The organism is Nonomuraea sp. NPDC050790 (genome assembly GCF_044456745.1).
Classification (GTDB): Bacteria; Actinomycetota; Actinomycetes; order Streptosporangiales; family Streptosporangiaceae; genus Nonomuraea.
Map to the genome: position 1 here is coordinate 297,873 of NZ_JBITGF010000002.1, position 454,002 is coordinate 751,874.

The following is a 454,002-nucleotide window of genomic DNA, read 5'->3' on the forward strand; positions in this document are numbered from 1 at the left end:
GAGGGCGGGCCGCTGGCGGACCTGCTGGAGTTCGCCGAGCGGCGGCTGGAGGGTGATCCCCGGGTGGTCGCGGGGGTGCTGCGGGCGGTGTTGCTGGTGCCGTCGCACGCCGGCGAGCTGGGCGCGGAGCTGTATCCGGCGATCATGGACAGGCTGATCGACGCGGTGACCGACGGGCTGACGCCGGCCTCGGCTCGTTAGGGCGCTCTCGTGTCCCTGCTGAGGAACAGGCGGTTCCAGGCGCTCTGGATCGGTGGCGCGATCTCGCAGCTCGGCACCGACATGACCAGGATCGCGATGCCCATGCTGGTGCTCGCGCTCACCGGTTCGCCCGGACTGGCCGGCGTCGTGGCGGGGGCCAAGGCGGCGGCGATGGTCGTGGCGCAGTTGCCCGCCGGGGTGTGGGTGGACCGCTGGGATCGGCGGCGGACGCTGCTCGGGGCGCAGGCGGTGCAGGTGCTGGCGGCAGCCGTACTGGCGGGGGCGGTTCTCGCGGGGCAGGCGCAGGTCTGGGTGCTGGTGGCGCTGGCCGCGGTGGACGGTGTGTGCGTGGCCTTCACCGGGCCCGCGTTGGACACGGCCATCCGCGGCGTCGTGCCTCCCGAGCAGATGCGCGCCGCCTACGCGCAGGAGGAGTCGCGGCGGCATGCCGCCGCGCTGGCGGGGCCGCCGGTCGGCGGGTTCCTGTACGGCCTGGGCCAGGCGGTGCCCTTCCTGGCCGACGCGGTGAGCTACCTGCTGGCCCTGGTGGCGACGGTGTTCGCGCGGGTGCCCCGGCGGCCCGCGGGCGAGGCGCGGCCGGTCAGGACGGGGATGCGCGGGGAGGTGGGCCAGGCCGTCGGCTGGCTGTGGCGGCGGCGGGGGCTGCGTGAGGTCTGCCTCATCGCGATGATGCTCAACCTGCTGGGCGGCGCGTTCGTGATCCCGCTGGTGGTGCTGGTCGGCGAGCGCGGGGGAGACGCGCTGGACACCGGGGCGGTGTTCGCGGCCATGGGGGCGGGCGGGCTGGCCGGGGCGCTGCTGTCCGGGTGGCTGGGGCGGCTGCTGCCGCCGGGCAGGCTGGCGATCGCCTTCACGACGGTGTTCGGCGGGGCGATCATGGCGATGGCGCTGCCGTTCGGGCCGTGGTGGCCGATGGTGCCGCTGCTGGTGTTCTCGCTGACGACGCCGACGTTCAACGTGGTGGTGTCCGCGGTGATCTCGCGGCTGGTGCCCGACGACATGCTGGGGCGGGCCGGCGCGGTGCTCACGCTGGCCAGCAGGGGGCTCACGCCGCTGGCGCCGGTGCTGGGCGGGTCGCTGGCGGCGGCGTTCGGCGGGGCGTGGGCGCTGGCGGTGATCGGCGCGCTCATGCTGGTCGTGGCCGGGGTGGCCGCGGCCAGCCAGGACGTCAGGTCGTTCACGGACGAGCCGGACGAGGTGGCCGCCTGAGTTAGACGGTGGCCTCCACGTCGAGGTGCCAGGGCTGGGCGGGCTTGGGGCGCGGGCCCAGGGTGACGGCGAAGCCGTACGCGTCGAGGAGCTTGGCCAGGTCGGCGGGGGTGGCGGGGTCCTCGCCCGAGCGGACCAGAGCGCGGGCGATCGCGCCCCTGGTGGCCTTGGCCATGTGGCTGACGACCTTGCCGTCGCGGAAGACCCTGACCGCGACCGAGCGGTCGCCGGGCTTCCACGCCCCCGCGTACGTGCCGGAGCGCATGTCGACCACCAGGCCGGGCAGGCGGTCGAGCTGCTTGGTGATCAACGGACGCCAGAAGGCGGCCAGCCCGCCCAGCACGGGCAGGGTGACGCCCATCGACAGGCGGTACGGCGGGACCCGGTCGGTGATCCGCAGCACGCCCCACAGGCCGGAGAAGATGAGCAGCGACTCCTCGGCCCTGCGCAGCTCCGGCGGGGAGAGGGTGGCCAGGCCGAGGTTGTCGTACAGGACGCCGGTGTAGAGCTCGGCGGCCGGCAGCGCGGGGGCGCTCTCCAGCGCGAGGTTCTTCTCCAACTCGGCCGCCAGGCCGGGCGTGAGGCCGAGGACGTCGAGGGCGTCGCGGCGCTTGGAAGCCCTGGCGACGGCGGTTCGCACGCGTTTACGGGCCTTGTCCAGAGCGGGGAAGGAGAGCTCGCCCAGCGGGTCGCCGGAACCCTCCGGCGCCTTGCCTTCGGACGGCGGCAGCAGAATCAGCACGTCAGACAGCTTAGGGCCGGTAGCATCCACAGCGATGAAAGCGTCACTCTCCCCAGTTTGGCTGCCTCTGGATGCACTTGTCCTGGCAGTGCGATCCTTCCTGCCCCTCGCCTTCTTCTACACCGTGGGCCGGGTGGTCCACGACCTGATCCTCGTCGGAGCCGTGTACGCCGGTGACGTCGAGGCGCCGCGCAAGTACCTGGGTTTCGCGATCATGAGCCTGGCCGTGCTGGCCACGCTGGCCTCGTACGTGGCCATGCTGCAGGTTCTGCGCGGAAACGCGGTCCTCGCCGCCCCCTCGGAGGGGCAGGGCGGGCGGCTGTCGACCCTGATCGCGCAGACCATGCTGCCGTTCCTGGCCTTCTACGGGGCCTGGGGGCTGTTCACCGACGACGTCCAGCAGTACAGCATCCTGTCCCAGGAGCTGTTCGGGGTGCAGGAGATCGAGAACCTCACCTTCAACCCGCTGCTGACCACCACGTTCATCGCCCTGGGGGCCTTCGCCCTGCGGGTCGCGGTGGGCAAGGCGTACGAGAAGTGGCCGAAGGGGCGCCTCGGGCTGCTGTCGATCACGCTGGAGTCCATGTGGATGTTCTTCGCGGTGATCAGCGTCGAGCACTGGATCGGGGAGCGGGTCGACTGGCTGACCTCCCGGTCCGCCTGGGTGGCCGTCGCCGACGTGGTCGGCGGGGTGCTGGGGCCGGTGGGGGAGACGGTCGCGGCCGTCGTGCCCGATCTGAAGGACGCGCTGGTGCTGCCTCTGGTCTGGGTGACGATCGCCGCCGTCGTCTACGGCCGTGAGATGGGCCAGGGCGAGGCCCTGATCCAGGGCACCCGGGTCGAGACCGGCGCCGGGCGGGTGAAGCAGGCCGCGCCGGAGCCGGTGCGGAAGGTGGCCGAGTTCGTCTCGCGCGACCTGCGCGACAAGTACACGCCCATGCTGAACGGCCTGCGCCTGGTCCTGGGCGCCGGCCCGGTCTTCTTCCTGGTGTTCTGCCTGTGCTACACGCTGCTGGGCGTGGCCCGCGACTGGGCGTTCATCGGGGTGGTCAACCTGGTCGGGCCGCACGAGAGCAACTGGTGGACCGTGTGGCACGGGCCGATCAAGTTCGGGGTGACGGCGGTCTACGAGGTGCTGCGGATCAGCCTGCTGGCGGCGGCTCTGCGGATGGCGCTGCGGTCGGCGTCAGCCGTACGAAACTCTCGTGGTGATCGCGAAGACGCACCTCAACCCGCAGGGAGCTGACCGCGTCGGCGGGTACGGCGAAGCTCGCCTGGAACCGCGCCTCCACGCCCGGCTTGGCCAGGATGGGCTTGTAGGTCTTCTCGTCGATCCGGGTGCACAGCGTCGAGACCTTGGCGAGGCCCTTCACCCGCGAGTTCGGCGTCCAGACGCGCGCGCGGGAGTCGCGCACGGCCGTCTCGCAGCCCTTGGCCATGGCCTTGCTCGCCGCCGCGTCGCGCGGGGTGACGCCGATGACCGCGGTGACCGCCGTGGTGCCGGGCGGCAGGTCGTCGCCCGAGGTCCTGCCGATGCCGATCAGCCGCCACGTCGAGCCCTCGAATGCCGCGCTCGACCCGGCCGCGGCCTCGATCGGCGCGCCGCCCGAACGCAGCGTGTAGTCCTCCAGCTTGGGCACGACCTGCACGGCCACCAGCGCCGCCACGGCGGCGGCCAGCCCCAGGCCGTACCAGAGGTGCCTGAGGCCCTTGTCGCGTTTGGCGCGCCGCCCGCTCACGAGTCCCCCTCCGCGATCGTCACTGTCGGTACGGCGTCGCCGGACAGCCCCAGCGGCACCTCCACGCCGGGTCCCAGGGCGGAGTTGAGCCGGAAGATGGTCTCGTACCTGGCCTTGGTGATCCGCAGCACCGTGCCCCTGACGGCGTCGGGCGGCAGCTCGAAGGCGAGCACGCCCCGCTGCGGGATGCCCGGGTCCAGGTCGGCCGAGTCGAGGGTGGAGAAGCGGTCGGTGACCCCGTAGCGGGTGCCGTTCAGCGCCTCGAGTTCCACGGTGCCGAGCTGGACCCGCTCCTGGGTGGCGGTGGCGGTCAGGTGGACCACGACCCACACGCCCTTGGTGGCGCGCTTCTCCTTCTTGTCCAGGATGCCGGTCAGCTCCAGCTCGCGCCCGGTCTCGGCGCGCTCGACGCGCACGGTGTACGGGGTGGTGCGCACGTCCTGGCCGACGGCGCCGGTCGAGGAGAGTGGCTGGTAGACGCGGTCGGCGTCGGGACGCAGCCGCTGGACGGCGCCGACGGCCACGAGCAGCAGCGCCGAGGCGACCAGCGCGATCAGCTTGTTCATGCGCGCTCCAGCGGGGTGTCGAGGAGCCAGCGCGGCTCGTCCTGCCGGTACCAGAGCGAGGTCCCCGAGTAGTAGCCCAGCAGGGACCAGCTCGGCTGGTAGTCCTCGTCGTGGAAGGCGACGCTCAGCTTGGCCGGGTCGGGAGCCTCGGCGGCGACCTCCCACGACAGCCGGACGGTCTCGGGCATGCCGGGGTTGAGCAGGCCGCCGCGGTTGTCGCCCGGCCGCATGATCAACTGGTCGCGGATCGACATGATCTTGTCGAGCCGCTTGCCGTCGAGCTGGATGTCGAGGCGGGCGGCCATGTCGGACAGCGACGCGGGGAACCGGCTGACGTTGGTCACGTCCAGGTCCAGCACCACGTACCGGCCCTTGTCCGGCTCGCCGAACGGGGAGGGGTTGGGGTCGCTGGTGGTGTAGGCGGCCTTCTTCGGCACGAGCTGGAAGCGGTTGCCGGTCATCTTCTGCCCGAGCGCGGTCCTGGCCGGCTCGCCCTTGGCGGCGTCCTCCAGCCCGCCGAGCGGCCACGCGACGGCCAGCGGGAGGAGGATCACGGCGGCGAGGCCCGCGAACCACATCCAGGCCCGGCCGCGCGGTGACGATTCGAGGGAAGGGGAGGACACCTGGGGAATCGTAGTAGATATCGTGCCGTTCATGGCTTTTGTCATGGATTTTCGCAGGTTGGTGCACGAGGCATGGCCGGCCTTCGAGCAACACGAGCGCGACGGCTGGGTCCTGCGCTACGCCGGTGGCGTGACCGATCGGGCCAACTCGGTATATGCCCGGAATGTACCTGAGGACGTGGACGCGGCACTGGCATACGCGGAAAGGTTCTACGCCGAGCGCGGCCTGGCGCCCGTCTTCACGGTCGGCGACCACGCCCTCGACGAGGTCCTGGAACGGCGCGGCTACCGGCGCACGCGGCCCGTCCAGGCCATGGTCGCCCGCCTGGACTCCCTGCCCGAGGCGCCCGCGCACCCGGTGCGGATCGAGGACGAGCCCTGGGACGCCTGGATGGAGTCGTGGTGGTCCGTGGACGGCCGCTACGCCGAGGGGATCGCGGCCGCGCGGCGGATCGTGACCGGGGTGCCCGCCTGGTACGCCGCGGTCGAGGAGGACGGCGTGCCGCTGGCCGTGGGGCGCGGCGTGCCGCAGGGGGACACGCTGGGGATCTACTGCATGGCGACCCTGCCCGCTGCCCGCCGCCGCGGGCTCGGGCGCAGCGTGATCAGGGCTTTGGTACGGCGGGCCGTACCGGCTGGGATGTCGTCGGCCTACCTGGTGGTCACCGAGGCGAACGAGAGCGCCAAGGGCCTCTACCGGAGCGAGGGCTTCACCGTGGCCGGGGAGGGCTACCACTATCGGGTGGGCGACCGGAGTTCTTGAACAGCATGACGCGGCGACCCCTGCGCTGAGGGGTAGCCGCGTCGTGCGTAACGCTATATGTGGTTATCTCGGAGCGAGTGCTGGGGTCAGCGCTCGCCGTCGGGGGCCATCGTAGGGGTTTCGCTGAGACGGGCCGATTCGTCCAGGATGTCGGCGCCCTTTTCGCGCAGTGCCGCCACGTGCTGACGCCCATGGTGGGCGCAGAACAGCAGCTCCCCACCTACCGGCAGGGTCGCACGAATGTAGGCCTGGGCACCGCAACGGTCACAACGGTCGAGGGCCGTCAGCGGCTTAACGGGGGCGAGAGCTCCAGTCACGTATCGCCTTTCTGGTCACCCCCGCCGAAGCGAGGATCTGGCGCAGTCACTTGAGACAACATCTAACCGGACCTGGACGTTCCCAACCGGCGCCTCGCTACGCCCAGAGCGGAATGTGTCCCAAAGTAATGATGATCAGCCGGTTGGTAACGGCAAACGTGCCGGGATGGCAAGCTTGTACGCGCGTCAGCGGGAAGAACGGTAAGCTACGCACACGTGTTCGATGGCTAGACCAGAGGAGCGGGAGTGACGGTAGTGGAGGCGGGTTACACAGCTCGTCACCTGTCGGTGCTTGAGGGCCTCGAGGCCGTCCGCAAGCGCCCTGGCATGTACATCGGGTCCACCGACAGCCGCGGTCTCATGCACTGCCTCTGGGAGATCGTGGACAACGGCGTCGACGAGGCGCTGGGCGGCCACTGCACCCGTATCGAGGTCGAGCTCTTCGAGGACGGCTCCATCGAGGTGCGCGACGACGGCCGCGGCATCCCGGTGGACATCGAGCCGAAGAGCGGGCTCCCCGGCGTGGAGCTCGTCTACACCAAGCTGCACGCGGGCGGCAAGTTCGGCGGCGGCTCCTACGCGGCCTCAGGCGGCCTGCACGGCGTGGGCGCCTCGGTGGTCAACGCCCTGTCCTCGCGCCTCGACATCGAGGTCGACCGCGACGGGCAGATCCACCTGATCAGCTTCAGGCGCGGCGTGCCCGGCGTCTTCGACGGCGAGGGCCCCACGGCCAAGTTCAAGAAGAAGTCCGGCCTGCGCGACGGCGGCAAGCTGCGCAAGAAGGTCACCGGCACCAGGGTGCGCTTCTGGGCCGACAAGCAGATCTTCCTGCCCGACGCCGAGGTCTCCATCGACGAGATCCACGTACGGCTGCGCCAGACCGCCTTCCTCGTCCCCGGACTCACGCTGGCCCTGATCCACGACGGCCAGACCGAGGAGTTCCGCTTCGACGGCGGCATCTCCGAGTTCACCGAGTTCCTGGCCCGCGACGAGGCCGTCTGCGAGGTGCTGCGGCTGCAGGGGCTCGGCCACTTCCACGAGACCGTGCCCGTCCTCGACGACCAGGGCCACATGACGCCCACCGAGGTCCAGCGCGAGCTGACCGTCGACGTGGCGGTGCGCTGGGGTAAGGGCTACGACTCGACCATCCGCTCGTTCGTCAACGTGATCGCCACCCCCAAGGGCGGCACCCACGTCACCGGCTTCGAGCGCGCCCTGGTCAAAACCCTCAACGAGCAACTGCGCGAGACCCGCCTGCTCAAGAACGGCGACGACCCGGTCACCAAGGAGGACATCCTCGAGGGCCTGACCGCCGTCGTGACCGTCCGGGTGCCCGAGCCGCAGTTCGAGGGCCAGACCAAGGAGGTCCTCGGCACCTCCGCGGCCACCCGCATCGTCTCCCACGTGGTCTCGCGCGAGCTCAAGGCCGTCTTCGCCAACCCGCCGCGCGGCATGAAGCAGCCGCTGCGCGCGATGCTGGAGAAGATCGTGGCCGCCGCGAAGGCGCGCATCGCCGCCCGCGAGCACCGCGACAACCAGCGCCGCAAGAGCGCCCTGGAGAACTCCGCGCTGCCCGCCAAGCTGGTCGACTGCCGCAGCGACGACGTCGATCGCAGCGAGCTGTTCATCGTCGAGGGCGACTCCGCGCTCGGCACCGCGAAGCTGGCCCGCGACTCGGAGTTCCAGGCGCTGCTGCCGATCCGCGGCAAGATCCTCAACGTGCAGAAGGCGTCGGTCGCCGACACGCTCAAGAACGCCGAGTGCGCCGCGATCATCCAGGTGGTGGGGGCCGGGTCCGGCCGCTCGTTCGACCTGGAGGCCGCCCGCTACGGCCGGATCATCCTGATGGCCGACGCCGACGTCGACGGCGCCCACATCAGGACCCTGCTGCTGACCCTGTTCCACCGCTACATGTGGCCGATGGTGGAGGCCGGACGGGTGTTCGCCGCCGTGCCGCCGCTGCACCGCATCGAGCTCACCAACCCGGGCCGGGGACAGGACAAGTACATCTACTGCTACACCGACGCCGAGCTGCACAAGGTCCTGCGCGATCTCGAACGGCGGGGCAAGCGGTGGAAGGACCCGGTCCAGCGCTACAAGGGCCTCGGTGAGATGGACGCCGACCAGCTCGCCGAGACCACGATGGACCCGCGCCACCGGATCCTGCGCCGGGTGCGCATCGAGGACGCCGAGGCGGCCGAGGGCATCTTCAACCTGCTGATGGGCAGTGACGTGGCGCCGCGGCGCGAGTTCATCGTCAGCAGCGCGGCCGAGGTGGACCGCGACCACATCGACGCCTAGCCACCCCCACCCCGCCCGCCGTCGCACCACCCGTGCGGCGGCGTTCGCATGCCATCAGAACGGCTTCGCCAGGCTGGCAGAGCTGCCGTGGCGTGGTGGGGGTGCGCTGGGCGGGCGGGTGCGGGGGTCAGGCGGGGGTGAGGGTGTGGTGTGGGGGTGTCAGGCGGGGAAGAGGGGGAGGAGGTGGCGGAGTTCCTCCTCATCCACCTGGCGGCCGTAGGGGGCCAGGGCGAAGGACTCCGCGTGGGTTACCCGGGCCGCGTGTTCGGCGCCGTAGCGGGCGGCCAGGGCCGGGCGGTGGGAGTCGGTGGCCTCCAGGAAAGGGGCCCAGTGCCGGGCTACGAACGCCCTTCCCTTGACCGTGTCGCCCGGAGCGGGGGCGTCGTCGAGGAAGCCTCGCTGCCACGCGGCGTACTCCAGGAACTGGGAGGCGTGCGCCAGGCAGGCGTCCAGCTTGGCGTCGAGGACCGGGCCCACGTCAACCGCCAGCTCGCCCCGGTGGAAGGACAGGGCGGCGTAGTCGGTCATGGTCAGGCACAGGGGCTGGCGGGGCAGGGGCGGCCGGCCGGTCTCGACGTTGCGGGTCGTGGCGAAGGCGACCGCGTCCTCCACCAGCCGGCCGGCGGCGCGGTTGTCGGGGTGGCCGGGCCCGTGGCCGTGCAACGCGATCACGACGTCGGCGCGCCAGCCCCGGATCTCGGCCAGCACCTTCAGCCGCGCCTCCACCGAAACCTCCAGCGTGCCGTCGTGGACGTCCCAGATGTCGTAGGCGGTCACACCGAGGGCGTCGGCCGCCTGCCACGCCTCCTCGGCGCGGCGCCTGGCCAGCGGGAGGCGTTCCATGTGGTGGTGGCCGGCGTCGCCGTTGGTGAGGGTCAGGAACTTCACCGCGTGGCCCGCTCTGGCCAGCAGGGCCGCGGTGCCGCCCGCGTAGATCTCGGGCTCGTCGGGGTGGGCGGCGATGACCAGGGTGCGCAACAAGGGGGTTCCTTCCAGAGCGTGGGGCTACCGTGCAGACGGTAGCCCCTGGTCAGAACTGCGCTCGAAGGCGGGCCTCGGCCTCCTGACCGGCGCCGATCGCGTCCAGGCCGTTCAGCGCCGCGCCCACGATGGGCGGGGTGTCGGTCACGACGGGCTTGGCGGCCGGGGTGTGCCTGACGAAGCGGGCATCCAGCAGGTCGGTCAGCAGCGGGTGCCTGGCCCGCAGCACGCCGCCGCCCAGCACCACCTCGGTCGGCGTCTCCAGCAGGTCCAGGCGCGTCAGGCAGACCCTGGCCATGCCGACGACCTCGTCGGCCATGCGGGTGACCAGGCCGACGGCGATCTCGTCACCGGCGGCGGCCACCTCGAACAGCCCCGCGGTCAGCTCCAGCAGGCGCAGCGGGTCGAGCCGGCCGAAGTACACGTCGAGCGCCACCTGCTCGACGGTGGGCGCGCCGAAGTGCGAGGTGACCAGGTCGACGAGCGCGGTGGGGGCGCCGCGGCCGTCCTCGGCGCGGGAGGCGTGCCACATGACCTCGTTGGTGAGCCCGACGCCGCCGCCCCAGTCGCCGACCAGCGGGCCGATCGCGGGGAAGCGGGCCACCTGGCCGGTGGGGGAGACGCCGACGGCGTTGATGCCGGCGCCGCAGACCACCGCCACGCCGGACGGGCCCGACGCCCCGGCACGGAGCAGGGCGAAGGTGTCGTTGCCCACCACGATGTCGCGGGCGAAGCCCCTGGCGCCGAACTCGGCGGCCAGGGCCTCCTCTTCCTCGGGCAGGTCGGCCCCGGCCAGGTAGGCGGCCATCCGGTCGGCGTACGGCGGGGCGGCGCCTGGTCCGAGGGCCTGCCGTACCGCGTCTTCGAGGACGTCGGCGGCGGCCGGGACGCCGGCGCTCTGCGGGACGAACGGCCCGCCACGCCCGCGGGCCAGCACGGTGCCGTCGGAGGAGAGCACGAGCACGTCGGTCTTGCTGTTGCCCCCGTCGACGGCGAGCAGGGTGCTCACCGCTTCACCCACGGCAGGTGCGTGGCGTTGGCCTCCAGCAGCAGGGTGGTCAGCTCGCCCGCGATCGCCTCCTGGCCGATCAGCGGGTGGGCGAGCAGCGCGTTCTGGACGCGGTCGGCGCCGCCGTGGATGGCGGCGTCCAGGGCGAGGCTCTCGTAGGCGGAGACGTTGGCGATCAGGCCGGCGTAGAGGGGGTCGAGCGGGTCGACGGGCAGCGGCGCGGCCCCGGCCGCGGTGATCGTGGCGGGCACCTCGATGACCGCCTCGTCCGGCAGGAACGGCAGCGTGCCCGCGTTGCGCGTGTTGACCACCTGGACGTCGCCGCGGTCGCCGAGCAGGGAGGCGATGAGCGCCACGGCGGCCTCGGAGTAGAAGGCGCCGCCGCGCTTGCCCAGGAGTTCCGGCTTGGTGTCCACGGACGGGTCGGCGTACAGTTCCAGGAGCCGCGCCTCCATCGCGGCCACCTCGTCGGCGCGCGAGGGCTTGGTGCGCTGCTCGGCGACGACGATGTCGTGGGCGTAGAAGTAGCGCAGGTAGTAGGAGGGCACGACGCCGAGGCGGGTGAACAGCTCCAGCGGCAGCCCGATGCTGTCGGCGATCTCCTCGCCGTGCTCGGCCAGCAGGCGGGGCAGGACGTCCTCGCCGTCCAGGTGGACCGAGCGCTCCCAGGTGAGGTGGTTGAGTCCGACGTGGCCGAGGCTGACGCGCTCGGGCTCGACGCCGAGGTGGCGGGCGAAGGTGCGCTGGAAGCCGATGGCCACATTGCACAGGCCGATCGCGCGGTGTCCGGCGTCCAGCAGGGCGCGGGTGACGATGCCGACCGGGTTGGTGAAGTCGACGATCCAGGCGTCCGGGGCGGACTGGCGTACCCGCTCGGCCAGGTCGAGCACGACCGGGACGGTCCGCAGCGCCTTGGCGAGGCCGCCGGCGCCGGTCGTCTCCTGGCCCACGCAGCCGCAGCGCAGCGGCAGCGTCTCGTCCACGTTGCGGGCGGCCTGGCCGCCGACACGCAGTTGGAACAGTACGGCCTGCGCCCCTGCCACGCCCTCCTCGACCGAGGACGTGGCGACGACTTCCGCCGGATGCCCCGCTCGTGCGAGCATGCGGCGGGAGACGCCCGCGACCAGTTCGAGGCGCTCGGCGTGCGGATCGACCAGTGCGATCTCGGTGATCGGCAGATCATCGCGCAGGCGGGCGAACCCGTCGATCAGTTCCGGCGTGTACGTCGAGCCGCCCCCGACAACGGCGAGTTTCACCCTGACTCCCAGCTTATTAGGAAAGTTTCCTAACTCATCCTAGAGTCAAGGGCGGAGTTGGGGAAGGGGCTGTCCTAGGCGGCGTCCTGGTGCTCGGGGAAGGCGTTGACGGTGACCCGGTGCATCCGGCGGCGTTCGGTGTAGTCGGCCACCGCGTAGTGCTGGGTGGGCCGGTTGTCCCAGAAGGCCAGCGTCCCCGGCCGCCACCGCAGGCGCACCTGGTATTCGGGCGAGCGGATGTGGTCGATGAGCAGCGGCAGCAGCGCTTCGTTCTCCCGGTCGGTCAGCCCGACCAGGCGGGTGGTCGAGGCCCGGTTGACGAACAGCGCCTTGCGGCCCGTCTCGGCGTGCGTGCGGACGACCGGCCGCTCGATCGGCGGCCACTTGGCCTGGATCTCCTCCAGGTCGAACGGGTGCCCCTTGGAGATCGCCTTCTTCATCGACATCGTGATGTCGTGCACGGCGGTCAGTTCGTCGCACAGCCGTTGCAGGGACGGCGACAGCGTCTCGTAGGCCAGGTAGGTGTTGGCCCAGCAGGTGTCGCCGCCGACGCTCGGAAGCTGGACGCAGCGCAGCAGCGAGCCCATGGGCGGCGTGGGCTCGAAGGTGTTGTCGCTGTGCCACTCGTCGCCGCCCTCGCCCTTGGGGTCGGTCTGGTCCAGGATGTGGATCGGGCTGCTGGAGTCCTTCTTGAAGGCGGGATGGTTGAGCGTGCCGAAGTTCAGCGCGAACTGCAGGTGCTGCTCGTCGTCGATGTGCTGGTCGCGGAAGAACAGCACGAGGTGGCGCAGCCAGCCCTCGCGGAGCGTGGCCACCTCTTCCGGCGCCAGCGGCTTGCGCAGGTCGACCCCGGTCACCTCGGCGCCGATGTGCTTGGTCACAGGGTGAAACTCAATCATGGCCTGAACGTACGTCCCAAGCAATTGCTTGGTCAAGAGACTCATCGGCCCATTGAGTCGCGGACACCCCCGATCCTCCGCCAAAATGTTCGACATGGCCCGACGCACCACGACCCCGCCTCCGGAGGACTTCGAGGAGCGGATCGTCGACATCGACGTCTCCTCCGAGATGCGCACCAGCTTCCTCGAGTACGCCTACTCGGTGATCTACCAGCGCGCGCTGCCCGACGCGCGCGACGGACTGAAGCCGGTGCAACGCCGCATCCTCTACTCCATGAGCGAGATGGGGCTGCGCCCCGACCGCGGGCACGTCAAGTCCTCGCGCGTCGTCGGCGACGTCATGGGCAAGCTCCACCCCCACGGCGACTCCGCCATCTACGACGCGCTCGTGCGCCTGGCGCAGCCGTTCTCGATGCGGCTGCCGCTCGTCGACGGCCACGGCAACTTCGGCTCGCCCGACGACATGCCGGCCGCGATGCGCTACACGGAGGCCAGGCTGGCCCCCGCCGCCATGCTCATGGTGGAGTCGCTCGACGAGGACACCGTCGACTTCAAGCCCAACTACGACGGCCAGGAGACCGAGCCCACGGTCATGCCGGCCGCCTTCCCCAACCTGCTGGTCAACGGCACCACCGGCATCGCCGTCGGCATGGCCACCAACATGGCCCCGCACAACCTGGGCGAGGTCGTCGCCGCCGCCCGCCACCTGATCAAGAAGCCGGACGCCTCGCTCGACGAGCTGATGCGGTACGTGCCCGGCCCCGACCTGCCCACCGGCGGCTCGATCATCGGCCTGCAGGGCATCCGCGACGCCTACGAGAGCGGCCGCGGCACCTTCCGCATGCGCGCCAAGTGCACCGTCGAGCAGATCACCCCGCGCCGCAAGGGCATCGTCGTCACCGAACTGCCCTACGCCGTCGGTCCCGAGCGCGTGGTCACCAAGATCAAGGACCTGGTCACCAGCAAGAAGCTCCAGGGCATCGCCGACCTCAAGGACCTCACCGACCGGCACAAGGGCCTGCGCCTGGTCATCGAGATCAAGAACGGATTCGTGCCCGAGGCCGTCCTGGAGGAGCTCTACCGGCTGACGCCGATGGAGGAGACCTTCGGCATCAACAACGTGGCGCTCGTCGACGGCGAGCCGCGCACGCTGGGCCTGCGCGAGCTGCTCCAGGTCTACGTGGACCACCGCATCGAGGTCGTGCGCCGCCGCTCCGAGTACCGGCGACGCAAGCGCCAGGAGCGCCTGCACCTGGTCGACGGCCTCATCATCGCGCTGCTCAACATCGACGAGGTCATCCAGGTCATCCGCTCCTCCGACGACTCCGCGCAGGCCCGTCAGCGCCTCATGGACGTCTTCGAGCTGACCGAGATCCAGGCCTCCTACATCCTCGACACGCCGCTGCGCCGCCTGACCCGCTTCGACAAGCTTGAGCTCGACCAGGAGAAGGAGCGGCTGAGCGCGGAGATCGCCGAGCTGAGCGAGATCCTGGGCGCCGAGTCGCGGCTGCGCCAGGTGGTCTCGGGCGAGCTGGCGGACGTGGCCAAGAAGTACGGCACGCCGCGCCGTACCGTGCTGCTGGAGTCGGCGGGAGTGGCCAGGACGCCGGTGGCGTCGCTGATGATCGCCGACGACCCGTGCCTGGTGCTGCTGTCGTCCACCGGCCTGCTGGCCCGCACCCCCGACGCCACCGAGCTGCCGGGCGAGGGCGACCGCGCCGCCCACGACGTGCTGGTGTCCGCGGTGCGCAGCACGGCCCTGGGCAGCGTGGGCGTGGTCACCTCCGAGGGCCGCATGGTCCGGGTGGCGGTGGCCGACCTGCCGACGCTGCCGCCCTCGGCCAACCCGCCGTCGTTGTCGGGCGGGCATCCGGTGGCCGAGTACATCACGCTGAACGCCGGCGAGACCGTCGTCGGCCTGGGCTCGCTCGACCCCGACAGCCCCGGCCTCGCGCTGGGCACCGCGCAGGGCGTGGTCAAGCGGGTGGTGCCCGAGTATCCGGGCAACCGCGACGACTTCGAGGTCATCACGCTGAAGGACGGCGACAGCGTGGTCGGCGCCGTCGAGCTCGACTCCGACGAGACCGACCTGGTCTTCGTCACCTCCGACGCGCAGATGCTCCGCTTCTCCGCCGCCTCCGTGCGTCCCCAGGGCCGCCCGGCGGGCGGCATGACCGGGATCAGGCTCGACGGCGACGCCAAGGTCATCTTCTTCGGCGCGGTCGATCCGAGCCGCCCGGCCCAGGTCGTCACGGTCGCCGGCTCGGCCACCGCGCTGCCCGGCACCCAGGTGGGTGGGGGCAAGGTCTCCGACTACGCCGACTTCCCGCCCAAGGGCCGCGCGACCGGCGGCGTCCGCGCCCAGCGCTTCCTGAAGGGCGAGGACGTCCTGCTGCTGGCCTGGGTCGGCCCGGCCCCGGCCAAGGCGGTCTCGGCCACGGGCAAGCCCGTCCCGCTGCCCGAGGAGATCAGCCGCCGCGACGGCTCGGGGCTGCGCCTGACCCACACGATCGGCGCCGTCGGCGGCAGCCTGGCCGCCGACCTGCCCGCCGCCACCCCGTCCCCGGCCCCGGCGGGAACGGAAGAGCTGTTCTGACGGCTCCGGCCCTGCCCGGCGACACCGGGCGGGGCCGGACGGAAAACGGGAGAGAGCGCTCTCTAGCCGGGGTTGGCGATTCGGGTCACTATGGGGTCTCATCGAGATCCTGGAGGCGTCGTGATCCCGCACCGCCGCAGAACGCGCTTTCTCGCGTTGCTCGCCCTGTTATGCACCACGGCCCTGGCCGCGCCCGCGCAGGCGGCGGCCGAGCCGTTCACCGTCACCGACTTCGAGTCCGACACCCTTCCTCCCGGCGTCATCCCGTGGGGCAACGACGCGGCCTCCACACCCCGGCTGACCATCGCCGCCGCGCCCGACCGGCCCGGTGCGCAGAGCACCAACCGGGCGCTCGACGCCGAGTACACCGTCAGCCAGTGGGGCGGCTGGTCCCACGACCTGACCGCCACGCAGGACTGGTCGCCCCACTCGGGCTTCTCCTTCTGGGTCAAGGGCACCGCGTCGGGACAGCGGGTGTTCTTCGAGATCAAGGACGGCGGCTCCGGCGCGGGCAGCGCCGAGCTGTTCGAGTCCTCCTTCACCGACGACACGGCGGGCTGGCGGCAGATCCAGGTCCCCTTCGCCGACTTCGTCCGGCGCGGCGACTACCAGCCCGGCGGCGCCCCCACCGACGGCGAGCTGGACCTGGTCGCGATGTGGGGCTACTCCGTCCGCTTCCCCGCCGCCGCGGGCACGCTCGTCTTCGACGACGTCCAGGTGTACGGCACCGCGCCCCCCAGACCGGTCAGGCTGAGCACCGACGCCCCGGTCTACCCCGTCGATGAGAAGGGCGCCGCCGAGGTCAGGGTCACCGTGACCACGACCGACGGCAGGCCGCTGCCCGCCGACGCCAACGTCACCTACAAGACCGGCACGGGCACCGCCACCCCCGGCGAGGACTACACCCCGGCGGAGGGCGTGCTCACCTTCCCCGCCGGCACCGCCTCCGGCACGGCCAAGGCGTTCACCGTCAGGACGCTCGCCGACCGGCGGGCCGAGGTCGCCGAGACGATCCCGGTCGTCCTGTCCGGCGAGGGCGTCCGGGCGCCGGCCGACGAGCCCGCGATCGTGGTCAACGCGCACGGCCTGCCGTACCTCGACAAGCGCAGGAGCGTGAAGGAGCGGGTGCGTGACCTGCTCGGGCGGATGACGCCGGCCGAGAAGGTCGGGCAGATGACGCAGGCCGAGCGGGGCGCGCTGGGCAAGCAGGACGACATCGCCGAGTACCTGCTCGGCTCGCTGCTGTCGGGCGGCGGCTCGGCGCCGTCGGTGAACACGCCCAAGGGCTGGGCGGACATGCTCGACGGGTTCCAGTTGCGCGCGCGGCAGACCCGGCTGCAGATCCCGCTCATCTACGGCGTGGACGCGGTCCACGGGCACAACAACGTGATCGGCGCGACGATCTTCCCGCACAACGTGGGCCTGGGCGCCACGCGCGACCCGGCGCTGGTGGAGAAGACCGGGCAGATCACCGCCAAGGAGGTCAAGGCGACCGGCATCCCCTGGGACTTCGCGCCGTGCCTGTGCGTCTCGCGCGACGAGCGGTGGGGACGCGCCTACGAGTCGTTCGGCGAGGACCCGGCGCTGGTCGGCCGGATGGCCGCGATCGTGGACGGCCTCCAGGACAACGGCGTGCTGGCCACCGCCAAGCACTACGTCGGCGACGGCGGCACCACCTACGGCACCTCCACGACCGGTGACTACACCATCGACCAGGGCGTCTTCACCGGGACCCGGCAGGAGCTGGAGGTCCTCCACCTGGCGCCGTTCGCCGAGGCGGTCAGACGGGGCGTCGGCACCGTCATGCCGTCCTTCTCCAGCGTCGGCCCGACCAAGATGCACGCCCACCGCGAACTGATCACCGACGTGCTGAAGGGCCGCCTCGGCTTCAAGGGCTTCGTGATCAGCGACTGGGCGGGGATCGACCAGATCCCCGGCGACTACCCCTCCGACGTGCGCACCTCGGTCAACGCCGGGCTCGACATGATCATGGTGCCGTACGCGTACCAGCAGTTCGTGGCGGCGCTCACCGGCGAGGTGAACGAGGGCCGCGTCGCGCTCGCCCGCGTGGACGACGCGGTCAGCCGCATCCTCACGCAGAAGTTCCGGCTGGGGCTGTTCGAGCGGCCCTTCGCCGACCGCTCGGGCCTGGCCGCCGTGGGCTCGCCCGCCCATCGCGCCCTCGCCCGTACGGCTGCCGCCAAGTCGCAGGTCCTGCTGAAGAACGAGGGCGCGGTGCTGCCGCTGCCCGGGTCGGCGAAGGTGTACGTGGCCGGGTCGAACGCCGACGACATCGGCAACCAGTCGGGCGGCTGGACGATCAGCTGGCAGGGCGCCTCGGGACCGACCACGCCGGGCACGACCATCCTGGCGGGCATCCGCGGCCGGGCCGCCGCCGTCACCTACTCGGCCGACGCCTCCGCCCCGACCGCCGGGCATGACGTCGGCGTCGTGGTCGTGGGCGAGACGCCGTACGCCGAGGGCTTCGGCGATGTCGGACGGCAGGGGCGCACGCTGGAACTGTCGGCGGCCGACAAGGCGGCGGTGGCGTCGGTCTGCGGCGCGCTGCGATGCGTCGTCGTGGTGGTGTCGGGACGGCCGATGCTGCTCGGCGACCTGTCGGGCGTCGAGGCCGTGGTGGCGGGCTGGCTGCCCGGCACCGAGGGCGCCGGGGTGTCGGATCCGCTGTTCGGGGCGGTGCCGTACACGGGACGGCTGCCCTTCACCTGGCCCGCCTCGATCGAGCAGGTGCCGGTCAACGTGGGCGACGCGGTGTACCGGCCGCTGTTCCCCTATGGGTGGGGGCTGCGCACCGATCGGGCGCGTACCCGGCTGGCGGCCGTCCGTGACGAGCTGAGCAGGGGTGACGGGCTGTCCAGGGCGGCCGCTGCGGTGCTGAGCGCGGTGCTGCCGCAACGCCACTGGAACGCCGACGGGTCCGTGCGGGACGGCCGGGCCGTCCTGCGGGCGCTGGGCGTGGCCGCCGCGCTGCTGGAGAGGTCGCGCACCGACACCTACGCCCAGGACGACGCGCTCGTCTCGGTGGCCAGGGACCTGGCGCAGGCGGCCGGCCTCGATCCGGCGGCACAGGCGCGAGCCGACCAGGCCCTCGCGACGGGCGACCTGACCGAGGCGGTGAAGCTACTGGCCGGATAGTCGCGATCCCGCCCGCGCGGAGGCGGGCGGTGAGTCCGAGGTCTTCGCCTACGCGGGGCGGGCGGTCAGTCCGGGGTTTCGCCTACGCACAGGCAGAACGTGTGTCCGGCCGGGTCGAGGAAGACGCGGAAGGTGTCGTCCTCGCTCGGCTGGTGCTCGTGCTTGCGGGCGCCGATCTTCAGCACCTGTTCCTCGGCCAGGTCCAGGTCGTCCACGGTGACGTCGAGGTGGAACTGCTGGGGCCGTTGCGGGTCGGGCCAGTCCGGCGGCTGGTAGTCCTCGGCGAGCTGGAAGGCCAGCCTCGCCGGCGGGCCGCCGTCGGTGACCACGACCCAGGTCTCGTCCTCCTCGCTGACGACGCGCCAGCCGAGCAGCTCGGAGTAGAAGCGGGCCAGCTCGATCGGCGAGGGACAGTCGAGCACGGTGGTGCGGAACCTGGCGATGCCTGTCATGTTCAGACTTCTACCTCGTGAGGGGCGGGTCACACGTCCGTCAGGCGGTGACCGCGGCGGGCAGGGCCAGCAGGAGCTCGTGGGGCTCGCCCGACTCCCAGTCGCGGATCAGCCTGGCCCCCGCGTCGCCGGGGTCGAAGTCCTCGCAGCCGAGGGGGCCGTAGCAGCCGGCCTTGTCGAGCATGGCGATCAGCGGGTCGTCGTCGGGCAGGCTGGCGGCGTACGCGGCGGCGTCGAACAGGGCCAGCGCGCCGCGGGCGTTCCTGCCGTCGTCATTGGACTCCACCCGGTCGAGGCGGCGGCGCGCCTGGGACCGCAGGTAGGCGGCGAGGGTTTCTGACCTGCTCACGGCAACCTTCTCAATCACTCACGGGTGGCTACGACATCATCACAAAGAGTAAGGGGTGATCGTGGGACGTTCGACAAGTTGGGCCCCCGGGCCACCCCGGAAATCTCCAGGAAACGGCCGTGCGGCATCATCTGCTTCATGAGTGATTTCGACGACCTGCTTGCCGCCAATGCCAAGTACGCCGCCGGCTTCACCGGCTCCGACCTCACCGGACGCGCGGCCAAGGGCCTCGCGGTGGTGACCTGCATGGATTCGCGCATCGACCCGCTGGGGCTGCTCGGACTCGAGCCGGGCGACGCCAAGATCCTGCGCAACGCCGGCGCCCGCGTCACCGACGACGTGCTGCGCACCCTGGTCCTGGCCGTCTTCCTCCTGGGCGTCGAGCGCGTCCTGGTGATGCCGCACACCGACTGCGGCATGTCCAAGGCCTCCGACGACGACGTGCACGCCATCGCCCAGAAGCAGGGCGTGGACACCCGCAGCCTCGAGTTCCACACCGTCCCCGACCAGCAGGCGGCCCTGCGCCACGACCTCACGCGGATCCGTACCACGCCGTTCTTCCCGCATCCGCTGCCGATCGGCGGCGCGATCTACGACGTCCACACCGGGAAGCTGCAGCCCGTGGAGCTCTGAGCCGGACCAGAGCTCTGAGCTGAACGAGAACTCTGAGCTGGACCAGAGCGCTGAGCTGGACAAATACCCTATTCGGGCGCTTCGGCATGTCCTTACCGGGCATAGATCGAATGATGCGCTCGAATAGGGTCCATGTTTGATCCGGACCCGCTGATCGTGGCCCATCGAGGCGCTCCCAAGGTGGCGCCGGAGAACACGCTGGCCGCCTTCCACGCCGCGGGCGCCGCCGGCGCCGACCTCTACGAGCTGGACGTCCACCAGACCCGCGACGGCCACCTCGTCGTCATCCACGACGCGTCGCTGGCCCGCACCACCGACGTCGAGCAGGTCTTCCCCGACCGCGCGCCGTGGCGGGTGCGGGACTTCACGCTGGAGGAGATCGGCACGCTGGACGCCGGGGCCTGGTTCGACCAGAGGTTCGCCGGTGAGCGGGTGCCGACGCTGCGCGCCGTGCTGGAGTCCATGAAGGGCGGGCCCGGCCTGCTGCTGGAGGTCAAGCATCCGGCGGACGCGCCCGAGGTGGCCGAGCGGCTGGCCAGGCTGATGCCGCTGGCGCCGCCGCTGACGATCGTGCAGAGCTTCGACTGGCAGTTCATCAGGAAGTTCCAGGCCAGGGGGCAGCGGGCGGTGCTCAGCAGGGCGCCGGCCCTGGGCGAGCTGACCGACATCGCCCAGTACGCCGAGTACGTGAGCGTCAAGCACCGCCTCATGACCCCCGCCTACGTGCGCAGGGCCCACCGGCTGGGGCTGAAGGTGCTGGCCTACACCGTCAACCGGCGCCCGGCGATGCGCAGGGTGCTGGCGGCCGGGGTGGACGGGCTGATCACCAACCGGCCCAGGGCGTTGCGGCGGGCGCTGGAGACCAGCGTGTGCTTCGCCGCGCCGCCGGAGCTGGCCACGATGATGAGCAGGCTCCCGAAGGGCGGCCGCCTGTGCCCACCGGCGCCCAGCCCGACGACGCCCGCTCCGACGCCGGCTCCTGAGACGCCCGCTTCGGGGACCCCCGTGCACGCTCCGGTGCCCGCGCCTGCCCCGGTGGCGGGGACGCTGTCGACCAGGCCGATCGTGCCGTTGCTCTGACCACCCAGGCGGCCGGCGGGGCGCGCGTCACGGCGGCCCGCCCCGCATCGCTGGAGGAGCGTCTCCCTGGACGGGGCCCGGCCCCGTGTGGCGGGTGGGGGTGGGGTGGCTGGGCCGTAAAGTAGGGGAGTCTTTCAACGACGAGCGCCCGATGTGATTTCGTCGGCGCGGGCTGGTAACAAGGACACCATGTTTGACGACAGCGCCGCGCTGCGCGAAGAGGCCGAGGAGAGACTCAGGGCGCTCGCGGGGGACCACGCGCGGCTCAGGGACGACCAGTGGTCGGCGATCGAGGCGCTCGTCGTCCAGCGCAGGCGGGTCCTGGTGGTCCAGCGCACCGGCTGGGGCAAGTCGGCCGTCTACTTCGTGGCCACCGGGCTGCTGCGCGACCTGGGCGAGGGGCCCACGGTCATCGTCTCGCCGCTGCTGGCGCTCATGCGCAACCAGATCGCCGCCGCCGAGCGGGCCGGGATCAGGGCCGTCACCATCAACTCCGCCAACCCGGAGGAATGGGGCCAGATCTACGAGCAGGTCGCCGGCGGCGAGGTCGACGTGCTGCTGGTCAGCCCCGAGCGGCTCAACAACCCCGACTTCCGCGACAACGTCCTGCCCGAACTGGCCGAGAGCGCCGGCCTCGTCGTGGTCGACGAGGCCCACTGCATCTCCGACTGGGGCCACGACTTCCGGCCCGACTACCGGCGGCTGGCCACGTTGTTCGAGGAGCTGCCGCCGGGCATCCCGGTGCTGGCCACCACGGCCACCGCCAACTCCCGCGTGACCCGCGACGTCGCCGAGCAGATGGGCGAGCAGACGCTGGTGCTGCGCGGTCCGCTGGAGCGCGAGAGCCTGCACCTCGGCGTGGTCAAGCTGCCCACTGCCGAGCAGCGGCTGGCCTGGCTGGCGCAGACCCTCCATGAGCTGCCCGGCTCCGGCATCGTCTACACGCTGACCGTCGCCGCCGCCCACGAGATCGCCGGCTACCTGCGCGAGCAGGGCCACGAGGTGGCCGCCTACTCCGGCCAGACCGAGCCGGCCGAGCGCCTGGCCGCCGAGGAGGCGCTGCTCACCAACAAGATCAAGGCGCTGGTCGCCACCAGCGCGCTCGGCATGGGCTTCGACAAGCCCGACCTGGGCTTCGTCATCCACGTCGGCGCACCGCAGTCGCCCGTCGCCTACTACCAGCAGGTCGGCAGGGCCGGGCGCGGCGTCGAGCGGGCCGAGGTGATCCTGCTGCCCGGCACCGAGGACCGCGACATCTGGGCGTACTTCTCCTCGCTGGCCTTCCCACCGGAGCCGCAGGTACGCGCCACGCTGGCCGCGCTGGAGGAGAACGGCGGCGTGCTGTCCACCCCCGCGCTGGAGAGCCGGGTCGACCTCAGCCGCAGCCGCCTGGACATGATGCTGAAGGTCCTCGACGTGGACGGCGCCGTGCGCAGGGTCAAGGGCGGCTGGGAGGCCACCGGCGAACCCTGGGACTACGACGCCGAGCGTTACTCCCGCATCGCCGCCGAGCGCAAGGCCGAGCAGGACGCCATGCTCACCTACCAGAGCACCGGTGAGTGCCGCGAGGAGTACCTGCGCAGGCTGCTCGACGACGAGGCCGCCAAGCCGTGCGGGCGCTGCGACAACTGCACCGGCCGGCACCGCTCGGCCGAGATCGGCGACCAGGCGGTCGAGTCGGCGCGCGAGCGGCTGGGGCGGCCGGGCGTGGAGATCGAGGCGCGCCGGCAGTGGCCGACCGGGCTGTCCGACCTGTCCGGGAAGATCAAGGCCGACCTGGGCGCGGAGCCCGGACGGGCGCTCGGGCGGCTGACCGACATCGGGTGGGGCAACCGGCTGCGCGAGCTGTTCGGCGGCGGCGACACGACGATCTCCGACGAGATGTTCAAGGCCGTGGTCCAGGTGCTGGCCGCGTGGGAGTGGCGCGAGCGGCCGGTCGCCGTGGTCAGCGTGCCCTCGGGCTCGCGTCCCCTGCTGGTGCGCGGGTTCGCCGAACGGCTGGCGCAGGTCGGCAGGCTCACCTACCTGGGCGAGCTGGGCTACCGGGCGGGGTCGCCGGGCAGCCAGTTCAACAGCGCCAAGCGGGTGCAGGCGATCCGGGCGACGCTGGCGATGCCCAAGGAGCTCGGGGCCGCCATCGCCCAGTGCGGCGGTCCGGTGCTGCTGGTGGACGACCGCGTCGACACCGGCTGGACCATGACGCTGGGCGCCGCCCTGGTCCGCCACGCGGGCGCCCCGGCGGTGCTGCCGTTCGCGCTGGCCACCACGTCCTAGAGGCCCACCACGTCCGAGGGGGCCACCACGTCCGAGGGGTCATCACGTCCAGGGTCGGCACGTCCTAGGCGTTCGCGGTCGTGGCCAGGGCGGCGCGGGAGCGGGCGATCTCCTTGAGCGTGCGCACCCGCCAGGTCGGCTCGCCCAGCGGGCCCAGCAGGGTGGCGCAGGTGAGGAAGTGGCCGAGGGCCGACTGCTCGTCCCCACGCCACCGGCAGGTCTCGCCGAGCGCGAACTCGGTCAGCGCCTCCCCGTGCACATCCCCCGCCCCGGCGAACATCCTGCCGCACTCGGCCAGCATCGCCGTGGCCCGCTCGAAGCGGCCGAGCGCCGCGTGCGCCTCACCCAGGCGGCGCAGCGTCATGCGCTCGCCCTTGACCCAGTCGAGCTCGCGGGCCAGGCGCAGGCTCTCCTCGTAGTGCTCGATGGCGTTCTCGACCCGGCCCATCTCGAAGCGGGCGATGCCGAGGCCGCGCAGGAGTTCGGCGTGGTGCTGGGCGTTCTGCGCGCCGCCGGTCAGGACGAGGCCGAGCTCGCACACCTCCGCCGCCTCCGGCCAGCGGGCCTGGTGCAGGTGGATGACCGACATGGCGATCCAGGCGTTGGCCAGGCCGTTGGCGTCGCCGTACTCGAGGAAGCGGTCGGCGGCGAGGGTGGTGTGGGCGAGCGCGCGGCCGAGGTCGCCCGAGGCGGCGGCGCAGGTGGCGAGCATGGTGAGGGCGTAGGCGGCCTCGTGCTGGTCGCCGTCGGCCTCCGAGGCGGCCAGCAGTTCGCGTAGTTCGGCCACGACCTCGCGGGAGCGGCCGCGGTCGAGGTCGACGTCCACGCGCATGAGCAGCAGGCGGCGCGCGGTCCTGCGGTCGGCGCCGGCGCTGACGGCCCTGAGCAGGCGGTCGGCGTCGTCGTGGAAGCCGCGGATGGTCAGGAACGGCGTGATCACCTCGGCCAGCCTGGCGGCCATGGGCGGGGCGGCGGCGTGCGCGACGGCCAGCAGCGACTTGCGCTCGGCCAGCAGCCAGGCGCGGCGGCGCGGCCCGGCGGGCGGCGTGCGGGGCGGCGCGTCCCGTGCCGGGGGCACGAGCGGCAGCGGCAGCTCGGTGGTGGCGGCCAGCAGGCGCTCCAGCGACTCCTGCGACAGGCGGCGCAACGCGTCGGCCTGGCCGTCCATGGCCAGTTCCCTGGCGAAGCCGCGCAGCAGGTCGTGCATCCGGTAGCGGGCCTGCCCGGCGCCGTCGATCTCGCCCGCGGTGATCAGGCCCGCGGTGGCGAGGTCCTCGACCGCCTGGTCGGCCTGGCGGGGCGGCTGGCCGAGCAGCGCCCGCATCGACCAGTCGGCCACGCTGTCGAGCTCGGTCACGCCGAACATCAGGAACGCCTGCCGGGCGTCGGCCGACAGCGGCGCGAGCCCCATCGCGTAGGTGCCGCGCACGTTCAGCGCCCCGTAGCGCAGCTCGTCGAGGCTGGCCGCGGCGATGCGCTCGGCGAAGTCGGCCAGCGGCCAGGCGGGCCGGGTGGCCAGCCGGGCGCCGGCGATGCGGATGGCCAGCGGCAGCCGTCCACAGACCCGCACGATCGTCTCCGCGTGCTCGGGGGCGGCGGCGACGCGGTCGTGCCCGGCGATCCCCGCCAGGAGCGCCCTGGCGTCGGCGAACGGCAGCACCTCCAGCGGCACCGCGGTCGCGCCCGGCAGGGCCGCCAGCGGGCCGCGCGAGGTGACGATCACCGCGCTGCGCGGGGTGCCCGGCAGCAGGTGCTGCACCTGCGACTCGTCGCGGGCGTCGTCGAGCACGACCAGCACCGCCCGGTCGGCCACCCGCGCCCGGTACATGGCCGCGCGGTCCTCGGCCGCCGCCGGCAGCATCTCGCCGTCGACGCCGAGCGCCTTGAGCATCTCGGCGAGGGCGTCGCCGGGGTCCATGCCGCCGAGCCTGGCGAACAACTGCCCGTCCGGATAGCGCTCGCGCAGCCGATGAGCGGCATGTACGGCCAGCGTGCTCTTCCCCGTCCCCGGCGGCCCCGAGACGACGGCGATGGCCGGGGCCGACCCGCCCGTTTCCAGGGCGCCGGTCACGGCGGCCAGCTCCGCGGCCCTGCCCACGAAGTCACCCAGGTCGGCGGGGAGCTGGCACAGGCCGGTCCACGCCGGGGCGGCCCGCCGTAACGGGGGATGGGCCTGCTCGCCGGCCAGCAGCGCGCCGTGCAGCTCGCGCAGCTCCGGGCCGGGCTCCACGCCGAGCTCGTCGACGAGGATCTTGCGGGCGCGCATGTAGGCGTCGAGCGCCTCGGCCCTGCGGCCGGCGGCGTGCAGGGCGAGCATGAGCTGGCGCCAGGGCCGCTCGCGCAGCGGGTCCGCCTCCAGCTGGGCGTACAGCTCGGGGACCAGCTCCTGGTGGAGGCCGAGCGCGAGCCGTACGTCGGTCCACTCGGCGCGGGCGCGGTCGGCCTGCTCCTCCAGCTCGGCGATGCGGGCGGCGAGGGAGCGCGCCAGCGGCGCGTCCTCGGCGGGACGGCCCCGCCACAGCCGGAAGGCCCGCTCGAACTCCACGTGCGCGGCGGCCAGGTCGTCGCGGCCGGCGTGCTCGCGGGCCCTGCGCACGGCCTCGCCGAAGGCCAGCAGGTCCAGGCGGCAGGAGTCGGCGTGCAGGCGGTAGCCGGGCTCGCGGGTCTCCACGTCGATGGCGGCGCGGCGGATCTGGGAGACGTAGGTCTGCAGGTTGGACACGGCCGAGCGCGGCGGACGCTCCCAGACGGCGGCGATCAGCCGGTCCTTGGAGACGACCTGGTTGGGGTGCAGGAGCAGCGCGCTGAGGACGGCCCTCGGCTTGCGGCGGAGCCGGGCCGAGCCGCTGTCGCCGGAGATGAGAAGAGGTCCGAGGATACCGAATTCCACATGAACCTCCGGTTATGGGGGGAGTCAGTGGTGACTTTATGGCGTTTTTGTAGCGCTGCACAGGACTGTCGATCACGTAGAGACGCGGGGAAGGGAGGTTCCCATGAAGATCGAGGTTCGCAAGGTCGAGGCCGTCAAGGCCACCGTCAGGGACGCCTGATTCATCGGCGATCGGGCGAGGGCGGTGCTTCCTCGCCCGATCCGCCCTGTCTTCGAGCCGTCGAGGAGAGGCTGTGCGAGTCGTTCTGAAGGAATGCGCCTGGGAGTCCCTGGGCGAGGATCTCGTCCTGGTGCACGATCCGCGTGAGGCGCTCACGCTCGCCGACCCCGGCGGCCAGATCGCCGCCCTCCTCGACGAACTGGCCAAAGGCCCCGCCACCGCCGCGGAACTGTCCGCCGCACTGCGGGCGCGCGGCGTCGAGCTGAGCGAGGACGACGTCGCCGACGGGCTCGACGGGCTCGACTCGCTCGGACTGCTGGAGGACGCGGCGGAACGCTGGCTCGGCGACCCCGAGGCCGACGAACGCCACTTCTCCACCATGACCTTCTTCGGCGCCTTCTCCGGCCTGCGCGTGTCCAGGGCCGAGATGGTGCGCCGGCTGCGCCGTTCCCACGTGCTGGTGCTCGGGGCCGGAGGCGGGGGATCCTCCGTCGTGCAGTCGCTGGCCGGGCTCGGCGTCGGCAGGCTGACCATCGTCGACCGCGACGACGTCGCCCCGCGCAACTTCGCCCGCCAGTTCCTCTACCGCCACGCCGACATCGGCAGGTCCAAGGTCGAGCGGGCGGCCGAATGGGTACGCGAGTACGACCCCGCCATCGAGGTCAGAGCCGTCGACCGGTGGATCGCCGGGCCCGAGGACCTCAAGGACCTCACCGACGGCGTCGACCTCATCGCCGGCGGCCTGGACGGCGAGCCCGGCGCCCACCTCTGGGTCAACGAGGCGGCCCTGCGCGCCGGCATCCCGCTGGTCGGCGGGGGCATGGGCCGTACCCAGCTCATGTACTGCTCCGTCGACCCCGGCAGGAGCCCGTGCCTGCTGTGCGACGAGTCCGACCGGCCCGATCCCGCCTCGCCCACCTCCGGCGGCGTCGCCCAGCGGCTCAGCCAGGGGCTCCGGCTCAACAACGCCCTCATCGGCCCCATCGCCGCGCAGATGGGCTCGCTCATCGCCTACGAGGCGCTGCGCTACCTGACCGGATTCGAGCCGCCTCGGGCCGCGGGGGCGCGCGTGATGCTCGACCTCCGGACGGGCCTGGTGCCGGTGTGGGAACCGTTCCCGACAGATCCGGACTGTCCGGCCTGCGCGCTCGCACCGCGGAGAGGCACCCCATGACCCAGACCGTACGGCTGCGCCCCCTGAGCCTCGTCGAGGAAGGCGAGGAGGTCCTGGTCGGCGACCCCGGCACCGGCATCTTCATCACCATCCCCGCGGTCGGCGGCGTGGTCATCACCGCCCTGCAGCGCGGCGCCACCACCGAGGAGGCGGCGCGGGAGGCCGAGGCGTTCGCCGGCGAGCCCGTGGACGTGCCCTCCTTCGTCGAGGTCCTGCAAGAACTCGGCTTCGTCGACGACGGCGAGCAGCAGGAGGCGCCCAAGACCGCGCCCATCCAGGGCCGGCGCTGGCTCGGCGGCCTGCGCGAGGAGCACGTCAGACCCTTCTTCGGACCCGTCGCCTGGACCGTCTATGCCGCCTGCGCGGTGTTCTGCCTGGCCGTCTTCGTGCTCGAACCCCGCCTCTTCCCCGACCCGGGCGAGGACGCGTTCGTGATGGCCGACATCGGGCTGAGCGCGCTGCTGCTGGTGCCGTTCTCGATGGCGTCGATGGCGCTGCACGAGGCCGGGCACTGGCTGGCCGCGCGGGCGATCGGCATCAGGTCCCGCTTCGGCGTGGACCGGCGGATGATGCTGCTGGTCTTCGAGACCGACCTCACGCAGGTGTGGGGCGTGTCCAGGCGCAGGCGCTACGGGCCGCTGCTCGGCGGCATGGCCATCGACGTCGTCACCCTCGCCATCCTGCTCGGCCTGCGCCTGACCGGCCCGCCGCAGCCCGTCGACGACACCCTCGCCGTCTGGGTGTTCGTGAAGCTCACCGGGCTGCTCTGGCAGTGCATGATCTTCATGCGCACCGACCTGTACGCCGTCATGGTCAACTGGCTCGGCTGCCGCAACCTGTGGGAGGTCAAGTCGCTCATGCTGCGGCGGGCCTTCGGCCGGCTGACCCCGGCCCAGGCCGCGGAACTCGACGCCGCCGCGCCCGCCGACCTGCGCGCCGCCCGGTGGTTCCGGTGGGTGTGGCTGGCCGGGTTCGCCGGGGTACTGGCCTGGTTCTGGTTCCTGCTGCTGCCGGTCGTGGTCACCGTACTGGAGTGGACCGCGGAGGGGCTCGCGCTCGGCCCGCTCACCGCGACGTTCTGGTACCGGCTCTTCTGCGCCACGCTGTTGCTCGGCCCGGAGACGCTCGCCGCCGCGCTGGCCGCGGTCCACTGGGCCGGACGGCTCAGGGCCGCGCGGGAACGGGCGAGAGTGCCACAGCCACGGGAAGGCTGAGGCCCTCCGGGTCCAGGGCCAGCGTCACCAGTCCCCGGCGTACGCCGGGGCTCGGCTCGGGTTCCTCAGGGAAGAGTGTTCTGGCAGAGGCGAACAGCGCCAGCCGCGGCCTGCCCCGCGACCCGCTGTGCCAGGCGACGCTCAGCCCGAGCCGGCGGCCGCGCAGGCGGCCGAGCCCGCCCGGGAGGTGTTCCTCCAGGGCGCGCACGGCCGCCGCGTGGCCGCTCTCCAGCAGCAGCGGCAGCAGATCCAGCGGGTCCTCCAGCACGGGCAGCCGGAAGTACAGCTCCGTCTTGCCCGTCCGCGGCTCCACCCCCGCCATGCGCGGGCGGGCCCCGTCGGGCAACCTCCCCACCACCGCCCCAACCGCCTCCGGCAGCAGGTACGGCAGGCCGCCCCGCGACCCCGGAACCACCGGCCCGCCACTCGCCACCACGGCCACCGGCTCCGACCGGCCGCCACGCGGCACCGCCACAGTCTCAGCCAGATCGGACAGATCGCCACGCGCCGCGGCCACCGGCTCTGTGCAGCCGCCACTCGTGGCCGCCACCGGTTCCGGCCGGCCGCCACTTGGCGCGCGTTGTTGGAGCAGTGGCGTATCGGCGAGTTCCGCGTACACCTTGAGCCGGCCGTCGGGTTTGCCGCCGATCCACGCGCCGAACCTGGCCGACGCGCTCCGCCCTGGCAGCGGCTCCAGGCAGGGCTGTCCGGCCTTCTCCAGCAGGCGCAGCGCCGCCCCGAGCCGGTCCGCGTCGGGGAACTCCGGCGGCGCCACCTCCGCGGCCCAGCTCAGTCCGTCCGGCCCGGGGGTCAGCTCCACCGGGAAGCCCGAGGGCGTCAGCCGGCTCCACCGCCACGCCACCTCCGGCCACGCGCTGGCCGCCAGCCGGTCCAGGACGTCCTCCAGCGGCGGCGGCAGCTCGTGGCCGGCGATCGCGCGCAGGGCGGCGCGGGGGTTCACAGGCGGACGCCGATCAGCGTCTCCGGCCCCCGGACCGGAGGCCGCCGGTCCAGCACCCCGTCCTGACGGATGATCGTGATCTGGTGGGTGAAGTCGCGCTTGGCCGGGTCGATCAGCGCGATGCGCAGCGGCAGCGGGCTGACGGCGTCGCCGGGGATCTCCAGGCGGGCGCGGCGGTGGTAGTTGTTGGTCGTGTCGTCGTAGGCCACCTCCAGGAAGGCCATCCGCACCGTGCCCGGCTCGAACAGCGGGATGGCCAGGATGTCGAGGGAGTCGGGGAAGGGGTCGTTGACCGGCAGGAAGGAGGCGTCGCCGGGGAAGGCCGGGGTGACCCGCGTGCTGCCGTCGCTCAGGTGGTGGGTGAGCTGGGCGGTCCACGAGCGTGCCTCGGGCCTGGTCAGGCGCAGGCGCCACTGCCGGGCGGCGTCCTTGGGACGGACGCGGAAGACGTCGCGGCGCTGGAAGGTGTGGCCGTCGTCGTAGCGCAGGTCCACGTCCACGGCGTCGACGATGCCGGCGTCGATGCGGTTCGGGAAGATCTCCAGCTTGAGGAAGCCGAGGTCGTCGTGGGGGTCGGCCTTGAGCGTGCGGTCCTTGGTACGGCGGGGCGGGATCGGATAGCTGAGCTTCTCCCCGATCCAGCCGGAGTTGGCGTGGAAGTGGTGTTCCATGCCGACGGAGAAGTCGAGATCGCGGGCGGTGTTGAGGAACGTGCTGAAGCGGGCCGGTCCTGGGGCGGCCTGGGTGAGGCGGAAGTCCTGGGGGCCGTTGTCGCCGTAGTCGATGGCCACGTCGGTGGCGAACAGGCCGATGTCGGCGAAGTCCACGGGGGTGGCCACGTCGACGTCGATCTTCTTGAAGAAGGAGTCGGCCAGATCAACATTCAGGAAATATGACGATTTGTCGGCCAGGTCGTCGAGCAGGAGGCCGACGAAGCCCTGGGGGGCGTAGGTGAGCTTGACGGCCTTGCGGCGTTCGTAGACGAGGGTGAGCTTCTTGCGCTCCTCCTGGCGGATGACCTTGAGCTTGAAGGAGACCAGCGCGGGGATCGACGCACCGGCGCCTTCGTGGGGGCTGGGCGCGGTGGTCGGCGGTGGTGGCGGCGGCGGAGGCGGCGTCCCGCCCGGAGGTGCGCCTCCTGGAGGTGTCCCGCCCGGTGGGGTGCCACCGGGTGGGGTGCCGCCGGGTGGGGTGCCGCCGGGTGGAACGCCGCCGGGGGGAGTGCCACCGGGAGGAGTTCCTCCGGGCGGATGGCCGCCGCCCGGTGGCGGGCCGCTGGGAGGTGGGCCGCTGGGTGGTGGGCCGCTTGGGGGTGGGCCGCTGGGTGGTGGGCTGGGTGGGGTGCCGCCGGGTGTGGGGGTGCCGCCGCCGGACGGGTTTCCCGGTTTGATGAGCTTCTTGGCTCGGTCAAGGATGGCGTCCAGACCCTCCGGCTGCGCCGCGCCCTGCAGCTTGCCCAGCGACAACGACGGCTCGAACCACTTGGACAGCAGGTCGTTCTTGAAGAAGTCCAGCGCCCACTTCTCGGCCTGGTCCCCGGTCCCCTCGAAGTCGATCACCTTGATCTTGATGGTCCCGTTGGCCAGCAGTTCCTCGAACCCGGCGTCGATCCCCACCCGCAGCCAGTAGATCTGCGCCTCCAGCCCGGCGGAGAAGTGGGTGTAGATCCGGTCGAGGTCCGCGGTGATCTCCACGTGCAGGTCGGGGGTCAGCGCCGAGTACGTCAGGTCGTACACCACCCCGACCGGGGTCAGGCCGTTGCCGAACGCCGCCTCCAGGATCGTCGCCCCCGCCTCGTCCAGGACCAGGGAGAAGGCCGCCGTCTCTTCCCCGACCAGCGACGGCTTGGCCGTACCCATGATGCGGGTGACCGGCGCGAAGGCGCCGGGCGGCGCGGTGGTCCCGCCCGGGCCCTCCAGGTTCAGCGCCAGGCAGCGCACGCTGCCCGCCTCCACCGGCGCGGCGGCCAGTCGCGGGTTGGCCGCCAGCGCCTGCGCCTGGCCGAGGATCTTGCTGCGGGTGGCCGGGGGCAGGCTCACCGCCGTCTCCAGCATGAGGAAGCCCCCGCCCTCGATCCCGGCGTCCTTCACGTCCGGCCGGTACTTCAGGAAGCTGAACGCCGCCCGCCCGTCGGATCGGGTACGCAACACCACCTCCGTCGCCAGATACCAGAACTGGTCGGGATCGGCGTGGTCGCGGAACACCGTGACCCCGTCGACCTCGAACGTCTGCGACCCGAGCTGCAACATCTCGACCTCCCTGTCCGGCGGCGATCAGACGACGACGGCGTCGGTGTCGTGCACCTGCCAGTCGCGCGTGGACTTGAGCCCGTTGGTGAAGAAGCGCTCGACCCTGAGCTCGTAGAAGTCGTCCGCCTGGGTGGTGAAGTCGTAGTCGAAGACGGCGCTGGCGCCGCCCGACTCGAACGTGAACATGTCGGAGGACCCGCCGGGCGTCCTGGCCGACACCTCGATCCGCTTGATGTCGGTGAAGTCGCCCGGCGCCTTCACCGCGATCGCCCGCTGGCCGCGGGGGCCGGCGAAGATCTGGGTGCCGAGCGTGCTGGAGCGCGGCGCCTTCACCACGCTGCCGTCGCGCATGAGTATCGTGACCCGGTAGTGGACCCGCTCGACGCTCACGTCCACGCGGTCGGCGACGAACTGGCGCGGCTGCTGACCTTGGATCAGCTCGATGGAGTCGCCGATCCGGATGCCGTTCGCCGGGTCCTCGTACGACAGGTCGACGAAGGCGCGTTCCACCCGCGTCCAGTCCAGGACCGGCGTGAGCGTCACCCGCAGCCGGGCCGGGAACGGGTCGGGCACGTCGATGAGCGGCTGCAGGACCGGCGCGAGCGGCGTGACCCGGTCGCGGTTGTCGGCGGCCCGGTAGGTGATCCGCGCCATGACGGGCCCCGCCGGCTCCCCGACCAGGAACCGCTCCCAGTTGTCGGCCGGGCGGGCCTGGCTGAGCTGCACGACGTCGTGCTGGCGGATGCCGTGATCGGGGTCGTCGTAGCGGAGCTCGACCTGCACGAGCGGATAGCGCTCCCAGGGGAACGAGGCGCGGGTCAGCACCGGGATCTGCTCCTGGGAGAACAGCGCCCGCGGCTGGATCGGCGCGGTCTCGCCGGTGACCTGCGTCGTCTCCGACTCCAGCCGGTGCGGCCGCTCCCCGGTGGGATCGGGGTGCAGGTCCACGGCGAAGCGCAGGTCGACCGCCTCGATCAGCTTGCCGTCGGCGACGTGCGAGAGCCACTCGACCGCGTCCTCCTGCTTGCTCTGGTCGAGGTGGACGCTCTTGACCTCGCCCCGGTAGGTGAGGAAGGCCGTCATCGAGCGCACCGGGTCCTTGGCGAAGTCGGCGTGCGAGATGACCTTGACCCGGCGCCGCTGGAACCACGGGTGGTCGGCGTTGATCACCTTGACGTGCTTGTCCCTGTCCACGCCGCCGCTCTCGCGGAACAGCCCGCTCAGGTGCCCCTGCGGGTAGATCGTGCGGCGGACGGTGGAACGTTCGGACAGGTTCACGTCCAGGCGCTTGCGGTCGATCCGGGTGAAGTGCACCTTCTTGTAGGTGAACACGCCCAGCGGGGTGCTGCGCGCGGGGGAGAAGGAGCGGACCACCTCGCGCGCCCGGTCCCAGCCGTCCGGCGGCTCGCGCAGCGGGTCCAGCGAGCTCTCGAAGAACGCGTCGGTGATCATGTCGCGGGCACGGGCCGCGGCGGCGTCCCTGCGGGCGGCGAACGTGCCCGACTCGGTGTCCTCGGGGACCGTGGTGTCGATCTCCAGGACGATCGCCCGATCCTCCTCCAGCTTCTCCATGACGTCCTGGATCTGGAGGGAGGTGACCAGCCCCTCCTGGCCGAACGACTCGTCGAGGATCTCCTGGGTCCGGTGCCAGTCGATGCTGAGCCGTACGTGGTAGGCGGGGCGAAGGGCCAGGTAGTCGAGCTGGTAGACCACGCCGATGGGGGACAGCGTGAGCTCCATCGCCTGGTCGAGCAGCTCGACCCCGCGCGCGTCGAGCTCGACGGAGAAGGCGGCGGCGTTGTCGCCGAACAGCGACGGCTTGCCGCCGTGCCTGATGGCCTTGACGAAGGTCCCGCCGCCGCCGCTCTGCTGGCCGAACAGCATGAGCGTGACGCCGCCGTCGAAGACCGGCACCGGCGCCAGCCTCGGCTCCTCGGCGAGCCCGGCCAGCCGCTTGACCTCCCCGCGCACCTGCCCGAACTGCTCGGGGCTCAGGCCGAGGTGGACGTCGAAGTCGGCGAAGCCGCCCTGTCCCGCGGTGGAGAAGAACTTCAGCAGGCTGAACGCCGGCACCCCGCCCACCATGCGGAAGGAGGGCGAGAGCGGCAGGTAGTAGAACTGGCGCGGGTCGAGGTGGTCGCGCATCACGGTGACGCCGTCCACCATGAAGTACGGCGGAGCCTCGATGATCATGGCAGTTCCACGACCAGTTTCTCGTCGTCCACCGGCTCCGGCGACTTGTCCGTGATCGGCTCGCCCGCCTCCATGAAGAACTTCGTGAACCAGCGGTACTCCTTCACGGTCCCCTCGGGCAGCGCCAGTTCCCAGGTCCGCTCGGTGGCCTCGCCCTTGCGGAAGACGAACGTCTCGCTCTCCTGCGCGTGGGTCAGCTCCACGGTGGCGAGCTTGACCTTGGTCCAGTCGATGAGGTCGGGCAGCACGGTGACGCTGAGGATGTTGGCCTGCTCGCCGACGACCAGCGTCCGGTCGGTCAGCTCCTTGGGCCCGGGGTCGGAGACGCGGCCGTCGCGGAAGGTGGTGATCGCCCGGTAGGTCAGCTTGCCCTTCGTCTCGTCGATGACGGGGAAGGTCACGTTGACGCCCCGGTTGCCCTTGTCGATGATCACCGACGGGGTCTGCTGGAAGGCGTTGCCGGTCTCGGTGTAGTCGAAGTCGATGAAGATCGTGTCGATCGAGCGGTCGAAGTCGCCCCTGCTGCGTACCTGGATGGTCTTGTTGGCGGAGAACGGGTCGTCCACGATGAACGTCTTGTCCGTCAGCCCGTTCAGCTCGCGGACGAACTCCCTGCCGTCCTTCATGAAGTACTTCAGCGATCCGCCGTACGGCTGCGCGGGCTGCAGCAGGACGGCCTTGACGCTCTGCTTGGTGAAGGTCTTGTCGATCTGGAACGTCTTCGCCGGCCGGTCGCCCGGTGCGATCTCGGGGTGCCGCAGCGTCAGGACGGCCTTGGTGACCTGGTCGAAGTTCATGTCGCCGATCTCGACGTCGACCATCCAGAGTCCCAGGTCATCGATGTTGATCTTGAGGTCGTCGCCCTCGTGCTCGATGACGTCGCTGGTGAACGTACGGCTCTCGCCCTTGTAGTTGACGACGTAGCGGTAGGTGAACTTCTTCGGGTGCCCGTCGAGGAACGCGTTGAACTTGCCCACGTCGTCGGCCTTCTTGAACGTGAACGTCTGGACCCCGTGCTGGGCGGTGTGCGGCGGGAAGTCGATGGTCACGTCCACGCTGAAGATCGGCAGCACCTCGAACTCGGCGTTGACCTGGACGTTGAGGTTGAGCTGGCGCAGGAACGGATGGTCGGCGGCCACCTTCTCGGCGAAGTCGTCGAAGTTGAACCCGAGCTCGGTGATCGACTTGACGTTGGCCTGCGGCCCCTTGGTCACGGTCGTGACCTGCTTCTCCCTGAACTGGATGAACACGTCCGAGGACTTGTTGACCATGACGCTGCGCTTGATGTTCTCGAAGTCGGCGTCGCGGACCTTGGAGAAGTCGCGGTTCTCCGGCGGGATGGCCTCGATGAGGTTGCGCTTGATGGCGTCGTCGAGGTGCTGGGTCATCATCCCCCTGACGGTGGTGAGCACCGGGTGGTCGCTCGGCAGCATGCCGGGGTCGACGTCCACGATGCGCGACTCGGAGTTGATGAAGATCTCATCGACCTTCTCCGTGAAGTCGTCCTCTGACCAGAAGTTCTCCTCGAAGTCGACCTGCTGGACGAAGCTGTAGAACTTGCTGGCCGTCCAGTGGCCCGTGGCCTTCACCTCGGGCAGGCGGGCGGCGAACGACAGGTTGTAGGTGACCTTCACGCCGCCGGCGCCCGCGGTCCGCATCGCGCCTTCGAAGATCGCCGCGCCGAACTCGGTCAGCTCGGCCGAGATGGCGACGATGTTGTTTCCGTACATGGACGGGATGCCGGCGTGGTTGACGCGCTGCACGAGGTTGCCGGAGTTGGCGAGCATGTCCACCTGGACGCTGCCCGCGGTGAACTCGGGCTTGCTCAGCACGATCGCCTTCGGATCCACGGGCTGGGCGCCGGGACCGCGCTCCGCGGTCATCTTCTCGGCCAGCTTGACCGCGAGCGTGGCCATCTGGGCCTCGCTCAGCGCCAGCTCGACGTCCATGAACACCAGCGCCGCGCCGTTGCCCCCGTTGGGCAGCGGCTTGAGCGTCCGGTAGATCAGGTACTTGAAGACCGGCCGGCCGTTGTCCATCCGCAGCGTCGGGTCCTTCGGCAGCATGTAGAACTTCAGCGGGTTGTCGCTGTCGCGGTAGACGGTGGCCTCGGGGAATTCGATGGATTCGAGCAACAGGAGCATGAGCTTTCTCCCTACTTGATGAGATCCGCCAGATCGCGGGACTGGACGCGGGTGACTTCCGACTCGATCAGCTCGGCGACCAGGCGCACCCGCCCCGCGGTCCCCGACAACGCCGCCTTCACGGCCTCCGCCTGCGAAGGCGTGAGCATCGCCGACAGCGCGGTCCGCCAGGGCGGCATCCCGGAGCTGCCGCCGGTGGCCACGTCCTGCCAGGCGTCCTCCTCCTTCACCTGCAGCGCGACGCGGGGCACCTCGACCGGCAGCGCGCGGACCTGTCCCGCTCGCCCCGCCAGCACGCCCACGAACGCGTCCTTCGTCGCCTCCGGCAGGTCCATCCGGCTGGTGAGCTGCAGGAACGCCACCTCGCCCGCCACCAGCAGGCTGGGCTCGGCGTCCAGGAACGGCCCGGGCGGCACGTAGACCCACACGCTCGGGTCCCGCCGGTCGGGCACCAGCTCGACGCCGTCCACCACGACCGGCGCCGCCTGGTCGACGGTGACGACCGGCCCGTCCACCGGCTCCGACCACGGACCGGGGGCCACCCGCCACCGCACGCCGGGACGGAACGGCGAGTCCGCCGTCCACCCGATCTCCGCCTCCGGCCGCGCCACGCTCAGCGGGACCCGCCTGACCTCGGTCTCCGCCTCCGGCACCCATTCGACGGTGACCGGCGGGTGCAGGGCCACCAGCCGCGCCCGGTGCCCGCCGAACCCGGGCAGCACCGCCGGGTCCAGGTCGAGCCGCTGCCGGTCGTCCACGGGCAGCTCCAGCACCCGGCCCCGGCCCAGCGGCGTGAGGACCAGCCTGGCCACCGGGTCGCCCGGCAGGTCGGGCACCGCCAGCGTGGGGGTGCCCGGTGCGAGCCGCCCCGCCGTACCGCCCGATCGCCTGACCACGTCCACCGTCGCCAGCGCCAGCAGCGCGTCCGAGGCCAGCACCACGCGCAACGGCAGCGGGAAGTCGTCGCGGTCGAGGACGATCCGCCGCCCGTCGAAGGGCCGCCACGGCCCCTCCACCTCCTCGCCCGTGGACAGCAGCGCCCGCAGCCGCGCCTCGCCCGACGGCAGCTCGCCGGGCGCGAGCGTCAACGTCAGCGTTCCGGTACGGCCGGCCGAGTCCAGCGCGAGGCTGCCGGAGACCGGGTGCGGCCGGCGGGGCGGCGCGGCGGGCAGACGCACGTCCGCCACGAGGGCAGGCAGGTCGGTGACCGGTTCCGGCAGGTTGGCCGAGACGTGGACCGGCACCTGCCCGGTTGGCAGCCCGGGCAGGGTGACCAGCCGCACGTGCCGGTCCAGCGAGCCGCCCGCCAGCTCGCGCGCGGCGGCGAACGGGTCGAAGGACAGCACCCGGTGGGCGATCACCGCGGCCGGCTCGGCGAGGTCGAGGCGGACCGAGCCCTGGGCCACCTCGCCGGGTACGCGCAGGACCAGGTCGAGGGTGGCGCCTGGGGCGGGCTCGGCCACCAGGGGCGCCGCCCGTGACGCCAGCGCCTGGGCCGCGGCCGGTTCCGCGCCGAGCAGGGCGGCCAGCGCCGTGGCCAGCGCGTCCGGGGTGAGCCTGGCGCCGGTCCCGAGGCGTGTGGCCAGGCGCGTGGCCAGGTCGCGGGGGTCGAACCTGGTCTGGAACGCGGCTCTGGGGGCGACGGCGCGCACGGCCAGCCGTACCGCGGCCACGATCGGGAGGGTCGCGTCCTCGACCAGGCGCGCGATCACGTGCGCCGCCTCCGGCCGCAGGGAGATCGCCAGCCGCGCGCCGTGAAGCTGGTCGGCGGCCAGGACCGTGGGCGGCGAGATCGGCCCGATCTTGACCGACAGCTCCAGCAGGCTCTCCCGCACGTCGGCGGGCACACCCGGCGTGGACGAGCCGGTCGTGAAGGCGAGCTCCAGCAACCCGGACGGCGGGAAGTCGAGGGAACGTTCCAAGGTCACCAGCAGGTCGGGCACGCCGTCGCGGCGGGCCAGGTCCAGCCGGTCGGGCAGCGAGACGACCAGGCCCTCCCTGCCGAACGCCGCGAACCCGCCGCCCGCGGGGGCGCCCAGGTCGGGCAGCCCTTGCAGCACGCTCATCGCTCCTCCTACGCGCTCGGACGGGTCTTGATCGGGGGCAGGATCGTCGCGTCGGTCTCGCGCACCGGGCTGACCCCGACCAGTCCGGACTGCCAGATGGTCTCGGTCCGGTAGCGCAGCGGCGGGATCGGGGCGCCGGTCAGCAGCGAGCTCACCGGCACGTGGACGAGCGTGGTGGCCTTCAGCTCCGTCTCGCTGAGCTGCACCGACGACTGCGCGCCCACGATCGAGACCACGAACAGCGCCACCCGGTCGCCGGACGGGTCGCCGAACATCGCCGGCACCGCCACCACGCTCACCTCACGGCTCAGGCGCGGCTTGGCGCTGTCATCGAAGACCGCCTTCCAGACTGCCTCCTTGTCCACCTGGACCGACACGCCCGACTGGTCGAGCACGATCGTGTACGCGCCGGCCTCGGGCAGCGGCTCCGGCGGGACCAGCGCGATCTCCAGTTCCTCGCCCGGCGCCAGCACCTTGCCCGCGGGCCCGCCCTCGACGCTCAGCGGCACCCGGCGGCCCGCGGCGACGGCCACGGCCTTGAGGCGCTCGACGCGGACGGGGCTCTCGATCGCGTTCGTCAGCCGGGCGGTGACGCGCGTGGGGACGGCGGTCAGCGGCTCCAGTTCCAGGACGTCGCCGGCGGTGTCCTCCAGGCGCAGCTCCAGCTCCACGTCCTCGGGCTGGCCGCCGCCCGCGCCCACCCTGACCTCGCCGTTCATGACGTTCAGCGACGCGCCGAAGAAGGCGGAGTGCACGAGCCTGAAGTCCTCCAGCGTGAACGTCTCCGCGTGGGTGACGCCCTGTTCGAGTCCGACCTGGGCGGTCGGGCGCTCGGTCAGCCCGGACGGCGCCGCCCCGTCCTGCGGTAGGGCCAGGCGGAGCATGGGCTGGGCGTCGGGCAGGATCTCCATCCGGACCGGCGCGGTGGAGCCCATGCGCCTGGACTCCTCGGCCAGCACCGGTTCGGCGGCGGCCAGCCGTTCCGTGGAGACGACCGGCCTGGCCAGGAACTCGACCGTGACCCGCACGTCCTCCTCGCGGGCGGCGCTGGTGGCCCGGATGTTCAGCGCGGGTCGGCGGCCCGCCTCCGGCAGCCGGCCCAGCAGGAACCGGTCGGGCAGGAAGTAGAAGTGCTCCGGCCTGGCCGGGTCCTGCCAGAACGAATGCCCGCGGCCCTCGTGCTGGACGCGCAGCCTGCGCATGCCCTGCACGCCGGTCGGGGTGGCGCCGCCGCCGAGCCGTACGCGCTGGGCGTCCGACAGCAGCAGCGGGCTCGGCGCGGCCACGCACTCCAGCAGCAGCGCCACCTCGCGGTAGGTCTGGGGCGGCGGCGGGTCGATCAGTAGCATCGGGTTGGGCACCGCGACCGTGATGCCGCGTTTGACCGCCACGGTGGCGCGGGCCTCCAGCGAGCTCATCGCGGCCAGCAACTGCTGGCGCAGGCCGGGACCGGTGAGCGGCAGTTCGGCCGAGACGACGGTGCCGCTGTCGTCCAGCCTGGCCACGGGGAAGTCCACCTCGACGACCACGGTGCCGCCGGTCAGTTCGGGCACCCGGTAGCGCAGCGCGACCGACAGCTCGTGCGGCAGTTCGGCCAGCCCGGTCGGAACCTGCACCGCCACCACGACCAGCGTCGCCGTGCCGGACCTGTCCACGATCTGGATGCGCGGCTCGTCGCGGTCGAAGGCGAGGTCGTAGCGGGGGAGGGCCAGGAGGGTGGTGCCGTCGGGGCTCTCGTAGCGGGTGTCGTCGGTGGGGGTGTCGGTGGGGGAGATCGGGACGGTCAGCTCGTGCCGCTCCTTGCCTGAGGGCGGGAGCAGCGGCGGGAAGCCGCGCGGGTCGATCGGCCAGAACTCCGGCCATTCGGGGATGACCGGGTCGGGCCACACCAGCGGCAGCCGCCGATCGATGCCGGGAAAGCGGCGCAGCGGATGGCCCACGGGATCGAGCCAGTCGAAACGCCGCGCCCTCGGGATGCGGAAGCGGTCCTGCGCGCGCGAAAACTCAGCCGCTGTCATGCCCCCGATGCTGCGCCCCCGCGCCCCTCTCCGCCTGAGTAGGGGGTACTCAGCTGGTTCAGACGCAGCCGCCCTCCTCCGCCTCACCGCTGACCCGCCGTGACGCGCGCACGGTCACCACCTGGGTGGTGCCATGGGTGGCAGGCGCGCGACGTTGGACGTCGGCGCCCGAGCGTGCGGGGTCGCTACAGGCGGGGCCGGGCGCCCAGGTGGACGATGGCCTTGGCGGCCAGGCGGTTGCCCGCGGCCAGGGCTTCCGCCGGAGGCTTGCCGGCCAGCCACGGCGGGAGGAAGCCGGCGGTGAACGCGTCGCCCGCGCCCGTTCCGTCCACGATGCGGTCGACCGGTTCGGCGGCGGCGCGGACGGGGTCCGGGCGGCCGTTGGTGTACCAGAGGGAGCCGTCCGCGTTGAGCTTGATGACGACCTGCGGGAACCACGCGGTGAGCACCTTCACCGCGGCCTCGGGGTCGTCGCGGCCGGTCAGCACCTTGGCCTGGTCGGCGTTGGCGAACAGCAGCTTGGCGCCGCTCGTCCACTCCAGGAACGGCTCGGCGCCGGTGCGCTCCAGCGGCGCCGACGAGGAGCAGTCGACCGAGATCGACATGCCGCCGCGCCGCGCCATGTCCAGCGCGGCCAGGCCCGCGTCGCGCGAGCCCTCGTTGATCAGCGTGTACCCCGACAGGTGGAGATGGCTGCCCCCGCTGAACAGGTCGCGCGGCAGGTCCTCCGGCGACAGGGCGGCGTTGGCGCCGGGGTCGGAGAGCATGGTCCGCTCGCCCTTGTGGGTGACGAGGACCACGCACGTTCCCGTGGGCCGCTCCGGGTCCATGACGAGCCGGGCGTCCACGCCGTAGCCCATCAGCTCCATGTCGCGGTTGCGGCCGGTGATGTCGGCGCCCCTGCGACCGATGAAGGCCACCTCCGCGCCCTCGACGGCCAGCCAGGAGGCGATGTTCGCCCCCGATCCGCCGCCGTGCATCGTCACGATCGCGGGTGTGTCGCTGGCTCTGGCGAGCGCATAACGGGCGCGCGCCACCGCGTCGGTCATGAGATCGCCCACCACGACGACCCGCGTCATGAGGCCACCACCTTGCGTCTTCTCGCTATGCCTGCCGCCGCAAAACTAACAGCTCTCGGCCTGCTCGTGGGGCAGAGACCGGACACAGGCGCCCAGTCGATGCACAAGCGTTGCCCAACGGTCTTGGCATCTGGGATGCAGGTCTACGCTCGGGACTGTGGATGCACAGTATCCGGCCCACTGGGAGGCCGACGTCGTCCTGGCCGACGGTGGCACCGCCCACGTGCGTCCGATCCGCCCGGCCGACGCCGACCGGCTTCGTGCCTTTTATTCGCGGCTGTCCGATGAGTCGATTTACTTTAGGTTTTTCGGCCCGCGTCCGAAGTTGTCGGACAAGGAAGTGGCCTGGTTCACCAACGTCGACTACGCCAACCGGGTCGCGCTGATCGCCACGATCGGAGCGGAGATGGTGGCGGTCATCCGCTACGACCGGGTCAGCGCGACCGAGGGCGAGGTGGCCTTCCTCGTCGAGGACGCCCACCAGGGCCGCGGCGTCGCCTCCGTCCTGCTCGAACACCTGGCGGCCACCGCCAGGGACAACGGCATCGAGACGTTCATCGCCGACGTGCTGCCCGCCAACATGCGGATGATGGGCGTGCTGCGGCAGGCCGGCTACACCGCGCAGAGCCGCTTCGCCGACGGCGTGGTCCGCATGACGCTCGACCTGGCCCCCACCGAGACCTCCGCCGAGGTGACCGCCTCGCGCGAGCACCGCGCCGAGGCGCGTTCGATCGAACGCCTGCTCACGCCCGGTTCCGTCGCGGTCATCGGCGCCTCGCGCGAGCCCGGCGGCGTCGGCCAGACCGTGCTGCGCAACCTGCTGGCCGCCGACTTCACCGGCCCCGTCTACCCGGTGCACCGGGAGGTGCGGGCGGTGGCCGGCGTGCGGGCGTACCCCAGTGTGGGCGCCATCGACGGCGAGGTGGATCTCGCGGTCGTGGCCGTGCCCGCGGAGAGCGTGCTGGACGTGGTCAAGGAATGCGCGGAGAAGGGCGTGCACGGCCTGGTCGTGGTCTCCTCCGGCTTCGGCGAGACCGGCGCGGGCGGCCGCGCGAGGCAGGACGAGCTCGCCAGCATCGCCCGCTCCTACGGCCTGCGCGTCGTGGGGCCCAACTGCCTCGGCATCGCCAACACCGACCCCGCCACCCGCCTGAACGCCACCCTCGCCGCCACGCTGCCCGGCCGCGGCAGGGTCGGCTTCTTCAGCCAGTCGGGCGCGCTCGGCACCGCGCTGCTGCAGCGGGTCGCGCAGCGCGGGATGGGCATCTCGTCGTTCGTGTCGGCGGGCAACCGGGCCGACGTCTCGGGCAACGACCTCCTCCAGTACTGGGAGGAGGACGCCGCCAGCGAGGTCATCCTCCTCTACCTCGAGTCCCTGGGTAATCCCCGCAAGTTCACCCGCCTGGCCAGGCGCATCGCCCGCCGCAAGCCGATCGTGGCCGTGAAGAGCGGCGGCACCCCGGTGGGCCACTCCGCGCGTGCCCTGCGCCTGCCGGACTCCGCGATCAGCTCCCTGTTCGCCCAGGCCGGACTCATCCGCGTGGACGACCTGATCCAGCTCTTCGACGTCGGCCAGCTCCTGGCCCACCAGCCGCTGCCCGCCGGTCCCCGCGTGGGCCTGGTCACCAACTCCGACGCGCTCGGCCTGCTCGCCGTCCACGCCAGCGCCGACGCGGGCCTTGAGCCCCGCCCGCCGGTCAACCTCGGCGCCTCCGCCGGTCCCGCCGAGTTCGGTACGGCTCTCGCGGACGTCCTGGCCGCCGACGAGGTGGACGCCGCCGTCGTGATCTACATGCCGCCGATCCCGGGCGACACCGCCGGGGTGGCGGCCGAGCTGCTGAAGGTCTCCCAGGACACCGGCAAGCCTGTGCTGGCGACGTTCGAGGGCCATCTCGGCATGCATCCCGACCTGCGCGTGGGCCGTACTCCCGCGAGGGGTTCCATCCCGTCCTACGCGGCGCCGGAGGAGGCGGTCAGGGCGCTGGCCCACGTGGTCAGGTACGCGGCGTGGCTGTCTCACCCGGCAGGCACACCCCCGGAGCTCCCCGACCTCGACCCCGAGGCCGCCCACGCCCTGGTTGCCCACCACCTCGACCTGCTCCCCGCCACCCCGGAACCGGAGACCTCCCCGGAACCCGAAGCCGAGGCGCCCGAGCGAGAGGGCGGCGCCACCGCGGCGGGCGGGTTCCCGGGGCAGGAGGCCGGCGTGGGGCCGGTGGAGATCGACGCGACCGAGCTGCTGGCCTGCTACGGGATCACCGTGTGGCCGGCGCCGATCGTGCGCTCGCCCGACGAGGCCGCGGCGGCCGCCGAACGCCTGGGCTGGCCCGTGGTGGTCAAGGTGACCGGCGCCGAGGCGGCCAGGCGGGCCGGAACGGTCAGGCTGGGACTGGGCGGCCCCGACAGCGTCCGGGGCGCCTACACCGAGCTGGCCGGCCAGTACGGCGACGGCGTCGAGCTGGCCGTCCAGCGCATGGTCCCGCAACCGGCGGTGCCCACCGTGGTGGCGGTGACAGAGGACCCGGCGTTCGGCCCGGTCGTCTCGTTCGGACTGGGCGACGTGACCGCCCGCCTGCTGGAGGACGAGGGCTACCGGCTGGCCCCGCTGACGGCCGAGGACGCGGCGGGGCTGATCCGCTCGGTCAGGGCGGCGCCGCTGCTGTTCGGCGAGTACGGCTACCCGCCGGTGGCGGTGGAGGCCCTGCAGGACCTGCTGGTACGCGTGGGCCGCCTGGCCAACGACCTGCCGGAGGTCGCCCGGCTCGACCTGGACCAGGTGCTGGTGGGGGAGAGCGAGGTCATCGTCCTGGGCGCCAGAGCGGTGCTCAGGACCCCACCGGGCCCCCGACAGGACGGCGGTCCCCGCCGCCTCTCCTGACCCACCCATCCCGCAAGCGCGGACGCCACAGGTTTTGACGAACTGTTGACCCTGCAAGGAGATGCGGGCCGGGACCGGGCAGAGGCGGGCGCGGTCGGGTGGTCGTCGGGCGCGCGTCGCGGCGGCGCGTTTGCGCGGCCTGCCTGCCGTGACCCTGGAATGTCCCCGGCCACGGTCGGCGGGTGGGGGTGGGCGGGGCTGGGCCGTAACAGAGAAAGGACGATGAAAGGCAACAGAAAACAGGAACAGATGCGATGGATGAGAGCGGGGCCGAGCCCTGGCAGGATGGACCCATGAGGGAAACCCGAGTCTCAGCCGCGGGTCTGCGTGAGGCGATCGAGCGCAGCGGCTACTACCCCGACCTCGTCACGGATGCGGTCGAATCCGCGCTGGGCAAGGAGGCGGTGACGGCCTATGTGGTGCACCACGAGGCCACGTTCGACCCCGCCATGGAGGTGCGCAGGCACGTCACCGTGCTGGTGCTGTCCGCCTCGCGCCTGCTCGTCTGCCACACCGACGAGCATCCGGCCGTCGAGGGCGTCTCGGCCTCGCACGCCTCGACCACCACCGAGGCCGTGCGCCTGAGCCGCGTGCAGTCCGTGGCCGTCACCAGGGTGGTACCCGACCCGGCCTCCTACGTCCCCGGCGTGCCGCCGACCGAGGTGACGCTGACGATCGGCTGGGGCGCCATCTCCCACGTCGACCTCGAGCCCGCCACCTGCGGCGACGAGAACTGCGACGCCGACCACGGCTACACGGGCGCGATCACCGCCGACGACCTCTCCCTGCGCGTCAGCGAGGCCGCCGACGGGCCCGAGGCGGTGTCCCACGTGCTCGCGTTCGCCAAGACGCTCTCCGAGGCGACCGCGCGCGCCTCCGCGTGACCGGGCTTCCGTAGCCCCCTGTCCGTTACGGCGGTGCCGACCTACCCCACCCGCCGCGATGGCGCGCGCCCTTCACGGCCGGTAGTGAACGCCCGAGCCCCTCCCGCCGTGACGACTCCGCCCTTACCCAGCTAAGGCGCCAAAAGCCTCACCCTTATTAGCCAAGTATGGCTAACCGAAACAGCATTTATGGGCATATCACGAACGATCAGATGTTGAGGAAGAAAGAGATCAGGTATGACAGATCTTTCCTTGACGTCATATGATCCTGCAAACATTGCCCACTGTTCAGCGGTGACGCGAGGCTGGTGACATGGCGACTCTGGCGCGGCTTGGTTGCCTGGCCGCGCTGGTGATGGTTGTGCCGGTTCTGGGCGCCACCGGCGCCACCGCGCGGACCGATCCGGAAACCACCGACCGCCGATGGGTCATTTGCCTCGACGAGGATGAATCCAAGCGATTACTGGACACTGCGGACATTCTTGGTCTGGGAACGCCGCAGCCGAGTCCGTCGGGATCCGCCACACCCACGGTGACCAGGCTCGTCGTGTCGGCCTCACCCAGCCCCACCGCCCTGACCCTGCGTGAGTGGCGGGATCGGCGCAAAGCCGATTTCGAACGCGCCTGCAAGGCCCTGATTGGGTCCGACCCCGACCAGCGCCCGCCCCCGGAATCCAATCCCTTGGTCCCCACGCTGCTGGGCCTCATCCCGTTCTTCCTCGGGGCGCTCGTGGCCTTTGTCTCCTCGGAATGGCGGGTGGCGGCCGACGCCAGCTACAAAGCGGCCAAGGAGCTCCAGCGCCTTTCCTTCGCCTTCGAAATCGACCGCAAGAAATACCTCCAGCAGCTCGTGGCCGAGGAGACGGAACCGCGCGACGACGACCCCTGCATCGACCAGTTGGTCGAGCAGGTCTCCTACGTCTCCGTGCTCCGGCCCAAGTGGAGCGAGCCCGCCGTCATCATGCGCCTGCTGGCCGCGATCAAGGAAGACGACCGTCCGGACGAGTGGACGGGACGGATCAACGACAATCGCGCGGTGGCGCACAAGGGGGTCGCCCTGGCCGCCCTCGACAGCGTGCAGGATCGGATCGAGGGGCTCATCTGGGCGCTCCACCACCCGTGGCGCCCGCACCGGCCCATGCGCGTGGCGACGCAGCAGTCCGAGGGATACAAGGCCAAGTCGCGAAGGGGTAAGGGGTGAGCGCGTGACTCCGTCGCTGGTCAACCCCTTCGTGATCGCCGACGCGGACGGGAACTCCCTCGACGGCCACCTGCGTGTGGCCCATCGCCGGCACTTCGTCGCGCACGGTGGGATCGCCGGCGAGTTCGCCCGCTTCCAGGCGAGGTTCTCCGACGTGGCCGCGCTCGAAGGGCCCAACATGGTGATCGTGAGCGGCAAGCGGGGGAGCGGGCGCAGCACCCTGATCGAATGGTGCAGGGATCACCTTGAGCAGGTCGTCAACCACACGGCGCACGTGAAGTTCCGCACGGTGAACCTCAGCACCCATCCGCCGCTGAGCCAGAGCTGGATCGACCCGCAGACGATCAAGAAGACGCTGTGGTTCGTCGACAGCGCGATCAGCGCGGAGCTGAAGAAGTCCAGGCTCCTGCTCCTTCGCAATTACGACCTGGTCGGCCCCATCGCGCCCAGACCGCGGGACTCCGTGGAGGACTACGTTTACCGGCTCAAGGAGAAGATGGCGAAGGTCAGCGAGCGCCTCCAGACGTATCGCCGCTACCTGTTCGTCGTTCTCCCCGCGAACAGACAGGACGACGAAAAGGAGCAGGTGGCCTGCGCCTGCATGAAACTTGCGGAGCCGAACATGACATTCATGATCGAATGCCAGAATGAGCCGCCCACGACCGATTACACGCTCGCCACGACCACGCATCTCGAGATCAGCGAACTTCGTTTCGAAGACCGGGTGGCATTCATTCGCTCGCGGCTGAGTCGCACCGACCTCAATGGGCATCTGCCCGTCATCGATTCCGGTGATATCGAACGCATTGCTCGCAGAACCGAGATAACGAAAAGCACCATTGGCGCCTACAACCAACTCTGCGCCGAAGCGATGGATCTGATCATCAAGGATCCCGCACTGTCCTCCGGGATAGTTTCTGAAGCCGATTTCGTCCGGGTCATGCGGGACGTGTTGCAGAGTGGGCTTAGAACGGCGGAGGCTGTAGGTGCTCTCAACGTGGACCACGAAGATGAGCCAGGGTACGGGGAGTGACTGATGACAGGACACGGCACATCCCGCGACACACCTCTTTCCCGCACCTTCGCGGCCCACCTGCCCACGGTCTGGGACGCGGAATCCGACGACTACGCCGACGAGCACGTCACCCAGGAAACCCCCGCGGTGCGGGCGGTGCGCGCCTTCATCGACGAGTACTCCCACCCCGGGATAGGCGAGGTCAGGACCTCCGGCGGGCGCGGCCTGGCCATCGCCGGCGACTACGGGACAGGCAAGACCCACCTGGCCATGGTGGCCGCCAGCCTCGCCTTCCGCACGGTGCCGGACATGCGGGTCCTGGCGATCGACGGCTCGCAGGGCTCGTTCCCGCACATCTACCGGCGGCGGATCGTCGAGAGCATCCCCCAGAAGGACATGTTCGCCCTGGTGCGCCGCTACTACGCCAACGTGATGGCCGCCGAGCTGCGCAAGGAGCCCATCTTCGACGACGAACTCGGCAGCGTCCCCGACCAGCTCGAACGCGGCATCCTCGATCCCGACAAGGTCATGGACCACTTCCAGCTCGCCGAGACCTACATCCGGCAGGCGCTGCAACGGCAGCTCAGGGAGGTCGCCGACCACGCGTTGTTCGGCAGGGCGCTGGCCCTGATGGTCTCCCGCACGCACCGCCACGACATCTGGAACTGGCTCAAGGGCGGCGAGCCCTCCGCGGCCTTGAAGGACCGCGGCCTGCGCGCCCTGAACGACGCCGACACCTACGACGCGCTCGGCGTGATCGCCTTCCTGCACCGCTCCGGCGGGCCGAGCCAGGGCGGGATCTGCCTCATCATCGACGAGTTCGAGGAGCTCCTGGTCGACGACGGCGGCTCACGCTGGAACCCGGCCGCCGTGCGCTCCTTCGGGCAGCTCCTCAAGATCTTCATCGACGTCGGCGGGCTGTTCGTCTTCTGCGCGCTGCCCGCCAGCATCACGCGGCTCCCCGGCGCCCTGCGCGAGCGGATCGGCGTCGTCCCGCTGGACACCCTCGACCTCGAGAACACGCAGGGCCTCATCGACCTGCACGCGACGGCGATGGGACCCGAGGTCCAGGTCGACGGGAGCGTCGACCTCGTCCGCTACGTCCACACCATCACCGGCGGCCATCCGCGCAGGTCCCTGACCCTGACCCGGCGCAGCAGGGACAACGCCAGAGCGCTCGGCCGCCCCCTGCGCCTGGACGACATCCTCGACGCCGTCCGCCAGGAGTTCGAGCGGATGAGCCTCGGCGACCTGCGCCGGCTCGTGCGCCGATTACTGCAGCGCGAGCAGTGGGACTTCTTCGCCGACCGCGTCCTCGGCGAGGGCGAGCCCATCGACATGTGGCTGCCCGATCCCGGCGGCACCATGGCCGTCGCCGTCCTCATCACGGACTCGGTCGTCCTCGACTCCCACTTCCGCGCCCTGACCACCCGGGTCCAGGAGGCGCAGTCCTCGGCGGTCAGATGCGAGATCGTCCTCGTCGTCGACGGCATCGTCTCCGCCCGCCTGACCGAGGCCGTGGAGAGGCTCATCAGTCGCTCACCCGTCATCTACTCCGACACGGACTTCAAGGCCGAGTTCGTCGATCTGGTACGCGTCGCGCTGACCCGCCTCGGCACCTACGACCAGCGTGAGTTCCTGGACGAGATCAGCAGGAAGATCAGCGGGCAACTGGCCGAACAGCGGATCATGCAGCAGACCCTGGACCGCCTGCTGACGATGAGCACACGACCGCAGGCGATCTCCGCCTCGACGCCGGCCGACGTGCTGCCCATGGCCATCGAGGGGTTGTTCGCGGACGCGCGCCAGGTGGCCGAGAAGCTCACCGAGGGCGCCTCCGAGTACGCCCTGATCATGGACAAGCTGGAGTCCAACGACCTGCGCGAACACCGGCCCCGGCCGCACGTGGACGAGATCGGGACCCGCGTCGTGCTGCTGGACGCGCTCGACAAGTTCCACGACGCGATCGCCCGCCACCTCAACGAGCCCCGTCACGGCCACGAGCTCAGGGCACGGTGGGAACGGCGGCTGGACAACATCTGCCTGGCCTACCGGCTGACCTTCGACTCGCTTCCCCTGCCGCAGCCGAGCCTGCTTCCCCCGCCGGGCGGATCCCGCACCGATGCCGGTGACGGCGCCGCGCCGCTGACGGTCGCCGACGTCCGGACCCTGCGTGATCTCGGCCGGGTGGTGTCAGGTGCCGTCGGTCGTGAAGTCGGCCTGCCGTGACCGGCGGACGGGCCGCGGGCGTTCCGTTCCCTCCTCGGCGGCGGTGACGCTCGTCTCGGCGGTCACGCTCGTCCCGGTGCCGGCGCTCGTCCCGGCGCCGGCGTCCGGCTGGGTGGTGTCATCGTGCGTACGGCGGCGCCGGGTCGGCAACCAGCCGCGGTCGACGGCGGCGTTGGTCACCAGGTGCAGGGTGTTGACCACCACCACGGCCGGAACGATCACGGCGACCGCGCTGTCCAGGTAGGGCAGCAGCGCCAGGCTGAGCAGCAGCGCGGTGATGCCGTTCTGCTGTCCGAACGCGATGTGGACGCGGTCCATCCACGCGTATCTCCACGTGATGACAAGCCCCACGACGATCTGCGCGACGAAGGCCGCCGCCCCGAGGATGAGCCCGTGGAGGAACAGGGTGCCCGACGTCAGCAGCATGCCGGTGGCGAAGGTGGCCAGCACCAGCGCGCCCAGCAACACCCTGTCCAGCGCCCTGCTCGCGAACGGCCGCAGGAACAGGCCGACCAGCGCCACCCCCAGCATGAGGAACTTCACCACCGCGGTCGCCACCACGGCCAGCAGCAGTCCGGCCTGCGCGATCGTGGCGCTCCGGTCGCTCGTCCTGAGCCTCCTGCGCGCCAGCCCGCCCAGCCACCACAGCAGCAGCGCCCCGGCCACCAGGGCGAGGTTCAGCCCCATGTTCTCGACATAGGCGTCCATGCTCTGCGCGGCCTGCAGCGGGAAGAGCCAGGCGGCCAGATAGACGGTCAGCAGCGCGGTGATCGGATCGTCGAAGGAGGCCCAGGACAGCAGGACGTTCTTGGCCCGCCGCGACATCCGGGGATCGTTGCGCAGAGCGGCCACCGAGACCGGGTCGATCTGCGCGACGGCCAGGGCGAACAGGATCGCCTCCGGCCGGGAGAACAGCGGCACGAGCAGGAGCGCTCCGGCGATCAGGGCGATCTTCAGCGCCACGCCCACCGTGATGGCGGCCAGGACCGTGGGCAGGTCGCTCAAAGCCTCGCGGGGGATGCCGGAGGCGCTGCCGTAAAGGCCGATCGCCAGCAGGATGGTGACCGCGATGAGGTACCAGTTCATCTGGCCGAGCGACTCCAGGCGGAAGACCGTCGCGACGGTCCAGCCCAGGAGCACGATCAGCAGGCCGATGACGAGGCGGGGGCCGGCCCGTTCGCTGAGGGGAGCCTTCTGGGAGCTCACCGCCGGGTGCCTTCCCGCAGGAGGTTCTGCTCGTTGAGGTGGTCGACGATGATCCGGCGGACCTCGGGGCACACCTGGTCGCGCAGGCGGTGGTCGGCCACGTCCACGTGGTCCTGCGACAGGGTGACGCCGACGACGTAGGCGCGGTGGGTGTCGATGACGAGGGGATAGACGTAGAGGGCGCCCGACGCCACGTCGAGGACCAATCGCTGCAACTCCGAGTCGCTCAGGGGCCAGAGGATGTGCAGGATCTCGCCGATCTCCTGGTGCAGCCGCGAACCGAACTCCTCGTAGAACTCGCGTTGCCTGATGCGGTCCTCGCGCGTCCCCAGCCATTTCCGCGGGCCGGCCTCCTCGAAGACGTCGGCGGCCGAGACGAAGTCCCAGTCGAGGTAGACGGCGGCGTAGTGGAGGTCGACCTCGTTCAGGTGCTCGTGCAGAGCGGGGCGCAGCGCGTCCGACAGCGACTTGAAGTCGGGGCGCGGGGAGTGGAAGTAGGCCATCAGCGTGCCCTTCGCGAGAGCGGCCGGGCGCTTCTCGCGGTCGCCGCCGAGGTTCTGCGACGGCATGTCGATGTCCTCCCGCTGGCCGTCGGCGAAGTCGCACAGGCGGGCGTCGACCAGGTCCGCAGACGTGGGGTCGAACGTGATGGCGATGACCGAGTAGCGGAGCATGGTCATGTAGAAGATGCCGATGTCCTGGGTCACCACGACCATCCGGACCAGCGGGCCGGTCCCGAACCTGCTGAGGTCGAGGTTCAGCCGTTCGAAGGTGACGGCGAACTGGCTCACCCCGTTCATCACCGCCGCCCGCGCCTGCTGGAGCGGCACCTGGTCGGCGGCGACGCCCAGGCGGGGGGCCTGGAGGTCGGCTAACGCGCGGGCGGGGACGGGGCACAGGACGAACACGGGCAGGCTCTGGTCGGCCAGGGAGACGGCGCCGATGGCCGGCGTGGATTCCAGCAACTCCTGGTACAGGGCGGTCTGCGCGTCGAGCCATTCGCTCTCGGCGGACCCGATGCTCTCGTAGAGCCAGAGCTGGGGAGCATCCGGGGATGTCTGATCGTTGTCTTCCCGCAACGGGTTCCTCCTCGATCGGGGGCTGCCTGCCTCAGAAGACCTGGGTCTCCACGTCGGCGTACACGGGAGTTCCGGTTCCCCCGGTCTGGATCGCACGGAAAACCGCAAGGTTGTCGGTCGCTATTCGGGTGTGGGCGTGGCCGGGACCAAACAGGTTGTGGAGCCTCCTGTGCAGTTCCACGGATCGCCTGATCGCCTCCTTGGGCTCCGTGCGGTGCAGGACGGCCAGGTAGTTGATCTCCGCGGCGAGCGTGTAGGGATGGCCCGCGCCCAGGCGCCGGCGGAAGCCCTGGTATCCCTCTCTCGCCAGGACGAGCGCGTCGTCGTGGCGCTCGACCGCGTCGAGGTAGGCGCCCAGGTTGCTCTGGAACGCCGAGACCACGGAGTTCTCGGGGATCGTCCGGCGCGCGATGCCCAGGTACCGCTCGGCCTGCATCACCGCGTTGAAGGACTCGCCCTCCGCGTGCAGGCCCGCCACGTAGCTCAGCGCGCAGCGCAGGAAGTCGACCGACTCCTCGCCGTAGCCGTTGCGCAGGTCCTCCAGCGTGGCCTTGTCCCTGATCAGCCCCGCGTAGGCGTCGCCCAGCCGGCGTTCGGTGACCGCCACGTCGTTCAGCACCCTGGACTTCTGCAACGGCGACACCGCCGGCCAGCGGGAGACGATCGCGAGCGCGTCGCTGAGGAGCTCTGACGCCTCCTCGTTGTGGTCGAGCACCCTGAGGTAGTGGCTGACGGCGCACATCGGGGTGAGCATGTCCGGATGCTTGCCGCGGATGCGGGTGAGCTGGTCGAGCAGTTCCCTGCCGAGGCGCCGGGCCTCGTGCGGCCGCCCCATGAACGACGCCGAGCCCGCCAGGTTGTGCAGGGCGAGCGCGCTCATCGGATGATCGGCGCCGAGCAGCCCGACGAAGCCCTTGCGCGCCTGGAAGTCCCAGTAGTACGCGTTCCTGAACTCGCTGTTCATCCGGTAGTCGGCGGCCCTGGTCATCGCCGCGTGCAGCGTGACCGGATGCCCGAGGCCGGGGCTCTTGACCAGCGCCTTGAACGCCGACGCGCTCATCTCCCTGGCCCGCTCGTAGTCGCCGAGCGACCTGATCACGTTCGCCAGGTGCATCTCCAGCTGGTGGCGGAGCTGGACGTGCGCGTCGGTCTCGGCCCAGCGGCGCAGCGCCTCCTCGCCGAGCTTCCTGCCGGCCTCCCACCTGAGCCGCTGCTCCGAGGTGTAGCAGTGGCGGAGGTACTGGACGACCGCCGAGCGGACGCGGAAGGAGGTGCTGGCCAGGATGTCGACGTCGCGGAAATGCCGGCCGACCTCCTCGAACCGCGTGGCCCGCTCCTCTTTCTCCGGCCCGGAGTCGTCCCACTCCAGCGGCGCGTAGCGGCCGAGGAGGCCGCGTACCTGCTCGACGTCCACGTTGCGCTGTTCGCGCAGGTACTCCCTGATCGAGCGGTGCAGCTTGAGCTCTCCCCCCGCCTCGCCCGACCGGTTCAGGGTGACCAGGCCGGAGTCCCTGAGCTGGGAGAGGTGCCGGTCGGCTTGGAGCCGGTCGAAGTGCGGGTCGTCGGCTCTGTTGGCCAGCAGCCAGCGCAGCAGGCGGATGGACACGCCGTCCGTGGACAGCCACGCCGAGATGCTCAGCAGCCATCGCGCCTCGTCGGAGACCAGGGTGTTCAGCGCCATGCGCAGGACGACCTCGTGCGGCTCCTGCCCGGGGGACACGGCCCGCAGGCGCTCGAAGTCGGCGGCGAAGCGCTGGAGGATCTGCCGCGTGGGCTGTGGCGACTGGGACTTCCGCTCGGCCGCTTCCCTGCCGCGTAGCTGCGCGAGCAGCCATGCCCGCGCCAGCACGACCGCCAGCGGCAGGCCGTCGAGGTGGGCGATGACCTGGTCCGGCGCCGGGGACAGCTCGTCGTCGCGCCGCGGCTTCAGGCCCGTGCCCTGCGTGAACAGCTCCGCGCTCTCGTCGCGGCCCATCGGCTGCAGGAGTACGCCCGCCTCGTCGGCGTCGTCGTCCCTGCGGGTCAGCAGGACGTGGGTGTTGCCCATCACGCCCAGCAGCAGCTCGGTCGCCTCCCTGCCGGCGACGGCGTCGGCGTCGTCGAAGACCAGCAGGGAGCGGCACCGGCGCTCGGCCAGGTGGTCGGCGACGCCGCGCCAGTCGTCGTTGTCGGTGACGGGCACGCCCAGTGCCCTGGCGAAGTCGGTGAGTCCCTGATGAACGGTCGTGGGGGTGGCCGCGTCGATCCACCACACGTAGTCGTAGGCCCTGCTGAAGCGCCTGGCGTACTCGGCGGCCAGTGCGGTCTTGCCGATGCCGGCCGGGCCGTACAGGACGAGCGGGCGGGCGGCGCGCTCCAGGTGGCGGCGGCGGAGCATCGCGAGCTGGGTTTCGCGCCCCACGAACCGTTCGACGGTCGCGGGCAGGTTGGAGCGCGGGGGCGCGGCCGGGAACCTGGCGCCGTCCGCGGACGACGAGCGTGTCCTGGCGATCAGGCGCAGGCTGCTCAGCAGCTCGGTCTCGGCGGAGTTCTCGTCCTGGCGGGCCGACAGGTCGATGACCGAGCCGACCGGCGGCGAGTGGCCCTCCAGGTCGACGGCGAACAGCCGCGCCGACGTCGGGTCGTCCGGCGAGAACTCCGCTTGGACGGCGTTGCTCAGCCCGACGGCGGCGACCATGATGCCCACCTGGTCGGCCCGCATCCGGCGGACCTGCTCGGTGGTGAAGTCGGCCAGGCTCGTCTCCCGCACGCCGACGCCGTTGAGGCGCAGGCGGTCGGCGATCCATTCCGCCCAGGGCTCGTACCGGGGCGCGCTGACGACCACGGCCTCGCTGACCGAGCGCGGCCCGATGTCGAGGATCTGCCTGCCGAGCCGTTCGTAGGCGGGGGCGAGGCCGTTCTGCTGCGAGGGGCCGGACGCGCTCACCGCGAGCGTGTCGTTGTAGTAGAAGGCCGGGTCGTAGGGGATCTCGTCGGGCGAGAGCACCTCGGATCCCACGTCCGTGAGCGCCTCCCGCAGCGCGAACCTGACCTGCGCCGCGTCGAGCTGCCTGCTCGGGTCCACACGTGAGGGTACGGCCAGCACCCGGTGATCGGCGCCCGCCAGCCGGCGAATCTCCTCCACCGCCTCGGCCACGACCCCCATGGTCAGCGGGACGAGCAGGAGGACCAGCTCGACGCCCTCCGGGAGCTCCCGGCCTGGATCGCTGACCAGCACGTAGTCGAAGTCGCCGGGCCCAAGGCCGGCGAGTCGCGAGGGGTCGCTCACCGTCATGAAACTGAGCCGCCCCAAACCCGGATAAAAGCCCGGACGAACCGTGGCCAATTCGGAATTCTGCGACATACGCACAGGAACTTGGCGGAAATACCGCTGATGCACCGGTCTGTCCGAATCCCCATCAACGATGAGCACTTTCTTCCCGGCAAGCGCCAAAAACAGCCCGACATTCGCGACGGCCATGGAACGGCCGACGGCCGGACGGGCGGATCGGAAGACGATGACCCTGCTGGTGGTGGATTGACGGTTCATCGCGCCTCCGCACGATATGGTGTGATCTCCATGGACCGGCCATGGCATCGTGGCACAGCCTCAACTTTGTCACAGCCAGAGTCCCGGAGAACAGCATCCCGAGTCTCTCAGAAGGACTCCTCCGGAGGCGCGGCCGACGAGAAATTGCAGTAAACGGGAAGCTCGGCCCCCTCGGCCGCGAGGACGTGGACCCTGCGCAGGGCCAGCCCGAGCACGCTGTCGGATGGAATGGCCGCCACCAGCTCGTTCAGGTCTTCCAGGTCCACCAGATCCGACCGCCACGGCTGTCCGGTGTCCTGATCATCGTGCATCGGATTCCCTCTCATCCGGCACCATGCCACCATTCCCTGGGAGACACCCCCTTGTGTCACACTCCAGGCAGTCTGGTAGAAGTGGAATATATAGAGTGGGGTTTTACACTCTCCCGAATGCGGGGCTGAGGTCAAGTGGCGGGACCGAAACCGAAGGAAGGTGGAGGGCGGACAGGAGAATGGCCGAATGGCCACGATGTCGTGGAGTTCCTGCGAAACGGCTGGCGTCCGAGCCCATTTCACACCTTCGTGCTGAAGATCCATAGCCGGTGCAACCTGGCCTGCGATTATTGCTACATGTACGAGTCCGCCGACCAGCGTTGGCGGCTGCAACCGCGGGCCATGCCGGACGCGGTCATCGACCAGGTCGCGCACCGGATCGCGGAGCACGCGGCGCGGCACCGCCTTCCCCGGGTCGACGTCGTCCTGCACGGCGGCGAACCGCTGCTGGCCGGCCGCCCCCGTCTGGAGCGGATCCTGCACGCCGTACGCACGGCCGTAGCCGGCACCCGGGTGGAGTTTGTGGTCCAGAGCAACGGCCTGCTGCTCGACGACGACTTCCTGCGCCTCTTCTCCCGGTACGGCGTCCGCGTCGGCCTCAGCCTCGACGGCGACGTGACCTCCCACGACCGCCACCGCCTCACCAGATCCGGACACGGCAGCCACGCCGACGTCGTCAGGGCGATCGGCCTGCTCTCCCGCGAAGCCCACCGCGGACTCTTCGCCGGCTTGCTGTGCACAGTGGACCTCGACAACGACCCTGTCAGCACCTACCTGGCGTTATGCGCCCACAATCCGCCGGCCATCGACTTCCTGCTGCCCCACGGCAACTGGAGCCGCCCGCCTCCTGGACTGCCCGCCGCCGGGACGCCCTACGCGGACTGGCTCATCCCGATCTTCGACCTCTGGTACGGCACCGCGCTCCGCCGCCTGCGCGTCAGGCTGTTCGAGCAACTGATCTTCCTGCTGCTGGGCCGGGAGTCGCAGATCGAGGACGTCGGCCTGAACCCCGTCTGCATCCTGGTCGTCGAGACCGACGGCTCCATCGAGATGTCCGACGCGCTGAAATCGGCCTACGAAGGCGCGTCGTACACCGGACTGCACGTCGGCACCGACCCCTTCGACCGCGCGTTGCTGCTCCCTCCGTCCGCCGCCCGCCAGGCCGGCCTGGCGGCGCTCTGCGCGACCTGCGGGAGGTGCCCGATAAACCGCGTGTGCGGCGCGGGCCATTATGCGCATCGCTATCGGGCGGGGTCCGGCTTTGCCAATCCCACTGTCTATTGCCGCGATATGTATCGTCTGGTCAATCACATTTCCGGCCGCCTGGAAAAGGATATTCTCGCGGCCCGCCGGAGTCTCGGGTGAAGGGCGCGGTCCTTCCCGACCACGCTCTGCGCGCCCTCGCCCGCGGCGCGTGGACCGCTGAAGGAATGGCGAGCCTGATCGCGGCGGAGCGTGGCAAACATCTCCTGCTCATGCGAGCCGTCCGCGACCACACGGACGCCGCCCACGATTTCGAGGTGCTGCTGTCGGCGTGCCGTCACGATTCCGAACGGGCCCTCCGGGTCATCACCTATCCCACGGTCGGAGCCCAGGCCATGCGTACGCTCGGCCGGGAGCCCGATCCGTCCGGCCTGCACCCGGTGGCGGCGAGCGCGGCGCTCAGCGCAGGACTGCCCGCCGTCGTCCGTCTCCGGACGCTCCATCTGCCCGGTCTCGGCACGGTACGCCTGCCGTACCCCCGCGACAGCGTGACCCTCCGCTGGAGCCGCGGCGAACCGAGGCTGGAAGACGGCTCCGCGCCCGTCGGCTGGACACCCGTGCGCACCCGCGACCTCGGCGGGTGGCGGCCGAGCCTGGAGGACCTCGACCCCGCGCGGAGCGACGGCCTGCGCGCGCTCGGCCGCCTGACCGACGCCGAGGCGGCCGTGTGGTGGGAGCGGATCGGTTCCGGCTGGGACCTGCTGCGCCACGGCCACCCGGACCTGGCCGCCGAGGTACGCGCCCTGGTCAGCGCCGTCGTCCCGCTCCACGGGCCGGACGAGAGCGCGACGTCGCGGATGGCGTTCGGCGCGGTGTTCCTGTCGTTGCCGGTGTCGGGTGTGGCCGCCGCGCGCTCACTCGTCCACGAGAGTCACCACGCCAAGCTGGTGGCGCTGTCCGACCTGTTCGACTTCACCGCGCCGGTGCCGGGCGAGCTGTTCTACGCGCCGTGGCGGACCGACCCGCGCCCGGTCGGGGCATTGCTGCAGGGCACGTACGCGCACCTGGGCATGGCCCGCTTCTGGCGAGCCCAGCGGCACCTGGCGACCGGGCGGGCCGGCCGGGAGGAGGCGGAGGTGGAGTTCGCCCACTGGAGGGCGGCGTCCATGGAGGCCGCCTTGGTGCTGCGCGCCTCCGGCCGGCTCACCGGCATCGGGACGATCTTCGTGGAGGAGATGCTGGGGGTGCTCGACGCCTGGAACGGCGAACGTGTGAGCGCGGGCGCCCTCGCGATCGCCAGGGAAACCGCCGCCCGCCACAGAACCCGCCACGCCCGCCGCTAGCCCTCCTCCACCTCCCCCGACACGGCCCCCGGGAGGACGCCCCACACCCTTCGGCAACCCGCCTCCCCTTCGGCCACCCCGACCTGCTCCGGTCCCCCCAAACCCGCCCACGCGAGCTCGTGGCAACCCGTCTCGGATGGCCCGACGGGGATCGGGGCAGCGCTGGGGGTGGCTGGAGGCGGGCAGAGCCTGGGCGGCCGGGGTGGGGCTTGGGCGGCCGGAGTGGGGCGGGCCGGAGGGGGCGCGGTAGAGCTGGGCGGGTGGGCGGGAGCGGAGCTTGAGCGGGTGGGCGGGGACTGGCGGGATGGGGTTGGTGGGGGAGGGGATGGGAAATGTCGGGGGTATTGGGATATGACCGGGTTTGTGGGTGTTATTAGGATCTGGTCATGAGTCTGGACGCTGTTCCGCTGGTGCCCGGTTATGGTGGGTCGTCGTTGCCGGATCTGCCGCGTTCCCTGATGGCCGCGCTCGGTGTGGGCGACGGCAACGTGCTCGGGCTGGAACCGGCCCGCAGCGTCTGCCTGTTCCTCGTCGACGGCCTGGGCGCCGAACTGCTGGCCGCCCACCCCGAGACCGCGCCCTTCCTGAACGGCGCCGCGAAAAGGGTGCTCACCGCCGGCTTCCCGGCCACGACCGTCACGAGCCTGTGCTCCCTGGGCACCGGCCTGCCCCCCGGCGAACACGGCATGCTCGGCCTCATGCTGGCCGTACCCGGCGCCGGGCACCTGTTCAACTGCCTGCGCTGGACCCTCCCCGACAAGCAGGTCATGGACCCGCTCGTCTGGCAGCCGGCCGACACCGTCTACCAGCGCGCCGCCGCCGCGGGGGTGACGTGCAGCTACGTGGCGCCGGCCATGTTCGAGGGAACCGGCCTGACCGAGGCCGTCTACCGCGGCATCCGCTACCTGGGCGCCGACACCGTGGACGAAAGGGTCGAAGCCGCCGCCGCGGCCCTGGCCGAGCCGCGTGCCCACGTCACCGTCTACTACGGCGACCTCGACGCCATGGGCCACCTCACCGGCTGGGGCACGCCCGAATGGCTCGACCAGCTCGCCATCGTCGACCGCATGGCCGAGCGCCTGGCCGCCGCCCTGCCCCCCGGCGGCGCCCTGTACGTCACCGCCGACCACGGCATGGTCAACGCCGGCGAGAAGATCGCGGCCGACCAGACGCCCGATCTGGTCGCGGGCGTCGCGATGCTGGGCGGGGAGGCGCGGGCGCGACACGTGTACGCGGAACCGGGTGCGGCGCACGCCGTACTCGAGGCTTGGCGTGAGACCCTTGCCGGGCGGGCATGGGTGGTGTCCAGGCAGGAGGCCGTCGACGCCGGATGGTTCGGGCCGAGGGTGAAGACGGAGTGGATCGAGCGGATCGGTGACGTGGTCGCCGTGCCGTACACCGATCTGGCGATCATCAACACCGCCCACAAGCTGGAGGCGGCCTTCACCGGCTACCACGGCTCGATGACCACCGCGGAACAACTCATACCACTTCTGGAGGTAAGCAGCAGATGAGCCCGCTCATCACCCCGGCCGAGCTGGCCGAGCTCGGCGATGCCGTGACCTTGCTGGACGTACGCGGCGGGATCAGCGGGCCGCCCGGCATCGACCGCTACCGCGAGGGTCACCTGCCCGGAGCGCTCTTCTGCGACCTCGACGCCGACCTGGCCGCCGCGCCCGGCGCCGCGGGCCGGCACCCGCTGCCGTCCGCGGAGCGGTTCCAGAGCGCGATGCGCCGCCTGGGCGTGTCCAAGGGCAAGCTCGTGGTCGTGTACGACGACGCCGGCTCCACGATCGCCGCCCGCGCCTGGTGGACGCTGCGTTACTTCGGCCACGACCAGGTCAAGGTGCTGGACGGCGGGCTGCCCGCCTGGTCCGCGCTGAACCTGCCGATCGTCAAGGACGAACCCGCGGCCCCGCCCGGCGACTTCACCGCGGTGCCGGGCGGCATGCCCGTCCTGACCGCGGACGAGGCCGCGTCGCTGGCCGGCACCGGCGTCCTGCTCGACGCCCGGTCCGGCGAACGTTACCGAGGCGAGGTGGAGCCCATCGACCCGGTCGCCGGCCACATCCCCGGCGCCGTCAGCGCTCCCACCACCGACAACGTCACCGCCGACGGCCGCTTCCTGGCCGCCACCGACCTCGACGCCCGCTTCACCGCGCTGGGCGTGGCCGACGGCGTGCCGGTGGGCGCGTACTGCGGCTCCGGCGTGACCGCCGCCCACGAGGTCCTCGCCCTGCACCTGGCCGGCTACCCGGCCGCCCTCTACGTCGGTTCCTGGTCCAACTGGGTGGCCAACCCCACCCGCCCCATCGCCACCGCCTGACCGACGAGCCGCCCCCGAGCAAGCCGTCGGGAGCAGCCCTCGCGGTCAGTGGGTCAGGGGGCGGTCGCCGGCGCCGAAGCAGGCGAAGGCGGTGACGCCCGTCTTCGCCGTGGCCTCGGCCAAGGCCCTGGCGGGGGATTGCCCGGCCGACAGGAACTCGTGGAAGCACGCCATCACCGCCAGCGCCTCCTCATCCCGCACCGGCACCATGCCCGCGACGACGCACGCCGTACCCTGGGCCAGGAACGTTCCCGCCAGCCCCAGCGGCGCCCCCTCGCAGGGCGCCCGCGCCATCCCCGCGTCGCACGACGACAGCACCACCAGCCGCGGCGGACGTTCGAGCCCGAGCAGGTCGTAGGCCATCAGCGGCCCGTCGGCCAGCGTGATGCTCGACAGCAGCGGGCTGCGCGCCTGGAAGACGCCGTGCGCGGCCACGTGTACGACGTCCGCCTCGCCGAGCGCCCGCAGCACGGGCGCGATCCTGCCCTCGATCTCGTGTCCGCCGGGGTGATGGGACAGCACCTGCCGTACCTCCTCCGGCGCCTCGTCCAGGTCGGGACCGGCGGTCGCGACCACGACGGGCCGCGCGCGGCCGGGGCGCGGCGCGGTGCGGGCCCGCAGCCACGCCCGCGCGGCGGCCGCGACGGTCAAGGGCCGCCCGCGCAGGTACGGCAGCGCCGACCACGGCAGCGTGTAAAGCGGACCCGAGGGCACGACGACCAGCGGCCGGTCCCCGAGCCAGTCCGCCAGCGGCAGGAACATGAGCTGGTCCACCTCCCGCCCGCACGACGCCACGTCGCCCCCCGCGCCAGGGCAGTCGTCCAGCGCCGCCCGCCGCATCGCATACCGCAGGCGCACCACCGCCTCACCCAGCGACGACACCTCCGCCAGCCGCCGCATCCGCACGTGTTCCTCGGTCACGACGACCGCGAGCAGCGCGCCCTGGTCGACGACGTACTCGACCAGCGCCGCTCCGCCCAGGTTCGCCCTGACCCCGCGCAGCCACTCCGCCGCCTCGTCCCCGGCACCTGGACCGCCCTCCGGCCCGGCCATCCACGCTCGTGACTCCGGCACGGACACGATCCGCCGCGTCTCGGCACTCGGCAGCCCCAGCTCGGCCGCCCCGCCCGGCGCCTGCCCGGTGACCGCCCGCCAGTGCTCGCTCCACTCGAACACCTCCTCGGCCCGCCCGCCCCGCACCGCCAGCGACAGCCCGAACGCCGCCAGCCGCTCCCCGGCCCGTGCCGCGTGCGCGCGCAGGGCGGGGTCGTCGAGCGTATCCACCTGCCCGCCGACCTCGGCCAGCCCGTCGCGCACCGCGCGGAAGGCGCCGGTCGAGTCCTCCTGAAGGGCCGCCTCCAGCGCCAGCGCGTGCTGCCTGATCAGCGGCGGCGTGGGGGAGGGCTGGGCCAGGTGCGCCGCCTGCGCCTTGGACGCCAGCGCGGTCCCGGCCGACGGACGTACCCGGCGGCACTGGGCGGTGAGATAGCCGAGCTGCTCGGAGGCGGTCGGATGATCGTCGATCGACAGCGCGGCCTCGGCCGCCGCCAGCCGTAGCGCCGCCGCGGCCACGGCGCACGCCGGCCCCGACTCCAGCGCCACGGCGCACTCGGCCAGCTCCCGCACCAGCGCGGGCGTGACGGGACCGAGCGCCAGCCTGGCCCGCAACTCCACCTCGCTGGCCAGCGGCAGCCACGTCTCACGGTCCTGCGCGGCGAGCTCGGCCGCCGCCCGCGCGGCCACCTCGGCGGCCCGCTGCGGGTCGCCGGTGAGCAGCTCGACCTGGGCGAGCTTCAGCCGCGCCTCCGCCAGCGCCGCGTGCGCCCCGGAAGCCTCCAGCTCCGGTACGGCGAGGCTCAGCAACGCCCGCGCCTCCCCCGGCAGGTGCGCGGCCAGCAGGGCGCCGGCGAAGTCGGCCCGCATCGTGGCCAGGCGCTCCGGGTAGCCGAACAGCGTGTCCTCGGCGGCACGGTAGTGGGCGAAGGCGGCTGCCAGGTCGCCCCGCCGTACCGCGAGGAAGGGCAGGTTCGCGGCGGCCAGGCGCGTGAGGTGGGCCAGCCCGGCGGCGCGGGAGATCTCCAGGCAGGCGGTGATGTCCTGGGTGGCGCGGTGCCAGTCGCCCCGGTAGGCGCGCACGAGCCCGCGGTTGAGCAGGCCACCGGCCAGGAACCGGCGGTCGTCGACGGTGCCGGGGGCGGTGGCGAGCGTCTCCAGCGAACGGTCGCAGGCGGCGATGGCCTCCTGGTAACGGCCCAGGTGAGCTAAGGCGACGGCCCGCTGCGTGTCGAGCTTGGCGCGGTCGAGCGGGCACAGATAGGCCCAGGCGAGAGCGGCCACGCGCAGCGCCTGCAGGGGATGGCCGCGCTCGGTGCGCACGGTGACGAGCGACAGGCGCGCCTGCGCCACCCGCCGCGGCGGCGCGCCGGGCGTGGCGATGGCCTTGCGCAGGTGGCGTTCGGCGGCCTGAAGGTCGCCCAGCTCGCGGGCGGCGAGGCTCATCGCGCGCAAGGCCACCACGGCCGCCTCGACGGCGCCCGCGCTTTCGGCCGCGACCAGCACGAGGCGGCCGGCGGCGAGCGCCTGCTCGGGGTCGACGACGGATCTGGACACGGCGGCCTCCGCCGCCGCCAGCATCGTTTCCGGGGGCGTCAGCCCGGGGTGTGGATTTGTGGAGGAGTCTGCCTGCTCAGCGGTCATGCATTCGGCCCAAGGTGCTGAGAGAGGTCTGGATGGGGGGCCGTTGGGAGGGACGACGGTGGATGCGCCGCCCCTTGCCCAACGACCCTTCAGGTCATGGACGGATTCGCAGCCACCTGGTCGCCACGGGCGTCTTGCCCGGACGATGACAGACGACGTTGAACCAGCCCGGAGGCATCCCCGTGACGGCGAACTGCCCCGTTCCGGCGAGTTGCCGGCTCATGGTCATGTGCGGAGTTCGCACATCGACGTGACTGCCTTCGCCCGGATACGGCAGGATCTGCCCTGCCACATCGATGAGCCCGTCGTTGACGCTGAGCTCCAGGTCGAAGGTGACGTCGTCGGTGGCGAACCGCACGGTCGTCGGACCTGCCACCCCCCGCACGACCCGCATGGCGACGCACTCGATGGATACGGCGGTCACCACATGTGGGATCCGGAGCGAGTAGGCCTCGCTCGCGGCAGCGGATACGTGATTGGGAACGGGATCGTTCCCTGCGGCAAGGCTGAGAGCCGCCAGGAGGTAGTCGTCGTTGTTCAATGCACCGTCTCCTCAGATGAGATCAGGGTGCGCAGTTTTCTTAGGCAGCGTTCTCGACTAGGTCCTATGCTGCCTATCGGGAGCCCCAGCCGGACGGCTGACTGCTGATTACCGACACGGTGCGCCATCAGCGTCAGAAGTGTCCTGCAGGGCTCCTTGAGTGAGGAGATCGCCTGCCAGAGCAGGCGGTGGTCATCGGCCTCCAGGATGGCCGCCGCCGGATCCGAATCCTCCGCGAGGTCTGTGGGGAGCGGGAGAAGCTCCCTGCGGAGGACGCGCAGCGCTTCGCGCCTGGCCGTGGTTGACAACCAGGCGCCCAGTCCGGCCGGATTGTGGATCGTGTGTAGGTTTTCGACAAGGCGCAGCCAGGCACCCTGGACGGCGTCCGCGGCATCGGCGTCGTCGAGCCCGCAGGCACGGACGACCGACCACATGCGCGGAGTGAACCTGGCCACGAGCTCGTCCCAGGCCGTCCGATCGCCGTCGGCCGCTGCTGCCAGCAATTCCGCAACCATGCGCGGGTCGCCCATACGGCCTCCTTCCGACCGGATGCTGCGTCACGAAGAACCCTCACATTGCCCTTCGTGTTGACCTGAGGACTGTGCGTAAACTCTACAGACTCGCGGGAACCACGACTCCCAGATCGGGAATTTGCCGGTCCCCGGCCAAGATCTGACCCGCCGCGTCCTTGGCCGGCGCCTCCTTCGCCAGCGCGGCCACGGCTCCCGCCACCAGAGCCGTGGCGAACGAGGTGCCGCTCCACGTGGCATAGCCCTCGAAACCCGGATAGCTGCTCGCCAGCCATTCGCCCCTGGCGCAGGCGTCCACCCAGGGGCCGTGGGCGGAGAACGGCGAGCGCCGCTCCTCCCCGGCGTCCAGCGCGCCCACGCCGATCACGGACGGCAGCGCCGCGGGCCAGACCGGCCGGTCGGAGGCCGTGTTCCCGGCGCAGGCCACCGCCACCGCGCCGGGCAGCGCGCCCAGCGCGTCGGCCAGCATCGGCGGCGGCCGGTCGTCGAAGGTGTGGCCGCCGAACGACAGGTTCAGCACCTGCACCGGCCGCGGGGACGAGCGCAGCCGGTTGAGCGCGCGCACGATGCCCGCCTCGTCGCCGAGCCCGTCGCCGTCCAGCACGCGGCAGACCCTCAGCGTCACGCCGGGCGCGCGGCGCACCAGGAGCCCGGCGATGAACGTCCCGTGGCCCGCCTGGTTTCCCCTGGTCGCGTCGGCGCCCTCCTGGCCCAGCTCGCCGTACCACTCACTGCGCGACCACCACGGGTGCGGCGCCACGCCCGTGTCCAGCAGCCCGACCACGACGGGCGAGCGCTCCCTGCCCGGCCGGTACGGCACCGCCTCGGCGGGAAACGGCCGCGAGGCCGGCCCGCCGAAGAACAGCGGCTGCCCGGCGAAGACGTGGTTGGGCGAGGCCCGGTGCCCCCGCTCGCGGAGCTCCAGAGCCAGCTCGCACGGATCCACGCCCGGCGTCAGGCGCAGCGCGCAGACGCCGTCGGCCTCGGTCACCGCCTGCGTCCAGCGCCCCGCCGCCGACGTCGCACTGCGATCGACAAGGAGCTGACCTGGCCGGATGATGGCCTGCCCGGCAGATTGCATGTCCATGAGCGGGTATCTTTCCGCGCCGGACGCGGTGTCACGTGCCACTGCCGCAACAACTTGGTATGGCCCCCCTCTGGTGTCGGATTGCGACCGACGGTAGTCTCTCCCTAGTCACTTGTGATCATCCTGGGTCGAGGCCGTTGGGGAAGGCGCACCTCGTACCGAAACGGGAGGTCCGGTGTCTGCTCGTGGCGTGCTGTACGTCCACTCGGCTCAGCCTGCGCTGTGCCCGCACATTGAATGGGCGGTCGCGGGTATCCTTGGCGTGCCCGTAGACCTGACGTGGACGCCGCAACCCGCCGCGCCCAATGTCGTGCGCGCACAGGCGGAGTGGGAGGGCCATCCCGGCTTCGCCGCGGCGATCGCCTCCTCACTCATGGGCTGGCAGCGGATCCGCTTCGAGTGCACCGAGGACGCCTCGCCCGGCATCGACGGCTCCCGCCATGCCTACACCCCGACCCTCGGCGCCTTCTCGGCGGTGATCGGCGCCTCCGGCGACATCATGATCCCGGAGGACCGGCTGCGGGCGGCGATGATGAAGTCCGCGCAGGGCCGTACGGTGCTGGAGGACGAACTCGACCTCCTGCTGGGCCGCCCGTGGGACGAGGAACTGGAGCCGTTCCGCTACGCCGGCGACGGCGCCCCGGTGCGCTGGCTCCACGCCGCCGTCTAGCCCCGCACACCCAGAGGCCTCCGCGAAACGCGGAGGCCTTTCCTCTTATGGGGCGGTGAGCAGGTGGGTGAGGGCTTCGTTCAGGTCCGGGTGGCGGAAGTGGAAGGCGGAGCCGAGCAGGCGGGTGGGTACGCAGCGGCGGCGGGTCAGGGCGAGGGCCGGGTCGGTGCGGAGCAGCCGGGCTCCCAGGCGGACCATCGAAGCGGGTGCCGTGGGCGCCGGCCGCTGCCCACGCGCGCCGGTGCCCCCGGCCAGCGCGTACTTCACAGCGGGACGGTCAGAGCGGGATGTTGCCGTGGGCGCCGCGGGCCGGGGTGGCCTGGGCGAGGAGCTTGGCGATGGCGCCGCGGGTCTCCTCCGGCTTGATGACCTCGTCGATCACGCCCAGGTCCTGGGCGCGTTCGAGGCCCCCGGCGAGCTGCTTGTGCTCCTGCGCCAGCCGCTGCTCCAGCTCCGGACGCTCCTCCTCGGAGGCGGCGGCCAGTTCGCGGCGCTTGAGCACGCGGATCGCGGCCACCGGGCCCATCACGGCGATCTCGGTGGTCGGCCAGGCGAAGACCTTGGTGGCGCCCAGGGCGCGGGAGTTCATGGCGATGTAGGCCCCGCCGTACGCCTTGCGGGTCACGAGCGTCACGCGCGGGACGGAGGCCTCCGCGAAGGCGTGCAGGAGCTTGGCGCCGCGGCGGACCACGCCGTCGTGTTCCTGTCCGACGCCGGGCAGGTAGCCGGGGACGTCCACGAGGACGACCAGCGGCACCCCGAAGGCATCACACATGCGGACGAAACGAGCGGCCTTCTCGGCGGAGGTCGCGTCGAGGCAGCCGCCAAGGCGCAGCGGGTTGTTCGCGACCACGCCGACCGTGCGGCCGCCCAGGCGGCCCAGGGCGGTGACGACGTTCGGCGCCCACTTGGGGTGCAGTTCGACGCTCGGCTCGTCGAGCAGGCCGTTGACCAGCGGCTTGACGTCGTAGGCGCGGCGCGGGGACTCCGGCAGCAGCGTGCTGAAGTCGACCTCCTCCACGGCGGAGGTCCGTACCCGGCCTTGGTGGCCGAGCAGCGAGGCCAGCTCGCGGGCCTTCACGTAGGCCTCGGTCTCGGTCTTGGTGACGACGTGCACGACGCCGCTGCGCCTGCCGTGCGGCTCGGGGCCGCCCAGGGCGGCGGCGTCGACGTCCTCGCCGGTGACGCTGCGGACCACGTCGGGGCCGGTCACGAAGATCCGGCCCTGGTCGGCCAGGATGACGAGGTCGGTCAGCGCGGGCCCGTAGGCCGCGCCGCCGGCGGCGGCGCCGACCACGACGGAGATCTGCGGGACGACGCCGGAGGCCTTGGTCATCGCGAAGAAGACCCGGCCGACGGCGTGCAGCGACTCGACGCCTTCGGCGAGCCGCGCACCACCGGAGTGCCAGATCCCGAGGACCGGCACCCGCTCACGGACGGCCACGTCGTAGGCGTGCACGATGTGCTCGCAGCCTTCGCTGCCCATCGCGCCGCCCTGGAAGCGGGCGTCACTGCAGAACGCGACGACGGGGACACCCTCGACGCGGCCCATGGCGGCGAGGACGCCGCTCTTGTCCTGAGGAGTGATCAACCGCAGCGAACCCTCGTCGAGGAGCGCGGTCAGACGGACGAGGGGATCGCGCGGATCAGCGGGCTCCGTATCGGAGCCCGGCGTCACCGCCCGGTTGTCCAGCACGGTCATGGAGGACTCCTCAGTGGGAGGCGAACACGACGGTCACGTTGTGCCCGCCGAATCCGAACGAGTTGTTCACCGCGGCGATGTCGCCTTCGGGCAGCTCGCGGTTCCGGCCGTAGACGAGGTCCACCTCGATGCCGTCGTCGACGTCGGAGAGGTTGATGGTGGCCGGCACGATCCGGTCGCGCATGGCCTTGATCGTGAAGACGGACTCGATGCCGCCCGCGCCGCCGAGCAGGTGACCGGTCATCGACTTGGTCGAGGTCACCAGCGGGTGGGTGCCGATCGCCTTGGCGATGGCCTGCACCTCGCCCACGTCGCCCGCGGGCGTCGAGGTGGCGTGCGCGTTGACGTGCCTGACGTCGGCGCCGCCCACGCCCGCGTCGCCGAGGGCCTGGGTCATCGCCTGGATGATGCCGCGGCCGTCGGGCTCGGGCTGGGTGATGTGGTGGGCGTCGGCGGAGTAGCCCACGCCGGCGGCGTAGGCGTAGATGCGCGCGCCGCGGGCGCGGGCGTGCTCCTCCGACTCCAGGACCACGATGCCGGCGCCCTCGCCGAGCACGAAGCCGTCACGGGCGCGGTCCCACGGGCGTGAGGCGCCCTGGGGGTCGTCGTTGCGCGTGGACATCGCGCGGGCCGCCGCGAACGCGGCGATGTTGAGGCCGTGGATCGCGGCCTCGGTGCCGCCGGCGACCACGACGTCGGCGCGGCCGGACCGGATCATGTCCATGGCGTAGCCGATGGCCTCGGCGCCCGAGGCGCAGGCCGACACCGTCGCGTGCACGCCGGCCTGGGCCTTGAGGTCCAGGCCGATCCACGCGGCGGGGCCGTTGGGCATGAGCATCGGCACGGTGAAGGGAGAAAGGCGGTTCCAGCCCTTCTCCTTCCACGTGTCGTAGGCGGACAAGGTGGTGCTGATGCCGCCGATGCCGCTGGAGACCACGACGCCGAGCCGCTCGGGAGCGATCTCGGGCGCGCCCGCGTCCTGCCACGCCTCACGCGCGGCCACGAGCGCGAACTGCTCGCTGCGGTCGAGCCTGCGGGCCTCCGGCCTGGGCAGGACCTCGGCCGGGTCGACCGCCGCCCTGCCCGCGAACTTCACGGGGACCTGGTCGACCCAGTCCTCGGTGAGAGTCTCCACACCAGACTGACCGGCGAGGAGCGCCGACCAGGTCGAGGTGACGTCTCCACCGACGGGCGTGGTCGCGCCGAGCCCGGTGACGACGACACGTACCCGGTTTGCACTCACGTGTTTACGCTCCTTGTCGATCAGAGGAAGAGGGCGGATCAGCCCTGGATGTAGGTGAGGACGTCCTTGACCGTCTTCAGGTTCTTGAGCTGGTCGTCGGGGATCTCCACACCGAACTCGTCCTGAGCGGCCACGGCGATCTCGACCATGGACAGGGAGTCGATGTCGAGGTCGTCCACGAAGTTCTTCTCGGGAGTCACGTCCGAGGCCGGGATGCCGGTGATCTCGTTGATGATCTTGCCGAGGCCTTCGAGGATCTCCTGCTCGGTCGCCATGTCGCTAGTTCTCCTTCTGAGTTTTCTGGATTCTGTACGGCGATGCCGCACAAGCCTTGGTCGCCGGTACGGCGTGGCCGTACCGGATCTTACGGAATCTCGATGACCTGACCCGCATAGGTCAGCCCCGCGCCGAAGCCGAGCAGAAGGGCCAGCCCGCCGGTGCGGACCTCCCCGCGCTCGATCATGCGCGAGAGCGCCATCGGGATCGAGGCCGCCGAGGTGTTGCCGGCGGTCACGATGTCGCGGGCGATGACCGCGTCCTCGGCGCCGACCTTGCGGGCGATCGCCTCGATGATGCGCAGGTTCGCCTGGTGGGGGATGAAGGCCGCGAGCTCGGACGGGTCGACCCCGGCCCGCTCGCACGCCTCCTTGGCCACCGGGTGCAGCGCCGTGGTCGCCCAGCGGAAGACCGTCTGGCCCTCCTGGCGCAGGAACGTGTCACGCTCGTCGATGATGATCGCGTCGGACTTGTCGCCCGCGCTGCCCCACACGACGGGGCCGATGCGCGGCACGTCGGATGGGCCCACCACGGCCGCGCCCGCGCCGTCGGCGAAGATCACGGCGGTGGAGCGGTCGGTCCAGTCGACCCACTGCGAGAGCTTCTCGGCGCCGATCACCAGCACGTTGCGGGCGGCGCCACCGCGTACGGCGGCGCTGGCGGTGGCCAGCGCGTAGCAGAAGCCGGCGCAGGCGGCGTTGACGTCGAAGGCGCCGGGGGAGCGGATGCCCAGGCGGTGGGCCACGATGGCCGCCGCGTTGGGGATCTGGGTCTCCAGCGTGCAGGTGGCGACGATGACCAGGTCGATCTCGTCGGCCGACAGGCCGCTGGCCGCGAGGGCCTTGCCGCCGGCCTGGGCGGCCATGTCCTCGAGCGACTCCTCGGGACCGGCGACCCGGCGCTCCTTGATGCCGACCCTGGACTGGATCCACTCGTCGTTGGTGTCCATGGTCTTGGCCAGGTCGTCGTTGGTGACGATCCCGGCGGGCTGGTAGTGGCCGAGGGCCAGAATCCTGGCTCCCGGGGCGGCGTCGGGAATCCTCACTTGATCAGCTCCCTGGCAGCGTCGAGGTCGTCCGGAGTCTTCAGCGCCACGGTCGTCACACCGCGCATGCCGCGCTTGGCCAGCCCGGTCAGCGTGCCGCCGGGCAGCAGCTCGATCATCGTGGTGACGCCGAGCTCGGTCATCGTGGCCATGCAGAGGTCCCATCGGACGGGGTTGCTCACCTGGTTGATGAGCCGGTCGACGACGTCGGCGCCACTCGTGACGACCTGTCCGTCGGCGTTCGACAGGAGCTTCACCCCCGGGTCGGCCGGGGTGATCGCGGCGGCGCTCTCGCGCATCGCGGTCACGGCCGGAGCCATGTGGGTGGTGTGGAACGCGCCGGCGACCTTCAGCGGGATGAGCCGGGCGCGCGCCGGCGCCTGCTCCTTCAACGCGGCGAGCTGCTCGAGTGTTCCGCCCGCGACGATCTGGCCGGCGCCGTTGATGTTGGCGGGGGTCAGGCCGTGCTCGCTCAGCGCGGCCAGGACCTCTTCCTCGACGCCGCCGAGGACGGCGGTCATGCCGGTCTCGGTGACGGCGGCGGCCTTGGCCATGGCCTGGGCGCGCACGCGCACCAGGTTCAGCGCCTGCTCGGCGGTGATGACCCCGGCGAGCGCGGCGGCGGCCAGCTCGCCGACGCTGTGGCCGGCCAGCAGGTCGGGGCTCGCGCCGAGCGCCTCGGCGGAGGCGAGCGCGGTGGCCACGAGCAGGGGCTGGGCGACGGCGGTGTCCTTGATCTCGTCCTCGCCGGCGGTGGTGCCGTAGGCGACCAGGTCGATGCCCGCGACGTCGGACCACGCGGCCAGGCGGTCGGCGAGTCCGGGCAGCTCAAGCCATGGTGTGAGGAAGCCGGGTGACTGGGCGCCTTGGCCCGGAGCGACGAGTACAAGCACGAAATCCACCATGCCCTGTAGAGGTTCGACACGCGGATGGAGATCCGTACGAACTTTGTCCACGCGGTTTTGTAGGAACCCTACAGTGGGGGTTACGGCTGCGTTACGTTAGGGCTCGCCACGTTACCGCGCTCTCCGACAGGCGTCCAAGAATGAGCCCGACCTGCAGCGTGAAGGCCGATCTGCCCTCGGTCGGCTGGTACCCGGTCAGCTCGGTGATCTTCTTCAGCCGGTATCTGACCGTGTTGGGGTGGACGAACAGCAGCCGGGCCGTCGCCTCCAGCGAGGTGCCCTGTTCGAGGTAGGTGGCGAGGGTGTCGAGCAGCGGCGTGCCGGCCAGCGGCAGGTAGACGTTCTCCACGAGCTGCCGCCTGGCGTCGTCGTCGCCGTCGAGCGCGCGCTCGGCCAGCAGGTCCTCGGCGTGCACGGGACGGGGCGCGTCCGGCCAGCCCGCGCTGGCCTTGAGCCCGGCCAGCGCGGCGCTGGCCGAGCGGGCGGCGGCGTGCAGGTCGGGCACCTCGGGGCCGATCACGATCGGGCCCTCGCCGAAGCGGGCCACGACCGGCCTGGCCGCCTCCTCGACGCCCTCCGCGCCGCCCACGATCACGATCAGCCGGTCGGCCTGCACACCGGCGAGCAGGTCCATGCCGATGCGGCGGCCCTTCTCGCGCAGCCCGTCGATCACCGCGCGCGGGTCGCCCTCCGGGGCGTGCCCGGCGATGACGACGACCGGCGAGGAGGTCCAGCCGAGCGCGGCGGCCCAGGAGTGGAGGCCGTCGTCGACCTCACCGCGCACGAGGGCGTCCACGATCAGCGCCTCCAGGCGGGAGTCCCAGGAGCCGCGGGCCTCCGCCTCGCGGGCGTAGACGTGGGCGGCGGCGAAGGCCACGTCCCGGGTGTAGCGGAGCATGGCCTGCTGGAGCTGGTCCTCGCCGCCGGGGGCGGCCAGTTGGTCGGTCTGCGTCTCGACGACCTCGACCACGGCCCTGATGATGTCGACCGTCTGCTGGAGTGAGATGACGCGTTTGAGCTCGCGCGGAGCCGTACCGAAGAACTCGATGCTGGGGGTGGGGCGCTTCTCGTCGGCGTGCTGGAACCACTCGACGAACGCGGCGATGCCCGCCTGCGCCACCAGCCCGACCCAGGAGCGGTCCTCGGCGCTCAGCGCGCGGAACCAGGGCAGCCGATCGTCCATGCGCGCCATGGCCGCGGTGCCGAGCGCGCCCATCGCGCGCTCGAGCCGCCGTGTGGTGTCTTCCCGGGTGGTCACCCTTCTAGGGTGCCAGGTCGGTTCAGATGACCGCGACGGCGGTGATCAGGCCGATGGCCAGATGGGTCACCGCCAGCAGGCGCGCGCCTGGCTGGAGCTCCGGCTCCTTGACCAGTTCCCGCACCTCGATCCCGACGATCTTGTCGAACACGAGCATCGCGACCGTCTGTACGGCGATGCCGACCAGGCCGAAGACCGCGGTGGTGGCCAGGCCCTCGACGAGCCGGCCGCCCGAGGCCCAGATGGAGGCGGCCACGATGAGCCCGACCGCCGCCAGCCCCGAGGTCGTCAGGAGGGTGGCGTTGGGGTTGCGGTCGGTCTTGATGATCTGGCTCAGCTTGCCGGGGATGGCCAGGTCGATGACGTAGAAGCCGACGATCATCAAGATGACGCCGAGCGCGGCGTACGAGGCGATGAACCCGGCGCCGCGGGCGAGGGTTTCGAGAAGGGTCACGTCAGCTCGCTATCCGGTGAGGTACGAAGGAGGAGGTGTCGTCGGTGATGTAGCCGGTGGTCTCGCGGATGCCCAGGCCCGCCGACTCGTCGGCGACCACCCAGGCGCCCAGCACGGGACGCTGGCCGTCGAAGACCGGCAGCGCCTCGAAGCCCTGGTAGACGTAGCCTTCGGCGCCGTAGGTCCCGGTGGTCCGCTGCTCGCCCGCGGGCGTCACGATGCGCATGGAGGCGCCCTCCCTGCCCAGCAGCGGCTTGGCGATGTAGGACGACATCTCGCGCGGCCCGTCGAGGTAGGCGGGCAGCAGGTTCGGGTGGCCGGGGTAGAGCTCCCACAGCAGCGCCAGCAGCGCCTTGTTGGACAGCAGGGTCTTCCACAGGGGCTCGATCCAGGTGGCGTGCCGTACCGCGTGCCTGCCGAAGTCGTCGGCGAGCATCCACTCCCACGGGTAGAGCTTGAACGCCGACCGGATCCACCGCTCCTCCAGGTCCACGAAGCGGCGGCGGTCGGGATCCCAGCCGATGTCCTCCATGGCGATGGCGACGGTGGGGCGTCCCGCCTGCTCGGCGGTCTCCTGGAGGTAGGCCAGCGTCATGGCCTCCTCGCCCGTCTCGTCCATGTTGGTCCAGGCGAAGTGGGTGGGTCCCGGCGGCAGGCGCAGGTCCTTCCAGCGCTCGATGAGCCGCTCGTGGACGGAGTTCCACTGGTCGTCGCCGGGGTGGGTGTCCTTCAGCCAGAACCACTGCACGACCGACGACTCCACGAGCGAGGTCGGGGTGTCGGCGTTGTACTCCAGGAGCTTGGCCGGTCCCGTCCCGTCGTAGCGCAGGTCGAAGCGGGCGTACAGGTGGCCGTCGCGCCGCTCCCACGAGCGGGCGACCTCCTCGCGCGCCCACTCGGGGACGGCGAAGTCGGCGTAGCGGCCGGTCGAGACCACGTGCTCGACGGCGCTCAGGCACATCTGGTGGAGCTCCTCGACCTGCGACTCCAGCTCCAGCACCTCGTCCATGGTGAAGACGTAGTGGACGGACTCGTCCCAGTAGGGCCGGCTCAGCCCCGCCGGGTGCGCGGCCCGGTGGTAGGCCAGGCCCTGGCTCTCGATCGTCTTCTCCCACCCGTCACGGGGCGTGCCCGTCTCACGTCGCACCGCTCAGCCTCTCGCGCTCGTACGCCGGGCGGAGCCGCCGGTCGTCGTCTTCCCCGGCCAGGCGGCGGTCCACGTCAACTGCCCCCGCTCCAGCGGCTGCCGAATCCGCCGCGCTGGATGGACTTGCCGTCGCGGCTGCTGATGGTGACGTCGGAGGGGCGGATCGTGCTGCCGCCGTGGACGCGGGCGCCGTTGCGGGTGCCGCCGTAGTACCAGCGGTAGGCGCGGTAGGGGGCGCCGGCGACGTAGTAACGGTCGTCGTCGCAGTAGTCGTCGTCGACGACCTCGTAGGCGCCGCCGTTCAGGCTGTCGGCCCGGACGCAGTCGGCCGTCACGTCGTCGTCGCCCTGTGCCGCGCAGAAGCCCACCACCATGACCGACACGACGCCGATCACGGACAGCGTGATCACCTTGGAGGATTTGGCCGGTCTGCGGGCTGGCGGGGCGGTCATCGAGCTCCAGATCTTTGGTGGCTGGTAAGCCTATCGACGCTGTTTGTCCGCTTCAATCTCTATAAGTCATCGCTTTCAAAACACTTGAGCCCCTGGTTGGGGTATTTGTCTACCTATGGAACCGGTGCAGGCCCTGCGGGACATCGCCTTCCTGCTGGAGCGGGCGGGCGAGCCCACCTACCGCGTGCGCGCCTTCCGCCGCGCCGCCGCCGTCGTCGCCGACCTGCCCCACGACGAGCTGGTACGGCTGGCCGAGTCGGGCGCCCTGTCCGGCCTGCCCGGCATCGGCAAGGTCACCGCGCTGGCCGTCACCGAGGCCCTCGCCGGGCAGACGCCCACCTACCTGCGCCGCCTCCAGGCCACCGAGGGCAGCGACCTGGACGCCGACACCGCGGCCCTGCGCGCCGCGCTCAAGGGCGACCTGCACAGCCACTCCGACTGGTCCGACGGCGGCTCGCCGATCGAGGAGATGGCGGCGGCGGCCAAGTCGCTCGGACACGAGTACCTGGCGCTGACCGACCACTCGCCCCGCCTCACCGTCGCCAACGGCCTGTCGCCCGCCCGGCTCAGACGCCAGCTCGACCTGGTGGAACGCCTCAACGAGGAGCTCGCCCCCTTCCGCGTCCTGACCGGCATCGAGGTGGACATCAACCCCGACGGCACCCTCGACCAGGAGCCCGAGCTGCTGGAGCGGCTGGACGTCGTGGTCGCCAGCGCGCACTCCAAGCTGCGCATGAACCGCTACGAGATGACCCGCAGGATGGTCACCGCGATCGCCAACCCGCACGTGGACGTGCTCGGCCACTGCACCGGCCGCATCGTCAAGGCGGGTACGAAGAGGGGCGGGCTGCGGCCGGAGTCGGAGTTCGACGCGGAGCTGGTCTTCGAGGCGTGCCGGCGGTTCGGGGTGGCCGTGGAGATCAACTCGCGGCCCGACCGGCTGGACCCGCCCAAGCGGCTGATGCGGCAGGCGTACGAGTGGGGCTGCGTGTTCTCGATCGACTCCGACGCGCACGCGCCCGGCCAGCTCGACTGGCAGCGGTTCGGCTGCGAGCGGGCGGCCCTGTGCGGGATCGAGCCCGACCGGATCGTCAACGCGTGGCCGCTGGATCGGCTGCTGGAGTGGACCCGCGAGTGACCAGCACGTCCGCGCACCCCAGATAGCCGGCGGCGAGCCGGAGCGGCGACGGCGACGGCCTGCCCGCGATCATGACGGCAGATGGTGGCGGGGAGGTCAGAAGAACCTGCCCGGAAGTGCGGGAACCCCGAGTTTGTCGGTGCTTCGGCGTACCGTCGAGATCATGAACCGGACTGATCGGCTCTATGCCCTGGTGGAGGAGCTGCGCGCGATCGCCCCCAGATCCCGTTCCGCGAGGGAGCTGGCCAAGCGGTTCGAGGTGAGCGCGCGCACCATCGAGCGCGACATCCTGGCGTTACAGGAGTCCGGTGTGCCCATCTTCGCCGCGACCGGGCGCAAGGGCGGCTACGCGATCGACAAGAAGATGTCGTTGCCGCCGCTCAACTTCACCCCGTCGGAGGCCGTGGCGATCGCGGTGGCGCTGAGCCGCGCGGGCGACGACCAGCCCTTCGCCCAGCAGGCCCGCAGCGCGCTGCGCAAGGTCGTGGCGGCGATGCCGGGTCCCGAGGGCGAGCTGGCCAGGGAGCTGGCGCGGCGGGTGCGGCTGATGGCGCCCGCCGACCCGCCCGAGGAGATCCTGCCGCTCGGCGGCGAGGGCGTCTCGCGCACCATCGAGGAGGCGCTGCTGCGCCGGCGCGTGCTCAGCCTCGACTACGTCGACAGGAAGGGCGCGCTGACCACCAGGGAGGTGGAGCCGGGAGTGTTCCTGGGCGGACGGGGCGGCTTCTGGTACCTCGTCGCCTGGTGCAGGCTCCGCGACGACGTGCGGGTCTTCCGCCTCGACCGCATCGCCGCCGCCTCCGTCACCGGGGAGAAGGCGCCGGACCGGCCGCTCGAAGGGTTCGCCACGGACGTGCCCGAGATGATCGTACGAGGCACGGTGATCGACTAGTCATTCGAAAACACCGACATAGGGTTGTCGCTCCCACCGTTTATCGTTGTCTTGTTCGAAAGATGGAGGAGGCAACGTGGACAACACCGTCACCTGGTTCGAGGTGGCCACCGATGATCCCGACGGAGCGGAGCGCTTCTACGGCGGGCTGTTCGGCTGGACGTTCACGCCCGGCGGGGGCGACGTGATGGACTACCGCATGGTCAGCCCCGCGGGGGGAGGGCCGCCGGCGGGCGGTCTGTTCAACACCAAGGGCGAGTTCCCCGCCCACGCGGTCTTCCACGTCCAGGTCGCCGACGTCGAGGCCGCCTGCGCGCGGGCCGAGTCGCTGGGCGGCAAGGTCGTCACCAAGGTCATCGACGACGGGGCGGGCACGGACTTCGCCTACCTGCAGGACACCTCGGGCAACAAGTTCGGCGTGTTCCGCCGCAGGGACTGACGCGGCGGGCGGGCCGGCGTGGCGCTTCCCCCGCCGCCCGGCCCGGCCGCCCGCGCCGGTCACCACCGCCCTGGGCACGCCGCCTCCCGCCGAATGGCGGCGCGCCCAGGGCCATGCCTAGCTCTCGCAGGTCGCGTTCGTCCGCGGGACCGTGCCCTGGAGCAGGTAGCCGTCGACGATGCCCTTGACGCACTGGCTGCCCGACAGGTACGCCCCGTGCCCCTCGCCCGTGTAGGTGACGAGCGTGGCGGTCTTGAGCTGCTCGGTGAGCTTGGGCGCCCACTCGTACGGCGTCGCCGGGTCACCCTTGCCGCCCACCACCAGGATGGGCCCCGACCCGGAGGCGTCCACGTGCCTGGCCTCGTCGCTGCCCGGCACCGGCCAGATCGAGCACAGCGACCCGGCTCCCGCGCTGCCGAACAGCGGCGAGATCTTCAGCGCCGCCGCCTCGGTGCGCTCCAGCGTCGCCGCGTCCGGGCGCTCGGCGCTGTCGACGCAGGTGATCGCGGGGAAGCTGGTCATCTGGGTGGTGTACTTGCCGTCCGGCGTGCGCCCGGTGTAGGAGTCGGCGAGGTACATGAGCGCCTCGCCCTCGCCCTTCAACGCCTGGCTGACCGCGGTCTCCAGGAACGGCCAGGTCAGCTCGGAGTACAGGGCGGCCGCCACGCCGGTGGAGGCCAGGCCCTGGGTGAGGTCGCGGTCGCCGACCTTGAGCGCCTTCTCCGACAGCTCGGTCATGAGCCGGTCCACGTTCTTGTTGGCCGCCTCCACGGTGGCGCCGATCTCGCACTTCTCCTTCACACACGCCTTCAGGAAGCTCTCGTACGCCTTCTGGAACCCGGCCGTCTGCACCAGGGTGCGCTGCTCGAAGGTGACGGTCGGGTCGAGGGGCGCGTCCAGGACCATCCGGCCGACGTTCTTCGGGTACAGGGTGGCGTAGACGCTGCCGAGGAGCGTGCCGTACGACATGCCGAGGTAGTTGAGGCGCGCGTCGCCGAGCGAGGCGCGCATGCGCTCCATGTCGCGGGCGGCGCTGACGGTGCCGACGAACGGCAGGATCTTGCCGGAGTCCCGCTCGCACAGGCCGGCGAACTTCTTGTTGGCCTTCGCGTTGGCCGCGTCGGTCTCGTCGCCGGCGGGCAGCGTGTTCATGGCGGTGAAGGTGTCCATCTCCGCGCTGCCGCCGCACCGTACGCCGGAACTGCGCTCGACGCCGCGCGGGTCGAAGCTGACCAGGTCGTAGCGGGCGTTCAAGGTGCCGAACGACTTGGCGGCCTGGGCCAGCGTGTCGACGCCCGAGCCGCCGGGCCCGCCGAAGTTGAACAGGAGCGAGCCGATGCGGTTGGCCTTGTCGGTGGCCGGGACGCGGATCAGCGCGAGGTCCAGCTTCTCGCCGTCCGGCTTGGCGTAGTCGAGCGGGACGGACAGCTTTCCGCACTGCTGGGCGGCGTCCTCCTTGGCGGGCGGCTGGCCGTCGGGCCGGACGATGTCCGTGCACGGGCCCCAGTTGATCTTCTCAGGGGGCGCGACGGCCTGCGGCTGCGCGGCGCTGGTACAGGACGTGGCCAGCACGGAGAACGTGACGACGGCAAGAACACGGCGCATATAAGGCATTCCCCTCGTGTCGCAAGGGGGAAGTAGAGCCCACAATACGCGAAAAAGGAGAGGCGGCACGCACCCCTCCTGAACGTGCCGCCTCATCTTCTCTCACGAAGGTGGCGGCCGAATATGACGGCGCTCCCGGGAAAAATTTCCCGGGAGCGCCAGGTGCCCGTCAGACGCCCATGGACTCGGCGTCGTTGCTCTCCGCGCCACCGGCCTCGGTGACGCCGTTCTTCAGGTGGTAGCGGGCGATCGCCTCGCGCAGCACCTCACCGTTGAGCTCGCCGCGCCGGACGAGCTGGGTGAGGACGGCCAGCGTGATCGAGGCCGCGTCCACGTGGAAGTGGCGGCGCAGCGCCGAGCGCGTGTCGGACAGCCCGAACCCGTCGGTGCCCAGCGAGCTCCAGTCGCCCGGCACCCACTGCGCGATCTGGTCCTGCACGGCCTTCATGTAGTCGCTGACGCCCACGAACGGCCCCTGCGCGCCGGACAGCTTCTGCGTCACGTACGGCACGCGCTGCTCGGCGTCCGGGTTGAGCAGGTTGTGCTCCTCGCAGGCCAGCGCGTCGCGGCGCAGCTCCGACCACGAGGTCGCCGACCAGACGTCGGCCGACACGCCCCACTCCTCGGCCAGCAGGCGCTGGGCCTCCATGGCCCACGGCCCGGCCACGCCCGAGGACAGGATGTTGGCCTTCGGCCCCTGCGTCTGCGGACCCTCCGCGAACTTGTACAGGCCCTTGAGCAGCCCCTCGACGTCCAGGTTCGCCGGCTCGGCGGGCTGGATGTAGGGCTCGTTGTAGACGGTGAGGTAGTAGAAGACGTTCTCCTGCTCCTCGCCGTACATCCGGCGCAGACCGTCCTTGACGATGTACGCGGTCTCGTAGGCCCAGCTCGGGTCGTAGGAGACGGCGGCCGGGTTCGTCGAGGCGATGAGCGGCGTGTGGCCGTCCTCGTGCTGCAGGCCCTCGCCGTTCAGCGTGGTGCGGCCGGCGGTGGCGCCCAGCAGGAAGCCGCGCGTCATCTGGTCGGCCATCTGCCACATCTGGTCGCCGGTGCGCTGCCAGCCGAACATGGAGTAGAAGATGTAGATCGGGATCATGTGCTCGCCGTGCGTGGCGTACGCCGTGCCCGCCGCCGTGGCCGAGGCCATCGAACCGGCCTCGTTGATGCCCTCGTGCAGGATCTGGCCCTGCTCGGACTCCTTGTAGGACAGCAGCAGTTCCCTGTCCACGGCCTCGTAGGTCTGGCCGTGCGGGTTGTAGATCTTGGCGCTCGGGAACATGGCGTCCATGCCGAACGTCCGCGCCTCGTCCGGGATGATCGGCACGAACCGCTTGCCGATCTCCTTGTCCCGCATGAGGTCCTTGAGCAGGCGTACGAAGGCCATCGTGGTGGCCACCTGCTGCTTGCCCGAGCCCTTGGAGAACTGCTTGTAGACCTCGTCGCCGGGCAGCTTGACCGGCTTGGCGCGCAGCACCCGCTTGGGCAGCACGCCACCGAGCGCGGCGCGGCGCTCCTTCATGTACTCGATCTCCGGGTCGTTCTCGCCCGGGTGGAAGTACGGCGGCAGGTCGCCTTCCAGGGCCGAGTCCGGGATCGGCAGGTAGAGCCGGTCGCGGAACTCCTTGAGCTCGGCCTTGGTCATCTTCTTCATCTGGTGCGTGGCGTTGCGCGCCTCGAAGTCCTTGCCCAGCGTCCAGCCCTTGATGGTCTGGGCGAGGATGACGGTCGGCTGGCCGACGTGCTCGCGGGCCGCCTTGAACGCCGCGTAGACCTTGCGGTAGTCGTGGCCGCCGCGCGACAGCTTGCGGATGTCGTCGTCGGTCAGGTGCTCGACCATCTTGCGCAGGCGCGGGTCGCCGCCGAAGAAGTGCTCGCGAATGTACTCGCCGGACTCGACCGAGTACGTCTGGAACTGCCCGTCAGGCGTCGTGTTCATCTGGTTGACCAGGACGCCGTCGACGTCGGCCGCCAGCAGCGGGTCCCAGTCGCGGCCCCAGACGACCTTGATGACGTTCCATCCGGCGCCGCGGAAGTAGGACTCCAGCTCCTGGATGATCTTGCCGTTGCCGCGTACCGGGCCGTCCAGGCGCTGCAGGTTGCAGTTGATGACGAACGTGAGGTTGTCGAGCTCCTCGCGGGCGGCCAGGCCGATCGCGCCGACCGACTCCGGCTCGTCCATCTCGCCGTCGCCGAGGAAGGCCCAGACGTGGCTGCGGCTGGTGTCCTTGATCCGGCGGTTGAGCAGGTAGCGGTTGAACCGCGCCTGGTAGATCGCGCTGATCGGGCCCAGGCCCATGGAGACCGTGGGGAACTCCCAGAAGTCCGGCATGAGCCGCGGGTGCGGATAGGAGGGCAGGCCGTGGAAGCCGTGGCTCAGCTCCTGGCGGAACGCGTCGAGCTGCGCCTCGTTGAGGCGGCCCTCCAGGAAGGCGCGGGCGTAGATGCCCGGCGCGGCGTGCCCCTGGAAGAAGACCTGGTCGCCGGACTCGCCGTGGTCCTTGCCGCGGAAGAAGTGGTTGAAGCCGACCTCGTACAGGGAGGCGGCGGAGGCGTAGGTGGCGATGTGGCCGCCCACGTTGGTACGCGCGTTGGCGCGCGAGACCATGACCGCCGCGTTCCACCGGATGTAGGCGCGGATGCGGCGCTCGACGTGCTCGTCGCCGGGGAACCAGGGTTCGCGCTCCGGCGGGATCGTGTTGAGGTAGTCGGTGCTGCGCAGGCCGGGCACGCCGACCTGGTGCTCGCGGGCGCGCTCCAGCATGCGGAGCATGAGGTAGCGGGCGCGCGTGCGGCCCTCCGCCTTGACGACGTTGTCGAGCGACTCGAGCCACTCGTTGGTCTCGCTGGGGTCGACATCAGGCAGCTGGCTGGGTAGGCCGTCGCTGATGATCGAGAAACGCTGGCGTCCGGAAGCCACTGGGTCTCGCCTTCCGAGGTCTGATGTCTGGGTCGTGGGTCGCCTTCCATCCTGGTCGCTTGCCGTAGAAAGTGCATCTCTACTGACGAGTAACCAGGACGTCCCTGCTGGCAGGGACCCAAGGGGTGGCCTAGACCACCGATGGTAGGACGAATCGCCACCACAGGTTACAACGGCCTGCCAATTTAACAAGACTAGAAAAGCAACGAGTTTTTCCGATTTGCGCGGTGTGGTTAGAGCTTAGGTGGGGTACGGCCGGCCGTTGCGGCGGGGACTCTGTCCGGCGTGAGAGGCGACCCCCACGATCGGCGCCCGCGCACGGCGGCGGGTGGCGTGGGGGTGGCGGAGCCGTAACGGATGGGGGACGGCAACGATTCGGTCAGGATTGGGACGCGCTCCGGGTGGCTCGCGGGATGTGCCTCTTTCCCAAGCGCGTCCGGCGTACCAATGTGTGAGGTATGAACGCGACGGTAGGAGACCGGCTCCTGATGCACGGCAACACCGTTGGCGAAGGGGACCGGCGCGGCGAGATCATTGAGGTCCGTGGTCATGACGGCGGGCCGCCGTACATCGTACGGTTCGATGACGGGCACACTGGGCTGGTGTTTCCCGGCCCTGATGCGGTCGTTGTGCCTCAGTAGGATTCCCTGGTGGAATCCCAGATCATCTCGCTGACCACCGGTTCGAGCGAGACGGTGCACGACATCACCCCGCAGTGCGCGCAGTTCGCGCGCGAGCAGGGCGGCGACGGGCTTTTGCATGTCTTCGTCCCGCACGCGACCGCCGGGGTGGCGCTGATCGAGCTCGGCGCGGGCAGTGACGACGACCTGCTGTCCGCCCTGGCCGACCTGCTGCCCGCCGACGATCGCTGGCGGCACGCGCACGGTTCGCTCGGTCACGGACGGTCGCACGTCATGCCCGCGCTCATTCCGCCGTACGCGACGGTGCCGGTCCTCGGAGGACGGCTGGCGCTGGGAACCTGGCAGTCGATCGCCGTCGTTGACCTGAACGTCGACAACCGTGAACGCCACGTTCGTCTGTCGTTTTTGTCGGGTTGATTCGGACGGTCCTGTCGCCGTACCCGTGGCGACCGTTGACGACTGAGGGTCACAGCGTGTGGACTGTCCCGAAGCGATAAACCGCAATATGCGGGGCCACTCAAGCAGGAGGGATAAACGTGAGCGCGACCGCGGGTCAGGCGCAGGGCGAGCGCGGCCTGGCCGAACGACTCGGCCTCAAGCCGGGTCAGGTGGTGCAGGAGATCGGTTGGGACGAGGACAGCGACGAAGAGCTTCGCACGTCCATCGAGAACCTGACCGGCAACGAACTGCTCGATGAGGACAGTTACGACGTCGTCGACGTGGTGCTGATGTGGTGGCGCGACGGTGACGGCGATCTCTTCGACGTTCTGAGCGATGCCATGCGATCACTCGCAGAGGGCGGCCAGATCTGGCTGCTGACTCCCAAGGCCGGTCGCGACGGCCATGTGGAGCCGAGCGACATCGGGGAGGATGCCGCTACCGCGGGCCTTTCGCAGACGAGCAGCATCTCCGCCGCACCCGATTGGTCGGGGACCAGACTCGTCGCCCCCAAGGGCCGACGCTAGGGAGCCAGGAGCGCCTGCCACAATGGCCGTGTGAATCCACTGGTAGGCGCCCTCGCTCCCGATTTCGAACTCCAGGACCAGCACGGCGCCCCGGTCAAGCTCTCCGACTTCCGGGGCCGCGAGGTCGTGCTGGTCTTCTACCCGCTGGCCTTCAGTAACGTCTGCAACAGCGAGTTGTCGGCCTTGCGGGACTTCGTCACGGATGCGCAAATTCTGACTGTCTCGGTGGATTCTCTTTTCTCTCATCGTGCATGGGCCGACCAAGAGGGCTACACATTCCCGCTGCTGTCGGATTTCTGGCCACACGGACAGGTCGCGCGGGCGTACGGTGTGTTCGATGAGCGGAAGGGGCTCGCACAGCGGGGGACCTTCATCATCGACGGCGCGGGCGTGGTCCGTTGGTCGGTCGTGAACCCGATCGGCACGGCACGTGACGTAGCCGACTATGCCAAGGCACTCGCCGAGATTTCGTGACAACGGAGGATGCGATGCCCTGCTACAACTGCGGGGCCCGGCAGACCGACCCGGTACGCGGCGCGAGCCCCTGGAAGCGCGGGGTGCGCGCGGAGTCCCAGGTGCTCATCTGCCCGGACTGCCAGCGGCACGACCTCGACCTCGACACGTGCGAGACCTGCGGGTCCAGCGCGTTGATCTGCCGGTTGGGTGAGGTCGAATGCCGTTCTTGCGGGTCGGTCCGGCAGGGGCGTTCGGGGGATCCGCTGGTGCCGGAGGTGCCGCCCGGGTTGTCGGCCGAGGTCGAGGCCGCCTTGAACCGGGTGCTGGGGCGGGCGTGAGCGTCAACCGGGCCTTCGACCGGATCCTCTGGGGCCGGGCGTGAGCTGAGACGGCCTTTGACCGGATCCTCTGGGGCCGGGGGGCTGAGACGGCCCTCATTTGGGTTCTGAGGAGGGCGTGAGCCGAGGCGGCTCTGAGCAGGGGTGTGACGGGGACGGTTCCCACATTTTTTCCGGACATATGCTGAGCTGCGCTATCGTCTCCTTTCGTGTCCGCAATGAGTTCGTTCGTCGTCGCACTCGACGTCGGTGGCACGTCCATGAAGGGCGGCCTGGTCAGCGAGTCCGGCGTGGTGCTCCTCACCGAGCGCCGCCCGACCCCCCGCGAGGAGGGTCCGGCCGCCGTGGTGACGGCGATCCGCGACTTCATCAGCCACCTCGCCGCCTCCGGTGACGGCATCCCGGCAGGGGTGGGCCTGGCCGTACCCGGGCTGGTGTCGGAGAACTCCGCGGTCTACTCCGCCAACATCGGCTGGCGCGACGTGCCCGCCGCCGACTTCACCGCCCTCGACGTTCCGGTACGGCTGGGCCACGACGTCCAGACCGGCGGCCTGGCAGAAAAGGTCCTGGGCGCCGGGCAGGGCGTCGACGACTTCCTCTTCCTGCCCATCGGCACCGGTATCGCCGGGGCCCTGATCCTGCGCGGCGAGCCGTACGGCGGATCGGCGGGCTGGGGCGGCGAGATCGGCCACATCCCGGTCTTCCCGGACGGCGAGCAGTGCGCCTGCGGCCAGTTCGGCTGCCTGGAGACCTACGCGTCAGCCGCCTCCGTGGGCCGCCGCTACAGCCAGCGCGCCGGCCTGAACGGAGTGAAGGCCGAAGAGGTGGTGGCCTCAGACGACCCCCTCGCGGTCGAGGTATGGGACGAGGCGGTGGAGGCCCTCTCCCTGGCGCTGACCACCTACACCCTCCTCCTGGACCCCAGCATGATCGTCCTGGGCGGCGGCCTGGCCGAGGCGGGCCCCGCCCTGTTCGACCCGGTCCGCACGAGACTCGTGAAACGCCTCGCCTTCCGCGACGCACCCCCGCTGGTGCCGGCGGCACTGGGAGTGGACGCCGGCATGCTGGGCGCGTCCCTGCTGGGCTGGCGCGCGGCGGGCCGCCCCGACGTTGGGCCGGGCTGGACGGTCAATGTGCGTTCGGCGCCGTTGGTGTCGTAAGGTGTAGTGCCGTTCGGGACGATTAGCTCAGCGGTAGAGCACTCGCCTTACAAGCGAGGGGTCACTGGTTCGAACCCAGTATCGTCCACCATGGCCGTCTTACTAGAAACGTGACCCCCTAGGGTCACCTCTAGCAGGTCGACCGAGGTTACTTGCGTCAGCAAGCCGTCTTCCTCCCATCTTAGGAAGGCGGCTTGCGGCGTTCTGGCCCGCCGGTAGGCCGGACGTGCGTAGCGTCTGCCCGCCGTCACGATGACGTCGAACGGCTCCGCCAGCTCATCACCTACGATCACCTCTTGCTCAATCATGAGCTTGGTGAAGATCGTCCGGTTGAGCATCTGCCGGACACTCGGGCCAGCTCGCCGGTACAGCTCCCTTGGGTTGTCGAGCAGGGCCAACGCCTGCGTGAAGATCTCACGGCCCACGTCCAGCTTCATATCGAGCTGCGCCAGTTCACGCCGGACGCTCTCGCGATCTTGGCGGATGGCGGTCAGCTTGGTCCGGATCTTGTCTTTGGGCATCTCCCCATCGGCTGCCAGATCAAGCAGGTTGTCTTCCCTCCGGTCCAGCTCCCCGAGCCGCGCTGAGAGCAAATCTCGGATGCTCTGGTCACTGCCCTGGATGTCAGAGAGAGCATCGGCCGCCTGTGCCCCCACGGCCTCCTTGAACTCCTCTGGGAACGTCACCGTGGCGTAGTAGTTCGCCACCGCTTGGTCGACCCGCCGCAGGTTCATGTACGGCTGATCGCATATGCCCTCTTGCCGTCCTCGGCAGAAGAAGTAGAAGTACTCACCGCCGTTCCGCCCTACCGCCCGTTGCAGGATCATCCGGGAGTCACAGCGGTCGCACCACAGCGCTCCTTTCAGGTAGTGGTTGTGCGTGCGCTTCCGTGTACCTGCCCCTGCGTGTGAATCAAGCACCCGTTGTACCCGCTCGAACAGCTCCGGGGTAACCAACGGCTGATGACGTCCCTGGTATTCGATGCCGTCATACTCGACGTATCCCAGGTAATACCGGTCTCGTAGTATTCGCCGGAGGGTTTCGGCCGCGATAGGCTTACTCGGACGTTTCGGCGTTGGCCGCGTTCGCAGCCCGACTTCGGCCAGCTTCGCACACAGACTTTCCAGCGTATGCGTACCAGTGGCGAACAGCTCAAACGCCATCGTTACGAGCCTGGCCCGATCCGGATCGATCGTAACGGTATTAACCCGCCGCCCTTCGAAGATCTCGGTAGTATTGAGATAACCGAGCCTCGCTTTGCCGATCGTGCCCCCATTGCGCGCCTTGTTGGCCATTTTGACCTTGATGTCTTCGCCACTCATCCGTACTTGAAGCCAGTTGAAGACATCCGTCATCGCCTCCATGGCTTCCGCCATGATGCCGTCCCCGAAGTCTTCCTTGGCCGAGATGAGTTTCACGCCGAGCTTTTCGAGTGCCAGCTTGGTGTTACCCGCGTCAATGTAGTTACGGAACGCCCGTGAGCGTGCGTAGATAATCACGTAATCCACATCATGCTCTTCCTTGATGCGGGCGATCATCTCCCGAAACACGGGTCGCTTCTCGATGGTCTGCGCTGAATTGCCTGGCTCCACGTACTCGCCAACATTGACGAGTCCCATCTCCCGCTCTTTCTCGATGCACACCTTTCGCTGCGTGTCGATCGAGTTCCCTTCAGGATCTACATCGAAATCCGTGTCCATCTGCTTTTTGGAGGACACGCGCAAGTACCGTATTGACCGCTGAACGGTGGCGGATTCACCCACGTCCTTTAACCTGCGCCTATTCACGGTGTTCTCATGCCTTTCTCTTCTTACCCTGCTGTCGATATCGCCATGGCCTGAACGGGTGCGTCACGGAAGTAGTGACGTACCGGCGATTCCTCACTTACGCGCCAGCGCCTATGCTGCTCAACGAGCCCCAGGTGCTGGAGCCGCAGACTCATCGCAGCAGGCGAGACATTAAATGTTGCCGCCAGCACGCGCACGTCTTGCGTCTCTTGCGTCCACAGTCGCTTCACCCAGGGGCGTGGCATCAACAGGCAGGCTGCGAAGTGGTCGCACAACAGCTCCGCCCGCTTGTCCGACGGCTTACCACTCGTATCCCCATAGATGCGGTCGATAAACGGATGATCCAGTATGTGCTTAAACTCATGGGCCAAGGTAAACCGACGACGCGTTCGACTGTCGTCGCGGTTCACGCCAATAACCCATACCCCTCGGTCCCAGTACGTGAGTCCGGATTCGGGGAGACTGGGCGCTACCCGCACCCGTATTCGAGGTAATTCCGCAATCAACCCCACATCTACGCCGGGGTCGGTAATCTCGAAAATCTCCAGGAACCGCTTGGCTTGACGCTCAGCCACCCCTTCCGCCTCGTGGTTCTCCAACGGTCGCGAAGGCATGAGCGCCCGTAAATCAGCAATGACACTAGATGGATGACGGTTCATAGGTTATCCCTCCCTTATGAACTTAACTTTGCTCTTGATGATTGTCGGCTCGTGGACTTGGGCGTTCAGCGATGTTGTGACGCTCAGCCATAAACTGAAAATAGTCGCTCAGCTCCTGTGCCGCCTGATCCGACATCTGATATTTGGCTCTAAGATACGGCTCGAAACTAGGTAATTCCTCCGGCACCGTATGGCCAGCCAACGCAAACAAGTTCTCTGGCTCTAAATCAAGCGCTTCGGCAATCCGGTACAGTGCCGCCGGTCCGGGCTGAGCAAAATCGTTGGCCTCTAGCCTTCCGAGATATGAATGACTCAGACCCACGCGTTTCGCCAGCTGACGTTGCGAGATTCCTAGCCCCTCGCGCCGTGACCGGACATATGTCCCAAGGGTCACACCGTCCATCGGCATCTGTGGTTGACGGCTATTTGCCATTCGCTCAAATCCTTTTATTACCTCTATTGTCATATCAGTGGACACAATTGTAAACAGCCTAGCCACTCTGCAAGTATCGCATGACGGTAAATGCCGCGTCCTTATGGAGCGTCACAATAAACAGTGATTCCGCAGGCGAGGGTAGTTGGCGAATCAACCGAACAACATCCGAATATCGCTTCTCATTCGGCACCGTGATGAGTACGCGGGGTATCACCCCATCCGGTCCCGCCGCCCCCTGCCGTACGAACTCCAGGTAGCCCGTCACCTTGCGCCGCAGCGTCGGCAAGCTCTCCGTCGCCCGGTCCACCTCGATCCACCATCGGTCTTCGTACGTCGCCGTCGCCACCACCGCGTAGGCGTCGGGCTTCAATACACCCCCACGCCCGTCCGGCCACCACGAGCCCGGTTCGCCCTCGAAGTGCACGACCTCCACCCCGCCAGCCCGCGCCTGCTCGACCAGTCCCGCGTACACCGCCGCTACATCCAAGGTGTGCGCCACGTACCGCTCACCCGGCAAGGACTTCGGGCGGTGAGCCCCGTTCCCGGCCCCCTCCAGCAGCCGCCAGGCTGCCCGGTCGGGAGCGAATACCAGCCCGGCCGAGCCCGCCCGCACCCCGCCAATCCGCCGTTCCAGCGTCCGCAGGACCTGCCAATCCACCAGCCGCCCCAGCACCCGCCGTCGCACCACCGCCCGGCTTGGTGGGGTCAGGTCTGCAAAGTGCACCCGCTCCAACTGCCGACTCGTCATCAGTCGCAGCCGCATCACGTCGCGAATGACCGCCCAGTCCCGGGGACTCAGCCGCTCCCGCAGCCAGTCCACCCGGTTCCGGCTTACGCGCCGCCAAGCACCTTCAGACAGTAAGACATTCGGGGTCGTTACGGTCCGCCGGTAGCGCTGTGACCAGGCCAAACCCGCCGCCGTCTGCCACGCGACCGCAACGCCGATCGCAACACCCGCCCTCATGATCCAATCTCCCGCCGTACCCGTCCCAGCGGTTGCCGTTGTCCAGGGACGACCAAGCGCGCCTGCAAGCCCGCTTCCACCGTCTCGCGTGCTACGCCGTACCGCTCGTGGCTGGCTGCCGCCAGCGTCGCCGCGTCCCGCACTGGCTCGCCCAGCGGCAACGTCGTCCCGGTCACCGGGCTCAACACCGCGCCGTCTACGCACGGCCGCATCGCGATTTCGTGGACTGCCAGGCCCGTGAGGTCGCTGGTAGCCAGGTGCGGCGCCCACCGCCGTTCCAGGAGCCGCCCGTCGTCGTGCTCGACCTGAAACACAATCTGCGTCCGCACCGTCCCCAGTACCGCCGTCCGGATGCCCTCCGGCAGCTGCGCCAAGTACTGGTTCGCCAGCACCGCCCCGACGCCCAAGCCCCGGGCCTGACTGAGCAAGTCACTCAGGCTGTCGCTCAGCCGCACCACGTCTTGAAACTCGTCCAGGTAGACGAAGAACGGTCGCCGCCGCTCCGGTGCCACCGCCACCCGCCCCAGCGTCGCTTGCCACACCGAGGCCACCAGCAGCGCCCCTACCAACGTGGCCGTCTCCTCGCCCAGGCTGCCCTTGGCCAGCGACACCAACAACACCTGTCGCCGCCGCATTACCTCACCCAGGTCCAGCCCCGTGTTCTGACCGACCATCAGGCGGGTGACCGTGCGCATCGTCAAGGCTCGCAGCTTGTTCATCACCGGCCCGACGTGCGCCTGTTGCTCGCCCTCGCTCATTGCCTCGAAGCTCGTCCAGTACGAGCGCAGCACCTCCGGCAGCATCGAGTTCCGCACCACGAACTGGCGCAGGACCGAGGAGCTCAACAACTCCGGCACCTCACACAGCGTGAAAGCCGAGCCATCCGGCGCGGGCACGCTCGCCAGCGTCAGCAGCGCCGCCCGCAGCACGTCATCCGTCCGGGGACCCCAAAACGCCCGGTACAACTCCCGGAAGATATGCAGCGTCCGGTCCACCGCTAGTTCCCGTGCCTGCTCACCCCGTCCAGCCGCCAACGGGTTGAACCCCAACGGCCGGCTCGTCTGGCTGGGGTCCAGCACGATGACCCGTTCGGCGTGCTCGTCCGGCACCCGGGCCAGCACCGTCTCTACCAAGTCGCCCTTGGGATCGATCAGCACCAGGCCGTATCCGACCGTCAGGTCCCCGAGCGCCATGTTGGCCAGCAGCGTGCTCTTGCCCACGCCCGTCGGACCCAGGGCGTACACGTGCCGCAACCGGTCTTCCGGCCGCAACACCAGTCGCCGCCCGCTCATGCCGGGGTAGTTGCTCACCGCAACCACCGTGCCGCCGCTCGTCGGCAAGCTCGCCGGGGGCGGCAGCTGCCGAGCTTGCCCCAACACCAGCCCCGGCACCCGCACCCCGCCCATCGGCACGCCTACCAATCCGGCCGCCTCACTGGCATTGACCACCACCGGCCAGGCCGTCAGGGGCCAGGCCCGCCGCCCGAGGCGCGATCCGACCCACCACGACGGCACGCTTCGCCGTACGACTGCTACCCCCGGCGCATCGAGGAGCCGCAACGTCCCCGCCACCTGACCGAGCACTGCCCACGCCCGCCGGACCTTCGGAGCCGTCACCCCGATTCGGCCCACCGCCAGCATCAGAGGCTCACCGTGCTTGCTCTGTTCCGCTCGGGCTAGGTCCTTGGCGGGGTCGCCCGCCGCTCGCGGTTGAGGTGTCCGCACCCCCACCAGCAGCCATTGCACCCGCACCGTCTCACCGGCAGCCACATACCCGAGCGCCCCGAGCAACGCTGCTGCCGCCGTTTCGGCTCGGTCCGCTGCCAACCTCCGCGACAGATTCGTCAGTCGCAGTTCGCCCGCCGCCGTTGTCTCGCGGCGAGTCGTCAGGTAGTCCGGGGCCTCATCCAGTCGCAGACCTGGCAGCACCGCCCGGCTCTCGGCCATCACGGCCGCTTGCTGCGTCTTGGGTACCAGCAGGTAATGCGTGATCCGCTCCCGCGTCGCCACGATTTCCAGCGCCACCGGCACCCGCCCGGCCGCCAGCACCGCCAGCCACGCACTCACGTCGTGCGGCTTCAATCCGGGCGGAAAACTCACCGCCAGCGCCGCGAGCGACCGCCGCCAGGCCCGTGCTTGCAGCCAACGCGAGCCCAGGACGAGGCCCAGCAGAAGCACACCGCCTGCCCCAATCCAGATAGCCGCCGTCACGCTGCCACTCCTGTCTCCGACGTAGTTGATCCGGTTTCGGCCGCCTTGCGCTTACGATGCGTCTCCATCTCTCGGCCCAAGGCGATAATGATGTGCACCATCTGGTCGATATCGATCTCTCGCCGCTGCTGGCCCCGCACCTTAATCCGTGCTGCTTGCTTTGTCATGAGCACTCCTCCTTAATTGCGTTATCTGACAACTTCAGTAGCCAATTAATCGTGCAATCCTCTAAACCGATGACACCTGCACACAACTAATCTTGGAAACGACAAAGCCCCGAGCCGGTCAGGGCTCGGGGCTTTGTCCACTACGGGCGACGGCCGAACAACGCCAGCCACAGCACCGCCAGCACGATGGCCAGACTGACGAGCATCGGCACCGTTGGCACCAGCAACTCCCAGGCGATGCGCGCACCCGCCGCTACTGCCAGGAGTAGCACCAGGGCATGAAGCACCTGCCGCATCCAACCTGACAGATTGCCTTTCATTCGTCGCGCCGGTTCTGGGCTGTCCGCCGCAACATCTCGCGGATAATTGCGTCCTGCGTTTCTCGGCTGATCTCCCCGAGCGCCTGCTCTGCTTCGAGCGCCCGTTGTCGCGGCTCGTCGTCCGGATCTCCGAACAGAGAAGCCGTCAGGAGAAGCTGTATACACAGAATAATCAAGCCCAGTATGAGCAAGAACCATTCATAGATCGAAAGCATTTCGCTCACATCCCCTGAATGACCTTGGCCAACTGCGCCACACCCAGTGCCGCCAAGAAGGCGTATGCCTGTTCACCGTCCGGATCAACCTGTTGTGCATGACCGCGCACAAGGTTGACCGTCATGGCCTCCAGGATCGCCCGCTGCGTTACGCGAGCTATTCCGGCTGCCTTGACCTCAGCCGCCTCAACGCGACGGGCGATCTCATCCAGCTCCCAGCTATGGTGCCGTTCCGCCTGCGTGTTCGCTCGTCGTGCTACCGCTCCACTCATTGATCGTTTCTCCTTCGGTGGATCTTCATGAGGGATAAGAAGGGGGCAGCCCATCAGGCTGCCCCCTTTCGGGATCTTGCTGTGTCATGCCTGGAACACGCCGTCTTCTGTTGATCGCTAGCACCCGTGCCCACAGCGGGAACATCAGCGCCCCCATGATCGGAAGGGCCTCTTGCACCCGGGGCAGCGTCGGATATCGATCCCTGACAGCACTACCGTTCGACAGTGTGAGCAGGTGTACTGGTGGTACAGGGACGATCGTTGTGTGTTGCGCTTTCCCGAGGAGAGGCCCCAAATGAGCGCCAGCACAAGCCCGATCACGATGACCGCCTCCACGGGTCACCGCTCCACTTGCGCTTGGTGGGCACGCAGTTCCTCGCGGAGCTGGCAGATCTGCGAGGCCGTGACGAAGGTGGCCACGAAAATCACGCACGCAACCATGAATCACCTCTCTATGGAGTTATCAAATGAGCCAGGCCGAACGTGCCTGCTACATCGATTGCGCCATAGAGGAGTTAATAGGTCTACGTCAGATTAATGAGCGTAGCAAGTCGGGAGAATGTATGGTGAACGCGGAAGGTACGGACAACGTACGAGAGAAGTATGAACGTGAGCTTCGCGAACTACGGCAAGACTTAGGCTGCACCCCGGAGCGTCTCATGGCAAGCGAGGGACTGCTGCAAGCTCTACGCGAGCGAGCCTCGCATCAGAATAGAGACGGATCGCTCAGCTATTGCGTTGCGGAATTGAGAAAAATAGGAAGCGAATTAAGTGATGAGGAAGAGAAGGAAGCGCTCCTTGTAGCCCTCGGCTTCGAAAATAAGCATCAAGGCGGAAATCTCACAGCCCGTCGTGAAAGTTACCAGGCTGAGCTAGCAAGCGAAAAAAGATGGGCGCACGTTCGAACTTTGCAACATCGCGAGGACAGGGCAATTAAAACCCTAGCGCTCCTCTTGGCTGATGATCCTTTGCGTGGAGTGCAGGTGCTCCCCGGTCCGCATATTGTTCGAGACTTTCGCGACGTAGATCACCACCCTGACTTGCAAACTTTGACCTGGTCTAGCATTTACCATATATCTGCGTCGGGGGTAATCTACCGCCAGGACATTAGGCGTACGGTAAGAGCACTAACGCCAGATGCTCGCCCACTCGTGTTTGATGCCCACCAATACCTTGCCGAGTCAAGAAGAGGCGTCCTGGAATTCCATGCCGACTATGGGTGTCGAGTTGTAGCTCACCAGGAAGCCGATAGCGGAGCTGTCGTCGAAACTTTTGAGATTTACAAGCAACTCCGCCCCGAAGACGCACCCTACTCTCTCGGCTATCACGTCCTCGTTAATAGCGATAAGCCATCTGAGCCCATAGTGCGGTGGAAGCCCGATCCACCATTCTCATTAAGTGCAGAGTTTACGCTTATCTTCCATCCTCAATTGACCCCGGTGCGCGCTTGGTGGTTCGCAACACGAAATAGTGAGGCCGCTCAGATCGAACCAAAGGAAAATGAAGGCCGGCATCTTGAACTGCTCGATGATGGTTGCTACGTTCACCGTCTTTTTGATGGGGAGCAACTCGAACCAAATCTGCATCGTGGCATAGCTTGGGTTTGGCCCGTACGGGTGTATACTGACAGTATCTAATTGAGGGGATGCCATATGGGCGGCGAAGGTTAATAGATTCACGGGGACAATTCGAATGGACTAAAAGAGCTATGGGTTGCATGTAGCACTGTAGTCATTTCCATCTATCCTGGTATCCATGATCCCTGAAAGCCGCTCCACCGTCTTCCGCTCCCTCGACGGCCTCCAGCTCCATGGCACCCTCGTCGCACCCACCGAGGTACGCGGCCACGCCACCGTGCTAGTCCACGGTGGCGGCGTCACCCGCGAAGAAGGTGGCTTCTTCACGCGGCTCGCCCTGGGCCTGGCCAACGCTGGGTTGCCGTCGCTGCGCTTCGACTTCCGTGCCCATGGCCAGAGCCAGGGCCGACAAGAAGACCTGACCATCTCCGGCGTGGCCAACGACATCCGTGCCGCCGTCGAGCATGTCTGTGCCGAAACCGGCAGCCAGCTCGTCAACCTCATCGGTGCCAGCTTCGGCGGTGGCATCACCGCCTTCTACGCCTCCCAGTCCCCGGAAGCCGTGAACCGGCTGGTGCTGTTCAACCCCTTGCTCAATTACAAACGACGCTTCATTGACGATAAGCCCTACTGGCACGCCGACCATATCGACGCGGACGCCGGACGCGAGTTGGCCGCGCAAGGCTTCATGGCCCATTCGCCCACCTTTAAGCTCGGCCGACCACTCCTCAACGAGGTCTTCTATCTCCAGCCACGCCGCCAGCTCGGCCACGTCACCGCGCCGACTCTCGTGATCCACGGCACCGGCGACACCTTCATTCCCGTGCAATCATCTCGGGACGCCATACCGCTCTTTGGCGGTGAAGCCAAGTTGCTGGAAATCGACGGCGCCCAACACGGCATCGCCGTCCATGACGACCCGCAGTATGCCAATCCGCAAACGCAAGCCTGGCAAGCCTCAGTCATTCAAGCCGTAGCCGATTGGCTTAGCTAAGCCAGCACGGCGTGCGCCAGCTCCCGTACACGCTCCCGGTCTCGCCACGGGCGGAGCTGTTCAACCAACCGTAGTACCTCTTGATGCGTCCGTGCTGAAGTCGTCTCCCGCGCCAATCTCAGGGCTTCCAGGCCCGTGCTAGCCGCCGCATCCGGTGCCCCGGCACTCGCCAGCGTTTCACTCTTAAGTGCCAAAAAGTAGCCGTAGTCCCGCCGCGAGAAGGCATCCGGCGACAGCCATTCTTCGTACAACTCCAACGCTCTGGCCGGCTCTTGCGCTTCGCAGTAGCAGATAGCGCATTGCAGCCCAAACAGTGCTTCGTCATAGTGGGCGGCTATTCCCGTGGCTTCCGTATCCTCGGCCAGCAGCTCTCGCGCTTCGCTCAGCTTCGACTCAATGACTGCCAGATCTCCGCTCAGCATGGCGTGCCCTCGTGCCTCCTGCTGAGTTGCTTCCGCTCGTACTCGTAGGGGGAGTGACCACGGCCCCGCTTGCGCGGCTTCCGCCAGCGTCAGCATGCGCAAAGCATCGCGCCCGTCCCAAGCCGCCTGACTCTTCTTGAGCAAGACATACCCTTGCATCGGGAAATCGCCTGCCGCCTGGGCCCACTCCACCGCCCGGTCTCGCCAGTATCCGGCCATCTCCGGCACGGCAATGTCGCGGTACAACCAGCCCGCAAATTCGGCCGCATGCGCTCCCGTTTGCAACAGCGCCCGGCGCACCGCGGGCTGGGCCTCCCGCGCCATATGCTCAATCGCAGCCATCAGGCCCAGCACGAGCGGAATACTCTGCTTCGGCCCCCGTTCCCGGTCTTTAGCCGCACAGGTCGCCAGCTGTATTTGAAAATGGCCCACCACTTCCAAGTCGCTGTAGCGCCGGGCATTGTCGAGAGCCGCCACAATGTGCGCTAGTTCTTCGAGCCCCATAGCAGGCAACGTAATGGCGGCCAGCCCGCGCTTGAGAAACATCCGCCGCAACAACTCGCTCATCTCCTCGCCCGGGAATCCATCCTCGGCGAGGTGCGCAACAGTAGGGCGTTCATGATCCTCGGCCTTCTCTTCCCCCGGTAGCGCAAACCAGAGTAGGTCAGCCGGAATCCGCAGGGTATGCGCCCATTGAATACACCGGTCCATATCCTGGACAGGCGGGCCGCTCTCGATGCGGCTCAGTTGCGACTGGGTCAGGTACAGCCAGCTGGCCGCCGTCGCCTGCGAGATGACTTTGCCGTGGTAGAGGTGGGTGCGATAGGCCCGCACCACCTTGCCCATGTGCCGTGCCGCCAGTGCTGCCCGCATCGGCCCCGCGTCCCAAAACCACGCGGGCACTTCCAGCGGACTCAACAACGCACCCCGCCCCTTGGCTTGGCAGGCCCCGCACAGCCGCGTCGCGTTGTCCCGGGCCAGTCGCACCCCGCACTGGGGACAGTCACGTTCCGGGGGAAGCACGTTCATGGTCGCCCTTGTGCCGATGCCACTTACCTGCGTGTAGCCAGTCTAGCGACGCTACCGGCCCTCCCGCCTGGGAGTTATGCATCTCCTACATGGTGTGAAGCCAGAGGGCGCATAACCGCAGACACCCCACGCGTCAACGCTGGCAGGTATGTCCGCCCACCGTTCGCTGAGCCGGTCTCACCGCCACACCGGGCGTACCGGCGAGGTGCTGCGCTTCCTCCGAATCGAGACCTCACCCGTGATTACCCTGCGTTACTACGCTGAGCTGGCCATCCACCCCGTCGCGCCGTCGTTCGCCCGCTCCCACGTCGAACGAGTCCTGGCCGATCTTGGCCGTCGCGACCTCACGAGTTCCGCTCAGCTCATCGCCTCCGAGCTCGTCACCAACGCCGTCAAGGCCAGCGGTCTTCACCTGCCGACTGAGCAGGACATAGAGCGTTACGGGCTATTCGCTGGGGTCGATGACACCTCCTGTATCTGGATCGGGCTCTACCCTGCAGGCGATGGTGTGGTTGTGGAAGTCTGGGACGGTAGCCGCCGTCCGCCCCGACTGACCACCGCCGGCTTTGATGACCTCGGTGGTCGCGGCCTCTTCCTCGTCGATTGGTTCTCCGACTCCTGGGGCTATCACCGGCCCACAACCGGCGGCAAGGTCGTCTGGGCCCGGCTCGGGAACCAGACTCAGGCGGTCGCGCCATGACCGGCACCCGAGCCGCCGTCAGCTCGCCCGCCCGCCTGTCTGCCCGTCGGCTCGTTCACGCCCTCGACGTCCACGGCCTGCCTGCCACCGTCCACGAGGGGTACGGCATCGCCCTCGTGTCCATTCAACTGCGGCTGCTCATCTGGGTGGAGTGCGGGTCGTACGGCTGGCACTTCCGCTGGTGGACCGGTGAGGTCTCTCGCCGTACCGGTCACTGGATCTGGGCATTATGCCCAGCCGCCGCCGCCTCTACTGCCGCTCGCCGGATCGTCCAACGCTACGAGGCAGTTCTTGGTGGCCGTCCATCTCAATATCAATAATTGCTGTCCCTTACCGACAGTTTCGGACTGCTGAGATAGACAGAGCCCAGAGTCTGCGGGCGATTTGCGCGTAACGTCCTCGCGTAAGGCATTTGTGACCCTGGCATGGGATCAATATCTAGCTATAATGACCGATATGGGTACCAAACGTGTCAGCCCCGCAATTCTGCATCCTTTAAAAGAGGCGCTTGCGCTGGCATTTTGGTACAAGAAGGATCTTCGGGCATTTCTCAGTTCATGCCTTGGTCGGGGCGAAGTGGTAGGGCACCTTGACTGGACGGACTATAAGCGCTCTATTGTTGCCCACCTTGTTGATAGCTTGGCCGCAGACCAGCATCGTCACTTCGATGACCTACTTAATCTCATCCTTGCCACAGCCGACATCACTGATCCTGCACATCTAAAAAGACTAGAAGATGGCAAGACCCGATACGCGGAGGCCGTTGACGCATTAGACACTCTGCGAAAGCAAGTGGAACCTTATAGACGCCTCCGTAACGAAGAGGAAGAAGCTGAACGTCGGCGCACCATGGACCGGGCTCAAGCAGAGATGCAGCGTGCCTTTGCCGAGAAGCTAGAAGAGCTGAGGCAGCTCTTCTATGAGATCGTTACCCTGCCTGCACAACCACGCGGGTATGCGTTGGAGAAGTTTCTTAACGGACTCTTCGCCCTATTCGACATCGACGCGAAGGCTCCATTCAAGGTTAGTGGCGAGCAGATCGATGGGGCGTTTACCTTTGAAGGCGAATTTCTTCTCGAAGCCAAATGGCAGGAAGAGAAGACGGCGGTAGCAGCCATGGATGCGTTCAAAGGTAAGGTCGAGCGTAAGCTTGACAATACACTAGGCCTGTTCTTGTCCATGAACGGATACCAGGATACGGCTATAGCAGTCTACTCGCATGCCCGGCCAGTAATGATCTTGATGGATGGCTCCGACCTCAGCGCTGTTATTGACGGTCGCATCGACTTGCAGGACCTGCTCCGCCGCAAGCGCCAACATGCTGCACGCACTGGAGAAGTGTTTATTAGTGCCTACACGTTAATCGGCTAAAAGTGCTTAAGTTTGCAAATATCCACAATTAGTTCAAAATACGGCGTGAGCCTCCAACTGGACGCTCCGTAGCTTCATAGCGCTTGGGAGGCGCAATGCTCCGCCGTAGTTTCGGCCTCGTTCTCGCCAGTGTTCTTACGCTGGCCATCGGCCTCTTCAGTACTCCGGCACATGCCGTTCCGCCCGGTTCAGACTGGGCATATCAGCAAATCGTCAGCCGGCAAATCCCCATCCAGCCCGACGGCAAACCGACTTACTTCATGTGGGGTCGTTACTACACCGGGCCGAACGGTCTGGAGATCCGGCTCAATAGGGACGGTACGTGGAATACGATACTCACCGTCGCGGGTCTGAGTAGTGGAACTATGGGGCTAGCAGCTACCGGTAAGGCTCTGACCTTTAGCGAAGTCGCTGTTTCAGCACTGACGCCAACCAAGATCAAGGCCGCCGCTGGCATAGCCGGGATAGTCGGTGGCCACTGGGCCAACGACATGGCCAAAGATGCAGTGCTTCGGAACCTGTGCATGGGCATCACGATTCCTCCTGGTGGCATATCGGTAACCCTTGATCGGGCCGCCGCCCTTGCCAGCGGAAATCTCAACTATATGGTGAGCGCTCCCTACTACAACCACATCCGTGTATGGTTTGAGCGCTGTTAGCAATAAGGGCCAAGGGTGCTTCACATAGGCATCCTTGGCCATTCACTCTGTTATTATTAACTCATGCATACTCTCAAAAACTTCTTCTCTGTTGTCCACCGCGCCATTTGGCGATTAGGAATTGTGTTCCTGTTGAGTGTGGCCTTTGCGGTCGCCATGGGACCGTATGGACCTAGCGATCCATTTTCACTCCTCTTCATCTACTTGCCGCTAGAAGTGATCCATATCATCCAAGAGTACCGCAATCCTCGCCCTGATTTGCTTGGAGCCTCAGATCCAAAGATAGCTCGGTTTGGATTCTCCTTTCTCGCAATCTTGGCCACAGCGGCTTGGCTATTGACTCATCGAAGTTTTGCGATCGAACTTCTGCTTGTTCTGATAGCAATCCTGGCCGCTTATATTTTTCGCCCAAGGACTAAGGCATCTTCTTAGGCAAGCGAGGATGCCTGGTTCTTGGAGCTCACAGACAAGACTTCTCAAAATTGAAAGATTGGGTATGGGCATTAAGCGGAGGACGCACGCCGGACTCACGTCTTTGGTGTCACTGTTGCAATCGCCTCTCTGGCTCCTCCCTTAGCTTTACCAGTAAGAAGGCTTGATGATGTGTTGTTGCAGAAAACTGCTACTGATAGAATCAGTATATAAGTAGGGATTATTATGGCCATCAAGCCTGGAGCTGTAACTTCCGAAACCGGCGAGTTCAAGTTTGATAACGGCGATTTCGCCGCACTGAACGCACTAGTCGAGCTATGGGGATTTAAGGACTATGAATCCGCTCTGAAGTTTGCAATGGCAGCTCTTTTAAAAGCCGACAATAGGCGTCTATACATCGAGCAGAATGGCTCACATGCCCTACTAACTCCCGGAGAAAATCTACTCAAGCCGCCATCGGAAAACCGCAGGGGCCAAGGAGACTAGGCGGTGGCGGAATCAAAGCGATCTTTGCAAGATTTCAATATCGATGAACTCGCGAAGTCTACTACAGTCGACGAATTAACTGGTCGCGTCGTAAATCTTGAGAAGAAGCTTGATACTAGTGAACAAATAAGTAAGTTGATCTGCAGTGCACTTGATGAGTCCCATGCGTTGCGCACCAAGGTGTCCGAGGTAATTATTCAACTTCTTTCTGATTACCAAAATCGCAAGGCGCTCAAGCAGGTAATTGACCAGGTGGACCGTGATCACTTCACCACCTTTCTCAAGCGCGGTGGATACTATGCCCTGACGGCTCTAATTGCTCTAGGGGCGGCCTATTTGGGTGCTAAATTTGGCAGGTAGTAAACTATAGCTTCGGTAGGCTTTCTCCAGGGTGCTTCTTCCTATATGCCCGTTCGAACATGTACTGCGCAATGCCCGAGCCGACGCCGAGCCCAACCATAAACGTAAATATTAGTGCTATCATCTGGTCATCCATGGCCATCCTCCTCAACCTGATTGCTAATTTCAGTATGTCATATACCTGAAACTAATTATCAATGCAGAATAAGAGAATTGAAATTGTCCCCTAGTCATGTAGTAGACCAGGGGACAATAGAGCCGAAGCCTGTGGCCTCAGTCCTGGTTGGTGCGCTTCGCACCATGCTTCCGTAGCAGCCGCTTCACACTGCTCAGGCTGATTCCGTACTCCTTAGCCAGAACACCCTTAGGCGTTCCGGCCTGGAACCGCTCCACTAGAGCCTGGATCTCCTCATCCGTGAACCGGTCCTTCATGCACCAGTTACCTTGGGCTGGGTCCGGCGGAGAGACGGTGAGAGTGTCTTCAAGATCCGTGCGCGGCTTCTCGCCAAGCCGCCGCAATGCCTCGTTGAGCTGTTCGAGCAGGTCGAGACGTTTCGAGTAACGCCTCATAAGGTCCACCTGCACTTTCGAGCCCCACAGCGATCATGCTGCGGGGCTTTCGTGCCATTCGCGTGCCATTGATCATGGTGTTGGCGGCACGTTCCGGGCCTGTGGGAGTCGGTGTCGGGCTGATGTGATCCGGGCTCAGCGGGGGCGGCGGGGTTTCTGGGTGGTGCGGGGTGGTTTTTGGGGTTTGCGCCTTTGTTGTTTTTCCGCTGGGGCGGGGGTGCGGCCGCGTGTGCTGTTCACCGTTCGGCCGCGGACTATGCCGATGAAGTCGTCCATCAGGTCGGTTGTGGCCTCTGTCAGCCAGGCCAGGCCGATCTGGGACTGAGGGGCGTCCTGGACTGGGCGGTAGGTGAGGTCCTTGCGGTGGTGCAGGCGGGCCAGGGACTGGGGGACGACCAGGACGCCTGTGCCGGCGGCCACCAGTTCTATCGCCTCGGCTGTGGTGGGCGGGCGGGTGAAGGCGGGTTCGCCGGGGAGTACGGGCCAGGTCAGGGTGTCGTCGAGCGGGTGGAGGAGCTCTTCGTCGGACAGGTCGGAGATGGTCAGTTCGTCGACGGCGGCTGCTGCGTGGTCCTTGGGGATCACTACCACCGTGGTCTCCACGTAGAGGGGGATCACGCTCAGGGCTTCTCGGTCCACCGGTAGGCGGACGAAGGCGGCGTCGGCGGTGCCGTTCCTCAGCAGGGAGATCGCTTCTGGGGCGGGGACCTGGAGCAATGTCAGGGGGACGTCTGGTTTTCTCTCGGTCCAGATGCCGGCCCACTTCGCGGGGGTCACCCCTGGTACGTATGCCAGGCGGAACCCGTTGTCGTTCTCCCCATCGGTCACCTGGCCAGCGTACCTATGGCGGGAGGCCGGGTTGGGAGTGACTACGCTTGGGGCATGAGCCCGTCCAAGCCGAAGACCGCCCAGACGATGAAGCCCGCGACCGCGGCCAAGAAGCTGGGTGTCCTGCTCTCGGCCACTCCTGCCGAGTTCCAGGAGGGCGTCGTCTCCAGGGACGAGCTGAACGAGTTGCAGTCCAAGCCGCCTGCCTGGCTTGCCGATCTGCGGCGTAACGGGCCGCATCCCAAGCAGGTTGTGGCGGCGCGGCTCGGGGTGTCCATCTCCGGGCTCACCCGGGGTGGCGTGACCGAGCCGCTCACCACCGCGGAGATCGAGGCACTGCGGGCGGAGAACCCGGAGTGGCTGGAGCGGGAGCGGTCCATCCAGGCTGAGGCTCGCAAGGAGGCACTCCGCCTCAAGCAGGGCTGAACGGCCCTCGGTGCTCACGTCCGAGCGGCCCTGCGGGTCGGACTGGGGGCGGGAGCGCGGGCGCGTGACGGCCAAGGTGAGAGGCATGCGCCCGCGAGGGACGGTGTGAGGGGTGCGCGTGGTGACGCCCGCGCTGAGACGCGTGCGTGCGCGCGTAGCGACCACTGGCGACAGGAGCGCGGGCGCGTACGGCCAAGGCGGGTGCGTGATGCTCAGGCGGGCGTGTAGCGGTCATTTGCGGGGGCTGCGGGGTCCTGGTGGAGGGGGCGCGGCAGTGGGCGGTGTTGGGCCTGGTCAGGCTGATTAATGACTGGCGAATGACCGGTAAAAGTGCGACAACCCCCTCAGATTGGGAAATATCTGGGTTGTCTGGGATCGTTGAAGGCTCGGCGGCGTGGGGAGCGTCGCTACGGGCTGCGACCCGCCAACCGAGCGCGTGAGGTCACGTACCGGGGCCCGCACTGTCGACGCATGAGGTGAGCCTTGGTGGCCATTGCCGTGATTCCGCAGAACGCCGTCTTTCCTTCCGCCGCCGGGAGTACCGCGGCCAGGACTCTCGTGGACATCCTCCACGAGAGCGCCGCCGCCCACCCCGACGCGCCGGCGCTCGACGACGGTGTCACCGTCCTCGACTACGCCCGGCTGACCAAGGAGGTGGCGCACCTGGCCGGAACCCTGGGTGAGATGGGGATCGGGCCGGGGGAGCGGGTCGGGGTCCGGGTGCCTTCGGGGTCGAACGAGCTGTATGTGGCCATCCTGGCCGTGCTGGCGGCGGGGGCGGCGTATGTGCCGGTGGACGCGGACGACCCCGAGGAGCGGGCCGAGCTGGTCTTCGGGGAGGCCGGCGTCGCGGCGGTGATCGGCGCTCAGGGGATCGTGAGCAGGCGTACGGCCGAGGCCATGGCGCGGCCGCCGATGCCGGAGGACGACGCCTGGATCATCTTCACCTCCGGGTCCACGGGCAAGCCCAAGGGCGTGGCGGTCAGCCATCGCAGCGCGGCCGCCTTCGTGGACGCGGAGCACGAGCTCTTTCTCGAGCTTGGGCCGGGGGATCGGGTGCTGGCGGGGTTGTCGGTCGCGTTCGACGCCTCGTGTGAGGAGATGTGGCTGGCCTGGCGCAACGGGGCCTGCCTGGTTCCGGCGCCCCGGGCCCTGGTGCGGACCGGGATGGATCTCGGGCCGTGGCTGGTGGAGCGCGGGATCACGGTGGTGTCGACCGTACCCACGCTGGCGGCTTTGTGGCCGGTCGAGACGCTGGACGGCGTGCGGCTGCTGATCTTCGGCGGCGAGGCGTGCCCGCCGGAGCTGGCTGACCGGCTGAGCACGCCCGATCGGGAGGTCTGGAACACCTACGGACCCACCGAGGCCACCGTGGTCGCGTGCGCGGCGCCGCTGGTCAGGGGCGAGCCGGTGCGGATCGGGCTGCCCCTGCGCGGGTGGGATCTGGCCGTCGTGGACCAGACGGGCACGCCGGTCGCGATGGGGGAGACGGGCGAGCTGGTCATCGGGGGCGTGGGGCTGGCCCGGTATCTGGACGCGGACAAGGACAGGGAGAAGTACGCGCCGCTGGAGTCGCTCGGCTGGGAGCGCGCGTACCGGAGCGGTGACCTGGTGGTGGCCGATCCCGAGGGGCTGCTGTTCGTCGGGCGGGCCGACGAGCAGGTCAAGCTGGGCGGGCGGCGGATCGAGCTGGGAGAGGTGGACGCCGCCCTTCAGGCGTTGCCCGGGGTCACCGGCGCGGCGGCGGCGGTCAAGACGACGGCCTCCGGACACCAGCTTCTCGTCGGCTATATCGTGACAAATGGCGAAATAGGGGATGCGCGGGCGCGGCTCGAAGCCGTGTTGCCCGCCGCCCTGGTGCCGCGGCTGGCGATCATCGACGAGCTGCCCACGCGTACGTCGGGGAAGATCGACCGCGACGCGCTGCCCTGGCCGCTGGACCACGACGACGACGAGGAACCGGCCGAGCTCGACGGCCTCCAGGCGTGGCTGGCCGAGCAGTGGCAGGACGTCCTCGGCCAGCGGGCCGGCGGGCCCCAGGCCGACTTCTTCACCCTGGGCGGCACCAGCCTGGCCGCGGCGCGCCTGGTCTCCACGCTGCGCGACCGGTATCCGGCCGTCGTCGTGGCCGACCTCTACGACCGTCCGACCCTCAGCGGGCTGGCCGACCGGCTCGAAGAGCTGGAGCAGCCGGTCGAGGAGAGCACGCGGGTCGTGCGGCCGATGCCGCGCCGGGCGGCATTCATCCAGACGGCGCTGATGCTGCCGCTGCTGACCGTGCGCGCGATGCCGTGGGTGGTCGGCGCGTTCGCGGTGGGCAACCTGACGAACGTCCTCACGGTGAGCTGGTGGTGGGTGGCCGTAGGCGCGCTGCTGTTCCTGACGCCGTTCGGCCGCCTGTCGCTGGCGGCGGGCGCGGCCCGGCTGGTCCTGCGCGGACTCAGGCCGGGAGCGTACGCGCGCGGCGGCGCCACCCACCTGAGGGTCTGGTTCGCCGAGCAACTGGCGGCGGGCCTGGGCGTGGCGGGACTCGCCTCCGCGCCCCTGATCACCTATTACGCGCGGGCGCTGGGCGCCCAGGTGGGCGAGGACGCCGACCTGCACACGATGCCGCCCATCACCGGCATGCTGAAGCTCGGCAGGGCCGCGGCCATCGAGCCCGAGGTGGACCTCACCGGCTACTGGCTGGACGGCGACCTGTTCAGGGTCGGCGAGATCAGGATCGGGGCCGGCGCGACCGTCGGCGCCAGGTCGATCGTGCTGCCGGGCGCGCGGATCGGGAAGAACGCCCAGATCGCCCCCGGCTCGTCGGTGGGTGGCGAGGTTCCCGCCGGGCAGCGGTGGGCGGGGGCGCCGGCCGTACGGAAGGGAAAGCTCGCGCCCAAGGCGCCCGCGCCCCGCAGATACCGGCGCTGGAGCGTGGCCTACGGGGTGTCCGCGATGGGGTTCAGCCTGATCCCGCTGCTGGCCGCGCTGCCGGGGATCGCCGTGCTCGGCCGGGCCGGGATCGCGGCGGCGACCGTCGTCTCGCTGGTCAGCATGGCGCTGCTGCTGCTCGTGGCGGTCCGGCTGCTCTCGATCGGGCTGACCGCGGGCAGCCACCCGGTGCACAGCCGTACGGCGTGGCAGGCCTGGGCCACCGAGCGCCTCATGTCGATGGCCAGGGTGTGGCTGTTCCCCCTGTACGCCAGCGCGCTCACCCCGATGTGGCTGCGCGCGCTCGGCATGAAGGTGGGCCGCGACGTGGAGCTGTCCACGGTGCTCGCGCTGCCCTCGATGACCGAGGTCGGCGACGGCGCGTTCCTGGCCGACGACACCAAGGTCGCCCCCTACGAGCTGTCCGGCGGCTGGATGCGCCTGGACCGGGTGCGTATCGGCAAGCGGGCGTTCGTCGGCAACTCGGGCATGACCGCGCCCGGCCGCAAGGTGCCCAAGGACGGGCTGGTCGGCGTGCTGTCGGCGGCGCCGAAGAAGGCCAAGGCGGGTTCGTCCTATCTCGGGATGCCGCCCGTCAAGCTGCGCAGAACCGCCCAGAGCGGTGACACCGGGCGTACCTATGACCCGCCCGCGCGCCTGAAGGTGGCGCGGGCGCTCGTGGAGGTCTGCCGGGTGGTCCCGGCGATCGTGACGGCCGCGCTGGCGGTGCTCGTGGTCACCGCGCTGGTCACGATCGCGGCCGAGCTCCATCCCGTCGCCGCGGTGCTGCTCGGCGGAGTGGTGCTGGCGGTGGCGGGGTTCGCCGCGGCGGGGGTGTCCGTGGTGGCCAAGTGGGCGCTCATGGGCCGGATCAGGGCCGGCGACCGGCCGCTGTGGAGCGCGTTCGTCTGGCGCAACGAGCTGGCGGACAACTTCGTCGAGGTGCTCGCCGCGCCCTGGTTCGCCACCCCATGGCTGGGTACGGCGGCGCTGAACGCCTGGCTGCGTGCCCTGGGCGCCAGGATCGGCAGGGGCGTGTGGTGCGAGACCTACTGGCTGCCCGAGATCGACCTGGTCACCCTGGGCGACGGCGCCTCGGTCAACCGCGGCTGCGTGCTTCAGACCCACCTGTTCCACGATCGGGTGATGAGCATCGATACAGTCGAGCTGGCTGAGGGTTCCACGCTCGGCCCGCACGGGGTGGTGCTGCCCGCGGCCAAGGTCGGGAGCAACACCACGATCGGCCCCGCCTCGCTGGTGATGCGCGGCGAGTCGCTGCCCGCGCGGACCCGGTGGTACGGCAACCCTGTCGCCGCGTGGCATCAGGCAGCGTGATCGACGGAGGATTGTGCGGTACTTCCCCGACCGTGGCGACGACGGGTACTCCGTCCGGCACTACGACCTGGCTCTCGACTACCGGCCGGGGCCCAACCGGCTCGCCGGCGTGGCCAAGCTCGACGCCGTCGCGGCCGAGCCGCTGGAGCAGGTACGGCTCGACCTCGGGCCGATGCACGTCTCGCAGGCGCTGGTCAACGGCACGCGCTGCCGGTTCGCGCACAGCGGGGGCAAGCTCCGGCTGAGCCCCGGCGGGCGGCTGCCCGAGGGGCGCGAGTTCACCGTGGAGGTGCGCTACTCGGGCAACCCCAGGCCGGTGCCCAGCCCGTGGGGCGGGCTCGGCTGGGAGCAACTGGAGGACGGCGCGCTCGTGGCCAGCCAGCCGATCGGCGCGTCGTCCTGGTTCCCCTGCAACGACCGGCCTTCGGACAAGGCGACCTACCAGATCGCGGTGACGACGGCCACGCCGTACACGGTGGTGTGCAACGGGCGGCTCACCTCGACGCGGCGGGCGGGCTCGCGCACGACGTGGGTCTACCACGAGGCGGTGCCGATGGCCTCCTACCTCGCGACCGTGCAGATCGGCCGCTACCAGCTCGGCGACCTGCCGGGTGAGGTGCCGCAGCGGCTGGCCGCGCCGCCGTCGGCGGCGTTGCGGGCGCGGCGGGCGCTGGCGCGGCAGGACCGGATGATGCGGGTCTTCACGGAGTGGTTCGGCCCCTACCCGTTCGCGGAGTACGCGGTGGTGGTGACCGAGGACGACCTGGAGATCCCCGTCGAGGCCCAGGGCATGTCGATCTTCGGGCCGAGCCAGCTCGCCGAGGAGCGGCTGGTGGCGCACGAGCTGGCCCACCAGTGGTTCGGCAACAGCCTGACGCTGGCCCACTGGCGCGACATCTGGCTGCACGAGGGCTTCGCCGCGTACGCCGAGTGGCTGTGGTCGGAGGAGTCGGGCGGCGAGCGCGCGGCCGCGCACGCGCGGCGCTGGCACGCGGCGCTCAGGGCGCTCCCCGCCGACCTGGTGCTCGCCGATCCGGGGCCGAAGCGGCTGTTCGACGACCGGGTCTACAAGCGCGGCGCGCTCACGCTGCACGCGCTGCGCGGGGTGCTCGGCGAACCGGCGTTCCGCTCGGTGCTGCGCGAGTGGGCCGACGGCTACCGCCACGGCACCGTCAGCACCGGCCGCTTCACCGAACTCGCCGCCCGCTACGCCCCCGAGCCGCTGGACGCCTTCTTCATGTCCTGGCTCTACTCGGAACGGCTCCCGCCCCTGTCCTAGCCCTCAGGAGCGCACGAGGCGGGCGATCGCATCGGCCGCCTCCTTGACCTTGAGCTGGGCCTCCTCCCCGCCCTTCTGGGTGGCCTCGGCGACGCAGTGCGCCATGTGCTCCTCCAGGAGCACCAGGGCGAACGACTGCAGCGCGCTGGTCGTGGCGGAGACCTGGGTGAGGATGTCGATGCAGTACTTGTCGTCCTCGATCATCCGCTGCAGCCCTCTGGCCTGGCCCTCGATCCTGCGCAGCCGGCGCAGATGCTCCTGCTTGTTCTCGGTGTATCCGTTCACGTGACCCCGTCCTCTCGTCACCCATGGCAACGTCATACCCCCCTACCGTATTTCCCGTGATGCCTTACGGGGGTAGGGTCTCCATAACCTGAACATGCTTGTTCGACTTATGGAGGTGGTGGTCATGGGCCGCTGGGCCGTACTGGGACTGCTGGGGCTGGCGCAGTTCATGCTGATCGTCGACATCACGGTGGTGCAGGTGGCGCTGCCCACGATCGGGAGGGAACTGCGGCTCGGCCGGGAGGCGCTGACCTGGGTGGTGACGACCTACACGCTGCTGTTCGGCGGGCTGATGGTGCTCGGCGGACGGCTGGCCGACGCCTTCGGGGCGCGGCGCACGCTGCTGGCGGGACTCGGGGTGTTCACCGCGGCCTCGCTGCTGTGCGGGGTGGCGGGGGACGGGGCGATGCTGATCGCCGGGCGGGCCCTCCAGGGGGTCGGGGCGGCGCTGATGTCGCCGTCCGCGCTGGCCGTGATCACCCGCACCTACCACGGGGAGCTCCGCAATCGGGCGCTGGGCGTCTGGGGCGCCATCGGCGGGTCGGGCGCCGCCGTCGGCGTGCTGGCCGGCGGGCTGCTGACCGCGGGGCCGGGGTGGAGCTGGGTGTTCTATGTCAACGTCCCGATCGGGCTGGCCGTCCTCGCGGCGCTGCCCCGGCTGGTCGGACGGGACGAGCCCGGTACGGCCGGGCGGCGGGTGGACCTGCCTGGGGCGGCCACGGTGACGCTGGCCACCGCGCTGCTCATCTACGGGCTGGTCGGCGCGGGCGAGGCCGGATGGGGCGCCCCGTCCACGCTGGCCGCGCTGGGCGGCGCCGTGCTCGGCTATGGCCTGTTCGTGCTGGTCGAGCGGAAGGTGCGGACCCCGCTGATGCGGGCGAGGACGATGGCCAGGCGGGCCGTGGTCTCGGGGACGTTCGTGATGCTGGCGGCCACCGGGCTGCTGCTCGGCCTGTTCTTCGTCAGCTCGCTCTACCTGCAGCACGTCCTGGGCTACGGCGCGCTGGCGACCGGGCTGCTGTTCCTGCCGGTGGCCGTCGCGATCACGCTCGGGGCGCACCTCGGCGGGCGGCTGGTCGGGAAGGTCGGCGGGCGGGTCGTGGCCCTGGTGTCGTTCGCGCTGACGGCGGTGGGCGCGGCGCTGATGCTGCGGATCTCGCCCGAGGCGAGCGTCTGGACCACGCTGCTGCCCGGGTTCGTGCTGGCGGCGTTCGGGATCGGGCCGGCGTTCGTGACGGCGACGACCACGACCATGGCCAACGTGCCCGCGGGCGAGGCGGGCGTGGCCTCCGGCGTGATCAACACCTTCCACGAGCTCGGCGGGTCGATCGGGGTGGCGGTGGTCTCCACGATGGCCGCCGCCAGCCTCGCTCCGGGAGCGAGCGGGATAGGAGGGTTCACCTCGGCGCTGCTGCTGTGCGCGGTCGTGGCCGCCGTCGCCGCCGTGGTCTCGTCGGTGCTGGTGCCCGCGGGCAGGCCGTCCGGGGTCGCCGTCGGGCACGGGCACGGCCACGGGCACTGAACGATGCCGAGCCCGGATAACCCCTCGCTCTAGACGGAAGTTCTATTTTATAGTGACATCTTCAACTAGGGGGCCCCGTAATCACATGAACCGGAGAGGGTTGACTTGTGAGCACGGTGCGAGAACGGGGGGCATGCGGCGCTGCGACGATCTCCCTCGGTGAGGGCGAGCGTGCTCTGCACGCCGAGGGGGACCTGAACACCGCGCGTCACCATTTCGAAGCCGCCCACCACGAGGCGGAGCGCGACGGGGACGGGGTCGCGCTCGCCCGGGCGGCACTCGGCCTCGGCGGCATCTGGGTGCACGAGCACCGCACCGCCGCCGAGGCGCAGACGATCCGCTGCAGGCAGCGCCATGCCCTGACCCTGATCGATCCGCGCTCGCCACTGGCCTTACGGCTGCGCGCCCGCCTGTGCGGCGAGGAGGACTACCGCAGCGGCGGCCACTCGGCCATCCTGGCCATGCTCACCCAGGCCAGGCACTCGGGCGACCCGGTGGCGCTGGCCGAGACGCTCAGCCTCGCCCACCACTGCGTGCTCGGCCCGGAGCACGGCGTGCTCCGCCACGAGCTGGCCGAGGACCTGATCGGCCAGGCAGGCAGGACCCGCCGCCGCGGCGACCTGGCGATGGGGCTGATGTGGCGGACCGTGGACCTGTTCCTGGCCGGTCACCCGCACGCCGGGCGCTCCCTCGACGAGCTGCGCGCGATCCTCGGCGAGGCCGACCACCTGGCCGTCGGCTTCGTCGTCAGCGCCATCGACGTGATGCTCGCCATCAGGGCGGGCCGCTTCGCCCACGCCGAGCAGCTCGCCGCCGAGAGCGGGGAACGCGGCGCCCGCGCGGGCGACATCGACGCCGCCGGGTGGCCCAGCGGCCAGGTGGCGATCGTCAGGTGGTACCAGGGGCGGCTGCCCGAACTGCTGCCGAGCCTCACCGAGCTGGTGAACTCGCCCGTGCTCGGCGTCCTGGACTACTCCTACCTCGCCGCCACGGCCACGGCCGCCGCCGCGGCGGGGGAGCGCCGCCTGGCCGCCAACATGCTGGCCCGCCTGCGCGGCCAGGACCTCGCCGGCCTGCCCAGCTCCAGCGTCTGGCTGACCACCCTGTACGGCGTGGCCGAGGCCGCCCACCTGCTCGGCGACGCCGACCTGTCGGCCCAGACCTACGAGCTGCTGCGCCCGTTCGCCCACCTGCCGGTGATCACCAGCCTGGGGGTGGCCTGCCTCGGCTCCGCCCACCACCCGCTGGGCGTCGCCAGCCTCACCGCCGGTGACAGCGCCCGCGCCGTCGTCCACTTCGGCGAGGCCGTGCGCGCCAACCTCGCACTCGGTCACTGGCCCGCGGTCGCGCTGTCGCGCTGGCGGCTCGGCCAGGCCCTGGCGCTGCGCGGTGAGCCCGCCGAGCGGGAGCTGGAGCTGGCCGCGCAGGAGGCGGCCGAGATGGGGATGGTGCTGCCCGCCCTGCCCTCCGGTACGGCCGGCCGTACCGGGAAGGTGGTGTGCAGGAGGCGCGGGCCGCAGTGGCAGTTCGAGCTCGGCGCCCGCAGCGCGCTCGTGGACCACAGCGTGGGCATGGGACATCTGGCGACGTTGCTGGCCAATCCGGGACGCGAGGTCCGGGCCGGCGACCTGGTCACCGGGCCCGCGGTGAGCGAGGCGGTCTCCGCGCAGCCGCTGCTGGACGAGGAGGCCAAGCGCGCCTACCAGCAGCGGCTGACCCGGTTGCAGGACGACATCGACGAGCTGGAGTCCATGAACGACCTGGAACGCGCCACGGCGCTGCGTGCCGAGCACGACTGGCTGGTCACGGAGCTGGCGGCGGCGGCGGGGCTGGGCGGGCGGACCCGGTCGTTCGCCGGCACCGACGAGCGGGCCAGGATCTCGGTGGGCAAGGCGATCCGGCGCGCGATCGGCCGGATCGCCGAGGCCGACCCGGTCATCGGGGCGGAGCTGCGCGCCACCGTGCAGACCGGGCAGCGCTGCGTCTACCAGCCCCGCTGACTCAGGCGGCGTCGCAGGTGAGCTTGGGTTCGGGCTGGTAGACGGTGGTGAACTTCTGCTTGCGCAGCACCTTCCCGTCGCGCTTGAAGATCCGCCACACGTCGATGGTGAAGCCCTCGACGCCGCTCATGGGCTGGCACTCGGGGCCGGACTCCGACAGCGTGGGGAAGCTCTTGACGTTGTAGCGTCCCGAGCTCTCCGACTCGATGTCGTAGCGCTTGGTGCTCCAGAACTGCACGGTGACCGAGGTGGAGGTGTAGGAGGTGGTGATCAGCACGCCGTACTTGGAGTCGTTCTTCCAGCGGAAGTCCGGCTGCGGGTAGGAGACCGTCGACTCGCGGCCCGCCGGGTAACGCGAGATGTAGTACATGTGCGGCATGTGCTGGACGTCCTCGAAGCCGCCGAAGAAGACCGCGTTGAACATCGCGGTGGCGAACTGGGAGACGCCGCCGCCGACGTCGTTGACGAAGCGGCCGTTGAGGATCATGGGCGCCTCGACGAACCCGCGGGCCTTGTCGCGCTTGCCGACCAGGCCGTTGAGCGAGAACGTCTCGCCCGGCTTCACCACGTGGCCGTCGACGATGTCGGCGATCGTGTGGATGTTGGTCACGCGCGGCGCGCAGCACGGGTGGTTGCTGGTGTAGCTGGCCACCCGCTCCTTGACGCCCAGCTTGCCCGCCGCCTCGGTGGTCAGCCTGGCCTTCGTGACCTTGACCGGCGCCTCGGCGGTGCGCTCGCCCGCCGCCACCGCCGCCGAGACGGCCGCGCCGAGCTCCTCGTCCACGATGCCCTTGCCGTCGCGCGCGGGCACGACCTTCGGCCGGCCGGACACGATCTTGAAGCCGGCGTCCCTGGGGAGCTGACCCGCCTCGACCAGCCGCTTCTCCAGGCCGGCGGCCACCGCCTCGGCGTCGAAGACCGGCTTCAGCGTGTCGCCGTCGGCGGTGAAGCTCAGGCCCGCGGCCATCTCCGCGCGGGTGATCGTCGCCTCGCGGCCGCCGCTGGTCACGGTGAAGTCGGCCGCGACCGCCGTACGCGCCGTGGTCGCGGCCACCTCGCGCACCTCCTTCGCCGGTACGGCCGGCGGCAGCGTCTTCGTGACCAGCTCCACCGCCCCGCCCTCGCCCAGGAAGGCCCCGCGCACCGCGCTCGCCGCCGCCGCGCGGTCCAGCGCCACGCCCTGCTTCGGCAGGCTCGTGCGCGGCTCCAGCCCCCGGTAGGAGACGACGCCCTCGCGCGGCTTGCGGTCCACGGTCTTGGCCAGGGCGCTGATCCGCGCGGTCAGCGCCTCCTCGTCCACCTTGACCACCGGCTGGATCTCCCGGCTGCCGAACAGCGAGCGCACGACCCCCACCGGAGTCGAGGCGCCGTCCATCGCCGCCGCCACCGTGGCAGCGGCATCCACGGACAGGCCGAGCTCGGCCGGCTCCAGCTTGGTCTTCTTGCCCGCGGCGCGCACCTCGATCGGCCGGGTGGCGCGCGGGCCCAGCTCGGCTTCGAGCCGCGAGCGCGCCTCCTCGGGCGGCAGCCCGCCGATGTCCACTCCCGCGACCTTGGTGTCAGGAGGCACCTTCCCGGCCAGCATGATCGCCGGTACGGCATAGGCCAGCACGGCCACGCCGAGCACGGCGGCCAGGATCACGAGGGTCTTCGGCATTTTGGGCATTCAGGTCTCTCCGGGCATCAGGTATCCGCCGGTCTGAAGAGTACGTTGAACGTGAGACCGCCGTCGCCGGAGTCGTGCACCACCCCATCTTCGGTGACGGCCAGCAGGCGGCGCTCGCCCACGGCGGCGAAGGCGACCGCGGGTCCGGGCAGGCTGCCCGCCGCCCGCCACGAACGCCCGCCGTCGCCGCTGGAGTGGACGCGTCCGTCGGTGTCGACACCGGTCAGCGCCTTGCCCGCGTCCACGTGGGTGAGCGGGGGCGCCTTCGGCACCGGCTCGAAGTCCAGGCCGCGGTTCGTGCTCACCTTGAGGCCGTCGCGGGTGGTCGCGTAGAGGCGCCCGCCGGAGTAGGCCAGGTCGATCACCTCATCGGCGGCGCCCTGCGTCCAGGTCCGGCCGCCGTCGCCGCTCCAGCGCACCCGGCCCGTGGTGCTGTCGAAGGCGTACAGGTCGGCGCCGGCGGGCTGCAGCGCGTGGAAGTCGGCGCTGCCCTTCTCCGAGACGGTGGTCCAGGTGGCGCCCGCGTCGGTCGTGCGGATCAGGCCCAGGTGCGGCGGCGAGTCCTGGTCGGCCGCGCCGGGGTGGCCGCTGGCCAGGAAGGTCTTCGGGCCGGTCACGGTGAAGCCCATGTGGTCCTGGACCCGGCCGGCCACGCGCACCGCGCCGCGCTCGCCGGTGACCCTGAACAGGCCGTAGTGGGCGGCCAGGTAGACCGCGCCGTCGGCCGGGTCCACGCCGACGCCGTGGACGTGGCCGATGCCGGGGTCCGGCGCGGCGGCGGGGTCCCGCGCGGCGGTGGGCTCCTGCGGCGCGCAGGCGGTGACGGCCAGGACGAGATAGACGAGGGTTCTCCGCATGGCGCGGAGTCTACTATTGAACGTCGTAGATGCTCTGACCGGCCGTGATGGCGCGCTTCAGCCTGATCAGGTCCTTGGGTGCGTTGACGCCCACCGCGCCGACCAGTTCGCCCCCGAGGCTGAAGGCCACCGCGAACCGGTCCTCCTCCGGCGTGCCCGCCACGACCGTCGCGGTGTCGGCCAGGTGCGGCAGGCCCGCGGTCTGGATGCGGCTGCCGTGCACGCTGGTCGCGAAGCTGGGCACGCCGGTGAACGGCTCGGACTCCTCCGGGCCCAGGAGCAGGTTGCGGGCCGCGGCGGCGCCCTGCTCGTTGGCGTTGGACCAGTGCTCGACGCGGACGGTGGCGCCGCCGTACCTGCTGTGGGGCCAGCGGGCCACGTCGCCGGCGGCCACGATCCGCGCCGACCCCCGCGCGAACAGCGTGTCCTCCACCAGCACCCCGTCGTCGAGCGCGAGCCCGCTGCCGTCCAGCCACGAGGTGTTGGGCACCACGCCCACGCCCGCCACCACCAGCCCGGCCGGGATCGCGCGGCCGTCGGCCAGCAGCACCCGCCCGTCCTCGACCGCGCTCACCCGGACGCCGGAGACGAGTTCGACGCCGCCGCGCTCGTGCAGCCCGGCCAGCCACGCCGCCGCCACGTCGCCCAGGCCCGCGTGCATCGGGTAGCGGCCCGAGTCGATCAGCGTGACCTTGAGCCCCAGCTCGCGGGCGGTGGAGGCGACCTCGCCGCCGACGAACCCGGCGCCGATCACCACCACGTGCTCGTGCCCGCTGCGCAGCTCGGCGCGCAGGGCCAGCGAGTCCTCCAGGGTGCGCAGCGTGTGCGCCGCGTCCATCCGGCGCGGGCGGGCGCCGGTCGCGATGACCAGGCCGTCGTAGCCGAGCTCGGCGCCGTCGTCGAGGGTCAGCGTCCTGCTCGCGGGATCCAGGTGTACGGCGGTGCGCCCGCGCAGCCAGGAGTCGTCCAGCTCGCCCGCGCCGGGCAGCAGGACGTCCTCGTCGCCGCGCAGGAGCCCCTTGGACAGCGGCGGCCGGTTGTAGGGCAGGTGCGTCTCGGCGCCGACCAGGGTGATCTCGCCGTCGAAGCCTTCCTGGCGCAGCGACTGCACGGCACGCAGGCCCGCCAGCGAGGCGCCCACCACGGTGATCTTGTTGAGGTTTCGCATGAGCCGGAACTATACCCCCTATGGGTATGTTGCGCTCATCGCCGCCGAGCGCGTATGTTGCTGAGCATACCCGTTGGGGGTATCAATGACGAAGGAGTGGGACGACATGAGCACGACGACGTTCGCGGTGACCGGGATGACCTGCAACGGCTGCGCCGGCAAGGTGAAGGGCGAGATCGGCAAGGTTGACGGGGTGTCCCAGGTGGAGGTGGAGCTTTCGACCGGGCGGGTGACCGTGACCGCCGACGGGGTGAGCGACGCGCGCATCATCGACGTCGTGGAAGAGGTGGGGTACGAGGCCGTCGTGGTCTGAACGGGGTGCGTGTGCTGGGGCCGGGCGCTGGCGCGTCCGGCCCTTGCTACTATTTCTGATAGTTGACATGGGGGGTGAGCATGGCGTTGCGGCTCGGGAGGCTGCTGCTGCTCGTCCTGCTCGTGGTCGGGGTGTGCGGGATGCACACGCTCGGCCACCTCTCCCATGGGGAGCCGCATGCCGTGGCCGTCCAGGCGCCGGTGGCGGTCGATCAGGACGACGGGCTGCCGGGGATGGATCCCGGGGTGGTGTGCCTGGCCGTACTGACGTCGATGGTGTTCCTGCTGCTCGCGCTCGTGTGGGCGGGGACACTGCCAAGCCCGCTGCGGGCCGTGCGCCGGTTCTGGCGGGTACGCGGGGTGGCCAGGGCGCCGCCCCGGCTGGCTGAACTCTCCGTGATGCGCATATAGCCCGACCTGGTGTTCATCGGGCCATATCTCAGCATCGACAGGAGTTCAGTTCACCATGTTCACCAGCACGTTCCGCCGTATCTCGCTGGCCGCCGCCTCCGGAGCGGGGGCGCTCGTCCTGCTCACCGCCTGCGGGGGCGGCGAGCCGCCCGCCACCGGCGCGACCGCGTCGGCCACGGCCGCCGCCTTCAACGACGCGGACGTCATGTTCGCGCAGATGATGATCCCGCACCACCAGCAGGCGGTCGAGATGGCCGACCTCGCCCCGGGCCGCGCCGCGGACCAGGAGATCAAGGACCTGGCCGCGAAGATCAAGGCGGCGCAGGACCCGGAGATCCAGACCATGCGGGGCTGGCTGGCCGAGTGGGGCAAGCCGCTGCCTACCGGCGGCATGGACCACGCCATGCCCGGGATCATGTCGGAGGACGACATGAAGAAGCTCGCCTCGGCCAAGGGGGCGGCGTTCGACCGGATGTTCGCCGAGCTGATGATCGCCCACCACAACGGCGCGATCGACATGGCGCGGACCGAGCAGCAGCAGGGCACGAACCCCGAGGCCAAGGAACTGGCCAAGGCCGTCGAGACGGCCCAGCGGGCCGAGGTGGCCCAGATGCGGGCGCTCCTCGAACGCCTCTGACCATGGAAAAGGGTCTCCCGGCGGCGCCGGGAGACCCCTCAGGTCCGCTCGTAGACGGCGACGTTGTAGAAGCGGCCGTCGTGCTCGCCGTCCTCGTTCGACACGCTCCTCAGCAGCGGGTGGCCGTCGAAGTGGACGTGCAGGAGCCGGGCCTGCGGGCGCGAGTGGGTGAGGACGAGGTGCCCGCCCGGCTCCAGCAGCGCCGCCAGCCGGTCGGCCACCGCGGGGGTGTTGCCGAGGTAGTAGAGCAGCTCACCCACGAAGATCAGGTCGTACGGCCCGCCCGCGTCGTCCGTCAGAATGTCCAGGCGCACGAACTCGGCCGACGACCCCGTACGGGCCGCCTGCTCGCGGGCCCGGCGCAGCGCCCGGTGCGAGATGTCGGCCCCGACCGTCCTCGCGCCGGGGTGGGCGGCGGAGGCCAGCATCGTGAAGCTGCCCTCGCTGCACCCTGCGTCCAGCACGCGGTGGTAGTCCCGGCCTGGCACCTGGTCCAGCGTGGCCTTGTACTTCTCCCGCTCGTAGGCGTCCGACGTGACGCTCCACGGGTCGGCCCTGATGTGCCACAGGTCGAAGTATCCGCGCAGCAGCCGCCGCTGCACCCTGGGCCCCGCCAGCGACATGGCTCCGAACAGAAGCTGATGGATCCGGTTGGGGCGCTCGTCGTCGGCCATGATCCTCCACATCTCCCAACGGCGTCCCGCCCAACCTACGTCGTGAGCGGCGCCGATGATCGGGAAACCTTCACGGCATGCGCGGGCTGATGCGCCCCTGGTCGACCAGCGCGAGATACACGGCGAACGCGCCGACGGCCCACGTCTCCGCGTGGGCGGTGGTCAGGATGATCTCCTCGCCGTCCCTGGACACGAGCTCGTAGCGCCCGAACGGCAGTCGCCGCCAGGCGAGGAGCACGTTCTCGTACACGAGCACGTCCAGCATGGCTGCCAGGTTCTCGCGGTTGGGGGCGGGCACGGGGCAGGAGACTCCTTGCTCCCTCGCCGTCCCCTCCATTCTGCGGCCTCGCAGCGGGTTTTACCTAGAAGCTACTGGGCGGCCTGGCGGGCGGCGGCGTTCTCGGCACGCTCGCGCTCGCGGTCGGCACGCTCCCGCCTGAGCACGGCGCGGACACCGAGCAGGAAGGCCGTGGCCACGACCAGCGGCGGGACGAGGGCGGCGACGACTTCATACATGCGGCCCAGTTTACGGCCCGGAACCTCCGGTCCCACCAGCGGTGTACAAGGAGCGGAGGTGTAGTCATGAGAAGACTCCTGTTCGTGCTCTCCGCCACGGTGCTCCTGGCGGCGGGCTGGCTCGCGTCCCCGGCGAGCGCGGGTGGCTGGGCGGCGACCTACCTGGACCCGCCGCCCGCCCAGTTCCAGCCGGGAACGACCTACACGATCGGCTTCTGGGTGCTGCAGCACGGGACGCACCCGTTCGAGGGCGACCTCGGCAAGACGGGCCTGCGCATGACCGGCCCCGGCGGCCAGGTCCTGACCTTCGACGGTACGGCGCGGCCGGAGCCGGGCCACTACGCGACCTCGATCGTGCTGCCCAAGGGAACCTGGAAGGTCGAGGGCATCCAGGGGATGTTCAAGGAACACGACGTCGGCACGCTGACCGTGCCCGGCGCGCTCAAGCTCAACCCGCCGCCCGCCGACCTGCGCCACGACGGCAAGGACTACTGGGGCGCGATCCGCCCGCCCGGCTTCCCGGTCGGCGGATCCACCGAGCCCGTCGCCGCCGTGCCCGTGCCCGCTCCTGCTTCCGTGCCCGCCCCTGCTTCCGCGCCCGTCTCCGCTCCAGCTCCCGCCGCGGGCTTCCCGCCGTACGCGCTGCTGCTGGCGGGGCTGGGTGGCGCGGCGCTCGCCCTGGCAGGGGTACGGCTGGCCCGCCGGCCGCCCGTGGACGAGGCGCCCACCGGTGACCGGACGGACACGATCACCGTGTCCTGACCCGCACGTCTCCATTGACGGTTGACGCCCCCGAAGCTGGGAACTACGGATCTTAGTAGCTTCTGAGGGGGTGGCGGCGTGCTCGGTGTGCTCGGCGTGCTGATCCTGCTCGCGGCCGGCATCGTGGGCGTCTACTGCGTCTCGCTGGTCCTCGCGCCCAGGGGGGTGCTGCGGGCGGGGCCGTACCTGTCGGGCGGGCGGCCGGCCGAGCACGCCCTCTCCCGCTACCACGTGCGCTGGTACGCCGTGACGCTCATCTTCCTGGCCTTCGACATGGAGATGGTGTTCATGTACCCGTGGGCGCTGGTCGTGGCCGAAGTCGGCACGGTCGCCGTCGTGGAGATGTTCCTCTTCCTCGGGCTGCTGATGGCCGGGGTGGTCTACGCATGGCGGGAAGGGGCGCTGCGGTGGGTCTGAGGGGGTGGCTGCTGCGCCGTGCCGCCTCCCGGCCGCCGGTGCTGGTGGTCGCCGGGCCGTACGGCACGCGGTCGCGCCTGCTGGTGGAGGCCCACGGCTGGCCCGAGGCTCGCTCGCCCGCCACGGCCGCGATCCTGGTGACCTGCGGGCCGCTGGGGGAGCGCCAGTCGTCGGCGGCCGACGCCGTGTGGAACGACATGCCCGGCCCCCGGGCCCGGCTGTCACTGGCCGCCGGCGCGACGCCGGAGGAGACGCGTACAGCGCTGGAACGGGCCCGGGCGTCACTGGCCGACGAGACCGCCCTGCTACAGGGCGCGCGGGAACACCTGACCACAGCCTGGCACCCGGCCGAACCCAGCTCCTCGGCCGACCACGGATCTTCGGCCGACCACGGGCACTCCGGCGGCCACGCGCCCTCGGGCGGTCATGGGCCTTCCGGCGAGCACGGGCACTCCGGCGGCCACGGCGCTCACGGCGGCCATGGGGAGCATGGGGGCCATGGGGGCCATGGGGGCCATGGGGGCCATGGGGGGAGTGTGGGTGGGGTGGCGATGGCCGGGCGTGGGCCGGATCGGGACGGGCTCATGCTCGACCAGCTCCACATCCCCCTCGGCCCGGTGCTGGCGGACTGGCCGGACGGGCTGGTCGTCGAGACCGTCATACAGGGTGACGTCATCCAGCACGCCGTGGTGGCGGGCGAACACCCCGGACAGGGCCGGAGCTTCTGGGACGAGCCCTGGCTGGCCGCCGCCGACGGCGAGCCGGTCACCCGCGGCGAGGCCGAACGCCGCCGGGCCGCGGCCCACCTCGACAGCCTCGGCCGGCTCCTCGCCGTGGCCGGTTGGCCCGCCGCCGCCCAGACCGCCCGCCACCTGCGCGACCGCCTTCTGTGCGACGGCCTCTCGGGCGACCGCCTTCTGGACGCGCGCCGCCCGCCGGGTGATCTGGTCGCCGACTACGCGCGGTTCGCCAGGCGGGTGCGGAGGTCGCGGGTGCTGGCCTGGATGCTGCGGGGCGTCGGTGACCTGCCGGACGGCGACGTGCTCGCTCAGGTGTACCGCTGGCTGGCGGCGACCGGTGCGGCCATCGCCCGCCTGGACGAGCGTGCACCTCTGGACGACGACCGAGGCCCACGGGGTCCGGTCGGCCAGGGGGACAGCGCGGCGGCCCTGGAACTGCTGCCAAACCTCCTGGAGGGGGCCGAACTGGCCCAGGCGCGGCTGATAGTGGCCGGGCTCGATCCCGACCTGGCCCAGCTCACACCCGAAGGCCACGCTCTTGTCCGGGGTGGCTCGTGAGTGGGGTGGGGGAGGCGGCGGGGCTGGTGGGTGGGCTGGCCGGGCTGGTGGCCGTGGTCGCGATGACCGAGCGCACCGGCGCGGGGGTGGCGCGCGGGCTGGTGGTTCAGCGGCGGCGGACCCTGCTGCCCGACCGACTGCTCACCCGGATCGGCGTGGTGACGCTGCCGGTCGTCGCCGTCCTGGCCGCGCTCGTGCTGCCCGTGGGCGAGCGGGCGGTGCTGGACCTGGGCGTGGGGATCGTGTGGTTCAACGCCATGGAGGTCGGCGCCTGGGGCGCGGTCTGGCTGGCCGGGTGGGGGGTGAACTCGTTCTTCCCGCTGGTCGGCGGCTACCGGTTCGTGGCGCAGGGGCTGGCCTACGAGCTGCCGCACATGTTCGCGCTGATCACGGTGGCGCTCGGGGCGGGTTCGCTGCGGTTCGCGGACGTGGTGGCGGCCCAGCAGGGGCTCTGGTTCGTGGTGTGGATGCCGGTGGCCTTCCTCGTGTACGTGGTCTCGGCGTTGGCCATGGCCTTCTGGGGCCCGATGGCGGAGCCGGCCGGCGCGGGCATCGCGGGCGGGGTGACGGCCGAGCTGGCCGGGCCGGATCGGCTGGTGTTCCTCGCCGGGCGCTACGCGCTGCTGGTGGTGGCGGCCGCGGCGGCGGTCCCCATGTTCCTGGGCGGCGGTGCCGGGCCCTGGCTGCCCGCGCAGGCGTGGACGGCGGTCAAGACCGTGGCCGTGCTGGCGTTGTTCGCGGCGATCGGGCGGCGGGTGCCTGCCGTACGGATGGACAGGTTCATGACGTTCGCGTGGATGGTGCTCATCCCGCTGTCGCTGGTGCAACTGCTCGTCGTCGGGATCGTGGTGATGTGATGGCGTTCTGGATCCTGGCGGTGCTGGCGGTGGCCAGTGGGATCGCGGTGTTCGTCGTGGACTCGATGGCGCGGGCCACGTTCGCGCTGCTGGCCTCGCTGATCGCGGTCGGCGCCACGTTCCTGCTGATCGACCTGCACTACCTCGGCGTCCTGATCATCCTGATGATGATCATGGAGATGCTCGTGATGGCGGTCTTCATGATCATGTTCATGATGAACCCCGCCGGGCTCATGCCGATGTCGATGCTGCACAACAAGAGGGGCGCGGCGGCCATCTCGGCGGCGGTGTTCGCGCTGCTGGTGGCCGGGATCTTCCTGACCGACTGGCCGGAGCGTCAGGGGCGGCCGCCGCCCGACCCCACCGAGGCGCTCGGCATGTCGATCATGGGACAGAAGATGCTGGTCATGATGGTCATCGGGGTCGCCATCCTGGCCACGATGATCTCCACGGTGGTGCTGGCGACGCGGCGGGGCCGTTATGACGCTTGAGGGCTTCCTGCTGCTGGCGGCCGCGCTGTTCGCGATCGGCCTGTACGGCGCGCTGTCCCAGCAGTCGATCGTCATGCTCATGATGGGCCTGGAACTCATGATCAACGGCCTCATCGTGGCCGGAGGCGCCTTCTGGTACCACGTCGCCCCCCAGACGGCCGACGGCCAGGTCCTCGTGCTGGTCGCGGTCACGGTGATGGCGCTGGAGATGGCGATGGGGTTCGCCGTCACCACGGCCATCTTCCGCGCCCGCGACGTGGACACCACCGACGACGCGGGGGACCTCAAGGGATGATCTGGATCCTGCCCGCCGCCGTCGGCGCCCTCCTTCTCCTGGTACGGCGGGCCCCGCGCACCGTGGCCGTCACCACCGCGGCGGCCACCCTCGGGCTGGCCGTCTGGGCCGCGGCGGCCAGGCCCGTGACGCGCTTCCCCCTGGTGTTCACCTCCGGCTTCGCGGTCGACGGGCTGTCGGCCGTGATGGTGGTGACGGTGGCGGCGGTGGCGCTGGCGGTGCTGGTGTTCGCCACGGGCGAGCTGCGGGAGGCCCGCTTCTACGGCCTCATGCTGATCTTCGTGGGCGCGATGCTCGCCACCGTCACCGCGACCGAGCTGACCGTCCTGCTGATGGGGTGGGAGGTGATGGGCGCGATGTCGTACGCGCTCATCGGCTACTGGTGGCGCGACGACGACCGGGTCACCTCGGCGGGGGTCGCGTTCGTCACCACGCGCGCGGGCGACCTCGGCCTCTACGTGGCCGCGGGCGCCGCCTTCGCCGCGAGCACGATGCAGAGCGGCACAAAGAGCGGGGGGCAGGGCGGAACACAGGCGGCGGGGGAGGTGCTCGGGCTGGCCGGGCTGGCGGCGCTGCCGGATCCCTGGCTCGACGTGGTGGCCGCCGGGATCGTGCTGGCCGCGCTCGGCAAGTCGGCCCAGTTGCCCTTCTCGTTCTGGCTGTCGCGGGCCATGGCGGGCCCGAGCCCGGTCTCGGCGTTGCTGCACTCCGCGACGATGGTGGCCGCCGGGGCGTACCTGCTGCTGAGGGTGCAGCCGCTGCTGGCCGCGACCGGATGGGCGGGGCCGCTGGTGGCCTGGGCGGGCGGGCTGACGGCGCTGCTGCTCGGCGGCGTGGCCCTGGCCCAGCGCGACCTCAAGCAACTGCTGGCCGCCTCGACCTGCGCGCAGATCGGGTTCATGGTGATGGGCTCCGTGGCCGGGGGCGCGGCCCACCTGGTGGCGCACGCGGCGGTGAAGAGCCTGCTGTTCCTGGGCGCGGGCGCGTGGCTGACCGCGCTCGGCACCAAACAACTGTCCGCGCTCGGCGGCGCCGCCCGCCGCTACCCGGTGGTCGGGGCGAGCTTCGCCGTGGGTGCCCTGGCGCTGGCCGGGCTGCCGCCGCTGTCGCTGTGGGTGACCAAGGACGGCGTGCTGGCCGCCGTGAACGACCCGTGGCTGCACGCGGTCGGGCTGGCCGCCGGAGCGCTGTCGGCCGCCTACGCGGGCCGGGCGCTGGCCGCGGTCTGGCGCGGCGCCCGCACGGACGGGCGGCCCCTGGAGGCGTTCTCCCTGGCGCCGCTGCCGGTGCTGGCGGCGGGCGCGGCCGTGCTGGGCGTCGTCGGACTGCCCGCCGTCTGGTCCTGGTGGTCCGGCCTGCTGGGCGATCAGGGCGCCGCACGGGCGGACGCGGGCACGCTGGCGCTGTCGGGAACGCTGGCCACCGCCGTCCTGCTCACCGCCCTGGTGGTACGCCTGCCCGAGCCCCGTCCGCTGGCGAACTGGCTGGGACTGGAGACGGCGGCCAGGACGCTGCTCTGGCGGCCCCTGCTCGCGCTGGCCAGGGCGGCGGCGTGGTTCGACGACCGGGTGCTCGACGGCGCGGTCGAGGCGGTGCCGAGGCTGGGGATGGCGGCGGCCAGGCTGGCGCGCACGCCGTTCGAGACCGGAGCGGACGGCGTGGTGCGGGCGGTCGGCGCCGCCGCCCTGGGGCTGGGGCGGCTGGCCAGACGCCCGCAGACCGGACAGGTGCACACCTACCTCGCCCAGGCCGCGGTCGGCCTGATCATCCTGGCCGTCGCGATCGCGTTGGTGAGGTGAGCGGTGCTCGATCTGGTGATCTTCCTGCCTCTGCTGGCGGCGGCCCTGCTGGCGGTGCCGGGCATCAGCGCCCGCTGGGTGTGGCTGGGCGCCACCGCGGCCGACCTGGCGCTGGTGACCGTGATGTGGCTGGGCTACGACGGCGGCATCGGCTACGAGACCCGGCTGCGCTGGATCCCGTCGGTCGGCGCGGGCTACCACGTCGGCGTGGACGGGCTGTCGCTGCCGCTGATCGCGATGACGGCGGTGCTGTTCCTGCTGTGCGCGGTCTACTCCTGGCGCGAGACGCGGCGGCCGAGGTCGTACGCGGCGCTGTTCCTGTTCCTGCAGACCGTCTCGATCGGCCTGTTCGCCGCGCTCGACCTGCTGGTCTTCTTCGTCTTCTTCGACCTGTCGATCGTCGGCATGTACTTCGTGATCGCCGGCTGGGGGCACGGCGACCGGGCCAGGTCGGCGCTGAAGTTCTTCCTGTACACCTTCCTCGGCTCGCTGGCGCTGCTGCTCGGCTTCATCGGCCTCTACCTGGGCGGCGGCACGTTCGACATGGTCGAGCTCACCGCCGACCCGCCCGCGGTCCCCGCCGCGGTGCTGCTGGCGATCGGGGTGGGGCTGGCGGTCAAGACGCCGACGGTGCCGGTCCACACGTGGCTGCCGCCCGCGCACACCGACGCGCCCGCCGCGGGCTCGGCGATCCTCGCCGGCGTGCTGCTCAAGATGGGCACGTACGGCTTCGCCAGGATCGCGATGCCGATGCTGCCCGAGGCATGGCGGGCGTACGCCTGGGTGATCATCGTGGTGGGCGTGGTCAGCGTGCTCTACGGCGCGCTGGTGGCCCTCGCCCAGGACGACCTCAAGCGCCTGATCGCCTACACCTCGGTCAACCACATGGGCTACATCGTGCTGGCGCTCGGCGCGGCCGGGCCGGCCTCCGGCGCGGAGCGGGCCAGGGAGGTCGCGGTCAGCGGCGCGGTCACCCAGATGGTCAGCCACGGGCTGGTCACCGGAGCGCTGTTCCTGCTGACCGGCGTGCTGTGGGATCGGGCGCGCAGCTATGACCTCGGCAGGTTCGGGGGAATCGCCGGGACCGCACCGAAGTTCACCGCGATGGTGGCGATCGCCGCCTTCGCCTCGCTCGGGCTGCCGGGGCTGTCGGGATTCATCGCGGAGTTCCAGATCTTCACCGGCGTGATCGGGGCGGGCGCGGTCGTGGCCGGGGTGCTGGCGATCCTCGGCATCCTGATCACCGCCGCGCTGCTGCTGCGCGTCTTCCACCGCGCCTTCCTGGGCGCCCCCGGCGAGCTGGAGGTCTCCGACGTACGGCCGCGCGAACTGTGGGCCGTCGCCCCGCTCCTGCTCCTGTCGCTGGTCATCGGCCTGGCCCCACGCTGGCTGCTCGACCTGATCGAACCCTTCTCCGCGGCGCTGGTGGGCCTGGTGAGCCGATGACCGGCATGACGGAGAACCCGCTCGACCTGCTCCCCGAGCTGCTCGTCCTGGCCGGGGCGGTGCTCGGCCTGCTGACCGGCGTATTCCTGCCGCGCGCCAGGCAGGACGTCGTGGCCTGGATCTGCGCCGCGGCGCTGGCCGGTTCGTTCGCCGCGACGCTGGCCGTTCTGGGCGGGCCGGAGGTGATGGCGTTCGGGGCGTTCGCCGTGGACCTGCCCGCCAACGTGGCCCGCCTCACCGTCGCCGTCGCCACCCTGCTCGTGCTGCCCCTGGCCAGGTCGTGGGCCCGCGGCGACCGGCGGGAGAGCGAGGTGTACACGCTGGTCATGCTGGCCGCGCTCGGCGCGCAGGTGATGGCCGGGGCCGACGACCTGCTGGTGCTGGTCGCGGCGTACCTGCTGGCGAGCATCCCCGCCTACGCGCTGACCGGGTTCGCCAAGGACGCGGCGGGCACCGAGGCCGCGCTGAAGTACTACCTGCTCGGCGCCTTCCTCGGCGTGCTCATGCTGGCCGGCGTCACCCTCGTCTACGGCATGGCGGGCGCCACCGCCTACCCCGAGCTGGACCGTGCCGCCCCCGGCGTGGCGGTCGTGCTGGTGCTGGCCGGGATGCTGGTCAAGGCGGGCGGCGTGCCCGGCCACTTCTGGGTGCCGGACGCGGCCGAGGGCGCCTCCAGGCCGGTGGCGGCCTTCCTGACCACGGTGCCCAAGGCGGGCGCGTTCGTGGCGCTGTACCGGCTGGCGCTGGACGTCTTCGACCAGCCGATGCTGCTGGCGGTCCTGGCGGCCGTGACGATGACGCTGGGCAACCTGGCCGCGTTCGCGCAGGACAACGTGCGCCGCCTGCTGGCGTACTCGACGGTGAGCCAGGCCGGGTACCTGCTGGTGCCGGTGGCGATGGCGGGGCGCGGCGAGCTGGCCGAACCGGCGCTGCTGTTCTACGTGGCCGCCTACGCGGTCACGAACCTGGGCGCGTTCGCGGTGGTCGCGGCGACCGGTCTCGACCGGCTCGCCGACTACGCGGGGCTGGCCAGGCGCTCGCCCTGGCCGGCGTTCTCGCTGGTGGTCTGCCTGCTGGGGCTGGTGGGCACGCCGCCGACGGCGGTGTTCGTCGGCAAGGTGCTGGTGTTCGCGGCGGCCTGGGAGGGCGGCTACGCCTGGCTGGCGGTGGTGGCCGCGGTCAACACGGTGGCCAGCCTGTTCTACTACCTGCGCTGGATCAGGCCGCTGTACTCCGGCGAGCCGGGCGAACTCGCGGGGAACGGGTGGGTGGCCTACGTCTGCGCCGCGCTCTCCCTGCTGCTGGGAATAGCCAGCGGGGCAGTCCTCCTTATACCCTCTGGGGGTATCAACTGAGGAGGAAGTATGCGACGCCTGAACGCCCTGGAGCCCGAGCAGGCCCCGGCCAGGTCCCGTGAACTGCTGAACGAGATCATCGAACGGCGTGGCTCGACGGGCGAGATGGTCGCCACCATGGCCCACTCGCCCGCGCTGCTGGAGGGCTACCTGACGTTCTCCCGTGCCATGAAGCGGGTGAAGATCCCCCGGCCGTTGTCGGAGAAGATCTCGCTGGCCGTACAGGAGTGGATCGGCTGCGCGATGTGCAAGCAGGCGCACGAGCGGGCGGCGCTCGCGGCCGGGCTGAGCGAGAGCGACGTGGAGCTGGCCCGCCAGGGGACCTCCACGGACGCGCGCGAGGCGGCGCTCATCGGCGTGGCCGTGCGGGTGCTGGCCGACCCGAGCTCGCTCACCGACGCCGACGTCGCCGAACTGCGCGAGCACGGCTGGAGCGACCGGGTCATCGCCGAGGTGGTCGGCCTGGTCTCGCTGAACCTGCTGACCGGCGCGTTCAACCTGCTGACGGGGATCGAGCCGAAAGCAACGACCGCAACGACGTGACCAGCACGCCGCCCGCCTCGCCGGGGTCGAGGCGGGCGGCCTCCACCTCCTGCGCCGCGGTGTGCAGCAGCGCGAAGAACGAGCTGACCTGCCACGACACCGGCACGTCCGCGCGGAAGTCGCCCTGCTCGCGGCCGCGTTCGATGAGCTGCTCGACCCGCTTCAGCGGCTCGGCGTGCCGTTCGCGCACCCGCTCGGTCGCCAGGGTCCGGTCGGCGGCCAGGAACAGGCGGCTGTGCCGGTTGAGGATCTCCCAGGAGGAGAGCACCAGCCGCGCGAGCGCGTCGGGGGCGGGCAGCGTGGCCAGCTCCGGATCGTCGAGCGCCACGTCCGCCTCGGCGATCGCGCGGCCCAGCACCGCGTCCACGAGGTCCTCGCGCGAGGGGAAGTGCCCGTAGAGGGTGACCCGGCCCACGCCCGCGGCCTTCGCCACCTCCGCGACGCTCGCGCCCGGATCGCCGCTCAGCAGGCGTTGCCCGGCGGCGAGGATGGCCTCGATGTTACGTTCGGCGTCGGCACGGACCATGGCACGACCCTAACGCCTGGTCGATCTTGACAACGTTGTCACGTCCGCCCTAGCGTCAACCCGGCCCCCACCAGTGGAGACGACTTGCGCACCCTGCACCAAGGCTGGACCCTGACCGGCTCGGACTTCTCCGCCGTCCCCGCCACGGTCCCCGGCTGCGTCCACACCGATCTGCTGGCGGCCGGCCTGATCGACGACCCCTACCTCGACGGCAACGAGGAACGGCTGGCCTGGATCGGCCGCACCCCCTGGACGTACGAGACGACGTTCGACTGGACCGACACCGGCGAGGAACGCGTGGACCTGGTCTGCGCCGGCCTCGACACCGTCGCGACCGTGCTGGTCAACGGCATGCAGGCGGGCAGGAGCGCCAACATGCACCGCACGAGCCGCTTCCCCGTCGAACACCTGCTGCGCGAGGGCGCCAACACGCTGACCGTCCGCTTCGACTCGCCCTACGCCTATGCCGAGGCCCGCCGCGCCGAGCTGGGGGAGCGGCCTGGCGCCTACGCGGAGCCGTACCCCTTCATCAGGAAGATGGCCTGCAACTTCGGCTGGGACTGGGGACCGACGCTGGTCACGGCGGGCATCTGGCGCGCGATCGGGCTGGAGTCCTGGTCGGGCCCGCGGCTGGCCCAGGTGCTTCCCGCCGCGCGGGCCGACGGCGAGGTCGAGGTGCGCGTGCGGGTCGAGCGCGCCCGGCCCGCCGCGTGCGAGGTGGTCGCGGAGGTGGCGGGCGTCCAGGCCACGGTACGGCTGGCCGCGGACGAGACCGAGGCCGTGCTGCGGATGCGGGTCGAGGACCCGGAGCTGTGGTGGCCCACGGGATACGGTGAGCCGAGGCTCCACGACCTGACCGTGCGGCTCGGCGACCAGGTGTGGACCGAGCGCGTCGGCTTCCGCGACGTCCACCTCGACCGGGAGGCGTTCCGCCTGAAGGTCAACGGCGTCCCCGTCTACGTCAAGGGCTTCAACTGGATCCCCGGCGACTGCTTCCCTGCCCGCGTCACCCCCGAGGTGCTGGCCGAGCGCTTCACCCAGGCCGCCGGCGCCGGGGCCAACCTGCTGCGCGTGTGGGGCGGCGGCCTGTACGAGTCCGACGCCTTCTACGACCTCGCCGACGAGCGCGGCCTGCTCGTCTGGCAGGACTTCCCGTTCGCCTGCGCCGCCTACCCGGAGGAGGAGCCCTTCTGGAGCGAGGTCGAGGCCGAGGCCCGCGACAACGTGGCCCGCCTGATGCGCCACCCGTCGCTGGCGCTGTGGTGCGGCAACAACGAGAACATCGAGGGCTTCTGGCACTGGGGCTGGAAGAAGGAGCTGGCCGGGCGTACCTGGGGAGAGGGCTTCTACCAGGACCTGCTGCCGAGGGTGGTGGCCGAGGTGGACCCCGGGCGCGCGTACTGGCCGGGCAGCCCCTACTCCGGCACCCCCGGCCGCGACCCGAACGACCCCTCCCGTGGCACGATCCACATCTGGACCGTCTGGAACGCCCAGGACTACACCCACTACGCGAACTACACCCCGCGCTTCGTGGCCGAGTTCGGCTTCCAGGGCCCGCCCGCCTACGCGACCCTGCGCAGGGCCTCCTCCGACCGGCCGCTCACCCCCGGCTCCTCCCCGCAGAAGGCCGTCGGCGGCCAGGACAAGCTCCTGCGCGGCCTGGGCGCGCACCTGCCGCGGCCGGAGACGTTCGACGACTGGCACTACTACACCCAGCTCAACCAGGCCCGCGCGATGGCCTTCGGCGTCGAGCGCTTCCGCGCGCTGATGCCGTACTGCATGGGCACGATCATCTGGCAGTTCAACGACTGCTGGCCCGTCACGTCGTGGTCGGCCGTCGACGGCGACGGCCGTAAGAAGCCGCTCTGGTACGGCCTGCGCCGCGCCTACGCCCCCCGGATCCTCACCTTCCAGGACACCGAACTGGTCGCCGTCAACGACACCGCCGACCCCTGGGAGGGCGAACTCTCGATCACCAGGATGTCGGTGTCGGGAGAGACCCTGGCCAAGGAGTCGGCGACGGTGCGGGTCGAGCCCCGGGCGGTCCTGGGCGTGGAACCGGCCCTGGCCGACCTGTCCGCGGGCGAACTGCTGGTGGCCGAACTGACCGGCGTACGCGCCCTGCGCCTGGCCGCCGAGGATCCGGAGATGCCCTATCCGCCCGCCGGTTACACCACGGACGTGGAGCGCGTGCCTGGCGGCATCCGGCTCCGCGTGACGGCCCGGACGATCCTGCGCGAACTGGCCGTCTTCCCCGACCGCCTGGACCCGGCGGCGAGCATCGACGACCAACTGGTCACGCTGCTTCCCGGCGAGAGCGCGACCTTCCACATCGCGACCGGACGGGACCTGGACCAGGCGGCCCTGAGCAGCTATCCGGTCCTGCGGTGTGTGAACGAGCGGCGGGCCGGGTGAGTGGGCTTGCCGTTGTCAGCGTTCCTGCCGGGTCTCCCGCGCGGACATGACCTCGCTCACGTGCTTCTCGGCCCAGTCGGTGATCGCCTGGATGGGTTCCTGCAGCGAGTGGCCGAGCGGCGTCAGCGTGTACTCCACCCTCGGCGGCACCTCGGCGAACACCTGCCGCGTGAGCAGCCCGTCGGCGGCCATCGCGCGCAGGGTCTGGGTCAGCACCTTGGGCGTCACGCCGCCGATCATGTCGCGCAGCTCGGTGAACCGTTTGGGCCCGTCGCGCAGGCTCAGCACGACCAGCACCGACCACTTGTCGCCGATCCGGTCGAGCACCAGCCGGGTGGGGCAGTTCGGATCGAAGGCATCGCCGTTCGTCATGGTTTCCCAAAGGTAGCAATGGCACGTTGAAGTAACCAGTATCCAATGGATACCTTCGCAGACGCAACCCGCGACTGAGGAGGTCCACCATGAACATCCTGCTGATCGGCGCCAGTGGAATGATCGGCAGCCGGGTCGCCGCCGAGGCGGCGGCCCGGGGCCACGAGGTCACCGGCGTCACCCGCTCCGGCGCGGGCGGCACCAAGGCCGCCGACGCCACCGACGCCGACGCCATCGCCGCCCTGGCCAAGGGCAAGGACGCGGTCGTCCTGGCCATCGCCCCGCCCAGGGACGGCACCGAGGCCGAGGGCCCGCTGCTGGCCGCCGGCCGCGCGGTCCTGGCCGCCGTGCGCGCCGCGGGTGTCGAGCGCCTGGTGGTCGTCGGCGGCGCGGGCAGCCTGGAGATCGCGCCGGGCACCCGCCTCGTCGACACCCCCGACTTCCCCGAGATCTACAAGAACGAGTCGCTGGCCCAGGCCGCGCTGCTCGACCTCATCAGGGCCGAGGCCGGCGACCTGCGCTGGACCTACGTCTCCCCGGCCGCCGAGATCGCGCCCGGCACCCGCACCGGCGCGTACCGCAAGGGCGGCGACACCCTGGTCGGCCCGTTCATCAGCGCGGAGGACTACGCCGTGGCGCTGGTCGACGAGCTGGAGAACCCGGCCGGCCCCTCACGGCGCGTCAACGTCGCGCACTGAAGCGCACGAACGGGATCCGCTCGCCGATCTGCCGGAAGTCCAGCACGTCGTCGAACCCCATCAGCGCGCACAGCCGCCGCGCCGCCGCCGGGTGGCGGCCGGCGTAGGCGGCCATGACGTCCGCGCCCTCCTCCACCGTCAGGGGTACGGCGACGGCCGGGCGGGCATGGCCGCCGATCTGGATCGTGACCTCGGGCGTCTTCAGCACGTTGCGATACCAGTCGGCGCCCTTGCCGAACCCCGACGCCGCGACCACGCTCCCGGCCTCGCGCGCCACGACCTCGATCACCGCCTGACGGGCCCGGCCGGAACTGCGCCCGGTGTGGGTCAGCAACATCATCCGGTGCGGCACCATCCAGCCCAGCCCGGCCCTGAACAGGCCGATCGGCAGCCGCCACATCCGCCGCCGCCAGCCCGTCGGCGGCTCGGCCCGCTCGGCCAGGACCGAGCCCGTGCCGAACCGCCTCCGCAGCACCGGCGCGCACGCCTCCCGCGTGATCGTCCTGGTCACCGCCCTCTGCAGCACGAGCTGGGGCCGCGTGGCGGGCACCAGCGTCCTGGTGAACGCCCGCGCGGTGTGCTGGCGCCTGGCCACCTCGCCGCGCATGCGCCGCTCGTAGCGGTCGAAGGCGCGCTCGGGCTCACGCTCGCCGCGCAGCGCCTCGGCCAGCAGGTACGCCCCGCCCATGGCCATCGAGACGCCCTGCGCCGAGAGCATGGTCATCGACCCGCAGGCGTCGCCCACCAGCGTCACCCTGCCGCGGTGCCAGGAGGGCATGACGATCTGCGTCATCGTGTCCATGAAGATCTCCTCGCTGGCCGGCGCGTCCGCCAGCAGCGCCGGGGTGATCCAGCCCATGCCGGAGAAGGCGGAGCGCAGCAGGTCCCGCCGCTCCTGCCGGGGTACGGCGCCGCCGTTCGACGATCTGAAGAGGAACAACGCGACCAGCTCGTCCGCGCGCCCGGTCGGGTGGACGACCGTCTGCCGCCCGGGTTCGGTGTAGTGGGCGCGGATCCGGCCAAGGTGGTAGCGGTCGGGCACCGGGTAGGAGGCCAGGCGGCAGCCCAGGTACCGGGCGAAGCGCTCCTCGGCCCCGAAGACGAGCTCCCTGGTCAGCGAGTGGATGCCGTCGGCGCCCACGAGCAGGTCGAACGCCTCGGTGCCGCCCGAGGCCAGGTCGGCCTCCACCCCGCCGCGCACCAGGCGCACACCCTCGACGCTCTCCCCGAAGCGGATCTCCACGTCGTCCCGGACCGCCTCCAGCAGCGCCTGTTCGAGTGTGGTGTGCATGAGCCCGAGGTGCGGCCCCTTGATCACCCGGTCGAGCAGGGGAGCGTCCAGCCGCGCCCAGGCCCGCCCCGAGGTGTCCACGAAGTCGACCGAGTCGACCGGCAACTGGTCGGCTTCCAGCCGGTCGATGATCCCCATGCGCCGGGCCACGTCGTAGCCGGTGCCGAAGAAGTCCATCCCGTAGCCGCCGAGCCGCCCGTGCGGCGAACGCTCCAGGACGACCGGCTCGAACCCGCCCCGCCGCAGCCAGTACGCGAGCGTCAGCCCCGCGACCCCGCCCCCGTTGACGAGCACCCTCATGACAGCAACCCCTCCGCCGCGCTCACGGCCTGGCCCACGGGAAGTTCCGGGTCGAGCAGGTGGTGCAGCATCAGCCCGTCGATGGCCGCCGTCACCAGCACCGCCGCCCCGGCCCTGCGCTCCTCCGGCCAGGCCGGATACAGCCGCCCGAGCAGGTCCCCGATCCGCTGCCGCGCCGCGCGCAGTTGCTCGCGCAGCACCTGCCCGAGCGCCGGATCCCGCGCCGCCCCGGCGATCACCTCGACCGCCAGCCGCGTGGCCCGCTCGTCCCCCGTGGTCTGTCCCAGCATGTCCCGGATCCTGCCCAGCGCCGCGCGCGCGTCAACGGCCTGGAGCAACTCCGCCACGAGCGGCCCGATCACCAGCTCCCCGGCGGCGCGGGCGATGGCCGCGTGCAGGCCGGGCAGCCCGCCGAAGTGGTAGTGGATGAGGCCGGCGTTGGTGCCGGCCCGCTCGGCGACGCCACGGGTGGTGACGGCCGGCCAGCCCTCCTCGCAGAGCAGGGCGATACCCGCCGCCACCAGTTCTTCCCGCCTTTGTTGCCCGCGATGCGAAGTTGGCCGATCGACCAAGTTAGTCATACGGCCAAACTAGCACGTGGGCTTCTGGCCCCGCCGCTCGTCGGCCAGGCGAGCCGCCTGTCATCCGGTCTCCGGAGCCGCGTGCCGGCGGGGTCGCCTTCGGTTCGCTCGTGGTCTGGCCAGGCGTGGCGTGTGTGTGCCCGGGCGGTAAGCGTGGGGGTTTATCTGGGGAGGTTTGGTGGGTTGGTGGGGAATGGCGGCAGGTGGGGGGTTGATCGGGTTGGGGGAACGTGACACATTGCGGATGTTTTTCGTCAATTGTCACGGAGGACACGCGTGCCACAATTATCCCCAGTCATAGCCGCGATCGCCGTCACCCTGGCGCTCGCCACCCCCGCCCAGGCCACGGCCGATCCGGCCGTCACCGTGGCGAACGGCCGGACCCAGCCGGTCTTCTCCTACGCCGACGCCGTACGCGAGCACGTCTACGTCGAGTCCCCGCTCGACAGCGACGGCGACCGCAGGCTCGACCGGGTCCGGGTGGACATCATCCGGCCCAAGGAGTCGGGTCCCGGGCTGAAGGTTCCGGTCATCATCGATGAAAGCCCCTACTACGACAATTCCGGGCGAGGCAACGAGGGCGAGCGGAAGGTTTACGACGCCGCCGGGAACGTGGTCAAGTTCCCCCTCTTCTACGACAACTACTTCGTGCCGCGCGGCTACGCCGTACTGAACGTGGACATGCTCGGAACCACCCGCTCGGACGGCTGTCCCGACATCGGCGGGCGCGCCGACGTGCTCGGCGGCAAGGCCGTCATCGACTGGCTGAACGGCCGCGCCAAGGCCTACCGCGCCGACGGCAGCCCGGCGGTGGCCGACTGGACCAACGGCAAGTCGGCGATGATCGGCAAGTCGTACGACGGCACGCTGGCCAACGCCGTCGCGGCCACCGGCGTCGACGGGCTCAAGACCATCGTCCCGATCTCGGCGATCAGCTCGTGGTACAAGTACCAGCGCTCCAACGGCGTCGTCTACAACTACGACTACGCCTCCTGGCTGGCCAACTACGTGGACACCGATCCCGAGGCGAAGTGCCAGGCCGTACGCGACAGGATGGACGCCGAGGACGGCGACGCGACCGGCAACTACAACGCGTTCTGGGCGCTTCGTGACTACATCGCGGGCCTGCAGGGCGACGTGTCCAAGGTCAAGGCGAGCGTCTTCGTCGCCCACACCAGCAACGACCTCAACGTGAAGCCGGACAACTTCTCCATCTGGTGGCAGAAGCTGGCGGAGCGCAACGTTCCCCGCAAGATCTGGGTGGGCCACTACCAGCACGTGGACCCGTTCGACTTCGAGGGCCGCCGCGACCTGTGGGTGGACACGTTGCACCGGTGGTTCGACTACTGGCTGCACGACGTGCGCAACGGCATCATGAACGAGCCCAGGGCCGACGTCCAGCTCTCGCCCACCCAGTGGATCACCCAGCGCGACTGGCCCGCGCCGAACGCCTCCACCGTGAGCCTGCGCCCCGGCGCCGACGGCTCGCTCGGGCTGAAGCCGGCCAGGCGCGGCACGACGGCGACATTCACCGACACCCGGCTGAGCGAGGAGCAGATGGTCGCCGACGTCGGCACCCCGCACCCGGGCCGGGTCGCCTTCACCACCGGAGAGCTCCCGACGAACCTGCGTCTTTCCGGTACGCCGAACGTCGACCTGAGGGTGTCGCTGGACAAGTCCACCTCGAACCTGACCGCCCTGCTCGTCGACTTCGGCGAGGACACCCGCGTCGACTGGCGGCGCGGCCTCGGCATCACCACGCTGACCGAGGAGAGCTGTCACGGCGAGAGCACGGCCCAGGACGACGCCTGCTACAAGAAGACGATCACCAACGTGGCCACCAGGCCGCTGGAGATCGTCGCCCGCGGCTGGATCGACGTGCAGAACCGCGACTCCTCGCTGATCTCACAGCCCGTTCCGCCCGGTACGCCGGTGAAGGTCGCCTGGGACACCCTGCCCCACGACTACACCTTCAAGAAGGGACACCGGATCGGCCTGGTGATCGCCGGCACCGACGCCGACTACAGCGGTGAGACGGGCACCGGCGCGAAGGTCACCGTGGACCTGGCCAAGAGTCAGGTACGCGTGCCGTTCGTGATCGGCAGCCCGCTGGCGGACGTGCCACAGGACAGGACGACGTTCCGCGGACCGGCGCTGCTCGACCTGCCGGAGCCGGAGAACACGTTCTTCTAACCCGACCCTGGCCCGGGGCTGAGGCAGCCCCGGGCCACCCTTTTGCCTACGTTTGCCGATTTTTCGCGCTATGGGGAGTCAAAGACGATGACGCACCCGTACGACGCCGGCCGCAGCCGCGACCCCGGCCAGGACCCACCCACCCAGTGGGACCCCCCTTCCACCGGCCCGTGGCCAACCCCTGGTTCGGACCAGTGGCTCACCTCGGAACCCGGCCATCGGGACGCGCCGGAGTCCGGGGACCTGTCGGGAACGGGCCGGGCAGACGACCTCGGGCCGGGTTTCCGGTCGCGGGACTCGCCCGGGTCGGGGGCCGATCCGTGGGATACGAGGGGGTTCGGGTCCGGTGCCCAGGACGCACCGGGGCCGGGGCAGCCGGTCGCCCCGGGGCCGGGGCTGCCGGTCGCTTCGGGGCCGGGGCTGCCGGTCACACCGGGATCCAGCGTGCTGGGATCCGGGGGTGACGGGGATGATGTGTGGGAACGGCGGCCGCGTACCCGATGGCCGGGGGAGGCGGAGCCCGATGTGCTGGACGGCTGGCCGGGGCGCGGGCACCTCAGGATGCGGGCCGTGGTGCCCGTCGCCGCCGGGATGGTGGCGCTGGCGGGGCTCGGCGCCTGGCTCGGGCTGAGCGGCGGCGATCCGGACGAGCGGCCGGTGGCGACGCCGCGGGTCAGCCTCATGGAGGTGCCGGGGGAGGTGGTCTTCACGCCGCTGCCGAGCCGTACGCCTGAGGAGCCCGAGACGGGCGGGCCCGCACGGGAGCCCGGCACCGAGCCCACGGCGGGCGCGCGCGAGCCGACCACCAAACCCCCCGCCCAGCCGAGCGCTAAGCCCTCCACGAAGCCGAGCGCCCGGCCGAGTGTGAGACCGTCGGCCAAGCCGAGTACGAAACCGAGCACGAAGTCCAGCGGCAAACCGAGCGCCAGGCCGTCCGGGAAACCGTCGGCCCGGCCGTCGGCGAAGCCCACCGAGCGGCCCACCGAGCGTTCCACGGACCGGCCCACCCAGAAGCCCAGCCCGCCCCCGTCGGGCGGGGAGCCGGAGCCCACGTGCGACAACTGGGTGGATTGTCATGATCTGCCGCCTGATTTCTGACCTCATACCAGGATGAAGATCTCGCTGACCCCCTTGGCCAGCGCCTGGATGTCCGCGCTCACGCTCACCTCCGGGTTGGCCGGATCGAACAGCACCGACAGCCGCTCCCGCATGCCCTTGGCGATCAGGGCCTGCCACACCTCGTTCGGGGCCAGCCCGGCGTCGAGGATGCGGCGGTGGTCGGAGTCGTAGCTGATCCGGTGGCCCCACAGGGTGACGGTCTGCGCGCCGAGGCCGATGGCGTTGCCGACCCGGGCGTCGACTTCGGCCTGCGCGCGTTCCTTACCCCAGGGGGAGCTCTGGCCGGTGTGGGTCAGGCCGTACTCGCGCGAACCGATCTGCGCCACGGTGTCCCAACCGAGCGCCTTGACCGCCATCCACTGGGCCTGCGCGGCGATGGCGGGCGTGATCGCGCTCTCCTGGCCGTCCAGGGTGACCTTGAACCCGCTGTACGACTTTCCGAACAGCCCCGAGGCGACGTACACGCGGTCCACCCCGGACGTCCGGATGTAGTCGTCCACCCGCGAGCGGGTCACGACCGGGTAGCGCGAGCGCATGTCCGCGACGCACTGCTCGGCCTTGCCGCAGCCGAGCTCGGGCACCACGACGCCCATGGCCAGCCGCTTGCCGGGCAACTGCGCCCGCAGCGCCTTGGTCGCCTCGGACACGAACCGCTTGACCTGCGCCGCCGAGGTGAAGTCACGGAAGCCCAGGTAGTCGGCGAACTTCACGCCCACCACCCCCGGCTTCTTCGCCGCCGTCACCAGCTTGGCCACCGCCGCCCTGAACTGCGCGTCACCGGCGCGGAAGTCGTCGGCCAGGTCGTTCTCCACCCAGATCCGCAGGCCGGCCTTGCCCGCGGCGGTGATCGCGGTGGCGAGGGGGGCGCCGGACCGCACGACGGGGCCGGGTCCGAGTTCGTCGGAGGGCGTCGGTGAGGGTACGGCGGGCCGGCCGTTCTCACCGGTGTCGCCCTTACCGGGGTCGGTCCCACCTGGGTCTGTCGTACCCGAGTCGGTCCCACCTGGGTCTGTCGTACCCGAGTCGGTCCCACCTGGGTCTGTCGTACCAGAGTCCGTCGTCCCTGGGTCTGTCGTACCAGAGTCCGTCCTGCCGGGGTCTGTCGTACTCGGGTCTGTCGTACCGGAGTCGGCCGGGGCGCGGTCGGTGCCTTCGGGGTTGGCCGGGGTCATGGCGTTGGGCGGAGGGCTGGTGAGGACCTGCTTCTTGCCGTCCACGTACCTCTCGTAGGTGACCTGGTTGTTCACCATGTTGGTGCACTTGTACCAGCCGCTCGGCAGTTCCTCGCAGAACGTCTGCCCACCCCGGCAGTTCGGCTCCTTCGACAGGTCCGTCTTCTCGTTGCAGCGCACGTAGTCCTGCGGCAACGGCTGCGCCTTCTCGAAGTTGGCCCCGCCGTCCGCCGCCCAGAACGCCGCCACCTTCGCCGCGTCCTGCGGCGGAGTCAGCCACTCGCACACCACGTACGACGGGGTGTCGGCGGGCAGCACGTCCTTGCACGAGTCGCCCTGCTCGACGTCCAGCGGTTTCTCCTGGGCCGACGAAGGCCGCGTACCGGATGGCCCGGAACCCGGGATGCTGCCCGGATCCGCGAAGGCCAGAAACGGCATGAAGAACACCAGCGCGATCACGATCCCCGCGACGGCGAACTGCTTCTCACGCCGGGAGATGCCGGTGAAGAACCCTTTCATCACAGCTCCCTGCCATAGTCGTCGCCGCTGTTCGGGCTGCAGTTGCTCCAGTAGCCGCCGCCCTTCATGTCCGGCACGAACGTGCCCTTGTCCTTGGCGACCGTCCACGACACGCTCATCGTCAGCGTGCCGCTGCCGCTCGTCGTTCCGGCCGTGCTGCTGCCGTCGCCGGTCCTGGTGCCCGACCACGAGACCGTGATCGTGCCCGACTCGCTGGTGGGCGCCCCCGGGCAGCCGGGACGGCTGGCGGGCGCGCCGACGGTGTAGGAGGAGCCGGAGACGCTGATGCCGTTCGAGCCGGAGGCCGAGGTGATCTTGCACGAGCCGTCACAGTCGAGCGCGAACGAACCCGACCTGCCCGATCCCAGCGACGCCGACGAGGACGACAACCGCGCGCTCGGCGGAGGCGGCTTCGGCAGCTCGACCTTCTTGGCCATCGGCTGCGCGGACTCCTTCGCCGAACCCCGGTCCGGCGCCTTCGTGGGCTGCTTGGACGGCTGCTTCGTAGGTGACTTGGTGGGTTGCTTCGTCGGCTGCCGGGTCGGAGAGGTCGTGGGCTCACGCGGCGGATCCGGCGAGTCGTCGCTGCTCCTGGTGTCGGACGGCTTCCGCGTGGCCCCGTCGTCCGGGTCCGCGGGCGTGCCGGTGGAGCCGGTGGTCGGCGGGGCGGTTCGCTCGGGTATGACCTGTCCCGGATCGACGGTCACCGGATTCTCCTGCGGCGGGACCTCCACCTCGGGGTCCGAGCCCGGCTCGGACAAGGTGATCACCGGCCGGGGGACGGGGGCCGCGGCCTCGCTGACCGTCGTCGGACGGGGCCGGGCATGGATCCCCGACCACGCCAGCCCCGCGACCAGCACCCCGGCGCCGACCAGCAACCCCACCCTCGCCACCGAACGCACCGAGATGCGCGCCTCGGGATCCGCCTCGTCGGGCCGGTCCTTCCAGAACTCCTCCCACTTCGCGCCCCGCCGTTCCCACGCCCGGAACTCGTCCTCAGCCAGCGGCTCCTCGGGGGTGGCCGCGGCGTAGGGGAGCGCGTAGGGATCGCGCTCGGGCGCATCGGCTCCGTCCCTGCGCGAAGACTCGGTGTCTCTGCGCGAAGACTCGGTGTCTCTGCGCGAAGACTCGGTGTCTCTGCGCGAGGACTCGGTGTCTCTGTAAGCAGGCTCGGTGTCCCTGTGCGGCTCGGCGTCCCTGGGCGGGATCGCGGCGTCCCTCCGCAGGAGTGCGGCGTCCCTGTTCGGGGGAACGGCTCCCGCCCGCGAGGCCGTGGCCAGGCGGAGAGCGCCACCGCCCGGGTCGGTCTCGTGGAAGTCGGTGCTACGGAGGCTGGTGCCGCGGGAGGCGGCGTCGGGCGCTTCGGTACCAGGTGAGGCAGCCCCGGGGGCGGCGATGCCGGGTGTGGCGGTTCCGGGCGCGGCGGATTCCGGGGCGGCGCCTCCGGGAGCACCGATCCCAGAGGCGGCGCTCCCAGAGGCGGCTGTCCCGGGTGTGGCGTTCCCGGGTGTGGCGGCGCTCGGGGAGGGGGTGGCGGTGTTGGGGGAGTCGGGTGTGGGGGTGGGTGGTTCGTCGGGTTCGGCGCCGTAGACGGGGGCTGCGAAGACGGGTGTCGCGTACGGGTGACCGCGACCGGGATGCCCCGCGTGGGACGAGCCACCGGACCGGGCCGGGCCGCCGAACCCCAGGGGCGGCCCGGCCATCGGTCCCATGGAGGGATCGGTGGTCTCGGCGTCCGGAGCGGCCCCCCGACCGGCTCCGAACTCGATCAGGGCATCCAGGTACCGGATCCCGGTGGCTTCTCCGGGCGTGTCACCGGAAGCACGCCCGGAGAAGGTGTGATCGGCCGAAACCCCCTCCGGGGAGGCGGTGGAGGAGGTTCCGGACCAACCCTCGGCAGAGGAAGAGCCGGATAAGGCACTCGTGGACGACGTGCCGGACGACGCCCCGGTGGATGACGGGCTGATCGGGGCGTTGGCGGAGAGCGGGGCGGACGGGGGACCGGCGGACGACATGCCGGTGGGGGAAAGGCGGGGGAGGGTGTCCGTGGGCGTGAGGTCCGGGTCGGAGGGCGAGGGGATCCGGCCGGGGGCAGCCGCGCCCGCCCCCGGTCGGACCCCGGCCCCGGTCGCCGTCGTGGGGTCGGCGACCGGGGTGTTCAGGGGAAAGGCCACCCGCCTGTCGGCATGAGCCGTCTGCGCGTCGGCGTGCCCTGCCCGCGTGTCCGCATGCGCCGCCCGGGTGTCCGCGTGCGCCGCCCGGGTGTCGGCGTGCGGAGCGGCATAGGCCGCCCGCGTGTCCGCGTGTGCTGTTCGTGGGTCGGCTTGTGCTGCCCGGGTGTCGGCGTGTGAGGCGCGGGTGTCGGCGGATGCCGCGGGTGTTGGGGTGAGGGCGCTTGGGGGAGTGGTGGCCAGGGCGGCGCCGTCGGCCAAACGGGCGTGTGGTGCGCCGCCCAACCCATGTGCCTGCACCGGAAACCCGTCGGCCCGCCACCCCACCGCCTCGACCGCCAGCGGTACCGCGAGTGGCAACAGGTCGGAGAGGGGCCCGCGTGGCGAGGCGATCGGCAGGTCGGTGAGCAGGCGGGCCGCGGGCAGCCCCCTGGGCGCGGCCAGGCAGGAAACACACCCGTACAGGTGACGCCCCAGCCGGGCACGGGTGCTACGGCTCGGCGCGGCGGCCCACTCCGCCACCCGCCCGCCCAACTGCGCACATCCCTGGCCGGAACGGGCAGCGGTCACCGCCGCCAGCCAGGTCTCCAGCCGCCAAGCCGCCTCCCTGACCGTGGCGTCGATCAGGGTCTCCGGCACGTCGAACAGCAGGGCGATCTCGGCGTGCGGCAGGCGGTGCCGTACGGAGAGATCGAGCAGTTCCCGGTACGGCCCGTCGAGCGCGATCATCGCCTCGGGCAGCAGGTCGGAGGTTCGGCTCGACCGGGCCCACGACCCGGTGCTCGCCGGGCGTGCGGCGGCCCGCGCGGCGCGGTGGGCGCGGGCCAGCGCGTACAGCCAGGGGCGCCACGCGGCCGGGTCGGCGACCTGGCCCGCGTACGCCGACGCGGTCAGCAACGTGCCCGCGGCGGCCAGCTCGGCGTCGGACTCGCCGAGCTCCGTCCTGCAGTAGTCGTACAGGTGAGGCCCGTAGTGCTCACACAGTTCGCGGGACACGTTTCTCCTCCGAGACGGACTATGGGTGCAGTCGCTGGGCGACCTCGGTGGCCCAGTACGTGAGGACGATCCGGGCGCCGGCCCGCCGGATCGCGGTGAGGCTCTCCTCGATGGCCCGCTCGCGCTGCAGCCAGCCGTGCCCGGCGGCGGCTTCCAGCGCGGCGTACTCACCCGAGGTCTGGTAGGCGGCGACGGGCACGTCGACGGCGTCGGCGACCCTGCGCACCACGTCCAGGTAGAGCCCGGCCGGTTTGACCATCACCAGGTCGGCGCCCTCCGCGATGTCGAGGTCTACCTCGCGCATCGCCTCGTGGAGGTTGGCCGGGTCCTGCTGGTGGGTGGAGCGGGTGCCGACCAGCGACGACTCCACCGCGGTGCGGAAGGGGCCGTAGAAGGCGGAGTCGTACTTGGCGGCGTAGGCCAGGATGGGCACGCGCTGGTGCCCGGCGGCGTCGAGCGCGGCGCGGATGGCGGCGACCTGGCCGTCCATCATGCCGCTCGGCGCCACCATGGTCGCGCCCGCGGCGGCCTGGGCGACGGCGACCCGGGCGTAGGCGCCCAGGGTGGCGTCGTTGTCGACGTCGCCGTCCCGGCCGAGCAGGCCGACGTGCCCGTGGTCGGTGTACTCGTCCAGGTTGATGTCGCCGATCACGACGGTGGCCTCGCCGACCTCGGCGGCGACGTCGGCCAGGGCGAGCTGGGCGATGCCTTCGGGGTCCCAGGCGCCGCGCCCGTCGGGATGCTTGGCCGCGGGGACACCGAAGAGCATGATCCCGCCCACGCCGGCCTGCGCCGCGGCGGCGGCGGCCTTGCGCAGGCTCTCGCGCGTGTGCTGGACCTGGCCCGGCATGGAGGGGATGGGCCGGGGCTCTTCGATGCCCTCGCGGACGAACAGGGGCTGCACGAGGTCCGACGGGTGCAGCCTGGTCTCGGCGACGAGCGCGCGCAGTGCCGCGGTACGGCGCAGCCGCCGCGGCCGGACGGACGGGTAGCTCATGGCCGTGCCCCCAGGATCCGCTCGGCGTGCTCCAGGACGGCCGCGGGCGGGCGCCGGTTCCAGTACCCGGCGTCGGCACGGGCGGTGATGCCGAGAGCGCGCAGCCGTACGAGATGCTCGGCGGTCTTGATCGCCAGGCCGCCCGGATCGATGACCGGCAGCCCGTGCAGCTCGCGGATGCCCAGGTGGACGAGGATCTCGTTGGGTATGCCCTCGGCCGGGACGAGCCACTGCGCGCCCGCCCTGGCCGCCCGCCGCGCGGCCTCGGTGTACGCGCGCACGAACGGGTCGAAGTCCTGGGCCAGCGCCCTGGTGACCACGTGGGCCCCGTCGGCGATCATCTCGTAGGCGGCCAGGGTGGCGCCGGCGGCCCGGATGTTGTCGGTGATCGGCTCGGCCAGGTGGGGGATGAAGCCGATCAGGCCCAGCCGGTGGCGTTCGTGGCGGGCCGCGTGCCAGGTGGCGTCGCCGTACCCGATGACCGGGATGGTGGCGCGCACGCGCGCGGCGGCGAGGCCGGGGTCCTGTCCGGCGCCGCTGATCCAGGCGTCGTGGCCGTCGCGCTCGGCCGCGACGGCGGTGCGCGCGAAGTAGTCGCCGAACAGCAAGCCGAGCGGGCCGAAGCCGACCAGTTCCTCGGGCAGTTCGGCGGCGTAGGTCTGCGGTGGCAGGGTGTGGATCTCGACGGTGGTGCCGGGTCCCGCCACTTTGGACAGGTGCTCCGCGTAAAGCTTGTCGAGGAGCGGCGAGCGGCCCTCGACGGCGTGCTTCTGGAACCAGATTCGCATGTCAGGTGTGCCTCACGGGAAGGGGGACGGTGTCGAGCATGGAGGCCTTGGCCAGGTAGGCGCGGGTGGCCTCGCCGTCGGCGGCGATCGCGCGCAGCGCGGCCACGGCGGCGGGCAGCCGGGCGGCGTCGCCGTCCTGCACTCCCGCGACCCTGGCCTCGCTGGCCGGGATGACGTGGTCGACGAGGACGGCGCGGCGGCGGCGCGCCCAGCTCTCCAGCGCGGCAGGCGGCTGGTGTCCCCCGAGTACGCCGGCGATGGTTCTGCCGAGGTCGACCGCGTCGTGGATGCCGGCGTTCATGTTGAGGCCGCCGGCGGTGGAGGTGACGTGCGCGGCGTCACCGGCGAACAGCACCCGGCCGTGACGGAAGGAGGCGAGCACGCCGCTGGCCAGGTCGTAGCGGTGCGTGCCGAGGATGTCCAGGTCGGTGAGGGCGAGGCCGGCCACCCGCCCGGGAATGGCCTCCCGGGGGGCGAGCCTGAGGATGATCCGCCAGTGGTCGGGCAGGCGGAGCAGGCTGCACGACTGGGCGGGATCGCGGACGTAGGTGAGCGGGGCCAGGCGGGGCAGCATCTCCTCCAGCGCCGCGCCCGTGAAGATCCGCAGCGCCTGGGTGGGATATCCGGTCTGGGGGAACGGCAGGCCGAGCGCGGACCTGACCGTGCTGTGGGCGCCGTCGGCCGCGACCAGGTAGCGGGCCCGCTCCCAGCCGCCCGCGGTCCTGACCCGTACGGCGGTGCCGGTGAAGGCCACGGCCTCGACCGGAGCCCGGAACCGGACCTCGGCATGCGCGAACGCGCTCAGCTCGGCCAGCAGCAGCGGCGTGAGCGCGGCCTGCTCGGCGTGCAGGCGGAACGGATGCGCGGTGAGCCCGGCCAGGCCCGCCATCGGCATCTCCGCCAGCACCGTCCCGGCCAGGTCGCGCCACTGCACCCGGTCCACGACGACGCCGCGGGCGACCAGCCCGGCCGCGACACCGAGCTCGTCCAGCAGGTCGAGCGTGGCCGGATGGATCGTGGAGGCACGCGAGCGGGTGCCGAGCGCCGGCTCGCGCTCCAGCACGAGCACCGGCACGCCCGCCCTCGCCAGCGTGAGCGCCGCGGCCAGCCCCACGGGGCCGGCTCCGGCCACGATCACGGCGCTCACGTCGGCACCCGCTCGCCGTCACGGTGCTTCCTGCGGCCGAGCGTGACCTCCTGGCCCGCGCTGGTCAGCGCCCACCACGCGCCGCACAGGTTGGAGGTCAGCACGACCCGCTCGTTGCCCTCGGCCAGTTTGCTGATGGCGCGCAGCGTCGGCATGCCGGTGCCGGTCACCAGCAGGACCGCGTCGGAGGCCGCTCTGGCGTGCTCGACCTGGCCGACGAGCTCCTCGGTGGTCACGTCGTACGGCGAGAAGCGCTCGCCCGCCCTGACCGGGATCACCCTGGTCACCCGCACCCCGGCCGCCGACCAGTAGCGGTCGGCGTGGTCGGTCAGCCACGGCTGGTACGGCGAGACCAGCGTGATCTCCTTCGTGCCCAGGTGTTCCAGCGCCCGCCGGGTGGCCTCGGTGGCCGAGGCGACCGGCAGGCCGAACTCTGTGCTGAGCTCGTCGCAGCGGCGCCGGTCCTGGTCGGGGCCGAGCAGGTAGCGGGCGCCGCTGCAGGCCATGACCAGGGCGTCCAGCGGCAGGCCGCCGAACGAGCGGATCATGGCGGGCAGCGCGTCGTTGTAGGCGTCCAGGCGCTCGGCCAGTTGCAGGCCGGGCCGTACGGGGAAGCGGGTGACGTGCAAGTCCGCGCGTCCGCCGAGCAGGCGCGCGAACTCGGGTTCCACCGCCGGGTTGGCGGGCGGAACCACGACACCCACTCTGGTCACGATCTGCCTCCCGATGGGTCGAGTGAGAAGAGCACGCGCAGCGCCTCGGCCAGTCCCGCGTCGCGGGCCACGCGGTTGCCGAGCTCGCCGCCGAAGAAGGCGTCCACCACCCGCTGGACGGTCCTGCCGACCTCCTCGCGGGCGCGCGCGTCCAGCTCGGGGACGCGGGCGGACAGGCGGCGCAGCTCCGCGTCGCAGACCGAGGCCGCCCGGTGGCGCAGTGCCGCCACGAGCACGGTGCCGCCGTTCCACGTGGGTGCCGGAGCGGGCCGGGGTAACAGCGTCGGGGCGGTCATCAGCAGCCCGACCACGACGCGGCGAGGATCGCCGCCTCGCGACGGGCGCGGGCGTCCATGGGGGGCTCGGCGTCCACCTCGACGCGGGCACCGCCGCCGAGCACCTCGCGGGCCGCGCCGCCGATCCGCGCGGCCAGCTCGTCCTGCTGCTCGCCGGTGAAGCCCGGCTCCACCGTGACGGTGAGCTTGCGCCGGGCGCTCACGACGCACGCTCCAGCGCCTGGTCGATCACGTTGATGGCCAGGTCGGACACCTGCCGGATGTGGCGCAGCCGGTGGACGGTGCGGGCGGTCGCCGCCGACAGCGCGGGCATGCCGTCGGTGGGCGTCTCGTCGGGGTTCTGGTAGGGGTGCTGGTACGGCCGGCGGACTTCGTCGTCGTGCATCAGGTCGCGGGGTTCGTCGTCGTGCATGAGGTGCTCCTACGAGGGGGTTCAGCGCTGGTCGGAGGGTTGCCGCTGCCCGGGGACGCCGGGCGGCCAGCCAACCCGGACTCCGGACGGATCGTGGATGCCGAACCTGGCCAGTTCCTCCTCGGCTTCCGCACGGACCTGGATGAAGCTGGCGCGCAGCTCGGCGAGCAGGTGGCGCAGCATCGCCACCTCCTCTTCGAGCGCGAGCACGCCGGGCATGGGCGCCCTGCTCGCCCCGCGGGCGACGCGCACGAGGGCGGCCGTCCCGATGATCGCCGTGATCACGAGGCAGGCGGTGAAGACGGAGGCGAACCCGGGGGCGGGCCCGCGCAGGAACGGGTGCTCGATCAGGACGGAGGCGGCGGCCACGCCGATGGCGCCGCCGAGCATCCTGGCCGTGTTGATCGCGCCGACCGCCGCCGCGTACTGGGCCGGTTCCGCGGCGATCGTGCCCGCGGTGAACGTTCCGGTGGACAGCAGGCCGAAGCCGCTGCCGAGCAGGACCGCGCCCAGCAGGCTCCACGCCGTGGGCGAGGGCTGGGCCAGCAGCAGCGCGCACCCGCCGCCGAGGACCAGCGCGCCCAGGTAGATGACGCCGTTGAGGCTGAGCTTGCGGCCGGCCAGCGTCGCCATCGGGCTGGCCACGATCATCGCGATCGAGATCGGCGTCAGCCACCAGCCGATCTGTATCGTGTCGAATCCGCTTTCGCGCAGGTAGAGCGGACCTGTCGCGAGCACGATGAACGACAGCGCGCCGTAGAGGAACGACGCGGTGCCGCCCCACAGGAACCCGGGGCGCCGCCACAACGTCATGTCGATCGCCCCCGCCGGGTGCCGCCACGAGGTGGCCAGCGCCGCGGCCAGCAGGACCAGTGCCGCGCCCACGCAGATCAGCGTCCGGTCGGAGGTCCAGCCCCACACGTCGCCCCTGGAGACGGCGATCACCGCCGTGGCGATGGCGCCGATGAGCGCGAAGGCGCCGAGGATGTCGGGCATGCGGCGGATGGCGCCCAGCGAGCGTGGCAGGGCGGGGGTCAGGCACAGCAGCAGGCCCGCGAGGATCGCTCCCGGCAGGAACAGGCCGCGCCAGCCGTACGCCTCCATGAGCCACCCGCCACCCCCTTGCAGGGCGAGCGCGCCGATCCCCGATGAGGCGCCCCACAGCGCGACCGCCCCGGCACGGCGCGAGGGTGGGAGCTCGCCGAGCAGCAACCCCAGCGACGCGGGGAACATCATCGCGGCGCCCAGGCCCTCTGCGAGCCGCCCGGCGAGCAGAATGTGCCAGGCGGGCGCCAGGATCACCGCGGAGGCGCCGAGGCCGTAGATCAGGAGTCCGAGCGCGAGCACGCTGCGCCGGCCGAACAGGTCGGCGAAGCGGCCCGCCGTCGCCAGCAGCGCGGCCACGGCCGCGAAGTTCCCCGTGCTCACCCACGTGATCTCGGCGAGCGGCAGTCCCGCCGTCATGGGATCGGCGCTCAGCAGGGGTACGGCCAGCGTCGTCGCCGTGCTGTCCGCCATGATCGCCACCACCGAGCCCGAGGCGACCAGGCGCAGCAGGACGTAGCCACGGCGGGCGCGGTGGCGGTGCGGGCGCCGCCGCTTCCTGGCCTTCTTCTCGGCGGCCTTCTTGGCCGCCGGAGGAAGCGTGACGTGCTCACGGATGGGCGTGAGCGTCATTGTGGGCTCCGATTGGGGACGGTCGCAGCGACCAGGCGCTCCGCGGTGCCCACCAGGCGGGTCTCGGGTTGCGGCTCCGGGGGCGGGGCGGTCAGTCCCGCCAGGGTGCGGATGGCTCGTAAGGCGATGTCCAGATGCTCGGCGCAGCGCCGGCGCACGCGTTCCTCGAGGCCGGTCACCTGGGCGAGCCTGATCCTGAGCGGCTCGACGGTGGAGACGCGCTCAAGGTCGCCGAGCACGGCGAGCCTGGCCGGCCAGCGCAGGTCGTGCGCCACGCGGTCGAGGGTCTGCGCGGCGATGTCGGCCGGGTCGGCGATGGGCCGGCACAGCAGCCTGGCGGCGGTTCTGAGCGCCAGGGAGGCGGTCCTCTCGTGGTCGCTGAGCCGGTGTTCCAGCGCGTTGCGCAGCACGCGGGCGCGGTGGTCGAGGGCGGGCGCGCTCCAGCCCAGCACGAGCAGGCGGTCGGAGCCGACCTCGGTGTGCCATCCGGCCAGGCCGATCTCGCGGGCCATCCGGTGGTGGACGGCCCAGAGCCGGTCTTGGGCGCACGAATCGGGCTCCGCCCACACCTGGACGCCGCCCAAGGGCAGGTCGGCGGTGCGTATCCGGGCTTCAGGACCGGCTATCCGAACGCAGATCTGCTGGATGGCGAGGGCCTGCGCGCCCTGACCGGTCTGGTCTCTGACGAACCACGAGCTGCCCTGGATCACGTCCCGGCCACCTCTCGTTGTTAAGTGGCAGTTATCAGATACGGTTTTGATAGTGCTCAGATGTGTTCTAGCGTGTCAACTGTCACTTTCGTCATGAGAAGATTACGCAGGTCAGGGGGCCTTCCTTTACGCTGTGGTCAGTCCGCTCCCGACGGGAGGTTTGGTGGCAAATTTCGCTGAGCGACTCGATCACGCGCTGAGCAAGCGCGGATACACGGGTGCTCAGGTGGCCGCCGCCCTGACGACCGCCGGCATCCCGATCACCAGGGCATATGTCAGCCAGTTGCGCACGGGCAAGCAGACGAACCCGACGCTCCAGGTGCTCCAGGCCCTGGCCAGTTACCTTCAGGTGAGTGTCGGCTGGCTTCTGGGTGAGGACTATCTGGAGTCCGGGGCCATGCAGGACCTGCAACTGCGCGCCGCCGCGATCGGCGCCTCCGCCTCCGGCCTGTCCGAGGGCTCGCTGGACCTGCTGCGCGACGTCGTCGACATCGCCCGCCGCGCCGAGGGACTGCCCGCCAGGACCGCCACCAGCGACCTGCCGGACGCCGCCAGGCTCAGCGACATCGCCGTGACCGCCCTCGCCGACCGCCTGCGCGGCCTGCGCCTGGCGGCCCGCATGTCGCCCGCCGACGTGGAGTTCGCGCTCGGCCGCGGGGTGGCCGCCGTCGCCGCGATCGAGGAGGGCAAGCTCGCCCCCGCGCCCGCGACCGTCGCCCGCATGCTCTCCCTGTACGGCGTGTCCGCCCCCCACCTGCGCGAGCACCTGATGACGCTGGCCAGAGGTGAGCGCGAGCCGTCCTGGTACGACGCCAGCACCGTCTCGCCCCTCGCGGCCACCGTCTACGCGCTGGAGGAGCGGGCCTCGGTCATCAGGACCTACCAGACCCAGACCGTCCCGCCGCTGCTGCAGACCGAGCTCTACGCCAGGGCCGCCATCCAGGTGGCGGGCATGGCGACGCCGGGCCTGACCTCGGTCGACGACGCCGTCCAGGTGCTGCTGACCCGCCAGGCGCTGCTGACCAGGCCCGACGGGCCGGTGTTCTGGGCCGTGGTCGACGAGAGCGCCCTGATGCGCTCGATCGCCGGGCCCGACGTCCAGGCCGCCCAGCTCGACGCGCTGATCCAGCACGCCAAGCGGCCCAACGTCTCGATCCACATCGCGCCGATCACCGACCCGGCGTACCTGCCGCGGACCGGGCCGTTCACGTTGTGGCGCTTCGCCGAGCCGTACGAGCCGGACCTGGCCTGCGCGCACTCGATCGAGTCCGACGAACTGGTCACCGACGGCACCGCGATCGAGGTCTACCACCAGGCGTTCGCGAAGCTCTCGGTGATCACCACGACCCGCGACGAGACCCTCGACATGCTCTACGCTCACCGCCAGCGCCTGGGTCCCTGATCACCCTGGGTGAGCCTCTGTAAGCCCGGCAGGCGGGTTTCGGGCAGGGGGTCCGCGAGGGCCCCGGAGAGGGCCGCCGAGCTTGTCCGGTGAGGGGCCCGCGTAAACAGGCCTGTCCGGTATGGGCGCGGCTCACTCGGGGAGGGCTCCTACCAGGGGTTTTCCGGGGGCCCTCCGGAGGCTCAAACAAAAAAGAAGTATTTCCCGAAATAGCTATTGCCAGACCACGGCGATTATGGATCATTATTGACTTCGGTCACCGCGTGGGGTCAGGTGCCAACTTTCCCGTGATTGTTTGTGGCGAGGGGAAAGGGCCCACACTCAATGCGTCAACGCGCCATCCGAAACCTGGCCAATCTCGTGACAGAGAAAGCCACGCCGACCCGAGTACTAGACGCGGCAGCCGGAGGAAAGAACAACTTCTTCGCTGACCGGGACGCGGTGCGCCGCTACGACAGCGCCGCCGCCGTGAGCGCCACCGCCGCCAGGGAGGTCCACGGCTTCCTGGCCCGAGTCATCCGCCATCTGTCGTCGGTGGGAACCGACCAGCACCTCGTGATCGGCAGCGGCGTCCCCGGAGGGCTCCCGGCCGGCCGCCTCCTCCACGACGTCGCCCGAGCTCATCCACTCACCCCCAACGCCCGGGTGGTCTACGCCGAGTCCGACCCGATGATCCTGGCCAACGCGCACGCCACTATCGAACCGATCAGCGACCTGGTGCGCGTCGTCGAAGGAGAAGCCCGGGAGATCGACACCTTGCTCAACGACCGGATCGTGAGCACGTTCATCGACTGGGACCGCCCGGTAGGCATCATGATCGTCTCTGGGCACAGCATCCTGGACGACGAGGAGTTCCGCTACGTGCTCAAACGGCTCGGGCAGGCCGGTCCACCCGGCAGCCATCTGGGGCTCCTGCAGGCCACCCTTGACGGCATCCCCGCCGAGTTGCTGCCCGCCGTGTACGACCTGATCGCCATGACCCTGCCCGGCTACGCGACCCGCGACCGCGAGCGCCTGGCAGCCGTCCTGGACGGCCTCGACCTGGTCGACCCCGGCCTGGCGTGGGTCTCGCAGTGGCGTCCAGACGCCCACTGCAACCCCATTCCACCGGAGTCCTCGGGCAACTACGGGGCCGTCGCCATCCTGCACTGAACACCTGCCCGGGGGTACGGCCCGCCGTACCCCCGGGCGGGAAGGCACGAAGGAGGAGAGGCCCCTGGGGTCAGTCCCACCAGAACGACCAGGCATGGCCGCCGACCAGTTGCTCCGCGTAGCCGATCAGGTCGCCGGCCCCCTGCACCACGTTGTCCGGGCAGAACGTCCAGTGCTCGGCCGCCACGTGCAGGGCATGCTCGACGTCCCCGGGCGGCGCGGCCACGCTCAGTTCGAGGGTGTTGAAGCCGAGGCTCACCACTCGGGCGCCGAAACGGTCCTCCCAGCTGCGGATCACGGCGGCCAGCGGGACCATCCACTCGTTGTGGTGCAGCGCGCCCTGCCAGCCCATGACGGCCAGCGCGTCGGCGCCCCGGTCGACCGCGGCCAGGCCCATCGGCATGCCCCGGGACGCCAGCTCGCCCGCGTACCAGTCGGCGACGGCGCCGGGCTCGGCCACCAGCACGCCGGGCGGGGCCAGCCCCGGGCAGAGCGCGCCGAAGGGCTCCAGCTCGCTCAGCGCCTCCGCGGGCACCTGGGCCACCCACTCCTGCCAGACCTCGGCCATGAAGCCCTCGGCGGTGAAGTGCTCGATCTGGCCGGCGTCGTCGGGCACCACCTGGCCCGCCGCCCACGGCTGGGCCGATTCGTCGAGCAGGACCGGCCATAACCCGCTGCGGGCGTGCTCGGCGCGGAAGGCCGACCACTCGGCGCCGGTGACGGGCTCCTCGCTCATCCAGAACGCGGGCCTGGCCGCCTTCTGCGCGAACCCGGGATCGGGCCAGACCAGGTCGCCCGCGGGCACGCCGACGGCCAGGGTGCGCCCCATGCCGCCGTCGGCGAACAACTGGCGCAGCTCCTGTGGCAGCCGCAGATCATTCACGCCCATCGGGGGAGATGGTAGTGCCGAACGCCGACATCGCCTCGGGCGGCGGGACATTTGTCCTGGGCGATCCTGGACCGACGTTCCTTCCTGCGGCGGGGCGGGGTCGGCACCGTTGAGTGCATGAAGATTCTGCTCGCGGCAGCCGTACTGCTGACCGGATGCGCCGACGCGCGCACGGCGGCCGTCACCACCGACACGGTCGTCACCACCGACAAGGGCGCGGTGCGCGGGACGGAGGCCGGCGGACACCGGCTGTTCCAGGGCATCCGCTACGCCACCGCGCCCCGCTGGGACTCCCCGCGGCCCGTCGCGGCCTGGCGGGGCGTCCAGGACGCCACCCGGCCGGGCAGCCCGTGCCCGCAGGTCGGGGCCGACTACGCCAAGATCACCAGCGAGAACGAGGACTGCCTGTTCCTGAACGTCACCACCCCGGCCAGGAAGGGCACCAAGCGGCCGGTCATGGTGTGGATCCACGGCGACGGCGCGCTCGGCGCGGGACACCTGTCCGACGCCAGAACGATCTCCGCCGCGGGCGACGCCGTCGTGGTCACGATCAACTACCGGCTCGGCGTGTTCAGCGGCTTCGGGTACCCGGGCCTGCGCGACGGCGGCACCTACGGCCTCCAGGACCAGCAGGAGGCGCTGCGCTGGGTGCGCCGCAACGCCGCGGCCTTCGGCGGCGACCCCGGCAACGTCACGGTGTTCGGCATCTCGTTCGGGGCCCTCGCCATCGGCGGGCACCTCACCTCGCCGGGCGCCAAGGGACTGTTCCACCGGGCCGCCATGCAGAGCGGCGAGACCATGATGGACATGCCCGCCGGCAGCATGGTCCCCGGCCTGGAGGCCCTGCCGTCCTACGCCTGGCGCCCGCCGGCCCAGACCGAGGCGCTCGGCCGCATGTACGCCGGGCAACTCGGCTGCGCCGACCTGGCCTGCCTGCGCGGGCTGCCGGTGAAGAAGATCCTCGCCGTCCCGCAGATCATGAACGCCTTCCAGTCCTACACCTACGGCAACGCCGTCCTGCCCGAGATCCCCTCCAAGTCCCTTGAGAAGGGCCGCTTCCACCGCGTACCCGTGCTGGCCGGGGCCACCAAGGACGAACACCGCATCTTCGCCGCCATGCGCGGCAAGATCGCCTACCCGCAGGCGCTGAAGGAGACCTTCGGCGAGCGCACCGCCGAGGTCGCCAGGGAATACCCCCTCAAGAGGTACGGCAAGCCCGCCGTCGCCTGGGCCGCGGTCATGACCGACCGCATGTGGGCCCGCGGCACCCATGCCCAGAACACCCTGCTGGCCAGGCGGACACCCGTCTACGGCTACGAGTTCGCCGACCGGGACGCGCCGATGTTCCTGCCCATCAAGGCCGGCTTCGACCTGGGCGCCTATCACGCGGGCGACCTGCCGTACCTCTTTCCCGAGAAGGGACTGAAGCTCACCCCCGCCCAGCGCGAGCTGTCCGCCCAGATGGTCTCCTACTGGACGAACTTCGCCCGCACCGGCGACCCCAACGGCGCGGGCCTGCCCACCTGGCCCAGGCTCAAGGGCGGCACCCTGTCGCTGGAGCCGGGCAGGATCCGCCCCATCGACTACGCCGCCGAGCACCGGCTGGCCTTCTGGAACTAGCGTGGACCCATGACCGTGCGCGTGCTGATCGCGGAGGACCAGGGCATGATGCGCGACGCCCTGGCCCTCCTGCTCGGCCTGGAGGACGACCTGGAGATCGTGGCTCAGGTCCCGACGGGTGAAGAGATCGTCGCGGCGGCCCTGGAGCACGCGCCGGACGTCGCGCTCCTCGACATCGAACTGCCCGGCCGCAGCGGCCTGGACGTCCTGCCGGAGCTGCGCTCGGCGCTGCCCGGCTGCGCGGTGCTGGTCCTGACCACCTTCGCCAGGCCCGGCTACCTGCGCAGGGCGATGGAGGCGGGCGCCGCCGGCTTCCTGGTCAAGGACGGCCCCGTGGAAGAGCTGGCCGCCGCCATCAGGAGGGCGGTGGCGGGGGAGCGCATCGTCGACCCCGCGCTGGCCGCCGCCGCCCTGCACGCCGGGCCCAGCCCGCTGACCGACCGCGAGCGCGACGTCCTGGCCGCCGCCCTCGACGGCGCCACCGTCGCCGACGTGGCCGCCCGCCTGCACCTGTCGGAGAGCACGGTACGCAACCACCTGTCGTCGGCCATCGGCAAGACCCACACCAGGAACCGGATCGAGGCCGCCCAGCTCGCACGGCACAATGGTTGGCTGTGACGACCTATGACGCGGTATTGAGCGACCTCGACGGAGTCCTCCGGATCTTCGACCACGCCGTCCAGTCCGACATCGAGGCCCGCTACGGCCTGCCCCTGATCAAGACCGCGTTCCGTCCCGACCTCCTCCTGCCCGCCACGCTCGGCCAGATCACCTCACGTCAGTGGGTCGAGGCGGTCGTGGCCGAGCTGGGCGGTCACGACAGCGCCAGGCAGGCCGTGGAGGAGTTCGCCGAGGTGCCGTTCTGGGTGGACGAGGAGGTCAGGGCGGTGCTGGCCAAGGCGCAGGAGCGGGTGCCGCTGATCATCGTCACCAACGCCATGGACAACCTCGACGCCCACCTCGACCGCCTCGGCCTCACCTACTTCGCCGACGCCGTGGTCAGCAGCGCAAAGGTCGGCCACGCCAAGCCCGACAGCCGCATCTACCAGATCGCCGCCGAACACGCCGGGGTGGCGCCCGAGCGCTGCCTGTTCATCGACGACCGGCTGGAGAACGTCGAGGGCGCCCGCGCGCTCGGCATGACCGGCATCCACTACCGGGGCATCGAGGACCTGGCGCCGCTCACGCGCTAGCCATGTCGAAGAAGCGGCGCTCCAGGGAGACCGCCCGCCGGAACACCCCCAGCACCTCCTCCCGCCGCCCCTCGCCGAACGTCTTCCCGAGCCGGTCGAGCTCCCCGCGCAGGAACCCCACCCAGGCACGGAACTCCGGCCCCTCGTGCAGCTCGATCCACTCCCGGTGCACGAACCCCTCGGGCAGCGGCTCCCGCGCCCGCGACGCCCAGTCGAGATAGCTCCACTCCGCCACGCACAGCACCGCCACGATGAGCGCGTAGTCCTGCGCCACCCTGACCTCGTCCATGAGCCCCCGGAACTCCGCCGTAACCGCCTCAGGCGCCGCCTCGGTGCTGCCCCCGAGCTGGGCCAGCGCCCGGTGGAAGTAGGTCTTCTCCTCCGTCGTGGCCACCTGTCCCAGAAACTTCCCGTACGGCACGCGGGCCTCGAACGTGTCCGCGCTGGCCACGGCCGCCCCGAGCAGTGCGGTGAAGGAGTCGACGAACAGGAAGTCCTGCTCCAGGTAGTGCCGCATGTCGGCGGTGCCCTTGGTGATGGCGGCGGCGAACGCGTGCCCGGCCACCGCCTCCCACTCCTCTGCGCACTGCTCATGCAACCACGTGCTGAAAGCGTCATCACTCATGCCCGCGACTCTAAACACCCCACCCCCAACCCCGCCAACCTGCGGCCTTCGGGTTCGGCGGGTGACGGCGGGGCAGGTGGGCGCCGACGCGCGAACCCCGCCGCGGCCGGGGGTGCCGGGCGGGCGGGGTCGGGGCGCGGGCAGAACTCCGTACCAGAGGAGATCACCGCCACGGCGCGGGCCGCGCCGCCCGCGCCGGGCTCAGGTCGGCCCTAGTAACCACCTCCCGTCGTCTTCGTCGGCTTCGGGGTGGGATCGCCGGCGGGCGCGGGGGTGGCGGGGCGTGCGCCCGCCGGCCGGAGAAGCCCGATCAGGCCGTGCTTGGCGCCGTCGATGCCGGCCGCGAACCACACGGCGTTCTCGCCGCCCGTCGCGGCGGTGCCGGGCTCCAGGTCCCAGAGGCCGGGCAGGACGACCGGGCGGCCGTTCGCGCCGCGCAGCGCGCCAAGGTGGCGGCCGCTTCTGAAGGCGTGCACGGTGCCGTCGCCGAAGTTGCCGACCAGCAGCGAACCGGCCAGGGCGCCGAAGCCGCGCGGCGCCGTGGTGATCGCCCACGGGGCGTTGAGCGGGCCGCGGCCGATGCGGCCGGTGAGCCTGCCGTCCGGGCTGAACCGGCTCAGGAACCCCTTGCCACGCCCGGGAACCGCCTTGCCGGTCCGCGGATCGCGCAGCGCCGAGGCGACCCAGACCGAGCCGTTGGCCACCGCCACGTTGAACGGATGGTAGTTGCGGGGCAGGGCCCGGTCGCGGAACTGGGAGCGGCCCAGCCGTACCCGGTTGAAGTCGTCGTCGAAGGCGTGGATACGGCCACCGGCGAAGTCGGCGGCCAGCAGGAACGAGCCCTCGTCGCTCTCCAGCATGGCCAGGCCCTTGTAGTCGGCACCCCGGGTGAACGCGGCGATGATCGCGTTGGCGGGGTCGGCCTCGGCGTTCCAGCCGGTGATGGCGCCGCTCGGGCTGGCGAAGATGAACGTGGCGGGCTTGCCCTTGACGGTGAAGCCCTCGCCGGTGTTGACGACCTGGCCGGTCGGCGCGCCGCCGGGGACGGCGACCTCGGTCCGCTCCTTCTTGCCGTTGCCCGAGTAGACGGTGGCGGTGCCGGTTCCGGTGTTGGAGACCCACAGGGTCTTGCCCATGGCCAGGCCCCAGGGGTTGACGACCTTGGGGTCGGTGACGGCGGCCTTGCCACGTACGTCGGAGACGAGGTTGACGACGTCGAAGCGGTTGCGGGGGGTGGTGGATTGCGCGGGGGTGGTGAGGGTAGCTCCCAGCACGACCGCGACAGCGCCGAGCGTGATGATGCCGCGTCTATGGGGGTGCCGCATCCGTGCCTCCTTGGTATGCGCTTGTGACGCGAGATACGCGGGAGGCGGGAGACTGGTTCATCGCTCGTCATGACCGGGAATGGGACAGACATGGAAATACTGGGCATTGATATCGGAGGCTCGGGGATCAAGGGCGCGCCCGTGGACGTGGAGGCCGGACGCCTCACGCAGGAGCGCCTGCGCATCCCCACGCCGCATCCGGCCAAGCCCGCCGCCGTGGCCGAGACCGTAGCCGAGATCGTCAAGCACTTCGCCTGGCGCGGCCAGGTCGGCGTGACGTTCCCCGGCGTGGTCACGGACGGCGTGGTCAAGACCGCCGCGAACGTGCACCACTCATGGGTGGGCGTCAACGCCTCCGAGCTGTTCGACGGGGCCCGGGTGATCAACGACGCCGACGCCGCGGGCCTGGCCGAACTCGCCTTCGGGGAGGGCAGGGGGCGCAAGGGGACCGTGCTGATGCTGACGTTCGGCACGGGGATCGGCAGCGCCCTGTTCATCGACGGCACGCTCGTGCCCAACACCGAGCTCGGCCACCTCGAACTGCACGGCAAGGACGCCGAGCACCGCGCCTCCGACCGCGCCCGCGAGGAGCACGACCTCGGCTGGAAGGACTGGGCGGAACGCGTCGAGACCTACCTGAAGCACGTGGAGATGCTGTTCTCGCCCGCGCTGTTCATCATCGGTGGCGGCGTCAGCAAGAAGGCCGACCGGTTCCTGCCGCACGTCAAGATCGACACCCCGGTCGTGCCGGCCGCGCTGCAGAACGAGGCGGGCATCATCGGCGCCGCCCTCACCTGCGCAGCCGGTCCGCACGCTCCCGCGTGAGCGGGTCGCCGGGCGCCAGCCGTAGCGCGGTCTCCATGGCGGCGGCGGCCTCCTCCCGCCGCCCGAGACCCGCGAGCGCCAGCGCCCGCGCCGAGTGGGCGTCGGCCTCGTCCTCCTGGCCCAGGCCCAGCGTCAGGGCCCGCTCGAGGTCGTCGAGCGCCTTGCCGTACAGGCGCAGATCGACCCGCACCTGACCGCGGCCCGACAGGGCGCGGGCGGTGGCGGCGGGCTCGCCTCCCGGGCGGGCCGCGAGCGCCTGTGTGAACTCGGCCTCCGCGTCCGCCGGCGAGCCCAGCCGCCACAACGCGAAACCGAGGCCGGTCCTGGCCTCCACGTCGGTGCGGTTGACCTCCACGGCCTGGCGGTAGAGGTCCGCGGCGGCCCGGTGGTCGCCGCTGGTGGCCACCACGTTGGCCAGTGCCGACAGCGAGCGCGCCGTGGAGACCCGGTCGGCCAGCGACTCGAACCCGTTGAGCGCCCGCCTGAAGCTCTCCCGCGCCGCGCTCAGGTCGCCCTCCACCAGCGCGATCTCGCCGTGCAGCGCCATGGCCTGGGCCTGCCTGCGGGTGTCGCCCGCCATCTGGTAGCGGGTGGCGGCGACCGAGGCGAGGCGGCGGGCGCCGGTGAAGTTGCCCTCGCCGAAGGCGGCCGCGGCGGCCTCGGTGAACACGCCGGTGTCGGCGGGCGGCCCGCCGGAGCCGGGGCCGGGATCGGCGAAGGCGTCGCCGGCCCCGCGCACGACCTCGATCAACTGGTCCTGCCCGAGCTGGTACCACGTGCCGCGCAGCCGCGTCGTGGCCGTCAGCAGGTGCCGGGCGACCAGGGCGTCGGCCACCTCGTTGCGCATGTCGGCCGTCCTGGTCAGGCCGCGGAGCTTGGTGTCGCGCGTGCCGTACTCCGTGATGAACGCCGACTCCACCCAAGCGCGCACGTCCGCGACGGGCACGCCGGTCTCCAGCGCCGCCTCCTCGGTGGCCCGCCGGTAGAAGGCGGTCAGCGCCTGGGCGACGCCGGGCGTGCCGGTCAGGCCGGGATCGGCCCAGCTCTGCGCGCAGACGATCTGCAGGTGCAGCGGCTCGACGAGGGGATGCACCACGCTCGCGGCGTTGCCCAGCAGGTCGGTGTGGGTGCTGGTGCGCAGCCGGTCGACGAGCGCGCGCGCCTCCTCGTCCGGCAGCTCCCTGCCGGTGCCACGCCTCGGTCCCTGTACGGCTTCCGCCGCCGCCCGCTCGTCGAGCCCGTCGAGCCGCCGGTAGTTGACGGGCACCCCGAGCAGGCCCTCGCCGGCGTTCACCGAGGCGAGATGGTCGTCGCGCACGACGAGCAGCAGGTTGAGCGAGGGGATCTCGGCCAGTGCCGCGGCGAGCTGGCGCAGCAGCCCGTCACGCTCGGCCACGCGGGTCGGGAAGGCGCTGTAGACCTCCTCGAACTGGTCGACGGCCGCCAGCAGCCGCCCGCTCGGCGGCATCTCGGTGACCCGCCCGGCGAGGAACTCGGCGACGGTGGTGCCCGGCGTGGCCGGCGCGCCCCAGTCGCTGAGCACCGAGTAGACGAACGCGTTGTGCCCGGCGGCGACGGCGCGGGGCGGGGCGGGCGGCGCGAGCCGGCTCGGCCGCACCGTGACCACGTGCGGCTCCTGTTCGAGGAGCGGCAGGATGCCGGCCTGCAGCAGCGAGGTCTTGCCCACCGCGGGCGGCCCGTGCAGGACGGTGACGCGGTCGGCCAGCCAGTCGAGGGAGAGGTTGCGGGCCTGGACGCGGCGGCCGAAGAATAGATGGGCCTCGGAGCGCAGGAAGGGGCGTGGACCGACGTAGGGCGAGCCGTTCATCACGTCCCTCTCAGCCGCGAGTCGAGCATGGCGGTGAAGTCCTCCAACGACATCCAGAAGATCTCGATCTGCTGCCGGCCCAACCGCTTGTCTAGGTATTCGCGCACCGCGGCCCTTCGTTTCACCCGCGGATCGAGCTGAAGGCACACGTGGGTGCTGCGCTGGCCGTCCGGCATGGCGATCATGAGCGACTTGAAGAGGGTCCAGAAGGTCGAGTCGCGCAGGCTGTAGCCGAGGAAGAGCAGCGGGGCGCGGCGCAGCCGGGTGCGGACGTACGACGGCACGATGGCCGCCCGGTCGGCCTCCGGGGTGAGGCTCTTCTCGCGCCCGTCACGGGCGTGGCGGACGTGGAAGTCGATGTAGTCGTCCTCGGTCAGCACCATCGAATGGGGGATCGAGTGGTGTCCGTGCAGGTGGAAGACAAGAGGACGCTCGGCAGTGGGGTCCTCGGGCAGGGGCGGCCGCCGCTCGTCGTCATCGTCCACCCCGGAGGAATACCACGGACTCACATTCCAGGTCGGCCTTTTACCCGCGCGCAGCAACGCCTCCACCATGAAATCGTCGTAGTTGGTCGTTAAATACAGAGGAAGATCGCAACGTGCCAAGATGTGGTGGATATCAAGTTGATCGGTAGTTAACGTGACTTGCGAGAAAACTGTCCGGTGGAGTGCCCGTTTGAGTTGGTTCGCATCGTGATTGAACTCCATCACAACTGCATACTGCATGACGCTGGACAGGTTGTCGGTGTCGTGGTAGGGATAGCCCACTCGATCGGCCCAGTCCTTGGCCAGTGCCGCGCCCGTGGGCAGGCCCTGACTCGCCCCGGCACCCAGGAAAGGGACACACTCTTTCTCCTTAATTGACTTAACCAGATTCTCCCAGCCTCTAGTGCTCTGCACGTTTCCTGCCGTTCTGGTCCAGGTGGAATCTTCAGTAATCCGGATGGAACGGCGTGAGTCAACGGCCAGGAAAAACGCCATATCTCTCCGACGGCAGGCAGTCTGGAAGCACGGGGTCCTCGCCTACCATTGAAGCTTGACAAGGTGAGGCGTTCAATGCGTACAAATCCCCATTAGCGGGACATATCTCCGGTTTAGAATGACAGGGAGCGATCGGCGTGACACTAGGGGCGTCCGAGGGTGGAGCGAAATCCCGCGTCACCGTGTGGGGCAAGGAAATTCCTTTCCGTAACCCCAATTTCACCGGGCGTATCTCCGAGATCGAGGAACTGAGACACGGCCTGGCCCGGGAGAGCGCGGCCGTGATCGACCAGCCGCCCCAGGCCCTGTTCGGACTCGGCGGCGTCGGCAAGACCGAGATCGCGGCCGAGTACGCCCACCGCCACCGCGGCGACTACGACCTCGTCTGGTGGATCCGCTCCGAGCAGGAGACCGCCGTGGTCAACGGCCTGGTCGCGCTCGGCCGCCGGATGCAGCCGCCCGGGTTCCGCGCCGAGGAGCGCGACTACTCGGCGCAACTGGTCATCGAGGCCCTGGAAAAGGGCGAGCCTTACGGAGACTGGCTGATCATCTTCGACAACGCGAACAACGCCGGGATGATCTCGGAGTACATCCCGCGGGGGCGGGGACACGTGATCATCACCTCTCGCGACTCCCACTGGCGCAAGGCGCTGGGCGTCTCGGGGATCGAGGTGGGGGAGTTCACCCCCGACGAGACCGTGGAGTTCCTCAGCAAGCGGGTGCCGGCCCTCACCGGCAACAGGGCCGAGGCCGCCGTGCTGGCCGCCGAGCTCGGGCACCTGCCGCTGGCCGCCGAGCACGCCGCCGCGTACATGAACGAGACCGGGACCTCCGCCGCCGAGTACCTCACCAAGCTGCGCGACAACGCCCACGAGCTGCTGGCGCGGGAGGTCGACATCCCCTACCCGCTCGCCGTGGCCGCCACCTGGGGCGTCTCGCGCGATGCCATCTCGGCGGAGGCCGACACGCTCTTCCAGGTCATGGCGTTCTTCGCGCCGGAGCCGATCGCCGAGGAACTGCTGGCGCAGCCCGCCAAGGCCGGCGACCTGCCCGACGACCTCGGCCGGGTGCTCGGCGACGTCGGCGAGCTCAGGCAGGCCGCCCGCCAGCTCGCCCGCTTCTCCCTGGCCAAGATCGACGGGGTGCTCAACGCCGTGCAGATGCACCGCGTGGTCCAGGCCGTGACCCGTAGCCGCCTGATGCGCGAGAACCCGGAGCAGGCCGAGCGGTTCCGCCATGCCGTACACCTGCTGCTGGCCGGATCCGACCCCGGCGCGCCCGGGCTCGACGAGAGCGACCCCCTCTACGAGCGCTCGCGCAGCCACATCGTGCCGTCGGGCGCGATCGAGAGCGCCGACGTCACCGTCCGGCAGTTGATCATCAACCAGGTACGCAGGCTCCACCGCCGGGGCGGCTTCTTCGAGAGCCTCTCGCTCGGCGAGCAGGCCCTGGAGGACTGGAAGCGGCGCTTCGGCGAGGACGACCGGCTGACGCTCGCCCTGGCCATCGAGGTGGGCAAGGCCACCCGGCTCAGCGGCCACTGGGAGCGCGCCTACGAGCTCAACCTCGACACCCTCGAACGGCTGCGCGCCTTCGGCGAGGACGACCAGACCTACCTGGCCTGCGCCCTCAGCCACGGCGTCGACCTGTGCATGCTGGGCCGCTACCAGGAGGCGCTCGACAACGACCTCGACCTGCTGCCGCGCTACGAGCGGGTCTTCCGGCCGGAGCACGAGTTCACCCTCCAGGTGCGCAACAACATCGCGATCAGCCTGCGCTGCCTGGGCCGCTTCGAGGAGGCGCTGGAGCACGACAGGATCGCGCTGACCATGCGCGAGAACATGTTCGGCCCCCAGGAGGAGCAGACGCTGACCTCCCGCTTCGCCGTGGCCCGCGACCTGCGCCGCATGGGCAGGTACGAGCAGGGCCTGGACATGATCAGGGACGTCGACCAGTTGCTCGTGCGCATGAACGCCCCCTGGGACGCTCTTCGCGTGTTCACCGCGCTGGACCTGGCGATCGCGCTGCGCCGCGTGGGCTACCACCAGCAGGCCGCCGCCCAGGCGGAGGAGACGCTGGCGACGCAGAACGCCTCCAAGGGCCCCGACCACCGCATGACGCTGCTGGTGTCCACGAACGTCATCAACGACCGGCGGCTGATCGACGACCTGGCCGGTGCCCAGGCGCTCGGCGAGCAGACCGTCGCGGGCTGGACGAAGGCGGCGGGCGACGACCACCCCAACACGCTGTCGGCCCGCGCCAACCTGGCGGTCGTGATGCGGGTGCGCGGCAACCCGCGCGCCGCCCGCGAGCTGAACGAGCAGGCGCTGGCGGGCTTCCGCCGCCACTTCGGCGACGACCACACCAGCACGCTGGTGGTCATGCACAACCTCGCCAGCGACCTGGCCATGATGGGCGCGGTGCGCCAGGCGCGGGAGCTGGGCGAGGCGGCGTACGAGGGGCACCGCCGGGTACGCGGCGTCCACCACCCCTGCACGCTGGCCACCGGGGCGAACCTCTCGGTCGACCGGCTGGCCGACGGCGACGAGGAGGGCGCGGCGCGGCTGCGCGAGGAGATCCTGGCCGCCTACGCCGAGACGCTGTCCAACGAGCACCCCGAGGCCCGCCTTGCCGCCCAGCAGGGCCGGATCAACCTCGACGTGGAGCCGATGATGAGCTGAACTCCGCCTCGGCCGCCCGCGCGGCCGGAGCGGGGACGGGCTCGGCGAGGGCGGCGCTGATCCGAGCGGACAGCGGGCGGGCCAGCAGCGCGCCCGCGGCCGTCAGCGCCCCCGAGCGGCCGAGCTGCTCCATGGCCCGCCCGGTCGCCAGCCGCCACAGCGCGAAGGCCGCGGCGTGGCCCGGCCGCTCCTTCAGCGGCCCGGCCAGCCATTCGGCCCGGTGAAACTCCATCACGGCCACGTGCGCGAAGATGCCCTGGAGGGTGGCGGCGGCGTCGCGCTCGCCCGCGCGCCAGTGGACCGCGAACCGGCCGGGGTGCCCCGGCACGGTCAGCGCGACGATCTCCTCGGCGGCGCCGAGCACCTGGTGCTGGAGTTCGTGGGCGAACGTGGCGGCCAGTTCGGCCGCGCCGCCGGGCGCGGAGAGCGCGACCGCGCCGAAGGCGACGCCGGAGGTGGCGCTGAAGGTCTCCGGCGGGGCCGGCGCGACGACCGGCACGACGGTGGTGACCAGCTCGGCGAACGCCCCGGCGACGCGCGGGTGGCGGGCCAGCAGCAGCCGGTACGCCTCCCGGCACAGCCCGGCCCAGTCCGCCGGTTCCGCGACGGCCAGCCCGAAGTGCCCGCGCAGCGGCTCGCCGGTCTCGAACCGCAGCCTGAGCGGCCGGGGTCCGTCGAGCGCGGCCGGCCCCTTCTCGCGCTCCAGCGCGGCCAGCAGGACGCCGGCGTCACCGGCCCCGTGGCGCAGGGCGTCGTCGGCCCAGGCGCCGAGCTGGGGCGAGATCAGGACGTCCAGCGCCTGGCCGGGATGGGAGCCGAGCCGCCGCCAGAGGTCGTCCACGGCGACCGGGCCGGACGAGCGGCGTACCGACTCGAGCAGGGCGATGTTCCTGCTGGCGACGGCCCGCTTGAGCGTGTCGACGAGTACCGGCGAGAACCTGCCCGCGCCCAGCCCGGCCAGGTCGGCGGGCGACAGCGTGTGACGTGCGTAGCCGCCGGTCACCGATCTCGCGGGCCGGGCTGGTCGGGCTGGGGGCACGCCTTGTCGCTCTTGTTCCACCGCCTGCCGGCGGGGTCGGTCGCCAGGTGACGGGCCAGAGACTCGCGCAGGACCTCATCCGGCACCGTTGCCAGGCGGTCGAACGGGATGTGGGTCAGATCGACGAGCATGGGCTCGCCCATAGAACCCCCTGCGGCCATGTGGGTGTCCCTTTCTGTGGTCAGCCAAGCACTCTTGAAGCGTCCCAAATCCTCTCGAACTGCTCAATCCAGTAGTGGTACCAGTACCCATGCGCGCGCCGGGTCAATTCCAGGTGCATGCGGTTGTCGGTCGCCCGGTTGCCGACCCCGTGCAGCTCCACTATCACCGTGCCGTCGCCGCCCGCCGGGTTGACGGCCAGGACGCTGAAGCCCGGGTTGTAGGGGAACGTGGCGTACTCCACCCGGCCCGCCACGTGCCAGCCCTTCATCGCGGCGAGCCGGTCGAGCGCGGTCGCGATGCTCGCCGGCAGGTTCTGCAGCGGGAACTCCAGCCCGGCGTCGAGCTGGCGGGTGGCGAGGTCCACGGCGTGCAGCGCCTCCGGGTCCAGGAGCACCACGCGGAAGACGCCGTCGGAACGGCTCAGCACGGTCCTGCGGATGGTCTCGCAGTTAGCCTCGGACAGCAGGTTGATGCCGGACGGGGCGAACAGCCACACCTCCCGCGCGTCCTGGAGCCGGTCGCGCAGCGGGTACGACTCGAAGTCGGCCCGGTCGCCCAGCGGCGGGCGCGAGCGGTCGGGCACGGTGACCCGGTGCAGCAGCACGCCCATGCCGGCCAGGATCGCCGCCCACCGGTACTGCTCGGCCACCGCCTCCCCGACCAGCGTCAGCACCGCGAAGACGATCGCCACGACCGCGATCACGTAGGCGTCGAGATTCCTGCGCTCTCGGACGTCACGCAGGACGCGGCGGGCTGAACGTCGCATGACACCTCCGTCCCGATCGTGTCATCGGTCATGAGGCGCGTCCATACGGCCAGAAATCCTTCGGGATCATGCAACCCTTCAGGCGTCTCAGGAGTCTCACTAGTGTCCGTGATCGACCGTGGTGAACTCTGGGGAGAGTGCTGACACACCGCGGCCGGTCACGGACACAGGAGTTATTGGGATGCGATCGACGGCGCGCTCAGGCACGATGGTCCGTTGGCACCCGGCACGCGGGGCTCAAATATCCTGAAAGCAGTATGGGAACCTCGTCGTTGTCTTCTCCACTCACCGAGCTTCAGAGCCGCCTGCCCGAGCTCATGCCGCGCGACCAGCGGCGGCTTCGGCGCAGGCTCGACGGCGTGCGCCGGGTGCGCTCCCGCGAGGCGCGGGACAAGATCGCCGCGGAGATCCTGGCGGACGTGGAGCGTGCCGAGCAGCGCCTGGTACGCCGCCGCGAAGCCGTACCGGTGGTGAGCTATCCGCAGGAGCTGCCGGTCTCCCAGCGCAAGGACGACATCCTCGCGGCCATCCGCGACCACCAGGTCGTGATCATCGCGGGTGAGACCGGATCGGGAAAGACCACGCAGATCCCCAAGATCTGCCTCGAACTCGGGCGCGGCGTGCGCGGCCTCATCGGCCACACCCAGCCCCGCCGCATCGCCGCCCGCACCGTCGCCGAGCGCATCGCCGAGGAGCTCGGCACCGAGCTCGGCCAGACCGTCGGCTACAAGGTCCGCTTCACCGACCAGGGCAGCGACCGCACCCTGGTCAAGCTCATGACCGACGGCATCCTGCTGGCCGAGCTGCAGAACGACCGGCTGCTGGAGCAGTACGACACGCTGATCATCGACGAGGCCCACGAGCGCAGCCTCAACATCGACTTCATCCTCGGCTACCTCAAACAGCTCCTGCCCCAACGCCCCGACCTCAAGGTCATCATCACCAGCGCCACCATCGACCCCGAGCGCTTCTCCCGCCATTTCGGCGACGCCCCGATCGTCGAGGTCTCCGGCCGCACCTACCCCGTCGAGGTCCGCTACCGCCCGCTCAACGAGGACGACGACCAGACGCAGGGCATCGTCGACGCCTGCAAGGAACTGGTCCTGGAAGGGCCGGGCGACATCCTGGTCTTCCTCAGTGGCGAGCGGGAGATCCGCGACGCCGCCGACGCGCTGTCCAAGGCCGAGTTCCGCAACACCGAGATCCTCCCCCTGTACGCCCGGCTGAGCGCCGCCGAGCAGCACCGCGTCTTCCAGCGCCACACCGGGCGGCGCGTCGTGCTGGCCACCAACGTGGCCGAGACGTCGCTGACCGTGCCGGGCATCAAGTACGTCGTGGACCCGGGCTTCGCCCGCATCTCCCGCTACAGCCACCGCACCAAGGTACAGCGCCTGCCCATCGAGGCCATCTCCCAGGCCAGCGCCAACCAGCGCAAGGGCCGGTCCGGGCGTACCTCCGACGGCATCTGCGTGCGGCTGTACGAGGAGGAGGACTTCCTCAACCGGCCCGAGTTCACCGACCCGGAGATCCTGCGCACCAACCTCGCCAGCGTCATCCTGCAGATGACCTCGATCGGGCTGGGCGACATCGAGGCGTTCCCGTTCGTCGAGCCGCCGGACAAGCGCCAGGTACGCGACGGCGTCAACCTGCTCGTCGAACTCGGTGCCTTCGACGCCCAGGGCAAGCTCACCGGCGTCGGCCGCAAGCTCGCCGGGCTGCCGGTCGACCCGCGCCTGGCCCGCATGGTGCTGGAGGCCGACAAGAACGGGTGCCTGCGCGAGGTCATGGTCATCGCCGCCGCGCTGTCGATCCAGGACCCGCGCGAACGCCCCGCCGACAAGCAGCAGCAGGCCGACGAGAAGCACCGCCGCTTCGCCGACCCCGAGTCCGACTTCCTCACCTACCTCAACCTCTGGAACTACCTCAAGGACAAGCAGAAGGAGCTGTCCTCCAGCGCCTTCCGCCGCCTGTGCAAGGCCGAGTTCCTCAACTACCTGCGCGTACGCGAGTGGCAGGACATCTACAGCCAGATCCGGCAGACGCTCGGGGTCCAGCCGAACAGCGCTCCGGCGGCGCCGTACCAGATCCACTCCTCGCTCCTGGTCGGGCTGCTGTCGCACATCGGCGTCAAGGACGTCGTGGACAAGCAGCGCGGGCAGGACGGGCGGCGGCCGATCCAGGAGTACGTCGGCGCGCGCAACGCACGCTTCGCGATCTTCCCCGGTTCGGCGCTGGCCAGGAAGCAGCCGCAGTGGCTGATGTCGGCCGAGCTGGTCGAGACCTCGCGCCTGTGGGCCAGGGTCAACGCCAAGATCGAGCCCGACTGGGTGGAGCCGCTCGCCCAGCACCTGGTCAAGCGCAACTACTCCGAGCCGCACTGGGAGAAGAACCAGGGCGCGGTCATCGCGCTGGAGAAGGTCACGCTGTACGGCGTGCCGCTCGTCGTCGGCCGCAAGGTCAACTACGGGCGCATCGACCCGGAGCTGTCACGGGAGCTGTTCATCAGGCACGCCCTGGTCGAGGGCGACTGGGACAGCCACCACGCGTTCCTGCGCGAGAACCGCAAGCTGCTCGGCGAGGTCGAGGAGCTGGAGGCGCGGGCCAGGCGGCGCGACATCATGGTCGACGACGAGGCGCTGTTCGACTTCTACGACCAGCGGGTGCCCGCGGACGTGGTCTCCGCGCGGCACTTCGACTCCTGGTGGAAGACGGTCTCCGACAAGAGCGCGCTGACGTTCACGCCGGAGATGCTGGTCAACGAGAACGCCGACGTCAGCGCCCAGGACTATCCCGACACCTGGCGGCAGCTCGGCCAGCGGATGAAGCTGACCTACCAGTTCGAACCGGGCACCGACGCCGACGGCGTCACCGTGCACGTGCCGCTCCAGGTGCTCAACCAGGTCAACGGCGACGGCTTCGACTGGCAGATCCCCGGCCTGCGCGAGGAGCTGATCACGGCGCTGATCCGGGCGCTGCCCAAGCACCTGCGCCGCAACTTCGTGCCCGCCCCCAACTACGCCAAGCAGGTCCTCGCGGGCGTCAAGCCGACCGGCGAGCCGCTGCTGGAGGCGGTCGAGCGCGAGCTGCTGCGGCTGACCGGGGTACGCGTGCCGCGCGACGCCTGGCAGCTCGACCAGGTGCCCGACCACCTGCGCATCACCTACCGGGTGATCGACGAGCGCAAACGCACGGTCGCCGAGGGCAAGGACCTGGACGCGCTGAAGAAGCGGCTGGCGCCCCGGGTGCGCAAGACGCTCTCGGCCGCGGGCGACGACGTCGAGCGCACCGGGCTCCACACGTGGAGTTTCGGCACGCTGCCCAAGGTGTTCGAGCAGGGCCGGATGAAGGGCTATCCGGCGCTGGTGGACGAGGGCTCCAGCGTCGGCGTCAAGATCTACGAGACGCAGGCCGAGCAGCGCCGTTCCATGTGGACCGGCACCCGCCGCCTGCTGCTGCTCAACGTCACCAACCCGGCCAGATCGCTGCTCGGCGGCCTGTCCAACCAGGCCAAGCTGGCGCTGTCACGCAGCCCGCACGGCGGCGCGGTGGCGTTGTTCGACGACGTGGTCAACGCCGCGGTGGACAAGCTGATGACGGACGTGGGCGGCCCGGCCTGGGACCCGGTCTCCTTCGACCGCCTCTACCAGCACGTACGGGCCGACCTGTACGACACGGCCAGGGACGTGCTGGGCAAGGTGGAGCAGATCCTGAGCACCTGGCACACGATCGGCACCCAGCTCACGGGCCTGCGGGCCGGGGCCTCGACGGAGGACGTCCGCGACCAACTGGGCAAACTCATCTTCGCGGGGTTCGTGACGGCGACAGGTGCGCAACGCCTGCCCGACATCTCCCGCTATCTCCGGGCTATCGAGCGCCGCCTGACCAAGCTTCCCGAGGAGCCCTGGCGGGACGAGGAGTGGATGGGGAAGGTTCACAAGGTCGAGGACGACTACCACGACCTGCTGGAGCGCCTGTCCCCGGCCCGCCGCACCGACCCGGACGTCCGGGAGATCCGCTGGATGATCGAGGAGCTCCGCGTCAGCTTCTTCGCCCAGACCCTGGGCACCCCCACCCCTGTCTCGGAGAAGCGCATCGCCAAGGCGATGGAGAAGCTCACTCCGTAAGTTCGGCGGTGTCCAGGTCGTAGTCGACGGGCTCGGGCAGGTGCACGGTGGTGCCTAGATCCTGCGTGACCGTCGTCCGGTAGCTGTCGTCGACGATGTCGCTGTGCACGGTCAGGGTGTCGGCGATGGGGTCGATCACGAGGCAGACGGGGATGCCGCCCATGGCGTAGAGCGGGGGTTTGACGTCGTAGTCGTCCGTGACGCTGCCTGGTGACACTATTTCGGCCACCATGACCACACCAGTTGACCGCAACTCATTGCCCCAAAGGGGGCAGTCCTTTGGAGCCAGGGCGTAGTCGGGCACGAAGGTGTCACGGGGGCCTTCGATGCAGATGTCCACGCCGACATAGGCCTCCCAGTCGTGCTTGTCCTGCACGGGCTGGAGCAGCCGTGCGAGCCGCATGGCGAGAGCTTGGTGCCTGGGCGTACCCATAGGGCTCACGTGCAAATTCCCTTCGATGACCTCGACCCGGAGACCGGGGAGGGGGGGTAGGGCATCGAACAGCTCCCGCACGGTTCTGGGTAGCTCGTCGGCGGGAGCCTCGTAGGGCCTCACGCGTGGCCTGGTGAACATCGCGACCATGGAACCTGTCCCTTCGTATCCGGGCGGGTACGCTCAGTATCGCATCATGCCCCCGCATCGCGCCGGTAAAAGACGGAGAGCCCGGCGGCCAGAGTCACGGCGACGAATGCGGTGTAGAGGGCGAAGCCCCAGAGATCGCCGTCCGGCGACAGGATGGACAGGCCCGCGACCGTGGGCCAGATCCTGGACACCCACTCCGGCAGCAGCCGCAGGATCGCGATCACCAGCACGGTGGCCGACACCACGACGATGACCCCGCCCGCCGTCGAGCGCACCAGGAAGCCCGTGGCCAGCCCGAACAGCCCCAGCATGCCCAGGTAAAGGCCTGCGCCCAGGACCGAGCGGAGCGCCCCCGGGTCGCCCAGCGTGGCGTGCGGCAGGCCGGAGACGGTGAAGACGTGCTGGCCGATCAGGAACGAGGCCACCGCGGTCAGGAGCCCCGCGGCCGTGCCCAGCGACCCCACCACCGCGCACTTGGCCAGGAACAGGCGGCCGCGCCTGGGCACGGCCAGCACGCTGGTGCGCATGGTGGCGCCGGCGTACTCGGAGGTGACGGCCAGCACGCCCAGCACGCCGATCGCCACCTGCCCGAACAGCAGGCCGCCCTGAAGGCTGGCGGCGACCGGCTCCAGGCGCTCGCCCGAGCGGGCCGCCTCCGCCGCCGCGCCCGCCATGATCGTGCCGAGCCCCGCCGTGAGCACGGCGAGCGCGGCCAGGCACCACCAGGTCGAGCGGAGGGTGCGCAGTTTGATCCATTCCGCGGTCATGATCCGAACTCCACGTGGTCGGCGGTCAGGGCGAGGTAGGCGTCCTCCAGGGAACCGGCGACGTCCGTCATCGGCGTGTCGGCCAGCAGGCGCCCGCGGCCGATGACGATCAGGTGGTCGGCGGTCTGCTCCATCTCGGCGAGCAGGTGGCTGGAGACCAGGACCGTGCGGCCCTCGGCGGCCAGCCCGCGCATGAGGCCGCGGATCCAGCGGATGCCGCCGGGGTCCAGGCCGTTGACCGGCTCGTCGAAGATCAGCACGCCCGGATCGCCCAGGAGGGCGGCGGCGATGCCGAGACGCTGGGACATGCCCAGCGAGAACGTCCCCGCCCGCCGGCCCGCGACCTCGGCCAGTCCCACCTGCTCCAGGACGGCGGTGACGCGCGCGGCGGGGATGCGGTTGCTCGCGGCCAGCGCGCGCAGGTGGTCGCGGGCGCTTCTGCGCGGGTGCGCGGACCGCCCGTCCAGCAGGGCGCCGACCTCGCGCAGCGGCGCGGGCAGGCTCCGGTACGTCCGTCCGCCGATCGCGGCTCGCCCGGCGCTGGGACGGTCGAGGCCGAGGACCATTCTGATCGTGGTGCTCTTGCCGGCGCCGTTCGGGCCGAGGAAGCCGGTGACGACTCCGGGATGGACGGCGCAGGTCAGGTCGTCCACGGCGGTGGCGCGGCCGTACCTCTTGGTGAGCCCTTCCAGGGTGATGGTCTGGTTCATGGTGGAGATTCCAGCGCTGCGGGGCCTTCGGGCAGAAGCTCGGAAAGTGGTGACACCTGCGACTTTCGTAGGGTCCGGTGGGCGCGGCGGCGACCTAGGGTGAGGGCGTGCTGATGCGCGTCGTGATGACCCTCGCCGCCCTGATGCTGTCCCTCCACGTCGTGAGCACACTGGTCCCGCCCTGGCCCGTGGCCGTGGCGCTGGTCGCGTCGGGGCTGGTGCTGCTGGCCCGCTCGCCCGTGGTGGCCGCGTGGGGGACGGCGGCGGCCGCCCTGGTCCACCTGTTCGCGCCGCCGGTGCACCTGGAGATGATCCTTTGGGCGCCGCCGGCCGCGCCGTTCGCCGCCTATCTGGCGCTGCGGCACGCGCCGCGCCGCCCGGCCGCCGTGGTGCCGGTCGTGGTGTTCACCGCGCTGGCGGCGTGGTGGGGGCCGACGTCGGAGTTCGGGATCCGCACCGTGCTGCTGACCGCCTCCGCGGCGGTGCTCGGCCTCTACCTGTCCACGCGCGCCAACCTGCTGCGGGCGCTCACCGACCGCGCCGAGCGCGCCGAGCGCGAGCAGCACCTGCTCGCCGAGCAGGCCAGGGGAGAGGAGCGGGTACGGCTCGCCGCCGAGATCCACGACCTCGTCACCCACCGGGTCAGCCTCATGGTGCTCCAGGCGGGCGCCCTCGGCCTGACCGCCGCCGACCGCCCGTCCAGGGAGGCGGCCGAGACGCTGCGCGCGACCGGCTGCCAGGCGCTGGAGGAGCTGCGCGAGCTGGTCGGCGTGCTGCGCGCCCCCTCGGCGCCGGTGCGGGGCCAGCCCGAGGTGCCGCTTCTGCCCGCGCTGGCGGAACTGGTCGAGGGCTCCGGCCTGCGCGTCGGGTTCGAGGCCGACGACGCGCTGGTCTCGCCCGTGGTCCTGCGTACCGCCGAGCGGACCGTGCAGGAGGCGCTGACCAACGTGCGCAAACACGCCCCAGGAGCCGAGACCACGGTACGGCTGCGCCACAGCGACGGCCGGGTCCGCATCACCGTCGCCAACTCCGCCCCGGCGGGCCCAGGAGACCCCGAACTGGCCGCGGCGGGCTCGGGCACCGGCCTGCTCGGCCTGCGCGAGCGCGTGGAACTGGTGGACGGGACGCTCGCGGCGGGCCCGTCGGAGACAGGCGGTTTCGTGGTGGACGTCACCCTTCCGGCGGCGTCGTGATCAGCGTCGTGGTGGTGGACGACGAGCCGATGGTCTGCGCCCACCTGCGCGCCATCCTCGGCTCCTCCGGCGAGATCACCGTGGTGGACGAGGCGCACGACGGCGCCGCGGGCGTCGAGGCGGTGGTGCGTCACCGGCCCGACCTGGTGCTCATGGACCTGCGGATGCCCGGCGTGGACGGGCTGGCGGCCATCGCGCGCATCGCCAGGATGCCCGCGCCGCCTGTGGTGCTGGTGCTGACCACGTTCGACGCCGACCACTACGTGCTGCGCGCGCTCACCTCGGGTGCGGGCGGCTACCTGCTGAAGTCCACGCCGCCCGCCGACCTGATCAACCTGGTCAAGGCGGCGGCGGCCGGGCACACGGTGCTGTCGGGGCCGGCCGCGTCCCGGCTGCTGGACGGCGCGGCCCGCAGGCAGAAGGCCAGGAGCAGGCTGGAGAGCCTGACCGCGCGCGAACGGGAGGTGCTGGCCCGTCTGGGCGCCGGGCGCAGCAACGCGGAGATCGCCGGGGAGCTGTTCCTGACCGAGGCCACGGTCAAGGGACACGTCTCGCGCATCCTGGTCAAGCTGCGCTGCGCGAACCGTACCCAGGCGGGGCTGCTGGCCTTCGAGGCGGGCCTGCCGGATTGAAAGTGAACCAGCTGACCGGTACAGTTTCGAGCCGTGCCCAGATCCAGTTCCAAGGAACGGCTGCTCGACGCCGCCGCCGACGTCCTGCTCTCCGACGGGGCCGAGTCGCTCACGCTCGAAGCCGTCGCCAGGCGGGCCGGAGTCTCCAAAGGCGGGCTCTTCTATCACTTCCCGACCAAGCAGGCGCTGGTCGCCGGCATGGTCGAACGCCTGACCGCCGCCTTCGACGACGCCCTGGCCCAGGCGGGCGGGCGGCCTGGCGACTACCTGCGCGCCTACATCGACGCCACCATCCCCGAACGGCCCGCCGCCCAGGCCCCCGCCGACCGGGTCACCGTCGCGCTGCTGGCCGGGGTGCTGGTCGATCCAGCCGGGCTGGAGCCGCTCAGGCAGCGGTACGCCGCCTGGCAGGAACGGCTGGCCGACGACGGGATCGACCCGGCGGCGGCGACAGCCGTACGGCTGGCCGTGGACGGATGGTGGGCGGCGCGGCTGCTCGGACTCGGCGAGCCGGGGCCGGACCTGCACGAGAGCACCCGCCGCTACCTCCTGGAGGTGATCGAGCGTGCTGCGCGCGACTAAGGCCCTGATGCGCGTCACCGACGTCGGCTTCGTCGTCTACTTCAGCGTCACCGGCCTCGGCCTGATCCCGCCCGAATGGGCCTTCGCCGACTACGCCAACCCGCTCATGGCCGACTGGAACTGGTCGTTCCTCTGGATCGACCTGCTGGCCAGCGTCACCGGGCTGACGAGCCTGTGGCTGCTGCGGGGCGGCGGCTCCCGACCGGGCGGGGCGCCGCTCATGCTCGTCTCGCTGGTGCTGACGATGGCCTCGGGGCTGATGGCGATCGCGTTCTGGACGCTGCGCGGCGACTTCTCCCTGGCCTGGTGGATCCCCAACCTGTACCTGATGCTCTTCCCGATCCCGGCCATAGCCTGCCTGGTCACCGCGAGGACCCCGGAACCCACCACATAGGATCAAGCCATGACGGAGCGCAAACCAGTCGGCATGCCCTTCGAGTCATGGATCGACCGGCAGATCCGCGAGGCCGCCGAGCGCGGCGAGTTCGACGACCTGCCGGGCGCCGGAAAACCCATCCCCGGGGCGGGCCTGCCCCAGGACGACAACTGGTGGATCAAGAACAAACTCGCCGAAGAGGGCCTGACGATGCCGCTGCCGCCCAGCCTGGCCCTGCGCAAGGAGGCCGACGAGGTGCTGGAACTGGCGTTGAAGGCGGGTTCGGAGGGCGAGGTGCGTACCCTCATCCAGGGGATCAACGAGAAGATCGACCAGGCGATCAGACGGGGCGCGTCAGGGCCGCCGGTGGACCTGTTCCCGTTCAACGTCGAGCGCGTCGTCGAGCGCTGGCGGGCGGCCCGATGATCAAGGCTCTGGTGTTCGACGTCGGCGAGACCCTCATCGACGAGACCCGCATCTGGACCCGCTGGGCCGACCGGCTGGGCGTGACCCGCCTGACGTTCATGGGCGTGCTCGGGGGCGTGGCCGCCCTCGACCGTTCCCACCGCGACGCCTTCCAGATCGTACGGCCCGGCCTCGACGTAGAAGCCGAGATCGCCGCCTGGAGCCGCGACGACCCCGACGGCCTGCGCAACCACTTCGACGCCGACGACCTCTACCCCGACGTACGGCCCGCCCTCCACGCCCTGCGCGCGGCCGGATACCAGGTGGTGATCGCCGGCAACCAGCCCGTCGAGGCCTATGACGCCCTCGTCGCCATGGACCTGCCGGCCGACTCCGTCCACACCTCCGACGGCTGGGGCGTGGCCAAGCCCGCGCCCGAGTTCTTCGCCAAGGTCGCCTCGGTGGCCGGGCGCGACCCCGCCGAGATCCTGTACGTCGGCGACCGCCTGGACAACGACGTGCGCCCGGCCCGAGCCGCCGGCATGCGCACCGCGCTGCTACGCCGGGGCCCCTGGGGCCACCTGCACGCCGACCGCCCCGAAGCCGCCGAACTGGCCGACCTGGTCGTGGACGACCTCCACGCGCTGCTGCCCGCCCTCACTCAGCGGTCGGGCTCGATGTGAACGGCACGCTCCTCGGCTGACAGGTCCTCACCCGCCTCGCCGCCCCAGTCCTCGCCCACTTCCTCGCTCTCGACGTCGGGCCCGAGCCCTTCGTCGGGGGAGGTGAGGCGGTGGTCGGGACGCGGTTCACGGTCGGGGCCGTCGGGCAGCTCCCGCCGGAGCCGCTCGTCGAGCGTGTCACCGCGCGCCGGGTCGTCCTCCCGGATCTCGTGGTTGAGCCCAAGGTCGTCGGTCCATTCCTCGACCTCTATGCCTTGCTCGTCGCTGTATCCGTAGCGGTCCGGTTTTTCGGTCATACGCGCTCCCTACCCACACCACACCCAAATCCCAACACCCACCCTCCCACCCCCTCCGCCACCACGCCCCACCGCCTACGCGCGCTCCCCGCCACCCGCCTCGCGCCACCCGCCACCCGTCACGCGCCGCTTCGCTCTGCGCCGCCTCGCTCCGTGCCCCCTCGCTCCGCGCCGCCTCGCTCCGCGCCGCCTCGCTCCGTGCCCCCTCGCTCCGTGCCCCCTCGCTCCGTGCCCCCTCGCTCCGTGCCCCCTCGCTCCGCGCGGCCCGCGTCCTGTCCCGTGGTCCTCCCGAGGCGCGTGTCCCGGCCGCGCGCGTTACGGCGCGCGTGTCCGCGACGCGCCGTCCGGCTCGCGCCCTGCGCTCTGCGCCGCGTGGTTTCTGGGTGCCCTTCGTCTCCCCAAGGTGTGTGCCCTGGGCCAGGGGGTCAGCGGCCTATGGCGGCGCTGATCTGGGCGCGGGGGTCGGCGGCTCCGGCCAGCATGCCGTCGGGACGTACGTCGATGAGGTGGGCGTGGCCGAATCCGGTGCCATAGGGCCGGTTGACCACCGGGTGTCCAAGGGCGGCCAGGCCGTCGGCCCACGCCGTGCCCGCCTCCACCTCGACCGCCGCCTCGTCCGGCAGGTCCCAGGTGTCGAACCCGGTGGTCCCGCCGAGCTTCCAGCGTGGCGCGGAGACGGCCGGGCCCGGCGCCTCGCCGTACCTGAGCAGCCGGGTGATGACCTGCAGCAGGATCTGCGGCTGCGCGTCGCCGCCCATGGTGCCCACGACGGTGCGCAACGACCCGTCGGGACGGGTGATGAGCGCGGGCGTGAGCGTGTGCGGCGGCCTGCGGCCGGGGCCGTATTCGGCCGGATGGCCCGGCGTCAGCGAGAACCCGATGCCCCGATTGTGGAGGTTGATCCTGGTACGCGGCTCGAAGACCATGCTGCCGAACCCCGAGGCGTTCGACTGGATGAGGGAGACGCCCATGCCGTCGCCGTCCACCACGCACAGGTAGGTGGTGTCGCCGTCGGCCGTGGGGACGCGTGCCTTGAGACGGGCGGCCGGGTCCACCAGCGCCCGCCGCCGCACGATCTCGTGCTCGCCGAGCAGGTCCTTGGCGTCCTCGTGCAGTACGGCGAGGCGGTCGTGCCCGGCCGCCCGCGCCGCCTCGGCCAGCAGGTGCGCCCACGCCGAGCGGGCAGGGGCGGCCGGCAGGTCCAGGCCGTCGGCGATGGCCAGGGCGAGCAGCAGCAGGTAGCCCTGGGAGTTGGGCGGGGCGGACCAGACGTCGTGCCCGAAGGCCCGCACCCGCAGGGGTTCCACCCAGTCGGCGTTGACCCGGGCGAAGTCGGCGGCCGTGTACTCGCCCGCGCCCAGCTCCAGCAGCCCCTGGCCGAACTCGCCGAGGTAGAAGCCGTCCCTGCCGGAGGTGGCCACGGCCTCCAGCGTGCGGCCGACGCCGGGCCTGCGCACCAGGTCGCCCTCGGCCGTGACGTCCGCGAAGTCGTCGCCGCCCGGCCGCGTGGCCGCGATCTTCGCCCCCGCGAGCATGAGCGGCGAGGCGGGGAAGCCGTCCTTGGCCAGCCGGATCGCCGGGGCGAGGACGTCGGCCAGCGGCAGCCTGCCGTACCTGCCGTGCAGGGCCAGCCACCCGTCCACGCAGCCCGGCACCGGCACGGACCTGATGTCGTGCAGGTGCGGCATCCGGGTGTGTCCCTCGGCGCGCAGCCGCCCGGGGTCGGCGCCGGAGCCGGCGCGGCCGGAGGCGTTGAGCGCGCTCACCCGTCCGTCGTGGACGAGCGCGAACAGGTCGCCGCCCATACCGCACATGTGGGGCGCCGTGACGGTCAGGACGGCGTTGGTGGCGATGGCGGCGTCGGCCGCGCAGCCGCCCCGGTCGAGCATGGCGATCCCGGCCGCGGAGGCGAGGTGGTCCACGCTGCACACCATGCCGGAGCGGGCATATCTGGTGTTCTGCACGCATAGAGGGTACGCCTGCGCGGGCCGCCGCCGGGGGCGGAGCTCCAGGTCATGGGCGGTCAGATGAGGGTGAGGGGGAGATCCCGGGCGACCAGGGCGGCGTAGTGGCCGTCGGCGGCGAGCAGTTCGTCGTGGGTGCCGAGTTCGGCGACGCGGCCGTGGTCCAGGACGGCGATCTGGTCGGCGTGGCGTACCGTCGAGAGGCGGTGCGCGATGGTGATCGTGGTGCGTCCCTCGGCCAGCGTGTCCAGGGCCTCCTGGACGGCGCGCTCGGTCTGGGTGTCGAGAGCGCTCGTGGCCTCGTCGAGGATGAGGACCGGCGGGTTGCGCAGCAGCGTGCGGGCGATGGCCAGGCGCTGCTTCTCGCCTCCGGAGAAGCGGTAGCCGCGCTCGCCGACCACGGTGTCGTACCCCTCGGGCAGCGACTCGATGTGGTCGTGGATGCGGGCCGCACGGGCGGCGGTGACCAGTTCCTCGTCGGTGGCGTCCGGCTTGGCGAAGCGCAGGTTGTCGGCGATCGAGGAGTGGAACAGGTACGTCTCCTGCGACACCACGCCGACCGTGGCGGCCAGCGTCTCGAAGCTGAGTTCGCGCACGTCCACGCCGTCGATGGTGACGCGGCCCGAGCTCACGTCGTACAGGCGCGGCAGCAGGTAGCTCATCGTCGTCTTGCCCGAGCCGGTCTCGCCGACGACCGCCAGGCTGGTGCCCGCGGGGATGGTCAGGTCGATGCCGGTCAGGGTGGGGGCGTCGCCGTACGAGAAGGAGACGTGCTCGAAGCGCACGTCGCCGCGCGGACGCTCCAGCGCGCGGGTGCCGGGGGTGATGTCGACGGGCAGGTCCAGGTACTCGAAGATGCGGCCGAACAGCGCCAGGGAGCTCTGCACCTCCACGCCCGTGCGCATCAGCGACAGGGCGGGGCGGAACAGACCCGCCTGGAGCGTCGTGAACGCCACGACGGTGCCGATCGACACCGCGGAGGTCATGCCGGACACCCAGTAGATCACCGCGGGCATCGCGGCCATGACGATCTGGATGGTCGACTGCCGCCAGCGCCCGGCCATGCTCGACTGGACGCCGAGGTCGGCGAGTTCGTCGGAGGCGCGGGTGAAACGGCCGGTGAGCTCGCGCGACTGGCCCATGGTACGGCCGAGCAGGATGCCGCTGACCGACAGCGACTCCTGGACCATCGACGACATGGTGGCGAGCTTGCGCTGGCGCTGGGCGGTGATGCGCTTGCGCTCCTCGCCGACCTTGCGGCTGATCCACACGAACAGCGGCAGCAGGACCAGTGAGGCCGCCGTCAGCCGCCAGTCGAGCACGAGCATCGCGACGAAGCTGGCGATGACCGTGGTGAGGTTGGAGACGATCGAGGTCGCGGTGTTGGTGACGACCGTCTGCATGCCGCCGATGTCGTTGGCCAGCCGCGACTGCACCTCGCCGGTGCGGGTGCGGGTGAAGAAGGCCAGCGACATGCGCTGCAGGTGGGAGTAGACGGTGGTGCGCAGGTCGTGCATGACGCGCTGGCCGACCTTGGTGGAGATGAGCGTCTGCAGCACGTCGAACAGGCTCGTCGCCACGGCCACGGCCAGCATGCCCAGCACGAGCAGGGACAGCAGCCCGACCGCGCGTGAGGGGATCGCCACGTCCAGAACCTCGCGCAACAGGAACGGCGAGGCCAGCGACACCAGCGAGGAAAGGGCGATGAGGGCGAGCACGATGCTCAGTTGGCCCCGGTAGGGGCGGAAAAGCCGGATGATGCGCCTCAGGGGCGCGCGGGGTTCCTCTGTCATAGGGCTCCTTTTCAGATGTACACTCAAACGGAGGTTACCTCATATTCATTCCTGCGAACAGTGAGATAAGCTCAGCGGGGTGAAGGACGCCACCGAACTGCTGGAACTCGTGCACCGGATCAGCCACCGCTTCCGCCGCGGCTACCGGACCGGCTTGGAGCCGCTCGGCCTGAGTCCCAGCCAGGCGCGGGCGCTGAAGGTCCTCATGGAGGCCGGGCAGCCGCTGCGGATGGTGCAACTGGCCGAGTCCCTGCGCATCGCGCCCCGGTCGGTGACGCCGGTGGTCGACGCGCTGGAGGAGGCGGGGCTCGTACGTCGTGAGACCGATCCGGCCAACCGGCGTTCGACGCTGGTGGTGCTGACGGAGCGGGGGCGGGGGGCGTTCGTACGGGTGCAGCAGGTGCGGGCGGCGGTGGCGGCCGAACTGTTCGCGCCGCTGTCGCCCGAGGAACGCGAGTCCCTCCGCGACCTCCTCACCCTGGTCGACGAACCCTAACCCCACCCGCGCCCCGGCCGCACGCCCTTTTCCGGCACACGCTTACCCGCCTCCTATCCCCGTCACGCGCCTGCCCGTCACGCGCCTGCCCGTCACGCGCCTGCCCGCCACGTGCCTGCCCCCCGCTCGGGCCTCCTACCCCGCCACCCATCTCCTGCCCGCCCCTGCTCGGGCCTCCTACCCCGCCACCCATCTCCTGCCCCCGGTTGCGCCGCTAGCCCCCCACTTGCGCTGATCGCCCGAGTTCGAGCCTCTCGGCCCAACTTGAAGCGTGCGACGCCTCGCCTCGGGACTTGCCCCCGACTCTGGGCTTTGGATTCCTGTTTGGCCTCGTAGGTGGGAAGGCCCGTGCGTGTCGCCTCCCGGAGGGGGCCGGGCCGGTCCGCGGGTCCGGGAGGGAGGTGAGGAGGTGTCAGCGGGTGGGGCGGTGGTCCAGGAGGATCAGGGGGACGGTGGCCACGGCCAGGGCGGCGCCGATCCAGATGACCGTGGTGAGACCGGCCCCGGTGGTGAGCGCGAGGCCCGCCAGCCCTGGGACGAGGCTGATCCCGAGCTGGAACGCCGACACCGTGGTGGCCCCGGCCAGCGTTGGGGCCTGGGCGGCGAGGGTGAAGACGCGGCCGTAGATCGCCGGGTTGAGGATGAAACCGGCGATACCCAGCACGAGGACCAGTACCACCACGGCCACCGCGTTCCGTGACAGGAGCGCGAGCAGGGCGGAGGCGGCGGCGATGCCCACCGCGCCGGCCAGCAACGCCCGCGTGGGCCTGCGGTCGGCGATCCTGCCCCCCACCGACAATCCCACGAAGGCACCGACCCCGAACAAGGTCAGGATCGCCGGCACCCACACGCCGGGCACCCCGGTCACACCGGTCAGGAACGCCGCCAGATAGTTGAACGTGATCATGTAGGCGGCGGTGCTCAGCAAGGTGATGGCGAAGACCACCCAGAGCTGGGGACGCCGGAGCGTCCGGAGTTCCGCCCTGACACTGGGTACGCCGCTCGCGCTCGTCGTCGGCAGTGCCACCATGGTCAGGATCGCCGCCGCCGCGGTCAGGACGACCACGGCCCAGAAGCCCCCTCGCCAGCCGGTGAAGTAGCTGAGCAGCGCCCCGGCCGGGCCACCGGCGATCATCGCGATGCTGAGCCCGCTGACCACGACACCGGAGGCGCGCGCGGTCCGCTCGGGCGGCACCAGGCTGATCGCCGTCACGGCGGCCACGGCCCAGTACCCCGCATAGGCCAGGCCGCACACGAACCGCGTCACCACGATCACCGCGTAGTCATCGGTCACGAGCCCCACCGCCAGACATCCGGCGAAGACGGCCTGGGTGACTACCAATGTGGTACGGCGCGGCCACCGCAGCGTCAGGATGGCCAGCGGCGGCCCACCCACCACGACCCCGGCGGCGAACGCCGAGATCAGCCCCCCGGCGGCCGACAACGAGACCCCGAGATCCGTGGCGATCGCGGGCAGCACCCCGGCAAGCAGGAACTCCGCGCTCCCCATCGCGAACAGGCTGAGCGCCAGCAGATACACCCCGAACGGCAACCGCCCACGCGTGACCGGCGCCTGGGTCTCGACGCTCATCGCTCCGCCCTCCCAGGACGAGAGCCACGTCTGGGGCATTCGGGACAAGACAGATATGCGGGCATGCGAAAGTCTCCTTCGGGCGTGAAAGCTGCCAGACCCCACGACATGGGGCGGCGCGTGGTCATCAGTGGCCCGATGGTGTGACCTGTCGGCATGCCGCGGCAACTTTCGTTGCTGTTTTCGGGACGGCTCCGCCCAAAGCAACCAGACGGCAGAGGTCGGGCAGGGGCTGGGGCGGCGGCTCACACAGTGGCAGACGGCGGCCGGGACTGGGCACGGAGGCCAAGGCGCCGTCACGCGGCGAGGTGTCAGGCGGGGGTGGGTTAGGGGGCGGGGAGGGTGGCTAGGGGTGGGGGGTTGGTGAGGAGGGCGGCGTAAGGGTAGCGGCCCCTGGCGTCGAAGACGGCGAGGTCGGCGCGGGCGCCCGGTGCCAGGACGCCCAGGCGGCCAGGCCCCTTGTGCAGGCCCAGCGCCCGAGCCCCACCCAGCGTCGCCGCCTCCACCAGCCGCTGGTCCAGCCCGGTCAGGCGCTGGCCCCGGCTGCGGGCGTGGTCGCGGATGGCGCGGGCCTGGTCGAGCGGGGAGCCTTCGCCGCGGGTGCCCAGAGCGACCAGGTTGCCCTCGTCCAGGAGGGCGAGGGCGTCCTCGGGGCGTTCGCGCAGCAGGGACGGGCACACGGCGGCCACGCTCCTGCGCAGGCGCAGCAGCTTGCGCTCCCCGGGATCCAGCGGACCGGAGCAGGCGACATGGCAGTGTGACCCCAGGATGCCGGACTCGTCCAGCCTGGCGGCGCTGTGCCGTTCGAGATCGACCAGGACGCGCAGCCCGAACGTCCTGGCCAGCACCGCGAGGTCCTCCAGCACCAGCGGGTCCTCGGTGTGGGCGGCCATCCCGACGGGGAAGGGCGCCTCGCGGATCGCGGTGATCAGCGCGTCGCGGCCGGTGTCCTCCCAGGCGTCCTCCGACTCGGCCTTCACCGAGACGTACATGACGCCGCCCACGGCGGGCACCGGGAAACGGGCGGAGAGCGGGTCGGTGACGACGGTGGCGCGGGCGGTCACGCCGGGTGAAGGGGCGGTGGCGGGGGAGCAGGCGTCCACGAGGCCGGGCGTGATCATGCCGGTCCAGCGGACCTCCTCCACGGCGGGGTAGGCGGCGAGCACCGACGTTCTCGGACCGACCTGGAGCACCCGGTCGCGGCGGATCGCCACGGCGCCGTCGCGGATGGGTTCCGCGCATATGGGCAGGACAAGGGGCGCGGAATGCACGACCACCGGCGCGGACGCGCGGCTGCGAAGGATTCTTGCGGCACGCGCTCCAGCCAGCATCAACTCTCCCGTCGGATCTTCTCCTTTGGAATTAAACGGTAGCTTCGCCCGACCGTGCAATCAGACACGGGGGCGATATCTGCCAGATAATCGGGCCAGTTTTAGGCCAAGGTGCAGGGCCAGCCGTTCGCCGCCGTCTTTGAGGTCGGTCTGGGCGAGTTCTTCCACGCGCTGGAGCCGGTAGTACAGGGACGTCCGGTGCAGCCGCAGCGCGCGGGAGGTCGCCACGGCGCTCCCGGCCAGGTCGAGGTAGGTTTCCAGCGTCTCCAGGAGCGGTAAATGCTGGGGGTCGGCCAGGAGGTGTTCGAGGCCGGGGTGGAGCTCGTGGTCGGGCAGGCCGGTCAGCAGCCGGTAGACGCCCAGCCGCGCCCACTCCGCCGACGGTCCCAGGCCGGGGACGCGCGCGGCGGTCTCCGCCGCGTGCAGGGCCTCGGTGTAGGAGCCCGCCGCGTCCGCGAGGTCCTGCCGCGTCCGTCCCACCCCCACCACCACGGGTACGGCCAGCGCCGCGTGCACGTCCTCCGCCGGTACGGCAGGCCCCGCCACGAGCAGGACCCCGTGGTCGTAGCGGACCAGGTGCAGCGGATGGTGCCCGGACAACCGGCGGCGCAACGCCAGCAGCCCCTGCTCCAGAGCCATCCGCAGCGGCTCCCCGGCTTCGGCGTCCACCGGCCGCGCCACCAGCGCTGTCACCGGCTGGCCCTGAGGGAACGCCCCGGCCTCGATGAGCTGGCGGGCGGCGTCGCGCTCGCCGAGCAGGACGCCGGTCACCGCCTCCAGTTCGCGGTGCGAGGCGAGGCCGCTGGCCAGGCTCTCGTGGAACAACGCCAGCGCCAGCAGGGGAGCGGCGGCCCCGGCCAGGGCGACGTCGTCGTCGGGCATCTCGGGCTCGGCGTCGATGAACCAGAGGAAACCGAGAAGGGCGCTGCCGTGCCGTACCGGGACGCAGACGCGCGGCAGCAGGCCGAGAGGGGGCGCGCCCGGGGTGCGCAGCGGGGCGCTCGCGTCGTGGATGCCGGCGGCGCGCAGCCAGGCGCGGACCTCGGGGGTGGTGTGCCTGCGCAGGATGGAGTCGCGGCGGATGTCGTCCATCGCGCCGCTCTGCTCGCTGTAGGCGACCACCCGCTGCAGCCGGTCCTCCAGGAGGAGGGGCCGGTCGAGCCGGGCGGCGAGGTCGTCCACGATGCGTTGAAGGTCAGCCACACGTCACCAGGCGATTTCGACATTTGTCGGATCGAGAGTTATGGCTCTTCCCTACAACTGATCGGTGATCTCCGTCAATAACGTATATACCGTCCAATCCGTGAATCTCCCGAAGAAGCTGCTGAAAGGCCTTTTAGCGGGCATCCTGGTGGCCCCGCTGGCCTGGACAGCCATCCCCGCTTCCGCCGCACCTCCCACCGACCCGGAACACCCCTGGCGCCAGGACCACTGGCCGCAGACCCAGCCCTGGCAGCGCGACGAGCCCGAGGGCGCGCAGGCGCTCCGCTCGCGGGCCGGCGAGGGCCCGCTCAAGCCGATCGACCCGCAGAACTGGGAGAACCCGGACCACATGACGTGGGCCGACTACAAGAAGCCTCCCGGCACCAAGTGGAACGACCCCGCCGTCAAGGGCTCCAAGCGCACGTTCAAGGGCGCGCTGGTGCTCCTCGACTACCCCAACCAGCCCTTCGTGGTGACCCAGCCGAAGGGCTCGACCGTCTACAAGAACCCCAGCGCCGAGGCGCACGACGTGCCGCGCGACCAGGTAGCCAAGTTCTACCAGGACTTCCTCAACACCCCGAACGCCCTCAACAAGGGGCACACCATCCACGAGTACTGGATGGAGGACTCCGGCGGGCGTATCGGGGTCGAGCTGACCGGGTTCGGGCCGTACACGATGTCCGGCAAGGACCACGAGTACGCCATGGAGTTCCAGGGCGGCACCGGCTGCCCGGCGGGCGACAGTTGCAACAAGAACCTGCGCACCGAGGGCAACGCGCTCTGGATCGGCGCCATCGGCCCGGAGGAGGCGGCCAAGTTCGACTTCATCTTCTACCTGAGCGCCGGCCAGGACGAATCGTCCACCTGGCAGGAGTTCGGAATGATGAAATTTCCGACCAAGGAGGACGTGACCGACGAGTTCGGCCCCGAGGACCCCGCCCTTCCCAACTGGGTCAGGACCCGCTACGTCGAGTGGACCTCCTGGCAGGCCGGCTCCAACTTCTGGCCCAACGCCCGCTTCGGCATCGACTCCGTCCAGGCCGAGAGCTCCGGCATGGCCGTCTACGCCCACGAGCTCAGCCACATCTTCGGCATCGCCGACAACTACAACAACCCGTACGGCGTGCCGCCCAGAAGGTCGTACACCGGCATCTGGGAGATGCTCAGCCGGGGCAGCTTCAACGGACCCGGCGGCCCGCACAGCCGCTGGCTGATCCCGCCGACCTCCGGCGCGTCCATGGGCGCCCAGCACATGCTCCGCAACAAGATCAAGCTGGAGATGATCGACGAGGCCAACGTCCTGCGCCTGTCGCGCGACGCCCTCGACGACTCCGGCCTGGTCACCGCGAAGATCACCGCTCGCGCCGTCCAGCCGGGACCGAACGGCCTGTCGGGCGTCAACCTGCAGTTCGACAGCGGCGACAAGGCGCCCGCCTGCGACACCGCCACGGACCCCATGTGCGACGGCGGCGGCTACGAGAACTACACCGTCGAGGTCGTCGACAGGATGGGCACCGACTCCTTCACCCCGGACTCCGGCGTGCTCCTGGCCAAGACCAAGAACGAGGACCGCGCGCCGTTCGAGTGGGTCGTCGACGCCAACCCGCAGGACATCGGCATGACCGACTACGTCCTGCCCGACGGCACCAAGGTCCCGATCACGATCGGCGACTACCGGCAACTGTCCGACGCCCTCTTCCACGCCGGGACCGACTCCGGCAGCGAGTACGAGTTCGTCGACCAGGCCAACCGCCTGCACTTCTACGTCACCGACCTCAAGCGCGACCGCAAGGGCGTGCTGTCCTACACCGTCGCCATCCGTTCCCTGGACGGCGCCGGCCCGCAGAAGCGCGGCGTCAAGGTCCTGCCCGGTATCGGCCTGCCCACCGGCAAGGGCGTGTCCACCTGCAAGTTCCCGCTGTTCAACACCGGCAGGGCCGCCCCGGCCGCCGGGCAGCACCCCGAGGACGTCAGCGCCTACCTCAACGGTGACGTCTACCGCCTGAAGGCCGAGATCCAGGGCCGCGGCTGGAGCACCCAGCTCCCCAACGCCCTCGCCGCGGTCGACTTCGGCAAGAACGAACTGGTCACCGTCAACGCCGTGCGCGGCGCCGGCGGCAGCCGCCTGGCCCAGGTCAAGCTCACCGCCACCTCGGAGAGCGACCCGGCCAAGACCATGACCGCCACCTGCCACGTGATCGGTCTCTGACCCCTCCTGACGGGGTACGGCCCAGCGGCGGCCGTACCCCGTCACCGCGGCACCCGCCGCCGTCGGCCGGAACCACGAGCCGGCCCGCGAGCGGCAAGAGCGAGCGTGCCGCGGTGTCGCCCTGAGGCGCCATCGCCCAGACCCCTGGCGCCGGCCGTACCGGATCAGCTTGAATCAGCCCCAAAGGGGGTGTTTCTTGACTGGCCCGCTACGTCTGCCCGACGAGCCGATGCCCGAGCCCAAGCCGAGAAGGCGCAGGGTCCCGCTGGCCGCGCCCGTCGCGGCGGGGGTCGCGGCGGCGGCCGCCAGCATCCTCGCGGCCTCCCTTGAATGGGAGATCCCGCCGATAGCCAAGATCGGTGTCACGGCGACCGCCGCGCTGCTGGTCGGCCTGACCACGTGGGCCACCACGGAGGGCGGCGCGCGCCCGCGCCGCCAGCGGCTGAGCGCGCCCGACCCGTCCGGCCGCGCGCCCGACCAGTGGCCGCCGGTGCCCGAGCACTTCACCGGCCGCGCCGAGTCGCTCAACGAGCTGCGTTCGGTCTTCGCCGGGCGCAGGAAGGCGAACGAGCCGGCGCCGCCGCTGGTCGCCTCCGTGTACGGCAGGGGCGGCGTAGGCAAGTCGGCGCTGATGGCCAGGTTCGGGCACGAGGTGGCCGGCGGCTTCCCCGACGGCAGGCTCTACGCGGACCTGCGCGGCGTGGGCCCCGACGAGGTGCTGATCGGCTTCCTGCGCGCGCTCGGCGTCCGCCTCACCACCGACCCCGGCGGCATGGAGGAACTGCGCAAGCTCTGGCTGACCTGGACCAAGGGCCGGCGCATCCTCATCGGCCTGGACAACGCCGACAGCGGCGACCAGGTCAAGCCGCTGCTGCCCGCCGACCCCGGCTGCGCGGTCATCGTCACCTCGCGCCACCCGCTGTTCCTGATGAACGCGATCGACTTCCAGCTCCCGGTGTTCAGCGAGGCCCAGAGCGTGGAGCTGCTGGCCCGCCTGGCCGGCGGCGCCCGGGTCGTGGACGACCTGGAGTCGGCCAAGGAGATCGTCGCCATCTGTGACCACCTGCCGCTGGCGATCAGCATCTGCGGCGCCCGGCTGGCCACCCGCTCCACCTGGTCCTTACGCGAGCTGGCCGGCCGCCTGGCCGACGAGCGGCGCCGCCTGGACCAGTTGGAGCTCGCGCCGAGGGTGGACAAGAGCGTGCGCGCCTCCGTGCAACTGAGCTACGACGACTGCACCGGCATCCAGCGCCGCCTGCTGCGCATGCTCTCCGGCCTGACGGCGCCCGACGTGCCCGGCTGGGTGGCGGGCGCGCTGCTGGACACCTCGGAGCTGGACGGCGGCGACCAGTTGGAGGCGCTCATCGACGCCCAGCTCGCCGAGTGCTCGGGCACCGACGCGAGCGGCACGATGCGCTACCGCCTGCACGACCTGGTCCGCCTGTTCGCCACCGAGCTGCCGGAGGAGCGGCGCGGCCCGGCGACCGAGCGGGTGCTGAGCGGCTACCGCCACCGCGCCGAGGCCGCCGCCCAGGACCGCTGGCCGCAGGACTGGAGCAGGGGCGGGCGGCGCTCCAGCATCGAGGGCCAGTCGCAGGCCGCCGACTGGCTCAACGCCGAGCGGCTCAGCATGATCGCCATGATCCACCACGCCCGCGAGCTGGAGCTGTGGGAGCAGACCTGGGCACTGGCCAGGGCGTTCTGCTCGCTGTGCCACTCCTTGCGCGCCTACTGGGCCGACTGGCGGGCGGTCGCCGACATCGGCCACGAGGCGGCGCTGCGTACCGGGGAGCGGCGCATGCTCGGCATCGCGCTGCTCGACCGCGCCGCGGTGGCCGGCGGCGGCAGCACCGCCGACGCGGAGACGGCCCTGGAGATCTTCACCGAGCTGGGCGAGTCCTGGTGGTCGGCCCGGTGCCGGCGGACCATCGGCATGATCCTCTACTCCGGCGGCAACCTTGACCGGGCCCAGGACTACCTGCTCGACGCGATCGCCGGCTTCCGCGCCGTGGACGACGTGTGGTGGATGGCGCGTACCCAGCGCAACCTCGCCGAACTCCGCCTGGCCGAGCGGCGCACCGCGGAGGCGCGCGAGCTGCTGGAGGACGCCCTGGAGGTCTTCGAGCGCGAGGGCAACCGCTACTCCGAGGCACAGACCCTGCGCGTGTACGGCGAGGCCCTCGCCGCCCAGGCCCGCGGCCTGCGCAGGGAGGGCGAGTCCAGGGCGGCCGCCGAGCACTTCACCAGGGCCGGGCTCAGCCTCGACCGGGCCACCGAGATGTTCAAGCAGCGCGGCGAGCTGTGGGAGGTGGCCCGCTGCCTGCGTTCGGCCGGCGAGGTCGGCAACCCGGCCAACAGCCTGGTCGAGCTGGACCACGTGCGCGAGTCGGGCGAGATCCTGGCCGCGCTCGGCGACTCCTGGGGCGTGGCGCGCAGCGCCCAGTCGGCCGGACGGGTGCTCGGCCGCATGGGCAGGGTCGGGGAGGCCAAGGAGGAGCTGCGCCGCGCCTACGCCGCCTTCGAGGAGCTGGGCGAGCGCTGGCGGATGGCCCAGTGCCTGCGCTACCTGGGCGAGGCGCACCTGGACGCGGCCGAGCGCGAGGCCGCGGTGGAGCCGCTGGAGCGGGCCAGGGCGATCTACCGCAGCCTCGGCAACGAGGCCGGCATGCGCAGGACGCTCGAACTGCTCAGACGAGCGGAGTCCTGAGCAGTTCCCCGGCGGTCTGCCTTGCCTCGTCGATGCTCTGCTGGAACAGCCTGCGGACCTGCGCGGCCTGCTCGGAGAGCTGCCTGATGTGGGCGCGGGCCAGGTCGTCGCGGACCGTGTCGGCGATCAGGGCCTGGTAGTCGGGGGTCCGGGCGGCCAGCGCCTCCAGCCGCAGGTGCGCGTGGTAGACCTCGTCGGCCTTGCGCACCTGCATGGCGTACTCCTCCAGGCGGCGTACCCGCTTCGACAGCGACGTCCAGGCCGCGTCGAGGGCGGAGCTGTAGGGCTTGAAGGCGTCCTCCAGCGCCGAGGGCATGAGCTGGGGCACGATCTGGCCGTGCTCGGCGTGCATGGACGACAGCTTCGAGAGCCGGGTGGCGATCTGCCAGACCTCCTCCGGCAGCGAGACCCGGTTGTTGACCGAGTCGAGCAGCCCGGCCCGCTGGACGTCGGCGGCGAGGATCCTGTCCACGGCGTCCTGTGCCCTGCGCAGCAGCCGCTGGCACGGGTAGTCCAGGTCCTCGGGCAGGACGAAGTGGGCCGAGTGCTCGTAGGCCAGCCTCAGGCGCCGCCGTGCCGTGTTGTCGGAGACGCCGGTGGCCACCCAGCGCAGCAGGGCGATCAACCCCATGCCGACGCCGGCCACGACCATTCCCACGGTGTCGGTCAGCACCAAGATCAACAGCAGGAACCCGGGCAGCACGATGAGCAGGGCCGGGTTGAACGTCCGCTCCATTCGCCGCCCGCGGCGAGCCATCTGGAGCAGGTGCGGGCTGGCCCGGAGCTCGACCGAGATCTCGGCTGGCAAAGAGGCGTCGATCACCAGCCGCGGGGGAAGAGCGCGCGGATCCATACGTTCATGTTGCGTTATGAACGGGGAATTCGCTCACATGTAGGTTAATCAGATGAACAGCTGGATTGAGCTACAGGGTGCGGTCAACGTTCGTGATCTGGGCGGGTTGCCGACGAAGGACGGCGGGACCACCCGCCTGGGCAGGATTTACCGCTCCGACAACCTGCAGGGGCTCACCGACGGTGACATCTCGTATCTCGTGGGCGAGCTCAAGCTCCGGCACGTGGTGGACCTGCGCTCGCACGCCGAGGTCGCGCTGGAGGGCCCCGGCCCGCTGACCCGGGTGACCGAGGTCACCCACCACAACCTGAGCTTCTTCGCCGAGGGCGGCAGGCACACCGACGTCGAGGCGGACTCCATCGACGCCGACAAGGTGCTGCCCTGGCAGGAGCGCCAGCTCGACGAGGAACTGCGCGTCACCGGCTTCTACTTCGGCTACCTGCGCGACCGGCCGGACTCGGTCCTGGGCGCGCTGCGCGCGCTGTCGCTGGACGACGGGGCGGCCATCGTGCACTGCGCGGCCGGCAAGGACCGCACCGGCGTCGTGTCCGCGCTGGCGCTGGAGGTGGCCGGGGTGACCAGGGACGCGATCGTGGCCGACTACACGGCGACGGGCGAGCGCCTGGACCGGGTGCTGGCCCGGCTGCGCGCCAGCGACACCTACCGCGACGACCTGGACTCGCGCCCGGCCGACGACCACATGCCGCGCGCCCGTTACCTGGAGCAGTTCTTCGGGGTGCTCGACGACCGTTTCGGCGGGCCGCTGGAGTGGCTGCGCTCGCACGGCTGGAGCCGGGAGGACTCCGCCGCCCTGCGGGCCCGCCTGCTCTAGCGCTCTAGCCGAGGTGGGTGAGCATGCCCTGGAGTGAGGACAGGCGCGCGGCCTCGATCACCCGCAGGGCCTCGACCACCTCCGCCGGGTCCACCGGGGCGGGGCCGCCGTTCCTGAGCGCGGACTCCACGCCCCGGTAGAAGTCCAGGTAGGCGCCGGGCGCCGTGGGCAGCGGGCGGGCGTCGTCGTCGGTGCCGAGCCGGCCCCAGCGCTCCTCCGGCTCGTCGCCGAAGCCCTGCTCGTCCGGAGTGGCGCCGGCGCGCAGCCGGTCCTCCTGGACGTCCAGGCCGTACTTGACGTAGGCGCCGGCCGAGCCGAGGACCCGGAAACGCGGGCCCAACTGCGCGGTCACGGCGCTCATGTGCAGGTGCGAGCGCACGCCGTTCTCGTGCGTGAGCGCGACGAAGGTGTCGTCGTCGGAGCCCACGCCCTCCCGCCTGGCGTCGGTCTCGGCGTAGACCGTGCGGACCGGGCCGAACAGCCGCAGCGCCTGGTCGATCAGGTGGCTGCCGAGGTCGTAGAGGAGGCCGCCGACGTCCTGGGCGCCGCCCGACTCGCGCCAGCCGCCCTTCGGCTGGGGCCGCCAGCGCTCGAAGCGCGACTCGAACCTGGCCACCCGGCCCAGCGCGCCTTCATCCAGCAGGGCGCTCAGGGTGCGGAAGTCGCCGTCCCAGCGCCGGTTCTGGAAGACGGTCAGCATCAGCTCGCAGTCCTTGGCCATCGCGACCAGCCGTCCCGCCTCCTCCGCGGTCGCGGCCATGGGCTTGTCCACGACCACCGGCAGGCCCGAGGCCAGCGCCTCGGTGGCCAGGGGGACGTGCGTGCGGTTGGGCGAGGCGACCACGACGAGGTCGCAGCGGGAGAAGAGCGTCTCGGCATCCGGTACGGCCGCCGCGCCGTACTTGCTCTCGACCTCGGCGGCGCGCTCGGGGTTGCGGGTGACCACGGCGGCCAGCCGCAGGCCCGGGGTGGCGTGGACCAGCGGCCCGTGGAAGAACTGCCCGGCGGGGCCGTAGCCGACCAGGCCAACCTGGATGTCGTCCATGGCCCCCAGGTTACTTAGAGATCTTCGTCCCGCTCGGCCAGGAAACGCTCGAACTGCGCCGCGAGTTCGTCGCCGGTCGGCATCGAGGACGGCTCGGCCAGCAGGCTCTCCTTGCCGGAACCGGCGGCGAAGGCGTCGTACTGCTGCTCCAGGCCCTCGATCGCGGTCGACAGCTCCGCCGAGCCGCGGATCTGCTCCTCGATCTCGACGTTGGTCCGCTCGGCGGCGTCGCGCAGCCCCTCCATCGGGAAGACCAGGCCGGTGCCGCGGGTGACGGCATCCAGCGCGGTGACGGCCGCGTGCGGGTACTCGGCCTGCGAGAGGTAATGCGGCACGTGTACGGCGTAGCCGACCGCGTCGTGCCCCTGGGCGCCCAGCCGGAACTCCAGGAGCGCCGCCATGCTGCCCGGCACCTGGACCCGGCCGAAGTTGCTGCTCTGGGGCCCGATCAGCCCGGGGCGGCTGGCGTGCATGGTGATGCCGAGCGGCCGGGTGTGGGGCACGGCCATCGGGATGCCGTGCAGCGTCACGATCTTGCTCACCTTGAGCTCGCCCAGCAGCGCGCCCACGGCCTTGGTGAACAGCTCCCACTCGCGGTCCGGCTCGGGGCCGCTGAGCACGAGGAACGGGGTCCCGGTGGCGTCGGTGGCGGAGTAGACGGCCAGTTCGGGACTCTCGCAGTCGACCCACTTGTCGGTGTCGAAGGTCATGATGGGCCGGCGGGAGCGGTAGTCGAGGAGGCGGTCCACGTCGAACGTGGCCACGACCCGGTGCTCCAGCTCGGCCAGGAGGTGGCCCAGCGCCAGTCGTCCGGCGCCGCCCGCATCGACGAAACCATCGAAGTGGTACAGAAGCACCGGATCGGTCAGCTCGGGCGCATCTTCGGCGAGCTCGTAGAGATCCGTCGGGTCGAACACGGTTGGACAGCCTTTCCCTAGGTACTCTCCACAGCAACCTACGGCGAGCCGGAACGATTCCGTGCAGGGCACCCTATCGAGGCAGAATGGGCCTCATGGACGGGGAGCGTGACGACGAACTCGAGGAGTTCGCCACGAGGATGTTCGATCTGGCCAGGGCCGGGGAGACCGAGGCGCTGCGCGCGTACGTGGTGGCGGGGGTGCCGGCGGACCTGACCAACGGCCGCGGCGACACCCTGCTGATGCTCGCCGCCTATCACGGGCACGCGCCGACCGTGCGCATGCTGGCCGAGCTGGGCGCCGATCCCGGGCGGCCCAACGACCGCGGGCAGACGCCGCTGGCGGGCGCGGTGTTCAAGAAGGAGCCGGAAGTGGTCAAAGCGCTGCTGGAGGCGGGTGCCGACCCCAAAACGGGCAACCCATCGGCTATCGACACAGCCCGCATGTTCGGGGTAGAGGATTGGTTGACATAGCCCCCAAGGGCAGAAAATTCGCTATTAATGCGATATGGCCACCCTTCAAGATCATTGCGATCATGAGGTCATGGCTAGAACCTCTGCGCAAGCCACAACCAACCCATCCCTCCGCATCCCCGTCCTGCAGTGCCCGTTCGAAAGCGAGGTGAACCCCCACGTCGTGGAGGCCAGCGAAGACAGCTTCGCCTGGCTCCTCGAGTCAGGCATGCTCGACGAGCCTGACATGCTGGAACGTTACAAGAGCGCCAGGTTCGGCTGGCTCACCGCCCGAGCCTACCCCCTGGTCGACCGCGACATGCTCAAGCTCCTCATGGACTGGTGCATCTGGCTGTTCGCCTTCGACGACGGCTTCTGCGAGTCGGAGAACCTCAGCCGCCACACCGCGCTCATCGCCAGGGCCCTCCCGGAGATGTTCCGGGTCCTGCACGACATCGAGTCCGACGAACCCGTCACCAACGTGTTCGCCAAGTCGCTGCAGGGGCTCAAGGAGCGCATCGCCGAGCACGCCGAGCGCGACCAGCTCGACCGGTGGTCCACGGCCACCAAGGAGTACATCTTCGCCCAGGTCTGGGAGGCCGCCAACCGCGAGTCCAACGTGGTGCCCAGCCCGGAGGACTACGTGTTCATGCGCCGCCGCACCGGCGCCATGTACCCCGTCTACGCCCTGATCGACATCGCGGGTGGCCGGCGGCTCACCCCCGACGAGTGGCACCATCCCGACATCAGGGCCCTCACCGAGCACGCCAACGACCTCGTGGTCTGGGACAACGACCTCTTCTCCTACGCCAAGGAGAAGAAGCACGACAAGGCCCGGCACAACCTCGTCAACGTGCTGATCACCCATCGGGGCTACTCCCTGCAGGAGGCGCTCGACGAGGTCGCGACCATGCATGATCGCGCCGTCGCCGAGATGGTGCGCCTGCGCAGGTCGGTCGACACCTGGGGCACCCGCTCCGTCCGCGCTTACGTGCAGGGGCTGGAGCACTGGGTCCGCGGCCACATCGAGTACTCGCTCGGCAGCGCGAGATACGTGCACGCCTGGCCGACGGGCACGGAATGGGCCCAGGCCGTCTGAGTCAGGACGGGGCGTCCATGTCGCCCAGCGCGAGCGCGGACGCCTCGTCCAGGTCCAGCTTCGCCCCGAACTCCGCCGCCTGCTTGTACGCCACCTCGCCCAGCGACTTCTGGCACTCCTTGACCAGCTTGTCGTGGTCGTCGGTGAGCCAGGGAGCGCCCAGCATCGGCAGGCCCGCGGTCTTCCAGTTCTGCTGCAGCGCGCCGAGCAGCCGCGCCGACAGCAACGGCTGCTCCAGCGCCGTGTAGATCCGGGCGGTGGTCTCCAGCGCGATCAGCGTGCCCAGCGTGTCGTGGAAGTGCCGCTTGATCCGCAGCCCCTCCTGGGCGTCCTGCAGCGCCTCGTCGGCCCGTCCCGTGGCCAGGCGGGTCAGCGCCAGCGCCCAGTGCGCGTAGGAGCTGACGAACAGCTCGCCGCGCTCCTTGCACACCTGCAGGCAGTCGACCAGCAGCGACTCGGCCTCGTACAGCTCGCCCTGCGAGGTGAGCACGATCGACAGCTCGACGATCGCGGGCAGCAGGCCGGGGTTGAGCTCCTTGTTGTCGGTGTTGAACTCGATCGCCACGCCCAGCAGCGCGCTGGCCTTCTGCAGGTCGCCCTGGAGCAGGGCGGCGGTGCCCTGCATCTTGGAGGCCAGGATGACCGCCTTGGAGTCGCCGACCCTGACCGCCTCGGTGCTGCACTGCTCGGCCGCCTGCAACGCGCCGGAGCTGTCGCCCTGGGCGCTGCGCACGTACGACAGCACCCACAGCGCCTTGCAGCGTTCCTTGCTGGGGCTGGGGTTGGCCTGCAGCGCCCGCTCCAGGTAGAGGCGGCCCTCGCGGGTGAAGCCGCAGCAGATCCACATGAACCACAGCGACGACAGCAGCTTCAGCGCCAGCACGGCCTCGCCCGCGGTCTGCAGCGCGTGCTCCAGCGCCACCCGCACGTTGTCGTGCTCCTGGCGCATGCGCACGAACCAGTAGATCTGCCGCGGGCCCGACCAGGCGTCCTCGCTGCGCTGGGCCAGGCTCAGGTAGTAGTTCAGGTGCCGGTGGCGCATCTGCTGGCTCTCGCCGAGCTTGTCCAGCCACTCCTCGCCGTACTCGGCCAGCGTGTCGATCAGCTTGTAGCGTACGCCCGCGTGGTTGCTGCGGATCAGCAGGATGGACTTCTCCACCAGGCCGGTGACCAGGTCGGTGATGTCCTCCGAGCGCAGCCGGTCGTCGGAGCAGACGAACCTGGCGGCGTCCAGCTCGAAGTCACCGGCGAAGACCGACAGCCGCGCCCACAGCAGCCGCTCGGCGGGCTCGCACAGCTCGTGGCTCCAGCCGATGGCCGCGCGCAGCGTCTGGTGGCGCGGCAGCGCGGTACGGCTGGCCCCCGCCAGCAGGCTGAACCGGTCGGCCAGCAACGCCAGGATCTGGTCCACCGAAAGCGCCCGCAGGCGTACCGCGGCCAGTTCTATCGCCAGCGGGATGCCGTCCAGGCGGCGGCAGAGCTCGGCCACCGAGCCGATGTTGTGCTCGTCCAGCACGAACTCCGGCATCACGGACCCGGCGCGGGCCGCGAACAACTGCACCGACTCGTTGGTGAACAGGCTCTCGGCCAGGTCCTCGCCCGGCACCTGCAGCGGCGGAACCGGCACCACCCGCTCGTACGGCAGGTGCAGCGACTGCCGGCTGGTGGCCAGGATGCGCAGGTTGGGGTTGGCCTCCAGCAGCTCCTCGACCAGCTCGGCGCAGCCCTGGATCAGGTGTTCGCAGGTGTCGATGATGAGCAGCATGTGCCGCCCCTCGACCCACTCCGTCAGCGACTCCGAGGCCGCGCGCGAGGACTGGTCGGCGATGCCGAGCGCCGAGGCGATCGTGTGCTTGACCATGCCCGCGTCCTGCAGCCTGGCCAGGTCGGCGAACCAGACGCCGTCCTCGTACTGCGAGCGGACCTGGTGGGCCAGGCGCAGCACCGTGCGCGACTTGCCCACGCCACCGATGCCGGTGACCGTGACCAGACGTGACTCACCCAGGTGGCGCTTGAGATTGGCGAGCAGGCGGGTCCGGCCCACGAAGCTCGTCAGCTCCGCCGGCAGATTGCCTTCTCGCCGCCAACCTGTCGGGGTGGCCATGGGCAGCCTCACGGGGGGTTAGGCGACACCTGCACAGGCATCGTACCCCCGGTCAAACCTGATGTCCTTTGCGTACGGGACGGCGCGGGGTCGGGTTTGTTCGTCTCGGTAGCATGTATTCCGTGAGCGAATTTCTCCCGGAGCAGACCGCCGATGACACCGACGTGGCGTGGGGCGACTGGCGCGAGGCCGACGACGACAGCTTCTACCTGGAGAACAAGCCGCCCCACTGGGGTTAGGACACGACGTCCTTACGGCGGAAGCGGCGGAAGGCGAAGGCCAGCAGCAGCGCCGCGTACGTCACCGAGATCGAGGCGCCCTTGGCCATGCCGCCCCAGTCTATGACCGGGGCGAGCGCGTCCAGCCAGGCGGTGTTCCAGAACGTCGGCAGCAGCTCCCGCAGCGTCCCCAGGGCTTCCACCGCCTGGAGGATCGTGCAGACGATCCACAGGCCCACCGCGCCGCCGACGGCGCCCAGCGGCGAGTCGGTGACGGTGGAGATCAGGAACGCCAGGGCGGCCACCACGAGCTGGCTGACCAGCGCGTAGCCGATCACGATGCCGAAGCGCGGCAGCACGTCCAGGGCCGGGATGACCTCGCCGGTGCCGGGCACCTGGATGTCGTCCCAGCCGAACGCGACCGTCCCGGCCAGCAGCGCCATGAGCGGCAGCGCGATCACCGCGGCGGCGGAGTAGCCGAGGGCCACGATGAGCTTCTGGCGCAGCAGCCGGTCGCGCGGCACCGGGGCGGCCAGCAGGTAGCGCAGCGAGGACCAGTTCGCCTCGCTGGCCACGGTGTCGCCGCAGAACAGCGCCACCGCCACCACCAGCAGGAAGCTGGCCGAGACCGACAGCGCGAAGGCGGCGAAGTTCAGGCCGCTGGCCGTGGCCAGGTCGGAGATGCGCAGCCCGGCCTGCTGGCCGCTGGGCTGCTGCGGGCCGAACTGGAAGGCGATGACCAGGATCCACGGCAGCGCGAGCAGCAGCCCGAACATGACCAGGGTCCGCCGCCGCTTGAACTGCCGGACGATCTCCACCCGCAGCGGCAGCGTCCGCCCCGGCGCGTACCCCACTGCGGTGTTCACGAGTTCTCTCCGATCAGGTCCAGGAAGACGTCCTCCAGGCGTGGGCCGTGGCCGTTGGAGCTGGCCAGCAGGGCCTCGACCGGGCCGGTGGTGACCAGGCGGCCGCGGTGCATGACGACCACGTGGGTGCAGGTCTGCTCCACCTCGGCCAGCAGGTGACTGGAGACGATCACCGTGCGGCCGTCGCGGGCGTAGCGTTTCAGCACCTCGCGCATCTCCCTGATCTGGGGCGGGTCGAGGCCGTTGGTGGGCTCGTCGAGCACCAGCAGGTCGGGCAGCCCCAGCATCGCCTGCGCGATCGCCAGCCGCTGCCGCATGCCCTGCGAGTACGTGCGCACGGCACGCTCCAGCGCCGCGCCCAGCCCGGCGATCTCCAGCGCCTCCACCATGTGCGCCTCGGCCGCGGGCCGGCCGGTGGCCGCCCAGTACAGCTCGATGTTCTCCCGGCCCGACAGATGCGGCAGGAAGCCGGGACCCTCCACGAACGAGCCCAGCCGCGACAGCACCGGCGCGCCGGGGGAGACCCGTTCGCCGAAGATGCGGATCTCGCCGGCGTCCGGGTGGATGAGGCCCATCATCATCCGCATCGTGGTGGTCTTGCCCGCTCCGTTCGGCCCGAGCAGGCCGAGCACCTGGCCCTGCTCGACGCGGAACGACAGGTCGTCCACGGCCTTCTCGCCGTTGCGGTAGGCCTTGGTCAGGCCGCTGATCTCCAGCGGCGCGCCCTCCGCCTCCCCGGTACGGCCGGCCGTACCCCCGCGGGCCCTGCCCGTGGCCAGCAGGACGGCGGCCAGCACGATCGCGGCCAGCGGCATCGCCCACACCCACCACGCGACCCCGCTCGCGGGGGCGCTCAGCGTGGCCACCGTCGGCACGCTCACGGCCGGTGCGGCGAGCGCCACCCGGTAGGAGGCCGGCTCGGCCGGGGTGGCGAAGCCCATGTCCGTGGTGGTGACGGTCAGCCGGAGCTTGTGGCCGACGGCGAAGCGGTGGTCGAGCGCGGGCAGCGCGACCGTCACGTCGGCGCTCGCCGCGCCCTCGGGGATCTTCACCCGCAGCGGCGCGACCAGCCCGGCGGGCAGCGTGGGCGGCTGGATGGCGTCGGGGACGTCGTAGAGCTTGGCGAACAGCGTCACCTCGCCCTTGCCGTGGACCCGCAGCTTCACCGATGGCGAGCCGGTGAGCTGGAGCGGGGCGGTCAGCGGGGCCGACTCGAAGCTCGCGGCCTGGCCCGGCATGTCGAGGGAGACGCTCAGGTTGCCCTGGCCGCCGCCTCCGCCGAGCAGGCCGCTGACGCCGGGCACCGTCGAGATGGAGGCGGGGTTGCCGCCGGGCGGGTTGACGATGTTCTGCTCGGGGCCCGACAGCGTGACGTCCGTGGTCGTGGTGCCGGACAGGCCCGGGTACGCGGCGGTCTCGGGGTGCAGGCGGATGCGCTGGCGGGTGCCGGGGTCGCGGCCGCCGTCCCTGGTCACGGTGAACGCCTTGACCGGGGTCGCCGCGGTGTCGCCCTTCAGGTGGCGGGCCAGCCAGGAGGAGGTCTGGGCGTAGAGCCAGTCGGCCTCGCCGTTGCCGCCGTCATGGCCGCCGTCGAACCACATGACGCTCACCGGCGTGCCGGGCGCGATCGCCTTCGCGTTGGCGTCGGCGTGGCCCAGCGGGAACAGCGAGTCGCGCTGGCCCTGGATGAGCAGCGTGGGCGCCTTGATACGGCCCTGGACGGAGCTCGGGCTGGCCTTGCGCAGCAGTTCGACCGCCTCGGGGGTGGCCTTGCCGGTCGTGGCGACCTGCTGGTAGATCGCGCAGATCTCCGGCAGGAAACGGCCGCACCGGGCCTCCTCGGCGGTCATCGGCGGCGCCTGCCTGGTCAGGGCCTGCAGGCCGCCCTGGGCCGAGGGGGCGCCTCTGCCGAAGAAGAAGCCCGCCCACAGGCTCTTGAACACGCCGCTCTGCGGGCCCTGGCCCGTGGCGTCGGGGAAGAGGGCGTCGGCCAGGTCGTACCAGGTGATCTGAGGGACGATCGCGTCCACCCGGGCGTCGTGGGCGGCGGTCATCAGCGCGATGGCGCCGCCGTAGGAGCCGCCGGCGATGCCCACGCGCGGGTCGCCCGCCTTGTCCAGGACGACCTCGGGGCGCTTGGCCAGCCAGTCGATGAGCTGCCTGACGTCCTTGACCTCGTAGTCGGGGGAGTTCAGCGCGATCTGGCCGGTCGAGCGGCCGAACCCGCGGGCCGACCAGGTGAGGACGGCGTAGCCGTCCTGCGCCAGCCGTACCGCGTCGTCACGGACGCTCTGCTTGCTGCCGCCGAATCCGTGCGCGAGCAGGACCGCGGGCGCCTTCCCGCCGCCGGCGGGCGGGAAGAACGTCGTGTCGAGCTCCACCCGCTGGTCGTCGGTGGGGCCGTCCAGGACGGCGATGCGGGCGTCCTGGCCGCGCACCTCTGGACCCGACGGCCACACCAGCCACGCCACCGCCCCGATCAGGGCAAGTACCGCGACCAGCGCGGACACTCTTCTCATGCGGGTGGAGCATACTTACCGAATCTGAGAGATCACTGAGATCAGCCCAGGATGGCGTAGACGGTGCTCGCCTGGGCGGCCGGCTCCTGGGCGCCGTCGGGGGTGAGGGTGACGTCGGAGAACGCCAGCGTCCTGCCCAGCTTGGAGATCCGGACGTGGACGAGCACGTCCTTGCCCGTCACCGGCCGCTGGAACGTCGTGGACTGCTGCACCGTCGTCATCGGCACGAAGCCGCCCCTGGCCGAGGAGATCGCCACGACCGTGGCGGTGTCGGCGGCGGCCATCATCGCCTGCCCGCACAGCCCGCCGCCCTGCCTGGCCAGCGCGTCCGACCACGGCAGCCGGACCACCGCGTGGCGTTCGCCGACCTCCTCCACGCGCAGGCCGAGGTCCTGGATCCAGGGGGCGAAGTAGTCCCTGAGAATCGCGTCGCCGTCTTCAGGTGTCACGGGGTCATCATGCACGCTGGGACCATGGGTGTGGAGAGCGTCTTCCTGCCGGCCACGTACGACAGCGGTGTGCCCTACGAGTTGTTCGCCCGGTTGCGGGAGGAGACGCCGGTTCGCTGGATTCCGGAGCCCGCGGTGGGGCCGTGGCGGGCAGGCCCCGGATATTTCGGGGTATTTCGGCATAAGGACGTCAAGCAGGTGCTGCGGACGCCCGAGGACTTCTCCTCCCACCGCGGCGCCACCCAGATCCGCGACCCGGAGACTCCGGCCGACCTGGAGTTCGTGCGGGCGATGATGCTCAACACCGACCCGCCAGGACACTCCAGGCTGCGCAGGATCGTGGCCGCGGCCTTCTCGCCCCGCGCCGTACGCCTGCTGGAGCGCACGATCGCCGAACGGGCCGCGGCGCTGTTCGCGGCGGGTGAGTGCGACTTCGTCGAGGTGGCGGCGGACCTGCCGGTCTGGACGCTCGCGCACGTCATGGGCGTGCCGGAGGGCGACCGGCGGCTGCTGCACGACTGGGCCTCGCGGGTGATCGGCTACCAGGACGCCGAGCACGCGGGACTGTCCACGGCCGACGCCTCGCGGCTGAGCCCGATGGGACGCCTGGCCCTGGCGGCCCGCCCGCGACCGCGCCCCGGGACGAACCCGCGCTCGAAGGCGGCCCTGGCCGACATGTTCGCCTACGCCAAGGCCCTGGCCGCCGCCCCGACCGACCCCGCGTCCGTCATGTCGGCCATGCTCAGGGGCGGCCTCACCGAGGCCGAGTTCCAGAACATGTTCTTCCTGTTCGCCGTCGCCGGCAACGAGACCCTGCGCAACGGCATCCCCGGCGGCCTGCTCACCCTCCTGAGCCATCCCGCCGAGCACGCCCGCCTGCGCGCCGACCCCGCGCTGCTGCCGTCCGCGATCGAGGAGATGCTGCGCTTCTGGCCGCCCGTCATGAACTTCCGCCGTACGGCCACGCGCGACCTCACCCTCGCCGGCCGGCGGATCGCGCAGGGCGACAAGGTCGTCGTCTACCACGCCTCCGCCAACCGCGACCCGGCCGCCTTCGCCGAACCCGATCGCTTCGACGCCGGCCGTACCCCCAACGACCACGTCAGCTTCGGCTTCGGACCGCACTTCTGCCTGGGCGCCCACCTGGCCAGGGTGCAGATGCGCGCCGTCTTCGCCGAGCTGCTGCGCTGGGAGGTCACGCTCACCGGCGCGCCGGTCCGCCTCACCTCCAACTTCCAGAACGGCCTCAAGCACCTTCCCGTACGGCTGCGCCCGGCATGATCGCCAAGGTCAGCCGGGATTTGTGTCCGATTGCGATGTGGGTAAAGGCCGGGCAAGATTTCGTGCCGTGAAACGAGCAGCAATGATCAAGGACTGGGCTCTGCCGTACTGGACCAGAGGCCAGGCGGGGCGCGAGACGCCACCGGACCTGTTCCGGGTCCTCTACTACGGCTGGCTGGCGGCGTTCACGCTCAAGCTGCTCGGATCCGCCTGGGACGTCTCCTGGCACTTCAAGTGGCTGCGCGACGACCTGGCGCCGCCGCACCTGCTCAACTCCGCTGGAACGGTCCTGGCGCTGGCCCTCACCATCGTCCACGGCTACACCGGCTACGGCGTCGACAGGACCGCGCTGCGGCTCATCCAGTGGGGGACCGGGATCTTCCTGGTCGCCGTCCCCCTCGACCTGATCAACCACCGCGTCAACGGTCTCGACATCACCTCGTGGAGCCCGTCGCACATCCTGCTCTACGTGGGCACCTTCTTCATGATCGCCGGAGTGATCCGGGGCTGGTTCACCGGGGCGCCGCCCGGCAGGGAGCGGACCGTGGTGCTGGGCGCGTTCTTCGCCTTCTTCCTGGAGAACGTGCACTTCCCCGAGCAGCACCAGGAGTACGGCGTGCTGTCCATCGGCGCCTGGGACAACAACGCCGCCTACGCCGAGCCGATCCTGCTGCAGTTCGCCGCCGACCAGATGGGGCGGCCGGTCGACCGGGTCACCATGGTCGGCTTCTCGCTGCCGGTGCCCGACGCCCTCTATCCCGTCTACGCCGTCGTCGTCGCGATGACCGTGCTGGCCGTGGCCCGGCTGATGATCGGGCGTTTTGGCAGCGCCACGCTGGTCGCGGTGGCGTACGTGGGGTTCCGCACGCTCATCTGGCAGATGCTCACCTACACCGGGTTCCCGCCGTCGGCGGTGCCGTTCTTCCTGGTCGCGGGGGCGATCGCGGTGGACCTCGCGTTCGCGATCAGGGTGCCGGCGGTGCGCGCCGTCGCCGGCGCCGTCCTCGCGACCGCCGCCGTCTACGGCGGGCTGATCGCGCAGAGCGCGCTCATGGGCGGGGTGTACGGCACGCTCAACGGCATGCGGGGTCTCCTCGGCGCCCCGCCCCTGGCCACGTCGTCGGCGGTCTGGGCGGGGGCGGGGCTGGCGGCGGCTTGGCTGGCCTGCGAATGGTTCGTCAACCGCTTCGAACCGACCCCCCTCAACCCCCGAACCCCCGTCCCCGCCTGACGCCCGCTGGGTCGCCGTTCCTGACCCCACCCCCACGGCACCCGCACCCGGTTCGGGGTTCGCCGCCCACCGGGGCCAAGCCGGAGGGCCCCGGTGCCACGCCCGCACGAGGGCCTGAAGGGGCCTCCTGAGGGCCGGACGATCGTCAGGTCGAGCGGAGGACGGGGTGTGGGGTTGGGCGGGGTGGGTCAGGCGATGGTGGCTCGGGTGATGGCTACGGCGACGCCGTAGGCCAGGCCCATCACGGCGACCTCGGCGCTCGCCCAGCCGACCACCGAGGTTGCCCTGCGGGCGGCGATGCCGGGCAGCAGGCGCCACCTGATGTGCGCGGCCAGGGGCACCAGCAGTGCGGTCAGGGCGACCTTGGTGAGGACGAGCAGGCCGTACTCGGTGGACAGGATCGCGCCTGGCAGCTCCACGCCCGGCGTCAGTGCCAGCGTGCCGAGGCCGCTGACCAGGCCGGAGACCGACACCAGGACCAGCGCGAGCGTCGCCAGCCTGGAGAACCTCGGCAGGGTGTCGGCCAGCAGGTCGCGGTGCGGCGCGAGGAACGCCACCGTGGCCAGCAGCCCGCCGGTCCAGGCGGCGGCGCCGATCACGTGCAGCTCCATCGAGATCATGATCGGGTCGTGCCAGACCGAGTCGACCGCGTGCCCGGTCACCGGGATCGGCAGCAGCCCGAACGCCGCCACCACGATCCGCAGCTCCGCCGGAACCTTCTCGCCGAACCGCACCGCCATCAGCCCGATCCCCGCCGCCGCCAGCGCGCACGCGGCACTGAACAGCAGTCCCTGGCCGGTGCCCACACCGTCCACGTAGGCGCTGATCATGCCGAGGGTGGGCACCCCGCCCGGGTTGAGCTCGGCCGCCTGGAAGACGATCGTGACCAGCGCGCAGATCGCCCACACCCAGGCGGCGGTGACGGCCAGCGGGCGCACCCGGCGCAGCACCGGTTCCGTGCGCTCGGGCCGGTCGAAGCCGAGCAGTTTCGGCAGCAGGCTCAGCCCGAGGGTGGCCACGGCGGCCACGTCGAGCAGCACCCGCACGACCGGCAACCCGAACGCCACCACCGGCCCCGGCAACGGAATCCCCGGCACCGCCTCCTGCGCCGTCACCGTGCTCGCCACCACGGCCGACGCCACGGCCGCCACCACGAACACCCCGGCCATCCCACGCACCCCGGCGACCCCGCCCCCGCCACCGACCCCGCCCCCGCCACCGACCCCGCCCTCGCCACCGAGCCCGCCACCGACCGCGCCACCGAGCCCGCGCCCGCCACCGAGCCCGCCCACCGCGCCACTCGCTCCGGCCGCGGTGCGCACCGGAGCCGCCCCGCCTGCCGCCGTCGATCCGTGTGTTCCGGCCGATCGGGGTGTCTCGCCGTGTGTCCCGGCCTCGCCCTCGCGCACGGGCGTGCCGCCGCTCACGTCCGCGCGCCCTTCTCGCCCGGTGACGGCGTCTCGGGTACGGCGGGCTGGGCGCCGCGGCGCAGGGCGATCACGGTTCCGGCCGCGAGCAGCACCAGGGCCCCGCCGATCCAGACGACCGCCATCCCGGCCCCGCCGTTGGCCGCCGCCTCCGCCGCCTGCGCGCTCAGCTCGGCAGACCCGGTCGCCGGCTGCACCCCCACACCGCCGGGCCGCCCGTCAGCCGCGCCGGGTCGCTGGTCAACCGGGCGAGGCTCCTGGTCAGCGGTGCCGGGCCGCTGGTCGGCCGGGCCGGGCTGGGAGTCAGCCGGGCCGGGCTGCTGGTCGGCCGGGCCGCTCGTCGGCTGGTCAGTGGGAGCAGGCTGCTGGTCAGGGGTGGGGTCGGGCAGGTTGAGGGTGAAGTGGATCTTGCCGGTGACCGGGTGTCCGTCCGAGGACAGGATCCGGTAGCCGATCACGTAGGCGCCGTTCGCGGTCAGCGTCTTCAGCGGTACGCTCACCCGCTCCTTGGCCACCACCGCCGCTCCCGCGGTCAACGCCTCCCCGCCGGGCCCGGTCAGGCCGATGCCGGCGTAGCCCCGCCGTACCGGCTGGTCGAAGACGAGAGTGACCCGCTGCGGCGCGGCGGTGAGCGCCGCGCCCTCCCGGGGATCGCTGGAGACCAGCACGTTGTGCGCCTGCGCTGGAGCGATCCAGCCGCCGACCGCCGCGCAGGCGAGCAGCAGGACCGTGAGAAGCCGCCTCACCGATCTTGACCTTCCCTCGAACACCTCGAAACCCGTCTATGGTCCCACCTATGGATGACCTGTTCGGCGGTGCCGCCCCCTATTACGCCAAACACCGCGCCGACCACGGTGACGCGGCTATCGACCTGCTGGCCAAGGCGTTCGGATCGCGGGCCACCGTGCTCGACCTGGGCTGCGGGCCAGGCACGGTGGCGATCCCGCTGTCGGAGCGGGTGGCGCGGGTGCTGGCGGTCGATCCGGCCGAGGGGATGCTGGCCGAGGGGCGCAAGCTCGGCGCCGGGCGGCCCAACATCCGGTGGCTGGCCGGTGATTCGACCATGTTGCGGCGCCTGCCGGACTTCGAGCACGTGGTGATGGGCCGGTCGTTCCACTGGATGGACCGCGGGGCGGTGCTGGCCGACCTGGACGAACTGCTGCCGCCGGGCGGGATCGTCGCGCTGGTGGGCCCCACGCGCGACCGCGAGAACCTGCCGTGGGAGCCGGTGACGGAGCGGGTGCGGGAGGAGTTCGGGGTGAACGGCCTGACCGCCCGCGGCTCCTTCCAGGCCAGCGGTCTCCACCACGACGAGGTGCTGGCGGGCTCCCCGTTCGGCGACCTGGAGGCCCAGGTGTTCGCGTGGCAGCGCGAACGGGACATGGATGACGTGATCGGCCTGCAACTGTCCTACTCCTACTCGGCGCCCGCCCGCCTGGGCGCCCGCCAGGACGCCTTCGTCGGCGCGCTGCGCGCCGCCCTGACCGAGGTGAACCCGTCCGGCCGCTGGGTCGAGGAGGTGCGCACGCAGGTCCTGCTCGCCCGCCGCCCGTGAGCGAAAATGCTCTAAAGTACGGCGAAGCGAACCACTATCGGCAAAGGACGCGGCGATGAAGGTGCTCAGCGGAGCCATGCACTACTTCAGGACGCTGCCGGAGCAGTGGCCTGACCGGCTGGGCAAGCTGCGGGCGATGGGCGTGGACACGGTCGAGACGTACGTGCCGTGGAACCTGCACGAGCCGCGCCCCGGCCACTTCGACTTCACCGGCCTGGCCGACATGGAGGGCTTCTTCCTGGCGGCGGGGCGGGCCGGGCTGAAGGTGATCGTGCGGCCGGGGCCGTACATCTGCGCCGAGTGGGAGAACGGCGGCCTGCCCGCGTGGCTGCCCGGCCCCTACCGCTGCCACGACCCGCGCTTCCTGGAGCCGGTGGACCGCTTCTTCGACGAACTGGTCCCGCGCATCGCCGCCCACCAGGTCACCAGGGGCGGCAACGTCGTCATGGTCCAGGTGGAGAACGAGTACGGCTCCTACGGCGCCGACCCCGTCTACCTGCGGCACCTGGCCGACGGCCTGGTACGGCGCGGCATCGACGTCCCGCTGTTCACCTCCGACGGCGCCACCGACCTGATGCTGACCGGCGGCACGCTGCCCGGCATCCTGGCCACGGCCAACTTCGGCAGCGGCGCCGCGGAGCAGTTCGAGGTGCTGGCGCGGCACCGGCCGGACGACGAGCCGTTCTGCATGGAGTTCTGGAACGGCTGGTTCGACCACTACGGCGAACCGCACCACACGCGCGACCCGCAGGACGCCGCCAAGGCGCTGGAGGAGATCCTGGAGCGCGGCTCGGTCAACTTCTACATGGCCGTCGGCGGCACCAGCTTCGGCTTCTGGTCGGGGGCCAACGAGGCGGACGGCGCGTACCAGCCGACGGTGACCTCCTACGACTACGACGCGCCGATCTCGGAGAGCGGGGCGCTGACGCCGAAGTTCTGGGCGTACCGGGAGGTGCTGGGCCGCTACGCCGACCTGCCGCCGGTGCCGGAGTCCGTCCGGGAGACGCTGCCCGCGCGGCGGGTGGAGCTGGGCGAACGGCTGGCGCTGCTCGACTGCCTGGACGTGCTGTCCACCGGGACCGTGCGGAGCGCGGCCACGCGTACCTTCGAGGAACTCGGCCAGGACTACGGCCTGGCCGTCTACCGCACCCGCGTGCCGGGGCCGCGCGGCGGCGCGCCGAAGGTCCGGGTCAGAGGGCTGCGCGACCGGGCGAACGTGCTGGTCGACGGCGTGGTCGCCGGAGTGCTGGAGCGCGGCGGGGACGGCGGTGTCGAACTCGGCACGCCCGCCGAGGGCGCCGAGCTGACGCTGGTCGTGGAGGCGATGGGACGGGTCAACTACGGGCCGCTGGTGGGCGAGCGCAAGGGTGTCCTGGACGGCGTCCTGCACGACCGGCAGTACCTGTTCGGCTGGGAGATCGACCCCGTGCCGCTGTCGGACGTGTCCGCGCTGCCGTGGGGGCGGGCGGGCGCGGCCGAGGGCCCGGCCTTCTACCGCGGAACCCTCCAGGTCGAACGGCCCGCCGACGGCTTCCTCGCGCTGCCCGGCTGGGTCAAGGGGCACGTGTGGGTCAACGGCTTCCACCTCGGCCGGTACTGGGACAAGGGCCCGCAGGTCACCCTGTACGTGCCGTGGCCGCTGCTGCGGGAGGGCGCCAACGAGATCGTCGTGCTGGAGATGGACGGCGCCCCTCAGGACACCGTGGCCGAACTGCGGCCCGAGCCGGAGCTGGGGGAGGCGGGGTAGGGCCTGCGTACCGGTCCCGGGCTGGAGGGCCCGGGACCGGCCTCGCGGTTCCACCCCCACGTGACGCGCGGCCGCTCGGGGTTCCGGCCGCGCCGCTCGACGGAGCCGGAGGCGCCCCCAGGTGGGCGGTGGGGGCGCCCCGGCGTTCCCTAGGTGGCGGCCTAGGGCGTCCAGGTCAGCTCAGTGGTCGTACAGGTCGGCTGGATGGTCGTACAGGTCGATACAGGTCAATACAGGTCGGTGCAGGTCGGTGCGGGTCGGTGCGGGTCGGTGCGTGGTCAGCCCTTGGTGCCGCCGCGCTGGCCGCGCCGTAGCGGAAGGGACTGCCGGGCCAGCCGCCGCGACAGCGCGCCGCCCGCGGCGGTGCGTTCCGTGGTCCCGCGCGAGGCCCCTCTGACCTTCGCGTAGGGCTTCGGCGTCTCGGCCGCCGAAGGCTGGTCGGCCTTGTCCTCGTGTTGCTCGCGCGACTGACGCGACTTCGAACTCACACGGAACACCTCCCCGATTTATTGCTATATGTCCGTTTTGTCGGGAGGTGAAACCCGCCATCGACGCCGTGTTGACCGGATGCCGGAGGTGCCGCCGGTGACGATCGCGCTCTTCACGGGGCCGCCCAGATGCCCATGAGCCGCCAGATCCGCCGGGTGAGCGGGTTGACCAGGCCGAGGGAAACGCACAGCTCCCGGGTCTTGCCGACCGAGTCGCGGATCTCCGCCGCCGCGGCCGGGCTGTCGGTGTAGACCTCCCTGACCACGTTCGCGGGTACGGCGAAGCGCTTGATCATCGCACCCGGCGGCGCCAGCATGATCCGCGCCATGATGCCCAGGATGACCGGCGAGATGACGCCCAGCAGCAGCCTGCGGTGGCGCGGCATGCGCGGCACCCGGTTGCGCAGGTAGTGCCGGGCGAAGGAGATGTGCCTGGCCTCCTCCGCGATGTGGATGCGCATGATCGTCTCTTCCAGCGGGTGGTGCTTCCTGCCGTCCTTGAGCATCTTGCGCTGCACGTGGTCGATGGGGTCCTCGCCGCCGAGCACGAAGACGAAGAACAGCTCGGTGGAGATCAGCGGGATCCACGGCGTGACCTGGGCGATGAGGCTGAGCGGCCCCGGCATGCCACGGACCGGCATCTTCGTGCGGTTCACGAACTCCTGGAACATCATCCCGTGATGTCCCTCTTCGATGGTCTCGTGGTAGACGTAGCGGAACTCGGGCGCGCCGTTGGGCAGGCGGTAGGCGTAGTTGAGCAGGCCCCGCTTGAGCAGGTTCTCGAACTGCAGCCCGATCTTCATCGCGGTGGCCACCCTGAACAGCCCGATCCGCGCCCTGACCTCCGGGGAGCGGGACTGGTACCACGGGTGCGCGCCCAGCTTGTCGACCTCGGGCAGCTCCCAGCGGGGGTCGTCCTGGTCGATCAGGAACTCGGCGTCGTCCCAGGGGATGTCCTTGTAGGGCTCCCAGTGCTTGTCGACCGAGGCCTTCGAGAGGCGATGGATGACCGCCTCGTAGGCGCTGCGGTCGGCGACCGTCTCGTCGGACTCCCTGGCGGCGGTAGAGCTCGGTGCGGCTGTCATCGCGGGCACTCCTCTCCTCGCCACGTAATTGTACGGAGCATCCAATAGCGAGGGAAGAGTGACCCGGATCACAGGTCGTCCAGCGTCAGGCCCACCTCCGCCGCGGCAGCCGTACGGACGAGGAGGGTGACCTTGCGGCGGGAGATGAGCTTGTCGTGGACGTGCAACTGGACGGCCAGGCCGTCGATCATCGCGAAGATCCGCCAGCTCGCGCCCTCCGGGTCGGGGCAGGTGAACGCGCCGCTCTGGACCCCGGCCGCGATGATCTCCTTGAGCACCATCCTTCCGTGCACGTCCATGCGGCGGGTGCTGGCCTCGAGCTCGGGGTTGCGCATCGACTCCGACCAGGCGTCGATCCACAGGCGCCAGCCCGCGGGCGAGGTGCCGGGCGAGCACAGCCTGATGAGCGCGCGCAGGCGCTCCGTCGGCGGCTGCGGCGAGCGCTCGATCTTGCCGATCGCGTTGAGATGCTGGCGTGCCGCGTAGGCGAAAGCCTCGGCGATCAGCTGTTCCTTCGTCTCGAAGTGGTAGAACAGCAACGCCTGGCTCACGCCTGCCGCGCGGGCGATGTCGAGGGTCCTGGTGTGCCCGAACCCTCGGGCCGCGATCACCTCGCAGGCCGTCTTGAGGAGATCCTCACGTCGTAATCGGCTGAAACCCCGTGTCACAGCCGAGAACTCTATTACCCACGGTAACCATCAGCGAGTGGGATCCGCACGACAAACCGGGCACCACGGGACGAATCTTCGATCGTGAGCGTGCCCTCATGGCTGGCCGCGATCTCCCTGGCGATCGGCAGACCGAGGCCCGTGCCGCCCGCGTCGCGGTTGCGTGAGGCGTCCAGCCTGGTGAAACGCCGGAAGACCACCTCGCGCTGATCGGGCGCGATGCCCTCGCCGTCGTCCATGACCTCCAGTACGGCCCGCCCGCCCTCGGCCCTGACCGTGATCGTTATCGACTCGTCGGCATGCCGCTCGGCGTTGTCGACCAGATTCGTCAGCAGGCGGGCCAGCCGTACCCGGTCGCCCATGACCGTCACGCCCGGCTCCAGCGACGTGGCCACCTGCTTCGACCTGGGCCGCTCCGACTCGGCCGCCACCAGCTCGGCCAGGTCCACCCGCTCGGAGCGGCCGGGCGCCCCCGCCTCCAGCCTGGCCAGCGTGAGCAGGTCGCCGACGATGGCCTGCAGCCGGTCCAGGCTGGTCAGCACCTCCCTGGCCGTCCCCGGCCAGTCGGTCTCGTCCGGGTAGAGCAATGCCTCCTCGACCTGGGCGCGCATGGCGGTGATCGGGCTGCGCAGGTCGTGGGAGGCGTCGGAGGCGAACCTGCGCTGCTGCTCCACCGCCGCCTCCAGCCGGTCGAGGGTGTCGTTGACGGTCCTGGCCAGGTCGTCCAGCTCGTCGCCGCGATGCGAGCGCGGCACCCGGCGGCCCAGGTCGGTCGCGGTGATCTCGGCGAGTTCCGTCTTGATGTCCTTGACCGGCCGCAGGGAGTTGCCGATCGCCGCCCACGCCACGACCGAGCTGGGCACGGTGAGCACGAGCGCGCCGCCCAGCAGGCCGAGCGCGTACAGGGGGCTGACGTACCACGGCAGGTCGGGGCCGAAGGCGTAGGACATCCAGTAGTCGCCGTTCACGCTGACGCGGAAGCCCACGGTGGTCAGGCAGGGATTGCCGGGCAGCAGCCTGGTGCAGGTGGTGGTCGCCACCCGGCCGTCGTCCTCGGTGGGCTTCAGGTTGGTCAGCGGCGGCAGGCCGTAGAGCCTTTTGCTGGCCTGCCGTACCTTGGCCTCGTGGTCGACGACCTGGAGGGCGTCGATCTCCTCGGTGGGCGTGACGGCCTTGAGCTCGCCCACGGGCGCGTAGCGCTCGACGTTGAAGGCGACGCGGCGGGCCGCCTTGGCCACGCGCTCGGTGATGTAGTCGCTGATCACCACGTGGACCAGCGGCGTGACGAGCACGGCCATGACGAGGTTGAGGACGAGCGCGTTGCCCGCCGCGATCGCCGTCATCCGGGCTCGCACCGACCATCGGAACGGCATCGGCATCACGGTTCCCTGAGCGGCAGTGAGAGCACGAACCTGGCGCCGCGCGCGGAGTCCGCGATGGTGAGCGCGCCGTGGTGGCTGGCCGCGATCTCCCTGGCGATCGGCAGGCCGAGACCGGTGCCGCCGGCGTCGCGGTTGCGCGAGGCGTCCAGGCGCGTGAAGCGCCGGAAGACGATCTCGCGCTGGTCGTGGGCGATGCCCGCGCCGTCGTCCAGGATCTCGAGTACGGCCCGGCCGTCGTGCCCGCGCACGGTGATGGTGATGGTGTGGTCGGCGTGCCGCTCGGCGTTGTCGATGAGGTTGGTCAGCAGGCGGGCCAGCCGCAGCCGGTCGCCGGTGACGACCACGCCCGGGTCCAGGGAGGTGACGACCTTCTTGACCCTCGGCCTGATGGTCTCGGCCATGACGAGGTCGGCCAGGTCCACGGGCTCCTTGGCCCCGGCGGCGCCGGCGTCGAGCTTGGCCAGCGTGAGCAGGTCGGTGACGATGGCCTGCAGCCGGTCCAGGCTGCCGACGATGGCGTCGGCGGTGCGCGGCCAGTCGGCGGTGTCGGGGTAGAGCAGCGCCTCCTCGACCTGGGCGCGCATGGCGGTGATCGGGCTGCGCAGGTCGTGGGAGGCGTCGGAGGCGAACCTGCGCTGCTGCTCGACGGCGGTCTGCAGCCGGTCCAGCGTCTCGTTCGCGGTCAGGGCGAGGGCGTGGATCTCGTCGTGGGTGGGCGGCACCGGCACCCGCTGGCCGAGGTCGGTGGCGGTGATGTCGGAGAGCTTGGCGCGGATGGCGTCCACCGGGGCCAGCGTGTTGGCCACGACCCTCCACGTGCCGACGGCCACGAGCGCGGTCAGGGCGATCGACAGGCAGATGAGGAAGGCGAGCACGCTCAGGTGCACGTACCAGGGCACGATGGGGCCGACCGTGTAGACGTACCAGTCGCCTTCGGGCTCGTACACGCGGAAGGTCGACACGACCATGCACTGGCCGGGATAGGCGGTGAGGTTGCACTCCACGCTGGTGTTGCCGGAGTTGTCGGCGCTGGGTGTCGTGCCGGAGATGCGCGGCTTGCCCTTGAGGTTGGGGGAGGAGGCGACCACCTGGCCGTGGCTGTTGAGGACCTGGAGGGCGCCGCCGGGCTCGGGCGCCATGATGGATGGGAGCGTGCCCCGCTTGATCAGGTGGACCACGCGCAGCGCGGCGGTGACGACCTCGTTGGCGCGGTACTCCTCGGCCGTCTCCCTGATGGCGACCAGCACGAACGTGTTGACCACGAGGCACAGCAAAGCGATGGTGAAGCTCGCGAAGAGCGTCAGCCTGCCGCGTACAGAACCCCGAAAGCGCCTTGTCACGTCCTCCCCCGTGATCAGGTGATCACACTAGGTGCCCCCATCTCTAATCAACGGAGATTCATCGATAAATCCGGACAAAACGACGCCAGAGCAATGCTCTATGAATGCGACTTCCGGCTGATTAGAGTAAGTGAGCACTGATGCCAAGGAGACGATGTGAACCTTGATGAGTATCGGCGCGCGGCCCGTGCCTGGCTGGCGGAGAACGCCGGGGAGGACGACCCGAAGACCTTCATGGCCAAGCTCCACGACGCCGGATACTCCGGCATCACGTGGCCGGAGCAGTGGGGCGGCCAGGGCCTGACCCAGGCGGAGGAACGCGCCTTCGCCGCCGAGGCCCGCCACCACACCCTGCCCACCTACGTCTTCTCGATCGGCCTGGGCATGTGCGGCCCCACCATCCTCGACCGGGGCAGCGACGAGCAGCGCGCCCGCTTCCTGCGCCCGCTGCTGCGCGGCGAGCACGTCTGGTGCCAGCTCTTCTCCGAGCCCGGCGCCGGCAGCGACGTGGCCAGCCTCCAGACCAGGGCCGAACGCGACGGCGGCTCCTGGGTCGTCAACGGCCAGAAGGTCTGGACCTCGGTGGCCCAGCACGCCGACTGGGGCCTGCTGCTGGCCAGGACCGACGTGGACGTGCCCAAGCACAAGGGCCTGACCATGTTCGCCGTCGACATGCACCACCCCGGCGTCACCGTCAAGCCGCTCAAGGACATGACCGGCCACGCCAGGTTCAACGAGATCTTCTTCGACGACGTGACCATCCCGGACGCCGACCGCATCGGCGAGGTCGACGACGGCTGGAGCGTCGCCGTCACCACCCTCCTGCACGAGCGCCTGTCGATCTCCGCCGGCGTCGGCATGAGCGGCCAGCGCGACAACCCCGTCTCCTTCGAGGCCCTGCGCGACCGGCTCGACACCACCGACCCCTACGTCCGCGACCAGCTCGTCGAGCTGCACATCCGCTCGCGCGCGCTGGCGCTGTTCAACCAGCGCCTGTCGCAGGAGACCAGGGCCGGCGTCTTCCCCGGCGCCCGCGGCAGCGCGGCCAAGCTCCTGCTGGCCGAGCTGACCATGTTCCAGGCCGACCTCGCCACCTCCCTCGCCGGGCCCGACGCGGCCACCGACGACGGCCTGTCCCAGGCGATCTCGCTGGCGCCCGCCCTCGCCCTCGGCGGCGGCACCAACGAGATCATGCGCAACATCGTCGGCGACCGGGTGCTCGGCCTGCCGCCGGAGCCGCGCGTGGACAAGACCGTGCCGTTCAAGGACCTGAAGGTGGGGACCCAGTCGTGAAGCTCGTGCTCAGCCAGGAGCAGCAGGACCTGCGCGCCGCCGTACGGTCTTTTCTCGCCGCCGCCTCGCCGCTCGCGCAGGTCCGCCGCGACATGGAGTCCCCCGAGGGCTACTCGCGCGCGGTCTACGCGCGCCTGTCCGGCGAGCTCGGGCTCACCGGCCTGATCATCCCCGAGGAGTACGGCGGAGCCGGCGCCGGCCACGCCGAGCTCGCGGTCGTCCTGGAGGAGACCGGAGCCGCCCTGCTGCCCGGCCCGTTCCTGGCCACCACCTTCGCCGCCATCGCGCTGACCCAGGCGGGCGAGAAGGAGCTGCTGCCCGGCCTGGCCGACGGCAGCCTCGTCGCCACCTACGCGGCCGACCCCGGCCACGTGCCCAACGGGATGGAGGCCGGGCTCATCCTGCTCGACGACGGGCGGGAGCTGCGGGCCGTACCGGGGGAGGAGGTCACCAGGGAGCCGCTGGAGACGCTCGACCTCACCCGGCGCCAGGCGCGGGTCACCGCGCCGCGGGGACGGCTGGTCACCGACGACCCCGCGACGCTCGCCGTCATCCGCGACCTGCACTCCGTCGCCCTCGCGGCCGAGCAGCTCGGGGTGATCAGGGCCGCGCTGGAGGCCATCGTCGCCTACGCCAAGGTCAGGGTCGCCTTCGGCCGTTACATCGGCTCCTACCAGGGCGTCAAGCACAAGCTGGCCGACATGCACGGCAAGCTCGAACAGGCCGAGTCGATCGTCCGCTACGCCGCCTGGGCCGCCGACGAGTCGCCCGCCGACCTGCCGGAGGCCGCCGCGCTCGCCCAGGCGTACGCGGGCCGGGCCTGCTTCGAGGTGGCCCGCGACCACCTGCTGCTGCACGGCGGCATCGGCTTCACCTGGGAGCACGACGCCCACCTGTACTACAAGCGGGCCAAGGCCGACGAGGTCCTGCTCGGCCCGCCCCGCCGCCACCGCACCCGACTCGCCGAGCTGCTGGAGCTGTGATGGACATCAGCCAGACCCCGGGCTTCTACGCCATCGCCGGCGCCGACCCCGGCCGCACGGCCGTGATCGACGTGGACGGCGCCGCGACGAGCTACGGCGACCTGCTCGCCCGCGTCAACCAGGTCTCCAACGGCCTGCGCGCCCGCGGCCTGAGCACCGGGGACGTGGTCGCCGGCGTCCTGCGCAACGGCATCGACGCGGTCGTCATGCTGATGGCCACCGGCCAGATCGGCCTGTACTACGTGCCGATCAACTGGCACCTGACCGAGCCCGAGATCGACTACATCGTCCAGGACTGCGACGCCAAGGTCGTGGTCACCGGCCCCGAGGACGTCGCGAGCCTGGCCGAGGGCCGGCCCGGCACCGCCCCGGACGACCGCACCGCGGGCGCCGTCATGTGGTACACCTCCGGCACCACCGGCTTCCCCAAGGGCGTGCAGCGCCCGCTGCCCGGCGCCGAGCCCGAGGCGATCGTCCCGGTGTACGTCTGGTTCCTGGGCGAGGTGTGCGACCTGGCACCGGGCGACGGCGTGCACCTGGTGACCTCGCCCATGTACCACTCCGCGCCGTGCGCCCACACTCAGTTCGCCCTCCACCTGGGCCACACCGTCGTCATCGCGCCGCGCTTCGAGCCCGAGCCGATCCTCGCCCTGGTCGAGCAGCACCGGGTGACCAACGCGATGATGGTGCCGACGATGTTCCACCGGATGCTCCAGCTCCCCGAGGAGGTCAGGAAGCGCTACGACCTCAGCTCGCTGGGCCAGGTCATCCACACCGCCGCCGCCTGCCCGGTCGCCGTCAAGCAGGGCATCCTCGACTGGTGGGGACCGGTCCTCTACGAGTACTACGGCTCGACCGAGTCCACGATCGCCTTCTCCGTCAAGCCCCAGGACTGGCTGGCCCGCCCCGGCACGGTCGGCCGCCCCGCCCCCACGTTCGAGGCCAAGATCCTCGACGAGGCGGGCGAGGAGCTACCCCCGGGCGAGCCCGGCATGATCTACGTCAAGACGAGCCTCGGCTCGTTCGAGTACCGCAAGGACCCGGCCAAGACCGCCGCCAGCATGCGCGGCGACTGGTACGCCCCCGGTGACATCGGCTACCTCGACGAGGACGGCTTCCTGTTCCTGTGCGACCGCCGCACCGACCTCATCGTCTCCGGCGGCGTCAACATCTACCCCGCCGAGATCGAGGCGGCGATCCTGGAGCACCCGGCCGTGGCCGACGTCGCGGTCATCGGCGTGCCGGACGAGGAGTGGGGCCACAACGTCGTCGCGCTCGTGCAGCCGCACGCCCCCATCACCGCCGAGACCCTCCTGGCCCACCTGGAGCCCCGCCTGGCCCGCTTCAAGCACCCGAAGGTGATCGAGTTCCGCGAGCAACTGCCCCGCACGCCGACCGGCAAGCTGTCGCGCGGCAAGGTCAGGGAGGAGTACCTGGCCGCCCGCTGATCAGCTCGCCGCCGCCGGGCTGAAGCTCCGCTCGGCGTGCCTGACCGCGGTCACGGCCCCGAAGGCCAGCAGCCGCACCAGGCTCTCGTCGGTGTGCGGCCACGCCGCCACGTCTCCCTCGGTGATCCGGTACGGCGCCAGCGCCGCCAGCAGGGCCAGCCGGGTGGGCGCCACCTCGGCGGGAGGCAGCCCGTCCAGGGCGTCGGCCAGCCAGGAACCGCCCATGGGCGGATGCCCGCCGTCCCAGCGCACCACCGCCTCGGCCACGCGCTCCGGGTGCGCGAGAAGGGCGCCGCCCTGTCCCGCGGCCCCGGTCAGGGCGGCGTAGGCCGCGCCGACGGGAGAGCCGTCCGCCCAGGCGGGGGAGCTGCGTGCCCAGGCGGAGGCGGCGTGCGTCTGACCGGGGGCGGGGGTGGGCGGGTTCTCCAGCAGGCGCAGGCTCTCGCCCGGTGGCAGCAGGCGCCTGGCGGGCCGGGCCAGCGTGCGCCCGGCCGCCCGCCGTACCAGCCGGGTCTTCTGCAGGCCGCCGGGCAGCACGTCGGGCGTGTGCAGCGCGGTGACCATGCGGTTGATGAAGTGGAAGACCAGCGCCGTGCCGAGCAGCTCCGGCTCGTGCGGGGCGTCGCGGGTCTCGCCCGTCGCCCAGGCGAACAACGCCGCCTGGCGGGGCTCGTCCGGCCTGCCCCCGGCCAGCAGGGTCTCGGCCAGGTCGTGGTCGCCGGTCGCGTGCAGGAACAGGGTGTGCGCGCCCACGCAGTACGGGCACCGGTTGGCCGTCGACACCCCAAGCGCGACGATCTCCCGCTCCGTCCTGGACAGCGGCCCCGCCATCAACGACTCCCTGAGCATCGACCAGGTGGCGGCCAGCAGGGCGGGCACGGACGACAGCGCCATCAGCGCGGGCATGCGGGTCAGGCCGACGTCGGCCGCCTGCCGGCGGTAGACCTCGGCGACCAGGCCGGTGGCCGCCTTGGGCTCGGCCGGGCTGATGTGCAGGAATCCCATGGTCACTCCTTCTCGATCAGATGGCTCGGGCGCAGCACGCCCTCGGGGTCCCACGCCTTCTTCAGCTCGCGCAGGCGGGCGTAGTTGGCCGGGGTGTAGGCGTCGGCGGTCCTGGAGGTGTCGGTGAGGAAGTTGAGGAACACGCCGCCCGTCGCGTGCGGGACCTCGATCGGCTCGCCCGCCATCACCGAGAACGTCACGTCCCGGTGCCCCGCGGGCCCGCCCGGCGCCGCCATCGCGCCGCCCCACCTGCGGATCTCGATGCCCGCCGTCGGCGAGTCCAGGATCGCGGCGATCAGGTCGTCGGGCAGGTCGCGCACGTGCTCGAAGCCGTTGCCGAGCGGCATCGGCCCGTGCGGCGGAGCCAGGACGCGCACCGCCTGCTCGTAGGGCAGCTCGGCGCGCTCGCCGCTGAGCGGCTCGCCGGCCGCCGACAGCAGCGGGGCCAGCGTGGACTCCGGCTCGCCCACCGCCACGACGCGCACGCCCAGCATCCGCGCGCCGTCCGGCATCCTCATGACGAAGACGGCGGCGTTGACCGTGTCCGGCTGCTCCCAGTCGCGGAACGCGGCCAGCGTCTCGCCGGCCCGCTCGAAGGCGTGCATGGTGGTGCCGGCCACCATCCGCTCCACCGGGAACAGGCGGAACTCCAGCCGCGTGACGACGCCGAAGTTGCCGCTGCCGCCGCGCAGCGCCCAGAACAGGTCGGGGTGGTGCTCCTCGTCGGCCTCCAGGATCCTGCCGTCGGCCGTGACGACCTCGGCGCGGGTCACGTTGTCGGCGGCCAGGCCGTACAGACGTGACAGCCAGCCCGCGCCGCCGCCGAGCGTGTAGCCGGTGACGCCGACCGTCGGCGCGCCCGCCAGCGGGGCCAGGCCGTGGACGGCCGCCGCGGACAGCACGTCCTCCCACACCGCGCCCGGCTCCACGACCGCCACCCGGCGCACCGGGTCGACCTCCACGCCGGCCATGCGGGTGGTCTTCAGCAGCAGGCCGCCGTCACGCGGCACCAGCGTGCCGTGGCCGGTCGCCTGCACGCTCAGCGGCAGGCCGCGCTCGCGGGCGGCGGTCAGCGCGGCCCGCACGTCCTCGGCCCCGAGCGCCTCGGCGACGATCGCGGGCCGCTGGTCCACGGCCTGGTTCCACGCCCAGCGACCGTCGTCGTAGCCGGGGTCGCCGGGAAGGTGGATCGGGCCGGAGAAGTCATCGATTCGCATGGTGACGACGATCCCCGCCGGATCGCCGCCGGTCGTCGTACCAGCGAACGCACTTGCCTACTCTCGCGGGAGTAGCACCCCCGGACGACGCATTCCGGAGAGATTTGGCGTAGTTTGCCGCCATGAGCAGGCCAGATCTCCTGTTGGCGCCCATCGTGGCGGCCGTAATGGTGTCCAACGCCGCCCTCACCGGCAAGGCGGGCCCGTTCGGCTACGCCCTGCTGCTGGCCTCGGCCGCAGTCATGCACTTCCACCGGCGTTACCCGGTGCCCGTGCTGGCGGCCACCACCGGGCTCGGGCTCCTCTACATCCTGACCGTCGAACCCGAGATCGCCGCGAGCGTGCCCGCCCTCATCGCGCTGACCAGCGTGGTCAGGGCGCGCGCCCGGCCGTACGCGGCGGCCTCGGCCCTGACGCTCATCGCCGGCATGGTCGTGGCGAACCTCCTGGCCGGACAGCCGCCGCTGGTCGCGATCAAGGGCGGTTTCCTGGTCATGGGCTGGTACGTGGCGGCGATGGCGATGGGCGTGGCGCTTCTGCAGGCCGACGAGCGGGCCGCCGAGGCCGAGCGCACCAGGGAGGAGGCGGCGCTGCGCCGGGCCGAGCAGGAGCGGCTGCACATCGCCAGGGAACTGCACGACACGCTGACCCACGCGATCTCGGTGATCAAGGTGCAGGCGGGCGTAGCCGTACACCTGGCGAAGAAGCGCGGCGAGGAGGTCCCCGCGTCGCTGCTGACGATCCAGGAGGCCAGCGGCGACGCGATGCGCGAGCTGCGCGCGACGCTGGAGGCCCTGCGCGATGAGACTGTGGCGCTGGCGCGGCTGCCGGGACTGGTCGAGCGGACCAGGGCGGGCGGCCAGGACGTGCGGCTGACCGTCGGCGGCTCGCCCCGCCCGCTGCCCGAGGAGGTCGAGCAGGCCGCCTACCGGATCGTCCAGGAGGCGCTGACCAACGTCACCAAGCACGCGGGCGGCACGGCCGCCGCCGACGTGGTCGTCAGCTACGGCAGCGCGGGCGTCGTCCTCCAGGTGGACGACGACGGGCACGGCCGGGCGGCGGGCACGCCGGGGGTCGGGCTGACCGGCATGCGCGAGCGGGTCGCCGCGCTCGGCGGCACGCTGGCCGCGGGACCGCGGCCCGAGGGCGGGTTCAGCGTGCGCGCGGAGCTGCCCGCATGATCCGCGTCCTGCTCGCCGACGACCAGAAGCTCATCAGGGCGGGCTTTCGCGCGCTGCTGGACGCCGAGGAGAACATCGAGGTCGTCGGCGAGGCCGCCAACGGCAGGGAGGCGATCGAGCTGGCCGGGCAGCTCCTGCCCGACGTGGTCCTGCTCGACATCCAGATGCCGGTCATGGACGGCATCGAGGCCACCGCCGCCATCGCCGCCGACCCCAAGCTGGCCGGCGTGCACGTGGTGATCCTCACCAACTTCGGCCTCGACGAGTACGTCTTCTCCGCGCTGCGCGCGGGCGCGGCCGGGTTCCTGCTGAAGGACACCGACCCCGGCGACCTCGTGCACGCCGTCGGCGTGGTCATGCGCGGCGACGCGCTCCTGTCGCCCGGCATCACCCGCAGGCTGATCAGCGAGTTCGTGACCCGGCCGCCGCTGACGCTGCCGCCGGGCGAGGCCGAGCTGCTGACCGCTCGCGAGCGCGAGGCCGTGGCGCTGGTGGCGCGCGGGCTGACCAACGCCGAGATCGCCGGGAGCATGGTGGTCAGCCCGTTCACCGCGAAGACACACGTGAGCAGGGCCATGACGAAGCTGGGCGCGCGCGACCGCGCCCAGCTCGTGGTGTTCGCCTACGAGTCGGGGCTGGTCAGGCCGAAGGGCTGAAGACCAGCTCGGGGGAGTGGCCGCGGCCCTCGCCCAGGTAGAAGCGGACCGTCATCGTGCGCTCGGCGGTGTCGAAGAACGAGCTGTAGAGGGTCCGCATCGACGGGTCGCCGCTCTGCGCCACCTCCAGCAGGCTCGCGCGCAGGTCCGCCGGGCTCATGACCGCGTCGTGGCTGCGCTCGTGCAGGGTGCGCAGGCGGGCGTAGGAGGAGAAGGACGTCGGGGTGTCCTCGGGCAGCGCCTTGGGGTCCGGGTGGCGGTGCAGCAGGTGGTTGGTGACGCACAGCGCGCCGCCGCCCGCCTCCGTCACGTGGCCCGGCGCCTCCCACACGAACGCCTGCCCCTGCGCGTCGGCGATCAGGTAGTGCAGCGGCATCCCGAAGTCGTACTGCGTGACCTCCCGCAGCGCCGCCTTGGCCTCCTCGGCCGTCTCGCAGGTCTCCAGGAGGAAGCGCGGCAACTGCACCGAGTTCACGCCGACCTGCGGGGACAGGTCCTCCGGCGGCGCCGCGGTCTCGAAGTCGGCGATCAGCAGCACCACGGACAGCCCGGCCTCGTTGACGCCGTCCATGCAGCCGTCGAACTCCGTCATCGTCAGCGTCGTGGTCGCGAGCCCGGCGTCGGGCCGGCTGGTGATCACGTGGGGACGGGAGGCCATGGGCAGCTCGCCCGGGACCGCGGGGGTGCCCATCAGCTCGCTCGTGGTCATGGTGAAGAAGTCGTAGTTGCGGCCGATCCTGCCGTGCCCGTCCGTGGCCGCCGACGGCGGCACCCACAGCGCCGAGCACGCCTGCGGCAGCGCGCTCAGCCCGTCGAGCGTGACCTCGTCGCGCTCCGGGTCGAGGCCGAGCGCGGCGGCGGCGCCGTTCATGCGGGCCAGGTGCTGCGGCCAGTGCCGGGCGAACCACTCCCGGCGCGCCCGGTTGACCTCCGGGTCGGCGGGCGCGGGCCGCCAGCCGAGCCTGCGCGCCTCCTGGGCGAGCTGACCGCCGATCTCCTCCTGCGTGCCGGCGACGGTGATGTGACGGACGAGCTGGAAGTCGTCCCTGCTGCCTGCTACCTGCGTGATGTCCATGCCCGAGACGATGGCGCCGGGTCCTGACCACCGGCTTACCGGTCGCTGACCGCCCTGCCGTACCGCTCGGCCAGCGCCCTGACGGCGGTGGCGAGCTCGGGCGGGTCCAGCACCTCGAAGTCCACGCCGAGGAAGCCGATCCAGGCGGCGATCCCCGAGAGGTCGTCGCCGCCCACCCGCATCAGGCAGCGCTCCTCGCCGTCCGGCTCGACCTCCAGCCCGATCCCGAGCCCGCGCATCCGCTCGGCGGGCGCGTGCAGCCGCACCGTCCCGCGGTGCTCCCACATCGCGGTGTTGATCCCCTTCTCCACGTACGCCGCCACGTCACCCGGCAGTTCCCGGGGCGCGAACCGCGGCCCCGTGGCGGGCACCTTGAGCGTGACCCGGTCCACCCGGAACGTGCGCCAGTCCGCCCGCTCCACGTCCCACGCCATCAGATACCAGCGTCCCCTGCGATGCACCAGCCGGTACGGCTCCGCGTCCCGCCTGCTCACCGCCCCGCCGTGCCCGGTGTAGTCGAAGCGCAGGCGCTCGTGGTCGCGGGCGGCGTTGGCGATCGTGGTCAGCACCTCCGGCGGCACCGACGGCGCCTCGCCGGGGATGTGCACCGTGTGGGTGTTGAGCGCGCTGACCCGGCGCCGCAGCCGCGAGGGCAGCACCTGCTCCAGCTTGGCCAGCGCTCGCACCGAGGTCTCCTCGATCCCGGCCACGCCGCCGCCGGCCGCCCGCCCGAGGCCGACCGCGACCGCCACGGCCTCCTCGTCGTCGAGCAGCAGTGGCGGCAGCGCCGCCCCGGCGCCGAGCCGGTAGCCGCCGGCGACGCCCGGGGTGGCGTGGACCGGGTAGCCGAGCGTGCGCAGGCGCTCGACGTCGTTCCTGACCGTCCGGGTGGAGACCTGGAGACGGTCGGCCAGCTCGGGGCCCGACCATTCCTTGTGGGCCTGGAGCAGGGAGAGCAGCTTGAGCAGGCGGGCCGAGGTTTCCAGCATGTTCCCAGTGTGCCCGCAATCGAGGAACGGTTGGTTCCGCGTTTCCCGGCCGAGTCCCCGCCGTCGCGGCGGGGACCACGTCCGGCCTGAGAAGCGATCCCCCCGATCGGCGCCCGCGCGGGTCGGCGGGTGGCGTGGGGGTGGCGCAGCCGTAACGGAAAGGTGGTCAGAAGAGCTTGCCGGCCTGCTGGACGAGCGTGAGCACGGTGAGCGAGCCGAAGAACGCGACGGACCAGAACAGGGCGGCCAGCCGGTACGAGCGGACCTTGATCGCGTCAGGCAGCGAGCGCCGGTTCAGGATGATCAGCAGGATCGAGTACACGAACATCATCACCGCCGCGAAGCTCGCCGAGAACACCAGCAGGATCAGCGGCTGGTCGAACCCGAGCAGCAGGATCGCGGTCCCCGCCACGGTCATGGTCCACACCGTCAGGAAGTAGACGCGGTTGACCGAGATGCCGCGCTCGCGGAGGTAGACGGTCTTGATGACGTCCGAGGCCAGCCGCGAGGTGTAGTCCACGATGCCCATCGCCGAGGCGAACAGCGACAGCGCGCCGATCACCCAGAACAGCACCCCGAACCACGGCCCGACCACGCTCGACAGCGTCTCGCCCTCGACCTTGAGGAAGGTGATGCTGTTGGCCAGCCCCTCCTTCCCGAACACCGTCGAGTACGCCAGCATCGACATGAGCGCGATCGTCAGGAACGACACCAGCGCGAACGTCGAGCCCTGCTCGATGTTGGCGAAGCGCCACCACTGCCGCCAGCGCGCCAGGTTCTCCTTCGTCGGGGCGAACTGGAACCCGGTGGAGGCCGCCGCCTCCTCGTGCCCGGTCACCGGGCTGACCAGGCGCGGCACGTACGCCCCCATGCCGAAGCCCTTGTCGCGGATCCAGTTGCTCTGGCACAGGTTCTGCCCGCCGCCGGCCCCGGCGTAGGCGATGGCGCCCATCAGCACCGCGAACTCCAGCGGCGGCACCGGGAACCGCGCCCCGACGCTCAGCCCCTTGCCCAGTTCCACCCACGCGTCCGCGTTGATCGCGAACAGCACCGCCACCACTGCGAGCGTCAGCACGAGGCCGATCTTCACGAAGATCACCCGCTCCAGGGCGGTGTAGATGACCGGGGCCAGCGTCAGCGCCAGCGCGATGACGACCAGCATGCCGATCGCGATGTAGCGGACCGAGGACTGCCCGCCGCCGGTCAGGTAGGTGACCATCGTGGCCGAGGTCGTCACCCAGCCTGGCCACAGGTTCGAGCAGAGCGTCATCAGCACGAAGACCAGGCCCCAGTGCTTCCACATGCGGCTGAACCCGGTCAGCGCGGTCTCGCCGGTGGCCAGCGTGTACCGCTCGATCTCCATGTTGAGGAACCACTGGGTGACGATGCCGATCAGCGCGCCCCAGATGAAGACGAGACCGACCTGGGAGGCGATGTAGGGCCAGAGGATGAACTCGCCGGAGGCCAGGCCCACGCCCGCGCCCACCAGCCCGGGGCCGATGACGCGCCAGGTGCTGCGCGGTGGTTCTGGCAGGTCCCTCACGGTTACCGGCGGTAGCACGCGGTGCGGGACGGTGGGGGTGAATTCCGTCATACCCCGACGTTAACCAGGCTGTTCGCCCTCTGACAGGTTAAGTACATATTCTCCACGGTCCGTGAAAGCCACCACCCGCGCGCCCGCGCCCATCAGCCCGCCCAGGACCTCGCGCACCGCCGTCCGCCACGCCCTGCCCGCCTCGGGGTTCTCCCGCCGCAGCGTCTCGATGTCGCGCGGCGTCGCCACCAGCACGACGGGCCCGTCCACGCTGCCCACCACGGGCAGCCCGTCCCGCTCCGCCACCCCCGCCGTCGCCCTCTCCACGAGGTACGGCGCCGCCGTCTCCTCCAGCCGCCACACCGCCAGCAACCGGTCCGACCGGTCGCCCTCGTTGATGGCGTCGCCCATGACCCCGTAGAAGTCCTCCAGGTACTCCTCGGGCCTGGCGCCCAGCTTCACCAGGTTGAAGCGGGCGTTACGCCGTACCAGGGGGTCGAACGTCCAGGTGATCCTGGTGATCCCCCGCTCCAGGGCCCACTCGCGCTGGTGCAGCTTGAGCGGCATCCCGATGCCCTGGCCGGGCAGCGCCCCGGTCACGTGGGAGTGCAGGGTGCCGCCCGCGGCCAGGATGCCCACGGACCCGCCGACCAGCTCCCCGTCGCGGAAGGCCCCCGCCACGTAGCCGCCGGTGTGCGAGAACACCTTCATCAGCTCCACGGTCACCGGCGGGTTGCCCGGCTCGGGCCGCCAGATGTCGTCGAACAGGCGGTAGAGCCCGGCGAACTCGTCCTGGTCGTGGAGTTCGCGGAGGTCGAGGTCGCTCACGTGCCGCTCACTCGCCCGCCAGGACCGCCGACACCAGCGCCCGCAGGAGTTCCATGCGGCGCGGCATCTCGGCGACGATCACGTGTTCGTGGTCGGCGTGCGCGCCGCCGCCCACGCCGCCCAGCCCGTCGAGGGTGCGGCAGCCGAGCCCGGCGGTGAAGTTGCCGTCGGAGGCGCCGCCCACGTGGGCACTGGTCAGGGGTTCCGGGCTGAGGCGCTGGGCCAGCGCGAACAGCTCCGCCGACATGGCCGCCTCCAGCGGCGGGCGGTTCGGGCCGCCGCCCACCTCGATCCTGGTGCCCGGGGTCGTGGGGGACAGGGCGCGCATGAGCTCGTCCACCCTGGCCTGCGCGGCCAGCGACGAAACCCGCACGTCGACGCCGACGCGGGCGTGGGCGGGCACGGTGTTGACGGTCGAGCCGCCGGACAGCACGGTCGGCGTGACCGTCGTGGCCTCGGCCCTGGGCAGTTCGCCGCCGTCGACGACCTGGGCGAGCCCGTCGATGGCGAGGATCTGGCGGGCCAGCTCGACTCCGGCGTTGGCGCCGTTCCACGGTTCGAGGCCGGCGTGGGCGGCCTTGCCGTACACCTCGACGCGATAGTCGGAGGTGCCCTTGCGCGCGGTCTTCAGCGCGCCGCCGTCGGCGCTGGCCTCCAGGACGAACGTGGCGGAGGCGGCGCGCGCGGCGTCCTCGATCAGCGCCCTGGACGTCGTCGAGCCGACCTCCTCGTCCCCGGTGATCAGCACGCTGACCCCGTCGAGGGCCGGCAGGCCCGCCAGCGCGTGGAAGATCTGCACGAGCCCCGCCTTCATGTCGAAGACGCCCGGGCCGCGCGCCACCCCGTCCACCACCGACCACGGGTGGGTGCGCAGCGTGCCCATCGGCCAGACGGTGTCGTGGTGGCCGAGCAGGAGCACGCGCGGCTCGCCGAACGTCCAGCGCAGGTGGGTGACGCCGTCCACGACGACGAACTCGGGCTCGGCGCCGAGATGCCGCGCGCCCATCGCGCCCACGACCTTGGCGCTGCGCGCGACCGCCTCCAGGTCGCTGGAGAACGACTCGCAGGTGACCAGCTCTTCGAGATCCACGATCATACGAGCAGCTCCCCGAGGAAACGGTGGACGTTGCCACCGATGATCTTCACGACGTCGTTCTCCGGCACCCCGCGCTGGAGCAGCCCCTCGGTGACCATCGGCAGGCCCTCCGGACCCTCCAGCCCGGGGATCGCCTGCAGCGGGTCCACGCCGCGCAGGTTGACGTCCTCGCAGCAGGGCGGGGTGAGCTCGCGCATCACCTCGTACACGAAGTCGGGACCCAGGCCCACGTGGTCGATCCCGGCCACCGCGGCGATGTGCTCGATGTGGTCGAGCAGGTTGTCCAGGCCCGCCTTCGAGCCGTCCTCCAGCAGGAACGGGGCGAAGAAGTTCACGCACACCACGCCGCCGCCCGCCGCGACGGCGCGCAACTGGTCGTCGGTGAGGTTGCGGTGGTGGTCGCGCAGCGCGCGGGCGCTGGAGTGCGTCGCCAGCAGCGGCCTGGTCGACAGCTCCAGCACATGCGCCACCCCCGAGGCGCCCAGGTGCGAGATGTCGAACACCATCCCCAGGCGTTCCATCTCCCGCAGCGCCGCCACCCCGTGGGAGGTCAGGCCGCTGCCGGTGGCGTCCTCGCCGCTCCCGTCGGCCAGCGGGGTGCGTCCCCAGTGCGCGATCGAGGCGATCCGCACGCCCAGCCGGTGGAGCGTGGAGATCAGCTCCACGCTCGCGTCGAGGCCCGGCATGCTCTCCAGCGCCAGGACGAGCGCGATCTTCCCGGCCGCGAGCGCCGCGTCGATCTCCGCCCCGGTACGGCACAGCGCCACCGCACCGGCGTTGCCCTCGGCGATGACGTGGGCGCATTCGACCATGCGCAACGTCTGCCTGAGCGCGCCCTCCGGGCGGTACTGGTCGTCGATGAAGACCGGCAGCACCTGCAGGTTCACCCCGCCGGCTAGCAACTGCGGCAGCCAGCGCTCGCGGAAGAAGGAGGCCCAGCTCTCCGCGGGCCGTGCCGAGACCGCCATCAGCAGGTCGTTGTGCGTGTCGGCCACGACCGCACGCTGGTGGAGGGGTGTCGTCATGCCTTCGACCGTATCGTGCCAGTCGGTAAAGATCGTTCGTCCCATCGGACAAAACCACCCGGGCTTGATGGGATGCCGCCACAATCGCCCACCTGCGCTTCCTCCGCGCGGCCGGTGCGCGGGTCCGGTCGCCACCAGGCCCGCCGAGCGCGGGATGCCCAGGTGTTCCGCGGGCGGCGAGGCGCCCGGCAGGCCGAACCCGCCGGCGAGCTGGGCGTGGGTCAGGCCCTCGGGTGGGGAATCGCCTCAGCCGAACCGGTACGCCCGCACCGGCGGGAGCGCGGTGAGCCTGCGGTAGAGCGGCGTCGGGCCAGGCCAGTTGTTGGTCACCCTGCCCTCGGCCGTCTTGTACCAGCTCTGGCAGCCGTTGCCCCACACCATGCGGGACATGGCCGCGTCCAGTTGCCCGCGCCAGGCCGTCATCGCCTCCGGCCTGACCTCCATCGGGCCCCGCGCCGAGAGGTGCGGCAGGCAGTTCATGACATGGTTCACCTGGCATTCGAGCATGAAGATGATCGAGTTGTGGCCCAGGTTGGTGTTGGGACCGTACAGCAGGAACAGGTTGGGGAAGCTCGGCACCGAGATGCCCAGGTACGCCTCCGCGCCGCCCGCCCACTGCTCGTTGAGTCGCCGGCCGGCGCGGCCGGTGATGGTGATCGGGGCCAGGAACTCCGTGGTCCGGAACCCGGTGCCGTAGATGATGGTGTCGGCCTCGCGCAGGCCCTCGGTGGTCTCCACGCCCTTGGCTGTGACGCGGACGATCGGGTCGGTGACCACGTCCACGTTCGCCCTGGTGAGGGCCGGGTAGAAGCGGCTGTCGATCACCACCCGCTTGCAGCCGGGCGGGTAGGCGGGGGTGAGCTTGGCGCGCAGGTCCGCGTCGGGCACCTGGGCGCGCAGGTGGTCCAGGGCACGCTTCTTCAGCAGGCCCTGGCTCCAGCCCATGGCCAGCGCGGGGTAGAGGGTGCCCTCGGCGTACCTGTAGATCCATTCGCGGTACGCGCGCTGTAAACCGGGCACGAAGTGCAGGGCCAGCCGGGTGAGCGGGCCGAAGGCGGCGTCGGGTTTGGGGATGACCCAGTTGGGGGTGCGCTGGAAGACGTCCAGGTGGGCGGCGCGTTCGGCGACCGCGGGGATGAACTGGGCGGCGGAGGAGCCGTTGCCGATGACCGCGACCCGGCGGCCGGAGAGGTCGTGCGCGTGGTTCCAGCGGGCGGAGTGGAAGGTGGTGCCGGCGAATTCCTCCATACCCGGTATTTCGGGAAATTTCGGGAGGTTGAGTTGGCCGACGCTCGTGACGAGGACGTCGAAATCCGCCCTTTGCCGACTGGTGCCCTCGTGGAAGGTCAGGCGCCACCTGTCGTGGTGGAAGCGCGCGTCTGTGACGTCGGCACCGAACCGGATTTTTCGCCGGACGCCGTATTTATCCGCGCAATGGTCCATGTAGGCGAGGATTTCCGGTTGGCCGGGGTAGCGGCGGCTCCATGAGGCGTACTTCTCGAAGGAGTACGAATACAGATGCGAGGGAATGTCGCAGCCTGCCCCCGGATAGGTGTTGTCGCGCCAGGTCCCTCCCACCCGGTCGGCTTTCTCGAACACCGTGTAGCTCGTGATGCCCGCGCGTTCGAGCTGGATCGCCATGCACAGCCCACCGAATCCCGCACCGATGATCGCGATCCTAGGTGACATATCGCCCTCCGCGTCAGGATCCACTTACATTACGCCGAACCCGGTTCGGACGACACCCCTGGCACAACACGCCTGGCACCCCCGTCCAGGCCGGTAGTCTGCGCAGCGTGACGCTGGCAGAAGTGATCGGAACGCTGGAGACGGCCTACCCGCCCGCCACCGCCGAATCCTGGGACGCGGTCGGACTGGTCGTCGGAGATCCCGCGCAGGAGGTGCGGAAAGTCCTGTTCGCGGTGGATCCGGTGGCTGTGGTCGCGGAGGAGGCCATCGCGTGGGGGGCCGACCTGGTCGTCACCCATCACCCCCTCTATCTGCGCGGCACCACGAGCGTCGCCGCCACCACCCCCAAAGGCCGCCTGGTCCATACCCTGATCAAGCACGACATCGCCCTCTACACCGCTCACACCAATGCCGACGTCGCCAATCCCGGCGTCTCGGACGCGCTGGCCCGTGCCGTCGGCCTGACCGGCGACCTCGTGCCGCTGCGGCCCTTCCCCGACGACCCCTGGCGCGGCCTCGGCCGGATCGGCACGCTGCCGTACCCCGTCACGCTCGGCGAGTTCGCCGAGCGCGCCGCCGAGGGCCTGCCCAAGACGTCCTGGGGCATCCGCGTCGCGGGCGATCCGTCCCGCACCGTCTCGCGCGTCGCCGTCAGCGGCGGCGCGGGCGACTCCCTCCTCGGTACGGCTCGCGCCGCCGGCGTCGACGTCTTCCTGACCGCCGACCTCCGGCACCACCCGGCCAGCGAGTTCATGGAGGCCGGCGGCCCGGCGCTCATCGACGCCGCCCACTGGGCCACCGAGTGGCCATGGCTGGACAGCGCCGCGTCCATCCTGGCCTCCGGTGGCGTTAACGTTGAGACGCGCGTCTCCGCCACGGTCACCGATGCTTGGACAAGAGGATATTGATCATGAAAGCAGCCCCTGAAGCACAGAAGCGACTGCTCGACTTGGCAGAGCTCGACTCCGCGGCCGACCGGCTGGCCCACCGCCGGCGTACCCTGCCCGAGCTGGCCGAGATCGACGAGCAGACCAAGCGGTTCGCCAAGCTCTCGACCGACGTGATCGAAGCCGAGACCGTGGCCGGCGACCTGGCGCGCGAGCAGACCAAGGCCGAGTCCGACGTCGACACCGTCCGCACCCGCGCGGACCGCGACCAGAAGCGCCTCGACTCCGGCGCCGTGACCTCGCCCAAGGACCTGGCCAGCCTGCAGTCCGAGATCGCCTCGCTGCACCGCCGCCAGGGCGACCTGGAAGAGGTCGTCCTGGAGATCATGGAACGCCGCGAGGCCGCCGACGCCAAGGCCGTCGATCTGGTCGCCCAGCGCGACTCCCTGGCCTCCACCAGGGCCGCCGCCGAGGACCGCCGTGACGCCGCGCTCGCCGAGATCGACAAGGAGGCCGCCGACGTGCAGCAGCGCCGCGGCGGCGTCGCCGCGGACATCCCCGCCGACCTCATGACCCTCTACACCAAGCTCAAGGGTCAGTACGGCGTCGCCGCCGCCATGCTCTACCGAGGCCAGTGCCAGGGCTGCAAGGTGTCGCTGTCCATCGCCGAGATGAACCGCATCAAGGCCGCGCCCCACGACGAGGTCCTGCGCTGCGACGAGTGCCGCAGGATCCTGGTCCGTACGCCAGAGTCGGGCCTGTGACCTCGTACATCGTCGAAGCCGACGGCGGCTCGCGTGGCAACCCCGGCCCCGCCGGCTACGGCGCCGTCGTCCTGGACGCGGCCGACCGGCAGGTGCTGGCCGAGACCGCCGAGGCGATCGGCGTCACCACCAACAACGTGGCCGAGTACCGCGGCCTGATCGCCGGCCTGACCGAGGTGCTGCGGCTGGGCGGCGAGGGCGCCGTGGTGGCGGTGCGCATGGACTCCAAGCTGGTCGTCGAGCAGATGGCGGGCAACTGGAAGATCAAGAACGAGGGGCTGCGGCCGCTGGCGCTGGAGGCCAACCGGCTGGTGGCCCGGCTCCGGGTGACGGAGTGGACCTGGATCCCCCGGGAACGCAACAAACACGCCGACCGCCTGGCCAACGAGGCCATGGACGCCGCCGCCAAGGGCCTGCCCTGGCACGTGGGCGGCGAAGCCGGCCCCGACTCCACCACCCCAACCCACCCCGAACCCGACACCCCCGCACACACCCGACCCACCGCCCCGCCTACCGGCCGAATTGCCTCCGGTCAGTCAGGCGCTGCCTCCGACTCCGCTGAGCAGGGCGCATCCGTTCGTGCGGCAGGGCGCGGAACTACTGGGCAAGGGGCAGCCCGGAGCGACTCCGCTGGGCAGGGCGCCTCCGGTGGTGCGTCGCAGGGCGGTGCGGTGGGGCAAGGGCTGGGCCGGAGTGGTGCCGGGCAGGTCGGGGGGCAGACGGAGCTTTTCGGGGGAAGCGGGCCTTCGGGGCCCGCGGCGCGGAAGACGCCGCCGCCTGCTGCCGACATGTCCGACCTTTCAGCCCCTTCCGCTTCCACCGCCGCCCAGCAGACCCGGGCCAAGGGGACCGGCTGGGCCGATGCCACCCGTGTCGCCACCTCCCTGCTGTTGCTGCGCCACGGCGAGACCCCGCTGTCGGTGGAGCGGCGGTTCTCCGGGCTGGGTGACGCCGAGCTCACCGCCAACGGACTGGCCCAGGCGGCGGCGGCCGCGGAGAGGTTGGCGCGGGAGCCGTACCGGCTGGATGTGATCGTGAGCTCGCCGCTCAAGCGCGCCCGGCAGACCGCGGAGGCGGTCGCGGCCCGCACGGGGCTCGGCGTGGAGGTGGACGAAGACCTCAGGGAGACCGATTTCGGGGCGTGGGAGGGGCACACGTTCACCGAGATCCAGCGGCGCTGGCCCGACGAACTGGCCGCGTGGCTGGCCGAGCCGTCGGTCGCGCCGCCGGACGGCGAGAGCTTCGCCGAGGCCGCCCGCCGCGTGCAGCGGGTCAGGGACCGCCTGGTCGAGCAGCACCTCGGGAAGACCGTCCTGGTCGTCTCGCACGTGACGCCGATCAAGATGCTGCTGCGGTTCGCGCTGACGGCGCCTCCGTCGGCTTTGTACCGGATGCACCTCGACCTGGCCTGCCTGAGCCTGGTCGACTACTACGCGGACGGCAACGCCGTGGTGAAGGCGTTCAACGACACCGCGCACCTGCGCTGAAGGGTGGTAACCTCGCTGCCAGACGAGCCGGCCGGGCGGCCGCGTCGGGCCCGCGAGGGTCCGCCGAGGAAGGTCCGGGCTCCACAGGGCAGGGTGGTCGGTAACGCCGACCCGGGGTGACCCGCGGGACAGTGCCACAGAAAGCAGACCGCCTCCCCTTTCGGGAGGTAAGGGTGAAACGGTGGTGTAAGAGACCACCAGCGCCCACGGTGACGTGGGCGGCTCGGTAAACCCCACCTGGAGCAAGGTCAAGAAGGGCGCTTCGCGAGAGGCGCCCGCGCGCGACGTCCGAGGGCTGCCCGCCCGAGCCGCGCGGGTAGACCGCTTGAGGCCGCCGGCAACGGCGGCCCTAGATGGATGGTCGCCCCCTCACCCGAGGGACAGAACCCGGCCTACAGGCCGGCTCGTCACCCACGTCTGTTGAACAGGCAACCTGAGCCGGTGCAGGATCAGACCAGGGGTGGACAACACTCGGGCGTGACTCGGTTAGCCTGAGGCGCATGATTCGACCTGCGACCCCCGATGACGTCCCCGAGATCCTGGCCATGGTCGGTGAGCTGGCCGACTATGAGAAAGCGGCCCACGAGGTCAGGGCGACCGAGGCCCAGTTGCGTGCCGCGCTGTTCGGGGAACGGCCGGCCGCCTTCGCGCACGTGGCCGAGGATGACGGGCGGCTGGCCGGGTTCGCGCTGTGGTTCCTGAGCTTCTCGACGTGGCGTGGCGTACACGGGATCTATCTGGAGGACCTCTTCGTGCGCCCGCAGCATCGCGGCGGCGGCCACGGCAGGGCGCTGCTGGCCGAACTGGCGAAGATCTGCGTGGAGCGCGGCTACCAGCGCCTGGAATGGTCGGTCCTGGACTGGAACGCCCCCGCCATCGGCTTCTACAAGAAGCTCGGCGCGGTCCCCATGGACGAGTGGACCGTCTACCGCCTCACCGACGAACCGTTGCGGGCCCTGGGGGGATGAATGGAGTGAGAGGCGGGGGCATCGGCAACCCCGCCCCGCACTCGCGTCCCCGGGAGTCGGGACGCTCACCACGTTAGGACCGCAGGGCAGGCCCGTCTGCGGAGGATTACGCAGAACGGGCGTCCCACGCGGCCAGGATCGCCTGCTCCTTCTCGGGCGCCATCCCGTGCGCGTACTTCGCGCCGAAGACCCGCTGGTCCTCGGGGATGTGCCGCAGCCACTCCCAGGTGTCGCGCACGGTCTCGGCCACGGGACGGCTGCGCAGCCCCGCCGCCTCGGCCTTGGCGGTCGAGGCGGTCCAGAAGTTGGCCATGTCGGGCTGGGCGGGAGCCCACAGCGGCAGTTCCATCCAGATGCCCGCCTCGTGCTCGATCAGGAAGTCATCGGGGATCCACACGAACTCCGCGTCCGAGCCGGTCTCCCTCTTGCACATCTCCAGCCACTCGCCGTAGGTGGTGTTGCCCGCGGGCCCGGTCACGATGAACCGGTCGGCGACCCCCTTCTCGGCCTGGTCCAGCGTGAACACGGCGATGTCGCGGGCGTCGATGAGCTGCATCGGCTGGGCCGGGTCGCCGGGCGCGAGTGTCCTGCCGCCCTTGGAGATCCGGGTCAGCCACCACGGCAGGCGGGCGACGTTCTCGTACGGGCCGAGGATGAGGCCGGGCTGGATGATCAGGGCGTTGCCCTCGAAGCCCTGCTCGACGGCGCGTTCGCAGCCCGCCTTGAGCACGCCGTAGTCGCCCGCCTCCGGCCCGGCGTCGGGCGCGCAGTCGAAGAGGGGGCTCTGCTCGGAGGTGTGCTCGGCGGGGAAGTTCTTGAAGGCCGAGATGGTGGAGATGAAGGCGTAGGTCGCCGCCCGCCCGGACAGCAGCCGCACCGACTCGCCCACGACCTTCGGCACGTACCCGGAGGAGTCGACCACCAGGTCCCACGTGCGCCCGTCGACCAGCCGCTCCAGGTCCGCGGTGACCTCGCGGTCGCCGTGCACCGCCTCCACGCCGGGCAGGTCGGGCCCCGTCCGGCCCCTGTTGAACGTCGTGACCTCATGTCCCCTGCCGAGCGCTTCCTGCACGATCGCGCGGCCGAGGAACGCCGAACCTCCGATGACCAGAACTCTCATGTCTTGCATTCTTCGCGTACGGCCCGCAGAACCCGTCATGTCTTCACCGAGAGCGTAGAAGGCAGCGGCGGCAGCATGTGCACCCGCGCCCGCCCGATGTCGAAGTAGAGCCCGACCAGCTCCAGCTCCCCGGCCCTGACCTGCTCGTCCACCCGCCGGTAGGTACGCAGGTTGAGCAACTGCTGCTGCACGTTGACCCGGCACAGCCGATCCAGCGGCCCGCTGTCGCTGCCGTCGCTCTCGGTGCCGATGAACGTGGCCAGGCTGTGGTTGCCGTGCCGCAGCCAGCGCCGCAGTCCGGGCATGCTGCCCGCCTGGACCCCGCCGCTCAGCAGCCCGGCCATGGCCCCGCAGCCCGAATGCCCGCAGACCGTGATCGTCCGCACGCCCAGCACCTGCGTGGCGTACTCGATGGCGGCCACGACCGAGTCGTCGTGCGGCTCGCTGCCGCGCCGGGGCACGAGGTTGCCGATGTTGCGCACGGTGAACAGGTCACCGGGGCCGCTCGCGGTGATCAGGCTCGGCACGACCCGCGAGTCGGCACAGGTGATGAACAGGTGCGAGGGCGTCTGGCGGCGGGCCAGTTCGGTGAAGATGGGACGCACCAGCGGAGCCGTACGCCGATGGAACTCGCGCGCGCCCGCCGTGAGCTGGCACTCGACCGCGGTCGGCCCGACCTGCTGCGGAACCAGCGACGGCCGGACGGCGCTGCGCCGCCTGCGGTGCGCCCACGGCAGCCACCAGCGGTCCGGTGCCCGCGGCGGCGTCTTGGCGGGGAACATGCGTGAGCCCGAGGCGGCCATCGCGTACCACTCGTCGTGGATGTCGTCGATGTCCACGGTGCCGCCCATCCGCTCGTGGTCCACCCGCCAGGAGTGGATCGCCTCGAACGCGGCGTTGTCCATGAAGTCGATGTTGAGGTCGAGGTCGACGCTGGCGCCCTCCGGGATGGAACGCAGCTCGTGCGTCAGCCGGGGCACCCCGAGGAAGGTGAGCGAGCCGGAGATCGTCGCGTGGTAGTGGCCGTCCTCCTCCGGCCGCACGTTCACCGTCACCCAGGTCAGCCTGCGCAGGGCCAGCAGCGCCGCCAGACCCAGCCCGGCCACCACGCCCTCGGCCAGCCCGAGCACGACGACGCCGAGCAGGGTGACGATGTAGACGGGCACCTCGCCGTGGCCGTGCACCTTCCTGACGTGGCCGAGGTTGACCATCTGCACGCCGATGAAGACCAGCAGCGCGGCCAGCGCCTCCATCGGGATCAACTGGATCGCCCAGCCGAACCCCAGCGCGAACAGCAGCATCCAGACGCCGTGCAGCACCGTCGACCAGCGGCTGCGCGCGCCCGCCTTGACGTTGGCGGTGCTGCGCACGATCGCCCCGGCCACGGGTACGCCGCCGAGCGCCCCGGTGACCATGTTGGCCACACCCTGGCCGGTCAGCTCGGTGTCGAGGTCGGCGCGGGGACCCTGGTGCGTACCGTCGACCGCGACCGAGCACAGCAGCGACTCCACGCTCGCCAGCAGCGCGACGAGCAGGACCGCGACGACGACGCGGTGCCAGTCGCCCTGCGGCAGGACCGGGAAGGCCCAGTCGGTGAAGCTGCCGGACAGGTCGACGCGGGTCACGTCCCAGCCGAACGCCCAGGCCGTCACCGCGGCGGCCAGCAGCGCGGCCAGCGGCGCGGGCACCGCCCTGACCGGTTTCGGGAGCTTCGACCAGATCGCCAGCACCGCGATCGTCAGCATGCCGACCGCGAAGCCGTGGTCGTGGTTGGCGGCGATCTGCGCGGGCAACTCGATGAGGTTGGCGATGGCCGAGGTCTGCGGGCTGCCGCCGAGCACGATGTGCAGTTGCGACAAGGCGATGACCACGCCCACCCCGGCCAGCGTGCCGTGGATGACCGCGGGGGAGACCGCCAGCGTGGCCCGCGCGGCGCGGAAGAGGCCGAGGACGATCTGCACCGCCCCGGCCAGGAGGGTGATCATGCAGGTGGCGCGCCAGCCGTACGTGTGGACCAGATCCACCACGACGAGCGACAGACCCGCGGCGGGCCCGCTCACCTGTACGGCGGAGCCGCCCAGCGCGCCCGCCACGATGCCGCCCACGACGCCCGAGATCAGGCCCGCGGCCAGTGGCGCTCCCGAGGCCATGGCGATGCCCAGTGACAGGGGCACCGCGACGAGGAACACCACCAGCGAGGCGGGCAGGTCGTATCGGAGCGTGCGGATCACGCTACTCTGTGTGTCCCTGATCATGCGAGCAACTCTAGTGGCCCCACTGACCAGGGATTACGCCTTGCTCGGGCTTTTGATGATCACCGGTAGTAGTCGGGATACTCCGGCTGCTCCGGCGCCCGGCGGCGGCCGCCCTGGCGGGCCGGCTGCTGCTCCTGGCCGTTGGGGTACATCTCGCCGTAACTCGGCCAGCCGCCGTTCGCGGGCGGCTCCGGCCAGGCGGCGCCGCCGGTGGGAGAGGCGGGGGCGTAGTCGCCGGTCTCGTAGGCGGGGTAGGGGGCGGGCTGCGGTGCGGGGTTCGCGGTGGGAGCGGCCAGCACGTCGTCGTAGGCGGAGACCGCACGGGCGGGCGCCGTCGGCGTGCCCGAGGCGGGCGTGGGACCGGTGACCTCGCTGTCGTCGGCCACGGCCCAGCCGGCGCGCACCTCGTAGGAGTTCGGATAGTCGTTGCCCGCCGGCCGGGGGGCGTAGGCGCCCTCGAAGGCGGGCCAGGAGTCGGCCGGGCCCGGCGTCACCGGCGTCGGGTCGTCGAGCACGTCACGCACCGGCGTCGCCGGCCACGAGCCCGAGGCCGTGGGAGTGGGCGAGACCGGGCTCTGCCACGTCTCGGCGTTGTTGACGTAGGCGGGGAACGGGTCGCTGGTGGGCGCGCCGTGCAGCGTGCCGCTGGGGACCGCGGTGAACGAGCCGCTGTTGGTCGGGGTGAACGAGGGCGAGGTCGGCGGGGTGGCGGCGGGGGCGGGGAACGCGCCGCTGTTGCGAGCGGGCTCCGGACGCGACGACGGCGGCGGGGGTACGGGCTGCGCGCCCGCGCCCAGGATGCTCATCACGTCGGCGGTCGGGGCGGCGAAGGTCACGGTGCGCTGGTCGGCCACCTCCGCGCTGGCGGGGGCGGGGGCCTTCTTGGCCCGCCGCGACGGGCGCGTGGGCGGGGCCGGGGCCTCGCTCGGAACCGCCTCCATGCGCTGCGTCGGCTCGACCAGATCGGCCAGGTTCGCCTTGGCGGCCGCGGGAGCGGGAGTGCGCTGCGGGAGCGGCTGCTGGACGGTGGCGGCGTTGGGGTCGGGCTCGGCCGCGGTTGCGGCGCTCACCGGCTGCTCGGGCTTGACCGGGCGCGGGGCGCCCATCGGACGGTCCACGTTCACCGGGCGGGAGGCGCCCTTGCGGGCCGCGACCGTGCCGCCGGCGCCGAAGCCGCCTTCCTCCGCGTCGCTGCGGATGTTCGCCCAGAACTCCTCGTCCTCGTCGTCGGAGCTCGGGTTGCCCCACTCGTCGACGCCGCGCTTGCCACGCTGGCCGGTGCGTACCGGCCGGGGCTGCTTCACCTCGTCGATCGGGCTGAAGTCGGGGCTGAAGTTGTTCATGCGGGGCTCGTGCGCCGCGAACTCGTCGGTCGAACGCGCCGTCCTCATCTCTTCCCGGTCGGCCATCTCCTTCAGCCGCTCCGGAGGCAGGGAACTCTCCCTCTTGTTCATCGAACGCATGCCCAGTGCCACGACGACGAGCACGAGGAGCACGACAGCGACCAAGCTGACTACGACCGCGATCATTGCACCACCCTCAAAGCCATGGCCTCCCAGTGGCGCCGGTGAGATCGCGCGGCCATCGACGCGACCTGCCCCCTTTGATCACCGACGTCTAACAATTGGATCTGATTCTGTCGGACCACTATGAGCGTTGTCACACCCTAAGTGAAGAATTGGTAACCATTACTACCTGCGGTGTTCGACCTCTCACTCGATGTTGACCACCGTCAGGCGCCCCCGGGCTATGGTCCGGTCCGCGATGTCCTTCAGGACCTTGGGGAGCGAGGCGTCCCCCTCGACCGTCACCCGCTCGTCCAGCGCGTAGACGCTGAAGCGATAGGTGGACTTCTCCTGGCAGGGCGGCTCGTAGCCCTCCTTGCCGCTGGTCACCTTGGCCTGGCCGGTGTCGTCGTCCGGCAGTGCCTCGGTGGCGTTGGGGCCGAGCTCGGTCCAGTCGGGCGGGATGTTGTAGACGACCCAGTTGACCGAGGGATTCGAGCCGGTGTGGGTGTCGAGCACGATCGCGATCGACTTGGCACCCGGCAGCGGCTCTCCCGACCAGCGCAGCGGCGGACTGCCCTGGCTGCCCTTGCAGGAATATTCGCGGGGCAACGGCTTGCCCTCGCGTAGTTCTGGACTGGTGACGTTGAGCTGGCCGATGTCCTTGGCCATCGACCGGCCCGGCAGGAGTGCGCAGCCCGACGACGCGAGCGCCAGCGCGACCGCCGCCGAACAGACGACGGCCCGTCGCACGCGTGTCGCCGTGTAACGCAGCCCCATGCCGGATGATGCTACGCGGCTCACGGCGGTGCGCCGACCGTTTCGCGAGGGTCGGTGGCAGGGGAAGGGGCGGAAATCCTCCAGAATCGAGGGATGGAGAAGGTGAGCTTGGACACAAGCATGACCTTCGGCATTCTCGGCCCGCTCGAGGTCCGGCGGGACGGCGAGGTCGTCGAGATCGCTGGTCAGCGGCTACGCACCCTCCTTGGCCTGCTGGTTGTCTCGGCGGGCAGGACCGTTCCACCGGCCGCCCTGATCGACGGGGTGTGGCCGGATCGGCCGCCGGACGGCGTCACCAACGCGCTCCAGGCGCTGGTTTCCCGGCTTCGGGCGGCTCTCGGCAAAAACCCGGTGCGCCAGCTCGTGGTCGCGGAACCGGCCGGATACCGGCTGGTTACGGGGCCTGACCAGGTGGACGCGCACCGCTTCGCCGTACTGGCTCGGGAGGGGCAGGCGCGGCTGGCGGAGGGGGACGCGCGGACCGCGGCCGGTCTGCTGCGGGAGGCGCTGGGGTTGTGGCGCGGACCGGCGCTCGCGGACCTGGCGGACCGGGAGGCGCTCGTCGCCCACGTGGCCCGCCTCGACCACCTCCGGCTTGTCGCCGCCGAGGACCTGGCCGAGGCCGACCTGCGGCTCGGACGGGCCGCGGACGCGCTCGACGCGCTGGCGGGGCTGCTGGCCGCGCACCCGCTGCGCGAGCGGCTGCACGGGCTGCGCATCCGGGCCCTGCACGCGACGGGCCGGCGCGTGGAGGCGCTGGCCGCCTACGACAGCGCCCGCCGCGCCTTCCGTGACGCCCTCGGCGCGGAACCCTCGCCTGAGCTGACCGGTATCCATCTGGAACTGCTTCGCGACGAGCCTCGGCCGCGCTCTGAGCGGCGGGCGGGCAACCTGCGGGCCAGGTTGACGAGCTTCGTGGGCCGCGACCGTGATGTTGCTCACATCGGCGAGCTGCTGGAGCGCCACCGCCTCGTCACCGTCCTCGGGCCGGGCGGCGCGGGCAAGACCCGGCTCGCGGTCGAGGCCGCCGCGGCGCTGGCCCCGCCCGGCGGCGCCTGGCTGGTGGAACTGGCCGGCGCCGCGGACGTCGTCCAGGCCGTGTCGGACGCGCTGGATCTGCGCGACCCCACCCGGCACCCGGTCGCCGAGCGGCCGATCGAGCGGCTGGTGCGGCTCATCGGCGACCGCGCCCCGCTGATCGTCCTGGACAACTGCGAGCACGTGATCGGCGCCGCCGCCGAGGTGGCCGAGCGCGTGCTCGCCGAGTGCCCCGGTGTACGCGTGCTGGCGACCAGCCGCGAACCCCTCGCGGTCACCGGTGAGACGAGCCTGCCCCTGCCCCCGCTGGAGTTGCCCCCGCCGGGCACCGGCGACCCCCGCGCGTACGCGGCCGTGCGGCTGTTCGCCGACCGGGCGGCCGCGGTCCGCCCCGGCTACACCCTGGACGACGCCGCCGAGGCCGAGGCGGTCGCGCGGATCTGCCGGGCGCTGGACGGCCTGCCGCTGGCCATCGAACTGGCCGCCGCGCGCCTGCGCGCGCTGGGCGCGGGCGAGGTGGCCGCGCGCCTGGACGACCGGTTCTCGTTGCTGACGAGCGGCAGCCGTACGGCGCAGCCGCGCCACCAGACGCTCAGGGCGGTGGTGTCGTGGAGCTGGGACCTGCTGCCGGAGCCGGAACGCGAGTTGGCCGCCCGCATGTCCGTCTTCTCCGGCGGCGCCACGCTGGAGGCCGTGGAGCAGGTGTGCGCGGCCGAACTGGAGCCGCTGACCCGCCTGGTGGACAAATCCCTCGTCGTCTTCGAGGCCGGGCGTTACCGCATGCTGGAGACGATCCGTGCCTTCGCCGTGGAACACCTGCCCGACGGCGACGGCCTCCGGCGCGCGCACGCCGCGTACTACCTGTGCTTCGCCGAACGCGCGGAACCCGGCCTGCGCGCGGCCGGTCAGCTCGGCCACCTCGCCGCGCTCGCCGCCGAGCACGACAACCTCGCCGCCGCCCTGCGCTGGTGCGTGGGGGCCGCGCAGGCCGACCCCGAGGCGGGGGAGACGGCGTTGCGGCTGGTGGGGGCGCTCGGGTGGTACTGGTGGCTGCGGGGAAGCAGGCTCGAAGGCGCACGGCGGGCCGCCGAGGCGCTGGCCGCGGCCCCTCTGGCTCCGGGGCGGCTGCGGGCGCCGGCGCTGGCCGTACACGGGATCAACGCGGTCGGCGCGGCGCTGCCGTGGGAGGAGGCGCGCGCCGCACTCGCCCAGGCCCGCCTGCTCAGCGAACAGGCCCACCGCCTCAGCGAACAGGCCCACGGCCTCAGCGGACAGGGCCATCGCCTCGGGGGGCAGGGCCATCGCCTCGGCGGGCACGGCCATCCGCTGGTCGCGCTGGCCATGCCCATGTTCGTCCTGTACGGCGGCGCCCAGAAGCCCTCCCCGGACGGCGGCGACCCCGAGGAACTGCTGGGACACCCCGACCCATGGGTGGTCGCCTCCGGCCACCTCATGCGCGGCCTGCTCAGTTACTACGGCGGCCGGATCGACGGCTGCGCGGCCGACCTGCGGGCCGCGCTGACCGGCTACCGCGCCGTGGGCGACCGGTGGGGCATCGGTTCCGCCCTCGCCGCCACGGCCGACCTCCACGTGCTGCGCGGCGAAATCCACGAGGGCATCGCGGTCATGCGCGAGGCCCTGGAGACCATGCGGACGCTGGGCGCCGCCGAGGACACCCCCTACCTGCGCGCCCGCCTCGCGCTCGCGCTCAACCTGGCCGGGGACCGGGTCGGGGCGGAGCGCGAGCTGGCCGAGATCGCCGATCTGGTGGTCCGGTTCGGCGACCGGGTGGGAGAGGCCGGTGTCACCGCGGCGCAGGGCGACCTGGCCGGCACGACGGCGACCTGCCCACGGCGCTGGCGCACTACGAACGGGCGATGGCCGTCATGGACTCCGCCGAGGGCGTGCCCCGGCCCATGATCGCCGCGGTCAGCACCTCTTTGGCCCTGGCCGCGCTGGAGAAGGGGCGGCTGGGGGAGGCTCGCCACCACCTCACCTCGGCGCTGGAGCAGGCGGCGGTCTCGGGTGACGCGCAGCTCACCGGCCTGGCCGTGGTGGGCTGCGCCGCGTACGCGCTGGCCGAGGGCGCCAACGCCCGCGCCGCCGTCCTGCTGGGGGCCGCCGCGGCCGTAAAGGGCATCGCGACGGTCGTCGAGCCCGACCACGTCCGCGTCACCCACGCCACCCGCTCCGTCCTGCCACCCGGCTCCTTCGACCTTCACTTCGCCCGCGGCCACGCCCTCGACACGCCCGCCGCCCTGGACCTCGCGAGCACCTTCACAGACGGCCCTTTCACAGACGGGCCCTCCACAGACGAGCCCTTCACAGGCGGGTTCTGAAGACCCTGATGGCCAGCGGCGCGAACACCGCCACGAACCCCGCCGCCCACCCCAGCGAGATCAGCGCGGGACCGGCCACCTCGCCGCCGATGAGCAGCCCGCGGATCGCGTCGGCCAGGTGGGAGACCGGATTGACCTCCGACCACGCCCGCAACCACGCCGGGAACGTCGCCGGATCGACCAGCGCGCTGCTGGTGAACGTCAGCGGCATCATGGCCGAAAAAGCGATCATCTGCACCTTCTCCGGACTGGACGCCCTGAGCCCGATCAGCACCGACATCCACGACATGGCCAGCGCCACCACGACCAGCAGCGCCAGCGCGCCGAGCAGCCCCGCCACGCTCGTCTGGATCCGGAACCCGAGCACCATCCCGAGCCCGACCAGCAGCCCGAACGCCCACACCTGCTTGAAGGTGTCCGCGACGATCCGCCCCGCCAGCGGCGCGGTGCGCGCGATGGGCAGGCTGCGCAGCCGGTCGAAGACGCCCTTGCTGATGTCGGTGTTGAGCCCGATCGCCGTGGACAGGGTGTAGAACAGGGCGTTCTGCACCACCAGTCCGGGCAGCGCGAACTGCAGATAGTCCCCCGTGGAGCCCGAGATCGCGCCGCCGAACACATACGTGAACAGCAGCAGGAACATGATCGGCTGGATGCTGAGGTCGAGCAGGTCCCAGGGGTTGTGCTTGATCTGCACGAGGCTCCGCCAGGCCAGCGTGGCCGTCTGCCGGACGGTCGCCCCCGCCCCCGCCCGCTGCCCCACGCGCAGGGCCTCCGCCGCCGTCATGACGTCACCGCCGCGGCCTCGGGGTCGGCACGGTGCCCGGTCAGCGCCAGGAACACCTCGTCCAGACTCGACTTACGCAACGCCAGCTCGGCGGCCACCACCCCCAGCTCGTCCAGCCGCCGCACCACCGCGGGCACCACGTGCGGATCGTGCACCGCCGCCGTCACCCTGCCGTTGGCGACCTCGGGCGGCGTCGTCACCACCGCGCCCACCACCTCGGCCACCAGGCCGAGCTGGCCCGGCCGCAGCGGGCTCACCTCCAGCACCTGCGCGCCCGTCATCGACTTGAGCTGGTCGGAGGTCCCCGACGCGATCACCCTGCCGTGGTCGAACACCACGATGTCGTCGGCCAGTTGGTCCGCCTCCTCCAGGTATTGGGTGGTCAGCAGCACGGTCACGCCGTCGGCCATCAGCCCGCGCACCACCCCCCACAGGTCGGTACGGCTGCGCGGGTCCAGCCCCGTCGTCGGCTCGTCCAGGAACAGCACCTGGGGCCGCCCCACCAGGCTCGCCGCCAGGTCGAGGCGCCTGCGCATGCCGCCCGAGTAGGTCTTCGCGGCCCGGCCGCCGGCCTCGGCCAGATCGAACCGGTCGAGCAGCCGCCGCGCCCGCTCCCGCGCCTCCGGCCGGGACAGGCCGAGCAGGCGGCCGATCATGAGCAGGTTCTCGACGCCGGTCAGCATCTCGTCGACCGCCGCGTACTGCCCGGTCAGGCCGATCAGCGACCGCACCTGATGCGGGTGGCGCACCACGTCGTACCCGCCCACCGAGGCCCGGCCCGCGTCGGGCGCGAGCAGGGTGGCGAGGATTCTCACGGCGGTCGTCTTTCCCGCGCCGTTCGGCCCGAGCACGCCGAGCAGCCTTCCCGGCGGCACCGCCAGGTCCACACCGGCCAGCGCCGTGGTCTCGCCGTAGCGTCTGGCCAGGCCCTCGGCCTCGATCGCGTATCGCATGGACCCACTGTGAACCACGTCACTGACAGTTCCCTGACCCCCGGCGGGCGGCGCTGAGATAACGCTGACACGGGACACACCTAAGCTGGGCGGTGTGAGTGAATCCGAGCCCCGGGCGGGGACCCTGCGTGACCCGGCGCACCACGTCTCGCCCAAGGCCAGGCAGCTGTGGATGCTGGAGTCGCTGATCGGTTTCGTCCTCCTCGTGGGCGGGGCGGTCGTCGTGGCACGGGTGGTGGGCGGCAGCGGGTGGAGCTGGGTGCCCGGGTGGCTGTCGGACGACTCGTGGCTGCTGCCTGTGGGGGTGGCCGTGGTGGCCACGCCGTTCCTGGCGGCCGAGCCGTTCGTACGCTTCGCCGTCCATCGGTGGGAACTGTCCGGCGATGTCGTCTACGCCCGCTCCGGCTTCCTGACCAGGGAATGGGTGTTCGTGCCGGTGAGCAGGATCCAGACCGTGGACAAGGCGCAGGGCTGGCTGGAGCGCTTGTTCGGGCTGGCCACGCTGGAGATCCGCACCGCCTCGCACGCCGGGTCGTCCACGATCAAGGGCCTCGAGTACGGCGTGGCCGCCGGGCTGGCCGACCAGCTCGCCCACCGGGCCGAGCAGCTCAGGGACGACGCCACATGACCCACGACCCCCACCACCCCACCCCTGAGCCCGCCCAGCCCAGCCCTCCAATCGCACACCCCGGTCCCGCGCAACCAGGCCCTGGATCCGTGCAACCTGGCTTGGGCCCCGCGCCTGGCTCCCCGCAGCCCGGCTATGGCTCCGCGCAGCCCGGTCATGGGCCCGTGCCTGACCCCGGGTCTGGACATGGACCCTGGGTGGGGCCGGGGGAGCAGGGCGGGCCGCCTGGGGGGTGGGCGGTGCCGTTGCGGCTCAGTCCCAAGGTGCTGCTCATCGATCCGGTCCGCATGCTGCCGTCCCTGCTGCTGCCGCTGGTCGGCGTGCTGTTCGTGGGCGGGTTCTCGCCACGCTCCTTCCTGTGGGCCGCGCTGGGCGTCGCCGGGACGGTGGTGTTCGCGGTGATCCGGTGGGCGACGTTCAGCTACCAGCTCGCCGGCGACCGGCTGGAGATCAAGCGGTCACTGATCAGCCGTTCCGTCCGGACCATCCCTCTTGAGCGCATCCGCGGCGTGGATGTCTCCATGCCGCCCATGCACCGGTTGCTCGGCCTCGCCGTACTCAAGATCGACACCGGAGCGAGCGGCGGCAGCGAGCAGGAGGGCGAGCTCGACGGCGTCACCCTCGCCGAGGCCGAACGCCTCAAGGCCGTGCTCCTGCGCGCCCGCGCCCAGGAGACGCGCGCGCCGAGCCCCGAGACGGCGGCGGAGCGGCCGCAGGAGAGCGAGCGGGTCATCATGCGCGTGCCCCGCGCCTGGCTGCTCTACGGGCCGCTGTCGGGGGCCTATCTGCTGACGCCGTTCGCGCTGGCCGGTGGCGCCGTCGGGCTGGCGTTCCAGTGGGGCGACCAGCTCGGCTTCGGCCGCGACGCCGCCTGGAACGCCGGTCAGTGGCTCTGGGACCGTCCCTACCTGCTGCTGGTCGTCGTCGTGCTGCTGGTGATCGCGATGCCGGTGGTGGGCGGGGTCATGTACGCGGTGTTCAACTGGAACTTCACCCTCAAGGAGCGCGACGGCTACCTCGTCGCGGAGCGTGGCCTCATCAACCGCAGGAGCGTCTCGCTGGAGGCGCGGCGCGTGCGCGGCTACGAGATCGCCGACGCCCTCGCCGAACGCTGGGCCGGAGTCGTACGCGTCTGGGCCATCGTCACCGGCCTCGGCGACTCGCAGGCCCGCGGCCAGCTCCTGCCCGACGTGCCCCGCGCCGTCGCCCACCAGGTCACCGGCGAGGCGGTCGGCCCCTTCGCCGCCGACCTGCGCCCGCACCCGCCTGTGGCGCGCAACCGCCGCCTGTTCCGCGCGATCGCGCCGTGGGCCGCGCTGGCCGCCCTCGCGCTGGCCGCCGCCCTCCTTTCCGGCGCGACGGCCTGGTGGGTGCTGGCCGTCGTCGCCCTGGTCCTGGCCGGGCTGGGGGTGCCGCTGGGTCTCGACCGCTACAGGTCGCTCGGGCACGGGTACGACGGGGTCCGGCTGTCGGTGCGCTCCGGCTCGCTGCGACGCTCCCAGGCGGTGTTCGAACGGCGCGCGGTGGTGGGGTGGCGGATCCGCCAGACGTGGTTCCAGCGGCGGGCGGGCGTCATGACGCTCGTGGCGGGGGTGGGGGCGGGCGAGGGCGGCTACTCGGCAGTGGACGTCTCGGAGTCCCAGGCGGTCACCTTTCCCGCCGAGGTCACCCCCGACTGGCTGGCCCCTTTCCGCTCCTCCTGACCCGTCTTCTCCTGATCACGCCCTTTTTCCTTTTACGGCAAGCCGGGTGGGCGCCTCCCGCCGCCGTGCGCCGCGCCCGATCCTCGGGCGCCCGGCAGTCGCACGCACGGCCCGCCGTAACGACGCACGGCCGGCCACTTTCCGTGGCCGGCCGTGTTCCGGAGCTTCAGTCCTGCTTGCGGGCGCCGAACATGATCTCGTCCCAGGTCGGGACCGAGGCGCGCCTGCCCTTGGAACCCTTGCGCGGCTGCCGAGCCGCGGGCGCGGGCGGCGGCGACGGAACCGGCACCGTGGACGGGTCCTTGGGCTTGGGCTTCGGCTTGGGAATCGGCTCGTCCTTGCCATCCCTGGCCGGAGGCACCACCGCCTCATCCTTCGCCGCTTCCGGCTCGGGTGCATCGGGTTCGGATGCCTGGCGCGCGTCGGCCTTGGGCGCTTCAGGCTTGGGTGCCGCCTCCGGCTTGGGGGCTTCCGGCCTGGGTGCGTCAGGCTTCGGTGCTTCGGGTTTGGGCGTCTCGGCCTTTGGCGTTTCGGGCTGGGGCGCCTCGACCGCGGGTGTCTCTGGCTCGGCTGCCTTGACCTCCGGGGCCGCGGGCTTCGTCTCCTCGACCGCCACCGGCTCGGCCACCGCCGGCTCGACCGCTACGGGCTCAGTGGCAACTTGCTCGGCGGCAACGGGCTCCTCGATCGGCTCGACGGCCTCCGGCTCGGCAACCTCTGCCTCCGCAACCTGCGGTTCGGCAGCCTCCGCCTCCACAACCTCGGGCTCCGGGGCGGCAGGCTCGGCAACCACTGCCTCGACGACCGGTGCGACAGGTACGGCCTCGACCGGCTCAGCAGCGGCCGTGGGCTCCTCAGCGGCGACGGGCTCCTCGGCGGCCGGCTCGGCGACCGAAGGCTCCGGCGCGACGGGCTCGATGGCGACGGGCTCGGGGGCCGTGGGCTCCGGAGCCACGGGCGTCACCGGCGCCTGGGCCGCTGGCGAGGGCTCCTGGGCGACGGGCTCGGCGGCCACCGGTTCCGGTGCCGAGAGCTCCTGGGCAGGGGGCAACGCCGACACCACGGGCTCCTGGGCCACGGGCGTCGCGGGCTCCTGGGCTGCGGGCGCCGCCGGTTCCTGGGTCGCCGGGGGCGGTGGGGTGGGGTCCGTGGGGGTGGGGGTGCGGGGGGCCGGGGCGTAGATGGGGTCGGTGTCGCGGGTCTGGGGGCGGTTGGCGGCGAAGTCCGGGTGCCAGGCGGCCGGAGCGCGGCGCAGGCCCTCGGGGGCGCGGTCGTTCGCGTCGGAGGGCTCGTCGTCCATGGGGTACCCGCGCGAGGGCGCCCCAGGAGAGGGCGCCTCGGGTCGGCCGTAGGCGCCTTCGCCACGCGCGGGCGAGTAGGCGTCCCTGCCCGGCGGGAGACCGTCCCTGCCCGGTGCGAGGCCGTCTCTGCCGGGTGCCAGACCGTCCCTGCCCGGGGCCAGACCGTCCCTGCCTGGCGTCATGCCGTCCTTGCCCTGCGCGTACCCCTCGCGTCCAGGCGCGAAGCCTTCCCGGGCGGGCGGGAAGGACTCGCGTCCGGGCGGGAACGACTCGCGTCCGGGCGGGAAGCCGTCGCGGCCCGGCGGGTACGCCACGGCGGGGCCGTCGGCGGGCCTGACCACGGCGGGCGGCTCGTGCCTGATCACCGACGGCAGCGGCGGCACCGGCTGCAGCTTGGCGGTGCGCGGCGCGAACGGCGTGACCGTGGTGTCCTCGGCGGGCGGGTTGGGGTCGAAGTCGGCCGACGACAGTCTCATGGACTCGTCGTCATGCGGCGTCACGTGCCGCTTGCGCGGGTCGAACAGCCACTCCGCGTGCCGGGTGTGACCGTTCCAGACATAGCCGAGCTTGACCCGCCAAAGGCCGTCGTCGCGCTTGGCGGAGTCCCAGTCGATCTCGTCGGTGGGCACGCCGCGGCGGGTGAGGCGCTCGGCGACCAGGTCGCCGAGCGTGGGTCCCGGCGCGGACTCTCCAGGCATGCGCACGGCTACGCGCTGCGCCTGCTGGGCCACGTACTCCCGTTCCTGGAGCACGGGACCCTCGAACCAGCGGACGCGCTCGACCGGGATTCCCGCGGTCGCGGCGATCTCTTCCGCGGTTTCTCCAGCGCGAATGCGTGCCTGGATCTCCTTGGGGCGCAACGGACTCTCCACTTCGATCTCGTACTGGCCGAGACGGGAGAAGTTTCCGCGGACGGCAGCGCGGAGCCGGTCGTCCACGGGGAGCGTGAACCGCGTACCCCGCCCGGCTGTCGCCAGGACGAGATAGGTGCCGTCCTCACTCACCGCGACGAGTCGGAGCTCCTGCATGCGAGTCCCTTCGTCAGCGCGCTCATTCTTCCCCCGGACCCTTGAGTCTCTCGCGTGTGCCGGTTGCCTGCCAGCACCGTACCCGGCATGTCCGAACATCGCCTGCCTGGGATACTCCCCAGGCGTTGTGACGCCGGTCACATTTCCTGATTCCACCCTTTATAGCCCGCCGGAGTGCAGCAGGAGGTTAGGGGTCCTCGACGGATTCTGACGAATCGCGCCACGGGTCGCCGTGGACTTGAGCCAAGACGCGAGAGTTGACGGGCTGGAGCCGCGATGGGACTCCAGGTAGAGGGCGGCCACACCGGCCACGTGCGGGGCAGCCATGGAGGTGCCGCTCACCTCGCGCGTGGTCCCATCCAGCCGGGCGGAACGCACGTCGACGCCCGGCGCGTAGAGATCGACACAAGGGCCGTGGTTCGAGAACGGCGCCCGCCGCTCCGCCGAGTCGCTGGCCGCCACGGCGAAGGCCCTGCGGGCGGGCGAGACCGAGCAGGCGTTCTCACCGGCGTTGCCCGCGGCGGCCACGACGAGGATCCCGGCGCGGGTGAGGTTGCTCACGGCAGCGTCCAGCGCGGGGGAGGGCTCGCCGCCGAAGGACATGTTGGCCACCGAGGGGCCGCGCGCGTGCCCGCGCACCCAGTCGACCCCGGCCAGCACGTCCGACATCGAACCGAAGCCGCAGCCCAGCACCTTCACCGAGGCGATCCTGGCCTGCGGGGCCACGCCGTACGTGCGACCTGCGACGACGCCCGCCACGCTGGTGCCGTGACCGCCGCAGTCGGCGCCGCGCCCGCCGGTGGCGTCGAACGCGCGCCACGCGCGGTCGCCGAACTCGCGGTGACCGGTGTCCACCCCGCTGTCGAGCACGTAGACGGTGACGCCGCGGCCGGTCGCCGGGCGGCGGGAGCGGCCGTCGGGGGCGCGCACGCCGAGCCGGGCCGGCGCCCAGCCGCCCATAGGGTGGACCTGACGGTCGAGTTCGAGCGAGCGTACCCGCGCGTCCGCCCGCAGTTCGGCGGCCTCCCTGTCGCTGAGCCAGGTCGCGAAGCCGGGCAGCGCGGCGGTGTAGTAGCGGCGCACCCGCCAGCGCGCCTCGCTGACCAGGTCGCGCGCGTCGCCGCGGGTGCGGGCGGTGACGATGTACGGCCGGGTGGGCTCGATCACCACCGGCCGCGCGGACACTCCTGAGGCGGGCTCGGTCACGGCGAGCGGGGCGACGGTCGTGACGGCCGTGGCCACGGCCGCGGCGGCATAGACGGAGGGCAGTCCGAATCGGCGGGGCACGACCCTTGAGCCTTCCTGTCACGCAGGTCACAGGAACAACAGGACACGCGCTCGCGTCTATTCACGAGGAAGCTCTTTACCTGGCGCATGACAAGAGAGGACTGATCTGGAGGATGAGCGGCGAGCAGCGGAGGTTCGAGCTGAGCGTGCCGCAGGTCCTCGGTGGAGCACTGGCCGCGGTGACCGCCGCGGTGGCCGCGTCGTATCTCGGCGTGGCGGGGACGGTGATCGGCGCGGCCGTGGCCAGCGTGGCCAGCACGGTCGGCAGCGCGATCTACACGCACTACCTGAAGCGGACCGGCGAGAAGGTCAAGGAACACACCGTGCTCGCGTGGCGGGAGCACGGCAACGGCGAGGAGGTGCCGCCGCACCGCGATGGCGAGGGGGAACTGGCCACCGCGGCCCAGGCGACGATCCGCGACGAGCCGCCGCCGGAGCCCGGTGAGCAGACGCTGGTCATGGCGCCCGTGGCCGAGCCGGAACGACGCCGGCCGCTGCCGTGGCTGAAGCTCGGGTTCGCCGCGGCGCTGGTGTTCGCGATCAGCATGGGCGCGATCCTGGCGTACCAGGCGGCCAGTGGATCGGCGATCCAGGACCAACTACCCGGCAAGCGTCCCGCCTCGGTCCGCGAGGAGCCCAAGGAGCCGGTGAAGACGGAGGAGCACGCACCGCCGTCCTCCGACGTCCCGGCCACCGAGGAGGAGCGCGAACCCACCCCGACCCCGACTCCCACCGCGACTCCCAAACCCACCAAGACCAGGACACCCGCGCCCACCCCCACCCCGACCAGGACCGGCCAGGTGGAACCGTCGGGCGAGCCGACCACCCAGCCCGAGGAGACGCCCCGGCCCGAGGAGGAGGCCACCCCGCCCCCGGACGACCCGGCCGCCGACCAGGAGCACGCCACCGTCCCCTGACCCCGCTCTCCGGTACGGCTGCCGCAAAGGGCCGGGCTCTCCGGTACGGCTGCCGCAAAGGGCCGGGCTCTCCGGTACGGCTGCCGCGACAGGCCGGTCGTCAGGGGGTCACCGGCAGGACGACCGCCAGCCGAGTAGGGCCGCCTTCCGGGCTGGTCAGGACGAGGGTGCCGTCGTGGGACTCCACGCGCCGCCTGATCCCGGCCAGCCCCGATCCGCCGCCCTCGCCGACGCCGCTCCCACCGCCGCCCTCACGGGCGCCGCCCCGGCCATCGTCGCCGACCGTGATCCGCAGCGCCTCGCCGTACCAGGTGACCTCGACGTCCACCCGGGACGCGCCGCTGTGCCGGGCGACGTTGGTGAGGGCCTCGGCGACGGTGAAGTACGCGGTGGCCTCGACCGACAGCGGCAGCGCCCCGAGTTCGCCGACGCTCAGCCCGCACGGAACGGCCGACCCGGCCGCCAGCGCCGACAGTGCGCCGGCCAGGCCCTTGTCCTCCAGCACGGGCGGCAGGATGCCGCGCACCACCCCGCGCAGTTCGGCGAGGGCCTGCTCGGCGGCGGTCTGGGCGCGTTCGAGCGCGGGGTCGGCGCTCGCGGGGTCGCGGGCGAGGGCGCGCCGGGCGGCGGCGACGGTGACGACGACGGCGACCAGCCGGTTCTGGGCGCCGTCGTGCAGGGAGCGCTCGATCCTGCGCAGTTCGGCGGCGTGCGCGCGCAGCGCGGCGGCCCTGGTGGCGGTCAGCCGGGCGACCCGCGCGGACAGGTCGACGGAGGCGTGCGGCGCCAGCAGCCTGCGGCCGGGCAGGCTCTGCAGGACGGCCAGCCGCGGCCCCAGCACCAGGGCCAGCCCCAGCCAGAGCACCCCCGACAGGCCGACGGCCAGGACCGCGGGCCACGTCTGCGCGGGCACGCCGAGCGAGGAGCCGGCCTCGCCCGCAGGCAGCAGCCGCCACCACAGCGGGTACGTGAGGTCGCGCAGCCCCATGATCGGCAGCGCGAGCCCGAGCAGCCCGAGCAGCAGCCCCATCGTGGCGTGAATCCCCGTCCACGCCAGGTCGCGGCGGACGGAGGGGTCGTGCCAGGCCGCCTTCATCTGCTCGGTCCAGCCGCCCTCGGGCGGTTCGCCGTAGGGGGAGACGACGGGATCGCCGCGCCGGCCCAGGCGGGCGCGTTCGCGGTCGGCCACGGACCTGGTCAGCCCGATCATCCCGGGCAGCGCCAGCAGTCCGACGCCGGTCAGGCAGCTCACCAGCGTCACCGTCCACGCCATAGTGACGAACAGGGCGAGTACGGCGGTGCCGAGCCCGCCCGCGAGGCGGTCAAGAGCCTCCAGGGCGTCGCGCGTCATGCCTCAAAGGGTATGGACCGCAGGAGCGCACAGCACTCCAGCCTGCTGGAAGACTCAGCCGAGGACGGTGTCGAGGTAGTCGTTGGTGAAGATCCGGCCGGGGTCGAGCCGGTCGCGCAGCGCCACGAAGTCCGGCAGGCGGGGGTAGACGGTCGCGAGGTAGGCGGCGTCGCGGGTGTGCATCTTGCCCCAGTGGGGGCGTCCGCCCAGCCTCGTCATGATCTGCTCGACGCCCTCGAAGTAGGCGGGGTTGGGGGTCGGGCGGTACATGTGGCAGGCGATGTAGGCGGAGGCGCGGCCGTACGCGGTGGACAGCCACGCCTCGCTCGGCGGCGTGACCCGCACCTCGATCGGGAAGGTGATCTTCCAGTCCATGCGCTCGACCAGGTCGCGGGTCTCGCGCAGGGCCTGGCCGAGGTGCTCGCGCGGGATGGCGTACTCCATCTCCAGGAAGCGCACGTCGCGGCGGGCGGTGAAGATCTTGTAGGCGGTGTCCACGGACTCGGAGTCGCCGAGCGCGGCGGCGCTGACGGCGTTGATGCGGGGGATCAGGCCGGGGAAGCGGGCGCCGAGCGCGCAGGCGGCGCCGAAGAGCGTGTTCTCCAGGAAGACGGCGTCCAGCCAGTGCTTGACCGCGCCCGGCGGCCGGGCCGGGCCCGGGTTCCTGTTGTTGGTCTTGAACAGGCAGGCGTCGGTGTGCGGGATCCAGAAGAAGTCGAGGTGCTCGTTGGCCGAGGTCAGGGTGTCGAGCGTGGACAGGATCTCGGTGAGCGGCAGGCGGCGGCGCCGGTTGTGGAGCAGGAAGGCGGGCTCGACCCTGAAGGTCACCGCGGTGATGACGCCGAGCGCGCCGAGTCCGACGCGGGCGGCGTCGAAGAGGTCGTCGCCGGGCTTGACCGTGGCCACGGAGCCGTCGGCGAGCACGAGTTCCAGTTCGTCGACCTGGTCGGCGAGGCCGCCGGTGTCGCGGCCGGTGCCGTGGGTGCCGGTCTGGATGGCGCCGGAGACGGTCTGCGCGGTGATGTCGCCCATGTTGGCCAGGGCGAGGCCGCGCTGGTCGAGCAGCTCGTTGAGGTGTTCGAGCGGGGTGCCGGCGAGGACGGTCACCCGGTCCCGGCCCCACGTCCTGACGCCGGTGAGCCCCTCGGGCCTGAGCATGATGCCGTCGGTGAGGGCCACTCCGGTGAAGGAGTGGCCCGTTCCGACCATGCGCAGGCGCCGTCCGGTGCGCGCGGCGTCCCGGATGGCGCCCGCCACGTCTTCGACCGAGGCGGGCGTGCGCACCTCGGCGGGGGTGCCCGACTGGTTGCGTGCCCAGTTGGTGAAGACCATGATGCGCCCCCTGGAGAGGATCGTTCCGTTAAACGTGAACGATACTCACCTCTCCCAGCCTTCGGGAACAGGGTAGATGTCGCCGGGCTGGAGGTTCTGGTTCTTGAGCAGTGTGGAAACGGTCACCAGCGTGTAGCCGCGGCTTTGGAGCAACGTGACGATGTTCGGCATCACGTCGACCGTCTGCTTGACCCAGTCGTGCATCAGGATGATGCCGTCGCGCTGGGCCACGGCCAAGGTCTGCTTCTTGATCTCGTCGGCGTTCTTGGTGGCCCAGTCGCGTGAGCCCGCCGTCCACAGCACGATCGGCATGTCGAACTCCGCCGCCACGTCCGACACCTGGATGTCGGCCATGCCGTACGGCGGGCGCAGCAGCTTCGGCGTGACCCCGGTCGTCTTGTGGATGATGTCCTGGGTCTTCTTGACCTCGTTCCGGATGGCCCCCGGCTCAAGGTCGGTGAAGTTGGGGTGCTTGTAGCTGTGGTTGCCGAGCTCGTGGCCCTCCTTGGCCATGCGCTTGGCGAAGGCGGGCCGCGCCTTCACGTACTGGCCCTCCAGGAAGAAGGTCGCCTTCGCGTTGTGCTTCTTCAGCGTGTCGAGGAGCTTGTCAGCGTACTTGCCGGGCCCGTCGTCGAAGGTCAGCGCGAGGCACTTGACCTGCGTGCAGTCCACCTCGGGAGCGGCGGAAGCGGGCGCTGGGGCCAGAGTGATGGTTACAGCCGCGATAGCTAGAAGTGAAGCAATTTGTCGGGACATAACGGAGCTTTCGTGAGTTGAGGGTGTTGCTTGAGGGATCTCCCGACCGTAGCGGATCAGCTCTTCGCGGGAGAAGGCGCTTCCGGAATCCTCAGCAAACCCGAACCTGACACCCCGACGAGGGCCGCGAGCAGCGCGCACCCCAGCGAGAACGCGTAGGCGTTGGACGCGCCGAACGTCTCGGTGAGCCGGCCGCCCGCCCAGGCCCCGAGCGCGACGCCGAACCCGATCGACGTCGAGATCCAGGCCATCCCCTCGGTCAGCAGCGAGGGCGGCACCAGGCGCTCGGTCAGCGTGAAGCCCGTGATGAGCGTCGGCGAGATCGCCAGGCCCGCCACGAACAGCGCGAACGCCATGACCCGCGTGTCACCCACGAACATGATCGGCAGCAGGCCGACGACGAACACCCCGAGCGCGCGCACGAACCGACGGCGCGGCGAGATCCGCCAGTGCCGCGAGCCGAACCACAGGCCGGAGACCATCGAGCCGCCCGCGAACGCGGCCAGCAGGAACCCGGCGGCGCCCTTGGCCCCGTGCTCCTCGGCGAAGGCCACGGTGATCAGGTCGACGGAGCCGAACACCGCGCCCAGCCCCAGATAGACGCTCGACAGCAGGGCGACGCCCGGGATCAGGATCGGGGTGCCGCCGCCGACCCGGACCGGCGTGACGGGCGGCTGCGTGCGCCGCTGCAGGGCGAGGGCCAGCGACCCGCTCAGCATCAGCACCACGGCGACCGCCAGCCCCGCGTACGGGTTGACGTAGGTGGCCAGCAGCGTCACCGCCGCGGGACCGGTCACGAAGATGACCTCGTCGGCCACCGACTCGAACGCGAAGGCCGTGTGCAGCTTGGCCGAGCCGCCGTGCAGCGCCGACCAGCGCGCGCGCACCATCGAGCCCAGCGAGAGCGAGGTCGCGCCGACGAGCAGGCCGGAGGCGTAGAGCGTCCATTCGGGCAGCCGGAACCCGGCACTCAGGATGAGCGCCACCAGCGCCACCGCGTTGACCACGGAGAAGGGGATGATCACCCGGCTCTGGCCGAAGCGGTCGGCCAGCCGTCCCGACAGCGGCGCGGCGATCGCGTAGGAGACGTTGACCACGGCCGCGACGGCACCCGCCGTGGCGTAGGACTCGGTCAGCGCGGAGATCAGCAGGACGATCCCGATTCCCAGCATCGACATGGGGAAACGCCCCACGAAGCCGGCCAGCGAGAAACCCTTCACCCCGGGCCCGTTGAACAGTCCCCGATACGGCCCGACCACAACTTCCCCCTATCGCCGCCTGCCACCCTTCTGGAGACCCTCACTGAAGCGCAAGTGATTTTGGGTAACGTGTCCCGCGTGTCCGCTCTTCCCTCGATCCGCTCCGCGATGCTGCTCGTGGCCGCGGTCGCCGTGGTCACCGTGACGAGCGGCGGCGCCGTCTTCCTCTTCCGCGACGACCTGTTCACCGGTACGGCCGAGCCCCAGCGGACCCGCCGCGCCCCCGAGCCGGCCACCCGGCCCGAGCCTCTGGAACGCCTGGTCCCCGAGCAGGTCAAGGACTTCGGCAGGGGCGGCGCCGGCATCACCCCCACCCCGCCCAGGGTGCTGGCGATCGCCCGCGCCACCGTGCCCAAACAGGCCCGCCACGCGCTCGGCCGGCTCAAGCACGTGCAGAAGGTGGCGGTCGTGGACGCGGGCGCCATCAAGATCTCCGGCACCGGGCTGAACGTGCTGGCCGTCACCCCGGCCGACTTCCGCTCCTGGACGCCGAAGCCGGTCGCCGACGAGCCGGCCGTCTGGAGCGCGCTCAACCGCGGCGAACTGGTCGCCGACACCGCCGCCGCGCGCCGCCTCGGCATGGTGCTGGGCGCCGACTACCAGGTGGACGGCGGACCCAGGCTCCGGCTGGCCGCCTCGGCGGGCCTCGGGCTCAAGGGCATCGACGCCATCGTCAGCGCCGAGACCGGCAGGGCGCTCGGCGTCGCCCCGGGCGTGGCCGTCCTGCTGCACGGCAAGGAGGGCAAGGTGGGCACCGCCGGGGTCGCCAAACTGCTCGGCAAGGGGGCCCAGGTGATCGGGCTGGGCGGCAGCCGTACCCAGGAGCCGAAGGAGCAGGTGGTGGCGTCGGTGGGACGGCCGGGCAGCTACCTCGACCTCTACAGGCAGGCGGCCACCCGCTGCCCCGGCCTGTCGTGGACGGTGCTGGCCGCCATCGGGCAGGTCGAGAGCGGGCACGGGCGCAACAACGGGCCGTCGAGCGCGGGCGCGCTGGGGCCGATGCAGTTCATGCCCGCCACGTGGCGGGCCTACGGCGTGGACGGCGACGCCGACGGCAAGAAGGACATCTGGAGCCCCTACGACGCGGTGCCGGGCGCCGCCAACTACCTGTGCGCCAACGGCGCCGGCAAGGGCGGCGAGAAGCTCCGCAAGGCGATCTGGTTCTACAACCACTCGTGGGACTACGTGAACAAGGTGATGGGCTACGCCGAGGCGTACGCCCGCGCCTACACCTGAGGGCACGTCTCCAGCGAGCACGGCACCGGCTCGGGCCCGGCCATCAGCTCGCCGACCATGCGCACGAAGGCCGGGTGCGTGCCGACCGTGGCCGCCCGCGCCATCGGCAGCCCCAGCTCGCGGGCCACGTCCACGGCCTCGGTGTCGAGGTCGTAGACGACCTCCATGTGGTCGGAGACGAACCCGATCGGGGCCAGCACCACCGGCTCGTCCAGCGTGCGCAGGTGGTCGCAGACGTCCGGCTCCAGCCACGGCACCTGCGGCGGCCCGCTGCGCGACTGCCACACGAGGTCCCACCCCCGCGTACGGCCCAGCGCCTCGTTGACCAGCTCGCAGCTTCGCCGCAGCTCGCTCTCGTAGGCGCTCTTCGCGTGGGCCAGCGGGATGCTGTGGGCGGTGAAGACGAGCCGCGCGTCGGGCCGCCCCAGCTCGGCCAGCGCGTCGCGGACCCGATCGGCCATGGCCGTCACGAACCCCGGGTGGTCGCCGTAGTGGGGCAGCTTGACCAGCTCCGGCCCGTCCGGCAGGGAGATGCGCGCGATGTCCTCGTAGTACTGCCGGCAGGAGGAGTACCCGGCGAAGGCCGAGGTGGCGAAGACCGCCGCCCTGCGCACGCCGTCCTCGCGCATGTGCCGCACGGTGTCCTCGCCGTAGGGCGCCCAGTTGCGGTTGCCCCAGTAGACGGGCACGTCGAGCGTGGGCCGCACCGCCTCGATCAGCTCGCGGTTCTGCTGGTTGATCGGGCTGATCCCGCCGAAGTGGTAGTAGTGCTCGGCGACCTCCTTGAGCCGCTCGCGCGGCACGTCCCGGCCGCGTACCACGTTCTCCAGGAAGGGCATGACGTCGTCGGGACCCTCGGGTCCGCCGAAGGACAGAATCAGCAGTGCGTCGTAGTTTCCCACGCAGGCAAGCCTAGGGGGCGCTGAGGTAGGTTCGATCGGGTGAGCGCATTCAACGACATTCGCGACTATGTGGCCATCCCTCGAGTCCTCTCCCTGAAGCTGTCACCGGACGGCTCGCGGCTGGTGTCGGTGGTCCAGTCGCTGAACCCGGACGGCAAGTCCTTCGGCACCGCGCTCTGGGCGATCCCCGTCGACGGCGCCCCCTACCGGCTGACCCGCTCGGCCAAGGGAGAGAGCGCGGCCGACTTCACCGCCGCGGGCGACGTGCTGTTCACCTCCGCGCGTCCCGACCCGACGGTCAAGGACGGCGAGGAGGAGACGCCCGCGCTGTGGCTGCTGCCCCGTGAGGGCGGCGAGGCCCGCCAGATCGCCGCCAGGCCCGGCGGCATCGGCGCCTTCAAGACCGCGGGCGACGTGGTCGTCTTCTCCGCCGACGTGCTCACCGGCGAGGAGTCCACCGAGGAGGAGCGGCGCAAGGCCCGCAAGGACGCCGGCGTCAGCGCGATCCTGCACGAGGGCTACCCGGTCCGCTTCTGGGACCACGACCTCGGCCCCGGCAACCCCCGGCTGTTCGCCGGCCGGCTGAGCGGCGACCGCCTGGCCGAGGTGCGCGACCTGACGCCCGACGCCGGGCGCGCGCTGGTCAACGCCTCCTTCGACCTCACCCCCGACGGCGCCGCCGTGGTCAGCACCTGGACCACGTACCTGCCCGGCGGGGAGCAGCGCACCGACCTGGTCCGCATCGACGTGGTCAGCGGCGAGCGGCACACCATCGTGTCCGAGGAGGACGGCGACTTCACCGGCCCGCTGGCGGTCTCGCCCGACGGCCGCAGGCTCGCCGCCACGCGCGACCGGCACACCGGCCTCGACGTCTCGGCCCGCATGGAGCTGTGGATCGGCGACCTGGACACCGGCCGGGGCCAGGTCCACGCCCCCGACCTGTTCCCGATGGACGTGGCCTGGGCGCCCGACTCCGCGGCCGTCTACATCGTCGCCGACCACCAGGGCCGCCGCCCCGCGTTCGTGGTGCCGGTCGGCGGCGCGGCCTCCCGGCTCACCCGCGACGACGACGCCTACCTCGCGCTCAACCCGGCCGCCGACGGCCGCTCCCTGTACGCGCTGCGCAGCTCCGTCTCCTTCCCGGCCGGGCCCGCCCGCGTCGACCTGCCCGGCGGCCAGGTCACCGACCTGCCCACCCCCGCCGAGCGGCCCGAGACGAAGGGCACGCTCACCGAGATCTCCGCCACGGCCGACGACGGCGCGACGATCCGCGGCTGGCTGGTGCTGCCCGAGGGCGCCTCGGCCGACGACCCCGCGCCGTTCCTGCTCTGGATCCACGGCGGCCCGGTCGCCTCCTGGAACGACTGGCAGTGGCGCTGGAACCCGTGGATCATGGCCGAGCACGGCTATGCCGTACTGCTGCCCGACCCGTGCCTTTCCACCGGCTACGGCCAGGAGATGATCGACCGCGGCTGGGGGAACTGGGGCCCGCGCACGCTCGCCGACCTCGACGCGATCGTGGACGTCGCCCTCGCCCGCCCCGACGTGGACGGCGAGCGCGCCGGCGCGATGGGCGGCTCGTACGGCGGCTACATGGCCAACTGGGTCGCCGGCCACAGCGACCGCTACAAGGCCGTGGTCACCCACGCCGCGCTGTGGAACCTCGACCAGTTCGCCGGCACCACCGACGCCGCGATGTACTGGCAGCGCGAGTTCGGCGAGCCCGGCTCCGAGCGCTACGAGAAGCTCTCCCCGCACCACGGGCTCAAGGACATCCGCACCCCGATGCTGGTCATCCACGGCGACAAGGACTACCGGGTGCCGATCGGCGAGGCCCTGCGCCTGTGGTGGGACCTGCGGCGCAGCGAGGTCGAGTCGAAGTTCCTGTACTTCCCCGACGAGAACCACTGGATCCTCAAGCCCGGCAACGCCGTCGCCTGGTACGAGACCGTGCTGGCCTTCCTCGCCCAGCACGTCCTCGGCCAGGAGTGGAAGCGCCCGGACTCCGTGGCATGACGGACTTTCTCAAGCTCGCCGAGGACATCGCCCGGGAGGCGGGCGCCATGCTGCTCGCCGAGCGCCCCACGATGTCCGCGGCGGTCGAGACGAAGTCCAGCCCCACCGACGTCGTCACCGCCCTGGACAAGGCCTCCGAGGAGCTCATCAGGGCCCGCATCCTGGCCGTCCGCCCCGACGACATGATCCTCGGCGAGGAGGGCGGCGCCACCCCGGGCTCCAGCGGCGTGCGCTGGGTCGTCGACCCCGTCGACGGCACCGTCAACTTCCTGTACGGCCTGGCCGACTGGGCCGTCTCCATCGCGGTCGAGGTCGACGGCCAGATCGTCGCCGGAGTCGTCAACGTCGTGCCCAGGGGCGAGGTGTTCACCGCCGCGCTCGGCGAGGGCGCCTGGCTCGGCGGCTCGCGGCTGGCCTGCAACCAGGACGTGCCGCTGTCCAAGGCGCTGGTCGCCACCGGGTTCGGGTACTCGCCGCAGCGGCGGGCCGTACAGGGGGAGGTGCTGGCGGCGGTGCTGCCCAGGGTGCGCGACATCCGGCGGGGCGGCTCCTGCGCCACCGACCTGTGCTCGATCGCCGCGGGCCGCGTGGACGCCTACTACGAGCGCGGCGTCAACTACTGGGACTGGGCGGCGGCCGGGCTCGTCGCCGCCGAGTCCGGCGCCAGGATCGGCGGCCTGCACGGCAAGGGGCCCAACACCGAGCTGACCCTGTGCGCGGCGCCCGGCCTGTTCGAGGACCTGCACGGCCTGCTCGCGCCCCTGGACCCGGAGCGGGACACCTGACGCGGACGTGAAACGGCCGGAGCCCCACCGGGCTCCGGCCGTTCATGCTTTTCGGTGGTCAGCGAGGCAACGGCACCCCGTGGTCGTCCGCCAGGCGGCGCAGATCCTCGATCTCGGCGTTGAGGGTGTCGGCGAGGTAGTCGTCGCCGGAGCACCTGGCCTCCTTCAGGCCACGGTATGCCTGGTCGAGGCGGCGCTCGATCGTAGTGGTGAACTCGCCCATCTCACCTTCTCTCTCGGGGGTCTGTCAGGGGTCTGTCAGGGGTCGCTTTCAGAGGTCGCTTTCAGGGGGGTCGCAGAAGAGCGCGCGAAACCCGCGAGCACACGTCAGCGGGTGGTCCCGACGGCATACCCCGCACCCTCCGCTCCCGAAACATGGATTTGGCCGCCGCTTGCGGCTCGCGTGCCCGCACATGCCTTACCGTGCGCTTATCGTCGTGTGCGGAGAATGTGAGCCGGATCGGAAAGAGGGTGTGCGCACCGTGCGAGTGCTGGTGGTCGAAGATGAGCGGGTGCTCGCCGACGCGATCGCGACCGGGCTGCGCCGCGAGGCGATGGCCGTGGACGTGGCCTACGACGGCGGCGGGGCGCTGGAGCGCACCTCCTACATCGACTATGACGTGATCGTGCTCGACCGCGACCTGCCCGTGATCCACGGCGACGAGGTCTGCCGCCGCCTCGTGGCGCAGCGCACCGCCTCGCGCATCCTGATGCTGACCGCCTCGGGCGACGTGGACGACAAGGTCGAGGGGCTCGGGCTGGGCGCCGACGACTATCTCGCGAAGCCGTTCGTGTTCGTGGAGCTCGTGGCGAGGGTACGGGCCCTGGGCCGGCGCTCCGCGCCGGCGCTGCCGCCGGTCCTGGAGCGGGGCGGCATCCGGCTGGACCCGGGCAAGCGGCTGGTCGAGCGAGACGGCAAGGAGGTCGTGCTCACCAAGAAGGAGTTCGCGGTGCTCGAGGAGCTGATGCGGGCCGAGGGCGCCGTCGTCTCGCAGGAAGACCTTCTGGACAAGGCATGGGACGAGAACATCGACCCGTTCACCAACGTCGTGCGGGTCACCATGATGACGTTGCGCAAGAAGCTGGGAGAGCCGCAGGTGATCGAGACCGTACCCGGAGTGGGATACAAGCTGTGAGCGAACCGGTGCCGACCCACCCGATGATCAGCCCGCACTCCGAGCGGGCGGAGGGAAAGCAGGTGGCCCCGCCCAGCGGGGCGCCCGCCTGGGACGGCCCGCCTCCCCCCGCCGAGTACGGCCGGCCCTCGGTGGGCCTGTGGGACCTGACCGGCAAGGTCAGCGTCCGCTGGCGGCTCACGCTGACCTACAGCGCCATGTTCTTCGTGGCCGCGGCCGTCGTCGTGACCTCGCTCTACGTCATCGTGGGCAACGCCATCGAGGTCGAGTGGCCCAACCTGAACCTGCGGGGCATCCCGCCCATCGAGGCGGCCATCGCCGAGGCCCAGTGGCGGGCCGCGCAGGCGGCGACCAAGCAGACCATCCAGGAGGCGATGCTGCGCAGCAGCGTCATGGCCCTGGTCGGCGTCGGCATCTTCGCCGTCATCGTCGGCTACTTCGTGGCCGACCGGGCGCTGAAGCCGGTCAGCAAGATGACCGCCACCGCCCGCAAGCTCTCCGAGGGCAACCTCAGCCACCAGCGCATCGCCCTGCAGGGTCCCAACGACGAGCTGAAGGAACTGGCCGACACCTTCGACGACATGCTCACCCGCCTCAACGTGGCCTTCGACACCCAGCGGCGCTTCGTGGCCAACGCCTCCCACGAGCTGCGCACGCCGCTCACCATCAACAGGACGGTCCTGGAGATCGCCCTGGGCGACCCGGGGGCCTCGGAGGATCTGAAGGCGCTGGGCCGCACGCTGCTGGAGGTCAACGCGCGCAACGAGAAGCTCATCGAGGGGCTGCTGTTGCTCGCCAGGAGCGAACGCGAGCTGGCCGTGCGCAAACCCGTCGACGTCAAGGACGTGGCGCGGACCGCGGTGGAGCAGGTGCTCCCGTTCGCCGAGGAACACGGCGTCTCGGTCACCACCGAACTCAATCCGGCGGGCACCGTGGGGGATCCGGTGTTGTTGGAGCGGTCGGTGAGCAATCTGCTGGAGAACGCCGTGAAGTACAACCTGCCCGATAACGGAAAAGTCTGGATCCGAACGGGAATGGCGGACGGGGCCTTGGTTGTTCAGGTGGCCAACACCGGGCAGCACGTCCCGGCGTACGAGGTGAACAGCCTGTTCGAGCCGTTCAGGAGGCTCCATGCGGACCGTGTGGATTCGGCGAAGGGATCGGGACTCGGGCTTTCGATCGTCCGCGCTGTGGTGCAGGCACACGGCGGAAACGTCGCCGCTGTTCCACGTGATGGTGGGGGACTTGTCGTGACCATTCGGCTTCCTGGTCGTTGATCCCGGCGTGTTGATCCACCGCGGGCGTCTCGTTCGCGCCGTACATGTGGTTGGATGTGCCGTCGAACACGGTGGCGCAAGACGCCAAGGCTGTGGGTTTAGCCATATTTGGCTAACCATTGCCGTCGGCGGCGCGTCATGACGTGTTGGGAGGTTCGTCGACCTCTTCTCGCGGGTATCCGATGCAAAATCTCCCGCGAGGAACGGGCACAAGATGAACGTCCCGGACGTTAGACCACGCGCGACGAGCGCGAAGACATATAGATGAGGGGGATGGAGTAAGCACAATGGCTACCGACTACGACAGCCCGCGCAAGACCGACGACGACCTGGGGGAGGACAGCCTCCAGGAACTCCAGGCGCGGCGCACGGACAAGTCGTCCGGCAGCATCGACATCGACGAGACCGATCTGGCCGAGTCGCTCGAACTGCCCGGTGCCGACCTGTCCAACGAGGAGCTCTCCCTGCGCGTGATCCCGCGCCAGGCCGACGAGTTCACGTGTTCGCGTTGCTTCCTGGTGCACCACCGCAGCCAGCTGGCCTCCGAGCGGAACGGCCAGCAGGTCTGCCGGGAGTGCGCCGCCTAGTTTGGGAGGCACCGTGGCAGCACCTGACAAGGAGAACGCCGAGCCCGACAGGGACGTCGGCGAGATCGTGGGCAGGCTCACCCAACCCGGTGAGCTGGAGCCGGCCGAGCGGCGCAAGCTGCTCGGCCGACTAGCCCAGTCACTCGCGGCAGGCGCGAGGAAGGCACGCAAGAGCGGCGAGAGCCGAGGCCGATGGCTCGCCGACGTGTTCCTCAGCATCGCGCCCCGCATCCCCATCAGGGATCTGCAGACACTGTCCGAGCACCACCACGGCCTCACCGGTGAGCAACTCGCCGACGACCTGGTGCGCACCGCCCAGAAGGCCACCATGACCGTCGGCGCCATCGGCGGGGCGCTGGCCGCCGCCGAGTTCGCCGCCCCACCCCTCCTTCTCTCCGCGCCGGCCCAGCTCGTCGCCGAGACGATCGTCGTGGCCGCCATCGAAGTCAAGCTCCTGGCCGAGCTGCACGAGGTCTACGGCGTCCGCGTCGAGGGCACGGGCACCCAGCGTGCCGTCGCCTTCACCGCGGCCTGGGCCAGGCAGCGCGGCATCGACCCCTTCGCACCGGCCACGGTGACGCTCGCGCTCGGCGCGGCCACCAAGACCGCGCTGCGCAACCGGCTGCTCAAGGTCATGGGACGCCACCTGACCACGCTCGGCCCGTTCCTCACCGGCGCCGTCGCGGGCGGTGCGCTCAACCGGGCCGCGACCAAGCGGCTGGGCGAGGCGATCCGCAACGACCTGCGGGGCAGGGCGCTGCCCAAGCCCGGCAAGCCGGTCGTCGATCCGGCGCCCGCGCCCAAGTCGCTCGACCCCTGAGCCGCGTCTCAGACGCGCAGGCCGTCGAAGGTCATCTTCAGCACGGCGTCGGCCAGCTCGTCGGCCGTGCCGCCGCGGCCCGGCTGGTACCACTCCGTGATGGAGTTCACCGTCCCGAACAGCAGCCGCGTCACCAGCGCCGGATCCAGGTCGGGCCGGATCTGGCCGTCGGCCGCCGCCTCCTTCACCAGGTGCGCGATGAACCGGTCGAACTCGCGCCGCCGCTGCAGCGCCTGCTGCTCGGTCGTGCTGTTGCCGCGCACCCTCAGCAGCAGTGTCACGTACGGCAGGCGGTCCACCAGGATGCGGACGCTGTGCCGTACCACCCACTGGAGCCGTTCGATCGCGGGACCGGTGGTGGCGCGCTCGTCGGCCACCACCTCGAACAGCCCGTCCAGCGCCCGGTCCAGCGCTCGCGCGAGCAGTTGCTCCTTGCCCGGAACGTGGTAGTAGATGGCCGACTTGGTGACGCCGAGCGCGCGGGCCAGATCCTCCATGCTGGTCCCGTCGAAGCCGCGCTCGTTGAAGACGCCCACGGCGATCGACAGCACGGACTCGGGGTCGTGTCCGCGCCTGCGCTGACGGGATGTGGTGGCCATATGGCTAATTATCCCGTCTGTCGATGACCCGTTTGAGCTTGCCGACGGATCGCTCCAGCGTCTCCGGCGCGACGATCTCCACCTCGACGCTCACCCCGACGGTGTCCTTGACCGCCCCGCGCAGCGCCTCGGCGGCGTCCCGGCCGCCCTCGAAGCCCGGCCGCGCCTCGACCTTGACCGTCATCACGTCCAGCCGTTCCGGCCTGGTCAGGTGGACCTGGAAGTGCGGCGACAGGCCGGGCGTGCGCAGCACGATCTCCTCGATCTGGGTGGGGAAGACGTTCACGCCGCGCAGGATGATCATGTCGTCGGTGCGGCCGGTCACCTTCTCCATGCGGCGGAACGCCGGCCGCGCGGTGCCGGGCAGCAGCCTGGTCAGGTCGCGGGTGCGGTAGCGGATGATCGGCAGCGCCTGCTTGGTCAGCGACGTGAACACCAGCTCGCCCGCCTCGGCCACCTCGCCGGTGAACGGGTCGACCGTCTCCGGATAGAAGTGGTCCTCCCAGACGTGCAGGCCGTCCTTGGTCTCCACGCACTCCTGCGCGACACCCGGGCCCATCACCTCCGACAGGCCGTAGATGTCCACGGCGTGCAGGTCGAAGCGCTCCTCGATCTCCCGGCGCATCTCCTCGGTCCACGGCTCGGCCCCGAAGATGCCGACCTTGAGCGAACTGGCGCGCGGGTCGAGGCCCTGCCGCTCGAACTCGTCCAGAAGCGCCAGCATGTACGACGGGGTCACCATGATGACCTCGGGCCGGAAGTCGTTGATGAGCTGGACCTGCCGGGGCGTCATGCCGCCGGAGACCGGGACGACCGTGCAGCCGAGGCGCTCGGCCCCGTAGTGGGCGCCGAGGCCGCCGGTGAACAGGCCGTAGCCGTAGGCGACGTGCACGACGTGGCCGGGGCGGCCGCCGGCGGCGCGGATGGAGCGGGCCATGACGTCGGACCAGATGTCGAGGTCGTGCCGGGTGTAGCCGACGACGGTGGGCTTGCCGGTGGTGCCGCTGGAGGCGTGGATCCTGGCCACCTGGTCGCGGGGGACGGCGAACATGCCGAACGGGTAGGTGTCGCGCAGGTCCTGCTTGGTGGTGAAGGGGAACCCGGCCAGGTCGGCGAGTTCCTTGCAGTCGGTGGGGTGGATGCCGTGGTCGTCAAATTTATGACGATAAAACGGGACATTTTGGTATGCGTGGTTGAGGGTCCATTGGAGGCGGCGCAACTGCAGGGCGGTCAGTTCGTCGCGCGACAGCCGTTCGGCGGGATCGAGATCCTCCGGTGCGGGCGCTTCGGTATGCCTCACGTCCTCGCTCACCTCAACTCCCTGCCTTTCCCGCGAAACCCTGCCTGTCCGCTCGCCTGTCCTCTTGCTGCCCCGCTGCTTGCTTTCCCGCTCCTTGCGTCCCCGCCCCTAGCTCGTCCGCCCCCAGCTCGTCCGGCGCTTGCTTGTCTGCCGCTTGCTTGTCCGCTGTTTGCTTGTCCGCTGTTTGCCTGTCCGCGGTGCTCCCGGCCTGTCCGCCGAACTCCCGGCTTCTTCCGCGGAACTCCGCCACCACCTTGCCGCCGGAGCCCGTCACCGTGATGTCGTAGATGCCGCTGCGGCCGTAACGGGTGCGCTCGGTCGCCTCGGCGGTCAGCACATCGCCCTCCCGGGCGGGGGAGACGAAGGTGATCTCCGCGCCCGCCGCGACCGTCACCGGGCCGTAGGTGTTGCACGCGCCCGCGAAGGCGGTGTCGGCCAGCAGGAAGACGTAGCCGCCGTGACACAGGCCGTGCCCGTTGACCATCTCCCCGGTCACCGTCATCCGGCAGGTCGCCCGGCCCTGCGCCAGATCGAGCAGTTCGATGCCCAGCGCCTTGGAGGCCGTGTCGGCGGCGAACATGCGACGCGCGCTTTCCAACGGAAGTCTCCCTTGTCAACTGACCGAATGTTCGGTAAACACTTCACGTCCGGCGGATCCCTGTCAAGAGAGGGACATCATGTTCGAGCAGAACCGCGAGACCCTGGACCAGGCGCTCTCCGCGATCTCGGAGCGGGGCTACTGGAGCGCCTATCCCGAGTCGCCGAGCCCCCGCGTCTACGGAGAGGGCGCCGCCGAGCGGGGCAAGGAAGCGTTCGAGGGCTATCTGGGCAGACCGTTCCCCACCGACCAGGTTTCCACGGGTGAGCCGGTGGGTGCGGAACGCTCGCCGTACGGGATCGAGCTGGGCGTCACCTACCCGCGGCCCGACGTCGCGGCCCTGATCGCCGCCGCCAAGGCGGCGCTGCCCGCCTGGCGCGACGCCGGGCCCGAGGCGCGCGCGCTCGCCTGCGTCGAGATCGTCAACCGGATCAACAAGCGCTCGTTCGAGCTGGCCAACGCCGTGCAGCACACCAGCGGCCAGGCGTTCGTGATGGCCTTCCAGGCCGGTGGCCCGCACGCCCAGGACCGCGCGCTCGAAGCCATCGCCTACGGCTACGCCGCCATGACCGCCTCCGGCGCCGCGGCCCGCTGGGAGAAGCCGGCCAAGGGCGATCCGCTGGTCATGGAGAAGAAGTTCACCGTCGTGCCGCGGGGCATCGGCCTCGTCATCGGCTGCAACACCTTCCCCACCTGGAACTCCTACCCGGGCCTGTTCGCCTCGCTCGTCACCGGCAACCCCGTCATCGTCAAACCCCACCCGCGCGCCATCCTGCCGCTGGCCATCTCGGTGCAGATCGCCCGCGAGGTGCTGGCCGAGGCGGGCTTCGACTCCGGCCTCGTCCAACTGGCCGTGGAGGAGGGCGTGGGCCTGGCCACCGAACTGGCCACCCATCCCGACGTACGCATCGTCGACTTCACCGGCTCCACCTCCTACGGCGACTGGCTGGAGGCCAACGCCCGCCAGGCGCTCGTCCACACCGAGAAGGCCGGGCTCAACACCGTCGTCCTCGACTCCACCGACGCCTACAAGGGCATGCTCGGCAACCTCGCCTTCTCGCTGTCGCTCTACAGCGGCCAGATGTGCACCGCGCCGCAGAACATCCTCATCCCCTCCGGCGGCATCGAGACCGACGAGGGCCACAAGAGCTTCGACGAGGTCGCCGCGGGCATCGCCGCCGCGGTCGGCAAGCTCCTCGCCGAGGACGCCCGGGCGGTCGAGCTGACCGGGGCGCTGGCCAACCCCGACGTCCTGGCACGCGTCGACCAGGCGGCGTCGCTGGGCGAGGTCGTCCTCGAGTCGCGCGCGCTCAAGCACCCGACCTTCCCCGAGGCGACCGTCAGGACGCCGGTCATCGTCCGAGTGGACCCCGAGCGGTCCGAGGTCTACACGAGCGAGCACTTCGGTCCCATCTCGTTCGTGATCCCGGTGGAGTCGACCGAGGCCGCGCTCGGCCTGCTCGGCGAGACCGTCTCCGCGCACGGGGCGCTGACCGCCGCCGTGTACTCGACCTCGCCCGAGGTGCTGGAGCGGGCCGAGAAGGCGGCGATGGAGGCCGGGGTCAACCTCTCCTGCAACCTGACCGGCGGCATCTTCGTCAACCAGTCGGCGGCGTTCAGCGACTTCCACGGCTCGGGCGCCAACCCGGCGGCCACGGCCTCGCTGACCGATCCCGGGTACGTGGCGGGCCGCTTCCACATCGTCCAGTCCCGCCGCCCAGCCTGACCTTCGAGGGGGCCGCCCACCACCCGGCCCCCTCCTGCCCGGGCTCCGGCTCGCCGGGCCCCACTCGCGCCCGCTCGCCCTGCGCGCTCCGTCCGCCCGCTCAGCCCGTCCGCCCCAACCATCCGAGGCCGCCCCAGATCCAGACCCACCCCGCGAACCGTGAGGAATCCCGCATGAACCACATCCATCCGGCCGCCGAGGGGTGGCGGTGAACACCCTGCTCGTCGAGGAGAAGCCGGACCGGCTCGTGGTCCGGCTCCACCGCCCCGAGGCCCGCAACGCGATCAACGCCGAGATGGTCGGCGAGCTCCACGCCGTCTGCGGCCTCCTCGAACACCATCCCAGGCCCCTGCTGCTGACCGGCGGCAACGGCTTCTTCGCCGCCGGCGCCGACATCGGCGAGCTGCTCGAACGCGGCCGGGACCAGGCGCTCCAGGGCATCAACAGCACGCTGTTCGAGCGGATCCGCCGCCTGCCGATGCCGACCGTGGCCGCCGTCGACGGTTACGCGCTGGGTGGCGGGGCGGAGCTGGCGTACGCCTGCGACATCAGGGTGGCCGGCACCGGCGCGAAGTTCGGCAACCCCGAGCCCAACCTGGGCATCATCGCCGGCGCGGGGGCGTGCTGGCGGCTGAAGGAGCTGGTGGGCGAGCCACTGGCCAAGCTGGTACTGCTGGCCGGGCACACCATCGGCGCCCAGGAAGCGCTGTCCTGCCGCCTGGTCGCCTCGCTGCACGAGCCGGAGGCGCTGGAGGCGGACGCGCACGCGCTGATCGACCGCATGGCGAGGATGTCCCCCGCCGCCCTGCGCCTGACCAAGCTCGTCCTGGACGCGCCGCCGTCGGCCCATCCGGTGACCGATCACCTGGCCCAGGCCGTGCTGTTCGAGGACCCCGACAAGCACGCCCGGATGCGGAAATTCCTGAACCGCCACGGAGAGGACACCCGATGACCCCGCAATCCGGCCGCCCGAGGGTGGCCGTCATCGGCGGCGGCCGCATGGGCGCCGGCATCGCCCAGGTCTTCCTTACGGCCGGCGCCGAGGTGACCGTCCAGGAACCCGAGGCCGAGGCCGCCCACGCCCGTATCGCGAAGGGCCTGGCCATCGCCGAGTCGAAGTCCCCGGCGCACAACGCGGCTGACGGGCTGGCGCGGCTAATGATGGGGCCGGTGCCGTACGGGGTGGATCTGGTGGTCGAGGCGGTGCCGGAGGATCCCAAGCTCAAGATCGAGGTTCTGGCCGAGGCCGAGGGGCGGGCGGGGGAGCGGGCCGTACTGGCGAGCAACACGAGCTCTCTGTCGATCGGCGAGCTGGGCGCGGGGCTCGAACGGCCCGAGCGGCTGATCGGGCTGCACTTCTTCAATCCCGTGCCGGTGCAGGCGCTGGTCGAGATCGTCGTGACGGCCCGGACCGCGGACGACGTGCTCGGGCGGGCCAGGCAGTGGGTGGAGCTGATCGGGAAGACGGGGGTGGTGGTCAACGACTCGCCGGGGTTCGCGTCCAGCCGGTTGGGGGTGCTTCTCGGGCTGGAGGCCATGCGGATGGTCGAGGAGGGCGTCGCCTCGCCCGAGGACATCGACACCGCCATGGAGCTCGGCTACCGGCACCCGATGGGGCCGATCCGGCTGGGCGACCTGGTCGGTTTGGACGTGCGGCTGGCCATAGCCGAGTACCTGCACCAGAAGCTCGGCGACCGGTTCGAGCCGCCCCGGATCCTGCGGGACAAGGTCGCCGCGGGAGAGCTGGGCCGTAAGTCAGGAAAAGGGTTCTATACCTGGGAGGAGGAGCGATGAGCGGGATATTTCAGGAAGTGATCGACGCGGACGAGCGCATCGAACCACGCGACGACATGCCCGACGCCTACCGCAAGACGCTGATCAGGCAGATCGCCCAGCATGCCCACTCCGAGATCATCGGCATGCAGCCGGAGGGAAGCTGGATCACCCGGGCGCCCTCGCTCAAGCGCAAGGCGATCCTGCTGGCGAAGGTTCAGGACGAGGCGGGTCACGGCCTCTACCTGTACAGCGCCGCCGAGACGCTGGGCGTCAGCCGCGAGGAGCTGCTCGACGCCCTCCACGAAGGCCGCCAGCGCTACTCCTCGATCTTCAACTATCCGACGCCCACCTGGGCCGACATGGGCGCGATCGGGTGGCTCGTGGACGGCGCCGCCATCGTCAACCAGGTGCCGTTGTGCCGGTGCTCGTACGGGCCGTACGCGCGGGCGATGGTGCGGATCTGCAAGGAGGAGAGCTTTCACCAGCGGCAGGGCTACGAGCTTCTGTACACGCTCGCGAACGGCACCCCCGCCCAGAAGCGCATGGCCCAGGACGCGGTGGACCGGTGGTACTGGCCGTCGCTGATGATGTTCGGCCCGCCGGACGCGGAGTCGACCCATTCCGCGCAGTCGATGGCCTGGAAGATCAAGCGCCACTCCAACGACGAGCTGCGGCAGCGGTTCATCGACATGCTGGTGCCGCAGGCCGAGATCCTGGGCCTCACCCTCCCCGACCCCGACCTGCGCTGGAACGCCGCGCGTGGCCACTACGACCACGGGGAGATCGACTGGTCGGAGTTCAAGCGCGTCCTGGCCGGCGACGGCCCCATGAACGCCGAACGCATAGCCCACCGCCGCCGTGCCCACGAGGAGGGCGCCTGGGTCCGAGAAGCCGCCACCGCCTACACCACCCGCCCACCCACCCCACCCACCTCCGGTCCGTCCGCCTCAGGTTCGTCGTCCTCCGGGCTGTCCGCCCCAGGTCTGTCAGACCACGGGTTGTCCACCCCAGGTCTGTCGGATCACGGTCTGTCGGACCACGGAATGTCGTCCTCAGGTCCGTTGGACCAGGGGTTGTCGGAGCGCAGGGTGTCGGGTGAGCAGGGGGCGGATGGTCGGTTGTCGGCTGGGGAGGTGGGGTGATGTTGTGGGAGGTCTTTGTGCGGCCCAAGCGCGGGCTGTCGCACGTGCATGCCGGAAGCCTGCACGCCGCGGATGCCGAGTTGGCGTTGCGGCATGCGCGGGACCTGTACACGCGGCGGCAGGAGGGCGTCAGCATCTGGGTGGTACCGGCCGGCGAGATCACCGCCTCCTCGCCGGATGAGAAGGACACGTTCTTCGACCCGGCGGGCGACAAGCCGTACCGGCATCCGACCTTCTACGAGCTGCCGGAGGGGGTGAAGCACCTGTGAACTCGCTGGAGATCGGTGACGACTGCCTCGTCCTTTCGCAGCGGCTGGCGGAGTGGGTGACGCGGGCGCCCACGCTTGAGGAGGACGTCGCCCTGGCCAACCTGTCGCTTGACCTTCTCGGGCAGGCTCGGGCATTGCTGTCGCGGGTCGGGGACGAGGACGAACTGGCCTACCTGCGCGGGCCGGGGGAGTTCCGCAACTGCCTGCTGGTGGAGCAGCCCAACGGCGACTTCGCGCACACGGTGGTGCGGCATCTGCTGTACACAAGCTTCCTGTTCGAGCTGTACGGCGCGCATCCCCAGGACGACGTCGCCGCCAAGGGCGTCAAGGAGATCGCCTACCACCGCGACTACGCCGCCCTCTGGACCAGACGCCTCGGCCTGGGCACCGAGGAGAGCCACCGCCGCATGACGTCCGCCCTGGACGCGCTCTGGCCGTTCACCGCCGAACTGTTCGCCGAAGACGCCGGCCCCGCTCGTGGTGGGCGGGCCGGGCTGAGGGGGGCGTGGGAGGAGTATGTGGGGGCGGTGCTTGGGGAGGCCGGGCTGACCGTGCCGCAGGGCAGTCCTCAGCGGTACGGCGGGCGGCGGGGTGAGCACACCGGGCACCTGAGCGCCCTCCTCGACGAGATGCAGGCGCTCCACCGCGCGCACCAGGGCGCCACGTGGTGACGCTCGCGCAGGCCAGAGCTGTGGTCGCGGCGGTGCCGGATCCGGAGCTGCCCGTGCTCACGCTTGGCGATCTGGGGATCGTCAGGGAGGTTAAGCAGCGGGCCGGCGGGGGGTTCGAGGTGGTGGTGACGCCGACGTACTCGGGTTGCCCGGCCATGGACGCCATCCGCGAGGACATCGGGCGGGCGCTGCCGGGCGCGGTGGTCACGACGGTGCTGTCACCGCCCTGGAGCACGGACTGGATCACCGACGAGGGCAGGGCGAAACTGCGGGAACACGGCATCTCACCGCCGAGCCGTACCGGCGGCCATGGGCCGGTGGGGCTGGTGCTCAGCGTGCGGTGTCCGAGGTGTGGGTCGCCGCGGACGCGCCAGGTCAGCCGGTACGGCTCGACCGCCTGCAAGGCGCTCTACACGTGCCGCGCGTGCCTGGAGCCGTTCGACCACTTCAAGGAGATCTGACGTGAGCCGGTTCCAGCCCCTCACGGTCGCGGCCGTGGAGCGGCTGACCGACGACGCGGTGGCGGTGACGTTCGCGGAGCGGCTGCCGTTCGCGCAGGGGCAGCATCTCACCGTGCGCGTCTTCCTCGACGGTCTAGAGGTACGGCGCAGCTACTCCATCTGCTCCCCGGCCGGCGGCCCCCTCAGGATCGGGATCAAGCGGCTGCCGGGAGGGGCGTTCTCCGAGTGGGCCAACACCATGCTCAAGCCCGGGGACGTGGTGGAGGCGATGCCGCCGCTCGGCCGCTTCACCACCCCGCTATATCCCGAAAAATCCCGGCATCATCTGGCCATCGCCGCCGGATCCGGCATCACCCCCGTGATCTCCCTGCTGACGACCACGCTGGAGGTCGAGCCACTCAGCCGCTTCACCCTCGTCTACGGCAACAGGACCGCCAGGGAGGTGATGTTCGCCGAGGAACTGGCCGACCTGAAGGACGCCTACGGCAGCCGCCTCAACCTCCTGCACGTCCTCAGCCAGGAGCCACAGGAGGCCCCGATCGCCAGCGGCCGCATCGACGCGGACAAGATGCGCACCCTGCTGCCCCTGCTGGGCGAGGCCGACGAGTACTACCTGTGCGGCCCGCTGGGCATGGTCGAGACGGTCAGGGGGCTGCTGGGGGGTCGGCGGGTCCATTACGAGCTGTTCTATGCGGGGGAGCCGGTGACGCGGGCGCATGCCGTACCGGATGGGGCGGTTTTCGACTTCACGCTCGACGGGCGGACCACGCGCGTGCACCTGCGCGACGACGAGAGCCTGCTCGGCGCCGCGCTGCGGGTGCGCACGGACGCGCCCTACGCGTGCAGGGGCGGGGTGTGCGGCACCTGTCGCGTCCGGGTGAGCCGGGGTGAGGTCGCGATGGACCAGAACTACGCGCTGGAGCCGGACGAACTGGCGGCCGGGTACGCGCTGGCCTGCCAGAGCCACCCGGTCACCGAACACGTCGTCGCGGACTTCGACGCCTGAACGGCCAGCAGCCCATGGGATCCGATGAAAGCGCCGGAGGGCCGGGACGGGGCGGAGGGCTGGAAGGGCTGGACGGTGAGGCGGCTCGCGTGGGCTGGAATGGCCCAGCAGCACGGGGAGCGAGGTGGGGCGGATGGTCGGGCGGAGAGGAAGGAAAGGGCTGGTTGGTAGGGGTGGTGGGGCGGGACAGGTGGTGGCGAGGAGAAGGTGGGGCGGGAAGGAGTTGGGTGAGGGAGATGGAAGGGGTGGAGGGTGATGGGCAAGCCGTTCGCGTCGTCGGCCGATCTGGGGGAGAAGCGGCAGACGCTGCACGTCCTGGCCGACGGCGTCTACGCGCTCACCGCCGAGGGCGACCCCAACGTGGGCGCCATCGAGGGTGAGGACTTCCTGGTGTGCTTCGAGGCGCTGGCCACCCCGGTCGCCGCCCGCGAATGGCTGGCCAAGCTGCGCGAGCACACCGACAAACCGATCCGTTATCTGGTCCTGTCGCACTACCACGCCGTCCGGGTCCTGGGCGCCTCGGCGTTCGGCGCGGACGTGGTCGTCGCGCACGAGAAGACCCGCGAGCTCATCGCCGAGCGCGGCGAGCAGGACTGGGCCAGCGAGTACGGCAGGATGCCCCGCCTGTTCAAGGAACCCGCCTCGATCCCCGGCCTCACCTGGCCCACGGCCACGTTCAGCGACCGGTTCACGATCGACCTCGGCGGTGACAGGGGTGAGCTGGTGCTGCAGTACTGCGGGCGCGGCCACACCGAGGGCGATCTGGTGGTGTGGCTGCCGAAGCACCGGATCATGTTCGCCGGCGACCTCGTGGAGTCGCAGGCCGCCCTGTACACCGGCGACGCCTTCCACCGCGACTGGGCCGGCGGGACGCTCGACCGGGTGGCCGCGTTCGGGGCGGAGACGCTGGTCGGCGGCAGGGGCGCGGTGGCCGTGGGCAAGGACGAGGTCGAGGCGGCCGTGGCGCAGACGCGCGACTTCCTCCGGGTGATGATCAGGGAGGTGGGCGGCAGCCGTACGCTCAAGGAGGCTTTCGAGCGGACCCACGCGGCGCTCGCGCCACGCTACGGGCGGTGGCCGATCTTCGAGCACTGCCTGCCGTTCGACGTCTCGCGGCTGTGGGACGAGCTGCGCGGGATCGAGCGCCCGGTCATCTGGACCGCGGAGAGGGACAGGGACGTATGGGCGGCCCTGCAGTCGTAGTGGTCGGCGCGGGGCCGGTGGGCCAGACGGCGGCGCTGCTGCTGGCCCGCTGGGGGCTGCGGGTGCTGGTCCTGGACCGCCGGCCGGCGCGTGACCTGGAGGGCTCGCGCTCCATCTGCCAGCAGCGCGACGTGCTCGACCTGTGGTCGTTCCTGGGCGTGCCGCAGGTGGCGCGGGAGGGGCTGACCTGGACCACGGCGCGCACTTACTACCGCGAGCGCGAGCTGTTCTCTTGGAGCTTCGGCGCGCAGGGCCCGCTGCCGCCGTTCGTCAACATCTCGCAGGCCCGCACCGAGCAACTGCTCGACGCGGCCATCGCCGCCGAGTCGCTGATCGAGGTGCGCTGGGACCACGAGGTCACCGGCCTGGAGCAGGACGGCGAGGGGGTGACGGTCCGCTGCGGCGAGCGGGTGACGCGCGCGCCCTATGTGCTGGTCTGCGCGGGCGCCCGCGCCGACGGGGTACGGCAGGCCCTCGGCGTCACCTTCGACGGGCACACCTTCGACGACCGCTTCCTCATCTGCGACATCAGGGCCGATCTGCCCGGCTGGGAGCAGGAGCGCCGCTTCTACTTCGACCCGGCCTGGAACCCCGGCCGCCAGGTGCTCATCCACCCGTGTCCCGGCTCGACGTATCGGATCGACTGGCAGGTCCCGCCCGGCTACCTCGCAACATCAGATGATATTTCCCGAAAAATCAGGCAAATCATCGGTGACCGGCCGTATGAGCTCGTCTGGCAGTCGGTCTACCGCTTCCACTCCAGGATCGCCTCCCGGATGCGCGTCGGACGGGTCCTGCTGGCCGGCGACTGCGCCCACCTCGTGGCCCCCTTCGGCGCCCGCGGCCTCAACTCCGGCGTGCCCGACGCCGAGAACGCCGCCTGGAAGCTGGCCGCCGTCCTGCGCGGCTGGGCCCCGGAGGAGCTGCTGGAGACCTACCACGACGAACGGCACGCCGCCGCGCGGGAGAACCTCGAGGTCACCGCGGCCACGATGCGTTTCCTGGTGCCCTCGGACGAGGCCGGCCGGGCGCACCGGCGCGACGTCCTGGAGCGGGGCGCGATCGAGGAGGTCGACTCCGGGCGGTTCGCCGAGCCGTACTGGTATGTCGACTCCCCGCTCACCACGCCCGGTCGCCCGTTCGGCGGCCGGCCACCGCGGGGGCAGAGCCCCGCTCCGGCGCCCGGGGTGATCCTGCCCGACTGTCCCGTGCCCGGCGGACGGCTGCGCGAGTTGTGCAGGAACGGTTTCCTGCTACTCCTGGGTGAAATGTGTGATTCAGGTTTGTTTGCCCAGATCCTGGGGAAGGTGACTACGGCGCCGCTCGCCGTTCGCGAGCTCGCGGAGATCGATGGGACCGGAGCCCTGACCGAGACTCTCGGCGCGGCGCCGGGCGAGGCATGGCTTGTCCGGCCCGACGCCCACATCGCCGCGATCATCCCGCACGCCGGGACCGGACAGGTGACGGCCGCCGTGAGCCGTGCCTTGCGGCTTGCGTACAGTGAGTCGTAGGAGGGAATCCTTGGTGACCAGCCGTAGCTCGTTCCTGATCGTGGCGAACCGCCTGCCGGTGGACCGCACGGTGGGGCCTGACGGAACGGCATCGTGGCGTCGAAGCCCAGGAGGACTGGTCACCGCCATCGCCCCGGTCATGCAGCGCCGCAAGGGCGCCTGGCTCGGCTGGCACGGCGCGGCCGACGAGCTCCTGGAGCCGTTCGAGGACGACGGGATGGAGCTCATCCCCGTGCCGCTGACCGCCGAGGAGGTCGAGCTCTACTACGAGGGCTTCTCCAACTCCACGCTCTGGCCGCTCTACCACGACGTGGTCGCGCCGCCGGTGTTCGAACGCGAGATGTGGGAGTCCTACCGCGCCGTCAACGAGCGCTTCGCCCAGGCCGCCGCCGAGGTCGCCGAGCAGGGCGCGGTGGTGTGGGTGCAGGACTACCAGTTGCAGCTCGTGCCCGCCATGCTCCGCGCGATGCGGCCGGACCTGCGCATCGGCTTCTTCCTGCACATCCCGTTCCCGCCGGTCGAGCTGTTCTGGCGGCTGCCGTGGCGGCGCGAGCTGGTCGAGGGGCTGCTTGGGGCCGACCTGGTCGGCTTCCAGTTGCCCGGCGGGGCGGCCAACTTCCGGATGCTGTGCAAGCGGCTGCTCGGCCTGCCGTACAAGAGCAACGAGATCTTCCTGGAGGACCGGGTGGTCACCACCCAGGCCTTCCCCATCTCCGTCGACTTCTCCGAGCTGGACACGCTCGTGCGCGAGCCGCACATCATGCACCGCGCCAAGGAGATCAGGGTGGAGCTCGGCGACCCCGAGCACGTGCTGCTCGGCGTCGACCGGCTCGACTACACCAAGGGCATCGGGCAGCGACTCGAAGCCTTCGGGGAACTGCTGCGCGACAGCAGCCTCGCGCCTGGTGAGGCGGTGTTCGTGCAGATCGCGACGCCCAGCAGGGAGCGGGTCGAGGAGTACCGCCGGCTGCGCGACGACATCGAGCTGCAGGTCGGGCGGATCAACGGCGAGCACTCGGTGCTGGGCGCCCAGCCGGTCCAGTACTTCCACCAGTCCTACGACCGGGAGGAATTGGCCGCGCTCTACCTGGCGGCCGACATCATGGTCGTGACGCCGCTGCGCGACGGGATGAACCTCGTGGCCAAGGAGTACGTCTCCTGCCACCACGACCTTCAGGGTGCGCTGGTGCTGAGCGAGTTCGCCGGAGCCGCGTCCGAGCTGCGCTCGGCGTACCTGGTCAATCCGTACGACGTGGAGGGGCTCAAACGGGAGATGATGGCCGCCATGAACGCCTCGCCGCACGAGCTGGCCCGGCGGATGCGCACGATGCGGCGCCGGGTGGCCACCTACGACGTCGACCGCTGGGCCAGCGAGTTTCTCACGGCTTTGGAGTCTTGAGCGCCTTCCAGGCGTCGTAACGCTTCTTCGCGGTCTTGTTGACCACGATCTGCGCCACCGACATGCCGACGCCCATCACGACCGCGTAGCCGATGGCCTCACCCATGCTGACCTCGGGGGACTCCGAGTCGATCGGGGGCTCCTTGCCCGTCGCCTTGACCCAGACGAACCCGAGCAGCTTCTTGGCCGCCCAGGCGGTCACCAGCCCCACCAGGCCGCCGATCACCCGCCACGCGACATCCGGCTTGTCGTCCGCCATCCTGATCACTCCTTCGCCTATGTAACGAACACTAGTCTCTAGCGTCTGCGAGCCGTGCGAAGCCGTACCATACGGAGGCATGACTCAACAGCGACTACGCCATGCCACCATGCCGGAGAAACCGACTCTCGACGGCTTGGAGCAGGTATGGGTAGCCCGCTGGGAGGACGAAGGCGTCTACCGCTTCGACCGTACCCGTGAGCGGCCGGAGATCTTCTCGATCGACACCCCGCCGCCCACCGTCTCCGGTTCCCTGCACGTCGGTCACGTCTTCTCCTACACCCACACCGACATCATGGCCCGCTACAAGCGGATGGCGGGCTACGAGGTCTTCTACCCGATCGGCTGGGACGACAACGGCCTGCCCACCGAGCGCCGGGTGCAGAACGTCTACGGCGTGCGCGGCGACGCCTCCCTGCCCTACGACCCGGACTTCGTGCCACCGGACAAGCCGGGCAAGCGGGAGATCCCCATCTCGCGGCGCAACTTCGTCGAGCTGTGCCACAAGCTGACCGCCATCGACGAGCGCGCCTTCGAGGAGGTCTGGCGGCGCGTGGGCCTGTCGGTCGACTGGTCGCTGCTCTACACCACGATCGGCGACGACTCCCGCGCGGTCTCGCAGCGCGCCTTCCTGCGCAACCTCGCCCGCGGCGAGGCCTACCTCGCCGAGGCCCCGACGCTGTGGGACGTCACCTTCCGCACCGCCGTCGCCCAGGCCGAGCTGGAGGACCGGGAGTGGCCGGGCGCCTTCCACCGGATCTCCTTCTACGGCGACCAGGGACCGGTCTTCATCGAGACCACCAGGCCCGAGCTCATCCCGGCCTGCGTGGCGCTGGTGGCCCACCCCGACGACGAGCGCTACAAGCCGCTGTTCGGCACGAGCGTGCTCACGCCGCTGTTCGGCGTCGAGGTGCCGATCGTGGCCCACCGCCTGGCCGAGATGGACAAGGGCTCGGGCATCGCGATGATCTGCACCTTCGGCGACGTCACCGACGTCACCTGGTGGCGCGAGCTCGGGCTGCCGACCCGCTCGGTCATCGGCTGGGACGGGCGGCTGCTGCCCGAGCCGCCCGAGGGTGTGGACGGCGAGCCGTACAAGGAGCTGGCCGGAAAGACGGTCCACAGCGCCCGCGAGCGCATCGTGGAGATGCTGCGCGAGTCCGGCGACCTCGACGGCGAGCCCAGGCCCGTGCAGCGCACGGTGAAGTTCTACGAGCGCGGCGACAAGCCGCTGGAGATCGTCACCACCCGCCAGTGGTACATCCGCAACGGCGGGCGCGACCAGGTGCTGCGCGAGCGGCTGCTGGAGCGCGGGCGCGAGCTGAACTGGCACCCGCCGCACATGCGGGTGCGCTACGACAACTGGGTCGAGGGGCTCAACGGCGACTGGCTCATCTCCCGGCAGCGCTTCTTCGGCGTGCCCTTCCCCGTCTGGTACAAGCTGGACGCCGCGGGCAACCGGCTCCACGACGAGCCGATCCTGCCGCCGGAGGACCTGCTGCCGGTGGACCCGTCCACCGACGTGCCGCCCGGCTACACCGAGGAGCAGCGCGGCCTGCCCGGCGGCTTCGCCGGCGACACCGACGTCATGGACACCTGGGCCACCTCCTCGCTGACGCCGCAGCTCGCCGGGCGCTGGGAGACCGACGACGACCTGTTCCGCCGGGTCTTCCCCATGGACCTGCGCTCGCAGTCGCACGAGATCATCCGCACCTGGCTGTTCGCCACCGTGACCCGCTCGCACCTGGAGTTCGGCAGCCTGCCGTGGAGCGACGCGGCGGTGTCGGGGTGGATCCTCGACCCCGACCGCAAGAAGATGTCCAAGTCCAAGGGGAACGTCGTCACCCCGATGGCGCTCCTGGAGCAGTACGGCTCTGACGCGGTGCGCTACTGGGCCGCCAACGGCCGCTACGGTGTGGACACCGCCTTCGACCCCGGCCAGCTCAAGGTCGGGCGCAGGCTGGCCATCAAGATCCTCAACGCCTCGAAGTTCGTGCTCGGCTTCGGCGAGGTGCCGGGCGAGGTCACCGAGCCGCTGGACGCGTCCATGCTGGCCGCCCTGGACGACGCCGTCGGCGAGGCGGGCCGGGCCTTCGAGTCCTACGACCACACCAGGGCGCTGGAGGTGGCCGAGCGGTTCTTCTGGTCGTTCTGCGACGACTACCTGGAGCTGGTCAAGGCGCGGGCGTACGAGGGTGACGCCTCGGCGGTCGTGGCGCTGCGGCGGGCGCTGGAGACGCAGCTACGGCTGTTCGCGCCGTTCCTGCCGTTCGTCACCGAAGAGGTCTGGTCGTGGTGGCAGGACGGCTCGGTCCACCGCGCCACGTGGCCGCGGCCGGCCGCGACCGGCGGCGACCCGGCCGTGCTGAGCGTGGCCTCCGAGGTCCTGCGCCGGGTGCGCAAGGCCAAGTCGGAGGCCAAGCTGTCGATGCGGGCCGAGGTGTCGAGGCTGACCGTCACCGGCCCTGAGATCGCGCTGGTACGGCTGGCCCAGGACGACCTCTGCGGCGCGGGCAACGTCGAGGAGTTCGTCCTGGAGCCGGGTGAGTCGCTCACCGTCGAGGTGGAGCTCGATCAGTAGTCGCACACCCCCGTCGGGAAGACCGCGTCCAGCCGGGCGCGCTCTGCGGGGGCCGGCTTCCACGTGCCGTACAGGCCCCGGGCGATCGCCTTGGCGACCGGCTGCAGCCGGCACTTGAAGACCCCGCCCTCGAGCGGGCCGCCCGCCACGATCCGGCTGGTGGAGTACAGCGGGAACGCCTTCGTGCAGGCGCCGGGCTCGCGGCGGTCGAGGACGCCGTCCCACACGCCGCGGCCCGCCGCGATCTCGGTGCCGTCGGTGGCGAAGCAGCGGTCCACGGCCAGCGGCGGCTTGTTGCCCGCCGCCCCGCGCCACGGCCGCGCGCGGATGTTGGCCATCCACGCGTCGATGACCTCCAGCGCCTGCGGCGTCTGGTCGGAGCGCGGGCCGTCCGGCCGGGCGTCGGTGAACCAGATCACCTGGTTGCCCGCGTCGCCGTCGTGGTCGAGCATGCGCTGGCGCGAGGCGAACGACTGGTGGCTGTTGTGCATGTCGAGCTGCTCTTCGAGGTAGTGCCGCCAGTCGATGACCGGGATGTCGATGTCGCCCCTGAAGACCAGGCCGCTGCGCTCGACGTTGCGGATCGCGACGGGATCGCCGGTCCTGCGGCCGGTGGCGATGTTGCGGGAGCTCCACGGGTCCCAGTCCGCCGGGCAGGCGGCGGGCACGAACGGGCAGCCCTCCTGGACCATGTCGCGCGACTCCTTCCACGAGCCCGCCTTCTCGTTGACGTCCAGGAACTCCCCGGCGGTGATCACGCCGTCCCGCAGCGCCTTCAGCCCGTACTGCACGCCGACGTTGTCCCAGGTCGAACGGGCGTAGCCGTCGGGGCCGACGCCGTAGACGTTCCTGAGGTCCTCCCAGTGCGTCCAGTGGACGGTGTCCTTGACGCCCGGCGGGTCCATCCTGTCCCACTCGGGATCGTTGTCGTCGGTCCACTTCGGGTTCATGGCCAGCGGGGTCAGGCCGCGCCAGCCGATCACGCACTCGCTCGCGCCCGGCTGCCTGGTGTAGGGGTTGGCGACGGTGTCGCTGGCGTTCAGGCCGATCAGGGCGGTCCTGGAGTTCCAGTTCGCCCAGCGCGGGGTGGCGTCCATGTAGCGTTCGAGCAACTCGCAGTCGCCGATGTGGATGGTCTGGGTGACCATGTCGGGATAGGAGTACTGGGGGATCGCGGCGTCGATGATCCGGTCGCCGTGGTTCTGGCCGTAGACGTACTGCTGGATGGCGCCGCCCGATCCGCCCACGCCCACGGTGTAGAGCGGCCTGCCGTACAGCTCGACGAAACGCTCCTTGACCATCAGGGCGGTCTCACCGCCGAGGATCAGGTTGTAGTGGGTCGAGGTGCGCGTGCCGGAGGAGTGCAGGACCGCGTAGCCCAGGCCCAGGCCGTGCGGGTCGAGGGCGCTGCCGCCGAGCGTGCCCTGGTCGCGGCCGATCGCGACGCCGCCGTCGAAGCGGTACATGGCCCGCTGGTTCCAGCCGCCCTCCACGACCGCGATCGAGTAGAGGAAGCGGTTGATCACGCCGCGCTCGCGCCTGACCACGAAGTCGACCGTGCGGCCGTCGAGCAGCTTCGTCGTGGACATGTCGGCGGGGCGCGCGTCCGGCATCGGCTTCCACTGGCCGCCGGTCGAGCGGTAGATCCGGTCGGTGACCTTCGGGGCGAAGCAGTCCTTGCTCCAGCCGCCCTCGACCCGGTAGCCCTGCCCGGCCTGGTTGTCGGCCACGGGCGGGCCGAGGCCGGTGCGCTCGGTCTTGCAGACGAACGGGTACTGCTGCGGGCCCGAGAAGATCGGTCCCGAGATCGGGTGGTTGCGCAGCCGCAGCACGTCCCGGTACGGCCGCGCCGCCGCCGTCACCAGGTTCTCGCCCAGGCGCAGGCCGGTGACCAGCCCGGTCGCCGTCTTGCCGCCGGGGTCGGGGGCGAAGGCCGAGGTCACGTCCTCGCCGTTCCGCAGGACCCTGAGCCGCGGGGCGAGCCGTACCCTCAGCAGGGCGTCGCCGCCGCTCACCTGGTCGGCGCGGCTGGAGAGCACCTCCAGCGCGAGGCCCCCGCCCGCGTGCGCGGGTGGGGCGGTGAGACCGGACAACGCCGTGAGGAGCGCCACTAAGATCGGGACAGCCTTCATGCGTCGAACGTGACATGGCCCGCTGACCTTGCACAGGCCCGAATATGTGCGCGCATCTGTCGGTGCGACGTGCCAGTCTTGAACACGTGTTCTCCGACCGACTGACGAAACTCGTGCCGCCCGTGCTCGCCCGGATGGCGGCGTGGAGCGCCTGCCTGATCCTCGTCGGAGTGGTCGTCTACGTCTTCGCGCAGGTCGTCGCCCGGCTCAGCTTCGTGGCGCTGCCGGTGGCGATCGCCCTGCTCCTGGCCGCTCTCCTCTATCCGCTGACACGCTTCTTCCGCCGGGCCGGCCTGCGCCCGATCTACGCCACGTGGCTGACGATGCTGGTGGCGCTGGCCATCCTCGGCGGCACCGGCTGGCTGGTGGGCGCGCGGGCCAGCGAGGAGTTCCCCCAGCTCGCCAAGCAGATCACCGCCACGATCAACAACGTGCGCGACTGGCTGCTGATCGGGCCGCTGCACCTCAGCGAGGCCGAGCTCAACAACTGGACCAAGCAGGTCACGGGCTGGGTCACCCAGCAGCAGGCGGCGCTGACCAGCACGGCGCTGGCCGCGGGCCAGGTGTTCGTGGAGATTCTGGCCTCGATCGTGCTGCTGCTGTTCGTGACGTTCTTCCTGCTCAAGGACGGCGACCGGATCTGGGCCTGGTTCCTGAAGGGCTTCGGCAGCATGGCGCCGCGGGTCGACAGGGCCGGCACCGCCGCGTGGGTCACGATCTCCCACTACGTCCAGGGCACGGTCGCGGTCGCCGCGGTGCACGGCGTGATCATGGGCATCGTGCTGGCGGGGCTCGGGGTGCCGTTGTGGGCGGCGCTGGCCGTACTGATCTTCCTGGCCAGCTTCATCCCCATCGTGGGCATCTTCTTCGCCGGCACCGTGGCCACGCTGGTCACGCTGGGCTCGGTCGAGCCGTGGAAGGCGCTGGTCTTCCTCATCGTGCTCATCGTCGAGCAGCAGCTCGAGAACCACGTGCTGCAGCCGCTGATCGTGGGGCGGGCGCTCAACTTCCACCCGCTGGCGATCATCCTGGTGCTGGCCATCGGCGGCATCATGGGCGGCATCGCGGGCGCGGTCGTGGCGGTCCCGGTGGCCGCCGTCATCTACCGGGCGCTGCCGGCGCTGCGCCACGACCCTCCGCAGGAGCTTCCGGCGGCCGTGCCGGGGGCGCGTACGCCCACGTCCGGCAAACCGGAGCCGGAACCCGAGCCCGAGCCCGAGACCAAGACCGAGACCAAGGCCGAGACGAGCGCCGAGGACGTGACGGCCTCCGGCAAGGAGTAACCTCGTCACCCGTGACTCGTTCCTCCCTGACCACGCCTCCCGAGGGCGCGGACCAGCCGAAGGCGCACCTCAACGCGCCCGCGCCGGGTTCGGCGCTCGGCTCCCACTACAGCCGGTGCTTCGGCTGCGGCGCCGACCACCCGACCGGACTCCACCTCGACGCCCGCACGCCCGACGGGGCCACGGTCGAGGCGGAGTTCACCGTCGGCACGGCCCACCAGGGAGCGCCTGGGCTGGCGCACGGCGGCGTGCTGGCCGCGGCGATGGACGAGGTCATCGGAATGTCCATCTGGCTGTTCCACAAGCCGTATGTCACGGCCCGGCTGGAGACCGACTACCTCCTCCCGGTTCCCGTGGGCACGACACTCCACCTGCGCGCCTGGTGCACCGGTGTCGCCGGGCGGAAGGCGTACCTTGAGGCTGAGGGGCGCATCGGCGCCCCGGACGGCCCGGTCGCCGTCCGCGCGGCGGCGCTGTTCGTCGAGGTGAACATGGAGCACTTCGCGCGGCACGGCGACGCCGAGGCCATGGCGGCCGAACATCACGAGTACGAGGTGAACCCGTGAGCGGGAGTGGAGCGGACGGGCGGCAAGTCGCGCGTCCGGGACAGATCGAGGTCCTCATCCAGCGGCTCGACCCGGAGCTGCCGCCGCCGTCCTACGCCCACCCGGGCGACGCCGGCGCCGACCTCCACGCCGCCGAGGACGTCGAGCTGCTGCCCGGAGAGCGCGCGATGGTCGGCACCGGGCTGGCGATCGCGCTGCCCGACGGCTACGCCGCGTTCGTGCACCCGCGCTCGGGCCTGGCCGCCAAGCACGGCGTGACCCTCGTCAACGCCCCCGGCACCGTCGATGCCGGATACCGTGGCGAGATCAGGGTGACGCTGATCAACACCGACACCAAGAACGCCTTCCGCCTGCGCCGCGGCGACCGGGTCGCCCAGCTGGTCATCCAGCGTGTGGAGCGCGCCGCCTTCGCCGAGGTCGAGCACCTGCCCGGATCGGCACGCGGCAACGGCGGCTTTGGTTCTACCGGACGTTAAGGAGTGAGGAACGTGTTCCGACGCAAGCGTCGCGAGCAGGAACCGTCCGTCGAGGAATCGGCGGCACGCGAGCCTGAGCGCGAGTCCGGCCCCTGGGACGCCGACGAGGCGCACCCGGAGGCCGACCGGATCGACCTGGGCGGCCTGCGGGTCCCGCACCACCCGGCCTTCGACATCCGCCTGGCCGCGATGGGCGACCAGCACGTCAGCGTGATCGCCCTCTACGAGGAGAGCACGCTGCAGGTCCAGGCGATGGCCGCGCCCAAGTCCGCCGGCCTGTGGGATGAGGTACGCACCAAGATCACCAGCACCGCGAGCGGCCTGTCCGAGCGCGAGGGCCCGCTGGGCGTCGAGCTGACCGGCGAGGTCGAGTCCGACGGCGAGCGCCGCCAGATCCGCTACCTCGGCGTCGACGGCCCGCGCTGGCTCCTGCTGGCCATCATCAGCGGCCGCGCCGCCCTCGACGAGAAGGTGGCGGGGGAGTTCCTCGACTTCGTCAGGGACATCGTCGTGGTGCGCGGCAGCGAGCCGATGGCCAGGGAGGAGGCGATCCCGCTGCGCCGTCCCAACGAGAACGCCCCCGAGGAGGAGGCGGCCGTGCCCGGGCTCGACCCGTTCAAGCGCGGACCTGAAATCAGTGAGATTCGCTGACGCCCGTCATCACATAAGCTGAGTCATCATGACGAGTACGGCAGAGCCCCACAAACGCGGGGGATTGCGCGGCTTCTTCAGCCGGCTTGCCTCCCCGCAGTCCGAGATCGAAGCTCAGGAGCTGCGGGAGGACGCCGACCAGGCCGGCGCCACTCCCATCGTCAGGTGCGGCGGCAGACGCCGCTTCTGCGTAGCCGGTACGCTACGTACCGTGACGCTGCGTCCCCGTGGTGGGGCGCCCGCGCTGGAGGCCGAGCTTTACGACGGGTCCGACGTGATCGACCTCGTCTGGCTCGGCCGCCGCAGGATCGCGGGCATCGAACCCGGCCGCATCGTCAAGGCCGAGGGCCTGGTCAGCATGCAGGACGGGCGCAAGGTGATGTTCAATCCACGATACGAACTGCGTCCAGGGAGCTGATCAGGTGAGCGCCGAGGCCGAGGAAGTCGCCCACGACACCGTCGAGTCGGCGGTACGCGCCCAGCTCGCCAAAGCGCTGGGCGGCGTGCGTGGCATGATCGAGGCCGCGGTGCCCACGATCGCCTTCACCGTCACGTGGATCACCACGGAGCAGTTGAAGACCTCGCTCATCGTCAGCATCGCGCTGGCGGTGCTGCTGCTCCTGGCGCGCCTCGTGCAGCGCTCCACGCCGCAGTTCGTGATCAACAGCCTGATCGGCATCGCCATCGGCGCCTTCTTCGCCAGCCGCTCGGGCGACGCCAAGGCGTACTTCCTGCCCGGCATCCTGTGGAACGCCGGCTACTCGGTGGCGATGCTCATCTCGATCGTCACCCGGTGGCCGGTCGTGGGCTTCCTCATCGGCTCGGTGACGGGCGACCCGACTGCGTGGCACAGGGACCCGGGGATCGTGCGGCTGTGCACGCGGCTGACGTGGCTGCTGCTGGTGCCGTGCGTGGTGCGGGTGGCGGTGCAACTGCCCGTGTACCTGTACGGGGGGGACGAGGCGGTGGCGGCGCTCGGCATCACCAAGATCTTCATGGGCTGGCCCCTCCAGGTCGCCGCCCTCGCCGCCATGCTCTGGCTCCTAGGCCGCGGCCGCACCCCCATCAATCCATCTGTCGCGTAATCTCGCCCTTTTTCCGTTACGGCCGGCCACAGCCACCCCCACCCGCCGCACAGGGCTGGGCCCCGTCCAGGGGAACGGCCGTCCAGCGCACGTGGCCGGCCGCCGTAACGCCCCCTCCGTCACCCACCCACCGCTGAACCCCACCCCGTCACCGGCCGAACCACCACCCTGCTGACGGCATGCGCTCGTTCTTGGCTGTCTCGACCATGGGGATCGGTCCTCTTGTTGCCTTGGCAGCGGGAGGGGCGAGGCGTTCGTGTGGTGAGGCGCGCCGGCGGGGGCGGTCAGTGGGAGGAGAGCAGGTGGGCGAGGTCCTGTTCGACTTCCTGGTTGGCGACGAAGAGGAGTTCGTCGCCCGCCTCCAGCGGGTCGTCGGCGGTGGGGACCAGGACGCGGCCCTCGCGCAGGATGGCCACCAGTGCCGCGTCCGTCGGCCACGGGACCGAGCCCGCGCGCTGACCCACCACCGGCGCGTCGTCGGCCAGCGTGAGTTCGACCAGGTTCGCCTGCCCCTGGCGGAAGGTCATCAGCCGGACCAGGTCGCCCACGCTCACCGCCTCCTCCACCAGCGCCGACAGCAGGCGCGGGGTGGACACGGCGACGTCCACGCCCCATGACTCGTTGAACAGCCACTCGTTCGACGGGTGGTTGATGCGGGCCACGACGCGCGGCACGCCGTACTCCGTCTTGGCCAGCAGCGAGACCACGAGGTTGACCTTGTCGTCTCCGGAGGAGGCGACGACGACGTGGCAGTTGTTGAGGCCGGCCTCGTCGAGGGAGGAGATCTCGCAGGCGTCGGCGAGCAGCCATTCGGCGCGCGGGACCGTGTCGATCTTGATGGCCTTGGGGTCGATGTCGATGAGCAGGACCTCGTGGCCGTTCTCCAGGAGTTCGGCGGCGATGGAGCGGCCGACGGCTCCGGCGCCGGCGATGGCGACGCGCATCAGTGGTCCTGTTCCGGCGCCGCGGCGAGCACCTTGTTGATCCGGTCCATGTCGTTTTCTGCGGCGATGACGTGCAGGATGTCGCCCTCCTGCACCATCGTCTCGCTCTTGATGACCAGGGCCTCGCCCATCCGGTTGACGAACGCGATCCTGGCGCCGGCCTGGTCTTCGAGGTCGACGACGCGGGTGCCGACCCAGGCGGCGTTGACCGTGACCTCGGCGAGGACGACAGTGCCGGTCGGGTCGCGCCACAGGGGCTCGGCCCCCTCGGGCAGGATGCGGCGCAGGATCTGGTCGGCGGTCCAGCGGACGGTGGCGACCGTCGGGATGCCGAGCCGCTGGTAGATCTCGGCCCGGCGGGAGTCGTAGATGCGGGCGACGACGTTGTCGACGCCGAACGTCTCGCGGGCGACGCGGGCGGAGATGATGTTGGAGTTGTCGCCGCTGGAGACGGCCACGTACGCGGCGGCCGACTCGATGCCGGCCTCGGTGAGGACGTCGCGGTCGAAGCCGACGCCGGTGACCCGGCGGCCGCGGAATCCGGCGCGCAGGCGGCGGAACGCCTGGGGGTCGCGATCGATGATCGCGACCGAGTGGCCGTTGTCCTCAAGGATGTGGGCGATGGTCGATCCGACCCGGCCACATCCCATGATCACTATATGCATACTCTCCGCCGTCCGCGGTTTGGCAGGTCTCGTGTATCAGTATGGCCTGATAAGGGAGCGCCGTAACTGTGGGGCAGGAGGAGAGGGCTAGCATCGGTTTACGTGGCGAAGGTAACGGATCTCCTGAAACGCGTCCTGGTCGGCAGGGCGCTGCGCAGCGGTCAGCTGCACGAACAGCTGCTTCCCAAACGCATCGCACTGCCCGTGTTCGCGAGTGACGCCCTGTCCTCGGTGGCCTACGCGCCACAGGAGATTCTGGTCATCCTGTCGCTGGCGGGTGTGTCGTTCTACCACTACAGCCCCTGGGTGGCGATCGCGGTCGTCATCGTCATGCTCACCGTGGTCGCCTCCTACCGGCAGAACGTCCACGCCTACCCCAGCGGCGGCGGCGACTACGAGGTCGCCACCACCAACCTCGGCAAGAACGCCGGCCTGACCGTGGCCAGCGCCCTCATGGTCGACTACGTGCTGACCGTGGCGGTCTCGGTCGCCAACGGCGTCGACTACGTGGGCGCGACGGTGCCGTTCGTGGCCGAGCACAAGCCGACCGTCGCCATCGTCATCGTCATCCTGCTCACGGTCGTCAACCTGCGCGGCATCCGGGAGTCGGGCTTCGCCTTCGCCATCCCGACTTATGCGTTCATGGCCGCTGTCATCGGCATGATCGTCTGGGGCGGCATCCGGCTCCTGGTCCTCGACGACGACCTCAAGGCCCCCACCGCCGACTACGGGATCGTGGCCGAGCAGACCAACCTGACCTCCTTCGCCGCCGCCTTCCTGATCCTGCGCGCCTTCTCCTCCGGCTGCGCCGCCCTTACCGGCGTCGAGGCCATCAGCAACGGCGTACCCGCCTTCCGCAAGCCCAAGAGCAAGAACGCCGCGACCACGCTGCTCATGATGGGCCTGGTCGCGATCACCATGTTCGGCGGCATCATCGCGCTCGGCCTGGTCTCCGGCGTGAAGGTGTCCGAGCACCCGGCGCTGGACATCCTCATCGACGGCAAGCCGGCCGGCGAGGGCTACTACCAGCAGCCGATCATCTCCCAGGTGGCCGACGCGGTCTTCGGCAGCGGGTCGCTGCTGTTCGTGGTGATCTCGGCGGTGACCGCGCTGATCCTGTTCCTGGCCGCCAACACCGCCTTCAACGGCTTCCCCGTGCTCGGCTCGATCCTGGCCCAGGACCGCTACCTGCCCCGCCAGTTGCACACCCGCGGCGACCGCCTGGCCTTCTCCAACGGCATCGTCATCCTGGCGCTCGGCGCCTGCCTGCTGCTGTGGGGGTTCCAGGCCGACGTGAGCCGCCTGCTCAACCTCTACATCGTCGGCGTCTTCGTCTCGTTCACGCTCAGCCAGACGGGCATGGTCATCCACTGGACGCGCCACCTGAAGACCGAGACCGACCCGAGGGTGCGCCACCAGATGCACCGCTCGCGGACGATCAACTTCTTCGGCGGCATCATGACCGGGCTGGTGCTGATCGTGGTGCTGCTGACGAAGTTCCTGGTCGGCGCGTGGATCGTGTGCATCGCGATGCCGATCCTGTTCCTGATGATGAAGGCGATCCGCCGTCACTACGACAACGTGGCCGCCGAGCTGGAGATCACCGAGGACTACGAGCCGTCGATGCTCCCGGCCCGCAACCACGCGATCGTGCTCGTCTCCAAGGTCCACAAGCCGACCATGCGCGCCCTCGCCTACGCCCGCGCCACCCGCCCGTCCACGCTGGAGGCCATCACGGTCGGCGTCGAGGGCGACGATGCCCGCCGCCTGCAGGAGGAGTGGGAACGGCGGGGCATCCCGGTCCCGCTGAAGATGCTCGACTCGCCCTACCGGGAGATCACCCAGCCGGTCCTCGACTACGTCAAGACGCTGCGCCGCCGTTCCCCTCGCGACGTCATCACCGTCTTCATCCCCGAGTACGTCGTCGGCCACTGGTGGGAGCACCTGCTCCACAACCAGAGCGCGCTGCGGCTCAAGGCGCGGCTGCTGTTCAAGCCGGGCGTGATGGTGACCAGCGTGCCGTGGCAGTTGCACTCCTCCGACCGGCTCAAGGGCCGTCCGGAACCGTTCGCGCCCGGCTCGGTGCGCCGCCCCTGGCATCAGGTCATCAAGGACGAGGAGCAGCTCACGGGGAAGAACGAGCGCTGACCAGCGCGTGCAGGCGGGCGGTGTCGGCCGTGCTCCACCCCCGCGGCGCGGCGACGGCCGCCCAGCCTTCGGCCACGTTCGCGCCGTAGACGTGGCCGTGCCCGGCCGGGACGCTCAGTGCGACCGACATGTCCCCCAGCACCTGCCAGAACGTCACCAGCGGGAACCAGTTCATCTGCGGGTTGACGTCCGGCCCGCGCGGCGCGGTCAGCCACTCCGGCTTGGCGTAGATGAGGTCGGTCGACCACCAGACGACCGGGTCGGAGGCGTTCTGCAGGTAGACCACCCGCGGGCGCTCCCAGGGGCCGGGCGGCCAGGCCAGGTCGTCCGGGTACTGCCCGAACCGCACCGTCCTGCCCTGCTCGAACACCGGCCGCCACACCGGGCTGTCCCGCTCGCGCCCCGCGGTCACCGCCCGCCAGATCGGGTTGGCGTCCGGCGGCCCCACGAACAGCGCCCCGTCCGCCCTGCGCACCAGGTCCCGCAGGTCGTCGAAGGCGTGTTCCAGCTCGAAACTGCCCAGGCTCTCCCCGGAGACGACCAGCAGCGGCCGCGCGCCCTCCGGCAGCCGCTCCCACCGCGCGCGCACCGCGTCGAACAACGCCCTGCCCGCCCGTGCCGCCTTGCCGCGGTCCACCAGGAAAGACACCCAGCTCGGCAGGTAGGAGTACTGCATCGCGACCATCGCGCTGTCGCCGTTGTACATGTACTCCAGGCTGTCGGCGATCCGCTCGTCCACCCACCCGGTGCCCGTCGTCCCGAGCACCGCGAGCACCGGCCGCGCGAACGCGCCCGTCCTTTCCAGCTCCTGTACGGCCAGCGCCGCCTGGGCCGCCGGAGTGGAAGCCGACTGCAGGCCCACGTAGACGCGGATCGGCTCCACCGGCCGCCGGCCCGAGAAGGCGCGCAGCCGCGGCGTCGCGATCGCGGTCCCGGCGAAGTTGCGGCCCTCGCGGCCCAGCGAGTCCCAGCCCACCAGCGAACCCGCCCCACCCGACACCTTCGCGGAACCCGGCCGGCGCACGCCCGGATCGGTGGTGCCGTTGGCGACCGAGGAGGCGTCGTTGACCGCGTTGACGAAGCCCGAGAACAGCACGTCGTTGGCCAGGATCCCGACGAGGCTGGCCACGATGACGATTCCGGTGGCCTGGGCGATGGGCACCGGGACGAAGCGGTCCAGCCAGGTGATCAGTTTGCGGCCGGCCAGCCGTACCGAACGGGCGAGAAGCAGGAAGAGCGCGAACAGCGCGACGCTCAGCGCCAGGATCGCGGGCGGGAACCAGGTGATCTGGCCGCTCATCCCCATGAGCGCGCGCAGTTCGACCTGCCAGCCGAGGCTGTACCACAGCGCCACGCCCGCCAGCGCGACGCACGCCGCGATCAGGGCCCGCCAGGCGAGCACCCGCCAGCGCTCGGGCGGACGGTAGTCGATCAGCGCCCGCCCCGCCGCGCCCGCGCTCGCCCCCACCGCGTAGCCGATGATGCCGGTGACCCCGCCCATCACGCCCTGCATCACCCATGGCCTGGGCAGCAGCGTCGGGGTCAGCGAGGCGCAGAAGAACAGCGTCGCCACCAGCGTGCCCCCGAACCCGAGCCGCCGTCGCACCACCCGCCCCTCGCACATGACTACATAGCGTAGTTAAGGCGGTGCTCGGTGGAGTCGGGCGGGTGAGGGCCTAGGCTGTACTGCTGTGGAACAGGCGACTCTCGAACTAACGGTAGGCCCGGTCGCGCACGGCGGCTGGTGCGTGGCACGCCATGACGGGCGGGTGGTGTTCGTACGCCACGCGCTGCCCGGGGAGCGAGTCCGTGCCCGGGTCACCGAGGAGACGACCCGGTTCCTGCGCGCCGACGCCGTCGAGATCCTTGAGCCCTCGCCCGATCGGGTGGTGCCGCCGTGCCCGTACGCCGGGCCGGGCCGCTGTGGCGGCTGCGACTGGCAGCACGCCACGCTGGAGGCGCAGCGCGCGCTGAAGGCCGACGTGGTCGCCGAGCAGTTGCGCCGCCTGGCGGGGATCGACCGCAAGGTCGTGGTGGAGGAGGTTCCGGGGGCGCCGGAGGGGCTCGGGTGGCGTACCCGGGTGCAGTTCGCCGCCACGCCCGCCGGAGAGCTCGGCTTCCGCCACCACCGCTCCCACGACATCGAGGTCGTCGACGCCTGCCTCATCGCCCACCCGGAGGTGGAGGCGGTCGGCGCCGAGTCCCGCAACTGGAAGGGCGCCTCCGGGGTGGAGGTCATCGCGTCCTCCGGCGGCGAACGCAACGTCGTCATCGCCCCCCGCCCGCGCCGCACCGTCGCCGTCCCCGACTTGGAGGCTCCCGCCTCCATCCTGGTCAACCAGGGCAAGAGCCGTACCGACGCCAGGCACGGTTCAGGCAACCTCCACGAGCAGGCGGGCGACCGCGAGTTCCGGGTGACCGGAAGCGGCTTCTGGCAGGTCCACCCCGGCGCCGCCGAGACCCTCCTCGACGCCGTCCTCACCTACGGCCAGCCGGAACCCGGCGAGTGGGCCCTGGACCTGTACTGCGGGGTGGGCCTGTTCGCCGCCGCGCTGGCCGAACGGGTGGGCGACGAGGGCGCCGTCTTCGGCCTGGAGTCGGAGGCCGCCGCCGTCCGCGACGCCCGCGCCAACCTGCGCGACCTCCCGCAGGCCAGAGTGGAGCGGGGCCGCGTGGAAGAGGCCCTCGACCGCTTCCAGATCGAACGCGCCGACCTGGTCGTCGTCGACCCGCCCCGCTCGGGCCTGGGCCGCGAAGTGGTCGACCGCATCGCCTCCCTGGAGGCCGCCCGGATCGTCTACGTCTCCTGCGACCCCGCCACCCTGGCCCGCGACCTGGCCTGGCTCGCCGAACGCGGCTACCCCCTAACCGACCTCCGCACCTTCGACGCCTTCCCCATGACCCACCACGTAGAATGCGTAGCCCTCCTGGTCAGGGCATAGCCCGCCGACCGGCCGTGAGCTCGCCGACTCCTGCGGTCCCGGATAGCGCACAAGGCGTCGCGCAGCGACCCTTGGGGGATGGGACGTTCGGACGGGGACCCTTCACAGAGCGGTCCGTGGGCGTCCGTTCAGTCGTCCATCTGGGCAGCCTGGCGGCCTGTCATGCTCCACGCCGATCGGAGGGGGCATGTCGGGGACTTGCTTGACAGTGATTGGGAGTGTCGCGATGCTCGCGGGGCCCCATCGATGTACGGGCTGAGCTGGCGGGGACCGAAGATCTGTCGCCGAGGTGCTGCCGGTTGCGCTCGTGCTGGACCTGGCTCCGGTCGAGCTGCTCGGCACTTGTCAGGTGGGGCTCCAATGCCGTTGTGGCTCATGAGGTTTCTCGCACGAAGACGACGCGGCCAGCGGTGAGGTCAGGCCGGGCGACGTAACCTGCGTCGAGCCATACGGCCTGTGTGTGCTTGGGATCGCTTCCCCACCATGCGGGATGCCTGCTCGCGCTCGCCGGGAGCTCCTCGCCGATGACGGAAGCGATCTCTGCGAACGTCATCTCGATGCGGTCGTGGCCGTCGTCCTGAAGGCGCCGGGCGAGCCGCTCGTACTGACTTCGGCTGATCATGACCGGCTGCCCAGCTCTTCGTCCGCGGCGGCTGCGGTCATCAGCGACCGGTACGCCCGTTGGTAGGTTGCTCGAATCGTTGCGACCGAGACCGGCCAAGTGGATCTCGAATGTTTCACCCACCCATCCTCTCCGTACTGGAAGAAACGGCGCCTTGAAGAGTGATGGCCGATCGTCGTGCTGGCCGGCCTCGCTACTCGGTGCGGGGGTGGCGCCATTTGATGATCAGGGCGCGCAGTCCGGCTGCCAGAGTGAACCCCACGCCCAGTACCCCGGCCTGGTCCCAGGGCACGGGCCGTTCCCCGCTGATCCATGCCGCCGACGCATACAGGCAGAAGACCGCCACGCCGGTGGCGGCGGGCGTGAGCAGGGAGTGGGGCAGGAGTTGGCGGTGCCACCAGCCGAGTGCCCTGATCGGGGGACTCAAGGCTGTGGCCATCGCCACCAGAACCTTTTCGATTGGGGTCACAGCCAGCCCATTCGCTGGGCGGTGCGGATGGCCTCCAGGCGGTTCTGGGCGTTGAGTTTGGTCATGGCGCTGGACAGGTAGTTGCGGACGGTGCCTTCGGTCAGGTGGAGTTCGGTGGCGATGCGGGAGATGGGGGCGCCGTCGCCGGCCAGGCGCAGGGCGTCGCGTTCGCGTTCGGTCAGCGGGCTGTCGCCGGCGGCCATCGCGGCGGCGGCCAGTTCGGCGTCCAGGTAGCGGCCGCCGGCCATCACCTTGCGGATGGCCATCGCCAGTTCCTCCGCGGAGGCGTCCTTGCCGAGGAAGCCGCTGACGCCGGCGGCCATCGCGCGGCGCAGGTAGCCGGGGCGGCCCAGGCTGGTCAGGATGACGATCTTGCACTGGCTGCTGATCTGCTCGGCGGCGGTCAAACCGTCCATGCCGGGCATCTCGATGTCCAGGACGGCCACGTCGGGGTTGTGGGCACGGACCGCGGGGACGACCTCGTCGCCCCTGCCCACCTGGGCCACCACCTCGATGCCGTCCTCCAGGTCCAGGAGGGCGGCCAGGGCGCCGCGGATCAGGTGCTCGTCGTCGGCGAGCAGCACGCGGGTGGTCATACCGCGGCCCGCAGGTGGTAGACGCCGTCGGTGGCGCCGGCGCTCAGCGAGCCGCCGGCCGCGCTCAGCCGCTGGGACAGCCCGCGCAGCCCGCCGGGCTCGCCGGCGCTCGGCGAGATCCCGTCGTTGGACATCTCCAGCACCCCATTCCTGATCGTGATCGTGCACCGCTGCGCGGTGCTGTGCTTCAGTATGTTGGTGGCGCCCTCGCGGATCACCGCGGCCAGCAGCGTGCGGGCCTCGGCGGGCAGGTCGTCGGTGTCGTCGGTGTCGATCACGCAGTGCACGTCCGCCGCCTCCAGCACGGCCCGCACGCTGGAGATCACCTCGCCGAGGTCGAGCGTCCGATAGTTCTGTACGGCGGTGCGAACCTCCCGCAACGACCGCCTGGCCAGGTCCCGTACCTCGAACATCTCCGCCGAGGCCCGCGACGGATCCTCGCCGAGCGTGGACGAGGCCCGCGCCGCCCCGGCGGCGATGTCGGCCAGGCTCTGCCCGAGCAGGTCGTTGAGGTCGCGGGCGAAGCGCAGCCGCTCCTCGGAGACGGCCAGCGCCGACTTGGCCTCCTCGCCTTCGTGGGCCTCCTTGGCGATCTTCCAGATCCGCAGGTTGGCCAGTGTGCCACCGGTGACGATCAAGGTCACGACCAGCACGACGACGACGACCTCGGCCCCGGCGATGATCCCCATGAACACGCAGGTCGCGATCGTCACGAGGGCGACCACGGGCCAGTAGACGCGCCAGCGCAGGAACGGCGACACGACCGCCAGCCACACCGGCAGCAGCCAGACCATGGCGTAGTTGGCGAACCCGAGCGCGAGCACGGCGGCGACCACCAGCAACAGGGTCGGCCGCCGCCCGCCGCGGCTCCAGATGCGCAGGGGCCGGGTGGCGATGCCGTAGAAGACCACGAGCAGGACGAATCCCGCCACCAGTGCCGGTTTGGGCGCCAGGTTCTGCTGCCAGGCGACGACGAGCTGGACGACGCTGATGAAGGTGGCCAGGTACATGAAGTCGCACGAGTACAGGAACAGCCACCGGATCCTGTCGAGCTTGCTGGCCCTGATCATGCCGGCACCGCCGCGCGCAGGAGGAACTCGTCCGAGCCGGTGGCCGAGGCGGAGAAGGTGCCGCCGGCGGCGGTCAGCCGTTCCGACAGGCCGCGCAGACCGCTGCCGCTGGTGCGCTGGGGCCCCTTCACGCCGTTGTTGCGGATCTCCAGGACGCCCCGGTCGATGGTGATGGCGCAGCGGGTCGCCCGACTGTGCTTGAGGATGTTGGTGCCGCCCTCGCGTACCGCCCACGCCAGCAGCGAGCGGGCGGCGGGCGACAGGTCGTCGGTGCTGGTCTCGACCGTGCAGCGGGCGCCGGCGGCCTCCAGAGCGGCGCGCACGGTCGACAGCTCGCGCGACAGGTCGAGCGAGCGGTAGCCCTCGACGGCGGCATGGACCTCGGCGAGCGCGTCCCCGGCCAGCTCGCGGACCTGGGCCATCTCGCCCGCGGCGCGGCCGGTGTCCTTGACCGACAGCTTCGCCGCCAGCTCGCTCTTGAGGCTGATCACCGACAGGCTGTGGCCGAGCAGGTCGTGCAGGTCGCGGGCGAAGCGCAGCCGTTCCTCGGCGACGGCCAGGCGGGACTTGGCCGCCTGGCTCTCGTGCGCCTCCCTGATCGTGCGCCAGAGCCACACCCACAGCCAGAACGCCAGCGGCGTGACCACCAGGGTGATGCCCTCGCCCACCACGGCCAGGACCGGCGGAATCCTGGAGACGAAGACGGCCACGGGAATCGTGATGGCGGCCAGCGCCACGCCGAACACGACGCTCACCCGCCACGGGACGCTGATCGCCAGCCCGGACAGCCACAGACTGGCGACGATCTCCCAGGTGCTGGTGCCGAGGCCGGACGGCGTGAGCGCGATCGCGCCCAGCGTGGCCACACCGGAGACGGCCAGCAGGACGGTGGGCCTGGGCTTGTCGTCGAAGGCGGCGCGCAGGATGAACGGGAAGGCGATGAACTGCGTCAGCAGCAGCGCCGCGACGACCAGCGCGCGCCACACCGGCAGCATGCCTTCGATGACGAGTCCGAGCATCATGAACGTGAACGCGACCGCGATGAACGCGATGACGCCGTCCATCCAGTAGAGCAGCACTTTTCTGGCCAGCTCCGGCCGGGCCGCCATCAAAAGCCCTCCTCCGACAAATACCCCCTGACCCGCAGAATCCTACTGTTCACGCACGGGTGCGCCAGAGGATCCGGGCCACCTCCTGCGGAGGAGCCGCGCCGCGCAGCGACAACCAGGCCAGCTCGTAGCGGGCCGCGAACGTCGTCAGCTTGCGCGCGTCTATCTCGCCGAGGTCGTCCGCGCTGACCAGCACGGCGGTGAGCGCGACGCGCCGCCACGCCTCGGCGGGGTCGGCGATGCCCTGCGCCCGCGCGATCTGCCCATGAGCCGCCCGTACGGCTTCCGCCACCCGCCGCATCCGGCCCTCCGGCGCGTCGCGGGGCTCGATGGCGGCCAGCAGGTTCACGGTGGAGATCCGGGCCCCGGCGTCGTGGGTGAGCTTGAGCAGCGCCGCGTCGGAGGCGGACAGGCCGTCCGCCTCCAGCGGGAAGGTGAAGGTGACGTGCAGCGGACGCTCCTGCTGCAGCGCGCGCAGCGCCCTGGCCCGGCGCAGCACCACGTCGGCGTTGGCGCCGTCGTGGAGCTCGAAGTCGGCGAAGCGGGCGTCGAACGCGCTCACCACCCGCCGGTAGGCGGCGGTCAGCGTGGTGGTGCCGTCGCAGGCGTCGGCCAGCTCCTTGCCCGCCGGGCCGCCGAACGACAGGCCCGCGTCGGCGCCGCCCGCGCGCAGCCGCCCGAGGCGGTTGGCGACCGGGTTGCTGCCGGGGTCGAGCTTGCCGCCCCACTTGGGCACGCAGCCGTCGCCGCCGGAGACCACGTGACCGAGGGCGTACCAGCGCACGCCGGTGCGGCGGCTGTGGTCGGGCAGGTTGAACCCGGGGGTGCGGGCGGTGTCGACGAACGCGACGAACGCGCTCGGCCCTTCGGCGGCCAGGGGCTGCGGGGTGGCGGTCAGCGGCGCCGGCCCGGCCGTGACGGGCGCGGCCACCGGGGTTCCGGACGTGGCGGCGGGGGTCTTGGAGGTGGCAGCGGGGGTCTCGGGCGTGGCCCGCGCGGGGAGCAGCCACACGGCCACGCCGGTGGCGGCGGCCAGGGCTAAGGCGGCCGTCATCACCAGGGAACGCGGGGGAGTCCCTGGCTCTCTCTTGTGCCGGCTGCTCGGCATAAGCGACCCTTCGTGGCGGGGCGGCTACCGAATGTGAAACTAGCAAGGGTGCCCGCGGGCGCGGAGCCGTTCTGCGGATTTAATGGCCCTATGAAGTTGAGGATCTTCACCGAACCGCAGAAAGGCGCCTCCTACGACGAGCTGCTGGCCGTCGCGCAGGCCACCGAGCGGCTGGGGTTCGACGCGTTCTTCCGTTCCGACCACTATCAGCGCATCGGCCAGGGCGACCCGGGCAGCGGCTCCACCGACGCCTGGATCACCCTGGCGGGCCTGGCCAGGGAGACCTCCCGCATCCGCCTCGGCACCCTGGTCTCGCCCGCGACCTTCCGCCTGCCCGGCCCGCTGGCGATCAGCGTCGCCCAGGTCGACCAGATGAGCGGCGGCCGGGTCGAGCTCGGCTTCGGCACCGGATGGTACGAGAACGAGCACACCTCCTACGGCATCCCGTTCCCACCGGTCGGCGAGCGTTTCGACCGCTTCGAGGAGCAACTGCGGATCGTCACCGGCCTGTGGAGCGCCGACGGCCCGTACTCCTTCGACGGCGCCCACTACCAGCTCAAGGACTCGCCCGCGCTGCCCAAGCCGGCCCAGCGCCCGCACCCGCCGATCATCATCGGCGGCTTCGGCGCCAAGCGCACGCCCCGCCTCGCCGCGCACTACGCCGACGAGTTCAACGTGCCCTTCCGCACCGTGGACGAGACCGGCACCCACTTCGACACGGTACGGCAGGCCGCCGAGGTCGCCGGCCGCACGGTGCGCATGTCGGCCGCCCAGACCGTCTGCGTGGCCGCCGACCAGGCCGGCCTGGAGCGCCGGGCCAGGGCGATCGGCACCGACCTGGCCCAGCTCCGCGCCAACGGCCTGGCGGGTACGCCCGCCGAGGTGCTGGGCAAGCTGGAGCAGTTCGCCAAGGTGGGCGCGGAGCACGTGTATCTGCAGGTGATGGACCTGAGCGACCACGACCACCTGGAGCTGATCGCCGCCGAGATCCTGCCCCACGTGTAGGAACGGCGATTTTGGTTGGCGCGCGCCGTACCCGATAAGTCAGACTTCCGGAGTGCTACTGACGATCTCGACCACCGCCGAGCCGGCCACCGACCTGGGCTTCCTGCTCCACAAGCATCCCGACCGGGTGCAGGAGTTCGGGCAGTCCTTCGGGACGGCGACGGTCTTCTATCCAGAGGCGGACGAGCGGCGCTGCACCGTGGCCCTCCTGCTGGAAGTGGACCCGGTGGCGCTGGCCAGGTCGAGCGGGAAGAGCTCGCCCGACTTCAGCCTGTCGCAGTACGTCAACGACCGACCCTACGCCGCCTCGTCGCTGATGGCGGTGGCGCTGGCGGACGTGTTCAGGACGGCTCGGGCCGGGCGCTGCAAGGCGCGGCCCGAGCTGCCGGGCACGCCGCTGCCGCTGGAGGTCTCGCTGGTGTGCCGGGGCGGCGCGGATCTGGCCCGCGGGGTGTTCGAGCCGCTCGGCTGGGCGGTGGAGGCGGCAGCCGTACCGTTGGACGAGGGGTTCGCCGAGTGGGGCGAGTCGCGGTACGTGCGGCTGACGCTGCGCGGGACGCTGCGGCTGGCCGACGCGCTCAACCAGCTCTACGTGCTCCTGCCGGTGCTCGACGACGCCAAGCACTACTGGGTCGCGCCCGACGAGGTGGACAAGCTGCTGCGGGCCGGTGAGGGATGGCTGCGCGAGCACCCGCTGCGCGGCGTGATCGCCCGCCGGTACCTGGGCAGGCGCTGGACGCTGGCCCGCTCCGCGCTGGCCAGGCTGGCCGAGCTGGGCGACGAGACCGAGGAGCAGTTGGAGCCCGCGCTGTCGGAGGAGGCCGCGCCGGACGAGACGGCCGCGGACGAGGCGGTCGCCGCCCAGACCGAGGAGGCGCTGGAGGAGACCGAAGAGGCTCAGGAGGTCCAGGAGCCGGAGAAGGCCAAGCCGCGGCCGCTCAACGTGCTGCGCCGCGAGAGCGTCCTGGCCGCCCTGGAGGAGCTGGGCGCCTCCAGCGTCATCGATCTCGGCTGCGGCCAGGGCGAGCTGGTCGGCGCGCTGCTGGCCAGGCCGCGCTTCGCCCGCGTCGCCGGCGCGGACGTCTCGCCGCTGGCCCTGGCCATCGCCGCCCGCAAGCTGCGCCTGGAGCGCATGTCCGACGCCAAGCGGGCCAGGCTCACCCTGTTCCAGGGCGCGCTGACCTACACCGACAAGCGCTTCGCCGGCTACGACGCCGCGGTGCTCATGGAGGTCGTCGAGCACGTCGACCCGCCCAGGCTGGCCGCGCTGGAGCGGGTGGTGTTCGGCGCCGCCAAGCCGCGGCACGTGCTCGTGACCACGCCGAACATCGAGTACAACGTGCGCTACGAGTTCCTGGACGGGCTGCGCCACCGCGACCACCGCTTCGAGTGGACGCGCGCGGAGTTCGCCGCCTGGTGCGCGGGCGTGTGCGAGCGGTTCGGCTACACCGTCGACCTCAGGCCGGTCGGCGAGGAGGACCCCGAGGTGGGGCCCTCGACTCAGATGGGGGTTTTCAGCCGTGGTTAGCGTTCCCGAACTGTCCCTCGTGGTGCTGGTGGGGGTCTCGGGCAGCGGGAAGTCGACCTTCGCCGCCAAGCACTTCAAGCCGACGCAGATCATCTCCTCCGACTTCTGCCGCGGCCTGGTCTCCGACGACGAGAACGACCAGAGCGCCACCCCCGCCGCCTTCGACCTGCTCCACCACATCGTGGGCGTACGGCTGAGCCGCGGCCTGTTCACCGTGGTCGACGCCACCAACGTGCAGTACCCGGCCCGCAAGAGCCTCATCGAGCTGGCCAGGCAGCACGACGTGCTGGCCGACGCCGTCGTCCTCGACGTACCCGAGGACGTGGCGATCGCGCGCAACGAGACGCGGCCCGACCGCGACTTCGGCCCCGGAGTCGTCATCAGGCAGCGCAAGGACCTGCGCCGCTCCCTCGGCAAGATCAACCGGGACGGCTTCAGGAAGGTCCACGTCCTGCGCGGCCTGGAGGAGATCGAGAACGCCGAGGTCACCTACGAGAAGGCGTGGAGCGACCTGCGCCATCTGCACGGGCCGTTCGACATCATCGGCGACGTCCACGGCTGCCGCGCGGAGCTGGAGCGGCTGCTGGCCGAGCTGGGCTGGCAGGGCACGCACCACCCGGAGGGCCGCACCGCGGTCTTCGTCGGCGACCTGGTCGACCGCGGGCCCGACACGCCCGGCGTGCTGCGCATCGTCATGGACATGGTCGAGGCGGGCACGGCCATCTGCGTCGCGGGCAACCACGAGCAGAAGCTCGTGCGCGCGCTCAACGGCCGCAAGGTGCGCGTCGCGCACGGCCTGCAGGAGTCGCTGGACCAGCTCGCCGCGAGCGAGCCGGACTTCGTCCAGCGGGCGCGGACGTTCATGGACGGCCTGCTCAGCCACTACGTCCTCGACGACGGCAAGCTGGTCGTCGCGCACGCCGGCCTCAAGGAGGCCTACCACGGGCGGGCCTCCGGCCGCGTGCGCGCGTTCGCGCTCTACGGCGACACCACGGGCGAGACCGACGAGTACGGCCTGCCCGTGCGCTACCCGTGGGCCGAGGAGTACCGGGGCCGCGCCATGGTCGTCTACGGCCACACCCCGACCGTGAAGCCGGAGTGGATCAACAACACGATCTGCCTCGACACCGGCGCGGTGTTCGGCGGCGAGCTGACCGCGCTGCGCTACCCCTCGCGCGAGCTGGTCTCCGTGCCCGCCGAGCAGGTCTGGTACGCCTCGGTCAAGCCGCTCGGCGGCGGCCACACCCGCGACCCCGGCCAGCTCGACATCGGCGACGTCCAGGGCACCCGCTACGTCGAGACCCGCTTCGGCCCGAGGGTGAAGGTGTTCGACACCAACGCCGCCGCGGCGCTGGAGGTCATGAGCCGCTTCGCGGTGGACCCGCGCTGGCTGGTCTACCTGCCGCCGACCATGGCGCCGCCGGAGACCTCGCAGCTCGACGGCTACCTGGAGCACCCGGCGCAGGCGTTCGAGGAGTTCGCCGCCGCCGGGGTCACCGAGGTGGTGTGCGAGGAGAAGCACATGGGCTCGCGGGCGGTCGCCGTACTGGCCAGGTCGCCCGAGGCCGCGGCGGCGCGCTTCGGCGTGACGGACGGCGGCGCGGGCGAGATCTTCACCCGCACCGGGCGGCGCTTCTTCGACGACACCGCGCCGCTGGTGGACCGGCTGCGCGCGGCCGTGGCCCCGCTGTGGGACGAGCTCGGCGCGGACTGGCTGGTGCTCGACTGCGAGCTGCTGCCGTGGTCGGCGAAGGCGGGCGAGCTGATCAGGTCGCAGTACGCCTCCGTGGGCGCGGCGGCGCGCACCGTGCTGCCCATGGCCACCTCGGTCCTGGAGACGGCCGCCGGGCGCGGCCTGGATGTGAGCGGCCTGCTGGACCGCACCCGGCGCCGGCAGGACAACGCTGCCCGATTCCGCGAGGCATATGCGCGCTACTGCTGGCCCGTGGACGGCCTGGAGGGGGTACGGCTGGCGCCGTTCCAGATCCTGGCCTGCGGGGACGGGCAGAGCGGGCGCAACACCGCGCTGGAGCCGCACGCGTGGCACCTGTCCATGCTGGGCCGCCTGGACTCGGAGCTGATCACGCCGACCAGGCACGTGTTCGTCTCGCTGGACTCGCAGTCCTCGCGGGAGGCGGCGACGGCCTGGTGGGAGTCGCTGACCGCGGAAGGGGGCGAGGGCATGGTGGTCAAGCCCGCCGCGTACACGCCCGGACGGGTGCAGCCGGGCGTCAAGGTGCGCGGGCGCGAGTACCTGCGCATCATCTACGGTCCCGACTACACCGAGTCGCTGGAGGTGCTGCGCCGCCGCTTCCTCGGCAAGAAGCGCTCGCTGGCGCTGCGCGAGCACGCGCTGGGGCTGGAGGCGCTGTCGCGGCTGGCCGAGGGCGAGGCGATGTGGCGCGTGCACGAGCCCGTCTTCGCCGTGCTGGCGATGGAGACCGAGCCGGTGGACCCGCGGCTCTGACAACTTCCGGTCGCCGGGTCGCAACTTCCGAAGGTGCCGGGGGCCGCCGCGCCGATCGTACGGTGGCGGTCCCAACGGCGTTCGGAAGGAAGCTGACATGAGATCGTCCCTGCTCGCGGGGCTCTGCGTGCTCCTCGTCTCGGGGGCCGCGCACGCCGCGGTCCCCGAGGCCGGCGTGGTCAAGCTGGACTCCGGCCGGATCCGCGGCCAGACACAGGCCGAGGTCACCACCTTCAGCGGCATCCGGTACGCGCGCCCGCCCGTCGGCCCGCTGCGCTGGAAGGAGCCGGTCCGGGCCGAACCCTGGGCCGGGGTGGCCGACGCCACCAAACCGGGCGAGCAGTGCACGCAGGCGGAGGCGGGCAAGCAGGTCGGCGCGGAGGACTGCCTGTTCGTCAACGTCACCGTCCCGGCCAAGCGCACGGGCAAGCGGCTGCCGGTCATGGTGTGGCTCCACGGGGGCGGCTACACCACCGGCAACGGCCACGCCTACGACGCCCGCCGCCTGGCCGCCAAGGGCGGCGTCATGGTGGTGACCGTCAACTACCGGCTCGGCGCGTTCGGCTACCTCGGCCTGCCCGGCCTGGCGGGGTCCGGCACGTTCGGATTGGCCGACCAGTTGGAGGCGCTGCGCTGGACCAAGCGCAACGCCGCGGCCTTCGGCGGCGACCCCGGCAACGTGACCCTGTTCGGGGAGTCGGCGGGCGGGATGAGCACCTGCGCGCTGCTCACCTCCCCGGCCGCGCGCGGGCTGGCCCACCGGGCGATCATCCAGTCCGGCTCCTGCATGCTGGAGTGGGTCAGCGGGACGTACGTGCCGATCCCCGGCATGCCGTCCTTCACCCCCTACACCTCCCTGAAGGCCAACCAGGCGAACGGACTGGAGGCGGCGAAGAAGCTGGGCTGCCCGCGGGGCGAGGAACTGGAGTGCCTGCGGGCCAAGCCCGCCGCCGCGCTGATGCCCGTCAACGAGAGCTTCTCCAGCAATCTCGCGTACGGCACGCCGCTGCTGCCCCGCGAACCTGCCGAGGCGCTGCGCCAGGGCAGGTTCATGAGGATCCCGGTGCTGTCCGGCGGCACCAAGGACGAGGGCAACGGGTTCGTCGCGGGCGCCGAGCGGGCCGGGCTCCGGGTGACCGCGGAGAACTACCCGCAGCTCATGAAGGGCGCCTTCGGCGCGCACGCCGGCGCCGCGACGAAGAAGTACCCGCTGTCGGCCTACCGGAGCCCGGCCCTGGCCTGGGCCACCGTGGCCGGCGACCGCGCCTGGGCCTGCCCGACGCTCTGGGCGGACCGCGCGATGGCCGAGCACACCCGGGTCTACGCCTACGAGTTCGCCGACGAGAAGGCGCCCAACCTGGGCGGCGTGCCGGCCGGCTTCCCGCCGGGCGCGCAGCACGCCGGCGAGCTGCCGTACCTGTTCGACCTCGGCGGGCAGCCCTGGGACCTCACCGCCGAGCAGTGGCGGCTGGCCGACCGGATGGTCGCCGCGTGGACCTCCTTCGCCCGCACCGGCCGCCCCGGCGGCTGGCCCGCCTTCTCCGGCAGCCGCGCCGTCAGCCTCAAGCCGGCCGGCCAGGGCGGCATCGGCCCCGTGGATCTGGACCGGACGCACCGGTGCGGCTTCTGGAGCGGGACAATCGGGAGATGACAGACTCGGCACGCATGATCAGGGTGCTGCTCGTCGACGACGACCCGATGGTACGCGGCCACCTGCGCACCATCCTCGGCTCCAGCCCGGAGATCGAGGTCGTCGGGGAGGCGCGCGACGGGGCCGAGGCCGTGGAGGAGGTCCTGCGCGGCCGGCCCGACGTCGTGCTCATGGACCTGCGGATGCCCGGCGTGGACGGCGTCACGGCCACCGGGGAGATCTCCGCCCTGGCCGAGCCGCCGACCGTGATCGCGCTGACCACGTTCGACTCCGACACCCACGTGCGTGCCGCGCTGGCCGCGGGGGCGAGCGGATACCTGGTCAAGACCACGCCTGCCGAGGACCTGCTCAACCTCATCCGGGTGGCGGCCGACGGGCACGTGGTCATGTCGCCGATCGCCGCCCGGCGCCTGGTGTCCAGGGCCGAGCGCGGCGAGAGCGCCCGCGCCAAGGTCGGGGAACTGGCCGAGCGTGAGCGCGAGGTGCTCGCCTGCCTGGGCGAGGGCCTCACCAACCCGGAGATCGCGCGGCGGCTGTTCCTGTCGGAGACGACCGTGAAGAGCTACGTCTCGCGGCTGCTGGCCAAGCTCGGCCTCACCCACCGCACCCAGGCCGCGCTGCTGGCCCATCAGGCGGGCCTGCTGCCGGGTGACCCGCCGTGACCAGGCCCGACCTGTCCGCGGGCGACCGCCGTACCATGCTCGCGGCCTCGGCGGGCGCGGCCGTGCTGTGCGCGATCGCGCAGGTCCTGCTGTTCGCGGGCGGCGGGCCGGTCGTGGAGCTGGTGGTGAACCTCGTGGTCGACGTCTGCCTTCTGGCGGTGGTACGGCTGCCGCGTACCGTCGGCGTGGTCACCCTGGCCGCCGCGGCGGCGCTGGCCCTGAGCGACGGGCCCACGCAGGTGTCCGCTCCGCTGGCGGCGCCGCTCGTGGTGTCGTTCCTGGTGTACGTGCTGCCCTGGCGCCAGGCGTTCGCCTTCGCGGCGGGGCTGGCGCTGCTGGCGATCCCGATCTGGGCGCCGACCTGGACCGCGCTGTACTTCTCGCTGTCGGCCACGGCGCTGCCCGCGGTCGTGGCGCTGTGGCTCAAGACCCGGTACGCGCTGGTGCGCTCGCTGCGCGGCAGGGCCGAACTGGCCGACGCGGAACGCCGCCTGCTCGCCGAGCGCGCCGAGGTCGCCGAGCGGCGGCGGCTGGCGGCCGAGATGCACGACATCGTCACCCACCACGTCACCGAGATCGTCCTGAACGCCGAGGCGCTGCGGGTGACGGCCCGCGAGGAGGCGGCCCGCACCGCGGCCGACCAGATCCGCCGCGCGGGGGCCCGGACGCTGGAGGAACTGCGCGAGCTGATGCAGGTGGTCGCGGGTGACGACCTGCCGGGGCCGGGCTCGGGGTCGGGCGGCGGGCCGGGCTCTGGCCGGGGGCCGGGGTCGGGTTCCGGTGGTCGGGGGCGGGCGGATCGTGACACCGGGGGTGATCTGGCGGAGCTGGCCTCGGGGGAGGGGGTCACGCTGGAGGTGTCCGGTGATCCGTCCACGGTGCCGCCGGTGGTGGCGCGGGCGGCGTACCGGGTGGTGCAGGAGTCGCTGACCAACGCCCGCAAGCACGCGCCCGGCGCGCCCGTGACGGTCACGCTCGCCTACCCGGGCGACCGCGTGGAGGTCGAGGTACGCAACCCGGCGCCACGGCCCACGCCCGATCCGGCGGCGGCCGGATCCGACCTCGCGGCCCGGTTTGATCTCGCGGCCGGGTCCGATCCCGCGGCCGGGCTCGATCTCGCGGCTGTCGCGCCCGGTCTGGCGGCGGCCGGGTCGGGGATGGGGCTGATCGGGCTGCGGCGCAGGGTGTCGCTGCTCGGCGGGGCCTTCGCGGCCGAGGACGACGGTTCGGGCGGGTTCGTGGTCACGGCCACGATCCCGGCCGACCAGCGTCCGTGAACTGTCGGTCGCGGATGCCAGACTGCGTCGCCATGAACACAGACGTACGGCTGCGCGCCGTGGCCGAGGCCGACCTCGAGGTGTTCTTCGAGTACGAGCAGGACGAGGAGGCCAGCGCGCGGGCCAACTTTCCCTCCCGCCCCCGGGAGCGGTTCATGAACCACTGGCGGGTCAACGTCCTCGCGCCCCCCGGCAACCTGGTCAGGACCATCACCGTGGACGGCGCGACGGCGGGCAACATCATGTCCTGGACGGACGAGGGACGCCGCTTCGTCGGCTACTGGCTGGGCCGCGACTACTGGGGCAAGGGCGTCGGCACCCGGGCGATGGCCCTCTTCCTGGAGGAGGAGCACATCCGCCCGCTGCACGCCGACCCCCACAAGGGCAACACCGGCTCGGTCCGCCTGCTGGAGGGGGCCGGGTTCAAGCACGCGGGCACGGTCGTCCACGACGGCGAGGAACACTTCCTGCTCATCCTGGACTGACGGCACGGTTCCGCCTCGACGCGGTCTATGGTCCGGCGGCGCGGAAAGCCCGGAAGATCATGGCGACGGGCAGGGATGGGGTCGGGATGCAAGGGGTCAGGGGTGGGGGGTGAGGGTGGGGCGGGTGCGTTGGGCGAGGCGGACGGCGGGGCCCAGGGCGAGACCCGCCGCCAGGAACAGGCCGCCCAGGACGAGCCACCCCGCCGTGCCCCAGCCGATCAGCAGCGTGGTCATCAGCACCGGCCCCAGCATGCGCGCGATCTGCGGCCCCATCCCGAAGAACCCCTGGTACTGGCCCTGCTTGTCGGGGGCGGCCAGGCCGAAGCCCAGCTCCCAGGCGGCGGCGCCCTGCATCATCTCGCCGAACACCTGGATCAGGGCGGCGGCCACCAGCACCGCCACCGCCACCCAGGGGCCGAGGTGGGCTCCGGAGACGGCGTACACCAGGCAGGCGGCCAGGAACACCCAGCCGGACCTGCCCGCGACCCTGGCGGCGCTGGGCAGGTCGGTGACCTGGCGGGCCACCCGTATCTGGAAGATCACGACCGAGAGCATGTTGACCACGAGGAGGGCGGCGGCGACGGGCTTGGGGGCGTCGGTGCGTGCGACGATCCACAGCGGCAGGCCGAGGCTGAGCAGCGGCATGTTCAGGTACATGATCGCGTTGAGGAAGGTGACCAGCGCGTACGGGCGGTCGCGCAGCACGGCCAGCCGGGGCTCGCGGGCGCCCGGAGCGGCGGCGCGCACCGGCGGCACCTCGGGCAGGCGGAGCAGGACCAGCGCCGCCAGCAGGAAGGCCGCGGCGTCCAGGGCGAAGACGGCCAGGTAGGCGGGCGCGGTGTCGAAGGAGAGCGCCAGCCCGCCGAGCCCCGCGCCGACGGCCAGTCCGGCGTTGAGCGTGGACTGCAGGTGGGCGCGGACGGCGGTGCGCTCCTCGGCGGACACCAGCCCGGCCAGCAGCGCCTGCCTGGCGGAGGTGAGCCCGCCCTGGCAGCAGGCGTACAGGCAGGCCACGAGGACGAACAGCGGGTAGGCGCGGACGACGAGGAACGCGCCGAGCGCGAGCGCGGTCGCCACCGCGAGCACGACGGCGGTGCGGCGCGGCCCCCAGCGGTCGGCCACGTGCCCCAGCGGCACCCCGGCCAGCATCCCGCACGCCCATGCCACGGTCAGCGCCACGCCGACCTGCGCGGCCGAGAGCCCGACGACCCGGGTGAAGAACAGCGCGGAGGAGGCGTAGAAGGCGCCGTCGCCGAGGGAGTTGGTGAGCTGCGCCAGCGCGAGGGTGCGGGCAGGCCCGGGAGGTGGGACGATCCGTGACATGCAGGTACATTAATCGCCAGACTTAGCCCGGCAGAAGCGCCATTTCCCCGCTTTCCGATTGGGTCAAATGGCTGCACCGCCCTCTCTTTGCCGAAGCAGAGCCGTTTATTGATCAATCTCCGGGTACGTCCGGAAACATGGCCACACCGCAGTCGCAGCAGGAGAATCTGGGGCACGTCGTCTTCATCACGGCCGCGGCCGCCATAGGCGGCTTCCTGTTCGGCTATGACAGCTCCGTCATCAACGGCGCCGTCACCGGCATCCAGAAACACTTCCAGGTCGGCTCCGTGGAGACCGGCTTCGTCGTGGCGATCGCGCTGCTCGGCTCCGCCATCGGCGCGTGGGTCGGCGGCGGGCTGGCCGACCGGTGGGGCAGGACCAGGACCATGCAGGTCGCGGCGGTGCTGTTCGCGGTCAGCTCGATCGGCCAGATGCTGCCGTTCGCGATCTGGGACCTGGCGTTCTGGCGCGTGCTGGCGGGCGTGGCGATCGGCATGGCCTCGGTGCTGGGGCCGACGTACATCGCGGAGGTGGCGCCGCCCGCCTACCGGGGGCGGCTGGGATCGTTCCAGCAGCTCGCGATCGTGCTCGGCATCGCGGTGTCGCAACTGGTCAACTATCTGCTGGCGCGGGTGGCCGGCGGGGACGTGAACAACCCGCTCTGGGGCCTGCAGGCGTGGCAGTGGATGCTGGGCGCGTGTGTGGTGCCGGCGCTGCTGTACCTGCTGTTCGCCTCCACGATCCCGGAGTCGCCGCGCTACCTCATCGCGGCCGGCCGTTCGCCCGCCGCGCGGAAGGTGCTGGCCGAGGTGGAGGGCCCGGACATCGACCTGGACGCCCGCGTGGCCGAGATCCAGCACTCGCTGCGGACCGAGGCCCGCCCCACGATGAAGGACCTGCGCGGACCCGCGCTCGGCCTGCTGCCGATCGTCTGGATCGGCATCATCCTGTCGGTGTTCCAGCAGTTCGTCGGCATCAACGTGATCTTCTACTACTCGTCGGTGCTCTGGCAGTCGGTCGGCATCGACCAGAGCAACTCGCTGCTGATCAGCTTCTCCAGCTCGGTCATCAACATCATCGGCACGTTCATCGCCATCTCGCTGGTCGACAGGATCGGCCGCAAGCCGCTGCTGCTGATCGGCTCGGCGGGCATGGCGATCGCGCTGGGCACGGCGGCGTGGGCGTTCAGCGCGGCCCAGACGGTCAACGGCGCGGTCACGCTGCCGAACCCGCAGGGCACGATCGCGCTGGTCGCGGCCAACGTGTTCGTGCTGTTCTTCGCCCTGTCCTGGGGTGTGGTGGTCTGGGTGCTGCTGGGGGAGATGTTCCCCAACCGCATCCGCGCCGCCGCCCTCGGCGTCGCCGCCGCGGCCCAGTGGATCGCGAACTGGCTGATCACGGTCTCGTTCCCGGCGCTGTCGGAGTGGAACCTGCCGTTCACGTACATGATGTACGCCGCGTTCGCCGTCCTGTCCTTCCTCTTCGTCACCAAGTGGGTCAAGGAGACCAAGGGCCGCAAGCTCGAAGACATGGGCTAATCTCGCCGTCGTGATCGACGACGTGCTCGGACCCGACCTCGACGTGCTCTTCTGCGGCATCAACCCCGGGCTGATGTCGGAGGCCACCGGTCACCATTTCGCCCGGCCCGGCAACCGGTTCTGGCCGGCGCTGCACCTGTCGGGGTTCACGCCGCGCCTGTTGGCTCCGGCCGAGCAGCACCTGCTGCCGTCGTACGGGCTGGGGATCACCAATCTCGTGCCGCGGGCGAGCGCGAAGGCCGCGGAGCTGTCACGGGCCGAGCTGGCGGAGGGGGGTGTACGGCTGGCCGCCCTGCTGGCGGAGCACAGGCCCAGGACGCTGGCCGTGCTCGGGGTGTCGGCCTTCCGGACGGCCTTCGCCGTACCCAAGGCCAGGATCGGGGCGCAGGAGCGGAGGATCGCGGACACGCCCGTGTGGGTGCTGCCCAACCCGAGCGGGCTGAACGCGCACTGGACCCTCGACGCCATCGCGGCCGAGCTGCGCAGGCTGAGGGAGTCGCTGGCGCCGGACGGCGAGCCCGGCGGGTCAGCGTAGGGACCGGCGGATGGCCGCGCGGCGGATGGCACTGAAGATCATCGCGCCGATCGCGATGAACAGGACGAACTTCAGCGCGCCGAAACCGCCCACGATCAGGGCGATGAGCCCGAACACCAGCAGGAACGGCACGAACGGCGGCGGCCCGTGATGGCGGCGGGCGGGGCCCTGGTGCCGCGTCCGGTGGCGCGTCTCGTGCCACTGCCGGTGGGCCTCGTGCATCTGGTGGCGGGCCTGCTTCATCTGGTGACGGTGGGCACGCATCATCTCTTGGTAGGCGTGCCGGTCGTCCCAGGCGCCGTCCTTGGCCGGAGTGGGTGGCGCGTAGCCGTACTCCGTGGAGGGCAGGTCCGCCGTGATCGCGGTCAGGTCGCGTGCGGTGCGGGCGGCCAGCGTGCGGTCGAGTCGCTCGTCGAGCTCCTCGTGGTTCAGGCGACCCTGCGCGAAGTGCTCGCGCAGGGAGGCCATCGTCCGCTCACGCTCGGCATCGCCGATCCGGAGGTCGTGCGCGTCCACTCAGGTCACTCCTCGCCAGGGTCGCCGTCAGCCAGGATCTGGTAGAGCTTGCGGCGCGTCTCCGTGAGCACCTTGCGGGCCTCGCGGATCTGCGCCTCACTGCCAGTCTGCAATACCTGCATCATGGCGAAGGCGGATTGGCGGGCAATATCCCACAAATCTGCGGTGTTGTCGTCGATGTCCGGTCGCATCTCGTCCCACGGGGCGCGGACCTCGTCGGCGTGCGCCTCGATGTAGGCACGGCCGTCCTCGGTGAGGCGGAAGGTCTTGCGGCCCTCGCTCTCGTCGGCGACGACCAGGCCCTCGTCGGTGAGCTGCTGGAGCGCCGGGTACACGGCGCCGGGGCTGGGCTTCCAGCCGCCCTCGCTGCGCTCGGCGATCTCCTGGATGATCTGGTAGCCGTTGCGGGGCTCCTCGGCCAGGAGGGCGAGGATGGCGGCGCGGACGTCGCCGCGCTTGGCCTTGCGGGGCCGGCCGCCCCATCCGCCCCAGCCGCCGCGGCCCCCGCTGAAGGGACCGCCGGGGGCCCAGGGGCCGCCAGGACCGAAGCCGAACGGGCCGGGACCGCCGCGCCTGCCGCGGCCGCGGTGCTCGTGCGGACCGCCGCCGCCCCTGCGGTGGTGATGGTGCTCGGCGCCCTGCTCGAAGGCCTCGGCGAGGTTCTTGAGCGCCTCGCGGGCGGCGTGCTTGAACTCGTGCGCGTGGGGCCAGGGGCCGCCTGACGCTTGTGCGGAAGACATGTCGTACTCCTATCGTCGAATGCTGTCGATGCTTCAAAGATATATCGACAACCAGTCGATGACAAGCCTACGTCGTCCGCCGCCGTTCCGCGTGCGCGCGCACCTTCGCCCGGTTTCCGCACACCCGCATCGAGCACCACCGGCGGGTACGGCTGCGCGTGCCGTCCCAGAAAACCCAGGCGCAGGCGTGGTTCGGGCACCTCTTCAGCCGCTGCCACTCGCCGGTCGCGGCGGTCGTGGCCCAGGCGGCGGCGATGATCGCGAGCGGCCCCTCGGCCGCCAGCGGCGTCTCGACGCTGAGGCTCACGGTGAGCGGCAGGTAGTCGAGCACCCGCTCGGCCTCGGCCAGGACGCGCTCGTCCGGCTCCTCGCCGTTGTTGGCCAGCAGTCGTTCCCTGAGCCCGGCCCGCAGCAGCCTGGCCTGGTGGAAGTCGCGTTCGTCCACGTCGGAGGGCAGGCCGTGATCGCTCAGCCAGCTCCGCAGCCCGGCCAGGTCGGACAGCGCGTCGGTGGCCTCTTCGACGTCGATCGTGTTCGCGAACGCCTCGACGAGGAGGGTCGCGCGGGATGGTTCCGCCATGCCTTCCATCAAAGCACTTAGATGGTTATTCTCTAACCATCTAACGGGATAGGTGGTTCAATGTCGCGCAACGAAGGCGCCCTGGTCGGGTTCACCGCCGTCACGAACCTGGCCGACGGCATCGGCAGGGTCGCGCTGCCGATGGCCGCGGTCGGGCTGACGTCCTCACCGGCGCTGATCACCGGGGTGGGCGTCACGCTGACGCTGCCCTGGCTGCTGGCCTCGCTGCACGCCGGCGTCCTGGCCGACCGCGGCGACCGGCGGCGGCTGGCCGTCGTGGCCAACCTGGTCAGGCTCGGCGCCGTCGGCGTCCTGCTCGCCGCGGCGCTGGCGGGCCTGCTGTCCCTGCCCCTGCTGTACGCCACCGGTCTCACGCTGGGCGTCGCCGAGGTGGTGGCCAGCGCGGCGATCGGCGCCCTGGTGCCCGCGGCCGTGCCGGCCAGGCGGCTCACCCGCGCCAACGCCTGGATCGCCGGGGCCGAGACGCTGATGAACGAGTTCGCCGGGCCCGCGGTCGGCGGCCTGCTGGTGGGGATCGGCCTGTCGGTGGCGCTCGGCTCGGCGGGGGTCGGCTTCGCGCTCGGCGCGGTTCTGCTCGCGCTCCTGGTCGGCCGCTTCCGCGCCGCGACGCAGCCCGCGCGCGAGCCGACCTCGGTCGGCGGCGAGATCCGCGAGGGGCTCGCCTTCCTGTGGAACCATCGGCTCCTGCGCACGCTCAACCTGACCATCACCGTGCTCGGTGCGAGCTGGGCCGCCTGGCTGGCGCTGCTCCCGGTCTACGCCACCCACGTGCTCCGGCTGGACGCGTCGGGATACGGCCTGCTGATCAGCGCGATCGGGGTCGGCGGGCTCATGGGCGCCCTGACGACCTCGCTGGTCAACCGGCTGCTGGGGGTGCGCTGGGCACTGTTCGCCGACCTGGTCGGCACCTTCCTCATGGTGTTCGTCCCGGCCGTGCTGCCCGACGCCTGGGCGGTCGGCGCCGCCGCCTTCGTCGGCGGCATGGGCGGCACGCTGTGGTCGGTCAACTCCCGCACGATCGCGCAGACGATCGTGCCCGACCGGCTGCTGGGCCGCTACACCGCCGCCGGGCGCATGCTGGCCTACGGGGCGATGCCGATCGCCTCGCTGGCGGCCGGGCTCATCGCGCAGTTCGCGGGGGTCCGGATCGCCTTCGCGCTGTTCGCCGCGCTCGCCCTCGTGCTCGTGATCCCCTTCCTGCGGGCGGTCACCCCGGCCGCACTGGCCGAGAGTGAGACAGATCACGAAAAAGTTGCGGAATCCGGGAACAGCACGGGAAAGGCGGCCGTTAACTAGAGCAGACGAGGTCGTTCCGCGTCGGCAGGGCTGGGGGGTGCTGTCGCCGCTGGAAACGACCTCGTCTGCGTTTTCCGCAAGTTTCAGTAGATGTCGATGGTCATGAACTTCCACGGGTCCGGCCGCCGGCTCTCACCCGGGGCCCAGGTTCCCGTCCTTTGCAAGGTCACGGGCGTGTTGTCGGCCGAGCCCGCCGCGCCGATCCGCCATGACGGGTCCTTGCGGGAGGCGTAGCCGCCACCGGACAGGTTCCAGCGCATCGAGGCCGAGTACTGACCGATCGCCGCGGAGCAGTTCGCCACCTGGATCGGCTGGCCCTGGGCCATCGTGCCGCCCTCCACGTCCGCGCACAGGCCGGGGTCGGCCAGGTTGTGCAACTGGCCGGAGACGGTGTTGAAGCCCCAGAACTGGTCGGCCTTGCCGTCGCAGGAGTAGAGCAACAGGTTCGCGCCGCCGGCCGGCTTCGCGCCCGGCACGTCCAGGCACTTGCCCGACAGCTTGAGCTGCTGGTAGACGACCGCGGTCTTGGTCTCCCAGGTGAACACCTGACGCTGGTCGCCGCCGTCGCACGGGGCCAGGACCATGCCGTCGCCGAGGGCGCGGGCCGTACCCGGGAAGGTCGCGCACAGCGACGGCGCTCCCGCGGCGTGCAGGCGCGCGCCGTCGAAGGTCCAGCGCTGCGCCGGGCTCGCGTTGCAGTTCCACACCTGTACGGCGGTGCCGGCCACCAGGTTGCCGCCGTTGATGTCGGCGCACCGGTCCTGCGACAACTGGGTGTGCACCGCCTGGGTGGACGGGTCGTACCAGAACGCCTGGTTCCTGGTGGCCTCGCACGGCCAGCTCACCAGCTTGCGGCCGTTGCGCGAGGAGTTGCCCTCGACGTCCACGCAGGTGCCGGTCGCCGCGTGCCTGAGCTGCTTGAACTCCGGCAGCCCCGCGTACAGCCGAGGGCTCAGCGAGCCGGCCGGGTTCATGCAGGTGGCGGCGCTGGTGTTGGCGTTGAAGAACTGGGTCAGGCAGGCGCCGAACGCCGCGTGCCCGGAGGAGTTCGGGTGGAACGACTGCCGGACCGCGTTCGGGTTGAAGAAGTCGCCGTTGACCGCGTGCAGGCCGGTCACCCAGGTGGTGTCCATGCAGGGCTCGGTGCCGTGGAAGAGGCGGCTGGCGTCGAGGTAGCGGGCGCCGGCCTGCTGGGCGGCGGCGCGGATGCCCTGCTCGAAGATCGGGACCGCCTTGTTGCGGGCGAAGGCCAGGTCGGACAGGTAGCCGAGGCAGCCGCCGTTGTACCAGCCGGGGAAGTTCGGGTTGTCCTCGACGTCCGGGTTGGCCGGGCCGGGGTAGGACATGGCGACGAGCTGGTAGTCGGCCGGGGCGTACCCGGCCTCGGCCATGATCTGCTTGATGTCGGTCAGCGCCTTGGCCACGCGGGGCACGATGAAGTCGACGCGCTGCTGCCAGGTCGGGTCCTGGCTCGGCCAGCAGTTGCCCTGGAAGAGCACCCGGCGGGTGACGCAGTCGGTCATCGTGGGGCCGAACTCGGGCCCGCCGTCGTCGTTGGCGCCCGCGACCACGGTGATCATCTTGATCCTGGTGTTGCGGGCCTTGATCGACAGGTTCTCGCCCTGGTTGAGCTCCTCGTACTGGTGGGTGCCGCCGATCGTGATGTCGTTGGTGGCGCCTCCGGAGCAGGACAGGTTGTAGGTGACGTCGGCGGGGATCTGGGTGACGTGGACCGCCGCCTTGGTCGAGCGGTGGCACCAGTTGTCGGGTCCGTCGGTGCCGGGCTCGTAGAGCGAGCGGTCGACGGCGCCCTCGCCGGAGATCTCGCTGTCGCCGAGCGTGGCGAGGGAGGTCTTGCGCTGGGCGAGCGGGCGGATGGCGTCGTCGCCGTAGAGCCTGATCGCCTCGGCCTTGCGGATGGTCTCCAGGTGGGGCGGGAGGGGGTTGGCGGTGCTTGCCTGGGCTTGGGCCGGTGTGACGAGCACGGTCAGTGCCGCCAGCAGGGCCAGGGGTAAGCGCATTGGGGGGTACCTCCGGCGTCATGGGTGATACTCACAAGTAACCCCAAGAATCCGGAAATGTGAACAGGGCTCATGTGAATTGGCTGACACTCACCCTTGGCAGCGTGATGATCGCGGGGTTGCACTCGGTGGGCGTCAGCCGTACGCCCTGGCCGGGGGTGGGTTCGGCCAGCAGCAGGGCGTACTCGGGCAGGCTCTGCATCGTCGACGGCTCCACAACGTACTCGTAGACCCGCTGGCGCGCCTGCGCGTCCGACCAGTTCGTGCCCTCCGCGAACGCCACCGCCGACGACCACGTCCGGGTGAACGAGCGGCTGTCGCCCGAGGTGTCCGTCTTGCCCTTGGAGAAGTTGAGCAGGTCGGGGAGGGGCAGCAGGCCCTCGCGGTAGGTCTTGGTGGACGACCTGCTCGTGGACGAGCTGGTGCCCTCGGTGGCCGACTCGCCCTGGGTCTCGGTGCGCGTGTGGGTCTCGTTGCCGCCCATCGTCCGGGTGAGCTGCGACAGGACGAACCGGTGCGACCTGCCCACGAAGTCGGCCGCCCGGGTGGCCTCCTCGTGGTTGCCCAGCCGCATGAACGCCACCGCTCCGCCCCCGATCATCCGCAGCGACGTCTCCCGCAGATGACGGAACAGCAGCGTCAGCGGCACCCCGCGCCGCTCGCACACGTCGGAAAGCCGCTCCAGATGATGCGCGGCGACCTCGTCCGCCCCCGCCACCACCACGGCGGGCACGTGCCCGGCCAGCCCGTCCACGCGGCGCACCAGCCACTGCGTGAGCAGGTCCGTGAGCAGCTCGGCGCCCGCGCTGCGGCCGCCGCCCTCCAGCGCCAGGCAGGTGAGCACCGCCGCCCCTCCGCCGGTACGGCTCGCGCCCAGCCCGGCCAGCGGATGCAGGAACGCCTCCATCCTGGCCAGCGCGGGACGCGCGTGTTCCACGTACCCGTCGGTGAACAGTCCGTGCGCGATGTGCTCCCGCTCCGCCGCCGACAACACGGACCCCGCCGGGGGATCCTCCCCCAGCAGCACCCGCAACCCCTCCACCAGCCCCCCGACGCTGACCTCCCGCATGGCGCCGGCCAGGGCGCCCAGAACCCGCAGATCGGCACTGCGGTCGGCCCGGGAATCCCCCGCCCGCTCCACCCCGCCGTGCATCGCCTCGACCAGCATCTCGGCGAGCTGCCACGGCTCCAGGTCGGACCCCACCCGGGAGCTCTCCAGATCCCTGGGCAGCACCTCGAACCGCACGCTCGTCCCCAGCCCCGCCGCCAGCCTGGCGAGCTCCGCGCAGACGACCTCCCTGGACAGGTCGACGACCAGAACCGGCTGCGAGGCCAGCAGCGAAGCCCCGTGCACGGTCAGCAACGCCTCCCACCCCCACAGGTTCCCCCCGAACACGTCCAGCCGCCGCGTACCGCCCGCCTGCGCCGACCCCCACTCGTCCGCCCGCTCGACCAGTTCCCGCTGCCGCATTTCATGCGCGCCCCGCCGCCGCTCCCAGGCCGCCCGCTCCCGTTCATGCTCCGCGTCCGCTACTCGCCGGACCCGCTCAACCGCCCGCACCGCTCCGGCCCGCCGCCCCGCCGACACCGCGATGCTCGCCGCCCCGGGCAACGCCACCAGCGCCCCCAGCCCAAGCTGCAGCACCGGCACGATCCCGCCGCTCCCCGCGATCGTGAGCACCGCCGCCATCACCCCGAGCAGCGCCGCCGGAATCCCGAAGAACCGCACCGCCGACCGCACCGTCCGCCGATGCGCCGCCACCGCGTCCTCGGCCCTGCGCACCAGCTCACCCGGTACGGCCCCGCGCTCGGGAGGCGGTTCCGGGAAGGGCCGGTAGAGCAGCCGCCTGTCCCGGAACACCCACCCCAGCCGCCGCCCTGGAGTGAACAGACGGGAACGGGACACGGGTAATTCATCGGGGGTCATAAACGACAAATTACTGCTTGAGTGGCATATGAGGTTGGGCCTTCTCAACGCGTCAAGCGGCCGTTTACTCTGCCGCAATGGCCATCGACCGGTCAGAGGAACCGGAACCCGCCGAATCGGCGCGCCGGGAGGTGCGGGAAGAGCCTGCGAACGAGGACCGGGAGGCGCTTTACTCACGATTATGGGAAGCCGCCGACCGCCAGGAGTTCTCCTCGGTCATGGACCGCCTCCGAAATGAGGTCCAACCGAAAGTAAGAGCCGTGGTGGAGGAAACCCGGGATTCGGTCCCGGGTGCGGCGTTGGTGGGCTTGGAGTTCGAGCTCAAGGGCGAAGAGAGATATTGGCAGAAGACCGAGGGGTTCATGCGAGACCGACCGGAGCTTAGCCCGATGAGGGCTGCTGCCATGGTTTCCGACGGGCTCCGCTACACCTATCAGTTCGCCGCGGAGGACTACGTCGACGGACACAATCGTGTGTGCGGGTTACTGGAGTCGAAGGGCCTGTCCCTGGAACACCGCTGGAACGCCTGGGCGAGTCAGGACTACAAGGGGGTCAACACCCGCTGGCGCACCGCCGAAGGAGATCTCTTCGAAGTGCAGTTTCACACCCCGGAGAGTTTCGCGGCCAAGCAGGAGACACACGCCGCCTATGAGCGCTTGCGTGATCCGAAGGTTTCCGACGCCGACAAGGAGAGCCTGGAAGAGGAGCAGCGCGAGGTTTCCGCCAGGGTGTCCATTCCTGAGGGTGTCGAAGAATTGCAGGACTACCGCAAGAGGGGTTGACCGACATGCCGGAGAAGGTCACGTATTACGCCATCGTCGATGCCGGATATCCCGTCGAACGTCCGGCGGGGATGGTCCGCCGGACCGTGCATGACGGCGGTGTTCGCGACGAGTCCTTCCAGAAGGACCTGCAATGGCATCGCACCGCCGCGCTCGTGGAGTGGAAGAGAGGCGACTACCCCAGCGAACTCGTGGAAATCGCCGAAGACCAGGTGGCCGGGATCATCGAGCAGTTTCGGGAGCGGTGGAGCGAGTTGCGTTGAGTGCGTTCTGGGAGCGGCTTCATCTCACCCCCGCCTACAGCGTCCGTGAGATCCCCCGCCCCGACGACCCCCAGTCCCCGGACGACCGATGGCCCAGGGTGGCCGTGCTGGCCTCGGCGTTTCACGGGGGTGCGGCCGTCGGGTTCGGGTGGGTGCGGGAGCGGCGGGGCGGGCCGGTGGATGTCGTGGCCGTGGGGGAGGAACTGGGGACCGCGCTGGATGACGGGGTGCTGCTGCGGTTGCCGGCGGGGGCCCGTGGGGTGGAGTTGCACGGGGGCGCGGCTGGGGTGTTGCGGCGGTTGCCGCACTGGTGGGGGGTCACGGCGGTTCGGGATCCGCTGCTGGTGCGGGAGGAAAGGCCGGGGCGCGTGGGGGCGGCGCTGGAGGACGGGCTGCTGGCGGCCTGGAGCGGCGCCTTCGGGTGGATGGTGCTGGCCGAGCCGGTCGACTCTCAGGCCATGGCGGGGCTGGCCGAGGAGACCGGGCGGGCGCAGCGGGCGGCGGCGGCCAGGGAGGAACGGTCGGCGCGGTTCGCGGTCGAGGCCGAGCGGCTCAACGATCGGTATCGGGAGCTGGCCGCCGGGGCGTCGATCGGGCTTTGGCGGGTGCGGATGGTGGCGGGGGCCGAGGCCAAGCGGGACGCGCTCCGGGTGGCCGGGCTGCTGTGCGGGGCCATGGATCTGGACGGCCTGCCGTACACGCTGAGGCCGGATGACGGCAGAGGGGCGGCGGCGTTCACGGCGGGGACGGAGCTGCTGGCCGCGCTGGCGCGGGCGCCGCGGCGGGAGGTGCCGGGGGTACGGCTGGCGCGCCCGCCCGAGTTCGACCTGAGCCCCGAGGTGGCGGAGGGCGGCGTCAGGGTGGGGACGGTTCTGGACCGGCAGCGTGAGCCCGCCGGGGAGTTCTCGCTGGGGACGGAGAGCCTGAACCGGCACGCGTTCGTGTGCGGGGCGACGGGGGCGGGCAAGTCGCAGACGGTGCGCTCGCTGCTGGAGGCGGCCTCGGCGGCCGGGCTGCCGTGGCTGGTGGTGGAGCCGGCCAAGGCGGAGTACACGGCGATGGCGGCCAGGCTGCCGGGCCGCGAGGTGCTGGTGATCAGGCCGGGGCTGGCCGACGCGGTCGCCGCGGGCCTGAACCCGCTCGAACCCGCCGCCGGCTTCCCCCTGCAGACCCACGCCGACCTGCTGCGCGCCCTGTTCCTGGCCGCCTTCGCCGCCGAGGACCCGTTCCCGCAGGTGCTGGCGGCGGCGCTGACCCGCTGCTACGAGGACCTCGGCTGGGACCTCACACTGGGCGAGCCGCGCGAGGAGGGCCTGCGGCCCCGCTACCCGACGCTGGAGGACCTGCAGCGCGCCGCCGAGCGCGTGGTGGCCGAGGTCGGCTACGGCCAGGAGGTCCGCGACAACGTGCAGGGCTTCATCCGGGTACGGCTGGCCGCGCTCCGCCTCGGCGGTACCGGCAGGTTTCTGCAGGGCGGGCACCCGATCGACTTCGAACGCCTGCTGGCCCGCGACGTCGTCTTCCAGATCGAGGACGTCGGCGACGACCAGGACAAGGCGTTCCTCATGGGCGTGGTGCTGCTGCGTCTGGTGGAGCATCTGCGGGTGGGCAGGACGGGTTCGGAGGAGCTCCGGCATCTGACGGTGATCGAGGAGGCCCACCGGCTGCTCCGCCGTACAGAAGGGACGAAGGGGGCGGCGGCGCACGCGGTCGAGACGTTCGCCTCGCTGCTGGCCGAGATCCGCGCCTACGGCGAGGGGCTCGTCGTGTCGGAGCAGATCCCCGCGAAGCTCATCCCCGACGTGATCAAGAACACCGCCGTGAAGATCGTGCACCGCCTGCCCGCCGCCGACGACCGCGAGGCGGTCGGCGCGACCATGAACCTGTCCGACGCGCAGTCGGCCTACCTGGTGACGCTGCCGCCGGGGGAGGCGGCGGTGTTCGCCGATGGGATGGACCATCCGCTGCTGGTACGCATGCCCGACGGCACCGCCCGCGAGCGCGGACCCCACTTCACCGCCGACGCCCGCGACCTGGTCGGGCCCAGGAGCGCCACCTGCCCGCAGGCGTGCGGGGCGGGACCGTGCACGCTGCGCCAGATGCGCCGCGCCCAGCGGCTGGGCGAGACGCGTCCCTGGCTGGCGGCATGGGCGGAACTGTCGGTCATCTCCCATCTGCTCGGCGAGATCCCCGTCGTGCCGCGCATCGAACTGCTGCAGAGCGTCCGCACCATGGACCGCCGCCTGCTCGACTGCGCGCTCGCCCACGCCGTGGACGACGCCGTCGCCTCCCGCTCGGCGGCGATGTCCGGCTCGGTGAGCCCCGGCGCGCTGGCCGAGCACGTCGTGGCCGGGCTGCGGGCGCGCCTGGAAGGGCGCTGGCACTGCGCCAAGCGCGTCGAGCCGGAATGGGTGGCGCGCGACGGCGTCGCGGTCGCGCTCGGTGAGCGACGGCCGGGCGCGGTGGAGCGGGCAGCGGGGTGTACGGCGGGCGCGCGGGGATGGACTGAGGCGGTTTCGCCGGTTCTGGCGGACTTTCTGGAGTGCCAGTGGCCGTTGGGATACCTCCGCTAGGGCCGGGCTTTGCCGTACAGTAACTTTTTGTGATCTTCGCATGATGGGGCATTCGCACGCGATGACCGGAGCCATCGCGTGGCTGGGACTGGCGCCCGCGTTCGCGGCGCTGCCGTTGCTGAACGAGTCGAGCCGGTTCATCGACACCGGGATCATGGCCACCGCGCTGACGCCGTCGGAACTCATCGCCGGGGCGCTGGTGTGCGCGGGGGCGGCGATGCTGCCCGACCTCGACCACCCGAGCGCGACCATCGCCCAGACGTTCGGGCCGGTGACGTGGGCGCTGTCGAAGGTGGTCGCGTGGATCAGCGGCGGGCACCGGGGGATGACGCACTCGCTGGTGTTCGCGGTGGCGATGGGGTTCGGGGCGCACTGGCTGGCCAGCACGTACCCGATCGGGCGCGACATCATGGTCGTCCTGCTGATCGGCCTGGCGCTGCGCGCGATCGGCATCGGCATCCCCGGCAACAAGACCGGCTCGGCCATGGTGAACATCGGCCTGACGGCGGGGCTGTACGTGGTGTTCATGTCGATGGAGGTCGGCTACGCGTGGCTGGGGCTCGCGGTGGGGATCGGCTGCCTGGTCCACACCGTGGGCGACTGCATGACCGAGAAGGGCTGCCCGGTGCTGTGGCCGCTGGCGGCGCGGTGGGTGCTGCCGTGGAAGATCGGCATCAAGACGGGCAAGAAGTTCGAGCAGAAGGTCCTGGCTCCGATGTTGTCGGTGGCGATCATCGGACTGCTGTTCTGGCGGCTGGCGCCCCTGTGATTTAGGCCTTCCCGGGCGGGGCGTGCGGCTGTTTGGGTGGCCGCATGAGCGTCGATCGGCCCGACGACCGAGAGACACCCGGCACCGCCGCCCCCGAGTTCGAACGCAACGGCGCCTCGGCCTCGGACCTGGTACGCGTCTGGGATCTCGCCCAGCGGCAGGAGGACACGTCGGAGCCCGGCGCATGGCGTGGGGAGAGCGGACGCTACCTCAACGCCGAGCAGAACCTGGTGACCGACCATGCCCGGGACCGGCTGGTCGACCTGATGCCGGAGGTCGAGGCCGTGATGAAGGGAGCGGCTACCAAGGCCGGCGGAGGGGCCACCTGGACGAGGCGCTGCAGATGGACCTGGAGTGGCACCGCACCGGTTTCATCGCGGAGTGGGAGCGTGGCGAGTTCGGCTTGTCCCTGGCAGAAGTGGGCGACGAGCAGGCACGACAGATCATCGAGCACTTCCGGGAGGAGTGGGGCCGCGCGGTTTAACTTGATGTCGAGATACTTTCGGGATATCTTGATGTCGAGATATCCGCTGCAACCTGCGGGTTAGGGTTACCTAACGTCTTGTTCGGTCCCGGGGTGCGGCAGGATTTGACTGAGTATTTGGTCCACCGAGGAGGCGATTCACCGTGTCCGCGAACAGCTTCGGCAGCCGTGACACGCTACGCGTCGGCGACGCGTCGTATGAGATTTTCCGGCTGGACGCCGTGGAGGGCTCGGCGCGCCTGCCGTACAGCCTGAAGATCCTGCTGGAGAACCTCCTCCGCACCGAGGACGGCGCCAACATCACCGCCGACCACATCCGCGCCCTGGGCGGTTGGGACCCGAAGGCCGCGCCGAGTGTCGAGATCCAGTTCACGCCGGCCCGCGTGATCATGCAGGACTTCACCGGCGTGCCCTGTGTGGTCGACCTGGCCACGATGCGCGAGGCCGTACGCGAGCTGGGCGGGGACGCGACGAAGATCAACCCGCTGGCGCCCGCCGAGATGGTCATCGACCACTCGGTCATCGTCGACTACTTCGGTCACCCCGACGCCTTCCAGCGCAACGTCGAGCGCGAGTACGAGCGCAACCGCGAGCGTTACCAGTTCCTCCGCTGGGGCCAGACCGCCTTCGACGAGTTCAAGGTCGTCCCGCCCGGCACCGGCATCGTGCACCAGGTCAACATCGAGCACCTGGCCCGCGTGGTCATGACGCGCGACGGCAAGGCCTACCCGGACACCTGCGTCGGCACCGACTCCCACACCACGATGGAGAACGGCATCGGCGTCCTCGGCTGGGGCGTCGGCGGCATCGAGGCCGAGGCCGCGATGCTCGGCCAGCCGATCTCCATGCTGATTCCGCGCGTGGTGGGCTTCAAGCTCAGCGGCAAGCTCCCGGCCGGCGCCACCGCGACCGACCTGGTGCTGACGATCACCGAGATCCTGCGCAAGCACGGCGTGGTCGGCAAGTTCGTCGAGTTCTACGGCGAGGGCGTCGCCTCCGTGCCGCTGGCCGACCGGGCCACGATCGGCAACATGAGCCCCGAGTTCGGCTCCACCTGCGCCATCTTCCCGATCGACGGCCAGACCACCGACTACCTGCGCCTGACCGGCCGCTCCGAGGAGCAGATCGCGCTCGTCGAGGCCTACGCCAAGGCCCAGGGCCTGTGGCTCGACCCGAACGGCGCCGAGCCGGAGTTCTCCGAGTACATCGAGCTCGACCTGGCCACGGTCGTCCCGTCGATCGCCGGCCCGAAGCGCCCGCAGGACCGCATCGCCCTGTCGGCCGCCAAGGACACCTGGCGTCACGACGTGGCCAACTTCGTCGCCGACGACGAGGCGGGCAAGGAGAGCTTCCCCGCCTCCGACCCGCCCGCGCAGAACGCCAACGGCCGCCCGCACAAGCCGTGCCCGGTGACGCTCGCCGACGGCACCGCGTTCGAGATCGACCACGGCATCGTCTCCATCGCCGCGATCACGAGCTGCACCAACACCTCCAACCCCTACGTGATGCTGGGCGCCGCCCTGCTCGCCCGCAACGCGGTCGACAAGGGCCTCAACCGCAAGCCGTGGGTCAAGACCTCGCTGGCCCCCGGTTCGCAGGTCGTCACCGGGTACTTCGAGCGGTCGGGGCTGCAGCCGTACCTGGACAAGATCGGTTTCAACCTGGTCGGCTACGGCTGCACGACCTGCATCGGCAACTCGGGCCCGCTGATCCCCGAGATCTCGCAGGCGGTCCAGGACAACGACCTGGCCGTCACCGCGGTGCTGTCCGGCAACCGCAACTTCGAGGGCCGCATCAACCCCGACGTGAAGATGAACTACCTGGCCTCGCCGCCGCTGGTGGTCGCCTACGCGCTCGCCGGCACGATGGACATCGACCTCGACACCGAGCCGCTCGGCCTCGGCAACGACGGCAAGCCGGTCTTCCTCAAGGACATCTGGCCCTCGCCGGAGGAGATCTCCGAGGTCGTCAACTCCTCGATCGGCCGGGAGATGTTCGAGCGCGACTACGCCGACGTCTTCAAGGGCGACGACACGTGGCGCTCGCTGCCGATCCCGACCGGCAACACCTTCGAGTGGGACCCGGATTCCACCTACGTCCGCAAGGCCCCCTACTTCGAGGGCATGCCGCTCAAGCCGGAGCCGGTCACCGACATCTCCGGCGCCCGCGTGCTGGTCAAGGTGGGCGACTCGGTCACCACCGACCACATCTCGCCCGCCGGCGCCATCAAGGTCGGCACCCCGGCCGCGCAGTACCTCGACGAGCACGGCGTCGCGGTCAAGGACTTCAACTCCTACGGCTCGCGCCGAGGCAACCACGAGGTCATGATCCGCGGCACGTTCGCCAACATCCGCCTGCGCAACCAGATCGCCCCCGGCACCGAGGGCGGCTACACCCGCGACTTCACCCAGGCCGACGGCCCGGTGTCGTTCATCTACGACGCCTCGGTCAACTACGCCGCCCAGGGCACGCCGCTGGTCGTCCTGGCGGGCAAGGAGTACGGCTCCGGCTCCTCGCGCGACTGGGCCGCCAAGGGCACCGCGCTGCTCGGCGTGCGCGCCGTGATCGCCGAGTCCTACGAGCGCATCCACCGCTCCAACCTGATCGGCATGGGCGTCCTGCCGCTGCAGTACCCGGAGGGCGGCTCGGCCGCGTCCCTGGGGCTCACCGGCGAGGAGACCTTCGAGATCACCGGCGTCGTGGCGCTCAACGACGGCGGCATCCCGCAGACCGTGCACGTGAAGGCCGGCGACGTCGAGTTCGACGCGGTCGTCCGCATCGACACCCCCGGCGAGGCCGACTACTACCGCCACGGCGGCATCATGCAGTACGTGCTCCGCTCGCTGCTGGGCAAGTAGGCTCCGCACGCCCCGCCGCGGCCCGTCCGCGGCGGGGCGTTCTGCTGTGGTACGTCAGGACACCCGGGCCCGCGAGGCCGACCAGGTGTCGCACGAGCCGGGCCGGCCGCCGCTGAAGCCGCGCTTCAGCCAGTAGACGCGGTTGGCGCCGCTGCCGTGGGTGCGGTAGACGTCGTCGCCGCTGGCCCGCACGGCCTCGACCAGGGCCGCCCAGTCCTTCGTGTCCCTGGGCAGCGAACGCCACACTCCGGCCAGGAACACCCCGGCCAGGCAGTCGGCCTGCAACTCGTAGCGGCGACCGCGTTCGGCGGTGGCCTTCCCGCGCTCGTAGACCGCCCTGACGCCGGTCAGGCTCTGCAGGTGGTGGCCGTACTCGTGGGCCGCGACCTTGAGCGGCAGCAGGTCGGTACGCCCCTCGATCCAGTCGCCGGCCAGCGGGAACACCAGCGTGCGCGGCCCCGGGCAGTAGAAGGCGGCGGTGCCCTCCGGCCAGTCGATGCCGCAGATGCGGTCCTGCGGCGCGTCGAAGTAGCGCACCTTGGGCTTGCTGAACGGCATCCGCGCCCGCTTGAAGTGCCCACCCCACGCTTTGTCCAGACATTTCACCATCGCGACCAGGTACTCCCTGGGCCGCGCCACACCACCCGAGATCAGCTCGGGCTCCGCGCACGTCTGCGCGGCCAGCCTGCCGCTGCCCGCCCACGGGTCGGCGGCGGGGGCGGCGGTGAGGGTCAGCACGGAGAGCGCGGCGACGGTCTGTATGAGGGGCACAGCAACGGATCATAGGGCTACCCAGGGGCCGGGCGAGGGCGGTGGGACGTTGGTGGTTGACTCTGCGGAATGAACGATGTGGTTCTGGTCCTGACTTTTGGCGGTTTGGCGGTTTTTATTGGGGCAATCGTGCAGGGAGGCGTGGGGTTCGGGCTGGGGCTGATCGCCGCGCCGGTGCTCACGCTGCTCGACCCCGGCCTGATGCCCGGCGCGATCCAGGTGGTCAACTTCACGATGCCGCTGTTCACGCTGGCCGCCGAGTGGCGCAAGGTGGACTGGCGCGGACTGGGCTTCGCGGTGCTCGGCCGGCTGCCCGGCACGGTCGTCGGCGGATTCGTCGTCGTCTACGTCTCGACCCAGACCCTCGGGGTGCTGGTCGGCTTGATGGTGCTGGTCGCGGTGGGGCTGACGGCGCGGGCGCTGAGCGTGCCGCGCAACGGGGCCACGCTCACCACGGCGGGCTTCGTCTCCGGTGTCACCGGCACCGCGACCGGGATCGGCGGCCCGCCCCTCGCGCTGGTGTACCAGAGCGCGAAGGGGCCGCAGATCCGGGCCACCCTGGCCATGTTCTTCGCCCTCAGCGCGGCCGGGTCGCTGGCCGTGCTCGCGCTGGTGGACCGGCTGCCCGCGATGGCGCTGGCCACCGGGGCGGCGCTGCTCGTACCCATGATCGCCGGTTTTCTCGTGTCGGGGCCGCTGCGCCGCTATCTCGACGGCGGGAAGGTGCGGGCGGCGATCCTCATCGTGGCGGCCGTCTCCGCGCTGGTGCTCATCGGGCAGAGCATCCTGCGGTGACGGGTCAGGCCGAGCAGCAGTCGCAGCCGGAGCAACAGTCGCAGTCCGAGCAGCAGTCGCAACCCGAGCAGCAGACGTCGCCGCAGTTGGCGCAGTTCGAGCACCGCGAGTCGTGCTCCTCCCAGGGCGGCTGGTAGAGCCCGCAGGTGCAGCAGGAGAAGGCGGCGCAGGCCAGCGAGATCAGCCCACCCGGATTCGGCTTGCGCGGCCGCTTGTCCGGGGGCGGCTCGGGCGAAGAGGGAGCTTCGCGCCTGGAGGGCGCCTCGGATGAGGAGGGAGGCTCTGCGGGCGCGGCGAAGGTGCGGGTGATCGCCCGGGACGTCTCGCGGACCAGCAGCGTGGTGGCCAGCCGGGGCCGGGGCAGGTCCAGCCCGTCCACGCACTCGCGCAGCTCGGCGTGTGCTTGCTCGCAGTGCGCGCGCGCCGCCGCCCGCGTCGTGCCGGTGGCCGCCAGCGGGTTGTACGCCCCGCGCTCGCGATCCTCGGCCAGATCCTCCACGGCGTCCAGCAGGTGGGCCAGCCGCCCGAAGGCGCGCCCGGCCCGCTCCAGCGGCTCGCGGTTGCCCGGCCGCCCCGCCAGCACGGCGGTGTGCGCGAACGCGGCCGCCACGGCGTCCTCGGTAGGCGTAGTGAGCGAGGCCAGCGGACGGCCGCCGGACCGTTCCAGCTCCATCTGCGCCACGGCGGCGCCGGTCAGCGGGGCGGGGTCAAAGGACAGTGCGGCCGCCGTCGCGACGCCCGCGCCGGACCAGCGCCCGGCCAGCCGCCCGGCGGACGCGGCGACGAGCCGCCGCCGGTAGGGCCCGTCGCCGTCGGCGACGTGGTCACGCAGCTTGGCCCCGGCCAGGATGAGCGAGACGGACGCGGCCAGCCGGGCCCCCTCCGACGTCACGACCCCGGCCGTCCTGAATCCGCGCAGGGCGCACGGCCCCGCCGTACGGCGTCGCGCGGGCGTGGCCGTCTGGGCCTCGGCCAGCACCGACACCAGCAACGCGTCATAGTTGGTGGCCAGCCGCGCGGCCTGCCCGTGCTCGTCCCGTAAGGCCAGGCAGAGCCCGCACAGGTGGCCGAGCCAGTCCTTGAACATCCCGCCGCACATGCCGTGCCGACATGGCCGGACAATCCCGAACATATGCCCCCTCATCCCGGTACGGCGGAGCTCACCGTAGCACCGGTGACCTAGGACAGGGGAGAGGCGTCTCAGTGCATGGTGCGCCAGGTCTGCTCCTCGACCAGTTCCCGGCTCCGCCACCCGGCGGGGGTCCGTTCCATCCGGTGGTGGTACCAGCCGCCGCCCTGAAGGATCCCGGCGGGCTTGGCCAGCTCCCGGCTCGGCGAGAGCGTGTCGGTGAACGACGCGCAGACCCGCGCCGAGTCCCCGTCCAGCGTCACCCGGGTGGCCCCGATCAGGTGCAGGCGTCCCGGCCAGTTCGGCAGGACGTCCGCCAGCCACGCCTTGACCTCGGGGAACGGCCCCTTGATCCCGCCCGCGGAGGTGTAGTCGAGCACGGCGTCCGGGGTGAACACCTCGTCGAGCAGGTCCCAGTCGCCGCTGTCCAGCGCGTAGGCGTAGGTCGCGAGGCGGTCGGCGATGGCCAGGTGATCGTCCATGCGCCAAGACAACGCGACGGCGCGCACCCGGACAAGACCCACGTTTCCCGATTGTTATGCGCAACAACAAACTCCGCCCGTGGAGCCCCTTCCCAAGAGGTCCCTGGCGGAATACGTTGCCGCAAACAACATTCAGGGAGGTCTGCCATGCGCAAGGGGATCCTGGGCGCCGCCGCGCTCATCCTGGGTCTGGCCGCCTGCGGGGGCGAGAGCGGCACGACCGCCGGCACCACCGCGACGACGGGAGCCACGACGGCCGCCGCCAAGCCGGGCAAGGTCGGCGTCATCCTGCCCGACAGCAAGTCCTCGGCCCGCTGGGAGACGGCGGACCGCAAGTTCCTGGGAGAGGCGTTCACCGCCGCCGGGGTCGCCTTCGACATCCAGAACGCCCAGAACGACAAGAACGCGTTCCAGACCATCGCCGACCAGATGATCACCAACGGCGCGACCGTGCTGATGATCGTCAACCTCGACAGCGGCACCGGCAAGACCGTCATCGACAAGGCCAAGGCGCAGGGCGTGCCCACGATCGACTACGACCGCCTCACGCTCGGCGGCAACGCCTCCTACTACGTCAGCTTCGACAACACCAAGGTCGGCACCCTCCAGGGCGAGGGCCTGAGCAAGTGCCTGGCCGACAAGAAGGCCGACAAGCCCATCGTCGCCTACCTGAACGGCTCGCCCACCGACAACAACGCGACCCTGTTCAAGGAGGGGTACGACGGCGTCCTGAAGCCCAAGTTCGACGCCGGCGAGTTCGTGAAGGGCCCCGAGGAGTCGGTGCCCGAGTGGGACAACACCAAGGCCGGCACGCTGTTCGAGCAGATGCTCACCAGCCAGCCGAAGATCGCCGGCGTGCTGGCGGCCAACGACGGCCTCGGCAACGCCGCCATCACCGTCCTGAAGAAGAACAACCTCAACGGGAAGGTCCCGGTCACCGGCCAGGACGCGACCGTGCAGGGCCTGCAGAACATCCTGGCCGGCGACCAGTGCATGACCGTCTACAAGGCCGTCAAGAAGGAGGCCGACGCCGCGGCCAAGCTCGCGGTCGCCCTGGCCAAGGGCGAGAAGCCGACGGCGAGCGGCACGGTCAAGGACTCCCAGACCGGCGCGGACGTCCCCGCTGAGCTCCTCGACCCCCAGCCGATCACGTTCGACACCGTCAAGGACGTCGTGGCCGACGGCTACGTCACCAAGGAGGAGCTGTGCACCGGCGATTTCGCCGCCAAGTGCACAGAAGCCGGAATCAGCTAGCCAACCCCCTCTAGATCCCGAAATTTCGGCTTAAGGTACGGCAAGCGGCCCACAAGGCGGCCTGCCGTACCCTCCTCCGAGGGAGCCCCATGACGACCCCACTCCTCGAAGTACGCGGCCTGGACAAGAGCTTCGGCCCCGTCCAGGTGCTGCACGACGTCGCCTTCTCCGCCTACGCCGGCGAGGTCACCGCGCTCGTCGGCGACAACGGCGCCGGCAAGTCGACGCTCGTGAAGTGCGTCGGCGGCATCCACCCGCTCGACGCCGGCCAGATCCTCTTCGACGGCCGCGACGTCCAGGTGAGCACTCCGCGCGACGCGGGGACGCTCGGCATCGAGATCGTGTACCAGGACCTCGCGCTCTGCGACAACCTCGACATCGTCCAGAACATGTTCCTCGGCCGCGAACGCCGCCGCGGCCTGGTCCTGGACGAGGCGACGATGGAGGAGATGGCCGAGCGCACGCTGTCCGGCCTGTCGGTGCGCACGGTCAAGTCCATCAGGCAGCAGGTCTCCAGCCTGTCCGGCGGCCAGCGGCAGACCGTCGCCATCGCCAAGGCGGTGCTCTGGAACTCGCGCGTGGTCATCCTCGACGAGCCCACCGCCGCGCTCGGCGTCGCCCAGACCGCCCAGGTGCTGGAACTGGTGCGCAGGCTGGCCGACCAGGGCCTGGCCGTGGTGCTCATCTCGCACAACATGAACGACGTGTTCGCCGTCTCCGACCGCATCGCGGCGCTCTACCTCGGCAGGATGGCGGCCCAGGTCCGCACCGCCGACGTGACGCACGCGCAGGTCGTCGAACTGATCACCTCCGGTCGCAGCGGAGAACTGGGGATCGCGCCATGAGCAAGCTCGCGCAGGAAAAAGAGGCCATCATCGCGGCGGTGCAGGCGCCGTCGATCGGGCACAGCGCCCGCGCCTACGGCGAACGGGTCCGCGGCGGCGACATGGGCGCGCTGCCCGCCGTCATCGGCCTGGTCGTGCTGTGCACGGTCTTCGCGATCGCCCGGCCCTCGTTCCTGACCGCCATCAACTTCGCCAACCTGTTCACCCAGGGCGCCGCGGTGACCGTCATCGCCATGGGCCTGGTCTTCGTCCTGCTGCTCGGCGAGATCGACCTGTCGGCCGGCTTCGCCAGCGGCGTCTGCGCGGCGGTGCTGGCCGTGACGCTCACCGACCTCGGCCAGCCCTGGTACGTGGCCGTGCTCGCGGCCATCCTCACCGGCTCGGTGATCGGGGTGGTGCTCGGCTCGCTGGTGGCCAAGGTCGGCATACCGTCGTTCGTCGTCACGCTGGCGGCCTTCCTCGCCTTCCAGGGCGTGGTGCTGATCATGCTGGACGAGGGCACCAACATCTCCATCACCGACCCGGTCATCGTGGCCGTCGCGACCAAGAACATGACCCCCGCGCTCGGCTGGGCCCTCTACGCCGCCAGCGTGGTGATCTACGCCGCGGTCCAGCTCACCAGGGCCCGCAGGAGGGCCGCGCGCGGGCTGGTGGCCGACCCGCTGTCGCTGATCGCCGCGCGGGTGGCCGGCCTCGCGGTCATCGCCGGGCTCGCCGTCTACGCCCTCAACCTGGAGCGCAGCCGCAACCCGCTGACGATCTCGCTCACCGGCGTGCCCATCGTCGTGCCGGTCATCCTGGTCCTGCTGGTCGTGTGGACGTTCGTGCTGCGCCGTACCCCCTTCGGACGGCACGTCTACGCGGTCGGCGGGAACGCGGAGGCGGCCCGCAGGGCCGGCATCGACGTCGACCGGATCAAGATCAGCGCATTCGTGATCTGCTCGTCGATGGCCGCGGTCGGCGGGATCATCGCCGCCTCCCGCGCCAACTCCGTCGACCCGAACACCGGAGGCAGCACCGTCCTGCTGTATGCCGTCGGAGCTGCGGTGATCGGCGGGACGAGCCTGTTCGGCGGCAAGGGCAGGGTCCTCGACGCCGTGCTGGGCGGCGCCGTGGTGGCGGTCATCGAAAACGGCATGGGCCTGATGCAGTACGGTGCCAGCGTGAAATACCTGGTCACCGGATCTGTCCTCTTGCTGGCCGCGGGCGTCGACGCGCTGGCGCGCAGGCGGGCGGCCGCAGCGGGTCTGAGGTGATGCGGGCGGGGCCATCCCAGGAGGACATCAGGCGGCACAACCTCGGCACCCTGCTGCGCCATGTCCACCTGGGCGGGCCGATCTCGCGTGCCGAGCTGACCTCGCGCATGGGCCTGAACCGCAGCACCATCATGGCGCTCACCTCCGACCTGACCGCCGCGGGCCTGGTGCGCGAGGAACTGCCGCGCGAGACCGGCCGCGCGGGCCGGCCGTCGCTGGTGGTGCGCCCGGAGTCGGCGCGCGTCTACGTCTTCGCCTTCGACGTGGGCCCCGACCGGCTGGCCGTCGCCCGCGTCGGCCTCGGCGGCGTGATCCTCGACCGCAGGGAGTCGGTACGGCGGCGCGGCCCCTTCGACCTCCCGGAGCTGACCGGAGAACTGGCCGCCGCGGCCAGGCAGATGCGGCGCAAGGCCCGCCACGACGCCATCTGCGTCGGGGCGGGCGCCGCCGTGTCCGGCGGCGTGCGCAAGAGCGACGGCGTGATCAGGTTCGGCCCGAACCTGCACGCCGACGAGGCCCCCTTCGGCGAGGCCCTGGGCAAGCGGCTGGCGTTCGGGCTGCCGGTGAGCGTGGGCAACGACGCGAACCTGGCCGCGCTGGCCGAGCACAGCCGGGGCGTGGGCGTGGGCGTGCGCGACCTGGTCTATTTGCACGGGGACGTGGGCGTCGGGGGCGGCATCATCGCCGGCGGCCACCTGCTCGGCGGCCACGACGGCTACGGCGGCGAGATCGGCCACATGGTCATCAACCCGGGCGGACGCCAGTGCGCCTGCGGATCACGCGGCTGCCTGGAGGCGGAGGCGGGGGAGCGGGCCCTGCTGGAGGGCGCGGGCCGGAGCCCTGAGGAGGGCCACCAGGGCCGCGACGCGGTGCGCGGCGTGGTCGACGCCGCCGACCGCGGCGACATCGTCGCCCAGGAGGCGCTGCGCCAGGTCGGCGACTGGCTGGGGCTGGGCGTGGCGAACCTGGTCAACGTGTTCAACCCGGAGATGGTGATCTTCGGTGGCATGCTGCGCGAGGTCTACCTGGGCTCGGCCGCCCAGGTGCGCAGCCGCCTGGCGGTCAGCGCCCTGGCGCCGCAGCGCGAGAAGCTGCGCCTGCGCACCTCGGCGCTGGCCGACGACGCGACCCTGGTGGGCGCCGCCGAACTGGCCTTCGCCCACGTGCTGTCCGACCCGCTGGAGGTCCTGGCCAGAGCCGGCGGCTGAGCGCGCCCGAAGCCGCCCCGCCGGTGTTCTCCATGCTGACGTGGACCGCGGTTCAGAGAACGCGCGACTTCGGCGCCCTCCAGGTGTTGCAGTACTGCGCGGAACGCCCGCTGTAACCGCGATTCTGCCAATAGGCGAGATTGGCGGGCCGGCCGTGCGTCTTGCTCTCCCCGGCCCTGCGGACCGAGCCCATCCATTCGTCCCAGGTGATGCCCGGGTTGATGGAGCCGAGGGCGGCGCTGTAGAAGGCGCCGGCGAAGCACTCGGCCTGCATCTCCAGGCGGTGGCTGAGGATCGTGCGCGCGCCGCCCGAGGAGCGCCAGTACATGGCGTTCTGCGCGGTCAGGATGCCGGTGAGGTGCTGGACGTGGTGTCCCCACTCGTGCGCGACCGAGTGCGCGATGTTCATCTTGAACGGGTCGGTCAGGTCCCTCTTCATGATCCGGATGACGACCGTGCGCTGCATCGGGCAGTACTGCGCGCCGTTGCTGGTGATCTTCCCGCAGACCGACCGGCTGCCCGTGGTCACCTGCACCTTGGGCGGCGTGTACCGCAGCCCGGCGGCCCTGAACCTGGCCGCCCAGAAGCGGTTGGCGCAGCGGGCCATGCCGGTGTGGAAGGCTCGGAGCGAGGCGGCGCTTCCCCTGCGGATCTCCGGGACGGCGCACGAGAGCGCGGGCGCGGTGCCGGAGCGGTAGATCTTGTTCTGGGTCAGTACGGCGGGCGGCACGGTGGCCGCCGGTTCTGCCGAGGCGCTGGCCGTACCGGAAAAGGTCAGACCCGCGATCATGCACACAGATGCCGCAATAAGGGGAAGTCGCACGATCGCGGATCCTAGACCAGTTCGGGGCGCCGCGGTCAGGAGACCCGGGATTTCGGCGCCGCCCAGGTGTTGCACGCGCTGGGGGACTCGGCGTCGAAGCCGCGCTTGAGCCACCAGGCGATGTTCTTGGCCTTGCCGTGGGAGCGGAAGTCGTAGCCGTTCTCGGCGACCTTCACGATGTAGCGGAAGTCGAACTCGCGCCGGCCGAGCGAGTGCCATACCGAGCCGATGAACGCGCCCGACAGGCATTCGGCCTGCAGCTCGACCCGGCGACTCTCGTCGTACAGGCGGGCCTTGCTCTTGCCCTTGACGTTGTCGACGATGCGCAGCATGCCGGTGAGCTGCTGGATGTGGTGGCCGTACTCGTGGGCCAGGACCTCCATCAGGAACAGCTCGAACGGCTCGGCCAGGATGGCCTCGTCCAGCAGGAAGGTGATCTTCCGGTTCTTCGTGCAGTAGATGGCCTGGGCGCCCTGCGGGAACCGGCCGCACGAGGTGCGCGCGCCCGGCTTGGCGATGACCTCGAAGCCCGGCTTGCTGAAGGGGATGTTCTTCTTGGCGAGCTGCCTGCTCCACGAATCGTTCAGGCAGTCCATGAGGAACTCGAGATAGACACGGGCGCCGTCCAGGTCCCCGCTCTGGACCGGCTGCTCGTCACATTCCTTGAGCTCCAGCGCACCTGTCTTATAGACCGGGTTCTTGGTCAGCACCGGTGAGTAGGAAGGGGGAGCGGCGTGGGCCACACCGGTGAACAGCACGCTCGCCAGGGCGCCAGAAATGAGCGCCAAGAAGGGGGTACGCATGAGAAGGCACCTTATTTGGCGCATATGCGGTTGGTAAAGCACATTGCGGCCCGAGCCCCCTTCGAGGGGCTCGGGCCGCAATATCCTGATATTTCGGGTGGAACTAAGAAACTAGGCGACGTAGCGAGCGGAGACCTTCCAGGTGTTGCAGGCGCCCACCTGGCCGGAGTTGAAGCCGCGGTTCATCCAGGCGGCCTGCGAGGAGCCCTTGCCGTGGTCGTTCTGCGCCCAGGCCTTGTGGCCGTTCTGACGGAACCACTGGACCGTCCTGTCCCACTCGTCCTGGTTGACGGGCAGGGAGTCGGCCACCGTGTTCATGAAGACCGCGGAGAAGCACTCGGCCTGGAGCTCCGAGCGCCGCGACAACTGGAGCTGCATCGACTTGCCCGAGCTGTTGCGGGCCGCCCAGTAGTAGTTCCAGATGCCGGAGATCTGCTGGACGTGGTGACCGTACTCGTGCGCCATCAGGCGGGTGATGCCCAGGGCGTACGGGTTACGGAGCTGCGTCTTGGTGATCAGCATGTACATCGTGCGGTCGCCGGAGCAGTAGAGGCCGTCGGCCCCCGAGCTCCACGGGCCGCAGGCGGTGCGGACCTTCTTGGTGACGATCCGCAGACGCGGCTTGCTGAACGACAGGCGCGCCTTGCGGAACTGGGTGCTCCAAGAGGCGTTCAGGCAGTTGGTGACGCGCTGGAGGAAGCGCTTGTAGGCGGCGGTGCTGCCACGGGGCAGGTCGCCGGGGGAACAGTTGGAGTCGGCGAGCCGGCCGGTGCGATACAGCGGGTTCGCCGTCGCGGCTGCTTTGCCACGGGGCGGCGCTGCCTGCTGGAGCTGGAGCTGGGCCCCCTGGTTGGCGGGCTTCGCCTCGGCGGTCGCCGTACCCACGCCCGCCAGAGCAAGCACCAGCCCAGCGGCCACGAGTGACGAGAGTTTCCTCATGGGGAGAGTGTTCATAGTGAGGGAAAGACTAGGTCAAGATCGGACAAATGTGGGCTGATTTGACTCGATGCAGTCAGTGCGGGGGGCACGAACTAGACTCGTGCGCAGTGGCGAGCACGAGCAGGAGGGGCTGATTCCGTGAGCGGGCTGCTGAGCTCAATCAAGGGACCGGAGGACGTCAGAAGGCTCGGAGCGGCGCAGTTGCCGAGGCTCGCGGGGGAGATCCGCGACCTGCTCGTCGACTCGTGCGCGCGCTTCGGCGGACACCTGGGACCCAACCTTGGTGTCGTGGAACTCACGATCGCGGTGCACCGGGTCTTCGACTCTCCGCGCGACCCGATCATCTGGGACACCGGCCACCAGGCCTACGTCCACAAACTGCTCACCGGCCGGCTCGAAGGCTTCGAGGCGCTCAAGCAGGAGGGCGGCCTGTCCGGCTACCCGAGCCAGGCCGAGTCCGAGCACGACTTCGTCGAGAACTCCCACGCCTCCACCGCGCTGTCCTACGCCGACGGCCTCGGCAAGGCGTTCAAGTTGCGCGGCGAGGCCGACCGCAGGGTCGTGGCCGTCATCGGCGACGGCGCGCTGACCGGCGGCATGGCCTGGGAGGCGCTCAACAACATCGCCGCGATCAAGGACCTCCCGGTCGTCATCGTGGTCAACGACAACGGCCGCTCCTACTCGCCGACCATCGGCGGGCTGGCATCCCACCTGTCCTCGCTGCGCGTCAACCGCCGCTACGAGGACATGCTGGAGTTCGTCAAGGACAAGATCGGGAACGTTCCCGTCCTCTACGACGCCCTCCACGGGATCAAGAAGGGCGTCAAGGACGTCATCGCACCGCAGGTCATGTTCGAGGACCTCGGCCTGAAGTACCTGGGTCCCATCGACGGTCACGACGAGCAGGCGATGGAGGCCGCGCTGCGCAAGGCGCGCGACTTCGGCGGCCCGGTCATCGTCCACGCCCTCACCCAGAAGGGCCGCGGCTACTCCCCGGCGGAGAACCACGACGAGGACCAGATGCACGGCCCCGGCGCCTTCGACAAGTCGACCGGCCTGGAGAAGCCGAAGCCCCGCATCTGGACCGACGTGTTCAGCGAGGAGATGGTCAAGCTCGGCCGCGAGCGCTCCGACATCGTCGGCATCACCGCCGCCATGCTCCACCCGGTGGGCCTGGCCGCCTTCGCCGAGTCATTCCCCGACCGCATCTACGACGTCGGCATCGCCGAGCAGCACGCCCTGACCAGCGCCGCAGGCCTCGCGCTCGGCGGCATGCACCCCGTCTTCGCCGTGTACGCCACCTTCCTCAACCGCGGCTTCGACCAGTTGCTGATGGACGTCGCCCTGCACAAACTGCCGGTCACCATGGTGCTCGACCGCGCCGGCGTCACCGGCGACGACGGGGCCAGCCACAACGGCATGTGGGACCTGTCCATTCTCCAGGTCGTCCCCGGGCTGCGGATCGCGGTGCCGCGCGACGGCGAGCGCATCGTCGAGCTGCTGCGCGAGGCGGTCGCCGTCACGGACGCCCCGACCGTGCTGCGCTACCCGAAGGGCGCGCTGGCCGAGACCGTCGAGCCGGTCGGCAGGCTGGGCGAGATGGACCTCCTGCGCACGGCCGAGTCGGACGAGCCCGACGTACTGCTGGTCGGCGTGGGCCCGATGGCGCACATCTGCCTGGACGCGGCCAAGCTGCTCGACGCCCAGGGCATCAACGCCACGGTCGTCGACCCGCGCTGGGTCAAGCCGCTCGACGAGGCCCTGGTCGTGGCGGCCGGCGCGCACAAGCTGGTCGCCGTGGTCGAGGACAACGGCAAGGTCGGCGGCGTGGGCGACGCGGTCTCCCGGCTGCTGCGCGAGGCCGACGTGGACGTGCCCGTCCGCTCCTACGGCATCCCGCAGCGCTTCCTCGACCACGCCAAGCGCGCCAAGATCCTCGGCCAGATCGGCCTCACCGGGCAGGACCTCGCCCGCGAGATCACCGAGGCGATCGCCAAGCGCGGCGCCCCCATCGAGAGCCCGACCGCCCGCAACTGATCCACCCGCGCGCCGCCGTGCCCCGCACGGCGGCGCCGAACGGCCCCCAGGTCGGCATGACATCGGGGTAAACGGGCACTGACTGATCGTGGACATCTTTCGCACCAAGAGTGTCGAGCAGTCGATCCAGGACACGGAGGCTCCGGAGCACCGGCTGAGAAAGCGCCTGACCGCCACCGACCTCACGGTCTTCGGCATCGGCGTGATCGTCGGCACCGGCATCTTCGTGCTGACGGGCCAGGTGGCCAAGCAGACCGCGGGACCCGCGGTGGCCCTGTCCTTCATCGTGGCGGCCGTCGTGTGCGGGCTGGCCGCGCTGTGCTACGCCGAGTTCGCCTCCACGCTGCCCGTGGCGGGTTCCGCGTACACCTTCTCCTTCGCCACGCTGGGCGAGTTCCCCGCCTGGGTCATCGGCTGGGACCTGATGCTGGAGATGGCGCTGGCCGCGGCCGTGGTGGCGGTCGGCTGGTCGGGGTACTTCGCCTCGCTGATGTCGTCGATCGGGCTCACGCTGCCCGGCTGGATGGCGGGCGACACCCCGGTGATCAACGTGCCGGCGATGTTGATCGTGCTGATCCTGACCGCGATCCTGGTGGCCGGCATCAAGCTGTCCTCGCGGGTCAACCTCGTCATCGTGATCATCAAGGTCGCGGTGATCCTGCTGGTGATCGTGGCGGGCTTGTTCTTCGTGAACGCGGCCAACTACACGCCGTTCATCCCCGACCCGATCTCCACACCGGCCGTCGAGGGACTGAAGGCGCCGCTCATCCAGGTGCTGTTCGGCATCACGCCGGTGGCCTTCGGCGTGATCGGCATCTTCTCGGCCGCCGCGATCGTGTTCTTCGCGTTCATCGGCTTCGACATCGTGGCGACGGCCGCGGAGGAGACCATCGAGCCGCAGCGCGACCTGCCGCGCGGCATCATCGGCTCGCTGCTCGTCTGCACGGTCCTGTACGTGGCGGTCTCGCTGGTCGTGGTCGGCATGCAGCCCTACAGCCAGCTCAGCACGACGGCGCCGCTGGCCGACGCCTTCACGGCCGTTGGTCAGAACTGGGCCGCCGCGCTGATCAGCATCGGCGCCATCGCCGGCCTCACCACCGTGGTGATGATCCTCATGCTGGGTCAGAGCCGGGTGCTGTTCGCGATGTGCCGTGACGGCCTGCTGCCGCGCGGCCTGGCGAAGGTCCATCCCAAGTACGGCACGCCCGCCCGCCTGACGATCATCATCGGCGTGGTGACGGCCCTGCTGGCCGGGTTCATCTCGCTCGGCGCACTGGCCGAACTGGTCAACATCGGCACGCTCTTCGCGTTCGTCGTCGTCTCGATCGGCGTGGTCATCCTGCGCAGGACCCGCCCCGACCTGCACCGCGCCTTCCGCACCCCGATGGTCCCGCTGCTGCCCATCCTGTCGGTGCTGGCCTGCCTCTACCTGATGCTCAACCTTCCGGTGGAGACGTGGCTGCGCTTCCTGATCTGGATGGTCATCGGCGCCGCCCTCTACTTCCTGTACGGCTACCGCCACAGCCGCGCCCAGCGCCTCAGGCCGGGGATCAAGCCCGACCAGTTCCGGTAGGTTCGTGACCCATGGCGGCCATCCACCACACCACGATGACACCCGGCAAGCTGGAGCTGATCGCCGGCTGGCTGCCGAAGCAGAGCTGGCGCGTGCGCGACGCGCCGCCGGGGCTGGTCAAGGCCGGCGGCTTCCGCCTGGACGATCCGGCGGGCGAGGTCGGGATCGAGTTCATGATCGTGGTGGATGCCGCCGCGCCGGAGCCGGTGGCGTACGCTGTGCCCCTGGGGTACCGCGGCGAGGCCCTGGCGGGCGTGCCGGACGAGGCGCTGATCGGGACCGCCGAGCACGGGGTGCTCGGCACCCGATGGGTCTACGACGGCGTCCACGACCCGGTCGTGATGGAGCGCTTGCACGCCCTCCTGGGCGGCGAGGCGATCCCGCAGCAACAGAGCGTGAGCGACACCCCCGACCCGACGGTCACCGTCCAGGGAGCCTGGGCCGCCGGCTCCGGAGTCCTGGTCAACCGCGTCCCCCGGCCGGACTCCGCGCGGCCGCCGGTCGCCCACGTGGTCGCGGGGTGGACCTGGCCCGGCGGAACGGCCGCGCGGGCGGTCGTCGCGTCCCTGGACGCGGTGCCACCAGCCTGATATGTCTGGAACGACGACGCTGGACAGGCTGTCGAGGTGATCTCATGGATCGCGGGCGATTACGCGCACTGACGGCGGGAGCGGTCGTCCTGGCCTCCGGACTGGCGCTGGGCCCGGTTCCCGCCGCCGCTGCGGGCCCGGTCGGCGGCGACTCGCGCGAGGCGAAGGCGTGGGGCTGCACGGTCAGGGCCGTGGTGAGCTGGAACAGGAACACCAACCGCTACACCTACCGGGGCTTCGGCTCCTGCGCCAAGACCCGCAAGATGCGCATCTGGTGCTTCCCCGTCCATCGCCACTGGAACGGGGTCTCGGCCACGTGGCACTCCCACACCGGCTACGAGATCCGGCAGGGGCCGAACGTCACGAGACGGGTGGACACGGGCGCGTCGACGATCGGCGGCGGCAACGAGAACACCTACAAGATCAACTGCAAACTGGAGCTCGACGGCGTCTTCTGGCTGCGGATCAAGGTCGAGACCGGGCCCTTCCACCTCTAACGGTGGCCGAAGGGCCCGGTCCGCACGGTCACGGCACGGAGGCGACGCCCGGCTCCAGGAACCTGGGCTGCGAGATGCCCGCCCTGTCCAGGTACGGGGTGATGCCACCCAGGTGGAACGGCCAGCCCGCGCCCAGGATCATGCACAGGTCGATGTCCTGGGCCGCGGCCACCACGCCCTCCTCCAGCATGAGCCGGATCTCCTCCGACAGGGCCGACAGGACGCGGTGCCGTACCTCCTGCGCGGTGGACGGACGGGTGCCGCCCGCGAACAGCGCCACGGCCTCGGGGTCGAGCGAGAAGTCGGGAGCGTAGACGCCCGGCTTGCCCGAGGCGACGAGCTTGGCCATGTTGGCGCTGACGCCGTAACGCTCGGGGAAGGCGGCGTGCAGCGTCTCCGACACGTGGTGGCCGACGGCGGGGCCGACGAGCTGCAGCAGCGCGAACGGCGTCATCGGCAGGCCCAGGTCGTCGAGCGAGTGCTCGGCGACCTCCAGCGGCGTGCCCTCGTCCACGGCGGCGATGACCTCGCCCATGAAGCGGGTCAGCAGCCGGTTGACCACGAACGCGGGCGCGTCCTTGACCAGCACCGACGACTTGCGCAGCGATTTGCCGACCGCGAAGGCGGTGGCCAGGGTCTCGTCCGAGGTGGCCGTGCCGCGGATGATCTCCAGCAGCGGCATGACCGCGACCGGGTTGAAGAAGTGGAAGCCGACCAGCCGCTCGGGGTGCCTGAGCTCGGCGCCCATCTCGCTCAGCGACAGCGAGGAGGTGTTGGTGGCCAGCACGCACTCGGCGGAGACGTGCTCCTCGACCTCGGCGAACACCTTCTTCTTGACCGCCATGTCCTCGAAGACGGCCTCGATGACGAAGTCTGCGTCGGCGAAGGCGTCCTTGGTGAGCGAGCCGGTGACCAGCGCCTTGAGGCGGTTGGCCTGGTCGCCGGAGATGCGGCCCTTGGACAGCAGCTTGCCGACCTCGGCGTGGACGTAGCCGACGCCCTTGTCGAGCCTGGCCTGGTCGAGGTCGGTCAGCACGACCGGGACCTCCAGGCGGCGGGCGAACAGCAGCGCCATCTGCGAGGCCATCAGCCCGGCGCCGACCACGCCGACCTTGGTGACCTTGCGGGCCAGCGACTTGTCGGGCGCGCCCGCGGGCTTCTTGGCGCGGCGCTGGACCAGGTCGAAGGCGTAGAGTCCGGCGCGCAGCTCGTCGCCCATGAGGAGGTCGGCCAGGGCCTCGTCCTCGGCGGCGAAGCCCTCGTCGCGGGTGGCGGTGCGGGCCAGGGCGACCAGGTCGAGGGCGCGGTAGGGGGCGGGGGAGGCGCCGCGCAGCTTCATGTCGACGAGGAAGCGCGCGTCGTTCACGGCCTTGTCCCAGTCGGCATCCGGATAAGTCGCGCGTTCGACCGAAATATCGCCCTTAATGACCTTTGAGGCCCAGCGGAGTGACTCCTCCAGGAAGTCGGCGGGCTCGAACATCGCGTCGGCCACCCCGAGCTCGAACGCGTCGCGGCCCTTGATCATGCGGTTCTGCGACAGCGGGTTCTCGATGATGAGCTTGAGCGCCGCGGCGGGGCCGATCAGGCGCGGCAGCAACTGCGTGCCGCCCCAGCCCGGCACCAGGCCGAGGAAGCACTCCGGCAGGGCCAGCGCGGGCACGCCCGAGGAGACGGTCCGGTAGGCGCAGTGGAGCGCGATCTCCAGTCCGCCGCCCATCGCCGCGCCGTTCACGAACGCGAACGACGGCACCGACAGCTCGCCCAGCCTGCGGAACACGTCGTGGCCGAGCCTGCCGATCTGAAGCGCCTCCTCGCGGGCGCGCACCAGCGCGGCGCCCTTGAGGTCGGCGCCGACGCCGAAGATGAACGGCTTGCCGGTCACGCCCACGGCGGCCAGGTCGGCGCGGGCCTCGATCGCATCCAGCGCCTCGCCCAGCGAGGTGAGCCCACCGGGGCCGAACGTGTTCGGCTTGGTGTGGTCGAAGCCGTTGTCCAGGGTGATCAGCGCCATGATCCCGGCGCCGTCCGGCAGCTCGACGTCGCGCACCAGCGCCTTGGTGACGACCTCGTCCTCGAACAGGTCCTTGATGCTCATGCGAGGTTCTCCCAGATCACGGTGCCGCCCATGCCCATGCCGACGCACATGGTGGTGATGCCGTAGCGGACGTCGGGCCGCTCGGCGAACTGGCGCGCGAGCTGCGTCATCAGCCGTACGCCCGAGGAGGCCAGCGGGTGGCCGAAGGCGATGGCGCCGCCGTACGGGTTGACCTTGTCCTCGTCGATCCCGAAATGGTCGAGGAAGGCGAGCACCTGCACGGCGAAGGCCTCGTTGATCTCGAACAGCCCGATGTCGGAGACGTCCAGACCGGCCAGGCGCAGGGCGCGCTCGGTCGACGGGATCGGGCCCACGCCCATGACCTCGGGGTCCACGCCGGCGAAGGCGTAGGAGACCAGGCGCATCTTGGCGCCGAGACCGAGCTCCTCGGCGACGTCGGCGGCGGCCACGACGCAGCCGGTGGCGCCGTCGTTGATGCCGGAGGAGTTGCCGGCCGTGACCCGGCCGTGCGGGCGGAAGGGGGTCTTCAGCGTCGCGAGCGCCTCGACCGTCGTGCCGGGGCGCGGCGCCTCGTCCTGTACGGCGAGGCCCCAGCCCTTCTCCGCCGTCCTGATCGCGGTCGGCACCAGGTCGGGCTGGATCTTGCCGTCGGCGTAGGCCTTGGCCGCCTTCTCCTGCGACAGCGCGGCGTAGGCGTCGGCGCGCTCCTTGGAGATCTCCGGGTAGCGGTCGTGGAGGTTCTCCGCGGTCATGCCCATGACCAGGGCGCTGCCGTCCACGAGCTTCTCCGACAGGAAGCGCGGGTTGGGGTCGACGCCCTCGCCCATCGGGTGACGGCCCATGTGCTCGACGCCGCCCGCGATGGCCACGTCGTAGGCGCCGAACGCGATGCCGCCCGCGACCGTGGTCACCGCGGTCATCGCGCCCGCGCACATGCGGTCGATGGCGTAGCCGGGCACGCTCTTGGGCAGCCCGGCCAGCACGGCGGCGGAGCGCCCGATGGTCAGGCCCTGGTCGCCGATCTGGGTGGTGGCCGCGATCGCGACCTCGTCCACGCGCTCGGGCGGAAGGTTGGGGTTGCGGCGGATCAGCTCGCGGATGACGCGGACGACCATGTCGTCCGCGCGGGTCTCCGCGTACAGTCCCTTCGGCCCTGACCTGCCGAAAGGCGTGCGCACGCCGTCGACGAACACGACGTCACGAGAGGAAGGCACGGATTCGCTCCTCGTTGCTGGACAGCTTCCGTGCCTATGCTACTCGCCAGTAACTACTCCGCAGACGAGGGCGGCGAGCAGGAGCGCGCACACCGTCAGGGTGGCCGGCTCCCACAGGTGGGCGCGGGCGCCGAGCAGGGCAAGGACGGCCAGGGCGGTGGCGGTCCAGATGACCGCCTGGCGCCTTTTCCGGTACGGCGGGGCGCCGGTTTTCCCGTCTGGCTGGGTGATGGTTCTCCCGTCTGGCTGGATGGTGGCTGTCTGGTTCGGCTGGGTGATGGTTTTCCGGCTTGGCTGGGTGGTGGCGAAGGGCAGGGTCGGGCGGGCCGCCGGATCGTCGGGGGGTCCGGTGTGGGCTGGGTGGTGGTTGGCCGGGTGGTTCTGGGCTGGGCGGGCTGGGTCCCAGGGGTCGCGTGGGGAGGGGCCTGAGCGGGCTATGGCGCGCAGCGTGGTCAGGGCGCCTCTGGCCCACCAGGTGGCGAAGAAGACGGCGGCCGCGAATCCGGCCAGGGTGAGGAGTTCGACGGCGCGGGCCAGGGTGTCGGCGGTGCCGTACAGGCCGGACTCGCGGAACAGGCGCGGCACCGTGTAGCCGAGCAGCAGCGTCACGACCCAGCACGCGGCCACCCCGAGGCGGCTGAGCGCGCGGGTGAGCGGCGCGGCGGTCACGGCGTAGAGCTCCAGCTCGCGGCGGCGCACCCTGCGCATGCGCACGCCCCATACCGCCTGCGTGGCCGCCAGCGCGGGCACGGAGGCCAGGGAGAGCAGGAGCGCGGCGATCGCGTACGGCAGCGTCTCCTCCCTGGTCGCGGCCCGTTCGGCGAGCATCTGGACGGCGGCGGGCAGCGCGATCGAACCGGAGAGCGCGATGAGCGCGATCCGGCGCGCGGCCCGGGCGTGCGCGCGCAGCCCGGTCACCACCCGCGCGCCGGGGAAGGGGGATGTCTCGGTCGACAGCATGACGTCATCATGCTGTCGCCGAACGTGTTCGTGCAGGTGAATGGGCTACTCGGATGGAGCCCTAGATCCCTCGTAGACGATCAGGTCGAGGAGGCCGGGGAAGCGGTCGTCGAGGTCCTCGCGGCGCAGCCTGATGTAGAGCTTGCGGCCCTCGGGGCGCTGGCAGATGACGCCGCTCTCGCGCAGGACCCGCCAGTGGGCGGTCAGGGTCGACTTCGGCACGTCGGGCAGGATCGAGCCGCAGAACTCCTCCTCCTGCGAGGTGGCCAGCTTGCGCACGATCGCGGCGCGGACCGGGTGCCCGATGGCGGCCATCACATCCACCAGGTCGATCTGGTCGCGCGTCGGATGCAACATACGGCTCATTGTACGCATCTCCCGAACAGTGATTTGACATCCACGGTACGTCCGTACGAGGATTCCGTACTGTCAAACGGTACCTCGTCGAGGTGGGGGTTGGGTCGCGTGTACGACGTGGTCATCGCGGGCGGCGGGCCCGTCGGGATGTTGCTGGCCGGGGAGCTCGGGTTGCAGGGGGTTCGGGCGCTGGTGCTGGAGCGGCTGGCCGTACCGTCGGGGGAGTCCAAGGCGGGGACGCTGCACGCGCGCACGGCGCAGAGCCTCGACCGGCGCGGGCTGCTGGAGGCGGTGGGGCGGGCGAGCTACGGCAGCCTGCGCTTCCACTTCTCCGGGATGTTCGGGCTGGATCTCGGGGCGGTGACCGGCGACGGGCCGAGCCTGGTGGGCAGCCCGCAGGCGTGGGCGGAGCAGGTGTTCGCGCGCCGGGCAGCGGGGCTGGGGGCGGAGATCCGGCGGGGGCAGGAGGTCACCGGGCTGGTCCAGCACGACGACCGGGTGGTGGTGACGGTCGGAGGGCGGGAGGTGGAGGCGCGGTTCGTGGTGGGCGCCGACGGGGCGCGCAGCGTGGTGCGCAAGGCCGCCGGGATTCCGTTCACGGGGACGGGGGCGCGGGTGGCGGCCCTGATGGGAGACGTGCGGCTGGAGGACCCCTACGGCCTGCCCGGCGGCTACCACCGCACGCCCAGAGGCTGGCTGATCGCCTGGGTGAACCCCGCCGGGCACAGCCGCATCACCACCTACGACTTCCGCGCGCCCCACGCCGACCGGGAGGCGCCGGTCACGCTGGAGGAGTTGCGGGAGGCGGCCGAGCACATCGCGGGCGTGCCCGTGCCCATGCGCGATCCGCGCGCCCTGTCCCGCTACGGCGACGCCGCCCTGCAGGCCGAGCGGTACCGATCCGGCCGGGTCCTGCTGGCGGGGGACGCGGCGCACGTGCACTTCCCGTGGGGCGGGCAGGGTCTCAACACCGGTCTGGAGGACGCGGTCAACCTGGGGTGGAAGCTGGCGGCCGAGGTTCAGGGACGCGCGCCGGACGGCCTGCTCGACAGCTACCACGCCGAGCGGCACCCGGTGGCCGCGCGGGTGCTGTGGAACGTCAGGGCCCAGACCGCGCTGGCCAACCCGGATCCGTCGGTGGATCCGCTGCGGGAGCTGTTCGCGGAGCTGATGGGCCTCGACGAGGTCAACGCCTATCTGAGCGGGATGATCAGCGGCGTCGACACCGCCTACGACGTCGGCGTGCCGGGGGCGGGGCGGATGCTCGCCGATCTGGCGATCAAGACCGACGACGGGGACGTGCGCCTGGCGGAGTTGCTGCGTTTCGGCCGACCGTTGTTCCTCGACCTGGCCGGGCGCGACGATCTCGCCGACGCGGTGGCGGGATGGCCGGTCGAGGTGGTCAGGGGCAGGGCGGAGCACGAGGCGGAGGCCCTCCTGGTCCGTCCCGACGGTTACGTGGCGTGGACCTCGCGGGCCGGGACCGACACGCTGGGTGAGGCCCTGGGACGCTGGTTCAAACCTGTTACGGACGACTATTTGTGGTGATCGAGTGAAATTTCCGGACAAGAGGTGGTGGAGTCTGTTAGGAAGGTCGCGATCCACACCCGGTAGCTAGAGAGGTACACCGTGTCGCGCGACGAGAAGGACAGACCATTCGAGGACGAGCAGGGCAGGTCGTTAAACCCGGACATGACCGGCGACGTGCTCTCCGACCGGTGGGAGACGGACGCCGCGGACACCGACGAGCAGCCGGCCGTCGTGCTCAGCGAGACCTACCACCTGCCGCCTGACGCGGGGACGCCCGGGGAGCGTTCTGAGACCTATCACCTGCCTGAGCCGGACGCCCTGGGCAACCAGGACATCCTCCTCGACCAGAGCGCCCTGCCGAGCCACGCCGACCCGGCCGACCCGCTGGACCTGAACACCGGTGCCGCGGCGGCCTACGAGCCCGGCACGCCGGGTTACGAGGCCGGCGCGTCCTACGAGCCGGGAACGGCTTATGAGCCCGGAACGGCTGGCTACGAGTCGGGCGCGACGGGACCTGGATACGACGCCGGAGCCGCGGGGGCCGGTTACGACGCCGTATCGGGACGCGACGGGGACCGCGACGAGGACGACCCGGGTTACCTGCCGCTGGACAAGTCCTATGAGCGTCCGTTCGGTGACGATGACGACGGGCCGCGCCGGGGTTTCCTGGGCTCGGGCTGGAGTGGGTCCGACGACCCGGATTCCGGGCAGCAGGAGGTGCGCCGCCGTACCAAGAAGCTGATCGTCGCGGCGGCGGCCGTCGTGGTGGTGGGTGTGGGCGCGGGCTGGATGCTGACCGGCTCCGGCTCCGACGACTGCACCGGCGCACAGTGCACCAGCGCTGGCCAGGTGAGCACCCCGGTGGCCCCGCCGTCGGAGGAGACGGAGGACCCGGCCGACCAGCCCATCGAGTCCACCCCTGAACCCGACATGTCCGAGTCCGTCACCCCGACGCCGACGGTAAGCCGCGCCCGCGCCCCCCGCACCCCCGCGCCCCGCGCCACCCCGACCCGCGAACAGGACCCCACCCCCAAGGCGACCTCGAAGGGCACCCGCGCACCGGAGACCAAGGACCCGGTCACCGACACGGCCAACGAGCCCCAGCAGCCACGCGCCACCGAGGCCCCGTCCGCCAAGGAGACCACCCAGCAGCCCACCGAGGCCCCCACCACCTCCGCCCCGGCTCCCCAGCCGACGGAGAGCAAGAAGCCCGGCGGCCTCCTGGACTGGCTGTTCGGCTGACGAACGACCGGGGCTCGCATGGCAGGACGAGCCGCGGCCCGACAACGCGGACGACCAAGTCGTCCGCGTTGTCGCCGCATCCATGTAACCTTTCCGCCTTCCCGCAGCCGTCCACCCACCAAGCCGCGCCATCCGCCCGGCCCCACCTGTGCGGCGCGCTGTCTTCGGACCCGTTCGCCCACCGCGCTGCCCCCGTCCGATGCGCCCCGCTGTCCGCCTCGCCGCCACGTGCGGCCGGCCATCCGTTACGGCACTGCCGCCCCACCGCCACCCGCCGACGTGAGCTCGCGTGTCGTGGGGATCGCTTCTCACGTCGGACGACCTCCCCACCGTCACGGCCCTGCGGTAGCCGGCTCGATCGGTGACCACCACCCCTAGAAGCGCCAATCCAGACACCCGGCGCTTCCCACGCTCTCCTCTGCGCGGCAGTTCCGCAGCAGCCTTTGATGCCCGAGCCCGAGCCCGAGCCCGAGCCCGCAACCCGGTGCGCGGGTCCGGTTGGTTCTTGTGGTTGGGGTTGAGATGGGGAGCGAGGGGAGGGCGGTCTCTGGCAGACTGGGAAATCGCTTTCCAGGAGGTGTCGTGGTCACCCTCGAAGATGTGGCGAGGCAGGCGGGTGTTTCGCTGGCGACCGCCTCGCGTGTGCTGAACGGCAGTACCCGCCAGGTGGGCGCCGGCCTGCGCGCCCGCGTGGAGCAGGCCGCCGACGAGCTCGGCTACCGGGCCAACATCGCGGCCCAGACCCTGGCCAGAGGCGCCAGCAACGTGATCGGCATAGTGGTGCACGATCTCACCGACCCGTACTTCGCGGCGCTGGCCGACGGTGTCATGCGAGCCGCGGCCGGAGAGGGCCTGCTGGTCATGGTCGGCACCACCCACCGCGACCCCGAGCAGGAGATCGCCTACGTCGCCACGCTCAACGCGCAACGGGTGCGGGCGGTGCTGCTGGTGGGTTCGCGACTCGACGACCCCGAGGTCACCGCACGCCTGCGCACCGAACTCGACCGCTACCTGTCCAGCGGCGGCCGCGTCGCCTGCGTCGGCCAGGACCTGCTCGGCGTCGACACCGTGGCGCCGGCCAACAGGGAGGGCGCGGCAGCACTGGCACGTTCGCTGGCCGAGCTGGGCCACACCGAGTTCGCCGTCCTGGCCGGCCCCCCGCGACTCACGACCGCCGCCGACCGTTGCACCGGCTTCGTCACCGCCATAGAACACCTGGGCCTCCCCACCCCCCGCATCATCCACGGCCCCTTCGACCGCGACGGCGGCTACCAGGCAGCACAGGAGACCGGTGACGCCACCTGCGTGTTCGCGGTCAACGACGTCATGGCCGTAGGCGCCCTTGCCGCCTACCGGGAGCGGGGCGTGCGCGTACCGGAGGACGTGTCGGTGGCCGGCTTCGACGACATCGCCACCCTGCGCGACCACACACCCGCACTGACGACGGTACGGCTGCCGCTGGCCGACATGGGCTCCCGCGCTCTGGAACTGGCCCTCACCTCATCAGAAAAGCCGGTGGTGGAGCCGGTCCAGGGCGAGGTGGTCCTACGCGAAAGCGTCCGCCACCTCTGATGCCCACCCGACACCCCACCCCATATCCCCGCCCCGGCAAGCGCCCGAGCCCCACTCAGGCAAACTTCCCCGCCTCGCGGCTCCGCCCACCCGCACGTCGGCCGGAACCCCGTCACCCCGTTATGGCCCCTGCCCCTCCGCATCCCGCCCCCGCCTTATAGCCACCGCGGCCACGCAACTCCGCACCTTCACAACCCCCGCCCTAGCCCCGCGACTCCCGCACCTTCACAACCCGCCCTAGCCCCGCGACTCCCTCGATCGCCCATCCCGCCACGGCCCGCAACCAGCCCGGCGCCCACGCCCAAGCCCTGATCTTTCGCCTTGACCCAGCCCTAGGGAGAACACTGTGAAACTGTCCGTCAGCACGCTGGGAATGCCGGGCGACAAGCTCGACCGGGCGATCGAGGTGGCCGTGGAACATGGCTGCCAGGGGCTGGAACTGCGGCTGCATCCCGACACCGGCGTACACGCTGGGCTGAGCCGCGACGAGCGTGCGGCGGCGCGGAAGGCGGTGGAGAGCGCGGGTCTGGAGATTTCCGCGTTGGCGGGATATGTGCGCATATGTGAGCCAGGCCCCGACGAGCCCCTCGTCGACGCGCTGCTCGCCGACCTCAGGCTCGCATCCGACCTGGGGGCGCCGGGCGTGCGGGTGTTCCCGCGCGGCGACGACCCGGCCGTCGGCGCCCGCCGCCTCCAAGCAGTCTCCGGTACGGCACGCGAACTCGGCCTACGCGTCCTGGTGGAAACCCACGACCTGATGGCCACCGGCGCCAAGGTCGCCGAACTCCTGGACGCCAGCGCCTCCCCGGACACCACGGCCGCCCTCTGGGACCTCCTGCACCCGTGGCGCCACGGCGAATCCCCCGCCGACACCCTGTCCGCCCTGGGCTCCCACCTGGCGTACGTGCAGGTCAAGGATGCGGTCTCGGCCAACGACAGCACGCCGGTGCCGATGTGGTCAGGCTCTGTACCGCTGGACGAGTCCGGCGAACTGCTCCGGTCCGCAGGCTATGACGGATGGGTGTCCCTGGAGTGGGAGCGCACCTGGTACCCACAGGTGGCCCCGGTGGAGGAGATCCTCCCCGGCGCCGCCGAGTGGGTACGCCGCTACCACCCCTAACCCGCCCGCCCCCTCCGCCCGGCAGACCTCCCCCTCTCCAGCCCATCAGACCACCCGCCCGCTCCCGGTCACCCTTGCCGGCCGCGCGGCATACGTTGCCCACTCAAGATGCACTGTTGCGCGGCCTGCACGGCTACGGAACTTACTTGGCCTCGCGCGGGCGTTCCCGGGTCACATGACTGTGGGCCGGCCAGACTGCGGGGTCCTGCGGCTGGCCGATGCGTGGGCGCATGTGGCAGGCGTCGCGGTGCCGGGCGGTGGTGGGGTGGTGGGGCGCGCGTAGGGTGGCGGCGGTGTCTCGGGATGGGGCGGTGGAGATGGGAGTCGTGTGAAGGACAAAGTGCTTGTCGTCGGCATGGACGGTCTGCGGTTCGATCGGTTGCTGGCGTTGCGTCCCAAGGTGCTCATGGGACTGCTGGAAAACGGTGTCTATGGGACCAGTCTGCTGCCGTATGGGGAGCTTGAGGGGGTTGTCACGGGGGCCAAGGGGGAGGTCGTGGCGCTGGGGGAGCGGGCGATCGTGTCCCGTACTGACTCGGGGCCGGGGTGGTCGTCGATCGCTACGGGGGTTTGGCCGGATAAGCACGGAGTGGTGGATAACAGCTTCACTGCGCCTGATTTCGTGAAATATCCGGACTTCCTGACTCGGGCCAAGCTGGCCAACCCCTTGCTGACCACGTCGGCCATGTTCTCGTGGGCGGCTTTGGCGGAGCACGGGGCGTTCGGACCGGAGATCGACACCCGCGAGGTCCTGGACGGCTTCGCCATCACCTTCACCGAGGGCGACAGGCAGATAGCCGACCTGGCCGAACGCCACTTCGCCGAGCAGGCTCCCGACCTAGCCTTCGTCTACTTCGGCGACACCGACGAGGTGGCCCACCGCCTGGGTCCCCATTGCCCGGAGTACGCAGACGCCCTCCACACTCAGGACAACTACCTGGGCCGCATCCTCACCTCGATCAGGAACCGCCCCGCCGAACGCTGGACGATCCTGGTCACCACCGACCACGGCCACCTGGACGAAGGCGGACACGGCGGAACCTCCACCGAGGAACGCACCACATTCGTGATCGCCGCCCGCCTGGGCGAGAACCTCGGCGGCCGCATCCTCCCCGAGGCCCGCCTGGTGGACATCGCACCCACCGCCCTGACCCAGTTGGGCATCACCATCGCCCCAGCCTGGAACCTGGACGGCCGCCCCCTACCCCTCTGACCACCCTGGCTGCTCCGGGGAACTGCCAACGCCTGGTTCCCCGGAGCAAGCGGTGCAACAGGAGTGACGCTGAGGACGGGCAGGGGCCGAGGGATGCCCCCAAGAGTGCGGGTGCGAGGTGGCCTGAGGCACGAAGGCACGTGGACGTGGAGGCGCGGGAAAGCAGGGCGCAGGCACGGGCGCGGGGGCGCAGGGCGCGGAGGCGCAGGGCGCGGAGGGCGCGGGGCGCGGGGCGGTCCAGCGGGGTGGCCCAGGGCGCGAGGGTGCGAGGGCGTGGGGGTGCGGGGCGCGGGCGGTCCAGGCGGGTGGGGCGCTGCGGGGTGGCCGAGGGCGCGAGGGTGCGAGGGCGCGGTGTGGGGGTGCGGGGCGCGGGCGGTCCCTGCGGTGCGGGTGGTGGGGTCGGGGTTTGGGAAGCGACGGGGAACGTGGGCTTGTGTGTGCGGGCAAAATTTTTCATCGCTTGTTGAATTAATGGGATCCAGGCTGCACACTGTGAACGAAGGGTGTCTCCCGGGAGGACGGCGCATGAAAACCGCACTGGAGTTTTCCGAGATCCACTCCGGCATGCTCGCCGAAGTAGGTGGCAAAGCCGCCAACCTGGGTGAGCTCACCAGAGCCGCCCTGCCCGTCCCCCCGGGCTGGGTCCTGACTACGGCCGCCTACCAGCAGGCAGCCGAAGCCGCCGGACTCCAAGGAGTAGAGGGCCAGGACCTGGCCGCCCAAGCGAGAGAACGCCTCCTGCGCACCGACATCCCCACCGAGGTGGCCGAGGAAGTGAGGAAGAACTACGCGGCGCTGGGCGAGGCGGCACCCGTGGCGGTGCGGTCGTCGGCCACGGCCGAGGATCTGCCGTTCGCGAGCTTCGCGGGCCAGCAGGACACGTTCCTCAACGTGGTGGGCCCGGAGGCGGTGCTGGAGGCGGTCCGGAAGTGCTGGGCGTCGCTGTGGACGGACCGCGCCGTCGCCTACCGCGAGTCGAACGGCATCGACCACTCCGCAGTCCGCATCGCCGTGGTGGTCCAGACGATGGTGGACGCGCAGGTGGCAGGGGTGATGTTCACCGCGAACCCGGTCACCGGCCGCAGACGGGAAGCGGTGATCGACGCCAGCCCCGGCCTGGGCGAGGCGGTGGTGTCGGGGGCGGTGAACCCGGACCGGTTCGTGGTGGACATCGCGACGGCCGAGATCCGCGAACGCCACGCCGGTGACAAGAAGGTCGCGATCAGGCCGTTGCCGGGCGGCGGCACCGAGCGCGTCCCGGCCGACGTGGACGGCTTCTGCCTCACCGACGAGCAGGTACGGGCGCTGGCCGAGCTGGGGGCCAGAGTCGAGGCGCACTACGGCTCCCCGCAGGACACCGAGTGGGCGATCGACTCCGCCGGGCGCCTCTGGCTGACGCAGGCCAGGCCGATCACCACCCTCTACCCACTTCCTGAAAAGCGCCCACTTCCTGAAAAGCGCCCACGTCCTGAAAAGTCCGACACGAGGCCCGAGCAGGACGACCTGCGGCCCGAGCGGGACGACCTCCGGCTCTACTTCTCGATCAACGTGGCCCAGGGCGTGATGGGACCGTTCACCCCGATGGGCAGCGCGGCCATCAAGCTGGTCAGCGCGGGCGCCGCCAGGTACGCCGGCTTCCCGCCGGCCGACCCCCACGAGGGCGCGACCCCGGTGGTGGAGGCCGGACAGCGGCTCTGGATCGACCTGACCAAGGCGGCACGCAGCCGCGTAGGCCGCGCCGTACTCCCGAGGATGTTGTCCGTGGCGGAGGCGCGCACGGCGGTGCTGTTCGACGCGCTCCTGGACGACCCGAGGCTGTCGGTGATCTACCCGTCGCGGCGCCCGTTCCTGCGCGTGGTACGGCGGATCGCCCGCGGCGTCGGCGCGCCGAGGCGGGTCCGGTGGGCGATCACCCGCCCGGAACGCGCGCTGGACTACTCGAGGCGCGTGGGCGACGAGCTCACGCGGCGCATGGAACTGCCACCGGACATCTCCCCCCAAGCAAGGATCGACCATGCCGAACGCCTGCTGGGCGTCACCTTCCCGATGATCTTCTCGATCATGCCGATCGTGCTCGCGGGCTACGGGATGTTCGGGCTGGCCTCGAAGCTGTCCGGCGTGCCGATCTCCGACATGCAGGACGTCCTGCGGAGCCTGCCCAACAACCCGACCACCGAGATGGACATGGAACTGTGGCGGCTGGCCACGCGCATCGAACCGTTCGGTGATCGCCCGGTCGACGAGCTCACCCGCCTCTACCAGGAGGGACGGCTGCCCCGCGCGACCCAGGAGGCCATCTCCGGCTTCCTCGCCACCTACGGGCACCGCGGCGTCGCCGAGATCGACCTCGGCGTCAAGCGCTGGTCCGACGACCCGTCGCACATCATCGGCGTGCTGGCCAACTATCTGCGCATGGACGACCGCCTCGCGCCCGACGCCCTGTTCGCACGCGGCGCCGCCGACGCGCGGGCCGCCACCGAGCGCGTCGTGGCCGCCGCCGCGCGCAAGGGCCGCCTGCGCGCCGCGATCGCCGGCCGCGCCCTGGACCGCACCCGCCGCCTCGCCGGGCTGCGCGAACTGCCCAAGTACTACGCGGTGGTGATGCTGGCAGGCGTACGGCGGAGCATGCGCGTCGTCGGCGAGCACCTGGTGGCGCAGGGCGTCCTCGGCACCCCGGACGACATCTACTTCCTCACCTTCCGCGAGGCCCGGACCGCCCTCGACGCGACGAACCACGACCTTCGCGACCTGGTGACCGAGCGCAGGGCGGCGTACGAGCAGGAGACGCGGCGCAGGCACGTCCCGCGCCTGCTGCTGTCGGACGGCACGGAACCGGAGGCGCTCTCGCTCGCCGCCGCCGACGGCGCCGTCACCGGCACCCCGGCCTCGGCCGGAGTCGCGACCGGCCCCGCCCGCGTGGTCATGAACCCCGAGGGCGCGCACCTGGAGCCCGGCGAGATCCTGGTCTGCCCGTCCACGGACCCCGGCTGGACGCCGTTGTTCCTGACCGCGGGCGGCCTGGTGATGGAGATGGGCGGCGCCATGTCACACGGCGCCGTCGTGGCCAGGGAGTACGGCATCCCCGCGGTGGTCGGCGTCGCCCGCGCCACCGAGCGCCTGACCACCGGCGAGACCGTCACCGTGGACGGCGCCGCGGGCACGATCACTCAGGACACGACCTCCGCGTAACGCCGCTTCATCGAGGCCAGCACCTCGTCCGGATCGGCCGCCCACACGTCGGCGTTGAAGATCTCCACCTCGACGTCGCCGGTGTAGCCGGCGTCGAGCACCGCACGGGTGATCGGCGGGAAGTCGATCACCCCGTCGCCCATCATCCCCCGCCCCAGCAGCACGTCGGCAGGCAGCGGATGCAGGTAGTCGCACACCTGGTAGGACGCGATCCGCGCGCCCGCCCGCGCGATCTGCTCGAACACCTGCGGATCCCACCACACGTGGAAGGTGTCCACGACCACCCCCACCCGCTCGACGGGGTACGGCACGGCCAGATCCAGAGCCTGCCCCAGCGTGGACACGACCGCCCGGTCCGGACAGTAGATGGGATGCAGGGGCTCCAGCGCCAGCCGTACGTCCCGCTCCCCGGCGTAGGGCACCAGCTCGGCCAGCGCCTCCGCCACCCGCTCACGGGACGCGACCAGGTCCCGCGAGACCCCGTCGGCCAAGGACCGCCCGGGAACCACCCCCGGCAACCCGCCCACGACCAGCACCAGGCAGGCCGCCCCCAGCTCGGCGGCCTCGTCGACGGCCCGCCGGTTGTCCTCCAGCGCGGCGGCGAAGGCGGAGGGGCCGGCCGCGGTCAGGAAGCCGCCCCTGCACAGCGACGACACCCGCAGCCCCGCCGCGCGCACGAGTTCGGCGCTGGCGGCCAGCCCCTGCTCGGCCACCTCCTCCCGCCACAGCCCGACGGCCTCCAGCCCGTGGCGCACGCAACCGTCCACGGCCTGGGCGACAGTCCAGCTCTTGGTGGTGCGCTGGTTGAGCGACAGGGGGTTCACAGGCCGTTCACCGCCAGCAGCGCCGTCATGCGGCGTACGGCGAGCTCCTGGTCGGCCAGCAGCCCGGCCTGGTCGGCCAGCCGGAACACCTCCGCCAGATGGGTGATCGACCGGGCCGACTGCGCCCCGTTGACCATGCTGAACGCCGCCTGATGACCGTTGAGCCAGGCGAGGAAGACGATGCCGGTCTTGTAGTGGAACGTCGGCGTCTCGAAGATCTTGCGGGACAGGGCCACCGTCGGCTCGAAGATCTCATCGTAAAGAGCGAGATTCCGGGCGCGGTCCTGCTCGTCGGCGGCCGACTCCGCGGCGGCCAGGGCCTGGAGGGCGGCGGCGGCCGCCGGTGCGATGGCGTCGAAGATGCCCAGAAGCGCGTGGCTGCCCGACTTGATGAGCGACGGGTAGTTGAAGTCGTCCCCGGTGTAGAGCCTGACGCCCGGGGGGAGGGCGGCGCGCAGCCGTACCTCGTGGTCCTCGTCGAGGAGCGAGACCTTGACGCCGTCGACCATCGCGGCGTTGGCGCGGATCAGCTCCAGGAACGACTCGGTGGCCGCCTCGACGTCGCGCGAGCCCCAGTACCCGGCGAGCTGGGGGTCGAACATCTCGCCCAGCCAGTGCAGGATCACCGGCCGCCCGGCCAGGCCGAACAGCTTGCCGTAGACGCGGTGGTAGTCCTCGGGGCCGGTGGCGGTCCTGGCGAGCTGGCGCGAGGCCATGACGATCACCCCGGCGCCGGTGGCCTGGACGGTGTCGATCTGCTCGGCGTAGGCGTCGGCGATCGCCTGGACGGTGTCCGCGCCGGGCGCGTGGTCGGTCCCGGCACCGCAGGCGACGAAATCGGCAGGATCACCCAGTTCGCGGGCGGCGGCGGCGCTGCGGGCGATCAGCTCGCGGGTCGCCGCCCAGTCCAGGCCCATGTTGCGCTGGGCGGTGTCCATGGCGTCGGCGACGCGCAGGCCGTACGACCAGAGGTGGCGGCGGAAGCGCAGCGTGGCGTCCCAGTCGACCGCGGCGGGCGCGCCCGGCGTGTTTTCCCCGAGCGGGTCGGCCACGACGTGCGCGGCCGCGTAGACCACGCGCGCGCCTGGGACGGCGCCGCCCGGCTCGGGCCAGGTCACGGGGGCGCGCAGCGTGTACGCGCCGCCGGGCAGCCGGATCCTCACAGGCCCTCCACCTCGATCCTGCGGCCCTCCGCCGACGAGTGCAGGCCGAGCTCGGCCAGTTGCACGCCGCGCGCGCCCGAGGCGAAGTCGTAGGGGAAGGGCGCGTCCTCCAGCACGTGGCGCAGGAACAGCTCCCACTGGATCTTGAACCCGTTGTCGAACTCCGCGTTGTCCGGCATCTCCTGCCAGTCGTCACGGAAGCGGGCGGTGACCGGAAGGTCCGGGTTCCAGACCGGCTTGGGGGTGCCCGCGCGGTGCTGGATCCGGCAGTCGCGCAGGCCCGCGACGGCGCTGCCATGGGTGCCGTCCACCTGGAACTCCACCAGTTCGTCCCGGTTCACCCGCACGGCCCACGAGGAGTTGATCTGCGCGACGATCCCGCCCTCAAGCTCGAAGATCCCGTACGCGGCGTCGTCGGCCGTCGCGTCATAGGCGACACCCTGCTCGTCGACGCGGGTCGGGATGTGGGTCACGGCCTTGGCGTAGACCGACCGGACGCGGCCGAAGAGGTTCTCCAGCACGTAGTGCCAGTGGGGGAACATGTCCAGGATGATGCCGCCGCCGTCCTCGGCCCGGTAGTTCCAGGACGGGCGTTGCGCCTCCTGCCAGTCGCCTTCGAAGACCCAGTAGCCGAACTCGCCGCGTACCGACAGGATCCGCCCGAAGAAGCCGCCGTCGACCAGCCGTTTGAGCTTGAGCAGGCCCGGCAGGAACAGTTTGTCCTGGACCACCCCGTTCTTGACGCCGCGGGCGGCGGCGGCCTCGGCGAGCGCGACGGCCTCCTCGACGGACTCGGCGGTGGGCTTCTCCGCGTACACGTGCTTGCCCGCCTCGATGGCCTTGAGCACCGACTTGACCCTGGCCTGCGTGACCTGGGCGTCGAAGTAGATCTCGGCGCGTTCCAGCGCGGCGTCGAGGTCGGTGGTGTAGTCGGTGAGCCCGTGCTGGGCGGCGATCGCGGCCAGCTTGGCCTCGCTGCGGCCGACGAGGATGGGATCGAGCCTGACCCGGGTGCCGTCGGAGAGGGCGAGCCCGCCCTGCTCGTTGATGGCCAGGACGGAGCGGACCAGGTGTTGCCGGTAGCCCATCCTGCCGGTGACGCCGTTCATCACCACGCCGATTCTGCGCATCGAGACCCCTTCTTTGGAAAGCGCTTTCCAGGACCGTACGGCGGGCCTGGGTGCCGTTGCAATACTGTGTGCCGCACAATAACGTGCGACCATGCCGCTCGCGACCCACCTCCAGGAGCTCAGGCGTGGCACCGTCGTCCTGGCCTGCCTGCTCGCCCTGGAACGGCCCAACTACGGCTACGCCCTGCTCGACGAGCTGGCCGGCAGCGGCATCGAGGTCGAGGCCAACACGCTCTACCCGCTGCTACGGCGGCTGGAGCGGCAGGGGCTGCTGGTCAGCGAATGGAACACGGAGGAGTCCAGGCCGCGCCGGTTCTACCGTACGAGCCGGGAGGGGACGGCGCTCGCCACGGACCTCGGCCGCGACTGGGCGCGGCTCGACGCCGCGCTCGCGACCCTGAGGGCGACTCGGGGGAAGCACGTACCTCCGAGGTAGGGGACGGATGAGACCTGAGTCTGACGCGGTCGAGCCGCCCCCTCCCGTACGGTCATGAACCATGCGTCGCTTCCTCCTGGGTGCCCTGCTCGCCCTGACCGTCGCGGGCGCCGCCTCCCAGCCGGGGGCGCAGCCGCTCGACCTGCCCGCGATCACCGCGCCCGCGCTGGCCGAGCGCTACGCCGCGGGGGTTCCCGGACGTCAGTTCCTCGCCCTCGACCGGTCGGGCGACGGCCGGGCGATCGAGGTGGTGGGCGACCTGGCCGCCGCCGACACGGTGATCGTCTTCGTGCCCGGGACCGGCTACGGCCTGGCGCAGTTCGACGACGGTACCGCCGCGCCCGGCGGCGCCGCCCGCGCCCTGCACACCGCCGCCCGCACGCTGGCCCCCGACCAGAAGGTGGCCGTCATCGGCTGGCTGGGCTACGACGCGCCCGAGATGACCGACCCCGGCGTCATCACCACCCTGCCCGCCGCGAAGGGCGCGAAAGCCCTGCGCACCCTGGTGACCGCCCTGCACCCCAAACGGATCGCCCTGGTCTGCCACAGCTACGGCACCGTCGTCTGCGGCGCCGCAGCGCCCGCCCTGCCCGTGGCCGACCTCATCGCCCTGGGCAGCCCCGGCCTCGGGACCGCCAGCGCCGCCGAACTCCGCACACCGGCGCGCGTGTGGACGGCCCTGTCCGGCCGCGACGACGTCTTCCGGCCAGGGGTACGGCTCGGCCCCATCGGGTTCGGCGCCGACCCGAACACCGCGTCCTTCGGCGCCCGCCGCATCCCGGCGGGAGACGGCAGCCACACCGACTACCTCCACCCCGGCCCCACCCTCACCCAGATCACCAGAATCGCCCTGACCGGCCACCCTTGACCCCACCTCGACCCGCACGCCCCGGCTGCCCAGCACCGCCCACCCCGGCCGTGCGCCCCGCAGCCTGCCCGGGTGCCCAACGGCTCCAACCTGTGCCCTGTCTGCGCCCGACGGACTGCCGGGCCGTATGCCTAACCCCGTGCCTACCCGCGTGCCTGGCCGTGGGCTCGGCGCCGTGCTCGGCTCCGTGCTCGGCCGTATGCCCGGTCGCGCGCTTGGCTGCGCATGCCCGTGGTGCCCGGCATCTCGCGGGCGTAGGCGTGCGGCCTCTGGAGGGCGTGTGGCGGCGGGAGTGCGCGTGCAGGGAGGCCCAGGTGGAGGAGGGCCACACAGGGGGCCAGGTGGGGAGGGCCGGGTGGGGAGGGCCGGGTGGGGAGGGCCAAACAGGGGGCCAACAGGGGTCCAACGGGGGCGGCCTAGCTTGGGTCGGTGAACGGCACGATCTCAGAAAGGCACCGATCGCCATGATCGACGGGGACACCACGACGACACCCCTGGACATGCACTGGACCGAGGGGTAAGGGGGCGCCGCCGCCTCCGTGGAGGCGGCGTCAGACCTCGCCCTTGGTCTCCAGCCGGTCCAGCGCCTTGGTGAGCGGATGCGTGGTGAGCCCGATCTGCCACTCCCTGGCCCCCAGCGACCGCAGCCGCTCGGCCACCGTCTCGTCGTCCAGCACCGCGGGCGGCTCCCAGGTGAGGCGGCGGACCGCGTCGGGCTGCAGGAGGTTCTCGGTCGGCATCCGGTGCTCGTCGGCCAGCGCCGCCACCACCGCGCGCGCCGCGGCCAGCCGCTTGGCGGCGGCCGGGTCGCGGTCGGCCCACCGGTTGGCGGGCGGCGGCCCGTCGCCGGGCGAGCTGGGCGCGGGCAACTGGCTGTCGGGCAGCGCCCGAGCCCGGCTGACCGCCGACAGCCAGTCGGACATGTAGCGCCGCGCGCTGCGGCCGGTGAAGGCGGAGATCTCGGTGAGCGCCTTCTTGGTGCGCGGCACCTCCAGCGCGGCGGTCACGATCGCGGCGTCGGGCAGCACCCGGCCGGGGGCGAGGTCCTTCTCCCTGGCGATCGTGTCGCGCATGGTCCAGAGCTCGCGCACGATGGCCAGCGCCCGTACGTTGCGGACCTTGTGGATGCCGGAGGTACGCCGCCAGGGGTCGGAACGCGGCGACGGCGGCGGCGTGGCCAGCACCGCGGCGAACTCCTCCTGCGCCCACTCCAGCTTCCCGCCCTCCTCCAGTTGCAGGTGGAGGGCGTCACGCAGTTCGACGAGCACCTCGACGTCGAGCGCCGCGTACCGCAGCCAGTCCTCGGGCAGCGGCCTGGTGGACCAGTCGGCCGCCGAGTGGCCCTTCTCCAGCCGCAGGCCGAGCACGGTCTCGACCATGGTGCCCAGGCCCACGCGCTCGTACCCGAGCAGCCGCCCGGCCAGCTCGGTGTCGAACATCCGGCGCGGACGGAAGCCGATCTCGGCGAGGCACGGCAGGTCCTGTGAGGCGGCGTGCAGGACGACCTCGGCGTCGGCGACGGCGGCGTCGAGCGCGCTCAGGTCGGGGCAGCCCATGGGGTCGATGAGCGCGCTGCCCGCGCCGTTGCGGCGCAACTGGACGAGGTACGCGCGGTTGCCGTAGCGGTAGCCGGAGGCCCGCTCGGCGTCGACCGCGACGGGCCCGCTGCCGGCGGCGAACGCCTCGATCGTGCGGGCCAGCCCCGCGGCGTCGGCGATCACCGGCGGGATGCCCTCGCGCGGCTCTAGCAGCGGGACGACGGTCTGTTCTTCTGTCACTGCCGAAAGGACTCCGGATCTTCACGATGGCGCGGCAGCGTGGCCACGTCGGGCGGGAGGGGTGGGATCCCCGCCGCCAGGCACATGAGGTCGCACCAGGCGGCGACGTGACCCGAGAGGTCCTCCTCCGTCGGGGACCAGGACGCCCTCAGCTCCAGCTCGGTGGTGACCGGGTCTTCCGCTTTGTTGCCGAACCCCTCGGACACGGCCCTTGTCACAGTACCGCCAGCGGCGGAGTATGCGGCGTGGTGGGACTCCAACGCCTCGGTCAGCCAGCTCCACGCGACCGGCCCGAGCAGGGGGTCGGAGGTGATCTCCGGCTCCATGTCGGCCCGCACGTAGGCGACGAGGCGGAAGGGACCGTCCCAGCCGCGCTGCCCGTCGGGGTCGAACAGCAGGATGAGCCGTCCTACGGCCAGCTCGTCGTCGTCGCGGTAGACCGAGGCGCCGATGGCGGCCGAGTACGGCGCCAGCCGCTGGGGGGCGGGCAGGTCCTCGAGTTCGATCTCGGGCCGCACGTCGATGGGCCGCAGGCTCTCCGCGGCGCGCAGGAACGCCGGGGGAGGCGGCGGCCGGTCACCGACGGTCATAGTCGAAGCGTAGGTCGCGGACGGACGGAAGGGGACCACGGGGGTGCTCATACGTCGTGATCAAGCCGCGGCCGTCACCAACGTCCGGCGCCGCGCGGGCACGTGTGGCGCCCCGAGGAACACGGCCAGCCCGCAGTCGGTGCACGCCCAGTCGGGGCACGTGTCAGGCTCGTGCCCGTCAAGGCACAGCGGCTGCTCGAACCACCGCTCGCCGGCGCAGTCGGGGCAATGTTCACTGCGGAGGGAGCTCCACAACGCGGTCATCGCACGAGGCCTTTCTTGTGATCGTGGCTCTGACGGTGACACGGGTCGCTGACAATTCCGCGCAACGCGCTCGGCGTGTCCCGAAAGTGGTTGCCGAATCGATGCCGCGCGGCGGCTTGGCGAACTCTTGATCCAGAATTTCCCGCCCTGCTCCGGTGCACCGACCACCCGAGTGCCGTGGCAGGCTTGGAGCGTGAATCTCGACGACTCCGCCTTTCTTCGCGCCTGCCGCCGCGAGCCCGTCCCGCACACCCCCGTGTGGTACATGCGGCAGGCCGGCCGTTCGCTGCCCGAGTACCTGAAGGTGCGCGAGGGCACGCCGATGCTGGCCGCGTGCGCCGACCCCGACCTGATCGTCGAGATCACCCTGCAGCCGATCCGCCGCTACGGCGTCGACGCCGCCATCTTCTTCAGCGACATCGTGGTCCCGCTCAAGGCCATCGGCGTCGACCTCGACATCAAGCCGGGCGTCGGCCCGGTCATCGCCGACCCGATCCGCGACGCGAAGGGCCTGGAGGCGCTGCGCCCGCTGGAGCCGGACGACGTCCGCTACGTCACCGAGGCGATCGGCACGCTGGTGGGCGAGCTCGGGCCCACGCCGCTGATCGGCTTCGCGGGCGCGCCGTTCACGCTGGCCTCGTACCTGATCGAGGGCGGACCCTCCAAGAACCACGACCGCACCAAAGCCATGATGTACGGCGAGCCCGACCTCTGGCACGCGCTCATGGACCGCCTGAGCGGCATCGTCCTGGAGCACCTGCGCATCCAGGTCAGGGCCGGAGCCTCGGCCATCCAGCTCTTCGACTCCTGGGTCGGCGCGATCGCGCCCGCCGACTACCGCGAGTTCATCGCGCCCCACACCAGCCGCATCTTCGCCGGGGTGGCGGAGGTGCCGCGCATCCACTTCGGCGTCGGCACCGGCGAACTGCTCGGCGAGCTCGGCGAGGTGGGCCCGGACGTGGTGGGCGTGGACTGGCGCGTGCCGCTGGACGAGGCCGTCCGCCGCGTCGGCCCCGGCAAGGCGCTGCAGGGCAACCTCGACCCGGCCATCCTGCTGGCCCCGTGGGAGGTCGTCGAGGAGCGCGCCCTGGACATCCTGCGCCGGGGCCGCGCCGCCGAGGGCCACGTCTTCAACCTGGGCCACGGCGTGCTGCCCAGCACCGATCCCGACCAGCTCAAGCGGCTGACCGAGCTGGTCCATGCGTTTCCGGTATGACACCTGACATACTTCGGCCGACTTAGTATGGTCGAAGGCGTCGGGCGACCGGGGGGAACCGGGTGGAAATCGGTGTTCTGGGGGAGCTGGCGATCGTCCGCGGCGGCCGGCCGGTCGCGCTGACCTCGTCCAAGCAGCGCAACATCCTGGCCGTGCTCCTGAGCAGGGCCAACCGGGCCACCACGGACGGCGGCCTCGCCGCCGCGGTGTGGGGTCAGTCCCCGCCGTCCGCCGCGACCGTCCGCTGGCACGTCCATCACGTACGGCAGGCCCTCGGCGACGACCGCATCGCCCGGCGCGACGAGGCGTACATCCTGCTCCTCGACCCCGCCGAACTCGACGCCGCCCGCTTCGAACGCCTGCTCGCGCTGGCCCGCGAGCAACGCGCGCCCGAGGCGGCGGCGGCCGTCTACGGCGAGGCGCTCGCCCTGTGGCGCGGCGACGCCTACGCCGGTCTCGACGCGGTGAGCGGGGAGGCGGCCCGCCTGGAGGAACTGCGGCTGGCGGCGGCGGAGGAACGCGCGCAGAGGTTGCTGGCCCTGGACCGTCCGGCGGAGGCGGCGGCCGAGCTGGCGCCGCTGGTGGCCGCCCACCCGCTGCGCGAAGGGCTGCGCGCCGCCCACGTGCTGGCCCTGCACCGCTCCGGCCGCCGGGCCGAGGCGCTGAGCTCCTACCGGGAGGGACGCTCCCGCCTGGTGGCCGAACTGGGCGTCGAACCCGGCCGCCACCTACGCGCCGCCCACGCCCAAGCCCTGAACGGCGACCCACCCCACGCATGGCACGGCGACCCACCCCACGCATGGGCCGGCGACCCACCCAACGCGTGCCACGGCGACCCACCCCACGCTTCGCGCGGCGACGCGCGACCGAGTTCCGTTCAGGCGCTGTCCGGCGACCCGTGGCCGAGTCCCGCGCAGCTTCCGCCCGACGTCGTCGCCTTCACCGGTCGTCGGCCGGAGCTCGCCGCGCTCGACCGTGCGCTCGAAACCGGCGCCGCCGCCGTCGTCACCGGCCCGGCGGGCGTCGGCAAGACGGGGCTGGCGCTGCGCTGGGCCCACACGCGCGCCGTCCGCTTCCCCGACGGACAGCTCGCCGCCGACCTGCGCGCCGGGACGGGACCGGTCCCGCCCGCCGAGGTCCTGGCCAGATTCCTGCGCGCGCTCGGCGTCACCGACGTCCCCGGCGGCCTCGACGAGCGCGCCGCCCTCTACCGCACGCTGCTGCGCCACCGCCGCGTGCTGGTGGTCCTGGACGACGCCGCCTGCGCCGCCCAGGTACGCCCCCTGCTGCCCGGAGCGCCAGGCTGCCGGGTGCTGGTCACCGGGCGCGGCCGGTTCGAGGGCCTGGTGGGGGAGGGCGCGACGCCCATGCGCCTCGACGTGCTGCCCCGCGACCAGGCGGTCAGCCTGCTCCAGCGCCTCGTCCCTGCGCCCTCGGTAGACGAGGACACGGTCCTGCCGCGGATCGCCGAGCTGTGCGACGGGCTGCCGCTGGCGTTGCGCGCCGCCGCCGCCCGGCTGGCCACCCGCCCAGGCTGGACCGCCGGACTGCTGGCCGGCCGGATGCGCGCCGAGCACAGCCGCCTGGACGAGCTGCGCGCCGGCGACCTCGACGTCCGCGCCGCCATCGCCACCGGCTACGAGGCGGTGGGGGAGCGGGAACGCCTGCTCTTGTGCCTGCTCGGCCTGCTGCCCGCGGCCGTCGAGTGCACCCCGTGGCTGGTCACGGTCATGCTCGGCGCGGGCCTGGAGGAGGCGGGCGGCCTGCTCGACCGCCTCGCCGACCAGGAGCTCCTGCGGCACGAGCGCGCCGACGAGCAGGGCTGGGAACGCTACCGGATGCACGCGCTGGTCAGGCTGTTCGCGGCCGAGCGGGCCGCCGCCGAGGTCCCCGCCCGACTGCGCGACCAGGCCGTCGCCCGCGCCATGGCCTCCCCGATGGGCCGCCGCCGTCCCAACTCCGCCAAACTCTGCGTGGTCTGACGGCCGCCCGAGGCCATACGCGGGCTCACGTGGCGGGTGTCTCCTCCGGTTCCGGTGCGGGAGCGGGTCTGGTGGTACGGCCGCGCCGTACCAGGAGGACGAAGAGCAGCACCACGGGCGCGACGATCAGCAACCAGGGCAGCACCACGCCCAGCACGGTGACCGTGACCTTGAGGAAGTCCACGAGCGCCCGCCACCCCGCGGCCAGCCCGCCCAGGAAGCCGGGCGGCTCGTCGTCGGGCGGGATCACCTCGGCGGCCGGACCCACGAGCCGCAGCGTCACCGTGGCCATCCCGACCTGCCCGGCCAGCTCCTTCTGCCGGGCCTGCAGCGACTCCAGCTCGGCCTCGCGGTTCTGGATCTCGCGCTCGACCTCGAGCACCTGGCCGATGGTCTTGGCCTTGCCCAGCAGCGTGCGGAGCGAGGCCAGCGCGTCCTGTGCGGACTTCAGCCGGCTGTTGACGTCGGCGACCTCCATGGTCACGTCCTGGGTGCCCTGGGTCATCGACAGCCGCTTGCCGAGGTCGCGGCCGAACGCGGTCAGGACCTCCTGGTAACGCGCGGGCGGCACCTTGAACTCGAGGGTGGCGCTGGCCTCCTGCTGCTCGGCAGCGCGCGACTCCTCCTTCGACAGGTGCCCGCCGGCGCCGGTGACGATCGTCTTGGCCGACTCGGCGGCGGCGGTCACGTCCTTGGCCCGCACGGTCACGCTCGCGACGTAGATGATCTGACGCTCCTGGACGGTCACCTTCACGCCGGAGGTGACCGTCTTGCCCGCGCTCTCGCGTGAGTAGTCGGCGTCCGCGGGAGCCTGCGACTTCAGCGCGCGCTCCGGCATGGCCATGTCGCTCTGGGCGACACCGGACGCGCCGCCTCCGCCGCCGCAGCCGGACAGCAGCACGGCGGCCATCGCCGCCGCCAACGCCATTCTCTTCATGACCATAAGGACGGGTCCGGCCCGGCGCCGGTTCTCACGGGGGCGTCTCGATAGGGTCACGCGTCCGACCGGCGTGCGCAGGCGGTAGCGTCTTGAGGCGTGGAAGGGAACCGGGCGCACGTCGTCATCGTCGGAGGCGGGATCTCAGGGCTGGCCGCCGCGTGGCATCTGCGGCAGAGCGGCGGCGAACGCGTCAAGGTGACCGTGCTCGAAGGCAGCCCCCGCATCGGGGGCAAGCTGCACGCCTCCGAGGTGGCAGGGGTCATGGTGGACGCGGGCGCCGAGGCGATGCTGGCCAGGCGGCCCGAGGGCAAGGACCTGGCCAAGGCGGTCGGGCTCGGCGACGAGCTGGTCACCCCCGGCACCACCTCGGCCTCGGTCTACTCGCGCGGAGCACTGCGCCCGCTGCCCAAGGGCCAGGTCATGGGCGTGCCCGCCGACCTCACCGAACTGGCCAGGTCGGGCATCATCTCCCCGGCCGGGCTCCTGCGGGTCCCGCTCGACCAGGTGCTGCCGGCGACGCTCGTGCGCACGGACGTCTCCGTCGCCGCCTACATCCGCGCCCGCATGGGCGAGGAGGTCCTCGACCGGCTGGTGGAGCCGCTGCTCGGCGGCGTGTACGCGGGCCGTTCCGACATGCTCTCCCTCGAAGCCACGATGCCGAGCATCGCGATCGCCGCCCGCACGGAACGTTCCCTGCTCGGCGCGGCACGGGAGATCGTCGAGGAGGCGCCCAGGTCGGCGGGGCCGGTCTTCACCTCGCTGCGCGGCGGGCTCGGCAGCCTGCCCGAGGCGGTGGCCAAGGCCGGCGGAGCCGACATCAGGACCGGGGTGACGGTCAGGGAGCTGCGCCGTACCGAGTCGGGCTGGCAGTTGGTGACCGGGCCGGTACCGCGGCCGGAGGTGATCGAGGCGGACGCGGTGATCCTCGCCGTCCCGGCCGCGCCCGCCGCGCGGCTGCTGCGCGCGGAGGTCCCGAAGGCCGCCGCCGAGCTGGCCAGGATCGAGTACGCCAGCATGGCCGTCGTCACCCTCGCCTACACCCCGCGGTCCTTCCCCGAAGCGCCGACCGGCAGCGGCTATCTCGTGCCTCCGGTCGAGGGACGGCCGGTCAAGGCGGCCACGTTCAGCTCCGTCAAGTGGCCGCACCTGTCCGACGACCTGCTCATCGTGCGCTGCTCGGTGGGCCGGATCGGCGAGGAACACCTTCTGCAGCGCGCGGACTCCGAACTGGTCTCGCTGGCCATGGCGGAGATGACCGAGGTGATGGGGGTGCGCGGGCTGCCCGTGGACAGCCGCGTCACCCGGTGGGGCGGCGCGCTGCCGCAGTACAACGTGGGCCACCTGGATCGGGTGGCCAGGGTTCGCGCGGCGGTGGCCGTGCAGCCGGGCCTCGCCGTCTGCGGCGCGGCCTACGACGGGCTCGGGATTCCCGCGTGCGTCGCCACGGCTCGCACGGCGGCCGCCAGGATTCTGGGAGAATTGACACATGACTGAGGGTGCGCAGCGGCCGAAGGCCCGCGATCTCAACCAGGTGATCCGCTACACCATGTGGTCGGTGTTCAAGGTCACCGAGCCCTGCCCGGGCAACCGCGAGGGGCTGGCCGACGAGGTCACCGAACTGCTGGAGCAGGAGGCGCGCAAGGGCGTCGTCACCCGCGGCAGCTACGACGTGGCCGGGTTCCGGGCCGATGCCGACTACATGTTCTGGTGGCACGCGGCGACGCCCGAGGACCTGCAGGACGTGTACTCGCGCTTCCGCCGCACCGGCCTCGGCCGGGGCAGCGAGCCGGTGTGGTCGGCGATGGCGCTGCACCGGCCGGCAGAGTTCAACAAGTCGCACATCCCGGCCTTCCTGGCAGAGGAGGAGCCGCGGGGCTACGTGTGCGTCTACCCGTTCGTGCGCTCGCTGGAGTGGTACCTGCTCGACGACGCCGAGCGGCGGGCGATGCTGGCCGAGCACGGGCAGATGGCGCGCGACTACCCGGACGTGCGGGCCAACACGGTGGCCTGCTTCGCGCTGAACGACTACGAGTGGATGCTGGCCTTCGAGGCCGACGAGCTGCACCGGATCGTCGACCTGATGCGGCACCTGCGGGGCGCCAAGGCCCGTGAGCACACGCGGATCGAGATCCCGTTCTACACCGGGGTGCGCAAGCCGATCGGCGAGCTGGTCAACGCGCTGCCGTAAGCGATGGGCCCGGTGCTTGCGTACGTGCCGGGCAAATCCTCCATCTCCCGTACCCGATCATCCGGTTGTTGTCACAATCGGCAGGGAAGTCCCTAGGGAGCGGGGGTGTACGGGTGGCACGTTCCAGAACTCCCGGAAGACACGGACGGCGGCGGCGTCCGGGATCGCGGTTGCGGGCGGGCGCCGGTGGTGCGGCGTTACTGCTCGGGGGCGGGGTCCTGGCCTGGTGGTTCGTGCCGGACCGTCCGGACCCGGGCAGGCAGGCGCGGCCCGTACCCGCCGCGGCCGTGGACCGGCGGGCCGGGGACATCGAACGCGAGCCCGGCAGGACCGAGCTGCCGGCCACGCCCGATGTCACGGGTGCGGCGAGTCAGGCGAGCGTGCCGAAGCCGTCCGCGGCCAAGGGCGAGGGGCCGGACACCGGCAACGCGGCCAAGGGCGAGGGCCCGCACACCGACAAGAAGGCGGCCGAGCACTTCCGCACCCGCTGGGGGCCCGGCGACCCGGCCGTCAAGCACCTCAAGGACATCCGCACCGTCGGCGGATATCTGCGCATCTACACCGACCTGCCGGAAGAGGCGGACAACTCAAAGAACGCCCTCACCCTGTGCGAACGCGGCCTCGACTACCTGCGCGAGCAGGGAGTCACCGATCCGGTGGTCTTCGTCCAGGCGGAGTTCGGGGAGAACGGCAACCCGATCCTCGCCAACATCCTCGGCCCCGCCGACACGACCTGCCGTGTCACCCATCCCGACACCGACTGAAGCTCGCGGGGGTGCTGCCCTTGAGCTCAGCGGATACGGACGCGGGTTTTGAGGCAGACCTCGCACCGCTGCGTGACGACGCGGCCGATCGCCTCAATCGTCATCCAGCGATGACGAAGATGGACAAGGCTCACATGGAGTTCCCTACCCGCGCCACACGATCGAAACGCACTGTCGCCGGTTGATCACTCGGTGGGTTCGAGCCGGAGTGAGACGGAGTTGATGCAGTAGCGGTCGTCGGTGGGGGTGGCGTACCCCTCGCCGTGGAAGACGTGCCCGAGGTGGGAGTCGCAGCGCGCGCAGCGCACCTCGGTGCGGATCATGCCGTGGCTGTGGTCCTCGATCAGGGTGACGGCGTCCGACTGCGACGGCTCGAAGAAGCTCGGCCACCCGCAGTGCGACTCGAACTTGGCCTGCGACCGGAACAGCTCCGCGCCGCACGCGCGGCAGGAGTAGACGCCCTCGGTCTTGGTGTCGACGTACTCGCCGGTGAAGGGCCGCTCGGTGCCGGCCTCACGCAGCACGTGGAACTCCTCGGGCGAGAGGCGCACCCGCCACTCGGCCTCGGTCTTGACCACCTTGTCCATGGGTCCAGCGTACGAGATCCGGCAAAAAGAGATCTCCGCAGGGGGAAGCATCCTTTCTGGGGCGATTTTGCGTCTTTATCGGTATGGGGGGCGTCATCGCCTCCTGTACTGGGGTGAGATCACCCGTCTGGTCGTACGTGCGGCACAGCCCACGCCCGTGCTGGCGCCGCCGACGACCGCAAGGCCGGCCGGGCGACGCGCCAGCGCCCGGAACGGCGTCAGACGAGTGATCTTCTGTCCGTCCGTCGAGCCCCCGGTCCCGCCACCGGCCGGGCTCCGGACGGCCCCTTTCTCGGTCGCTGTCGTGGGTCCTTTCTTCCGTTGCGGGCGACTTCTGCCGGGCGCTCTTGTTCTGTTGTGGGTAGCGACTTCTGTTGTGGGCGACTTCTGTTGCGGGCGCTATTTCCGTTACGGCAAGCCGCTCCCTCCGCCACCCGCCGACGCGGGCGGGCGTCGATCGGCGGGATCGCTTCTCACGTCGGACACATACCTCGCCGCCACGGCCCTTCGTCGACCGGCCGACGGGGAACCCGCCCTTGGCGGTCGGCCCCTGGTGCCGGTTTATTGACGGGGGCGGCGAGTATGGTCGTGGGCATGGCATCGCCGTACATAGAGCTTGAAGTCGGAGAGCGGATCGTCAAGGTCACCAACCCCGACAAGGTGTACTTCCCTGACATTGGTGTCACCAAGCGTGAGCTGGTGGAGTACTACATCAGCGTGGGCGAAGGCGCCCTGCGGGCGATGAAGGATCGCCCCACCAACCTCAAGCGGCATCCTGACGGCATCCAGACCGACGCCATCTACCAGAAGCGCATGCCGCCCAAGCATCCCGACTGGTTGCAGACCGCGACCGTCACGTTTCCCAGTGGGCGGAAGGCCGACTCGCTGCGGGTGACCGAGGTCGCGGCCATCGCCTACTGCGCCAACCTCGGCACGATCGACTTCCACCCCTGGCAGGTGCGGGCTCAGGACGTCGAGCATCCCGACGAGCTCCGCATCGACCTCGACCCGCAGCCCGGGTTGCCCTTCGACGCCGTGCGGAAGGCCGCCTTCCTCACCCGGGAGGTGCTCGACGAACTGGGCATGACCGGGTTCGCGAAGACCTCGGGGAACCGGGGCGTGCACGTGGCCGTCCGGATCCAGCCGAACTGGGACTTCATCGAGGTACGGCACGCGGGCATCGCCCTGGCCAGAGCCGTGGCCGATCGGGCCCCCGACCTGGTCACCACCGCCTGGTGGAAGGAGGAGCGGGGCGATCGGGTGTTCATCGACTTCAACCAGAACGCCCGCGACCGGACCGTCGTCAGCGCCTACTCCGTCCGGGCCCGGCCCGAGGCGCTGGTGTCCGCTCCGGTGACCTGGGACGAACTGGCCGACGCCGAGCCTGCCGACTTCGACCTGCGTACCATGCCCGCTCGCTTCGCCGAGAAGGGGGACGTGCACGCGGCCATCGACGACGAGGCGTACCCGCTCGACCGGCTCCTGGAGTGGTACGCCAAGGACGACCGCGGCGACATGCCCTACCCGCCCAACTACCCGAAGATGCCCGGGGAGCCGATGCGCGTGCAGCCCAGCAAGGCGCGGGCCAACAAGGAGTAGCCGCGCGCCTGCCGCCCGCCTTGTCGGTGACCGAACAAGGTTCTAGGGTCGGCGCATGAGCATCGGACTGACCGAGGAACACCGGGCGCTGGCCGAGTCCGTACGCGGGCCGGCCGGACGCGGGATCGACCGCGCGGCGCTGGCGCGGCAGGGGTTGTTCGGCGTCCACGTGCCGGAGCCGAGCGGCGGCCAGGGCTTCGGCCTGCTGGAGCTCTGCGTCGTCCTGGAGGAACTCGGCCGGGCCCGCGCCGACGCAGCCTTCCTCCCCACCGCCCTGACCGCCGCCCTCCTCCCACCCGGCCACCCCCTCCTCCCCGCCCTGGCCAACGGCACCCAAACCGCCACAATCACCCTCCCCACCCCATCACCTCCCCCCGCCCCGACGAACACCCCCTCCGCCCATCCCCACGCCTCCTCCGCCCAGCCCCCGGCCTCCGCGGGCCAGCCCCACGCCTCCTCCGGTACGGCGACCGCCCTGGGCCCAACCGACGCCGACCTCTTCCTCGTGCCGGTGGAGGGCGGTTGGGCGTTGCTGGACCGGTCGTCGGTCACCGCCGAGCCCCTGGAGGGCGTGGACCTCGACCGGCCGCTGTGCGCGGTGACCGTGCGCGAGGTGCCCGCCGGGCGAGAGCTGGGGCCGTTGCCGGTCAGGGAGGTGGCGGCCGTGCTGCTCGGGGCCGAGTCGTGCGGCCTGGCCGCCTGGGCCGTGGACACCGCCGCCTCCTACGCCAAGGTCCGCGAGCAGTTCGGCCGCCCGATCGGCCAGTTCCAGGGCGTCAAGCACCGGGTCGCCGCCGCGCTGGTCGCCCTGGAGCAGGCCCGCGCCGCCGTCTGGGACGCCGCCCGCGCCCTGGACGCCCTTGCCACGGCCACCGGTGCCGAGAGTGCCGCCGGTGGGGCCGAGGAAGCGGGGCGTGTCAAGGGTGCTGCGAGTGGGTCCGAGGGGGCGGGCCGTACCGAAGGGGGTGAGGTGGGGCTGGCGGTCGGGGTGGCGGCGGTGCTCGCGCCCGATGCCGCCGTGCGGTGCGCCGCCGACGCCATCCAGGTGCTGGGCGGCATCGGCTACACCTTCGAGCACGACGCCCACCGCTACTACCGCCGCGCCCTGGCCAACCGCATGCTGGCCGGCGACCCGGGGGAGTGGAGCGAGCACGTGGCCCGGCTGGCCGCGGCGGGGGTGCGCAGGGCCATGGAGCCCGATCTGCCCGAGGATGCGGCGGCGCTGCGAGCCGAGATCAGGGCCCACGCCGAGTCGCTGGCCCAGGAGGAGCCGCCGGCCAGGCTCGGACGGTTCGCGCGAGAGGGCTGGATCATGCCCTACCTGCCCAGACCGTGGGGGCGAGGCGCCACGCCGCTGGAGCAGGTCGTGATCCACCAGGAGTTCCGCGAGCTCAAGCGCCCCAATCTGGGCATCGCGGCCTGGGCGGTGCCCTCCATCGTCACCTACGGCACCCGCGAGCAGCAGGAACGTTTCCTGCCGAAGACGTTCACGGGCGAGATCGTGTGGTGCCAGTTGTTCAGCGAGCCCGGCGCCGGGTCCGACCTGGCGGGCCTGTCGACCAAGGCCACCCGCGTGGAGGGCGGCTGGTCGCTGAGCGGGCAGAAGATCTGGACGTCGCTGGCCCAGTACGCGCACTGGGGCATCTGCCTGGCCAGGACCTCACCTGACAAGCACCGCGGCATCACGTACTTCCTGGTCGACATGTCCGCGCCGGGCGTCACCGTCCGGCCGCTCAAGGAGATCAACGGCGAGGAGATCTTCAACGAGGTCTTCCTCGACGACGTCTTCGTCCCGGACGACCTGGTCGTCGGCGAGGTGGACAACGGCTGGAAGGTGGCCCGCGACACCCTCTCCCACGAGCGCGTCGCCCTCGGCGACTCCTGGGGCCCCGGCTCGCAGCACACCGACATGATGCGGCTGATCACCGGCCGGGACGGCCTGCGCCGTTCGCAGTGGGAGCAGGCGGGGCGGCTGTGGGCGGAGGGGCAGGCGATCTCGGCGCTCGGCCTGCGGGGCACGCTGTCCCGGCTGTCGGGCGGCGGCTCCGGCACCACGGCGAGCGTGCGCAAGCTGCTGGGCATGCGGCACGCGCAGGCGATCTCGGAGTTCTGCTGGTCGGTGGACCCGTCCAGCCGCTACTGGAACCGCATGATCCTCACCACCCGCGCCTTCACCATCGGCGGCGGCACCACGGAGGTGCAGCTGAACATCATCGCCGAGCGCGCCCTCGGCCTGCCCCGCGACCCGTAGGCGGTCAGGCCCCTAGAGTGATCGTCGTGAGTGAGGCCGCCGACACGATCAGGGCACGGCTGCTGGCCGGGCTGCGCCGCGAGGCCGGGCCGCCGCCGTCCGCGCCGGGTCCCGACGGCCTCTGGGCCGACATCGACTACGCCGACCTGGACGTGACCGTCTGGGCGCCGTTCGAGCACCTGGTCAGGCTGCGCGCGCTGGCCCCCGCCGAGCCCGGCCACGCGGTACGCGCCCTGGACGCCTGGCTGCGGATGGACCTGCGCTGCCCCAACTGGTGGTACGACCAGCTAGGCGCCCCACGCGTCCTCGGCGACGCCGCCCTTCTGCTGGACACCTCTCCCGATCCCCGGCTCATCACGATCCTCTCGCGGGCTTCCGTCGGCGGGATGACCGGCCAGAACCTGCTCTGGGCGGCCGAGGTCGTCATCCGCCGATGCCTGCTCGACGGCGACGACGAGGGGCTGGCCGAGGCGTTCCGCCAGGCCGCGACGCTGCTGGTCCCGGACGAGGGCGAGGGCATCCAGCCCGACCTCAGCTTCCACCAGCACGGCCCGCAGCTCTACTCGGGCGGCTACGGGCACAGCTTCGCCGTGGACATGGCCGCCCTGGCCACGCTGGCCGAGGGCACCCCGATGGCGATGCCGGAGGAGGCGATGGAGGTGCTGGCCGCGTACTTCCTCGACGGGCAGCGCTGGATGGTCCACGCCGGCCGCTACGACATCGCCGTCATGGGCAGGGAGAGCACCCGCGAGGGCAACGCCGCCCGCGGTCCCGCCCTGGAGGCGGCGGCCAGGTCCCTGGCCGCGGGCGGCGGCCCCCGCGCCGAGGAACTGCTCCACTTCGGCCGGGGCCCCGGCACCGGCGCCCGCTACTTCTGGCGCTCCGACTACCTGGCCGTCTACCGCCCGAACTGGTCCGCGGCCGTCAAGACCTCCTCGACCAGGACGGTCCTGTCCGAGGCGGGCAACGGCGAGGGCCTGAGCGGGCGCCACCTGTGCGACGGCGTGACGCACTTGTGGCGCACCGGCGAGGAGTACCACGCGCTCTGGCCGGTGATGGACTGGCGCCACCTGCCCGGCACCACCGTCGCGTACCGTAACGGGCCGCTGCCCGCCGCCGACTTCGGCCAGGACACCGGCGGCTCCGACTTCGCCGGCGGCCTCACCGACGGCCCCTACGCCATGGCCGCCATGCACCTCGACCGCGACGGCGTCAGGGCGCGCAAGTCCTGGTTCTTCTTCCTGGACGAGTACGTGGCGCTCGGCGCCGGCATCACCTGCGCCGACCCGGACGTCCCCGTCCACACCACCATCGACCAGACCACGCTCACCGGCGAGGTACGCCTGGCCGGCGGCACCCTCCACCACAACGGCGTCACCTACTTCTTCCCGCACCCCGGCCCGCTGACGGTCCGCTCCGGCACCCGTTCGGGCAACTGGGCGGCCGTCAACCGCTCCCAGTCGGCGCGCGAGCTGTCGGCCGACGTCCTGGAGATCTGGCTCGACCACGGCCGCGCGCCGGCGGACGCCTCCTACGCCTACATCGCCGTCCCCGGCCTGCCCGCCGACACGCTGACCTCCCCGCGCCCGCTGACCGTCCTCGCCAACACCCCGGACGTCCAGGCCGTACGGCACAGCGCCCTCGACCTCACCCAGATCGTCTTCCACAACCCGGGCACCCTCGCGCTGCCCGGCGGCTCCATCACCACCGACCGCCCGGTCCTGGTGCAGGTACGCGGCCCCGCCGCCCTGGCCGCCGCCTGCCCGCTGGGCACCGGCGGCCAGGTCCACCTCACCCTCGACCACCAGGGCACCACCCGCGAGCTCGACCTGAGCCTGCCGCCCGGCCCGACCCTCACCCTTCCGGCGACAGGGCGGTGAGATCCGGCCCTCAGCCCTGCCGCGACCGGCCGGAGCGGGGGTAGAACGGGGCGGCCAGGTGGGCGTAGACGATCGTGTTCTCCCGGTAGCTGCCCGCCCGCGCGTCGAAGGCGCCGCCGCAGGTGACCAGGCGCAGCCCGGGGTAGGCCAGCTTGCCGTACACCTTGCGGGTGGGGAAGCGGGTCTTGGGGGTGTGCTCGACCCGGTCCACCAGGAACACCGCCACCGACCGGTCGGCGCGCAGCACCTGCACCTGGTCGCCCTTCTTGACGTTGCGCAGGTACGCGAAGACGGCCGGCCCCGTCCGGGTGTCGAGGTGGCCGGTGATGACGGCGGCGCCGCGCTGGCCGGGGACCGGGCCGTAGCGGTACCAGCCGGCCAGGTTCGCGGGGGTGAGCGGCGGGTTCTCGATGGCGCCCCCGGCGTCCAGGCCCAGCTCCATCAGCGGGGCGGACACGCCGATGGACGGGATGTAGACGGCGGTCGGCCGGGCGGGCTCCATCGGGGCGGCGGTGCGGCCGCCCTTGGGGAGCTTCAGGTCGCGCGGGGGAGCGGGCGTCGCGGCGGCGGGGGCGGGTGGCGGGGTGAACAGGCCGTCCAGGCCCAGGGCGATCAGCGCGATCCCGGCCAGGGAGACGGCGCCCGCCCCGGCCAGGATGAGCTTCTGGGCCAACTACGCGCCGCCTTCGCGCCGCCGTACCGCGAAACCGGTGAGACCCGCGCCGGTGAGGAGCGCGGCGCCGCCGACGGCGAACGGCCAGACGGCGCCCTCGCGCGCCAGCCCGCCCGCGCCCGTCTCCGGGTGGCCGTCGGGGACCCTACGCTCGTCCTCGTCGACGGGCTTCCACGGGTCCTTCGGCGCCTCCTCCTGCGGGGGCGGGCCCTCGGTCCAGGGGTCCTCCGGCTCGGGGCGGTCCGACCAGCTCTCCATCGGGTTGGGCGCCGACGACCACGGGTCCTTCGGCTCGCCGCCGCCCGGGGGCTCGTCGCAGGGGAGCAACGGGAGCGGCAGGCAGGTGGCGGACACGGTGGCGCTCTCCGCACCCGTCTCCGCCGCGGCCGTTCCGATGGCGAGGCTCACCCCGCCGGTCACGAACGCCACCAGGGCTCCGGCGGCTGCGAGTCGTCGCGCTGATGCCATGGGCCGAGCCTCGCGAACTATTGGACCGGGAGTCAAGTAGTGTGACCGAAGTGAGATGCGTCACTTCTAGGTCTGGATGATGGCCGCCTTCTCCCTGGTGTACTCCAGGACCGCGTCGTGGCCGTAACCGGAGTCCTTCACGCCGCCGAACGGCAGGCCGGGTGGCATCTGGCGAAAGGTGTTGACCCAGACGGTGCCGCTCTGCAGGTCGCGTACGAACCGGTGGGCGCGGCCCAGGTCGCGCGTCCAGACGCCGGCGGCCAGGCCGTAGGCGGAGTCGTTGGCGATGGCCAGGGCCTCGTCGTCGGTCTCGAACGGCAGGGCCACCGCCACCGGTCCGAAGATCTCCTCCTGGCACACGCGCAGCGCGTTGTCGCTCGCGGTGTAGAGCGTGGGGGCGACCCAGTAGCCGCCGGGCAGCGCGGCGACCACGTCCGCGCCGGTACGCCCGCCGAAGACCAGCTCCGCGCCCTCCTTCTCGGCGATCTCCAGATAGGACGAAACCCGCTCGTACTGGCCGGCGGAGACGATCGGGCCCATCGTGGTGGCCAGGTCGAGGGGGTCGCCGAGGATGACGTTCGCGGCGGTCTCGGTGATGCGGGCGAGCATCTCGTCCCAGATCGAGCGGTGGATGAGGATACGCGAGCCGGCGACGCACACCTGCCCGGCGTTGCCCGTGTAGATCGAGTTGACCGTGACGCCCTCCGCCGCCTTGCCGAGGTCGGCGTCGGGGAAGACGATGTTGGGCGACTTGCCGCCGAGCTCGAACGTCATCGGCTTGATCCCGGCCGCCCGCGTGATCGCCAGGCCGGTCTCGGTGGAGCCGGTGAGGCTGATCTTGTTCACGCCGGGGTGGCGCACGAGCGCGTCGCCGACGTCCTCGCCCATGCCGCTGACGATGTTGAGCACGCCGGGCGGGAAGACGTCGGCCAGCAGCTCGCCCAGCCGCAGCACCGAGGCGCTGGCCTGCTCGGCCGGTTTCACGATGACCGTGTTGCCGGCCGCGAGGGCGAAGGCGGCCTTCGCGGAGAACGTCGAGATCGGGCTGTTCCAGGGGATGATGCAGACCGCCACGCCGTACGGCTCGCGCCGGGTCAGGCCCAGCGCGTCGGGACCGAGGATGACCGTGTCGCCCTTGACCGCCTCCAGGCACTGCCCGGCGGCGATCTGCCACAGATAGGCCATGCCCGGCAGGTCCCTGTTCAGGGTGTCGCGCAGGATGCGGCCGTTGTCGGTGGTCTCCAGGGTGGCCAGTTCCTCGGTGTGCCGGATGAAGATCTCGGCGACCTGGCGCAGGAAGTGCGCGCGGCCCAGGGCGGGCATGCCGGACCACCGGGGGAGCGCCTTCCTGGCGGCGGCGACGGCGGCGTCCGCGTCCGCCTTCCCGCCGGCGGGGATGCGGGCCCACACCTCTCCGGTGGCCGGATTGACCGAGTCGAGGGTCCTGCCGTCGGCCGAGGGGACGAGCTTCCCGCCGATGAGGTTGCGGTAGTCAGTCACGATACCAAGCATATGCTTGGTTGGGATCAGTGACCATAGGATGGTCGCCATGCAGCTCGCTCCCGGCGTCCGTGCCGCCGTCACCGACCGCCATGGGGGCGTGAGCGCCCCGCCGTACACCTCGCGCAACCTCGGCGGGCTGGTCGGCGACGACCCCGAGGCCGTGCGGGCGAACCGGGCGGGCGTCGCGGCCGAGCTGGGCGTGCGCGGGATCGTCTTCATGACGCAGGTCCACGGCGCGGACGTCGTCCATGTGAGCGAGCCCTTCGGGCAGGACGCGCCGCCGGTGGACGCCGTGTTCACCGGCGAGCCGGGCCTGGCGCTGGCCGCGCTCGGGGCCGACTGCCCGGCCGTGCTGGTGGCCGATCCGGTGGCGCGCCTGGTCGGGGCGGCCCACTCGGGACGGCCCGGCACCGAGGCGGGGATCGCGGGCGCGCTGGTGCGGGCCATGACCGGCAAGGGGGCGCGGGCCGAGCGGATGGTGGCGCTCATCGGGCCGGGAGCCTGCGGGCGCTGCTACGAGGTGCCGGAGGACCTGCGGGAGCGCGTGGCGGGCGTCGTGCCGGCGACCCGCTCCACGACGTCCTGGGGCACGCCCGCGCTCGACCTGCGCGCGGGCATCGAGGCGCAACTGGTGGCGGAGGGCGTGGGCGAGGTGCGCCACGACGCCCGCTGCACCATCGAGACCGATGACCTCTACTCCCACCGGCGCGAGCGGGTCGGCGGACGCTTCGCCGGGCTCGTCTGGCTGGAGTGAGCCCCGGTCAGCCGCCCTTGCGCTCGCCCATCCCGGCGGCGAAGGCCCAGTTGACCATCGCCAGGCCGCCCCAGATCCAGATCAGGCCCCCGGTGCTGGCCTCCAGGGCCAGCAGGACGATCGTGGCGGCGGTGCCCATGACCAGCGAGACGATCGCCAGCGCCAGCCGCATGCCGTCGGACCTGCTGCTCTGGCGGGCCACCTGCTTGGCGCTGGGCATCCTGGCCAGGCGCTCGTCGACCCTGCGGTCGATCTCGGCGCTCATCTTGTCGATGAAGGACTCGACCACCGCGTCCTCGTACTCGGGTCCGAGGTCGCGGCGGGCCGAGACCGCCGCGCGTACGTCATCGCCCGTGCTCATATATCGAGATATAACGGCTTTGAGGGTCAGCGGGCAAGGATGTCGTCGAGGTTGTAGGCAACCGGTCTTTCTAGCTGCTCGTAATTGCAGGATTCGGGTGTCCGGTCCGGCCGCCAGCGCCGGAACTGGGCCGTGTGACGGAACCGGTCGCCCTCCATCGCGTCGTAGGCCACCTCCATCACCAGCTCCGGCCGCAGGGGGATGAACGACAGGTCCTTCTTGGCGTTCCACCGCGAGACCGCGCCGGGCATGCGCTGGCCGCCGCGCGCGGGCGTCGCGGCCGGGCCGCCCTCCTGCGCCTGGAGGATCGCCTGGTCGGCCCAGGCGCCCCACGGATGCTCGCCGAGCTGCGCCAGGTACGGCTTGAGCTCCTCCACCAGCTCCGCCCGGCGGGCCATCGGGAAGGAGGCGGCCACGCCGACGTGGTGCAGCTTGCCGTCGGGGCCGTAGAGGCCGAGCAGGATCGAGCCGACGATCGGGCCCGTCTTGTGCTCGCGGTACCCGGCCACGACGACGTCGGCGGTGCGCTCGTGCTTGACCTTGAACATGGTGCGCTTGTCGGGGATGTACGGCTGGTCGCCGGGCTTGACGATGATGCCGTCGAGCCCGGCGCCCTCGAACATCTCGAACCACTCGTCGGCCTGCTCGTCGTTCCTGGTCACCGGGGTCAGACGAATAGATCCGCCTTTCTCCGGAAAAATCCCCTCAAGGCGGGCGCGGCGCTCCGCGAACGGCGTCTCCATCAGCGACTCCTCGCCCAGCGCCAGCAGATCGAAGGCGATGAACGAGGCCGGAGTCGTCTCCGACAACATCTTCACCCGCGAGGCCGCCGGATGGATGCGCTGCTGGAGCTGCTCGAAGTTGAGATGCGTGTCATGGATCAGCACGATCTCGCCGTCGACCACGCACTTGTCGGGAAGCTCCCGCTTCACCGCCTCGACCAGCTCGGGGAAGTAGCGGGTGAACGGCCGCTCGTTGCGGCTGCCCAGGAACACCTCGTCGCCGTCGCGGAAGATGATGCAGCGGAAGCCGTCCCACTTCGGCTCGTAGAACAGCGTGCCGTCCTGCTTCGGCATCGCCTTGATCGCCTTGGCCAGCATCGGCGGCACCGGCGGCAGCACCGGCAGGTCGAGCTGGATCTCGGTGGGCTCCTCCATCGGCTCACTTCCTCACATAGCGGTTGAACAGCACGCCGTCTTCCTCGAGCACCTGGGCCAGCGTCAGGCCGACCTGCGCGCCCTCGCCGTTGAGTATGCGCGCCGCCGTGCCGCCGACCAGCAGCGGGCTCACCGACAGGCACAGCTCGTCGATCAGGTCGTCCGCCGCGAGCTGCGCGTTGAGCCGCGGTCCGCCCTCGCACAGGATCCGTCCCAGCCCGCGCTCCCGCAGCGCCTGTACGGCCAGCGGCATCTCCACCCGCTCCGCGCCCGCCAGGATCACCTCGGCGTGCCTGCCCGCCTCCGCCCGCCGGTCGGCTGGGGCCGCCTCACAGGTGATGACGATCGTGGGCGACTCGGCCTCGGTGAACAGCGGGCTGCCCAGGTCGAGGTCGAGCCGGCGGGTGATCACGGCGATGGGCGGGGGCACCTGCCTGCCGGGTCGGCGTTTGGCGGGGCCGTACCCCTCGGTGCGGACGGTGGCGGCGCCCGCCAGGATCACGTCGGCCAGCCCGCGCAGGACCCCGAACAACCGGCGGTCGCCCTTGCTCGAAAGCCCCCCGGACAACCCCTTGAGCCAGGCCGCGCCGTCGGCACTGGCCACCATGTTGACCCGCAGCCACGGTCTTCCCTCCGGGTAGGCGTAAGCCTGGGCCAGGTCGGGGTCGTCATGGGTGTCCGGGTGAATGCGACGCACCCCTCTACCTTGGCACACACCCCCGACAAGCCGCCCCCGCCACGTGTCCCACACCCCTGTACGGGGGCGCCGCGGCTGCCCGGCAACCAGACCACGCACGGGCCGACAACTACGCTCAGGCAAGCGCGCAACGGCCGACAAGCACGCGTCTGGGCTCCGGTGCCAAGAGGCGCCTCGGGGGATGCCACTGGGAGGCGACTGGGCAGCGGTTCCAGAGGACATGCGCGGGCACGGCTGGGACATGCGCGAGCGCCGCTGAGGCACGGCTCCGGGGATGCGGCGGCCTCCGGCAGGGATGCGGACCGGCGGTGACGGGGGCGGCTTCGGGGGTTGGCGGCCCTGGGAGGGACGGGGCGCGCGGCGGCGGGGGAGCGGGTCGGCGGGTGGGGTTGCTGGGGTGGGTGGGGGGAATGGCGCAGGGAGGACGGGGTGGGTGGTTGGCGGAAGATATAGCGCTTTGGTGGATCTGAATGACGTACGTGATGTCTTGTGCTTAACGTGGCGATAGGGCGTGGGGACTACAAGGAGGCCCGGTGGGTCTGGTCACTGTCGTGACATGGCTGTTCACTGCGATCGTCGGAATCTACCTGCTCTACCTCTGGCTGTCAGGCGGCGGCCTGCGGCAACAGGCGACCAAGGTCACCCGCTTCCCGGTGGCGCTGATCTTCTCCCATCCGGCGCTCGCGATCTCCGCGCTGGCCTGCTGGGTCGCGTTCCTGCTCACCGGCAGCAGGGTGCTGGCCTGGGCGGCGTTCGGGGTGCTGGCGGGCGCGGCGTTGCTGGGGTTCACGATGTTCACGCGCTGGCTGGGCGCGGGGCGGCACGCCAAGGGTGCCGAGCGGCGGCTGCCCGTGCTGGCGGTGCTGCTGCACGGGGTGGCGGGGGTGACGACGTTCGTGCTGGTCCTGCTCACCGCGGCCGTGGCACGTGGCCAGTAGGGCGTACCCCCTGACCCCACAAGACGATCAGGACACGCGGCGCAGGAGCTGGAGGCTGCGGGAGGCGACGGCGACCAGGGCGGCGGGCAGCCACTGCTCGTCGGCGAAGGGCTCGTCGCGGGCCGTGTCGTCGCTGGTGTCGAAGACGGTCTGCCACGCCTGCCCGAACTCCTCGCCCGGCAGCGTGAACGTCATGTCCTCGTGGTGGGCGTTGATCAGCAGCAGGAACGAGTCGTCCTCGATGCGCTCCCCGCGCGGCCCCGGCTCCGTGATGGCCTGGCCGTTGAGGTAGACCATGAGCGACTTGGCGTAGCCGGTGTGCCAGTCTCCGGCGGTCATCTCGGCCCCAGCCGGCGTCAGCCACACCAGGTCGCGCCCGTGCTCGGCGGTGCGGCCGCGGAAGAACCGGCGGCGCTGGAAGACCGGGTGCTCGCGGCGCAGCCTGGCCAGCGACCTGGTGAACTCCAGCAGGTCGGACTCGGTGTGCACCGCCGTCCAGTCGATCCAGGTGAGCTCGTTGTCCTGGCAGTAGGCGTTGTTGTTGCCCCGCTGCGAACGGCCCAGCTCGTCGCCGTGGGAGAGCATCGGCACGCCCTGCGACAGGAAGAGCGTGGCCAGGAAGTTGCGGCGCTGGCGGTGGCGCAGGCGGACGATCTCCGGGTCCTCGACCGGCCCCTCGGCCCCGCAGTTCCAGGAGCGGTTGTCGTCGGTGCCGTCGCGGTTGTCCTCGCCGTTGGCCAGGTTGTGCTTGCGGTCGTAGGAGACCAGGTCGGTGAGGGTGAAGCCGTCGTGGCAGGTCACGAAGTTGATGGAGGCGACCGGGCGGCGGCCCGAGGTGGCGTAGAGGTCGGCCGAGCCGGTCAGCCGGGAGGCGAACTCGGGCAGCGCCGAGCCGGTCCCGCGCCAGAAGTCGCGCACGGTGTCGCGGTACTTGCCGTTCCACTCCGTCCACAGGGGCGGGAAGTTGCCGACCTGGTAGCCGCCAGGACCCACGTCCCACGGCTCGGCGATCAGCTTCACCTGGGAGATCACCGGGTCCTGCTGGATCAGGTCGAAGAACGCGCTCAGCCGGTCCACGTCGTGCAGCTCGCGGGCCAGGGCCGAGGCCAGGTCGAAGCGGAAGCCGTCCACGTGCATGTCCAGCACCCAGTAGCGCAGCGAGTCCATGATGAGCTGCAGCGCGTGCGGCGAGCGGGCGTTCAGGGAGTTGCCGGTGCCGGTGTAGTCGAGATAGTAGCGCCGGTCGCCGTCGTGCAGGCGGTAGTAGGCCGCGTTGTCGATGCCGCGGAAGCCGAGCGTCGGCCCCATGTGGTCGCCCTCGGCCGTGTGGTTGTAGACCACGTCCAGGATGACCTCGATGCCCGCCTCGTGCAGGGCGCGCACCATGGCCTTGAACTCCAGCACCTGCTGCCCGCGCGAGCCCGCGCTGGAGTAGGGGCCGTGCGGGGCCAGGAAGGCCATCGTGTTGTAGCCCCAGTAGTTGGTCAGCCCCCGCGCCACCAGGAAGTGCTCGGGCACGAAGTGGTGCACCGGCATCAGCTCGACCGCGGTCACCCCGAGCGAGACCAGGTGGTCGATCACCGCCGGGTGCCCGATCCCGGCGTAGGTGCCCCGCTGCTCCGCCGGCACCGACGGGTGGCGCATCGTGAGCGCCCGCACGTGCGCCTCGTAGATCAGCGTCTGGTGGTACGGCGTGCGCGGCGGCCGGTCGTTGCCCCACTCGAAGAACGGGTTGATCACCACGTTCTTCGGCATGTACGGCGCGCTGTCGGCCTCGTTGAACTCGTCGGGATTGGTGAACCGGTAGGCGAACAGCGCCTCGTTCCAGGTCAGCTCCCCGTCGATCGCCTTGGCATAAGGGTCGAGCAACAGCTTGGCCGGGTTGCAGCGGTGGCCCTGCGACGGCGCGAACGGGCCGTGGACGCGGTAGCCGTACCGCTGGCCCGGGGAGATCCCGGGCAGGTAGCCATGCCAGACGAACCCATCCATCTCGGGCAGGTCGACGCGCTCCTCGGAGCCGTCGTCATGAAAAAGGCACAGCTCAACCCGCTCGGCGACCTCGGAGAACACCGAGAAGCTGGTGCCCACGCCATCCCAGGTGCCGCCGAGTGGATAGGGCTCGCCCGGCCAGACCTCACGCATGTGACCCGATTGTCGCACGCGATCGACCCGTTGCTACAGCAGTTCCGCGTTCAGGCTGATCGTGGTTCCGGAAAGGGCCTTGCTGACGGGGCAGTTAGCCTTGGCCGTCTCCGCCGCCTCCTGGAACTGGTCGGGCGTGAGCCCCGGCACGTGGCCCTTGACGCTGAGCACGATGCCGGTGATGCCCTCGCCCGGCTGGAAGGTCACCTCGGCGCGGGTCTCCAGCGACTCCGGCGGCGTACCGGCCCCGGCCAGGCCGTGGGAGAGCGCCATCGAGAAGCAGGAGGAGTGGGCGGCGGCGATGAGCTCCTCGGGCGAGGTCTTGCCGTTGGCCGCCTCGGCCCGCGACGGCCAGGAGACCTCGAAGGTGCCGACGCCGGAGGTGTCGAGCGAGACCGTGCCGGAGCCGTCGAGCAGCGCGCCCTTCCACTGCGTGGTCGCGGTACGCGTGGTCGCCATGGCGATTGTCCCTTCATCGATTGCCGATACAGGTCCGAACATATCCTGTATCGCCGCGGTGACCATGAGTGGTCGGTTGTAATCGGAGCGGAGCGTCGTAATCCCCGCAGCGGAGGGCCCCGTGCCGGAGGACGATGAACGGTATGCCGCGTTGTACCACCGCCACTACTCCACGGTGCTGCGCTACGCCGCGCGCAGGGTCGGGCGGGACGCGGCGCCCGACGTCGCCGCGCGCGCCTTCACCGACGCCTTCCGCCGCCTCGACCAGGCGCCCGCGGAACGCCGGGCCGAGCGGGTCTGGCTGCTCGGCATCGCCCGCGGCCACGTCAGCAACGAATGGCGCGGCAGGCGCAGGCGCCAGGCGCTGACCGACCGGCTGGCCGTCTGGCGCGCGCCGCCGGTCGAGCAGGGCCTCGACGGCGAGATCGTCACCCGCCTCGCCTTCCACGAGGCGCTGGCGCGGCTGGCCGGCAAGGACAGGGAGGCGCTGCGCCTCTTCTACTGGGAGGGGCTCAGCGTGGAGGAGGCCGCCACCGTCGCGGGCTGCCGGGCGGGCACCATGGCCACCCGGCTCAGCCGGGCCAGGGCGCGCCTGCGCGAGCACCTGCGCACGCTCGGGTTCCAGGAGGGGAGCTGATGGACGAGCTCGCACGGCTGATGGCACGTCACGACCCGGCCCCGCACGAGGTGCCGCCCGACGAACTGCTGCTCGCCGAGATCCTCGCTACGGCCAGGCCGCGCCGTTGCTCCACGCTGTCCTGGCGGCTGACGTTCGGCGCGGCGCTGGCGACCGGGCTGGTGATCCTCGCGGCCGGCGCCATCCCCACGGCGCGGGCGCCGGACCGGCTGACCGTCGCCGCGTACTTCCGCCACCCCGGCGCGCCGCTGGCGCTGTGCGGGGAGCCGGGCCCCCGGCCGCGCAGGCTGCCGGGGACCGGGGGAGGGGGCCGGCGCGTGGTCCTGGGGCTGGCGGAGGCGGCGACGAGGTCCGGGCGCGCGGCCACGCGCGGCCACGGCCGGATCACCGCGGCCTCCTCGCTGCTGCGGCCGGACGGCAGGTCCGGCGTGCTGTCCAGACAGTGGACCCCCGGCCCCGGTCCCGCCTCCGCCCCTGGCCCCGGACGCAGTCTCGGCCCCGCCCCTAATCCCGGCCCCGGACGTAGTCTCCGCCCCGCCCCTAATCCCGGCTCCGGCCACGGTCTTGGCAGGCGGGTGGAGTACCCGCTGGAGGCCGCCGGGGATCGCCTCGTCCAGGGAACGGCCGGGCGGGAGGGGGCGTACCGGAGAGGACTGACGGGGGACGGGCCGGTCGGCGCGATCATCGCGGCCAACGAGAGCGAGGTGCTCGACGGGCCGCGCACCGCCGCGCTGTGGCGGGCGCTGGCCGGGCGGCCGGGATTACGCGCGCTCGGCCGGATCGTCGACCGGCGCGAACGCGGCGGGCAGGGCGTGGCCTTCGACATGGGCAGGACCGAGCGGTGGGTGCTGGTGGCCGATGCGGGCACCGGTGACCTGCTGGGTGTGGAGCGGGTGATGCTGCGGGCGGCCGACGGCCTGGAGGCCACGCCGCCCTGCGTACGCGACTTCTGGACCTTTCTCGACCGCGCCGACGTGACCACGGTCGGCGACTGAGCCCTCACCCGGCGGAGAAGTGCCCGGAAAGTCCGCGTAAGGAAAGCCGGGCGGCCGGACTCTTACCGGGCATGATGATGACGCCCGCTTGGTCCCCGCCGCACCCGGAGGACCTTCGTCCCACCCCTCGCGACGGCCGCCGCTGGTGCGGACCGCTCGAACACGTGCTGCGCCGGTTGTGGCCCCCCGGCGACGGCCCGCCGCCCGGCTTCGTCACCGCCGTGGACGACCTCGCCACCCTCGAGTACGGCCCCGCCACCCGCCTGGCCACCGGGCTAGCCATGCTGTGGATCGGCGGCACCGGCATCGGCTACGTGGTCAGGGACCCCGACCGCATCACCGGCCGTTGTCTGCCCTTCTCCCGCCCGGCGCCGTGGCCCGACCTCCCGCCGCCCTCGCCCGCGCGCATGCTCGCCGCCCACGCCCTGTGTGACCTCGACGGCCTGTCGTCCACGCTGGAGTGGCGCGCGCTGAACCGCCGCTGCCTGCCCCTCTTCCGCGACCGCCCCGCCCCGGGACCCCGCGACTGGTGGGCGGAGTCCTTCGCCCTGAAGTCCCCCGCCCGCATCGCCGCCGTCCTGGACGGCGACCGGACGGTCGCGGAGATCGTGGCCGCCTACCACCACCGCATCACCACCACCTACTCCACCCCACCCCGCCAGAACCCCTGACGCGGAAACCCCCGACGCGGGAACTCGCGACGCGGGAACCCGTGACGTGGGAACCCGTGACGTGGGAACCCCAACGCGGGAACTCGCGACGCGGAAACCCCCGACGCGGAAACCCCCGACGAGGGAATCCCTGACGCGGCTACCCCTGACCCTTCTCCCGTCTCCCGCAGACCCCGCGCGGCGCCCCTCCCCGCGCGGGTCCCGGGCAGGATCCCCACCCCCTGCCCGGGACACCTCCCGCCGGCGGGCGCCGAATTCGGAGGGCTGCTTCGTCATCCGGCTCAACATTTCCGGCGAATAGTGACATGCTCGGGTCGCGGCGCACCCGCCGCCTAGGTCCGGATCACGGGAGTGTGGTGCCAGTGGAGGCACCGTTCGACGACCGCCTGCTGCACCAACGGGTGGTCGGCGGCGATGAGTCCGCGCTCGGGGAGGTCTATGACCACCTCTCCTCGCTGATCTTCGGTCTCTCCCTCCGCGTCACCAGGGACCGGGTGATCGCCGAGGACATCACCCAGGAGGTGTTCCTGATCTTCTGGGAGCGCCCTCTGGCCTACGACCCCGACCGAGGCACCCTGCGCGCCTGGCTGGCCACGATCGCGCACCGGCGTGCCGTCGACCACGTCCGCGCCGAGGAACGGCGCAGGGTCTCCGTCCTGGGGCCGAGGCTGTTCGAGCCCGCGCCTGAGAGACTGGAGGAGACCGTGCTGGCCGCCGACGAGGCCAAGCGGGTCCGCCACGCGGTCACCCAACTGCCCGAAGGCTTACGCGAGGCGATTGAACTGGCGTACTTCGGTGGCCGTACATATCGGCAAGTTGGCGAGGAACTGGGCGTGCCCGAGGGCACGGCCAAGTCGCGTATCAGGCTGGCGCTGCGGCGCCTGGCCGACGCGCTGGCAGAGGAAGAGGTGTGATGGAGCCCGTCGAGCGTCTGTACCTGGACGCCCTCATGGAGGAAGCGGCCGTGCCCGAGCGGTCGCTCCGGCCGCAGTTGCTGGCCGGGGCCAGGGCACGCCGCCGACCGGCCGCGCCCACGGCCGCGTGGGCGGAGCCCTACGCCGGACGGGTGGCCGCCATGGACGCGCTGCTGACCTCCGCGGTGGACGACGACTGGGCCCGCGAGATCGTCGAGGGCTGGACTCTGCAGGAGCTCGTCGCCCACCTCGCCGCCAAGGACGGCCTGCTGGCCGCCTCGGTCGGCGCCCCGGTGCTCGGCCCCGCCCTCGACGCGATGGACGCGATGGGCCGCACCCTCCAGGTCCAGGAGTACGAGCGGGCGCGCAGCCCCGAGCAGACCAGGCGCGACTGGCGGGCACAGGCGGACGCGCTCTGCCGTCACCTCGGCGGCCTCGCCCCCGACACCCCCGCGACGCTCGACGGCGTGGCCGGCGCGCTCAGCGACCACGTCCTGGCCCGCGGCCTGGAGACGTGGATCCACACCGACGACGCCGCCTCGGTCGCCGGGGTACGGCTGCCGTACCCTGTCCCGGCCCACATCAAGCCGACCGCCGACCTGTGCGCCCGCCTGCTGCCGTGGACGATGCTGCTGTCCGGGGTGGACGGGGCCGGCCGTACCCTCGAACTGATCCTGACCGGCCCCGGCGGCGGGGAGTGGACGATGCCGCTCGGCGTCCACGACGCCGAGCCCGGCGTGCCCGACGCCTCGATCACCGCCGACGTGATCGACTTCTGCTTCCTGCTGGGCGGGCGGGGCGAGCCGGGAGCGTTCCCGGCCGAGATCACCGGCGACCGGGCCCTGGCCGCCGACGTCCTGCGCACCGCCCCGGCGCTGTCCGGTCCGTGAGGCTCAGAGCTTGGCCGCCGCCTCGGTGACCATCTCGCGCTCGTAGGAGTCGTCGCTCTCGGCCAGCACCCGCTTGACCCCCGCCTCGGCCCGCGGGTCGCCGCGCTCGGCCAGCCCGCGCGTGGCCTCGGCCACCGTGCTCAGGTCGGCGTCGTCCAGCCGCAGCGCGAGCGCGTCCCTGATCTCGGGGGTGTCGGCGTCGAGCGAGGCCAGCCCGGCGGTCGCCCAGTCGCGCACCTCCCTCTCGTCGTCGCGCGTCATCGAGATCAGCAGCGCCAGCCCCTCGGCGTGGCCGGGCGGCAGCACGTCGGCCAGCGCGATCGCGTCGGTCATCGTGCGCTTGTGGTCGGGGCGGCCGATCACGTCGAGCACCTGCGGCAGCGCCCGGTGGTCGCCCTGGTGGCCGAGCGCGGACAGCACCGAGCGCAGCACCTGCGGGTTTCCCTCGGTGGTGGCCATCTTCTGCAGCAGCGGCAGCGTGCGCTCCAGGTAGGGCTTCTCGCCGTCCTCGGTGACGCCGAACTGGGCGATGGCGTCCACGCCGAACTCCCGCTCGCGGGCGTCCTCGCTCACGCACAGCCGCGCCAGCGCCTCGTACGTCTCCTCGTCGGCCCGCTTGCCGAGCGAGTCGGCGACGACCCACCAGGTCTCCGCGTCCTCGTCCAGGTCGCGGTGGGCCACCGCCCTGGCGACGAGTTCGGGGATGGGCGTGTAGACGCCGGTGGCGTCCTCCAGGATCGTGGCGACGGCCGCGTGCCCGCGCTGGGCCTGCACCTGCTCGGTCTCCTCGCCGTCGGGGGAACGGCCGGCCACCGTCACCAGCTCCGTGCCGTCCTTGGCGTACTGCCTGGCCACGACGTACTCCCAGCCCTCCTGCCCGATCTGGTCGAGCAGCGCGGTCTCCAGGTGGACGCCGACCCAGTCGATCGCGATGTCGTGGGGGCTGTCGCCGTCGCCGTCGTACTTCTCCGCGTCGGCCCCGGCGTTCAGCAGCACGCGCACCACGCCGAGCGCGCCGCGCCTGGCGGCCAGGCTGAGCGGGGTGTCGCCGTCGTCGTTGGGCTCGTCGACCTGCGCGCCGGCCTCGATGAGCGCGGCGGCGGCGTCGGCGTTGCCGTTGGCCGCGGCCCACAGCAGGGCGTGCCAGCCGCCGCTCTCCTTGGCGTTGACGTCGGCCCCGGCGGCCAGCAGGGCCCCGATGACGGAGACCCGGTCCCAGGCCGCGGCCGCGCAGAGCGGCAGCCCTTCCTCGCCGGCCTCGTTGGCGTCGGCCCCGGCGGCGAGCAACGTGCCCGCCGTCTCCAGGTCGCCCTTCAACGCCGCCTGGTACAGCTCATCCTCACGCATGACAGCGACCCTAACGCCTTCCTGCCCCAACCCCGGCGATCAGCGGTTGTGCGTACGAGGAATCCTTCTTCCGGAGGACCGCGAAGGCGCCAAGACGCGATATGTTGCGACTATGACTGACTCTGGGGAACTGCGCGCTTCCGACGCCGAGCGCGAGGCCGTCGTCGAGCAACTGCGCGTCGCCTCAGTGGACGGCAGGCTCACCCTCGTGGAGCTGACCGACCGCACCGAGGCCGCCTACACGGCGACCACGCACGCCGAGCTGGCACTCCTGACCCAGGACCTGCCCGCCGCGGGCGCCGCCGCGCCCCTGGCGGCCCCCGAGCCCGCCCGCAAGAAGCGCTGGTTCATGGCGTTCATGGGCGACACCAAGCGGCGCGGCAAGTGGCGCGTCGACCAGGAGCTCGGCGCCGTGGCGGTCATGGGCGACGTGGTGATGGACCTGCGCGAGGCCGAGGTCCGCACCAACACCATCGACATCACCGCCGTCGCCATCATGGGTGACGTCAAGATCATCGTGCCCGACGGCGTGGACGTGGACCTCGACGGCTTCGCCTTCATGGGCGACAAGAAGGTCGACGTCCTGGAGGCCGCCCCCGGCATGAACGTGCCCGTGGTACGCGTGCACGGCTACGCGGTGATGGGCGACATCAAGGTGTACGGCGACGCCCGCGCCAAGCCCATCAAGCGCGGATGGTCGGCCTGGCGCGAGCACCTGGGCCTGACCCCCGGCCAGCTCTACGGCGACCACCGCCACCGCGACTGACCGGCTCCCGGGACGAATCCGCCGGACCCGTGCAACGTCCGGCGGTGGCCCGCGCGTACTGATCGGTGACATTCACCGCGCAGTGAGGACCACCGGAATGCGGGATCGCGCAGACTTCGAGCGCTACGTGGCCGAACGCTCGCCGCGCCTGCTGAGGACCGCCTACCTGCTGTGCCGCGACTGGGCCACCGCCGAGGACCTGGTCCAGTCGGCACTGGCCAAGGCGTGGACCGCCTGGCGCCGGGTCGGCGGCAACCCCGACCCGTACGTCTACCGCATTCTCACCAACACCCACGCCTCCTGGTGGCGGCGGCGCTGGCGCGGCGAGGTGCCGACCGGCGAGTTACCCGACGCGCCGCTGACCGCCGACCCCGAGACCCAGCTCGGCACGCGGGAGGCGCTCAGAACCGCCCTGACGGCCCTGCCCGCCCGCCAGCGCGCGGTGATCGTGCTGCGCTACTTCGAGGACCTGCCGGACGCGGCCATCGGGGAGATCCTCGGCTGCTCGGCCGCGACCGTCCGCAGCCAGGCCAGCCGCGCGCTGGCCAAGCTGCGGCTCGACCCCGCGGCCAGGTCCGCGGTCACCACGGGGAGCTGACCGATGACCCTCACCGAGCAGGATCTGCGCGAACTGCTGGACTCCGACAGCCTCGACGCTCGCCACAGGGGCGTGAGCGTCGCGGACGTCGACCGCAGGGTCCGTCGCATCAGAACGCGCCGCGTGCGGGCCGTCACGGCCCTGGCCGCGGTCGCGGCGGCCGTGGCCGTCCTCTCCTCCGGTACGGCCACGCCCGCCCACGACGTGTGGGAGGGCGTCATGGCCGGGCCGCTCCCCACCTCCGGCGACTGGGAGCTGAGGGAGCCGGTCGTCCTCAAGCAGTTCACCCGGGGCGGCGTGCGGCGGACGGCCACGTTCGAGAGCACCGCGCCGCACCCGATGGCCGTCGTCGTGACCTGCCGGTCCGACACCTACCTGCTGGTGTGGCTGAACGGCCTGCGGGTGGCGAACGAGCCCTGCGTGCGAGGGGCGGGCCCGCCCAGGTGGCTGCGGGCCGACCTGCGGTCCCGGGCCGGCAGGAACACGGTCAGCGTGCTCCTGGTGCCCCGGTCGGCGGTCCCGGGCGGCACGCTGACCGCGGCCGCGGCCGACGCGATGGCCAGCCGGTCCACCCCGTTCGAGGTGACCTGGACGCTGCAGGTCATGGAGCGGGACACCATCCCCGCCTGCGACAGGCCGGTGGTCATCACCGACCCCGGCAGCGGGCGCGAGGTGCTCTCCTGGACATGCCCGGAGCCCGTCCTCAAACCAGACAGTACGGGCACGTGAGGCAAACCCAACGGAACGGGCTCACAAGCCAAGCCCAACCCGGACGGCCTCATGGGCCAAACCGGACCGGACGGGCTCATGAGCCCGTCCGGACCGGACGGGCTCATGACGCGATCCGGACCGGGCAGGCTCATGCGGTGGGCGGGACAGTGGCTTGCCGGGCGTCAGGCGACCGGTGCCGCGGCCGCCGGGGTCAGCGCCTCGGCGTAGCGTTCCAGGACGAGCCCGGCCAGTTCCGGCGCCGGTCCCAAGACGTCGGCGACCACGTCGGCCCCCGACTCCCGCCGCACCTTGTCGGCGAAGAACCCCGGCGCCAGCAGGTACGGCGCCACCGCCACCCGCGGCGCCCCGGCCCTGCGCAGCGCGGCCACGGCCGCGGCCGGCGTGGGACCCGCGGCCGAGGCGTAGGCGGGGACCACCCGCCACCAGCCCGCCCGCCGGCCCTGGCCGCCGTCCGACCACAGGCGGGCCAGGTCGGCGATGACCGCGTTGGCCCTGGCGTCGCTGGAGCCCGCCGAGACCAGGACGACGGCGGTGTCCGGGTCGCCGGGCCGTACCCCCGCCTGCGACAGGCGGCGCTCCAGCGCCGCGAGCAGGAGCGGGTGCGGGCCGAGCGTCGTGCCGTAGTGGACGAGCAGGCGGGGGTCGCGGGCGCGCGCCTCGTTGAGCGCAGCGGGCAGGTCGACGCGGCTGTGGTAGGCCTCGGTCAGCAGCAGCGGCAGGACCGCCGCCTCGCGCAGGCCGTGCAGCGCCTGGCCGAGCGTGGGCGCGGCGTGGTCGAGGTAGGCGGTGCGGACCTGGAGGCCGGGGCGGGCCAGCCGTACCCGGTCGAGCAGGGCCTCCACGGTCGCGGCGGCGCGCGGGTCGCGCGAGCCGTGCGCGACCGCCACCAGCGGGACATGCTCCGCGGGATGAGGGGTGGCGAGTGGTGGGCGGGTCCCTGCGAGCCCGCCCACCCTCGTCACCGGGACCTCGCCCCTGCCAGAACGGGGCCCCTCGCCCGCCGGATGCCGCCCGGCGGGCGAAATTTCGGTGGTCAGAGGTGAATGCCGCATTCGGTCTTCCCCAGGCCCGACCACCGACCGCTGCGCGGGTCCTCGCCCTCGCCCACCTGGCGCGTGCACGGCGCGCAGCCGATGGACGGGTAGTTGTCGTAGTGCAGCGGGTTGATCAGGACCCCGTTGTCGGCCATGTAGTTGTCCACGTCCTCCTGGGTCCAGGAGGCGATCGGGTTGACCTTGACCATCTGCCGCCTGGCGTCCCACTCGACGACCTTGGTGCCCGCGCGCGTGGGCGACTCGTCGCGGCGGATGCCGGAGATCCACGCCAGGTACGGCTCCAGCGCCCGGTTGAGCGGCTCGACCTTGCGCAGGTAGCAGCACAGGTCGGGGTTGCGGCCGAACAGCCGCGGCCCGAGGTCGCGCTCCTGCTCCTGGACCGTCCGCGACGGCTGCACGTTGATCACGTTGACGTCGTAGACCTGCTGGACGGCGTCACGCGTCCCGATCGTCTCGGCGAAGTGGTAGCCGGTGTCGATGAACAGCACGTCGATGCCCGGCTTCACCCGGCTGACCAGGTCGATCAGCAGCGCGTCGCTCATCGAGGAGGTCAGCGTGAGCCGGTCGCCGAAGGTGGCCGCGGCCCAGCGGATGATCTCGCGGGCGGGCGCGCCCTCCAGGAAGATGGCGGCGGACTCGACGATGTTCTGCAGGTCGAGCGTGCCGCGTTGTGCTCTTAAACCGGTCTCGATCTCGACCAGCGTCATATCTTTACCCCGATTCCCAGGAATTTCAGCTTGAAGGCGCGGGCGCAGGCGCGGCAGTACCAGCCGCCGTCGCCCTCGTAGGGCTCCAGGTCCTCGTCACCGCAGTAGGGGCAGTGGAAAGGAACCGCCCGGGCGCCGCTCATTTGAGGTCCGCCTCGTCGGCGCGCTGCACCCAGTCGGCGAAGCTCTCGCCTTCCTTCTTCTGGTCCTCGTAGTGGGTGACCACCCTCTCGACGTAGTCGGGCAGGCCCTCGGAGGTGGTCTTGAGCCCGCGCACCTTACGGCCGAAGCCCGGGTTGACGCCGAGCGAGCCGCCCAGGTGGATCTGGAAGCCCTCGACCTGCCTGCCGTTGTCGTCAACGACGAGCTGGCCCTTCAGGCCGATGTCGGCGACCTGGATGCGGGCGCAGGAGTTGGGGCAGCCGTTGACGTTGATCGTCAGCGCCTCGCTGAAGTCGGGCAGGCGCCGCTCCAGCTCGTCGATCAGGTTCGAGGCGACCGCCTTGGTCTCGACGATGGCCAGCTTGCAGTACTCGATGCCGGTGCAGGCCATCGTCTGGCGGCGGAAGGTGGAGGGACGGACCTGCAGGTCGTTGGCCTCCAGCTCGGCCACGATGCTGTCGACCCGGTCGGGCGCGACGTCGAGGATGACCATCTTCTGCTCGACCGTGGTGCGCACCCGGGCAGAGCCGTGGCGCTCGGCGATGTCGGCGATCACGTGCAGCTTGTCGCCGTCGAGGCGGCCGACCTTGGGCGCGAAGCCGACGTAGAAGTTGCCGTCCTTCTGCGGGTGGACGCCGACGTGGTCGCGGCGGTTGCCGCGGGGCGCCTCGGGCGCGGGTCCGTCGGGCAGCGGCTCCTTGAGGTACTCGGTCTCCAGGACCTCGCGGAACTTCTCGGGTCCCCAGTCGTTGACGAGGAACTTGATGCGGGCCCGGTGCCGGAGGCGGCGGTAGCCGTAATCACGAAATATCCCGATAACGCCGCCGTAGACATCCGCGACCTGATCGGGCCGGACGAAGACGCCGATGCGCTTGCCGAACATCGGGTTCGTGGACAGGCCGCCGCCCGCCCACAGGTCGTAGCCCTTCTCGCCGGTCGGCAGCGTCACCGCCACGAACGCCACGTCGTTGATCTCGTGCACCGTGCAGTGGGCCGGGCAGCCGCTGATCGCCGACTTGAACTTGCGCGGCAGGTTCGAGTACGCCGGGTCGCCGATGTACTCGTCGTGGACCTCCCGGATCTCGCCCGTCGAGTCGAGCACCTCCTCGGCGTCGATCCCGGCCAGCGGACAGCCGAGGATCACCCTGGGCGTGTCACCGCACGCCTCGGTGGTCGACAGGCCGACCTCCTCCAGCCGCCGCCAGATGTCGGGCACCGACTCGATCTCCACCCAGTGCAGCTGCACGTTCTGGCGGTCGGTCAGGTCGGCGGTGCCCCTGCCGTAGTCGTTGGAGATGTCCGCGATGACCCGGAGCTGGCGCAGGTCGAGCTGCCCGCCGTCGATGCGGATGCGGAGCATGAAGTAGCGGTCGTCGAGCTCCTCGGGCTCCAGGATCGCGGTCTTGCCGCCGTCGATCCCGGGCTTGCGCTGGGTGTAGAGGCCGTACCACCGCATGCGTCCGCGCAGGTCGGCCGGGTCGATGGAGTCGAAGCCCTGCTTGGAGTAGATGTCGATGATGCGCTGGCGAACGTTGAGACCGTCGTCGTTCTTCTTGTTCTCTTCGTTCTTGTTGAGGGGCTCGCGGTATCCGAGGGCCCACTGGCCTTCTCCGCGCGGGCGCTTGTGGTGCCGGCTGGCAGGGGTGCTCATTGCGCGTCCTTAAGGATTGTGGGCGCGCGCGGGATGTCCCTCCTGCCTCACCGTTGAGTGCAGGGGTCCCAGAAGAGCTTGTGCGACGCGCGCCGCTGCGAAATACAGGCAGGGAGTTAGCGGGCGTCGCAACAGATGGCACTGCGGACACGCTGAAGATCGACGTGACGTCGACCGACGAGCATGGGGTCCGCTGGCATGCTCCAAACGATACCCCGGCGCGTGGTGATGTCCAAGAAGGGGTCCAGACTCTGGGACCAGAACAGGGGTACCCCTATTCAGCCCTGCCTCGGCCAGTCGAGCTCGGACTCCTTCGGCTCCTCCGCGTCCTGGTGCTGGCAGTCGCACCAGGAGCCGCCCCTGCACTCCTCGTGGCGGCGGTCCTTGCAGCTCTCGCAGATCACCTTCGACATTGTCGCACTGGAATGTTGTTCGGTTAGAGTGCGGGCCATGGACCTCGTGCGCGAGCTCGCCGCCGACCTGCGTGATGAGACCGCCTCGCTGGAGGCGCTGCTGGCCCCGCTCGACCCCGCCGCGTGGGAGCTGCCCACCCCCGCGCAGGGCTGGGCGGTCCGCGACCAGATCAGCCATCTCGCCTACTTCGACGACGCCGCGGTGAGTGCCGTCACCGACCCCGACGCCTTCCGCGCGAGCGCCGCGGCGCTCATGAAGGGCCCGGCGTCCGTAGACGACCTCGCCGTCCAGGCCCGCGCGCTCTCACCGGCGCAGGTCCACGCCTGGTTCGGTACGGCCCGCGCCGCCCTCCTGGCCGCCCTGTCCGGCCTGGACGCAAGGCGGCGCCTGCCCTGGTACGGACCCGACATGTCGGCCGCCTCCTTCGCCACCGCGCGCCTCATGGAGACCTGGGCCCACGGCCAGGACGTGGCCGACGCCCTCGGCGTGGTCCGCGAGCCCACCGACCGGCTGCGCCACGTGGCCTCGATCGGCGTGCGGGCGCTGCCGTACAGCTTCGTGATCAGGGGCCTGCCGGTCCCCGAGCGGCCCGTCAGGGTCGAGCTGACGCTGCCGGGCGGCGGCCCGTGGGCGGCCGGCCCGCAGGACGCGGCCGACACCGTGCGCGGCCCCGCCCTGGACTTCTGCCTGGCCGTCACCCAGCGCGCGCACCTGGCCGACACCGCGCTGGAGGTGCGCGGCGAGACCGCGGCGGCGTGGATGGCGATCGCGCAGGCGTTCGCGGGCCCTCCGGGCAAGGGCAGGGCTCCCTCGGGGAAGGCCCCGATGCCGTGAGCTGAGACGCACTGACATCCTTGGATGTATGCGGACACTGCTGAACGTCATCTGGCTGGTCTTCGCCGGGATCTGGCTGGCGCTCGGCTACGCCGTCGCCGGGGTCATCTGCTGCATCCTGATCATCACGATCCCCTTCGGCATCGCCTCGTTCCGGATCGCCGGATACGCGCTGTGGCCCTTCGGCCGCACCGTCGAGCGCTCGCCGGAGGCCGGGGTCATGTCCACGATCGGCAACGTCATCTGGTGCGTGGTGGCCGGGATCTGGCTGGCCATCGGGCACGTGCTCACCTCGATCCCGCTGTTCGTCTCGATCATCGGCATCCCGCTGGGCGTCGCGAACCTCAAGATGATCCCCATCTCGCTGCTACCGCTCGGCGCGCGCATCGTGGACGTCAGGTAGTAAACGCCCGGCGGAGCATAAGCTTGCGGGAAGTACTCCTGCGAGAGCGTTGGTGCCATGACGTCGACCGATGCGCCTACCCGGCGTACACAGCGCAAGCGGCGCAGGCAGGTCCTCCGCAAGGTCAGGACCCACCTGAGCTGGGTGCGCGACACCAGGTCGTGGGCACTCGTGCGCGCGACGACGAACGCGGGCGTCGACTACCGGGTGACCGGCCTGGCGGGGGAGGCGGCGTTCTTCGCGCTGCTGTCGCTGCCGCCGTTCGTGCTCGGGCTGATCGGCGTGCTGGCCAAGCTGGGCGTCTGGCTGGGCCGCGAGAACGTGGGCAAGGTCGAGCAGTGGGTCGTCGACCAGGCGGCGGTGCTGTTCACCACCGACGCGGTCGAGAAGGTCGTCAAGCCGCTCATCGCCGACATCCTGCGCGACGACGCCAGCAAGGTCTCGATCATCTCGCTCGGCTTCCTGCTGTCGCTGTGGTCGGGCTCACGGGCGCTGTACGTCTACGTGGACCTGATCTCCGTCGCCTACGGCCTGGGCGAGGAACGCGGCATCGTGCGCACGCGGCTCATGTCCTTCGGCCTGTACATCGTGGGCCTGGCCATCGGCCTGGTCGTCATGCCGGTCCTGGTCATCGGGCCCACGCTGCTCAAGGAGGCGCTGCCGGCGCAGTACACGCCGGTGATCGACCTGGCGTACTGGCCGGTCGTGATCGTCGGCTCCGTGCTCTTCCTGACCGTGCTCTACCACGTGAGCGTGCCCGTGCGCACGCGGTGGTACCGGGAGCTGCCCGGCGCGATCCTGGCGCTGTTCATCTGGATCGTCTGCGCGGCCGTGCTGCGCGCCGTGCTGGCCGCCTGGTTCTCCCCGGTCTCCATCTACGGCTCGCTGGCCGCGCCCGTCGCCGTGCTGCTCTGGCTCTACATCACCGCCCTGGCCGTGCTCATCGGGGCCATCCTGAACGCCGAGGTGGACCGCCTGTGGGGCGACACCCGCGCGGCCGTCGGCAAGTAGGCGACTTCCGCTATCGTCTAGGGCGTCGCGACTGGCGCATAGGGTGGGCCTGAACCACCGGGGAGCGGAATCGTGCGGAGGCCGAGCGCCTGGGTCTTCGCGAGGATGTCAAAGACGACAGGAGTGCCATGTCTTCTCTCGCGAGCGTCGACCCGCAGATCGCGGAGCTGATCCAGGCGGAGGAACGCCGCCAGGCCGACACCGTCAAGCTGATCGCGTCGGAGAACTACGTCTCCAAGGCGGTTCTCGAGGCCACGGGCACGGTCCTCACCAACAAGTACTCCGAGGGCTACGCGGGCAAGCGCTACTACGAGGGCCAGCAGGTCATCGACCAGATCGAGACCGTGGCCATCGAGCGGGCCAAGGCGCTGTTCGGCGTCAACCACGCCAACGTCCAGCCGTACTCGGGCTCGCCCGCCAACCTGGCGATCTACCTGGCCTTCCTGCAGCCAGGCGACACCGTCATGGGCATGGGTCTGCCCTTCGGCGGCCACCTGACCCACGGCTGGTCGGTCAGCGCCACCGGCAAGTGGTTCAACGCGGTCCGCTACGGCGTGCGCAAGGACACCGGCCGTGTCGACATGGACGAGGTGCGCGCCCTGGCCCTGGAGCACCGCCCCAAGCTGATCTTCTGCGGCGGCACCGCCATCCCGCGCACCATCGACTTCGAGGCGTTCGCCTCGGTCGCCAGGGAGGTCGGGGCCGTGCTGGCCGCCGACATCGCGCACATCGCCGGCCTGGTCGCCGGCGGCGCCCACCCCTCCCCGGTGGGCCACGCCGACGTCATCTCCACCACCACCCACAAGACCCTGCGCGGCCCGCGCGGCGCCATGCTCATGGCCACCGCCGACGAGCACGCCACCGCGCTCAACAAGGCCGTCTTCCCCGGCCTGCAGGGCGGCCCGCACAACCACACCACCGCCGCCATCGCCGTGGCCCTGCACGAGGCCGCGACCGACGACTTCAAGGCCTACGCCCACCAGGTGGTCGCCAACGCCAAGGCGCTGGCCGAGGAGCTGTCGGCCCGCGGGTTCGACCTGGTCTCCGGCGGCACCGACAACCACCTCATCCTGCTCGACCTGACGCCCAAGGGCATCGGCGGCAAGCCCGCCGCCCAGGCGCTCGACCGCGCCGGTCTCGAGACCAACTACAACGCGGTGCCGTTCGACACCCGCAAGCCCTTCGACCCGTCCGGCATCCGCATCGGCACGCCCTCGGTCACCAGCCGTGGCATGAAGGAAGCCGAGATGCGCCAGATCGGCGCCTGGATGGACGAGGTCGTCACCGCGCTGGCCAAGGGCGACGCGGAGGACGTCATCACCCGCGTCCACCACGAGGTCAGCGAGCTGACCGCGCAGTTCCCCGCGCCCGGCCTGTCCTAGAACGCGAAAGGCCGGCGCCCGCCGTCCCCTCTGGTGGGCGGCGGGCGCCGGCGTCTCCGGAGAGGGCATGGGCTCCGGAGGGGCCGGTCAGCGGGGACAGGGGGACAGGGCCCCGCTGACCGGAGGATCAGCCGAGATAGACGTAGTCGGCGCCGTAGGGGACCTTGACCTGGGCGCCCTCCCGGCAGGAGCCCTTCGGGGCCACGCCGCCCTCGGTGTTCAGGCGCAGGATCGTGGTGGCGAAGGCGAGCAGCCCCCGGCCCTTGCCCGACTGCCGGGCGTCCAGGACCAGCTCGGGGATGTTGCCCTCGCCGTTCGGGGTCTTGGTGACGAGCTTGCCGCGCACGGCGCTGCCGTCCGGGGCGATCCACTGCGGCGGGCCGTCGAAGGCGTCGGCGAAGTCGTGGTCGATGCCCCTGCGCAGCTTGGCCGTCACGCCGAACTGGACGTACGCGCCGCCCTTGCAGCGGTAGATCTGCGCGCCCTTCAGCACGTCCGCCGTCATCGCGCGCGGGTGGGCGAAGCCCGCGCCCGACAGTTGCCCGCGTACGGCCCCGCCGTCGAAGTCGGTCGTGTGCAGGTTGGAGTAGTAGCCGCCCGGGTCGGCGGCGATCCGCCCGACGACCTCGCGGGGCACCGGCGCCTGGCCCGCCACCCCGGTCAGGTTCGCCGGCAGCCCCTTGGCCGCGGCGAACAGGCCGGCCACCACCGCGCCGTTCCTGCCCTTGCCCGCCTTGTGCACGTGCCCGTCGGTGGGGGCGGCGAGGCCGTTCCAGGTGGCGGTGTAGGCGAGGGCGGCGCCGTTGGGTCGCAGCCACCAGGTGGCGGCGCCGTCCTGGTCGCCGCGCTTCTTGCCGTCGGCCGCCTGGACCTCCTGGGCGCCGTCGGCCTTGGAGGAGAGCGTGGCGAGGTTGCTGCCGTGCAGCACGCCGCCGAGGTCCACGGGCTTGGCCAGCCGGTGGAACCGGCCGCGTACCGCGCCCTTGGGGAAGGCGGCGGTGTGGAGGTTGGCGTAGAAGCCGCCGGGGTCGCCGGCGAGCTGCTTGAGCAGGGCGGGCTCCGCCGTGGCCGTGCCGCTCACGCCGAGCACGGACTTCGGCAGCGCCTGCTTGAAGAAGTCGACCTTGACGGCGCCGTCGGTGCCCTTGCCGCCCAGGTGGATGTGGGCGGCGGTGGGCGTGTCCACCCGGTTCCAGCGGATCGCGAAGCTCAGCCGGTCGCCGCTGATCCTCAGCACCACGGTGGAGCGTCCGTCGGCGTCGGCGCCGCGTAGCCCGGCGGCCAGATAAACGTCCTGAGCGGGGGCCTGAAAAGGGGAAAGCGAGGTGACCAGAAGTGCACTGGAAAGGGCAAGCGTCAGCATGGGAAAACCTCTTCACGGGTGATTCTCGCTCGGTACGCCAGGCAGTACGCACGCCGTCCGGAAAAGGTTCAGGGGAAGTTCGCAAGAATGAAAAAAGCCCTCCCACCTGCGGTGAGAGGGCCTGCGAGAGGCTTTCAGATGTCCACTGTCAGCAAAGTCTCGCCGGTCGCCGTGACCACCTCGAAACGGTCGATCCGCTCCGGATTCCACGGGCTGCCGCCGTGCATGTAAAGCGGCGGCTGGCCGTTCACGCCATATCCCGCCGGTGGTACGGCCCAGCCGGTCATCGCCTTTCGCTCGCCGGTCGTGGAGACCGCGATCAGCTCGCACTCCAGCGGGCCCCTGACGCCTTCGAGCTTCAGCGCCGCGTGCGTGCCCCAGCCCTTGGACTCGTAGACCACGCCGCCGGTGACGCCTTCGGCTCCGACGCCGCCCGCCGGGGTGCCCTCCTCGTAGAACTGCTCGGCGGGGCCCGTACCGTGGTGCGTGCCTCCGACGGCGATCGGCGAGGACGGGCCGCCGAGCCCCGATCCCACCGCGATGCCGCCCGCGACCAGCGTGACCGCGGCCGCCACCCCGATGATCACGGTGCCGCGGCGGGTCCGCCGGTCGGCCGCCTTGCGCCGCCTCAGCAGGTCGACGACCTCGCCCTCGCCCCGCCGATCCTCCTCGGGCTCGATCGGGCCCATGCCGGTCAGCACCCCGGCCATCCCCGACAGCTCGGCCAGTTCCGCCGTGCAGGCCCGGCAGGTGGTCAGATGCGCCTCGAACGCCCTCTTGTCGTCGGCCTCCAGCAGACCGAGGGCGTAGGCGCCCACATCGGTGTGCTCCACTCGCGCGCTCACGCCGTCACCCCTCTCTCCTCCAGCGCGACGCGTAGCGCGCGGACCGCGTAATAGACCCGGGACTTCACGGTGCCCACGGGGATTCCCAGCGCTTCGGCGGCGTCGTTGACCGACCTGTCGCGCAGGATCGTCTCGTTGAGAATCTCGCGGTGCGCGGGCGACAGGGACTTCAGCGCCTCTGACACGACCACCTGGTGCAGCAGACTCTCCATCTCGTCGGGGACGGGGACGCTCTCCAGCGGCCCGTCACCTGACTCCTGTGGACGAGCGTCCTTGCGCCGCCGGTCATCGATGACGATACGTCGGGCGACCGTGGCGAGCCAGGGCATCAGCGAAGACGCGTCGGAGTCGAGCTGCCCCGCGCTGCGCCAGGCCCTGATCATCGTCTCCTGCACCACGTCCTCCGCCCACTGCCGGTCGCCGCCGACCAGCCGGACTACGAACCCCAGTAACGGCCGGTGGTACTCCCGGTAGAGCGCGGCGACGGCCAGTTCGTCGTCGTCCTGCCCGGCCGGGCGCAGGCGCCGTACCAGATGGCGCAGCGGGGGTTTCGGCATGTCGGCGGCTCCGTCGGCCGAAGGCACGGGGTAGGTGCTCAGTCGCATCATGCCCCTTTCCATCGTGGCCGGCGAAATCCGGCGTCGGCAGGGGGTACGGGCCCGGCCGCCGCCAGGGTTCAACGGTTAAGGAAGTTGCCCCGTACGCGCGCACGTGCGTAAAGTGGCATTCGCGCCATCCGGGCGCCCTGAGCTGGGAGGTGACGACTATGCGGGTTGTTCTGCTCACCCTGCCGTCCATCCTCCGGGTGCTCATCTGACGAGTGACCCGGGATCCTCTTTCCCGAAGGTGTCACCTCCGTTGACTTACGATCTTTCCCTGCTCGGCTGGACCGCGTCGCAGTCCGCCGAACTGCCTGACAACACCGTGCCCGCCCGCGTGGCGCGCGTCGATCGCGGCGCCGCCGAAGTGATCGCGGACGACGGCCACCACCACGTCAAGTACGGGGCCCGCGTGCGCAGGTCCTCCGCCGAGGACCCGGTCGCGCTGCCGTGCGTGGGCGACTGGGCGGCGCTGCGCCGGCTCGACGAGGGCCGCTACGAGCTCGACGCGATCCTGCCCAGGCGCACCTCCTTCGTCAGGGGCGGCGTCAGCCGTACCTCGCGAGGAGGGCTGTCGGCGGACGGCCAGGGCCAGGTGCTCGCGGCGAACGTCGACGTCGTCTTCGTCGCCGAGCCGTCCATGCACGCCACCGACTTCGCCGACCTGGCCAGGATCGAGCGGCTCGTCGCGCTGGCGTGGGAGTCCGGCGCCACGCCCGTGGTCGTCATCACCAAGTCCGACCTGTTCGAGAACGGGCTGGACGACCTGCTGGCCGACGTCCGCACCGCCGCGCCCGGCGTGGACGTGCACGCCGTCTCCTCGCTGAGCGGCGAGGGCGTCCAGCTCCTGTCCGGCTACCTGGAGGGCTCCAGGACCGCCGTCGTGCTCGGGCCCTCGGGCGCGGGCAAGTCCACGCTCGTGAACGCGCTGGCGGGCGAGGGCGTCATGGAGACCCAGCTCGTCCGCGCGGGCGACGGCCGGGGCCGCCACACCACCGTGCACAGGGAGCTCATCCCGCTGCCCGGCGGCGGCCTGATCATCGACACGCCCGGCATCAGGCGGGTCGGTCTGTTCGGGATGACCGACGGCGTGGACATGGTCTTCGCCGACATCGACGAGCTGGCCCGCGCCTGCCGCTTCGCCGACTGCGGGCACGACGGCGAGCCGGGGTGCGCCGTCCTGGCCGCGGTGGAGAGCGGCGAGCTGCCGGAGCGGCGGCTGACGAGCTGGCGCAAGCTGCAGCGGGAGGCGGCCTGGATGGCCTCCAGGACGGACGCGCGGCTGCGCAAGGAACAGCAGAACAAGTGGAAGATCATCCACAAGGAGATGCGCCGCTCCGGCCGCAACCGCCCCTGACGCCGCTCGCCCCGGGACCGTCTCCCGGGGCGGACGGAAGGGTAGATACCCGGTGTGGGGTACCTGTTCGCGGATCGGGCCGAGGCGGGGGCGTTGCTCGCCGAGCGGCTGCTGTTCGCGCGCGATCCCGTCGTGCTCGCGCTGCCCCGCGGCGGGGTCGCCGTGGCCGAGCCGGTCGCGCGCCGCCTGGGCGGGGTCCTGGACGTGCTGGTCACCAGGAAGATCGGCTATCCGCCGGCCCCGGAGCTGGGTGTCGGGGCCATCGCCGAGGGCGGTGAGCCGGTCCTCGACCTCGACCTGCTGCGGCGGCTCGGGATGACGTCCGAGTCGGTGGCCGGGGTGGTCGAGCGGGAGCGGATGGAGCTGGCCAGGAGGGTGGCCGTCTACCGGGGCGAGCGCCCGCTGCCCGAGCTGGCCGGGCGGGAGGTGATCGTCGTGGACGACGGGCTGGCGACCGGCGGTACGGCGCGGGCCGCGCTGCTGGCCGTCGCGGCGGCGGCTCCGGCCAGGGTGACGCTGGCCGTACCGGTGGGGGCCCGGGAGACGGTCAGGGCGCTGCGCGGCGAGGCCGACGAGGTCGTGGTGCTGGCCGCGCCGCCGGACTTCCGCGCGGTCGGCCAGTGGTACGAGAGCTTCGACCAGCTCACCGACGCGGACGTGCTGCGGCTGCTGGGGGAGCGGTAGCCCGGCTCAGCGCAGCGACATGCAGGCCCAGACGAGCTTGTTGGGGCCGGGCGGCGTGAGCCAGCCCCACGCCCGGGTGAGGCCCTCGACCAGCGCCAGCCCCCTGCCGAACTCGGCGAAGACGCCGGGCGCGGCCGGCACCGGCGCGGCCCTGCTGTAGTCGCTCACCACGCAGGCCAGCTCCGCGGCGTGCGCCAGCAGGCGCAGGTGCAGCGCGCCGCCCCCGTGGCGCATGGCGTTGGTGACCAGTTCGGAGACCACGAGCTGGGCGTCGAAGCAGACCTCGGCGGCGCCGCCCCAGTCGGTGAGCGTACGCTCGACGAAACGTCGTGACGTGGCCACGCAGGCGGGCTCGAATGCGCTGAGCTCGTGAAACCGGAAAACCGCTTCCTGCCCCTCCGCTCGCCCATGCAGCAGGGCGGCGGCCAGCCATGGTGGCGGTACGGGACCAGTGGCGGCTCGCGGACGTGCGTCGAAAGTCGTCATCATGTCCCCGATCTGGTGATCCAGTGCCCATCTTTACCTTGTGTGCTTACAGATGCAAGACTTTTCGTGTTTTACGGATGCAACAAGCAAATGCACGTGCAGATGATCTGTCATGGTATGTCAACGCCATGGGAGACTGGGTGCTTTCGAGAATCGGGGGCCCCGGGTGAATGCACAGTGGAACCTTCTGTCCAACGGGCAGGGGAGTCCTACGGTCCTGCGCATCCTGCTCGGCACCCAGCTCCGCAACCTCCGCACCGCCCGCGGCATCTCCCGCGAGGACGCCGGATACGCCATCAGGGCCTCGCACGCGAAGATCTCGCGCCTGGAGCTCGGCCAGGTCAGCTTCAAGCAGCGCGACGTGGCCGACCTGCTCACCCTCTACGGCGTGAGCGACGAGGCCGAACGCGCCCCGCTGCTCGAACTGGCCAAGCAGGCCAACGCGCCCGGCTGGTGGCACAAGTACGCCGACCTGCTGCCCTCCTGGTTCGAGGTGTACATCGGCCTGGAGGGCTCCGCCTCGCTCATCCGCACCTACGAGAACCAGTTCGTCCCCGGCCTGCTGCAGGTTCCGGCATATGCACGTGCGGTCATCCGGCTCGCTCACGACGATGCGGAGAGTGACGAACTGGACAGGAGGGTGGCCCTGCGCACCACCCGGCAGCGCCGCCTGACCGCCGACCCGAAGCTGACGCTGTGGGCGGTCATCGACGAGGCGGTGCTGCGACGTACGCTCGGCGGCCCCGACGTCATGCGTGAGCAGGTGGAACACCTCCTGGACATCACCGCGGAGCCGAACGTGACACTTCAGGTCATGCCCTTCGACAGGGGCGGCCATGCCGCCGCGGGCGGGCCTTTCAGCATCCTGCGCTTCCCGGAACGCGAACTGCCCGACGTGGTGTACATGGAACAGCTCACCAGTGCGCTCTACCTCGACAAACCCAGGGAGGCGGAACACTATGTGGTGGTCATGGACCGGCTCAGCGTCCAGGCGGACTCCCCCGAGGAGACCAGACGCTTCCTCGAACGCCTGCTCCCGGTGTGATCCACTCCATACGGCATTTTTGGTCATCCCGTATATAACGATCAGCACGCTCCCGTAATCTGCGCATGCACGTGCATCTGTAAGCACGCTAGGAGTGTCCCCCATGCAAGAGTTCCGCAACGGAACGCCCGCGAGTGCTCTGCCCGTCCGATGGCGCAAGGGCCGCCGCAGCAACCCCAACGGCAACTGTGTGGAGGTGGCGGCCCTGCCGACCGGCGAGATCGCCATGCGCAACTCCCGCTTTCCCGACGACCCGGCTCTCATCTACACCCAGGCGGAGATCGAAGCCTTCGTTCTGGGCGCCAAGGATGGCGAGTTCGACGATCTGATCGCCTGAAGGTAGGCGTGTCGTAACAATACGCGTCCGATCGCCTCCATAGGGTGATCTTTCATGGACGCGCTGGATCTCGCACGGTGGCAGTTCGGCATCACCACGGTGTACCACTTCCTGTTTGTGCCGATCACCATAGGCATGTCGCTTCTGGTGGCGATCCTGCACACGGCGTGGGTCCGCACCGGCAAGGCCCACCATCTCCGGGCGACCAAGTTCTTCGGGAAGCTCTTCCTGATCAACTTCGCCATGGGCGTGGTGACCGGGATCGTGCAGGAGTTCCAGTTCGGCATGAACTGGAGCTCCTACTCCCGCTTCGTCGGTGACGTCTTCGGGGCGCCGCTGGCCATGGAGGCGCTGCTGGCGTTCTTCCTGGAGTCCACGTTCCTGGGCCTGTGGATCTTCGGCTGGGACCGGCTGCCGAAGAAGGTCCACCTGGCCTGCATCTGGGTGGTGGCCGTGGGCAGCGCGCTGTCGGCCTACTTCATCCTGGCGGCCAACTCCTTCATGCAGTGGCCGGTCGGCTTCAGCCTCGGCAACGGCCGGGCGGAACTGGCCGACTTCGGTGCGGTGCTGACCAACAAGGTCGTGCTGGCCGCGTTCCCGCACACGATCTTCGGCGCCTGGCTGTCGGGCGGGGTCATCCTGCTGGCGGTCTCCGCCTGGCACCTGGCCAGGGGACGCGACGCCGACGTCTTCCGCCCCACGCTCAAACTGGGCCTCTGGACCACGCTCGTGGCCTTCGTCCTGGTCTTCTTCTCCGGCGACACGCTCGGCAAGGTCATGACCGAGACGCAGCCGATGAAGATGGCCGCGGCCGAGGCGCTCTACGAGACCGCCCAGCCCGCCCCGTTCTCCCTGTTCACCGTCGGCACGCTGGACGGCAGCCGGCCGATCTTCCAACTGGAGATCCCGGGCGCGCTGTCGTATCTCGCCACGGGCTCCTTCGACGGCAAGGTGCAGGGCATCAACGACCTCCAGGCCGAGTACGAGCAGCGCTTCGGCCCGGGCGACTACCGCCCCTTCATCCCCATCACCTACTGGGGCTTCCGCCTCATGATCGGCTGCGGCGCCCTGGCCGCGCTGATCGCGCTCGTGCTCCTGTGGCTGACCAGGAAGGGCCGCCTGCCGGACCGGCCGTGGATCTGGCGGGTCGCCGTCTGGTCGGTGGTCCTGCCGGTCGCCGCGCACAGCTTCGGATGGATCTTCACCGAGATGGGCCGCCAGCCCTGGATCGTGTTCAGCCAGATGAAGACGGAGGCGGGCGTCTCACCCGCCGTCGGCGGCGGCGCCGTCCTCACCTCGCTGATCGTCTTCACCCTCCTGTACGGCGCGCTGGCCGTCGTCGAACTCGGCCTGATGATCAAGTACGGCCGGCAGCGCCCGCCCGACGTCGAGGCGAAGCCCGAGGACGGCTCCACCCTGACCTTCGCCTACTAGGAGTGCACGATGACGCTCAACGACGTCTGGTTCGTGGCCATCGCCGTCCTGTGGGTCGGCTACTTCGTCCTGGAGGGCTTCGACTTCGGCGTGGGGATGCTCCTGCCGGTGCTGTCGAAGGACCAGACGGAACGCCGCGTGATGATCAACACGATCGGACCGGTCTGGGACGGCAACGAGGTGTGGCTGATCACCGCGGGAGGCGCGACCTTCGCCGCCTTCCCCGAGTGGTACGCGACCCTGTTCAGCGGCTTCTACCTGCCGCTGTTGCTCATCCTGCTGGCGCTGATCGTGCGCGGGGTGGCCTTCGAGTACCGGGCCAAGCGCGACTCGGCGCGCTGGAAGCGGGGCTGGGACCGCTGCATCGTCGCCGGCTCGCTCCTGCCGGCGGTGCTGTGGGGCGTGGCCTTCGCCAACATCGTGCGCGGAGTGCGGCTGGACGCCGATCACGAGTACGCGGGGACGTTCTGGGACCTGCTCAACCCGTACGCGCTGCTGGGCGGGCTGGTGACGCTCACGCTGTTCCTCGCCCACGGGGCGATCTTCCTGTCGCTGAAGACGACGGGGGAGATCAGGGGCAGGGCCAGGTCGCTGGCGCTGCGCACGGGCGTGGTCGCCGCGGCGCTCGCGGTGCTGTTCCTGGGCTGGACGCAGTTCCACGGCGGGACGGCGGTGACCGCCGTGCTGGCGCTCGTGGCCGCGCTGGCGTGGCTGGGGGCGCTCGGCGCGATGGCCAGGGCGCGGGAGGGATGGTCGTTCACCCTGTCGGCCGTGGCCATCGGGGTCGCGGTGACCACCCTGTTCGCGGTGCTCTACCCGGACGTGATGCCGTCGATCCCCGATCCGGCCAACAGCCTGACGGTGCAGAACGCCGCGGCCACGCCGAAGACGCTCGGCATCATGACGTGGGTCGCGGTGATCTTCCTGCCGCTGGTGCTGCTCTACCAGAGCTGGACGTACTGGGTGTTCCGCCGGAGGATCGGCGTTCGTGACATTCCTGCCTGATCAGGCAGTTGTCCCGACCGGGTTCGCGGGAGCGCGCGGGTGGCGCGCTCCGCTCATCGTGACAACTGCGTGATCACGCGGGGGAAATCTGTGGTGCCGGTGGTGAAGTTCAGGCCGCGGAGATGCCGGCGCTGGCGGCGCGGCGCATACGACGGCGACGCTCGCTGGCGCGCTCGTCCTCGTTGAGACCGCCCCACGTGCCGTACTTCTCCGGACGGGACAGCGCGTAGTCAAGGCACTCGTTGCGGACGGGGCAGCCGCCGCAGATCGCCTTGGCCTTCCGCTCGCGTACGTCACGCTCGGGCTGCCGCTCCCCATCGGGGCCGAAGAAGAGCACGAGGTCCTCACCCCGGCACGCGGCATCATCCTGCCATCCCCAGCTGGGGCGCGGGCGGGCGAGCTGCCGACGTACCTGAGACATGAGAAAACCACCTTCGTGAGAGGTATTTCAGTAATTGAGCCGCATTGGACGCTTTCGGCGTCACTGTTCCAACGCAAGGGTTGGCCGTGATGTTCCCGTGATCAGGTAAGGGCGGGCGTGGCGTACCGCACAGGCGTGAGCCTGTCCAGCGAGACCAGCCGGTAGGTGGTGATTTTCTCGGCGCAAGCCGTACCACACGGTGCTTGGAACACCGATGGCTCAACCACAACCTGGATCCGGACGTCCCCGATGCGCACGATGGCTTCGGTGACGTCGCCGTCCGACCTGGCGGATTCCACGGCCACTCCGCCGAGTCCGCACTCTCCCGTATGGGTTCGGGCGAAGTGCTCCACGGCTTGCAGTGGCTCAGGGATGCCTGCGCGTCCCCGGAAACGGTCGAGAATCACCTCGCCGGACCGGTACGCGTTCGCTGCTGCGAGCGCAGCAGCCTGAGACATGCTGCCGTAGAAAATTCCGTGTGGCAAGCACACGAGGTTGGCGGCGTAGCGATCGCCACCAACGTGTGATGTTTCCCACACCCTGTCCGGCAGGAATTCCGCCAGTCCACGGGCGAGGGGTAGTCCAATGCGGGCGCAACACGCATTGCGCTTGGCGTGCGTGCAGACCAGAAATACCGGCTCGTCTTCAAGTATGCAGGACTCCGGGACCACTCCGGCCACCAGAGCGTCCAGGTCAAGATCGTCGGGACCTGCGATGACACCCCCGGCCAGCCAGGGGTTGTCGCCGATCGCATACCCGGCTAGCACACGGATCCCCTGCTCCTGCGGGCGGGTCCGGCGTCCGGGGCGGCGGATCAGCTGCGGCCGGACGCCCCGCGCCACGGCCCGCCTGATCAGCTCGGAGATTTTCGGCGGCAGCGTGCCGTCGTCGACGTGGGAGGGCCACGGGCCGGAGTATTCGATCAGCAGCCAGAGCCGCGCCCCCACCGTCGCGCTGGCGAAGGTGGGCACGCCGCCGGTGTGGCACCCGTCCGGATGATCACAGCCCCTGGCCACGTTCCGCCCTTCCCCCGACAGCGATTTAGGTAAGACTAACCTAACGCTTAGGTAGGGGTACGCGCGGGGTCGACACGCCGATGAAAAGGATCTTCTTACCCGGATCTCCGGGCTCTCAACCCTTCAGCACCTCACGGGCCATCGGCAGGGCCGCCGCGCGGTCCTCGGGGATCAGGCCGATGCGCGTCCTGCGGTCGAGGAGGTCGTCCTCGTCGAGCGCGCCCTCGTGCTCCACCGCGAAGCGCAGCTCGCCCTTCGTGACGCCCGCCCCGGCCGGTTCGGGCTCGGCCTCGGCATAGGCCCGTACGGCCCGGCCCGCGAGCACCAGGTCCTTGGTGACACATGGCCCGGCGGGCAGTTTAGCCAGCCGTACCGCCCGATCGACGGCATCCTCCGCCATGCGGCGGTATGTCGTCAGCTTTCCCCCCACCACCGTGACGAACCCGCCCGTGTCCAGCACGGCGTGCCGCCGCGACAGGTCCGCCGTGCGGCCCTCGGCGGCCAGAAGCGGCCTGAGGCCCGCGTAGGCGCCCGCGACCGCCTCACGGGTCACCGGAACCTCAAGGACGCTGTTCAGCACCGCCAGCAACGCCCTGACGTCCTCCTCGGGCGCCTGCGGCACGTCGGGGACCGGTCCGTCCACCGGCTCGTCGGTGAGGCCGACCAGGACGCGGCCGTCCTGCTGGGGCAGGACCAGGGCGAAGCGGTTGCTCTCCCCGGGAATCGGGACGTGCAGCCCGGCGGTCAGCCCCGGCAGCGTTTCGCCGCGCAGGACCAGGTGGGTGCCGCGCGAGGGGCGGAGCGTCACCTCGGGGTTGAGCTGCCCCGCCCACACGCCGGCGGCGTTCACCACCGCGCGGGCCCTGATGGTGAACTCCTCGCCGGTCAGCTCGTCGCGGGCGCGCGCGCCGGTCGGCGTCAGCTCCAAGGCGCGGCACCGGGTCAGGACGCGCGCGCCGTACGCCGCCGCCGTGCGCGCGACGGCCACGACGAGCCTGGCGTCGTCCTCCAGCCGGCCGTCCCAGGACAGGAGGGCGCCGCGCAGGCCGTACCCGCTCAGGACGGGCGCGGTGGCGCGCGCACGGGCGGCGGTCAGCCGGGAGGGGCCGGGCAGCAGGCGGCGCGGCGTGCGCGCGGCGGCCCGCAGCCCGTCGCCCAGGCGGTAACCGGACATGACCAGCGACTCCTGCCCCCTGGAGACGGCCGGGGTCAGCGGCAGCAGGTACGGATGGGCCCTGACCAGGTGGGGCGCGGTGCGGCCGAGCAGGACGCCGCGCTCGACGGCGCTCTCGTAGGCCACGCCCACCTGCCCCTTGGCCAGGTAGCGCAGCCCGCCGTGGATCATCTTCGAGCTCCACCGCGAGGTGCCGAAGGCCAGGTCGTGCGCGTCGATCGCGGCCACCGACAGCCCGCGCGAGGCGGCGTCGAGCGCCGCGCCCGCGCCCGTCGCGCCGAGGCCGACCACCAGGACGTCGACGACGTCCTGGGCGGTCCTTCCGAGCTCGGCGGCGCGGCGGGCGGCGTTCAGCGAGGAGGATCTAGGCAAGGTAGCGCTCCAGGAGGGTCGTGAGCTCGGCGTCGAGCGCGTCGTCGTCGAGCATGGTCGGGCCGGACAGCAGGAACGACTGCGCGACCAGCAGGATCGCCCTGGCCCTGCCGCGGTCGCCGACCGCCGGTTCGAGGACGGCCAGGACCGCCTCGTGGGTGGCGCCGGTGCGCTGCAGCAGGTACGGCAGCAACAGCTCCGGATCGGCCTCGACGATCTTGCGCAGGAGCGGGTGCGCGCGCAGCGCCCTGACGCCCGCGACCACGGCGCGGACCGGGTCGCGCACGTCGAGTTCCCCGACCACCCTGACCCACTCCCTGGTCATCAGGTCGGCGACCAGGCTGCGCACGTCCGGCCAGCGCCGGTAGAGCGTCATCCGCGACACCCCGGCCCTGCGGGCCACGTCGGTCAGCGTGGTGCGGCGCACGCCGTAGGCCAGCACGCACTCCCGCGCGGCGTCCAGCACCCCGTCATTGTGACGAATCGACGTCATGTGTCACAGTGTAGAGCGTGAGTGAACCCATGCTCTGGTCCGGTTGGGGCGATCCCGCAAAGGCGCGCGAGCTCCCCGAGGCGGTCCGCACGCTGCTGCGCGACCTGCTCGGCGTGCGCGCGCCCGCCGAGCCCGCCGCCACCCTCTCCTCGGTACGGCTGGCGCCCTCCCGCCTGCCCGCCGCCGCCCTGGACGCGCTGACGGAGGTCACCGGCGCCGCGCACGTGCGCACCGACCACGAGGCGCGCGTCCGCCACGCCCGCGGCAAGTCCACCCCCGACCTGCTGCGCATGCGCGCGGGCGACGGCGCCCACGCCCCCGACGCGGTCGTGGCGCCGGCCACCCACGACGAGGTCGCCGCCGTGCTGAGGGTGTGCGCCGAGGCGCGGATCGCCGTCGTCCCCTTCGGCGGCGGCACCTCGGTGGTCGGCGGCCTCACCCCCACCGGTGACGGCTTCGCCGCCGTCGTGGCGCTCGACCTCGGCCGCATGAACCGGCTCGTCGCGGTGGACGCCGAGTCGATGACCGCCACCTTCGAGCCCGGCGTGCGGGCCCCGGAGGCCGAGCGGCTGCTGGCCGCCCACGGGCTCACGCTGGGCCACTTCCCGCAGTCCTTCGAGTACGCCACGCTCGGCGGCTTCGCCGCGGCCCGCTCCAGCGGCCAGGCGTCGGCCGGATACGGGCGCTTCGACGACATGGTCGCCGGGCTGACCCTGGCCAGCCCGGCGGGCACGCTGGAGCTCGGCCGGGCGCCCAAGTCGGCCGCCGGGCCCGACCTGCGCCAGCTCGTCCTGGGTTCGGAGGGCGCCTTCGGCGTCATCACCTCCCTGCGGCTGAGGGTGCGGAAGGCGCCCGCCGAGAGGGCGTACGAGGGCTGGCGCTTCGCCTCCTTCGCCGAGGGGTCGGCGGCGCTGCGCGCCCTGGCCCAGGAGGGCCCGCTGCCGACCGTGCTGCGGCTGTCCGACGAGACCGAGACCATGATCGGCCTGGCGAAGCCGGACGCGATCGGCGGTGGCGACAGCGGCTGCCTGGTGATCGCCGGCTACGAGGGCGCGGACGTGGCGGCGCGGGCGCGGGCGGCGGGCGAGGTCCTTTCCGGGCGCGGCGGCGTGCCGCTCGGACCCGAGCCCGGCCGGGCGTGGGAGCACGGGCGCTTCTCCGCGCCGTACCTGCGCGACTCGCTGCTCGCCGAGGGCGCCACGGTCGAGACGCTGGAGACGGCCGGGTTCTGGGCGAACCTGCCCCGCCTGTACGACGCGGTCCGGCTGTCGCTGCTCGGCTCCCTGGGCTCGCCTCTGGTCATGTGCCACATCTCGCACGTCTACGAGACCGGCGCCTCCCTGTACTTCACCGTCGTCACCGCCCAGCACGGCGACCCGGTCGAGCAGTGGGAGCGGGCCAAGGAGGCGGTCAGCGCGGCGATCGTCGAGGCGGGCGGGACGATCTCGCACCACCACGGCGTCGGCCGCGACCACCGCGACGCCTACGCCAGGGAGATCGGGCCGCTGGGCGTGGAGATCCTGCGGGCGGTCAAGCTACGCCTCGACCCGGCGGGCATCATGAACCCGGGCGCGCTCGTCTCCTGACGCCTAGTGCCGGATCTTGTCGGCCTCGTTCATGGCCTCGGCCGCCTCGGCGTGGCGCTGGAGGGCGTTGAGGATCTCGGCGAGGGTGACGAGGCAGACCACGAGCGGCGCGCCGCCCGCCGGGCGGGCCAGGCCGACCGCCTCCTGCGCCAGGGGGAGCGCCCGGACGGGACGGCGGCGGCCGAGCATCATGGTCGCGGCCGTGCGTAACGAACGCACGAGCAGCCCGGTGTGCGCCGCCGGGTCGCGGGCCGCGAGAACCCTGCTCATGGCCACCGCCTCAAGGGCGCTGTCGACTCCCGCCCGGCCCCACCTGGATCTGCTCCTGGCATAGGCCAGCAATCCCTCGACGGCCTCAGCCCCCACCGTGCCGCGCTGGATCGCATCGTCGAAACCGTTACGGGCCATCCCAGCCCCCCTCGTACGGTTGAACCGTTGAGCGTACACCATGCGTGTTCTCAGCGGTACGGAGAGTTCGGGGTGCGATTCCGCAAGATCGCGGCAAAGATATGGTCATGGTGGAAGTCGCGGCGGAGCGCGGAAAGCAGCAGTCGTCCCGGACGTCCGAGGAGGGCGCCGGGTGGCGGTGCCAGCAGGCCGGCACCTACCGGGATCTACGCCCGAACACTCATTCGTTCTCGTGGCTGCATCCCCGCACCCTGTGGCGTTCGCGCAACGAGATCCTGGCCGGGCTCTTCGGCGACCCGTCGGGCAAGGTGCGCGAGCGCTGGATGGAGGCGCAGCACGCCCGCGGGGTGGACGGGGAGCTCAGGATCACGCCGCCGGTCGGCGACTCCTTCAGCTTCATGCTGCTGGGCGACCCCGGCGAGGGGGACGCCTCGCAGTACGCGGTGGTGCCGGGGATGCTCAAGCTGGGCCAGGACACGGCGTTCACCGTCATCGCCAGCGACGTCATCTACCCGACGGGCGCGGGCGACGAGTACGGCGACAAGTTCTTCCGCCCCTACCAGGCCTACGACGCGCCGATCTACGCGATCCCCGGCAACCACGACTGGTACGACGGGCTCGGCGGGTTCATGCGGGTCTTCTGCGACGCGCCCCCCTTGCGGCCCACGCCCGATCGGGGGCTGCGCGGGCTGCTGTGGCGCAAGCCCGAGAAGATCGACGAGACCCGGCTGGCCGAGGCGCGCAAGCTGCGCGGGTCGCCGCGCCAGCAGGCGGTCCAGCCGGGTCCCTACTGGGTGATCGAGAGCGAGAGCCTGCTCGTCGTGGGCATCGACACCGGCATCAAGGGCGTCATCGACAAGGAGCAGACGGAGTGGCTGCGCCGTACCTCCCTGGACCCGCGGCCGAAGATCCTCGTGACCGGCAAGCCCATCTACACCCGCAACGACTACAAGCCCTCGCCGCTGGAGGGCGGCGGGACCGTCGACGACATCGTCCGCGACCCCGCGCACCGCTACGTCGCCGCCATCGGCGGTGACGTGCACAACTACCAGCGCTACCCGGTACGCGTCGGCGACCGCGTCATCCAGTACGTCGTCACCGGCGGCGCCGGCGCCTTCATGCACGCCACGCACACGATCAGGCGCGTGGACGTGGCAGGCGTCCACGAGGACGACTTCCGCTGCTACCCGCTGCGCGGCGACTCGCTGTCGTTCTACAGCCAGCTCTACGCGCGCCGGCTGCGCATGAAGTGGCTCTACCTCACCCCGGCCGAGGCCGCCTGCATCATGGCCGGCCAGATCGGCAACACGCCGGTGCGCGCCCTCGACACCACCACCGTGATCACCCGGCGGATGCGGTGGGCGGCCAGGATCCTGGGCGCGTGGCCGTGGCCGTTGCGCCTGCCGGTGGACAAGGTGTTCCACCGCTACCTGTCGGAACTGTCCGACTGGGACGAACCGCCGTTCTTCAAGCAGTTCCTGCACCTGTCGGTGACGCCGGAGAAGCTGACCCTGCGCTGCTTCGCCGCGACCGGCTGCCTGCCCGCCGAGCAGGACCCGCCGATGGAGGACGAGGTCGTCATCGGACTGTCGTAGCCACCTGGCACTCTGGGGTGCGTGTACGCGCTGATGGCGGGGGAGGAGATCCGCACCCTCCCCGAGGGCGGCGGCCCAGCCGAGGAGGGGGCCGCCCTGCCCGAGCGGGTGGCGGCCATCGAGCGCGCGCGCCCGCGCTGGGTATGGGCCGACACGCGCGAGTCCTACCCGCCGCTGCTGGCGGCCGGGCGCCGCGTGTCACGCTGCCACGACATCACGCTCACCGAGAACCTGCTGCTGGCCCACGAGGGCCGCTACGGCGAGGCCCGCTCGGCCGAGGCCGCCCACGCCAGGCTGCGCGGCCTGCCGGTCCCCGACGACGGCGACGGCCCCGCCGCCAGGCAGGACACCCTGTTCGAGCCCGAGCGCCGGCGGCTGGGCGCGAGCGAACTGGCCGAGGTCCTCGACGACCAGCTCAGGCGCATCGACGCCCTGCCCGAGCCGGGCCGCTTCCGCCTGCTGGTGGCCGCCGAGTCCGCGGGCGCGCTGGTCGCCGCCGAGATGGCCCACGACGGCATGCCGTGGCGGCGCGACGTCCACGACGCCCTGCTCACCGAGATGCTCGGCCCCCGCCCCGTCCACGGCATGCGCCCGGCCAAGCTGCAGGCGCTGGCCGACGAGGTCTCGGCGGCCTTCGGCCACGCGGTCAACCCCGACTCCGTGCAGCAACTGGTCAAGGCGTTCAAGGGCGCGGGCCTGGCGATCAAGTCGACGCGCTCGTGGGAGATCAAGAAGCTCGACCATCCCGCGGTACGCCCGCTGCTGGCCTACAAGGAACTCGCCCGCCTCTACTCCTTCCACGGCTGGATCTGGGCCGACCAGTGGGTCCGCGACGGCCGCTTCCGCCCCGAGTACGTCGTCGGCGGCGTCGTCTCCGGCCGCTGGGCCACCAGCGGCGGCGGCGCGCTGCAGATCCCCAAGGTCATGCGCAGGGTCGTGGTGGCCGACGACGGCTGGACGCTCGTGGTGGCCGACGCCGCCCAGCTCGAACCGCGGGTGCTGGCCGCGATGGCCGGTGACGTGGGGCTGGCGGGGGCGGCGGGGGAGATCGACCTCTACTCGGCGCTGGCCACGTCGTTCGGCGGGGAGCGCGAGCAGGCCAAGCTCGCCATGCTCTCCGCCATGTACGGCGGCACCAGCGGCGACGCGCCCAAGCTCCTGGCCGTGATGCGGCAGCGGTTCCCGCAGGCCTACCAGTTCGTCGAGGACGCGGCCAAGGCGGGGGAGGAGGGCAAGCTGGTGCGGTCGTGGCTGGGCCGTACCTCTCCGCCGCCGTCGCAGCGCTGGCGCGACCTCGTCAGCGGGCCCGACGGTGCCCGCGCGGCCCGCGACCGGGGCCGCTTCACCCGCAACTTCGTCGTCCAGGCCACCGCGGCGGAGTGGGCGCTGGCCCTGCTCGCGGTGCTGCGCGGGCGGCTGCCCGAGGCCGCGCGCCTGGTGTTCTTCCAGCACGACGAGGTGATGGTCCACTGCCCGCTGCCCCTGGCCGAGGAGGTCATGGCCGCGGTGACCGCCTCGGCGGCCGAGGCCAGCCGCCTGCTGTTCGGGCGGACGCCGGTGCGCTTCCCCATGGAGTCGGTGGCCGTCCCCTGCTACTCCGACGCCAAGTGAGGCGGTCGCCGTTCAGCGGCGCGTGGTGACGTAGAGCCAGAGGCCGGCGGCCGTGACCATGACGCCGACGACCAGGCCCAGGACGCCGTAGGACAGGACGCCGACGATCGCGCCCGCGACGACGGTGCCGGTGGCGCCGCAGACGTTCATGATCAGGTCGGACAGTCCCTGGACGGCCGGGCGGCGATCCAGCGGGACCGACTCCGTCACCAGCGCCGAACCCGCCACCAGCCCGCACGACCAGCCCAGGCCCAGCAGCACCAGGCCGGTGGTGACCTGCCAGACGCTGTGGTGCGCGGTCCCGGCCAGGACGGCGGAGGCGAGCAGGAGCGCCATGCCCAGGATGAGCACGGGCACCCGGCCCGCCTTGTCGGCCAGCCAGCCGACTACGGGCGAGAGCACGTACATGCCGGCGATGTGCAGGCTGATCACCAGGCCGATGACGTCGAGGCTGGAGCCGTCGTGGTGCAGCTTCACCGGCGTCATGGACATGACCGAGACCATCGCGGTGTGGCTGACGGCGATCATCACCAGGGCGCGCCTGGCCATGGGGGTGGTGCGGAGGGTGCGCCAGCCGTTCCGCAACGCCTTGTTCTGTACGGCGGGCTTGTCTTTTACGGCGGGTGTGCCGGTTTTTTCGCCTTGCCGGCTCATGTCTTGTTCGGCTGGCTTGGCCAGTGCGCGGGCCAGTCTGAGGGGGTCGGGGCGCAGGCCCGCCGCCACGACCAGCAGCGCGAGCCCGAAGGCCAGGGCGGAGAAGGCGAAGGGTCCGGCGTTCGCGACCAGGCCCGCGGACATGCCGAGGTGGTCGGCGGGCTTGGCCAGGTTCGGGCCCGCGACCGAGCCGACGGTGGCCATCCAGACGACGAGCGACAGGTGGCGGGCGGCGTGGGTCCTGGGGGACAGGTCGGTGGCGGAGTAGCGGGCCGCCAGGTTGCCCGCGCTGCCGCCGCCCACGAGCACGAGGCCGGCGAGCAGGAGCGGCCAGGACCTGATCGTGATCGCCAGTACGGAGACCAGGCAGCCGGCGGTGGCGGCGACGTAGGCGAGCGAGAGGCCGGCGCGGCGGCCGCTGCCGGCGGCGGTCTTGGCGATGGGCAGGGCGAGCAGGGCGGCGCCGAGGACGGTGGCGGTTCCGGCCAGGCCGCTGATGACCGTGGACCCCGAGAGCTGATCGACCACCACGGAGCTGAGCGCGAGCCCCACGGCCACGCCGACACCGCCGACGATCTGGGCGATCGACAGGACGATGAGGGTTCTACGCTGGATGCCGCGGACGTCAGCCGGTGATGAAATGTCGCGCTTTGTTGGGGTATCGGTCACCGGTGAAGTGTCCCATACCACCAAAAAGTGCCCCTTTACGGACCGGCCACGACAGACCACCCCTGCAAGAGCACCCCTCTAACCGCCCACCTGGCCTCTGCCCGCCCGACTCCCGATCTTTCGTTCGCCCGGCTCCCCCCTCGGCCCAGCCCGCCAACCGCCCGCCCGGCCTCTCCCCAGGACTGTCGTGCGCCCCTCGCTCCGTGCCCCGGAGCGCGCCCTGGATCCCGTGTCACCGGTCCCGAGCACTTGCGGCTGGGTGTCTGCCGAACGGGGTCGCGTTGGCCTGTGCTTGCGGTGCGGCCAACACCGGTCCCGTGTGCCTGTCACGGGTGTGGCGTGCGTTTGCCGGCCCCTGGGGGTTCCGATGGGCGGGTCTGTGGGGTTAAAGGGGGGTGACGGGGTCGCCGAGGGTGATGTGGCCGGGGGCGTCGGGGATGAGGTTGATGCCGAACCAGACCTTGCCGTCCCACTTGCGGTGCCTGGACAGGGTGCGGATGGGTTCCTTGCCCTTGGTGTAGGTGGCGGGGTCGATGGTGGTCAGGACGCAGCGGTCGCAGCCCTTGGTGACGCGGAAGTCCAGGTCGCCGATGCGTACGCGCTTCCACTGGTCCTCGGCGAACGGCTTCGCCACCCCCTCCACCACCATGTTCGGACGGAAGCGGCGCATGGGGAGCGGCTCCGGCAGATCCTCGCCGCGTTCGATGGCCGTCTCGGCGATCCAGTCGTTCAACTGGGCCAGGGAGGTCGTGCTGGTGAGGTGCAGCGGGTAGCCGTCGGCCAGGCTGACCCGGTCGTCGGGCCTGCCGTACTCGGGATTGACGGGGCGGCGGGTCGGGTCGTCGAGCCACTTCAGGCGGGCCGGACGCTCCAGCAGCGCCGACAGCCAGGCGGCCGCCTCGTCGCCGCAGTCGCGCAACTCGACGACGGTACGCCCGACCTGGACACCGGTCAGCTCCGTGGTCGGCCGTACCAGGAGGGGGTCGGCGTGCGGGCCGGTGAGCGTCAGGGTGCCACCGGCGACCTCGGCCCGGCAGGCGAGCAGCATCGGGACGGCCCGCGCCGTGATCAACTCCCCGTGCTCGTCCACGACCAGGTACCGCCGGTCGTCGGCCAGCCCCCACGGCTCCACCTCGGCGCTGTCGAGGTCGTGCCCCTGCGTGGACTTGATCGGATAGACATGAATCCCCTGCACCCTCATGCCCGCACGCTACAGCCCACGTTCCTTTCGTGGTACGGCCCGCCGCCCCGCCCGGCGATCGGCCCGGATCCGCAAACCGCCGCATCCGCGAACCGGCAGATCCGCGAACCGGCAGATCCGCGAACCGGCAGATCCGCGAGCCGCCAGATCCGCGAGGCCCCGGATCCACGTCCCCAGGCTCACGGGCGTCGCATGGCGTGCCGGGAGTGGCCGCCACCTGGTCGGGACCTGGAAGACCCGGGCCTGAAGGGTGGCTCGGGACTCAGGGCACCAGGGGCAGGGGGCCGAGGGTTGGGGCCGTGGCCCAGGGGCGGACCGGAGGTGGGTGTGGTCCGGGTTCGAGGGGACGGCCCGGGAGGTGGGTGTGGTCCGGGTTCGAGGGACGGCCCGGGAGGTGGGGGCGGCTGGAGGCCGGGGGTGGTGGGGCGGTTGGGTTAGGTGGCGGGGCGGAAGGTGGTGAGGAAGGTGGTGCGGGTTTCGGTTTGGTCGTCCCACTTGAGTTCGGGGATGGCGAAGGTGATCTTGTAGGCGGTGGCGTCGTCGATGCTGACGAAGCGGGTCAGTGCGTGCATCGGGACGCCGTTCTCCAGGGCGTAGGTGTACTCCCAGTCGGCCGACTTCCAGCCGCGCCACTCCAGTGCCTGGAGTTGTACCTGGATGTAGCCTTCCACGCCGCCGTCCGCCTCTTCCTTGGACAGTTCGGCCACGCCGCCGTCCGCCTGTGGGGCGGTCTGCTGGACGGTGATCTTCATGCCGGAGTCCTTGGGGCCGGTGAACGTGGCGGCGCCGCTGGCCGTGGCGGCCTTCCACGTGTCGGGCAGGGCTGCGGTGAAACCGGCGGCGGTGTGTTCCTTGTAGCCGTCGGGGACGGTCGCGACCGACGGCTCTGCGGCCGTGCTTGACGACGAGGACGGTGGGCCGCCGGCGGTCGTGGGTGGGGTGGGGGCGCCGCCTGAGGTCAGGAGCCAGATCGCCACGGCCGCCGCCGCGCCCAGCCCTGCCAGCGCGGTCACGATGAGGCGTGGGGTGGGGCGGCCTTCGCGCATCCAGCCTGAGCCCTCGTCCTCGGCCGGGCGTCTGCGGCTCCTGGTCAGGCGTTCCGGCGCCTTGGAGGTGCGGGCGCGGCCCAGGTCGCGGGACAGGTCCCTGGAGTGTTCGCGCAGGTCGTCGGGGGAGGCCAGCGGCCAGGGCGCGCTACGTACGTCGCTGGTCAGCGGCAGGATCGGCTGCGGCCCCGACGTGCCACCGAACGCCGGTCGCCCGGGCCCGGACACCGACTCCAGGGAGGGCGGCCCAGCGGACGGGGCGATGCCTCCTGAGGGCGAGCGCAGGTCATGCGGGCCGGACGGGGAGCGGAGGTCGTGCGGGCCGGACAACGAGGATGAGCCGGGCAGCGAGTGGGCGCCGGAGGGAGAGCGAGGGTCGTGCGGGCCAGTCAAGGAGTGCGGCCCCGAGGGCGAGGGTGGCCCGGACAGGGAGTGCGGCCCGGACAACGAGGGTGGGCCGGACAACGAGTGTGGGCCGGACGGCGAGGGTGAGCCGGGCAAGCCGGGCAGGGAGTGCGGGCCGGACAACGAGGGCGGGCCGGACAAAGGGTGTGGGGTGGGCTGGGAGTGTGGGGTTGAGGGTGCGGCGGGGTGCGGGGTGAGGGGGAGAGCGGTGTTGAGGGGGTCGTGGGGTGGGGTGGGGAGTGGGCCCGAGTGGCTGGTGAAGGCGTCGAACGAGCCCGGCTGCGGGATCTGCTGCGTGCTGTGACTTCCCGACGGACTCACCATGCCGTCGTACGGCATGACGTAGCCCCCGGACGGGCTGCTCATCGGGTCGTACGGCACGCGCACCGGCCCAGAAGGCGTCTCCACGATCCGGGAAGGCATCGGCCCGGACGGCGACTCCAGCGGCGGCAGCAACCCGGCCGGAGTCGGGTTCGCCTGGCTGGGCAGGGTGCTGGACTCGGGGCCGCGAGGCGGCCGGGAGCCGTGGGCGTGCAGGACCTTCTCCAACTGCTCGGCGACCTGGGCGGCGGTCATCCGCTCGGCGGGGTTCTTGCGCAGGAGGCCCTCGATGACGCCGAGCAGCGCCCCTGCCCGCTGCGGCCGGATCGGGTCCTGGGTCAGGACGGCGCCGAGGACGGCGATGGCGTCGGGCCCCTCGTACGGCGGGCGGCCCTCGACGGCGGCGTACAGCGTGGCGCCGAACGACCACAGGTCGGCGGCCTGCGTGATGGGCTGGCCGGACAGCCGCTCCGGCGGGATGTAGGCGGGCGAGCCCATGAGCAGCCCGGTCTGGGTGATGGTGACGTCGCCCTCGATGGCGGCGATGCCGAAGTCGGTCAGGACGACGCGGTCGGAGGTCAGCAGGACGTTGCCGGGCTTGACGTCGCGGTGCAGGATTCCGGCGGCGTGCGCGTGCCGCAGCGCGTCGAGGACCCGGATGCCGATCTCGGCGGCCTGGATGACGGGCAGGGGGCCGCTCTGCCGTACGGCCTGCTCAAGGGACCACGCGCGGACCAGTTCCATGACGATCCACGGCCGCCCGTCCTCCTCGACGACGTCGTGGACGGTGACGATGCCGGGGTGGGTGAGGCGCGCGGCGGAGCGGGCCTCGCGCAGCATGCGGCGGTGGGCGACCTGCTTGCCCGAATTGTCGAGGCCGTAGGGGAGGATCAGCTCCTTGACCGCGACGGCGCGGTCGAGCAGCACGTCATGGGCGTGCCACACCATGCCCATGCCGCCGCGCCCGACGGGTGACATCAGGCGATAGCGCCGGCCGATCAGTCGGCCCTGGCTCTGCGGAACGCCTTCGGCGCCGGGCCCGCTGAGCACGCGGTCGGCTGACATCTCCCGCCCCCATCTCCAGCCTCATCGGTAACACGATACTTCTAGATTATGAGGTTCGACACGATATAGGCAGTTGATTGACGAACGGAAGTTGAACGCCGAAATATCGCGCTAAAGTGCCGGTTGACCTGCGGAAATATGGTATTTGAATGGATCACTTACTGAATTGCCGCCCGCTTGGTCAACGCCGCCAGAGCTTTGGTGAACGCCTCGGCCGGAGGGCTCACCAGCCCCGCCCCCACCTGCCCCGTCCCGGCCACCCGCCCCGCGATGCCGGTGTTGACCACCGGCAGCACGCCGGTCCTCGCGACGAGCGTGACGTCGATCCCCACCGGCGTGCCGCGGAACCCGAGACCCGGGATCTGGTAGACGGGATGCTCGGCCAGCGTGATCTCGTACATGGACCGGGTGGCCGCCACCGCGTCCCCCACCTCGCCGCCGACGAAGCGCACGATCGCCGGCGCCGCCGCCATCGCGAACCCGCCCAGACCGGCGGTCTCGGTGATCGTCGAGTCGCCGATGTCGGGGTTGGCGTCGGCGGGGCCGTACGCGCCGAGATAGAGGCCGTCGGGCACGCCCGCGGGACCCGTGAACCACCGCGAGCCCAGCCCCGAGACCTGCACCCCGAAGTCGGTGCCGTTGCGCGCCATGGCCACGATCATCGAGGAGCCGGGGATGTCGCGCGCCGCGTCCGTGCTCGCCTTGGCGGCGGCCATCGCGGCGTTGAGGAAGAAGTGATCGTTGCCGCCGGCGAAGCGCAGCACCTCGGCCGCCGTGCCGGGCGCCGCCTCGACCAGGGCGGGGGCCAGTTCGCGCAGCAGCAGCGAGGTGGCGGCGCGGTTGCGGTTGTGGAGCTCGTCGCCCATCTGCAACGCCTGCGCGATCAGCGCGCCCAGGTCGATCGGGCCGCTCACGCGCAGCGCCGCCGCCAGCGCGGGGCCGAGCACCTCGTCCATCCAGCGCAGCCGGTCGAGCACCTCGGGGCCGTAGGCGCCGTAGCGCAGGACCTTGCCGAGGCCCTCGTTGAGCGAGCAGTACGCGGCGCCGCCGTGCTCCTCGTCGCGTACCTCGAACATCCACATCGACGGGCTGACCACGCCCGCCATGGGGCCGACGGCGCGGTGGTGGTGGCAGGGTTCGAGCGCGATCCTGCCTGCGGCCAGCAGTCCGGCGGCCTCGTCCTCGTCGCCGGCCCAGCCCTCCAGCAGCGTCGCGCCGATCAGCGCGCCGCGCATCGGCCCGGAGGCCCGCTCCCAGGTGATGGGCGGGCCGGCGTGCAGAAACGTGCGTGCCGGGAGGTCGAGGGCCGCGGCGGCCCGCCGTACCCCGGCCAGGTGGGGGCGGGCGGCGGTCAGGCGGCGCACGGCCCGCTCGTTGGCGGCGGCGCGGCGCGGATCGGCCAGCACCGTCACCAGCGCGTCCTCGGTGCCCGGCAGCGGCGGCCGCCACGCGACGGCGGTCCGCGGCACCGCCTGCGCGTCGAGCGCCTCGCCCATCAGCTCGGCACCGACCGTGATCACCCGTGGCGGGCCGGACAGAAGGCTCACAGCAGGCTCCTGGCGTGCCGGGCGGCTTGGGCGTTGGAGGTGAAGACGGCGGCGCCCGCCTCGCGCAGGGCGGCGGCCTGGCGGCGCAGGTCCTGCGGGTCGCCCTCGCTGCCGACCAGCGCGACGACGACCGTGGCCGGGCAGCGGGCGATCGCGTGCGCGTACGAGGCGGCCGGATCGGGGTCGGCCCCGTGGCCGAGCACGACGTCCATGAGCACCACGTCCCCCTCCGCGACCGCGGCCAGCGCCTCCAGCCGCAGTGTCGGATCGATCATCGGGTGCGGCCGGCCGCGGGTGTAGGCGTCGTCGCCGTAGTCGACGAACTCGCCGGTCCCGGCCACGCCCGCCGCCTCGGCGCAGAGCGTCCCGCCCGCGTAGAGGCCGCGCAGCGTCCCGGTGACGGTACGGCCCGCCCACGCCGGCCACGCCGGCCACGCGGGCACGGGCCGCCCCAGCTCCTTGAGCACGCGTTCGGCCGTGGCCGTCAGATCCGCCGACGCCTCCACGAACCGCTTCGCCGGTACGGCCGGCCGTACCGAGGGCTGCTTGGACACCAGCACGATCAGCTCCGTGGCCGGATCCTCGTCCAGCATCGCGATCGCCCGGTTGGCTGAGCGCCCGCCCACCTCGGGCGACAGGTCCCGGCCGCCGACGCCCAGCACGTGGCTGACGCCGACCCCGGCCAGGTCGAGCAGGCAGGAGAGCTGCTGCGCGCCGGTGCCCGAGGCGGCCACGATGCCGACCGGACCGGGCCGCAGGACGTTCGCGAAGCCCAGGCCCACCCCGGCGATCACCGCGGTGCCGCAGTCGGGCCCCATGACCAGCACGCCCTTTTCGGCGGCCAGGTCCTTCAGCGCGATCTCCTGCTCCAGCGGCACGCCGTCGCTGAACACCATGACCGGCAGCCCCGCCTCGACGGCGTCGGCCGCCTCGGCGAAGGCGTGCTCGCCCGGCACCGACACCAGCACCACCCCGGCCTCGGCCCGCCGGGCCGCCGACCGGGTGGTGAGCGGCGGTTGTCCGGTGTCGGCGGCGGCGACCGGGACGTGCGCCGACAGGAGCGCGTCGAGCTCGGCGTGGGCGGCCGACGCGCGCTCGCCTCTGACGGCCACCAGCAGGTCGGCCGGCTCGGCCGAGGGCAGCTCGAAGCCCAGGTCACGGGCCAGGTCGAGGTTGAGCGGCGTGGCCATGGCGACCACGGCCACCTCGACGCCGTCCAGCTCGGACAGCGCCTTGCTGATCCGCATGAGCGTGACGGAGTCGCGGTAGACGCCCTTGCGCAGGGCCACCTCGTCGGTGCTCACCTGGCACCCGCCAGCACGGGGGCGGCCGCGAGCGCGCGGACGGTGGCCAGCCCGATCCCGACGCCCTGGGCCAGGTCGGCGCCCGAGGTGTGGCCCAGGCGGCACAGCCGGGACAGGGCGGGTTCCAGCGCCGCGTGGCCGGTCAGCGCGCGCAGCACCCCGCTCACCTCGGGGCACGACTCGCCCCTGGCGGCGCAGTGCAGGAGCGTCGCGGAGATCGGCGTGGTCCTGGTGCGGGCGTCGTAGGTGACGGTCGCCGCCAGCCAGTCGGCCAGCCAGACCGCCCGCTCCGCGCCCGCGGCGGCGCCCAGGTGGCGCAGGGTCACCAGCAGCCCGGCCAGGACGTCGTCGCCGCTCGGGGTGAGCCCGGGACCGAGGCCCACCAGTTGCTCCGCGGCGGTGACGGCGCCGAGCAGCCAGCCCCTGCCGCAGGACTCGGCCAGCAGTTCCATCGCCGGGTGACCGGCCAGACCGGGGGCGCCCGCCGGATCGAGGGCGGCGGGCAGCCGTACCGGATCGACGGGGGCCAGCGGCGGGGCGGGGTCCCACCAGCGGCGCACGCGCAGCCGCAGACGGCCCAGCTCGATCGTGCCCTCGCCCACCGACGCGTCGTCACCCACCGTGACGCGCGGCAGGTCGGCGGCGAGCAGGACCGAGTTCGGCAGGCGGGTCGCCTCGCCGGTGATGATCGCCAGCACCGACGGCTCCAGATCGGTCCTGACCTCCAGGTATACGCCGGCCGGGAAGGCGGCGAGCACGCGGGCGCGGCGTCGCGGCGACTCCAGGACCGGGCGCACGGCGGCGCTGGCCGCACCGGTCACGTGGGTGCGGGCGCGCCGGGCATGTGTACTGACGGTCACCGGGCCTCCCTTCCGACCTTGGACCTGACCGTAGAACGGCCCCACGACACCCCGTACGGAGAAATTTGCCAACAGTGACGGAGAAGGTTGGCTCTTCCTGACAGACCGCTTCTGGGGTCACAATCACCACATGGAGCCCCCCGTCCGCCTGGCCAGCACGGGCACGATCACCCACGGTGTCTCCGTCGGGGAGGTGCTGGGCGTCTCGACCCTCGCCGACGCGCGCCTGATCGCGGGGGAGAGCGGGCTCGGCCGCATCGTGCAGCGCCTCAACGTCATGGAGGTGCCCGACATCCTGGCCTGGGTGAAGCCGCACGAACTGCTGCTCACCACCGGCTACCCGCTGCGCAACACGCCGCAGTCGCTCGGCAGGCTCGTCGCCGACCTCGACGAGCGCGGGCTCGCGGCGCTGGCCATCAAGCTCGGGCGCTACGTGGACGAGCTGCCCGGGGAGATGGTCGAGCAGGCCGACCGGCTGGGCTTCCCGCTGATCATCCTGCCGAACGACGTCGGCTTCGACGACATCCTCAACCAGGTGCTCACCGACATCCTCAACCGGCAGGCCGCGGTGCTGGCCCGCGCCGAGGAGGCGCACCGGGCGCTGGTGCAGGTGGTGCTGGCCGGGGGCGGGCTCAACGAGGTGACCGCCGAGGTGGCCGCGCTGCTCGACGTCGCGGTGGCCGCCCTCGACGGCGCCGGGCGGGTGCTCGCCGCCGCCGGACCGTCCGACCACGTGGCCGCGCTGCGCGAGTCGATCGCGCGCGAGGGGCCGCCGCCGTCCTCGCCTGCCGACCTCCACGGTACGGCCGGCCGTACGCTGGCCTCGGTCCCCGTGGTCGCCGGCGGCCATCACCACGGCCGGATCGTCGCCTTCAGCCCGACCGGCGCGATCCACGACAGCGACATCGGCATCCTCGAACGCACCGCCACCGTCGCCGCCCTCGTCGTCACCCGGCAGGAGGCGGTCAACGCCGTCGAGAGCAAGTACCGCGCCGACTTCCTGCGCGACGTCCTGACCGGCAGGGCCGGCGGCGCCGACCGGGTCAGCGCGCGCGCCCGCGCCTTCGGCTGGGACCTGGAGCGGCCGGTGACCGTCCTGGTGGCCGAGCTGGACCCGGACTGCGACGAGCGCAGCGCCCAGGACCGCATGGTCAACGGCTGGACCGCCGCCGTGCGCAGGCACGACCCGCGCGGCGCCGTGGCGGGCTTCTCCCACGAGGTGGTCGCCGTCGTGGACGCCGCCCTGGACGCCTCCCGCGTGGCCAAGGACGCCGCCTCCGCCCTGGCCGACGCGCTGCCCGCCACGTTCTCGACCGGGACCTCCCGCCGCTGCACCGCGCCCGCCACCCTGCCCGAGGCCTACGCCCAGGCGCTGAAGGCGGCCAGGGTCGGCCGCCAGCTCCACGGGCCCGGGGCGGTGGCCCAGTTCGACCAGCTCGGCGTGTACCGGCTGCTGTCGCTGGTCAACGACACCGAGGAACTGCACGCCTTCGTCCGCGAGACCCTGGGCCCGCTGGCCGGCGACGACGACGCGGAGAACGGCGACCTGCGGCGTACCCTCCAGGTCCTGCTGGAGACGAATTTGAACGTCGCCGAGACCGCGCGCCGGCTGCACTTCCACTACAACACGCTGCGCTACCGGATCGGGAAGCTGGAGCGCATGCTCGGCAACTTCACCGAGGACCACCACCTGCGCCTCAACCTCACGCTGGCCCTGCACGTGCTGCGGATGCGGGGCATCTAAGCTGGGCCGTTGTGGACCTGGACTTCGAGCTGAACTCTGACTTCATCCCGCTGTGCGACCTGCTGAAGTACTGCGGCGTCACCGAGACGGGCGGCATGGCCAAGCACCTGATCGCGGAGGGGATGGTGCGGGTGGACGGCGAGGTCGAGCTGCGCAAGACCCGCAAGATCCGCTCCGGCCAGGTGGTCACCGGAGACGGCTTCTCCATCCACGTGGCCTGAACGCGGCGCGTGTCACTCCTGCCTCTATTGTGCTCTCCGACATCCAATAGGAGACATCTCCGCTGGTGAGAGGCAAAGGCAGGCAAGATGGCGTTCGGGTGGAAGCTGCACGGCGACGGGAAGCGGCTCGCGCCGGGTGAGGTGGTCAAGCCGGACGAGCGGCTGACCTGGCCCAGGATGGTGGGGTTCGGCGCCCAGCACGTGATCGCCATGTTCGGCGCGACGTTCGTGTTCCCGCTGGTCATGGGGCTCGATCCGAACCTGGCCGTGATGATGTCCGGCGTCGCCACGATCCTGTTCCTGCTGATCGTGAACGGCAAGGTGCCGAGCTACGTGGGCTCCAGCGCCTCGTTCGTGGGCGCGGTGGTCGCGATCCGGGCCGCGGGCGGCGACAGCGCCACGGTGACCGGCGCGCTGCTCGTGGTCGGGGTGGTGCTGGCGCTGGCGGGCCTGGCCATCCACCTGCTCGGGGTCCAGGTCATCCATCGGATCTTCCCGCCGGTGGTGACCGGGGGCGTGGTCATGCTGATCGGGTTCGGCATGGCGTACGTGGCGGCGGACGTCTACTGGCCGCAGGACCCGTGGGTGGCGCTGCTGACCATGGCGGCCTCGTTCGTGTTCATCGGGGTCTTCCGCGGCTTCCTCGGCCGGATCGGGGTGCTGCTCGGCCTGGTGTTCGGGTTCGTGCTGTCGTGGGTCTGGGATCTGGCCGGCGGGCCGATCACCTCGCCCGGCGCCGACGGCAAGGTCACCGAGCACCTGCGCGTCAACCTGGAGGCCGTCGCCCAGGCCGACTGGATCGGGCTGCCCACGCTGCACGGCCCGGCCTTCGAGGTCTCCGCGGTGCTGGTCTGCCTGCCCGTGGTCATCGCGCTCATCGCCGAGAACGTCGGCCACGTCAAGGCCGTCGGCGAGATGACCGGCGCGGACGTCGACCGGTACATGGGCCGCGCGGTCATGGCCGACGGCGTCGGCACCGTGGTCGCCACCTCGGTCGGCGGCTCCGCCACCACGACGTACGCCGAGAACATCGGCGTCATGGCCGCCACCCGCGTCTACTCCACGGCCGCCTACTACATCGCCGCGGTGATCGCGATCCTGTTCGGCCTGTGCCCCAAGTTCGGCGCGCTGGTCGCCGCCACGCCCGGCGGCGTGCTGGGCGGCGTCACCACGATCCTGTACGGCATGATCGGCCTGCTCGGCGCCAAGATCTGGATCGAGAACAAGGTGAACCTGGCCGAGCCGGCCAACATGGTCCCGGTCGGCGCCGGGATCATCTGCGCGATCGGCCCGGTCGCCTTCCCGATCACCGCGACCTTCTCACTCGGCGGCATCACGCTCGGCACGATCGTGCTCCTGGTGGGGTACCACGTGCTCAGGGCCGTGCGCCGGTAACCCCGCCTCTGGTCATCGGCCCAGCTTTGGCAGATCATGACGGTGTAGGACGCTGACATCGGGCCTAATGTGCCCGACAAGCGAGGAACCGCCGCGGAGGAGCCTGCGGGGCGGCCACCGAACCGACGGCCCGGTAGGAAAAGGGGCTCTCATGGTTTTGGGTTGGACCAGACACGGCGACGGCAAACACCTGGCTCCCGGCGAGGTCGTCAGGCCCGATGAGCGCCTGACCTGGCCGAGAATGGTGGGATTCGGCGCGCAGCACGTGATCGCGATGTTCGGCGCGACCTTCGTCTTCCCGATCGTGATGGGCCTGGATCCGAACGTGGCCATCATGATGTCGGGCGTCGCGACGATCCTGTTCCTGCTGATCGTGAAGGGGAAGGTGCCCAGCTACCTGGGCACCAGCGCCTCCTTCGTCGGCGGCGTGATCGCCATCAGGGCGCTCATGGGCGGCGACACTCCGGCGGCCGACGCCATCGTCACCGGCGCGATCCTGGTCGCGGGGCTCGTGCTGGCCCTGTGCGGCCTCGCCATCCACTTCCTCGGCGTGCAGATCATCCACCGGATCTTCCCGCCCGTCGTGACCGGCGCGGTCGTCATGCTCATCGGGTTCGGGCTGGCCTTCGTCGTGGCCGACGTCTACTGGCCGCAGGACCAGTGGATGGCCCTGGCCACGATGGCGGTCACGTTCGTGGTGATCGTCGCGTTCAAGGGCTTCATCGGCCGGATCGGCATCCTGGTCGGCCTGGTCGCGGGGTTCCTGCTGTCGTGGGGCGCCGACCGGGTGTTCGGCAACATCACCGCGCTCAACGCCGCCACCGGCAAGGTCGACACGCATCCGCGCGTCAACCTCGGAGCCGTCGCCGAGGCCGACTGGATCGGGCTGCCGAGCTTCCACGGGCCCGACTTCAGGTTCGGCGCGGTCCTGCTCGTGCTGCCCGCCGTCATCGCGCTCATCGCCGAGAACATCGGCCACGTCAAGGCCGTCGGCGAGATGACCAAGACCGACGTCGACCCGTACGTGGGCCGCGCCGTTGCCGCCGACGGCATCGGCACCGTCGTCACCAGCGCGGTCGGCGGCTCGCCCACCACCACCTACGCCGAGAACATCGGCGTCATGGCCGCCACCCGCGTCTACTCCACCGCCGCCTACTACATCGCGGGCGTCATCGCGATCCTGTTCGGCCTGTGCCCCAAGTTCGGCGCGCTGGTCGCCGCCACGCCCGGCGGCGTGCTGGGCGGGGTCACGGTCATCCTCTATGGGATGATCGGCCTGCTCGGAGCCAAGATCTGGGTGGAGAACAAAGTGGACTTCGCCGACCCCGTCAACATGGTGCCCATCGGCGCCGGCATCATCCTGGCGATCGGCCCGGTCGAGCAGATCATCACCGAGGAGTTCCGCCTGCAGGGCATCGCGTTCGGCACCATCGTCGTGGTCGGCGGCTACCACCTGCTGAGATGGATCGCCGGCCGGCCCGCCGAGATCAGGGAGAGCACCGGGTGAAGCCCGCCCCGTTCGAGTACCACGCGCCCCGCGAGGTGGAGGCCGCCCTCGACGTCCTGGCGCGGACCGGGGGCAAGGTGCTCGCGGGCGGCCAGAGCCTCATCCCCATGCTCAACATGCGCCTGGCCGCGCCCGGCGACCTCGTCGACATCAACCGGGTGCGCGCGCTGGACGCTGTCGAGACCTCCGCGCGCGGGGTGCGGGTGGGCGCGCTGGCCAGGCACGCGCGGGTCCTGCGCGCCGCGCCGGTCGCCGCCGTCCAGCCGCTGCTGCGCCAGGCGCTCGGGCTGGTCGCGCATCCCGCCATCCGCAGCCGCGGCACCGTCGTGGGCAGCCTCGTGCACGCCGATCCGGCCGCGGAGTTGCCGGCCGTACTCGCGCTGCTGGGTGGTTCCGTACGGCTGGCCGCGAGCGGCGCCGAGCGTGAGGTGGCGGCGCGCGAGTTCTTCGTCGGCCCGATGGAGTCGGCGATCCGGCCGGGGGAACTGGCCGTGTCCGCGTTCTTCCCCGCCCTGGGCCCGCGCGCCGGCACGGCCTTCGCCGAGGTGGCCCGCAGGCACGGCGACTACGCCCTGGCAGGGGTGTGCGCGCTGGTCGAGCTGGACGACGACCTGCGGGTCTCGGCGGCCAGGGTGGCGTGCATCGGGGTCGGCCCGGTGCCGCTCGTGGTGGACGTGGCCGGGGCCTGCGGGCACCGGCCCGCCGCCACGGCCGACTGGGGTGCGGCGGCGCTGGCCGTACAGGATGAGGCGGAGCCCGAGGCGGACATCCACGCGACGGCCGAGTACCGGCGGCACCTGCTCGGCGTCCTGGCCGGGCGGGCGCTGCGCGCGGCGGCCCGCACCGCGGGCGCCGAAGCTGCGGACGAGGACGAAGGGGAGGGCGGGTGAGCGGGCACGAGATCACGCTCGTCGTGAACGGGGTGGCGCGGCGGGTGAGCGTCCCCGCGCGGCGGCTGCTGTCGGACTGCCTGCGCCACGACCTCGGGCTGACCGGCACGCACGTCGGCTGCGAGCACGGCGTCTGCGGGTGCTGCACGGTGCTGCTGGACGGGGAGCCGGTGCGTTCCTGCCTGACGTTCGCGGTCACGGTGGACGGGCAGGAGATCACGACCGTCGAGGGGCTGGCCGGGCCGGACGGGATGTCGGCGGTCCAGCGGGCCTTCGCGGAGTGCCACGGGCTGCAGTGCGGGTTCTGCACGCCGGGTTTCCTGTGCACGGTGACCGCGCTGCTCAGGGAGAACCCGGCGCCGAGCGAGGAGGAGGTGCTCGAAGGGGTGTCGGGCAACCTGTGCCGCTGCACCGGGTACCAGAACATCGTCAAGGCCGTGCACCGGGCGGCGGAGCTGCTGGTGGAGGAGTCGTGAGCACGAGGTGGTTCGGCGAACCGGTCCGGCGGGTGGAGGACGAGCGCCTGCTGACCGGCCGGGGACGCTACCTGGACGATCTGGGCGGGCAGGCGCTGGCCGCCGCGTTCGTCCGCTCGCCGCACGCGCACGCCCGCATCCGTGACGTCGACGTCACCGCGGCCCTCGACGTCGAGGGCCTGGTCGCCATCTACACCTGGGAGGACCTGCCGCCCGGGGTGGCCGAGCCGCTGCCCCTGCTCATCCCGCACCCGGCGCTCACCCACGGCCGCACCGCGCACTGCCTGGCGAAGGAGACCGTCCGGCACGTCGGCGAGCCCGTGGTCATGGTCGTGGCGACCGACCGCTACCTGGCCGAGGACGCCTGCGCGCTGATCGAGGTCGACTACGAGCCGCTCAAGCCGGTCGTCGGCCTGGAGGAGGCGGCGCAGGGCGCCCGGCTGGTCCACGAGGACGTGCCCGGCAACCTGGGCGCCCACCTGGTGCAGGAGGTCTCCTCGGCCGGGGGCGTGAGCGCCAGGGAGTGCATCGAGACCGCGCCGCACACGCTCGCGTTCCGGCTGGACATCGAGCGCAGCGCCAGCATGCCGCTGGAGGGCCGCGGCGTGTACGCCCGCTGGGACGGCGGCGACCTGCGCGTCTACTCCAGCACCCAGACCTCGACCAGCGTCCGGATGGCGATCGCCGCCAAGCTCGGCCTGCCGCTACCCCGGGTCGAGGTGATCGCGCCCGACGTGGGCGGCGGGTTCGGCGTCAAGATCGTGCATCCCTGGCCGGAGGAGATCCTCGTGCCGTGGGCGGCCATGACGCTGGGGCGCGAGGTCAAGTGGGCCGAGGACCGGCGCGAGCACTTCGTCGCCAGCGCGCACGAGCGGGCGCAGGTGCAGTACGTGCGGGTCGGCTTCGACGACGCCGGGCGCGTGCTGGGATTGGAGGTGACGATCCTGCACGACCACGGCGCCTACACGCCCTACGGGATCATCGTGCCGATCGTCACGTCCACGCAGTTGCTCGGGCCGTACAAGATCGGGTCCTACCGGGTGGAGTTCAGCTCGATCTACACCAACACCGTCCAGGTCACGCCCTACCGGGGCGCGGGACGGCCGCAGGGCGTCTTCTGCATGGAACGGACCATGGACAAGATCGCCCAGCATCTCGGCATGGACCGGGCCGACGTGCGCGCCGCCAACTTCATCGGGCCCGAGGAGTTTCCCTACGACCAGCGCATGACCTTCCAGGACGGGCGGCCGCTCGTCTACGACAGCGGGAACTACCCCGAGATGCTCCGCATGATCAAGGAGCTGATCGGCTGGGACTCCTTCGAGCGGACGCCCGGCCGGGGCATCGGGCTGGCCTGCTACGTCGAGGGGACCGGGGTGGGGCCGTACGAGGGCGGGCACGTCCAGGTCACCAGCGACGGCCGCGTCCACGTCTCGACCGGGCTGACCTCCCAGGGACAGGGACACGAGACCGCGTTCGCCCAGATCGCCGCCAGTGAGCTGGGAGTGCCGCTCTCGCAGGTGTCCGTGGTCACCGGCGACACGCGGCGCTTCGGGTACGCCGTGGGCACCTTCGCCTCCCGCGCCGCCGTCGTCAGCGGGAACGCGATCGCCCTCGCGTGCAGGAAGGTGCGGGAGAAAGCGCTGCGGATCGCGGCGGAGGCGCTGGAGGCCGATCCCGGCGACCTCGACATCGCCGACGGGATGGTCCACGTGGTCGGGTCGCCGTCCGCGTCGATCCCGCTGTCCACGGTCGCGGTGCTGTCCAACCCGCTGCGCTACTCCTTCGACGCCGAGACGGCCAAGGCCACCCAGTTCGCCACGGCCACTCCGGTAGACCGCCCGCCCATCGCCGAGGGGGAGGAGCCGGGGCTGGAGGGGCGGGGGTTCTACTCGCCGATCCGGTCCACGTTCGCGGCGGGGATGCACGCGGCGATCGTGGAGACCGATCCTGACACGGCGGAGATCCGGATCGTGCGGTACGCGGTGGTGCACGACTGCGGGCGGCTGGTGAATCCGATGATCGTCGAGGGGCAGGTGCACGGCGGGGTGGCCCAGGGGATCGGGGGCGCCCTGTACGAGCGGATGGCCTACGACTCCGACGGGCAGTTGCTGAACGCCTCGTTCATGGACTTCCTCATGCCCTACGCCAGCGAGATCCCGCGGATCGAGACGGCGCACCTGGAGACGCCGTCGCCGCTCAACCCGCTGGGGATCAAGGGGGCGGGGGAGGCGGGGGTGATCCCGGTGTCGGCGGTGATCGCCTCGGCCGTGGAGGACGCCGAGGGGGTGGACATCGACCGGATGCCGCTGTCGCCGTCCGATCTCCACCACCTGCGGCGCCGCTAGGCTTCTGCGGCATGCGTGTTGATCTCGCCTGGCGGGGGCTGACCTCTGTGCCGGATCCGTCGGGGGCTTCGGTGTTGCTGCTGGATGGGAACCGGTTGGCCGACGTTCCCGATTTTTCAGGATATAGCGGGTTGCGGGAGTTGCATCTTGACGGGAACCTGCTGACCCGGGTGCCTCGCTGCCCGCCGTACCTTGAGGTGCTTTTTCTGTACGGCAACGCCATCACCGCCCTCCCCGAACGGTTGCCCGGCTCGCTCAGGCACCTGGCGGTCGGCGGGAACCGGCTCACCTCCGTGCCCGGCGGACTGTGGGAGCTGAACCGGCTGGAGACGCTCAACCTCGCCGAGAACGAGCTCACCGAGATCTCCCCCTCGATCGGCGGGTTGCGCTCGCTGCGCATGCTCGACCTCGGTCACAACCGGCTCGCCTCCGTGCCCGCCGCGATCGGGGACCTGCCGCTGACCGACTACCTGTACCTGAGCGACAACGGTCTCACCGAGGTCCCCTCTTCGCTGGGCAGGCTGGATCGGCTGGCGTACCTGAACCTGACCGACAACCGCCTGGAGTCCCTGCCCGCCGCCCTCGGGGACATGGCCGGGCTGGTGGAGCTGCGCCTGTACAACAACCGGCTGGAGTCGCTGCCCGCCTCGATCGTCCGGCTGGGGCGGCTACGCGAGCTGCACCTGCGCGGGAACCGCCTGCGCGACCTCCCTCCGCTTCCCGGCGCCCTCACCCACCTGGACCTTCGCGACAACCTGCTGCCGGAAGTGCCCCCGCTGCCCCGGGGACTGCTCGAACTCGACCTGCGCAACAACCGCCTGCGCGACCTGCCCGACGACCTGCCGCCCGGGTTGCGCAAGCTGGACCTGCGCTGGAACAAGCTCCCCGGCCACCTGCCCGTCCTCGACCGCCTGCGCGCCGCCGGCTGCGTCGTCCTTCGCTGACCCGCTACAGGTCAGCCGGGGTTGAGGATGTCGGTGATCCGGAGGAACCCGTCGGTGCCGTGGCCACGTCCGATGGCGCGGCGGGCCAGACCTTCGGCCGCCCGCATCACGCCCGCGTCGATGCCATGGGACTCCGAGGCGTGGACGATGTGGGCCATGGACGACACCGCCGAGGTGATCGGGTTGCCCTCACCGGAGAACGCGCCGCTGTCCACGTCCGCCGCGGACTGCTCGAAGAACGGCGGGAAGAGCGAGCCGATGCCCTTCGCGAACGGCGCCAGCTCCCGCGCGCTGACCCCTTCGGCTCTGGCCACCGCCAGGGCGTGCGCGTAACCCGTCATCGCCGTCCAGAAGATGTCGAGCAGGGCGATGTCGTACGCGGCCGCCCGGCCGATGTCCTCACCCAGGTGGGTGTGGGCGCCGCCCAAGGCGTCGAGCACCGGCCGGTGCTCGCGGTGGAGCTCCTCGGGGCCGCTGTAGAGGAACACCCCGGCCGGTGTTCCGATGGTCGTGGTCGGGGTCATGATCGCGCCGTCCAGGTACCTGATGCCGTGCTCGGCCGCCCAGGCCGCGGCGTCCCTGGCCCGGTCCGGCGTGTCGGCGGTCAGGTTCACGAGGGTGCGTCCCTTGAGCGCGCCGGCGACCACGTCAGGCCGCACGATCGTGTCCACCGCGTCGTAGTTCACCACGCAGATCACGGTCAGCTCGCTCGCGCCGGCCGCCTCCTCGGGCGATGCGGCGCTGACCGCGCCCCGCCCGATCAGTTCCCGGTCCCTGCCGGGCGTACGGTTCCAGACCGTGGTCCGCAGCCCGGCGTCCAGGAAGGCGCCGGCCAGGGCCCGACCCATCGGTCCCAGGCCGAGCACGGTGACGGCAGACTGTTCGATGTGCGAGTTCATGCCTGACTCCTCGACAAATAGGCGAAATGAATGGGGATGACGATGACGCGCAGTCGCGCCCAGGACCTGAACGTGTGCGGGGTGACCGCCGCGATCGCCGTGATCGACGGCAAGTGGAAGTCGGTGCTGCTCTGGCTCCTGGAATCCGGTCCGTGCCGCCCCGGCGAGCTACGCCGGCGGCTGCCGGGACTCACCGAGAAGGTGCTGACTCAGACGTTGCGGGAGCTGGAGGCCGACGGGTTGGTCCACCGGGAGGTCCACGACGTACGGCCACTGAAGACGGTGTACTCGCTGACCCCGTTCGGCCGCGAACTGTCCGAAGCGCTGGCACCGCTTTCCGACTGGGGCCATCGCCGCCTGGAGAAGCTGGCCCGGGCCGTCTCCTGAACCACCCGCCGACCTCCCCTCTCACCTGGACGCGAAAGCCGCACGACCAAGCTTCGGCCCACCCCGGCATGGTCGACAAGTACCCACAAAAAGGTGGTTACCGCAGGTGACCGGGTGAACTCCGCGGGGTGCGGGTGCGTATCTTCGCGCATGACGACATTTACGCGGCTGACCATCTGCGGGATCGCCGTCGCGCTGGCCGCGGCCTGTTCGCCGGGCGACGGGCCGGGAGGCGGGTACGTGGCCGCGGCCCAGGGTCAGCGGCCCGTGGCGCTCACCGTCGAGGAGCTCGCCGCCAAGGTCGACTGCCGGCCGAAGATCCAGATCGACGCCGCCGAGCTCCGCCAGGGCCACTGCAAGACCGCCGACGGCGAGTTCTTCCTCACCACGTTCTCCACCGAGGCGGGCAAGGACGCCTGGATGGACATCGCCCCCGAGTACAACCCCCACCTGGTCGGCTACCTCTGGACCGCGCTGTCCACCCGCAAGGTGCTCGACCGCATCAGGAAGCGGCTCGGCGGCGACCTCCACCTCAAGGACCACCGCACCCACACGCCCACGCCGTCCCCGTGACGGCGGCCGCGAACGACCGCCGGGCCGGTGTGGCGGCACCGGCCCGGCGGTGGCTCACCGGTGCCGGGCCACCAGCAGGTACTGCGCCAGCACCTGGCCGGGCGTGGCGATCCGGTCGAGGAACATGAGGCTGTCCATCCGGCAGTCGCAGGGGTTGCCCTCGCGGTTGTTCTGCGGGTAGCTGCCTCCGATCTTGATCCCGCGCGGGTCCGTGGGCGAGGCGAGGTCGGGTTCCGGCGGGCCCTCGACCGTCCAGGGGTCGCCGGTCAGCGTGTAGAAGCCGGTGAGCGGGCGGCCGTTCTTGTACAGGCGCATGGTCGCGGTGTCGTAGTCGAACGTGGCCGCCAGGAACACCCACTCGCCGGGCGGGAGGATCTCCTGCCACGGCTGGTCGGCGGCGAACGTCTGCGAGCTGCTGCCGTCCACCCGCCGCCCGAGCGCCACCACCCGCATCTCGCCGTTGACGGTGATCAGCTCCAGCAGCGCGCGGACGTCGTGCCCTTGTGAATTGCCGCTCAGCACCCCGGCCAGGCCGATCGCGCCGTAGAAGTCGGCGGGGTTGGCGGAGTTGGAGTTCGGGCTGGGGTTCTGGCCGGTCATCTTGAACCAGCCCATGATCGTGACGCCTCTGACGGCGTTGAAGGCGTTCAGCGTCGGCACGCCCGTGGGGGAGTAGACGCCCGCCTTCCAGTCGTCGTTGCTCGTCGTCGCCGGGCTGACCTGCCGCACCTGCACAGAGGTACGGCTGCCGCGGTGCGCCCCGTCCCGCACCCGCATCTCGGCCCCGCCGTTGACCAGCGTGATGTCGGTGCCGGAGCGTCCCCGGTCCTTCTCGACCGCCGGATTGCCCGGGTCGGGGTGCTCGAAGTCGTAGTGGGCCACCAGGTTGCGCCGCAGGCTCGGCAGCACCGTGGGCCAGCCCCATCCGTTCCCCGCCGCCTCGGCCTCGGGGGTCGGCTGCGCGGCGGCAGCCGTACCGGGAAGCAGGGTTGCGGCGACGAGCAGGGCCGTCAGGACCGGTAGCGGCCTCATGACGGGAACTCCCAGCGGGCGCCCGTGATCTTCCAGATCTTGCCGTTCGCCTTCGACAGCACGTACAGCTCGCCGTGGCCGTCGCGGCCGAAGCGCAGGTCGACGCGGTTGTGGCCGGCCAGGTCCCTCATCGTGACCAGGTTGCCGGTGGCGGCGTCGCGGAGCTTGGGCTCGTACATGACCGCGCGGTCCTTGCCCCGGCGCATCTTCGAGGCGTACGTGAACCAGATCTTCCCATCCACGATGTCGCCGAACACGTACTTTCCGTACAGGAACGGCAGCCGCCAGCCTCGGTAGACCAGCCCGCCGACCACCGCGTGCCCGCTGTCGGCCGTGCAGGAGTGGCCGGGCGGCGGGTCGTGGTCATATGCGGCGACCGGGTAGGTGTAGCCGTATTGGGCGTCGTCCGCGGGCAACGGGTAGAGGTTGCAGCGGTCCTCCCGCTTGAACACGAACGATCCCTCGCGCACGCTCCATCCGAAGTTGTCACCCGCGCGCACGTCGTAGATCGCCTCGATCTCGTGCTCGCCGATGTGGCCCATGAACAGGCGGTTCGATCCGGACGGGTCCCAGGAGAAGCGGTGCGGGTCGCGCATGCCGTACGCGTAGATCTCGCCGAGCGCGCCCGGCCGGGAGACGAACGGGTTGCCGGGCGGGATGCCGTACTTGCCGTTCGCGCTGTTCGTCCCTGCAGGATCGATGCGCAGGATCTTTCCCTGCGGTATGGCCAGATCCTGCGGGTTCGTGGTGGCCACGCCGCGCCCGCCGTCGCCGGCGGCCACGTAGAGCAGGCCGTAGTCGGCGTCGCGGCGGTGGGCCGTCGGGTTGAAGTCGATCTGCTGGATGCCGTGGATGTTGCTGCCGAAGCCCAGGCGCAGGATCTCGCGGCGGGTGCCCTGGAAGGTGCTCGCCTTGGGGTCGGTGGCCGTCCACTCGTCGATGACGCCGTGGACGATCGAGTTCGGCTGCGGCGTCAGGTCGGGCGTCTTCGTGGTGAGCGCCGCGCCGGCCTCGGTGTGGACGGTGTAGAACTTCCCGTTCTTGGCGAACTCCGGATGGAACGCCACGAACCCAAACCCGCTCCCCAGCCCGCGGCCCGAGATGAAGTCGGGGGCGAACGTGGCGCCGACGTCCAGGTACTCCTGCCAGACGCCCTTGTCGCGCAGGTACAGCTTGCCGTTGAGATCGTTGACGAACAACCGGCCCGAGCGGTCGGGGACCTGGCCCAGGTAGTTGATCCGGGCCCATCTGACCAGGCGCTGGTCGGTCGGGGTGGGCACCGGCTCCGTCTTCGGGAACTGCGCGAACTCCTCCAGCGTGAGGGTCAGCGCCGAGGGGGTCGGTTTTTCCGGGATCGGGTCCTGGATGGGCACGTCGGGATCCGCCACCGCCGGAGTCGTCGCTAAGACGGTCACGAGCAGTGCGGCGGCCAGGGTCCGGAGGGGTTTCACGGTCATGGCATCACCAGAGGGGGGTTGAGGGTGGGGGTTTCTGGGGGGTCGGAGCGCTTCCACGTTCAGGGCTCTCCGGTACGGCAGCGCGCTGTCGCCAGCCGGTGCCGCGCTCGATCGACGGGGTTTGCCTTTGTGCCTTTGTGCCTTGGTGGCGTTGGGGGTGTTCGCCGGGGTGCCGCGCGCCAGGAACTGTTTGTCGGGGTTGCCTTGTGCCGGGCGTTGCCTTGTGCCGGGGTGCCGGGGTGTCGGTTGTTGGGTGCGGCTTTGCGGGGACAGGGGGTGATTTTCCGGGTTTCGTGGGTCAGGAGTCGGCGTGGTCGGTGTCGTCGCCTGGGCCGCCGATGAGGACGTCGGTGCCACGGGTGCCGTAGAGGTGGTCGTCGCCGGGGCCGCCGTTCAGGACGTCGGGGTCGGCGCCGCCGTACAGGGAGTCGTTGCCGCGACCGGCGGTGAGCACGTCGCTGCCCGCGTCCCCGAAGACCTGGTCGTCGCCCGAGCCGGTGACCACCACGTCCCGGCCGTCGCCGCCGCAGACCACGTCGTCCCCGCCGAGCCCCCAGACCAGGTCGTCGCCGCCCAGCCCGGAGACGACGTCGGCCCCCGAGGTCCCGGACAGCAGGTCGCGCCCGTCGGTGCCGACGACCGTGGACGCCAGCCCGGCGCACACCGGTGTGCCCCTGAGCGACATGTCCCGCATCCGGCCGATGTTGTCGAACGACCCGAAGCCGACCCGGCCGGTGCCGAACGTCTTGTCCGTGGCGGTCATGAGGGGAGTGGCCGATCCGTCCATGTACACGGCTATTTCGCCGGTTGTGGCGCAGTGCCGTACCCGGACCCGATGCCACTGCGCGTCGGTGACCGCCGGTGGCGCGCCGACCTGGCCGTTCCACTGGTGATCGAGGCGCAGGCGGTCCGCGTTGTTGACGACGAAGATCCCGTTGTGTGGGTAGATGGTGTTGTCCTGGGACAGGTGGACGTAGTAGAACTGCGTGTCCGACCGGTACCCGAACACGATGATCACGTCCCGGTTGCTGACGCTGACCGGCGTGTCCAGCCGTACATTCGCCTCGATCTCCACCGACGCGAACTCCGGCCCGGCCGTGAGCACCGCATACTCGAACGGCCGCCGGGGCCCCGGCCGCGCCACCCCCGCCTCGGCGAGGATGACCTGATCCCCGGGAAGCCGCCACTTGGACGGCGTGACCGGCGCCCAGTTGGCGGCCCCGTTCACATTCCGGACCACGGCGCTGCCCGGATCACAGGCGGCATGGCCGGACCCGCCGGACCCCGCGGTCCCCGATTCGCTCGCCGCAGCGGACCCCGGCACGAGCATCGCCGCACCGAGAACAGTAGTGGTGGCCAGGACAGATAAGCGCACGCGAAGGGCCGACATCCGGATCCTCTCGGTCGAGTGATCGACGGTTGTTATTCGTAAGCGCTTCCGAAAGCGCTTACGTTAGCCTCCGGCCGAAGCGTAACTCGCCAAATCCAAGTGTCAATCCTCCCACCCCAAGCCCCACCCCCCGCGCCCCGGCTCACACCCTCACCCGCCGCCTCGCACCGCCAGCCCCGCTCCCCGCCCGGCGTCTACTCGCGCCCTCGCCCGCCTCCCCACACCACCAGCCCCAGCTCCGCGCATGCCCCTGCTCACGTCTTCACTCGCCATCCCACACCGCCACCCGGCTCCCCATTTCGCGCCGCCATCGCCTCCCCAACACCACCACCGCCCGCGCCCTTTGCTCGCCCTGACACCTGCCTCCGCGGGGTGGGTGGCTACATGGCCAAGGGGCTTTCGGGGCGCGGTTGGGCTGGTCGGGTGGGCCTGGGTCGGGTGGCTTGGGTCGGGTGGCTTGGGTCGGGTGGCTTGGGTCGGGTGGGATCGGGTTGGTTGGACCCGTTGGGGTGTTGGGGGTGGTGGGTCAGGGGTGGGGTGGGGCGGTGCTGGCTCGGGGGACGAGTTCGTGGGGGGTGCGGCGGCGGCGGGGGCGGGAGACGGAGGGCTTGAGGACGAGTTCGAGCGCCTGGCGGCCCATGCTGATCATGGGCAGGCGGATGGTGGTCAGTGCGGGGTAGACGTCGGCGGCCGCGGGGATGTCGTCGAATCCGGCCACCGAGATGTCGGCGGGGACCCTGCGGCCGGAGCCCAGGAGCCAGGACAGGGCGCCCACCGCCATGGGGTCGTTCAGGGCGATTACGGCGGTGAGGTCGGGGTGCTCGCTCAGGAGGGTCGCGGTGGCCGCGGCGCCGCCCTCCCTGGTGAAGTCGCCGGGCACCACGGGGACCGTGTGCCAGGGGAGGAGGGCGGCGCCTATCGCCAGGCGGAGGCCGGCCAGCCGATCCTCGACCGTGGTGAGGTTGGGCGGGCCCGAGACGACGCCTATGCGGCGGTGGCCCAGGTCGAGGAGGTGGCGCATCAGGGTGGCGCCGCCGCTGAGGTTGTCGGGCAGGACGGCGTCCACGGGGAGGTGGTGGCGGCCGATGACGGCCACGCGGCCGCCCGCGTTGGTGAAGGAGCGGACTTCCGCGGCTATATCGGTTTCGGTGCTGGCGTCCACGTAGCCGGATCCGGCCAGGACGATGGAGTTCACGCGGTGGGCGCGCAGGGCGCGGATGCGGGCCAGTTCGGCGGCGGGGTCGCGTTCGGTCTGGCTGATCAGGGCCATGTAGCCGCGGGACTCGGTCTCACGCAGTACGCCGCGGGCGATCTCGCCGAAGTACGGGTCGCCGACGTCGTGGACGATCAGGCCGACGATCGTGGACTGCCCACCGGCCAGGGCTCTGGCGTGGCTGTTCGGGACGTACCCGATGCGGGTGGCCACGGCCTGGACGTGCGCGGCGACCACGGCGCTCACCCCCGCGGAGCCGGTCATGGCCCGGGACGCGGTGGCCAGCGAGACACCCGCGGCTCTGGCTACGTCGACGAGCCGTGGCGGAGCCGGACGATTGGCCATGGGCGCGCGACCCCCTTGTCCGCCGCTGAAACACGTGCCATCGTAACCGAAAGCGCTTACGAAAGCGCTTGCGTACGCCGGAGGACCGGAAATGTCGTATGTGCGCAAGGCAACGTTGGTACTTGCATTATCGAGCTTGAGTATTTCCGCTTGTGCCAAGGCGGAGGACCAGCCCAGCGGCCAGGCGCCGACGACGGGGCCGGTGAAGATCGGCATCTCGCTCCCCCTGACCGGCGACTTCGCCGAGCCTGGCAAGGGCATCCAGGAGGGCTACAAGATCTGGGCCGAGCACGTGAACGCCAAGGGCGGGCTGCTCGGCAGGAAGGTCGAGCTGATCTTCCGCGACGACGCGTCCGACCCGAACCGCGTCACCTCCGACTACGAGTCCCTGATCACGCAGGACAAGGTGAACCTGGTCTTCGGGCCGTTCTCCTCCCGCCTGGTCATCCCCGCGGGCAAGGTCGCCGAGTCGTACGGCATGCTCTTCGTCGAACCGGCCGGGGCCGCCAAGGAGGTCTTCGAGCAGGGCTTCAAGAAGCTGTTCTACGCGGCGCCCGCCATCGCCGACGACCACTACAACTACCTGGCCGACTACCTCATCAAGCTCCCGCCCGACCAGCGGCCCAAGACCGCCGCCTACGCCAGCCTCGACGATCCCTTCGCCCAGGGCACCGCGTACGGCCTGCGCGACAAGCTGGCCGCCGCCGGGATCAAGACGGTGGCCGACGAGGTGTACCCGCCGGAGACCACCGACTTCGCGCCCATCGCCGCCAAGATCGCGGGAGCCAAGCCGGACATCGTCGTCGGCGGCACCCAGTTCGAGGACTCCGTGGGCCTGGTCCGCGCGCTGCAGGAGCTCAAGGTCCAGCCCAAGCTGGCGGCCTTCAGCACCGGGCCGACGCTGCCCGAGTTTCCCGGGGCGGTGAAGGACGCGGCCGAGAACGTCATCTCGCCCGTCGGCTGGTCGGCCGGATCGGGGTTCACCGGGAACGACGCGCTGGTCAAGAGCTACAAGGACATGTTCGGCGGCGAGGCCAACGAGGACGCGGCCAACGGCTACACGGTCGGCCAGGTCGTGGAGGCGGCGGTCACCGCGGTCAAGTGCGTGGAGCCGACCAAGGAGTGCCAGGACAAACTCGCCGACCACCTCCGCCAGGCCACCTTCGACACCGTGGTGGGCCCCCTCTCCTTCGACGACCAGGGACGTCCTGAACAGGCGCACATGATCCAGCAGTACGTGAACGGCAAGGTCGAGATCGTGCTGCCGGAGGGCTCGAAGGCGCAGACGGCCAAGCTGGTGTACCCGAAGAAGGAGTGGTGACCATCCACGCCTTGGTGGGAGCTGGTAGGGCCGGTGGCCTGTCGCGCCTCGGGATGCCGGACAACGGCTCGGACAGCCCGGGGTTCGACAGCCCAGGGATCGACGGGCTGGGGTCTGAGGGACCGGAGTCTGAGGGACCGCGGGCTGACGGACCGGAGTCTGACCGACCCGAGGTTGATGGGCCTGGGGTTGAAGGGCCGGGGTCTGGTGGGCGTAGGGCGGGTGGGTATGGCGTGCGGCGGGAGCGTGCGCGGGGGGTTCGGCAAGCGTGCGGGTGCGGGTCGGGGTGGGGTTGTCGGAGTGGAGGGTGTGACGGTCGGGGTGGAGGGTGTGACGGTCGGGGTGGGGGCTGGTGGGGGAGGTGGGTAGTTTGACGGTGCTTTTGCAGGGGCTGGCGCTTGGAGTGCTGACGGGTGGGCTCTATGCGTTGCTTGCCTCGGGTCTCTCCCTGTACTTCGGCGTCATGCGTGTCGTCATGGTCGCCCACCCCGCCTTCCTCTTCCTGGCCGCCTACCTGACCTACACCCTCCACACCACCCTGGGCATCGACCCCCTGCTCACCATCCCCCTGACCGTCCCGGTCTTCTTCGTCCTGGGCGTGCTGGTGCAGCGACTGCTGCTGGCCCGCCTGGCCGCGGACCAGGTCCAGATGATGTCGGTCCTGCTGACGTTCGGCCTGGCGCTGACGATCGAGGGCCTCCTGGGCACGATCTACACAGGCTCCTACAAGTCGGTCACCGTCGGCTATGACACCAAGAGCCTGACGATCGGGTCGGTCAGCCTGCCGTACGACAAGATCATTGCTTTTGGGGTGGCGGGGCTGACGCTGGCGGTGCTGTTCGGGGTGCTGGTGAAGAGCCGGTTCGGGCAGGCGTTGCGGGCGACGATCCAGCATCGGGAGGCCGCGCGGCTCGTGGGGATCAGGACGGATCGGGTCACGGGGTACGGGTTCGGCGTGGGGCTGGCGACGGCGGCCGTCGGGGGCGGGGTGCTGGCGTTGATCACGCCGTTCTTCCCGGCCTCGCACTGGGCGTGGATCGGCAAGCTCATGGCGATCATCGTGGTCGGCGGCCTGGGCAGCGTGGTGGGCGCGGCGCTGGCGGCCGTGCTGCTGGGCGTGGTCGAGGGCCTGGTGCTGGTGACGGTCGACGCGACCTGGGCCACGCTGATGTTCTACGCCTTCCTGTTCCTGACGCTGCTGCTGCGCCCGCAGGGGTTCTTCGGAGGCCGGCTTGCGCACCGTTTCTAAGCTCCTCCTTCTCGCCGGTACGGCCGGCGCCCTCGCCTACCCCTGGCTGGTCCCGAACTACTACCTGGTCTACGCCGGAGTCCTGACGGTCATGTACGCCGCCATGGCCACCTCGTGGAACATCCTGGGCGGTTTCACCGGCTACGTCTCGCTGGGCCATTCGGCCTTCTTCGGCCTGGGCGCGTACGGCACCGGCCTGCTGATCACCCGGGCGGGCATGCCGTGGGTGCTGTCGCTCCTGGTCTCGGCGGTCCTGGTCACGGTGGCCGCGGCGGTCATCGGCGTGGCGGCGGTCCGGGTGCGCGGCGCGTCGTTCGTGATCGTGTCGATCGCGCTGGTGTCGGTGATGAACCTGCTCGTGCAGGGCTGGCGCTCGCTGACCGGCGGCGCCACCGGCCTGCAGGTCCCGGCGCCGTTCGAGGACCTGAGCAGGGGCCAGACGCACATGGTGTTCTTCTACCTGTTCCTGGCGCTGCTCGGACTGGTGCTGCTGACCTGGTGGTTCATCTCGCGCTCGCGCTTCGGCGGCGGGCTGAAGGCGATCAGGGAGGACGAGGACAAGGCCGAGATGCTGGGCGTGCCGACGGCGGCGTTCAAGGTGGCCGCGTTCGCGGTGTCGGCGCTGTTCGTGGCGCTGGCGGGCGGCCTGTACGCGGTGTGGTTCCGCTCGCTCGACCCGATCTTCGTCTTCTCCATCGTCAGCGGCGTGTACATGGTGCTGATGAGCCTGCTCGGCGGGGTGCGCCACCTGTTCGGCCCGCTGCTGGGCGCGCTGATCATCGCCCCGGCGGGGGAGTACTTCCTGATCGCGCTCGGCGAGACGCAGATCCACCTGACCGCGACCGGAGTGTTGCTGGTGCTGGTGGTGCTGTTCATGCCGGAGGGCATCGTGCCGAGGCTGATCGGCCGGCCGAAGGGCGCCTCGATCAGGGAGGACACCGCCGAGCAACGCCTTCAGGAGGTTAAGGGATGAGCCTCAGCACCGAGGGTCTGTCGAAGGCGTTCGGCGGCGTCACGGCGGTGAACGGCGCGAGCGTCGAGTTCCGCGAGGGCGCGATCAACGGTCTCATCGGCCCGAACGGCTCCGGCAAGACGACGTTCTTCAACCTGGTCACGGGCCTGATCAGGCCGGACGCGGGCCGGGTGCTCTACCAGGGCAGGGAGATCACCGCCTGGTCGCCGCACCGCATCGCGCACGCCGGGCTGGGGCGCACGTTCCAGCTCTGCCGGATATTTCCGCGCATGACGGTGCTGGAGAACATGCTCGTGGCCGTCCGCCGTACCCGCCTGCGCGAACTGCTCGCCGGCAGCCGCAACGCCGCCGAGGTCGAGCGGGCCCGCCACTGGCTGCGCAGGATGGGCATCGAGCACCTGGAACACGCCGAAGCGCGCCACCTGTCGTACGGCCAGCAGAAGCTCCTCGAACTGGCCGCGATCTTCATGGGCGAGCCCGACCTGGTGCTCCTGGACGAGCCGGCGGGCGGCGTCAACCCGGCGCTGATCGACCGGATCGTCACGTTGGTCCGCGACCTCAACGCCGAGGGCAGGACGTTCCTGGTCGTCGAGCACAACATGGACGTGGTCATGGGCATGTGCGACCACGTGGTGGTCTTCGACCGCGGCGCCCCGATCTGCGAAGGAACCCCCGAGACGGTCCAGAGCGACCCGCGCGTGCTGGAGGCGTACCTAGGTGTCTGAGCCTCTCCTGTCCCTCAAGGACATCAGCGCAGGGTACGGCAGGGCCGCCCTGGTCCTGCGCGGCCTGTCGGTCACGGTCGGGGCGGGCCAGGTCGTCTGCCTGGTCGGTCCGAACGGCGCCGGCAAGTCGACCGTGCTCAAGGTGGCCAGCGGCCTGCTCGCCCCCCGCTCGGGCAGCGTCGTGCTGGGCGGCGAGGACGTGACCGGACGTTCCCCGCAGGCGCTGCTGGAACGCGGCCTGTCGCACGTGCTGCAGGGCCACAGCGTCTTCCGGGAGATGACGGTGGCGGAGAACGTGCTGCTGGGCGGCTACACCGTGCGCGACCGGGCCCGGCTGCGCGGGCGCGAGGAGGCGGTGAAGAACCTGTTCCCGGTGGTGGCCGAGCGGTGGGGCGACATCGCGGGACTGCTGTCGGGCGGGCAGCAGAAGCAGGTGGAGTTCGCCCGCGCGCTGATGCTGGAGCCCAAGGTGGTGCTGCTGGACGAGCCGTCGATGGGCCTGGACCCCAAGACCACGCAGACCGTCTTCGACCAGATCGACCTGATGCGCCGGGCGGGGGTGGCGGTGCTGCTGGTGGAGCAGAACGCGCGCCGCGCGCTGGAGATGGCCGACGTGGGCTGCGTCCTCGACCTGGGGGCGGTGCACATCTCCGGCCCGGCCCGCGAACTCGCCGCCGACCCCCGTCTGGGCGCGCTCTATCTGGGCGGAGCGGCTGCCCGAAACGGCCCGCAAGCGTGACACTATGTGCGAATGACGGATTGGAAGCGCCGGGAAAACTGGCTTGACCAGGACAATCTCATCAATGCCGGATTTATCGCCATTGGCATTGTTCTGGTCCAGCCGTTCCTCACCGTCGCCGACCTGACCGTCGCGGCCCTGGTCTGCGTGCTGTCGTTCTCGGTGGCGATCCCGCTGCTGGCCGTGCTGACGATGGTCAACCAGCTCCGCAAGACCCACCGGTTCACGGGCTCCACCCGGCTGCTCAACCTCGCCAGGGGACTCGCGCCACTGGCCGCCTGCATCGGCGTCGTGGCGGCCTTCTGGCACATGTCGTGGATCGCCGGAGTCGTCCTGCTGGTCAGCGGCACCGTCGCGGTGATCGCTTACGGCGGGTTCTTCGCCGTGCTGCCACGCGAGATGGGCGGCGAGGGCCTCGTGCCGCCCGAGCCCGACGACCCCCGCATGCCCGCCTGGAAGCCCGACGACCCCCACCCACCCGCCTGACCGCGCTCAGGCGGGGATCAGGACCCGCTTCCTGAACACCCAGTACGTCCAGCCCTGGTACAGCAGCACGAACGGCAGCGCGATCAGCCCGATCCAGCTCAGCATCGTCAGCGTGTACGGGCCCGAGGCCGCCTCGGCCAGCGTCAGCCCCGGCAGCGGCATCGGCGCCAGCTCGGTGAAGACCGCGACCGAGACCAGCACGATCGCCCCGGCGGTGGCGGCGAAGGCCCAGCCCTCGCGCCGCCGCCAGATCAGCACCGCCGCCGCGGCCAGGGCGAGCGCGGCGGCCGGCGCCGCGACCCCGCTGACCAGGCCGCCCAAAAGACCCGCGCCATCCGCGCCGCCCGAGAAACCCGCGCCACCCAAGAAGCCCAGGCCGCCCACCTGCGACAACGCCAGCGCACCCACCGGCACCGCGACCGCCGAGGCGGCCAGCGCCGCCGTCCGTGCCCGCGCGCGCAGCGGCCCGTCCGTCCTGAGCGCGAGGAACACCGCGCCGTGCAGCACGCTCACCGCCAGCGAGAACACCCCGCCGAGCAGCGCCGCGAGCCCGCCGGCGAACAACATGTCCGCGAAGACCGCCCCCCACAGGAACGCGGGCAGCGCGCTCCCGGCCACGATGCCCGCATCGCACCAGAACGTGTTGGTCACCTTGCCGCGCCACTCCAGCCCGACCCCGCGCACGATCAGCCCGACCAGCACCAGCGCGACCGGCAGGTAGAACGAGCTGAACATGCCCGCGTACCAGGCGGGGAAGGCGGCGAACATCGCGCCCACCGCGGTGATCAGCCAGACCTCGTTGCCGTCCCAGACCGGGCCGATCGTCTGCAGCGCCTGCCGCTGCTCACCGTCGCCGCGCGAGACGAACGGCGCCAGCATCCCCACCCCGAAGTCGAAGCCCTCCAGCACGAAGTAGCCGGTCCACAGGAAGGCGATGATCACGAACCACAGTTCGATCATGGTCAGCTCCTCAGTACGCCAGCGCCGGTTCGGGCTGGGCGGCGACGCTCGCGGGCTCGTCGAGCCCCTTGCGCACATGCCTGGTCAGGAGTACGGCTTCCGCCACCGCGAGCCCGCCGTACAGCAGGGTGAAGATCACGAGGGTCGTGGCCACCTCGGCGAGGCTCACGCCGGGCGAGACGCTGGAGGCGGTGAGCAGCTCGCCGGCGACCGTCCACGGCTGGCGGCCCACCTCGCTGAGCAGCCATCCGGCGGTCACCGCCAGGAGCGGCAGGGGCAGCGCCAGCACCAGCCCCCTGGCGAACCAGTCCGGCAGCGGCCGCTTCCTGCGCGTCAGCCACAGCCCGAGCACCGACAGCGCGACCGTGCCGAGACCGAAGACGATCATCACGCGGAACGACCAGAAGACCACCTCGGGGTTGGGACGGTAGTCGCCGGGGCCGAACTGCGACTCGAAGCGCTTCTGCAGGTCCTCGGTGCCGGCGACCACCGCGTCGGGGTCGTGGGTGGACAGGAAGCTGAGCACCTTCGGCACCTCCAGCCCCGGCACGATCGAGAACGGCGCGCCCGCGGTGTCGCGTTCGAGCCCTTCGGCGGCGGCCAGCTTCATCGGCTGCTGCTCGTGCAGGAGCCTGGCCGAGGTGTCGCCGGTGCCCGCGACGACGACTCCGGCGACGGCGGTCATGAGCAGGGCGGCGCGGGCGGTGCCGCGCCACATGTCCTCGCGGTCCTTCAGCCAGCGGTAGCCGCAGACGGCCAGGATGAAGCCGCCCGCCACGATGAACGCCGAGGCGATCACGTGCGGCACCTGGGCCAGCGCGGTGGAGTTGGTCAGCACGGCCCACAGGTCGGTCATCCTGGCCCTGCCGTTCTCCACGGTGTAGCCGACCGGGTGCTTCATCCAGGCGTTGGCCGCCAGGATGAAGTACGCCGACAGGTTCGAGCCGATGGCCGCGGCCCAGATCGTGGCCAGGTGGACCTTCTTCGGCAGCCGGTCCCAGCCGAAGATCCACAGGCCGAGGAACGTGGACTCCATGAAGAAGGCCAGCAACGCCTCCATGGCCAGCGGCGCCCCGAAGACGTCGCCGACGAAGGTGGAGTACTCACTCCAGTTCATCCCGAACTGGAACTCCTGCACGATGCCGGTCACCACGCCCATCGCGAAGTTGATCAGGAAGAGCTTCCCGAAGAACTTCGTCAGCCGCAGGTAGTGCTCCTTGCCCGTGCGGTGCCAGGCGGTCTGCAACCCGGCCACGAAGATGCCCAGGCCGATCGTCAGCGGTACGAAAAGAAAGTGGTAGACGGTGGTGATCCCGAACTGCCACCGTGCCAGGTCAAGTGCGTCCATCTGTCCCTCACGGGTCCGTTGCTCTACAGCCTGTAGTTCAATCTACTAGTAGTAGTACTACGAGCTGTAGAGCAACGGTGCGGCCAGCTCTGCGATCTTCGTCACAGGGTCAGGAAAACTCCTCGGCCGAACGTGGAAAAGTGCGATGACTTCCCCTGCGGGCCGGGGTCTAAATAGGCACAGACTCAGAGAAAGGCACGGGAGATGACCACCATCGAGCTGGCCCAGGTGCTCTTCACCTCGGCCCTGCAGCCCTCCGACACCCTGACCTCCGACCGCGTGCGCACCGTGATCGACGACCGGCTGTGCGCCTGCGGCGGCGACACCGCCCTGTGCGCCGCCTTCGTGGCGCAGGAGGCCGGCGACCACCCCGAGGCGTTCGCCGCCCGCATGCGCTGGGCGCTCGGCGCGGTCACCGCCGCCTACCCCGCCTACCGGCTCGCCGCCTGAGGAGGCCCGTCATGCACCCCTTGTTCCGCGAGATCATCGCACCGCCGCTGTGGGAGGCGCCGCCGGAGGAGGAGCGCCGCAACCGGCACCGCCGCCGCCGCGCCGTCCTGGTCAGGCGTCAGGTCGCGGCCAGGTAGGCCTGAAGGTCGCCCAGCTCGTAACCACGCCGCTTGATCTTGTCGACCAGAAAGCGGAAGTCCCTCGCCAGGTTGGGACGGAAGTGCAGCAAGAGGATGTCACCGGGGCGCAGCCTCTTGTCGGGAACCTGGTAAGCGATCTTGCCGCCGGGCTGGACGGTGGCGGTCCACAGCAGGACGTCCCTGATGCCGCAGGACTTCGCCGCGGCCAGGGTGTCGGCGTTGTAGTTGCCGAACGGGGGCCGGAACAACGCCGGACGGGCGCCGATCCGCTGGGCGATCAGCCGGGAGGCGCCGCAGATCTCCGCGCGCTGGGCGTCACGGCCCAGCAGGCGCAGGTTGGGATGGGTGAGCGTGTGGTTCTCCACCGCCACCCCCGCCTCGCGCAGCTCCTGGAAGTACCCCCACTTGCCCGCGCCGACGAACTTTCCCGTGCCGCCGGCCGGATCCGGCGCCCCTTTGGCCTCGACCGCGTCGCGCATGGCGAAGGCGGTGATCGGGATGCGCTCCTCGCGCACCTGCCGGACGAAGCCCGGGTCCTGCTCCCAGCCGTCGTCGATGGTCAGGAAGACCACCTTGCGCCGGGTCGGGATCGAGCTGATGACGCGCGGGCGCGGGCCGGGGATCGTGCGTACCTCGCCTGGGCGGGGCTTCACGCCCGCCGCTTCCTGGGCCTGCGGGGCCGGTGACGCCTGCTTCGGCGGGGGTTCTGCCGCCGGTTGGGCCCGCCCCGCCGTACAGGCCGCGGACATCGCCGACAGCGCCACCATCCCCGCCGCGCACGCACGGCGCGGCCCCCCGAAGATCCCCCTGGCCATGGCGCCCCATCATGCCAGCTCGACGAGGACTTCCCGCGGTTCTCGGCGGGAGTTGCCATGCGGGAGCAGGGGGTCGTGTGCCTAGAGTGGCCGTGTGAAGGTCGCAGGCAGTGCCGTGATCGGCATCGAGAGAGATCGTGTGTGGGCGGCGCTCCAGGATCCGGCGGTGCTGGTACGCACCATCCCGGGCTGTGAGCGCCTGGAGGAATGCGGGCCGGACACCTACCGCATGACGGTCACCGCCGGCGTGGCCGCCATCAAGGGCGTCTACCACGGCGAAGTCGGGCTTTCCGCGCCCCTGGCGCCCGAGAGCTTCGTGCTGCGGGCCCGTGGCCAGGGCGCGCCCGGCACCGTGGACGCCACCGTCCACGTCCGGCTGAGCGAGGTCGAGGACGGCACCCGCGTCGACTACGACGCCGAGGCCGTGGTCGGCGGCATGATCGGCGGGGTGGGGCAGCGGATGCTCGGGTCGGTGGCCAAGCGGACGGCGGGGGAGTTCTTCACGGCCGTGGAGACCCACCTGCGCGAGGGGCCCGCGCCGGCCGAGACGGCCGTCGTCGCGGCGTCGCCCTCGGAGCGGCCGGCGGCTCCCCAGTCCTACGAACGGCCCGCCAAGGAGCACACGCAGGCCCGGCCCTGGGTCATGCTGGGCTCGTTCGGCATGGGCGCGGGCGTCGCCCTGACCGGCGTGGTGCTCGGCTGGCTCCTGGGCAGGACACGTCGCCGCCCCGGCTAGCCACGAACCGCTCCCGCTCGCCATCACGAATCGCCGTGCGAGCGGCGCGGGCCCGCCCCTCGCGGGGGAGCCGCCCGCCGGGCCCGGCGTAGCGGAAAAGGATCTCCCGGCGTAGCGTTGCAGGTATGCGCCAGGCACATGCTGAAGACGCCAGGACCGAGGCCCGGCGAGTCGTCCGCAACCTGCTCGGCGAGGACCGGCCCACCGCCGAGCTGCTCATCGGCGACGCGACCCCGGTGCTCGGTCACGAGCGCACCGCCCGCTGCCTCGACCTGGCCCTCGGCGCGTCGCTGACTCGCCGCTCCGCGGAGCTGGCCGCGATCGCGGCGCTCCTGGTCGGCACCAGGGAACTCGGCGAGACCTGGTGGTCGCAGACCAGGGGCGGCAAGCTGCCCGCGCCCGACGAGGTGCTGCGCACGGCCGTCGCCATCGAGCCGTGGACCGATCTCACGGCGCTGGAGATGCTCGGCGCCTGGATCGCCGACGACGCCGCCGACCAGTTGTGGGGCCGGCCCGTCGCGCAGGTCGACCTCAACTCCTGGCAGGCCGAGGACCGCTTCGACCTGCCCGGCGGCGTGAAGCCCGGCCAGCGGCTCGTGGTGCACTTCGACGCCGGCGGCCGCCTGGACGCGGTGGTGACCCGGCGGCCCGACGACGACCTGGGCTCCAACCTTGACTTCCATTCGCTGCGCTACTCGCGTCCCGCGGAGGCGCAGTGGAGCTGGGGCGTGGCCGCCGGTCTCGGCCCGCACCACCTGCCGGGCGACTCGCCCGACCCGTACGCCAGGAAGGTCGACCAGCGGGCGGTGGGCATCCTGCGGGCCTGGGCGCTGCGACACGGCGCCGGCCAGGACCTCCTCGGACCCACGTGGGAGACGGTCGGCGACGTGGTGGCCGCGATCGAACGGGTGGACTGGATGTGGCGCTCGGCCGAGTGGTTCGGCTGGTGGCGCGGGGCTTCGGCGCTGGTGGACGACTCGGGCTACCTGCCGTACCGGCTGGACGAGCTGGCCGCCGGATAGCGGAATGCGGCGACCGGTGCGCTGGGTTGTCTTGGTACGTGAAAGTTGAAATTTTCTCCGATGTCGTCTGCCCGTGGTGCTATGTCGGGCACACCCGCTTCGCCCGCGCCGCCGACGCCTTCCGCGCCAAGGGCGGCACCGTCGAGATCACCATGCGTCCCTTCCAGCTCAACCCCGACGCGCCCGCCGAGGGCGAGCCGCTGCTCGGCGCACTGGAGCGCAAGTTCGGCCCGAACGCCGGCCAGATGACCTCCCAGGTCACCGCCGTGGCCGAGCAGGAGGGCCTCGAACTCAACTTCGACCGGGCCGTGAGCGCCAACACCGCGCAGGCGCACCGGCTCATCCATCTCGCCACCGAACAGGGTCTCGGCGAGGAGATGTCGCAGCGGCTGTTCAAGGCCCACTTCACCGACGGGCTCAACGTCGGCGACGCCGAGGTGCTGGCCAAGCTGGCCGCCGAGGCGGGCGTGAGCGACGACGGCGGCGGCACGGCCGAGGTGGACGAGCAGCTCGCGCGGGCCCGGCAGCTCGGGATCACCGGCGTGCCGCTGTTCCTGTTCGAGGGGCAGTTCGCGGTCTCGGGCGCGCAGCCGTACGAGACCTTC

General features: G+C 71.2%; 412 protein-coding genes, 1 tRNA gene, 1 other RNA gene, 3 pseudogenes and 1 riboswitch (2 of these 418 running past the window's edge). Of the genes and pseudogenes, 215 read left to right on the forward strand and 202 right to left on the reverse strand.

Annotation, left to right across the window (positions count from 1 at the left end; translation table 11 throughout):
- Positions 1-201: the 3' end of a TetR/AcrR family transcriptional regulator gene (locus ACIBEJ_RS09860; RefSeq protein ID WP_397182263.1), read on the forward strand. The gene continues 396 nt to the left of window position 1, outside the view; only the last 201 of its 597 coding nucleotides appear in the window; the start codon falls outside the window, past its left edge; the stop codon is at positions 199-201.
- Positions 202-210: 9 nt separating this feature from the next.
- Positions 211-1,431: an MFS transporter gene (locus tag ACIBEJ_RS09865; RefSeq protein WP_397182264.1), complete on the forward strand. Its 1,221-nt coding sequence runs from the start codon at positions 211-213 to the stop codon at positions 1,429-1,431.
- Position 1,432: 1 nt separating this feature from the next.
- Here ACIBEJ_RS09865 and ACIBEJ_RS09870 read toward each other — a convergent pair whose 3' ends face one another.
- Positions 1,433-2,173, reverse strand: coding sequence for a YaaA family protein (locus ACIBEJ_RS09870; RefSeq protein WP_397182265.1), 741 nt, complete (start codon positions 2,171-2,173; stop codon positions 1,433-1,435).
- Positions 2,174-2,261: 88 nt separating this feature from the next.
- Here ACIBEJ_RS09870 and ACIBEJ_RS09875 point away from each other — a divergent pair, with 88 nt between their 5' ends.
- Complete coding sequence (locus ACIBEJ_RS09875) at positions 2,262-3,419, forward strand: hypothetical protein (protein WP_397182266.1); 1,158 nt, start codon at positions 2,262-2,264, stop codon at positions 3,417-3,419.
- On the opposite strand, the gene ACIBEJ_RS09880 is transcribed toward ACIBEJ_RS09875, so the two are convergent.
- The 3 genes from ACIBEJ_RS09880 to ACIBEJ_RS09890 are packed head-to-tail and all read right to left on the reverse strand — an operon-like array spanning position 3,316 to position 5,101.
- Positions 3,316-3,912: a hypothetical protein gene (locus ACIBEJ_RS09880; RefSeq protein WP_397182267.1), complete on the reverse strand. Its 597-nt coding sequence runs from the start codon at positions 3,910-3,912 to the stop codon at positions 3,316-3,318. The genes ACIBEJ_RS09875 and ACIBEJ_RS09880 overlap by 104 nt on opposite strands.
- On the reverse strand, positions 3,909-4,478 hold the full coding sequence (locus tag ACIBEJ_RS09885; RefSeq protein ID WP_397182268.1) for a hypothetical protein: 570 nt from the start codon (positions 4,476-4,478) through the stop codon (positions 3,909-3,911). The genes ACIBEJ_RS09880 and ACIBEJ_RS09885 overlap by 4 nt, the downstream gene beginning before the upstream one ends.
- Entirely contained in the window at positions 4,475-5,101 is a 627-nt protein-coding gene (locus ACIBEJ_RS09890) for a hypothetical protein (RefSeq protein WP_397182269.1), read from the reverse strand. Before ACIBEJ_RS09890 ends, ACIBEJ_RS09885 begins: the two co-directional genes overlap by 4 nt.
- 31 nt (positions 5,102-5,132) lie before the next feature.
- On the opposite strand from ACIBEJ_RS09890, the gene ACIBEJ_RS09895 reads away from it, so the two are divergent.
- Positions 5,133-5,864 (forward strand): GNAT family N-acetyltransferase, encoded by a 732-nt coding sequence (locus ACIBEJ_RS09895; RefSeq protein ID WP_397182270.1) that lies wholly within the window; start codon positions 5,133-5,135, stop codon positions 5,862-5,864.
- Positions 5,865-5,950: 86 nt separating this feature from the next.
- On the opposite strand, the gene ACIBEJ_RS09900 is transcribed toward ACIBEJ_RS09895, so the two are convergent.
- On the reverse strand, positions 5,951-6,181 hold the full coding sequence (locus ACIBEJ_RS09900; protein WP_397182271.1) for a hypothetical protein: 231 nt from the start codon (positions 6,179-6,181) through the stop codon (positions 5,951-5,953).
- Between the two features lie 246 nt (positions 6,182-6,427).
- On the opposite strand from ACIBEJ_RS09900, the gene ACIBEJ_RS09905 reads away from it, so the two are divergent.
- Positions 6,428-8,482, forward strand: coding sequence for a type IIA DNA topoisomerase subunit B (locus ACIBEJ_RS09905; RefSeq protein ID WP_397182272.1), 2,055 nt, complete (start codon positions 6,428-6,430; stop codon positions 8,480-8,482).
- 159 nt (positions 8,483-8,641) lie between these two features.
- Here the strand turns inward: ACIBEJ_RS09905 and ACIBEJ_RS09910 are convergent, their stop codons facing one another.
- From ACIBEJ_RS09910 to ACIBEJ_RS09925, 4 genes are all read right to left on the reverse strand, one after another.
- Positions 8,642-9,463 carry a PIG-L deacetylase family protein gene (locus ACIBEJ_RS09910; protein ID WP_397182273.1) on the reverse strand — a complete coding sequence of 274 codons (822 nt, stop codon included), beginning with the start codon at positions 9,461-9,463 and terminating at the stop codon, positions 8,642-8,644.
- A gap of 49 nt (positions 9,464-9,512) precedes the next feature.
- The gene (locus ACIBEJ_RS09915) at positions 9,513-10,472 is read right to left on the reverse strand and encodes an N-acetylglucosamine kinase (RefSeq protein ID WP_397182274.1); all 960 of its coding nucleotides are present in this window, start codon (positions 10,470-10,472) and stop codon (positions 9,513-9,515) included.
- Complete coding sequence (locus ACIBEJ_RS09920) at positions 10,469-11,728, reverse strand: 6-phospho-beta-glucosidase (protein ID WP_397182275.1); 1,260 nt, start codon at positions 11,726-11,728, stop codon at positions 10,469-10,471. Before ACIBEJ_RS09920 ends, ACIBEJ_RS09915 begins: the two co-directional genes overlap by 4 nt.
- 74 nt (positions 11,729-11,802) lie before the next feature.
- Positions 11,803-12,627 (reverse strand): TauD/TfdA dioxygenase family protein, encoded by an 825-nt coding sequence (locus tag ACIBEJ_RS09925; RefSeq protein WP_397182276.1) that lies wholly within the window; start codon positions 12,625-12,627, stop codon positions 11,803-11,805.
- Positions 12,628-12,712: 85 nt separating this feature from the next.
- Between ACIBEJ_RS09925 and ACIBEJ_RS09930 the strand changes: the two genes are divergently transcribed.
- Positions 12,713-15,223 carry a DNA topoisomerase (ATP-hydrolyzing) subunit A gene (locus ACIBEJ_RS09930; RefSeq protein ID WP_397182277.1) on the forward strand — a complete coding sequence of 837 codons (2,511 nt, stop codon included), beginning with the start codon at positions 12,713-12,715 and terminating at the stop codon, positions 15,221-15,223.
- A 120-nt stretch (positions 15,224-15,343) separates the two neighbouring features.
- Complete coding sequence (locus tag ACIBEJ_RS09935; protein ID WP_397182278.1) at positions 15,344-18,379, forward strand: glycoside hydrolase family 3 N-terminal domain-containing protein; 3,036 nt, start codon at positions 15,344-15,346, stop codon at positions 18,377-18,379.
- A gap of 65 nt (positions 18,380-18,444) precedes the next feature.
- Here the strand turns inward: ACIBEJ_RS09935 and ACIBEJ_RS09940 are convergent, their stop codons facing one another.
- Both ACIBEJ_RS09940 and ACIBEJ_RS09945 read right to left on the reverse strand, forming a co-directional pair.
- Positions 18,445-18,831, reverse strand: coding sequence for a VOC family protein (locus ACIBEJ_RS09940; RefSeq protein ID WP_397182279.1), 387 nt, complete (start codon positions 18,829-18,831; stop codon positions 18,445-18,447).
- Between the two features lie 40 nt (positions 18,832-18,871).
- Positions 18,872-19,180, reverse strand: a complete 309-nt coding sequence (locus ACIBEJ_RS09945) for a hypothetical protein (RefSeq protein ID WP_397182280.1) — start codon at positions 19,178-19,180, stop codon at positions 18,872-18,874.
- A 138-nt stretch (positions 19,181-19,318) separates the two neighbouring features.
- On the opposite strand from ACIBEJ_RS09945, the gene ACIBEJ_RS09950 reads away from it, so the two are divergent.
- The 3 genes from ACIBEJ_RS09950 to ACIBEJ_RS09960 all read left to right on the forward strand — a co-directional run bounded on the left by ACIBEJ_RS09950 (position 19,319) and on the right by ACIBEJ_RS09960 (position 23,167).
- Complete coding sequence (locus ACIBEJ_RS09950; RefSeq protein WP_397182281.1) at positions 19,319-19,813, forward strand: beta-class carbonic anhydrase; 495 nt, start codon at positions 19,319-19,321, stop codon at positions 19,811-19,813.
- Between the two features lie 132 nt (positions 19,814-19,945).
- The gene (locus ACIBEJ_RS09955) at positions 19,946-20,893 is read left to right on the forward strand and encodes a glycerophosphodiester phosphodiesterase (protein ID WP_397182282.1); all 948 of its coding nucleotides are present in this window, start codon (positions 19,946-19,948) and stop codon (positions 20,891-20,893) included.
- A gap of 189 nt (positions 20,894-21,082) precedes the next feature.
- Positions 21,083-23,167: a RecQ family ATP-dependent DNA helicase gene (locus tag ACIBEJ_RS09960; protein WP_397182283.1), complete on the forward strand. Its 2,085-nt coding sequence runs from the start codon at positions 21,083-21,085 to the stop codon at positions 23,165-23,167.
- A 64-nt stretch (positions 23,168-23,231) separates the two neighbouring features.
- On the opposite strand, the gene ACIBEJ_RS09965 is transcribed toward ACIBEJ_RS09960, so the two are convergent.
- Positions 23,232-26,057 carry a BTAD domain-containing putative transcriptional regulator gene (locus tag ACIBEJ_RS09965; RefSeq protein ID WP_397182284.1) on the reverse strand — a complete coding sequence of 942 codons (2,826 nt, stop codon included), beginning with the start codon at positions 26,055-26,057 and terminating at the stop codon, positions 23,232-23,234.
- Positions 26,058-26,290: 233 nt separating this feature from the next.
- Between ACIBEJ_RS09965 and ACIBEJ_RS09970 the strand changes: the two genes are divergently transcribed.
- Together ACIBEJ_RS09970 and ACIBEJ_RS09975 are read left to right on the forward strand one after the other, a co-directional pair.
- Positions 26,291-27,391, forward strand: a complete 1,101-nt coding sequence (locus ACIBEJ_RS09970; protein WP_397182285.1) for a HesA/MoeB/ThiF family protein — start codon at positions 26,291-26,293, stop codon at positions 27,389-27,391.
- Positions 27,388-28,605: a hypothetical protein gene (locus tag ACIBEJ_RS09975; RefSeq protein WP_397182286.1), complete on the forward strand. Its 1,218-nt coding sequence runs from the start codon at positions 27,388-27,390 to the stop codon at positions 28,603-28,605. Before ACIBEJ_RS09970 ends, ACIBEJ_RS09975 begins: the two co-directional genes overlap by 4 nt.
- Here the strand turns inward: ACIBEJ_RS09975 and ACIBEJ_RS09980 are convergent.
- From ACIBEJ_RS09980 to ACIBEJ_RS10010, 7 genes are all read right to left on the reverse strand, one after another.
- Positions 28,556-29,566 carry a hypothetical protein gene (locus ACIBEJ_RS09980; protein ID WP_397182287.1) on the reverse strand — a complete coding sequence of 337 codons (1,011 nt, stop codon included), beginning with the start codon at positions 29,564-29,566 and terminating at the stop codon, positions 28,556-28,558. The two genes, ACIBEJ_RS09975 and ACIBEJ_RS09980, sit on opposite strands and share 50 nt — an antisense overlap.
- Positions 29,563-31,815 (reverse strand): hypothetical protein, encoded by a 2,253-nt coding sequence (locus ACIBEJ_RS09985; protein WP_397182288.1) that lies wholly within the window; start codon positions 31,813-31,815, stop codon positions 29,563-29,565. Before ACIBEJ_RS09985 ends, ACIBEJ_RS09980 begins: the two co-directional genes overlap by 4 nt.
- Positions 31,816-31,839: 24 nt before the next feature.
- Positions 31,840-34,008, reverse strand: coding sequence for a hypothetical protein (locus ACIBEJ_RS09990; protein WP_397182289.1), 2,169 nt, complete (start codon positions 34,006-34,008; stop codon positions 31,840-31,842).
- Entirely contained in the window at positions 34,005-36,152 is a 2,148-nt protein-coding gene (locus ACIBEJ_RS09995; protein WP_397182290.1) for a hypothetical protein, read from the reverse strand. Before ACIBEJ_RS09995 ends, ACIBEJ_RS09990 begins: the two co-directional genes overlap by 4 nt.
- 11 nt (positions 36,153-36,163) lie before the next feature.
- The gene (locus tag ACIBEJ_RS10000) at positions 36,164-38,218 is read right to left on the reverse strand and encodes a hypothetical protein (RefSeq protein WP_397182291.1); all 2,055 of its coding nucleotides are present in this window, start codon (positions 38,216-38,218) and stop codon (positions 36,164-36,166) included.
- 8 nt (positions 38,219-38,226) lie between these two features.
- Positions 38,227-40,236, reverse strand: a complete 2,010-nt coding sequence (locus ACIBEJ_RS10005) for a hypothetical protein (RefSeq protein WP_397182292.1) — start codon at positions 40,234-40,236, stop codon at positions 38,227-38,229.
- A gap of 185 nt (positions 40,237-40,421) precedes the next feature.
- A complete protein-coding gene (locus tag ACIBEJ_RS10010) occupies positions 40,422-41,315 on the reverse strand; it encodes a carbohydrate kinase family protein (protein ID WP_397182293.1) in 894 nt (297 codons plus the stop codon).
- A 157-nt stretch (positions 41,316-41,472) separates the two neighbouring features.
- On the opposite strand from ACIBEJ_RS10010, the gene ACIBEJ_RS10015 reads away from it, so the two are divergent.
- The 5 genes from ACIBEJ_RS10015 to ACIBEJ_RS10035 all read left to right on the forward strand — a co-directional run bounded on the left by ACIBEJ_RS10015 (position 41,473) and on the right by ACIBEJ_RS10035 (position 49,522).
- Positions 41,473-44,193, forward strand: coding sequence for a GNAT family N-acetyltransferase (locus ACIBEJ_RS10015; protein ID WP_397182294.1), 2,721 nt, complete (start codon positions 41,473-41,475; stop codon positions 44,191-44,193).
- A 293-nt stretch (positions 44,194-44,486) separates the two neighbouring features.
- Positions 44,487-45,077 carry a DUF5998 family protein gene (locus ACIBEJ_RS10020; RefSeq protein WP_397182295.1) on the forward strand — a complete coding sequence of 197 codons (591 nt, stop codon included), beginning with the start codon at positions 44,487-44,489 and terminating at the stop codon, positions 45,075-45,077.
- A gap of 313 nt (positions 45,078-45,390) precedes the next feature.
- Complete coding sequence (locus tag ACIBEJ_RS10025) at positions 45,391-46,278, forward strand: hypothetical protein (protein ID WP_397182296.1); 888 nt, start codon at positions 45,391-45,393, stop codon at positions 46,276-46,278.
- Between the two features lie 4 nt (positions 46,279-46,282).
- Positions 46,283-47,311, forward strand: a complete 1,029-nt coding sequence (locus ACIBEJ_RS10030; RefSeq protein WP_397182297.1) for a hypothetical protein — start codon at positions 46,283-46,285, stop codon at positions 47,309-47,311.
- A 3-nt stretch (positions 47,312-47,314) separates the two neighbouring features.
- On the forward strand, positions 47,315-49,522 hold the full coding sequence (locus ACIBEJ_RS10035; RefSeq protein WP_397182298.1) for a hypothetical protein: 2,208 nt from the start codon (positions 47,315-47,317) through the stop codon (positions 49,520-49,522).
- Here ACIBEJ_RS10035 and ACIBEJ_RS10040 read toward each other — a convergent pair.
- From ACIBEJ_RS10040 to ACIBEJ_RS10055, 4 genes are all read right to left on the reverse strand, one after another.
- On the reverse strand, positions 49,487-50,728 hold the full coding sequence (locus ACIBEJ_RS10040; RefSeq protein WP_397182299.1) for a hypothetical protein: 1,242 nt from the start codon (positions 50,726-50,728) through the stop codon (positions 49,487-49,489). The two genes, ACIBEJ_RS10035 and ACIBEJ_RS10040, sit on opposite strands and share 36 nt — an antisense overlap.
- Entirely contained in the window at positions 50,725-51,807 is a 1,083-nt protein-coding gene (locus ACIBEJ_RS10045) for a hypothetical protein (protein WP_397182300.1), read from the reverse strand. The genes ACIBEJ_RS10040 and ACIBEJ_RS10045 overlap by 4 nt, the downstream gene beginning before the upstream one ends.
- A 31-nt stretch (positions 51,808-51,838) precedes the next feature.
- Entirely contained in the window at positions 51,839-55,075 is a 3,237-nt protein-coding gene (gene fxsT, locus ACIBEJ_RS10050) for an FxSxx-COOH system tetratricopeptide repeat protein (protein WP_397182301.1), read from the reverse strand.
- 368 nt (positions 55,076-55,443) lie between these two features.
- The gene (locus tag ACIBEJ_RS10055; protein WP_397182302.1) at positions 55,444-55,647 is read right to left on the reverse strand and encodes a hypothetical protein; all 204 of its coding nucleotides are present in this window, start codon (positions 55,645-55,647) and stop codon (positions 55,444-55,446) included.
- Between the two features lie 201 nt (positions 55,648-55,848).
- On the opposite strand from ACIBEJ_RS10055, the gene ACIBEJ_RS10060 reads away from it, so the two are divergent.
- From ACIBEJ_RS10060 to ACIBEJ_RS10075, 4 genes are all read left to right on the forward strand, one after another.
- The gene (locus tag ACIBEJ_RS10060; RefSeq protein ID WP_397182303.1) at positions 55,849-57,012 is read left to right on the forward strand and encodes an FxsB family cyclophane-forming radical SAM/SPASM peptide maturase; all 1,164 of its coding nucleotides are present in this window, start codon (positions 55,849-55,851) and stop codon (positions 57,010-57,012) included.
- Positions 57,009-58,193 (forward strand): aKG-HExxH-type peptide beta-hydroxylase, encoded by a 1,185-nt coding sequence (locus tag ACIBEJ_RS10065; RefSeq protein WP_397182304.1) that lies wholly within the window; start codon positions 57,009-57,011, stop codon positions 58,191-58,193. The genes ACIBEJ_RS10060 and ACIBEJ_RS10065 overlap by 4 nt, the downstream gene beginning before the upstream one ends.
- A gap of 386 nt (positions 58,194-58,579) precedes the next feature.
- The gene (locus ACIBEJ_RS10070) at positions 58,580-59,707 is read left to right on the forward strand and encodes an alkaline phosphatase family protein (RefSeq protein ID WP_397182305.1); all 1,128 of its coding nucleotides are present in this window, start codon (positions 58,580-58,582) and stop codon (positions 59,705-59,707) included.
- Complete coding sequence (locus tag ACIBEJ_RS10075) at positions 59,704-60,519, forward strand: sulfurtransferase (RefSeq protein WP_397182306.1); 816 nt, start codon at positions 59,704-59,706, stop codon at positions 60,517-60,519. Before ACIBEJ_RS10070 ends, ACIBEJ_RS10075 begins: the two co-directional genes overlap by 4 nt.
- Positions 60,520-60,564: 45 nt before the next feature.
- On the opposite strand, the gene ACIBEJ_RS10080 is transcribed toward ACIBEJ_RS10075, so the two are convergent.
- The 4 genes from ACIBEJ_RS10080 to ACIBEJ_RS10095 form a co-directional block, all read right to left on the reverse strand.
- Positions 60,565-63,129 (reverse strand): CHAT domain-containing protein, encoded by a 2,565-nt coding sequence (locus ACIBEJ_RS10080; protein ID WP_397182307.1) that lies wholly within the window; start codon positions 63,127-63,129, stop codon positions 60,565-60,567.
- Positions 63,130-63,310: 181 nt separating this feature from the next.
- On the reverse strand, positions 63,311-63,757 hold the full coding sequence (locus ACIBEJ_RS10085) for a hypothetical protein (protein ID WP_397182308.1): 447 nt from the start codon (positions 63,755-63,757) through the stop codon (positions 63,311-63,313).
- The gene (locus tag ACIBEJ_RS10090) at positions 63,754-64,287 is read right to left on the reverse strand and encodes an RNA polymerase sigma factor (protein ID WP_397182309.1); all 534 of its coding nucleotides are present in this window, start codon (positions 64,285-64,287) and stop codon (positions 63,754-63,756) included. Before ACIBEJ_RS10090 ends, ACIBEJ_RS10085 begins: the two co-directional genes overlap by 4 nt.
- Before the next feature lie 82 nt (positions 64,288-64,369).
- Positions 64,370-65,374: a S8 family peptidase gene (locus ACIBEJ_RS10095; protein WP_397182310.1), complete on the reverse strand. Its 1,005-nt coding sequence runs from the start codon at positions 65,372-65,374 to the stop codon at positions 64,370-64,372.
- A gap of 175 nt (positions 65,375-65,549) precedes the next feature.
- On the opposite strand from ACIBEJ_RS10095, the gene ACIBEJ_RS10100 reads away from it, so the two are divergent.
- Positions 65,550-66,044: a DUF3145 domain-containing protein gene (locus tag ACIBEJ_RS10100; RefSeq protein ID WP_397182311.1), complete on the forward strand. Its 495-nt coding sequence runs from the start codon at positions 65,550-65,552 to the stop codon at positions 66,042-66,044.
- A 45-nt stretch (positions 66,045-66,089) separates the two neighbouring features.
- Here ACIBEJ_RS10100 and ACIBEJ_RS10105 read toward each other — a convergent pair whose 3' ends face one another.
- The 10 genes from ACIBEJ_RS10105 to ACIBEJ_RS10150 all read right to left on the reverse strand — a co-directional run bounded on the left by ACIBEJ_RS10105 (position 66,090) and on the right by ACIBEJ_RS10150 (position 74,526).
- Positions 66,090-66,311, reverse strand: a complete 222-nt coding sequence (locus ACIBEJ_RS10105; protein ID WP_397182312.1) for a DUF1731 domain-containing protein — start codon at positions 66,309-66,311, stop codon at positions 66,090-66,092.
- Positions 66,312-66,321: 10 nt separating this feature from the next.
- Positions 66,322-67,746, reverse strand: coding sequence for an acyl-CoA carboxylase subunit beta (locus ACIBEJ_RS10110; RefSeq protein ID WP_397182313.1), 1,425 nt, complete (start codon positions 67,744-67,746; stop codon positions 66,322-66,324).
- Positions 67,747-67,756: 10 nt separating this feature from the next.
- A complete protein-coding gene (fabF, locus tag ACIBEJ_RS10115; protein WP_397182314.1) occupies positions 67,757-68,989 on the reverse strand; it encodes a beta-ketoacyl-ACP synthase II in 1,233 nt (410 codons plus the stop codon).
- Between the two features lie 38 nt (positions 68,990-69,027).
- Positions 69,028-69,264 carry an acyl carrier protein gene (locus ACIBEJ_RS10120; protein ID WP_184974352.1) on the reverse strand — a complete coding sequence of 79 codons (237 nt, stop codon included), beginning with the start codon at positions 69,262-69,264 and terminating at the stop codon, positions 69,028-69,030.
- A gap of 89 nt (positions 69,265-69,353) precedes the next feature.
- Complete coding sequence (locus ACIBEJ_RS10125; protein WP_397182315.1) at positions 69,354-70,310, reverse strand: beta-ketoacyl-ACP synthase III; 957 nt, start codon at positions 70,308-70,310, stop codon at positions 69,354-69,356.
- Positions 70,307-71,203 carry an ACP S-malonyltransferase gene (locus ACIBEJ_RS10130; RefSeq protein ID WP_397182316.1) on the reverse strand — a complete coding sequence of 299 codons (897 nt, stop codon included), beginning with the start codon at positions 71,201-71,203 and terminating at the stop codon, positions 70,307-70,309. The genes ACIBEJ_RS10125 and ACIBEJ_RS10130 overlap by 4 nt, the downstream gene beginning before the upstream one ends.
- Positions 71,204-71,306: 103 nt before the next feature.
- Positions 71,307-72,431 (reverse strand): PucR family transcriptional regulator, encoded by a 1,125-nt coding sequence (locus ACIBEJ_RS10135; protein WP_397183244.1) that lies wholly within the window; start codon positions 72,429-72,431, stop codon positions 71,307-71,309.
- A 64-nt stretch (positions 72,432-72,495) separates the two neighbouring features.
- Positions 72,496-72,927 (reverse strand): DUF350 domain-containing protein, encoded by a 432-nt coding sequence (locus ACIBEJ_RS10140; RefSeq protein ID WP_379609537.1) that lies wholly within the window; start codon positions 72,925-72,927, stop codon positions 72,496-72,498.
- Between the two features lies 1 nt (position 72,928).
- Positions 72,929-74,074 (reverse strand): glutathionylspermidine synthase family protein, encoded by a 1,146-nt coding sequence (locus tag ACIBEJ_RS10145; protein WP_397182317.1) that lies wholly within the window; start codon positions 74,072-74,074, stop codon positions 72,929-72,931.
- A gap of 74 nt (positions 74,075-74,148) precedes the next feature.
- Positions 74,149-74,526, reverse strand: coding sequence for a hypothetical protein (locus tag ACIBEJ_RS10150; RefSeq protein ID WP_397182318.1), 378 nt, complete (start codon positions 74,524-74,526; stop codon positions 74,149-74,151).
- Between the two features lie 115 nt (positions 74,527-74,641).
- Here ACIBEJ_RS10150 and ACIBEJ_RS10155 point away from each other — a divergent pair, with 115 nt between their 5' ends.
- The 3 genes from ACIBEJ_RS10155 to ACIBEJ_RS10165 all read left to right on the forward strand — a co-directional run bounded on the left by ACIBEJ_RS10155 (position 74,642) and on the right by ACIBEJ_RS10165 (position 76,995).
- Complete coding sequence (locus ACIBEJ_RS10155) at positions 74,642-75,664, forward strand: PHP domain-containing protein (protein ID WP_397182319.1); 1,023 nt, start codon at positions 74,642-74,644, stop codon at positions 75,662-75,664.
- 163 nt (positions 75,665-75,827) lie between these two features.
- Positions 75,828-76,556, forward strand: coding sequence for a helix-turn-helix transcriptional regulator (locus tag ACIBEJ_RS10160; RefSeq protein WP_397182320.1), 729 nt, complete (start codon positions 75,828-75,830; stop codon positions 76,554-76,556).
- Positions 76,557-76,632: 76 nt separating this feature from the next.
- The gene (locus tag ACIBEJ_RS10165) at positions 76,633-76,995 is read left to right on the forward strand and encodes a VOC family protein (protein ID WP_397182321.1); all 363 of its coding nucleotides are present in this window, start codon (positions 76,633-76,635) and stop codon (positions 76,993-76,995) included.
- A 117-nt stretch (positions 76,996-77,112) separates the two neighbouring features.
- Here the strand turns inward: ACIBEJ_RS10165 and ACIBEJ_RS10170 are convergent, their stop codons facing one another.
- Both ACIBEJ_RS10170 and aceE read right to left on the reverse strand, forming a co-directional pair.
- On the reverse strand, positions 77,113-78,600 hold the full coding sequence (locus ACIBEJ_RS10170) for an alpha/beta hydrolase (RefSeq protein ID WP_397182322.1): 1,488 nt from the start codon (positions 78,598-78,600) through the stop codon (positions 77,113-77,115).
- A gap of 169 nt (positions 78,601-78,769) precedes the next feature.
- A complete protein-coding gene (gene aceE, locus ACIBEJ_RS10175; protein WP_397182323.1) occupies positions 78,770-81,517 on the reverse strand; it encodes a pyruvate dehydrogenase (acetyl-transferring), homodimeric type in 2,748 nt (915 codons plus the stop codon).
- A 458-nt stretch (positions 81,518-81,975) separates the two neighbouring features.
- On the opposite strand from aceE, the gene ACIBEJ_RS10180 reads away from it, so the two are divergent.
- The 8 genes from ACIBEJ_RS10180 to ACIBEJ_RS10215 all read left to right on the forward strand — a co-directional run bounded on the left by ACIBEJ_RS10180 (position 81,976) and on the right by ACIBEJ_RS10215 (position 85,664).
- Entirely contained in the window at positions 81,976-82,158 is a 183-nt protein-coding gene (locus tag ACIBEJ_RS10180) for a DUF1918 domain-containing protein (protein WP_397182324.1), read from the forward strand.
- Positions 82,159-82,167: 9 nt separating this feature from the next.
- Positions 82,168-82,575 carry a YjbQ family protein gene (locus ACIBEJ_RS10185; RefSeq protein WP_397182325.1) on the forward strand — a complete coding sequence of 136 codons (408 nt, stop codon included), beginning with the start codon at positions 82,168-82,170 and terminating at the stop codon, positions 82,573-82,575.
- A gap of 119 nt (positions 82,576-82,694) precedes the next feature.
- Positions 82,695-83,123, forward strand: a complete 429-nt coding sequence (locus ACIBEJ_RS10190) for a DUF3052 domain-containing protein (protein ID WP_397182326.1) — start codon at positions 82,695-82,697, stop codon at positions 83,121-83,123.
- A 30-nt stretch (positions 83,124-83,153) separates the two neighbouring features.
- The gene (locus ACIBEJ_RS10195) at positions 83,154-83,597 is read left to right on the forward strand and encodes a peroxiredoxin (RefSeq protein WP_397182327.1); all 444 of its coding nucleotides are present in this window, start codon (positions 83,154-83,156) and stop codon (positions 83,595-83,597) included.
- On the forward strand, positions 83,594-83,917 hold the full coding sequence (locus tag ACIBEJ_RS10200; RefSeq protein WP_397182328.1) for a hypothetical protein: 324 nt from the start codon (positions 83,594-83,596) through the stop codon (positions 83,915-83,917). The genes ACIBEJ_RS10195 and ACIBEJ_RS10200 overlap by 4 nt, the downstream gene beginning before the upstream one ends.
- A gap of 218 nt (positions 83,918-84,135) precedes the next feature.
- Positions 84,136-85,077: an ROK family protein gene (locus ACIBEJ_RS10205; RefSeq protein ID WP_397183245.1), complete on the forward strand. Its 942-nt coding sequence runs from the start codon at positions 84,136-84,138 to the stop codon at positions 85,075-85,077.
- Between the two features lie 16 nt (positions 85,078-85,093).
- A tRNA-Val gene (locus ACIBEJ_RS10210) sits at positions 85,094-85,168 on the forward strand.
- 205 nt (positions 85,169-85,373) lie between these two features.
- The gene (locus tag ACIBEJ_RS10215; protein WP_397182329.1) at positions 85,374-85,664 is read left to right on the forward strand and encodes a hypothetical protein; all 291 of its coding nucleotides are present in this window, start codon (positions 85,374-85,376) and stop codon (positions 85,662-85,664) included.
- Between the two features lie 120 nt (positions 85,665-85,784).
- On the opposite strand, the pseudogene ACIBEJ_RS10220 reads toward ACIBEJ_RS10215, so the two are convergent.
- The 9 genes and pseudogenes from ACIBEJ_RS10220 to ACIBEJ_RS10260 form a co-directional block, all read right to left on the reverse strand.
- Positions 85,785-86,777 (reverse strand): annotated as a pseudogene (locus tag ACIBEJ_RS10220) (recombinase family protein); the annotation flags it as partial.
- Positions 86,778-86,887: 110 nt separating this feature from the next.
- Positions 86,888-87,523, reverse strand: coding sequence for an ImmA/IrrE family metallo-endopeptidase (locus ACIBEJ_RS10225; protein WP_397182330.1), 636 nt, complete (start codon positions 87,521-87,523; stop codon positions 86,888-86,890).
- Between the two features lie 22 nt (positions 87,524-87,545).
- A complete protein-coding gene (locus tag ACIBEJ_RS10230; RefSeq protein WP_397182331.1) occupies positions 87,546-88,022 on the reverse strand; it encodes a helix-turn-helix domain-containing protein in 477 nt (158 codons plus the stop codon).
- On the reverse strand, positions 88,015-88,779 hold the full coding sequence (locus tag ACIBEJ_RS10235) for a replication-relaxation family protein (RefSeq protein WP_397182332.1): 765 nt from the start codon (positions 88,777-88,779) through the stop codon (positions 88,015-88,017). Before ACIBEJ_RS10235 ends, ACIBEJ_RS10230 begins: the two co-directional genes overlap by 8 nt.
- Positions 88,780-88,919: 140 nt before the next feature.
- Entirely contained in the window at positions 88,920-91,133 is a 2,214-nt protein-coding gene (locus ACIBEJ_RS10240; protein ID WP_397182333.1) for a type IV secretory system conjugative DNA transfer family protein, read from the reverse strand.
- Positions 91,130-91,300: a hypothetical protein gene (locus ACIBEJ_RS10245; RefSeq protein WP_397182334.1), complete on the reverse strand. Its 171-nt coding sequence runs from the start codon at positions 91,298-91,300 to the stop codon at positions 91,130-91,132. Before ACIBEJ_RS10245 ends, ACIBEJ_RS10240 begins: the two co-directional genes overlap by 4 nt.
- Positions 91,301-91,440: 140 nt before the next feature.
- On the reverse strand, positions 91,441-91,620 hold the full coding sequence (locus ACIBEJ_RS10250; protein ID WP_397182335.1) for a hypothetical protein: 180 nt from the start codon (positions 91,618-91,620) through the stop codon (positions 91,441-91,443).
- Entirely contained in the window at positions 91,617-91,844 is a 228-nt protein-coding gene (locus tag ACIBEJ_RS10255; protein ID WP_397182336.1) for a hypothetical protein, read from the reverse strand. The genes ACIBEJ_RS10250 and ACIBEJ_RS10255 overlap by 4 nt, the downstream gene beginning before the upstream one ends.
- Positions 91,841-92,107: a hypothetical protein gene (locus ACIBEJ_RS10260; RefSeq protein WP_397182337.1), complete on the reverse strand. Its 267-nt coding sequence runs from the start codon at positions 92,105-92,107 to the stop codon at positions 91,841-91,843. Before ACIBEJ_RS10260 ends, ACIBEJ_RS10255 begins: the two co-directional genes overlap by 4 nt.
- A 467-nt stretch (positions 92,108-92,574) precedes the next feature.
- Between ACIBEJ_RS10260 and ACIBEJ_RS10265 the strand changes: the two genes are divergently transcribed.
- Together ACIBEJ_RS10265 and ACIBEJ_RS10270 are read left to right on the forward strand one after the other, a co-directional pair.
- Complete coding sequence (locus tag ACIBEJ_RS10265) at positions 92,575-93,744, forward strand: hypothetical protein (RefSeq protein WP_397182338.1); 1,170 nt, start codon at positions 92,575-92,577, stop codon at positions 93,742-93,744.
- Positions 93,745-93,862: 118 nt separating this feature from the next.
- Complete coding sequence (locus ACIBEJ_RS10270; protein ID WP_397182339.1) at positions 93,863-94,678, forward strand: alpha/beta hydrolase; 816 nt, start codon at positions 93,863-93,865, stop codon at positions 94,676-94,678.
- Here ACIBEJ_RS10270 and ACIBEJ_RS10275 read toward each other — a convergent pair.
- Entirely contained in the window at positions 94,675-95,946 is a 1,272-nt protein-coding gene (locus ACIBEJ_RS10275; protein WP_397182340.1) for an XRE family transcriptional regulator, read from the reverse strand. The genes ACIBEJ_RS10270 and ACIBEJ_RS10275 overlap by 4 nt on opposite strands.
- A gap of 331 nt (positions 95,947-96,277) precedes the next feature.
- Between ACIBEJ_RS10275 and ACIBEJ_RS10280 the strand changes: the two genes are divergently transcribed.
- The 7 genes from ACIBEJ_RS10280 to ACIBEJ_RS10310 all read left to right on the forward strand — a co-directional run bounded on the left by ACIBEJ_RS10280 (position 96,278) and on the right by ACIBEJ_RS10310 (position 100,137).
- Positions 96,278-96,829, forward strand: a complete 552-nt coding sequence (locus ACIBEJ_RS10280; RefSeq protein ID WP_397182341.1) for an ATP-binding protein — start codon at positions 96,278-96,280, stop codon at positions 96,827-96,829.
- Positions 96,826-97,149 (forward strand): hypothetical protein, encoded by a 324-nt coding sequence (locus ACIBEJ_RS10285; protein ID WP_397182342.1) that lies wholly within the window; start codon positions 96,826-96,828, stop codon positions 97,147-97,149. The genes ACIBEJ_RS10280 and ACIBEJ_RS10285 overlap by 4 nt, the downstream gene beginning before the upstream one ends.
- 136 nt (positions 97,150-97,285) lie before the next feature.
- Positions 97,286-98,200, forward strand: coding sequence for a hypothetical protein (locus ACIBEJ_RS10290; RefSeq protein ID WP_397182343.1), 915 nt, complete (start codon positions 97,286-97,288; stop codon positions 98,198-98,200).
- Positions 98,201-98,295: 95 nt separating this feature from the next.
- Positions 98,296-98,859 (forward strand): hypothetical protein, encoded by a 564-nt coding sequence (locus ACIBEJ_RS10295; protein WP_397182344.1) that lies wholly within the window; start codon positions 98,296-98,298, stop codon positions 98,857-98,859.
- A 63-nt stretch (positions 98,860-98,922) separates the two neighbouring features.
- The gene (locus ACIBEJ_RS10300; RefSeq protein WP_397182345.1) at positions 98,923-99,291 is read left to right on the forward strand and encodes a hypothetical protein; all 369 of its coding nucleotides are present in this window, start codon (positions 98,923-98,925) and stop codon (positions 99,289-99,291) included.
- 225 nt (positions 99,292-99,516) lie between these two features.
- Positions 99,517-99,777, forward strand: a complete 261-nt coding sequence (locus tag ACIBEJ_RS10305; protein ID WP_397182346.1) for a hypothetical protein — start codon at positions 99,517-99,519, stop codon at positions 99,775-99,777.
- A 3-nt stretch (positions 99,778-99,780) separates the two neighbouring features.
- Entirely contained in the window at positions 99,781-100,137 is a 357-nt protein-coding gene (locus tag ACIBEJ_RS10310) for a hypothetical protein (RefSeq protein WP_397182347.1), read from the forward strand.
- Between the two features lie 273 nt (positions 100,138-100,410).
- Here ACIBEJ_RS10310 and ACIBEJ_RS10315 read toward each other — a convergent pair whose 3' ends face one another.
- On the reverse strand, positions 100,411-100,707 hold the full coding sequence (locus tag ACIBEJ_RS10315; RefSeq protein ID WP_397182348.1) for a helix-turn-helix domain-containing protein: 297 nt from the start codon (positions 100,705-100,707) through the stop codon (positions 100,411-100,413).
- Between the two features lie 135 nt (positions 100,708-100,842).
- The gene (locus tag ACIBEJ_RS10320; protein WP_397182349.1) at positions 100,843-101,535 is read right to left on the reverse strand and encodes a LysR family substrate-binding domain-containing protein; all 693 of its coding nucleotides are present in this window, start codon (positions 101,533-101,535) and stop codon (positions 100,843-100,845) included.
- A gap of 54 nt (positions 101,536-101,589) precedes the next feature.
- Between ACIBEJ_RS10320 and ACIBEJ_RS10325 the strand changes: the two genes are divergently transcribed.
- The 3 genes from ACIBEJ_RS10325 (at position 101,590) to ACIBEJ_RS10335 (ending at position 107,491) form a co-directional block, all read left to right on the forward strand.
- Positions 101,590-101,961, forward strand: a complete 372-nt coding sequence (locus ACIBEJ_RS10325; RefSeq protein WP_397182350.1) for a DUF5997 family protein — start codon at positions 101,590-101,592, stop codon at positions 101,959-101,961.
- Positions 101,962-102,447: 486 nt separating this feature from the next.
- Positions 102,448-106,212, forward strand: a complete 3,765-nt coding sequence (locus ACIBEJ_RS10330) for a Pls/PosA family non-ribosomal peptide synthetase (protein WP_397182351.1) — start codon at positions 102,448-102,450, stop codon at positions 106,210-106,212.
- Between the two features lie 13 nt (positions 106,213-106,225).
- Positions 106,226-107,491, forward strand: coding sequence for a M1 family metallopeptidase (locus tag ACIBEJ_RS10335; protein WP_397182352.1), 1,266 nt, complete (start codon positions 106,226-106,228; stop codon positions 107,489-107,491).
- Positions 107,492-107,494: 3 nt separating this feature from the next.
- Here the strand turns inward: ACIBEJ_RS10335 and ACIBEJ_RS10340 are convergent, their stop codons facing one another.
- On the reverse strand, positions 107,495-107,776 hold the full coding sequence (locus tag ACIBEJ_RS10340; RefSeq protein ID WP_397182353.1) for a metal-sensitive transcriptional regulator: 282 nt from the start codon (positions 107,774-107,776) through the stop codon (positions 107,495-107,497).
- Positions 107,777-107,870: 94 nt separating this feature from the next.
- Between ACIBEJ_RS10340 and ACIBEJ_RS10345 the strand changes: the two genes are divergently transcribed.
- Both ACIBEJ_RS10345 and ACIBEJ_RS10350 read left to right on the forward strand, forming a co-directional pair.
- Positions 107,871-109,298 carry an MFS transporter gene (locus tag ACIBEJ_RS10345; RefSeq protein ID WP_397182354.1) on the forward strand — a complete coding sequence of 476 codons (1,428 nt, stop codon included), beginning with the start codon at positions 107,871-107,873 and terminating at the stop codon, positions 109,296-109,298.
- Positions 109,299-109,405: 107 nt separating this feature from the next.
- On the forward strand, positions 109,406-111,298 hold the full coding sequence (locus ACIBEJ_RS10350) for a hypothetical protein (RefSeq protein ID WP_397182355.1): 1,893 nt from the start codon (positions 109,406-109,408) through the stop codon (positions 111,296-111,298).
- Between the two features lies 1 nt (position 111,299).
- Here ACIBEJ_RS10350 and ACIBEJ_RS10355 read toward each other — a convergent pair whose 3' ends face one another.
- From ACIBEJ_RS10355 to ACIBEJ_RS10365, 3 genes are read right to left on the reverse strand one after another with little or no spacing between them, the layout of a single operon-like run.
- The gene (locus tag ACIBEJ_RS10355) at positions 111,300-112,955 is read right to left on the reverse strand and encodes a VanW family protein (RefSeq protein ID WP_397182356.1); all 1,656 of its coding nucleotides are present in this window, start codon (positions 112,953-112,955) and stop codon (positions 111,300-111,302) included.
- 26 nt (positions 112,956-112,981) lie between these two features.
- Positions 112,982-113,821: a F510_1955 family glycosylhydrolase gene (locus tag ACIBEJ_RS10360; protein WP_397182357.1), complete on the reverse strand. Its 840-nt coding sequence runs from the start codon at positions 113,819-113,821 to the stop codon at positions 112,982-112,984.
- Between the two features lie 13 nt (positions 113,822-113,834).
- Positions 113,835-114,989: an NAD(P)/FAD-dependent oxidoreductase gene (locus tag ACIBEJ_RS10365; protein ID WP_397182358.1), complete on the reverse strand. Its 1,155-nt coding sequence runs from the start codon at positions 114,987-114,989 to the stop codon at positions 113,835-113,837.
- Between the two features lie 106 nt (positions 114,990-115,095).
- Between ACIBEJ_RS10365 and ACIBEJ_RS10370 the strand changes: the two genes are divergently transcribed.
- The 3 genes from ACIBEJ_RS10370 (at position 115,096) to ACIBEJ_RS10380 (ending at position 116,349) form a co-directional block, all read left to right on the forward strand.
- Positions 115,096-115,302: a heavy-metal-associated domain-containing protein gene (locus ACIBEJ_RS10370; RefSeq protein WP_397182359.1), complete on the forward strand. Its 207-nt coding sequence runs from the start codon at positions 115,096-115,098 to the stop codon at positions 115,300-115,302.
- Between the two features lie 80 nt (positions 115,303-115,382).
- Positions 115,383-115,712, forward strand: coding sequence for a DUF6153 family protein (locus ACIBEJ_RS10375; RefSeq protein WP_397182360.1), 330 nt, complete (start codon positions 115,383-115,385; stop codon positions 115,710-115,712).
- 55 nt (positions 115,713-115,767) lie between these two features.
- Complete coding sequence (locus ACIBEJ_RS10380) at positions 115,768-116,349, forward strand: DUF305 domain-containing protein (protein ID WP_397182361.1); 582 nt, start codon at positions 115,768-115,770, stop codon at positions 116,347-116,349.
- A gap of 38 nt (positions 116,350-116,387) precedes the next feature.
- Here the strand turns inward: ACIBEJ_RS10380 and ACIBEJ_RS10385 are convergent, their stop codons facing one another.
- The 3 genes from ACIBEJ_RS10385 to ACIBEJ_RS10395 form a co-directional block, all read right to left on the reverse strand.
- Complete coding sequence (locus ACIBEJ_RS10385; RefSeq protein WP_397182362.1) at positions 116,388-117,023, reverse strand: class I SAM-dependent methyltransferase; 636 nt, start codon at positions 117,021-117,023, stop codon at positions 116,388-116,390.
- 70 nt (positions 117,024-117,093) lie between these two features.
- Positions 117,094-117,321, reverse strand: a complete 228-nt coding sequence (locus ACIBEJ_RS10390; RefSeq protein ID WP_397182363.1) for a hypothetical protein — start codon at positions 117,319-117,321, stop codon at positions 117,094-117,096.
- 71 nt (positions 117,322-117,392) lie between these two features.
- Positions 117,393-117,539, reverse strand: a complete 147-nt coding sequence (locus ACIBEJ_RS10395; RefSeq protein ID WP_397182364.1) for a hypothetical protein — start codon at positions 117,537-117,539, stop codon at positions 117,393-117,395.
- Positions 117,540-117,605: 66 nt separating this feature from the next.
- On the opposite strand from ACIBEJ_RS10395, the gene ACIBEJ_RS10400 reads away from it, so the two are divergent.
- From ACIBEJ_RS10400 to ACIBEJ_RS10445, 10 genes are all read left to right on the forward strand, one after another.
- The gene (locus tag ACIBEJ_RS10400; protein WP_397182365.1) at positions 117,606-118,301 is read left to right on the forward strand and encodes a hypothetical protein; all 696 of its coding nucleotides are present in this window, start codon (positions 117,606-117,608) and stop codon (positions 118,299-118,301) included.
- Between the two features lie 78 nt (positions 118,302-118,379).
- The gene (locus ACIBEJ_RS10405; protein ID WP_397182366.1) at positions 118,380-118,718 is read left to right on the forward strand and encodes an NADH-quinone oxidoreductase subunit A; all 339 of its coding nucleotides are present in this window, start codon (positions 118,380-118,382) and stop codon (positions 118,716-118,718) included.
- Entirely contained in the window at positions 118,709-120,016 is a 1,308-nt protein-coding gene (locus tag ACIBEJ_RS10410) for a hypothetical protein (protein ID WP_397182367.1), read from the forward strand. The genes ACIBEJ_RS10405 and ACIBEJ_RS10410 overlap by 10 nt, the downstream gene beginning before the upstream one ends.
- Positions 120,013-120,873 carry an NADH-quinone oxidoreductase subunit H gene (locus ACIBEJ_RS10415; protein WP_397182368.1) on the forward strand — a complete coding sequence of 287 codons (861 nt, stop codon included), beginning with the start codon at positions 120,013-120,015 and terminating at the stop codon, positions 120,871-120,873. The genes ACIBEJ_RS10410 and ACIBEJ_RS10415 overlap by 4 nt, the downstream gene beginning before the upstream one ends.
- Positions 120,873-121,364, forward strand: a complete 492-nt coding sequence (locus ACIBEJ_RS10420; protein ID WP_397182369.1) for an NADH-quinone oxidoreductase subunit J — start codon at positions 120,873-120,875, stop codon at positions 121,362-121,364. The genes ACIBEJ_RS10415 and ACIBEJ_RS10420 overlap by 1 nt, the downstream gene beginning before the upstream one ends.
- Entirely contained in the window at positions 121,354-121,659 is a 306-nt protein-coding gene (gene nuoK / locus ACIBEJ_RS10425) for an NADH-quinone oxidoreductase subunit NuoK (protein WP_397182370.1), read from the forward strand. The genes ACIBEJ_RS10420 and nuoK overlap by 11 nt, the downstream gene beginning before the upstream one ends.
- On the forward strand, positions 121,656-123,458 hold the full coding sequence (locus ACIBEJ_RS10430) for a proton-conducting transporter membrane subunit (RefSeq protein WP_397182371.1): 1,803 nt from the start codon (positions 121,656-121,658) through the stop codon (positions 123,456-123,458). Before nuoK ends, ACIBEJ_RS10430 begins: the two co-directional genes overlap by 4 nt.
- Before the next feature lie 3 nt (positions 123,459-123,461).
- Positions 123,462-124,904: a NuoM family protein gene (locus ACIBEJ_RS10435; RefSeq protein ID WP_397182372.1), complete on the forward strand. Its 1,443-nt coding sequence runs from the start codon at positions 123,462-123,464 to the stop codon at positions 124,902-124,904.
- Positions 124,901-126,259: an NADH-quinone oxidoreductase subunit N gene (locus ACIBEJ_RS10440; protein WP_397182373.1), complete on the forward strand. Its 1,359-nt coding sequence runs from the start codon at positions 124,901-124,903 to the stop codon at positions 126,257-126,259. The genes ACIBEJ_RS10435 and ACIBEJ_RS10440 overlap by 4 nt, the downstream gene beginning before the upstream one ends.
- Positions 126,260-126,268: 9 nt before the next feature.
- The gene (locus ACIBEJ_RS10445; protein WP_397182374.1) at positions 126,269-126,802 is read left to right on the forward strand and encodes a carboxymuconolactone decarboxylase family protein; all 534 of its coding nucleotides are present in this window, start codon (positions 126,269-126,271) and stop codon (positions 126,800-126,802) included.
- On the opposite strand, the gene ACIBEJ_RS10450 is transcribed toward ACIBEJ_RS10445, so the two are convergent.
- Complete coding sequence (locus ACIBEJ_RS10450) at positions 126,753-127,328, reverse strand: TetR/AcrR family transcriptional regulator (RefSeq protein WP_397182375.1); 576 nt, start codon at positions 127,326-127,328, stop codon at positions 126,753-126,755. The genes ACIBEJ_RS10445 and ACIBEJ_RS10450 overlap by 50 nt on opposite strands.
- A gap of 84 nt (positions 127,329-127,412) precedes the next feature.
- Here ACIBEJ_RS10450 and ACIBEJ_RS10455 point away from each other — a divergent pair, with 84 nt between their 5' ends.
- On the forward strand, positions 127,413-129,743 hold the full coding sequence (locus ACIBEJ_RS10455) for a glycosyl hydrolase 2 galactose-binding domain-containing protein (protein WP_397182376.1): 2,331 nt from the start codon (positions 127,413-127,415) through the stop codon (positions 129,741-129,743).
- Positions 129,744-129,758: 15 nt separating this feature from the next.
- Here the strand turns inward: ACIBEJ_RS10455 and ACIBEJ_RS10460 are convergent, their stop codons facing one another.
- The gene (locus ACIBEJ_RS10460; protein WP_397182377.1) at positions 129,759-130,115 is read right to left on the reverse strand and encodes a winged helix-turn-helix transcriptional regulator; all 357 of its coding nucleotides are present in this window, start codon (positions 130,113-130,115) and stop codon (positions 129,759-129,761) included.
- Between the two features lie 89 nt (positions 130,116-130,204).
- On the opposite strand from ACIBEJ_RS10460, the gene ACIBEJ_RS10465 reads away from it, so the two are divergent.
- Positions 130,205-130,813, forward strand: a complete 609-nt coding sequence (locus tag ACIBEJ_RS10465; protein ID WP_397182378.1) for an NAD(P)-dependent oxidoreductase — start codon at positions 130,205-130,207, stop codon at positions 130,811-130,813.
- On the opposite strand, the gene ACIBEJ_RS10470 is transcribed toward ACIBEJ_RS10465, so the two are convergent.
- Together ACIBEJ_RS10470 and ACIBEJ_RS10475 are read right to left on the reverse strand one after the other, a co-directional pair.
- On the reverse strand, positions 130,797-132,404 hold the full coding sequence (locus ACIBEJ_RS10470; protein ID WP_397182379.1) for a nitroreductase family deazaflavin-dependent oxidoreductase: 1,608 nt from the start codon (positions 132,402-132,404) through the stop codon (positions 130,797-130,799). The genes ACIBEJ_RS10465 and ACIBEJ_RS10470 overlap by 17 nt on opposite strands.
- Entirely contained in the window at positions 132,401-132,925 is a 525-nt protein-coding gene (locus ACIBEJ_RS10475) for a TetR/AcrR family transcriptional regulator (RefSeq protein WP_397182380.1), read from the reverse strand. The genes ACIBEJ_RS10470 and ACIBEJ_RS10475 overlap by 4 nt, the downstream gene beginning before the upstream one ends.
- Positions 132,926-133,261: 336 nt before the next feature.
- Between ACIBEJ_RS10475 and ACIBEJ_RS10480 the strand changes: the two genes are divergently transcribed.
- Positions 133,262-135,178 (forward strand): Xaa-Pro dipeptidyl-peptidase, encoded by a 1,917-nt coding sequence (locus ACIBEJ_RS10480; protein ID WP_397182381.1) that lies wholly within the window; start codon positions 133,262-133,264, stop codon positions 135,176-135,178.
- A gap of 444 nt (positions 135,179-135,622) precedes the next feature.
- On the forward strand, positions 135,623-136,276 hold the full coding sequence (locus ACIBEJ_RS10485; protein WP_397182382.1) for a hypothetical protein: 654 nt from the start codon (positions 135,623-135,625) through the stop codon (positions 136,274-136,276).
- Positions 136,277-136,278: 2 nt separating this feature from the next.
- On the opposite strand, the gene ACIBEJ_RS10490 is transcribed toward ACIBEJ_RS10485, so the two are convergent.
- Genes ACIBEJ_RS10490 through ACIBEJ_RS10540 form a run of 11 tightly spaced genes read right to left on the reverse strand, consistent with a single transcriptional unit; the run spans position 136,279 to position 147,895 of the window.
- Positions 136,279-137,988, reverse strand: a complete 1,710-nt coding sequence (locus ACIBEJ_RS10490) for a hypothetical protein (RefSeq protein WP_397182383.1) — start codon at positions 137,986-137,988, stop codon at positions 136,279-136,281.
- On the reverse strand, positions 137,988-141,155 hold the full coding sequence (locus tag ACIBEJ_RS10495; protein ID WP_397182384.1) for a hypothetical protein: 3,168 nt from the start codon (positions 141,153-141,155) through the stop codon (positions 137,988-137,990). Before ACIBEJ_RS10495 ends, ACIBEJ_RS10490 begins: the two co-directional genes overlap by 1 nt.
- A 19-nt stretch (positions 141,156-141,174) precedes the next feature.
- Positions 141,175-142,152, reverse strand: coding sequence for a porphobilinogen synthase (gene hemB, locus ACIBEJ_RS10500; protein ID WP_397182385.1), 978 nt, complete (start codon positions 142,150-142,152; stop codon positions 141,175-141,177).
- The gene (locus ACIBEJ_RS10505; protein ID WP_397182386.1) at positions 142,149-142,940 is read right to left on the reverse strand and encodes an aspartate/glutamate racemase family protein; all 792 of its coding nucleotides are present in this window, start codon (positions 142,938-142,940) and stop codon (positions 142,149-142,151) included. Before ACIBEJ_RS10505 ends, hemB begins: the two co-directional genes overlap by 4 nt.
- 1 nt (position 142,941) lies before the next feature.
- Positions 142,942-144,087: an FAD-dependent oxidoreductase gene (locus ACIBEJ_RS10510; protein ID WP_397182387.1), complete on the reverse strand. Its 1,146-nt coding sequence runs from the start codon at positions 144,085-144,087 to the stop codon at positions 142,942-142,944.
- Positions 144,084-144,800: a hypothetical protein gene (locus ACIBEJ_RS10515; protein ID WP_397182388.1), complete on the reverse strand. Its 717-nt coding sequence runs from the start codon at positions 144,798-144,800 to the stop codon at positions 144,084-144,086. The genes ACIBEJ_RS10510 and ACIBEJ_RS10515 overlap by 4 nt, the downstream gene beginning before the upstream one ends.
- Positions 144,797-145,111, reverse strand: coding sequence for a hypothetical protein (locus tag ACIBEJ_RS10520; RefSeq protein WP_397182389.1), 315 nt, complete (start codon positions 145,109-145,111; stop codon positions 144,797-144,799). Before ACIBEJ_RS10520 ends, ACIBEJ_RS10515 begins: the two co-directional genes overlap by 4 nt.
- Entirely contained in the window at positions 145,096-145,299 is a 204-nt protein-coding gene (locus tag ACIBEJ_RS10525; RefSeq protein ID WP_397182390.1) for a hypothetical protein, read from the reverse strand. Before ACIBEJ_RS10525 ends, ACIBEJ_RS10520 begins: the two co-directional genes overlap by 16 nt.
- Positions 145,296-145,508 carry a hypothetical protein gene (locus tag ACIBEJ_RS10530; RefSeq protein WP_397182391.1) on the reverse strand — a complete coding sequence of 71 codons (213 nt, stop codon included), beginning with the start codon at positions 145,506-145,508 and terminating at the stop codon, positions 145,296-145,298. Before ACIBEJ_RS10530 ends, ACIBEJ_RS10525 begins: the two co-directional genes overlap by 4 nt.
- Positions 145,509-145,529: 21 nt before the next feature.
- Positions 145,530-147,185 carry an MFS transporter gene (locus ACIBEJ_RS10535; protein ID WP_397182392.1) on the reverse strand — a complete coding sequence of 552 codons (1,656 nt, stop codon included), beginning with the start codon at positions 147,183-147,185 and terminating at the stop codon, positions 145,530-145,532.
- Complete coding sequence (locus ACIBEJ_RS10540) at positions 147,182-147,895, reverse strand: hypothetical protein (RefSeq protein WP_397182393.1); 714 nt, start codon at positions 147,893-147,895, stop codon at positions 147,182-147,184. Before ACIBEJ_RS10540 ends, ACIBEJ_RS10535 begins: the two co-directional genes overlap by 4 nt.
- A gap of 163 nt (positions 147,896-148,058) precedes the next feature.
- Here ACIBEJ_RS10540 and ACIBEJ_RS10545 point away from each other — a divergent pair, with 163 nt between their 5' ends.
- Both ACIBEJ_RS10545 and ACIBEJ_RS10550 read left to right on the forward strand, forming a co-directional pair.
- Positions 148,059-149,297: a Scr1 family TA system antitoxin-like transcriptional regulator gene (locus ACIBEJ_RS10545; protein ID WP_397182394.1), complete on the forward strand. Its 1,239-nt coding sequence runs from the start codon at positions 148,059-148,061 to the stop codon at positions 149,295-149,297.
- Between the two features lie 360 nt (positions 149,298-149,657).
- Complete coding sequence (locus ACIBEJ_RS10550; RefSeq protein WP_397182395.1) at positions 149,658-150,449, forward strand: SAM-dependent methyltransferase; 792 nt, start codon at positions 149,658-149,660, stop codon at positions 150,447-150,449.
- Positions 150,450-150,519: 70 nt separating this feature from the next.
- Here the strand turns inward: ACIBEJ_RS10550 and ACIBEJ_RS10555 are convergent, their stop codons facing one another.
- Positions 150,520-151,338 carry a DUF4253 domain-containing protein gene (locus ACIBEJ_RS10555; protein ID WP_397182396.1) on the reverse strand — a complete coding sequence of 273 codons (819 nt, stop codon included), beginning with the start codon at positions 151,336-151,338 and terminating at the stop codon, positions 150,520-150,522.
- Positions 151,339-151,455: 117 nt separating this feature from the next.
- Between ACIBEJ_RS10555 and ACIBEJ_RS10560 the strand changes: the two genes are divergently transcribed.
- Genes ACIBEJ_RS10560 through ACIBEJ_RS10570 form a run of 3 tightly spaced genes read left to right on the forward strand, consistent with a single transcriptional unit; the run spans position 151,456 to position 154,151 of the window.
- On the forward strand, positions 151,456-152,958 hold the full coding sequence (locus tag ACIBEJ_RS10560; protein ID WP_397182397.1) for a carboxylesterase/lipase family protein: 1,503 nt from the start codon (positions 151,456-151,458) through the stop codon (positions 152,956-152,958).
- Between the two features lie 9 nt (positions 152,959-152,967).
- Positions 152,968-153,576, forward strand: a complete 609-nt coding sequence (locus ACIBEJ_RS10565) for a DNA-binding response regulator (RefSeq protein ID WP_397182398.1) — start codon at positions 152,968-152,970, stop codon at positions 153,574-153,576.
- A complete protein-coding gene (locus ACIBEJ_RS10570; RefSeq protein ID WP_397182399.1) occupies positions 153,573-154,151 on the forward strand; it encodes an HAD family hydrolase in 579 nt (192 codons plus the stop codon). The genes ACIBEJ_RS10565 and ACIBEJ_RS10570 overlap by 4 nt, the downstream gene beginning before the upstream one ends.
- Here the strand turns inward: ACIBEJ_RS10570 and ACIBEJ_RS10575 are convergent.
- Positions 154,141-154,776 carry a TenA family protein gene (locus tag ACIBEJ_RS10575; RefSeq protein WP_397182400.1) on the reverse strand — a complete coding sequence of 212 codons (636 nt, stop codon included), beginning with the start codon at positions 154,774-154,776 and terminating at the stop codon, positions 154,141-154,143. The two genes, ACIBEJ_RS10570 and ACIBEJ_RS10575, sit on opposite strands and share 11 nt — an antisense overlap.
- 212 nt (positions 154,777-154,988) lie before the next feature.
- Positions 154,989-156,101, reverse strand: a complete 1,113-nt coding sequence (locus ACIBEJ_RS10580) for a TIGR03118 family protein (RefSeq protein WP_397182401.1) — start codon at positions 156,099-156,101, stop codon at positions 154,989-154,991.
- Positions 156,102-156,191: 90 nt separating this feature from the next.
- Here ACIBEJ_RS10580 and ppgK point away from each other — a divergent pair, with 90 nt between their 5' ends.
- A complete protein-coding gene (gene ppgK / locus ACIBEJ_RS10585) occupies positions 156,192-156,926 on the forward strand; it encodes a polyphosphate--glucose phosphotransferase (protein ID WP_397182402.1) in 735 nt (244 codons plus the stop codon).
- Here the strand turns inward: ppgK and ACIBEJ_RS10590 are convergent.
- Together ACIBEJ_RS10590 and ACIBEJ_RS10595 are read right to left on the reverse strand one after the other, a co-directional pair.
- Positions 156,892-158,754 carry a tetratricopeptide repeat protein gene (locus ACIBEJ_RS10590; RefSeq protein WP_397182403.1) on the reverse strand — a complete coding sequence of 621 codons (1,863 nt, stop codon included), beginning with the start codon at positions 158,752-158,754 and terminating at the stop codon, positions 156,892-156,894. The genes ppgK and ACIBEJ_RS10590 overlap by 35 nt on opposite strands.
- Positions 158,754-159,734 (reverse strand): SIR2 family NAD-dependent protein deacylase, encoded by a 981-nt coding sequence (locus ACIBEJ_RS10595; protein WP_397182404.1) that lies wholly within the window; start codon positions 159,732-159,734, stop codon positions 158,754-158,756. The genes ACIBEJ_RS10590 and ACIBEJ_RS10595 overlap by 1 nt, the downstream gene beginning before the upstream one ends.
- Positions 159,735-159,916: 182 nt before the next feature.
- Here ACIBEJ_RS10595 and fxsT (ACIBEJ_RS10600) point away from each other — a divergent pair, with 182 nt between their 5' ends.
- Complete coding sequence (gene fxsT, locus ACIBEJ_RS10600) at positions 159,917-162,415, forward strand: FxSxx-COOH system tetratricopeptide repeat protein (protein WP_397183246.1); 2,499 nt, start codon at positions 159,917-159,919, stop codon at positions 162,413-162,415.
- Here fxsT (ACIBEJ_RS10600) and ACIBEJ_RS10605 read toward each other — a convergent pair.
- From ACIBEJ_RS10605 to ACIBEJ_RS10615, 3 genes are read right to left on the reverse strand one after another with little or no spacing between them, the layout of a single operon-like run.
- Positions 162,384-163,418, reverse strand: a complete 1,035-nt coding sequence (locus ACIBEJ_RS10605; RefSeq protein ID WP_397182405.1) for an aKG-HExxH-type peptide beta-hydroxylase — start codon at positions 163,416-163,418, stop codon at positions 162,384-162,386. The two genes, fxsT (ACIBEJ_RS10600) and ACIBEJ_RS10605, sit on opposite strands and share 32 nt — an antisense overlap.
- A complete protein-coding gene (locus tag ACIBEJ_RS10610) occupies positions 163,415-163,585 on the reverse strand; it encodes a hypothetical protein (protein WP_397182406.1) in 171 nt (56 codons plus the stop codon). Before ACIBEJ_RS10610 ends, ACIBEJ_RS10605 begins: the two co-directional genes overlap by 4 nt.
- 50 nt (positions 163,586-163,635) lie before the next feature.
- Positions 163,636-164,382 carry a hypothetical protein gene (locus ACIBEJ_RS10615; RefSeq protein WP_397182407.1) on the reverse strand — a complete coding sequence of 249 codons (747 nt, stop codon included), beginning with the start codon at positions 164,380-164,382 and terminating at the stop codon, positions 163,636-163,638.
- Between the two features lie 257 nt (positions 164,383-164,639).
- Here ACIBEJ_RS10615 and hrpA point away from each other — a divergent pair, with 257 nt between their 5' ends.
- Positions 164,640-168,506 carry an ATP-dependent RNA helicase HrpA gene (hrpA, locus tag ACIBEJ_RS10620; protein WP_397182408.1) on the forward strand — a complete coding sequence of 1,289 codons (3,867 nt, stop codon included), beginning with the start codon at positions 164,640-164,642 and terminating at the stop codon, positions 168,504-168,506.
- On the opposite strand, the gene ACIBEJ_RS10625 is transcribed toward hrpA, so the two are convergent.
- The 3 genes and pseudogenes from ACIBEJ_RS10625 to ACIBEJ_RS10635 all read right to left on the reverse strand — a co-directional run.
- Complete coding sequence (locus ACIBEJ_RS10625) at positions 168,496-169,089, reverse strand: Uma2 family endonuclease (RefSeq protein WP_397182409.1); 594 nt, start codon at positions 169,087-169,089, stop codon at positions 168,496-168,498. The genes hrpA and ACIBEJ_RS10625 overlap by 11 nt on opposite strands.
- A 44-nt stretch (positions 169,090-169,133) precedes the next feature.
- On the reverse strand, positions 169,134-169,856 hold the full coding sequence (locus tag ACIBEJ_RS10630) for an ABC transporter permease (RefSeq protein WP_397182410.1): 723 nt from the start codon (positions 169,854-169,856) through the stop codon (positions 169,134-169,136).
- An 8-nt stretch (positions 169,857-169,864) separates the two neighbouring features.
- A pseudogene (locus ACIBEJ_RS10635) lies at positions 169,865-170,566 on the reverse strand (ABC transporter ATP-binding protein); the annotation flags it as partial.
- Positions 170,567-170,679: 113 nt separating this feature from the next.
- On the opposite strand from ACIBEJ_RS10635, the gene ACIBEJ_RS10640 reads away from it, so the two are divergent.
- Genes ACIBEJ_RS10640 through ACIBEJ_RS10665 form a run of 6 tightly spaced genes read left to right on the forward strand, consistent with a single transcriptional unit; the run spans position 170,680 to position 174,437 of the window.
- A complete protein-coding gene (locus ACIBEJ_RS10640) occupies positions 170,680-171,759 on the forward strand; it encodes a sensor histidine kinase (protein WP_397183247.1) in 1,080 nt (359 codons plus the stop codon).
- Positions 171,756-172,391, forward strand: a complete 636-nt coding sequence (locus ACIBEJ_RS10645; RefSeq protein ID WP_397182411.1) for a response regulator — start codon at positions 171,756-171,758, stop codon at positions 172,389-172,391. The genes ACIBEJ_RS10640 and ACIBEJ_RS10645 overlap by 4 nt, the downstream gene beginning before the upstream one ends.
- Positions 172,392-172,424: 33 nt before the next feature.
- Positions 172,425-172,973, forward strand: coding sequence for a TetR family transcriptional regulator (locus tag ACIBEJ_RS10650; RefSeq protein ID WP_397182412.1), 549 nt, complete (start codon positions 172,425-172,427; stop codon positions 172,971-172,973).
- Positions 172,957-173,367 (forward strand): DUF5360 family protein, encoded by a 411-nt coding sequence (locus ACIBEJ_RS10655; protein ID WP_397182413.1) that lies wholly within the window; start codon positions 172,957-172,959, stop codon positions 173,365-173,367. Before ACIBEJ_RS10650 ends, ACIBEJ_RS10655 begins: the two co-directional genes overlap by 17 nt.
- A gap of 9 nt (positions 173,368-173,376) precedes the next feature.
- Positions 173,377-173,775 carry a DUF1992 domain-containing protein gene (locus ACIBEJ_RS10660; protein WP_397182414.1) on the forward strand — a complete coding sequence of 133 codons (399 nt, stop codon included), beginning with the start codon at positions 173,377-173,379 and terminating at the stop codon, positions 173,773-173,775.
- A complete protein-coding gene (locus tag ACIBEJ_RS10665; protein WP_397182415.1) occupies positions 173,772-174,437 on the forward strand; it encodes an HAD family hydrolase in 666 nt (221 codons plus the stop codon). The genes ACIBEJ_RS10660 and ACIBEJ_RS10665 overlap by 4 nt, the downstream gene beginning before the upstream one ends.
- Here ACIBEJ_RS10665 and ACIBEJ_RS10670 read toward each other — a convergent pair.
- The 3 genes from ACIBEJ_RS10670 to ACIBEJ_RS10680 form a co-directional block, all read right to left on the reverse strand.
- Positions 174,416-174,733: a DUF5709 domain-containing protein gene (locus tag ACIBEJ_RS10670; RefSeq protein WP_397182416.1), complete on the reverse strand. Its 318-nt coding sequence runs from the start codon at positions 174,731-174,733 to the stop codon at positions 174,416-174,418. The genes ACIBEJ_RS10665 and ACIBEJ_RS10670 overlap by 22 nt on opposite strands.
- Positions 174,734-175,158: 425 nt before the next feature.
- A complete protein-coding gene (locus tag ACIBEJ_RS10675) occupies positions 175,159-176,697 on the reverse strand; it encodes a gamma-glutamyltransferase family protein (RefSeq protein WP_397182417.1) in 1,539 nt (512 codons plus the stop codon).
- Between the two features lie 59 nt (positions 176,698-176,756).
- Complete coding sequence (locus ACIBEJ_RS10680; RefSeq protein ID WP_397182418.1) at positions 176,757-178,490, reverse strand: ABC transporter ATP-binding protein; 1,734 nt, start codon at positions 178,488-178,490, stop codon at positions 176,757-176,759.
- A gap of 79 nt (positions 178,491-178,569) precedes the next feature.
- On the opposite strand from ACIBEJ_RS10680, the gene ACIBEJ_RS10685 reads away from it, so the two are divergent.
- Positions 178,570-178,986, forward strand: a complete 417-nt coding sequence (locus ACIBEJ_RS10685) for a MarR family winged helix-turn-helix transcriptional regulator (RefSeq protein WP_397182419.1) — start codon at positions 178,570-178,572, stop codon at positions 178,984-178,986.
- 412 nt (positions 178,987-179,398) lie between these two features.
- Here ACIBEJ_RS10685 and ACIBEJ_RS10690 read toward each other — a convergent pair whose 3' ends face one another.
- The 3 genes from ACIBEJ_RS10690 to ACIBEJ_RS10700 form a co-directional block, all read right to left on the reverse strand.
- Positions 179,399-180,577 carry a Cmx/CmrA family chloramphenicol efflux MFS transporter gene (locus ACIBEJ_RS10690; protein WP_397182420.1) on the reverse strand — a complete coding sequence of 393 codons (1,179 nt, stop codon included), beginning with the start codon at positions 180,575-180,577 and terminating at the stop codon, positions 179,399-179,401.
- 326 nt (positions 180,578-180,903) lie between these two features.
- Positions 180,904-181,854: an amidohydrolase family protein gene (locus ACIBEJ_RS10695; protein ID WP_397182421.1), complete on the reverse strand. Its 951-nt coding sequence runs from the start codon at positions 181,852-181,854 to the stop codon at positions 180,904-180,906.
- A gap of 114 nt (positions 181,855-181,968) precedes the next feature.
- Positions 181,969-183,111 (reverse strand): PucR family transcriptional regulator, encoded by a 1,143-nt coding sequence (locus ACIBEJ_RS10700; RefSeq protein WP_397182422.1) that lies wholly within the window; start codon positions 183,109-183,111, stop codon positions 181,969-181,971.
- Between the two features lie 100 nt (positions 183,112-183,211).
- Here ACIBEJ_RS10700 and ACIBEJ_RS10705 point away from each other — a divergent pair, with 100 nt between their 5' ends.
- Both ACIBEJ_RS10705 and ACIBEJ_RS10710 read left to right on the forward strand, forming a co-directional pair.
- Positions 183,212-185,320, forward strand: a complete 2,109-nt coding sequence (locus ACIBEJ_RS10705) for a M6 family metalloprotease domain-containing protein (RefSeq protein ID WP_397182423.1) — start codon at positions 183,212-183,214, stop codon at positions 185,318-185,320.
- A gap of 196 nt (positions 185,321-185,516) precedes the next feature.
- Positions 185,517-188,027 (forward strand): ATP-binding protein, encoded by a 2,511-nt coding sequence (locus tag ACIBEJ_RS10710; protein ID WP_397182424.1) that lies wholly within the window; start codon positions 185,517-185,519, stop codon positions 188,025-188,027.
- Here ACIBEJ_RS10710 and ACIBEJ_RS10715 read toward each other — a convergent pair.
- Positions 188,008-188,880, reverse strand: coding sequence for a hypothetical protein (locus ACIBEJ_RS10715; RefSeq protein ID WP_397182425.1), 873 nt, complete (start codon positions 188,878-188,880; stop codon positions 188,008-188,010). The two genes, ACIBEJ_RS10710 and ACIBEJ_RS10715, sit on opposite strands and share 20 nt — an antisense overlap.
- Positions 188,881-188,932: 52 nt before the next feature.
- Between ACIBEJ_RS10715 and ACIBEJ_RS10720 the strand changes: the two genes are divergently transcribed.
- Complete coding sequence (locus ACIBEJ_RS10720) at positions 188,933-189,712, forward strand: tyrosine-protein phosphatase (protein ID WP_397182426.1); 780 nt, start codon at positions 188,933-188,935, stop codon at positions 189,710-189,712.
- Positions 189,713-189,716: 4 nt separating this feature from the next.
- On the opposite strand, the gene ACIBEJ_RS10725 is transcribed toward ACIBEJ_RS10720, so the two are convergent.
- Both ACIBEJ_RS10725 and ACIBEJ_RS10730 read right to left on the reverse strand, forming a co-directional pair.
- Positions 189,717-190,757: a Gfo/Idh/MocA family oxidoreductase gene (locus ACIBEJ_RS10725; RefSeq protein WP_397182427.1), complete on the reverse strand. Its 1,041-nt coding sequence runs from the start codon at positions 190,755-190,757 to the stop codon at positions 189,717-189,719.
- Between the two features lie 14 nt (positions 190,758-190,771).
- Positions 190,772-191,674, reverse strand: coding sequence for a proteasome assembly chaperone family protein (locus ACIBEJ_RS10730; protein ID WP_397182428.1), 903 nt, complete (start codon positions 191,672-191,674; stop codon positions 190,772-190,774).
- Between the two features lie 95 nt (positions 191,675-191,769).
- Here ACIBEJ_RS10730 and ACIBEJ_RS10735 point away from each other — a divergent pair, with 95 nt between their 5' ends.
- Entirely contained in the window at positions 191,770-192,147 is a 378-nt protein-coding gene (locus tag ACIBEJ_RS10735; protein ID WP_397182429.1) for an ankyrin repeat domain-containing protein, read from the forward strand.
- 163 nt (positions 192,148-192,310) lie between these two features.
- Entirely contained in the window at positions 192,311-193,225 is a 915-nt protein-coding gene (locus ACIBEJ_RS10740) for a hypothetical protein (protein WP_397182430.1), read from the forward strand.
- Position 193,226: 1 nt separating this feature from the next.
- Here ACIBEJ_RS10740 and ACIBEJ_RS10745 read toward each other — a convergent pair whose 3' ends face one another.
- The 4 genes from ACIBEJ_RS10745 to ACIBEJ_RS10760 all read right to left on the reverse strand — a co-directional run bounded on the left by ACIBEJ_RS10745 (position 193,227) and on the right by ACIBEJ_RS10760 (position 199,381).
- Positions 193,227-195,341, reverse strand: a complete 2,115-nt coding sequence (locus tag ACIBEJ_RS10745; protein WP_397182431.1) for an ATP-binding protein — start codon at positions 195,339-195,341, stop codon at positions 193,227-193,229.
- Positions 195,342-195,564: 223 nt separating this feature from the next.
- Entirely contained in the window at positions 195,565-196,413 is an 849-nt protein-coding gene (locus ACIBEJ_RS10750; RefSeq protein WP_397182432.1) for an ABC transporter permease, read from the reverse strand.
- Entirely contained in the window at positions 196,410-198,932 is a 2,523-nt protein-coding gene (locus ACIBEJ_RS10755; protein WP_397182433.1) for a CocE/NonD family hydrolase, read from the reverse strand. The genes ACIBEJ_RS10750 and ACIBEJ_RS10755 overlap by 4 nt, the downstream gene beginning before the upstream one ends.
- 41 nt (positions 198,933-198,973) lie before the next feature.
- Positions 198,974-199,381, reverse strand: coding sequence for a PaaI family thioesterase (locus tag ACIBEJ_RS10760; protein ID WP_397182434.1), 408 nt, complete (start codon positions 199,379-199,381; stop codon positions 198,974-198,976).
- Positions 199,382-199,405: 24 nt separating this feature from the next.
- Between ACIBEJ_RS10760 and ACIBEJ_RS10765 the strand changes: the two genes are divergently transcribed.
- Positions 199,406-200,662, forward strand: a complete 1,257-nt coding sequence (locus ACIBEJ_RS10765; RefSeq protein ID WP_397182435.1) for a cytochrome P450 — start codon at positions 199,406-199,408, stop codon at positions 200,660-200,662.
- A gap of 67 nt (positions 200,663-200,729) precedes the next feature.
- Positions 200,730-201,893 (forward strand): hypothetical protein, encoded by a 1,164-nt coding sequence (locus tag ACIBEJ_RS10770; RefSeq protein ID WP_397182436.1) that lies wholly within the window; start codon positions 200,730-200,732, stop codon positions 201,891-201,893.
- 188 nt (positions 201,894-202,081) lie between these two features.
- Here the strand turns inward: ACIBEJ_RS10770 and ACIBEJ_RS10775 are convergent, their stop codons facing one another.
- On the reverse strand, positions 202,082-203,320 hold the full coding sequence (locus ACIBEJ_RS10775; RefSeq protein WP_397182437.1) for a copper resistance D family protein: 1,239 nt from the start codon (positions 203,318-203,320) through the stop codon (positions 202,082-202,084).
- Positions 203,317-204,066, reverse strand: a complete 750-nt coding sequence (locus ACIBEJ_RS10780) for a copper resistance protein CopC (RefSeq protein WP_397182438.1) — start codon at positions 204,064-204,066, stop codon at positions 203,317-203,319. The genes ACIBEJ_RS10775 and ACIBEJ_RS10780 overlap by 4 nt, the downstream gene beginning before the upstream one ends.
- A gap of 50 nt (positions 204,067-204,116) precedes the next feature.
- Between ACIBEJ_RS10780 and ACIBEJ_RS10785 the strand changes: the two genes are divergently transcribed.
- Entirely contained in the window at positions 204,117-204,875 is a 759-nt protein-coding gene (locus ACIBEJ_RS10785) for a class I SAM-dependent methyltransferase (protein ID WP_397182439.1), read from the forward strand.
- 55 nt (positions 204,876-204,930) lie between these two features.
- On the forward strand, positions 204,931-206,622 hold the full coding sequence (locus tag ACIBEJ_RS10790) for a beta-galactosidase family protein (protein ID WP_397182440.1): 1,692 nt from the start codon (positions 204,931-204,933) through the stop codon (positions 206,620-206,622).
- Between the two features lie 278 nt (positions 206,623-206,900).
- On the opposite strand, the gene ACIBEJ_RS10795 is transcribed toward ACIBEJ_RS10790, so the two are convergent.
- The 5 genes from ACIBEJ_RS10795 to ACIBEJ_RS10815 form a co-directional block, all read right to left on the reverse strand.
- Entirely contained in the window at positions 206,901-207,110 is a 210-nt protein-coding gene (locus ACIBEJ_RS10795; protein ID WP_397182441.1) for a hypothetical protein, read from the reverse strand.
- A gap of 113 nt (positions 207,111-207,223) precedes the next feature.
- Positions 207,224-208,195: a diiron oxygenase gene (locus tag ACIBEJ_RS10800; RefSeq protein WP_397182442.1), complete on the reverse strand. Its 972-nt coding sequence runs from the start codon at positions 208,193-208,195 to the stop codon at positions 207,224-207,226.
- Positions 208,196-208,263: 68 nt separating this feature from the next.
- Positions 208,264-208,863 (reverse strand): TetR/AcrR family transcriptional regulator, encoded by a 600-nt coding sequence (locus ACIBEJ_RS10805; protein ID WP_397182443.1) that lies wholly within the window; start codon positions 208,861-208,863, stop codon positions 208,264-208,266.
- A gap of 14 nt (positions 208,864-208,877) precedes the next feature.
- Complete coding sequence (locus ACIBEJ_RS10810) at positions 208,878-210,236, reverse strand: sensor histidine kinase (RefSeq protein ID WP_397182444.1); 1,359 nt, start codon at positions 210,234-210,236, stop codon at positions 208,878-208,880.
- 5 nt (positions 210,237-210,241) lie between these two features.
- Positions 210,242-211,585, reverse strand: a complete 1,344-nt coding sequence (locus ACIBEJ_RS10815; RefSeq protein ID WP_397182445.1) for a sensor histidine kinase — start codon at positions 211,583-211,585, stop codon at positions 210,242-210,244.
- A gap of 156 nt (positions 211,586-211,741) precedes the next feature.
- On the opposite strand from ACIBEJ_RS10815, the gene ACIBEJ_RS10820 reads away from it, so the two are divergent.
- The 3 genes from ACIBEJ_RS10820 to ACIBEJ_RS10830 are packed head-to-tail and all read left to right on the forward strand — an operon-like array spanning position 211,742 to position 215,309.
- Positions 211,742-212,878 carry an acyl-CoA dehydrogenase family protein gene (locus ACIBEJ_RS10820; RefSeq protein ID WP_397182446.1) on the forward strand — a complete coding sequence of 379 codons (1,137 nt, stop codon included), beginning with the start codon at positions 211,742-211,744 and terminating at the stop codon, positions 212,876-212,878.
- Positions 212,875-213,861 (forward strand): acyl-CoA dehydrogenase family protein, encoded by a 987-nt coding sequence (locus tag ACIBEJ_RS10825; protein WP_397182447.1) that lies wholly within the window; start codon positions 212,875-212,877, stop codon positions 213,859-213,861. Before ACIBEJ_RS10820 ends, ACIBEJ_RS10825 begins: the two co-directional genes overlap by 4 nt.
- Positions 213,861-215,309: an AMP-binding protein gene (locus ACIBEJ_RS10830; protein WP_397182448.1), complete on the forward strand. Its 1,449-nt coding sequence runs from the start codon at positions 213,861-213,863 to the stop codon at positions 215,307-215,309. Before ACIBEJ_RS10825 ends, ACIBEJ_RS10830 begins: the two co-directional genes overlap by 1 nt.
- Here the strand turns inward: ACIBEJ_RS10830 and ACIBEJ_RS10835 are convergent, their stop codons facing one another.
- Both ACIBEJ_RS10835 and ACIBEJ_RS10840 read right to left on the reverse strand, forming a co-directional pair.
- Entirely contained in the window at positions 215,310-216,314 is a 1,005-nt protein-coding gene (locus ACIBEJ_RS10835) for a carboxymuconolactone decarboxylase family protein (protein ID WP_397182449.1), read from the reverse strand.
- A 2-nt stretch (positions 216,315-216,316) separates the two neighbouring features.
- Entirely contained in the window at positions 216,317-217,531 is a 1,215-nt protein-coding gene (locus ACIBEJ_RS10840; RefSeq protein ID WP_397182450.1) for an FAD-binding oxidoreductase, read from the reverse strand.
- 122 nt (positions 217,532-217,653) lie between these two features.
- Between ACIBEJ_RS10840 and ACIBEJ_RS10845 the strand changes: the two genes are divergently transcribed.
- Together ACIBEJ_RS10845 and ACIBEJ_RS10850 are read left to right on the forward strand one after the other, a co-directional pair.
- Complete coding sequence (locus tag ACIBEJ_RS10845) at positions 217,654-218,712, forward strand: sensor histidine kinase (RefSeq protein WP_397182451.1); 1,059 nt, start codon at positions 217,654-217,656, stop codon at positions 218,710-218,712.
- Positions 218,709-219,368: a response regulator gene (locus ACIBEJ_RS10850; protein WP_397182452.1), complete on the forward strand. Its 660-nt coding sequence runs from the start codon at positions 218,709-218,711 to the stop codon at positions 219,366-219,368. Before ACIBEJ_RS10845 ends, ACIBEJ_RS10850 begins: the two co-directional genes overlap by 4 nt.
- Here the strand turns inward: ACIBEJ_RS10850 and ACIBEJ_RS10855 are convergent.
- The 7 genes from ACIBEJ_RS10855 to ACIBEJ_RS10885 all read right to left on the reverse strand — a co-directional run bounded on the left by ACIBEJ_RS10855 (position 219,352) and on the right by ACIBEJ_RS10885 (position 227,604).
- Positions 219,352-220,443 (reverse strand): C45 family autoproteolytic acyltransferase/hydolase, encoded by a 1,092-nt coding sequence (locus ACIBEJ_RS10855; protein WP_397182453.1) that lies wholly within the window; start codon positions 220,441-220,443, stop codon positions 219,352-219,354. The genes ACIBEJ_RS10850 and ACIBEJ_RS10855 overlap by 17 nt on opposite strands.
- Before the next feature lie 35 nt (positions 220,444-220,478).
- Positions 220,479-221,432, reverse strand: a complete 954-nt coding sequence (locus ACIBEJ_RS10860; RefSeq protein ID WP_397182454.1) for a helix-turn-helix transcriptional regulator — start codon at positions 221,430-221,432, stop codon at positions 220,479-220,481.
- Positions 221,433-221,598: 166 nt separating this feature from the next.
- Positions 221,599-223,026, reverse strand: a complete 1,428-nt coding sequence (locus ACIBEJ_RS10865) for an Nramp family divalent metal transporter (protein ID WP_397182455.1) — start codon at positions 223,024-223,026, stop codon at positions 221,599-221,601.
- A gap of 9 nt (positions 223,027-223,035) precedes the next feature.
- Positions 223,036-223,794 (reverse strand): GNAT family N-acetyltransferase, encoded by a 759-nt coding sequence (locus tag ACIBEJ_RS10870; RefSeq protein WP_397182456.1) that lies wholly within the window; start codon positions 223,792-223,794, stop codon positions 223,036-223,038.
- Between the two features lie 7 nt (positions 223,795-223,801).
- Positions 223,802-224,890: a M20/M25/M40 family metallo-hydrolase gene (locus tag ACIBEJ_RS10875; RefSeq protein WP_397182457.1), complete on the reverse strand. Its 1,089-nt coding sequence runs from the start codon at positions 224,888-224,890 to the stop codon at positions 223,802-223,804.
- On the reverse strand, positions 224,887-225,915 hold the full coding sequence (locus ACIBEJ_RS10880; protein WP_397182458.1) for a dipeptidase: 1,029 nt from the start codon (positions 225,913-225,915) through the stop codon (positions 224,887-224,889). Before ACIBEJ_RS10880 ends, ACIBEJ_RS10875 begins: the two co-directional genes overlap by 4 nt.
- Positions 225,916-226,161: 246 nt before the next feature.
- Complete coding sequence (locus tag ACIBEJ_RS10885) at positions 226,162-227,604, reverse strand: flavin-containing monooxygenase (protein ID WP_397182459.1); 1,443 nt, start codon at positions 227,602-227,604, stop codon at positions 226,162-226,164.
- 107 nt (positions 227,605-227,711) lie between these two features.
- Here ACIBEJ_RS10885 and ACIBEJ_RS10890 point away from each other — a divergent pair, with 107 nt between their 5' ends.
- The 5 genes from ACIBEJ_RS10890 (at position 227,712) to ACIBEJ_RS10910 (ending at position 231,710) form a co-directional block, all read left to right on the forward strand.
- Positions 227,712-228,512, forward strand: a complete 801-nt coding sequence (locus ACIBEJ_RS10890; RefSeq protein WP_397182460.1) for a Nif3-like dinuclear metal center hexameric protein — start codon at positions 227,712-227,714, stop codon at positions 228,510-228,512.
- 2 nt (positions 228,513-228,514) lie between these two features.
- A complete protein-coding gene (locus ACIBEJ_RS10895) occupies positions 228,515-229,255 on the forward strand; it encodes a zinc ribbon domain-containing protein (RefSeq protein WP_397182461.1) in 741 nt (246 codons plus the stop codon).
- The gene (locus ACIBEJ_RS10900; RefSeq protein ID WP_397182462.1) at positions 229,252-230,742 is read left to right on the forward strand and encodes a histidine phosphatase family protein; all 1,491 of its coding nucleotides are present in this window, start codon (positions 229,252-229,254) and stop codon (positions 230,740-230,742) included. Before ACIBEJ_RS10895 ends, ACIBEJ_RS10900 begins: the two co-directional genes overlap by 4 nt.
- A gap of 23 nt (positions 230,743-230,765) precedes the next feature.
- An RNA gene (gene rnpB / locus ACIBEJ_RS10905) (RNase P RNA component class A) lies at positions 230,766-231,153 on the forward strand.
- 89 nt (positions 231,154-231,242) lie between these two features.
- The gene (locus ACIBEJ_RS10910) at positions 231,243-231,710 is read left to right on the forward strand and encodes a GNAT family N-acetyltransferase (RefSeq protein WP_397182463.1); all 468 of its coding nucleotides are present in this window, start codon (positions 231,243-231,245) and stop codon (positions 231,708-231,710) included.
- Positions 231,711-231,816: 106 nt separating this feature from the next.
- Here ACIBEJ_RS10910 and ACIBEJ_RS10915 read toward each other — a convergent pair whose 3' ends face one another.
- The 4 genes from ACIBEJ_RS10915 to ACIBEJ_RS10930 form a co-directional block, all read right to left on the reverse strand.
- Entirely contained in the window at positions 231,817-232,830 is a 1,014-nt protein-coding gene (locus ACIBEJ_RS10915; RefSeq protein WP_397182464.1) for an NAD-dependent epimerase/dehydratase family protein, read from the reverse strand.
- A 35-nt stretch (positions 232,831-232,865) separates the two neighbouring features.
- A complete protein-coding gene (locus ACIBEJ_RS10920) occupies positions 232,866-235,085 on the reverse strand; it encodes a SulP family inorganic anion transporter (RefSeq protein ID WP_397182465.1) in 2,220 nt (739 codons plus the stop codon).
- Between the two features lie 59 nt (positions 235,086-235,144).
- Positions 235,145-236,614: a hypothetical protein gene (locus ACIBEJ_RS10925; RefSeq protein ID WP_397182466.1), complete on the reverse strand. Its 1,470-nt coding sequence runs from the start codon at positions 236,612-236,614 to the stop codon at positions 235,145-235,147.
- Positions 236,615-236,797: 183 nt separating this feature from the next.
- Positions 236,798-237,370 (reverse strand): YbhB/YbcL family Raf kinase inhibitor-like protein, encoded by a 573-nt coding sequence (locus tag ACIBEJ_RS10930; RefSeq protein ID WP_397182467.1) that lies wholly within the window; start codon positions 237,368-237,370, stop codon positions 236,798-236,800.
- A gap of 120 nt (positions 237,371-237,490) precedes the next feature.
- Between ACIBEJ_RS10930 and ACIBEJ_RS10935 the strand changes: the two genes are divergently transcribed.
- Together ACIBEJ_RS10935 and ACIBEJ_RS10940 are read left to right on the forward strand one after the other, a co-directional pair.
- Positions 237,491-240,328: a BTAD domain-containing putative transcriptional regulator gene (locus ACIBEJ_RS10935; RefSeq protein ID WP_397182468.1), complete on the forward strand. Its 2,838-nt coding sequence runs from the start codon at positions 237,491-237,493 to the stop codon at positions 240,326-240,328.
- Positions 240,286-240,747 (forward strand): hypothetical protein, encoded by a 462-nt coding sequence (locus ACIBEJ_RS10940; RefSeq protein WP_397182469.1) that lies wholly within the window; start codon positions 240,286-240,288, stop codon positions 240,745-240,747. Before ACIBEJ_RS10935 ends, ACIBEJ_RS10940 begins: the two co-directional genes overlap by 43 nt.
- On the opposite strand, the gene ACIBEJ_RS10945 is transcribed toward ACIBEJ_RS10940, so the two are convergent.
- Entirely contained in the window at positions 240,731-241,531 is an 801-nt protein-coding gene (locus ACIBEJ_RS10945; protein ID WP_397182470.1) for an ABC transporter permease, read from the reverse strand. The two genes, ACIBEJ_RS10940 and ACIBEJ_RS10945, sit on opposite strands and share 17 nt — an antisense overlap.
- The gene (locus ACIBEJ_RS10950) at positions 241,528-242,484 is read right to left on the reverse strand and encodes an ATP-binding cassette domain-containing protein (protein ID WP_397182471.1); all 957 of its coding nucleotides are present in this window, start codon (positions 242,482-242,484) and stop codon (positions 241,528-241,530) included. Before ACIBEJ_RS10950 ends, ACIBEJ_RS10945 begins: the two co-directional genes overlap by 4 nt.
- A gap of 94 nt (positions 242,485-242,578) precedes the next feature.
- On the opposite strand from ACIBEJ_RS10950, the gene ACIBEJ_RS10955 reads away from it, so the two are divergent.
- Both ACIBEJ_RS10955 and ACIBEJ_RS10960 read left to right on the forward strand, forming a co-directional pair.
- A complete protein-coding gene (locus ACIBEJ_RS10955) occupies positions 242,579-243,112 on the forward strand; it encodes a PH domain-containing protein (RefSeq protein ID WP_397182472.1) in 534 nt (177 codons plus the stop codon).
- A gap of 239 nt (positions 243,113-243,351) precedes the next feature.
- Entirely contained in the window at positions 243,352-244,815 is a 1,464-nt protein-coding gene (locus ACIBEJ_RS10960; protein WP_397182473.1) for a PH domain-containing protein, read from the forward strand.
- A gap of 166 nt (positions 244,816-244,981) precedes the next feature.
- Here ACIBEJ_RS10960 and sepH read toward each other — a convergent pair whose 3' ends face one another.
- Positions 244,982-247,144, reverse strand: a complete 2,163-nt coding sequence (gene sepH, locus ACIBEJ_RS10965; RefSeq protein WP_397182474.1) for a septation protein SepH — start codon at positions 247,142-247,144, stop codon at positions 244,982-244,984.
- Positions 247,145-247,303: 159 nt separating this feature from the next.
- Positions 247,304-248,431, reverse strand: a complete 1,128-nt coding sequence (locus ACIBEJ_RS10970) for a S8 family peptidase (RefSeq protein ID WP_397182475.1) — start codon at positions 248,429-248,431, stop codon at positions 247,304-247,306.
- A gap of 113 nt (positions 248,432-248,544) precedes the next feature.
- Between ACIBEJ_RS10970 and ACIBEJ_RS10975 the strand changes: the two genes are divergently transcribed.
- A complete protein-coding gene (locus ACIBEJ_RS10975) occupies positions 248,545-249,348 on the forward strand; it encodes a hypothetical protein (protein ID WP_397182476.1) in 804 nt (267 codons plus the stop codon).
- Between the two features lie 100 nt (positions 249,349-249,448).
- Here ACIBEJ_RS10975 and ACIBEJ_RS10980 read toward each other — a convergent pair whose 3' ends face one another.
- The 4 genes from ACIBEJ_RS10980 to ACIBEJ_RS10995 form a co-directional block, all read right to left on the reverse strand.
- Positions 249,449-250,699 (reverse strand): sensor histidine kinase, encoded by a 1,251-nt coding sequence (locus ACIBEJ_RS10980; protein WP_397182477.1) that lies wholly within the window; start codon positions 250,697-250,699, stop codon positions 249,449-249,451.
- A gap of 54 nt (positions 250,700-250,753) precedes the next feature.
- Positions 250,754-252,031 carry a D-arabinono-1,4-lactone oxidase gene (locus ACIBEJ_RS10985; RefSeq protein ID WP_397182478.1) on the reverse strand — a complete coding sequence of 426 codons (1,278 nt, stop codon included), beginning with the start codon at positions 252,029-252,031 and terminating at the stop codon, positions 250,754-250,756.
- 45 nt (positions 252,032-252,076) lie between these two features.
- Positions 252,077-252,703 (reverse strand): polysaccharide deacetylase family protein, encoded by a 627-nt coding sequence (locus ACIBEJ_RS10990; protein WP_397182479.1) that lies wholly within the window; start codon positions 252,701-252,703, stop codon positions 252,077-252,079.
- Between the two features lie 140 nt (positions 252,704-252,843).
- On the reverse strand, positions 252,844-254,007 hold the full coding sequence (locus ACIBEJ_RS10995; protein WP_397182480.1) for an MFS transporter: 1,164 nt from the start codon (positions 254,005-254,007) through the stop codon (positions 252,844-252,846).
- Positions 254,008-254,124: 117 nt separating this feature from the next.
- Here ACIBEJ_RS10995 and ACIBEJ_RS11000 point away from each other — a divergent pair, with 117 nt between their 5' ends.
- Positions 254,125-255,282: a lytic murein transglycosylase gene (locus tag ACIBEJ_RS11000; RefSeq protein ID WP_397182481.1), complete on the forward strand. Its 1,158-nt coding sequence runs from the start codon at positions 254,125-254,127 to the stop codon at positions 255,280-255,282.
- On the opposite strand, the gene ACIBEJ_RS11005 is transcribed toward ACIBEJ_RS11000, so the two are convergent.
- Positions 255,273-256,184: a ferrochelatase gene (locus ACIBEJ_RS11005; RefSeq protein ID WP_397182482.1), complete on the reverse strand. Its 912-nt coding sequence runs from the start codon at positions 256,182-256,184 to the stop codon at positions 255,273-255,275. The two genes, ACIBEJ_RS11000 and ACIBEJ_RS11005, sit on opposite strands and share 10 nt — an antisense overlap.
- A 39-nt stretch (positions 256,185-256,223) precedes the next feature.
- On the opposite strand from ACIBEJ_RS11005, the gene ACIBEJ_RS11010 reads away from it, so the two are divergent.
- Positions 256,224-258,200 carry a prolyl oligopeptidase family serine peptidase gene (locus ACIBEJ_RS11010; protein ID WP_397182483.1) on the forward strand — a complete coding sequence of 659 codons (1,977 nt, stop codon included), beginning with the start codon at positions 256,224-256,226 and terminating at the stop codon, positions 258,198-258,200.
- Positions 258,197-258,985, forward strand: coding sequence for an inositol monophosphatase family protein (locus tag ACIBEJ_RS11015; RefSeq protein ID WP_397182484.1), 789 nt, complete (start codon positions 258,197-258,199; stop codon positions 258,983-258,985). The genes ACIBEJ_RS11010 and ACIBEJ_RS11015 overlap by 4 nt, the downstream gene beginning before the upstream one ends.
- Positions 258,986-259,043: 58 nt before the next feature.
- Here ACIBEJ_RS11015 and ACIBEJ_RS11020 read toward each other — a convergent pair whose 3' ends face one another.
- On the reverse strand, positions 259,044-259,208 hold the full coding sequence (locus tag ACIBEJ_RS11020) for a hypothetical protein (protein ID WP_397182485.1): 165 nt from the start codon (positions 259,206-259,208) through the stop codon (positions 259,044-259,046).
- 259 nt (positions 259,209-259,467) lie between these two features.
- Here ACIBEJ_RS11020 and ACIBEJ_RS11025 point away from each other — a divergent pair, with 259 nt between their 5' ends.
- The 4 genes from ACIBEJ_RS11025 (at position 259,468) to ACIBEJ_RS11040 (ending at position 262,805) form a co-directional block, all read left to right on the forward strand.
- Positions 259,468-260,121 carry a response regulator transcription factor gene (locus tag ACIBEJ_RS11025; protein ID WP_397182486.1) on the forward strand — a complete coding sequence of 218 codons (654 nt, stop codon included), beginning with the start codon at positions 259,468-259,470 and terminating at the stop codon, positions 260,119-260,121.
- Positions 260,118-261,398: a sensor histidine kinase gene (locus ACIBEJ_RS11030; RefSeq protein ID WP_397182487.1), complete on the forward strand. Its 1,281-nt coding sequence runs from the start codon at positions 260,118-260,120 to the stop codon at positions 261,396-261,398. The genes ACIBEJ_RS11025 and ACIBEJ_RS11030 overlap by 4 nt, the downstream gene beginning before the upstream one ends.
- A gap of 287 nt (positions 261,399-261,685) precedes the next feature.
- Positions 261,686-261,985, forward strand: a complete 300-nt coding sequence (locus tag ACIBEJ_RS11035; protein ID WP_090929286.1) for a DUF4193 domain-containing protein — start codon at positions 261,686-261,688, stop codon at positions 261,983-261,985.
- A gap of 13 nt (positions 261,986-261,998) precedes the next feature.
- The gene (locus ACIBEJ_RS11040; RefSeq protein WP_397182488.1) at positions 261,999-262,805 is read left to right on the forward strand and encodes a hypothetical protein; all 807 of its coding nucleotides are present in this window, start codon (positions 261,999-262,001) and stop codon (positions 262,803-262,805) included.
- An 8-nt stretch (positions 262,806-262,813) separates the two neighbouring features.
- Here the strand turns inward: ACIBEJ_RS11040 and ACIBEJ_RS11045 are convergent, their stop codons facing one another.
- Genes ACIBEJ_RS11045 through paaI form a run of 3 tightly spaced genes read right to left on the reverse strand, consistent with a single transcriptional unit; the run spans position 262,814 to position 265,284 of the window.
- Positions 262,814-263,404, reverse strand: coding sequence for a TetR/AcrR family transcriptional regulator (locus ACIBEJ_RS11045; protein WP_397182489.1), 591 nt, complete (start codon positions 263,402-263,404; stop codon positions 262,814-262,816).
- 4 nt (positions 263,405-263,408) lie between these two features.
- Positions 263,409-264,716, reverse strand: coding sequence for a phenylacetate--CoA ligase PaaK (gene paaK, locus ACIBEJ_RS11050; protein ID WP_397182490.1), 1,308 nt, complete (start codon positions 264,714-264,716; stop codon positions 263,409-263,411).
- Position 264,717: 1 nt separating this feature from the next.
- Positions 264,718-265,284 carry a hydroxyphenylacetyl-CoA thioesterase PaaI gene (gene paaI / locus ACIBEJ_RS11055; protein ID WP_397182491.1) on the reverse strand — a complete coding sequence of 189 codons (567 nt, stop codon included), beginning with the start codon at positions 265,282-265,284 and terminating at the stop codon, positions 264,718-264,720.
- A 97-nt stretch (positions 265,285-265,381) separates the two neighbouring features.
- Here paaI and paaN point away from each other — a divergent pair, with 97 nt between their 5' ends.
- The 11 genes and pseudogenes from paaN to ACIBEJ_RS11110 all read left to right on the forward strand — a co-directional run bounded on the left by paaN (position 265,382) and on the right by ACIBEJ_RS11110 (position 276,466).
- Entirely contained in the window at positions 265,382-267,028 is a 1,647-nt protein-coding gene (gene paaN, locus ACIBEJ_RS11060) for a phenylacetic acid degradation protein PaaN (protein ID WP_397182492.1), read from the forward strand.
- A gap of 208 nt (positions 267,029-267,236) precedes the next feature.
- On the forward strand, positions 267,237-267,980 hold the full coding sequence (locus ACIBEJ_RS11065; RefSeq protein WP_397182493.1) for an enoyl-CoA hydratase/isomerase family protein: 744 nt from the start codon (positions 267,237-267,239) through the stop codon (positions 267,978-267,980).
- Entirely contained in the window at positions 267,977-268,822 is an 846-nt protein-coding gene (locus ACIBEJ_RS11070) for a 3-hydroxyacyl-CoA dehydrogenase family protein (RefSeq protein WP_397182494.1), read from the forward strand. The genes ACIBEJ_RS11065 and ACIBEJ_RS11070 overlap by 4 nt, the downstream gene beginning before the upstream one ends.
- Positions 268,819-269,718 (forward strand): annotated as a pseudogene (gene paaA, locus ACIBEJ_RS11075) (1,2-phenylacetyl-CoA epoxidase subunit PaaA); the annotation flags it as partial. The gene ACIBEJ_RS11070 and the pseudogene paaA, both read left to right, overlap by 4 nt.
- Positions 269,719-269,945: 227 nt before the next feature.
- On the forward strand, positions 269,946-270,215 hold the full coding sequence (gene paaB, locus ACIBEJ_RS11080) for a 1,2-phenylacetyl-CoA epoxidase subunit PaaB (protein WP_397182495.1): 270 nt from the start codon (positions 269,946-269,948) through the stop codon (positions 270,213-270,215).
- A complete protein-coding gene (gene paaC, locus ACIBEJ_RS11085; RefSeq protein ID WP_397182496.1) occupies positions 270,212-270,886 on the forward strand; it encodes a 1,2-phenylacetyl-CoA epoxidase subunit PaaC in 675 nt (224 codons plus the stop codon). The genes paaB and paaC overlap by 4 nt, the downstream gene beginning before the upstream one ends.
- A complete protein-coding gene (gene paaD / locus ACIBEJ_RS11090; RefSeq protein ID WP_397182497.1) occupies positions 270,883-271,347 on the forward strand; it encodes a 1,2-phenylacetyl-CoA epoxidase subunit PaaD in 465 nt (154 codons plus the stop codon). Before paaC ends, paaD begins: the two co-directional genes overlap by 4 nt.
- A 1-nt stretch (position 271,348) precedes the next feature.
- A complete protein-coding gene (locus ACIBEJ_RS11095; RefSeq protein WP_397182498.1) occupies positions 271,349-272,353 on the forward strand; it encodes a 2Fe-2S iron-sulfur cluster-binding protein in 1,005 nt (334 codons plus the stop codon).
- Between the two features lie 255 nt (positions 272,354-272,608).
- The gene (locus tag ACIBEJ_RS11100; protein WP_397182499.1) at positions 272,609-273,556 is read left to right on the forward strand and encodes an MBL fold metallo-hydrolase; all 948 of its coding nucleotides are present in this window, start codon (positions 272,609-272,611) and stop codon (positions 273,554-273,556) included.
- Positions 273,535-275,067, forward strand: a complete 1,533-nt coding sequence (locus ACIBEJ_RS11105; protein WP_397182500.1) for an FAD-dependent monooxygenase — start codon at positions 273,535-273,537, stop codon at positions 275,065-275,067. Before ACIBEJ_RS11100 ends, ACIBEJ_RS11105 begins: the two co-directional genes overlap by 22 nt.
- Before the next feature lie 13 nt (positions 275,068-275,080).
- A complete protein-coding gene (locus ACIBEJ_RS11110; RefSeq protein WP_397182501.1) occupies positions 275,081-276,466 on the forward strand; it encodes a trehalose-6-phosphate synthase in 1,386 nt (461 codons plus the stop codon).
- On the opposite strand, the gene ACIBEJ_RS11115 is transcribed toward ACIBEJ_RS11110, so the two are convergent.
- Positions 276,447-276,725 (reverse strand): DUF4235 domain-containing protein, encoded by a 279-nt coding sequence (locus tag ACIBEJ_RS11115; RefSeq protein ID WP_397182502.1) that lies wholly within the window; start codon positions 276,723-276,725, stop codon positions 276,447-276,449. The two genes, ACIBEJ_RS11110 and ACIBEJ_RS11115, sit on opposite strands and share 20 nt — an antisense overlap.
- Positions 276,726-276,804: 79 nt before the next feature.
- On the opposite strand from ACIBEJ_RS11115, the gene valS reads away from it, so the two are divergent.
- Positions 276,805-279,306, forward strand: coding sequence for a valine--tRNA ligase (gene valS / locus ACIBEJ_RS11120; RefSeq protein WP_397182503.1), 2,502 nt, complete (start codon positions 276,805-276,807; stop codon positions 279,304-279,306).
- On the opposite strand, the gene ACIBEJ_RS11125 is transcribed toward valS, so the two are convergent.
- Positions 279,300-281,438, reverse strand: a complete 2,139-nt coding sequence (locus ACIBEJ_RS11125) for a DUF6351 family protein (RefSeq protein ID WP_397182504.1) — start codon at positions 281,436-281,438, stop codon at positions 279,300-279,302. The two genes, valS and ACIBEJ_RS11125, sit on opposite strands and share 7 nt — an antisense overlap.
- 86 nt (positions 281,439-281,524) lie before the next feature.
- Here ACIBEJ_RS11125 and ACIBEJ_RS11130 point away from each other — a divergent pair, with 86 nt between their 5' ends.
- From ACIBEJ_RS11130 to ACIBEJ_RS11155, 6 genes are read left to right on the forward strand one after another with little or no spacing between them, the layout of a single operon-like run.
- Positions 281,525-282,721: an AI-2E family transporter gene (locus ACIBEJ_RS11130; protein WP_397182505.1), complete on the forward strand. Its 1,197-nt coding sequence runs from the start codon at positions 281,525-281,527 to the stop codon at positions 282,719-282,721.
- Between the two features lie 11 nt (positions 282,722-282,732).
- The gene (locus ACIBEJ_RS11135) at positions 282,733-283,287 is read left to right on the forward strand and encodes a PaaI family thioesterase (RefSeq protein ID WP_397182506.1); all 555 of its coding nucleotides are present in this window, start codon (positions 282,733-282,735) and stop codon (positions 283,285-283,287) included.
- Entirely contained in the window at positions 283,284-283,763 is a 480-nt protein-coding gene (gene dut, locus ACIBEJ_RS11140; protein WP_397182507.1) for a dUTP diphosphatase, read from the forward strand. Before ACIBEJ_RS11135 ends, dut begins: the two co-directional genes overlap by 4 nt.
- Before the next feature lie 12 nt (positions 283,764-283,775).
- Complete coding sequence (locus tag ACIBEJ_RS11145; protein WP_397182508.1) at positions 283,776-284,414, forward strand: DUF3710 domain-containing protein; 639 nt, start codon at positions 283,776-283,778, stop codon at positions 284,412-284,414.
- A 28-nt stretch (positions 284,415-284,442) separates the two neighbouring features.
- Complete coding sequence (locus ACIBEJ_RS11150; RefSeq protein ID WP_184971835.1) at positions 284,443-284,832, forward strand: OB-fold nucleic acid binding domain-containing protein; 390 nt, start codon at positions 284,443-284,445, stop codon at positions 284,830-284,832.
- A 4-nt stretch (positions 284,833-284,836) separates the two neighbouring features.
- A complete protein-coding gene (locus ACIBEJ_RS11155) occupies positions 284,837-285,499 on the forward strand; it encodes a DUF3159 domain-containing protein (RefSeq protein WP_397182509.1) in 663 nt (220 codons plus the stop codon).
- A 284-nt stretch (positions 285,500-285,783) separates the two neighbouring features.
- Here ACIBEJ_RS11155 and ACIBEJ_RS11160 read toward each other — a convergent pair whose 3' ends face one another.
- Entirely contained in the window at positions 285,784-286,443 is a 660-nt protein-coding gene (locus tag ACIBEJ_RS11160) for a potassium channel family protein (protein WP_397182510.1), read from the reverse strand.
- Entirely contained in the window at positions 286,443-287,108 is a 666-nt protein-coding gene (locus ACIBEJ_RS11165) for a potassium channel family protein (RefSeq protein WP_397182511.1), read from the reverse strand. The genes ACIBEJ_RS11160 and ACIBEJ_RS11165 overlap by 1 nt, the downstream gene beginning before the upstream one ends.
- Before the next feature lie 102 nt (positions 287,109-287,210).
- Between ACIBEJ_RS11165 and ACIBEJ_RS11170 the strand changes: the two genes are divergently transcribed.
- A complete protein-coding gene (locus ACIBEJ_RS11170; protein ID WP_397182512.1) occupies positions 287,211-289,256 on the forward strand; it encodes an APC family permease in 2,046 nt (681 codons plus the stop codon).
- Here the strand turns inward: ACIBEJ_RS11170 and ACIBEJ_RS11175 are convergent.
- The gene (locus tag ACIBEJ_RS11175; RefSeq protein ID WP_397182513.1) at positions 289,234-290,880 is read right to left on the reverse strand and encodes an alpha/beta hydrolase; all 1,647 of its coding nucleotides are present in this window, start codon (positions 290,878-290,880) and stop codon (positions 289,234-289,236) included. The genes ACIBEJ_RS11170 and ACIBEJ_RS11175 overlap by 23 nt on opposite strands.
- A 67-nt stretch (positions 290,881-290,947) precedes the next feature.
- Between ACIBEJ_RS11175 and ACIBEJ_RS11180 the strand changes: the two genes are divergently transcribed.
- On the forward strand, positions 290,948-292,198 hold the full coding sequence (locus ACIBEJ_RS11180; RefSeq protein WP_397182514.1) for a class I SAM-dependent RNA methyltransferase: 1,251 nt from the start codon (positions 290,948-290,950) through the stop codon (positions 292,196-292,198).
- 373 nt (positions 292,199-292,571) lie between these two features.
- Here ACIBEJ_RS11180 and ACIBEJ_RS11185 read toward each other — a convergent pair whose 3' ends face one another.
- From ACIBEJ_RS11185 to ACIBEJ_RS11210, 6 genes are all read right to left on the reverse strand, one after another.
- Entirely contained in the window at positions 292,572-292,943 is a 372-nt protein-coding gene (locus ACIBEJ_RS11185; RefSeq protein ID WP_397182515.1) for a hypothetical protein, read from the reverse strand.
- 70 nt (positions 292,944-293,013) lie between these two features.
- Positions 293,014-293,259 (reverse strand): hypothetical protein, encoded by a 246-nt coding sequence (locus tag ACIBEJ_RS11190; RefSeq protein ID WP_397182516.1) that lies wholly within the window; start codon positions 293,257-293,259, stop codon positions 293,014-293,016.
- A gap of 26 nt (positions 293,260-293,285) precedes the next feature.
- A complete protein-coding gene (locus ACIBEJ_RS11195) occupies positions 293,286-293,885 on the reverse strand; it encodes a response regulator transcription factor (RefSeq protein ID WP_397182517.1) in 600 nt (199 codons plus the stop codon).
- A complete protein-coding gene (locus ACIBEJ_RS11200) occupies positions 293,882-294,955 on the reverse strand; it encodes a sensor histidine kinase (RefSeq protein WP_397182518.1) in 1,074 nt (357 codons plus the stop codon). Before ACIBEJ_RS11200 ends, ACIBEJ_RS11195 begins: the two co-directional genes overlap by 4 nt.
- A complete protein-coding gene (locus ACIBEJ_RS11205; RefSeq protein ID WP_397182519.1) occupies positions 294,952-296,064 on the reverse strand; it encodes a sensor histidine kinase in 1,113 nt (370 codons plus the stop codon). Before ACIBEJ_RS11205 ends, ACIBEJ_RS11200 begins: the two co-directional genes overlap by 4 nt.
- A 49-nt stretch (positions 296,065-296,113) precedes the next feature.
- Positions 296,114-297,118: a hypothetical protein gene (locus tag ACIBEJ_RS11210; RefSeq protein WP_397182520.1), complete on the reverse strand. Its 1,005-nt coding sequence runs from the start codon at positions 297,116-297,118 to the stop codon at positions 296,114-296,116.
- Between the two features lie 144 nt (positions 297,119-297,262).
- Here ACIBEJ_RS11210 and ACIBEJ_RS11215 point away from each other — a divergent pair, with 144 nt between their 5' ends.
- The 7 genes from ACIBEJ_RS11215 (at position 297,263) to ACIBEJ_RS11245 (ending at position 306,247) form a co-directional block, all read left to right on the forward strand.
- Complete coding sequence (locus ACIBEJ_RS11215; protein WP_397182521.1) at positions 297,263-298,177, forward strand: LLM class F420-dependent oxidoreductase; 915 nt, start codon at positions 297,263-297,265, stop codon at positions 298,175-298,177.
- 52 nt (positions 298,178-298,229) lie between these two features.
- On the forward strand, positions 298,230-299,705 hold the full coding sequence (locus tag ACIBEJ_RS11220; RefSeq protein WP_397182522.1) for a 3' terminal RNA ribose 2'-O-methyltransferase Hen1: 1,476 nt from the start codon (positions 298,230-298,232) through the stop codon (positions 299,703-299,705).
- Positions 299,698-302,172, forward strand: coding sequence for a polynucleotide kinase-phosphatase (locus ACIBEJ_RS11225; protein WP_397182523.1), 2,475 nt, complete (start codon positions 299,698-299,700; stop codon positions 302,170-302,172). Before ACIBEJ_RS11220 ends, ACIBEJ_RS11225 begins: the two co-directional genes overlap by 8 nt.
- Positions 302,173-302,269: 97 nt before the next feature.
- Entirely contained in the window at positions 302,270-303,823 is a 1,554-nt protein-coding gene (locus tag ACIBEJ_RS11230; protein ID WP_397182524.1) for a carboxylesterase/lipase family protein, read from the forward strand.
- Complete coding sequence (locus tag ACIBEJ_RS11235; protein WP_397182525.1) at positions 303,820-304,485, forward strand: response regulator; 666 nt, start codon at positions 303,820-303,822, stop codon at positions 304,483-304,485. The genes ACIBEJ_RS11230 and ACIBEJ_RS11235 overlap by 4 nt, the downstream gene beginning before the upstream one ends.
- Positions 304,482-305,762, forward strand: a complete 1,281-nt coding sequence (locus ACIBEJ_RS11240; protein ID WP_397182526.1) for a sensor histidine kinase — start codon at positions 304,482-304,484, stop codon at positions 305,760-305,762. Before ACIBEJ_RS11235 ends, ACIBEJ_RS11240 begins: the two co-directional genes overlap by 4 nt.
- A gap of 32 nt (positions 305,763-305,794) precedes the next feature.
- The gene (locus tag ACIBEJ_RS11245; RefSeq protein WP_397182527.1) at positions 305,795-306,247 is read left to right on the forward strand and encodes a GNAT family N-acetyltransferase; all 453 of its coding nucleotides are present in this window, start codon (positions 305,795-305,797) and stop codon (positions 306,245-306,247) included.
- 96 nt (positions 306,248-306,343) lie between these two features.
- Here the strand turns inward: ACIBEJ_RS11245 and ACIBEJ_RS11250 are convergent, their stop codons facing one another.
- Entirely contained in the window at positions 306,344-307,570 is a 1,227-nt protein-coding gene (locus ACIBEJ_RS11250; RefSeq protein WP_397182528.1) for an MFS transporter, read from the reverse strand.
- A 137-nt stretch (positions 307,571-307,707) separates the two neighbouring features.
- Between ACIBEJ_RS11250 and ACIBEJ_RS11255 the strand changes: the two genes are divergently transcribed.
- Together ACIBEJ_RS11255 and mug are read left to right on the forward strand one after the other, a co-directional pair.
- Positions 307,708-309,108, forward strand: coding sequence for a sugar porter family MFS transporter (locus tag ACIBEJ_RS11255; RefSeq protein ID WP_397182529.1), 1,401 nt, complete (start codon positions 307,708-307,710; stop codon positions 309,106-309,108).
- A gap of 10 nt (positions 309,109-309,118) precedes the next feature.
- On the forward strand, positions 309,119-309,643 hold the full coding sequence (gene mug / locus ACIBEJ_RS11260) for a G/U mismatch-specific DNA glycosylase (protein ID WP_397182530.1): 525 nt from the start codon (positions 309,119-309,121) through the stop codon (positions 309,641-309,643).
- Here mug and ACIBEJ_RS11265 read toward each other — a convergent pair.
- The 3 genes from ACIBEJ_RS11265 to ACIBEJ_RS11275 form a co-directional block, all read right to left on the reverse strand.
- Complete coding sequence (locus ACIBEJ_RS11265) at positions 309,635-310,159, reverse strand: DUF1707 domain-containing protein (RefSeq protein ID WP_397182531.1); 525 nt, start codon at positions 310,157-310,159, stop codon at positions 309,635-309,637. The genes mug and ACIBEJ_RS11265 overlap by 9 nt on opposite strands.
- A gap of 5 nt (positions 310,160-310,164) precedes the next feature.
- Complete coding sequence (locus ACIBEJ_RS11270; RefSeq protein WP_397182532.1) at positions 310,165-310,899, reverse strand: PadR family transcriptional regulator; 735 nt, start codon at positions 310,897-310,899, stop codon at positions 310,165-310,167.
- Between the two features lie 67 nt (positions 310,900-310,966).
- Positions 310,967-311,479, reverse strand: coding sequence for a CGNR zinc finger domain-containing protein (locus tag ACIBEJ_RS11275; RefSeq protein ID WP_397182533.1), 513 nt, complete (start codon positions 311,477-311,479; stop codon positions 310,967-310,969).
- A 60-nt stretch (positions 311,480-311,539) separates the two neighbouring features.
- Here ACIBEJ_RS11275 and ACIBEJ_RS11280 point away from each other — a divergent pair, with 60 nt between their 5' ends.
- Positions 311,540-312,796, forward strand: a complete 1,257-nt coding sequence (locus tag ACIBEJ_RS11280; RefSeq protein ID WP_397182534.1) for an MFS transporter — start codon at positions 311,540-311,542, stop codon at positions 312,794-312,796.
- Positions 312,797-312,879: 83 nt separating this feature from the next.
- Here the strand turns inward: ACIBEJ_RS11280 and ACIBEJ_RS11285 are convergent, their stop codons facing one another.
- Together ACIBEJ_RS11285 and ACIBEJ_RS11290 are read right to left on the reverse strand one after the other, a co-directional pair.
- Positions 312,880-314,817 carry a ricin-type beta-trefoil lectin domain protein gene (locus ACIBEJ_RS11285; protein ID WP_397182535.1) on the reverse strand — a complete coding sequence of 646 codons (1,938 nt, stop codon included), beginning with the start codon at positions 314,815-314,817 and terminating at the stop codon, positions 312,880-312,882.
- A 70-nt stretch (positions 314,818-314,887) separates the two neighbouring features.
- Positions 314,888-316,723: a hypothetical protein gene (locus ACIBEJ_RS11290; protein ID WP_397182536.1), complete on the reverse strand. Its 1,836-nt coding sequence runs from the start codon at positions 316,721-316,723 to the stop codon at positions 314,888-314,890.
- A 98-nt stretch (positions 316,724-316,821) separates the two neighbouring features.
- Between ACIBEJ_RS11290 and ACIBEJ_RS11295 the strand changes: the two genes are divergently transcribed.
- The 6 genes from ACIBEJ_RS11295 (at position 316,822) to acnA (ending at position 324,473) form a co-directional block, all read left to right on the forward strand.
- On the forward strand, positions 316,822-317,526 hold the full coding sequence (locus ACIBEJ_RS11295; RefSeq protein ID WP_397182537.1) for a hypothetical protein: 705 nt from the start codon (positions 316,822-316,824) through the stop codon (positions 317,524-317,526).
- 5 nt (positions 317,527-317,531) lie between these two features.
- A complete protein-coding gene (locus ACIBEJ_RS11300; protein ID WP_397182538.1) occupies positions 317,532-317,789 on the forward strand; it encodes a hypothetical protein in 258 nt (85 codons plus the stop codon).
- Entirely contained in the window at positions 317,786-320,362 is a 2,577-nt protein-coding gene (locus tag ACIBEJ_RS11305; RefSeq protein ID WP_397182539.1) for an ATP-binding protein, read from the forward strand. The genes ACIBEJ_RS11300 and ACIBEJ_RS11305 overlap by 4 nt, the downstream gene beginning before the upstream one ends.
- A gap of 40 nt (positions 320,363-320,402) precedes the next feature.
- Entirely contained in the window at positions 320,403-321,131 is a 729-nt protein-coding gene (locus tag ACIBEJ_RS11310) for a metal-dependent hydrolase (protein WP_397182540.1), read from the forward strand.
- Positions 321,132-321,474: 343 nt separating this feature from the next.
- Positions 321,475-321,615: a hypothetical protein gene (locus ACIBEJ_RS11315; protein ID WP_397182541.1), complete on the forward strand. Its 141-nt coding sequence runs from the start codon at positions 321,475-321,477 to the stop codon at positions 321,613-321,615.
- 143 nt (positions 321,616-321,758) lie between these two features.
- Positions 321,759-324,473 carry an aconitate hydratase AcnA gene (gene acnA / locus ACIBEJ_RS11320; RefSeq protein ID WP_397182542.1) on the forward strand — a complete coding sequence of 905 codons (2,715 nt, stop codon included), beginning with the start codon at positions 321,759-321,761 and terminating at the stop codon, positions 324,471-324,473.
- Between the two features lie 54 nt (positions 324,474-324,527).
- Here the strand turns inward: acnA and ACIBEJ_RS11325 are convergent, their stop codons facing one another.
- On the reverse strand, positions 324,528-325,244 hold the full coding sequence (locus tag ACIBEJ_RS11325) for a neutral zinc metallopeptidase (RefSeq protein WP_397182543.1): 717 nt from the start codon (positions 325,242-325,244) through the stop codon (positions 324,528-324,530).
- Between the two features lie 69 nt (positions 325,245-325,313).
- Between ACIBEJ_RS11325 and ACIBEJ_RS11330 the strand changes: the two genes are divergently transcribed.
- Entirely contained in the window at positions 325,314-326,039 is a 726-nt protein-coding gene (locus tag ACIBEJ_RS11330) for a sulfite exporter TauE/SafE family protein (protein ID WP_397182544.1), read from the forward strand.
- Positions 326,040-326,043: 4 nt separating this feature from the next.
- Here ACIBEJ_RS11330 and ACIBEJ_RS11335 read toward each other — a convergent pair whose 3' ends face one another.
- Both ACIBEJ_RS11335 and ACIBEJ_RS11340 read right to left on the reverse strand, forming a co-directional pair.
- Positions 326,044-327,171: a DUF5685 family protein gene (locus tag ACIBEJ_RS11335; protein ID WP_397182545.1), complete on the reverse strand. Its 1,128-nt coding sequence runs from the start codon at positions 327,169-327,171 to the stop codon at positions 326,044-326,046.
- A gap of 68 nt (positions 327,172-327,239) precedes the next feature.
- Complete coding sequence (locus ACIBEJ_RS11340; RefSeq protein WP_397182546.1) at positions 327,240-327,650, reverse strand: nuclear transport factor 2 family protein; 411 nt, start codon at positions 327,648-327,650, stop codon at positions 327,240-327,242.
- Positions 327,651-327,797: 147 nt separating this feature from the next.
- Between ACIBEJ_RS11340 and ACIBEJ_RS11345 the strand changes: the two genes are divergently transcribed.
- From ACIBEJ_RS11345 to ACIBEJ_RS11360, 4 genes are all read left to right on the forward strand, one after another.
- A complete protein-coding gene (locus ACIBEJ_RS11345) occupies positions 327,798-328,904 on the forward strand; it encodes a sugar ABC transporter substrate-binding protein (RefSeq protein ID WP_397182547.1) in 1,107 nt (368 codons plus the stop codon).
- A gap of 89 nt (positions 328,905-328,993) precedes the next feature.
- Entirely contained in the window at positions 328,994-329,749 is a 756-nt protein-coding gene (locus tag ACIBEJ_RS11350) for an ATP-binding cassette domain-containing protein (protein ID WP_397182548.1), read from the forward strand.
- A complete protein-coding gene (locus ACIBEJ_RS11355) occupies positions 329,746-331,005 on the forward strand; it encodes a sugar ABC transporter permease (protein ID WP_397182549.1) in 1,260 nt (419 codons plus the stop codon). Before ACIBEJ_RS11350 ends, ACIBEJ_RS11355 begins: the two co-directional genes overlap by 4 nt.
- Positions 331,005-332,213, forward strand: a complete 1,209-nt coding sequence (locus tag ACIBEJ_RS11360) for an ROK family protein (RefSeq protein WP_397182550.1) — start codon at positions 331,005-331,007, stop codon at positions 332,211-332,213. The genes ACIBEJ_RS11355 and ACIBEJ_RS11360 overlap by 1 nt, the downstream gene beginning before the upstream one ends.
- A 52-nt stretch (positions 332,214-332,265) precedes the next feature.
- Here the strand turns inward: ACIBEJ_RS11360 and ACIBEJ_RS11365 are convergent, their stop codons facing one another.
- From ACIBEJ_RS11365 to ACIBEJ_RS11375, 3 genes are all read right to left on the reverse strand, one after another.
- Entirely contained in the window at positions 332,266-333,003 is a 738-nt protein-coding gene (locus ACIBEJ_RS11365; RefSeq protein WP_397182551.1) for a neutral zinc metallopeptidase, read from the reverse strand.
- A gap of 68 nt (positions 333,004-333,071) precedes the next feature.
- Positions 333,072-333,839 (reverse strand): neutral zinc metallopeptidase, encoded by a 768-nt coding sequence (locus ACIBEJ_RS11370; RefSeq protein ID WP_397182552.1) that lies wholly within the window; start codon positions 333,837-333,839, stop codon positions 333,072-333,074.
- A gap of 111 nt (positions 333,840-333,950) precedes the next feature.
- On the reverse strand, positions 333,951-334,778 hold the full coding sequence (locus tag ACIBEJ_RS11375) for a neutral zinc metallopeptidase (RefSeq protein ID WP_397182553.1): 828 nt from the start codon (positions 334,776-334,778) through the stop codon (positions 333,951-333,953).
- Positions 334,779-334,916: 138 nt separating this feature from the next.
- On the opposite strand from ACIBEJ_RS11375, the gene dxs reads away from it, so the two are divergent.
- From dxs to ACIBEJ_RS11395, 4 genes are all read left to right on the forward strand, one after another.
- Complete coding sequence (dxs, locus tag ACIBEJ_RS11380; protein ID WP_397182554.1) at positions 334,917-336,815, forward strand: 1-deoxy-D-xylulose-5-phosphate synthase; 1,899 nt, start codon at positions 334,917-334,919, stop codon at positions 336,813-336,815.
- A gap of 88 nt (positions 336,816-336,903) precedes the next feature.
- Entirely contained in the window at positions 336,904-338,388 is a 1,485-nt protein-coding gene (locus tag ACIBEJ_RS11385) for an amino acid permease (RefSeq protein ID WP_397182555.1), read from the forward strand.
- 11 nt (positions 338,389-338,399) lie between these two features.
- Positions 338,400-338,978, forward strand: coding sequence for a 1,4-alpha-glucan branching protein (locus ACIBEJ_RS11390; protein ID WP_397182556.1), 579 nt, complete (start codon positions 338,400-338,402; stop codon positions 338,976-338,978).
- A 44-nt stretch (positions 338,979-339,022) separates the two neighbouring features.
- Positions 339,023-339,475 carry a hypothetical protein gene (locus ACIBEJ_RS11395; protein ID WP_397182557.1) on the forward strand — a complete coding sequence of 151 codons (453 nt, stop codon included), beginning with the start codon at positions 339,023-339,025 and terminating at the stop codon, positions 339,473-339,475.
- A gap of 28 nt (positions 339,476-339,503) precedes the next feature.
- Here the strand turns inward: ACIBEJ_RS11395 and ACIBEJ_RS11400 are convergent, their stop codons facing one another.
- The 4 genes from ACIBEJ_RS11400 to ACIBEJ_RS11415 are packed head-to-tail and all read right to left on the reverse strand — an operon-like array spanning position 339,504 to position 344,062.
- Positions 339,504-341,570: a 3-hydroxyacyl-CoA dehydrogenase NAD-binding domain-containing protein gene (locus tag ACIBEJ_RS11400; protein WP_397182558.1), complete on the reverse strand. Its 2,067-nt coding sequence runs from the start codon at positions 341,568-341,570 to the stop codon at positions 339,504-339,506.
- Positions 341,567-342,724 carry a thiolase family protein gene (locus ACIBEJ_RS11405; RefSeq protein ID WP_397183248.1) on the reverse strand — a complete coding sequence of 386 codons (1,158 nt, stop codon included), beginning with the start codon at positions 342,722-342,724 and terminating at the stop codon, positions 341,567-341,569. The genes ACIBEJ_RS11400 and ACIBEJ_RS11405 overlap by 4 nt, the downstream gene beginning before the upstream one ends.
- Before the next feature lie 60 nt (positions 342,725-342,784).
- A complete protein-coding gene (locus tag ACIBEJ_RS11410; protein WP_397182559.1) occupies positions 342,785-343,705 on the reverse strand; it encodes a hypothetical protein in 921 nt (306 codons plus the stop codon).
- Positions 343,706-343,750: 45 nt separating this feature from the next.
- Positions 343,751-344,062 carry an ArsR/SmtB family transcription factor gene (locus ACIBEJ_RS11415; protein WP_397182560.1) on the reverse strand — a complete coding sequence of 104 codons (312 nt, stop codon included), beginning with the start codon at positions 344,060-344,062 and terminating at the stop codon, positions 343,751-343,753.
- A 108-nt stretch (positions 344,063-344,170) separates the two neighbouring features.
- On the opposite strand from ACIBEJ_RS11415, the gene ACIBEJ_RS11420 reads away from it, so the two are divergent.
- The 6 genes from ACIBEJ_RS11420 to ACIBEJ_RS11445 all read left to right on the forward strand — a co-directional run bounded on the left by ACIBEJ_RS11420 (position 344,171) and on the right by ACIBEJ_RS11445 (position 353,928).
- Positions 344,171-345,610: an FAD-dependent monooxygenase gene (locus tag ACIBEJ_RS11420; protein WP_397182561.1), complete on the forward strand. Its 1,440-nt coding sequence runs from the start codon at positions 344,171-344,173 to the stop codon at positions 345,608-345,610.
- Positions 345,611-345,691: 81 nt separating this feature from the next.
- Positions 345,692-346,834 carry a hypothetical protein gene (locus tag ACIBEJ_RS11425; protein ID WP_397182562.1) on the forward strand — a complete coding sequence of 381 codons (1,143 nt, stop codon included), beginning with the start codon at positions 345,692-345,694 and terminating at the stop codon, positions 346,832-346,834.
- Between the two features lie 582 nt (positions 346,835-347,416).
- Entirely contained in the window at positions 347,417-348,406 is a 990-nt protein-coding gene (locus tag ACIBEJ_RS11430) for a LacI family DNA-binding transcriptional regulator (RefSeq protein WP_397182563.1), read from the forward strand.
- A gap of 346 nt (positions 348,407-348,752) precedes the next feature.
- Positions 348,753-349,526: a sugar phosphate isomerase/epimerase family protein gene (locus ACIBEJ_RS11435; RefSeq protein WP_397182564.1), complete on the forward strand. Its 774-nt coding sequence runs from the start codon at positions 348,753-348,755 to the stop codon at positions 349,524-349,526.
- 406 nt (positions 349,527-349,932) lie between these two features.
- Positions 349,933-350,739, forward strand: a complete 807-nt coding sequence (locus tag ACIBEJ_RS11440) for an alkaline phosphatase family protein (protein ID WP_397183249.1) — start codon at positions 349,933-349,935, stop codon at positions 350,737-350,739.
- 525 nt (positions 350,740-351,264) lie between these two features.
- A complete protein-coding gene (locus tag ACIBEJ_RS11445; protein WP_397182565.1) occupies positions 351,265-353,928 on the forward strand; it encodes a PEP/pyruvate-binding domain-containing protein in 2,664 nt (887 codons plus the stop codon).
- Here the strand turns inward: ACIBEJ_RS11445 and ACIBEJ_RS11450 are convergent.
- The 3 genes from ACIBEJ_RS11450 to ACIBEJ_RS11460 are packed head-to-tail and all read right to left on the reverse strand — an operon-like array spanning position 353,907 to position 357,045.
- Positions 353,907-354,752 (reverse strand): sugar phosphate isomerase/epimerase family protein, encoded by an 846-nt coding sequence (locus ACIBEJ_RS11450; RefSeq protein ID WP_397182566.1) that lies wholly within the window; start codon positions 354,750-354,752, stop codon positions 353,907-353,909. The genes ACIBEJ_RS11445 and ACIBEJ_RS11450 overlap by 22 nt on opposite strands.
- Positions 354,749-355,915 (reverse strand): DUF993 family protein, encoded by a 1,167-nt coding sequence (locus tag ACIBEJ_RS11455; RefSeq protein ID WP_397182567.1) that lies wholly within the window; start codon positions 355,913-355,915, stop codon positions 354,749-354,751. The genes ACIBEJ_RS11450 and ACIBEJ_RS11455 overlap by 4 nt, the downstream gene beginning before the upstream one ends.
- Complete coding sequence (locus tag ACIBEJ_RS11460) at positions 355,912-357,045, reverse strand: Gfo/Idh/MocA family protein (protein ID WP_397182568.1); 1,134 nt, start codon at positions 357,043-357,045, stop codon at positions 355,912-355,914. The genes ACIBEJ_RS11455 and ACIBEJ_RS11460 overlap by 4 nt, the downstream gene beginning before the upstream one ends.
- 91 nt (positions 357,046-357,136) lie before the next feature.
- On the opposite strand from ACIBEJ_RS11460, the gene ACIBEJ_RS11465 reads away from it, so the two are divergent.
- Positions 357,137-357,481, forward strand: coding sequence for a PadR family transcriptional regulator (locus tag ACIBEJ_RS11465; RefSeq protein ID WP_397182569.1), 345 nt, complete (start codon positions 357,137-357,139; stop codon positions 357,479-357,481).
- Positions 357,482-357,542: 61 nt separating this feature from the next.
- Positions 357,543-358,349: an alpha/beta hydrolase gene (locus tag ACIBEJ_RS11470; protein ID WP_397182570.1), complete on the forward strand. Its 807-nt coding sequence runs from the start codon at positions 357,543-357,545 to the stop codon at positions 358,347-358,349.
- Between the two features lie 551 nt (positions 358,350-358,900).
- Here the strand turns inward: ACIBEJ_RS11470 and ACIBEJ_RS11475 are convergent.
- Complete coding sequence (locus ACIBEJ_RS11475) at positions 358,901-360,127, reverse strand: HRDC domain-containing protein (protein WP_397182571.1); 1,227 nt, start codon at positions 360,125-360,127, stop codon at positions 358,901-358,903.
- A complete protein-coding gene (locus tag ACIBEJ_RS11480) occupies positions 360,124-360,717 on the reverse strand; it encodes a DUF3000 domain-containing protein (protein ID WP_184971719.1) in 594 nt (197 codons plus the stop codon). The genes ACIBEJ_RS11475 and ACIBEJ_RS11480 overlap by 4 nt, the downstream gene beginning before the upstream one ends.
- A 457-nt stretch (positions 360,718-361,174) precedes the next feature.
- On the opposite strand from ACIBEJ_RS11480, the gene hemE reads away from it, so the two are divergent.
- Both hemE and ACIBEJ_RS11490 read left to right on the forward strand, forming a co-directional pair.
- Positions 361,175-362,197 carry a uroporphyrinogen decarboxylase gene (hemE, locus tag ACIBEJ_RS11485; protein WP_397182572.1) on the forward strand — a complete coding sequence of 341 codons (1,023 nt, stop codon included), beginning with the start codon at positions 361,175-361,177 and terminating at the stop codon, positions 362,195-362,197.
- 62 nt (positions 362,198-362,259) lie between these two features.
- Positions 362,260-364,179: a BTAD domain-containing putative transcriptional regulator gene (locus tag ACIBEJ_RS11490; RefSeq protein WP_397182573.1), complete on the forward strand. Its 1,920-nt coding sequence runs from the start codon at positions 362,260-362,262 to the stop codon at positions 364,177-364,179.
- A gap of 25 nt (positions 364,180-364,204) precedes the next feature.
- Here the strand turns inward: ACIBEJ_RS11490 and ACIBEJ_RS11495 are convergent, their stop codons facing one another.
- Positions 364,205-365,116, reverse strand: a complete 912-nt coding sequence (locus ACIBEJ_RS11495; protein WP_397182574.1) for a DUF4349 domain-containing protein — start codon at positions 365,114-365,116, stop codon at positions 364,205-364,207.
- A gap of 99 nt (positions 365,117-365,215) precedes the next feature.
- Here ACIBEJ_RS11495 and hemG point away from each other — a divergent pair, with 99 nt between their 5' ends.
- From hemG to ACIBEJ_RS11510, 3 genes are all read left to right on the forward strand, one after another.
- Positions 365,216-366,613 carry a protoporphyrinogen oxidase gene (hemG, locus tag ACIBEJ_RS11500; protein ID WP_397182575.1) on the forward strand — a complete coding sequence of 466 codons (1,398 nt, stop codon included), beginning with the start codon at positions 365,216-365,218 and terminating at the stop codon, positions 366,611-366,613.
- Positions 366,606-367,307 (forward strand): hydrogen peroxide-dependent heme synthase, encoded by a 702-nt coding sequence (gene hemQ, locus ACIBEJ_RS11505; protein WP_397182576.1) that lies wholly within the window; start codon positions 366,606-366,608, stop codon positions 367,305-367,307. Before hemG ends, hemQ begins: the two co-directional genes overlap by 8 nt.
- Before the next feature lie 233 nt (positions 367,308-367,540).
- Positions 367,541-368,071 carry a hypothetical protein gene (locus ACIBEJ_RS11510; RefSeq protein WP_397182577.1) on the forward strand — a complete coding sequence of 177 codons (531 nt, stop codon included), beginning with the start codon at positions 367,541-367,543 and terminating at the stop codon, positions 368,069-368,071.
- A gap of 185 nt (positions 368,072-368,256) precedes the next feature.
- Here ACIBEJ_RS11510 and msrB read toward each other — a convergent pair whose 3' ends face one another.
- The gene (msrB, locus tag ACIBEJ_RS11515; RefSeq protein ID WP_397182578.1) at positions 368,257-368,658 is read right to left on the reverse strand and encodes a peptide-methionine (R)-S-oxide reductase MsrB; all 402 of its coding nucleotides are present in this window, start codon (positions 368,656-368,658) and stop codon (positions 368,257-368,259) included.
- Positions 368,659-369,252: 594 nt separating this feature from the next.
- Between msrB and ligD the strand changes: the two genes are divergently transcribed.
- The 3 genes from ligD to ACIBEJ_RS11530 are packed head-to-tail and all read left to right on the forward strand — an operon-like array spanning position 369,253 to position 374,388.
- On the forward strand, positions 369,253-370,257 hold the full coding sequence (gene ligD / locus ACIBEJ_RS11520; protein ID WP_397182579.1) for a non-homologous end-joining DNA ligase: 1,005 nt from the start codon (positions 369,253-369,255) through the stop codon (positions 370,255-370,257).
- A gap of 55 nt (positions 370,258-370,312) precedes the next feature.
- Complete coding sequence (locus ACIBEJ_RS11525) at positions 370,313-372,508, forward strand: acyl-CoA dehydrogenase (RefSeq protein WP_397182580.1); 2,196 nt, start codon at positions 370,313-370,315, stop codon at positions 372,506-372,508.
- A gap of 26 nt (positions 372,509-372,534) precedes the next feature.
- Positions 372,535-374,388, forward strand: a complete 1,854-nt coding sequence (locus tag ACIBEJ_RS11530; RefSeq protein ID WP_397182581.1) for a polysaccharide lyase family 8 super-sandwich domain-containing protein — start codon at positions 372,535-372,537, stop codon at positions 374,386-374,388.
- A gap of 10 nt (positions 374,389-374,398) precedes the next feature.
- On the opposite strand, the gene ACIBEJ_RS11535 is transcribed toward ACIBEJ_RS11530, so the two are convergent.
- The 3 genes from ACIBEJ_RS11535 to ACIBEJ_RS11545 all read right to left on the reverse strand — a co-directional run bounded on the left by ACIBEJ_RS11535 (position 374,399) and on the right by ACIBEJ_RS11545 (position 377,029).
- Positions 374,399-375,061, reverse strand: coding sequence for a class F sortase (locus ACIBEJ_RS11535; protein WP_397182582.1), 663 nt, complete (start codon positions 375,059-375,061; stop codon positions 374,399-374,401).
- Entirely contained in the window at positions 375,062-375,529 is a 468-nt protein-coding gene (locus tag ACIBEJ_RS11540; RefSeq protein ID WP_397182583.1) for a hypothetical protein, read from the reverse strand.
- A 66-nt stretch (positions 375,530-375,595) separates the two neighbouring features.
- Positions 375,596-377,029 carry an aldehyde dehydrogenase family protein gene (locus ACIBEJ_RS11545; RefSeq protein WP_397182584.1) on the reverse strand — a complete coding sequence of 478 codons (1,434 nt, stop codon included), beginning with the start codon at positions 377,027-377,029 and terminating at the stop codon, positions 375,596-375,598.
- A gap of 49 nt (positions 377,030-377,078) precedes the next feature.
- On the opposite strand from ACIBEJ_RS11545, the gene ACIBEJ_RS11550 reads away from it, so the two are divergent.
- Positions 377,079-377,786 (forward strand): polyphenol oxidase family protein, encoded by a 708-nt coding sequence (locus ACIBEJ_RS11550; RefSeq protein ID WP_397182585.1) that lies wholly within the window; start codon positions 377,079-377,081, stop codon positions 377,784-377,786.
- A gap of 7 nt (positions 377,787-377,793) precedes the next feature.
- Here ACIBEJ_RS11550 and ACIBEJ_RS11555 read toward each other — a convergent pair whose 3' ends face one another.
- The 3 genes from ACIBEJ_RS11555 to ACIBEJ_RS11565 are packed head-to-tail and all read right to left on the reverse strand — an operon-like array spanning position 377,794 to position 380,001.
- A complete protein-coding gene (locus ACIBEJ_RS11555) occupies positions 377,794-378,147 on the reverse strand; it encodes a hypothetical protein (RefSeq protein ID WP_397182586.1) in 354 nt (117 codons plus the stop codon).
- A gap of 26 nt (positions 378,148-378,173) precedes the next feature.
- Positions 378,174-379,304 carry an ATP-dependent DNA ligase gene (locus ACIBEJ_RS11560; RefSeq protein ID WP_397182587.1) on the reverse strand — a complete coding sequence of 377 codons (1,131 nt, stop codon included), beginning with the start codon at positions 379,302-379,304 and terminating at the stop codon, positions 378,174-378,176.
- 4 nt (positions 379,305-379,308) lie between these two features.
- Entirely contained in the window at positions 379,309-380,001 is a 693-nt protein-coding gene (locus tag ACIBEJ_RS11565) for a pyrimidine reductase family protein (protein WP_397182588.1), read from the reverse strand.
- Between the two features lie 533 nt (positions 380,002-380,534).
- On the opposite strand from ACIBEJ_RS11565, the gene ACIBEJ_RS11570 reads away from it, so the two are divergent.
- Positions 380,535-380,939, forward strand: coding sequence for a hypothetical protein (locus ACIBEJ_RS11570; protein ID WP_397182589.1), 405 nt, complete (start codon positions 380,535-380,537; stop codon positions 380,937-380,939).
- A gap of 27 nt (positions 380,940-380,966) precedes the next feature.
- Here ACIBEJ_RS11570 and glgX read toward each other — a convergent pair whose 3' ends face one another.
- Together glgX and ACIBEJ_RS11580 are read right to left on the reverse strand one after the other, a co-directional pair.
- Positions 380,967-383,081, reverse strand: coding sequence for a glycogen debranching protein GlgX (gene glgX / locus ACIBEJ_RS11575; protein ID WP_397182590.1), 2,115 nt, complete (start codon positions 383,079-383,081; stop codon positions 380,967-380,969).
- A 33-nt stretch (positions 383,082-383,114) separates the two neighbouring features.
- Complete coding sequence (locus ACIBEJ_RS11580) at positions 383,115-383,540, reverse strand: OsmC family protein (RefSeq protein ID WP_397182591.1); 426 nt, start codon at positions 383,538-383,540, stop codon at positions 383,115-383,117.
- 121 nt (positions 383,541-383,661) lie between these two features.
- Here ACIBEJ_RS11580 and ACIBEJ_RS11585 point away from each other — a divergent pair, with 121 nt between their 5' ends.
- From ACIBEJ_RS11585 to ACIBEJ_RS11605, 5 genes are all read left to right on the forward strand, one after another.
- A complete protein-coding gene (locus ACIBEJ_RS11585; protein ID WP_397182592.1) occupies positions 383,662-384,177 on the forward strand; it encodes an RNA polymerase sigma factor in 516 nt (171 codons plus the stop codon).
- Complete coding sequence (locus ACIBEJ_RS11590; protein WP_397182593.1) at positions 384,177-385,172, forward strand: hypothetical protein; 996 nt, start codon at positions 384,177-384,179, stop codon at positions 385,170-385,172. Before ACIBEJ_RS11585 ends, ACIBEJ_RS11590 begins: the two co-directional genes overlap by 1 nt.
- A 71-nt stretch (positions 385,173-385,243) precedes the next feature.
- On the forward strand, positions 385,244-385,843 hold the full coding sequence (locus ACIBEJ_RS11595) for a hypothetical protein (protein ID WP_397182594.1): 600 nt from the start codon (positions 385,244-385,246) through the stop codon (positions 385,841-385,843).
- Between the two features lie 362 nt (positions 385,844-386,205).
- Positions 386,206-386,757, forward strand: a complete 552-nt coding sequence (locus ACIBEJ_RS11600) for a sigma-70 family RNA polymerase sigma factor (protein ID WP_397182595.1) — start codon at positions 386,206-386,208, stop codon at positions 386,755-386,757.
- Positions 386,757-387,647, forward strand: a complete 891-nt coding sequence (locus ACIBEJ_RS11605) for a maleylpyruvate isomerase family mycothiol-dependent enzyme (protein ID WP_397183250.1) — start codon at positions 386,757-386,759, stop codon at positions 387,645-387,647. Before ACIBEJ_RS11600 ends, ACIBEJ_RS11605 begins: the two co-directional genes overlap by 1 nt.
- A gap of 3 nt (positions 387,648-387,650) precedes the next feature.
- On the opposite strand, the gene ACIBEJ_RS11610 is transcribed toward ACIBEJ_RS11605, so the two are convergent.
- Positions 387,651-388,994: an ankyrin repeat domain-containing protein gene (locus ACIBEJ_RS11610; protein WP_397182596.1), complete on the reverse strand. Its 1,344-nt coding sequence runs from the start codon at positions 388,992-388,994 to the stop codon at positions 387,651-387,653.
- Between the two features lie 112 nt (positions 388,995-389,106).
- Here ACIBEJ_RS11610 and ACIBEJ_RS11615 point away from each other — a divergent pair, with 112 nt between their 5' ends.
- From ACIBEJ_RS11615 to ACIBEJ_RS11625, 3 genes are all read left to right on the forward strand, one after another.
- Positions 389,107-389,760, forward strand: coding sequence for a DUF1707 domain-containing protein (locus ACIBEJ_RS11615; RefSeq protein WP_397182597.1), 654 nt, complete (start codon positions 389,107-389,109; stop codon positions 389,758-389,760).
- Between the two features lie 97 nt (positions 389,761-389,857).
- Entirely contained in the window at positions 389,858-390,358 is a 501-nt protein-coding gene (locus ACIBEJ_RS11620; protein ID WP_397182598.1) for a SigE family RNA polymerase sigma factor, read from the forward strand.
- Between the two features lie 3 nt (positions 390,359-390,361).
- Positions 390,362-391,087, forward strand: coding sequence for a hypothetical protein (locus tag ACIBEJ_RS11625; protein WP_397182599.1), 726 nt, complete (start codon positions 390,362-390,364; stop codon positions 391,085-391,087).
- Positions 391,088-391,251: 164 nt separating this feature from the next.
- Here the strand turns inward: ACIBEJ_RS11625 and ACIBEJ_RS11630 are convergent, their stop codons facing one another.
- The 6 genes from ACIBEJ_RS11630 to ACIBEJ_RS11655 form a co-directional block, all read right to left on the reverse strand.
- A complete protein-coding gene (locus ACIBEJ_RS11630; RefSeq protein ID WP_397182600.1) occupies positions 391,252-392,142 on the reverse strand; it encodes a sirohydrochlorin chelatase in 891 nt (296 codons plus the stop codon).
- Positions 392,124-392,852 carry a phosphoadenylyl-sulfate reductase gene (locus ACIBEJ_RS11635; RefSeq protein ID WP_397182601.1) on the reverse strand — a complete coding sequence of 243 codons (729 nt, stop codon included), beginning with the start codon at positions 392,850-392,852 and terminating at the stop codon, positions 392,124-392,126. The genes ACIBEJ_RS11630 and ACIBEJ_RS11635 overlap by 19 nt, the downstream gene beginning before the upstream one ends.
- Entirely contained in the window at positions 392,849-392,995 is a 147-nt protein-coding gene (locus ACIBEJ_RS11640) for an Insertion element protein (protein ID WP_246510212.1), read from the reverse strand. The genes ACIBEJ_RS11635 and ACIBEJ_RS11640 overlap by 4 nt, the downstream gene beginning before the upstream one ends.
- Positions 392,992-394,665, reverse strand: a complete 1,674-nt coding sequence (locus tag ACIBEJ_RS11645) for a nitrite/sulfite reductase (protein ID WP_397182602.1) — start codon at positions 394,663-394,665, stop codon at positions 392,992-392,994. Before ACIBEJ_RS11645 ends, ACIBEJ_RS11640 begins: the two co-directional genes overlap by 4 nt.
- 116 nt (positions 394,666-394,781) lie before the next feature.
- On the reverse strand, positions 394,782-394,865 hold the full coding sequence (locus ACIBEJ_RS11650; protein WP_311132608.1) for a putative leader peptide: 84 nt from the start codon (positions 394,863-394,865) through the stop codon (positions 394,782-394,784).
- A 78-nt stretch (positions 394,866-394,943) separates the two neighbouring features.
- Positions 394,944-395,078 carry a hypothetical protein gene (locus tag ACIBEJ_RS11655; RefSeq protein ID WP_397182603.1) on the reverse strand — a complete coding sequence of 45 codons (135 nt, stop codon included), beginning with the start codon at positions 395,076-395,078 and terminating at the stop codon, positions 394,944-394,946.
- Between the two features lie 37 nt (positions 395,079-395,115).
- On the opposite strand from ACIBEJ_RS11655, the gene ACIBEJ_RS11660 reads away from it, so the two are divergent.
- From ACIBEJ_RS11660 to glyA, 4 genes are all read left to right on the forward strand, one after another.
- Positions 395,116-395,913: a TIGR03084 family metal-binding protein gene (locus tag ACIBEJ_RS11660; protein WP_397182604.1), complete on the forward strand. Its 798-nt coding sequence runs from the start codon at positions 395,116-395,118 to the stop codon at positions 395,911-395,913.
- A gap of 28 nt (positions 395,914-395,941) precedes the next feature.
- The gene (locus ACIBEJ_RS11665) at positions 395,942-396,316 is read left to right on the forward strand and encodes a YccF domain-containing protein (protein WP_397182605.1); all 375 of its coding nucleotides are present in this window, start codon (positions 395,942-395,944) and stop codon (positions 396,314-396,316) included.
- Between the two features lie 57 nt (positions 396,317-396,373).
- Positions 396,374-397,327 (forward strand): YihY/virulence factor BrkB family protein, encoded by a 954-nt coding sequence (locus ACIBEJ_RS11670; RefSeq protein ID WP_397182606.1) that lies wholly within the window; start codon positions 396,374-396,376, stop codon positions 397,325-397,327.
- Positions 397,328-397,344: 17 nt separating this feature from the next.
- Positions 397,345-397,429: riboswitch (ZMP/ZTP riboswitch) on the forward strand.
- 26 nt (positions 397,430-397,455) lie between these two features.
- The gene (gene glyA / locus ACIBEJ_RS11675) at positions 397,456-398,709 is read left to right on the forward strand and encodes a serine hydroxymethyltransferase (protein ID WP_397182607.1); all 1,254 of its coding nucleotides are present in this window, start codon (positions 397,456-397,458) and stop codon (positions 398,707-398,709) included.
- Between the two features lie 127 nt (positions 398,710-398,836).
- Here the strand turns inward: glyA and ACIBEJ_RS11680 are convergent, their stop codons facing one another.
- From ACIBEJ_RS11680 to ACIBEJ_RS11690, 3 genes are all read right to left on the reverse strand, one after another.
- The gene (locus ACIBEJ_RS11680) at positions 398,837-400,072 is read right to left on the reverse strand and encodes a CHRD domain-containing protein (protein WP_397182608.1); all 1,236 of its coding nucleotides are present in this window, start codon (positions 400,070-400,072) and stop codon (positions 398,837-398,839) included.
- Positions 400,073-400,206: 134 nt separating this feature from the next.
- Complete coding sequence (locus ACIBEJ_RS11685; RefSeq protein ID WP_397182609.1) at positions 400,207-400,917, reverse strand: anti-sigma factor family protein; 711 nt, start codon at positions 400,915-400,917, stop codon at positions 400,207-400,209.
- Positions 400,914-401,522, reverse strand: coding sequence for a sigma-70 family RNA polymerase sigma factor (locus ACIBEJ_RS11690; protein ID WP_397183251.1), 609 nt, complete (start codon positions 401,520-401,522; stop codon positions 400,914-400,916). Before ACIBEJ_RS11690 ends, ACIBEJ_RS11685 begins: the two co-directional genes overlap by 4 nt.
- A 253-nt stretch (positions 401,523-401,775) precedes the next feature.
- On the opposite strand from ACIBEJ_RS11690, the gene rsgA reads away from it, so the two are divergent.
- Together rsgA and ACIBEJ_RS11700 are read left to right on the forward strand one after the other, a co-directional pair.
- Entirely contained in the window at positions 401,776-402,873 is a 1,098-nt protein-coding gene (gene rsgA / locus ACIBEJ_RS11695) for a ribosome small subunit-dependent GTPase A (RefSeq protein WP_397182610.1), read from the forward strand.
- Between the two features lie 54 nt (positions 402,874-402,927).
- On the forward strand, positions 402,928-403,557 hold the full coding sequence (locus tag ACIBEJ_RS11700) for a phosphoribosyltransferase (protein WP_397182611.1): 630 nt from the start codon (positions 402,928-402,930) through the stop codon (positions 403,555-403,557).
- A gap of 6 nt (positions 403,558-403,563) precedes the next feature.
- On the opposite strand, the gene ACIBEJ_RS11705 is transcribed toward ACIBEJ_RS11700, so the two are convergent.
- The gene (locus tag ACIBEJ_RS11705; RefSeq protein WP_397182612.1) at positions 403,564-403,899 is read right to left on the reverse strand and encodes an ATP-binding protein; all 336 of its coding nucleotides are present in this window, start codon (positions 403,897-403,899) and stop codon (positions 403,564-403,566) included.
- A gap of 310 nt (positions 403,900-404,209) precedes the next feature.
- Between ACIBEJ_RS11705 and ACIBEJ_RS11710 the strand changes: the two genes are divergently transcribed.
- The 4 genes from ACIBEJ_RS11710 to cydB (ACIBEJ_RS11725) all read left to right on the forward strand — a co-directional run bounded on the left by ACIBEJ_RS11710 (position 404,210) and on the right by cydB (ACIBEJ_RS11725) (position 407,864).
- A complete protein-coding gene (locus ACIBEJ_RS11710; protein ID WP_397182613.1) occupies positions 404,210-405,088 on the forward strand; it encodes a helix-turn-helix domain-containing protein in 879 nt (292 codons plus the stop codon).
- 103 nt (positions 405,089-405,191) lie between these two features.
- Positions 405,192-405,425 carry a DUF397 domain-containing protein gene (locus tag ACIBEJ_RS11715; RefSeq protein ID WP_379613729.1) on the forward strand — a complete coding sequence of 78 codons (234 nt, stop codon included), beginning with the start codon at positions 405,192-405,194 and terminating at the stop codon, positions 405,423-405,425.
- Positions 405,426-405,479: 54 nt separating this feature from the next.
- Positions 405,480-406,859, forward strand: a complete 1,380-nt coding sequence (locus tag ACIBEJ_RS11720; RefSeq protein WP_397182614.1) for a cytochrome ubiquinol oxidase subunit I — start codon at positions 405,480-405,482, stop codon at positions 406,857-406,859.
- Positions 406,860-406,868: 9 nt separating this feature from the next.
- The gene (gene cydB, locus ACIBEJ_RS11725) at positions 406,869-407,864 is read left to right on the forward strand and encodes a cytochrome d ubiquinol oxidase subunit II (protein ID WP_397182615.1); all 996 of its coding nucleotides are present in this window, start codon (positions 406,869-406,871) and stop codon (positions 407,862-407,864) included.
- A 109-nt stretch (positions 407,865-407,973) separates the two neighbouring features.
- On the opposite strand, the gene ACIBEJ_RS11730 is transcribed toward cydB (ACIBEJ_RS11725), so the two are convergent.
- From ACIBEJ_RS11730 to ACIBEJ_RS11745, 4 genes are all read right to left on the reverse strand, one after another.
- Positions 407,974-408,285, reverse strand: coding sequence for a WhiB family transcriptional regulator (locus ACIBEJ_RS11730; protein WP_157245964.1), 312 nt, complete (start codon positions 408,283-408,285; stop codon positions 407,974-407,976).
- Between the two features lie 101 nt (positions 408,286-408,386).
- Complete coding sequence (locus ACIBEJ_RS11735; protein ID WP_397182616.1) at positions 408,387-409,256, reverse strand: sucrase ferredoxin; 870 nt, start codon at positions 409,254-409,256, stop codon at positions 408,387-408,389.
- 160 nt (positions 409,257-409,416) lie between these two features.
- Complete coding sequence (locus ACIBEJ_RS11740; protein WP_397182617.1) at positions 409,417-410,847, reverse strand: glycerol-3-phosphate dehydrogenase/oxidase; 1,431 nt, start codon at positions 410,845-410,847, stop codon at positions 409,417-409,419.
- On the reverse strand, positions 410,840-411,340 hold the full coding sequence (locus tag ACIBEJ_RS11745) for a TetR/AcrR family transcriptional regulator (RefSeq protein ID WP_397182618.1): 501 nt from the start codon (positions 411,338-411,340) through the stop codon (positions 410,840-410,842). Before ACIBEJ_RS11745 ends, ACIBEJ_RS11740 begins: the two co-directional genes overlap by 8 nt.
- Positions 411,341-411,369: 29 nt before the next feature.
- Between ACIBEJ_RS11745 and ACIBEJ_RS11750 the strand changes: the two genes are divergently transcribed.
- Positions 411,370-412,926 (forward strand): FAD-binding oxidoreductase, encoded by a 1,557-nt coding sequence (locus tag ACIBEJ_RS11750; RefSeq protein ID WP_397183252.1) that lies wholly within the window; start codon positions 411,370-411,372, stop codon positions 412,924-412,926.
- Between the two features lie 3 nt (positions 412,927-412,929).
- Here ACIBEJ_RS11750 and ACIBEJ_RS11755 read toward each other — a convergent pair whose 3' ends face one another.
- Positions 412,930-413,334: a hypothetical protein gene (locus ACIBEJ_RS11755; RefSeq protein WP_397182619.1), complete on the reverse strand. Its 405-nt coding sequence runs from the start codon at positions 413,332-413,334 to the stop codon at positions 412,930-412,932.
- Positions 413,335-413,441: 107 nt separating this feature from the next.
- On the opposite strand from ACIBEJ_RS11755, the gene ACIBEJ_RS11760 reads away from it, so the two are divergent.
- Together ACIBEJ_RS11760 and ACIBEJ_RS11765 are read left to right on the forward strand one after the other, a co-directional pair.
- Complete coding sequence (locus tag ACIBEJ_RS11760; protein ID WP_397182620.1) at positions 413,442-414,929, forward strand: metallophosphoesterase family protein; 1,488 nt, start codon at positions 413,442-413,444, stop codon at positions 414,927-414,929.
- A gap of 21 nt (positions 414,930-414,950) precedes the next feature.
- The gene (locus ACIBEJ_RS11765) at positions 414,951-416,540 is read left to right on the forward strand and encodes a bifunctional 3'-5' exonuclease/DNA polymerase (protein ID WP_397182621.1); all 1,590 of its coding nucleotides are present in this window, start codon (positions 414,951-414,953) and stop codon (positions 416,538-416,540) included.
- A gap of 12 nt (positions 416,541-416,552) precedes the next feature.
- Here ACIBEJ_RS11765 and ACIBEJ_RS11770 read toward each other — a convergent pair whose 3' ends face one another.
- The 6 genes from ACIBEJ_RS11770 to ACIBEJ_RS11795 form a co-directional block, all read right to left on the reverse strand.
- Positions 416,553-417,863 (reverse strand): MFS transporter, encoded by a 1,311-nt coding sequence (locus ACIBEJ_RS11770; RefSeq protein WP_397182622.1) that lies wholly within the window; start codon positions 417,861-417,863, stop codon positions 416,553-416,555.
- Positions 417,864-418,248: 385 nt separating this feature from the next.
- A complete protein-coding gene (locus tag ACIBEJ_RS11775; RefSeq protein ID WP_397182623.1) occupies positions 418,249-419,064 on the reverse strand; it encodes an MOSC domain-containing protein in 816 nt (271 codons plus the stop codon).
- Positions 419,065-419,498: 434 nt separating this feature from the next.
- Positions 419,499-421,901, reverse strand: coding sequence for a protein kinase (locus ACIBEJ_RS11780; RefSeq protein ID WP_397182624.1), 2,403 nt, complete (start codon positions 421,899-421,901; stop codon positions 419,499-419,501).
- A 158-nt stretch (positions 421,902-422,059) separates the two neighbouring features.
- Positions 422,060-423,448 carry a DUF1116 domain-containing protein gene (locus ACIBEJ_RS11785; RefSeq protein ID WP_397182625.1) on the reverse strand — a complete coding sequence of 463 codons (1,389 nt, stop codon included), beginning with the start codon at positions 423,446-423,448 and terminating at the stop codon, positions 422,060-422,062.
- The gene (locus ACIBEJ_RS11790; RefSeq protein WP_397182626.1) at positions 423,445-424,752 is read right to left on the reverse strand and encodes an FdrA family protein; all 1,308 of its coding nucleotides are present in this window, start codon (positions 424,750-424,752) and stop codon (positions 423,445-423,447) included. Before ACIBEJ_RS11790 ends, ACIBEJ_RS11785 begins: the two co-directional genes overlap by 4 nt.
- Positions 424,749-425,612 carry a DUF2877 domain-containing protein gene (locus ACIBEJ_RS11795; protein WP_397182627.1) on the reverse strand — a complete coding sequence of 288 codons (864 nt, stop codon included), beginning with the start codon at positions 425,610-425,612 and terminating at the stop codon, positions 424,749-424,751. Before ACIBEJ_RS11795 ends, ACIBEJ_RS11790 begins: the two co-directional genes overlap by 4 nt.
- Before the next feature lie 130 nt (positions 425,613-425,742).
- On the opposite strand from ACIBEJ_RS11795, the gene ACIBEJ_RS11800 reads away from it, so the two are divergent.
- The 8 genes from ACIBEJ_RS11800 (at position 425,743) to ACIBEJ_RS11835 (ending at position 435,137) form a co-directional block, all read left to right on the forward strand.
- The gene (locus tag ACIBEJ_RS11800) at positions 425,743-427,356 is read left to right on the forward strand and encodes a PucR family transcriptional regulator (RefSeq protein WP_397182628.1); all 1,614 of its coding nucleotides are present in this window, start codon (positions 425,743-425,745) and stop codon (positions 427,354-427,356) included.
- A gap of 11 nt (positions 427,357-427,367) precedes the next feature.
- Entirely contained in the window at positions 427,368-427,577 is a 210-nt protein-coding gene (locus ACIBEJ_RS11805; protein ID WP_397182629.1) for an RNA-binding S4 domain-containing protein, read from the forward strand.
- A gap of 87 nt (positions 427,578-427,664) precedes the next feature.
- Positions 427,665-428,972: a uracil-xanthine permease family protein gene (locus tag ACIBEJ_RS11810; RefSeq protein ID WP_397182630.1), complete on the forward strand. Its 1,308-nt coding sequence runs from the start codon at positions 427,665-427,667 to the stop codon at positions 428,970-428,972.
- A gap of 151 nt (positions 428,973-429,123) precedes the next feature.
- On the forward strand, positions 429,124-430,479 hold the full coding sequence (locus ACIBEJ_RS11815; protein WP_397182631.1) for a uracil-xanthine permease family protein: 1,356 nt from the start codon (positions 429,124-429,126) through the stop codon (positions 430,477-430,479).
- Positions 430,476-431,369, forward strand: a complete 894-nt coding sequence (locus ACIBEJ_RS11820; protein WP_397182632.1) for an FAD binding domain-containing protein — start codon at positions 430,476-430,478, stop codon at positions 431,367-431,369. Before ACIBEJ_RS11815 ends, ACIBEJ_RS11820 begins: the two co-directional genes overlap by 4 nt.
- The gene (locus ACIBEJ_RS11825) at positions 431,366-431,845 is read left to right on the forward strand and encodes a (2Fe-2S)-binding protein (RefSeq protein WP_397182633.1); all 480 of its coding nucleotides are present in this window, start codon (positions 431,366-431,368) and stop codon (positions 431,843-431,845) included. Before ACIBEJ_RS11820 ends, ACIBEJ_RS11825 begins: the two co-directional genes overlap by 4 nt.
- Positions 431,842-434,193 carry an aerobic carbon-monoxide dehydrogenase large subunit gene (gene cutA / locus ACIBEJ_RS11830; RefSeq protein WP_397182634.1) on the forward strand — a complete coding sequence of 784 codons (2,352 nt, stop codon included), beginning with the start codon at positions 431,842-431,844 and terminating at the stop codon, positions 434,191-434,193. The genes ACIBEJ_RS11825 and cutA overlap by 4 nt, the downstream gene beginning before the upstream one ends.
- 131 nt (positions 434,194-434,324) lie before the next feature.
- Positions 434,325-435,137: a leucine-rich repeat domain-containing protein gene (locus tag ACIBEJ_RS11835; protein WP_397182635.1), complete on the forward strand. Its 813-nt coding sequence runs from the start codon at positions 434,325-434,327 to the stop codon at positions 435,135-435,137.
- 11 nt (positions 435,138-435,148) lie between these two features.
- On the opposite strand, the gene ACIBEJ_RS11840 is transcribed toward ACIBEJ_RS11835, so the two are convergent.
- On the reverse strand, positions 435,149-436,036 hold the full coding sequence (locus ACIBEJ_RS11840) for an NAD(P)-dependent oxidoreductase (protein WP_397182636.1): 888 nt from the start codon (positions 436,034-436,036) through the stop codon (positions 435,149-435,151).
- A gap of 42 nt (positions 436,037-436,078) precedes the next feature.
- Between ACIBEJ_RS11840 and ACIBEJ_RS11845 the strand changes: the two genes are divergently transcribed.
- Positions 436,079-436,423: a winged helix-turn-helix transcriptional regulator gene (locus ACIBEJ_RS11845; protein WP_397182637.1), complete on the forward strand. Its 345-nt coding sequence runs from the start codon at positions 436,079-436,081 to the stop codon at positions 436,421-436,423.
- A 150-nt stretch (positions 436,424-436,573) separates the two neighbouring features.
- Entirely contained in the window at positions 436,574-436,996 is a 423-nt protein-coding gene (locus ACIBEJ_RS11850) for a hypothetical protein (protein ID WP_397182638.1), read from the forward strand.
- Positions 436,997-437,050: 54 nt separating this feature from the next.
- Here the strand turns inward: ACIBEJ_RS11850 and ACIBEJ_RS11855 are convergent, their stop codons facing one another.
- The 4 genes from ACIBEJ_RS11855 to ACIBEJ_RS11870 form a co-directional block, all read right to left on the reverse strand.
- The gene (locus tag ACIBEJ_RS11855; RefSeq protein WP_397182639.1) at positions 437,051-438,028 is read right to left on the reverse strand and encodes a hypothetical protein; all 978 of its coding nucleotides are present in this window, start codon (positions 438,026-438,028) and stop codon (positions 437,051-437,053) included.
- Positions 438,025-439,485 (reverse strand): PQQ-dependent sugar dehydrogenase, encoded by a 1,461-nt coding sequence (locus tag ACIBEJ_RS11860; RefSeq protein WP_397182640.1) that lies wholly within the window; start codon positions 439,483-439,485, stop codon positions 438,025-438,027. Before ACIBEJ_RS11860 ends, ACIBEJ_RS11855 begins: the two co-directional genes overlap by 4 nt.
- 298 nt (positions 439,486-439,783) lie before the next feature.
- On the reverse strand, positions 439,784-440,713 hold the full coding sequence (locus ACIBEJ_RS11865) for a calcium-binding protein (RefSeq protein ID WP_397182641.1): 930 nt from the start codon (positions 440,711-440,713) through the stop codon (positions 439,784-439,786).
- 688 nt (positions 440,714-441,401) lie between these two features.
- Positions 441,402-442,433, reverse strand: a complete 1,032-nt coding sequence (locus ACIBEJ_RS11870) for a LacI family DNA-binding transcriptional regulator (protein WP_397182642.1) — start codon at positions 442,431-442,433, stop codon at positions 441,402-441,404.
- 136 nt (positions 442,434-442,569) lie between these two features.
- On the opposite strand from ACIBEJ_RS11870, the gene ACIBEJ_RS11875 reads away from it, so the two are divergent.
- The 6 genes from ACIBEJ_RS11875 (at position 442,570) to ACIBEJ_RS11900 (ending at position 447,926) form a co-directional block, all read left to right on the forward strand.
- Positions 442,570-443,754 carry an amino acid ABC transporter substrate-binding protein gene (locus ACIBEJ_RS11875; protein ID WP_397182643.1) on the forward strand — a complete coding sequence of 395 codons (1,185 nt, stop codon included), beginning with the start codon at positions 442,570-442,572 and terminating at the stop codon, positions 443,752-443,754.
- 376 nt (positions 443,755-444,130) lie between these two features.
- Complete coding sequence (locus ACIBEJ_RS11880; protein WP_397183253.1) at positions 444,131-445,003, forward strand: branched-chain amino acid ABC transporter permease; 873 nt, start codon at positions 444,131-444,133, stop codon at positions 445,001-445,003.
- Positions 444,987-445,976, forward strand: a complete 990-nt coding sequence (locus ACIBEJ_RS11885; RefSeq protein ID WP_397182644.1) for a branched-chain amino acid ABC transporter permease — start codon at positions 444,987-444,989, stop codon at positions 445,974-445,976. Before ACIBEJ_RS11880 ends, ACIBEJ_RS11885 begins: the two co-directional genes overlap by 17 nt.
- Positions 445,973-446,701, forward strand: a complete 729-nt coding sequence (locus ACIBEJ_RS11890; RefSeq protein WP_397182645.1) for an ABC transporter ATP-binding protein — start codon at positions 445,973-445,975, stop codon at positions 446,699-446,701. Before ACIBEJ_RS11885 ends, ACIBEJ_RS11890 begins: the two co-directional genes overlap by 4 nt.
- On the forward strand, positions 446,694-447,440 hold the full coding sequence (locus ACIBEJ_RS11895) for an ABC transporter ATP-binding protein (protein WP_397182646.1): 747 nt from the start codon (positions 446,694-446,696) through the stop codon (positions 447,438-447,440). The genes ACIBEJ_RS11890 and ACIBEJ_RS11895 overlap by 8 nt, the downstream gene beginning before the upstream one ends.
- 12 nt (positions 447,441-447,452) lie before the next feature.
- Positions 447,453-447,926: a hypothetical protein gene (locus ACIBEJ_RS11900; RefSeq protein WP_397182647.1), complete on the forward strand. Its 474-nt coding sequence runs from the start codon at positions 447,453-447,455 to the stop codon at positions 447,924-447,926.
- A gap of 6 nt (positions 447,927-447,932) precedes the next feature.
- On the opposite strand, the gene cydB (ACIBEJ_RS11905) is transcribed toward ACIBEJ_RS11900, so the two are convergent.
- Positions 447,933-448,886, reverse strand: coding sequence for a cytochrome d ubiquinol oxidase subunit II (gene cydB, locus ACIBEJ_RS11905; RefSeq protein ID WP_397182648.1), 954 nt, complete (start codon positions 448,884-448,886; stop codon positions 447,933-447,935).
- Between the two features lie 10 nt (positions 448,887-448,896).
- On the reverse strand, positions 448,897-450,234 hold the full coding sequence (locus tag ACIBEJ_RS11910; RefSeq protein WP_397182649.1) for a cytochrome ubiquinol oxidase subunit I: 1,338 nt from the start codon (positions 450,232-450,234) through the stop codon (positions 448,897-448,899).
- Positions 450,235-450,438: 204 nt separating this feature from the next.
- Between ACIBEJ_RS11910 and ACIBEJ_RS11915 the strand changes: the two genes are divergently transcribed.
- Positions 450,439-450,684, forward strand: a complete 246-nt coding sequence (locus ACIBEJ_RS11915) for a hypothetical protein (RefSeq protein ID WP_397182650.1) — start codon at positions 450,439-450,441, stop codon at positions 450,682-450,684.
- A gap of 11 nt (positions 450,685-450,695) precedes the next feature.
- On the forward strand, positions 450,696-450,821 hold the full coding sequence (locus ACIBEJ_RS11920; RefSeq protein WP_397182651.1) for a hypothetical protein: 126 nt from the start codon (positions 450,696-450,698) through the stop codon (positions 450,819-450,821).
- Here the strand turns inward: ACIBEJ_RS11920 and ACIBEJ_RS11925 are convergent.
- On the reverse strand, positions 450,803-451,639 hold the full coding sequence (locus tag ACIBEJ_RS11925; protein WP_397182652.1) for a polysaccharide deacetylase family protein: 837 nt from the start codon (positions 451,637-451,639) through the stop codon (positions 450,803-450,805). The two genes, ACIBEJ_RS11920 and ACIBEJ_RS11925, sit on opposite strands and share 19 nt — an antisense overlap.
- A 94-nt stretch (positions 451,640-451,733) precedes the next feature.
- On the opposite strand from ACIBEJ_RS11925, the gene ACIBEJ_RS11930 reads away from it, so the two are divergent.
- The 3 genes from ACIBEJ_RS11930 to ACIBEJ_RS11940 form a co-directional block, all read left to right on the forward strand.
- Positions 451,734-452,375, forward strand: coding sequence for a carbon monoxide dehydrogenase subunit G (locus ACIBEJ_RS11930; protein WP_397182653.1), 642 nt, complete (start codon positions 451,734-451,736; stop codon positions 452,373-452,375).
- Positions 452,376-452,500: 125 nt separating this feature from the next.
- Positions 452,501-453,397, forward strand: coding sequence for a hypothetical protein (locus ACIBEJ_RS11935; protein ID WP_397182654.1), 897 nt, complete (start codon positions 452,501-452,503; stop codon positions 453,395-453,397).
- Positions 453,398-453,435: 38 nt separating this feature from the next.
- Positions 453,436-454,002: the 5' portion of a DsbA family protein gene (locus ACIBEJ_RS11940; protein WP_397182655.1), read on the forward strand. 102 nt of this gene lie beyond the right edge of the window; the window shows 567 of its 669 coding nt (coding positions 1-567); it begins with the start codon at positions 453,436-453,438; its stop codon lies off the right edge, out of view.

What these genes read in the sequence shown, in the direction of transcription:
- ACIBEJ_RS11540 (WP_397182583.1), bottom strand. Translation starts at nt 375,529, where the DNA reads ATGGCATCAGCGCGACGACTCGCAGCCGCCGGAGCCCTGGTGGCGTTC.
- ACIBEJ_RS11270 (WP_397182532.1), bottom strand. Translation starts at nt 310,899, where the DNA reads ATGTCTTCCGCACAAGCGTCAGGCGGCCCCTGGCCCCACGCGCACGAG.
- ACIBEJ_RS11855 (WP_397182639.1), bottom strand. Translation starts at nt 438,028, where the DNA reads ATGAGGCCGCTACCGGTCCTGACGGCCCTGCTCGTCGCCGCAACCCTG.
- ACIBEJ_RS10285 (WP_397182342.1), top strand. Translation starts at nt 96,826, where the DNA reads ATGACCGGCACCCGAGCCGCCGTCAGCTCGCCCGCCCGCCTGTCTGCC.
- ACIBEJ_RS11690 (WP_397183251.1), bottom strand. Translation starts at nt 401,522, where the DNA reads ATGCGACTGAGCACCTACCCCGTGCCTTCGGCCGACGGAGCCGCCGAC.
- ACIBEJ_RS11215 (WP_397182521.1), top strand. Translation starts at nt 297,263, where the DNA reads ATGAAGTTGAGGATCTTCACCGAACCGCAGAAAGGCGCCTCCTACGAC.
- ACIBEJ_RS09925 (WP_397182276.1), bottom strand. Translation starts at nt 12,627, where the DNA reads ATGATTGAGTTTCACCCTGTGACCAAGCACATCGGCGCCGAGGTGACC.
- ACIBEJ_RS11235 (WP_397182525.1), top strand. Translation starts at nt 303,820, where the DNA reads ATGACAGACTCGGCACGCATGATCAGGGTGCTGCTCGTCGACGACGAC.
- ACIBEJ_RS11625 (WP_397182599.1), top strand. Translation starts at nt 390,362, where the DNA reads ATGACCCTCACCGAGCAGGATCTGCGCGAACTGCTGGACTCCGACAGC.
- ACIBEJ_RS10005 (WP_397182292.1), bottom strand. Translation starts at nt 40,236, where the DNA reads ATGACAGCGGCTGAGTTTTCGCGCGCGCAGGACCGCTTCCGCATCCCG.
- ACIBEJ_RS10150 (WP_397182318.1), bottom strand. Translation starts at nt 74,526, where the DNA reads ATGACCGCCCCGCCAGCCCGCAGACCGGCCAAATCCTCCAAGGTGATC.
- ACIBEJ_RS10245 (WP_397182334.1), bottom strand. Translation starts at nt 91,300, where the DNA reads ATGACAAAGCAAGCAGCACGGATTAAGGTGCGGGGCCAGCAGCGGCGA.
- ACIBEJ_RS11555 (WP_397182586.1), bottom strand. Translation starts at nt 378,147, where the DNA reads ATGAGCACGGGCGATGACGTACGCGCGGCGGTCTCGGCCCGCCGCGAC.
- ACIBEJ_RS11595 (WP_397182594.1), top strand. Translation starts at nt 385,244, where the DNA reads ATGATGATGACGCCCGCTTGGTCCCCGCCGCACCCGGAGGACCTTCGT.
- ACIBEJ_RS11125 (WP_397182504.1), bottom strand. Translation starts at nt 281,438, where the DNA reads ATGAAGGCTGTCCCGATCTTAGTGGCGCTCCTCACGGCGTTGTCCGGT.
- ACIBEJ_RS11760 (WP_397182620.1), top strand. Translation starts at nt 413,442, where the DNA reads ATGGTGGAAGTCGCGGCGGAGCGCGGAAAGCAGCAGTCGTCCCGGACG.
- ACIBEJ_RS10835 (WP_397182449.1), bottom strand. Translation starts at nt 216,314, where the DNA reads ATGGGATTCCTGCACATCAGCCCGGCCGAGCCCAAGGCGGCCACCGGC.
- ACIBEJ_RS11860 (WP_397182640.1), bottom strand. Translation starts at nt 439,485, where the DNA reads ATGACCGTGAAACCCCTCCGGACCCTGGCCGCCGCACTGCTCGTGACC.
- ACIBEJ_RS10575 (WP_397182400.1), bottom strand. Translation starts at nt 154,776, where the DNA reads ATGAGTGATGACGCTTTCAGCACGTGGTTGCATGAGCAGTGCGCAGAG.
- ACIBEJ_RS10590 (WP_397182403.1), bottom strand. Translation starts at nt 158,754, where the DNA reads ATGAACGGCTCGCCCTACGTCGGTCCACGCCCCTTCCTGCGCTCCGAG.
- ACIBEJ_RS10565 (WP_397182398.1), top strand. Translation starts at nt 152,968, where the DNA reads ATGACCGTGCGCGTGCTGATCGCGGAGGACCAGGGCATGATGCGCGAC.
- ACIBEJ_RS11415 (WP_397182560.1), bottom strand. Translation starts at nt 344,062, where the DNA reads ATGTTGCATCCGACGCGCGACCAGATCGACCTGGTGGATGTGATGGCC.
- ACIBEJ_RS10945 (WP_397182470.1), bottom strand. Translation starts at nt 241,531, where the DNA reads ATGACGGCGGCGGAGGCCCTGCGCGTGGGGCAGCGGGCGGGGGCGGGG.
- ACIBEJ_RS09960 (WP_397182283.1), top strand. Translation starts at nt 21,083, where the DNA reads ATGTTTGACGACAGCGCCGCGCTGCGCGAAGAGGCCGAGGAGAGACTC.
- ACIBEJ_RS10720 (WP_397182426.1), top strand. Translation starts at nt 188,933, where the DNA reads ATGAACAGCTGGATTGAGCTACAGGGTGCGGTCAACGTTCGTGATCTG.
- ACIBEJ_RS10295 (WP_397182344.1), top strand. Translation starts at nt 98,296, where the DNA reads ATGCTCCGCCGTAGTTTCGGCCTCGTTCTCGCCAGTGTTCTTACGCTG.
- ligD (WP_397182579.1), top strand. Translation starts at nt 369,253, where the DNA reads ATGGCATCGCCGTACATAGAGCTTGAAGTCGGAGAGCGGATCGTCAAG.
- ACIBEJ_RS10315 (WP_397182348.1), bottom strand. Translation starts at nt 100,707, where the DNA reads ATGAGGCGTTACTCGAAACGTCTCGACCTGCTCGAACAGCTCAACGAG.
- nuoK (WP_397182370.1), top strand. Translation starts at nt 121,354, where the DNA reads ATGACGCTTGAGGGCTTCCTGCTGCTGGCGGCCGCGCTGTTCGCGATC.
- ACIBEJ_RS10325 (WP_397182350.1), top strand. Translation starts at nt 101,590, where the DNA reads ATGAGCCCGTCCAAGCCGAAGACCGCCCAGACGATGAAGCCCGCGACC.
- ACIBEJ_RS11480 (WP_184971719.1), bottom strand. Translation starts at nt 360,717, where the DNA reads ATGACCGTCGGTGACCGGCCGCCGCCTCCCCCGGCGTTCCTGCGCGCC.
- ACIBEJ_RS11560 (WP_397182587.1), bottom strand. Translation starts at nt 379,304, where the DNA reads ATGGAGGAGCCCACCGAGATCCAGCTCGACCTGCCGGTGCTGCCGCCG.
- ACIBEJ_RS10420 (WP_397182369.1), top strand. Translation starts at nt 120,873, where the DNA reads ATGGCGTTCTGGATCCTGGCGGTGCTGGCGGTGGCCAGTGGGATCGCG.
- ACIBEJ_RS11460 (WP_397182568.1), bottom strand. Translation starts at nt 357,045, where the DNA reads ATGCGCAGAATCGGCGTGGTGATGAACGGCGTCACCGGCAGGATGGGC.
- ACIBEJ_RS11495 (WP_397182574.1), bottom strand. Translation starts at nt 365,116, where the DNA reads ATGAAGAGAATGGCGTTGGCGGCGGCGATGGCCGCCGTGCTGCTGTCC.
- ACIBEJ_RS10365 (WP_397182358.1), bottom strand. Translation starts at nt 114,989, where the DNA reads ATGCGAAACCTCAACAAGATCACCGTGGTGGGCGCCTCGCTGGCGGGC.
- ACIBEJ_RS11175 (WP_397182513.1), bottom strand. Translation starts at nt 290,880, where the DNA reads ATGTGCGAGGGGCGGGTGGTGCGACGGCGGCTCGGGTTCGGGGGCACG.
- ppgK (WP_397182402.1), top strand. Translation starts at nt 156,192, where the DNA reads ATGGAAATACTGGGCATTGATATCGGAGGCTCGGGGATCAAGGGCGCG.
- ACIBEJ_RS10505 (WP_397182386.1), bottom strand. Translation starts at nt 142,940, where the DNA reads ATGCGAATCTGGTTCCAGAAGCACGCCGTCGAGGGCCGCTCGCCGCTC.
- cydB (WP_397182648.1), bottom strand. Translation starts at nt 448,886, where the DNA reads ATGATCGAACTGTGGTTCGTGATCATCGCCTTCCTGTGGACCGGCTAC.
- ACIBEJ_RS10370 (WP_397182359.1), top strand. Translation starts at nt 115,096, where the DNA reads ATGAGCACGACGACGTTCGCGGTGACCGGGATGACCTGCAACGGCTGC.
- ACIBEJ_RS10385 (WP_397182362.1), bottom strand. Translation starts at nt 117,023, where the DNA reads ATGGCCGACGACGAGCGCCCCAACCGGATCCATCAGCTTCTGTTCGGA.
- glyA (WP_397182607.1), top strand. Translation starts at nt 397,456, where the DNA reads ATGTCTTCTCTCGCGAGCGTCGACCCGCAGATCGCGGAGCTGATCCAG.
- ACIBEJ_RS11935 (WP_397182654.1), top strand. Translation starts at nt 452,501, where the DNA reads ATGCGCCAGGCACATGCTGAAGACGCCAGGACCGAGGCCCGGCGAGTC.
- ACIBEJ_RS10845 (WP_397182451.1), top strand. Translation starts at nt 217,654, where the DNA reads ATGAGCAGGCCAGATCTCCTGTTGGCGCCCATCGTGGCGGCCGTAATG.
- paaN (WP_397182492.1), top strand. Translation starts at nt 265,382, where the DNA reads ATGTTCGAGCAGAACCGCGAGACCCTGGACCAGGCGCTCTCCGCGATC.
- ACIBEJ_RS10205 (WP_397183245.1), top strand. Translation starts at nt 84,136, where the DNA reads ATGAGTTCGTTCGTCGTCGCACTCGACGTCGGTGGCACGTCCATGAAG.
- ACIBEJ_RS11440 (WP_397183249.1), top strand. Translation starts at nt 349,933, where the DNA reads ATGGGACTGCTGGAAAACGGTGTCTATGGGACCAGTCTGCTGCCGTAT.
- ACIBEJ_RS11910 (WP_397182649.1), bottom strand. Translation starts at nt 450,234, where the DNA reads ATGGACGCACTTGACCTGGCACGGTGGCAGTTCGGGATCACCACCGTC.
- ACIBEJ_RS11370 (WP_397182552.1), bottom strand. Translation starts at nt 333,839, where the DNA reads ATGCGTACCCCCTTCTTGGCGCTCATTTCTGGCGCCCTGGCGAGCGTG.
- ACIBEJ_RS10640 (WP_397183247.1), top strand. Translation starts at nt 170,680, where the DNA reads ATGCGCGTCGTGATGACCCTCGCCGCCCTGATGCTGTCCCTCCACGTC.
- ACIBEJ_RS11610 (WP_397182596.1), bottom strand. Translation starts at nt 388,994, where the DNA reads ATGCGTGAGGATGAGCTGTACCAGGCGGCGTTGAAGGGCGACCTGGAG.
- ACIBEJ_RS10580 (WP_397182401.1), bottom strand. Translation starts at nt 156,101, where the DNA reads ATGCGGCACCCCCATAGACGCGGCATCATCACGCTCGGCGCTGTCGCG.
- msrB (WP_397182578.1), bottom strand. Translation starts at nt 368,658, where the DNA reads ATGGACAAGGTGGTCAAGACCGAGGCCGAGTGGCGGGTGCGCCTCTCG.
- ACIBEJ_RS10345 (WP_397182354.1), top strand. Translation starts at nt 107,871, where the DNA reads ATGCTTGTTCGACTTATGGAGGTGGTGGTCATGGGCCGCTGGGCCGTA.
- ACIBEJ_RS11410 (WP_397182559.1), bottom strand. Translation starts at nt 343,705, where the DNA reads ATGCTGTCGACCGAGACATCCCCCTTCCCCGGCGCGCGGGTGGTGACC.
- ACIBEJ_RS09995 (WP_397182290.1), bottom strand. Translation starts at nt 36,152, where the DNA reads ATGCTCCTGTTGCTCGAATCCATCGAATTCCCCGAGGCCACCGTCTAC.
- ACIBEJ_RS11780 (WP_397182624.1), bottom strand. Translation starts at nt 421,901, where the DNA reads ATGTCAGCCGACCGCGTGCTCAGCGGGCCCGGCGCCGAAGGCGTTCCG.
- ACIBEJ_RS11165 (WP_397182511.1), bottom strand. Translation starts at nt 287,108, where the DNA reads ATGCATATAGTGATCATGGGATGTGGCCGGGTCGGATCGACCATCGCC.
- ACIBEJ_RS11920 (WP_397182651.1), top strand. Translation starts at nt 450,696, where the DNA reads ATGCACCCCTTGTTCCGCGAGATCATCGCACCGCCGCTGTGGGAGGCG.
- ACIBEJ_RS11605 (WP_397183250.1), top strand. Translation starts at nt 386,757, where the DNA reads ATGGAGCCCGTCGAGCGTCTGTACCTGGACGCCCTCATGGAGGAAGCG.
- ACIBEJ_RS11100 (WP_397182499.1), top strand. Translation starts at nt 272,609, where the DNA reads ATGGGCAAGCCGTTCGCGTCGTCGGCCGATCTGGGGGAGAAGCGGCAG.
- ACIBEJ_RS10135 (WP_397183244.1), bottom strand. Translation starts at nt 72,431, where the DNA reads ATGGGCGCGCTCGGCACCGCGGCCATGGCGCGCATGGACGATCGGCTG.
- ACIBEJ_RS10830 (WP_397182448.1), top strand. Translation starts at nt 213,861, where the DNA reads ATGGACATCAGCCAGACCCCGGGCTTCTACGCCATCGCCGGCGCCGAC.
- ACIBEJ_RS11845 (WP_397182637.1), top strand. Translation starts at nt 436,079, where the DNA reads ATGACGCGCAGTCGCGCCCAGGACCTGAACGTGTGCGGGGTGACCGCC.
- ACIBEJ_RS10810 (WP_397182444.1), bottom strand. Translation starts at nt 210,236, where the DNA reads ATGCCGTTCCGATGGTCGGTGCGAGCCCGGATGACGGCGATCGCGGCG.
- ACIBEJ_RS10725 (WP_397182427.1), bottom strand. Translation starts at nt 190,757, where the DNA reads ATGGACGACATCCAGGTTGGCCTGGTCGGCTACGGCCCCGCCGGGCAG.
- ACIBEJ_RS10535 (WP_397182392.1), bottom strand. Translation starts at nt 147,185, where the DNA reads ATGACGCTCACGCCCATCCGTGAGCACGTCACGCTTCCTCCGGCGGCC.
- ACIBEJ_RS10300 (WP_397182345.1), top strand. Translation starts at nt 98,923, where the DNA reads ATGCATACTCTCAAAAACTTCTTCTCTGTTGTCCACCGCGCCATTTGG.
- ACIBEJ_RS11195 (WP_397182517.1), bottom strand. Translation starts at nt 293,885, where the DNA reads ATGACCACCCGCGTGCTGCTCGCCGACGACGAGCACCTGATCCGCGGC.
- ACIBEJ_RS10865 (WP_397182455.1), bottom strand. Translation starts at nt 223,026, where the DNA reads ATGACGGAATTCACCCCCACCGTCCCGCACCGCGTGCTACCGCCGGTA.
- ACIBEJ_RS09955 (WP_397182282.1), top strand. Translation starts at nt 19,946, where the DNA reads ATGTTTGATCCGGACCCGCTGATCGTGGCCCATCGAGGCGCTCCCAAG.
- ACIBEJ_RS10430 (WP_397182371.1), top strand. Translation starts at nt 121,656, where the DNA reads ATGATCTGGATCCTGCCCGCCGCCGTCGGCGCCCTCCTTCTCCTGGTA.
- ACIBEJ_RS11070 (WP_397182494.1), top strand. Translation starts at nt 267,977, where the DNA reads ATGACCCCGCAATCCGGCCGCCCGAGGGTGGCCGTCATCGGCGGCGGC.
- ACIBEJ_RS10225 (WP_397182330.1), bottom strand. Translation starts at nt 87,523, where the DNA reads ATGAACCGTCATCCATCTAGTGTCATTGCTGATTTACGGGCGCTCATG.
- ACIBEJ_RS10250 (WP_397182335.1), bottom strand. Translation starts at nt 91,620, where the DNA reads ATGAAAGGCAATCTGTCAGGTTGGATGCGGCAGGTGCTTCATGCCCTG.
- paaI (WP_397182491.1), bottom strand. Translation starts at nt 265,284, where the DNA reads ATGTTCGCCGCCGACACGGCCTCCAAGGCGCTGGGCATCGAACTGCTC.
- ACIBEJ_RS11650 (WP_311132608.1), bottom strand. Translation starts at nt 394,865, where the DNA reads ATGCCAGCGGACCCCATGCTCGTCGGTCGACGTCACGTCGATCTTCAG.
- ACIBEJ_RS10630 (WP_397182410.1), bottom strand. Translation starts at nt 169,856, where the DNA reads ATGACCGCGGAATGGATCAAACTGCGCACCCTCCGCTCGACCTGGTGG.
- ACIBEJ_RS09895 (WP_397182270.1), top strand. Translation starts at nt 5,133, where the DNA reads ATGGCTTTTGTCATGGATTTTCGCAGGTTGGTGCACGAGGCATGGCCG.
- ACIBEJ_RS10755 (WP_397182433.1), bottom strand. Translation starts at nt 198,932, where the DNA reads ATGAGAAGAGTGTCCGCGCTGGTCGCGGTACTTGCCCTGATCGGGGCG.
- hemB (WP_397182385.1), bottom strand. Translation starts at nt 142,152, where the DNA reads ATGAGCTACCCGTCCGTCCGGCCGCGGCGGCTGCGCCGTACCGCGGCA.
- ACIBEJ_RS11390 (WP_397182556.1), top strand. Translation starts at nt 338,400, where the DNA reads ATGGCGGCCATCCACCACACCACGATGACACCCGGCAAGCTGGAGCTG.
- ACIBEJ_RS10975 (WP_397182476.1), top strand. Translation starts at nt 248,545, where the DNA reads ATGAGCGGCGAGCAGCGGAGGTTCGAGCTGAGCGTGCCGCAGGTCCTC.
- ACIBEJ_RS10615 (WP_397182407.1), bottom strand. Translation starts at nt 164,382, where the DNA reads ATGCGACGTTCAGCCCGCCGCGTCCTGCGTGACGTCCGAGAGCGCAGG.
- ACIBEJ_RS10025 (WP_397182296.1), top strand. Translation starts at nt 45,391, where the DNA reads ATGGCGACTCTGGCGCGGCTTGGTTGCCTGGCCGCGCTGGTGATGGTT.
- ACIBEJ_RS11275 (WP_397182533.1), bottom strand. Translation starts at nt 311,479, where the DNA reads ATGGCGGAACCATCCCGCGCGACCCTCCTCGTCGAGGCGTTCGCGAAC.
- ACIBEJ_RS10075 (WP_397182306.1), top strand. Translation starts at nt 59,704, where the DNA reads ATGAGCCCGCTCATCACCCCGGCCGAGCTGGCCGAGCTCGGCGATGCC.
- ACIBEJ_RS11580 (WP_397182591.1), bottom strand. Translation starts at nt 383,540, where the DNA reads ATGGCGACCACGCGTACCGCGACCACGCAGTGGAAGGGCGCGCTGCTC.
- ACIBEJ_RS11200 (WP_397182518.1), bottom strand. Translation starts at nt 294,955, where the DNA reads ATGATCAGGGCCAGCAAGCTCGACAGGATCCGGTGGCTGTTCCTGTAC.
- ACIBEJ_RS10800 (WP_397182442.1), bottom strand. Translation starts at nt 208,195, where the DNA reads ATGACAGCCGCACCGAGCTCTACCGCCGCCAGGGAGTCCGACGAGACG.
- ACIBEJ_RS10380 (WP_397182361.1), top strand. Translation starts at nt 115,768, where the DNA reads ATGTTCACCAGCACGTTCCGCCGTATCTCGCTGGCCGCCGCCTCCGGA.
- ACIBEJ_RS09885 (WP_397182268.1), bottom strand. Translation starts at nt 4,478, where the DNA reads ATGAACAAGCTGATCGCGCTGGTCGCCTCGGCGCTGCTGCTCGTGGCC.
- ACIBEJ_RS10880 (WP_397182458.1), bottom strand. Translation starts at nt 225,915, where the DNA reads ATGACGACACCCCTCCACCAGCGTGCGGTCGTGGCCGACACGCACAAC.
- ACIBEJ_RS11925 (WP_397182652.1), bottom strand. Translation starts at nt 451,639, where the DNA reads ATGGCCAGGGGGATCTTCGGGGGGCCGCGCCGTGCGTGCGCGGCGGGG.
- ACIBEJ_RS10790 (WP_397182440.1), top strand. Translation starts at nt 204,931, where the DNA reads ATGAAGGTGCTCAGCGGAGCCATGCACTACTTCAGGACGCTGCCGGAG.
- ACIBEJ_RS11360 (WP_397182550.1), top strand. Translation starts at nt 331,005, where the DNA reads ATGCGGGCGGGGCCATCCCAGGAGGACATCAGGCGGCACAACCTCGGC.
- ACIBEJ_RS11395 (WP_397182557.1), top strand. Translation starts at nt 339,023, where the DNA reads ATGGATCGCGGGCGATTACGCGCACTGACGGCGGGAGCGGTCGTCCTG.
- ACIBEJ_RS10875 (WP_397182457.1), bottom strand. Translation starts at nt 224,890, where the DNA reads ATGATCGTGGATCTCGAAGAGCTGGTCACCTGCGAGTCGTTCTCCAGC.
- ACIBEJ_RS10925 (WP_397182466.1), bottom strand. Translation starts at nt 236,614, where the DNA reads ATGATCGCGGTCGTAGTCAGCTTGGTCGCTGTCGTGCTCCTCGTGCTC.
- ACIBEJ_RS10000 (WP_397182291.1), bottom strand. Translation starts at nt 38,218, where the DNA reads ATGAGCGTGCTGCAAGGGCTGCCCGACCTGGGCGCCCCCGCGGGCGGC.
- ACIBEJ_RS10560 (WP_397182397.1), top strand. Translation starts at nt 151,456, where the DNA reads ATGAAGATTCTGCTCGCGGCAGCCGTACTGCTGACCGGATGCGCCGAC.
- ACIBEJ_RS11655 (WP_397182603.1), bottom strand. Translation starts at nt 395,078, where the DNA reads ATGTCGAAGGTGATCTGCGAGAGCTGCAAGGACCGCCGCCACGAGGAG.
- ACIBEJ_RS10155 (WP_397182319.1), top strand. Translation starts at nt 74,642, where the DNA reads ATGGAACCGGTGCAGGCCCTGCGGGACATCGCCTTCCTGCTGGAGCGG.
- ACIBEJ_RS10360 (WP_397182357.1), bottom strand. Translation starts at nt 113,821, where the DNA reads ATGCGGAGAACCCTCGTCTATCTCGTCCTGGCCGTCACCGCCTGCGCG.
- ACIBEJ_RS10915 (WP_397182464.1), bottom strand. Translation starts at nt 232,830, where the DNA reads ATGAGAGTTCTGGTCATCGGAGGTTCGGCGTTCCTCGGCCGCGCGATC.
- ACIBEJ_RS10885 (WP_397182459.1), bottom strand. Translation starts at nt 227,604, where the DNA reads ATGTCACCTAGGATCGCGATCATCGGTGCGGGATTCGGTGGGCTGTGC.
- ACIBEJ_RS11645 (WP_397182602.1), bottom strand. Translation starts at nt 394,665, where the DNA reads ATGAGCACCCCTGCCAGCCGGCACCACAAGCGCCCGCGCGGAGAAGGC.
- ACIBEJ_RS11400 (WP_397182558.1), bottom strand. Translation starts at nt 341,570, where the DNA reads ATGAGCATCAAGGACCTGTTCGAGGACGAGGTCGTCACCAAGGCGCTG.
- ACIBEJ_RS11020 (WP_397182485.1), bottom strand. Translation starts at nt 259,208, where the DNA reads ATGGGCGAGTTCACCACTACGATCGAGCGCCGCCTCGACCAGGCATAC.
- ACIBEJ_RS11615 (WP_397182597.1), top strand. Translation starts at nt 389,107, where the DNA reads ATGACTGACTCTGGGGAACTGCGCGCTTCCGACGCCGAGCGCGAGGCC.
- ACIBEJ_RS10610 (WP_397182406.1), bottom strand. Translation starts at nt 163,585, where the DNA reads ATGCTCGTCGATCTGACCCACATCCCGTTCGACCGCCTGGCAACGGTG.
- ACIBEJ_RS10490 (WP_397182383.1), bottom strand. Translation starts at nt 137,988, where the DNA reads ATGAAAGGGTTCTTCACCGGCATCTCCCGGCGTGAGAAGCAGTTCGCC.
- ACIBEJ_RS10055 (WP_397182302.1), bottom strand. Translation starts at nt 55,647, where the DNA reads ATGCACGATGATCAGGACACCGGACAGCCGTGGCGGTCGGATCTGGTG.
- ACIBEJ_RS11365 (WP_397182551.1), bottom strand. Translation starts at nt 333,003, where the DNA reads ATGATCGCGGGTCTGACCTTTTCCGGTACGGCCAGCGCCTCGGCAGAA.
- paaB (WP_397182495.1), top strand. Translation starts at nt 269,946, where the DNA reads ATGTTGTGGGAGGTCTTTGTGCGGCCCAAGCGCGGGCTGTCGCACGTG.
- ACIBEJ_RS11205 (WP_397182519.1), bottom strand. Translation starts at nt 296,064, where the DNA reads ATGGCGGCCCGGCCGGAGCTGGCCAGAAAAGTGCTGCTCTACTGGATG.
- ACIBEJ_RS10735 (WP_397182429.1), top strand. Translation starts at nt 191,770, where the DNA reads ATGGACGGGGAGCGTGACGACGAACTCGAGGAGTTCGCCACGAGGATG.
- ACIBEJ_RS10680 (WP_397182418.1), bottom strand. Translation starts at nt 178,490, where the DNA reads ATGACAGAGGAACCCCGCGCGCCCCTGAGGCGCATCATCCGGCTTTTC.
- ACIBEJ_RS09930 (WP_397182277.1), top strand. Translation starts at nt 12,713, where the DNA reads ATGTTCGACATGGCCCGACGCACCACGACCCCGCCTCCGGAGGACTTC.
- ACIBEJ_RS10935 (WP_397182468.1), top strand. Translation starts at nt 237,491, where the DNA reads ATGACCTTCGGCATTCTCGGCCCGCTCGAGGTCCGGCGGGACGGCGAG.
- ACIBEJ_RS11340 (WP_397182546.1), bottom strand. Translation starts at nt 327,650, where the DNA reads ATGGACGATCACCTGGCCATCGCCGACCGCCTCGCGACCTACGCCTAC.
- ACIBEJ_RS10170 (WP_397182322.1), bottom strand. Translation starts at nt 78,600, where the DNA reads ATGCGCCGTGTTCTTGCCGTCGTCACGTTCTCCGTGCTGGCCACGTCC.
- ACIBEJ_RS11465 (WP_397182569.1), top strand. Translation starts at nt 357,137, where the DNA reads ATGCCGCTCGCGACCCACCTCCAGGAGCTCAGGCGTGGCACCGTCGTC.
- ACIBEJ_RS11590 (WP_397182593.1), top strand. Translation starts at nt 384,177, where the DNA reads ATGGACGAGCTCGCACGGCTGATGGCACGTCACGACCCGGCCCCGCAC.
- valS (WP_397182503.1), top strand. Translation starts at nt 276,805, where the DNA reads ATGACTCAACAGCGACTACGCCATGCCACCATGCCGGAGAAACCGACT.
- ACIBEJ_RS11160 (WP_397182510.1), bottom strand. Translation starts at nt 286,443, where the DNA reads ATGCGCGTCGCCATCGCCGGCGCCGGAGCCGTCGGCCGCTCCATCGCC.
- ACIBEJ_RS10530 (WP_397182391.1), bottom strand. Translation starts at nt 145,508, where the DNA reads ATGCACGACGACGAACCCCGCGACCTGATGCACGACGACGAAGTCCGC.
- ACIBEJ_RS10850 (WP_397182452.1), top strand. Translation starts at nt 218,709, where the DNA reads ATGATCCGCGTCCTGCTCGCCGACGACCAGAAGCTCATCAGGGCGGGC.
- ACIBEJ_RS11445 (WP_397182565.1), top strand. Translation starts at nt 351,265, where the DNA reads ATGAAAACCGCACTGGAGTTTTCCGAGATCCACTCCGGCATGCTCGCC.
- ACIBEJ_RS10160 (WP_397182320.1), top strand. Translation starts at nt 75,828, where the DNA reads ATGAACCGGACTGATCGGCTCTATGCCCTGGTGGAGGAGCTGCGCGCG.
- ACIBEJ_RS10035 (WP_397182298.1), top strand. Translation starts at nt 47,315, where the DNA reads ATGACAGGACACGGCACATCCCGCGACACACCTCTTTCCCGCACCTTC.
- ACIBEJ_RS11105 (WP_397182500.1), top strand. Translation starts at nt 273,535, where the DNA reads ATGGGCGGCCCTGCAGTCGTAGTGGTCGGCGCGGGGCCGGTGGGCCAG.
- ACIBEJ_RS11190 (WP_397182516.1), bottom strand. Translation starts at nt 293,259, where the DNA reads ATGGCCACAGCCTTGAGTCCCCCGATCAGGGCACTCGGCTGGTGGCAC.
- ACIBEJ_RS11745 (WP_397182618.1), bottom strand. Translation starts at nt 411,340, where the DNA reads ATGACGTCGATTCGTCACAATGACGGGGTGCTGGACGCCGCGCGGGAG.
- ACIBEJ_RS11310 (WP_397182540.1), top strand. Translation starts at nt 320,403, where the DNA reads ATGATGGGGCATTCGCACGCGATGACCGGAGCCATCGCGTGGCTGGGA.
- ACIBEJ_RS10450 (WP_397182375.1), bottom strand. Translation starts at nt 127,328, where the DNA reads ATGGTCCGTGCCGACGCCGAACGTAACATCGAGGCCATCCTCGCCGCC.
- ACIBEJ_RS11815 (WP_397182631.1), top strand. Translation starts at nt 429,124, where the DNA reads ATGGTTTTGGGTTGGACCAGACACGGCGACGGCAAACACCTGGCTCCC.
- ACIBEJ_RS10290 (WP_397182343.1), top strand. Translation starts at nt 97,286, where the DNA reads ATGGGTACCAAACGTGTCAGCCCCGCAATTCTGCATCCTTTAAAAGAG.
- ACIBEJ_RS10465 (WP_397182378.1), top strand. Translation starts at nt 130,205, where the DNA reads ATGAACATCCTGCTGATCGGCGCCAGTGGAATGATCGGCAGCCGGGTC.
- ACIBEJ_RS10980 (WP_397182477.1), bottom strand. Translation starts at nt 250,699, where the DNA reads ATGACGCGCGACGCCCTGGAGGCTCTTGACCGCCTCGCGGGCGGGCTC.
- ACIBEJ_RS11640 (WP_246510212.1), bottom strand. Translation starts at nt 392,995, where the DNA reads ATGAGCGGCGCCCGGGCGGTTCCTTTCCACTGCCCCTACTGCGGTGAC.
- ACIBEJ_RS10840 (WP_397182450.1), bottom strand. Translation starts at nt 217,531, where the DNA reads ATGCGAATCGATGACTTCTCCGGCCCGATCCACCTTCCCGGCGACCCC.
- ACIBEJ_RS11330 (WP_397182544.1), top strand. Translation starts at nt 325,314, where the DNA reads ATGAACGATGTGGTTCTGGTCCTGACTTTTGGCGGTTTGGCGGTTTTT.
- ACIBEJ_RS11045 (WP_397182489.1), bottom strand. Translation starts at nt 263,404, where the DNA reads ATGGCCACCACATCCCGTCAGCGCAGGCGCGGACACGACCCCGAGTCC.
- ACIBEJ_RS11730 (WP_157245964.1), bottom strand. Translation starts at nt 408,285, where the DNA reads ATGTCTCAGGTACGTCGGCAGCTCGCCCGCCCGCGCCCCAGCTGGGGA.
- ACIBEJ_RS11210 (WP_397182520.1), bottom strand. Translation starts at nt 297,118, where the DNA reads ATGACGGCCGCCTTAGCCCTGGCCGCCGCCACCGGCGTGGCCGTGTGG.
- ACIBEJ_RS10070 (WP_397182305.1), top strand. Translation starts at nt 58,580, where the DNA reads ATGAGTCTGGACGCTGTTCCGCTGGTGCCCGGTTATGGTGGGTCGTCG.
- ACIBEJ_RS09975 (WP_397182286.1), top strand. Translation starts at nt 27,388, where the DNA reads ATGACCCAGACCGTACGGCTGCGCCCCCTGAGCCTCGTCGAGGAAGGC.
- ACIBEJ_RS09950 (WP_397182281.1), top strand. Translation starts at nt 19,319, where the DNA reads ATGAGTGATTTCGACGACCTGCTTGCCGCCAATGCCAAGTACGCCGCC.
- ACIBEJ_RS10930 (WP_397182467.1), bottom strand. Translation starts at nt 237,370, where the DNA reads ATGGGGCTGCGTTACACGGCGACACGCGTGCGACGGGCCGTCGTCTGT.
- ACIBEJ_RS11755 (WP_397182619.1), bottom strand. Translation starts at nt 413,334, where the DNA reads ATGGCCCGTAACGGTTTCGACGATGCGATCCAGCGCGGCACGGTGGGG.
- ACIBEJ_RS10470 (WP_397182379.1), bottom strand. Translation starts at nt 132,404, where the DNA reads ATGAGGGTGCTCGTCAACGGGGGCGGGGTCGCGGGGCTGACGCTCGCG.
- ACIBEJ_RS11750 (WP_397183252.1), top strand. Translation starts at nt 411,370, where the DNA reads ATGCTCTGGTCCGGTTGGGGCGATCCCGCAAAGGCGCGCGAGCTCCCC.
- ACIBEJ_RS10440 (WP_397182373.1), top strand. Translation starts at nt 124,901, where the DNA reads ATGACCGGCATGACGGAGAACCCGCTCGACCTGCTCCCCGAGCTGCTC.
- ACIBEJ_RS10395 (WP_397182364.1), bottom strand. Translation starts at nt 117,539, where the DNA reads ATGTATGAAGTCGTCGCCGCCCTCGTCCCGCCGCTGGTCGTGGCCACG.
- ACIBEJ_RS10625 (WP_397182409.1), bottom strand. Translation starts at nt 169,089, where the DNA reads ATGGTCGCGATGTTCACCAGGCCACGCGTGAGGCCCTACGAGGCTCCC.
- ACIBEJ_RS11315 (WP_397182541.1), top strand. Translation starts at nt 321,475, where the DNA reads ATGGACCTGGAGTGGCACCGCACCGGTTTCATCGCGGAGTGGGAGCGT.
- ACIBEJ_RS10460 (WP_397182377.1), bottom strand. Translation starts at nt 130,115, where the DNA reads ATGACGAACGGCGATGCCTTCGATCCGAACTGCCCCACCCGGCTGGTG.
- ACIBEJ_RS11035 (WP_090929286.1), top strand. Translation starts at nt 261,686, where the DNA reads ATGGCTACCGACTACGACAGCCCGCGCAAGACCGACGACGACCTGGGG.
- ACIBEJ_RS11335 (WP_397182545.1), bottom strand. Translation starts at nt 327,171, where the DNA reads ATGTTCGGGATTGTCCGGCCATGTCGGCACGGCATGTGCGGCGGGATG.
- ACIBEJ_RS11915 (WP_397182650.1), top strand. Translation starts at nt 450,439, where the DNA reads ATGACCACCATCGAGCTGGCCCAGGTGCTCTTCACCTCGGCCCTGCAG.
- hrpA (WP_397182408.1), top strand. Translation starts at nt 164,640, where the DNA reads ATGGGAACCTCGTCGTTGTCTTCTCCACTCACCGAGCTTCAGAGCCGC.
- ACIBEJ_RS11800 (WP_397182628.1), top strand. Translation starts at nt 425,743, where the DNA reads ATGGAGCCCCCCGTCCGCCTGGCCAGCACGGGCACGATCACCCACGGT.
- ACIBEJ_RS10950 (WP_397182471.1), bottom strand. Translation starts at nt 242,484, where the DNA reads ATGCGATACGCGATCGAGGCCGAGGGCCTGGCCAGACGCTACGGCGAG.
- ACIBEJ_RS10260 (WP_397182337.1), bottom strand. Translation starts at nt 92,107, where the DNA reads ATGAGTGGAGCGGTAGCACGACGAGCGAACACGCAGGCGGAACGGCAC.
- ACIBEJ_RS11285 (WP_397182535.1), bottom strand. Translation starts at nt 314,817, where the DNA reads ATGCGCTTACCCCTGGCCCTGCTGGCGGCACTGACCGTGCTCGTCACA.
- ACIBEJ_RS10355 (WP_397182356.1), bottom strand. Translation starts at nt 112,955, where the DNA reads ATGCCGAAGACCCTCGTGATCCTGGCCGCCGTGCTCGGCGTGGCCGTG.
- ACIBEJ_RS10555 (WP_397182396.1), bottom strand. Translation starts at nt 151,338, where the DNA reads ATGGGCGTGAATGATCTGCGGCTGCCACAGGAGCTGCGCCAGTTGTTC.
- ACIBEJ_RS11620 (WP_397182598.1), top strand. Translation starts at nt 389,858, where the DNA reads ATGCGGGATCGCGCAGACTTCGAGCGCTACGTGGCCGAACGCTCGCCG.
- ACIBEJ_RS11295 (WP_397182537.1), top strand. Translation starts at nt 316,822, where the DNA reads ATGGCCATCGACCGGTCAGAGGAACCGGAACCCGCCGAATCGGCGCGC.
- ACIBEJ_RS10270 (WP_397182339.1), top strand. Translation starts at nt 93,863, where the DNA reads ATGATCCCTGAAAGCCGCTCCACCGTCTTCCGCTCCCTCGACGGCCTC.
- ACIBEJ_RS11670 (WP_397182606.1), top strand. Translation starts at nt 396,374, where the DNA reads ATGACGTCGACCGATGCGCCTACCCGGCGTACACAGCGCAAGCGGCGC.
- ACIBEJ_RS10895 (WP_397182461.1), top strand. Translation starts at nt 228,515, where the DNA reads ATGAAAGCAGCCCCTGAAGCACAGAAGCGACTGCTCGACTTGGCAGAG.
- ACIBEJ_RS10305 (WP_397182346.1), top strand. Translation starts at nt 99,517, where the DNA reads ATGGCCATCAAGCCTGGAGCTGTAACTTCCGAAACCGGCGAGTTCAAG.
- ACIBEJ_RS11715 (WP_379613729.1), top strand. Translation starts at nt 405,192, where the DNA reads ATGCAAGAGTTCCGCAACGGAACGCCCGCGAGTGCTCTGCCCGTCCGA.
- ACIBEJ_RS10375 (WP_397182360.1), top strand. Translation starts at nt 115,383, where the DNA reads ATGGCGTTGCGGCTCGGGAGGCTGCTGCTGCTCGTCCTGCTCGTGGTC.
- ACIBEJ_RS10670 (WP_397182416.1), bottom strand. Translation starts at nt 174,733, where the DNA reads ATGACCGAAAAACCGGACCGCTACGGATACAGCGACGAGCAAGGCATA.
- ACIBEJ_RS11115 (WP_397182502.1), bottom strand. Translation starts at nt 276,725, where the DNA reads ATGGCGGACGACAAGCCGGATGTCGCGTGGCGGGTGATCGGCGGCCTG.
- cydB (WP_397182615.1), top strand. Translation starts at nt 406,869, where the DNA reads ATGACGCTCAACGACGTCTGGTTCGTGGCCATCGCCGTCCTGTGGGTC.
- ACIBEJ_RS11665 (WP_397182605.1), top strand. Translation starts at nt 395,942, where the DNA reads ATGCGGACACTGCTGAACGTCATCTGGCTGGTCTTCGCCGGGATCTGG.
- ACIBEJ_RS11550 (WP_397182585.1), top strand. Translation starts at nt 377,079, where the DNA reads ATGCAGCTCGCTCCCGGCGTCCGTGCCGCCGTCACCGACCGCCATGGG.
- ACIBEJ_RS10095 (WP_397182310.1), bottom strand. Translation starts at nt 65,374, where the DNA reads ATGGACATGCAATCTGCCGGGCAGGCCATCATCCGGCCAGGTCAGCTC.
- ACIBEJ_RS11850 (WP_397182638.1), top strand. Translation starts at nt 436,574, where the DNA reads ATGACGACATTTACGCGGCTGACCATCTGCGGGATCGCCGTCGCGCTG.
- ACIBEJ_RS11775 (WP_397182623.1), bottom strand. Translation starts at nt 419,064, where the DNA reads ATGAGGGTGCAGGGGATTCATGTCTATCCGATCAAGTCCACGCAGGGG.
- ACIBEJ_RS09940 (WP_397182279.1), bottom strand. Translation starts at nt 18,831, where the DNA reads ATGACAGGCATCGCCAGGTTCCGCACCACCGTGCTCGACTGTCCCTCG.
- ACIBEJ_RS10690 (WP_397182420.1), bottom strand. Translation starts at nt 180,577, where the DNA reads ATGAGCGTCGAGACCCAGGCGCCGGTCACGCGTGGGCGGTTGCCGTTC.
- ACIBEJ_RS10595 (WP_397182404.1), bottom strand. Translation starts at nt 159,734, where the DNA reads ATGGCGTTTTTCCTGGCCGTTGACTCACGCCGTTCCATCCGGATTACT.
- sepH (WP_397182474.1), bottom strand. Translation starts at nt 247,144, where the DNA reads ATGCAGGAGCTCCGACTCGTCGCGGTGAGTGAGGACGGCACCTATCTC.
- ACIBEJ_RS11245 (WP_397182527.1), top strand. Translation starts at nt 305,795, where the DNA reads ATGAACACAGACGTACGGCTGCGCGCCGTGGCCGAGGCCGACCTCGAG.
- ACIBEJ_RS10110 (WP_397182313.1), bottom strand. Translation starts at nt 67,746, where the DNA reads ATGACCGTGCTGGACAACCGGGCGGTGACGCCGGGCTCCGATACGGAG.
- ACIBEJ_RS10090 (WP_397182309.1), bottom strand. Translation starts at nt 64,287, where the DNA reads ATGGGCGACCCGCGCATGGTTGCGGAATTGCTGGCAGCAGCGGCCGAC.
- ACIBEJ_RS11345 (WP_397182547.1), top strand. Translation starts at nt 327,798, where the DNA reads ATGCGCAAGGGGATCCTGGGCGCCGCCGCGCTCATCCTGGGTCTGGCC.
- ACIBEJ_RS10660 (WP_397182414.1), top strand. Translation starts at nt 173,377, where the DNA reads ATGACGGAGCGCAAACCAGTCGGCATGCCCTTCGAGTCATGGATCGAC.
- ACIBEJ_RS09990 (WP_397182289.1), bottom strand. Translation starts at nt 34,008, where the DNA reads ATGATCATCGAGGCTCCGCCGTACTTCATGGTGGACGGCGTCACCGTG.
- ACIBEJ_RS10280 (WP_397182341.1), top strand. Translation starts at nt 96,278, where the DNA reads ATGTCCGCCCACCGTTCGCTGAGCCGGTCTCACCGCCACACCGGGCGT.
- ACIBEJ_RS10010 (WP_397182293.1), bottom strand. Translation starts at nt 41,315, where the DNA reads ATGACGCGGGTCGTCGTGGTGGGCGATCTCATGACCGACGCGGTGGCG.
- ACIBEJ_RS11870 (WP_397182642.1), bottom strand. Translation starts at nt 442,433, where the DNA reads ATGGCCAATCGTCCGGCTCCGCCACGGCTCGTCGACGTAGCCAGAGCC.
- ACIBEJ_RS11255 (WP_397182529.1), top strand. Translation starts at nt 307,708, where the DNA reads ATGGCCACACCGCAGTCGCAGCAGGAGAATCTGGGGCACGTCGTCTTC.
- ACIBEJ_RS11250 (WP_397182528.1), bottom strand. Translation starts at nt 307,570, where the DNA reads ATGTCACGGATCGTCCCACCTCCCGGGCCTGCCCGCACCCTCGCGCTG.
- ACIBEJ_RS10910 (WP_397182463.1), top strand. Translation starts at nt 231,243, where the DNA reads ATGATTCGACCTGCGACCCCCGATGACGTCCCCGAGATCCTGGCCATG.
- ACIBEJ_RS10765 (WP_397182435.1), top strand. Translation starts at nt 199,406, where the DNA reads ATGGGTGTGGAGAGCGTCTTCCTGCCGGCCACGTACGACAGCGGTGTG.
- ACIBEJ_RS11890 (WP_397182645.1), top strand. Translation starts at nt 445,973, where the DNA reads ATGAGCCTCAGCACCGAGGGTCTGTCGAAGGCGTTCGGCGGCGTCACG.
- ACIBEJ_RS10445 (WP_397182374.1), top strand. Translation starts at nt 126,269, where the DNA reads ATGCGACGCCTGAACGCCCTGGAGCCCGAGCAGGCCCCGGCCAGGTCC.
- ACIBEJ_RS10665 (WP_397182415.1), top strand. Translation starts at nt 173,772, where the DNA reads ATGATCAAGGCTCTGGTGTTCGACGTCGGCGAGACCCTCATCGACGAG.
- ACIBEJ_RS10400 (WP_397182365.1), top strand. Translation starts at nt 117,606, where the DNA reads ATGAGAAGACTCCTGTTCGTGCTCTCCGCCACGGTGCTCCTGGCGGCG.
- ACIBEJ_RS11840 (WP_397182636.1), bottom strand. Translation starts at nt 436,036, where the DNA reads ATGAACTCGCACATCGAACAGTCTGCCGTCACCGTGCTCGGCCTGGGA.
- ACIBEJ_RS10265 (WP_397182338.1), top strand. Translation starts at nt 92,575, where the DNA reads ATGAGCCAGGCCGAACGTGCCTGCTACATCGATTGCGCCATAGAGGAG.
- ACIBEJ_RS11635 (WP_397182601.1), bottom strand. Translation starts at nt 392,852, where the DNA reads ATGACGCTGGTCGAGATCGAGACCGGTTTAAGAGCACAACGCGGCACG.
- ACIBEJ_RS10940 (WP_397182469.1), top strand. Translation starts at nt 240,286, where the DNA reads ATGGCCGTCATGGACTCCGCCGAGGGCGTGCCCCGGCCCATGATCGCC.
- ACIBEJ_RS11300 (WP_397182538.1), top strand. Translation starts at nt 317,532, where the DNA reads ATGCCGGAGAAGGTCACGTATTACGCCATCGTCGATGCCGGATATCCC.
- ACIBEJ_RS10860 (WP_397182454.1), bottom strand. Translation starts at nt 221,432, where the DNA reads ATGCTGGAAACCTCGGCCCGCCTGCTCAAGCTGCTCTCCCTGCTCCAG.
- ACIBEJ_RS10715 (WP_397182425.1), bottom strand. Translation starts at nt 188,880, where the DNA reads ATGGATCCGCGCGCTCTTCCCCCGCGGCTGGTGATCGACGCCTCTTTG.
- ACIBEJ_RS11660 (WP_397182604.1), top strand. Translation starts at nt 395,116, where the DNA reads ATGGACCTCGTGCGCGAGCTCGCCGCCGACCTGCGTGATGAGACCGCC.
- ACIBEJ_RS10275 (WP_397182340.1), bottom strand. Translation starts at nt 95,946, where the DNA reads ATGGGCAAGGTGGTGCGGGCCTATCGCACCCACCTCTACCACGGCAAA.
- ACIBEJ_RS10120 (WP_184974352.1), bottom strand. Translation starts at nt 69,264, where the DNA reads ATGGCGACCGAGCAGGAGATCCTCGAAGGCCTCGGCAAGATCATCAAC.
- ACIBEJ_RS11375 (WP_397182553.1), bottom strand. Translation starts at nt 334,778, where the DNA reads ATGAGGAAACTCTCGTCACTCGTGGCCGCTGGGCTGGTGCTTGCTCTG.
- ACIBEJ_RS11900 (WP_397182647.1), top strand. Translation starts at nt 447,453, where the DNA reads ATGACGGATTGGAAGCGCCGGGAAAACTGGCTTGACCAGGACAATCTC.
- ACIBEJ_RS11150 (WP_184971835.1), top strand. Translation starts at nt 284,443, where the DNA reads ATGACGAGTACGGCAGAGCCCCACAAACGCGGGGGATTGCGCGGCTTC.
- ACIBEJ_RS10020 (WP_397182295.1), top strand. Translation starts at nt 44,487, where the DNA reads ATGAGGGAAACCCGAGTCTCAGCCGCGGGTCTGCGTGAGGCGATCGAG.
- ACIBEJ_RS11680 (WP_397182608.1), bottom strand. Translation starts at nt 400,072, where the DNA reads ATGCTGACGCTTGCCCTTTCCAGTGCACTTCTGGTCACCTCGCTTTCC.
- ACIBEJ_RS11015 (WP_397182484.1), top strand. Translation starts at nt 258,197, where the DNA reads ATGACGGACTTTCTCAAGCTCGCCGAGGACATCGCCCGGGAGGCGGGC.
- ACIBEJ_RS11810 (WP_397182630.1), top strand. Translation starts at nt 427,665, where the DNA reads ATGGCGTTCGGGTGGAAGCTGCACGGCGACGGGAAGCGGCTCGCGCCG.
- ACIBEJ_RS10785 (WP_397182439.1), top strand. Translation starts at nt 204,117, where the DNA reads ATGGATGACCTGTTCGGCGGTGCCGCCCCCTATTACGCCAAACACCGC.
- ACIBEJ_RS11280 (WP_397182534.1), top strand. Translation starts at nt 311,540, where the DNA reads ATGTCGCGCAACGAAGGCGCCCTGGTCGGGTTCACCGCCGTCACGAAC.
- ACIBEJ_RS11720 (WP_397182614.1), top strand. Translation starts at nt 405,480, where the DNA reads ATGGACGCGCTGGATCTCGCACGGTGGCAGTTCGGCATCACCACGGTG.
- ACIBEJ_RS10180 (WP_397182324.1), top strand. Translation starts at nt 81,976, where the DNA reads ATGAACGCGACGGTAGGAGACCGGCTCCTGATGCACGGCAACACCGTT.
- ACIBEJ_RS11355 (WP_397182549.1), top strand. Translation starts at nt 329,746, where the DNA reads ATGAGCAAGCTCGCGCAGGAAAAAGAGGCCATCATCGCGGCGGTGCAG.
- glgX (WP_397182590.1), bottom strand. Translation starts at nt 383,081, where the DNA reads ATGCGTGAGGTCTGGCCGGGCGAGCCCTATCCACTCGGCGGCACCTGG.
- ACIBEJ_RS11350 (WP_397182548.1), top strand. Translation starts at nt 328,994, where the DNA reads ATGACGACCCCACTCCTCGAAGTACGCGGCCTGGACAAGAGCTTCGGC.
- ACIBEJ_RS10855 (WP_397182453.1), bottom strand. Translation starts at nt 220,443, where the DNA reads ATGGACATCACGCAGGTAGCAGGCAGCAGGGACGACTTCCAGCTCGTC.
- ACIBEJ_RS11470 (WP_397182570.1), top strand. Translation starts at nt 357,543, where the DNA reads ATGCGTCGCTTCCTCCTGGGTGCCCTGCTCGCCCTGACCGTCGCGGGC.
- ACIBEJ_RS09985 (WP_397182288.1), bottom strand. Translation starts at nt 31,815, where the DNA reads ATGTTGCAGCTCGGGTCGCAGACGTTCGAGGTCGACGGGGTCACGGTG.
- ACIBEJ_RS10920 (WP_397182465.1), bottom strand. Translation starts at nt 235,085, where the DNA reads ATGATCAGGGACACACAGAGTAGCGTGATCCGCACGCTCCGATACGAC.
- hemQ (WP_397182576.1), top strand. Translation starts at nt 366,606, where the DNA reads ATGACTGAGGGTGCGCAGCGGCCGAAGGCCCGCGATCTCAACCAGGTG.
- ACIBEJ_RS11525 (WP_397182580.1), top strand. Translation starts at nt 370,313, where the DNA reads ATGAGCATCGGACTGACCGAGGAACACCGGGCGCTGGCCGAGTCCGTA.
- ACIBEJ_RS11630 (WP_397182600.1), bottom strand. Translation starts at nt 392,142, where the DNA reads ATGCGGCATTCACCTCTGACCACCGAAATTTCGCCCGCCGGGCGGCAT.
- ACIBEJ_RS10985 (WP_397182478.1), bottom strand. Translation starts at nt 252,031, where the DNA reads ATGGTCTTCACCAACTGGGCACGCAACCAGTCGGGCACCCCCGCCGAG.
- ACIBEJ_RS11230 (WP_397182524.1), top strand. Translation starts at nt 302,270, where the DNA reads ATGAGATCGTCCCTGCTCGCGGGGCTCTGCGTGCTCCTCGTCTCGGGG.